Here is a 429824-nt window from a genome sequence, read left to right as displayed (position 1 = left end):
GCGCCTTCTTTGCCTACTTTCTTGGCAAGACAAGAAAGTAGGTCGCCGCCCCGCAGGGGTGGTGAAACTGCAGTTGCAGTTGCAGTTGCAGTTGCAGTTGCAGTTGCAGTTGCAGTTGCAGTTGCAGTTGCAGTTGCAGTTGCAGTTACTACCAACAACCAACAACACCCCCCTCACTCCCCAAACGCCGCCGCAGCCCTCTGCAACCGATCCCGAACCCCATCCCACTCATGCCCAGCCGGCAAGGCCTCAAACACCAGCCGCGCAAACCCCTCCCCATCCAGCCTACGCAACAAGCTATAAAGCGCCCGCGCATAACCCTCGGCATCGGCACGCGCCTCTACCCACACACACCGCGGATCGGCAGCCGCCTGAACACCAACCCACGCCACCAGCGCGTCGGCGGGCAAATCGACCAGTTGCGCAGGCAGATCCGCGGCAGAGCACAAACCCAACGGCGTATGCGGCGCGTAGTGCGCCTTCAGCGTACCTGACGCGCGCGGCGCGGCAGCATCCGGCGGCAACGGCGTGACGCCCAGCACCTTCGCCATCATGGCCGGCGTGATGGCGCCCGGGCGCAGCAGCACCGGGCCAATGCCCTGCTCCAGCCGCGACAGGTCCACGATGGTCGATTCGATGCCCACCTCAACGTCGTCGCCTTCCAGCACGAAGACCGCATCGCCAAACTCGTCGCGCACGTGCTGCGCCGTGGTCGGGCTAACCTGCCCAAACTTGTTCGCGGACGGCGCGGCAATGCCGCCACGGCCACGCTTGAAGCGGCCCAGCAGCGCCTGCGCAACCGGATGCGACGGGCAACGCAGGCCAATGCTGTCCTGGCCGCCGGCAACCGCCGCCGGGATATGCGCCGCGCGCTTGAGGATCAGCGTAAGCGGGCCGGGCCAGAAGGCGTCGATCAGGTCTTGCGCGGCCGGCGGCACATCGTCCACCCAGTAGCTGATGTCGCCGCCATCCACCACGTGCACGATGATCGGGTGATTGGACGGGCGCCCCTTGGCCGCGTAGATACGGGCGATGGCCTCGGGGTTTTCCGCGTCGGCGCCCAGGCCGTAGACCGTCTCGGTCGGGAAGGCGACCAGCTCGCCGGCCTCCAGCAGTTGGACCGCTTGGTCAAGTTCGGCGGACGTGGGCATGCGCGACATCGGGGATCTCTGAGGTGGCGTTACTACGAAGTTTCGAAACTACGGAGCTGCGAAAGCAGGAAAACGGAAAAGCCCGGCGCATGCGCCGGGCATGCCATCAAGGCGCGATGTGCAGCGCCGTCAGGGCCGCATCGAAGGCGCGCTCGGCGTCGGCCGCCGCGCCGCCCACGCAATTCACATGGCCCATCTTGCGCGAGGGGCGCGCATCGCTCTTGCCATACAAGTGCAGCTTGGCGCCGGGCTGGGCCACGACTTCGTCCCAGGCCGGCGTGCGTTCCAGGCCGAATTCGAACCACACATCGCCCAGCAGGTTGAGCATCTTGCCGGCCGAATGCTGGCGCGTGCTGCCCAGCGGCAGGCGCGCCATGGCGCGCACCTGCTGCTCGAACTGGCTGGTCTCGCAGGCGTCCATGGTGATGTGGCCGGAGTTGTGCGGGCGCGGCGCCATTTCGTTGGCGACCAGCGAGCCATCTGTCAGCACGAAGAACTCGATGCACAGCACGCCCACATAGCCCATCTCGGTGGTGATGGTGGCGGCCGCGGCGCGGGCACGCGCGGCGATCTCGTCGGAGACGCTGGTGGACGGCATCACGGTGGAGAACAGGATGCCGTCGCGGTGCACGTTCTCGGCCAGCGGCCAAGTGGCGGTGGTGCCGTCGGCAGCGCGCGCGGCCAGTACCGAAACCTCGTAGGCCAGCGGCAACATCTTTTCCAGCACACACGGCACGTGCTGCATGGCGCGCCACGCTGCACGCACGTCTTCGCGGGTCCTGACACGGGCCTGGCCCTTGCCGTCATACCCCATGCGCGCGGTCTTGAGGATGCCGGGCAGCAGGTCCTCGGGCACCTGGTCGACGTCCGCGTCGTGCTGGATCACCCAGTGCGGCGCGGTGGGCACGCCGGTGCGCTCGGCGCAGGAAGCGAAGAATTTCTTCTCGCCGATGCGGTTCTGCGCGATCGACACGCAATAGCCGCGCGGCGCGACGAAGGCGCCGAGTTGCTCCAGCCGGTCGAGCGAGAGCGAGGGCACGTTCTCGAACTCGGTGGTCACCGCCGGGCACAGCTTGGCCATCTCGGCCAGCGCGGCTTCATCCGTATAGGCCGCGCAGATGTGCTTCTCGGCGATGGTGCCGGCCGGGCTGTCCTGGTCCGGATCGAGCACGCAAACCTTGTAGCCCATCGACTGCGCGGCATGGGTGAACATGCGGCCGAGCTGGCCGCCGCCCAGCATGCCTAGCCAGGCGCCGGGCAGCACCGGCGCGCTGGGATTGTCGATGCCGAACTCGGCACGCGACTCCGGCGTGTGGGCTTCGACCAGGTGGGGATGGATATCGGTTGGCATTGCGCGTCTTTCCGGATTCGGGGGCTTGGGGCTAGTCGGTGTGCGTGCGAATGTGCGTATTACACCGGCAGCGTCATGGCGCGGGCAGCTTCAGTCTGCTTGGCGCGGAACGCTTCGAGCGCGGCGGCCAGCGCGTCGTCGGTGGTGGCGAGCGTGGCAATGGCGTGCAGCGCGGCATTGGCGGCGCCCGCTTCGCCGATGGCGAAGGTGGCAACCGGCACGCCCTTGGGCATCTGCACGATCGACAGCAGCGAGTCCTCGCCACGCAGGTAGCGCGACGGCACCGGCACGCCGAACACCGGCACGATGGTCTTGGCGGCGATCATGCCGGGCAGGTGCGCGGCACCGCCGGCACCGGCGATGATGGCGCGCAGGCCGCGCTCGCGCGCGGTGGCGGCGTACTCGAACATGTCGTCGGCCATGCGGTGGGCAGAAACCACGCGTGCCTCGAAGGCCACGCCGAAATCCTTCAGCATGGCGACCGCGTTCTGCATCACGTCCCAGTCGGAACTGCTGCCCATCACAACGCCGACCAGCGGCTTGGCTGTATTGCTCACGTTAAGTCCTTAAAAATCTGTCTGGCGCGTGGGGATCGCGCCAACCTTCGTCCTGCGTTGGTTCGCCCCCCTCTCCCGCTTGCGGGAGAGGGGGGGGAGAGGGCGGGCGCTCGATGCGCCTGCGAGCCGTCAAAAACCATTGGCTCTGCTTCAGGTGGCGCCTAGCTAAGCCACCCCTCTCCCCGGCCCTCTCCCCCTGAGGGGAGAGGGAGTAAACGCCATTGGGCATTTCAAGCAGCATTGGCGCACCGGCCGGCTTCGGCCAGCGCCAGCGCCGCTCACCATTACTGCAGTTCCTCGCCGGTCAGGCGCGTCAGCGCCTCGCGGTACTTGGCTGCGGTCTTCTCGATCACGTCGGCGGGCAATGCAGGCGCCGGGGCGGTCTTGGGCCAGGGCTTGCCGTCGATGCGCACGGCTTCCAGCCAGTCGCGCACGAACTGCTTGTCGAAGGACGGCGGGTTGGTGCCGACTTCGTACGAATCCGCGGGCCAGAAGCGCGAGGAGTCGGCGGTCAGCACTTCGTCCATCAGCGTCAGCGTGCCGTTCTCGTCCAGGCCGAACTCGAACTTGGTGTCGGCGATGATGATGCCGCGGGTGGCGGCGTAGTCGGCTGCTTCCTTGTACAGGCGGATCGAGATGTCGCGCATCTGGCGGGCCAGGTCGGCGCCGATGCGCTCTTCCGTTTCAGCGAAGGAGATGTTCTCGTCGTGCTCGCCCATCTCGGCCTTGGCGGCCGGGGTGAAGATCGGCTCGGGCAGCTTCTGCGCGTTCTGCAGGCCGGCGGGCAGTTCGATGCCGCACACGCTGCCAGTGGCCTGGTAGTCCTTCCAGCCGCTGCCGGCCAGGTAGCCGCGCACCACGGCTTCCACCAGGATCGGCTTGAGGCGCTTGACCACCACGGCGCGGCCTTGCACCTGCTCGACTTCGGCCGGGCTCACCACGGTCTCGGCGGCAATGCCGGTCTCGTGGTTCGGCACGATGTGAGCCAGCTTCTTGAACCAGAAGTTGGCCATCTGGTTGAGCACGCGGCCCTTGGCCGGGATCGGCTCGCCCAGGATGACGTCGAAGGCCGACAGGCGGTCGGTGGTGACGATCAGCAGCTTGTCGTCGCCGACGGCGTAGTTGTCGCGGACCTTGCCGTGGCCGAGCAGCGGCAGCGAAGTGATGGAGGACTGGTAGAGAGCGTTCGACATGGTGTTTCGGTGGTTCGGTGGTTCCGATGGAAGGCACTAACAGAATGATTCTGGCGCCGGGCCAGAACAACTGCTTCGCTTCATTTTGTTAGCGCTTTTCAGCGCCCCGGCGCCGGAGCCTGAAAAGCGTCGTCCCCGCGCCTGCCCCGTTTGACGGGATCGGGGCGGGGACGGCACGCGGTCCTGCTTACTGCACGACCTGGGCGAGTTCGCCCGACTTGTACTTCTGCGCGATGGCGTCGAGCGAGACCGGCTTGATCTTGGCGGCCTGGCCTTCGCAGCCAAAGGCGACATAGCGTGCCTTGCAAACCAGCTTGGCGGCTTCGCGGGCCGGCTTCAGGTATTCGCGCGGGTCGAACTTGCTCGGGTTCTCGGCAAAGAAGCGGCGGATCGCACCGGTCATGGCAAGGCGGATATCGGTGTCGATATTGATCTTGCGCACGCCGTACTTGATGGCTTCCTGGATTTCCTCGACCGGCACGCCGTAGGTTTCCTTCATGTCGCCGCCGAACTGGCGGATTTCCGCGAGCAGTTCCTGCGGGACCGACGACGAGCCGTGCATCACCAGGTGGGTGTTGGGGATGCGGGCGTGGATTTCCTTGATGCGGTTGATCGCCAGGATATCGCCAGTGGGCTTGCGGGTGAACTTGTAAGCGCCGTGCGAGGTACCGATGGCGATCGCCAGCGCGTCCAGCTGGGTGGCCTTGACGAAGTCGGCGGCTTGCTCAGGGTCAGTCAGCAGCATGGAATGGTCCAGCTTGCCTTCGGCGCCGATGCCGTCTTCCTCGCCGGCTTCGCCGGTCTCGAGCGAGCCCAGGCAGCCAAGCTCGCCTTCCACGGTCACGCCGATGGCGTGCGAGAGCTGCACCACCTTGCGGGTCACTTCGATGTTGTACTCGTAGTCGGACGGGGTCTTGCCGTCTTCACGCAGCGAGCCGTCCATCATCACCGAGGAGAAGCCCAGGTCGATCGCGGCCTGGCAGATCGCCGGCGACTGGCCGTGATCCTGGTGCATCACCACCGGGATATGCGGATAGGCTTCCACTGCGGCTTCGATCAGGTGGCGCAGGAAGTGCTCGCCGGCGTACTTGCGCGCGCCTGCGGAGGCTTGCATGATCACCGGCGCATTGACTTCGTCGGCGGCCTGCATGATGGCCTGAACCTGTTCCAGGTTGTTCACGTTGAAGGCGGGCAGCGCGTAGCCGTTTTCGGCGGCGTGGTCGAGCAGCTGGCGCATCGATACGAGTGGCATGTCAAACTCCTAAAGAAAGAATGGGGTGTCTCGTTTAATGATTTAATGATCTGGTCGAGCTGGTCGATCTGGTCGTTCTTTGCTGTTCGCGCAAGACACCGTCTCAACGCGATTTATCCTGGGTGATCCTGTGCGCTCAGGCGCCGGCTGTCTGTCCGGCGCGGCACATATCAGGCGCCAACCCGGACAATCTTCAGCGTATTCGTGCCACCCGGCTGGCCCATCGGCTCGCCAATGGTCAGCACGATAAAGTCGCCGCGCTGCACAACGCCGCGCGAGAGCAGCAGTTCCTCGGCCTGTTCCAGCGCGGTGTCGCGGTCGGCGCTGGCTTCCAGCGGCAGCGGCACCACATTGCGATAGAGCTGCATCTTGCGCTGCGAGGCCAGGTTGGGCGTCATCGCGTAGATCGGCACATGGATGCGATGCCGGCTCATCCACAGCGCGGTGGCGCCGGAATCGGTCAGCGCGGCAATGGCCTTTACCTGCAAATGATAGGCGGTGAACAGTGCGCCCATGGCGATCGACTGGTCGATGCGGCCAAAGGTCTGGTTGAGGAAATCGGTGTCGAGCTGGACCACCTCGGACTTCTCCGCCTCGACGCAGACCGCGGCCATGGCTTCCACGGTTTCCACCGGATAGCGGCCGGCGGCGGTCTCGGCCGACAGCATCACGGCATCGGTGCCGTCCAGCACGGCGTTGGCCACGTCCGACACCTCGGCGCGCGTGGGCACCGGGTTGACGATCATGCTCTCCATCATCTGGGTGGCGGTGATGGTCAGCTTGTTGGCCTCGCGCGCCAGCCGGATCATGCGCTTTTGCAGCGCGGGCACGGCCGCGTTGCCCACTTCCACGGCCAGGTCGCCGCGGGCCACCATGATGCCGTCGGAGGCCTGCAGGATCTCTTCCAGCACGCCCGGGCGGATCGCCTCGGCGCGCTCGATCTTGGCGATCATGCGGGCCTTGTGCTGGTGCGGCTGACCGGCCACCGCGGCAAGCTGGCGCGCCATTTCCATATCGGTGGCGTTCTTGGGAAAGCTCACCGCGACATAGTCCGCGCCCAGCGCCATGGCGGTCTTGATGTCTTCCATGTCCTTGGCGGTCAGCGCCGGCGCCGACAGGCCGCCGCCCTGGCGGTTGATGCCCTTGTTGTTGGACAGCTCGCCGCCGATCCGGACCGTGGTGAAAATCTCGTGACCTAGCACGCGGTCCACCACCAGCACGATCAGGCCATCGTTGAGCAGCAGCAGGTCGCCCGGGCCCACGTCGCGCGGCAGGTCCTCGTAATCGAGGCCGGCGCGTTCCTGGTTGCCCAGGGTGCAGGTAGCGTCGAGGATGAAGGGCTCACCCACGTTCAGCGTGATCTTGCCGTGCTCGAACTTGCCGACGCGGATCTTCGGCCCTTGCAGGTCAGCCATGATGGCGACTTCCCTGCCGCAGGCCTTGGCGGCCTCGCGCACCAGGCGGGCGCGCTCGATATGGTCCGCGGCTACGCCGTGGGAGAAATTCAGGCGCACCACGTCGACCCCTGCCGCGATCATGCGCGTGAGCATTTCCAGCGTGCTGGAAGCGGGGCCGATGGTAGCGACGATCTTGGTGGAACGGGTCATGAACTGATTTTCCTTATCGAGGGCCAGCGCCGTCCGGCGACGCCGGCACGGCTTGCTTCCTGCGCGCCACGCGGCGCCGGCGCCAGGCCAGCGCAAACCACAGCAGCGGCACACCAACCAGCAGCCACGGCAGCGCGCCGGCGGCCACGCGGATCAGCATGGCCAGGCTGCCGAGGAACAACTCGGCGATATCGTTAAAAGCGTCGCGCAGCGGCGACACCTTTCGTTGGCTGACAAAGCTCTCGCGCGCAACGAAATCGATACGGACTTCGTTGCGATCTGTTTGCGCCGCCAGCATCTTGCGCAGGCCGTGGATGGTATCCAGCTCGCCCTGCACGCGCGCCAGTTCGCGCTCCAGCTCGATCACGTCGCGCAGCGGGCCGCGCGCATTCTGCAGCATGGCACGCAGGCGGTCGCGCAGCTCGGTGGTGTTCTTGATGCGGGCCTCGGCATCGATCACCTGGTCTGTCTTGTCTTCGCTCGACACGGCGTTGGATACCACCGTGCCGCCTTGCTCCGCCGCTTTCAGCAGATCCGGCAAGGCCTTGGGCGCGATGCGCGCGCGCAGCTCGCCGCGCGGCGGCGCACCATCGCGGCTGCGGGTGAAGGCCGCCTCCAGCAACTCGCAGCCGAGCGCCTGGCAGCGTTGCACCACGCTCTTCCAGCCAGTCTCCAGCGCGTCGGCGGAATTCTCCACCGTCAGCGCGTACTTCAGCGCCAGGTAGCGGCGCTCCGCCTCCTGCTGCTCGCTCTGGCCGCCTCGCGCCAACTCGCCGGCGGCCATCCCGCCGGCCGCGGCGGCGGCCAGGGGACGCCCCTCTGGCGCGCCGCCGCCCGGGCGGCCGCACGCGCTCAGGGCCAGAAGCGAGGCGGCCAGCAGCAACGCCGCCAGTCCACGCTTGCTGGCCATGCCAGTGCCAAACCCTCGCAAACCCGCCACCCTCAGCCCGCGGCGCGCTGTTCCAGCACCTCGAACGCGGGCAGCTTCTTGCCTTCCAGGAATTCCAGGAAGGCGCCGCCGCCGGTGGAGATGTAGCCCACCTGGTCAGCGATGCTGTATTTGGCGATGGCCGCCAGCGTGTCGCCCCCGCCGGCGATCGAGAACGCCTTGGACTCGGCGATGGCTTGGGCCAGCACCTTGGTGCCATTGCTGAACTGGTCGAACTCGAACACGCCGACCGGGCCGTTCCACACGATGGTGCCGGCCAGCTTGAGCTGGTCCGCCAGCATCTGCGCGGTCTTGGGGCCGATGTCGAGGATCATGTCGTCGTCGGCCACGTCCTTCGCGTCCTTGACGGTGGCAACAGCGGTGGCGCTGAACTCCTTGGCGCACACCACGTCCACGGGGATGGGCACCGAGGCGCCGCGCGCGGCCATGAGATCGATGATGGTGCGCGCATCGGCCACCAAGTCAGCCTCGGCCAGCGACTTGCCGATCTTCAGGCCGGCAGCCAGCATGAAGGTATTGGCGATGCCGCCGCCGACGATCAGGTTGTCGACCTTGCCGGCCAGCGTCTTGAGGATGGTCAGCTTGGTGGACACCTTGGAGCCGGCGACGATTGCCACCAGCGGACGCGCCGGCTGGCCCAGGGCCTTGCCCAGCGCATCGATCTCGGCAGCCAGCAGCGGGCCGGCGCAGGCGATGGGGGCGTATTTGGCGATGCCGTGGGTGGTGGCTTCGGCGCGGTGCGCGGTGCCGAAGGCATCGTTCACGTAGACGTCGCACAGCTTGGCCATCTTCTGGGCCAGTTCGTCGCTGTTCTTCTTTTCGCCCTTGTTGACGCGGCAGTTTTCCAGCAGCACCACTTCGCCGGGCTTGACCGTGCTCACTTCGCCGTTGCCGTCGACCCAGTTCTGCACCAGCTTGACCGGCTTGCCGAGCAACTCGGCCAGGCGCGTGGCCACAGGCGCCAGCGAATCCTCGGGCTTGAACTCGCCTTCGGTCGGGCGGCCCAGATGCGACGTCACCATCACGGCGGCGCCTGCCTGCAGGCAGGCTTCGATAGCGGGCACGGAGGCGCGGATGCGGGTATCTTCGGTGATTTGGCCGGCGTCATCCTGCGGCACGTTCAGGTCGGCGCGGATAAAAACCCGCTTGCCGGCAATTTTGCCTTGGGAGATGAGATCGGAAAGACGCAGGACAGAGGTCATGGCGGTGGCTGGAGAGCGAAAATCGGGGAAAATCGGCATTTTACCTGATCGCAAGGGCCATTTTGCGGGATTGCGCCCCGGATGCATCCGCCAGTGGGTGCCCCGTTCGCCACATGCGGCGAGTAGCGTGCCGCATCCTTGCAACGCACCCCCTGAATGAGGGGTGCGACAATTGCACTGCGTCTCGTACGCTGATGCCAAAGCGCGCAATGTATGCACAAGTCGGCACAAGATAAGCACGCAAAAACATAGCCAGAGGCCCGCCTCAGACGGGACCCAAGGCACTGGCGCCGGACGCGCTTACGGTAAGCGGCGTCGGCGCCACGCGGCTAGCGCCGTTGTCGCGAAGGCAGGGGTAACCATGAACGAAGACATGCACGGGGCAATCCGTGGCTTGTACGAAGGGATTCTTGACGCGCAGGCCTGGCAGCGAAGCCTGCACACCTTGAGCAACATCGTAGGCAGCGCGCACGCATCGATGATCGTGCGCGACACCGATCGCGACCTGATGACGGTCAACGAGGTCGTGCGCCCAGTGCAGGAGCTGTTCAGCGCCTACGAGAAGGAGTTCCACACGCTGGATCCGGGCAAGCTGTTTGCCCACAACCTCTCCCCCGGCGAGTGGTACATCGACGCGCGCGATTTCGGCGAAGGCGCGATGCAGCGCAGCCCCTTCTATCGGGAGTTCTTCCACCGCTTCGACCTATGCTCCTACGCAGCCTGCCTGGTCGAGCGAAAGCCCCACTACGAGGTGTATTTCGCGCTGCAGCGCTCGTTCTCGCAAGGCAATTTCACGCCAGCGGATGTCAGCGCGCTGGACTGGGCGCTGCCTCACATGCGCAGCGCCATGGCCATGCGCGACCGCACCATCGGGCTGTCGACGCTGGCGCAACTGTCAGGGCAGATCCTGGAGCGCCTGTCGTTCGGCGTGATCGCCTTCTCGCCCGAGCGGCGCGTGCTGCTGAGCAATGGCATCGGCGAGCGCTGGGTGCGGCGGCTGGCCCCCGCCGGCAAGACTGGCGAGTGGCAGTTGTCGCGCTCGCTGGCCGACATGGTGACGGCCGCCTGCGCGCCGCGCAGCACGGTACCGGCGCAGGCGGCAATCGCCCGCCATGGCAACGGCGCCTGCGCGCAGCTGATCGTGCTGCCGCTGCCGCCCTCCCACATCTTTGCGCTGCCTTGGCAGCAACCCGCCGCGCTGGTGGTGATCCATGAAGACGCGCAGGCACCGGCGGAACTGCCGCAACTGCTGCGCGAAGTCTATGGACTGACGCCCGCCGAGACCCGCCTGGCGAGCCTGCTGGCCACCGGCATGGGCCTGCCCGAAGCCAGCGAGCGCCTGCACGTGCGCCACGAAACCGCGCGCAGCCAGCTCAAGGCGGTATTCCTCAAGACCGGCGCCAGCACGCAGGCCCGCCTGACGCGGCTGCTGACCCAGCTGGGCACGGCGCTCGGCCCCGCGCCGCAAGGGCCGAGCGACGCCAGCGACGCGGCCTAGCGGATCGCGCCTTCTCGCGCCTTCTCGCGCCTTCGGGGCCCGGCGTTCGCCCGGCCCCGGCTCAGCCGAGCAGCCGCATGGCGGTATAGACCGCCATGCCCGCCACGATCATGCCCACCATGCGCCGCGTCACCAGGTAGAACACCAGCGCCACCGCGCCGGCCACCAGCTTGTAGTTGCTGGGAGCCAGCGTGAAATGCCCCTGCCAGGTCATCAGGTCGGGCAGGATGATGGCCGCCAGCGCCGCCGCCGGCGCGTAGCGCAGCGCGCGCTGGATGCGGTCTGGCACCGTCACGCGCTCGCCCGCCATCAGGAACAGCGCACGCGTGACGATGGTCACCAGCGCCATGCCGACCAGCGCGATCCAGATCTCGAGATGGCTCATGCCCGGTCCTCTGCCGCCGCAGCCGCTGACTGGGCCGCTGACCGGGCCGCCGCCTGCGCGGGCGCATGCTCGGCCTTGCGGCGGCGGATGCCCCGCAAGGTCGCGCGCGCCGCCAGTTCGTCGCTGGCCATGCCGGCCGCGATCGCCCCCACCACCGCCGCCACCAGGCCAAGCCGGTAAGGCAGGTCGAAGCACAGCAGCGCCAGCGCGGAAGCCACGGCCACCGCCAGCAGCGTCGAGCGCGAGCGGATGGTCGTGACCATCACGGGAATCAGCGCCAGCGTGCCTGCCAGCCCCAGGCCCCAGCTGTCCGGGAACGCGCTGGCCAGCACGATGCCGATGATCGACGAGACCTGCCACATGGCGAAATTGGTCAGCGCCATGCCCCAGAAGTACCCTTCCTTGCCCGGCTCATGGCCTGGCGTGGCATAGCGCTGCATGAAGTAGACGAAATGCAGGTCGCCGTTGAACGACCCCAGCAGCGTGCGGCGCCACAGCGGCAGGTAGCTGAAATGCGGCTGCAGCCCCGCACTGAAGATCACGAAGCGCAGGTTGACGATGGCGGCGGTCAGCCACACTGTCCACAACGGCAGGCCCGCCGCGAACAGCGGCAGCACGGACAACTGGGCCGAGCCCGCATAGACCAGCAACGACATGCCGATCGCCTCGGGCACGTTCATCACCGACTTGCTCATGGCCACGCCCGTCACCAGTCCCCAGGAGAACACGGCAGGCAGGGAAGGCGCGAAATAACGCGCCCCCTCGATAAAGCCAGCCCGCTCGGCCGGGGCAAAACGATGCCAGGGACGCAGCAGGGCCTGGGGCGGTCGGAAGGTCATAGCTGAAGGATTGGGGGGATGGCAGCCGCCGGGGGCGGGGCTAGCCCTTGGGCTTAGGGGGAATTGGGCATTATAGGGGGAGTGGGAGGGGGTGGTAAGTGGTTGCTTAATTTGCGGGGTTGGTCGCTTTTTTTTTGAGCGGCGTTGGTTTTTGGACCCAAAAGCCATACGACATCCCCCTGCGGGGGCTGCCGGTCACTCTTCTTTGCGTCGGCAAAGAAGACTAACGAGAAGAAAGCCGACCCTGCCGGGCGCAGAGCAATCGCGGGGGCGCGGGGCGCTGGTTTCGTCGTATGGCCAGTGGTTCTGCTGGTATCTGCCGTTACCGGCTCACAGATCACCGCAATGGCATGACCCATGGGTTTCGTCGTGGGGCCCCTGACCTCGGGCGCGGCGCCCATTCCCGCATCTGCCGTTCGCGGTGCGAAGTGCTGCGCCGTTTCGGGTGTGACTGGTTTCGTGGTTTTGTCTCGGAGGACGAGCGTCGTGGGGGTGAGCGCGGCCCTCGCGGGCGGGCCACGGTGCCCACCACGAAACCAGGGGGGTTGATAGCAAAGTGCCGCTCGCGCCGGTACGGCAGGGCATCAAATGGCCGGGCGGCCACCGTCAGAGACAAAACCACGAAACCACCGAGGCAGGCAGGATCGTGGCGCTACGCACCGCGAACGGCAGATGCCCGAACGCGCACCGAGCAAAGCGATCAGGGGCACCACCACGTGACCATTGGGTCATGCAATTACGATGTCCATCAAGCCGGTATGGCAAAGGCCAGCCAACACTCCGGGCCGTACGACGCAACCACAGCCCCACATAAGCCCGATTGCTCTGCCCCCGGCAGGGTCGGCTTTCTTCTCGTTAGTCTTCTTTGCCGACGCAAAGAAGAGTGACCGGCAGCCCCCGCAGGGGGATGTCGTATGGCTTTTGGGCCCAAAAACCAACGCCGTATCAGATCAAAGCCAAATCAAACAGCAAGATCCAACGGTTCTGCCCTTGCCCCCAACAACCAACGCCATATCAATCAATCGACGCCCCAACACTCCTAACCACCCCCGCCCACTTCTGCCGATCCGCCTTCACCGTAGTCCGAAACTGCTCAACCGTCTCGATCCGCGGCGAATTCCCCGCCTCGATCAGCTTCTGCCGGATCGCCGGCGTTTCCAGCGCGACCTTGACCGCATCGTTGATCTTCTTGCTGATCTTGGGATCCAGCCCCTTGGGGCCGAAGAAGCCAAACCAGATGGTGCTGTTGAAGCCGGGCAACCCGCTCTCGGCGATCGTCGGCACTTCGGGAATCACCGCCACACGGTTCTTGGTGGTCACGCCAAGCAGCCGCACCTTACCGGCGCGATATTGCGGCAACACGCTCTGCACCTGATTAAAAATGCAGCAGACCTCGCCCTTGAGCACGGCTTGCAGCGCATCGGGGCCACCCTTGTATGGCACATGGACCATATCCAGGCCGGCGCGCGCGTTGAATTCGGCGAAGGCCAGGTGCGTGCCGGTGCCGTTGCCGGTCGACGCGTAGTTGTACTTGCCGGGATTGGCCTTGACCTTCTCGATAAACTCCTTGACCGACTTCACGTCGATCACGGCGGGGTTCACGGTCAGCACGTTGGAGACTTCCACCAGCGGCGCGACGGGCGTGAAATCGGCTTCGGCGTCGAACGGCAGGCTCTTGTACAGGGCGGGGTTGATGCCGTGGGTGGCGGCGGTGCCGAGCAGCAGCGTGTAGCCGTCGGGCTTGGCATGGGCCACCACTTCGGAGGCGACATTGCCACCGGCGCCGGGGCGGTAGTCATAGATGATGGTGGCCTTGAGCGACTTCTGCAGCGATTCCTGCAGCGTGCGTCCCACCATGTCCACGCCGGAACCGGCGGTAAAGCCCATCAGGATGGTGATCGGCTGGGTCGGCCAGGCCGGGTCCTGCGCGCGGGCCGGAGCGGCCACCGTGCCTAGCGCGGCCAGCAGGCCAAGGCCGGCGGCCAGGCGGGAAGCACGGAACGAACGGGACTGGAAAGCGGACGAGATGCGGCGGGTAGCAGTGCGGAACATGGGGGTACCGTCGAAAAAAGGAATGCGGGTCGGGGCTGCCGGCCGGGGTCTGGCGCCCCGGGCCAAAACAGCAAGATACCAACGATCCGCCGCATTACCAACGATGGAGTTCGCTTGAAGGTATGCCATGTTGGTATAAGCAGACATGGACCGGGGTCCCGCCGCCGCCCACAAAGGTGAAAGGCGAAAGCGCCCCTTGCACCCCTAGCTGCGCAACAGCCCCACCAGTTCGTCGATGTCCGGCAGCGCCGCCGCCGTGCCGATGAAGCCGGCCCCGCCGTCCTCGCCCGCCTCCAGGATGCCATCGGCCAGCGCGCGCTTGCCGTGATGCAGCGTGAGGATACGTTCCTCGATGGTGCCCGCGCTGATCAGCCGGTAGACGGTCACCGGGCGCTGCTGCCCGATGCGGTGGGCGCGGCCCATGGCCTGGTCCTCTGCCGCCGGGTTCCACCAGGGGTCGGCGATGATCACGTAGTCGGCTGCCGTCAGGTTGAGGCCGAAGCCGCCGGCCTTCAGGCTGATCAGGAAGACATCGCCCTCGCCGGCCTGGAACGCCGCCACGCGCCGCGTGCGCTCGGCCGCCGGCGTGGCGCCGTCGAGGTACTGCCAGGCCAGGCCGGCCTCGTCCAGCCCCCCGCGCAGCAGTTGCAGGAAGTCGACGAACTGGCTGAAGACCAGCGTCTTGTGCCCGTTGGCGGCCAGCTCGCCGGCCAGTTGCACGAAGGCGCGCACCTTGGCGCCCGCCTGCCCGAGTTCCAGTTGCAGCTCGGGCGTGACCAGGCGCGCGTCGCAGGCGGCGCGCCGCATCCGCATGAGTTGCGCCAGCACATGGATGCGCGCCTCGGCGGCGGGCTGGCCGGTGGCGGTCTTGCGGGCCTTCGGGCCTTTGACCACGGCCTCGGCTTCGGCGAGCGCCTGGCGGCGCAGCGCCTCATAGTGGGCCGCCTCGATCGGGTCCTGCTCGATGCGCAACACCAGCTCGGTGCGCGGCGGCAGTTCGTCCAGCACCTGGGCCTTGGTCCGGCGCAGCACGAACGGCGCGATCATGCGGCGCAGCCGCTGGGCCGCCTCGCGCACGCCATTACGCTCGATCGGCACGGCGAAGTGCTCGTTGAAGCGGGCCAGCGAGCCGAGCAGGCCGGGGTTGCAAAAGCGCATGATCGACCACAGCTCGGCCAGCCGGTTTTCCACCGGCGTGCCCGACAGCGCCATGCGGAAATCGGCCCGCAGCTCGAACACCGCTTGCGAGCGTTTGGTGGCGGCGTTCTTGAACGCCTGCGCTTCGTCGGCCACCACCGTGTGCCACTCGCGCTGGCAGAAGGCATCGCGCGCCTGCAGCAGCAGCGTGTACGAGACGATCACCACGTCATGCGGGCCGGCCTGTGCCAGCAAGGCCGCGCGCTCGCCCTCGGCATAGATGTGCACGCGCAGCGTCGGCGCGAAGCGCCTTGCCTCTGCGGCCCAGTTGCCGCACACGGAGGTCGGCGCGATCACCAGCGCGGCGCCGCCATCGGCGCGCCCCAGCATCACGGCGAGCGCCTGCAGCGTCTTGCCCAGCCCCATGTCATCGGCCAGACAGGCGCCGAAGCCGGCCTCGGCGAGCGACATGGCCCAGCGGTAGCCGTCTTCCTGGTAGGGCCGCAGTTGCGCGGCCAGGTTGGCCGGCAGCACGGCGTCACTGTTGCGCGCCCGGCGCAGCCACGCCACGCGCTGGCGGAAATGCTGGTCGGGGTCGATGCCGGCGCCGGCCAGCACATCGTCCAGCCAGGGCGCCGCCATCAGCGGCACCTTGATGCCGTCGGGCACGTTGTGCGCCACGCTGGCCAGGTCGCGCAGCCTGGCGCGCAGGCTGCGCGTAAGCGCCACATACACGCCCTGCCCCATCGGCATGAAGCGCCCGGCATGGCTGCCGGCCCAGGCCAGCAACTGGCCGAGCTGCAGCACCAGCCCCTCGGCCACGCCCAGTTCGCCGACCAGCTTGAACCATTCGCTCTCGGTTTCGATATGCACCGCCAGTTGCGGGATGTCGGCGCCCACCACGCGGATTTCCTTGCCCCGGGGCCATTCCACCGCCAGCACGGCGGGTAGCCCGGGCAACTGCTCGACCACCGACAACGCTTCCTCCGGGTCGGCCAGGGTCCAGTCGTATTCGCCACTTTCCGGCGAGCGCGGCACCAGGAAGGGCAGCGCGTCGAACACTGCAGCCACGCTCGCCAACTCGGCCTTGAGGTCGCGCACCGTGGCCAGGCTCTCCCCCTTGACCGCCGCCATCAGCCGCTCGCGCCCGCTACCCGGGGCCAGCCGTGGCCCGAGGGGGCCCAGCGGCGTCACCACCAGGCGCAGCGAAAGGCCTTCACCCAGCGGGGACAACTCGGCGCGCAGCCGGCTCTCGGTCTCGAGCTCGCGGGCGCTGCCGTCGTGGTCGGCGTGCACCTGAAAGTGACCGGACAGCGCGCGCAGCGTGGCGTCGAGCTGCGCATGGGCCTCGGCCGGCACCGCCAGCCCGTCGGCAATCAGTTGCGCCGCGCCCTGCTGCGCGGGCGTGAGGCGGATCACGCGCAGGCGCTGCGAGCCTTCGCGCAGCACGGTGATCTGGCGCAAGGCGTCGGCGTCCGCGCGGCTGCCGGCGGGCAGGAAGCTGTCCATCGCCGGGGCCTCGCGTACCGGGGGCGAGACCCGCAAGGTGTAGCGGCCGCCCTGGCGCACCACTTCCAGCGTGGGGGCGCCCTCCACCACTTCCAGCGTCTGCTCGGGCGCCTGCGCCAGCACCACGCCCGGATGCCCGACCAGCGCCAGCATGGCGGCGGCGCGATCGAGCACGTAGCGGCGGTGATAGGACTGGTCGCGGCGCACCGCCCGGGCGACACGGGAGTCCCACGGCTCCAGCCGGTCGTCTTCGGCAAGGCGGGCCAGCGGCACGGGACGCGGCTTGTTCCAGCCGCGCGGGCCGCGCTGCTGCTCCAGCGGCTCGATGGTGCCGACCGCGCCGTCGGCGTCGATGGTCAACGCCCACAACAGGCGGCTAGCGCTGGCGCCGTCGGGCGCGCGCGTCTCGCCCGCCAGGGCCTGCAACGCTTCGAGCGCGAGCCGCCAGCTTTCCTGGCGCTGGCCGGCAAAGAAAGTCTGCGGCACCGGTTCGCCCGCTTCCAGCGCCAGCGCGGCGTCCAGTTGCTGCGCGAACCAGTGCAGGCCGCAGCCTTGCAGGCGCGCACGCAGGGCCGCGACGGCCTCGGCGCGGGCGGCCGCCGGCTGGCGCCGTCCGCTGGCGTGCTTCACGTCGCCGAGCCAGGCGCGCAGCAGCACGCGCCAGAACTGCGCGAGCGGCGGCACCTCGGGGCGCAATTCAAACGCGGACTCGTCCAGCCGCGCATCCCCCTTGTGGACGGCCAGGACGTGGCACCACAGCCCCCAGCGCTCGGTCGGCACCGGGCTGCGCGTGCCCGCTTCCGCCTGGCAGAACTTGCGGGCTTGTTCGAGGTGGGCCGGCGTGCGCTGGGCCAGCAAGGACAGCGGGTAGCAAGGCGCCAGCGAGGGCGGCAACAAGCCGGTACGCTGGCGGCTTTCGGCCCGTAGCCGCTTGAGCGCGGCCTCGAAGCCCGCCTGGGCGGCTGGCCAGTCGCCTTCCTGCAAGTGGGCAAAAGCACGCAGGGCGTCGCCATCGCCGCCGCTGGCGTTGCCCGTCGTAGCTAGCAAGGCCAGGGCCGCCGGGCGCTCGCCGGCGTACAGCCGGCCCTCGGCCAGCGCGGTGCGAATGGGGACCGGCAGCGCCTGCGGATCATCGGCGTGGCGGGCCAGTCCGTAATCCAGGTAGGGCTGCAAGCGGGGATCCCAGTCGAAATAGAGACAGTCCAGGATCGCCAGCAAGATGCGCCAGCGCCAGGGTGGCACCACCCGGTCCAGCAACGCGGCGTCGCCGCTGGCCAGCGCCGCTTCCACCAGCATTTCGGCGCTCTCGGCTCCCTGCCCCCAAGGCGCCAGCATTTCGCCGATCGCCGCCTCCGGGGCGCCTGAGAACAGCATCTCGCGCAGCCGCCTGGCGTGCATGCGGCCTGGCGATTCACGATGGGAGGCGGAGGGTCGAGACGGCGGCGGCAGGGTCACGGGCGGCAGTGGCGGCATACACAATGTGACGATTTTAGACCCCGGCGGGCCCGCGCCCGCGTTGGCACAGGGGGTCCCGGGGTTTACAATGTCTCTTTTGCATGGCTGGCGGCGCGCAGGGAGTGAACCATGTCGATGGCGGATCGCGACGGAAAAATCTGGATGGACGGCAAGATGATCGAATGGCGCGATGCCAAGGTTCATGTGCTGACCCATACCCTGCATTACGGCATGGGCGTGTTTGAAGGCGTACGCGCCTACAAGACGCCGGCCGGCACCGCGATCTTCCGTCTCAAGGAGCACACCCGCCGCCTGTTCAACTCGGCCAAGATCTTCCAGATGCAAATGCCGTTCGACGCGGCCACGCTGGAGGCCGCGCAACGCGAGGTGGTCAAGGCCAACCAGCTCGAGTCCTGCTACATCCGCCCGCTGGTCTGGATCGGCTCGGAAAAAATAGGCGTCTCGGCCAGGGGCAACACCATCCACGTGGCGATTGCCGCGTGGCCGTGGGGCGCCTACCTGGGCGAGGAAGGCCTGGAGCGCGGCATCCGCGTCAAGACGTCTTCCTTCACCCGCCACCATGTCAATGTATCGCTGGTGCGGGCCAAGGCCAGCGGCTATTACATCAACTCGATCCTCGCCAACCAGGAAGCCACCAGCATGGGCTACGACGAAGCCCTGCTGCTGGATACCGAAGGCTACGTCAGCGAAGGCTCGGGCGAAAACGTGTTCGTGGTGCGCGACGGTGTGATCTATACGCCTGACCTGGCCTCGTGCCTGGACGGCATCACCCGCGACGCCATCCTCACCATCGCCCGCGACCTGGGCATCGAGGTGCGCGAGAAACGCATCACGCGCGACGAGGTGTACTGCTCGGACGAAGCCTTCTTTACCGGCACCGCGGCCGAGGTCACGCCGATCCGCGAGCTCGACGACCGCGTGATCGGCGAAGGCCGCCGCGGCCCGGTGACCAAGCGCGTGCAGGACGCCTTCTTCTCGGCGGTCGGCGGCACCAATGAACAATACAGGCACTGGCTGACCGTGGTCTGACGCCACCCCGGGACCCGAAAAGCCGCCAGGCAATCACGAACCGTTTAACCGTTTAACCAGTCATACTTCAGTCCATCCAACAGACTAAAGATTAAAAACGAAAGCCATCCCCGCAACACCATGACGCAAACCGCCTCCCTGATCGAAATCGGCGCGGAAGACCTTCCGCTGCACTGCCCCACCGGCAACACGCCGACCTGGAACTACCATCCGCGCGTCTTCCTCGACGTGACCGATACCGGCGAAGTGAAGTGCCCGTACTGCGGTACCGTCTACAAGCTCAAGCCGGGCACCGTGATCAAGGGTCACCACTGACACGGCCCACGCTTGACCGCACCACCCCGATGCTCCGGCCCGCCCTGCGGCGCGCTGGAGCGTCGGCGTGCGTGGCGCGCGCAGCTTGCGCCACGCCCACCCTTCCGGCAGCGCCCCATTCATGAAAAAAGCCCTCGTCATCGCCCCCAACTGGATCGGCGACGCCCTGATGGCGCAGCCGCTCTTCACCCTCATGAAAGCGCGCCATCCGCGCCTGCAGATCGACGCCCTCGCCCCTAAATGGGTGGCGCCGGTGCTGGCCCGCATGCCCGAGATCCACCAGGTCTTCCCCAGCGAGCTGGCGCACGGCAAGCTGCAGCTCTCGGCCCGCCTGATGTTCGCCCAGCAGCTCAAGAACGAAGGCTACGATGCAGCCTATGTGCTGCCGAATTCGCTCAAGTCCGCGCTGATCCCCTGGCTGGCCGCTATCCCGCTGCGCGTCGGCTATCGCGGCGAAGCCCGCTTCGGCCTGCTCAATATCCGCCACGGCAATCCGCCCCGCGACCAGCGCCCGCCCATGGTGGAGCACTACGCGCGGCTGGCGCTCAAGCCCGGCGCCCGCCTGCCGGAAAACCTGCCCGAGCCGCGCCTGCGGACCGATCCGGTGCGCATGGCCAAGACCGCCGAGCGATTCGGCATTGCGCCGCAGACGCGCCTGATCGCGTTCTGCCCGGGCGCGGAGTTCGGCCCGGCCAAGCGTTGGCCGGCCGCACATTTCGCCGAGCTGGCGCAGATGCTCAAGCGCTCGTTCCCGTATGCGCAAATGGTCACGCTGGGCTCGCCCAAGGACGCCGAGATCGCCGACGAGATCGTCAAGGCCGCGCCCTTCGTGCGCAACCTGTGCGGCCAGACCTCGCTGGACGATGCCGTCGACCTGCTAGCGATGTCGGAAGCCGCCGTGTGCAACGACTCCGGCCTGATGCACGTCACCGCGGCGCTGAACCGGCCACAGGTGGCGGTGTTCGGCTCCAGTGACCCGCGCCATACACCCCCGCTGTCGCAGGCTGCGAGTATCATGTGGCTGCAGCTCGAATGCAGTCCGTGCTTCAAGCGCGAGTGCCCGCTTGGCCACCTGCGCTGCCTGAAGGACATCGAGCCCGAAATGGTGTTTGTGGAGCTGCGCAAGCTCCTGCACCGGGCCTGAAGCGCTGACCCGCCGTTCGTGTTTATCCGGCCAACGAATCCCTGAGCCCAGTCCACCATGCCTCGTTTTGCCCGCCTGTTCGATTCCGCCGAAGACATCGTAGAAGCCTTTCGCGAGGCCATGAAGCTACGCGATGCCGACGGCGCGCTGCGCCTGTGGCTGGATGAGGACTCGGTTACCTGCGTGATGCCAGACGGCCAGCGCCTGATCGGCCATGAGCACCTGCGCCAGGCCTTTGCGCAGTTGCTGGACGTACAGCCAGTGCTGATCGACGTGATCGAGACCAGCAGCCATACCTCGATGGGCGTCGCCATCTTCGACGTGACCGAAGCCCTGCGCTTTGGCGACGACCGCGTCGAAGCCGACCTCTATGTGCACACCACCTATGTGCTGATGCAGAACCACGAGGGCTGGCGCCTGGCGCACATCCATTGCAGCCCGGCCAACGCCGCCCAGGTCGCGACCGTGAGCACGGCGCCAGGCCAGGCCCTCCACTAGGATTGGACGCGCGCGTGACGGGCCGGCCAGCCCGTCACGCCGCGCCGCTTGACCGCCTATCGCCTTGCAGGCATGAGCCAGCTTCCGCCTTCGCACCACCGGCCCGCGCCGGACGACCTCCGCGCCACCGACCCGTTCGGCGGCGGCCGCCGCATGCCCTGGTGGCTCGCCGGCGGCCACGCGCAAACTATCATTCCGGCGCGCTTCACGCAGCGCCCGCCGCGCGTGGCCTTCAAGCGCGAGCGCTGGACCGCCCCGGACGATGACTTCGTCGACCTGGACTGGACCACGCACCCGGTCACGCCCGATACCCCGCTGCTGGTGATGTTCCATGGCCTGGAGGGCGACTCCGGCAGCCACTACGCGCAGGCCATGATGCATGCGCTGGCGGCGCGCGGCTGGCAGGGCGTGATCCCGCACTTTCGTGGCTGCTCGGGCGAGCTGAACCTGGCGCCGCGCTTCTATCACTCGGGCGATGCCGAGGAACTCCACTGGATCCTGGAGCGGCTGCACCGGCAGTATTGCGGCCACGGGCGCAAGCTGCTGGTGGTGGGCATTTCGCTCGGCGGCAATGCCCTGCTGCGCTTGCTGGGCGAACAAGGCAGCGCCGCGGGGCATATCAGCGCGGCAGCATCGGTCTCGGCGCCACTGGACCTGGCCGGTGGCGGCGCGGCGCTGTCGCAAGGCTTCAACATGCTGTACACGCGCATGTTCCTGCAAACCCTGAAACGCAAGTCGCTGGCCAAGCTGAGCCAATATCCCCGGCTGTTCGACCGCGAGGCCATGCTCGCCAGCCGTGACCTGTACGCCTTCGACAATATCGTGACGGCGCCGCTGCATGGCTTTCGCGATACCGATGACTACTGGGCGCGCGCGTCCAGCAAGCCGGTGCTCGGCGAAATCAAAGTGCCCACGCTGGTGCTCAACGCGCGCAACGATCCCTTCCTGCCGGCGCGCCACCTGCCGGGTCCCGCTGATGTCAGCCCGCAGGTCTGGCTGGAGCAGCCCGAGCACGGTGGTCACGTCGGTTTCATGACACCGCGCGAAGATGGGCTGCGCGCGCTGCCGGTGCTGCCCTTTGCGGGGCATATCGAGTGGCTGCCAGCGCGCATCCTGCGGTTTTTCGACGCCGTGGCTTAGCGCTGTGGATTGGCGCCGAGGATTAGCGCCGTGGAATTGTTTCGGGCCGCACCCGCGGCTCAGCGTCACCAGAACGAATGCGAGCAGGATGCCCGGACACGGGGGGTCCCGCAAGGAGGCACCGAAAATGGATGAGACAGTCAAGCAAGCCATGGCCCGCTGGCCCAACGTCCCCAACTGCTACGGCTGGCTGGCGCTGGACCGGCGCGGGCAATGGCGCCTGCGCAACGAGTACGCCCAGCAACACGGCCTGTCCGGCGACCCGATCCGCCACGAGGCGCTGATCGCCTTTATCGAGCGCAACTACCAGCGCGACGAGCGCGGTGGCTGGTATTTCCAGAACGGCCCGCAGCGCGTGTTCGTGTCGCTGGCCTATGCGCCGTGGATCGTGCGGCTGCACCAGGGCAAGCTGCGCACCACCTCGCAGCGCGCCTTCACGCTGCACGGCTGCCATGCGGACGAGCACGGCAATGTAGTGCTGGTGGGCACGGTGGAGGGTGAAAGCGCTGGCGGCCCGCAAGCCGCGCTGCTGCACGACCACGACCTGGATGGCTTTAGCAGCGCCTGCACCTGGCACGGCGAGGCCTGCGGCGGCAATCTCGGCGTGTTTCATTTCAACGGCGCCGACGTGCAGATCGAGCCGATCGCCGAGGACGAAGTGCCGGCGCGCTACGCCTTTGTGCGCCAGCCGCAACCGCCTGCGGGAGAACAGGCGGCCTGAGCAGACGGCCTGAGCAGGCGGCCTGAGCCTGGGCGTCAGTTAGGCATGCCCTTGTTGTCCTGCTTTTCCTCGCGGTACTGGCGCTCCAGCTGGTGCAGCCGCGCATCGACTTCCGACAGCGTGTAGAAATCGCCGTCGCCCGCCTTGCGTGCGATCTGCAACTGCTCGATGGCGGCCTGGTAGGCACCATCCACGGCGTATTTCTCCGCCAGCGCCTGGTGCTGCTGCACGCGCCGGCCCTGCGCGGCATAGGCCCGCGCCAGCATGTCCCACCACTCGGAGCGGGCGATTTCCTCGCGCGTGCGCTCGCGCAGGAAGGTCACCGCCTGGTCCGTGCGGCCTGCGCCAAGCAAGGTCGCGGCATAGCTCAACGCCACCGCGTGCGACAACGGGAACGCTCTCATCGACGCCACCACCTGGTTCAGCGCGTCCTGCTGCCGGCCCTGGGCACGCGCCAGCTCGATCGCCATCACATCCAGCATGGGGCTGCCCGAGGTAGCGCCCGGGATCGTGCCGTACAAGCGGCGGGCTTCGGCCAGCGACTGCTCGGCCGCGGCATTGCGGCCCAGCCGCTGCTCGGCAAACGCGATGCCGTAGTGGAGCGCAGGCAGGCGCGCCGGCGAGGCCGACGCCAGTTGCGTCTGCAGCGCCGCGCGCGCGTTCTGCAGATCGCCAGGCGAGGTTTCCTGCAGGATGCGGGCGCGCATCCGCGCGAACTCATACTCCGGCGTGCTCGCCACGTGGCGCACCGCCACATGGCTCACGCGGTCCTGCATGTCGGCGATGCGCTCCGAGGTGAGCGGGTGGGTGCGCACGTACGACGGCACCGAGCTTTCCGAAATCCCCATCACGCGCTGCAGCCGCTTGAAGAAGTCGGGCATGCCCTGCGGGTCAAACCCGGCAGCGGTCATGATCTGGAAGCCAACCCGGTCGGCCTCGCGCTCGGCGCCGCGCGAGAAGGACAGCTGGTTGGACACCGCCGCCGCCTGCCCGCCCATGGCCAGCGCCGCGGCCGCGTCCCCGCTCTTGGTGGCGGCCAGCCCGGCCAGCACCATCGAGGCCAGCGCGATCCACATCGACTGGTCCTGCGTGGTGATGCCGCGCGCGATATGCCGCTGCATCACGTGGCCGATTTCGTGGCCCAGCACCGAGGCCAGCTCGGACTCGGTGTCGGACTGCACCAGCAGGCCGGTGTGCACGCCGATATACCCGCCGGGCAGCGCAAAGGCGTTGATGGTGCGGTCGCGCACCGCGAACAGCTCGAACCCCGTGGCAAAGGTGCCGGCGCCGGTGGAGCCGGAGATGTTCTGCCGGCGCGCCGCCTGCACCAGGCGATAGCCAAGCGCGTTCAGGTAATCGGCCAGCAGCGGATCGGACACGTAGTCCGGGTCGCGCCGGATGTCGCGCATGATGCGGTCGCCCAGGCGCCGCTCCATGTCGGGCGTGAGCGACGCGGTGGACGGATCGCCCAGGTCGGGCAGCTGCACGCCGGAGGTCTCCACCACGGTGTTGTTGCTGCGCAGGCCAAAATCGGACTTCTGCCCCGCCTTCACGCTACGGTTCAGGTTGTCATAGACTTGGTCGCTGCCGTCGCGGCTATCGCTCCCCGCTGCGGCGGCGGCCGCTGCGGTACGCGTGGGGTCGTTGAGCAACGGGCGCTGCTGGGGCCAGGCGGGCAGCGCGATGGTCAGCGCCACCAGCGCCGCCAGCGAGCGGCGGACAACGCCCACGGGCGTCCTGGAAGGCATGAGGCGCGCCTGGCGGGCAGGCGAGGAGAGCGCTCCGGCGAGCGTTTGATTCTTGCGCATGTTGCTATGATAGCGGCCTCCGGAAGCCATTCCCATCGGGCGTCGCCCGGTCTTGCCACGCCCTGCCCCGGCATGCGCGGCAAACGCATCCGTCACGCATTCATTGCCCCGCATCCGCCAGGTCCACGCCATGAGCCAGCTCACCCATTTCGATTCCGCCGGACAAGCCCATATGGTCGACGTCGGCGCCAAGGCGCACAGCCACCGCGTGGCCGTCGCCACCGGCACCATCACCATGCTGCCCGCCACCTTTGCGCTGGTGCGCGACGGCGCGGCCAAGAAGGGCGACGTGCTAGGCATTGCACGCGTGGCCGCCATCATGGCCACCAAGCGCACCTCCGACCTGATCCCGCTCTGCCACCCGATCTCGCTCACCAAGGTGGCGGTGGACTACGCCATGGACGAGGCCAGCGCCACCATCCGCTGCACCGTGCGCACCGAGACCCACGGCCAGACCGGCGTGGAAATGGAAGCGCTGACCGGCGTGCAGGTGGCGCTGCTGACCATCTACGACATGTGCAAGGCGGTGGACCGCGGCATGGTGATGGGGGACGTGAAGCTGCTGGAGAAGCATGGCGGGAAGTCGGGGGATTGGGTGGCGGAAAAGACCTAAGTATTTGATTTCGTTAGGTCATCTTCAGCCCACCCTTACTCCCCCTACTGCTTTCCACGCGGGCTCCCGATAGGTTCATTCCAGCCTTTCTGGGTGCGCTAACAGTCGTAAATTCTTCGGTTTGTCCAACGTTTGTCCAAGCGAGGCAAGCGATGGCATCAATAAAACGTAGGGGGAACACGTGGCAAGCCCGTGTTTCGCAGAAGGGATTCCCAGCGGGAGTCCGAACCTTTGACAGCAAAGCCGAGGCTGAGCGCTGAGCACGTGCCGTAGCGTCCGAGATGGACCGAGGTGTGCACGTTAGCCAACAGGAGGCCGAGAGGACCACCTTGGCGGAAGTCACTGGGCAATACATTGAGTAGGTCTCCCCGCTACCAAGGCCTTCCCCGCCTCGGCGAGAACCCGAGTTCTCAGTACCCTTGAGGAACAGGCATTGCTCGAAGCGGCCCAGCCAGTAGGTCGGCATAATCCTTGGCTATCCCCAGCTATCACGCTCGCAGTGGAAACCTGTAACCCATTGATTTTTCTGGCCACCCCGCAGCTTGTCTGGGAACAACAAGCCAGCGGCCGACTGATGGTTGTTGACAGAGATTCACATTTTTTCGGATTCGTCTGATTTCATAAAACTAGTCTTTTCTGTATATCTGGCTAACCGCACAGATTACCGTGCAACAACAGAGGGAGATGGATTGGACAGACCATCTTTATCCTCGCGTGCGTGTGGGCATGTCCCGCACACCGAGCCAGACGATGAATAGGAAGATTGAACGATGAACGATATGCGAAACGCACTGCGCAACGGTGACCGGACTAGCACAAACGGCGTGTTAGTGGGCACCGGCACGATGTCCCATCACGGCGTCAACGTGGCGATCGAAGGCGACTTCGCAACCTGCCCGGCGTGCAAAAGTAGCGGCATGGTGATCAATGATTGCTTTCCGTCGTTCGACCTTATGGGGCAGCAAATTCTTGTGGAAGGTGCCCGCGTCAATTGCAAATGCCCGGTGAAACCAATCGTCATCGCCTCACAGAACGACTTCACCATCGAGGTAACCCGCGGCAACGGTATTCGCATGCCCGCCGATACCACCAGCACGCTGCCATCTGAGGCACGGAACAAGCTTGTGGAAAACGTACAAGGCAGTAAGCTTGCTGACGATCCGACCCGGATTTGCCCGAACATGACAAACGAGGAATTTGCTCGGCTCATGATAGAGCGGCGCAACAAAGCCGTATCCCTAGTCGATAAGCGACTAACGGAACTAAAGAGATGGTCGTCAGCCGACAGATTCCGGGTCTCGGAATGGTTCGGGTCTGATGATCCGTCTACCCGAACAAGCTTGACGGCGGGACTTGGTCGCCTACGCGGTGTTCTAGCTATGCTAACGCCCGACAATTTCGTCCGATACTCCGAAAGCGCGATGGCGCATGTCGGCTGCACCTCAAATTCCAAGAAGAAATTCGGAGTCGTAGCCGAAGTTTGCGCGCCGGACACGCGAACCCACACTATCGCGATCCATCTGGAATTCTGTGAGTTGCGGGATTATTCCTATACTGCGGATTCTCAGGTTTCAACGCTGATTCACGAAGTCTCGCACTTTGCCGATACCTTTGGTGCGCGAGATATTGAGTATTTCATGAGCGAGTGTTTGAAGTTCGCAAAAACTCGGCCCGAACTGACACTTCAGAACGCTGACAGCATTGCGGGGTATGTGATCTATGAGCGCGGCTAACATCGTTCTTGCGCTGTCTGCATTCTTGTCGATGCAGTGCGCGCATGCGTGCATGCCGGGCAAGAACATCGACGTTTACTTCGCGTCCAACTCAAGTGTCGTGACCGCATCCGAGATGCTCCGCCTGGCGAACTGGATGGTCGATCAGCGCATCAAGTACCCGAGGCAAAAGGCCATCACGGTCGGGGGCTATGCCGAGGAAGGCGAGAGTAGCCCCAAATCTCTGGCGGCGGAACGTCTCCACGCGGTCGCGCGTACCTTGAAAGAGACGAGCTTCAATCAGGTGCCTGTGCAAGAACACTTTGGCGTGTACAGGCCGGGCGATGTGAGCAACGGGAGGCGTGTCGAAATCTCCCTGCTTCCGGCCTGCCCTAACGAATGTTGCGGGCCAAGCGGAAAGTAGAAGAATCCACAGCGATGAGCAATGCAGTTCGCGGCATCGCTTCCGAAGTCGACGTGCTGGGCATTGCCCGCGTGGCCGCCATCATGGCCACCAAGCGCACCGCTGACCTGATCCCGCTGCTATGCCACCCGATCTCGCTCACCAAGGTGGCGGTGGATTACGCCATGGACGAGGCCAGCGCCACCCGCCGCATGTGCCTGATCCGCATCGCCGATACGAACCACCTTTCTTGTCAATCCTGACACAGTCCCGCGCCAGCGCCGCTTCCGCTGTAACAAGCGTAACGCCGCATTTCGCCAGAGGGCGGCGCGTCGCGGCTTGCGGCAAATTGGTATTCAATGCAGTTTAGGGGGCGCAAGCTGCGCTGCCGGCGGAACCACGTTCCGCGTCGATCCAAGGTGGGCAACATGAACGGGCGTAGGGTTGGCCAGCTTTTGCTGGTGTTGGCGGCGCTGGGCGCGAGCGGTACCGCGCTGGCGGGAAGAGGTGGCGGTGGAGGCTGGCACGGTGGTGGCGGATGGCACGGCGGCGGTGGCTGGCATGGCGGCTGGCACGGCGGAGTAGGCGTCTATATCGGCCCCGGGTTCGGCTACGGCTATGGCTGGGGCTACCCATACCCGTACTATTACCCGCCCGGCTACGCCTATGGCCCCGCGGTCGTCGGGGTACCTGCATCGCCGCCGCAGTACATCGAGCAGGGCGAGGACGGCGCGATGGACATGGACAGCGGCGGTGTCGCGGCACCCGCGCCCCAGCAGCAGGCGTTTTGGTATCGCTGCGCCCGGCCGGATGGCTACTACCCGTACATCAAGGCTTGTCCCGGCGGCTGGCATAAGGTGCCGGCACAGCCACCCTCCTAGCGCCTGCTGCTTGCCTGATGCCCACCTGATGCCTGACAGGCAGGCAAGCTGAATGCCCGAAGCGCTCAAGGCGCGCTGCGCCGACGCGCGCGGACCATAATCGATGACCGAGGTACCGAGGTGCCGAGATGAAAGTCCTTAACCACTTCAACCGCCCCAGCCCGCCAATCCTGCTGAGCCTTCCGCTCGCGGCGATGGTGCTGGCCGGGTGCGCGGTGATGCCCAGCGGGCCAAGCGTGATGGTGCTGCCGGGCACCGGCAAGAACTTCGACCAGTTCCGGGCCGACGACAACAACTGCCGCCAGTTCGCCTTTGGACAGGTGGGTGGCGTCACCGCCAACCAGGCGGCCGCCAATAGCGCGGTAGGCAGCGCCGTGGTGGGCACCGCGCTGGGCGCGGCGGCCGGCGCGGCCTTCAATGGCGGCACGGGCGCGGCGGTGGGCGCGGGTGTCGGCCTGCTCACCGGCGCGGCGGTAGGGGCAGGCAACGCCCAATATGCCGGCTATGGCAGCCAGCGCCAGTACGACGCTGCGTATGTGCAATGCATGTACGCAAGCGGCAACCGGGTGCCGGTCTACGGGCGCATGGCCTCGGCCCCGCGTCCGGCTGCTGCGCCAACGTATTACTATCCGCCTCCGCCGCCCCCGGGCTACGCCCCGCAATAAGCTGGCGCGGCGCAGCTTAGGAAGGCTCACCCCGGTTTGCGTTTAGCGCGCAGCTGCACCCAGTCGCAGAAATCCCGCGGCCGCGCCGCCGCGTCGACTTCGGCGCAGGCGCGGGCAAGTTCCGCGAACTGGTTAGCCTCATCCCCCGCAAAGTAAAAGCGCAGGCGCTCCAGCCACGCCCGGGCCTGCACCGGGTCGCCGGTCAGCGCCATCAGCCAGGCGGTGCGCGAGATCAGCGTCGGGGTCGGCAACAGGTGCACCGCGGCGATATGGGCGCCAAGCAACTGCGCCGCGTTCTCCGGCGTGATCTTGGCCTCTTCGATCGCGTCCGACGCGGCAGCCTGCCGAAACCAGAAGTTCGGCATCGGCAATGCGGCCCGGCGCTCGGCACGGGCGTACTCGCGCGCCTCCGCACGGCGGTAGTCCTGCCACATTGTCGTCAGGATGGCCGCCGCCACGCCGGCGAATGCCAGGCCCGCCAGCACGGTAAACCCGCGCGGCATGCGCAAGCGGCCGAACCCCGATGGTTCCAGCCAGCCCAGCATGAAGCAGAACGGCAGCACGAAATACAAGTAGTGCAGCGGGTACTCCAGCATCGAATGCGCGCACAGCATCGCCAGCCAGGTCAGCACCAGCCCCGCCTGCGCGCGCTCGCGCGCATCCCCGCGCCACAAGCGCTGGCGCGCCACGCGCCATAGCCACGCCAGCAGGCTCAGGAACACGCCCGCCGCGCCGATCACGCCCATCTTGGCCAGCATATCCAGCACGGCATTGTGCGCATGCAGCGACATCTCGACTTTCACGCCCACCTGCGCGAGCTGCTGGAACTGCGCCCAGCCATACTCACCCCATCCCACCCCAAGCCATGGGTGGGCGCGGAACATCGCCCACGCGTGCGTCCACATCGCGGCGCGCCACGAGAGCTGGTCGCCCCCCCGCATCTGCGCCACGGTATCGAAGAGGCGCCAGTCCATCGCCTGTCCAGCGCTCTTGATCGCCGGCTGCAAGACCAGCAGCAAAACCACCATGGCCACCGCGGCAAACGCCAGCCCGGCGGGACGCCGCATGGGGTTGCGCCCGGCGTGGCCGGCGCGCTGCGTGGCGCCGGCGAACCCGCCCGGGTCGCCCGGACCGCCAAACGCCGCCCCGCCCCGCGCCATCCAGGCAGCCACCAGCGCATAAACCGCGGCCAGCCCCACATGCAACACACCCGTGCGCGAGCCGGACAGCACGATCCCGCTCACCAACAGCACCGCCGCCGCCAGCCAGGCCGGCACCCGCAACCACCCGCGCGCCGCCAGCCAGACAGCCGCCGCCAGCGCGATACCTTGCACCGTAGCCTGGTGGTTCGGCTGGTTCAGGTTGCCCCACAGACGGCGGTTATCGTCGTAAAAGTAAGTGGACACCATCCCCAGCGTGTCCGGCTCCAGGCCAAACACCTGCACCCATTGCGCCAGCGTGCCCAGCAGCCCGGCCACCAGCCAGGCGATGGCCAACACATCCACCATCGCCTGCCGCTCCACGGACGACGCGGCACGGCCCTGGCGCCACGCAGCCCACATCACCGCGGCGCCCAGCGCCAGCGAGAGCTCAGTCAGCAACCGGCTGCCCGACACATCAGCCATGCCGGTCAGCGTCTGCGTGATGCCGGTGGCGATCAGCCAGAGGGGAAAGAGGACGATCCAGGGGAACTGGGCGGGAGCGGCCTGGTAGGCCGTGCTCCTGCCTTGCCGCTGTGCCAAGGCGCCCAGCACGATGACGGCGAGCGCAAACAGCAATGCCGAAGTCCATTCGCCATAGAACGTGGCAAGCGGAAGCGTGTGCCGGGAGACCAGCAGCGGTAGCGTGACCGCTACGGCGAGGAAGCTGAGAGGGATGGCTGACCGGGAGGGCAGCATGCGGGGTGCCTTGTTATGCCTTGTGGGCAGAAGGCGGATGATAGCTTGGGGAGTGGGGAAAAAAAAAGCGCCCGAAGGCGCTTTTTCTGAATTTGCCGTTCGGTTAAATCCCGGTCTGTCCCTTAGTACAACCAGCGGCCGTAGCTGAAGCCCAGGTCACGGCGGAAGCAGTGATGGAAGGCGTAAACGTTACTACGCAGCCGCCAACTTGAGCCGAGCCAGTAAGCGTGATCACCCCCGCAGCGTATGCCACGGGAGTAGCTGCTGCCTCATACTTGGGAGCAGGCAGCGCAGTGAAGCCGACTCCAGTATTAGCAGCGCTCAGCGCAGCAAACGAGTCGCACGGTGCGCCGATCACCGCTGCGGGAGCCATTGCATTTTGCTGAACGCACTCTGCAATAGCCTGCTTCATCCCTGCAATTGACGTAACATTTTCAGTCCAGCGAGCACGAGTCACATAATCCTGATACTGCGGAATAGCAATCGCCGCCAAGATACCGATAATCGCAACCACGATCATCAGTTCGATCAGCGTGAAGCCCTTCTGGACTCGGCGGCCCAGTTTTTTCATTTGTTGCACCCGTTGTTGCATGATTGACCCCTCGAAGGAATTTTGGATACAAATCGAAACATCTTGTTTCATGTGATGCTGTACGTTCTTAGCACTTAGCGTGCCAGCGCCGCCAAGTCTTGATGTCTCGTCGGCGAGTGACAATTTTCGCCACTTCAGGCCCTTCCGGGTGTTGATCCCGCGCAAATTTTGTCACTAAGTATGACGCGGCGGGTCAGTAAGCCTACGTTTTGGCTTAAGTCAGTCTGAAACCACACTGAAATCACCGCCGAATCCGCTAAGTGGCCTGCGCTACGGCCCAAAAACAAAACGGGCGGCTCCCGGGCCACCCGTCTGTCCGGCAGTGCCCCAACGAACGGGGCACCACCTCATCTACAAACCCGTCCCAGGACGGGTCACAGCCCATCAGGCCGTCTGTGGCGCTCGCCTGCTCAGCAGCTTGCCAACCACCACCACCAGCGCGGCGCCGATCACGCCGAACACCAGGTGGGCATGCGGCACGTGCATCTCGAACCATGCTGCGTCCACCGGGTCGCTGACCAGCATTTCACCGGCCAGGTAGCCCAGCAGCGCGGCGCCCAGCACGATGATGATGGGGAAGCGGTCCATGACCTTGAGCAGGATGGTGCTGCCGAACACGATCAGGGGGATCGACAGGCCCAGGCCCAGGATCAGCAGCATCAGCTGGCTGCCTTCCGGCCCCTTCTGCGCTGCGGCGGCCACGGCCACCACGTTGTCGAGCGACATCACCAGGTCGGCGATCAGGATGGTGCGGATCGCGGCCCAGATGTTGTCCTTGGCCGAGTGGCCTTCTTCGTCGTCATCGCCGGTGAGCAGTTGCACGCCGATGTAGACCAGCAGGATGGCGCCGACGATCTTCAGGTACGGCAGGCTCAGCAGCTTGACCGCGGCAACCGTGAGCACCACCCGCATGATGATGGCGGCGGCGCTGCCCCAGAAGATGGCCTTCTTCTGCTGGGCGGGCGGGAGGTTGCGGGAGGCCAGCGCGATCACCACGGCGTTGTCGCCGGATAGCACGATGTTGGTCAGGATGATGGATCCCAACGCAATCCAGAAAGCGGTGGAGGACAGCAGTTCCACGGTAAAGCTCCTCGAGTTTCTTAAATTATGATTCGAACGCCACATTGCGTCACCAACAACTGTGCCGCATGCGGAATTTCGGATGTCTGAGTCTTCAGACATGAAGATTTACCGTATCAAGCTTTCGATTCGGTTTCAATCGGCATGTCGCGCACCTTGGGAGATACCCTAGGTAACGGTACTCCAGAATGACATGCCCCCGCACGGAGGCGGGGGCATGGAGAGCCGGTGTGCGGTCGCAGTCACGCGAGCGCTCCGGCTCCGGCAAGCTTTCCCGCCCGGAGGCGGGAGGCTGCAGACCGGTATTTACAGGATCGACTTGAGCAGGCGAGCCATTTCCGACGGGTTCTTGGTGACCTTGATACCGCAGGCTTCCATGATTTCCAGCTTGGCTTGCGCCGTGTCGGCACCGCCCGAGATCAGCGCGCCGGCGTGGCCCATGCGCTTGCCCGGAGGCGCGGTCACGCCAGCGATGAAGCCAACCACCGGCTTCTTCATGTTTTCCTTGATCCAGTAAGCCGCGTTGGCTTCGTCCGGACCACCGATTTCGCCGATCATGACCACGGCGTCCGTTTCGGGATCGTCGTTGAACATCTTCATGATGTCGATGTGCTTCAGGCCGTTGATGGGGTCGCCACCAATGCCGACTGCCGACGACTGGCCCATGCCCAGCGCGGTCAGCTGACCGACTGCTTCATAGGTCAGCGTGCCCGAGCGCGACACCACGCCGATGCGGCCCTTGCGGTGGATGTGGCCCGGCATGATGCCGATCTTGATTTCGTCAGGCGTGATCAGGCCCGGGCAGTTCGGTCCCAGCAACAGGGTCTTCTTGTTGCCCTTGGCCATCTTGTCCTTGAGCTCCATCATGTCGCGCACGGGGATGCCTTCGGTGATGCAGACCACCAGGTCCAGGTCAGCGTCAACGGCTTCCCAGATGGCGGCAGCGGCGCCTGCGGGCGGCACGTAGATCACGGACACGGTGGCGCCGGTCGATGCCTTGGCATCCTTGACGCTTGCGTAGATGGGAATGCCTTCGAAGTCTTCGCCCGCTTTCTTCGGGTTCACGCCGGCAACGAAGCAGTTCTTGCCGTTGGCATAGTCGCGGCAGCCACGGGTGTGGAACTGGCCGGTCTTGCCGGTGATGCCCTGGGTGATGACCTTGGTGTCTTTATTAATCAGAATCGACATGCTGTAATCCTTTGCTTGGCTCAAAGCAGCGCGCGAAGGCCTGGCCCCGGCGCGCTGCTGGCGTTCGTGTTCGCGTCTGGCTTACTTGCCCGCGGCAGCAGCCACGACCTTCTGGGCAGCTTCTTCCATGGTATCGGCGGCGATGATGGGCAGGCCCGAGTCGGCCAGCATCTTCTTGCCGATCTCTTCGTTGGTGCCCTTCATGCGCACGACCAGCGGCACGGACAGCGACACGGCCTTGGATGCAGCGATCACGCCTTCGGCGATCACGTCGCAACGCATGATGCCGCCGAAGATGTTGACCAGGATGGCCTTCAGGTTCGGGTTCTTCAGCATCAGCTTGAAGGCTTCGGTCACCTTCTCGGTGGTGGCACCGCCGCCCACGTCCAGGAAGTTGGCCGGCTCGCCGCCGAACAGCTTGATGGTGTCCATGGTGGCCATGGCCAGGCCAGCGCCGTTCACCAGGCAGCCGATGTTGCCGTCCAGCGAGATGTAGGCCAGGTCGAACTTCGACGCTTCGATTTCAGCCGGATCTTCTTCGTCCAGGTCGCGGTAAGCGACGATTTCCGGGTGGCGGAACAGGGCGTTGGAGTCGAAGTTGAACTTGGCGTCGAGCGCGATCACCTTGCCGTCGCCGGTCAGGATCAGCGGGTTGATTTCAGCCAGCGAGGCGTCGGTGTCCCAGAATGCCTTGTACAGGCCTTGCAGGGCCTGGCGGGCTTGCGCCACGCTTGCGTCGGGCACGCCGATCTTGCGAGCGATGTCGTCAGCGTCCGCGTCGAGCAGGCCGGCCGACGGATCGATGATCAGCGTGTGGATCTTTTCCGGACTGTGGGCAGCGACTTCTTCGATGTCCATGCCGCCTTCGCTGGAGGCCATCAGGGCGACCTTTTGCGAAACGCGGTCAACCACCAGGCTGACGTACAGTTCCTTCTTGATGTCAGCGCCTTCTTCGATCAGCAGGCGGTTGACCTTCTTGCCTTCCGGGCCGGTCTGGTGCGTGACCAGGGTCATGCCGAGGATGTTGGTGGCGTAGGTCTTGACCTCGTCGATGCTCTTGGCCACCTTCACGCCGCCGCCCTTGCCGCGGCCGCCCGCGTGGATCTGCGCCTTGACGACCCATACCGGGCCGCCCAGTTGTTCAGCAGCCTTCAGGGCCTCTTCGACCGAGAACGCGGGGATGCCGCGCGGAACCGGCACATTGTATTTGCGCAGGATTTCCTTGCCTTGGTACTCATGGATATTCATGCGTGTTTCCTTTCGGGTAGGCGTAAAAGTGTGGAGATGGAATCTCGGCGGACTGCAGGCCGGCCTGGCTTAGCCAGAAGTGCCGGTTGACCTGCGCGACATGGCGCCGCCGGCGGGGGCGGCGAGCGCCTCCGCTGGCTGCGCCGCCGGGGTCGATGACCCTTCGGTCTTGATCCTCGGTTTTGGCTGGTGACCATACCAGCGGGGGTAAAACTGGCGTACGACCTCGCCTTCGAAATGCAGGGCATGGCAGCCGTGCAACTGGTAAGGCGGTTCGGTACTGGTGTCTTCGGCACCGCCGTCGCGAATGTTGAACACATCGCCGGCGAATGCCTGGATCGCGGTGGTCGGCAACACGCCGGCCAGCTCGGTCAAATGCGTGCATCCGGCCACGCCCGACAGGCGCTCTTTCACCGACTTGCGGAAACCCTTCATCAGGTTCAGGCCGATCAGCTTGCGGTAGGCCGGGCCGATGGTGTCGCACTGGCCGGGATAAGGCACCCAGTCGGAACAGGCATCGGCGTCCACGACGTTCATGCGCAGGTCAATGGTGACGCGCAGCCACAAATCGTGCAGCGGCTCACCCACCGGGCGCACACCGCCGCCGGCCAGCGGAATCTCGCGCGGCTTGGTGTCAGTCAGGCGCGCTTCGATGTCCCATAGGCCGTCGTCCCTAAGATAAGCCTCCGCCGTGATGGCACGACGGTGACGCAGGGCGCGATTGACGGGCGGGGAAAGCGGCATAACACCAGGCAGGAGCGGGAGAAATGGACGGCTGGGCCGGAAAACCGCAGGATTTTAACATGCCGGACAACGTTGGCCGGGAACAAACTGCGCGCGGCGCTGTTGTCGGGGATTGTCGAGCGACGGGCAAGCCCCGCGCATGCGGAAAAATCACGGCATTGCGGCGGAAACGGCCTAAGGCACAAGGCATGAGCAAGGCGTGAGCAAGGCGCGAAGATTCGGAATACGCCTACTCGCAAAGCAGGTATGCGCCCGAAACCGGTGCAGGACATGGCAGTAACATCACCGCGACATCACTGCGGCATCACTTGAACTTGAGGCTGCCACGTCGGCGGACGTCAATCACTGCCATCCAGCCACTCATCCGCCCCTTTTATCACCTGGCTCACCACCGAGCGGGAAAAGCCGCGGGCGACCATAAAGCGGATCTGCTTGGCCCTGTCTTCGGGCGTGGCGGGCGGCGTGCCAAAACGCTTTTGCCAGACCGCGCGGCCGCGCTCCAGCTCCGACCCGCGCAGGCGATCCTGCAGGTCGGCGAGTTGATCTCCGCCGAGCTGATGGGTGCGGGCTTCCTGCATCACGCGGGCGGCGCCATAGCGGGCCGCGCGCCGGTGCACCAGGCTGTCGACAAAGCGCGCGTTGGATAGCCAGTTCTCGCGCTCCAGCGCATCCAGCAATTGCTCGAGTGCCTCGGGAGACTCGGCATGCGGGGCCAGCTTGCGCGCCAGCTCCGCCCGGCTGTGCTCGCGCCGCGACAGGTAGCCGACAGCGCGGGCTTTCAGGGAGAGAGGAGGACGGGTAGCCATGGGGAAGGCGCGCTTGAACACCGCGCATTATCAATGCGTACTATCAATGCGCTTTATCAATGCGTTATATGGATGCGCTTTGAAAATGCAAACCGGGGCGGCGCGCGTCGCTGCGCGTGCCGCCCCGGGATGGGGATCGCGGCCGGGAATGCCCCGGCCAGCGAAGCTCAGTCTTCGGCGGTGGCCACGGCGCCTGCGGTGGCCGGCGTGCCGTTCATCAGGACCACGCCCAGCGACTCGCGCACCTTGTTCTCGATCTCGTCGGCGATGTCCGGATTTTCGCGCAGGTATTCACGCGCGTTGTCCTTGCCCTGGCCGATCTTCTCGCCCTTGTAGCTGTACCACGCGCCCGACTTCTCGACGACCTTGGCGTCCACGCCGAGGTCGATGATTTCGCCCTGGCGCGAGATGCCCTGGCCGTAGAGAATGTCGAAGAAGGCTTCGCGGAACGGCGGCGATACCTTGTTCTTGACCACCTTGACCTTGGTTTCGTTGCCGATCACCTCATCGCCCTTCTTGATCGAGCCGATGCGGCGGATGTCCAGGCGCACCGAGGCGTAGAACTTCAGCGCATTGCCGCCGGTGGTGGTTTCGGGCGAGCCGAACATCACGCCGATCTTCATGCGGATCTGGTTGATGAAGATCACCAGGCAGTTGGTGCGCTTGATGGTGCCGGTCAGCTTGCGCAGTGCCTGGCTCATCAGGCGGGCCTGCAGGCCCGGCAGCGAATCGCCCATCTCGCCTTCGATTTCGGCCTTGGGTACCAGGGCCGCCACCGAGTCGATCACGATCAGGTCGACCGAGCCCGAGCGCACCAGCGCGTCGGTGATTTCCAGTGCCTGCTCGCCGGTATCGGGCTGGGAGATCAGCAGGTCGCCGACAGACACGCCGAGCTTGCCGGCATAGTTGACGTCGAGCGCGTGCTCGGCATCGATAAAGGCGCAGGTGCCGCCCAGTTTTTGCATCTCGGCCACGACCTGCAGCGTCAGCGTGGTCTTGCCCGAGGATTCCGGACCGTAGATTTCCACCACGCGGCCGCGCGGCAGCCCGCCGACGCCCAGCGCGATGTCCAGGCCCAGCGAGCCGGTGGACACGACCTGGATATCCTGGTCGATGTCGGCTTCGCCCAGTTTCATGATCGAGCCCTTGCCGAACTGCTTCTCGATCTGGGCCAGCGCGGCCGCCAGCGCCTTCTGCTTTTCGGCGCTTACGCCAGCACCCGCCTTCTTGCCGTCATCCATGGTCGTCCTTCCGTCAATGGTGTATAAATAGGCCGCATATGGCGCGCTGCCTGCTTTTGCGGGTAACCGCCCGACCCGCGCCGCGCTGCGAACTCCTGATGACAATGAACCTGGCAGCAGGGGCAAACATTGGGCAAACGCCGGTAATACGTTCGTTACTAAATTCAGTACGATCCGGCCCGCTCACCGCGCGACCGGATCAAGCGAGTACTGTATAAAAAAACAGTATGCTTGGCAAGTCCCGCACGCGTCATTTGATGTAAAGCGACGACTAAGCCGGGCCAGGGTGGAGACAACCATGCGTATTCTGATCGCCGAAGATGACGATGTGCTGGCAGACGGCCTGACGCGCTCATTACGTCACTCCGGCTATGCCGTCGACCATGTCGCCAGTGGGATTGAAGCCGACTCGGCGCTCTCGACCCAGACCTTCGACCTCCTGATCCTCGATCTCGGCCTGCCCCGCATGCCCGGGCTGGAAGTGCTCAAGCGCCTGCGCACGCGCGGCGCCATGCTGCCGGTACTGATCCTGACCGCGGCCGACGGCGTCGATGAGCGCGTCAAGGGCCTGGACCTGGGCGCCGATGACTACATGGCCAAGCCCTTCGCCCTGTCCGAGCTGGAAGCCCGCGTGCGCGCGCTGGTGCGACGCGGCGCCGGCGGCGGCGCCACGCTCACGCACCACGGCCCGCTGGCCTTCGACCAGGTTGGCCGCATCGCTTACCTGAACGAGCAGATGCTGGATCTCTCCGCGCGCGAAGTCGGGCTGTTGGAGATCCTGCTCACCCGCACCGGGCGGCTGGTATCGAAGGAGCAGTTGGTCGACCACCTGTGCGAATGGGGCGAAGAGGTCAGCAACAATGCCATCGAAGTCTACGTGCACCGGCTGCGCAAGAAGATCGAGGTGGGCGGGATCCGCATTGCCACGGTACGCGGGCTGGGCTACTGCCTGGAGAAATTCCAGGCAGCCGTGGCGCACGACTAGAAAGCGCCATTAAAATCAAAATCAGGATCGGCATCAGCGCCGTTTCCCTTTGACGGCATGCCGGCGACACCGCCAAGACCTGCCCGACCACCTCCTCCCCATGAGCCTGCTGCGACTGCCCCGGCGGCGCGCGCGGGCCGCACGGCCCGCGCGCACGCCCTCCCCGCCCGATGAGATCGTCAGCGACGAAACGCTGGCCGACGCCCTGCCGCACCTTGAAGACAGCGCGGGCCATCCGTCGCCGCGTTCGCTGTTCGGTGAAATCCTGGACTGGATGCTGGCACCGCTGCTGCTGCTGTGGCCGATGAGCATTGCCGTGACCTACCTGGTGGCAAAGTCCATTGCCAACGGGCCCTTCGACCGCTCGCTGGAGGCCAGCGCCATCGTGCTGTCGCAGCAGGTGCGCGAGGTCAACGGGCGCGTCACGCTGCAGTTGCCACTGTCCGCGCGCGAAATCCTGCGCGCCGATGAAACCGACAACATCTACTACCAGGTGGTGGGCACGCACGGCGAGTTCGTCGCCGGGGACAACGACATGCCGCTGCCCGGCGAGGACGATCGCGGCCACGCCGGGCTGGTCTCGCTGCGCGACGACCGCATCGCGGGCAACGACGTGCGCGTGGCCTACACCTACGTCGACCTGAAGCAGGCGGGCGACGCGCAGCCGGTGCTGGTGCAGGTTGGCGAGACGCTCGACAAGCGCGCGCGGCTGGCCAATGAAATCATCAAGGGCGTGATCCTGCCGCAGTTCGTGATCCTGCCGCTGGCGGTGGTGCTGGTGTGGTTCGGCCTCACGCGCGGGCTAGCCCCGCTGACTTCGATCCAGCAGCGCATCCGCGCACGCAACCCCGGCGACACCAGCCCCATCGACGAGCGCGCCGCGCCGCAGGAAATCACGCCGCTGGTGGCCTCGTTCAACGACCTGCTGGCGCGGCTCGACGTTTCCGTGCAGACGCAGAAGCGCTTTATCGCCGATGCCGCCCACCAGATGAAGACGCCGCTGGCCGGGCTGCGCATGCAGGCGGAACTGGCGCAGCGCGAGCAATCGCCCGAGGAGCTGCGCAAGTCGCTGGCGCAGATCGCCGGCAGCTCAGAGCGCGCGGCCCACCTGGTGACGCAGTTGCTGTCGCTGGCGCGCATGGAGAACCTGGCCGGCGCCGGCAGCATGGCGCCGCTGGACCTGGCCGCGCTCGCGCGCGAGGTGGTCAAGGACTGGCTGCCGCAGGCGTGGGCGCGCCGCATCGACCTCGGTGTGGATGCCGACGACCACCCGGTGATGGTGCAAGGCAATCGCCTGATGCTTACCGAGATGCTCAACAACCTGATCGACAACGCCATCCGCTACACGCCGGCCGATGGCCGCGCTACCGTGCGCGTCAGCGCGGATGCGTTCGAGCCCTTCGCGTACCTCGAAGTGGAAGACACCGGCCCCGGCATCCCGGTGGCCGAACGCGAGCGCGTGATGGAACGGTTCTACCGCGTGCTCGGCACCAAGACCCAGGGCAGCGGCCTGGGCCTGGCCATCGTGCGCGAGATCGTGCAGCAGCATGGCGGCGATGTCAGCATCCTCGACCACGTCTACCAGACGGAGCCGCGCCTGGCCGGCGCGTGCTTTCGCATCACGCTGCGCCGGCCATCCCCCCTGGAGCCTGCATGACCAACCCCGACCACGCGCGCGGCGGGCGCGACCAGGCCGATCAGTCCGAGCGCCGCGCGTGGCATCGCAACCTGCGCTGGATTGCCGCGTTGCTGTCGATCTGGTTCATCGTCACCTTCGTGGTCGCCTGGTATGCCCGCGAGCTGCGCTTCAATTTCTTCGGCTGGCCCTTCTCGTTCTGGGTTGGTGCGCAGGGTGCGCTGATCGTCTACGTCCTGATGGCGGCAATCTATGCCTGGCGCATGAACCGCGATGAGAGCGATGACACCGGCGGGCTGCCCGTGCCTGCCCGCCAACATGACGATGCTGCATAGCAAGAAGCCCGGCCCTGGCGCTCGAAGCTGATTTTCGCAAGCCCTCCAGAGACCCTTCGCACCGCAGCGCAGCACCACCAAGCCATCTTTTTGCCTAGCGTATACCCCGAGCGTTTAGTGGCGAATTCGGCCGAAATTGTCAGAACGCAGTAAGTTTCGCCTCCCACAATCCATTGCAACTTAGGAGGTTGTCGCGCGCCCGCCAGAGAACGCGTGCGCGCCGGCCGCCAACCTGAAAGTTCCGATCACAAACGGAGGAGACAATGGCTAACGCACAGAACGTGGCAATGCCCGGAGGCACAGCGCAGGGCTCGGCGATGACGCCCGAAGAGAGGAAGGTGATCTTTGCCTCCTCGCTCGGGACGGTGTTCGAGTGGTACGACTTTTATCTTTACGGTTCGCTGGCGGCCATCATCGCCAAGCAGTTCTTCTCCGGCCTCGATCCAACCGCCGCCTTCATTTTCGCCCTGCTGGCCTTTGCCGCCGGCTTCATCGTGCGGCCGTTCGGCGCGCTGGTGTTCGGCCGCCTGGGCGACATGATCGGGCGCAAGTACACCTTCCTGGTGACCATCCTGATCATGGGGGCCTCGACCTTCATCGTGGGCCTGCTGCCGGGATTTGCCACCATCGGCTGGGCCGCCCCGATCATCCTGATCGGGCTGCGCATGCTGCAGGGCCTGGCGCTCGGCGGCGAGTACGGCGGTGCCGCCACCTACGTGGCCGAGCACGCGCCGCACGGCAAGCGCGGTGCCTATACCGCTTGGATCCAGACCACCGCCACGCTCGGCCTGTTCCTGTCGCTGATCGTGATCCTGGTGTGCCGCAACATGACGGGCGCCAACTTTGAAGTCTGGGGCTGGCGCATTCCGTTCCTGGTCTCGATCCTGCTGCTCGGCGTGTCGGTCTACATCCGCCTGTCGATGAGCGAATCGCCCGCCTTCCAGAAGATGAAGGCCGAAGGCAAGACCTCCAAGGCCCCGCTGACCGAAGCGTTCGGCCAATGGCGCAACCTGAAGATCGTGATCCTGGCGCTGATAGGCCTGACCGCCGGCCAGGCCGTGGTCTGGTACACCGGCCAGTTCTACTCGCTGTTCTTCCTGACCCAGGTGCTCAAGGTCGACGCCACCACCGCCAACCTGCTGATCGCGGGCGCCCTGGTGATCGGCACGCCCTTCTTCATCTTCTTTGGCTCGCTGTCGGACAAGGTCGGGCGCAAGTGGATCATCATGGCCGGCTGCGCGCTGGCGATGCTGACCTACTTCCCGCTGTTCAAGGCCCTGACCCACTACGCCAACCCGGCCCTGGAGCGCGCGCAGCAAAGTGCCCAGATCGTGGTGACCGCGGATCCGAAGCAATGCTCCTTCCAGGGCAGCCCGATCGCCCGCGAAATCGATTTCCGCAGCTCCTGCGACATCGTCAAGCGGACCCTGGCACAAGCTTCGGCCAGCTATGAAGTGGTGGAAGCTCCGGCCGGCACCGTGGCCTCGGTGAAGATCGGCGACAAGGAGATCGCTTCCTTCAACGCCTCGCTGGTACCGGCTGGCCACAGCTTCGACGATGCGAGCAAGAAGCAGATCGCTGCGTTCAAGAAGCAGGTGGGCGAGTCGATGGCCTCGGCCGGCTACCCGACCAAGGCGGACCCCGCGCAGATGAACACCATCATGGTGCTGGTGGTCCTCGTCATCCTGGTGATCTACGTGACCATGGTGTACGGCCCGATCGCGGCCATGCTGGTGGAGATGTTCCCGACCCGGATCCGCTACACATCCATGTCGCTGCCGTATCACATCGGCAATGGCTGGTTCGGCGGCCTGCTGCCCACCATCTCCTTCGCGCTGGTGGCGCAGAACGGCAACATCTACTACGGCCTCTGGTACCCGATCATCATCGCGGGCGTCACCCTGGTCCTCGGCTCGCTGTTCATCCGCGAAACCAAGGACGTGGATATCTACGCCAACGACTGAAAGCGCGTGAGCCGGCCCGTCGTCCAGGGCACCAGTCTCATGCACGACTGATCCGGTAGTCAGTCGCTCCACCGGCGGGCCGCAAGGTCCGCCGTTTTTTTTGCAGGCTGCAGGGTGCATGCCGTGCTATTCGACGCCCTCAAAACTTTTTGAAGAAGTGGTGTTGACAGCCTCAAAATGCCATGTATAATCTCGGTCTTGTTCGGCGAATTAGCTCAGTTGGTTAGAGCGACGGAATCATAATCCGCAGGTCCGGGGTTCGAGTCCCTGATTCGCCACCATATTCGTTGAAGCCTGGAAACGGGCTACAACAAAAACCCCTCCCGATCGCAAGATCGGGAGGGGTTTTGCTTTTGGGGCTTCTGCTTTCTCGCGATCGATTTCCATCGCTCCCGATCGCAGGCAATCAGCAAACACCGGGGGCCGCTGCACGCCATTCAGGCCCGAGCCTCATCGTGAAAACGGCCCCCTTGGCCATGATCGCTCTCCTGCGATTTGGTGGATCATCATGGGCTGGCCTGGTACATGCGCTTTCGCTACCCTCGCCGGATCTACGCTCCACCCTCGGCGCATCCCGCCGCAGAGAATCCCGCTTGCCTACCGCAACGATGCCGACCTAAGCTGCATGCAGTGGATGCCATGCGCGGGGTCGCGCACAAAGCATTGCACCGTCTCCTTTCACAGGGATGTGAGAGTGATTCCAGAGTGACACAGCACTGACTATGCATCGCCCGTCCGTGGCCTGCCGCGCGTCATGATGACCATCGCCCATCCGTATCAACAGGTGCAGGAGCGAGGAACGCTGAAGTGTTTCCTGTTGGCTCTGTTCATGCATCTGCTGCTGGGCTTGATGCTTTACTACGGGGTGCATTGGCAGAGCCGCACGCCGGCCGGCGTGGAGGCGGAGCTATGGGACACCGTGCCCGAGATTGCGCAGCCCCAGCCGGTGGTCCAGCCGACGCCCGTGGAACCGCAGCCCGTGTTGAAGCCGGAGCCGGACGACAACGCCGACATCGCCTTGCAGGCTCAGAAGCGCAAGCAGGCGGCCGCGGCCGAGGAGGCCAGGCAGGCCGACCAGCGCGAGCGCAAGGCGCGAGAGGCGGAGCGCCAGGCGGCCTTGAAGCAGCAGCGCCAGAGCGAACTAGCGCGCCTGCAGGCCATGGCCAACAGCGCTCCCACCACAGGTGGCGTAGGCAGCCGCGCGGGCACCGGTGCCGGTGCTGGCGGCAACGCCTCGCCCGGCTACGCGGACCGCGTGCGGCGCCGCGTGAAGCCGAACATCATCTTTACCGAAGAGATCGCCGGCAACCCGGCCGCGGTGGTCGCGGTGCGCATGGCGCCGGATGGCTCGCTGCTGTCGGTGCGGCTCACCAAGTCCAGCGGCAATGCCGGCTGGGACAACGCCGTGCTGCGCGCGGTGGAGCGATCCGACCCGCTGCCGCGCGACGAGAACGGCGTGGCGCCCCCCGGCGTCAACATCACGTTCATGCCACGGGAATAGCGGCCGGCCACAAACAAAAAGCCCCTTCGGACCTTGCGATCCGAAAGGGCTTGAGTGTCAGGTCTGCGCAACCGGGACGGCTACCGGGACAACTCCATGTCCTCGGCCACCTGCCCGATCAGAATGACGGCACCATTGCACCCTTGAACTCGTTCTTCATGAACTGCCGTACCTCTTCCGACTGGTAAGCGGCGACCAGCTTCTTCACCCACGGCTTGTCCTTGTCCTGGGTGCGCACGGCGATGATGTTGGCGTACGGGCTGTGGATGTCTTCCAGCGCGATGGCGTTGCGGGTGGGCTGCAGGCCGGCGGCGAGCGCGTAGTTGGTGTTGATCACCGCTGCGGCCACGTCGGGCAGCGAGCGCGCCAGTTGCGCGGCGTCGAGCTCGACGAGCTTCAGCTTTTTCGGGTTGTCGCTCACGTCCAGCGGCGTGGCGTTGACGCCGTTGGTACCAACGCCGCTCTTGAGCTTGATCACGCCTTGCGCGGCCAGCAGGAGCAGCGCGCGGTTCTCGTTGGAGGGATCGTTGGGCACGGCGACCTTGGCACCTTGCGGCAGGTCCTTGGGCGACTTCAGCTTCTGCGAGTAGATGCCCAGCGGAAAGATATACGTGTAGCCCGCGCTGACCATCTTGTAGCCGCGCTGCTTCACCTGGCTGTCCAGGTAAGGCTGATGCTGGAAGCTGTTGGCGTCGAGGTCGCCGGCGTCGAGCGCGGCGTTGGGCTGCACATAGTCGTTGAACTCGACGACCTTGATGTTGAGTCCTTCGCGCTTGGCGACCTTCTGCACTACCTGCCAGACTTGCGCGTCAGGGCCGCTGACGGTGCCGACGCGCAGGGTCTGCTCCTGCGCCATCGCAGCGCCCGATGCCACGATGCCGAGCGTGGCTACCGCGACGGACAGCGCTTGCCGCAGGGAGGGATAAGAGAAACCAGAAGAGAAACCAGAAAAACCAGAAAAGTTGGACATGCTGCTTGTGTTCCTTTCCGCCATGCAAGCCAGCTTGCATGGCTTTAACCATGATGACAGCCCAGCGCGCGCACGATGCACGTTCAGTGCGCCTGCTCGCTCATCGTGCGCGACTCGACCTTGGGCGCATTTTGCCATCCGCCGCCCAGCGCAAGGAAGAGATTGATCTGGTCCAGCGCGACCTGGCTTTCCGACGCCGCCAGTGACGCTTCGGTGCTGGCCAGCGTGCGGTCGGCATCCAGGCTCGACAGGTACGGCGAGCGCCCGGCCTGGTAGAGCTGGCGGTTCTGCCGCGCGACTTCACTGGCCTTGTCGCGGGCATCGCGCAGCGCCTGGGTGCGCTCCAGCTCCCGCGTGTAGCTGCTCAGCGCCGACTGCGTTTCGCGCAGCGCCTTGAGCACCACGCCGTCGAAGTGGGCGAGCGCCGCTTCGGCGCCGGCTTCGGTGCCGTGGATGCGGGCACGCGTGCCGCTGGTCGGGATGTTCCAGGTGATCAGCGGGCCATAGCCCCAGTGCGCGGTCGGTGCCTGGCCAAGGTGGTCAAGGATGCCGGTGAAGCCGGCGGAGGCGCCGATGCGGATGGACGGGTACAGATCCGCCGTGGCAACGCCGATCTTGGCCGTGGCCGAGGCGAGTTCGCGCTCGGCCTGGCGCACGTCGGGCCGGCGCTTGAGCAGCGCGGCGCCGTCGCCCACGGGCAGCGCCTGGCGCAGCCTGGGTTCTTCGTGGCAGGCGTACTCCGCCTGCGATGTGGCGCTGGGCGGCTTGCCCAGCATCACCGCCAAGCGGTACGCCGCGCCCTCTTGCTCGGCCTTGAAGCGCGGCAAGGCCGCGCGCAGCACGTCGGCCTGCGCCTGTGAGCGCAGCAGGTCCACCGGCTGCCCGCGCCCGGCATCGACCAGCTTGCGGGCCAGCTCGACGCCGCGGCGCTGCAACTCCAGCTGATGCTCGGCCACGGTCAGTTCATGCGTGGCGGCGCAGCCCTGCACGTAGGCGCGCACGGTTTCGGCCACCACGCCGACACGGGCCTGGTCGAGTGCCGCCTGGCTGGCCTGCGCGCCGGCCAGCGCCGCTTCATCCGCGCGCGCCAGCTTGCCGAAGAAGTCGATCAGGTAGGAAACCTTGAAGCCGACATCGCCAAAGTTCATCACCGGAATCTTCTCTTCCTTGAGCAGCGGCTCGCCGGCGATCTGCCCGCGTTCCGCGCTGGCGGAGAGCCCGGCTCCCGGCAGGTTCTCTGCCTCCACCTCGTGGTAGACCGCGATGGCGCGCTTCAGGTTGGCCGCGGCCACGCGCAAATCGGTATTGGCAACAAGCGCCTGCTGCACCAGCTGGTCGAGCTTCGGATCGTCATACAGGCGCCACCAGCCATCGGGCACCTCGGCAATCGATACGGCGGGGTTGTTCGTGCCGAGCAGCGGGCCGTTGGCCGCTTGCGCCTTCACGGCGGCGTTGTCCGGCACATGGTAGTCGGGCCCGACCGTGGTGCAGGCGGCAAACAGCAGCGGCACCAGTGCCGGCAGCAGGGCTTTGCGCAACGTGTTCACTGCGCGCCTCCCTGGCTGGCGGCTCCCTTGGCGGCCAGCGCGAGCTTGTCCTTCTGATCCTTCTGGCCTTCCGGCCCGGCCTGCGCCTTGTCCCGGGCCGAGGGCTCGCGCACCGATACGGTAGCGGTACGGCCTGCGACCATGCGCAAGTCGGCGGGCGGCTCGTCCAGCGCGATGCGCACCGGGATGCGTTGCGCGAGGCGGACCCAGTTGAACGTCGGGTTCACATTCGGCAGCAGGTTAGAGCCGTTGGTGCGGTCGCGATCCTCGATGCCGGCGGCAATGCTCTGCACGTGGCCATGCAGCACGCGGGATTCGCCCATGATGCGGATGTCCACCGGATTGCCGATATGGATGCCGTGCAGCTTGGTTTCTTCGAAGTAGCCTTCCACGTGAAAGGAATTCGCATCCACCATCGACAGCACCGGGCGGCCGGTGTTGACGTAGTCGCCCAGGCGCGGCAGCCGGTCGTTCAGGTAGCCGTCGACCGGGCTGAGCACGCTGGTGCGTTCCAGGTTGAGCTTGGCGAGGTTGACCGCGGCCTGCGCCTGCGCCAGCGCCGCTTCCCCTTGCTGGACCTTGGCCAGGCCTTCTTCCACCACTTCCTTGGAGACAACCTCGGACAGGGTCTGGCTGCGGCGGGCTTCACGGCGCGCCTGCGCGAGCATGGCGCTTTGCGCCGCCGCCGTGGCCTGCGCCTGCTGCAAGGCCAGCGCGAAGCGGTCGCGGTCGATCTCGAACAACGGCTGTCCGCGCTGCACGCGCTGGTTGTCCTTGACGAGGACCTTGGTCACCAGCCCGGACACGTCCGGCGCGATCTGCACCACGTCTGCGCGGATATGGCCGTCGCGGGTCCATGGCGCCACCGTGTAGTAGTCCCACAGGTGCTTGACGACGACGACCGCGACCGCGGTGACGACAAGGGTAAGGACGATGGGTCCAAGCGTACGAAGATTCAGTTTCATGACTGCAGCCGATAGGCCAGGTAGACGATGCCACCCAGGACGATCACATATAACGCCAGATTGAACAGGGACCGGTGCCAGACCAGCCGATAAAAACCCACACGCGCCAGCACGGCACGCGCGCAAGCGGTGATCAGGAACGCCACCAGCATCCACGCCAGCAGGCTCGGGACAAACACACCATAGACGTCGACTTCACCACTCATTGTTCGTTGCTCGCTTGCTTGCTCATTGGGTCTGCCGCCTGGCCCGCGGGCAAGGCACCAGCCGCGCTCATTGCCACGGGTGCCGCCGAAAACAGCGCGACGTGCATTTCCACCAGCGCGGCAAAGGCTTCGCGCGAAGCCTGGTCGGCGCGCGAGGCAACCTTGCGGATCGCCTTGGCCAGCCGGTCGCGCAGCACTTGCGGCGGCGTGTCGGCACGGGCATCCAGGCGTGCCTGGTAGTAGCTGGCAACGCCCTGCAGCACGCGCCGTACCGAGTGCTGGTGCTCCGGCGCCAGCGCGGGCAGTTCACGCTGCAGCGCCAGCGTGCTGAGCTCCACGCGCACTTCGGTAAAGCCGTCGCCGGTGGTTTCATCCTCGCTGGCCGCCAGCCGCGGCACCAGTTGCGCCAGGCGGTCCAGCATGCGGGCACGCAGATGCGCGTGCTCGCCCGGCTCGCGCCCGGTGGCATTGCGGGCGATATCGCCCCAGCTGGCGCGCACCAGCCTGCGTACCGCGGCCCTGGTGCCGAAGGGGCGGGCCACCAGGGTCCACACCAGCGCGAACAGAATGCCCGCGATGCCGGCCACGTTGCCGTTGAAGAAGGCGTTGAAGTCGGCGTTGTAGGCGCCCTGGATGCCGATATCGTTGGCCGTGATCACGGCCAGCGGCATGGCGATCAGCGCGAGCCGGGGCTGCGCCATCATCACGCCGATGATCAGGTAGGGCACCGCGAACATCAGCACCAGCATCTCGAAATCGTGCGCGTTCGGCAGGACCACGAACAAGTAGATGGTGGCGAGCACCAGGCAGACCACGTTCCAGCGGAAGAACGAGCGGATCATGGGCGCCGGCTCGTCCATCGCGGCAAAGAAGCAGCACGACACCGCGCCCAGCGCGACCGCGCCCGCGCCATCCGCCCAGCCCGTCCAGATCCACACCATGCCCATGCTGAAGATCGCCAGCGCGGTCGTGGCGGTGGAGAACAGCAGCATGCCGTGATCGTAATGGCGCGCGGCGCCCACGCCCCAGCGCTGGAACACCGGCGCCCAGTCGCCCTGAGGTGCGGCCTCGCCGATACGGCGCTGCAGCGACACGCAGTCCTGCCACAACTCCATCAGCTCGCGCAGACGGCCCTCGGCCGTGGCGGCCAGCGCCGCGTGCCAGTCTGGCCCGGCACTGCCTGGCTCCAGGCCGGCGTCGTCGATCGGCGCGTCCTGGGATAGCTGCAACGCTGGCAGCGGCGCCTGCGCGCCCGCGCTGATCCATGCCGACACCAGCGCCATGTTGTGCGACAGCCGTTGCGGAATGCCTGCGGCGTGCTGGTGCAAGGCGTCAACCACGGAAGCCAGCGACGACAGCACGGGCAGCAGCATGGTCATGCGGCCACGCAACTCCTGCGCGTGCTTCACGCGCGCGGCGCTTTCGGCGTCGTAGGAGAGATGGCTGATCAACTGGTCGAGCGCGAGGATGTCGGCGGCCAGGCGATGGCGGCTGTGATGGCGCGACACCTTCGCGGCCGGATGCGCCGAAAGCATATCGGTGGCCCACAGCGCGGCGTCCGCCAGCCACTGGGCGGATTTCTGGCCGAGCACCGTGGCAACCTTGGCGGGGAAAATGGTCGAGCCGACAATGCTCGCGCACACGATGCCCAGGCAGATTTCCTCGGCCCGCGCCACGGCGATGTCGAACACGCCCGAGGGATCGCTCACCGAGGGCAAGGCCACCATCGGCAGCGTATAGGCCGCCAGCATGAACACATAGCTGCGCGGCGTGCGGTGCAGCAGCGCGACGTAGAGCAGGATGCCGGTCCATAACGCCACCGCGGCCATCAGCAGCACTGGCGCATTGACCAGCGGCGGCACGATGGCGACGGATGCGGCCGCGCCAAGCAGCGTGCCAAGCACGCGATACAGCGCCTTGGAGCGCGTCGCGCCGGTGAGCGGATGCGCCACGATATACACGGAGGCCATGGCCCAGTACGGGCGCGGCAGGCCCAGGTACAGCGCGATGAACAACGCCAGCATGGCCGCTGCAAAGGCTTTGAGGGAGAAGATCCAGTCCCGTCCGGTGGGCCAGCTGACCATGTTCTTACGACCCGAAAGCAGTGGTGGGCGCGGACTCGGCGGCTTGGGCGAGCGCATTGAGCACGCGCATGGCGCCCTCGAAGTCCTGCTCGCTGATGCCAGCGAAGACGCTGGCGCGGAGATGCTTGAGCTCGACCTCGATTTTTTCGGCGAGCGCCTCGCCAGCGTCGGTGAGCCAGAGCGCATTGGCCCGGCGATCGTTCGCATCCACTTCCCGGCGCACCAGGCCGGCGGCGGAGAGCTGGTCAACCAGACGGACCAGCGATGCGCCTTCCAGCCCGACATAGTCGGCCAGGGTGACCTGGCGCACGCCGCCGCCAAGGCGGCGGATAAACAGCAGGGGCCCCGCCGCCGCCGCGGAAATCCCGTAGGCGGTGACGGCGCCCTGCGAAATGTGGCGCCATTGGCGCCCGGCCAGCATCAGCTGGCCGGTAAAGGCAAAACGGAGGGCGTCGATGGAAGGCATGGACGGAATGATAGCAGCCATATAGTTAGGATGCAAATTATCACACTACAAAGCAATCTCCGCTGATACAAGCCGATGCGGGGCGATGCGGGAAGCACATGGAAATCGCATCGCCAGTTGAACCTGCCTTGCGCATCCAGGCTCGCGCCGCTGCCAAACGGCACCGGCACTGATATACGCGGGATATCGGCATCGCCGAAATGAATATTGGACACCCGAGGGCACGGTCCCTTAGCCTTTTGGGCAAGCGATTGTCGGCGGCGCCGCGCTGCGCCGGCCGTCCCGAGCCAAGGCGACGACGACGACGACAACAACGACCGGAGACCAGCATGACAAGCTTCCTGCGTTACGAGCAGCAGGGCCACATCGTGACCCTGACCATGAACGAGCCGGAGCGGCGTAACCCCCTCACCGGCAACACCGCTGTGGCCGACTTCCTGGAGGCCATCGACCGCATCCACCGCGACACCAGTGTGCGCGCGGTGATCATCACCGGCGCCGGCACCGCGTTTTCCTCAGGTGGCAATATCCGCGATATGGAACGCCAGGCTTCGGGCCAGGTGCCCGGCATGGAGATTCGCCAGGACTATCGCCTGGGCATCCAGCGCCTGCCGCTGGCGCTGTTCAACCTGGAGGTACCGGTGATCGCCGCCGTCAACGGCGCGGCCATGGGTGCGGGCCTGGACCTGGCCTGCATGTGCGACATGCGCATTGCGTCCGAGCAGGCGCAGTTTGCCGAGAGCTTCGTCAAGCTGGGGATCATTCCGGGCGATGGCGGCGCCTGGCTGCTGCCGCGCGTGATCGGCCTTGCGCGCGCCGCCGAGCTGACCTTCACCGGACAGGTCATCGATGCGCGCCAGGCGCTGGAGTGGAACCTCGTCTCGCGCGTGGTGCCGCCGGATCAGCTGCTGCCCACGGCCAATGAACTGGCCGAACGCATTGCCGCCAATCCGCCGCATGCGGTGCGGCTGGCCAAGCGCCTGCTGCGCGAGGCATTGCATACCCGGCTGGACACGCTGCTGGAATTGTCGGCCGGCTTCCAGGCGCTGTCGCACCAGACCTCGGATCACCGTGAGGCGGTGTCGGCCTTTCTGGAAAAGCGCAAGCCCGAGTTCACCGGCAGTTGATCCATCGTCGTTCCCATTTCCGTCAAGAAACATCGGAGACCCGCCATGCAGCAAGCCGTCATCGTCGACGCCATCCGTTCGCCCATGGGCCGCGCCAAGCCCGGCTCGGCCTTCACTGAACTCCATCCCACGGAGCTGCTGGCGCAGGTGCTGGCAGGGCTGGTCGCGCGCAACAAGCTGGACCCCGGGCTGGTGGAAGACGTCATCACCGGATGCGTGAGCCAGGTGGGCGAGCAATCCGCCACGCCCGGCCGCGTGGCCTGGCTGGCGGCGGGATTCCCAGAGCATGTGCCCTCCACCACCATCGACCGTAAATGCGGCTCCAGCCAGCAGGCCGTGCACTTTGCCGCGCAAGGCATCATGGCGGGCGCCTACGACATCGTGGTTGCCTGCGGCATCGAATCCATGAGCCGCGTGCCAATGGGCTCGGGGCGCATTGGGCAGAATCCGTACGGCCCGTCGTTCGAGGCGCGCTATGCGCCCGGGCTGGTGTCGCAAGGGGTCGCGGCGGAGCTGGTCACGGCGCAGTGGGAACTGTCACGCGATGATCTCGATCAGTACGCCGCGCAATCGCACCAGCGCGCGCACCAGGCGCGCGAGGCCGGCGCCTTCCGCCGCGAGATCCTGCCAATCCGTACCGCCGCGGGCCTCATCGCGCACGATGAAACCATCCGCCCCGCCACCACCGCCGAGCGCCTGGCCACGCTGGCGCCGTCCTTTCGCGACGAGACGCTCGGCCAGCGCTTCCCGCAGATCGGCTGGCATGTGACCGCCGGCAACGCCTCGCAGATCAGCGACGGCGCCGCCGCCATCTTGCTGATGAGCGAGCGCGCCGCCTCCCGCCTGGGCCTGAACGCCCGCGCGCGCTTCGTCGCCTTCGATGCCTGCGGCGACAGCCCCCTGACCATGCTGACCGCGCCGATCCCGTCGAGCCAGCGCGCGCTGGACAAAGGCGGCTTTGCGCTCGATGCGATTGCACACTACGAGATCAACGAGGCCTTTGCCTGCGTGCCGCTCGCGTGGCAGCACGCGCTGGGCGCCGACCCGGCACGCCTGAACCCGCGTGGCGGCGCGATCGCGCTCGGCCACCCGCTGGGCGCTTCGGGCGCGCGGCTGATGACCACCATGCTGCACGCGCTGGAAGACAGCGGCGAGCACTACGGCCTGCAATCGATGTGCGAAGCCGGCGGCATGGCCAACGCCACCATCATCGAACGGCTCTGAGCCGGCACGCACCCATATCCAGAACGAGGAGATACCAGATGAAGCTTGCCAACATGTCCGCCGTCGTCACCGGGGGCGCCTCCGGGCTGGGCCTCGCCTGCGCCCGCCGTCTCACCGAACGCGGCGTCGCCGTGGTGATCGCCGACCTGTCCGAAGACAACGGTGCGGCCGCCGTAGAGGAGCTCGGCGCGCTCGCCCGCTTTGTCCAGGCTGATGTCTGCGACACCGCACAGATGACCCGCGTGTTCGACGCGGCCGACACGCTCGGCACCATGCGCGCGCTGATCCATTGTGCTGGCGTGGGCGGCCCGGTGCGCCTGGTGGAGAAGGACGGCCAGCCCGGCTCGCTGGAAAAATACGAATCGATCGTGCGCATCAATCTCGTCGGCACCTTCAACACGCTGCGCCTGGCCGCCGCGCGCATGGCCCGCAACGAGCTGGTCGACGGCGAGCGCGGCGCGTGCGTGCTGACGGCGTCGGTGGCAGCCTATGAAGGGCAGATCGGGCAGATCCCCTATGCGTCCGCCAAGGCCGGCATCGTCGGCATGACGCTGGTGGCGGCGCGCGACCTGGCGCAGCGCATGATCCGCGTGTGCACCATTGCTCCCGGGCTGTTCGATACGCCGCTGCTGGCGCGCCTGCCGGAAAATGTGCGCGCCTCGCTGGGCGCCTCGGTGCCGCATCCGGCGAGGCTCGGCATGCCGGATGAATTCGCCTCGACGGCGCTGCACATCCTGGAGAACGCCATGCTCAACGGGGAGACCATCCGGCTCGACGGCGCGATCCGCATGGCGCCGCGCTAAAGGCGCAGTCGTCGCAATGGCGGTGCGGACCGGGAAGCGGACGCGCCGCCACGCCCGCACGAGGGCGACCATGCATACCGGAGGAGACACCCCATGCCTATCACGCTGTTCGGCAGGCTTTGCGCCACCCCGCTGCGCGCGGCCGCGCTTACCTTGTGCGCGGCCGCGATGCTGCCCGCCGCCGGCACGTCCCTGGCCGAGCCGGCATGGCCTGAACGCCCTATCACGATCATCGTGCCCGGCGCGCCGGGTGGCACCACCGACCTCCCGACCCGGCTGGTGGCGCAAAAGCTCAGCGCCATGCTGGGCCAGCCGGTCATCGTCGACAACCGCCCCGGCAGCGGCGGCATCATCGGCACGCAGGCCCTGCTGCGCGCGCCGGACGATGGCTACACCTTGCTGGTCGGCAACACTGGCTCCCATGCCATCAACTACAGCGCCTACAAGCACCTGAACTACCGGCCCCAGGACTTCGTGCCGATCACCGACATGATCTCGTTTCCCAACGTGCTGGTGGTCAACGCGCAATCGCCCATCAAGACCGTGGCCGACCTGAGCGCGGAACTGAAGAAAAAGCCCGGCCAGCTCTCTTATGGTTCCGCCGGCATCGGGCAGACCACCCATCTCACCGCCGAGCTGTTCCGCATGCGGTCCGCGACCGAGGTCATCCACGTGCCCTACCGTGGCTCGACACCAGCCACCACCGCGCTGCTGTCCGGGGAAACCACCTTCATGTTCGACAACCTGACGCAGGCGCTGCCGCACATCCGCGCGGGCAAGCTGCGCGCGCTGGCGGTCACCAGCGCCGAGCGCCTGCCCAGCCTGCCGGACGTGCCGACCATGGCACAGGCAGGCGTGAACGATTTCGTGGTGATGGGCTGGCTCGGCATATTCGCCGCGGCACGCACGCCGCCGGCCGTGGTCGCCAAGCTCCAGGCCAGCCTGGCGAGCGTCATGCGCGACACCGAGGTAGCGGCCAGGTTCAAGGAGATGGGGGGACTGGCCGGCGGACAGCCGCAGGCGAGTTTCGCCAGGTTCGTCGGCAGCGAGCAGAAACGTTGGGGGGAAACCATCCGCGCGTCGAACCTGAACCTGGACTGAGGAGCGCCCCCCGAACCATCCGGCATCGAATCTGGTTATCATGCTCCGGTCACCGCCACCGCACGCACGCACGCACGCCCCGCCTCCCATGCGAAACCGGATCAACGAAGAAATCACCTTGCGCAAGCTCGAAGTCCTGCTCGCCTACATGGAGACCGGCAACCTCGCCAAGGCCGCCGAGGCGCTGGATGTGAGCACGGTCAGCGTGCACCGCGCGCTGCACTCGCTGGAAGAAGGCATGCGCTGCGCGTTGTTCCGCCACGAAGGGCGCAACCTGCTGCCGACCGAAGCCGCGCACGTGCTGGCGGATGTGGCCACCGATGTCCTCAAGGCCATGGCCGACGGCATCCGCGCCACGCGCCAGGCCGCCGGGTATTCAGCCGATCACATGAAGATCGGCTCGCTCTATTCGCTGACCATCCGCACGGTGCCCGACGTGGTGATCGGCATCAAGGTCAGGCGGCCCGAACTACAGGCCGAACTGGTGCTCGGCTCCAACGCCGACCTGCTCTTCAAGCTCAAGCAAGGCGCCATCGACGCTGCGCTGATGGCCATGCCCGAGCCGGACCCCGAGATCGAATCCATTGCGCTGTTCGAGGACGAAATCTACTTCGCCGCGCCGGCGGATTCGCCTTATGCGCGGCAAGCCTCCATCGACCTGCGGCAATGCCGGGACGAGCCCTTCGTCACGCTCAGCGAAGGCTTCATCACCTACCAGGGCTTCATGGACGCCTTTCGCATCGCCGACTTCACACCCAATGTGGTGATGAAGGTCGGTGACATCTTCTCGCTGATGAACCTGGTCAGCGGCGGCGTAGGCTACGCGCTGCTGCCCGGCCGCGTGCGCGACGTGTTTGCGCACAAGGTGACGCTGGTTCCACTGTCCTCGCAGTACCGGCTGCGCCAGACCATCGGGCTGAGCTTTCTGCGGCGGCGCGAGCGGGATCCGAACCTGCTGGCGCTGGCGGCGGTTTGCCGGTTGGCGATGCGGGTGCCGCAGCCCGCCTAACCCACCACCGCCTTGGTCGCCAGAAACAACAACGACGGCCCCAGCAGGCACCCCAACCCCGTGTGGAACGTCGCCACCAGCGCACCGTAAGGCACCAGCCTGCGGTCCGTCGCCGCCAGCCCCGCCGATACCCCGCTGACGGTGCCAGCCAACCCGCCGAACACCATCGCGGCGCGCGGGTTGTTCAGGCCAAGGAAGCCTGCCGCCATGGGCGTGCCGACCATCACGATGATGGCCTTGATCAGCCCGGTGGCGATGCTCAGCGCGATCACGTCGGAGCTGGCGCCCAGCGCCGCGCCGGTCACCGGCCCCACGATATACGTCACCGCTCCGGCGCCGATGGTGGTCATGCTGACCGCATCGCTGTAGCCGAAGGCGCGCGCCACGGCAGCACCCACGATAAACGGCAGGATGGTGCCGAGCAGCAGCGACACCGCGCCGACCAGCCCGGCCTTGCGTGCCTCGGTCACCTGCACCTCGAAAGCGGTGGCAACGATGGCGAAGTCACGCAGCATGGCGCCGCCCATCAGGCCGATGCCGGAGAACAGCGAGAGATCGGCCAGGCCTTTTTCCTTGCCGGTGACGATGCCGCCATAGTAGGCCAGCAGCAGGCCGATCACGATGGCGATGGCGGAGGCGTGGACGCGACCGAAGGTCAGCCAGCGCGAGAGCCTTGACGACAGCCACATGATGATGCCAACCGCGGCAAACGCGGTGACCAGGGCGTTCTGCAGCAGGATGTTCTCGATAATGTGCAAAATGGAATGCGGCATGGCGGCGTCCTTAGCGCGATGCGTGGCTGGGGGTGGCTTCCGGCGAGGGCAGCGGCGGCAATGGCGCGTGGTCGCCGGTGCGGCTGAGCACCGCGATGCAGCAGGCCGAGACCAGCACCGCGCCGACTGCCGCGATCAGGGCTACCGGCCCGCCGCGCAACGCGGCGACCACGTTCTGTTGCGCCGCCATCGCCACCACCACCGGGATGTACATCGCGCCCCAGAAGCCGACGCCCGCCTCGGTCTCCTTGGGCAGGAGGCCGCGCCCGTGCAGGAAGAGCCGTATCGAGATCAGCAGCAGCATGGCAATGCCGACCCCGCCCACATTGGCCTTGACGCCGATCGCAATGCCTAGCAGTTCGCCAAGGAACAAGCCGATTAGGTGGCAGAGCGCCAGCAAGGCGGTTCCGTAGATGATCATGGTGCTGTCTCCTGTTGGCCCGTCGGCAGGGTTGCGCGCGGGCTGGTTCTAGGTTTGATGGATGCAATCTAGGCCAGCCATCGCGCTGCATCAATCAACCCGGCGGGAGAATCGTTAGCGTGGGATTAACGGCGGGATGCCGCCATCCGGCGCACTAGTGACCAGGCCGGCTCTTGCGTGCCAGGTGCGGCGGCGTACAGTGCGCCCCCGGCCGGGACCGCGCGCCTTGCATGTCGGGCCGCCAACACTTACACCTAGAGTAACGATGCCACGCCGGGCGTCATTGCTTGCGCCGCGCGCGCTGCGTATCTTGGTGCCATTCCTTGCATCAAGCACACCGGAGACGCGATGCCGAACCCAGTCACGGACCGACAGTGGGACACCCGCCGCAGCGAAAAGCGCCGCCGCATGGCGCGCGGCGCCGCCTTTGCCAGCGGCCGGGTCGTGCCCACGGCCGACATCGTCCCATTCCTCGAAGCCATCACCGCGCCGGGCGACCGCGTGGTGCTGGAGGGCAACAACCAGAAGCAGGCCGACTTCCTCTCGCGCTCGCTGGCCGAGGTAGACCCGGCCAAGGTGCACGGCTTGCACATGATCATCCCGAGCGTGAGCCGGGTGGAGCATCTCGACCTGTTCGAGCGCGGCATCGCCAGGAAACTGGACTTTGCCTATGCCGGCGCACAGAGCCTGCGCATCTCGCAGTTCCTGGAAGATGGCCAACTGGAGGTCGGCGCCATCCACACCTACATCGAGCTGTACGCGCGGCTCTATGTGGACCTGACGCCCAACATCGTGCTGATCGCCGGCTACAAGGCGGACCGCGACGGCAACCTCTACACCGGTGCCAGCACCGAGGACACGCCCGCGCTGGTGGAGGCCGCCACCTTCCGCGACGGCATCGTGGTGGCCCAGGTCAACGAGATCGTGGATGACCCCGCCGGGCTGCCGCGCGTGGATATCCCCGGTTCCTGGATCGACTACGTGGTGCAGGCCGACAAGCCCTTTTTCTGCGAGCCCCTGTTCACGCGCGACCCGCGCCTGATCAAGCCGGTGCATGTGCTGATGGCCATGATGGCGATCCGCGGCGTGTACGAGCGCCACCAGGTGCAGTCGCTCAACCATGGCATCGGCTTCAATACCGCTGCCATCGAACTGATCCTGCCGACCTATGGCGAGTCGCTCGGCCTCAAGGGCAAGATCTGCAAGTACTGGACGCTCAACCCCCACCCCACGCTGATCCCCGCCATCGAGTCGGGCTGGGTGGAGAGCGTGCACAGCTTTGGCAGCGAGCTCGGCATGGAGAACTATGTGGCCGCGCGCCCGGATGTGTTCTTCACCGGCGCGGATGGATCGATGCGCTCCAACCGCGCCTTCTGCCAGCTTGCCGGCCAGTACGCGGTGGACCTGTTCATCGGCTCCACGCTGCAGATCGACGGCGACGGCCACTCCTCCACGGTCACGCGCGGGCGCCTGTCCGGCTTTGGCGGCGCGCCCAACATGGGCCACAACCCGGGCGGCCGGCGCCATCCCACACCAGCGTGGCTCGACCTGATCGAGACCGACGACCCGCTCGCGCGCGGCCGCAAGCTGGTGGTGCAGATGGTGGAGACCTTCCAGGCAGGCGGCAAGCCGACCTTTGTCGAATCGCTCGATGCGGTGCAGGTGGCCAAGGACAGCGGCATGCCGCTGGCGCCGGTGATGATCTACGGCGACGACGTCACGCACGTGCTGACCGAGGAAGGCATCGCCTATCTCTACAAGGCACGCTCGCTGGAGGAGCGCCGCGCCATGCTGGCGGCCGTGGCCGGGGTGACGCCGATCGGCCTGCGCCACGACACCAGCACCACGCGCCGCATGCGCAGCGATGGCCTGATCGCGCTGCCCGAAGACCTCGGCGTGCAGCGCAGCCAGGCTACGCGCTCGCTGCTGGCGGCCAAGAGCATGGCCGACCTGGTCGACTGGTCCGGCGGGCTGTATGAGCCGCCGGCACGCTTCCGGAGCTGGTGATGGCAAGCCTCGCGTTACCTGCCGGGCACCGTGACGATGCCTTCAACCCCGCCGCCATCGCGCTGGCCGATCTCGCCGTCAATGCCCTGATCGACGAGGCCGCGCTGTCGCCCAAGCCGGGGCTGGTGGATGGCCGCGGCAATGGCGCCCACGCCGACCTCAACCTGGACCTGATGCGCGTCTCGGCGCGCGCGCTGCATCCCGCCTTTGCCGAGATGGCGGCGGCGGGCATGCGCGCGGCGCAGCCCAGCGTGGCGTTGCGCGAGCGGCTCGGCGCGCTGGGCCGCGAAGCGGAGGCCGCGATGATGCGCGCCACCGGCGGCATCAACACGCATCGCGGCGCGATCTGGAGCCTGGGACTGCTGGTTGGCGCGGCGGGCTTGCACCGGCATGGACATGGCGCGCATGGCATAGCCCGCACCGCCGGCGCCATCGCACGCTTGCCCGACCGGCACCGTCCCGCGCGCACGGGCAACAAGGGCGAACGGGCCTGCATCAACTACGGCGTCGCCGGCGCGCGCGGCCAGGCGCAGGCGGGCTTCCCGCATGTGCTGCGCGCTGGCCTGCCAGAGCTGATTCGCAGCCGGGCGCGCGGCGACGCCGAGCCCAGCGCGCGCGTCAACGCGCTGCTGGCGATCATGCAGCGGCTCGACGATACCTGCGTGCTGGCCCGCGCCGGCCGCGAAGGCCTGGCGCTAATGCAGGACGGCGCGGGCCAGGTGCTGGCAGCCGGCGGCATCGGCACGCTGGCCGGACGCCGCCTGCTGCGCCGGCTCGAAGGCGGCATGCTCGCCTGCAACGCCTCTCCCGGCGGCGCAGCGGACCTGCTCGCCGCCACTTTCTTCCTGGACCGGCTGCCACCCGCAGCGCGGCCGGCCAAAGCCCCCGTGCAAGGAGACAAATAATGGAACAGCTCCAGTTCGAATATCCCGCCGGCGCGCCGGCAAGCCAGCGCGTGCTGGTCGGCGTGGTCGGCTCCGGCGATCTCGAAGTCATGGTCGAGCCCGGCACAGCCGGTACCACGCTGGTTCACGTCACCACCTCGGTGGACGGCTACGGCAAGGTCTGGGACGCGCAGCTCTCGCGCGTGTTCAGCACCGAGCCGCGCGCCGCCATGCGCATCCGCATCCATGATTTCGGCGCCACGCCGGGCGTGGTGGGCATGCGGCTGGCGGAAGCCTTCGAGGCGCTCGGCGGCGATGGCAAGGAGCAAGCATGAACCACGCATCGCTGCTGAACCGCGAGAGCTTTGTCGAACTCGGCGCGCGCGCCCGCGTGCATGCGCTGCTCGATCCCGGCACCTTGCGCGAACTCGCCGGCCCCTTCGAGCAACTGGTCTCGCCGTGGCTGGCGCGCCAGGGCGTGGTGCCGCAGGCGGACGACGGCGTGGTGGTGGCCAAGGGCCGCATCGACGGCCAGCCTGCCGTGGTGCTCGCCATCGAAGGCGCGTTCCAGGGCGGCAGCCTGGGCGAAGTGGGCGGCGCCAAGATCGCCGGCGCGCTGGAGCTGGCGGCGCAGGACAACCGGCGCGGCGTGCCCACGCGCGCGGTGATCCTGTTCGAGACCGGCGGCGTGCGGCTGCAGGAGGCCAACCTGGGACTGGCGGCCATCGCCGAGATCCACGCAGGCATTGTCGACCTGCGCCGCTACCAGCCGGTGGTTGGCGTGATCGCCGGCACCGTGGGCTGCTTCGGCGGCATGTCCATCGCGGCCGGCCTGTGCAGCTGCCTGGTGGTGACGCGCGAGGCTCGCCTCGGCCTGAACGGGCCGGCGGTGATCGAGCAGGAGGCGGGCGTGGCCGAATACGATTCGCGTGACCGGCCCTTTATCTGGAGCTTTACCGGCGGCGAGCAACGCGTTGCCACTGGCCTGGCGGATCACTACGTGGAGGACGACACCGAAGCCATCCGCGCCACGGTGCGCGAGGCCCTGGCGCAAGGCGTGCCGGCCGTGCACCGCAGCGAGCGCTACGCGCATTACCTGCAACGCCTGGCCGAATACGATCCGGCACGCCAGCCGGAGCCGCAAACCGTCCGCACCATCTACGCACACGGAGCGAAGCCATGAGTTCAGCAAACACCCAGGGCCGCGGCGAGGCCTGGCTCGCGGCGCTGACGCGCAACGCCCCGCGCCTCCCCGGCTATCCCGCCACCGTGCAGGTGGCCGACGCCGAACTGGCCGGCCAGCCGGCGCGCTTTATCGCCGTGGTGCCCGACGCCGGCAACACCTTCCCGCGCGTGCGCGACGGCGAGGTCGGCCTGCTCGAAGGCTGGTCGCTGGCGCGCGCCGTGCACGAGATCGTGCTGGCCGACCGCGACGCCGCCATCAAGCGGCCCATCGTGGCCATCGTCGATACGCCCAGCCAGGCCTATGGCCGGCGCGAGGAAGCCTTCGGCATTCATCAGTCGCTGGCGGGCGCGGCCGATGCCTACGCCACGGCGCGGCTGCAGGGCCATCCGGTGATCGCGCTGCTGGTCGGGCGCGCCATGTCGGGCGCCTTCCTCGCGCACGGATACCAGGCCAACCGCCTGATCGCGCTGAGTGATGCCGGCGTGCAGGTACACGCCATGGGCAAGCAGGCCGCCGCGCGCATCACCATGCGCAGCGTGGAGGACCTGGAGAGCTTTGCCGCCACCGTGCCGCCGATGGCGTATGACATTGGCAACTACGCCACGCTGGGCCTGCTGTGGAAGCGGGTCGGCGTCAACCACGCGGCGCAGCCCGACGCGGCCGATCTCGATACCGTGCATGGCGCGCTGCAAGCCGCGCTGGCTGATATCCAGGCGGATCCGCAACGGGATCTGCGCAGCCGCCTGGGTGGAGAAAACCGCCAGGCTTCCAGCCGTGTGCGCGAAGTGCTCGCGCAGCAGTGGCAGGACTGAACCATTGCACGACCGGCGCATGAGATGACCACAAGCACGCTCCTGCCGCATGACCTGCTGTGGCTCGCGGACGCACCGGGCTTCGCCCGTGCCAGTGCGCTGCCGCAGTGGGCAAGTGCCGACTGGCTCGCGCAAGCCCCGCTGGTGGTGCGGCGCGATGGCGCCATCGAAGGCCGCATCCCGGTCGGGCTGCGCGGCACCACGCGCGCGCAGCGCCACGCGGCGTGGCTGCCCGCCGCGCAGGTAGCGCGCGTGGTCACGCCGGGCATGCTCGCGCGGCAGGCACGCTGGCGGGATCATCCGCGCCGCGCCGCGTTGCCTGCGCTTGCCGCGCTGGCGCGCATCGCGCCAGCGCTGGATGCTGCGCAGGTGGACTGGGGCGTGACCGGCGGTGTCGGCTTTACGCTGGCCAGCGGCATCGACGTGCTGCATGCGGGCAGCGACCTGGACCTGCTGGTTACGGCGGGCACGCCGCTTTCGGCCGGCCTGGCCCGCACTCTGGCTGCCTTGCTCGATGATGCGCGAGCGCGCATCGACATCCAGGTGGCCACCCCGTTTGGCGCGTTCGCGCTGCGCGAGCGCGTGCGCACCGGCGGCCGCGTGTTGCTCAAAACGGCGACTGGCCCTGTCATGAGCCAGGACCCTTGGCAGCCGCAGCCATGAGCACACTATTCACCTTTCCGGGGCAAGGCGCCCAGCGCCCCGGCATGCTGCATGCGCTGCCCGACCACCCTGCCGTGCGCGCTACTGTAAGCGAGACCAGCGAAGTGCTCGGGCGCGATGTGCTGGCGCTGGACAGCGCGGCCGAACTAGCGTCCACCGTGGCCGTGCAGTTGTGCCTGTTGACCGCTGGCGTGGCGATGGCGCGCTGCCTGCTTGCCGAAGGCGCCAAACCCGATGCCGTGGCCGGCCTGTCGATCGGCGCCTTCCCGGCGGCGGTCTGCGCAGGCGTGCTGGACCATGCCGATGCGGTCAGGCTGGTGGCGCAGCGCGCAAAGCTGATGGAGCAAGCGTATCCGAGCGGCTATGGCATGACGGCGATCCTCGGCATGGAGCTGGGCCCGCTGGAGCGCATCATCGCGCAGGTACACGGACCGGCGTCGCCGGTCTACCTGGCCAATCTCAATGCGCCCGCCCAGTTCGTGATTGCCGGCGCCGCGACGGCCATGGCGCGCGTTGCGGAGCTGGCGCTGGACAATGGCGCGCACGCGGCCAAACCCATTGCCATCAGCGTGCCCTCGCACTGCGCTCTGCTCGACGGCGCGGCAATCGAGCTCGTTCGCGCGTTCGAGGGTGTGCGCATCAACCGGCCGCGCCTGCGCTACTTCAGCGCTAGCGCGGCACGCGAGTTGCGCGAACCGGCGCGCATCGCCGCCGACCTGGCGCGCAACCTTGCCGTGCCGGTGCGCTGGCATGAGGCCATGCTGCTGGCGCGCGAATGCGGCGTGCGCCTGGCGGTGGAAATGCCGCCCGGCAATGTGCTGACGCGGCTGGCCGCGCCGCTGCAGCCGGACGGCATCGCCGTGGCCTGCGCCGACACGCGCATCGACAGCGTGGTGGCGCTCACGGCGCGTGAAGCGCTGCGGGCGTCGTCCTGAACCGGGCCATCAGCCCAGCGGCAACGCCGTGCTGTACAGGACCTGCTTGAGCGCAAAGCTGGAGCGGATGCTGGACACGCCGGGAATGCGCGTGATCTGGTCGATGATCAGCCGCTCCAGCGCTTCCACATCGGCCACCACCACGCGCAGCAGATAGTCTGCATCGCCCGACATCAGGTAGCACTCCATCACCTGCGGCAGGGTGGTGATGCGCCGCTCGAAGGCATCCAGGGTTTCGCGGCGCTGCTTGTCCAGCGAGATCTGGATAAACACCACCACCTTCAGCCCGAGCCGGCGCGCGTCCAGCAGCGTGACACGGCGCGAGATCACGCCTTGCTTTTCCAGCTGCTTGACCCGCGCCAGGCAGGGCGAGGGGGACAGGCTGACGCGGCTGGCCAGTTCCACGTTGGTCAGGCTGGCGTCTCGCTGCAGCTCGTTGAGGATCCGGATATCCGTGGCGTCCAGGTCGATGTCCAGCACGTTGCACTCCTGTTTTTTTATATGACAGCATTCTATGCCGCAACGACACGCATTTGCAGCCGCTTTCGGTTTTTGCTGCGGCGCAATAAACCGTAGACTTTCCAGCATCCCCCTCCCATCTCATGGCGGCGGGACAACCTGGTCAAAGAATCGAGTCGAAGCATGCAAGTACAACAAGGATGGCGCCGGTTTATTCCCCTCGCCTGCGCCGTGGCGATCTGGGGCGGCAACTGGCCGGTCATGAAGCTGGGCCTGACCCACGTCAGCCCGCTCTGGTTTGCCGCAGCGCGCTTCGTCTCGGCCGCCGCCATCAGCTTCCTGGTGCTGGGTGCATTTCGCCGGCTGCGCGTGCCCACGCGGCAGGAATGGCCGCTGGTGATCGGTGTGGGCCTGCTGCAGATGGCGGCCTTCACCGCGCTGGCGCTGTGGGCGCTGCAGTACGTGCCGCCGGGACGGGCCTCGGTGATCGCCTATGCCACCTCGGTGTGGGTGATTCCGCTGTCGTCGCTGGTGCTCAAGGAGCGGCTGTCGCGCCCACAGTGGATCGCCACCGGCCTGAGCTATGCCGGCATCGCGCTGATGATCGCCCCGGCCGTGCGGGACTGGCAGTTGCATACCGCCGTGGGCCTGGTGATGCTGCTCGGCGCGTCGCTGGCCTGGTCGCTCAGCATCATCCAGCTGCGCGCCAACCGCACGGTGCGCCTGGGCGCGGACATGATCCCGTGGGAAACCGCCGTGGCCTCGGTGCCGCTGGTGGTGCTGGCACTGCTGCGTGACGGCGCGCCCCACTTCCTCTCGGTGCCGGAGATCTGGCCGCTGCTGTTCTACACCGGACCGCTGGCCACCGCACTGACCTTTATCGTGGTGCTCAACATGACACAGGCCTTGCCGCCTGCAGCCACCTCGATCGCCATGCTGTGCGTGCCGCTGATCGGGCTGGTGGTCTCGGCGGTGGCGTTCCAGGAGCGGATCTCGGCGGATCTGTCGGCCGGGCTGGCGCTGATCGCGCTGGGGGTGGCAACGTCGGCGCTGGCGCCGTGGCTGGGACGGCGGCTGCAGTGGCGCGGCGCCTGATGCTTTGGAAATTAAGCATCAAACGTTACAAGAAGACACAGTTGTATTACCCCGCTAATACCTGACATCGGCGCGCCGGCTTACAGTGGAGCCAATCACTAACCGGAGCCACCCGTGCGGAAAACTGCCACCCTTTGCGTCATTGCTGCTGTTGCAGGCCTTGCGTCCAGCGCCGCATTCGCGCGCGTGGATGTGGACATCGGCATCGGCATGCCCGGCCCGGTGTTTGTCGCGCCGGCTCCCGTCTACCAGCCAGCCCCCGTGTACCGGGCCGCGCCAGTCTATGAACCGGCCCCGGTGTATGTGCAGCCCCAGCCGGTGGTAGTGACAGGCCCGGGTTACTATGGCCCCGGCTACTACGGCCCCGGTATGCGCGAGCGCGCCTGGCGCGAACGCGATCGGCGCGAGCGTGATTGGCGCGAGCGTGATTGGCACGAACACGACCATGAGCGCGACCGCGACCGCGAATGGCGCCGTTGATGGCGCGGACGTGGCTCCTCCTGCTGGTCGTGGTGCTCCTGCGGCCAGCGGCTATGAGATCGAGGCCAGAGGCAGGTTCAGCAGCAGATTCTGCGGCTTCACCTTGAGGATCCCGGCCTCGTTCATCGCCGCCGCCAGGTAGACGGGCCGGCCAGCCACATCCGGGCGCACCACGGATGGATCGGCAAAATCCAGCCGGAACAGCGACAAGATGCGCCGCTGCCGCTGCGGCTCCAGTTCCACGCCGCGATACAGGTCATTGAGCAACAGCGTGGCCTGCGCGTCCAGCCCGATATGCCAGGCCCACTGCCGGTCCTCGATCGCGGAGAGCGGCATCACCATCACCTCCACCCCGAAGAAATGCCGCACCCAACGCGCGAGCACGCGGCTGAACGCAGCCAGCGCCGCGCTGCCGCTGGCGAAGCGGATCACCGTGTCGTGGCGCTCGCTGCGTCCCCAGTAAGCCTGCGCGTTATCGCGATCCAGCACATCCAGTTCCACCTTGCGCGCCGGGACCTGCGCTTCGGCCAGCGTGCGGCCTAGCTCGCCGTAGACACTGCCCGACGCGTGCAGCTCGACGGTGTCGGCATCGGCCAGCATCACACCGCCTTCCTGCAGCGAGACCTTCTGCGCGCGGGAGAACAACTCCGCGGCGCGCCACTCCATCGGATCCGGCTTGTCACTGTCATGCAGGATGCCGTGCACGATCAGGTGCGCAAGCTGGTCGATAAAGACCGGCGGCACCCTGACGTTGCCCTCGCGGAAAATATCCAGATAGGCCGCCTCGATGGTCGGCGCGGCAAGCAGGCGCTCGCGCATGGCCAGCACCACGGCGTAGTTGTCGCGGGCATCGGGGTCTTGCAAGGCGGCAAGCTCGCTGGCCGGCACGGCCCGCCGTGGCTCGGCGATCAACGCAGCATGCAGCGCTCGCTCGGCGTCGCAAGATTCGTCCACCGGCGCCACCTCCGGGCGGCGCCACCACATCCGCAGCAGGTGGTCGCTGGCCAGCAGCTGGCCGTCACCGTCGCGCGCAGCGGAGTCGAAGCCGGAATGGGGCCAGCGGGCGGGGATGGATTCAACCATGGTGGGTTAGCAAACAAGGGGAGCCTCAGTATCCCATAGGCCGCGGCAGCGAGCCCCTTGCGCCTTGGCAGAAAAGAACCAGTTTCCTGGCGCGCGGCCATTGCGCGGCTCGCTTGGGAGAACCCGCACAGACCGCACTTGATTGCCGAGCGCAATACTCCGACCAGAGTATGTACGCTGCAAACCGCCCGCGCAGATACTTTCCCTCCTGCACAATTCACGGGGCGAACCATGCACTTCAGCGCCAGGGCTGACGCCAATCACGCACGGCAACACCCGTCCCAGCGCGGACAGTCACGCCACTTTGCCGACATTGATCAGTTGCTGGGCCCGCGAGAACAACGCTACTTCGGATCCGGATTCATGCGCGTCCAGTATCGCGTGATAGCGCCCTGCACCGACATCGCAGCGCTGCCATGCCAGGGCAAGGTTGCGGTCATCTATCCTCAGGACTGGTCCAGGAAGTCCACCGGCGCTACGGCGCCGCCGCATCTCTCGACAGTGGACGCAACCCATCTGGGCGCGGTGCTCTCCGAGTGGGCGGTAGCTCAGCGATTCACGACAAGTCCGTCCGAGCCTGAAGTGCTGATCAATCGCTGTGAGATTCGCAGTGGAAATGCACCCGATGAACAGCTCGACGCCCTGCCTTATGCCATCCATCGCATTGTCACCGAGCCGCTCAAGGATCGCCGCTCGCTCTACCGCTTTTCCACGCGGATTGAACTGCAGCTTGGCGGCATGGAACTGGCGCTGACCCTGACCCACAATGGGCAGCCGCGCAACGATGCGACACACGTCGACAACACCGGAATGCTCGAACACGATGCGCCGCAATCGGTAGCCGGCAGGCTGGCGATCGGCGGCGTCTACGGGATCGATCTGCACCATCTCATGCTCAGTCCCGACGACGGCCATGCCATCGCGGAGACCATCTTCAGTGCCCCTACATCCGTCTACCGAACGCTTTCCAATGTGGAGTTCGTATTGGCTTGCGCCCAGATGGCGCAAGCCGTCATCTACCAGAAAGACAGGATTTCACGAACCCGGAGCAATACGCTCTGGATGCGGGATTTCATTATCAGCACCGCCGTGCCCTGCAAGGTCCGCCGCCAGCAATTGATCGAGCTGCACACGTTGAGCCACAAGCGCAGGCGCGCGAATGGATGCAATTGGTCCGTCTTCCGGTTCCTATGCCAGCTTGGCACAATGACCGCCACCTTCACATTCGCCCACCACCTCCCCGCGACGGAAGAAGATGCCCCGCCTGCGAGCAGGGACTGACATGCGCATCGTGATCTCCGGCACTTACTCCACCGGCAAGTCGACCACGACCGATGCCCTGGGTTACCTGACCGGCATTCCCCGCACCAATGCCCGCACCATGCGCGAAATCATGCCGGAAGCGCTACCGGGCAAGGTGCTTGAGCAGTGCAGCATTCCCGAACTGATGGAACTCTGCCTGTGGCGGTTCAAGGAGCGTGTCGTGTCCGAGCACATGTGTGGAGACACCTACATTTCGGACGGCTCCTGCCTGCACGAGTGGATCTATGCCCGAGGCCGCCTGATCGCGGGGATCAATCCCGCCAATGGGCCACTAACCCGTGGCCTGCGCAAGCTACTGGGCTTGCGCTATCGCCCCGCGCATGAACACATCTTTGAGCGACTCATGCACGCGGTGGAGGCGCACGCCCGCGCCTCGTATGAGGAGGTGATCCACCTGCCGATCGAGTTCCCGATGACCGACGATGGCCATCGCCCCGTCTCGGAAGCGTTTCGCCGCATGACTGAGCGCATGCTGCTGGAGAGGTTGCAGGCGCTTGGCATTCCCTGCCGCGTGGTGGGCGGATCGATCGAACAGAGACTCGCGCAAATTACAGCGCTCTATGGATGGCCGCACCTATGCAGCATCCCCGACGCCATCGCCATGGCCCGCGCCAACGCGGCACGCATCGAGCAGGAGAGCAACGCCCGCCATCAGTCGTTCCGTGAAGGCATGGACTGGCGCCATCGCCTGGCGCGCGAATTAAGCACCTTGTAAAGCGTTCACACCGCCCAGAGGGCCGAGTCTTCTGCCTTCCAGTTTCCCACCGCCAACAACGCAAAAAGGAGTTCCCCATGCCCAGGATTGCCATCGTCTATCAAAGTAACGCAGGCCACACCGCCGTGCTCGCCCATGCGGTCCAAGTGGGCGCGCAGTCGATCGCCAACACAACCACAAGCCTCATTCCTGTCTCTGAGGTGAACAGCCGCTGGAGCGAACTCGACCAGGCCGACGCAATCATCTTTGGCGCCCCCACGTTCATGGGGAACGTCCCTGCCGACTTCAAGCGATTCATGGATGACTCCTCCGTCGTCTGGGCGTCGCAGGGCTGGCGTAACAAGCTTGCGGCCGGGTTCACTTGCTCGGCATGCTGGAGCGGGGACAAGCTGAACACCCTGATGCAAATGACGATCTTTGCCGCGCAACACGCCATGATCTGGGTACCGCTGGGTACGATGCCCGGCTATCACACCAGCCAGGGAACCCCGCGGGACCTGAACCGGGTCGGCGGCTTCCTGGGCGCCATGGCCCAGGCCAATGCGGACGAATCGCCCGATGTCGCTCCGCCGCAATGCGATCGCGATACGGCTCAGGCACTGGGCAAGCAAGTCGCCGAGGCTGCCACCCGGTTCATCTACGGCACGCGCTGATTGAGCGCGGGCCAAGTTCGAGAATTATCCGCTTGACCCGAGGACATGCCCGGACGATGATTTCCGGGTACTTCGGCGCCGGCACCAGCGGTTGTGGCATGCGCCTCCATAACGATCGGCGGACACGACACATCGCTCACCCGGCGCGCGCTCCGTCCCTACCCATCCAACCCACCGTGCTCATCCAATGCGCAAGGGCAGGTGCTTAAGGAGCGACAACGATGGACATGCATGCGTCTGCGCTTTATGTGAAAGCACCTTCCAGCCGTGGCCGGGAGATTCAGCAGTCCATGCGGTCCGCCGCGATTGCGGATCCGGATAGCTTCCTGCACTGGTCACGCACCTGGCTCAATGAACTGATCCCGCACCAGATGTCCGCATTCGGCCTGACCACCAAACATACCTTGGGGGTCAGGCCACTCGAAACGTTCACCTTTCGCGTGCCGGAGGCCTACCTGCAACAGGTTACGCGTAGCCCCGGCGTGGGCTGCCCGGTTTTTTCGCACTGGATCCTGGCGCGCACTCCTCAGTTTTTCTGCCCGGACATGGCCGGCGAGAACGTGGCATTGGCGTCGTTATTCAAGCAATACGCGCTTGGCAATCTTTTTCTCCACGGACACGTCGATGCGGACCGCGGGCTGGCGTCTTATTTCGCGCTGTTCGGCGTGGATACGGCGCGCCGCGCTCACCACGAGCACCATGCCGAGGCGGTTGCCCTCGGGGTCCACGATGCTCTCGTCAAGATCCATCATCTCAGAGGGAGCGGCAATCCCGCGAGCGCGGCCGTACGATCCCTCACCAAAGCGGAGCAAGCGGTCTTCCATTGGCTCCGCCAAGGCAAGACCAACTGGGAAATCGCACGTATCCTCAACAAGAGCGAGTGGACGGTGAAGACCCAGGTTCAACACATCCTGCGCAAACTGGATGCGAGGAACCGGCAGGTGGCGATATCCCGCTAAGTGGCCGTTTCATGAAGCGAAGCGGTTCTGGCTAAGCGCCCTGGCTGGACATTACCGCCTGCCGCAAACGCGCCACGCCTTCCACGATCTGCGTATCGGACGCGGTGGCGAACGATAGCCGCAGCGCGGCCGAGCGCTGTCCGTCCACGCCAAAGCTGGCGCCCGGCACATACATCACGCGCGCCGCGATGGCGTGCGGCAGCAGGCTGGCCGCGTCGGCCACGCCGTCGATCTCGCACCACAGGAACATGCCGCCTTGCGGGGTTTCGCAGCGCAGCGCGGAACCGAACGCATCGGCCAGGGCCTGCACCATCAGGTCGCGCTTGTGGCGGTAAAGGTCGATGATGCGCGCGGTCTGGCGGGGCAGCAGGCCGTCCGCCAGGCAGCTTGCCATGGCGAGCTGCAGCCACGGCGAGGTACACAGATCGCAGACTTGCTTGGCGATCACCGCGCGCCGCAGGATTTCGGCGGGCCCGGCCATCCAGCCCAGGCGCAGCCCGGGCGCCATGGTCTTGGAGAAGCTGCCGAGATAGATCACCCACGGTGTCAGCGCGGGCTCCTGCGCGGCCAGAGACAGCAGCGAGGGCAGCGGCTCGCCGTCAAAGCGCAGGCTGCCGTAGGGATCGTCTTCCACCACCACGATGCGGTGCTGCGCGGCGAGCGCGAGCACGGCGCGGCGGCGCGCCAGCGCCAGCGTGCGCCCGCTCGGGTTGGCGAAGGTGGGCACCAGGTAGAGCAGGCGCGGCCGTTCGGCGTCGGGGCAATCCGCCAGCATGGTGGCAAGGGCCTGCACGCACAGCCCGTCCTGGTCGGAAGGGATGGCGCGCACGGCGGCGCCGGCGAGCCGCAGCGCCTGCACGGCGGCGGGATAGGTCGGCGTTTCCACCCACACCGGCGTGCCCGGCGCGACAAAGGCCTGCACCAGCAGGTCGAAGCCTTGCTGCGAGCCCGAAGTCACTACGACCTGCTCGGGCGGCAACGGCGCGCCGCGCTCCGCCATCAGCGCGGACAATGCCTGGCGCAGCGCGGGCATGCCCTCGGTCGGCCCATACTGCAGGCATTGCGCGGGATTGGTGGCCATGACCTTGGACGCGGCATCCTGCAGCGCGGTGGCATCGAAGCTGGCCGGCGAGGGATAGCCACCCGCGAACGAAATCATGTCCGGCAGGCTCATGTAGGGAAACAGCTCGCGGATGGGCGAGCCTTGCGGCTCCCGCATGGCCGGCGCGAACGCGTACGGATGGACTGGCGTGCTCATGAGAGGCTCGGTGTGGGATCAGTCGATCGGTCGATCGGTCGATCAGTCGACGGTGGCGCCGGAGAGCTTGACGATCTCGCCCCACTTGCGGCGATCGTTGCGCACCAGTTCGGCGAACGCTTCCGGCGAGTTCGGCGCCAGCTCGGCGCCCTGCTCGCGCAGCTTGGCCTGGATGGCGGGATCGCTGGTGGCGCGTGCCAGGTCGCGGCTGATCTTCTGCGCAATCGCGGCGGGCAGGCCCTTGGGCGCAAACAGGCCGAACCACGGGCTGGCGTCGAAGCCTTCGACCGGCCCGGCCGCTGCCACGGTGGGCACATTGGGCAGCGCCGCCGAACGAGCTGCGGAGGTAACCGCCAGCGCCTTGAGCTTGCCGGCACGGACGAACTGGATCGATGCGGGCAAGTTATCGAACATCACGTCGACGCTGCCGCCCATCAGGTCGGCCAGCGCCGGGCTGCTGCCCTTGTAGGCAACGTGGCTCATCTGCGTACCGGTCATGCGCTGGAACAGCTCGCCCGCCAGATGGGTCGACGTGCCGTTGCCGGCCGAGGCCATGTTGACCTTGGCGGGATTGGCCTTGAGGTAGGCGATGAACTCCGCCAGCGTGGTCACGCGGGCGCGCTCGGCAAATGCCGGCGAGATCACCACCACGTTGGGCACCTTGGCCACCAGCGAAACGGGCACGAAGTCCGCCGCGGCGTCGTAGGGCAGCTTCTTGTACAGCGTGGGATTGATGCCGAACTCGCCGACCGAGCCCATCAGCAGCGTGTAGCCATCCGCCGGCGACTTGGCCGCCACGCCGGTGCCAACGATGCCGCCGGCGCCAGGACGGTTGTCCACCAGCACCGGCTGCTTCCACATCACGGTGAGCTGGTCGCCGATCATGCGCGCCACCATGTCGGTGGTGCCGCCGGCCGGATACGGCACGATGATGCGGACCGGCTTGTTAGGGAAGTCGTCCGCACTGGCCGTGGCCGCGGTCACGGCTAGCAAACCCATTGAAATGCCGCAATGGCCGATGATGCGAAGCAGTCGATTCATGCCGGTCTCCTCGTTTCCTTATTGGTTGTGATGTCCCGTCTCTGGTCTCTTGGGGGGCGGGGGACGCCGGAAGGCCTATAGGCAACATTCCGCGAGTTCGGCATTTTTAGTCATCAACTTTTTTACTTCAAGCGAGATTTACGCATAGGATGATGACTTTCATGCATCAATCTGGGGTGCCAGTGAGATGCCCAAGTCAACCACCCCCTGCCACTCGCCCCATGAGCGCCTCCCGCATTCCCAGCCTCAGCAGCCTGCGCGCCTTCGAAGCCGCCGCCCGACACCAGAACCTGCGCCGGGCCGCGGCGGAACTCTGCCTGAGCGAGAGCGCCGTCTCGCGCCAGATCGCCACACTGGAAAGCCAGCTCGGCGTGGCGCTGTTCCACCGCGCCAACCAGCGCGTCAGCCTGACGCCGGCCGGATCGCTATACGGCTACCAGGTACGGGAAAGCCTGCAAAAGCTGCAGCGCGACACGCTGGACATCATGGCGCACGAGGGCGCGGGCGGTATCGTGGAACTGGCCTGCGTGCCGACCCTGGCAGTGGAATGGCTGATCCCCCGCTTGCCGGCGTTCTACGCGCAGCATCCACAGGTGGTGGTCAACTTCAGCGCGCAAGCGGATGTGTTCCTGTTCGACGGCACGCCGTACGACGCTGCCATCCACTACGGCGAAGCCAACTATCCGGGCGGCCGCGCCGACCCGCTGTTCGATGAAGAATCGGTGCCGATCTGCCATCCTGAGCTGTTTGCCGGCGAAGGGCCGGTCAGCGCCCAGCGGATCGCGCAGGCGCCCTTGCTGCACCTGTCGACGCGCCGGCTGGACTGGAAGAACTGGATGGAGGCGGCCGGCGTGGGCGACGTCAACGCCATGCGCGGCACGCGCTATGACCACCACAGCATGGTGATCAGCGCCGCCCGCGCCAAGCTGGGCGTGGGCCTGGTGCCACGCTTCCTGGTGGAGGAGTACCTGGCGCTGGGCCTGCTGGTGATGCCGGTGGCGCAGGCCATGCGCTCGCAGCGCGCCTACTACCTGGTGGCGCCGGACTCGCGGCCAATGAGCGACGCGATGTCGCGCCTGCGGACCTGGCTGCTGGCGGCGGCGCAGGATTTTGCGGCACGGCAGGCCTCGGGGCGGGCCCCGGGGCTTGCACAGGAGGTTTAATCAGAAAATTTGAATATCGAATACGATACAGGGACCCTTATCGATCCCGTACCAGATCTATCCTTTGTCACATGGAGACGGAACATGTTCTCCCAATTTCAACAAGGCAGATAGATCATGAGAATTACCACCGCCCGCCTGTTCCTCGCTGCCGCCATCGCCGGCACCGCCCTGCTCTCCTTGAACTCCGCCTTTGCCGCGGACGCCCGCGGCACCCACGCCGGCGACAACTACGGCTACGTGCACCGCTCGGCCGACGCCTATACCGATGGCGCGCGCAAGGTCGACGTGTTCAGTGACGGCGCCCGCACGGTCAAGCATGACTATCCGTTCGGTTTCTCCGTGTGAGCATCAAGCAAGCGCTGCACGGAAAGCACAGACAGCACAGACAGCAGGAACGCATCATGACCGTCAAAGACACCGCCCTGATCCTCGCCGGATGGATCGCCGCCTGCCTGGGCAGCGGCTACCTCGTGACCTTCGCCGCGCAGGCGCTGCAGCGTTAGGGCTGACACGCTTGCGCGCCTGGGCGGTTGAGCGCTGGCAAGGCAAGCGCCGCGCATTCTGGCATGATTCCGGATGTCCGAAACGGCCGTGCATCTGCCACAAGCCTGCCCCCGCCTGCTACCGCCCACTTAGCCCTTCACGTTGGCAGCCTCCAGCACTTCGGCCAGCTTGCGCCCGGCGTCCAGCGCCGCCGGAAAGCCACAGTACACCGCGCTGTGCACCACCAGTTCACGCAATTCCAGCGGCGTCACGCCATTGGCCAGGGCGCCGCGCAGATGGCCGGTCAGTTCCTGCGGCCGGTTGAGCGCGATCAGCATCGATACCGTGGCCAGGCTGCGCTGCTTGCGGTCCAGGCCGTCACGCGTCCACACCGTGCCCCAGGCGAACTCCGTCACCAGTTGCTGCAGGCCGACATCGCCCTGCTGTTGCGCGGCGTCGAACGCGCGCTGCACGTATTGTTCTCCCATGACTTCCGAACGTACCTGCCGGCCGGCTTCGAAGGCCGGCGTTTGCGCGTAGGCGGCGGGATCTTGCCTGGCTTGCGTCATCTTGCTATCTCCTGTGATTGCGTGGGTCATTGGGCAGGCACGCCGCGTCCTGGCGGATGCGCGGCGCCTGCGGCCTACGGCGTTGCCCCTTACTTGAACGGTGTCTGCAGGATGCCCATCACGGTACGGATGCCATCGCGGTAATTGCCCAACCGCATGTTCTCGTCGTAGCTGTGCTGGTTATTGTCCGCATTGACCAGCGGCACGATCACGAACGGCGCCTGCAGCGCCTGCACCGCCGCGCCGGTCGGCACGGTGCCACCCATCATGCGGATCTGCACCGGTGCCTTGCCGTAGGACTGCTGCATGGCCTGAGTGAGCCACCGGCTGATCGGCGCCGACAGGTCCGTGCGCGCGGCGGAGCTGGAGGCCGAGACCTCGCCCGCGGTGACCGAAGCAAGCTTGGGATAGCGCGCGCGGTCGTCGTCGGTAGGCTCGCCCTTGACCAGGTGGTAGCCCTGTTTTTCCACGTGCTGCCTGACGAGGCCGAACAGGGATTGCGGGCTGGTCTCCGGCACGGTGCGGATATCGATTTCGGCCACCGCCACTTCCGGAATGATGGTGCGGGCCTTCTCGCCCACGTCGCCGGCGGCCATGCCGCGCACGTTCAGCGTGGGGTACTGCATGGCCTCCTGGTAGTTGGCGCCAACGCGCTCGGCGCGCGCGATGCCCAGGCGGCGGCGCAGCGCGGCCTCGTCGTCTGGCACGGCGGCCATGATGCGGCGCGCGCGTTCATCGATCTTTACCGGCTTGTAGTAACCGGCAATGGTGACGCGGCCGTCGTCGTCCTTCATGGTGGCGAGCAGGTTTGCCAGCCGCTGCGCGGGGTTGGCGGCATAGTTGCCGTAGTGGCCGCTGTGCAGGCCCTGGCTGGCGCCGAACACCTTGATCTGCACCAGCAGCACGCCGCGGTTGCCGAAGATCAGCGTGGGCTGGTTGCTCTGGTGCATGGGGCCATCGAAGATCACCATGCCGTCATTGCGCAGCAGCGCCAGGTTGTCCGCTATCACCTTGCCCAGCGACGGCGAGCCCTTCTCCTCCTCGGAATCCAGCAGCACCTTGATATCGACCGCCGGGTCCACCCCGGCGGCCTTGAGCGCATCCATGGCGGCCAGGAACATCACGATGGGGCCCTTGTCGTCGGACGACGAACGCCCGAACACGCGCCATTCGGGATCGACCTGGCCGGCGTAGAGTTTGTCCAGCGGCAGCGTTTCCCACTTGCCATCGGCGCTGCGCGCCTTGAGCGTAGCCTCCCACGGGCTGGGCTGCGCCCATTGCGACGGCGTTACCGACTGGCCGTCGAAATGCATGTAGAACAGCACGGTCTTGCGCGGGCCAGCGTTTTGCTGCGTGCTGGCGGGATATTCGGCGTAGACCATCGGCTTGCCGTTATTGGGCAGCTCGCGCGCCTGGAAGCCACGCCGGGCGAAGGCCTTGACCAGCCAGTCCGCGTTCTTCTGGATATCCGCCGGCACGGTGGCGTCGTTGGGCAGCGCCAGCAACTCGACCCATTCGCGGTAACTGCGCGCCGCGGCCTGATCGGCGTGCTGCTGCAGCTGCACGCCGTCGAGCGTGGCGGCGTGCGCGCCAGCGGCCAGCAGCATGGCGCCAAGGGCGCTGCACACGGTCGCGCGGACAGCGCTGCGCAAGGGGGACTGGAAGGTATGGGAATGGGTATGCAGGGGGGCGCAATGCGGCGCGCTGCCAGGCGCGCGGGCAAGGGAACGTAGTCTCATGGCTCTTGTTGGATAGGAAAGTGCATGGCGACGGATACGGCGGGCGGGCCGCAAGACAGCCGCGCGGCCCGCACCCGGCAGTCTGAACCGCTACATGCAACTTGTCCACGCGCGGCGCCCCTGGCGGCGCGCCTTCATCGGGCCCGGCAGCGCGCAGGCACCTTCAGGGACCCTGCTCATCGGGCGACCGGGAAAAGCCCTCCTCGCGGCGCGCAATGGCACTGGCCAGCCCGAATTCCATGGCAAAAAGCAGGATCAGCGCGAGCATGGCCAGCGCGCCGATCGCCAACCGATAGTAGATCCACATGACGGCAAGCCGGAACATCCGACAGAGTTGTCCTATCTGCAGCGTAGATTTCCCCACGTCAAAAAGGCGCTGAGATGCCACGGCACGGTGCAAAAAAACCGTCAAAACGGGGAATTGGAAGGCTCTCGGAAGGCTCGTGGAAGGCACCGGCGATTGCGCCCGACTTGATCTGGATCCAGGCAGGGTTGCCCGCAGGGTGCCATCATGACCGTAGTGACCGCCCCCGGGCCACCCCGGCGGGGGCCGCCATGCCGACAACGATCACAGCCATTACAGGAGATAGCCGCCATGACCAACATCGTGCTCGCCACCGACGGTTCGCCCTTTTCCGACGCAGCCGCCCGCTTCATCGCCGAAGGCAAATTGCTGCAAAGCGGCTTTACCGTGCATGTGGTCCATGTGACGCCCGATGTCACCGGACAGGTACGCGCCTTCGTCAGCAAGGAAACCATCGACGCCTGGCATCAGGAAGAAAGCGGTAAGGCCATGCAGTCCGTGGCCGACATCCTCGGCGCCGCGGGCATCGCCTTCGAGCAACATGCGCTGCACGGCTTTGCGCCGGAGCGCATCGTCGCCTACGCCGCCAGCGTGGACGCACGCGGCATCGTCATGGGCACGCACGGCCGCGGCTCGTTCTTCGATGCGGTGATTGGTTCGGTGGCGGGACGGGTGCTGGCGCACGCCCCGTGCCCGGTCGTCCTGGTCAAGGCCCCGGGCAAGAAGTAAGGCAGCCGGCCTGGGCTGGCCGGTGCCAGGTCAGACCGGCCAGAGCGGCGGCTCGTCCATCAGCGCGACCTGCTCGCGCAGCTCGAGGATGCGGTCCTGCCAGTAGCGGGCAGTCCCAAACCACGGGAATGCCGCCGGAAAGGCCGGATCGCGCCAGCGGCTGGCCAGCCAGGCGCTGTAATGCAGCAGGCGCAGCGTGCGCAGCGCCTCGATCAGGTAAAGCTCACGCGGCTGGAATTCCGCGAAATCCTCATAGCCGGCCAGGATGTCGGCCATCTGGCCCTGCTGGGCGGCGCGGTCGCCTTCCAGCAGCATCCACAGATCCTGCACCGCCGGCCCCATGCGGCTATCGTCGAAATCGACAAAGTGCGGCCCGGGTGGGCGCGAACCCGCATGCGACTCCTCGATCCACAGCACATTGCCGCGATGGCAATCGCCATGCAGGCGCAACTGCGCGACATCGCCCGCGCGCTCGAAGCAGCGGCGAGCGCCATCCACGGCGAGGTCGGCAACCGCCTGCCAAGCTGGGCGCAGTTCCAGGGGAATACAGTCTTGCGCCAGCAGCCAGTCGCGCGGGGCCACCCCGAAGGTGTCCACGTCGATGGTGGGGCGTGCCTGGTAAGGATGCGTGGCGCCGAGCGCATGGATGCGGCCGATGAAACGGCCAAGCCAGGTCAGCGTATCGGCACGATCCAGCTCCGGTTCGCGCCCCCCGCAGCGGGGAAACACCGCGAAGCGAAAACCCGCATGCGCCAGCAGCGTGGCGCCGTCGCGCGCGATGGCCGGCACCGCCGGAATCTCGGCGTCGGCCAGTTGCCGCACGAAAGCATGCTCTTCCAGGATGGCGGCGTCGCTCCAGCGGCCGGGGCGGTAGAACTTGACCACCACCGGCGCGCTGCCTTCGATCCCCACCTGCCAGACCCGGTTCTCATAGCTATTGAGCGCCAGCAGGCGGCCATCCGGCTCGAAACCGGCGGCCTCCATCGCATCCAGCATCAGGTCCGGCGTGAGGCTGGCGTAGGGCACGCCATCGCCATCGATGGGCGTGCCGCCGTCGCCGGGCACCTGAAGGTCAAACCCTGAACTGGACATTGCGCGTGGCAGCCGTTGCGGAACGTTATGGAGTTAGCGCGTGGGCTTGGCGCGCTGGCCGCCCAGCAGCGCGGCTTGCGGCGCCGGACGGCGGCCGCGTGCCGCCGGATCCTGTCCGGTGCGCGGCTGCGCGGCGTGGGTGTTGGCACCGGCGCGGTTGCCGTTGACATCGCCATTGCGATCACGGTTGCCATTGCCATTGCCAGCGGCACGGTTGCCGTTGGCCTCGCCGGTGCGGTTGCCGTTGGCCTGACCGTTACGCGGGTTGCCTTGCCCGGCCGAAGCCGGGCGGCCGCTGCCCTGCGCCGGGCGCTGGCCCGGTGCCTGCGGCGCGCGGCGCTGGCCTTGCCCATCGGCCGCGGCCGGAGCCTGGCCGCGGCCTTGCGGCGCGCGTGCCGGACGTTGCTGGCGCTCGCCAGCTTCCGCTGCCGGTGCACGGCCGCGCGGCTGGCCGCCGGCGGGTGCCTGGCCGCGGCCACGGCCGCCACCACCGTTGCCCTGGCCCTGGCCGCGTGCCTGCCGGCCCTTCTGGATCGGCTCGGCCGGAATGCTCGGATCGACCTCGAAGCCCGGCAAGATGGTTTGCTCGATCTGGCGCTTGATCAGCCGCTCGATATCGCGCATCAGCGAGATTTCATCCACGCAGACCAGCGAGATCGCCTCGCCCTCGGCGCCGGCGCGGCCGGTACGGCCGATACGGTGCACGTAGTCTTCGGGCACGTTGGGGAGGTCGTAGTTGACCACGTGGGGCAGTTGGTCGATGTCGATGCCGCGCGCGGCGATATCGGTCGCCACCAGCAGGCGCAGCGTGCCGGCCTTGAACTCGGTCAGCGCGCGCGTGCGGGCCGACTGGCTCTTGTTGCCGTGGATCGCCAATGCCGACAGGCCGTCCTTGTCGAGCTGCTCGGCCAGGCGGTTGGCGCCGTGCTTGGTGCGGGTAAACACCAGCACCTGGTGCCAGTCGTTCTCGCGCACCAGGTGGGCCAGCAGTTCGCGCTTGCGCTCGCGGTCCACCGGGTAGACGCGTTGCGCCACGGTTTCGGCCGTGGTATTGCGGCGCGCCACTTCAATGGAAGCGGGGTTGTCCAGCAGGCGGTCGGCCAGGCCACGGATCTCGTCGGAGAAGGTGGCCGAGAACAGCAGGTTCTGGCGCTTCGGCGGCAAGACGTTGAGGATCTTGCGGATGTCGTGGATGAAGCCCATGTCGAGCATGCGGTCGGCTTCGTCCAGCACGAGCATTTCCACGTGCGACAGGTCGATGGTGCGCTGGGACAGGTGATCGAGCAGGCGGCCGGGCGTGGCCACCACGATATCGACACCACGCTTGAGCTGTTCGATCTGCGGGTTGATGCCCACGCCGCCGAACATCACCATGGAGCGCAGCTTGAGGTACTTGCCGTAGTTACGGACGCTTTCTTCCACCTGCGCCGCCAGTTCGCGGGTCGGGGTCAGGACCAGTGCGCGCACCGGCAGGCGCTGTCCACGCGCGGGTTCGCGGCCGGCCGAGGATTCGGACAGCAGTTGCAGCAGCGGCAGCGTGAAGCCGGCCGTCTTGCCGGTGCCGGTCTGCGCGCCGGCAAGCAGGTCGCCCCCTTTCAGGATGGCGGGAATCGCCTGCGCTTGAATCGGAGTCGGCGTGGTATAGCCCTGTTCGGCCACGGCACGCATAAGCTTGTCGGACAAGCCAAGTTCGGAAAAAGACATGAATTGACGCTTCGGCCGCCCTTTGCGCATGTGGTGCGCCAATCGCGGGGGCGACGTGAGTGAGAAAACCGAAAACCGGAAATACCGACCGGCGAAGCGAGGCGACTGCCCCCGCTTCTTTAGGAGGAAAGACCGCTAGTGTACCAGCCTGGCGCTTTCACGCGCGCGCTGCGCCCCGAGGGACGCGCGCGCCGCTGCGCTATGATGGCGGCCATCCCCCGCCTGGCCCCTGCCTGGGTGAGCCCACGCACCGCGCGGGCGCGCGCCAGCCCGGCCCAGCCCATCCCAGCCCCCGGATGCCGACACGATGCGGTTCAGGTTCATCGAAGACCAGGAAGTCACCCTCTTTACTGCCATCCCGGTAGGGATTGCCGCGGCCATCGTCACCACCCTGTTCAAGGAGGCGCTGGACGCAAGCGGCTATGTGATGTTTGGCACGCATGCCGATATCGTCACGGTATTCGCGGGCCTCGCCCTGATCTGGCGGGTGGCGATCCCGACGCTCGGCGGCGTGATCGCGGGCTTGCTGCTGACGGCGGCAGCCAAGCTCAACGCCGCGCAGCCAGGCGTCTCCGACTATATGGAGGCGGTTGCCAGCGGCACCGGGCGCCTGCCGGTGCGCATCACCTTGCTGCGCGCGCTGTCTTCGTTCTGCTCCATCGTCACCGGCAGCTCGGTGGGCAAGGAAGGCGCGATGATCCAGCTCGCGGCCCTGTGCGGATCGGTGTTTCCGTCCGCGCGCGGCGGCAGCGGGCCGGATGGCGACACCAACCTGCGGCGCATGCTCACGGCTTGCGCGGCGGCCGCCGGGCTGGCCTCGGTGTACCACACGCCGCTATCGGCGGCGGTCTTCGTGGCCGAGGTGGTTTTCGGCGCAGTGGCAGTGCAGCGCCTGATGCCGCTGTTCCTGGCTTCCGTGGCGGGCACGGTGGTCAGCCAGTTACATGGCGGCCTGCAGCCGCTCTACCCCGGCCTGACCGTGCCCGCCGACCTGCTGCATCCGCCCATGCTGCTGGCGGCGGTCTTGCTCGGCGTGCTGGCCGGCGTGTCCGGCGCCCTCTTCATGCGTGCCTCCAGCCTGGCCAAGGGTGCCTTTGCCCGGGTGCCGGGCGGCCTGGTGCCGCGCCTGGCGCTGGGCGGTGCGATGGTGGGCGTGTTGGCGATCTGGGTGCCCGAGGTGGTCGGCAACGGCTACTACACCATCCAGTCGATCTTGCAGGCGCACCCCTTGAGCGTATCGCTGGCGGCGGTGTTGCTGGCCAAGCTGCTGGCCACCGTGCTCAGCATGGGCTCGGGTGCGGTGGGCGGCGTGTTCACGCCTTCGCTGTTCGTCGGCGCGGCGCTCGGACAACTGCTGGCACCCGCCGTGCCAGGCGGCAGCGGCGCGCCGCTGCTGCCGCTGGTTGGCATGGCCGCCTTCCTGGCCGCCACCAGCCAGGCGCCGCTGATGTCGGTGCTGATGGTGTTCGAGATGACGCTGGCCCCGGCGCTGCTGCTGCCGGGCATGATCGGCGCTGCGGCGGCCTACTACACCGCATCGCGTTGCCAGACCTTGTCCTTGTACAGCGTGGTGGCAGAGCGCACCCAGGCATCCGCCGCCGCGGAGCGCGCGCGGGCGCTGACGCTGGCCGGGCTGTGCGACGCCACCGACACCGTCATCGGCCCCGAGGCCACGCTGGAGCAGGCCAGCGACAAGTTCGCCGAGACCGGCACGCGCTATCTTTATATGATTGGGCCGGATGGCTGCCTGCTGGGCGCGCTGTCGATCCATGCGGTGCAGCGTGCCCTGCGCGAGCGGCCGCACGCGGGCCTGCTGGCACTGTGCGAACGCGATTTCCCCACCCTGACGCCGGAGTCGCGGCTGCCCGACGCGCTGCGGCTGTTCACCCATCACGCGCTCAACCGGATCCCGCTGATCCGCGATACGGCCGGGCGCGAGCTGATGGGCACGGTCTCCAAGCAGCGTGTGCTGCAGGAAGCATCCGGGCTATTCTAGCGCCGCGCGGCCGGCGGGCGACCGGGTAGAATACAAGGTTGCCCGGCCCGCGCCGCCGGGGAGCAGACCTGAATCGCTTTTGTTTTCCGAACCGTTTCCGCCGGAGCCTCCATGCCAGCCAACCGTGCCGCGCGCCCTGCCCTTTTCGTTTTGGTCCGGACCGCCTTGCTAGCTGCATCGCTTGTTTTGCCCGCCGCGCTGCTGCCGGCAACGGCGTATGCGCAGCAGGCGTTGCGCGTGATCCCCGCGGACGCGGCCAAGGCCAAGCTGGTGCTCGCCGCGCAGTCGCCCAGCGCGCCACAGTCGGCCACGCTGGACGGCAAGACCGTTGGCGTGGCGCCGGGCCTGCGGCTGTTCGGCACGGACAACCAGTTGCTGCCCATCGGGGCGGTGGCCGGCCAGAAGCTGCCGGTACGGTTCAAGCTCGACCTCTACGGCCAGTTGCTGACGGCCTGGGTGCTGACCGAGCAGGAACAAAAAGCAGCGCAATAGTCGTAGTCCGGGGCGCGGCGACGCGCCGAGGCCCGGATATCTTTCGCCCCCATAAAACCCTGATGCCCCCAGGTCAACCACTGAGATCGGCACCATGAAAAAAGTCTTCGTCAAAACCTACGGCTGTCAGATGAACGAGTATGACTCGGACAAGATGGTCGATATGCTCCATGCCACCCAGGGCATGGAGAAGACAGACACGCTGGAAGAAGCGGACGTCATCCTCTTTAACACCTGCTCCGTGCGCGAGAAGGCGCAAGAGAAGGTGTTCTCCGAACTGGGCCGCCTGAAGGCGCTCAAGGCCGTCAAGCCGGACCTGGTGATCGGCGTGGGCGGCTGCGTGGCGAGCCAGGAAGGCGCCGCCATCGTCAAGCGTGCGCCCTATGTCGACGTGGTGTTCGGCCCGCAGACGCTGCACCGCCTGCCTGACATGATCAACCGCCGCCAGCAGACCGGCCACTCGCAGGTGGACATTTCCTTTCCCGAAATCGAAAAGTTCGACCATCTGCCGCCGGCACGCGTGGAAGGCCCGAGCGCCTTTGTCTCCATCATGGAAGGCTGCTCCAAGTACTGCAGCTACTGCGTGGTGCCCTACACCCGTGGCGAGGAAGTCTCCCGCCCGTTCGAGGACGTACTGGCGGAAGTCGCCGGGCTGGCCGAGCAAGGCGTGCGCGAAGTCACGTTGCTGGGCCAGAACGTCAACGCGTATCGCGGCGCCATGGGCGGCACCAGCGAGATCGCCGACTTCGCGCTGCTGATCGAATACGTGGCCGAGATCCCCGGCATCGAGCGCATCCGCTACACCACCAGCCACCCGAAGGAGTTCACGCCGCGCCTGATCGAGATGTACGAGCGCTGCCCGAAGCTGGTCAACCACCTGCACCTGCCGGTGCAGCACGCTTCAGACCGCATCCTGATGGCGATGAAGCGCGGCTACAGCGTGCTGGAATACAAGAGCATCATCCGCAAGTTGCGCGCGCTGCGCCCGGACATGTCGCTGTCATCCGACTTCATCATCGGCTTCCCCGGCGAGACCGAGGCGGACTTCGACAAGCTGATGGCGATGATCGAGGAGATCGGCTACGACACTTCGTTCTCGTTTATCTTCAGCCCGCGCCCCGGCACGCCGGCGGCCAGCCTGGCCGACGACACGCCGCACGAGGTCAAGCTGCGGCGCCTGCAGCATCTGCAGGCCACCATCGAGGAAAGCGTGCAGCGCATCAGCAAAGGCATGGTCGGCTCGGTGCAGCGCATCCTGGTGGAAGGCCCGGCACGCAAGGATCCAACCGAGCTGCACGGCCGCACCGAGAACAACCGCGTGGTGAACTTCGCACTGCCCGGCGTGCCCCAGGCCAGGCGCGACCGCATGGTCGGCGAAATGGTGGATGTGGCCATCACCGAAGCCTTCCCGCATTCGCTGCGCGGCGAAATCGTCGTGCGCCAGTAACCCACGCCCGATGCAGCCCGATGCAGCCACTCGTACCCAGATGAAAATCCCTTCAGCCGAATTCGTCGCCCCCAAGGACGACAACGCCCGCCTGCAGAACCTGTGCGGGCCGCTTGACGAGAACCTGCGCCAGATCGAGCAAGCGCTCGACGTCACCATCCAGCGCCGCGGCCATCGCATGACCGTGCGCGGCGCCTACGCCCGCGACGCCGCGGCGGCCCTTGAGCGCTTCTACAACAACGCCCGCACCGCCCTGTCGATCGACGACGTGCAGCTCGGCCTGGTCGAGGCGCGCCAGGTCGCCGCGCACGGCGGCTATGTGCCCGACGGCGCGAGCGCGGATACCGGCAGCGACGATGACGAATCCCCCGTGCTGCACACGCGCCGCGCGGGCCTGCACGGGCGCACGCCCATGCAGCGCGACTACCTGCGCAACGTGCTGGCGCACGACCTGACTCTGGGCATCGGCCCGGCCGGCACCGGCAAGACCTACCTGGCGGTGGCCTGCGCCGTGGACGCGCTCGAGCGCGACTCGGTCAAGCGCATCGTGCTGACGCGACCGGCGGTGGAAGCCGGCGAACGCCTGGGCTTCCTGCCCGGCGACCTGGCCCAGAAGATCGATCCTTACCTGCGGCCGCTGTACGACGCACTCTACGACCTGCTCGGCTTCGACCGCACGCAGAAGATGTTCGAGCGCCAGATGATCGAGGTCGCGCCGCTGGCCTATATGCGCGGGCGCACGCTGAACCACGCCTTCATCATCCTGGACGAGGCGCAGAACACCACGCCCGAGCAGATGAAGATGTTCCTGACCCGGATCGGCTTTGGCTCCAAGGCGGTCATCACCGGCGACACCACCCAGATCGACCTGCCACGCGGACAGAAGAGCGGGCTGGTGGAAGCCCAGCACGTGCTGCGTGAAGTGCGCGGCGTGGCCATGACCCGCTTTACCAGCACCGACGTGGTGCGACACCCGCTGGTGGCGCGCATCGTCGATGCCTATGACGAATATCACGCTCAACACCGAGACGCTTAATCAAACGCCCAATCGTGAACGCAAAATCCTCCTCCCCCGCCAGCCTGATCCTGTTCGACGCCGAAGGCCGCGCGCGCAAGACCCAGGCACACGCCCTGCGCGTGCAACTGCCTGACGGCCGCAGCATCACCGTGGACCTGTCGCAAGCCGCCGACGGCGTCGTCGCGCTGCTGGCCGAGCACACCGACGACCGCCAGCAGGCCGGCCTGCTGGTGCGCCCGGACAACCACGACGCCTTGTCGGTCGCCGTTACCGCCACGCCTACGGTCACCACCACCGGCACACCCGCCACGCCGCCATCCCTGGAACTGGCACTGCAATATGGCGAAGGCATCAAGGGGCAGCGCGGCCTGCCGACCCAGCGCAAGGTCCAGACCTGGGCCAAGTCCGCGCTGTACGCCGATGCGACGCTCACCATCCGCTTCGTCGGCGAGGAAGAAGGCCGCAGCCTGAACCGCAGCTACCGCGGCAAGGACTACGCGACCAATGTGCTGACCTTCGCCTATGCCGAGCACGAGTCCGACCCGGTCAGCGGCGACATCGTCCTGTGCTGCCCGGTAGTGGAGCAGGAAGCCCGCGAGCAGAAAAAGTCGCTTGAAGCGCACTACGCCCACCTGATCGTGCACGGCGTCCTGCATGCGCAAGGCTACGAGCACGAGGAAGATGGCGAAGCGGAAGAAATGGAAGCCATCGAGACGGAAACGCTGCAAGCCCTAGGCTACCCGGATCCGTACCTGGCCAACGGCAACACCAAAATCAAGGACTAGGTGTAGCCGTGTGACCCGCCCCCAGGCGGCGAACACCCAAGCGCGATGCGAAGCGAGCCGTGAAGGTGTGCCAAGGCCGTATGGGGCGCCTCGGGCTTCGGCGAAAAGAGCGGAAAAGAGGGACCCATGTCTGAGTATCGCCTTAAGGCGATGCGAGTTTGGGTCCCGGCCGCTCTTTTCGTCGAAGCCCGAGGGGGTGTCGCCCCATCCGGCGCGCCTTCTTTGCCTACTTTCTTGGCAAGACAAGAAAGTAGGTCGCCGCCCCGCAGGGGTGGTGAAACCGCAGTTGCAGTTAAGCGGTTGCAGTTGCAGTTGCCCTTGACGTCAATCCAGCTGAAGCCAATTTTCCTGTCGCAGTTGCCATTCCAAACCCCACCAAACCTCCCCCATCACTGCCCCCAAACCCTTTTAGTGTATCCTTCAACCGATATCCACCCCGCGCTCGTCGCGCCATGAACGACCCTTATCCCAGTTCGAAGTCAGCCGACCGTCCCCGATCCCTGCTCGAACGGCTCTCGGATTTCATCTCTCCGGAGCCCGACTCCCGTGCCGAATTGCTTGAGGTGCTCCAGGATGCGCATGCGCGCAACCTGATCGACGCCGACTCGCTTTCCATGATCGAAGGCGTGTTCCAGGTATCCGAACTCACCGCGCGCGACATCATGGTCCCCCGTGGCCAGATGGACACCGTCAATATCGCCGACGCGCCGGAGAGCTTCATTCCCTTCATGCGGCAGACAGCGCACTCGCGCTTTCCGGTCTATGAAGGCAGCCGCGACAACATCATCGGCATCCTGCTCGCCAAGGACCTCTTGCGGTATTACACCGATGAAGAGTTCGACCTGCGCGAGACCTTGCGCCCGGCGGTGTTCATTCCCGAGTCCAAGCGCCTCAATATCCTGTTGCGCGACTTCCGCATCAACCGCAACCACATCGCCATGGTGGTGGACGAGTACGGCGGCGTCGCCGGCCTGGTCACCATCGAGGACGTGCTGGAGCAGATCGTGGGCGACATCGAGGATGAGTTCGACCTCGACGAAGACCACGACAACATCGTGCAGCTGCCCGATGGCAGCTGGCGCGTGCATGGACTGACCGAAATCGAGCAGTTCAACGAAACCTTCGGCACGCAATTCTCGGATCACGATGTCGATACCGTGGGCGGCTTGCTGAGCAACCACCTGGGTCACGTGCCGCATCGTGGCGAAGTGGTGGTGTTGCCGCCGATGCGCTTCGAAGTCCTGCGTGCCGACGCCCGCCAGGCGCACCTGATGCTGGTGCGCCGCGAGGCCCCGCTCACCCCGCCCGACGTGGACGGCGCATGAAGCGCCTTGTCCAGGCATGGTCCGGCGCCGCTAGCGCCGGACGTGACGACGCGCGCGGCGTGAGCCTGCCCCGCCTGCTGCTGGCTGCCGTGCTGGGCGTGGCCCATACCCAGGCCTACGCGCCGCACACCTGGTGGTGGCTGCAACTGCTGGCACTGGCGGGCCTGGTGGCACTGGTCGCCGATGCGCCGCGCACCCGTGTCGCGGCCGCCACCGGCTACGCTTTCGGCCTCGGCTGGTTCCTCTCCGGCATCTGGTGGCTCTATATCAGCATGCACGTCTATGGCGAGATGCCGGCGTGGATGGCGATGCTTGCCGTGCTGCTGTTCAGCGCCTTCCTCTCGCTCTATCCGGCACTGGCCGCCGCCACGTGGCACTGGCTGGCTGCCCGCCGTACGCGGACAACCTCATTGGCACTGCTTGCGCCACTCGCCTTTGGGGCGGCCTGGGGGCTGTCGGAATGGCTGCGCGGCGTGGTCTTCACCGGCTTTCCGTGGCTGTCGAGCGGCTACGCCCATACCGATGGCCCACTGGCCGGCTTTGCGCCGCTGGTGGGCGTCTATGGCATCGGCGCGCTGGCCGCGACCGTGGCCGCCTTGCTGGTGGCCGCCGCGCGTGGCTTTGGCCGTGGTCGCAATGAGCACGCCAACCCGCATGGCATGCGTGCCGGCGCGATCGCCCTGGCGGCCGCCGTGGCGCTGCCGCTGGCCGGCGCCGCGCTGGTGCCGATCGCCTGGACCACGCCTGCCGGCAAGCCCATTTCGGTGCGGCTGCTGCAGGGCAACGTAGCGCAGGACATCAAGTTCGAGCCGGTCGGCGTGCAGCGCTCGCTCGAGCTTTATCGTGACCTGATCACCGCCGCTCCGGCCGATCTGGTCGTGACGCCGGAGACGGCGTTCCCGGTGATCCTGCAGGACCTGCCTGTGGACATCGCCATCGCGGTGCGCGATTTCACCGTGGCCAGCGGTACCACCGTGCTGTTCGGCGCCGCCGGCGCGGATTCGCCGGTCGATTTCACCAACAGCGTCTTTGGCCTGGGCCCGTTGACCGAACGGCTGTACCGCTACAACAAGCACCACCTGGTGCCGTTCGGCGAGTTCATTCCCTTCGGCTTCCATTGGTTCGTGGACATGATGAAGATGCCGCTGGGGGATTTCCGCCGCGGCGGGCTGGACCAGGCGCCGCTGCCCGTGCGCGGCATCCTGGTGGCGCCCAATATCTGCTACGAGGATCTGTTCGGCGAGGAAATCGCCGAGACCCTGCGCAGCCAGAAGGTGCCGGCCAATATCCTGGCCAACGTGACCAACCTGGCGTGGTTCGGCGACACCATCGCGCTGGACCAGCATCTGCAGATCTCGCGCATGCGCGCGCTGGAAACGCGCCGGCCGATGTTGCGCTCGACCAATACCGGCATGACGGCCGTGGTGACGCCGGACGGCGTGGTGGCGGGACAGCTGCCGACCTTCACCGTCGGCACGCTCACCGCCAATGTGCAGGGCACGCAGGGTTTCACCCCCTACGTGCGTTGGGGCAATGTACCGGCGCTGGCGGCATGCCTGCTGGTGCTGGCACTGGCGGCCTGGCGCCGCCGCCGGCAGGGCTGACGGCGGGCGGGCGGGCCTGCGCCGGGCCAGTCGTCAGGCAGACGCCCCCGCTGCTACCGATAGCAAGGCGGCGGCAATCATCACTGCAATGGCGACGAGATAAGGCCTGCGAGAAAGTAGCGACATGACCGGTGTCCCCGTAACTGGATTGATTCAAACGGTTGCGGCTGTTATGCACAGCTCTGCCTAATACTGTATACAAAAACACTAACGGCCAGTATCCGGCAGGCCTTTAGCACCCTTCGGTGTTTACCCGATTCGTTGCAAAACGCCGACACCACATGCCAGCCCCGCGGGCGGGATTGGACGCCCTGACGTATGCAAGGGCCGTGCCGATGGCTGGCGGCGGCAAAAAAACCGATAGAATTCAGGGTTTGGCACGATCTTCGTGAGGCGCCGCGGCAACTTTGCCGCCACGCCGTCCGCCCTTGCTTGCTGGCCTGCGTGCAGGCCCTTACTAGTCTTCGCCTATGCTGACCTTCCAACAAATGATCCTCACCCTGCAGGCCTACTGGGACCGGCAGGGTTGTGCACTCTTGCAACCTATCGATCTGGAGGTCGGCGCCGGCACCTCGCACGTGCACACCTTCCTGCGCGCGATCGGCCCGGAACCGTGGCGAGCCGCCTATGTGCAGCCGTCGCGCCGCCCCAAGGACGGGCGCTATGGCGAGAACCCCAACCGCCTGCAGCACTACTACCAGTACCAGGTGGTGCTCAAGCCGGCCCCCGAGAACATCCTGGAGCTGTACCTCGGCTCGCTGGAAGCGCTGGGCCTGGACCTCAAGCAAAACGACATCCGCTTCGTCGAGGACGACTGGGAGAACCCCACCCTCGGCGCCTGGGGCCTGGGCTGGGAAGTCTGGCTCAACGGCATGGAAGTCACTCAATTCACGTACTTCCAGCAGGTTGGCGGCATCGACTGCAAGCCCATCACCGGCGAGATCACCTACGGCATCGAGCGCCTGGCGATGTACCTGCAGAAGGTCGAGAACATCTATGACCTGGTGTGGACCGAGTGGGAAGAAAACGGCAAGACGCGCCGCCTGACCTATGGCGACGTCTATCACCAGAACGAAGTGGAGCAATCCACCTACAACTTCGAGCAGAGCAACACCGAGATCCTGTTCCGCCACTTCGCCGAGTACGAGTCCGAGGCCAAGCGCCTGATGGGTGCCGCCGAAGCCACGCAGCAGGACGCATCGGCCGAAGTCACCAAGCGCCTGGCGCTGCCGGCCTACGAGCAACTGCTCAAGGCCGCTCACACATTCAACCTGCTGGATGCGCGCGGCGCGATCTCGGTCACCGAGCGCGCGGCCTACATCGGCCGCATCCGCAACCTGTCGCGGCTGGTGGCCCAGGCCTACTACGACTCGCGCGAGTCGCTCGGCTTCCCGATGTGCGACCGCGAGGCCACCGCATGACCCGCACAGCGCGCAGCGCGCTATGCCGAGGCGCTGCCCTGGCACTGCTGGCCTTGGGAGCGCATGGCGCCGCCCAGGCCACCGCGCCGATGCCGAGCCCGCAAGTGCTGTACCTGCCGGCCGACCTGTCCAATGTATGCGAGGCCAATCCGCAGGCCCTGCAGCAGGCGATCGACCGGCACTGGCATGGCGCTTTCGGCCCGAACAACTCGCTGGACCAATGGACCCAGCTGGTGCGCACGTTCTCGTGCGATCTCTCGGGCTCCAAGGACCTTGGCTGGCACCGCGTGCCGCTGCGCGCCTATGAAAGCGCAATCCGCTACCCGCTCTCGTGGATTGAGACCGAGACGGTCAACGGGCGGGTGCGCAGGCAGATCAGGACATACTACTCGGCCGCGCAGCTGCCACCCAGGATCGACTTCTGGGTGAGCGGCCGCATCGACGAGATCCGCTACGACAAGCGGCTGCGCCGCCTCGATGCCCGCTTCTTCGCGCCTCGTCCCGCCCCCGGCGGCCGTGGCAGCAGCGCAAGCAACGGCACCAATGGCACCAGCGCAGACACGCAGTGCGTAGCAACCACGCTGCAATTCCGCCAGCAAAACGGCCTGTGGCTGTTGTCCGGCGTAGAACCTACTATTGCACCGCGCTGCTAAAGCGCAGCGCGTGCCACAACTTGTTGGAAACGATTCATGTCGCAACTCCTGACCGATTCGAACGATACGCTGCTGATCGAACTGCTCACCGAAGAGCTGCCGCCCAAGGCGCTGGCACGCTTGGGCGACGCCTTCGCGCAGGGCCTCTTCGCCGGCCTCTCCGAGCGTGGCTTGGTAGGTGACGGCGCCGCCGTGACCGCGTTCGCCACGCCGCGCCGGCTGGCTGCGCTGGTCACCAAAGTGCGCCGTAACGCGCCCGACCGCGAGCAGCGCGAGAAAGTGCTGCCACTGACCGTGGCGCTGGACGCCACCGGCCAGCCCACCGCCCCGCTGGCCAAGAAACTGGTCGCCCTGGCTAAATCGGTAGGCGTCGAGGCGATCGACTGGCAAACCCTGGAGCGCGCCTCCGACGGCAAGGCCGACGCCTTCTTCTACCGCTACACCGCGCGCGGCGCCGAACTGGGCGCCGGGCTGCAGGCAGCGCTGGACGACACCATCGCCAAGCTGCCCATCCCCAAGGTGATGAGCTACCAGCGCCCGGACGGCAGCACGGTGCATTTCGTGCGCCCCGCGCACAGTTTGATCGCACTACTTGGCACCGAGGTGGTGCCGCTCAGCGTGCTGGGGCTGCAGGCGGGCCGCACCACGCGCGGCCATCGCTTCCTCTCCAGCGGCGAGATCGAGATCGCGCATGCAGGCGAATACGCCGCCGTGCTGGCGTCGCAAGGCCACGTGCTGGCCAGCTACGCGGATCGCCGCGAACGCATCCGCACCGCACTGCTGGAGCAGGCGGGCGCCGACCAGGTCGTGATGCCCGATGCGCTGCTCGATGAAGTCAACTCGCTGGTGGAATGGCCGGTGGTCTATCCTTGCCACTTCGAGGAGGCCTTCCTCGAAGTGCCGCAGGAATGCCTGATCCTGACCATGCAGACCAACCAGAAGTACTTCGCGCTGACCGATGCCGCCGGCCACCTGCGCAACCGCTTCCTGGTGGTTTCCAACCTGGCCACCGATACGCCGGAGTCCATCATCAGCGGCAATGAGCGCGTGGTGCGCCCGCGCCTGGCGGACGCCAAATTCTTCTTCGACCAGGATCGCAAGAAGACCCTCGCCTCGCGCGTGCCGCAACTGGCCAACGTGGTCTATCACAACAAGATCGGCACGCAGCTCGACCGCGTGCAGCGCCTGCAGCAGATCGCCGGCCACATCGCCGACGCATTGGCCGCAGCCGGCATTGCCGTGGAAAAGGCGGCCGCCATGCGTGGCGCCGAACTCGCCAAGGCCGACCTGCTGACAGACATGGTGGGCGAATTCCCGGAACTGCAAGGCACCATGGGCACGTACTACGCGCGCCACGACGACGAAGCGCAGAGCGTGGCGCTGGCCTGCTCAGAGCACTACCGCCCGCGCTTTGCCGGCGATGCCCTGCCGGGCAGCCCGGTGAGCCTGGCCGTGGCGCTGGCCGACAAGCTGGAAACGCTGGTGGGCATCTGGGGCATCGGCCTGTCGCCCACCGGCGAGAAGGACCCGTTCGCGCTGCGCCGCCACGCGCTGGGCATCCTGCGCATGCTGGTCGAAACCCCGCTGCCGCTGTCGATCGACGCGCTGCTGGAACTCACCCAGCAAGCCTTCGCCGGCATTGCCGCGGTCAAGCCCGCGCAAGCCGCGATTGCCGATTTCCTCTACGACCGCCTGCGCGGCTACCTGAAGGACAAGGGCTACACCACCCATGAGGTCGAAGCGGTGGTGAGCCTGCGCCCGCAGCGCCTGGACGATATCCTGGCCCGCCTGGAAGCGGTGCGCACCTTTGCCGCCCTGCCCCAGGCCGAAGCGCTGGCCGCGGCCAACAAGCGTATCACCAACATCCTGCGCAAGAACACCGACCCCGTAGGCACGGTGCAGCCGGCCCTGCTCCAGGAAGCCGCCGAAAGCGCGCTGCACAAGGCGGTGGAAAGCGTGCGTCCGCAAGTGGATGCCGCCTTCGCCAACGGCGACTTCGCCACCGCGCTGCGCGACCTGGCACAACTGCGCGAAGCGGTCGACCAGTTCTTCAACGATGTCATGGTGATGGCCGAAGACCCGCAACTGCGCGCCAACCGGCTCGCGCTGCTGGCCTCGCTGCACGTGCTGGCCAATCGCGTGGCCGACATCTCCAAGCTGGCCGCGTAAGCGGGCCGGCACCACAACGGGAAGCCATCATGCCGCAGACACCGCCCAAGCTTGTCGTGCTCGATCGCGACGGGGTCGTCAACCTTGACAGCGACCAGTTCATCAAGACGCCGGACGAATGGATCCCCATCGATGGCAGCCTGGAAGCGATCGCAGCGCTCAACCAGGCCGGCTATCGCGTGGTGATCGTCAGCAACCAGTCCGGCATCGGACGCGGCCTGTTCGAGATGAGCGCGCTCAACGCCATGCACGAGAAGATGCACAAGGCGCTGGCCAACCTTGGCGGGCGCGTCGACGCGGTCTTCTTCTGCCCGCATACGGCGGCGGACGGCTGCGATTGCCGCAAACCCAAGCCCGGCATGCTTGAGCAGCTGGCGGAGCGCTTCGGCGTCGAGCTCAAGGGCGTGCCGCTGGTGGGCGACTCCCTGCGCGACCTCGAAGCCGGGCTGGCGGTAGGCTGCGCCCCGCACCTGGTACTGACCGGCAAAGGCCCCAAGACCGAGAAAAAGGGCGGCCTGCCGACCGGCACGCTGATCCACGACGACCTGCGCGCCTTTGCGCGCTGGCTGCTCACCGGCGATGGCGCCCCGCGCCAGGCCGGCTCCTGAACCCAACTCCCGTACCGATGATTTTTCTCCGCTCCTTGCTGTTCGCGTTGTTCCTCCTGGTACTGACGCCGCCCTATGCCTGCGCGTGCTTCATCGTCTTTCCGTTCATGAACGCCGACCGCCGCTACCGCTTCGTGCGCGGCTGGCCGCGGCTGGTGACCGGTGCGGCCGCGCTGATCTGCGGCATCCGCTACCGCTATGAAGGCCGTGAGCATTTCGATGCCATGCTCGACAAGCCGGTGGTGGTGCTGTCCAAGCACCAGTCGGCGTGGGAAACCGTGGCCTACCTGGCCACCATGCCCAAGCCGATGTGCTTCGTGTTCAAGCGCGAACTACTGATGGTGCCCTTCTTCGGCTGGGCGCTGGGCATGCTCAAGATGGTGCACATCAACCGCAAGGAAGGCACCCGTGCCTTCGCCTCGGCGGTGCGCCAGGGCCGCGAGCGGCTGGCCGAAGGCGCCTGGATCATCATGTTCCCGGAAGGCACGCGCACCCCGTCGGGCCTGGAGAAAACGCGCTACAAGAGCGGCGGCGCCCGCCTTGCGGTGGAGACCGGCGCATGGGTGATCCCGATGGCGGTCAACTCCGGCCGCCTGTGGCCGCGCAACTCGTTCCTCAAGTACCCGGGCCTGATCACGGTCTCCGTCGGCGCGCCGATCTCGTCGGCCAACAAGACGGCCGACCAGGTCAATCAAGAGGTTGAGGCGTGGATCGAACAAGATATGCGTAGAATCGACGCCGAGAGCTACCGGAGCAGAACGCCCGCATGAAATTGCTGCGCCCGACCCCCGACTCCCCCGGTTCCCAGATGGAGCTGCCGCTGTCCGACGCCCTCACAGGCGAAGACAGGGCGCCCGGCATGGTGCCAGGCGGGTTGGCGCCGGCGCAGCCCAACTCCCCGACGGCGCAGCCCTGGCCCCAGCCGCAGCCCAATGCACGACGGCTGCTGGTGGGCGAGCGCGCCGTGCACTACACGCTCAAGCGCTCGTCGCGCCGTACCATCGGCTTCACCGTGGACGACCGCGGCCTGTCCATCACGGCGCCGCGCTGGGTCACGCTGGCCGACATCGAGTCGGCCATTCTGGAAAAACAGCGCTGGATCTTCAACAAGCTGGGGGAATGGCAGCACCGCGAAGCCCGCCGCGTGCTGCCCACCGTGCAATGGCGCGACGGCGCCAGCCTGCCCTTCCTGGGCAAGCCCATCACGCTGCAGCTGGAGTCTCCGGCCGGCGTGCTGCTGTTCGATGCCCAGACCTGCATCCTTCATCTCGCGCTGCCCGTGCATGCCGACGAGCAGCAGATCAAGGATCGCGTGCAAGGCTGGCTGCAACATCAGGCGCGACGCCTGCTGGCACAGCGGCTCGATATCTACGCGGAAAAGCTCGGCGTGCGGCATAGCGCGTTTGCGCTGACCTCCGCCGCCACGCGCTGGGGCAGTTGCACCGCCGACGGCAAGATCCGCCTGAACTGGCGTTTGATGCATTTTCCGCTGTCGATGATCGACTACGTGGCCGCCCATGAGCTGGCGCATCTCAAGGAGATGAACCACAGCCCGAGGTTCTGGGATACGGTGGCATCGATCTTTCCGGAGTTCCGTGATGCCCGCGCGCAATTGCGGGCCCACCCGCCCGAGTTGCTGCCCACGTTCTAGGCTGGGCCTTTGATTTGAAACGGGGAAATGGCACACCTGGGCCAAGGCAAACCGATTGCTTCCATCCCGTTTAGAATAATCGACCTATCCCAAAACAAGATCAGGCCTCTCCCAAAATGCGACTCCTCCACACCATGCTCCGCGTCGGCGACCTGCAACGCTCGATCGACTTCTACACCCGCATCCTCGGCATGCAGCTGCTGCGCGAGAGCGACAACACCGAATACAAGTACCGCCTCGCCTTCGTCGGCTACGGCGCGGAATCCGAAACCGCCGTGCTAGAGCTGACCTATAACTACGGCGTGGAAAAGTACGAGATGGGCACCGCCTACGGCCATATCGCGCTGGAAACCGATAACGCGGCAGCCACCTGCGAGCGCATCCGCGCCGCCGGCGGCAACGTCGTGCGCGAGGCCGGCCCGGTCAAGGGCGGCACCACGGTGATCGCTTTCGTCGAAGATCCGGACGGCTACAAGATCGAGCTGATCGAGCGCAATTCCACGCGCGACGCCAGCCGTCCTTGAGGTGAGCGCGTCGCTGCCAAGCCGGCGCCCGCTCGACGGCACAGCCGTCACGTTGATGGTGGTCCTGTGCGTGGCCTGGGGACTGCAGCAAGTGGTCATCAAGGCGACGGCGCCACTGATGGGCGCCGTGCTCCAGGCTGGCGTGCGCTCGGCGGTGGCAGCCGTGCTGGTGTTCGGCTTTGCCGCCTGGCGCCGCACGCCGCTGTGGCAACACGACGGCACGCTGGGCGCCGGGCTGCTGGCTGGCCTGCTGTTCGGCGCCGAGTTCTTCTGCATCTTCGTCGGGCTCGGCCACACCACGGCTTCGCGCATGGCGGTGTTCCTCTACACCGCGCCCATCTTTACCGCACTCGGCCTGCATCTGAGCGTCGCCGGCGAACGCCTGCGGCGCGGGCAATGGCTGGGCGTCGGGCTAGCCTTCTGCGGCATGGCCCTGGCCTTTGCCGATGGCATCGCCACACCGGCCGTGCATGGCGGCAGCACGTTACTGGGCGATGCGCTGGGGATCCTGGCCGGCTTCCTCTGGGCCGCTACCACGGTGGTGGTGCGCGCCAGCCGGCTGGCTTCGGCAGCGCCCAGCAAGACGCTGCTCTATCAACTCGCAGTGTCCGCGGTGATGCTACTGTCCATGGCGCTTGCAGCCGGGCAGCATCTGCATGCGCGCGTCGACGGCATGGTGGTCGCCAGCCTGTTCTATCAGTCGGTGCTGATTGCATTCGCCAGCTACCTGACGTGGTTCTGGCTACTGCGCCAGTACCTGGCTTCGCGCTTGTCGGTGTTTTCGTTTTTGACGCCGCTGTTCGGGGTGGCGTTTGGCGTGGTGCTGATGCATGACGCCGTGGGCATGCGGTTTGCGATTGCCGCGGTGCTGGTGTTGGGGGGGATTGGGTTGGTGAATCGGCGGGAGTAAAGGGGCTGGGTGTAGTGGCTGCAACTGCAACTGCAACTGCAACTGCACCTGCACCTGCAAAATCAGCTTCAGATTCAAGGGCTTAACTGCAAATTCAACGACAGTTTCACCACCCCTGCGGGGCGGCGACCTACTTTCTTGTCTTGCCAAGAAAGTAGGCAAAGAAGGCGCCCCATACGGCCTAGGTGAACCTTTACGGCTCGCTTCGCATCGCCATGGGTGTTTCCCGCCCCCAGGCGGGAAACACGGCCGAACCAGCGCGAGCGCGATGTCGTCAAATCACCATTCGGTGTAGCCGTGATTTCCGCCCCCAGGCGGCAATCACCTGCCCGCGATGCGAAGCGAGCCGTCTGGGTTTTCATCTCCCGTTATGGGGCGCCTCGTCGGCAGGCAAAAAGAGCGGAAAAGAGGGGGCCATGTCTGAGCATCGCCTTAAGGCGATGTGAGTTTGGCCCCCGGCCGCTCTTTTTGCCTGTCGACGAGGGGGGGTCGCCCCATCCGGGTCGCTTCTTTGCCTACTTTCTTGGCGAGACAAGAAAGTAGGTCGCCTCCCCGCAGGGGAGGTGAAACTGCAGTTGAAGTTGACGTTAAGCCGTTGCAGTTGAAGTTCACCCCCCACCCGAACACAATCACAAAACCCTCCGCCGCCCGAACACAACGCCTTCCCCTCCCACCATGCCCTCCTTCGAATCCAAACTAGTCCCCCCCGACAACCCAACCGCGCTAGCAGAAAAACTAGCCACCCTCCCCCGCCCGCTAGTCTTCACTAACGGCGTCTTCGACATCCTCCACCGCGGCCACGCCACCTACCTGGCGCAAGCCAAGGCCCTGGGCGCCAGCCTGGTAGTCGGCGTCAACAGCGACGCGTCAGTGCGCATGCTCGGCAAGGGTGACGACCGTCCCCTGAACCACGAATCGGATCGCATGGCGCTGATCGCGGCGCTGGCCTCGGTAGATCTGGTCGTGATGTTCCGCGAGAAAACGCCGGTCGAGCTGATCCGGCTGGTGCGCCCGGACATCTATGTCAAGGGCGGCGACTACGACATCGATACGCTGGAAGAAACCCGCCTGGTGCGCAGCTGGGGCGGCCAGGCGCATGCCATCGCGTTCCTGCACGACCGCTCCACCACCAAGCTGCTGTCCAAGGTACGCCAGGGCAGCTGAGCGAAGCAGCAAGCGCTGACGCACGGCTCAGGTGCAGGTCAGCAAGTCCTGCGCGCCATAGCGCTGGCGCATCTCGTCGAGCCGCGTGCGCAGTGCCGCGTCGGCGTTGCGCACGCGCAGCCACTGGCGCGTCAGCGGATGCGGCGTATCGGTCAGCACCGCGGTGCGCACGCCGTGCTCGCGCAGGTTGTCGAGGAAATGCTCGGCATGCTCGCGCTCCTGGAACAAGCCCAGTGACACCGTATAGGTTTCCGGCGAGCCGGCGCTGACCACCGATACATCGGTGATATTGCGCCGGCGCAACTCGCCGAGCTTGCGCTGCAGGTTCTCGCGCGAGGCCTGCGGCGGCAGGTGGACCCACCAGCGCGCCTGCTCCTGCCGCTCGAACTGTTCCACGCGCCAGGCGCCGGGCGGCGCGCCGGCCAGCTCATCGGCCACCTTGCGCACCAGCTCCCCGTTGAAACCACCGATCTCGACGCAAGCCATGGCTGGCGCGGCGGCTTGGGGAGTGGCTGCGGTTGTGGTTGTGGTTGCGGCTGCCGCAGTGGCGGGCTCGGATGCCGCCCGCTTGCCGCTTGCCTGTGGCATCTGTCGGAAGCGTTCGGCGCGCGCCTGCTGGGCAGCGCGTTCGGGCTCTCGCGCGCTTTCCAGCCAGCCGGCCAGCGGCTGTGGGCCGAACGCGCCCAGCACGGCAGCCAGCAGCAGCGCATTGACCAGGACCAGCAGGATGAAAAGGCTTCGTTGGAGCATTGGGGGCGATGCAGGGGTGGCGCGACGGGGTGAAGAGGCGATGCGGTGTGATGCTGTGTGATGCGGTTCAGCCCGCTGTGCCGACCGGGCTTTGCGAGGCCATCACATGCAGGCCGAGCAACACGAGATTATCGTGCATCTCGAACGGCATGGAGAGCGCGTTTGCCAGCACATGGCGAGCGCCGCCGGAGAGCAAGCAGCGCACCGGCCCGCGCTCGCACAGCGCGCGCCAGGTGCGCTCCACGGCACCGGCCTGGGCCGCCAGGCAGCCGGCGGCGATCGCGTCGCGGGTGTTGTCGGCCCAGGGCGTAGCCAGCCCGGCATCGCTCACGTCCAGGGACGGCAATTGCGCTGTGTTGCGCGCCAGCGCGCCCAGCATCAGGTCCAGGCCAGGCAGGATCAGGCCGCCTTCGAAACGGTCCTGCGCGCTCACCACGTCGAGCGTGGTGGCGGTGCCGGCGGTGACGATCAGCAAAGCGCCCTCGGGGCGGTAGCAGCGCGCGCCGATGCTGCCGATCCAGCGGTCGACGCCGAGCTGCGTGGGCTCGCGGTAGCCGTTGACGAGGCCGCCGAAGCGCGGGCCCGAGCGTACCCAGTTCACACCGATGCCGGGGCCGAACACGGTGTCGAGCGTGGCTTGCAGGCTGGCCGCGATGGCCGGGCCGGCCACGTTGCTGACCCACACCAGCGGCTGCGCGCCGGGCGCGCGCAGCGACGCCCATTGCGCCACCAGCGTGGCCAGTTCGCCGTGGGCCACCGCGCCGCCGTGCGGCCAGGGCGTGGGCAATGGCGTCTCGTGCAGCACGGCGCCGGACCAGGCCTCGTCGCACCAGGCCCATTTCAGGCGGGTGTTGCCGATATCGATCAGCAGTTGCGGAACTCGCGGCATACCGGCGCTGGTGCCGCTCATGCGCCTGCCCCTCTGTCCGCCGCTTTGTCCGCCAAACGCAGCGACACTTCGCCGCTGGCAATGCGCTCCAGGCCCGAGGGCGTTTCCAGCAGCAAGTGGCCGTCGCCGTCAACGCCGCGCGCCAGGCCTTCGGCCTGCACGCGGCCGTCGTGCAGCAGGCGCACCGGCTGGTCGCGATAGGCGTCGCGCGCGGACCAGCGGGGCGCCATCGGCGCAAAGCCCTGCGCCAGGAAATCCTCGCGCATCACCGCGAGCCGGTTCAGCACCGCAGCCAGCAGCACGGTGGGATCGCAGCCCGGCAGGAATTCGGTCACACCAGCCAGGCTGCGCCCGAGCGCGGCTTCCATCTGCGCATCGCGCACCAGGTTCAGGCCAATGCCGATCACGGCCCAGACCCGCTGTGGCCCCGCCGGCACCGACTCGATCAGGATGCCGGCCAGCTTGCGGCCGTCGATCTGCAGGTCGTTAGGCCATTTCAGGCCAACGGCGCCGCCGAGGCGCGCGTCGCAGTCGCCCAGCGCCTCGGCCAGCGCCAGCCCCACCGCCAGGCTCAGCCCGCTCAACTGCGAGGGCGCCAGCGGCAAGGGCAGCGCCACCGAAAACGTCAGCCCCGCCTGGCCTTGCCAGGGACGCCCCTGGCGGCCCCGCCCGGCGGTCTGCCGATAGGCCAGGCGCAGCGTGGCGGACTCGGTCCACGGCGCGCTGCGGCAGGCCAGCGTCAGGTCGGCGTTGGTGGAGCCGGTCTCGTCGACCACGCCGAGGGTCCAGCCGCGCGCGGGGCCGGTGAGCGCGGCGCGCAGGCGGTCGGGGTCGATGCGCCAGGCTTGCGCGGGAGCGGCGGCCGCAGGGGTCGGGTCTGGCGTGGGCAAGGATTTGTCAGCGGACATGCGTTTCGGCGATGGACAGCACAATGGGCACAAGCAGCTACGCATTGTAGCCGTGCGAATCCACGGCCGAGGCGCTGCGCACGCCCGCTGACGCTGCGGGTGGCATAGAATCGGGACTTGCCCATCACTTCTCCCCCTGCTTTGGAAAGCCCTACCACGCCAGCCATAGAAGTGACGCGCGCGGACGGAGCGCAAACCGTGCAACTGCGCGGCGACTGGACAGCGCTTGCGCTCTCCGATTGCCACCGCGCCCGCGCGCTGCGCAACGAGCTGCACTCGATCGCCGCGGACGCGCACTGGTCGCTGGCAAGCCTCGCCCGGCTCGATCACATCGGCGCACAGCTGATGTGGCAGGCCTGGGGCGGCAAGCTGCCCGAGAAGCTGGAAGCCAACGAGGCCCAGCGCCGCGTCTTTACCCGCATCGCCGGGCTGCGCCGCGAGAACTGGAAGAAACATATGGTGGACCGGTTCAATCCGGTGACCCTGTTCGGCGCCTCGATCCTGTCGATGTTCTCGCAGCTCGGCAATGGCGTGACCATGCTGGGCCAGCTGGCCTTCGACCTGCTGCGCCTGGCGCGCGCGCCGCAGCGCGGCCCCTGGCGCGAGATCTCGGCCAATATCTACAACGTCGGCTACAAGGCGCTCGGCATCACGGCGCTGGTCGGCTTTTTGATCGGCATCGTGTTGTCGTACCTGTCGGCCAACCAGCTGCGCACCTTTGGCGCGAGCATCTTTATCGTCAACATCCTCGGCATGGCGGTGATCCGCGAGCTGGGCCCGGTGCTGGCGGCCATCCTGATTGCCGGGCGCTCGGGCTCGGCCATCACCGCGCAGATCGGCGTGATGCGGGTCACCGAGGAGCTCGATGCGATGCGCGTGATGGGTATCTCGCACGGCTTCCGGCTGATCATGCCGCGCGTGATCGCGCTGGCCATCGCCATGCCGCTGCTGGTGGCGTGGACCGACGTGCTGGCGCTTACCGGCGGCATGCTGGCCGCGCACTTCCAGCTGGATATCAGCGCGGCCTTCTTCCTGCGCGCGCTGCCCGATGCGGTGCCGGTGGCCAACCTGTGGATGGGCCTGGGCAAAGGCGTGGTGTTCGGCATCCTGATCGCGCTCACCGCCTGCCATTTCGGCTTGCGCATCGAGCCCAACACGCGCAGCCTGGGCGAAGGCACCACCGCCTCGGTAGTGACCTCGATCACCGTTGTGATCGTGGCCGATGCCATCTTCGCCATCCTGTTCAAGGACATCGGCTTATGACTACCGCCACGACCGCCACCGCAACGCCGCCTTCGGGCACCGTGCAGCACGCCCCGCGCACCACCGTGATCGAGGTACGCGACCTGGTCAAGCGCTTTGGCGAGGCGGTTGTGCACGACCACCTCAACCTCGATGTGCATCGGGGCGAAGTGCTGTCCATCGTCGGCGGCTCGGGCAGCGGCAAGACCGTGCTGCTGCGCCAGATCGTGGGGCTGGAGCGGCCCACCTCCGGCACCATCCGTGTGTTCGGCGAGGACCTGACCAAGCTCGACGCGGCCCGGCTGCAAGCCCTGCGCAACCGCTGGGGCCTGCAGTTCCAGCGCGGCGCGCTGTTCTCCGCGCTGTCGGTGATCGACAACATCGCGCTGCCGCTGCGTGAACTTCGCACCCTGCCCGACGATCTCATCTGCGCGGCGTCGCTGCTCAAGCTGCAACTGGTGGGGCTGTCAGCCCGGGATGCGGACAAGATGCCGTCCGACCTGTCCGGCGGCATGATCAAGCGCGTGGCGCTCGCACGTGCCCTGGCCCTGGAGCCGGAGCTGGTGTTCCTGGACGAGCCCACCGCCGGGCTGGACCCGATGGCCTCGGACGACTACGTGGCACTGATCCGCGAACTGCGCCGCGAGCTGGGCCTGACCGTGGTGATGGTGACCCATGACCTCGACACCCTGGTGGCGCTGTCTGACCGCGTCGCGGTGCTGGCGGACCACAAGGTACTCGCCGCGCTGCCGATCCGGGAACTGGTGCATATTGACCACCCGTTCATCCACGAGTATTTCCTGGGCGAGCGCGGGCAGCGCGCCATGCAGGCGCTCCCGGCCTTGCCGGACGCGGCACGCGCGGCAACGCATGCGGCAACACCCGCAGGCCCGCAATCTGGAGAAGCATGATGGAAAACAAGTCACACGCCTTCCTGGCCGGCGTGTTCACGATTGGACTCGCCATCCTGGTGCTGTTCGCGATCTTCTGGTTCAGCAGCGACCACGCGGTGCGCGTGCCGTATGACCTGATCACCCGCTCCACCGTCAACGGGCTGGGGCCGCAGGCCGACGTCAAGTACCGCGGGCTGGACGTGGGCAAGGTGGTGTCGATCCGCTTCGATCCGACCGTGCCGGGCCAGATCATCGTGCGCATCAGCGTCAACCAGGACACCCCGATCACCCACACCACCTATGCCACGCTCGGCTTCCAGGGCGTGACCGGGATCGGCTACGTGCAGCTCGACGACACCACCGCGCAGGAAGGCGGCACGCCGTCGCCGCACCTGGCCACCTCCTCCAAGTCGGTGGCGCGCATCATCATGCGGGCCGGCTTCTTCGAGGAGCTGGAAAAGCGCGGCGACAGCTTGCTCACGCAACTGGAAACGATCATGGGTTCGCTCAACGACATGTTCCAGGCCGACAACCGGCGCGACCTGATGGAGGCGATCCGCTCGGTGCACAAGACCGCCGACGACTACTCGCAACTGGCCAGCTCGATCGCGCCAGCCGTGCGCCAGTTGCCGCAGGTGACCGAAAACCTCAACGCCACGCTGGCCTCCACGCGGCGGCTCACCCAGGAACTGGCCAGCCCCGACGGTACCGTGATGCGCACCGTCGACCGCGTCGGGCGCGATCTGCAGGGCGCCGCCGATTCCGTGCAGTCGGCCGCTGGCGGCGTCTCGCAAGACACGCTGCCGCAGATCAACGGGCTCGCGCGCGATGCGCGCCAGACCATGCGCAGCATCGACCGCGCCGCCAGCCAGTTCAACGACAGCCCGCGCAGCGTGCTGTTTGGCGGCCCTCCCACCGTGCCGGGCCCGGGCGAGCCCGGCTTCCAGGCCCCCTGACGCGGACCGCATGCTCTCATGCCGCGCACCTACGCACTCGCCGCACGCACACCACGCCTGGCCCGCCAGGCTGGCGCTGCGAATCCTTCGAGCAAACCAAGGCACATCATGATGCGCAATGCCCAAACCCGGCCGGACGGACGCGACACACCCGGCACCTTCGCCCTGCCGCGCCGGCTGGCCGCCGGCGTCGCGCTGGCCTGCCTGCTGCTGGGCGGTTGTGCCCTGACGCCTTCCGCGCCCACCATCACCTACGATCTGGGCCCCCCGGCAGGAGCCGCACCTGACGCCGCGCACCTGCCCAAGATGCGCGTGGCGCAGACCGATGGCCCTACCTGGCTGGACGGCAACTCGCTGTACTACCGGCTGCACTACGCCCAGGCGGAGCGCCTGCAGCCCTATGCCACGCAGCGCTGGGTGATGTCGCCGGTGCGCCTGTTTGACGACCGCCTGCGCGAAGCCGTGGCCTCGCGCGGCGCACTGACGTGGTTCGGCGACACGACCGCGCCGGCGCTCAAGATCGACATGCTGGAGTTCGAGCAGGTGTTCGACAGCGCCAGCGCCAGCCGCGGCGTGATCCGCGTGCGCGCCACGGTATTTCGCAGCGGGCTGATCGGGCAGAAGACCTTCGTGGTGGCGCAGCCCGCCGCCACGGCCGATGGCGCCGGCGGCGTCAAGGCGCTGGCCACCGGCAGCGATGCCGCCATTGCGGCGATCCTGGACTGGGTGGCAACGCTGCCGCTGCAGTAAGCGGGCCGCGCATGGCATCGGCTCCCGCGCCGCTCGTTCCCCCGCCACCGCCGCCGCGCCACTCGCCGCTGGCGCGGGTGGGGCTGTTGTGCTTCGCCCTGCTGGTGGTCTATGGCAGCCTGTACCCGTTCACGGGCTGGACCGACAACGGCATCTCCGCGCTGGCCTTCATCACCGCGCCCAAGCCCCGCTACCTGACCGGGTTCGATCTCATCACCAACGTGCTGGGCTACTGCCCGCTTGGCGCGCTGGTGGTGCTATCCCTGCACCCGCGCATCTCCGGCGTGCGCGCCGTGCTGCTGGCGCTGGTGGCGGGCACGCTGCTGTCGGGCACCATGGAAGCGCTGCAGACCTGGCTGCCCAACCGCGTCTCGTCCAATATCGACCTGATGACCAACGCGCTGGGCGCACTGCTGGGCGGTGCCGCGGTGGCGCCCTTCTCGGCCGCGCTGATCGATCGCGGCTCGCTGCGCCAGCTGCGCATGGCGTGGTTCGAGCCGCACGCCAGCTTTGCCATCATCCTGATCCTGCTGTGGCCGTTCGCGCAGATCTTCCCGCAGGATCACCTGTTCGGCATGGGCGCGATCGTGCGCGAGTGGCTGACCGACCCCGATTCCTGGCCCGTGCAGTGGCTGCAAGGCGTATTCCCGGGGCTGCCCGACCTGATCGAGAACATCAGCCTGCTGCGGCCGGACGACGTGCAAGGGCAGCAATTGCTGGAGTCACTCGTTACCGGATGCGGCTGGGTGGGCACCGGGCTGTTTGCCTCGATCGCCATGCGCAGGCAGGCGCCGATGCTGCGCATCCTGGCGGCCTTGCTGGCCAGCGCGCTGCTGCTCAAGGCGGTGGTGGCCGAGATGCAGTTCCCGGACGACAACGCCTTCAACTGGCTGTCCGAAGGCGGCCGCTTTGCCCTGTTGACGGGCTCGCTGGTACTGGTTTTGCTGCTGCGGCTGCCGCGCTGGCTGCGCGGCGCGCTGGCGCTCGCCACGCTGATGCTGCTGGTGATGCTGTCCAACCTGCTGCCCGCCAATCCATACTCCTGGATCTCGGAGCAGGGCTGGCGGCTAGGCCGTTTCATCCACTTCAACAGCCTGTCGCAATGGCTGGGGTGGATGTGGCCGTTCGTGGCGTTGTGCTACCTGATCTGGCGCTTCGAGCAATTCCAGCTGGATCGCCGCAGCCTGCGGCGTGCGCGCCGCAAGGCGAAGCGGCTGGCGGCGCGCGCAAGTGATGGCAGCGGCGATGGCAACAATCGGGAGGATGCCACGCCTCCGGGCGCCTGAGCGGCGCCTCAGTGCGTCTGGCCGCCCTGCTCGCGGATATCGCTGGTGGTGGCAAGCGCCGTGGTCACCGCGCAGCGGATGCCTTCGATCATCAACGCCAGCGACAGGCTGGGCTGCCCCGGATGGCGCGCCGCCTGCTCAGGCAAATAGGGAATATGGATGAAGCCGCCACGGATCCCGGCAGGCACGCCTTGCGTGGCAAGCAGGTGCATCAAGCCGTAGAACACGTGGTTGCAGACGAAGGTGCCCGCGGTCTGCGACACCGATGCGGGCACGCCTGCGGCGCGCATGTCGCGCACGATGGCCTTGATCGGCAGGCTGGAGAAATACGCCGCCGGGCCTTCTTCGGCGATACGCGTGTCGACGGGTTGCGCGCCCGCGTTGTCGGCGATGCGCGCATCGTCGACATTGATCGCCACGCGCTCCACCGACATCTCAGGGCGCCCGCCCGCCTGCCCCACCGCGATCACCAGCACGGGATTGATCGCGTCGAGCAGGTCGGCCAGCGCATCGTTGGCGGCGCCGAACACGCAGGGCAACTGGCGCGCGACGATGATCGCGGCGTCCAGGTCATCGGGCCCGTTGCCGATGCGCACGCCGTCAAGCGCGCGCACCGCTTCCCAGGAAGGATTGATGGGCTCGCTCTCGAACGGCTCGAAGCCGGTCAGCAGCACGGTACGCATGGCAGGGACTCCCGGCAAGAAGCCCGGTTGCCCGGGCCCCTGGCCAATCATTCGCGGCGGGGCCGCGTTCTTACATCAGGAAATACAGCAGCACGATATTGGCCACCAGGACCATCAGCGCGGTTGGCACCTGCGCCCGGATCACGGCGTTCTTGTCATCAAGCTCCAGCAGCGCGGCCGGCACGATGTTGAAGTTGGCCGCCATCGGCGTCATCAGCGTGCCGCAGTAGCCGGAGAACATGCCGATGGCCGCCATCACCGCCGGGTTGCCGTGGAACATGTTCACCAGGATGGGCACGCCGATGCCGCCGGTCATCACCGGGAAGGCGGCAAAGCCATTGCCCATGATCACGGTAAAGAGCGCCATGCCCACGCAATACACCACCACGGCCACGAGCTTGTAGTCCATGTTGATATAGGCCGTGGTCAGGTGCGCCACCGCCTTGCCCACGCCGGCATCGGCGAACACCAGGCCCAGCATGGCCAGCATCTGCGGCAGCACCAGCGCCCAGCCTAGCGACTCGGTCAGCCGGCGCGATTCGCGCACGCCCTGCACCACCGTGTCGCGGGTGAGCCAGCACGCCACGCCCAGCGCCACCAGGCAACCAATGCCAAGCGAGACGAAGGTGACGTTCTTGGGATCGAGCAGCGCCAGGCCGGCGACCTTCACGTCCTTGAACAGCAGCGTGCCGATCACGGTCACCAGGGGAATCAGCAGTGCCGGGATGAACAGCTTGTTGCCCAGGCGCTTGGCCGAGGCGCGGCGCTCGGCCTCCGGCAGCGTGCCGTGCTTGCCGTGGCCCACGCCACCAAAGCCCGCGATCAGCGCCATCACCACGGCGCCGATGCCGACGATGGCCGGCGGCAGCTTGTCGCCGATCAGGAAGACCAGCGCATACAGCGCCCAGAACAAACCCGTGCTGAGCCGGCGCGGATGGTCGCCGTCGGCGAAAGTCATCAACGCCGTGATGGCCAGCACCAGGCCGGCGAGCCAGTAGAGATAGTCGATGGAAATGATCATGGCTTACTCCCCGCTCTTGGCCGCCGAGGCAGCGCCAGCCGTTGCAGCGGACTTGCCGCCCACTTCGCGCTCCAGCCACATGTCCAGGCGCTTGAGGCGCACGGCGTGGATCAGGAAGGCGCAGATCGCGGTGGGGATGCCCCACACGGCGATATGCAGCGGTTCCACGTCGATGTTGGACGACAGCAAGAAGGTGTGCATCAGCGCGATGGCGCCGAAGGCCACGAAGATGTCTTCGCCAAAGAACAGGCCGACGTTATCGGTGGCCGCGCAGAAGGCCAGCACGCGCTGGCGGATCGGCTCGGGCAGCTTGCCGAAGCGGGTCTCGGCCGCGCCTTCGGCCATCGGGGCCAGCAGCGGGCGCACCATCTGCGGATGGCCGCCGAGGCTGGTCAGGCCCACCGCGGCGGTAAGCTCGCGCACGCCGAGGTAGACGATCAGCAGGCGTCCCACGGTGGCCGACGCGATGCGCGAGATCCACGCCTGCGCGTGCTCGCGCAGCCCGTGGCGCTCGAGCAGGCCGATCACCGCCAGCGGCAGCAGGATGATGAGCGGCAGGTTGCGCGTCTTGACGAAGGCGGTGCCGATCGCCGTGAAGATCTGCATGACCGGCATGGTTGCCGCCAGCCCGGTGGCGATGGCGGCAAGCGCCACCACCATCATGGGGTTGAAGCGCAGCACGAAGCCAAGGATGATGATACCGACCCCGACTAGGGGCCAGAGGTTGACTGCCTGTTCCATGAGAGACACCAATAGAGTGTGATGGAGGCGAGTGCCCTCGCGTCGCGTCATGCTGCTCGACACCCGCGCGGGGCACAGTGAAAACCGGAAGCCTGGGGGCGCGTCCGTTAGGTGTGGCGTGCCCCTCAGACTCCGGCGCGGATTGCGATGCCTTCGGCGCCGAGCCGCTCGCGGATGCGGCGCGCAAAGGCAAGCGCGTGTGCGCCGTCGCCGTGCAGACACACGGTTTCGGCGCGAATCGATACATAGGTGCCGTCGATGGCGCGCACGCGCTGCTCGCGCACCATGTCCAGCGTCTGGCCCAGTGCCACGTTCTCGTCCTCATGCAGCGCGCCGGGCGTGCCGCGCTTGACCAGCGAGCCGTCGGGGTTGTAGCCGCGGTCGGCGAAAACTTCTTCCTTGACCTTCAGGCCGGCTTCGCGCGCCACCTTCACCATGACGCTGCCGGCCAGGCCGAAGAAGACCAGGTCGGAGTCGAAGTCGCGCACCGCGCGCACGATGGCGTCGGCCAGCTTGGGATCCTTGGCTGCCTGGTTGTAGAGCGCGCCGTGCGCCTTCACGTGGGCCAGTTGGCCGCCTTGGGCGCGCACCAGCGCGGCCAGGGCGCCGATCTGGTAGAGCGTGTTCGCGTACACCACCTCGGGATCGAGCTGCATCTCGGTGCGGCCGAAGTTCTCGCGGTCGGGATAGCTCGGATGCGCGCCGATGGCGACGCCCTGCTCCAGGGCCCACTTCACGGTCTGCAGCATGGTGGCGGCGTCACCGGCGTGCCAGCCGCAGGCCACGTTGGCCGAGCTGATCAGCCCCAGCAATTCGCGGTCGTTGCCGCAGCCTTCGCCGAGGTCGGCGTTCAGGTCGATATGCATTGCGTTGCTCCTCACCGGTCTTGCGGCTTGTGTTGAGGTTTTGGGGTTGCTGTCGTTTCTGTCGTTCGGTCGTTCTGAGGTTCCGTCGTTGCGCGTTTGGCGGCTCAGGCCACGGCAGCGCGGGTACGCGTGCGCCGCCGCGAGGCGATCGCCATGCCGTCACCCTGCCACTGCAGCGCCTGGTCCAGTTGCTGCAGGTACCGGTCCAGCTCGGCCTGCGCCGCGGCGGCCTCATCCAGCGTGACGCGCACGAAGCGCACCGGCGCACCCAGCGGCACCTGCGCCAGCCGCCACAGGTCGGCGCCGATCACCACGCCGATCTTGGGATAACCGCCGGTGGTCTGCGCGTCGGCCATCAGCACGATGGGCTGGCCGGCCGGCGGCACCTGGACCACGCCCGGCAGCACGCCATGCGAGAGCAGCTCGGCCGCGCGCTCGGGCTGGCGCGCCAGGGCCGGGCCTTGCAGGCGCAGGCCCATGCGGTTGCTGTTGGGGGTGACGATCCAGTCGGACTGCCACAGCGCTTCGCGCGCGGCGGCGTCGAAATCCTCGTACTCGATGCCGGTCAACATGCGGATCGGCATCGCGTCGCCGAGCTTCTTCACCGGCAGCGCCCAGGATGGCGCCTGCACGCCCAGCCAGTCGCTGTCCTCGGCTACGCCGGGCCGGCCCGCATCCAGGCGGTCGCCTTCATGCAGGGCGCGGCCACCCAGGCCGCCAAAGCCGGCCTTGAGGTCGGTGCTGCGCGAGCCCATCACCGGCGCGACAGCGATGCCGCCCGCCACGCACAGATAGGTACGTGTGCCGCCCTGCGCCGCCGACAGCGTCAGCGTTTCGCCGCGGCGCACGTCGAAGGCATGCCACGACCAGACCGGCACGCCGTCCAGGTTGGCCCGGCATTCGGCGCCGGTCAGCGCCACGCGCATGTCGGCATGGAAACGCACGGCGGCGCGGCCCAGCGTGAATTCGATGGCGGCGTCGCCCGCCGGATTGCCCAGCAGGCGGTTGCCGATGGTGAGCGCGACGGCATCGAGCGCGCCCGCGGTGCCCACGCCAAAGCGGCGAAAGCCGGGACGGCCAAGGTCCTGGACCGAGGCCAGCGCGCCGGGTCGGGTGATTTCGATCATGGCAGCAGCGCCTCGACGACAAAGCGCACGGTATCCCCGGGCGCGAACAGGGAAGGCGGATCGCGGTCTGCCAGGAAGAGTTGGCTGGTGGTTTGCCCGATCAATTGCCAGCCGCCGGGGGCGGCTGCCGGGTAGATGCCGGTCTGCTCGCCGCCGATGCCGACCGTGCCCGCGGGCACGGACAAACGCGGCTCGCGCCGGCGCGGCGTGGCCAGCGCCGGGTCCAGGCCGCCCATATAGGCAAAGCCGGGCTGGAAGCCGAGGAAGTAGACGACGTACTCGCCCGCGCTGTGGCGGCGTACCACTTCCTGCACCGTAAGGCCCGTATGCGCCGCGACTTCAGCCAGGTCGGGGCCATGCTCGCCGCCGTAGCGCACCGGGATCTCGACCAGCTTGCCGGTGGCGGCACGCGCTTCACCGGAAGCCCAGGCGAGCTTCAGGTTGCGTTCCAGCGCTTCGGGATCGGCTTCGCGGTCGAACACCACGGTGAGATTGTTCATGCCCGGCACCGCATCGACCACGCCGCGCCACTCGGCCGCGCGCTGGGCCATGGCCCAGATACGTCGCTGTACATCTAGCGAGGCCGGCGGGGACACGCTGCACAGCAGTGCTTGCTCGGCCAGGCGGTGAACGGAACATCGGGTCATGGGCGGCACCAGCGGGGGGACCTGTCTTGCAGTGTAGGCGGGCGCGCTGTACTAGTCAGGCGCGGTGCCGGCTGCGACGGGTCCGAGAGTGAGATCGCTATTTCATCGATGATTTATCGATAAATTCATAATAACCAAACAAGAAGATGCTGTGGCTAGGTGTTGACCCTAGGCACGAGGTGCTACGTCTTCATGCGGGATAGCGTTGGCGCACCGCCTCGGTGCGGGTGCCGGACGCGGCGATTGGATCCGGTGCAGGAGCGCCCGGTGCGGCGCTTGCGTCGCATCGGCCCTGCTCGATATGGGTGCGCGCGGACACACCGGGCCAGACTTGCCGGAGAGGAGAGATTTCAGGAAAACTTGGCTGGCCGTGGCGCGAATGCAACGCCAGGAGGGCCCGCAACGGGGTGCCGCGGGCGAAAAAACGGCCGGGTGGATACCGGCCGATCGAACTGCTCACAACGTTGACCCTGCGCTGGGTGGTCTCCCCTCTCCCGCTTGCGGGAGAGGGGGCGGGGGAGAGGGCGGGCGCTCGTTATGCCGTCGTGCTGGACAAAACCGAGGGCTCCGCTTCAAGTGGCTCCTAGCTAAGCCACCCCTCTCCCCAGCCCTCTCCCCCTGAGGGGAGAGGGAGCGACAGCCGTCGTCATGGCGCGGGGTTTTGGCCCGTTCGACCTCAGGCGAACCCGGCCTTATGCGCCTGCTCGTCCGCGTGGTAGGAGCTGCGCACCATGGCGCCCACGGCGGCATGGGTGAAGCCCATCTTGTAGGCCTCGGCCTCGAACATCTTGAAGGTGTCCGGATGCACGTAGCGCATCACCGGCAGGTGGTGGCCCGACGGCGCCAGGTACTGGCCGATGGTCAGCATGTCGATGTCGTGGGCGCGCATGTCGCGCATGACTTCGAGGATTTCCTCGTCAGTCTCGCCCAGGCCCACCATCAAGCCGGACTTGGTGGCCACGGCCGGATTGCGGCGCTTGAACTCTTGCAGCAGCTTGAGCGAGTGCGCATAGTCGGCGCCCGGGCGGGCCTGCTTGTACAGACGGGGCACGGTTTCCATGTTGTGGTTCATCACGTCCGGCGGGCCGGCTTGCAGGATGTCCAGCGCCTTGTCCAGGCGGCCGCGGAAGTCCGGCACCAGCACTTCGATACGGGTGGCCGGCGACAGCTCGCGGGTCAGCGTGATGCAATCGACAAAGTGCTGGGCGCCGCCGTCGCGCAGGTCGTCGCGGTCAACGCTGGTGATCACCACATAGTTCAGCTTGAGCTGGGCGATGGTGCGGGCCAGGTTGCCCGGCTCGTTGGCATCCAGCGGATCGGGACGGCCGTGGCCCACGTCGCAGAACGGGCAGCGGCGGGTGCACTTGTCGCCCATGATCATGAACGTGGCGGTGCCCTTGCCGAAGCACTCGCCGATGTTCGGGCAGCTGGCTTCCTCACATACCGTCACCAGGTTGTTGGCGCGCAGGATGTCCTTGATCTCATAGAAGCGCGAGCTGCCCGTGGCCGCCTTGACGCGGATCCACTCGGGCTTCTTGAGCTTCTCGGCCGGCACGATCTTGATGGGGATGCGCGCGGTCTTGTCCGCCGACTTCTGCTTGCGGGTCGGGTCGTACTGCTCCGCCTGGGGTTGCGGGGCTTCGCTGGAAGTGGCGATCAGGGCGTCGCTCATAGAGTTCTCCGCACGCGCGGTGCGTGCATATTCGGCTGGATGACTAAGTGGCCAGGGCCGCGGCGGTATTCCGTTGGGCCGCCAGGGCGCGCTCTTGCGCCTCTGCCAGCACTTCACACAGCGCCGCCGCAAGGCGCCGCGCGATATCGGCTTGTTGTGCCGCGGTCACGGGCAAGCGGGACGCACCCGCCGCATCGGCCACCGCGAAGGTGGCGCCCGCCGTTGCCATGTCGACCGTTTCCAGGCCGGCATAGCCGCAGGGGTTGATGCGCAGGAAGGGCGCGAGGTCCATCTGCACGTTGAGGCTGACGCCGTGATAGCTGCAGCCATTGCGGATCTTGAGTCCGAGCGCGGCGATCTTGGCGCCCTGGTGCTGGCCTTCGGAAAGGTAGATACCAGGCGCGCCGGGCTTGCGTTCGGCTGCGAGATTATACGCCGCGAGCGTATCCAGCACGGCCTGCTCGATCGCATGGACGAGTTCGCGCACCATCAGGTAGCGGCGGCGCAGGTCGAGCAACAGATAGGCCACGACCTGGCCAGGACCGTGATAAGTGACCTGACCGCCACGATCGATCCGCACGATGGGGATCGCATCGTCAGGGGCCAGAACATGCGCAGGATCTCCCGCCTGGCCGAGGGTATAGACCGGGGGATGCTCGACCAGCCAGATCTGGTCGGGAGTGTCGGGGGTGCGTGCGGCGGTAAAGGCGCGCATCGCGTCGAAACAGGGTTCGTACTCTTGCCGGCCCTGCTCGATGACTTGTATCGATTGCATCCCGGCAGTTTAGCGAAAAGGGGCGGATCTCACAGGAGGCCGCCCCTTTTCTGGTGTGTCTTTCGGTGTGTCTTTATGACGTTGGCGCTGCGTCCTTGCTTGCCGGCCTAGAATGGATCAGCCGCAGATGGCCACGCACGCGGCCATCTGCATCGGTATCCGCTGGCTCAGGAGGCCGTGACCTGGTCCTGGTTAGGCGTCCACTCGGTGCCTCGAACCAAACGCCGCGCCATGCGCGCCACCAGGTGCGACACATTGGTTGCCGGCCGGCGGGCTTCAGCGATCAGGGCCAGCCGTACCGGCTCTGCCGCGCGCGGGTCCACGCTCAGCGTGATTTCGTCGCCGCTGTTAAGCAGCAGGCTACCGCCGCAACGCAGCCAGTAGTCTTCCGAATCGCCTTCGCGGGTGACCCAGACGTCGGTCCCCGTGGCCTCTTCCACACGCAGGCGCTGGCCGGCGTGGATGGAAAGGGAGGTAACTTCGCCCGGGCTCAGGGTGAACAGGGTCGTTGTGAGCAATGTTTTCATGTTGGGCATCCTTCGCTGACATCGTCGGCTGCCTCGCCCGCTTGCCCGGAATGGGCGGCCGCCGATCAGCTCAGCCCTGGCAGGCTTATGCTTGGTCTTGCCTGGTACTGGATCGGCACCGGTGCGGGTAGCGCCCCGATGCATTGCATTCTAGTGATTGCCGGTCCTCTTCCAAAACGATATATTTTCCTTGTTCTTGTTAGGTACGCTCACATAAGACGAGGTGGATGATGGCGCTGAAGGGAGCATGGGAGAGAGATTTGCCACGTGGCTGGCATCGCGAGCTGCCGCGCCTGCCGGGGCTGACCGCGCTGCGCGCGTTCGAGGCAGCCGCCCGCCACGAGAGCTTTTCGCGCGCGGCCACCGAACTGTTCGTCACCCACGGCGCGGTCAGCCACCAGATCCGCGCGCTGGAGGAAGAGCTGGGGCAGGCCCTGTTCGAGCGCAACGGCAAGCGTGTGACCCTGACACCCGGCGGCCGGGCCTACGCCGGGCGCGTGCGCGAAGCCCTGCTGGAGATCGCCGATGCCACCCGTGCGCTGCAGGCCGGGAACCGCGACAAGCGCCTCACCATCAGCACCATGCCGTCGTTTGCCGCGCGCTGGCTCACGCCGCGCATCGGCAGCTTTATCGAGCAGCACCCCGAGCTGGACGTGGAGCTGCTGTCGTCCAACACGCTGGTGGATTTCGGGCGCGAGGAAGTCGACATCGCGTTGCGCATGGGCAGCGGCGACTATCCCGGCCTGTATGTGGAGAAGCTGCTGGACGACGTGTTCTTCCCGGTCTGCAGCCCGGCCTTCAACGGCGGCAAGCTGCCGGCACGGCCGCAGGACATGGAAGGCATGTCGCTGCTGCGCGGCGAGGGCGATCCGTGGAAGCCGTGGTTCGAAGCCGCCGGCCTGGACTGGCCGGAGCCGCGCAAGGGCCTGCTGCTGGAGGACTCCTCGCTGCTGCTGCAGGCAGCCGCCGCGGGCCAGGGCATTGCGCTGATCCGCTCGTCGCTGGCCTATAACGACCTGCTGTCGGGGCGCGTGGTGCGGCTCTTCGATGTGAGCATTACCTGCCCGTGGCTGCTCTACTTCGTCTGCTCGGCAGGCATGCTGGAAGCGCCCAAGGTAAAGGCCTTCCGCGCCTGGCTGCTGCCGGAGATGGAAGCCTTCCGGGGCATCCTGGCGCAGTGGGAGGGCTAGTCGCCCTTGCCGGCTTCTGCGTCTTTTGCGACTTCGGCGTCCTTGCCCTCATCCGCGGCCTTCGGCACGGCCACCGGGGCAACTACCGGAGCAACCACTGGCGCCGGCCCTGAGTGCGCCCTGCCCGCGCGCGGGTGCGCCTTGTCGTAGACCTTGGCCAGGTGCTGGAAATCCAGCGCGGTATAGATCTGGGTGGTGGCCACGCTGGCGTGCCCGAGCATTTCCTGCACCGCGCGCAGGTCGCCAGAGGATTGCAATACGTGGGTGGCGAAGGAGTGCCGCAGCATGTGCGGATGCACGTCGGTCGGCACGCCGGCCCGGATCGCCTGCTGCTTGATGCGCAACTGCACCGTACGTGCGGGCAAGCGCCGCCCGCGCACGCTCAGGAACAGCGCATGCGCATCATCGGGCAGCGCGCCGGGGCGCAGCAGCTCCGGGCGCACCGCCAGCCACGCGCGCAGCGCTTCCATGGCCTTGCTGCCGACAGGCACGGTACGCCGTCGCGAGCCCTTGCCGATCACCGTGACCTCAGCGCCGTCCATGTCGATCCAGCCGGCGGAGCGGTATTCCCCATCCTCGGCATAGCGCGCGTCCAGCTGCACCAGCTCCGACACGCGCAGGCCGCTGGAATAGAACAACTCGTAGACAGCTTGGTCGCGCCGACCCTCGGCGCCGTCGCCCGCGTTGTGCGAGACCAGCGCCACCGCGTGCTCCACCGACAAGGCCTTGGGCAGCCGGTGCCCGGATTTTGGCGCGCGCACGCCGTCCACCGGGTTGGCCTGCACGCCCAGGCCATGGCGCGCGGCCCACAAAAAAAAGCCACGCCACGCCGACAGCGTGCGGGCAATGCTGGTGCCGGCCAGGCCTTTGCCGTGCATGCGCGCGGCAAAGGCGCGGATATGGTGGGTCTGCAGCGACAACAGCGCAATGCCCGGCGCATGGCGTGCGGCGTGCGCTTGCAGCACAGACAGGTCGCGGGCGTAGTTGGTCAGTGTGTGGACAGCCAGCTTGCGGCTGCTGGCGAGCCACTCCAGATAGCGCAGCACGACCGGATCGGGCGGCGGCTTGTCGAGTGGCGCCTCGGCGGCCTCCTTGCGCGCGGCCGGCTTCTTCGCCGCGGGCGAAGCGGCCTTGCGCGCGCGGCTCGGCTCCATCAGTCGCGCAGGCGGTTCAGCGCGGCACCGGCCACTTCGCCGATCTGCGCCAGATAGGCCGTGCCCATGCCCTCGTGGAAGCGCCGCGGCTCGGGCGAGCCCAGCACCAGCAAGCCAAAGGCCGCGCCGAGCGTCCCGGCGTCGCGCGTGGGCACGCGCAGCGTCACCATGGCCAGCGAGGCGATATCGTCGCGCTCCAGCCAGGCCGCGGCCTCGAAGCCACTGTTGGCGCCGCAATACGGCGCGCGCAGGCCCTCGGCAAACAGGCGGACGTCTTCGCTCGCGCCCTGCGCCACTTCCATGTGCGCGTAGCTCTGCGCCACATTCCACAGCTTGAGGGCCACGCCGGGCACGTCGAACACTTGCTGCAGGCCGTCCTGCACCGCATACGGCAGCGCGTGCGAGTCCGCCTCGGCCAGCAAGCGCAACTGCCAGGCGTGCATGCGCTGCTGGGTGCGGTCGTTGTCATGGCCGTGGCGAACCAGGTCCGCCAGCTTCAGCTCCAGGCCTTTGTTTTTCTCGCGCAGGATTTCCATCTGGCGCTCCTGCAGCGACACCGCGCGGTGGCTGTGCGGGCTGGTGAGTTGCACCGCGGCCAGCAGTTCGGCGTTGTCTTCGAAGAACTGGGGATTGGTCTGCAGGTAGGAGGCAACTTCTTGGGCGTTCATTGGCTTCAACCGGATTGTTTGGGGGGCAGTGTAGCAAATGGTTAGGGGGAAATTTTGGGGGAGTGGTCGGCGTTGGTTTTTGGGCGCAAGGGCTCGGATGTGTGGGCTCGTTGGTTCGTCTCTATCGGCGTTGGCCTTTGCACCCAACAGCCATACGACATCCCCCTGCGGGGGCTGCCGGTCACTCTTCTTTGCGTCGACAAAGAAGACTAACGAGAAGAAAGCCGACCCTGCCGGGCGCAGAGCAATAAGGCTCATGGGCCTCGGTGGTTGCGTCGTACTGCCCGGAGTGCCGGCGGGCTTCTGCCGGTACCGGCTTGACTGGCCACGATCCTGCCAGCTTCCGGGATGCGTGGTGAGGCCCCCGGTAGCAGGCACCACTTGCTTCAAGCCGTCTGTCGCTCGCGGCGTGGCCGGCCACGAAGTTGCAGGCGCACCGGTTCCGTCGTGGGCGCGGTGGCACCGGATTGATACGCCCACGACCCTGACCACCGCGCCCGCCCCACCACGAAACCATTGACGGGTGATGTGTCGTGATGGCGCGCGCCGGTAACGGCAGATGGTGGAATGCTCACCGGGCAAAGCGATCAGGGGCACCACCACGTGACCATTGGGTAATGCAGTAGCGATGCCCTATGGGCCGGTAGAATCCGCCAGCCAACACTCAGGGCCGTACGACGCAACCACAGCCCCACATAAGCCCGATTGCTCTGCCCCCGGCAGGGTCGGCTTTCTTCTCGTTAGTCTTCTTTGCCGACGCAAAGAAGAGTGACCGGCAGCCCCCGCAGGGGGATGTCGTACGGCTTTTGGGTGCAAGAGCCAACACCGCTCAAAGAAAAAGCGAAAGCCCCCAAAAGCCACTACCCCCCCTACACCCCCCCTTACGCCCCCCCTTACGCCCCCCTTACGCCCCCAACTTCCTCTTCAGCAACTCATTCACCTGAGCAGGATTCCCCTTGCCCTTGGTGGCCTTCATGGCCTGCCCCACCAGCGCGTTGAACGCCTTCTCCTTGCCAGCACGGAACTCCTCCACCGACTTCGCATTGGCAGCCAGCACGTCGTCGATGATCTTTTCCAGCTCGCCCGAGTCGGACATCTGCTTGAGGCCCTTGGCCGCGATGATGGCGTCGGCGTCGGCACCTTCTTCGCCTGCCCACATGGCCGGGAAGACATCCTTCTTGGCCGTGTTGTTGGACACCGTGCCATCGGCAATGCGCACCAGCAGCTTGGCCAGCTGGGCCGGCTTGACCGGGGCGGCTTCCAGCGCGATGCCTTCGCGGTTGAGCAGCGACGACACGTCGCCCATCAGCCAGTTGGCAGCCGGCTTGGCATTGGCCGCGCCAGCTTCAGCGACCACCGCCTCGAAATAGTTCGCGAGCGACTTGGAGGCGGTCAGCACGCTGGCGTCGTAAGCGGACAGGCCGTATTGCGACACCAGGCGCGCTTGCATGGCCACCGGCAGCTCCGGCAGCTCGGACTTCACGCGCGCGATCCAGGCGGCGTCGATCTCCAGCGGCAGCAGGTCGGGGTCGGGGAAGTAGCGGTAATCGTGCGCGTCTTCCTTGGTGCGCATGGCGCGCGTCTCGCCGGTGTCCGGGTCGAACAGCACGGTGGCCTGCTGGATTTCGCGGCCATCCTCGATCTCGGCGATCTGCCACTGGACTTCGTAGTCGATGGCCTGCTGCAGGAAGCGGAACGAGTTCAGGTTCTTGATCTCGCGGCGCGTGCCCAGCTTGGGACTGCCATAGGGGCGCACCGACACGTTGGCGTCGCAGCGGAAGCTGCCTTCCTGCATGTTGCCGTCGCAGATGCCCAGCCACATCACCAGCGCGTGCAGGGCCTTGGCGTAGGCCACGGCCTCGGCCGAGCTGCGCATGTCGGGCTCGGTGACGATCTCCAGCAGCGGCGTGCCGGCGCGGTTCAGGTCGATGCCGGTCATGCCGGCGAAATCTTCGTGCAGCGACTTGCCGGCGTCTTCCTCGAGGTGGGCGCGCGTGAGCTGCACGGTCTTTTCGTAGGTTTCGCCCTTCTTGCCTTCGACCTGGATGCTGATGCTGCCGCCCTGCACCACCGGCAGCTCGTACTGGCTGATCTGGTAGCCCTTGGGCAGGTCGGGGTAGAAGTAATTCTTGCGCGCGAAGATGCTGCGCGGCGCGATGGTGGCGCCGATCGCCAGGCCGAACTGGATGGCGCGCTCGACCGCGCCGCGGTTAAGCACCGGCAACACGCCGGGCAGCGCCAGATCAACCGGCGAGGCTTGCGTGTTCGGCGCCGCGCCGAAGGCGGTGGAGGTACCGGAAAAAATCTTGGAGGCCGTCGACAACTGCGTGTGCGTCTCGAGGCCGATCACCACTTCCCATTGCATGGCGGTATTCCTGTTCGTGTGCTGTATGTGTTGCTACTTGTTTGCTACGTGTGGCTATGTATGGCTACGGTGTTCTTTCACGGATTCGGGCTGGCCAGCCATGAATCCAGTTGCGCCAGCGCCGCATCGCGCGAGATCGGGTCGCCGCCCACGGTCACGCCCTGGCCGTGACGCGAGCCGTTAGGCACATCGCGCCGCACCCGCAGCGGCTCGGTGCCATCAAAGCCGTGATACGCGCCGGGGTAGATCTCCAGGCGAAAACGCGCATCCGGCTGGCGCGCCGCGACCGCCTCGCGCAGCATGGCGCAGCGGGTGGCGGGGGTCCAGTCGTCGGCGCCGCCGGTCAGCAGCAGCAGGGGCGTGCGCAGGCGGTACTCATGCCGCTGTACCGCGCTCTTGCAGCCAGGGTAAAAAGCCACGGCGCGCTCGATCGCCGGTGCGCCCGCCGGCCAGTCGCGGCTGGCGTCGATGGCACTGAGCACCGCCTGCGCGCCGTTGGACCAGCCCAGCAGCACGATATGCGCGGTGTCCACGCCGGGCTGCTGCGCGAGCCACTGTAACGCCGCCAGCACATCGCCGCGCCGCGTGGCGTCGTCGATGTCGCGGCTGTCCATGCGTTCGGTGCAGATGCCATCCGGTTTGCCGCGCGGGCCGAAACTGTCGGGCAGCAGCACCGCGTAGCCGCGCGCGGTCAGCCACTGCACGTACTCGCGGTAACGGCTCTGGAGCGCTGCCGCATCCGCGCCGCCACTGCGGTGCAGCCCGCCGCAGCCGTGCAGCGCAATCACCACGCGTACGCCCGGGACCGGGGCCGCGGCGCTGCGCTGCGGCACGAACCAGTAGCCGCTGAGCGGCTGGCCGCCGTCGGCGCCCGGGAAACGCACCGTCTGCGCCGCCGGCATGGAAGCCTGCGCCAGCACGGCGTGGCTTGCCAGCAGCAAGGCGCATGCGCCCAGGCTGAAGAAGGCCTTCAGGCGAGCGGCGATGCAACCGTGGGCGGCTCGGGACATGGCGTTGAGCGGGTTCATCGGGTCTGCGCGCAACCGCCGCCGCCAGGCTCGAACATCACCGGCCAGGCTTCTTCGTAGATGCCCGGCGAGCAACGCGCCTCGCAATTGGCGTGCGCGAGCGTGACCCGGCGCGGATCCTGCCAGATCATCAGCTTGCAGGCGCTGCCGTCGTTGGCGCGCAGCTCGATATGCGGCTTCTTCTGGGTCTGGCGGAATTCGGCCAGGTTGAAGCTGCACGAGCCGCGCTTGCCCACCCACAGCTTCCATGACAACTGCTGCACGGTGTTGTCCGTCACACGCACCTGCGCATCCTCGCGAAAGCCGTCTTCCTCGGTGCGGCGGCAATCGCCGGCGAGGTCGATGTCGCGGCTGGCAATCGGCGGGGGCTTGCCGCCAAAGCGCGGCAGCGGGATGCAGGCCGCCAATGCAGCGGCCAGCCCGATGCCGAGCACGATGCGGGACAGCCAGCGCGCTGCGATCATGCCTGCGCGGGCCGGCGCAGGTGCCAGTCCGTTGCCTGCTGGAAGGCGTGCGCCGTTTGCAGCAGCTCGGCCTCGCCAAAGTAGTTGCCGATCAACTGCAGGCCAACCGGCATGCCACCCTCGCCCAGCCCGCAGGGCACGCTCATGCCGGGCAGGCCGGCCAGGCTGGTCGACAGCGTGAAGATGTCGGCCAGGTACATCTGCACCGGGTCCGCGCTCTTCTCGCCGAGCTTCCACGCCACCGTGGGCGCCACCGGGCCCATGATCACGTCGCACTGGGTGAAGGCGCGCTGGAAATCGTCAGCGATGATGCGGCGGATCTTTTGTGCTTGCAGGTAATAGGCGTCGTAGTAGCCGTGCGACAGCACGTAGGCGCCCACCATGATGCGGCGCTTGACCTCGGGGCCGAAGCCTTCGGCGCGGGTCTTCTTGTACATGTCCATCAGGTCGCGGTACTCGGCGGCGCGATGGCCAAAGCGCACGCCGTCAAAGCGCGACAGGTTGGACGATGCCTCGGCCGGCGCGATCACGTAGTACACGGGGATCGACAGCTCGGTCTTGGGCAGCGACACCTCGACCAGCGTGGCGCCCAGCTTTTCGTACTCGGCAAGCGCCGCGCGCACGGCTTGCTCCACGTCCGCTGCCAAGCCCTTGCCGAAATATTCCTTCGGCAGGCCGATGCGCAGCCCTGACAGCGGCTTGCCGGCGCTGGCGCCCACCCGCGCCTGGCCCAGCAGGCGGGTGTAGTCCTCGTCGACGCCGCCCAGGGCGGGCGCAACGCTGGTGGAGTCGCGCTCGTCGAAGCCGGCCATGCCGCCCAGCAGCATGGCGCAATCCTCGGCGGTATGCGCCATCGGGCCGCCCTGGTCGAGCGAGGAGGCGAAGGCGATCATGCCGTAGCGCGACACGCGCCCATAGGTAGGCTTGATGCCGGTGATGCCGGAGAACGAGGCCGGCTGGCGGATCGAGCCGCCGGTGTCGGTGCCGGTGGCGGCAGGCGCCAGGCCGGCGGCCACGGCGGCCGCAGACCCGCCCGAGGAGCCACCCGGCACGCGGCTGGCGTCCCAGGGGTTCCTGACCGGGCCGAAGTGCGAGTTCTCGTTGGACGAGCCCATCGCGAACTCGTCCATATTGGTCTTGCCCAGCGTGACCATGCCAGCGGCGGCGAGGCGCTCGACCACGGCCGCGTCGAACGGGCTTTCGTAGTTGGCCAGCATGCGCGAGCCCGCCGTGGCGCGCCAGCCACGGGTGACGAACACGTCCTTGTGGGCGATCGGCACGCCGGTCAGCGGGCCGGCTTCGCCGCGCGCGCGGCGCGCGTCGGCGGCGCGGGCCTGCGCCAGGGTGAGTTCGGGGTTGACGTCGACAAAGGCGTTGAGCGCACCCGCCTGCTCGATGCGGGCCAGGTAATCGCGCGCCAGTTCTTCGGCGGAGACGGAGCGTGCCGCCAGCGCGTCGGAAAGCTCGCGCAGGGAGGTCACGGAAGTTGCGGAAAAGGGCATGTCGGTCGGTTTGGCTTGGCAGGTGATGGCTGCCGGCGCAGCCTGGAGGCGGCGCGGCGCAGCCGCTGGGTCGAGGGCCGGGGTGCGTCTGACCTTTATTCGATGACCTTGGGCACCAGGTAGAGGCCGCCTTCGGTGGCCGGGGCGGGACGCTGGTAGTCCTCGCGGCGGCTGGGCTCGGTGACCACGTCGTCGCGCAGCCGCTGCGACATCTCGCGCACCGCGGACAGCGGGTGGGCCAGCGGCACGATGCCGGTGGTGTCGACCGCCTGCATCTGTTCGACCAGGGAGAAGAATTGATTGAGCTGCACAAGCGTCTGCCCGGCCTCGGCATCGTTGATTTCGATGCGGGCAAGGTGGGCGATGCGCTTGACGTCGGATAGGTCGAGAGCCATGGCTTGGGGTCGGTGCGAAAGGCGATGCGGGCGCGGCCGGGGCGGGCCGGGCAAGTGCTGCCGGGAGCGCCCGGGAATCGTCAAAGTTACAGGTTTTTTCGAGGAAGAAGCCCCCGAAACAGGGGGAATTATAAGGTATCATTGCGCGTTGCCATCCTTTGGCCGCGCCTTCGTCACATTGGTGCAAAACCGCCTCCTCCGGAGCATTTCGAGACACTCCGGCGAGACACTCCGGCGAGACACTCCGGCGGGACACCCCGGCGGCGCACTCCGGCACCCGGGCCAGCCAGCACTGGCCGCGTGGCCCGACCGGCCCGCGCCGGCGCAGGCTTGAAGGCCCCCAAGGGATGACAGACAGGTTCCTCCGATTAGGCCGCCCCCGCCAGCAATTAATTTGTAATTGCAGCGCCGTTCCACCGAACTTTCGCGCGTGGTCTAATCAAAGGTTCCCGTAGAGGCTGCTTTCGCCACCTGGCAAAGCGGCCTTGGCTGGCGGCCCTGGCCCTGGCAGTTCGCAGCGGATGACAACGCGGACTGGCAACGGCGCCGGCCCCACCGGACGACCGGGGGCCTTAATACTACCCGTCGCTATGAATATCGTGGCTGGCCCCGCAGCGGCGCCGGCCACTTCGCATACTCGCGAACCACCAGAAACAGGATTCCTGATGTTCGGATTTCTCCGCAGCTACTTCTCCAACGATCTCGCGATCGACCTCGGCACCGCCAACACCCTGATCTATATGCGTGACAAGGGCATCGTCCTTGACGAGCCGTCCGTGGTCGCCATCCGCCAGGAAGGCGGACCCAACGCCAAGAAGACGATCCAGGCAGTGGGCAAGGAAGCCAAGCAGATGCTGGGCAAGGTGCCGGGCAACATCGAAGCGATCCGCCCGATGAAAGACGGCGTGATCGCCGACTTCACGGTCACCGAGCAGATGCTCAAGCAGTTCATCAAGATGGTGCACGACACCAAGCTGCTGCGCCCCTCGCCGCGCATCATCATCTGCGTGCCCTGCGGCTCGACCCAGGTCGAGCGCCGCGCCATCCGCGAATCGGCGCTGGGCGCCGGCGCCAGCCAGGTGTACCTGATCGAGGAGCCGATGTCGGCCGCGATCGGCGCCGGCCTGCCCGTGTCGGAGCCGTCGGGCTCGATGGTGGTGGATATCGGCGGCGGCACCACCGAGGTGGGCATCATCTCGCTGGGCGGCATGGTCTACAAGGGCTCGGTGCGCGTGGGTGGCGACAAGTTCGACGAAGCCATCGTCAACTACATCCGCCGCAACTATGGCATGCTGATCGGCGAGCAGACCGCCGAAGCCATCAAGAAGGCCATCGGTTCGGCTTTCCCCGGCTCAGAAGTCCGCGAAATGGAAGTCAAGGGCCGCAACCTGTCCGAAGGCATCCCGCGTGCCTTCACGGTGTCGTCCAACGAAATCCTGGAAGCCCTGACCGATCCGCTCAACCAGATCGTGTCGGCCGTCAAGATCGCGCTGGAACAAACCCCGCCGGAACTCGGCGCGGACATCGCCGAGCGCGGCATGATGCTGACCGGCGGCGGCGCGCTGCTGCGCGACCTGGATCGCCTGCTGGCCGAGGAAACCGGCCTGCCGGTGCTGGTCGCCGAAGACCCGCTGACCTGCGTGGTGCGCGGCTCCGGCATGGCGCTCGAGCGCATGGACAAGCTCGGCAGCATCTTTTCTTACGAATAAAGCGTAAGCAGAGGATTCGCACGTGGCGCGACGCGGCCTGCCGGACTACCTGGTCGAGGCAGCGCCTTGCCGCGCTACCCTCCCGACCCCGCCAGTCCCCGTGCACCACACCGCGCCGCGACGCCCCAGCCACTCCGGCTGGCGTGCCGCGGCGCGGTCGTGCCTGTGGCACCGGGGGACCTTTCTGCCAGCGCACGGGTAAATGGATTACACTCCGCCGCCGCTCTTCAAGCAGGGCACTTCCGCCGTTGCGCGCCTCGTCTTCTATGTGACGATCGCGCTGGCGCTGCTCATCGTTGATGCGCGCTTTGACGCCCTGCGCGTGGTGCGCCAGGTTGCCGCCACCGTGCTGATGCCGGTGGAGCGCGCGGTGCTGGTGCCGCGCGACGCGCTGCGCGCCACCTTCGACTACGCCCAGTCATCCGCCACCCTCGCCAGCGAGAACCGCGAGATCAAGCGCCGCATGGTGACCGAGGCCGAGGGTTCGGTGCGCCAGTCCCAGCTCGAGGCCGAGAACAACCAGCTGCGCAAGCTGCTTGGCCTGGTACAGCAGTCGGCCACGCCGGTGACGGCGGCCGAGATCCTGTACGACGCCCGCGACCCTTACAGCCAGCGCATCGTGATCGACCGCGGCAGCCAGCATGGCCTGCGCGCGGGCTACCCCGTGATCGACGAACGCGGCGTGATCGGCCAGGTCACGCGGGTTTCGCCGTTCCAGTCGGAGGTCACGCTGCTGACCGACAAGGAACAGGCCATTCCCGTGCAGGTAGTGCGCAACGGCTTGCGTAGCGTGGCCTTTGGCGGCGCCCGCGCCGGCCTGCTCGACCTGCGCTTCATGGCCGCCTCGGCCGACCTGCAGCAGGGCGACCTGCTGGTGACCTCCGGCCTGGACGGCACCTACCCGCCAGGCCTGCCGGTGGCCAAGATCGTCCAGATCGAGCGCAAGGCCGATACCGCCTTCTCGCGCGTGTACTGCGAACCGGTGGCCGGCGTGCGTTCGCACCGCCAGTTGCTGGTGATCCGCTACGAAGCGCAGTTGCCGCCGCGCGAGTCCATCGACGGCCCACGCGACGCCAAGGAAGCGCGAAGCGTCAGGGCGAACCGCCCGGGCGTGCGGGATGCCGAACGCTCAGGAGAGCGGCCGGCCGAGAAGCCCGCCGACAAACCCGCAGTAAAGCCCACTGACAAGCCCGCCCCGGCCAAGGAGCCCAAGCGTTGACCAATCCCCAATACCTGCTGCGCCCGGTCAACCCCGCGTTTATCGCGCTGAGTTTCGTGCTGGCCTTCCTGTTCAACCTGATGCCCTGGGGCACCACGCTGTGGGTGCCCGACATGGTGGCGCTGGTGCTGGTGTTCTGGAACATCCACCAGCCGCGCAAGGTCGGCATGGGTGTGGCCTTCGCGCTCGGCCTGCTGATGGACGTGCATGACGCGCGCCTGCTGGGCGAGCACGCCATGGCCTACTCGCTGCTGGCGTACTTCGCCATCACCATCCATCGCCGCGTGCTTTGGTTCACGGTCTATACCCAGGCGCTGCACGTGCTGCCGCTCCTGTTCATCGCCCACGCTGTGCCGGTGCTGATCCGCCTGGCCATGGGCGCGCCGCTGCCCGGCTGGCAATTGCTGCTGGCGCCGGGCATCGAAGCGCTGCTGTGGCCGCTGGCCACCGGCATGCTGCTGGCGCCGCAGCGCCGCAGCGCCGACGTGGACGAAACCCGGCCAATCTGACGCTTTACCCCAACCGAAGTCCCGCCGTGCCCCCTTGGGGGGCGCGGCAAACCGCAAGGCTGACGCAGTACCATGACCGAAATACGCAATGTCGAACAGGAGCTCGGCCGCTTCCGCATCCGCGTAGCGGCGGCGGGCCTGTTTGCCGTGATCTGCTTCGGCCTGCTGTTCAGCCGTTTCCTGTGGCTGCAGTGGTACAAGCATGACCAGTACTCGGCCAAGGCCGAGGACAACCGCATCTCGGTGGCGCCGATCGAGCCCAACCGCGGCATCATCATGGACCGCAACGGCGTGGTGCTGGCGCGCAACTATTCCGCCTACACGCTGGAAATCACCCCGTCCAAGCTGTCCGACACGCTCGACAACACCATCGAGGAACTGGCCCAGCTGATCGACATCCAGCCGCGCGACCGCCGCCGCTTCAAGCGCCTGATGGAGGAGTCGCGCAGCTTCGAAAGCCTGCCGATCCGCAGCCAGCTCACCGATGAGGAAGTGGCACGCTTCTCCGCCCAGCGCTTCCGCTTTCCCGGTGTGGACGTGCGTGCCCGGCTGTTCCGCCAGTACCCGATGGGCGAGTCCGCCTCGCACGTGATCGGCTACCTGGGCCGCATCTCGCAGCGCGACCAGGAACGCATCGAGGCCATGGACGAGGCCAACAGCGCCGAAGGCGCCAAATACGATCCGCGCAAGGACGCCGACAACTACAAGGGCTCCAACTACATCGGCAAGATCGGCATCGAGCAAAGCTACGAGACCGAGCTGCACGGCCTGACCGGTTTCGAGGAAGTGGAAGTGAGCGCGGGCGGACGGCCCATCCGCACGCTGTCTACCTCCCCCGCCACGCCCGGCAACAACCTGATCCTGTCGCTCGACATCCGCCTGCAGCAACTGGCCGAGGCGCTGTTTGGCGACAAGCGTGGCGCGCTGGTGGCAATCGAGCCGGCCACAGGCGACATCCTGGCCTTTGTCTCCAAGCCGACCTACGACCCCAACCTGTTCGTCGAAGGCATCGACACCAATACCTGGAACGAGCTCAACGGCTCGCCCGACAAGCCGCTCCTGAACCGCCCGCTGCGCGGCACCTACCCGCCCGGCTCCACCTACAAGCCGTTCATGGCGCTGGCGGCACTCACCACCGGCAAGCGCACCGCGGCCTGGGGCTTCCACGATCCGGGCTCGTTCACGCTCGGCAACCATACCTTCCGCGACGACAAGCCGGGCGGCCACGGCTGGGTGGACATGAACGCCTCCATCATTCAGTCGTGTGACACCTATTACTACATGCTGGCGCGCGACATGGGCGTCAACGGCATCCACGACTTCATGAAGCCGCTGGGCTTCGGCCAGATCACCGGCATCGACATCGAAGGCGAGAGCCGCGGCATCCTGCCCTCCACCGACTGGAAACGCCGCGCCTACCGCAAGCCCGAGCAGCAGAAATGGTATGACGGCGAAACCATCTCGCTGGGGATCGGCCAGGGCTACAACAGTTTCACCATCCTGCAGCTGGCCAACGCCACCTCCATCCTGGTCAACAACGGCATCGCCATGAAGCCCCACCTGGTCAAAGCGGTGGAGGATTCGGTCAGCCGCGAGCGCGAGCTCACCGTGCCCAAGGAAAGCTACCGCCTGCCGCTCAAGCAGTCGGATATCGACGTGATCAAGCGCGCCATGGTCGGCGTGACGCACTCGGGCACCGCCGCCCGCGCGTTCGCCGGCGCCGCCTATGAGTCCGCCGGCAAGACCGGGACGGCGCAGACCTTCACCATGGGCAAGAACGAGAAGTACAACCACCACGCGCTGGACGAGCGCAAGCGCGACCACGCGCTCTATACCGCGTTCGCTCCCGCCGACAACCCGAAGATCGCGCTGGCGATGATCGTGGAAAACGCCGGCTTCGGCGGTGCCGTGGCCGCGCCGATCGCACGCAAGGTGATGGATTACTATTTGACGGGCAAGTGGCCGGAAGAACTGGCGAACATCGCCCCGCCCGCGTCCGAACGCGCCGGCGGCAAGCCGCCCGTGGATACGCCCAGCGTGTTTACCACCGGCCACACCGCCAGCATCGCCAGCGCCACCGTCATGGGCGCGAGCGAAGCCGCCGCCACCAGCGAAGGCGCCAGCGTGCCGGCGGCGCGGGTGGCAGCCCGCGCCGGCGCCTCCGCCACGGCCGCCTCTGCCGTGGTGGCGCCGGTGATCGACCCCGCCGCCATCCCGCCCGCCTCGGCGGTGCAGACGCTGGACCAGCGCATGGCGCAGGCCCTCGGCCACAGCCGCCCGGCGCCGCCCCCCGCTCCGGCCGCCTCGCCAGTCATGGCGCCCGCCAGTTCGAAACCCCGCGCCAAACCGGCAACCGCGCCCGCCGCGGCCGGCGGCAACGCTTCACGCTGAAGGAGACGCGCCATGGATCGCCGCCGCGTCCTATCGTTCATCAAGACGGCCCTGACCGGCTTTGACAAGCCACTCGCGCTCATCGTCTTCCTGCTGTTCGCCACCGGCATCGTGGCGCTCTACTCCGCTGCGATCGACATGCCCGGCCGGGTCGAGGACCAGTTGCGCAACATCCTGCTGTCCTACCTGGTGATGTGGGTCATCGCTTACCTGCCAACCCAGACGCTGATGCGGGTGGCGGTGCCGCTCTATACGATCGGCGTGGCCCTGCTGGTGGCGGTGGCCATGTTCGGCCTGATCCGCAAGGGCGCGCGGCGCTGGCTCTACGTCGGCATGGTGATCCAGCCCTCCGAGATCATGAAGATCGCCATGCCGCTGATGCTGGCGTGGTACTTCCAGAAGCGGGAGGGCTCGATCAGGTGGTTCGACTTTGTGCTGGCGCTGGTGCTGCTCGGCGTGCCCGTGGGCCTGATCGCCAAGCAGCCCGACCTCGGCACCGGCCTGCTGGTGATGGCCGCCGGCCTCTACGTGATCTATTTCGCCGGCCTGTCGTGGAAGATCATCCTGCCGCTGCTCGCCATCGCGGTGGTCGCCATCACCGCGCTGGTCAGCTTCGAGCACGATATCTGCGCCCCCGGCGTGAACTGGCCGATCCTGCACGACTACCAGCAACACCGCATCTGCACGCTGCTGGACCCCACCACCGACCCGCTCGGCAAGGGCTTCCACACCATCCAGTCCATCATCGCCATCGGCTCCGGCGGGGTGTTCGGCAAAGGCTGGCTCAAGGGCACGCAGACGCACCTCGAGTTCATCCCCGAGAAGCACACCGACTTCATCTTCGCGGTGTTCTCCGAAGAGTTCGGACTGATCGGCAACGCCGTGCTGCTAGTGCTCTACCTGCTGCTGATCTTCCGCGGGCTGTACATCGCGGCCAACGCGCCGACGCTGTTCTCGCGGCTGCTGGCGGGATCGATCACACTGATCTTCTTCACCTATGCCTTTGTGAACATGGGCATGGTGAGCGGCATCCTGCCCGTGGTGGGCGTGCCGTTGCCGCTGCTGAGCTACGGGGGAACGGCGCTGGTGACGCTGGGCATGGGCATCGGGATCCTGATGAGTATCTCGCGGCAAAAGCGGCTGATACAAACATAGCCTGGCGTGCGATTTGGCCGCTGAAATGACACCTTGCTAAGGTATCCTCTCTCCTTTGGAACGTTCACCTCCAAGGGCTCAAATGCGGCGCGTCGTATTCAATCAGAAAGGCGGAGTCGGTAAGTCGACCATCGTCTGCAACCTGGCGGCCATCAGTGCCAGCGAAGGCCTGCGCACCCTGGTCATCGACCTCGATGCGCAAGGCAACTCCAGCCAGTACCTGCTCGGCGCGCACGCTGCCGAGGCCACCCCGACGGTGGCCGACTTCTTCGAGACCGCGCTCACATACAGCTTCAAGCCGCTGGATGTCACCGCGTTCATCCACGCCACGCCGTTCGAAAACCTCGATGTGATGCCTGCCCATCCCGAGCTCGATACGCTGCACGGCAAGCTCGAATCCCGCTACAAGATCTACAAGCTGCGCGACGCGCTGATCGAGCTGGAAGACGCGTACGACGCCATCTACATCGACACCCCGCCCGCGCTGAACTTCTACACCCGCTCCGCGCTGATTGCCGTCCAGCGCTGCCTGATTCCCTTTGACTGCGACGACTTCTCCCGCCGCGCGCTCTACACGCTGCTCGACAACGTGAAAGAGATCCAGCACGACCACAACGCGGACCTGGAAGTCGAAGGGATCGTGATCAACCAGTTCCAGCCGCGCGCCACCTTGCCGTTGCAACTGGTGGAGGAACTGGTCGGCGAAGGGTTGCCGGTGTTGAATTCACGGTTGTCGTCGTCCGTGAAGATCCGGGAGTCGCATCAGCATGCGATGCCGATGATTCACCTGGATCCGAGGCATAAGTTGGCGTTGGAGTATTTGGCGTTGCATCGGGAGTTGGTGGGGTAGGGATTGGGTAGCGGCCATGAGGTGTTGGTCGCTGTTTCTTTGTGCGGCGATGGCTTTTGCACCCAAAAGCCGTACGACATTACCCTGCCGGGGGCGTCGCTGTTTACTTCATCGGCGTTGGTTTTTGCGCCCAAGGGCCATACGACATCCCCCTGCGGGGGCTGCCGGTCACTCTTCTTTGCGTCGGCAAAGAAGACTAACGAGAAGAAAGCCGACCCTGCCGGGCGCAGAGCAATCGCGGGTGCGAGGGACGCTGGTTTCGTCGTATGGCCTCAGTTCTGCGGGCATCTGCCGGTACCGGTTTGAAGGGCCACGACGCTGCCGATTTCCGGAATGCGCGGTGCGGCCCCCGGTAGTGGAGTCTGTGCCCATTCGCCAATCTGCCGTTACCGGCGCGCGCCATCACGATACATCGCCTACCAATGGTTTCGTGGTGGGGCGGGCGCGGTGGTGAAGGTCTCGGGCTAATCAAGGCGGTGCCACCGCGCCCACGACGGAACCGGTGCGCTTGCAACTTCGTGGCCAGCCACGCCGCGAGCGACAGACGGTTTGAAGCAAGTGATGTCTGCTACCGGGGGCCTCACCACACTCACGGCGCTCGTCCTCCGAGACAAAACCACGAAACCAGCCACGCCCGAAACGGCGCAGCCCCTCGCACCGCGAACGGCAGATCTGGGAACGGGCACCGCACACGAGGTCAGGGGCACCACCACGTAACCCATGGGTCATGCAGAAACGATGTCCTTGGGGCCGGTAGGATCGGCCAGCAAACACTCAGGGCCGTACGACGCAACCACCGAGGCTGAACAGCCTTATTGCTCTGCGCCCGGCAGGGTCGGCTTTCTTCTCGTTAGTCTTCTTTGCCGACGCAAAGAAGAGTGACCGGCAGCCCCCGCAGGCGGATGTCGTATGGCCCTTGGGTCCAAAAACCATCACCGCTCAAATAAACAGCGAAAGCCCCCCAAAAGCCACTACCCCCTTACCCCCTACCCCCCCACCCCCTTCATCAAAAAATCCCGACTAACCCCACCCCCAAGCTCATGGATCCTGCGAAGAAAATCGCTAAGCCACCCATGAATCCCGACAGAAAAAATATCCTCGATCCGAGTGAATTTAAGCTCGGCATGCAGTTTCCCCGCCCGCCGCTCCGTCTCCACTGACTGCCCATTGCGCACCTGCGCCAGCAACGAAACCACCTCCCGCAAACTGGCCGCCAGCGACCGCGGCATATCCGGATGTACGATCAGCAACTCGGCCACGCGCTCCGGCGTGACCACCGAGCGATAGACCTTGCGATACATCTCCAGCCCCGACACGGAGCGCAATACCGCGGCCCACTGGTAGAAATCGTCTTGCTGCAGGCCGAGGTCGGTGGCCTGGAACTTGACGTCGAGAATGCGCGCGGTGTTGTCGGCGCGCTCCAGGAAGGTGCCCAGCCGCATGAAACAGTAGGCTTCGTCCTTGAGCATGGTGCCGGCTTCCACACCACGCGTTAAGTGGGAGCGGAACTTGACCCACTCGAAGAACTGCGCCGGATCTTGGCGCAGGATGCCGTCGGCAACCATCTGCTGGACATCGAGCCAGGTGGTGTTGATGGTCTCCCACAGCGGCGTGGTGAGTGCGCCGCGCACGGCGCGGGCGTTTTCGCGGGCGGCGCGCAGGCAGGACATGATCGACGCCGGGTGGCTCAGGTCGCGCACCATGAAATCGATCACTTCCTCGTGCACGACCGCGCCGTGGTGCGCGGCGAATACCGGCGTGAGCTCCGTCACGTCGAGCATCGCCAGCCAGCCTTGCTGTGCCACCTCGGGTGATTGCGGCAGCATCGAAGCCTGGTAGTTGACGTCGAGCATGCGGGCGGTGTTTTCCGCGCGCTCGGTGTAGCGGGCCATCCAGAACAGGTGGTCGGCGGTGCGGCTTAGCATGATGATTCCCCCTTTTCTCGGCAAACCCAGGCTACTGACAAGCAATTGGCTTGCCAGCCGCTGACCGCGGCGCGGTGCCTACTCGACCGGCAGCACGCTGACCTCCACTTCCACATCGTGCGCGCCGCCGCCCACGATGACGCCGCGCAGCAGCGAGACATCGCTATAGTCGCGCCCGAACGCCAGCGTGACGTGGCTGGTGTCGGCCAGCACGTCGTTGGTGGGATCGAGGTCGACCCAGCCGGCCAGCGGGCAGTACACCGACAGCCACGCATGGGAAGCGTCGGCGCCGATCAGCCTGGGCTGGCCGGGTGGCGGCTCGGTGCACAGGTAGCCGCTGACGTAGCGCGCCGCGAGGCCGAGCGAGCGCAGGCAGCCGATCATGACCTGGGCGAAATCCTGGCACACGCCGCTGCGCAGGCCGAAGGCTTGCAGCGCCGGGGTATCGACCTCGGTGGCCGTGGTCTGGTATTCGAAGTCGGCGTGCACGCGATGCATCAGGTCGATGGCGCCGGCCACCACGGGCACGCCGGGCGCGAAGCTGGCGAGCGCGTAGGCCTTGAGATCGGGATGCAGCGCCACGTTGGGCGAGGCGAAGCAGAACTCGCTTTCCGGCAGGAAGGGCTGCCCGGCGCGAAAGCGCAGCGCGGCGACGGCCGTCTCCCACGGCATGCTGGCGGCGGGGTCGAGCGACGCCCAGCGCGGCGTGACGCTGACTGTGCTCTCGCAGGCGAGCTGCATATAGTCGTGCGGCACGTCGATGGTGAAGTACAGCACGTTGTTGCCGAAGGCGTCGATGTCCGCATGCTGGTGCGACGGCGGCGGCTCGATCTGCGTGCTGTGCGCGTGCACCGCCTGCCATGGGCAGGTCACCGGAAACACCACGGCGCGCTGCTGGGCGTTCTCCACCGGCGCGGAGTAATCGTAGATGGTTTTGTGATGAATCGTCAGCACGGAGGCCACGCCTTCTGGCGCGGGCTCGGCAACGTCTTGCGCCTGGCTCATCGTCGCATTCATGGTTGCGCTCATGGTTGCGCCCCGACGCGGGTGCCGGCCATGCCGGCATGGCTGAAGTAGCGCGCACTGATTTCGTCCGAGAGCTGCACCATCATGTCAGTCAGTTGCTCGCACAGTTGCACCAGATTGGTGTATTTCCCGTCGGCGCCGCGCTGGCATAGTGCTTCCCAGCCGGGCAGCGTCTCCACGGTGGGCAGCCATTGCGGCAGCGGCACGCGCCCTGTGCCGGCCGGGCTGGCCGGCGGCGAGATCTGGCCGAGCTTGACGCGCAGCCGCGCCAGCAAGCCGTAGAGCCCGCGCGGGTTGGTCGGCTCGATCACCAGCTGGTCGACCAGCGCGGGCACATCGGAGCGGCCCGGGTACAGCGCGCGGAAGGTCAGCGTGCTGTCGAACAGGTGCAGCAGCAAATCGAAGCAGGTCCGGTGCAGCAGCGCGCCGTTGTGCGCAAACACCCGCAGGAACGTCGAGAGCGTGGCCACGCGCTCGATATGGCGGCCGATAAACAGCAGGCGCCAGGCTTCGTCGCGGGTCATGCGGTCGCCCTGCGCGCCACTGATGGCGGCGAGCTGCATGGAGAGGTGATCCAGCGCCGCCAGCACGCGCGGACGGTCGTAGATGCCCGCGTCGCCGCCACCGCCGGGACTCCCCGCGCAGGCCGCCTCCATGGCATCGCCGAAATCGTTGCGCGCGGCCAGGATGGTGCGCCAGTGATCGTTGGACAGCCGGTTGCGGATTTCGGTGGCGGCGTGCACGTGGCTGGCCAGGTTCTGGCCCACGCTGGTCCAGCCGGCGCTTTGCGCCAGCGCGGACACCAGGCTGCGCTCGAACACACGCAGCGAGGCGCGCGGCTGCGGCGCGCCGGTCGGCAGCAGGCCGCAGGCGAGCACCAGTTCGCCGATCACGTCGAGCGCGCTGTCGTCGCGGTCGTCGCTGCTTTCGATCGAGCCCAGCACCAGGCGGCACAGGCGTACGTTGTTTTCCGCGCGCTCGGCATAGCGGCCGGCCCAGAACAGGTTCTCGGCGGCGCGGCTGGACACCGCCAGCGGCTTGGCCGCCGGCCCGCGCGCCGCGCCGGCCATGGGGAACTGCAGCGGCGTGGCGCCCGGCTGCGCCGGCTGGCTCGACAGCACCCAGGTGTCGACGCTGGAGCCGCCGAGCTGCATCGATACCGCCGGCTGCCCCTCGCCCGCAAGCCGGGTGAAGCCGCCGGGCATCACCTGCCAGCCGCCCCGCCCGTCGGCAATGGCATAGACCCGCAGCATGGCAGCGCGCGAGCCGATATGCGGCCCTTCCCAGCGTGGTGCGTGCGACAGCGGCAGATCGGCCTGGATGGTGAACAGATCCGGCACCTGCTCGATGCGCTCGCGCCAGTCCGCCAGGCGCTGCAGCCCGCGCTCCATGCCCAGGCGCGGGCCTTCCCACGGCTGCGCCATGCCGCGCGGGTAGGTTGGCATCAGGAAGGCTTCGGTGAATTCCCCGAGCGCCTCCTCACGCGCCGTGGCCTCGCCGCACCACCAGCTGGGCACGCCCGGCAGCAGCAATTCCTCGCCCAGCAGCGCGCGGGAAATGGCCGGCAGGAAGCCGTGGATGGCCGGCGTCTCCAGGAAGCCCGAGCCGGGCGCGTTGGACACCAGCACATTGCCCGCGCGCATCGCCTGCAGCAGCCCGGGCACGCCGAGCGTGGAATCCTGGCGCAGCTCGACCGGATCGCAATAGGCGTCGTCCAGGCGGCGCAACACCACATCGACGCGCTCCAGCCCGGCCAGCGTCTTCAGGTACACCACGTCGTTGCGCACCGTCAGGTCCTTGCCCTCGACCAGCGTGATGCCGAGGTAGCGGGCCAGGAAGGTGTGCTCGAAATAGGTTTCGTTGTAGGGCCCCGGGGTGAGCAGCACGATGTGCTTGCTGACCGAGGCGGCGGCGCCCGCCGCGGATTCCGGCGCGGGTGGCTGCGCCGCGGGCTGCTGCGCCAGCGTGGCCACCAGCTGCGAGAACGCGGCGGGCAGGCGCCGCACGCGCAGCTCGCGAAAGGCATCGGCGAACAGGCTGGAGATGATGAGGCGGTTCTCCAGCGCGTAGCCCATGCCGGAAGGCGTCTCCGTGCGGTGGGCCATCACCGTCCAGCCGCCCTCCAAGGTATGCGCGAGGTCCACCGCGACGATGTGCAGGAAGTTGCCGCCCGGCGGCTGGTAGCCCTTGAGCGGGCGCAGGTAGCCGGGATGGCCAAAGACCAGGCCGGCCGGCAGCAACCCCTTGGACAGCAATGCCTGCGGCCCGTAAATGTCGGCCACCATGGCGTTGGCCAGCTCAGCGCGCTGCGCCACGCCGCGCTCGATCCGCTGCCAGTCTTCCTCGCTCACCAGGAAGGGCAGCAGGTCCAGCGCCCAGGCGCGCGCACCGGCCTTGTCCGTGTTGTCGGCGTAGACGTTGTAGGTCACGCCGTTGTCGCGGATCTGGCGCGCCATGGCGGCAGCCTGCTGGTCAAGGCCGTCGATCCCTTCCTCGCCCAGTATCTGGAAAAAGCGCGCCCAGGGCTCGCGCAACCCGTCCCCGCATGCCCCCAGTTCATCAAGGTGCCCGGGCGGCACCGGCCGCGCGCGGTGCATCACCGCGTCGACGGCAGGGGCGGTTTCATCAAAAGGCAGGGACGGCTGAAGAGACACGGGGCGCGGCTTTGGGGGCTGCCGGATCAGCGTTGTCGCAAATCCAGCGTGAACGGAAACTCGAGGCTGCGCCGGGGCGGTTCCACGCGCATCACGCCCGGCGTGTGGCCAAGCGTGAAGAAGCGTGTCAGGCGCCGGCTCTCAGCCTCGTACGCATTAACCGGGAAGGTCTCATAGCTACGCCCGCCCGGATGCGAAACATGATACTGGCATCCACCGATGCTGCGCCCCATCCATGTGTCGACAACGTCGAAAGTCAGCGGCGCATGCGAGGCAATGGTGGGGTGCAGCGCAGACGGCGGCGCCCAGGCGCGGTAGCGCACCCCGGCCACGAACTCGCCGACGCGCCCGGTGGGCTGCAGCGGTACCGCGCGGCCATTGACGGTGACCACATGGCGGCTGTCGTTCATGCCCAGCACACGCACCTCGATGCGCTCGAGCGACGAATCCACATAGCGCACGGTGCCACCGGCACTGCCCTCCTCGCCCATCACGTGCCAGGGTTCGAGCGCGGTGCGCAACGTCAGCGACAGGCCGCCGGCCGCGAGCTCGCCCACGCGCGGGAAGCGGAACTCGAAGTGCGGCGCGAACCAGGCGTTGTCGAACGCGAAGCCGGCTTCGCGCATCTCGGTGAGCACGTCCTCGAAGTCCATCTGCACGAAGGTGCCGAGCAGGAAACGGTCGTGGAGCTCCGTGCCCCAGCGCGTGAGCCGCCCGCGATAAGGCTCGCGCCAGAAGCGGGCCACCAGCGCGCGCAGCAGCAACTGCTGCACCAGGCTCATGCGCGCATGCGGCGGCATCTCGAACGCGCGCAGCTCCAGCAGGCCGAGCCGGCCGGTGGGGCCGTCGGGCGAATAGAGCTTGTCGATGCAGAACTCGCTGCGGTGGGTGTTGCCGGTGACGTCGATGAGGATATTGCGCAGCGCACGGTCGACCAGCCACGGCGGCATGTGCGCGCCGACCCCACCCTCGGCGCCGCAGAGCCGGTCGAGCTGGTGCTGCAGCTCGGCAAAGGCGATCTCGAGCTCGTAGAGCTGGTCGTTGCGCGCCTCATCCACGCGCGGCGCCTGGCTGGTCGGGCCGATGAACATGCCCGAGAACAGGTAGGACAGCGAGGGATGGTTGTGCCAGTACGCAATCAGGCTGGACAGCACATCGGGGCGCCGCAGGAAGGGGCTGTCGGCCGGCGTGGCGCCGCCCAGCACGAAGTGGTTGCCGCCGCCGGTGCCGGTGTGGCGCCCGTCGAGCATGAACTTCTCGGTGCTGAGGTAGGTCTCGTGGGCGGCCTGGTAGAGGAATTCCGTATGGTCGACCAGTTCGTCCCAGTTGGCGGCCGGATGGATGTTGACCTCGATCACGCCGGGATCGGGCGTGACCTGCAGCAGCTTGAGGCGCACGTCGCGCGGCGGCGGGTAGCCTTCGAGCACGATCTTCACGCCCAGCCCGGCGGCGGTGGCTTCCACCGCCGCCAGCAGCTCCAGGTAGTCCTCCAGCACGGTCAGCGGCGGCATGAAGACGTAGAGCATGCCGCGCTTGTCGCCCGCGGCCGCTCTCTCTGCCTTGGGGCCGGCGGCGCGGCTGGGATGGCGCACTTCCACGCACAGCGCAGTACGCGTGATCCAGCCCGCGGATTCGCCGCGCTCGGGCACGCGCGCCAGGTCCGCGGCCAGGGCAGCGGGCGCGGCCGTGCCACCGATCGTGCCCGCCCCCGGCTTGGCCCCGGCAAGCTTGCCGGCACGCGCGGCCGCGGCCGAGCCGGGCGCGGGATAGGCCGCGGTGCTGGCACGGAACTCCGCCGCCTGGCCGGGCTCGGCGCCTTGGCCGGCAAGCCCGGGCAACTGCGCGCGCAGCTGCGCCCCGGTGGGCAGCGGCGAACGCGCCGCGAACGGGTCCTGGTCGAACTGCCACGGGTAGTCGGCCTCGCTGACCCAGGGCAGGGCATCCAGCGGCAGGCGGTAGCCCATCGGCGAATCGCCGGGCAGCAGGTACATGCGGTCGTCGCGGAAGAACCACGGCCCGCTGATCCAGCGGTGGGCGGCCAGCGCCGGGCCATCTTCCAGGCCGGTGCGGCGCAGCGGCAGCACGTAGCCGGTGGGCCGCGCCAGGCCGCCATCGAACACGCGGCGCAGGCGCATGCGCTCCATCTCATCGTCGAGCCGCGCCTCCAGCGGGTCGACGTTGACCGGCAGGCGGCGCTCGCGCCAGAGGTAGTACCAGGTGTCCTCATAGCCGGGCTGCACAAAGCCGGGGTTGAGCCCGAGGCGGTTGGCCAGGCTATCGAGGAAGCGGTGCGCGTCGGCCTCGGTATAGTCGGCCGGCTCGCGCTCATCGGCGAACAGCGACGGGTCCTGCCAGCAGGGCTGGCCGTCGGCGCGCCAGCAGATCGACAAGGCCCAGCGCGGCAATTGCTCGCCCGGGTACCACTTGCCCTGGCCAAAGTGCAGGAAGCCGCCCTTGCCATAGCGCGCGCGCAGTTTATGCACCAGTTCGGTGGCATAGGCGCGCTTGGTGGTGCCGAGCGCATCGGTGTTCCATTCCGCGCCGTCGCGATCCTTGACAGCGACAAAGGTCGGCTCGCCGCCCATGGTCAGGCGCACATCCTGTGCGTTGAGCTGGATATCGACCTCGGCGCCCACGGCCGCCACCGCCTGCCACTGCGCCTCGGTATAGGGCTTGGTCACGCGCGGCGATTCATAGATGCGGGTGATCGACATCTCGTGGTGGAAGGTCACCTCGCTCTTGTCGACCGCGCCGCTGACCGGCGCCGCGCTGCCCGGCTCGGGCGTGCATGCCACCGGGATATGGCCCTCGCCGGCCAGCAGGCCGGAGGTGGGGTCGAGCCCGATCCAGCCCGCGCCCGGCAGGTAGACCTCGCACCATGCGTGCAGGTCGGTGAAGTCCACGTCGGTGCCGCTGGGGCCGTCGATGGATTTCACGTCAGGCGCCAGTTGCAGCAGGTAGCCGGACACGAAGCGCGCGGCCAGCCCCAGGTGGCGCAGCGTCTGCACCAGCAGCCAGCCGGAATCCCGGCACGAGCCGGCGCCCGTCTCCAGCGTCTGCTCCGGCGTCTGCACGCCAGGTTCCATGCGGATCAGGTAGCGGATGTCCTCTTGCAGGCGCTGGTTCAGGGCCACCAGGAAATCGCTCGTGGTCTGCTTGTTGCGCGGAATGCTCTCCACGAAGGCGGCAAAGCGCGGCGTCAGCTCGCCCTTGACCATATAGGGCGCCAGCTCGTAAGCCAGGCCGGGCTCATAGGTGAAGGGAAAATTCTCCGCGTAGGGCTCGAGGAAAAAGTCGAACGGGTTGTAGACCGCCATCTCGACCACCAGGTCGACGGTGATCTTGAACTCGGTGGTCGGCTCGGGGATCACCAGCCGGGCGAGGTAGTTGGCGAACGGGTCCTGCTGCCAGTTCACGAAATGCTGCTCGGGCTCGATGCGCAGCGAATACGAAAGGATCGGCGTGCGGCAGTGCGGGGCAGGACGGAGCCTGACCACCTGCGGCGAAAGCTTCACGGGCCGGTCGTACCGGTAGTGGGTGACATGGTTCAGTGCGACGTGTGTTGCCACTAGTGCCTCCCATTGGCGCAGGTTTCGTGTGGTTCTCTCAAGCAAGAGTTGTACCGCCCCCGGCGGCGCACCCCAGATAGCGGCCGGCGGCGGCCGCCCTTGCATGGCAACATGCCCAGACTACCGCAGCATTACATGGCGCCAGCCTGTTTTGCCTTCAGTCCCTGCTCGATCAGCGAGCGCAGCTTGGCCAGCGCCCCGGGGTCGCCGTGCGCGGCGGCGCGGGCGTACCAGATCTTGGCCTGCTCGATGTCCTTCTCGACCACGCCGGGCTCGCCACGCTCGTAATAGCTGGCAACGATGTACTGGGCACCGCCGTCGCCCGCCGTGGCGGCGCGCGTGTACCACTCGAAGGCCTTGCCGTAGTCCCGCGCGAGGCCCCGTCCGGTGAAGTAATTGGTCGCCAGTTCCACCTGGGCCTGCACATGGCCGCCTTCGGCCGCGCGGCGGTACCACTGGTTGGCGGACTCCAGCGAGCGCGGCACCAGCTCGCCGTGCTCGTACATCTCGCCAAAGGTGAACTGGGCCTGCGTCATGTCATTCTCGGCCGCGCGGTGCAGCCAGATCAGCGCCTCCTCCTGGCGCACCGGCGTGCCCTCGCCGCGCAGCAGCATCATGGCGTAGTTGTACTGCGCAAGCCGGTTGCCTTGCTGGGCCGCCTTGGCGAAATCCCGCAAGGCCGAATCGAAGGCGCCGGCGTCGTAGGCGGTCACCGCCTGGCGCGTCAGTTCCTGCGCCGGCGCCGGGGGCTGGCGCGCGGCCTGGGCGTGCTGGAAGGCGAACAGGCAGAGGGGAAGCAGCGCGGCAATGGCGGCGGCGCGCAATCGCGAAGGAAAGCGGGCAGGAAGGTAGGCAGGAAAGCGACGGACAAGCGGCATGGCAGGCTCCAGGCAGGGCACGCGCTGACTCCAAGTCTACAAGTGTAGGACTCCGAAGCCGACAGGTGCAGTCGGAAGCGGCCGGCCAAACCTTACGGTTGGCGCCACCAGTTCTGCGCCGGTTCCGCAGGCGCGGGTACGCTGCTAGGCAGCGCTTGCGCCTGCGCCAGCAGGGCCTCGGCCTGCGTGTGCAGCCTGGACAGGCAACGCGCCAGCACCCGCGCCTCCTCCGGATCCAGGCAGGCGGCCAGGCGGGCGTTGAAGGCCTGGGCCTGCGCAAAGGCAAGCTGGTAGACCGCCTCGCCCTGCTCGCTCAGGGCAAACGCCGCCGCCCGCTTGTCCTGCTCGCGCGTGGCGCGCTGCACCAGCCCGCGCGCCATCAGCGCGTGCACGGCGCGGCTTGCCAGCACCTTGTCCAGCCCGGCGCTTTGCGCCAGCTCCGTCAGGCGCGTGCCTGGCTGCTCGCCGAGAAAGGACAGCATGCGCCACTCGCGCCGGCTCACCCCGGCTGCGGCGCGCAGGTGATGCCCGCTGGCTTGCAGGGCAACGCGGGTCAGGTGATAGAGGCGGTAATTGAGGAAGTCCGCCAGACGGGCGGGATGCCGCAGCGTTTCGCCGGCGTCCCGCCCCTGGTCCTCCTGGTCCTCCTGGTCCTCCTGCGCCTGCTCGCCCGCCTGGCTGCCGTTCATGCCGCACCCGCAAATTTAGTTGATTTTGTCAATTATATGGCTGGGTGTTAGCGTCTGTGCCGCTGCCTAAGAACTGGCGGGCGCGTGCCAAGCGCATCCGCCGGGGTACGGCCGGGCAGCCATGCGCCCAGGAACGAAACGCGCACATCGATGCGCGAAATCCTTCTTTGGCGCCCGCGGGCCGTATCGATAAATTGGCCGGCTTCCCGCCGATGCCGAACCAACAGGAGAACCCGTGAAACCCGCCAAACTGCTGCGCGCGCTAGTCCCCACCCTCGCCACCATGACCGCACTGGCCGCCGTGTGCCTGGCCAGTGCGCCGGCCAGCGCCCAGAACGACCGCCCGCTGCGCATCCTGGTGGGCTATCCCGCCGGCGGCACCGCCGACCTGGCCGCCCGCCTCATCGGCGACAAGCTGCGCGAGGAACTCAAGCAAACCGTGGTCATCGAGAACAAGCCCGGCGCTGGCGGCCGCCTGGTCATGGACTATGCGCGCACCCTGCCCGCCGACGGCAACACGCTGGTGGTCGCCAACTCCGCGGTGATGACCATCGCCCCGCTGACCTACCGCAAGCTGAACTACGACATCCAGCGCGATTTCGTGCCGGTGGCACAAACCGCCAACTTCCAGCTGGCCCTGGCCACCGGCCCCGGCACGCCGGCCAAGACGCTGAAGGAGTACATCGAGTGGCTCAAGGCCAGCCCGGCCAAGAACAATTCCTACGCCTCGCCGGCGCTAGGCAGCATTCCTCACTTCTTTGGCTTGCTGATCGGCAAGCAGGTGGGCGTGGAGATGTTGCACGTGCCGTTCAACGGCTCGGCACCGTTGATGAATGCGCTGGTGGGCGGGCAGGTGCCGGCCTCGGTCGATACGCTCGCCGATCTCACCGAGATGCATCGCGCGGGCAAGATCCGCGTCCTGGCGAGCTCGGGGACGCAGCGCTCGGTGGCATTGCCGGATGTGCCCACGTTTACCGAGCTTGGCTACAAGGACATCGAGGGGCTTGGCCGCTACGGGTTCCTGGCGCCGGCCGGCGTGCCGAAGGCAACGATCGACCGGCTGAATGCGGCGATCGTGCATGCGGTGCAGTCGGCGGATCTGAAGGAGCGGTTCCTGAAGCTGGGGCTGGAGCCGCAAACCGGGAGCGCGGAGCAGTTCGGCAAGGTGCTGGCGGCGGATGCCGGACGGTGGGGACCAGTGGTCAAGGCCTCTGGCTATACCGGGGATTAAAAATACCCAGTCGTATTTCATCAAATTTATTCACTCCATGAATGTTATTTTCCACATGGATTGAATAACAAAAAAACTACATCACGTTATTTACCTAATTGATGCCGATCAGGTCAGCGGCCCGACCGGCATCGACAAAGCCATGCCCACCAGAAACACCCTCTTCATCATGTGCGACCAGCTGCGCCAGGATCACCTGGCGTGCTACGGCCACCCCACGCTGCGCACAAAGCACATCGACGCCCTGGCCGCGCGCGGCGTGCGCTTCACCAAGGCGTTCGTCACCTCCGGCGTTTGCGGCCCGAGCCGCATGAGTTTCTACACCGGGCGCTACCCCAGCAGCCACGGCGCCACCTGGAACCGCGTGCCGCTGTCCGTTGGCGAAGTCACGCTGGGCGAATACCTGAAGGACAGCCACCGTGCGCTGGCGCTGGCCGGCAAGACGCACGTGATGCCCGACAACGCCAACATGAAGCGCCTGCATCTCGATGGCGGCAGCGAGCTGGAAACGCTGCTGCGCAGCGGGCACTTTGTCGAAGTCGACCGCCATGACGGCCACCACGCCGAGCCGCACAGCGCTTATGCCGAGTGGCTGCGCAAGCAAGGCTACGACAGCGCCGACCCGTGGACGGACTACGTGATCAGCGCCGAGAATGCGCAGGGCGAGATCGTGTCGGGCTGGCAGATGCGCAATGCCGGCCTGCCGGCACGCGTGGCGCAAGCGCATTCGGAGACGGCTTATACGGTGGGCCAGGCAATGCAGTACATCGCCGCGCGCGGCGACGACCCGTGGGTGTTGCACCTGTCGCTGGTCAAGCCGCACTGGCCCTATATGGCGCCCGCGCCCTACCATGCGGCCTACTCGCTGGACGACTGCCTGCCGCTCAAGCGCCACGAGGCGGAACTGGACAACCCGCATCCAGTGCTCGACGCGTACCGCACGCAGGAAGAATGCGCCAACTTCATGCGCAGCGAAGTCTCGGACACGGTGCGTCCCGCCTATCAAGGCCTGGTGCAGCAGATCGATGATCGCCTGGGCGAATTGTGGGAACAACTGGAGCGCCTGGGCCGCTGGGAAGACACGCTGATCGTGTTCACGGCAGACCACGGCGACTTCCTGGGCGACCACTGGCTCGGCGAGAAGGAGCAGTTCTACGACACCGTGCAGAACATCCCGCTCATTGTCTACGACCCCTCGGCCGAAGCCGACGCCACCCGCGGCAGCGCGGATGCGCGCATGGTCTCGGCCGTGGACGTGGTGCCGACCGTGCTGGACGCGCTGGGCCTGCCGCCGGCCGACCATCGCGTGGAAGGCCGCTCGCTGCTGGACCTCACGCGCGAGCGCGGCAATGGCCAGTGGCGGGATTTCGTGGTGTCGGAGCTGGACTACGCGTATCGCGGCGCGCGGATCGCGCTGGGCCGGCAGCCAGGCGAGTGCCGGGCGTGGATGGTGCGCAATGCGCGCTGGAAGTATGTGCACTGGCAGGGTTTCCGCCCGCAGCTGTTCGACCTGGAACGCGACCCGGACGAGTTCTTCGACCTGGGCGAGGATGCCGGCCACGAAGCCATCCGCTCGACGATGCGGCTGCACCTGCTGGAATGGTTCTGCACCCTCAAGCCGCGCACTACGGTGAGCAACGACGAGGTGGCGGCCAAGACCAATGTCTACAAGCAGGCGGGCGTGTTTTTTGGCGTTTGGTGAGGTGGCTTGAATCGTGGCATGCCGCGCCGGGATAGCGCCCGGGATAGCGCCCGGGGTTAAAGATTCCTGCCGGTCTGGCCGTAATACCGGTTAAGCCACCCTGGGCGCTAGTGCCAGGGCAACGGCCAGTAGGGGGGAGCCCGGGCTGACGCCGTAGAATCTTGTCAGGCAAGCAGGGAGATTCCTCGCCACGATCATCGAACGCAACCGCTGCAAGGTTTTGAAATGGGCAATGTAGTCCTGCTCGAGGATGAGGTCGAGCTGCGCGAGGAAATAGCGGCTTTCCTGCAAAAGCGAGGCTGGAAGGTCAGCCAGGCCGGCAGCCTGGCGCAATTCCTGCCGCTGGCCGCGCAGGCCGACATCGCCGTCATCGACGTCATGCTCCCCGACGGCACCGGTTTCGATGCGGCCAGCCGCCTGCGCCGCGAGCGCCCCGGCTGCGGCATCGTCATGCTTACGGCCCGCGGCGAAACGCAGGACAAGCTGCACGGCCTGAACGGCGGGGCGGACCATTATCTGGTCAAGCCGATCAAGCTGCTCGAATTCGACGCCATCCTGCGCGCCTTGAGCCGCCGCGTCGTCTCCAACTGGTGGCTCGACCGGCAGGCCAGCACGCTGGTGGCGCCGGCGGGAGCCCGCCTGGCCGTGTCGTCCAACGAGAGCAAGCTGCTCGAAATGCTGGCGCTCCATCCCACCCAGCCCGTCGATCGCCGCCAGATCGCCGAAGGCTTCGGCTTTGACTGGCTGAGCTACGACGAGCGCCGGCTGGAGACCATGGTCAGCCGCCTGCGGCAACGCTGGCGCAGCGAATCGGGCAGCGAATTGCCGCTCAAGACCGCCCACCGCAAGGGCTATACGTTCGCCGCGCCCATCGCGCTAGCCTGAGCCTGCACGCCCGGCGGCGCCGACGGCAGAAAAATCGTGGCGCGGCAGCCCTGCCCGGGCGCACTGTCCAAGGTCAAGGTGCCACCCTGCATTTCCACCATGCGCCGGGCCAGCGACAAGCCAAGCCCGGTCCCCGGTTTCTGGCCGGCATTCTGGCCGCGATAAAAGCGCTCGAATACGCGCGGCAGGTCCGCCGCCTCGATGCCGGGACCGTTGTCCTGCACTTCCAGCACCACGCCTTCGGCCACCTCCCGGCCCCGCAAGACCACCCGGCAGCCCGCGGGCGTGTACTTCACCGCGTTGTCGGCCAGCGTGCGCAATGCCAGCCGCAGCAGGCTGGCGTCGCACAGGAAGGCTTCTGGCAAGCGCTCCCCATCCACCTCCAGCCGGTGCCCCTCTGACAGCAGTTGCGCTGCTGCCGCGGCGTCCTCCAGCAAGTCCGCCAGGCCGGTGGGTGACGGCCGGGAGCCGTGCCGCAGCAATTCGAAGCCATCCTCATGCAGGGAGTCATTGAGCAGCATGGTCAGGCGTTGCGTGGCGCGCAGGATCTTCTGGTACCGGGCCGAGGTCTGCGGGTCATCATGGGCATCGTCCAGGTCCAGATTCTGGGCGGTGGCATCGATCACCGCCAGCGGCGTGCGCAGTTCATGCGAGACCGTGGACAGGAACTGCCGCTGCTCCTCCTGCGCGCGCCGCTCCAGCGACAGCGACGCTTCCACCTGCGCCATGGCGCTCCTGAGCGCCTGGGTGCGCAAGGCAACCTTGACCTCCAGGTCGCGCTCGGCCTGACGGGCCACGCGCAAGGCTTCGGCCTGGGCGGCCTCCTTTTCGGCGCGCATGTCGGTGTAGCGCCAGCTGATGGCCGAATTCATGATGAGCAGGAACGCCATCATGCCCAGGTAGTTGGCGTTGTCGACGAACGCGCCGGGATCGATCGCGCCGACGTTGCGCGCCAGGCGCAGCACGGTGCCGCCAAAGAGCAGGACCAGGACGAACAAAAGCACACGCGCGGCCTTTTGGCCGCGCCAGGTCATCGCCGCGGAAGCGATCAGCAGTATGCCCATGGTGAGCAGGCCCCAGAGCAGCGCCAGTGGGCGTATCCACCAGACGTTGCCCAGCAGCAAGCAGGGGGTCATGACCAGCGCCACCCCCCAGGCCAGCAGCGAAAAACCGATCGCCCAACGCCGCCACGGCGACTCGTACAGGCCCAGGTAGTGCGCCGTGAACAAGGTGCCAAGCGGCGTCGCAAAAAACCAGCTCACCACGTAGACGGCATCGCTCGTCAGCGGCCATCCAGGCAGGAGGTACTGATACGTGAAGCCCTCGGCGGACAGCGAGGTGAACAGATTGGCCAGTACCGTCAGGCTGAACAGGCCAAAGGAAAGATTACGCGTGACCCAATAAAACCAGACGCTGGTAATCAGCAAGACCAGGTGCGCTGCGTAGAACAAGCCAAACAGAAGCAGCTCGGTGCCGATAAAGGAAATGAACGCTTCCGGCGACCACGCCACCAGGGGAAAGCTCATCGTGCTGGTACTGCGCACGCGCAAATACAGCGTGACCGGCTTGTCCACCGGCAAGTCGAGCTGAAACACCGGATTGCGGTAATCCACGTCGCGCCCCGCCACCGGCCGCCTGTCGCCGGACACCCGCTGCGCGTATCCGCCCGCCGCTAGCGGCTCGAACAGCGTGACGTCGTCCAGCAACGCCGAGCGCAGCTCCAGCAACCATACCGGCGCGGCTTGCTCCGGGCGCGTCAGGGTGATGCGCAGCCAGACGGCCCCCTTCACGTAGCCAAGGGCGGGAGGGGAGTACTGGGGCTGGAAAGCCGCCGCGAACTCGGGCCGCGATAACTGCTCGATGGTCAGCGCATCCTGCGGATCGCGCAGCAGCTCCCAATGCTCGCCCAGAGAGACCTCTCCCGCCGGCGGCAGACGCATTTCCGCCCATGCGGCGGAGTGGCCGAGCCAGCACAAGAGAACGATCCAGAATAGCCGAAGCATTGTCCCTTCCAGTCGTGTTTCGCGACAAAAGGCCACGACTATAGCCCAGCAAGGATCGGGCTTTTTCACTTTGCCTGGCAATGTCAGGATTTGTCAGTTTTGCGGTGATTCCATTGGATAGGATCGGCGCTGATAAAAGCACTCGACTCCTATTCGCCATGCGTAATCCAGCCCTTCGCGCCCACTGCGATATCCATCATGGCGTCACCGAGGGGAACCAGTCAGCGACGACACCGCAAGACAAAGCGCCGCGGCCCCGCTCAGCCACCCACGGCGCCGTCGCCGTCGTGGGCCTGGCCGCGTTCCTGCTGGCCGTTACCATCGTGCGGACCGACCGGCCCTTCGGCGACAACATGGTCCACTCGGCCCTGTTCATCGTCGGGGTGACGGCGGCGACCATCTTCTTGCTCGACCTGATCTGGCAGAAGGTGCACTTGCGCGCCGCCACCGGCCTGGATTTTTCCCGGGACAATCCGTCGTGGCACCGCAGCCTGACCAAATTTGCGGGCCTGCTTGGCAGCATGGGCTTTGTCGGCCTGCTGTACTGGCTGTTCCCCGAATACCATGCGGCCTTCTACGCGCGCTATTTCTCCATGCTGGCGATCGTGCTGCCGGCCTGGGTCGCGCTGGCGCTGCCCTATTTCTTCTTCGTCGACCGCAAGATGAACCGGCCCCTGGACGGCTACTGGCACATGGGCAAGCTGGTCACGTTGCAGTGGGACAAGATGGATGGCAAGGTGGTGGGGCAGCATCTGCTCGCCTGGTTGATCAAGGGCTTCTTCCTGCCCCTGATGTTCACCTATATGTGCAATGACCTGGCACGCTTCATCGCCGCCGACTTTGCGCTGCTGACGAGCTTCAAGGCCTGGTTCGACCTGCTCTACGGCTTGCTGTACTTCATCGATGTCGGCCTGGTGGTGATGGGGTACCTGATGGCGCTGCGCATCACCGACACGCACGTGCGCTCGGCCGAGCCGTCCATGCTGGGCTGGGCGGTGGCGCTGATATGCTACGAGCCGTTCTGGTCGCTGATCGGGCGGCAGTACCTGCATTACGAGACCGGCCTGCAGTGGGGCGCGTGGCTTTGGAACACACCGCTGCTCTATGGCATCTGGGGCGGTGCGATCCTGGTGCTGACGGCGATCTACGTCTGGGCGACGGTGATCTTCGGCGCGCGGTTCTCGAACCTGACCCACCGGGGCATCATCACCAACGGGCCTTACCGGTGGACCAAGCATCCCGCCTATGTGGCCAAGAACCTGTCCTGGTGGATGATCTCCATCCCCTTCATGGCCCAGGGCTCAGCGGATGAAACACTGCGCCACTGCCTGCTGCTGCTGGTCCTGAACGGGATCTATGCGTTGCGGGCCATGACGGAAGAGCGGCATTTGTCCCGGGATCCGGACTATGTGGCTTACGCCAGGTGGATCGACCACAATGGCATGTTCCGCTTCCTGCGGCATCTGCCGGTGCTGGGGAATCTGCGCTACAGGCCACCGGTGCCGCTTGAGCCGACCGCCTGACTACCTGACTACCTGACTATACCCATCGGCCGGCACCCTGTTGCCGGCCGATGGCATCACCCCACAAACCGATATCCCACCCCCACCTCCGTCATCAGGTGCGAGGGTTGCGCGGGATCGGTTTCGAGCTTGTGCCGCAGGTGCCCCATGTACACCCGCAGGTAATGGCTGCTCTCCGAGTGCGCCGGCCCCCAGACTTCGCGCAGCAGTTCGCGATGCGTCATGACCTTGCCGCGATGCGCGATCAGCACGGCGAGCAGGCGATACTCGATCGGCGTCAGGTGCACATCCTGCCCGGCGCGGGTGACCACGCGGTTGGCCAGGTCGATCTGCACCTCGCCAAAGCCGATCTGCGGCGTGCCTTGCGGATTGGTCTTGGCGTGGCGGCGCAGCAGCACGCGCACACGCGCGATCAGCTCGCCCACGCCGAAGGGCTTGGTCAGGTAGTCGTCCGCGCCGGCGTCCAGCGCGGCGATCTTGTCGTCCTCGCCGGAGCGCGCCGATAGCACCAGCACCGGCACTTCGGTCCAGGTACGCATCTCGCGGATCAGCGTCATGCCGTCGCCATCGGGCAGGCCCAGGTCGAGGATCACCACGTCGGGCTGGCGCGTGCCGGCATCGATCAGGCCGCGCTTGAGCGTCTCGGCCTCATGCACGGCGCAGCCTTCTGCCTGCAGCGCCTCGCGCACGAAGCGCCGGATATGCGGCTCGTCTTCGACCAGCAAGACAGTCGGCGAAAATTCAAATGCCATTTCAGTTGGACTCCTTGTTTGCTGCATCGTGCGCAACCAGCCCGGCGCCGTTGCCGTGCGTGGCTAGCAGCGCCGATTCAAGTGCCTCGGGCGGCTCGGGCTCGATCGCAGGCGGATTGCCGCGCGGCAGCGCCACGACAAAGCGCGCGCCGGTGTGGTCCGCGTTCACGCTCTCCACCCAGATGCGCCCGCCGTGCGCCTGCACGATGGCCTCGCACACGGCCAGCCCGAGGCCAACGCCCGCGGTCGCGGACTCGCGCTCGCCGCGCGTGAATTTCTGGAAGATCGAGAGCTCTTGCCCGTGCGGCACGCCCGGGCCGTCGTCCGCCACCGCGAGCCGCACCTCCGCTTCGACCACTTCGCCGGAGATGCGGATGCCGGTGCCCGGCGGCGTGTACTTGGCAGCGTTCTCCAGCAGGTTGCACAGCACCCGCTCCATCAGCACCGCATCGCACTCCACCAGCGGCAGCGCCGATAGATCCGCGACCGACACGCGGTGCCGCGACAGCGCATCGCGCATGCCGGCAAGCGCCGCGCCGACCAGCTCTTCGAGCGACTGCCACTCCTTTTGCATGCGCACGTCGCGGCTTTGCAGCCGCGCCATGTCGAGCAGGTTGACCACCATGGTGCGCATGCGCAGCGCTTGCTCGCGCATGGCATCGACGGTTTCCGACAGCGACGGCGGCAGCGGCGGCTCGGTGCGCTGCATGGTCTCGGCCATGCCGATCAGGCTGGTCAACGGTGTGCGCAGATCATGCGAGACGGCGGCCAGCAGCGAGCTGCGCAAGCGTTCCGACTCCATCGACACCAGCGCCTGCTGCGCGACCTCCACGTAATGCAGCCGCTCGATGGCGATGGCGATCAGCGTGGCGAACACGTCGATCTGGCGGCGCCGCTCGGGCCGCGCAAAGGCGCGCCACTCCTGCGGCTCCACCGCCAGCACGCCGCGCGTCTGCATCGGCGCCTTGAGCGGCAGGTAGAGCACGGTGCTGCCCGGCAGCGTATGCGTGCCGGTGCCGGCGGGCTGGCCGTGATCGAACACCCATTGCGCCAGCACGGGATCGATCGCGTCATTGCCGCGTTGCGTGGGGTTGATCACCGGCGGCATCAACCGCCCCTTGGGCGAGACGAGGAAGAACGCCGAGCGCGCGCCAAGCGCGGCTTGCAGGAAGCGGCTGCTGATATCGATGATCTGCTCGGGCATCAAGGCAGCGGACAACTCGCGCGCCAGCTCGTACAGGGTGCGCGCATCGGTCTCGCGCTCCACCGACACCTGGGCCTGCTCGCGCAGCCCGGCGGTAAGCTGGCCGATCACCAGGCCCACCGTCAGCAACACCGCGAACGTCACGAGGTACTGCACGTCGCTCACCGCGAAGGACATGCGCGGCGGCACGAAGAAAAAGTCGAAGGCCGCCACCGACAGCACCGAGGCCAGCGCGGCGGGGCCGCGGCCGTGGCGCAGCGCCACGCCGACCACGGCCGCGAGGAACAACATCGCGATATTGACCAGGTCGAACCACGGCCGCGTCAGCGCCGACAACAAGCTGGCGCCCCCGCACCATGCGACCGCCCACAGGTAGTCGATGCGGTGCGCCACCACGCTGCTGTCGTCGTTGCGCGCCGGATCCTCGCGCACGTCGGCGCGCCCGCCCGCCGGTTGCGCGCGGCCGCGCGTATCGGCGCCCATGGCGTCGGCGGCCACGCGGATCACGTCGATCTCCGGGCAGCCGAGCGCCAGCGAATCGGCAAAGCTATGGCGCCCGAACAGCCAGGCGCGCGCGCCCAGGAACGGCGACAAGCCGAGTGCCAGCAGCGCCCGGCCGCGTGCCAGGAGGCTGCCGCCGCTGCGGCGCCAGTTGCCGGGGGCCCGCCCGACCACCACCTTGGTGAGGTTGTGGCGCCGCACATAACCCGCCACCGCCTGCACGATATCGCTGCCGGCCAGCGTCTCGGTGCGCGCGCCCAGCTCTTCAGCCAGCCGCATCGCCTCCTCGATATTCGCGCGCTCGTGCTCGGCAAGCGGCGCCAGGCGCGGCGTGGCCACCGTGACCACATGCCAGTCGCAATCGAGTTGCCCGGCCAGCCGGCGCGCGCTCTTGACCACCTGCGCGGCATCATCGCCGGTGCCGATGCACGCGAGCACCGCCTCGCGCGTGCGCCATACCGGCCGGATGGATTCGGCATGGCGGTATGCGCGCACGTCGTCGTCGACGCGGTCGGCGGTGCGGCGCAGCGCGAGCTCGCGCAACGCGATCAGGTTGCCCTTGCGGAAAAAATTGGTGGCCGCGGTGCGCGCCTGCTCCGGCAGGTAGACCTTGCCGTCGCGCAGGCGCCGCAGCAATTCGTCGGCGGGCAGGTCCACCAGGATGACTTCGTCGGCGTCATCGAAGACCGTGTCGGGTACCGTCTCCCACACCCGGATGCCGGTGATGCCGCCCACCGCCTCGTTGAGGCTGTCCAGGTGCTGCACGTTGACAGTGGTCCACACATCGATGCCGGCCGAGAGCAGCTCCTCGATGTCCTGCCAGCGCTTGGGGTGGCGGCTGCCGGACGCGTTGGAGTGCGCCAGTTCGTCGACCAGGATCAGCGCCGGGCGCCGGGCCAGCGCGCCGTCCAGGTCGAACTCCTGCAGCACACGGTCGTCGAGCTTGTGATGCGGCATGGCCTTCATCGGCAGCCGCTCCAGCCCCGCGATCAGCGCCTCGGTCTCGGCGCGGCCATGGGTCTCCACCACGCCGATCACGACATCGCTGCCTTGCTCGCGCAGCGCACGCGCTGCGCTCAGCATGGCGAAAGTCTTGCCCACGCCCGCGGAGGCGCCGAAATACACCCGCAGCTTGCCGCGCGCGGCGCGCTCGCCCTCTTGCTGCATGCGTTGCAGCAAGGCATCGGGATCGGGCCGGCCGGGGGCGTCGCGCTGGGCGGTGTCAGGCATGGTGGGGGTCATTGCCCGGGAGGAGGATGGATGAAAACGATTGTGCCACGCCTGAGGTCAAACACCGGCACGAATAACGCACTTCGGGCGCGGGCCGAAGCCGCCGAACGGGCCAAAGCCGCGCGCCATGACGACGGCTGTCTCTCCCTCTCCCCTCATGGGGAGAGGGCCGGGGAGAGGGGCGGTTTGGCTAGGAGCCACTTGAAGCGAAGCCAACGGTTTCATCCGGCCCGCCCCCTCCCCCAGCCCCTCGCCCGCCATGCGGGAGAAGCGAGCAAGCCAGCCGACATGGTTTGCGCACCAACACCTCCCAGACCTGCCAAACCTCACCGCTTCTCGGCATCCAGCGCCAGGTTCAACTGGAGCACATTCACCACCGGATCCCCCATCACTGCAAGCAGCGGCTTTTCCGTGTTGGCCGCAACCAGCGCTTCTACGCGCTCCAGCGGCAAGCCGCGCAACCGGGCCACGCGTGCCGCCTGGTACTGCGCCGCGGCCGGGCTGATCTGCGGATCGAGGCCACTGCCGGAAGCCGTGACCAGATCCACCGGCACGGGCGCCTTGTTGCCGGGGTCCGCCTCGCGCAGCGCGTCGATACGGGCGCGCGCGGCATCGGTCAGGGCCGGGTTGCTCGGGCCGAGGTTGGAGCCGCCGGAAGCTGCCGCGTTGTATGGCATGGGCGCGGTGGCCGACAAGCGGCCCCAGAAGTACTTCGGATCCGAGAACGGCTGGCCGATCAGTTCCGAGCCGATGACGCGGCCGTCCTTGACGATCAGCGAGCCGGCCGCTTCATGCGGGAACACGGCGCGCGAGATGCCGGTGATCACGCCGGGGTACAGCAGGCCGGTAACGGCCGACAGCACGACGAAGATCATCAGCATGGGGCGCAGCAGGCCACCCTGGATGGGCGTGGCGGGCTGGGCGGGTTGGACTTGCGTATTCATGGATGGCTCCGTTTATGTTCAGCGCGTTCGATGCGTTCGATGCTGCGCTCAGACCCAGCCGAACAGGGTCAGGATCATGTCGATCACCTTGATGCCGACAAAGGGCACCAGGATGCCGCCGAGGCCGTACACCAGCAGGTTGCGCCGCAGCAAGATGGCCGCGCCGAGCGGCCGGTACACCACGCCGCGCAGCGCCAGCGGGATCAGCACCACGATGATCAGCGCGTTGAAGATCACCGCCGACAGGATGGCCGAGGCCGGCGTGGACAAGCCCATCACGTTGAGCTGGTTGAGCTGCGGGTACGTGGTGGCGAACGCTGCCGGGATGATGGCGAAGTACTTCGCCACATCATTGGCCACGCTGAAGGTGGTGAGCGAGCCGCGCGTCATCAGCATCTGCTTGCCGATCTCGACGATTTCGATCAGCTTGGTCGGATTGCTGTCGAGGTCGACCATGTTGCCGGCTTCTTTCGCCGCCTGCGTGCCGCTGTTCATCGCCACCGCCACGTCGGCCTGCGCCAGCGCCGGTGCGTCGTTGGTGCCGTCGCCGGTCATCGCCACCAGGCGGCCTTCGGCCTGGTAGTCGCGGATCAGCTTGAGCTTGGCTTCGGGTGTGGCTTCGGCAAGGAAGTCATCGACGCCGGCCTCCGCTGCGATCGACGCGGCGGTGAGGCGGTTGTCACCGGTGATCATCACCGTCTTGATGCCCATCTTGCGCAACTCGCCGAAACGCTCGCGAATGCCGGTCTTGACGATGTCCTTGAGTTCCACCACGCCAAGCACGCGTACGTGCTCGCCATCGGTGCTGGACTCCGCCACCACCAGCGGCGTACTGCCGGCGCGGGCCACGTCGTCCACCGCCTGCATCACGGCGTCGGGGAACTTGCCGGCGCGCTCGGTCACGTACTTGCGCACGGCATCGGCCGCACCCTTGCGCACGCTGCGCCCGCCGGCATCCACGCCGCTCATGCGGGTCTGCGCGGTGAACGGCACGAAGATCGGGCGCAGTGCGCTGATATCGGGCGTGGCGGCGCCGGCCTGCTGGCGCGCCAGCGTGACGATGCTGCGGCCTTCCGGCGTTTCATCGGCCAGCGATGACAGCCAGGCGGCTTCGGCCAGTTGCTGCGCCGACACGCCGGGCGCGGCGATAAAGCGCGAAGCCTGGCGGTTGCCGTGCGTGATGGTGCCGGTCTTGTCGAGCAGCAGCACATCCACGTCGCCAGCGGCTTCCACCGCGCGGCCCGAGGTGGCAATCACGTTGGCTTCCATCATGCGGCTCATGCCGGCCACGCCGATGGCCGACAGCAGGCCGCCGATGGTGGTCGGGATCAGGCACACCAGCAGCGCGATCAGTACGGTGATGGTGACGGGCATGCCGGCCTTGGCGACGAACACGCTGTACACCGAGAACGGCTGCAGCGTGGCAGTGGCCAGCAGCAGCACGATGGTCAGGCCCACCAGCAGGATGGTCAGCGCCAGTTCGTTCGGCGTCTTCTGGCGCTTGGCGCCTTCCACCATGGTGATCATGCGGTCGATGAAGCTCTCGCCCGGATTGGTGGTGATGCGCACCACGATCCAGTCGGACAGCACGCGCGTGCCGCCGGTGACCGAGGAAAAGTCGCCGCCGGATTCGCGGATCACGGGAGCCGATTCGCCGGTGATGGCGCTCTCGTCCACCGAGGCCACGCCTTCGATCACGTCCCCGTCGCCGGGCACCATGTCACCGGCCTCGACCAGCACCACGTCGCCACGGCGCAGCGCGGCGGCGCCCCGCGCCTCGGTGGCGCCGGCGGCGCGGTAATCGCGCCGGCCTTCCTTGACCAGCTTGGCGGTGACAGTGGTCTTGAGCCCGCGCAGCGCTTCGGCTTGCTGCTTGCTGCGGCCCTCGGCCAGCGCTTCGGCAAAGTTCGCAAACAGCACGGTGAACCACAGCCACACCGACACGGCCAGGATAAACCCGGCGCTCTCGCCACCCGCCGTGGCGGGCGAGAACAGCGCGCGGAAGAACAGGATCGTGGTCAGGATGCTGCCCGCATAGACCACGAACATCACCGGGTTGCGCAACTGATCGCGCGGCGAAAGCTTCTTCACCGAATCGAGCAGCGCTGGCTTGACGAGTTCGGGCGCGAACATGCCGCCGCGCGGGCGATGATGGCCGCCGCTCTTTTGCGCGGCCAGGGCCGGCGTGACCACGCTGGTGGCCGGGGTAGTGTTTGCCGGTGCCACGCCGGCGTTCTTGCTGCGCGTCACCATGGATTCTTGTTGCATGCGTTTCTCCATTACTTGCTAGCCGCCGAGACCACCGGCGCCTGCAACTGCTCCGCCACCGGGCCCAGCGCCAGCGCCGGGATATAGGTGAGCGCGCCCACCATCAGCACCGAGCCGACCAGCAGCACCACGAACAGCGGGCCGTGCGTGGGCATGGTGCCGCCCGTCACCGGCAGCCTGCGCTTGGCCGCCAGCGAGCCCGCCATGGCCAGGATCGGCACGATGATCCAGAAGCGGCCGAACCACATCGCCGCGGCCAGCGCCACGTTGTAGAAGGGCGTGTTGGCAGACAAGCCGCCGAAGGCGCTGCCGTTGTTGTTGGCAGCCGACGAGAACGCATAGAGGATTTCCGAGAAGCCGTGCGTGCCTGGGTTGAACACACCGGCGCGGCCCGGCTCCACCATCACCGCCACTGCCGTGCCCAGGAGCACCAGCAGGGGCGTGACGAGGATCGCCACTGCGGTCATCTTCATCTCATAGGTCTCGATCTTCTTGCCCAGGTACTCCGGCGTGCGGCCGATCATCAGGCCCGCGATGAACACGGCGAGCACCGCATACACCAGCATGCCGTACAGGCCCGAGCCCACGCCGCCGAACACCACTTCGCCAAGCTGCATCAGCAGCATCGGCACCAGCCCGCCGATGGCGGTGAAGGAGTCGTGCATGGCGTTGACCGCGCCGCACGACGCCGCCGTGGTGATGGTGGCGAACAGCGCGGTGGCGGCGATGCCGAAGCGCGTTTCCTTGCCTTCCATATTGCCGCCCGCCTGCAGCGCGCTGGCCGCATGGTCGATCGGCAAACCCGCCAGCGCGGCGTTGGCCTGCTGCTCGGAGGCTGCGGCAACGCATGCCATCACGATGAAGATCACCGCCATCGACGCCAGGATCGCCACGCCCTGGCGGCGGTCCTTGACCATCTCGCCGAAGGTGAAGCACAGCGCCGCCGGGATCAGGAAGATGGCCAGCATCTCGATCAGGTTGGCAAGCTCGGTCGGGTTCTCGAACGGATGCGCCGAATTGGCGTTGAAGAAGCCGCCGCCGTTGGTGCCGAGCATCTTGATGGCTTCCTGCGAAGCCACCGGGCCCATTGCCAGCGTCTGCTTGTCGGTCTTCATGGCCTCCATCACCGGCGCGCCCTTGGCGTCGAGCACGGGCTGGCCGGCTGCGTCCACCTTGGGCTGGCTGTATTCGACCGGCGTGACCAGGCTGACTTCCTTGTAGCTGTCGAAATTCTGGATCACGCCCTGGCTGACCAGCGCCAGCGCGATCGCCGCGGAAATCGGCACCAGCACGTAGAGCGTGCAGCGCGTCATGTCGACCCAGAAGTTGCCGATGGTGACCGCGCTCTGGCGCGCAAAGCCGCGGATCAGCGCGAACACCACTGCGATGCCGGTGGCCGCCGAGAAGAAGTTCTGCACCGTGAGCGCCAGCATCTGCGTGAGATAGCTCATGGTGGATTCGCCCGCATAGCCCTGCCAGTTGGTATTGGCGACGAAGCTCACGGCGGTGTTGAAGGCCGAGTCCGGCGACACCGCGCCGAAGCCTTGCGGGTTAAGCGGCAGCCAGGCCTGCATGCGCTGCAGCGCATAGACCGCCACCACGCCCAGCATGTTGAAGGCGATGACCGCGATGGCGTATTGCTTCCAGCCCATCTCGGCATTGGCGCGCACGCCCGCCACGCGGTACAGCACGCGCTCAAGCGGGCGGCCCCAGGCCGTGGCGAGGTAGCGGTCGTCTTCCATCGCGCGGCGGATATAACGCCCCACGAAGGGCGCGAGCGCCAGCAGGATGGCTAGGTAGAGGACCAGTAGTCCCAGGAATTCGGTGGACATCAGAATTTCTCCGGCCGGAACAGGGCGATCAGGAGGTAGATAAAGACAGCAACGGCGAGCACGCCGCCCAGCAGGTCAGCCCAGTCCATCACAGCCTCCTGTCGGTGGCGCTGTCCTTGCGGCGCGCGTCGGCGGCTTCTGCGCCCGGCCCCTCGGCCGCTCCCGGCGGTTTGCCTGCGAGCGCGGCGCACAAGAGCAGCAGTGCGCCAGTCAGCGCACCAAACAGCAACAAACCAATGAAATAGATCCCGTCCATGGCAACACACCGTGAGTGATTCACAGATGGCAGATTAGGGATCGAGTGGTAAAAACGGGATAGAGAGGGGGGGCGGGGGTGTAAAGAAGATATAAAAATCGCGTAAAAACGGTGCGAGAGCCCGTAGCGGCGCCCATCCCGCTTGCCGGGCATCGGCGCCAGCCAAGAAAAAGCCCCGCAGGCTGTTGGCCTTGCGGGGCTATGCAGGTCGCCGAAGCCGGCTGTGGCGCCGGCCGCGTCAGGAGCGCCTGATCCGTTACGTCAGTTGCATGGTCGGTTGTACGGTTAGTTGTATGGTTAGTTGTAGGTAAAGACCGCCGACTTGTTGCTGTTATCCAGCATGCGGTACCCGAACAGCAGCCCGCGGTTGGTGGTGGCCGTGAAGGCCGGCACCGCCGCGTTGACCACGATCGAGGTCGCGCCCCTGGGTGCCGACGTGGAGGTGCTCCAGGTACCGTTGTTGTCGACCGTGGCGGCAACGCTGCCGATCTGCTGGGCGGAGACATTCTGCACCCAGTCCGCCGTCAGCGACGTCTGCGCACCGGCCAGGCTGGCGTTGGACGGGTCCAGTGCGGCCAGCGATTTGCTGCCCAGCGTGTTCCACGGCAGGTTCACCCCTTGGGTGGCCGGCACGAGGTCGCTCAGCAGGGTCTTGTTGTAGCTGTAGGTCGGCGTGGTGTTGGTGCCATGGAACAGCTCGATGCGGTACTTCGCACCCTTGACCACCTTGGAGGCATCCGCGTTGTCCGCCGCTTGCGCCCATACCAGGCTGGCAGGATTGCCCGCCAGGGTGCTGGCCGCGCTACCGCTGAGGCCCGCGGTCCGCGAGAACCAGAAATTCGGGCAGTTGTACGACGGCGAGGGCGGGCTGAACTCGTTGCCGCACTGGGCGGTGACGGGCACCGTGCCGGTCTTGTTGCTCACGTCCATATAGGTCTGGCCCACCTCGGCCGGGACCGGCGCGATATAGACGATGCCATTGCTCGGCAAGCCGGGCCCGGTCACGCGCGCATAGCTCAGGGGCGCGTTGTTGACGACGCTGCCCGGGCCCTTGGCGTTGATCATGAACTGGATGCCGCTCTGGAAGTGGCTGTAGTTGTTGTTGCTCTTGTTGAAGCCCGGGTTCATCTGCTCAACGCGCCGGATCTGGAGCTTGAGCGTGACGTCGACCGGCTGCTGGTTGCCGACCAGCCACCAGCTCGACGGATGCGCGCTGGTGGCGCCGCCCGCGATATCGCGTGCCGTCGTGATGATGTTGCCAGGGTTGCCGCTGGCGTCCAGGTACCGGATGTTGAAGATGGCTTCGTCACGCCCCGAGGCCGTCGAGGCGGCGGGATAGAACGCCATGATTTCCGGCACGCTGAACTGCGCGCCCGTCATGGTGTCGCTGGTCAGGATGCCGTAGAGCAATTGCCCGAAGTAAAAACCGTTGTGCAGGAAATCGACACCGGCCGCGTTGCTGATGTCGGCAGCGATGTTCTGGCATGCGGACGCCACCCCATCGACTTCCGGGCCGCCCTGCGACGCGCTCAGGCTGGTATTGGAGGACGTCACGCGCTGCGCGACGGGCAGCGCGAAGCAGGCTGAGAGCCCCTTGGCGACCGCCTGCGCTGCCTGCGGCAGGGCCGCAACGGCGACTGCCGGCGCGGCGAGCGTGCCGCCCGTGCTGGTGGCGGTGGCGATGGCCACGGGCGTCGGGTTGTCGACGGTGGCCAGCGCCAGCTTGCCGGTGGCCGGATCCGTGACCACCTTGACGATATCGAGCACCTGGTCGGCGGTATTGCCCACGCCGGCGGCCGTGGCGGCGGTGATGGCGGTCGAGAACGGATCGTAATTGGCGGGCGCGCCGATGGCGGCGAGCACGCTGGCGAGCTGCGCGACCACGTTGGCGGTGACTTTTTGCAAGGCGGCGGCGTCCACCGTCTTGCCACTGACGAGAGTCAGCGGATTGCCGTCGGCGGCGAGTTGCGCCACGATGGCCGTGGTCAGCGGCGTGGCGTTGATGGTCAGCTTGGCGCCGGCAGCCGGCGTGACGGTGCTCACGCTGACCAGCGGGGCCGTGTTGCCCGTGGGGTCCGTGACGACCACGAAGAACGGCGCCACCTCGCCCGTCTTCAGGGTGCAGGTGTAGCTGCCCAGGGCGCTGGTGGTGATCGCGGCTTCCTGGCAGGGCGATGCACCCGCGCTATCGGTAATGGCCACATTGGCGTTGGCCAGCGCCGCGCCGGTGGCGGCCGTGCCGGTCACCGCAGCTGCGGCCAGGACCGGCTTGTCGGCGGCGGAGCCGCTGCTTGTGCTATCGCTGCCGCCGCCACCGCAGGCGGCCAGCGCCAGCAGTGCCGCGCCGCTCAGCGCGACCCCGAATGTCTGAAGTTGAAGCTTCATTGGATTTTCCCCCTGAGAATGGATTCCGGTGTTTCTTCTGCTTTTCGTTTTTTGCCAGCGCCGTGCCGGCAACTTGATTTACGGCAGGACCCTGTTATTCGTTAGCCGGCCGATGGCAGCGGTCTCGCGTCCCCCGGCAGGGCAAGACTAAGCAGCCGGCAAGCAGGTGGGAATCCCATAAACATGGCATGGCGCCCCGCCCCGGACTGCGCAGGGAGGAATGGCGGGGAAAAACGGGGGCGCCGTGGGGGCGGCAGGCGTGGCAACCGGGTTGCCACGCCGCGCGGCTCAGATCCAGCCGGACTTATGCAGCTTGCGCCAGAGCCCGCCGCAGGCGAGCGCGGTCACCCCGATCACGGTCGGATACGCATAGTGGAATTTCAGCTCCGGCATGAAGTTGAAGTTCATGCCGTACAAGCTGAACACCACGGTGGGAATCGCCAGGATGGCGCCCCAGCCGGCCAGGCGCTTGACCACTTCATTCTGGCCCACAGTGACCAGTGCCAGGTTCACCTGCACCGCGGTGGTCAGCATCTCGCGCACCACGTCCAGGGTGCGCACCAGGCGGCTGGCGTGGTCCTCGATGTCGCGGAAGTACGCGCGCAGCTCCTTGGGCACCAGGTCCTCGTGCAACCGGATCAGTTGTCCGCAGATCTCCTCGATCGGGTAGACCGCATTGCGCAGGCGCAGCACCTGGCGCTTGATGTGATACAGGTGCTCGATCGCGGCACGGTCAAATTCGTCGCGGAAGATGCCTTGCTCGAGCTGCTCGAAGCCATCCTCGAGCCGGGTGACGATGGGCATGTAGTGGTCGACCACGAAATCCATCAGCGCGTAGAGCACGTAGCCCGGGCCGTTGGCCAGCGCGCGCGCGTCGCTCTCGCAGCGCTCGCGCACCGGCGCGTAGCTGCTGCTCACGCCGTGACGGACCGACACCACATAGTTGGGGCCGACGAACAGGTGGGTCTCGCCCACCACCACTTCGTCGTCCACCAGTTGTGCGGTGTTCAGCACGATGAAGATGGAGTCGCCGTAGGTCTCCAGCTTGGGGCGCTGGTGGGCATCAAGGGCATCCTCCACCGCCAGGTCGTGCAGGCCAAACTCCTGCTGCACCTTGCGCAGCAGCGGCAGGTCCGGTTCGTGCAAGCCCAGCCAGACGAAGGTGCCCGGGACCGAGATTGCGTCGCTGATCTGGTCCAGGGCGACATCTCCCACGCGCTTGCCGCTGCGGTAGGCCACACTATTGACGATCGCGCCCATGACTGCTCCGTTGTTCAGATGGCGCAATCGTAACAAGGGCGCCATCAACGCGCCGCATCCGGCACTGGTCTCGGGTCATCCGGCATTTGTTACAGTTCTGCACCCAGACGAAGTTAGAATGTCCCATTTCCACGGTCACCGACTATGTCCCAGAAGAAATCGCCACGCTTCGAGCTGCGCAGTGGCAATGTCGACGCCCTCCTCCTCGCTCTCAAGACCACCGACATCGCAGCGCTGCGTGACGATCTCCTGTCCCGCTTCGAATCGACCCCCGATTTCTTCTCCAACGATGTGGTGGCCCTGGACCTGCGCCGGCTGGAAAGCGACGACCAGGTAGCCCTGGACACGGTGATCGAGACCCTGGCCCTGCTCAAGGCCCGCGCTATCGGCGTGGTGGCCCGCGAGGCGCAGCGGGGCTGGGCCGAGTCGTTTGGCCTGCCGCTGCTCGACAGCCAGAGCCGGCGCGGCGGCCGGGACGAAACCCCGCCGGCCGAGCCGGCAGGCCCCTCCCCGGCTGAAGCCCTGGCCGACGCCCAGGCTGCGGCCCAGGCCGAGGCAAAGGCTGCGGCCGCCGAAGTGGAAGCCGCCGCCGCGGCCGCCATTGCCGAAGCCGCGTCGCGCAGCGTGCCCACCATGCTGATCGACAAGCCGCTGCGCTCCGGCCAGCAGATCTACGCCGCCGGCGACGTGGTGATCCTCGACCTGGTCAGCTACGGCGCCGAGGTCATCGCCGAAGGCAACATCCATATTTATGCCCCGCTGCGCGGCCGCGCGCTGGCGGGGGTCAAGGGCTACGCGCAGGCGCGCATCTTCTGCACCTGCCTGGAGCCCGAACTGCTCTCCATCGCCGGCATCTACCGCACCGCCGAACTGCCGCTGCCCGCCGATGTGCTGGGCAAATCGGCCCAGGTGCGGCTGTCGGGGGAGAAACTGATTCTCGAACCGCTCCGGATGAAGTAACACCCGCCGCAGAGCCCAAACCACAGCAGCGCAAGCTTCAACCATTACTGGATCCAAGAGCCATGGCAAAAATCATCGTTGTGACCTCCGGCAAGGGAGGCGTAGGCAAGACCACCACCAGCGCCAGCTTTTCCGCCGGCCTGGCCCTGCGTGGCCACAAGACTGCCGTGATCGACTTCGACGTCGGCCTGCGCAACCTCGACCTGATCATGGGTTGCGAGCGTCGCGTGGTGTACGACCTGGTCAACGTGGTACAGGGCGAAGCCAACCTGAACCAGGCGCTGATCAAGGACAAGAAGTGCGAAAACCTGTTCATCCTGCCGGCCTCGCAGACGCGCGATAAAGACGCGCTCACCAAGGAGGGCGTGGAGAAGGTCATCAATGGCCTGGTCGACATGGGCTTCGAGTACATCGTCTGCGACTCGCCCGCGGGCATCGAGTCCGGCGCCCTGCTGGCCATGTACTTCGCCGACGAGGCGCTGGTCGTGACCAACCCCGAGGTGTCCTCGGTGCGCGACTCGGACCGCATCCTGGGCATCCTGTCATCCAAGACCAAGCGCGCGGCCGAAGGCGGCGACCCGATCAAGGAACACCTGCTGATCACGCGCTACAACCCGAAGCGCGTGCACGGCGGCGAAATGCTGTCGCTCACCGACATCCAGGAAATCCTGCGCATCAAGCTGATCGGCGTGGTGCCGGAATCCGAAGCCGTGCTGCACGCATCCAACCAGGGCACGCCGGCCATCCACCTGGAAGGCTCCGACGTGGCCGACGCCTATGGCGACCTGGTGGACCGCTTCCTCGGCAAGGACAAGCCGATGCGTTTCACCGACTACCAGAAGCCGGGGCTGCTTTCGCGCATCTTCGGCAACAAGTAAGGGGGGTCTACCATCATGTCGATTCTGTCCTTCCTGCTCGGCGAGAAGAAGAAGTCCGCTTCGGTTGCCAAGGAGCGGCTGCAGATCATCCTCGCCCATGAACGCACCGGCCATTCCGCGCCGGCCGATTACCTTCCCGCCTTGCAGCGCGAGCTGGTCGCGGTGATTTCCAAATACGTAAAGATCAGTGACCAGGATCTGCGCGTGAGCCTGGAACGCCAGGACAATCTCGAGGTGCTCGAGGTCAAGATCGAGATCCCACAGGGATAACCCTGAGCCGGGCCAGCACGCCCCGGCCCGCGCTTCAAGCGGCGGCGCTTCACCGTGAAACGCCCGCCTGGCCTGCCTCGGTGGCCGGAGCGCGCTCGCGCTGCCGGCACCATCCCCCACACCGTGGGGTGCGCGAGTAACGCTGGATTCATCTCGCGATGCACCATTATGTAAATTTGTCGCGGCGTCGCAACGTTTTTGCACCAATTGCCAGCTTAGAGGCTGCCAACGGCGTGCATTAGTGTCTAAATCTTTTCTGTTTTGTTAAATTTTCGCGGGCGTTTACACGAAACGTAAACTCGTCAGTCATCGCGATCCGACCGCTGACACTACAGAATAGAAAAGGAGCCACATGAAGAAATCAGCCCTGACCCTCGCACTTGGTACGCTGCTGGCCGGCAGCGCCTACGCACAAACGTCCGTGACCCTGTACGGTATCGTTGATCAGAGCATTCGCTACAGCAATAACTCGAATGGCAACAACGATAGCCTGTATCAGCTGACCAACGGCGCCATCACCAACAGCCGCTGGGGCATCAAGGGCAGCGAAGCCTTGGGCAACAACCTGAAGGCGATCTTCCAACTGGAAAACGGCTTCGATCCGGATACCGGCAAGGCCAACCAAGTTAGCGCAGCCAATCCGGGCGGCCGTCTCTTCGGCCGTCAGGCTTATGTGGGCCTGGCCGGCGACTTCGGCACCATCAAGCTGGGCCGCCAGTACACCGAAGGCTTTAACTTCTTCGGCGATTACGATCCGCTGACCATCGGCAACTACACCGCGAACGCCTGGCCGTTCTTCCTGACGAACTTCCGCAATGACAACGTAGTCAGCTACGGCGGCAAGTTCGGCGGTCTGGACGTAGGCGCCAGCTACGGCTTTGGCGAGAAGGCTGGTTCCATCACCTCGTCGCAATACTGGGGCACCCGCGCTGCGTACACCGTTGGCCCGTTCGGCTTTGGTGGCGTGTACCAAGAGGTCCGCGACGCCAACGGTAACAAGCAGCAAATGTGGGGCGCGGCAGGTAAGTACAGCATTGGCCCGGCCAAGATCTTCCTGGGTTACGTGGGTGGCAAGGACCGCACCGGTAACGTCGATGCCAGCCTGAATGGTGACGCCCTGGCCGCTGGCACCGCCAACGCAGTACCGGCGGGCAACTTCACGTCGAACCCGCGCAAGGACGCCATCGGTTACCTGGGCGTGACCTACCAGGCAACCCCGGCACTGGCTCTGACCGGCGTGTTCTACGGCGACCACGTCCAGAACGCGAACGGCGTTTCTAACAACCAAGGCAACCGTTACACCGGCGTACTGCTGGCCGAGTACTCGCTGTCCAAGCGTACCCAGGTCTACGGCACCGTGGACTACAACAAGCTGACCGGCGGCACGAAGACCGAACTGCCGGGCAAGAACAACCAGACCGGTGCGGCAGTCGGTATTCGCCACATTTTCTGATTGTCCTTGTCGGCATGCCCCGCGCTCGCGCGGGGTAACGTCTGACTGCAAGAAAGCACCTTCGGGTGCTTTTTTTGTTTTTCAGGGCATTTTTCAGAGCGACATGGGCAAGTGCAGATGCCAGGTGATCCTGCCATCGGCTTCAGTTCCGGCTTCGGCTTCGGCATCTGCGGCGCGATCCGCATCGAGCGCGCCGCCATGGCGCGACAGCACGCGACGGCAAAACTGCATCGCCGGCGTCCGGGCACGCGCGGCCCGCCACGCAACGTCATCAGCACCGGCATCAGGCACGAAGGCGATCGAAATCCGGCAGAGGCGGCCGTCGAGCCGCTGGCACACCCGCGGCGGCGTGCTCCCGGCTGCGGACATCATGGCCAGCGCCATCAGCACGCGCAGGGCTTCGGCCAGCATGGCGGCATCGCCTCGTATCCAGGCCTTGCTGCCAGCCAGGTCGAGTTCGGGCGCGGGCCCGGCATGCAGGCAGAGCGCGTCGGCGGACTCGCGCAGCAGCGCCGTCAGCTCCAGTATCTCCATGCGGTAGCCGTGGGCAAGCTCGCGCAACAACCGCGCGATGTCGTCGGTAAGCCGCAGCGACGCCTGCGCATAGCCTGCTGTCTGCGCCACGAATGCCGCGTGCGCGCATGCGGACGGCACGTCCTGGTGCAATTGCACCAGCGCCAGGATGGCACTCTGCGGCGAGCGCAAATCGTGCGACAACGCCCGCATGGCGGTTTGCCAGGATGCCAGCGCCGCGCTGTCGCAGGACGGCGCATCGACGGCGCCGCCGGCAGGTAGCATGGCGCGGATGGCGGCCATGCCCGCGGGCCTGTCTTGCCCGCCCTCTTCCATGCCCGCCCCCATCCTGTGGGCGAGACGCTCCAGGCAACGCGCGACAGCACGCAGGCCCGCGACCCAGCGCAGGATTTCACAACGCAGCCACGCCGTCATGGCGCCGCGCCGGTGAGTTCGAGACGGTAGCCATGCGTGTAGACCGGCAGCAGCCGCAGCCCGTGCTCCGGGTGCAGGGCAAGCTTGCTGCGCACGCGCGACATATGCGTATCGATGGTGCGCGAGAGCGGCGAGATCTCGCGTCCCCAGACCGCCGCCACGATATGGTCGCGCGACACGATGCGGCCTTCGTTGCGAAACAGCAGCACGGCCAGGTCGAACTCCTTGGGCGTCAGCCTGAGCGGCTGGGCGCGATGGGCCACCGTGCGCGCGGCGCAGTCGATGACATAGTCGGCCAGCGCCACCTGCGCGCCGCCGCTGCCCGGGTCCGGATAGGCGCGGCGCAGCAGCGAACGGATGCGCGCCAGCAGTTCGCCGCGACGCACCGGCTTGAGCATGTAGTCGTCGGCGCCGGTGGCGAAGCCATCGACGATGTCTTCTTCCTCCACGCGGCAGGTCAGGAACATCGCGGGCACGCGCCGGTCCAGGTTGGCGCGCACCCAGGTCAGCACCTCCTTGCCGGAAAGATCCGGCATCTGCCAGTCGAGCAGCAGCAGGTCGAAGTTCTCCTCGCGCAGTTGCCGCAGCAGGTCGCGGCTGCGCGTAAAGGTGGTGCAGGCATGCCCGGCCTCGCCGAGAATCTGCCGGATCAGGGCCGCCTCTGCGGGTTCATCTTCCAGTGATGCGATCTTCATACCCATGCAATTTGGCCGGAAAGGCTTGGACGCCTGCCGGTCTCGCGGTAATTGGCGCCGCCGGCGCCAGGGAGTGACCCGACGATGCGGGGCTATCCGTCATTAGAAGCCGCGAGAGAAGTCTTTCGGATGAGAAATTTCGCAATCTGCGGCGGCAGCCTCTATTAACGATCCACCACGCGGACCGCGACGTTAAGATGCCCTGGCAATACCGCGCACGAGGAGAAAGTTCATGCGAGTCGCAGTACTGGAGGACAACCCGGCGCGAGCCGTCCTGCTAGAGCAGACGCTCAGGCTCAGCGGCCATGAGGCGGTGCGCTTTCGCGAAGGGGGTGCGCTGATGCAGGCGCTGCGCAACGAGCCCTACGCGCTGCTGCTGATGGCCTGGGAGGTTCCCGGCATCCCGGCGCGCGACGTCCTGCTGTGGATACGCCGTACCCTCGGCGATGCGTTGCCGGTGATGCTGCTGAGCCAGCACAACGACGACGACCATATCGCCCGGTGCTTCGCCCATGGCGCGGATGCCTTCCTGCCGCCGCCGGTACGCCACGCCGAGCTGGCCGCGCGCGTCGATGCGCTGCTGCGGCGCATGGCGCCGGTAGCGCAGGCCTGCGGCGACCTTGAGCTGGGTGCTTACCGCTTTGTGCTGGCCGAGCGGCGCGCCTTCGTCAACGGCCGCCTGGTCAAGCTGGCGCCCAAGGAGTACGAGCTGGCGGTCTTGCTGTTTCGCCATGCCGGCCAGTTGCTGCTGCGCCAGACCATCGAGGAATCGGTCTGGCGCCGCAGCATGCCGCCGGCATCGCGCACGGTGGACAGCCACCTGTCGCGCGTGCGCACCAAGCTGGCGCTGGAGCCGCGCAATGGCGTGCGCCTGTCGGCGGTGTATGCCACCGGCTGCCGGCTGGACCTGATCGAGCAGCCATGACGCGGCTGCCCAGCCCGTCAGTCCGCCTTGATGCCCGCTTCCTTCACGATGCGGGCGTTGTCGTCGTATTCCGCATGGATGGCCTTGGCGAATTGCGCGGCGGTGCCGCCGGTGGGGACTTCGCCGCCCTTGAGCAGGCGCTCGCGCACCTCAGGCTCTTGCAGGGCCTTGTTCAGTTCGGCATTCAGCCTGGTGATGATAGCCACGGGCGTGCGCGCGGGCGCGAAGATACCGAAGGTGGAGGTGAGGTTGGCCTTGGGGTAGCCCAGCTCGGCAAAGGTCGGCACATTGGGCAGCGACTCGATGCGCTTGGGTGCGCCCACCGCCAGCGCGCGCAGCCGGCCGGCCTGCATGTGCTGGGTCAGCATGGGGCTGGCGTTGGTGCTCATCACCTCGAACTGGCCGCCGAGGGCGTCGTTCATCTGTTGGCCCGCGCCCTTGTAAGGGATCAGGGTCAGGTCGGCCTTGGCCTTCGACTTGACCTGTTCCAGCATGACATGGCCCACCGTGCCCAGGCCCGACGTGGCCCAGCGCACCGAGCCCGGCTTGGCCTTGGCTTGCGCCAACAGGTCCTGGAACGACTTGCCGCCAAAGCTCGACGTGGCGATCACCAGCACCGGCGAATACATCACGCTCATGACCGGCGCGATGTCGCGCTGCGGATCGTAGTTGACGCGGCCCACGTGCGGGTTGAGCGTGAGCGGGCTGGTCGAGGCAAAGCCCAGCGTGTAGCCGTCCGGCGCGGCCTTGGCCACGGCGTCGATGCCGATGCTGCCACCCGCGCCCGCCTTGTTTTCCACCACCACCGAGGCACCCATCTGGGCCGACAGGCGCTCGCCGAGCGCGCGCGCCACGGTATCGCTGATGCCGCCGGTGGGATAGGCCACGATCAGCCGGATCGGGCGCGCGGGATACGCACCAGCGGCGCTGGCAGCGTCAGCGGCATTGGCGAGCGGGCTCGTCAGGGCGGCGGCAAACACGGAGGCAGCAGCCAGCAGGGGAATTCGGTGGGAAGCGGACATGGCGGGGGACGACGAGGACAACGGTTGGAAGACGGAACAACGGAACGACGGAACTGGCCGTGCTGGCGCCGCCGGGCGGCCCGGAACCGGGCGCTGGACCGTCAGCACGCAGGCAGGAAACAGGCGCTATTTTATCCGATCGGCGCCGCGGCCCAGCGCGCGGTCCGGCACCCACGAGACAAAGAGCTCGTTGGCGCGGTCATAGAGCCGCCAAACGGTGCCGCACTCGCGGCACGTGAACGTGAGCATGCTGAACGGCACGCCGGCGGCGCTCTGGCTGACCAGCGGCGCGGTGTGCTTGAGCACAAGCCGCTCATGCGGCTCGCGCCGGCGGGAATCCGCCGCTAGCGCCAGACAGTGATCGCAAGCGGGCCGGGATGAGGTGGGGGAAGGTACGGCGGACGTCATGCCCGCCATGATGCCGCAAAAACGGCGCGCCATTCACCCTGGTCGTTCACCTTTGCTTCGCCCTTGCGTTCACCCTTGCCGCGGCGCCAACGGCGCATGGGCCTTATCTGAAGCCCCGGAGCCTCCGGCAGCGGCCTGCGCCGCCTTCGGCGCGCGCTGCCCGAGCCACACGCTGGCCAGCACCAGCAGCGCGCCGGCCATCTGCGCCGGGCTCAGGCTCTGGCCGAGCACCAGGAATCCCAGCACGGTGGCGCTAACGGGGCTGAGCAGGCCCAGCGCGGACACCGCCGCGGTCGGCAAGCGGCCAATGCCACGGAACCAGAGCGCATAGCTCACGCCGGCGCCGGCCACGCACAGCCACAGGTAGCCGAGCACGTTGGGCACCGTCAGCCGCGCCGGCAGCGTCTCGAAGGCCAGCGCGAAGGGCAGCAGGAACAAGGCGCCCGCGGTGAGCTGCCACGCGGTGAGCACCAGCGGCGAGACCGGTGCCCGCCAGCGTTTGGCGAGCACCGTGCCCAGCGCCATCGACACCGCGCCGGCCGCCGCGGCCGCCACGCCCACGCCATCCAGCCGCGCGGCGGGTCCCAGCACCAGCAAGGCCACGCCGCCGATGCCCCCCAGCCCGGCCAGCCACGTAGCCGGACGCGGCCGCGCGCCCAGCAGCAGCCACGCCAGCACCACCACCAACAACGGCTGGATCGCGCCCACGGTGGCCGCCACGCCGCCCGGCAGCCGGTAGGCGGCGATAAACAACATGGCCTGGAACAAACCAATATTGAGCACGCCCAGCACCGCCGCCTTCCACCACCAGCCGCCGCGCGGCAGTTGCCGGCCCCACGCCAGCATCGCCAGGCCGGCCGGCAGCGCGCGGATCACGCCCGACAGCAGCGGCTGTCCCGGCGGCAGCCATTGGCTGGTGACCAGGTAGGTGCTGCCCCAGATCAGGGGCGCCAAAGCGGTCAGCAGGACATCTGCCGTGCGTACCTGAACCTGCGGGACAGGCGTGGAAGACGGCGAGGATGGGCGCGCTGCGGGCAGCGCTGGCGAGACGGGTTGGGGCGCGGGCTGCGGGTCGAGTTTCATGTTGTCACGGCTCCATTTTTCTTCACAACAATATTCTTGATATCAAGATATAAAATCCACTTTACGAACTGAAAGCCTTGATGTCAAGATTCTCGTCATCCAAGATCAACAGCAGCCCACCATGGCCACCCGCGGCAAACCCAAGGCAAGCAGCGCGACGGCGCCCTCCCCGAAAGCCGGCAACGACGAGGCACCCCAAGACGGGAGCGATCGCGTCGACCATATCCTGGCCCAGTGGGCGCGCGAGCGCCCGGACATGGACGCAGCGCCGATGGGCATCATTGGCCGGGTCTGGCGCCTGGCGCGCCACACCGACCGCGCGGTGGAGTCCGCGCTGGCACCGACCGGCCTGAATACCTGGGAGTTCGACGTGCTGGCCACGCTGCGCCGCTCCGGCCCGCCTTATGCGCTGTCGCCGGGCGCGCTGATCGATTCGCTGATGATCACCTCGGGCACCATGACCAACCGGATCGACCATCTGGAACGCGCCGGGCTGGTGCGCCGCAGCCCCAACCCGGATGACCGGCGCGGGCTGCTGATCGAGCTGACCCAGCCGGGCCGGGTGCGCATCGACCACGCGCTGGAAGTGCACGTGGCCAATGAGCATCGTTTGCTGGAGCGGCTCTCGGCCGCGGAGCGCCAGCAGCTGGCAAGCCTGTTGCGGCGCTGGCTGCAGGGCTTCGAGGCAGCCGGCGAATGACGCGGCAGGCGAGGCGCGTCGCAGCAACGCATGCGCCTCGCCTGGCACGAACCCTGCAATCCGTCCTGCCTTTTCTCTGTTTCCCCCCACTGCGTTTTTCCTCACTGCATCACGGAGCCCCCACATGCGCTTGAACCTTAGCCCGCGCGCCAGCGCGCTTGCCCACCGCCGCCGTGCGTCCTTGAAAGCGGCGGCCGCGCTCGCCGCCCTGCTCTGCGCCGCTGCCGCGCAAGCGGCGCCGGTGGAGCCCGCCTACCAGCTGTCCCAGCAAGAAAAGCCAGCGCTGATCGCCACCCTCAAGGACCTGGTCTCGATCGAGTCCGGCAGCAAGGACATCGAAGGGCTGGACCGCATCGCCACGCTGATCCGCGACCGCCTGGCCGCGATGGGCGGCGACGCGCAGCTGATCGAGCCCACCGAGGTCTACCGCATGGAAGACACGCCCAAGCAAGTGGGCAAGATGGTGATGGCGCAGTTCAAGGGCACGGGCAAGCGCAACATCATGCTGATCGGCCATATGGATACGGTCTACCTGCGCGGCATGCTGGCGCAGCAGCCGTTTCGCATCGACGGCGAGCGCGCCTACGGCCTGGGCATCGCCGACGACAAGAACGGCGTGGCCGTGATCCTGCATACGGTGGCCATCCTGCAGAAAATGGGCTTCAAGGACTACGGCACGCTGACCGTGCTGATCAACGGCGACGAGGAAATCAGCTCGCCGGGCGCGCGCGCCATGCTGACCAAGATGGGCAGCCAGCAAGACGCGGTGTTCTCCTGCGAAGCCACGCGTGTGACCGGCGACCGCCTGTCGCTGGCCACCAGCGGCATCGGCGCCATCTCGCTGACCGTGCACGGCAAGGCCTCGCACGCCGGCAGCTCGCCCGAGAACGGCCGCAACGCGCTGTATGAACTATCGCACCAGATCCTGCAGATGCGCGACCTGTCCAACCACGAGACCGGGCTCAAGGTGAACTGGACGATCTCCTCGGCCGGCACCAACCGCAACGTGATCCCGGCCACCGCCACGGCCCAGGCCGACGTGCGCGTGCTGCGCACCGCCGACTACGACAACCTGGAGCGCACGCTGCAGGAACGCGTGAAGAAGCAGCTGATTCCCGATACCAAGGTCGAGGTCAAATTCGAACGTCGCCGGCCGCCGCTGGAAGTCACCGACGCCGCGCGCAAGCTGGCCGCGCACGCGCAAGGCGTGTATGCGGAGATCGGCGAGAAGCTCGCCGTGTACGACACCGCCGAAGGCGGCGGCACCGATGCGGCCTTTGCCGCGGCAGCCACCAAGGCGCCCGTGATCGAGCGCTTCGGCCTGCGCGGCTTTGGCGCGCACTCCAACGATGCGGAATACGTCGACCTCAACTCGGTCACACCGCGCCTGTACCTGCTTACGCGCATGATCATGGACGTGTCGCAGGACAAGACCGGCCGCTGATCGGCACGCCCAGCCTGTCGCGCGTGCCGGCCTGATGCCGGGCTGGCACGCTTCTCGCCTATGGAGCACGACAGGAGCGACGCAGAACAAACATGGTGCGGACCGTTTTCAGCAATCGACAGCACACGCCGCGCTCCTGACGGGTCACTGGATCTGAATGGGAGATACCGTATGGCAAGTGCAGACCGCATCGTCGAGCTGTCTCACCACGTTGGGTTGATCGCGGACAACAAGATCTCCAGCATTGCGGAGATCAACCGGGAAACGAAGTTCCTCGCCCTGAACGCCTTGATCGAGGCGGCACGCGCCGGCGATGCGGGCCGCGGCTTCAGCGTCGTGGCGAACCAGGTCAAGCAGGTCTCCGAGCGCATCTCCGGCATCACCGGCGAGCTCACCACGGAGCTGGGCGGCTCCATCGCCGAGCTCACCCAGCTCGGTGACGCCATGATCCGGCAGATGCGCGGCCACCAGGGCCAGCGCCTGGCCGACATGGCGCTGAACATGATCGACGTGGTCGACCGCAACCTGTACGAGCGCTCCTGCGACGTGCGCTGGTGGGCCACCGATGCCGCCATCGTGGACGCGGTGAGCCACCCCGGCCGTGCCAGCGCCAGCCATGCGAGCGAGCGCCTCGGCGTCATCCTCAACAGCTACACCGTCTACCTCGACCTGTGGGTGATCGACGCGCAAGGACGCGTCGTTGCCAATGGCCGCCCGCACGCCTATCCCGGCGTGGCAGGGCGCAATGTCTCGGGTGTGGAGTGGTTCCAGCGCGCGATGGCTACGGGCTCTGGCGACGACTATGTCGCGCACGATGTCGCGGTATCGCGCTTTCTCGACAACGCCAGCGTGGCCACCTACGCCACCGCCATCCGCGAAGGCGGCCGCGCCACCGGCGAACCCGCCGGCGTGCTCGCCATCTTCTTCAACTGGGCGCCGCAGGCGCAGGCGGTGGTCAAGGGCGTACGCCTGTCCCCGGAAGACTGGCAGCGCACGCGCTGCCTGCTGGTGGACGCGAAGCACCGCGTCATCGCCGCGTCGGATGGCATGGGCTTGCTGGCCGAGACCTTCCCGCTGAAGGACGACAACCACCCCACCGGCTGGTACGAGGCGCCAGACGGCGCGCTGGTGGCGTTTGCCCGCACGCCGGGTTACGAGACCTATCCGGGGCTGGGCTGGTATGGCGTGATCGTCCAGCATCCGGCCGGCGGCAGGCATGCGGCAGGACACGCTTGATGCGCTGATATGGCAGCCCCACGGGTGCGCCTGGCACCACGTTGGGTTGCTGCAATGTGGCGCATGGGCACTACTGCGGTGCATGAAATCGAACACCGATATCGCCACTGGCCGCTGCGCGCAGGTGCAGGTGCAGGTGCAGGTGCAGGCTCAGGCCAGCTTTTTTCGCCCGCCCAGGTCTGGCAGGAAAATGGCCAGCAGCCCCAGCAACGGCAGGAAGGCGCACAGTTGGTAGACCGATTGGATGCCGTGCGCATCGGCCAGCTTGCCCAGCACCGCGGCGCCGATGCCGCCCATGCCGAAGGCAAAGCCGAAAAACAAGCCCGACACCATGCCCACCTTGCCCGGAATCAGCTCCTGCGCAAACACCAGGATGGCCGAGAACGCCGAGGCCAGGATAAAGCCGATGATGAACGACAGCACGCCAGTCCAGAACAGGTTGGCATGCGGCAGCATCAGCGTGAACGGCGCCACGCCCAGGATCGACGCCCAGATCACGCGCTTGCGGCCGATGCGGTCGCCGATCGGGCCGCCCAGGATGGTGCCGGCCGCCACCGCGAACAGGAACACGAACAGGTAGAGCTGCGAGCTCTGCCGCGTCAGGCCAAAACGCTCCATCAGGTAGAAGGTGTAATACGTGTTCAAGCTCGCCATGTAGAAATACTTGGAGAACACCAGCGCCATCAGCACCACCATGGCCCGCACCACGGTGCTGCGCGGCAGCGGCGCGGCGGCGGCGACAGCCTTGCGCTTGCGTGTGGTGTGCGCCAGTTCACGGCCATACCAGCCGCCGATCCGCCACAGCACGGCAATCGCCAGCAACGCCGCCAGCGAGAACCACGCCACGCTGCTCTGCTGATGCACGATCCACGCCGCCAGCAGCGGCCCGGTCGCGCTGCCCGCGTTGCCGCCAACCTGGAAGATCGACTGTGCCAGCCCGTGCTGCCCGCCCGACGCCATGCGCGCCACGCGCGACGACTCCGGATGGAAGATCGACGACCCGGTGCCCACCAGCGCCGCGGCCACCAGCAGCACGCCATAGGTAGGCGCCACCGACAGCAGCAGCAAGCCGCACAACGTGAACCCCATGCCGATCGACAGCGACTGCGGCTTGGGATGCTTGTCGGTGTACAGGCCCACCACCGGCTGCAGCAGCGAGGCGGTGATCTGGTACGTCAGGGTCAGCAGCCCGATCTGGGTAAAGCTGAGGTTGAAGCCGCCCTTGAGCATCGGATAGATGGCCAGGATCAGCGACTGGATCATGTCGTTGAGGAAGTGCGAAAAACTGATCGCCCCCAGCACCCGGAAGCCGGTCCGCTCGGCGGCCTGCGCGGTAGTGGAAGTCTGGGCCAGCCCTTGCGGCGAGGCGTTCGCGCCGCCGGGCGCGGTTTCGATGCGGCTGCTCATGATGGAAACGGGGGGCTGAAAAGGCAATAGGGGAATCCTGGCGCTCATCCTAAATGGCACGATCCCGCCTGTCCTGCGAGAATAGGGCCAGAACCTTGGAGAAAAGGACATGCCCCGCCTCCCCCGCCCGATCGCACAGCGAAGCGCCGAAAACGCCGAAAGCGCCGCACCCACAGTGCCCTCCTCCCTGCCCGCCTCCCCCCGCGCCGACACCTACTCCAAGTCGCCCGCCTACCTGCAGTACGACCGCAGCGCCATGCCGGTCACCGCCATGGCCGCCGACTACGTGCCCGGCCACGTTACCAAGCCGCACCAGCATCCCAATGCACAACTGGTGCACGCGGTGCATGGCGTGATGGTGGTCGCCACCGCCGAAGGGCAATGGATCGTGCCCCCCACGCGCGGCATGTGGATGCCCGGGGGCATGGTGCACTGGATCCGCATGGTTGGGCACGTGCGCATGCGCACCGCCTACATCCGGCCGGACGCCGCTGACAACCTGCCCACCCGCTGCACCGTGCTGGGCATCACGCCACTGCTGCGCGAGCTCATCCTCGCCGCGATCGATATCCCTTCGCCCTACGCGGAAGCGTCCCGGGACGGGCGGCTGATGCGGTTGTTGCTGGATGAAGTCATGCTGGTGCCGACGTTGCCGTTGCACTTGCCGCGTCCTGCCGATGCGGGATTGCGGGAGATTTGCGACGCGATTGTCGGGGCGCCCGATACAGCGCTGACTTTGGCGCAATGGGGGGACCGGCTGGGAGTGGATCCCAAGACCATTCAGCGGCGCTTTGCTCGGGAGACCGGGATGACGTTCGGGCAGTGGCGGCAGCAGGCACGATTGCTGTCGGCGTTGGAGGGGCTGGCCGCCGGGGCTAAGGTGGTGGATGTGGCGTTGGATCTGGGGTATGAGAGTCCTAGTGCGTTTTCTACTATGTTCAGGAGGCAGTTTGGGGTGCCGCCTAGTGGGTTTTTTCGGTGATTTTTTGGGGGCTCGAGGGGGGAACCGTTGGCTCTTGGTGCCGTGGTTGGGTTTTCCCTGTGCGGCGTTGGCCGTTGAACCCAAAAGCCATACGACATCCCCCTGCGGGGGCTGCCGGTCACTCTTCTTTGCGTCGGCAAAGAAGACTAACGAGAAGAAAGCCGACCCTGCCGGGAGCAGAGCAATAAGGCTGTTCAGCCTCGGTGGTTGTGTCGTACGGCCCGGAGTGTTGGCTGGCCTTTGCCATACCGGCTTTGAGGGCATCGCAAATGCATGATCCAATGGTCACGTGGTGGTGCCCCTGATCGCTTTGCTCGGTGCGCGTTCGACCATCTGCCGATACCGGCGCGGACCATCACGACACATCGCCTGCCAATGGTTTCGTGGTGGGGCGGGCGCGGTGGTCAGGGCCTTGGGCATATCAAACCGGTGCCACCGCGCCCACGACGGAACCGGTGCGCCTGCAACTTCGTGGCCGGCCACGCCGCGAGCGACAGACGGCTTGAAGCAAGTGGTGTCCGCTACCGGGGGCCTCACCACGAATCCCGGAAGCCGGCAGGTTCGTGATCAGTCAATCCGGTACCGGCAGAAGCCTGCAGAACCGCTGGCCATACGACGAAACCAGCACCCTTAGCACCCGCGATTGCTCTGCTCCCGGCAGGGTCGGCTTTCTTCTCGTTAGTCTTCTTTGCCGACGCAAAGAAGAGTGACCGGCAGCCCCCGCAGGGGGATGTCGTATGGCTTTTGGGTCCAAAAACCATCACCGTTCATATAAACACCAGCCAATACAGCAAAAACCAACTGGTCTACCCTTGCCCCCTTTCACGCCTCCAAATACCTCTCCACCAACCTAGCCCAATAAGCCGCCCCAACCGTCAAATTCTCATCATTAAAATCATACCCAGCGTTATGCAGCAAAGGCTGCCCCGCCCCATTTCCCATCCGCACAAAACACCCCGGCCGCTGCTGCAGGAAGTAAGCAAAATCCTCGCTCCCGGCGATCAGCGGGAAATTCGCCACCACCTTGTCGGATCCCACCAGTTCCTCAGCCACCTGGCGGGCGAACTCGGTCTCGCGCTCACTGTTGATCAACACCGGGTAGCCCCGGATGTAATCAATCTCCACGGTCGCGCCATAACCCTCCACATGCGAGGTCACCAGCCGCCGGATACGATCCTCCAGCGTGCGCCGCACATCGGGGCTGAACGAGCGCACGCTCAACTCCAGCTTGGCGCTCTCGGGGATCACATTGGGCGCATGCCCGGCATGCAACGTGCCAATGGTGACCACGGCGGTTTCGTTCGGGTCGATATTGCGCGACACGATGCTCTGCAGCGCCATCACCAGGCTGCCGGCAACCAGGATCGGGTCGATCGACTGGTGCGGGCGGGCCGCGTGGCCGCCCTTGCCGCGGATGGTGATGGCGACCGTATCGCAGGCCGCCATGAAGGGGCCGGCGCGGAACATGAAGGTGCCGGCTTCCACGCCGGGATGGTTGTGCAACCCGAAGATCGCGTCGCAGGGAAAGCGCTCGAACAGGCCGTCGGCGAGCATGCGCTCGGCGCCGCCGCCGGCGCCGATTTCCTCGGCGGGCTGGAAGATCAGGTTGACGGTGCCGTTGAAGTTGCGTGTGCGGGCCAGCTGGCGCGCCGCGCCGAGCAGCACGGTGGTGTGGCCGTCGTGGCCGCAGGCGTGCATCTTGCCGGCGTGGATGCTGGCGTACGCCAAGCCGGTGCGCTCATGAATGGGCAGCGCGTCCATGTCGGCGCGCACGCCGATGCTGCGCGGACCGTCGCCCTGGCGCAGCGTGCCGACCACGCCGGTGCCGCCAACGCTGCGCGTCACCGCGTAGCCCCAGCCTTCAAGCTGAGTGGCGACCAGCTCGGCGGTGCGCACTTCGTCGAAGGCGAGCTCGGGGTGCTGGTGGATGCTGTGGCGGATGGCTTCCAGCTCGGCGCGGCTGTCGACGGTGTCGGCCAGTTCACAGAATCGTGAAGCGCGGGAAGCGCGGGAAGCGAAGGTAGCGGAGGTAGCGGAGGCGGCGGCGGCGGGTCGGGTCGCGTGCGAGTCGGCAAGAAGTGACTCGATCAGTTCGGGGGCGTGTTCTGACATGGCAGTACTCTTTTTCTCGATGCCCCTTTGCGAGGCGTAGGGCGTATAGAAAACAGTATTTCACGCTGGGCGCAGAGCGCAAACGGTTTAACCCTTTGTAGCGAAATCAGGGTAACAACTGTTGCGAACGGGGAACGTTCTCGCGTTCGTTGGGATCATGGGGAGATTTGCGGCCGTGGAGGCAGGTGTCGATAGCGGTACAGGCGGCAGGCACGACGCTGGATCTGCGTTGTCGTGCTCCCCTCTCCCGCGCGCGGGAGAGGGGTTGGGGGAGAGAGCGGGCGCTCGATACGCCGGCGTGCTGGAAAACACCACGGGCTTCGCTTTGCGTGGCTCCTAGCTAAGCCACCCCTCTCCCCAGCCCTCTCCCCATGAGGGGAGAGGGAGCGACAGCCGTCGTCATGGCGCGCGGTTTTGCCCGCCCCTACGCGTAGGCCACCACCGTCTGGCCCTGCTCGCCCAGGCCGTCGATGCCCAGGCGCATGGTGTCGCCCGCCTTGAGGAAGCGCGGCGGCTTGAAGCCCATGCCCACGCCCGGCGGCGTGCCGGTGCAGATCAGGTCGCCGGGGTGCAGCGTCATGAAGCGGCTGACGTAGCTCACCAGCGTGGCCACATCGAACACCATGGTGGCGGTGCTGCCCTTCTGCACGCGCTGGCCGTTGACGTCCAGCCACAAGCCCAGCGCCTGCGGGTCGGCCACTTCGTCGCGCGTGACCAGCCACGGGCCGACCGGGCAGAAGGTGTCGCAGCCCTTGCCCTTGTCCCAGGTGCCGCCGCGCTCGATCTGGAATTCGCGCTCGGAGACGTCGTTCACCACGCAATAGCCGGCCACGTGCGAGAGCGCATCGGCGAGCGCGACGTTGCGTGCCACTTTGCCGATCACCACGCCAAGCTCCACTTCCCAGTCGGTCTTCTCGGAGCCGCGCGGCAGCATCACCGCGTCGTTGGGCCCGTTGAGCGAGCTGTTGGCTTTCAGGAAGACGATGGGCTCGGCCGGCAACGCCATGCCCGCCTCGGCGGCGTGGTCGGCGTAGTTCAGGCCGATCGCCACGATCTTGCCGATGCCGGTCCAGGGCACGCCGAAGCGCTCGGCCTGCACCACCGGCAGCGTGGCCGGGTCCAGCTTGGCCAGGCGCGCCAGCGCTTCGGCCGACAACGCCTGCGGCCCGAGGCCGTCCAGCACGCCGGACAGGTCGCGCACGCGGCCTTCGGCATCGATCAGACCCGGGCGTTCCGCGCCCGGCTTACCCACACGTACTAGTTTCATCGTTTCCCCTTGGCTTCGGTGGCGATGTGGCCGGCGGGCTCGGAAAGGGTCCGCGCGACCACGGTCAGGACTTCTTTTGCAGTGTTCTCGGAATGCTGGCGCAGCACCTGCGCCAGCCGCGGCCGGCCCGGTTCGCGCAGCGCGGCCATGATGGCCTCGTGCTCCTCGTGCGACTCCTGCCAGCGCAGCATATCCGCATTGGCGGCGCCGCGCGCGCGGTGGACCTTGCTCATCAGCATGGCGTAGATGCCAGCCAGCACGAGGTTGGCCGCGCCGTCGATGATCAGCTGGTGGATTTCCTGGTTGGTGCGGAAGTACTCGGTGCGCCGCCCCGCCGCGTGAGCCTCCAGCATGGCCTGGTGCTTGCGTTCCAGCCGCGCCATGGCCACCTCGGACAGGCGCGCCGCCGCGAGTTCGCCGGCGGTGGCCTCCAGCCCGTGCAGCGTCTCGAAGGTGGAGCGCAGCTCATCCAGATCGAGCGGGGCCACGCGGTAGCCGATGTACTGCCGATGCAGCACCAGGCCTTCGGACACCAGCACCTTGAGCGCCTCGCGCAGCGGCGTCTTGGAGACGTCGAACATCTCGCAAAAGGCGCGCTCGTCGATGCGCGCGCCGGGGGGCAGCTCGCCCTCCTCGATCATGGTGCGCAGCCGCGCGGCGATTTCGGCCGACATGCCGAGGGTGCGCAGGCGGGTGGATTTAGGAAGGGTTTGAGTCACAGACATCACCGAGATGGGGAACATGCACCACAAGAAGGCTAACACATCCCAAAATTGTGCGTTCGCATAACAATAAAATCAACGACTTACGAGAGTTGTAATTACAGATTACGTATCCTATACTCCGTCCCAGTTGCGCGACACACAACACAAACCGCCTAACATTCCCCCAAAGGAGACAAGCGTCATGCAAACGACAAGCCGGGCTGCAGCGCTAACGGAGACGAAGAGCTCCGTGCGCTGGAAGATTTTCCTGATGATGTTGTTCCTCATCGCCATCAACTACATCGACCGGGCCTCGCTCTCGGTCGCGATGCCGCTGATCGCCAAGGAGTTCGATCTCAGCCCCACCATGCAGGGGCTGATCCTCAGCTCTTTCTTCTGGACCTACGCGGTCATGCAGATTCCCGGCGGCATGCTGGCGGACAAGTACAAGCCGCGCATCGTGATCGCCACCGCCACTGTCTTCTGGGGTGCGTTCCAGGCTCTGGCAGCCGTGTGCACCAGCGCCGGCGCGCTGTTGCTGACCCGGCTCGGGCTGGGCGCGGCCGAGGCGCCGATCTACCCGGCCGGCGGCAAGCTCAATGCGATCTGGATGACGCAGAACGAACGCGGCCGCGGCGCCACCCTGCTGGACGGCGGCGCGCCGCTGGGTGCGGCGCTCGGCGCCATCATCATCACCTGGCTGATCACCGCGCTGGGTTCCTGGCGCCTGGCCTTCGTGGTCGCTGGCGTGGGCACCGTGCTGGCCGGCATGCTGGCGTGGTACTACGTGCGCAACTCGCCGCGCGAGCACCGTGGCGTCAATGAGCTGGAAGCGAGCTATATCGAAGCCGCGCAAGCCAGCGAGCACCGCGCCGAGCCGGCCAACCTGTCGGGCCGCTCGCTCGACTTCCTCAAGTACCGCTCCGTGTGGTGCATGGCGACCGGCTGGATGTGCTTCAACAGCGTCTTCTACGGCCTGCTGACGTGGATGCCCAACTACCTGAACAAGGTGCACGGCTTCGACATCAAGCAGATGGGCGGCGCCAGCTTCATCATCTTCTTCTCGGGCTTTATCGGTGAACTCATCGGCGGCTGGATCGCCGACAAGTGGAAGGCCGCGGGCGGCGCGCCCAACCTGGTGATGCGCACCCTGTTCGGCATCGCCGCCGTGGTGGCTACCGTGTCGATCTTCTCGGTGGCGTACGTGAAGGATCCGGTGGTGGTGGTTGCCCTGCTCTCCTCCACGCTGTTCTTCCTGCGCTGGTGCGGCCTGTACTGGTGCATCCCGTCCATCCTCGGCACCCGCAACAAGGTGGGCGTGCTGGGCGGCATCATGAACCTGGGCGGCAATATCGGCGGCATCACCGTGCCCATCATCGTCGGCATGATCGTGCAGTTCACCGGCTCGTACTTCCTGGCGCTGATGTTCTTTGCCGCCGCCGGCGTGGGCCTGCTGATCTCCTCGACCGCGATCGACTACGAGAAGAAGCTGCCGGTCTGAGCGCAGCGCGACCTCCACAGCTAGCCATACAGTCGCACGCGCCGCGCTGGCACACGCCGGCAGCGGCGCGGCATCTCCTAAAGAGCATTACCCCATGACCAAACGCACCCTCCTCGGCATGCTCACGCCGTCGTCCAATACCGCGCTGGAACCCATCACCAGCGCGATGGTGAGCGGCCTGCCCAATGTCAGCGCGCATTTCTCGCGCTTCACCGTTACCGAGATCTCGCTGCGCGACCAGGCGCTGGGCCAGTTCGATCTCGACAAGATCATCGGCGCCGCCAAATTGCTGGCCGACGCGCGCGTGGACGTGATCGCATGGAACGGCACCTCTTCCGGCTGGCTCGGCTTCGAGAAAGACCAGGCGCTGTGCCGGCAGATCACCGAGGCAACCGGCATTCCCGCCACCACCTCGGTGCTGGCGCTGAACGAAATCCTGGAAAAGACCGGCGCGCACGATTTCGGCCTGGTCACGCCCTATCTCGACGATGTGCAGCAACGCATCGTGCAGAACTACAAGCGCAACGGCTTTAGCTGCACGGCGGAGCGCCACCTCGACCTGCACGTGAACTACAGCTTCGCCGAGGTGGAAGAAGACACCATCCGCCGCATGGTGCGCGAAGTGGCGCAGCACAAGCCGTCTGCCATCACCACGTTCTGCACCAACTTGCGCGCGGCGCACCTGGTGCAAGCGCTGGAAGCCGAGACCGGCATCCCCGTCTACGACACCATCTCCACCGTGGTGTGGAAATCGCTGCGGCTGGCTGGCGTGGATACGCGCGCGCTGCGCGGCTGGGGCCGCTTGTTTGCCGAAGTGGAATGAAGGAGCAGGGCGCATGAACACCGAACTTGATCTTGTCATCCGCAACGCCGAAGTGGTCACCGCCTCAGACCGCTTCACCTGCGACATCGGCGTGCGCGACGGCCGCATCGCCATGCTGGGCCATGACCTGCCGCGCGCCGCGCGCGAGATGGATGCCACCGGCCTGCTGGCGCTGCCGGGCGGCGTGGATGGCCACGTCCACCTGGACCAGCCCATGCCCGACGGCATGCGCATGGCGGATGATTTTTTCACCGGCACGCGCGCTGCCGTGTGCGGTGGCACCACCACGGTGATCCCGTTCGCGGCGCAGGAAAAGGGCGGCTCGCTCAAGGCAGCTGTGGCGGACTACCATCGCCGCGCCGAAGGCCGTGCGGTGGCGGACTACGGCTTCCACCTGATCGTGGCGGACCCCACGCCGGATGTCTTGCAGAATGAATTGCCCGAACTGATTCGCAAGGGCTACACCTCGTTCAAGGTCTACATGACCTACGACGATCTGAAGCTATCCGACCGCGAGATGCTGGACGTGCTCGACGTGGCCAAGCAAAACGATGCGCTGGTGATGGTGCATGCCGAGAACGCGGATTGCATCTCGTGGCTCACTGAAAAACTGGTCGGGGAAGGGCGCATCTCGCCGCGCTTCCACGGCATGGCCCGGCCTGCGCTGGTGGAACGCGAAGCCACGCATCGCGCTATCACCTTTGCCGAGCTGGTCGACGTGCCGATCCTGATCGTGCATGTTTCCGGCAAGGAGGCGATCGAGCAGATTCGCTGGGCACAGGGCAGGGGGCTGCCGATCCTGGCCGAGACCTGCCCGCAGTACCTGTACCTGACTGCCGAGGATATGGGCTTGCCTGGCGATGATGGCTACGAAGGCGCCAAGTGCGTGTGCAGCCCGCCGCCGCGCGATCCGGAGAATCAGGCTGCTGTCTGGCGTGCGCTGACCAATGGCGTGTTCAGCGTGTTTTCCTCGGACCATGCGCCGTTCAACTATGACGATCCGCAAGGCAAGAAGCTGGGCGGCACGGCCCAGCCGTTTGACCACATTCCCAATGGCGTGCCCGGGATCGAGACGCGCTTGCCGCTGTTGTTCAACGGCATCGCGCAAGGCCGGCTTTCGTTGCATCAGTTTGTCGAGCTGACTTCGTACCGGCCGGCGCGGCTCTATGGCCTGTATCCGCGCAAGGGAACCATCGCTGTTGGCGCAGATGCCGATATTGCGTTGTGGGATCCATCGCGGAAGGTGCGGATTGCTAATAGCGATTTGCATCATGCGGTGGATTACACGCCTTATGAGGGGATTGAAGTTACCGGGTGGCCGGTGCATTGCTTCTCGCGGGGGGAGTTGCTGGTGGAGGATGGCAAGTACCTGGAGCCGGCGCCGGGGAGGGGCAAGTTCTTGCCTGCGGGCGCGCCGTCGTTGGTTTGAGGATTGGTGGTTTTGGTTCCGACTTCCGCTGTTTAGCTTCAAAGGCCGAAAGTCAAAGGCAGTTTCACCACCCCTGCGGGGCGGCGGATGGGGCGACACCCCCTCGTCGTCAGCCAAAAAGAGCGGCCGGGGGCCAAACTCACATCGCCTTAAGGCGATGCTCAGACATGGCCCCCTCTTTTCCGCTCTTTTTGGCTGACGACGAGGCGCCCCATACGGCCTGGTACGCCTTGACGGCTCGCTTCGCATCGCGTGGTGGGCGGCCCCTGATGGCCTGTTGGCGTGTCATTTTTTCCGGACGTGATCATGCGTATTCTTGTTGTTAATCCTAATATTTCAGAGAGCGTTACCGAGCTGATTCGCGCGGAGGCTTTGCGTACGGCTTCGCCGGGGACGTCGCTGGCGATGGCGACGGCGCAGTTTGGCGTGGCTTATATCGAGACGCGTTTCGAGGCGCTGGTGGGGGGCTACGCTACGGCTTGCGTGGCGGCGGAGCATCAGGGGCAGTTCGATGGCCTGGTGGTGGCTGCGTTTGGCGATCCTGGGCTGGCGGGGTTGAAGGAGCTGTTCAATGTGCCGGTGGTGGGCATGACAGAGGCGGCGCTGGCCAGCGCCTGCCTGCTTGGGCAGCGTTTTTCCATCATTGCGATTTCGCATCGGATCGAGGCCTGGTATCGCGAGTGCGTGGCGGCTAACGGGCTGACCTCGCGGCTGGCCAGCGTGCGTTCGCTGCAGCAGCCGCTGCGCGATATCGGCAGCGTGCAGGAGGATCATGCGGCGCGGCTGGAGGAACTCAGCCTGAAGGCAGTGCGCGAGGATGGTGCGGACGTGATCATCGTGGCCGGCGCGCCGCTGGCCGGGCTGGCGCGTACGCTCAAGGACCGGATTCCGGTGCCGGTGGTGGATGGCGTGTCCAGCGCGATCCGGCATTGCGAGAGCTTGATTGCGCTGGCGCCCACTGGCGCGGCGCAAGGCAGCTTCGCGCGCCCGCCGCACAAGCCGAATCGCGGCTTGCCGCCGACGCTGGCGGCGATGCTGGACTAAGTTGCGCGGCCGGGCGCAGGCCGTCTCTTATAATCTCCCGGCTTGGCATTTCGATGCGATCTCCGGAGAGAATACCTTGCGACAAGCCCTGTTGATCGTCGACGTTCAGCCCACCTTCTCGCCGCCACAATGGCTGATCGATGGCCTGTTGCCACTGATCGGCCAGATGCCTTCGGTAGCAACCGTGGAGCACCATGACGAAGCGCGCACGCCGTTCATGCGCCAGCTCGGCTGGGCGCCCGGCACGGGCGACCAGTCCCTCATACCGGCGGATCGCGTGTTCGTGAAGCATGGCTACCTGCCGTGCGCCGAGGCAATTGCGTATCTGCGTGAGCTGGCGCCAGAACGTGTGCTTGTTGCCGGCATCCAGACCGAGACCTGCGTGCTGGCAGCGGGCTTCGCGCTGTTCGATGCGGGCCTGCAGCCCACGCTGATCTCCGATCTCACCGTCGGGTCGTCTCTCGATCCTTCCGGTGCGCTGGGCGAGACGCTGTGGCGGCATCATTTCGGCAGCGTGGTGACGCGCGCCGACATCATTGGGCAGGCCTGACGCCACACTCAGGCGGCCACTCGCAAACCCAGTTCGCCCAGGCTTGCGCGCAGCGCTTGCTTGAGCGGCGTGCGCGGCAGCTCGCCCACCAGGGCTTCCAGCGCCGTGCCATCGAGCGCATGTGGCACCTTCCACAAGTAAGCCATCTCGGCCAGCTCGCGCCACATGGGCACCACCGCGCCGCCTGCGCGGATCAGCCACCATGGCATGCCGCCCACGCGCGGTGCGTGCGCCATGCCGCTGGCTTCGGCCAGCGCGCTCACCAGTTCATCGCCCGTTAGCGTATGCCCCGCGAAATGCAGCACGGCATGGCCGCGCAGATCGGCGTGACGGCCTGCCACCGCAACGAAGGCCTGCGCCAGGTCGGGCAGGTAGGCCCAGGCATGCGCGCGGTCGCGCGGGCCGGGATAGACCACCTTGCCTTGATCGAGCGACTTGGCGATCGCCAGGTCCATCCATGCGCCGCGCCCCGGGCCGCCGAAGAAATCGCCCGCGCGCAGGATCACGCTGCGCAGCTCGGGCGCACGCTCGCGCAGGCCGGCCTCGATGGCGTGGCGGATCTCGCCCTTGCGCGCGCTGGGCCGCTCGGCGGTATCGGGGCGCAGCAGCGGCGGCATCGACTCGCCGAAGTTGTAGACGTTGCCGGGATAGAGCAGCAAGGCGTCCAGCGCCTGCGCCACCTCCATGCCGCTGCGCGCCAGTGCTTCGGCGTGCTGCTCCCATTCGGTATAGACCGGGTTGAGCGCGTTCACCACCACGCTGGCGCCGCGCGCGGCGGCGAGCAGTTGCGCGGTGTCGGCCACATCGATAGCCAGGCTGCGCACGTTGTGCGCTGCCGTGCCCGCCAGCGGACGGCGTGCCTGCGCCAGCACCGTCCAGCCGGCCGCCGCGAAGGCATCCACCAGGGTGCGGCCTAGACGGCCGTTGGCGCCAAGTATCAATACGGTGTCGCGCATCATGTTCTCCTGCATCACGTTCTCCTTGCGGTATCGCCTGAAGACCATTGTGGGCAATCCTTCGCTACGCCACAATTGCATGAATATGCAACACGCGAATTCATTTTTGAATATAACGCCAGGCAAGGAGCGATGGAGAAAATGGCCGAAGCATTCGACTGGACGCTGATGCGCTCCTTCCTGGCCGTGATGGAGGCCGGCAGCCTGCTGGGCGCGGCGCGCCAGCTTTCCAGCAGCCAGCCCACGCTGGGGCGCCACGTGGCGCAACTGGAGGCGCAGCTCGGCGTGCCGCTGTTCGAGCGCACCGGCCACGGCCTGCAGCCGACAGAGGCTGCGCGCGCCATCGCCGGGCATGCGCGGGTGATGCAGCAGGGCGCGGACGCGGTCGCGCGCACGCTCGCGCGCGACCAGGCGGGCATTGCGGGGACGGTGCGCATCTCCGCGAGCCGCGCGGTGGCCAGCTACCTGCTGCCGCCGCTGCTGGCAGACCTGCGCCTGCGCGAGCCGCAACTCGCCATCGAAGTGGTGTCGTCCAACGCCGTCAGCAACCTGCTGCGGCGCGAGGCCGATATCGCCATCCGCATGGTGCGGCCGGTGCAGGCATCGTTGATCGCGCGCAAGGTGGCGTCCGTGGCGCTATGTGCCTGCGCCCACGAGGACTACCTGCGGCGCAAGGGCGTGCCGCGCACGGCGCAGGACCTGCCGCGCTTCGACCTGATCGGCTATGACGGCGACGACACGATCCTGCGCGGCTTTCGCGCCATGGGCGTGGAGATCACGCGCGAGGCGTTCGCGGTGCGCAGCGATGACGATATCGTGCTGTGGCAGTCGATCCGCGCCGGCCTGGGCGTGGGCTTTGCGGCGCGCTATATCGCCGCCGGCGATGCGCGCGTGCGCACGGTGCTGCCCGCGCTGTCCATTCCACCACTGCCGGTCTGGCTCACCGTGCACCGGGAAATCCGCGGCAGCGCGCGTATCCGCGCGGTCTACGATTTTCTGGCCAGCGCCATTCCCGCCGCGCTGGCGGCGCCGTGAGCGCACGTTCTCAACGCCCTACGCGTCCAGCCTGACATGCTCCGCCAGGTGGCTGACCACGGTGGCGATACGCCGCAGATGCCGGGACTCCGGATGTGTCAGCAGCCACAGGTCGGTGTCGCACTCGTCCAGCGTGCCGGTGAGCGCCACCAGCTTGCCGCTGCGCCGCCCGATCATCAGCGAAACAATGCCGGCGCCGAGCCCTGCCTCGACGCCTTCCAGCACGCCGGCGATGCTGTTGACGCGGTACTGCGGCACCACGCGCGGCAGGTGCTTGCGGCGCCAGCGCACCGACGGGTGATCGGGCATGGCCTCGTCCGGCGCGATCCACGGCAGTGTGGCCAGCGCGGCAAGGTCGACGGCGCCGCCGTGCCCGGGGATCGCGATGCCGGCCGCCTCCACCAACTCCCGCGCCGCGAACACCGCCACGCGCAAGGGGCCGAGGCACTTGCCGATCAGGTGATCGGGTGGATGGCGCGTGGCGCGCACGGCGATGTCGGCGTCGCGCCGGGTCAGGCTGACCAGCTCATTGGTGGCGATCAGCTCGAAGCTCAGCCCGGGATGCTTGCGCCCGAGCGGCGCCAGTGCCGGCAGCACCATGCCATGCAGCACGGTATCGGTGGTGGTGATGCGCACCAGGCCCGACACCGTGCCGGCCGACACCGAGGCATGCGCGCGCGCCGCCTCCAGCTCGGCCTCGATGCGTTCGGCATGCTGTGCGAACTGCTGGGCAAGTTCGGTCGGCAGGTAGCCCGCGCGGCTGCGCTCGAACAGGCGCCGCCCCAGCCCTTTCTCGATGCGCTGCAGCGCGCGGAACACGGTGGAGGCATCAAGCCCGAGCCGGCGCCCGGCTTCGGCCAGCGTGGCGCAACGCACCAATGCCAGCACCACGTCGAGATCGGGGGAAGAGAGTTGGTAGGGTATGTTCATTGCAGATTTGCAGCCATAGCTTGCGTCAGTGCGCATTGTGATTGCGCTTTCGCAATCCTAGACTGCCTGCACTGCCACCACAAGGCGTGGCGGCAAACCCTGAAAAACCGAACCCAAAACAGCGAGGACTACCCGATGAAGCTCTACTACTCCCCTGGCGCTTGCTCCCTGGCCGTGCATATCGCACTGCGCGAAGCCGGCCTGCCGTTTTCGCTCGCCAAGGTCGACCTGGCCCGGCACAAGCTGAGCGAGCCGGAAAACGGCAGCGACGACTTCTACGCGGTGAGCCCGCGCGGCTACGTGCCGATGCTGCAACTGGACGATGGCTCGCGCCACACCGAAGCCGCATCGCTGCTGCAATACGTGGCGGACCTCGCCCCGGGCAAGGCGCTGCTGCCGGCGGCCGGCACCCAGGCGCGCCTGGAAGCGGTGGGCTGGCTGACGCTGGTCTCCACCGAGCTGCACAAGGTCTTCAGCCCGTGGCTGTGGCACAAGGAAACCGCGCAGAGCACACGCGAGGATTGCCTGGCCAAGGTGGCCCTGCGCTTCGCCGAGCTGGACCGGCACCTGGCCACGCGCGACTACTTGTGCGGCACGCAGTTCACCGTGGCCGACGCCTACTGCTTCGCCGTCGCCAACTGGGCCAATATGCTGCAGATGCCGCTCAACCCTTACCCCGCGCTGCAGGCCTACCTGTCGCGCGTGGCCGCGCGGCCGAAGGTGCACGAGGCGCTGGTGGCCGAGGGGCTGGCGCGCGATTGATCGTGCAACCGGTGCCGGGCGTCAGGCTGCCGTTGTGGTGACGGGCGGCAGCCTGTAGTTGTCCTGGCTAAGCAGGTCCAGCCCGCACTCCAGCGTGGAGACCCAGTCGATGAACTGCGCCACCATCACCTTGCCGCGAAACGACGGGCCGTGCTGCGGCACGATCCACTCGATATCCAGCCCGCGCGCCATGTTGGCCCACAGCCGGCAGGCGCGGTTGCCGCTCATGTAGCGCTGGTGGAAGGGCAGCATGGCGCGGGTGTGCGCGGCAAAATCGCTCACCACCGCGCCGGCTTCCCGCGCGCTGGTCATGGCCGCGCCCAGGTCGCCGGAGAACAGGATCTTGCTGATGGGATCGTAGAACTGGAAGTTGCCCTCCGAGTGCAGGAAATGCGCCGGCACCGCCAGCAACGTGCAGTTGCCCAGCGCGATCGGCATGCCGGCATCGGGGATGGTGACGATGCGCCCTTGCGTCTTGCCCGCCTGGCAGAAATGCGGCAAGAACCGCGCCCAGACGCGCGAGATCAGGATGCGGCTATCGGAGGCGGTCAGCCAGCGCCCGACCGAGGCCACGATATCCGGATCGGCGTGCGACGCCAGCACGTAGTCGAGCTGCTTGGGCGGAAAGTAGCGGCTGATGGCGAGGTACAGCTCGCCGTAGGTCATGTGCCCGCCAGGATCGATCAGCGCGCCGTGGCCGGCGTCGACGATCAGGAACTGGTTGGTCTGCACCACCTCGCCGTGCTCCTCCTCGACCAGGTCCGAAAACAGCAGGCAGGTGTGCCCGCCGGCATCGTATAGCGTGATGGCCATCGTCTGTCTCTCCCCAAAGCGGCGAAAGTAGCGATGGCGGCGCCCCGGCGGCTTGACGCTGGTCAAGAAGCCAGCGAATCGTGCGCCGATGCCATGGGCGCGGCCACGTTGAAGGGCAGGGTGCGCGGCGCCACCTGGGCGCTTGGCGGCTGGCAGGCGGTGTGCCTGGCCGGGATCGGCTTTACCGCGCTCAACCTGGTGGCGCACGGCTTCACGGCTGCGAAGCCGTGCGGTGCCGATGGCAGCTTAGTAGCCTGGTGGCTTAGCGCGCGCCGTCCAGCAATTGCTCGATCTTGCTCACGAACTGCTTGTCGTCGGGCTTGGTCATGCTGTTATAGCTGCCTACCACCTGGCCGTTGCGGTCGATCACGTACTTGTAGAAATTCCACTTGGGCGTGGTGCCGGACTGCTTGGCCAGCAGCGCGTACATGGGATTGGCATCGCTGCCGCGCACGTGCGACTTGCCCAGCATCGGGAATTTCACGCCATAGGTGTTGTAGCAAAAGTCGGCGATCTCCTTGGAGGAGCCCGGCTCCTGCGAAAAGTCGTTCGACGGGAAGCCCAGCACCACCAGCCCGCGTTCGCGGTACTTGGCGTACAGCGCCTCTAGCCCTTCGTATTGCGGGGTAAAGCCGCAATAGCTGGCGGTATTGACCACCACCACGACCTTGCCGGCGTACTGGCAGAGGTTTTGCGGCGCTTCGTCCTGCAGGCGGGGGAACTTGAAGTTGAGCGAGGCCGGGCAGGCGCCAGCCGGCTTGGCGGCGGTGGCTGCCGGGGTATCGGCGGCTTGCGCAAGACGCGGCGCGGCGACAACAGCGGCGGCAGCGGCCAGGACCAACGCGCCGGACAAGGCGATGCGTTGCAGGGCGCGTGAGCGCTGTTCGGGAAGGCTGCGCATGTAGGAAACTCCGGAGATGGTCTGTCCGTAGTTTACGCCGTTGGGCGTGAAATGGATGCGCAAGCCTCCTCCCGCTTACTCCATGGCCAGCGTGGCCGCGTGCTCGGTCACGCTGCTGCGCAACTCCACGTCCGGCATGCGGCGCACGATCACCAGCGCCAGCAGGGCGGCCACGGTGCCCACGGCAAAAATCAACCGGAAGCCCGACTCCACGCCGCCCGTCAGCACGTCCCGCACTGCGGGAGAGAGATGGGCCAGCGCCTCGCTGCCGTGGCGCAGCGCGCCCAGGTCCAGCGCCTGCGTCACGCCGGAAGCGTGCAGGGCATGGCGGAATTCCAGCGTCAGCAAGGTGCCGGCCAGCGCGCCGCCAAAGGCGCTGCCAAGCGAGCGCAGCACCAGCAGCGCGCCGGTGCCGGCGCCGGTATCGCGGCGCTCCAGCACGTTCTGCACCGTCATCAAGGTGCCGACCATGGTCATGCCCAGCCCCACGCCGGCCACCATCATGGCCAGCAACACCAGCGCCAGCGGCGTGGACGGCGAAACCGCCACGAGCGCCAGCAAGCCCAGCGCCGCGGCAATGAATCCGCCGGTCAGGATGCCGCGCATCCGCCCCAGGCGCGGCGCCAGCCCGGCCACGATGAAATTGCCCGCCACGGTGGAAAGCAGGAACGGCACCACCAGCAAGCCGGACTCCGACGCATCGGCGCCGCGCACCAGCTGGAAATGCAGCGGCAGCGCGAAGATGCACAAGAAGATATTCAGCGCAGCCATCGCGGACGCCGCCACGCCCAGCACATAAGCGCGGTTGCGGAACAGCCGCGGCGGCAGCATCGGGTCGCCCGCGCGGCGCTCCTGCCAGACCAGCGCGGTCACCGCCACCAAGGCCAGCAGCGCCAGGCCAGCGATCTCCGGCGAGATCCATTCGTAGACATCGCCCCCCCAGCTCATCGCCAGCAGGAAGGCCACAATGGAAACCGTCAGCAGCAGCGCGCCGCCCCAGTCCACCCGCGCCGAGCCGCCACGCACCTGCAACTGGCTCAAGCCCCGATAGCACATGAACATGGCCAGCAGCCCCAGCGGCACATTGATCCAGAACAGCCAGCGCCACGACAGATGATCTGAAGTCCAGCCCCCCACCAGCGGGCCGGCAATGGAAGCCACCGCCCACACGGTCGCCAGGTAACCCTGGTAACGCCCACGCTGGCGCGGCGCCACCACATCCGCAATCGCCGCCTGCGCCAGCGACATCAAGCCGCCACCGCCAATGCCTTGCAGCGCGCGGAACAGGATCAGTTGCTCCAGCGTAGCCGCCATCGCGCACGCCACCGAGGCCAGGATGAACAGCGCGATCGCCAGCATCAGCAGCCGGCGCCGGCCATAGGTATCCGACAACTTGCCGTACAAGGGCGTGGAAACGGTGGAAGTGATCAGGTAGGCCGTCACGATCCACGACAAATGGCCAAACCCGTTCAGGTCATTGGCAATCGCCGGCACCGCCGGAATCACCACGGTCTGGTCCAGCGCGGACAGCAAGATGCAAAGGATGATCCCGCCGATCACGCGCATGATGGCCTGGTGGCTCAGGGCAGGGGTAGCAACCGCAGAAGAAGCAGATGAAGCAGAAGTGGAGGAAGACATCGGAGGCAGCAGGGCGCGTAGTCATAAGCAACCAACGTTGCGCCCAACCGCCAACAAACCACCTCGTTTGTCAGCCTATATCGGGGAACATGGCCACAAAATTGAAATCAACCGATTGGACGCGTACCCAGCGCTGCGCGAATCGAGAACTGCCACGAGCTGGCAGATGCCGCCTGCACGGCCCGGGCGGGCCTAATTCAGTGAATGCATAATTATATGCGGATACCAAATATGGAGTGCGGCACTAAGTTGGTTTCTGATGCGGCGCAAACGCGCCTTTTGCCTGAACGTGCGTACTTCTGTTCAGTACGAGCGGCCATCTGCCGGCAAGCCGACACGAAGCAAAATACGGAATTTTGTGGTTTTTTTGTTGCCGGCAGGGACGGGAGCGTACCCAATACAGCGGGGCCAGATTGGGCTGGCCCCCAACAAGCCACCCGTCACACGCAGCGAAGCGAGACGTGAAGATGTGCCAAGACCGTATGGGGCGCCTTCCTGGCCTGCCCTTTTGGGAGACAGGAAAACAGGCCGGCGCCCCGCAGGGGTCATGAAACTGCCTTTGACTTTAAGCTTGTGACCTTAAGCCCTTGAACCTGCGGTAAATCAGCTTCCATTTACCAGGAATCACCGGGGCAATGAGATCAGAGCTTGGGATGGGGCGTCCCGCTAATGTAGTGCTCCAGTTGATCGATGATAAATTTCTGCTCGGAAATAATATCCTTGACCAGGTCCCCGATCGACAACATGCCCACCAGGGCATCGCCGTCCATCACCGGCAAGTGCCTCAACCGATGCTGCGTCATCAACGCCATGCACTCATCGGTACTCTGATCCCCGCGCACATAAATCACCGCCGACGTCATGATGTCGCGAACAAAGGTCTCCCGGGAAGTCCGCTGCATCAGGATCACCTTCCGCGCATAATCCCGCTCGCTCAAAATACCAACGATATCGCCGCGTTCGATCACCAATAACGCGCCAATGCCTTTTTCCGCCATCAGTTGCAGCGCAGCATAAACCGTGGCGCCAGGGGGAATGCTGTAGATAGCCTGAGTCGGTTTGGACTCAAGAACCTGTCGTGCAGTTTTCATCACCCACTCCTTGTTCGATCCCAACGGATTGCAACACGACCCGCGCAAAGGCGGGAGCGCCTGGCAGGGCACCTGCGCACCGCGCCGCTGCCTATCGCCTTCAGATTAGCACCACGCGCGCACGCCTTACAGGGTGACGCACACGAATCTTTGCAAAAAAACCAAGCCGCTGAAAAGCACTGCGCAAACCCGCCGGCAAGCGCTATAAAGGAAAGGGAGCGCGCCACCTGGCGCGCAATGCGCAGGAGGGCCAGCCATGGCCACCGAGTCCGTTGCCGGCAAGCGCGTCATCGTGCTCTTCGACGACAGCCGCTGCATCCATTCGCGCCACTGCGTGCTGGACCGCCCGGACGTGTTCGTGCCCGGCGTGCAGGGCGAGTGGATCCACCCCGACAACGCCAGCGCCGAAGAAATCGCGGAGATTGCGCACAACTGCCCATCGGGCGCCATCAGCTACCAGAACGTCGACGATTCCCCCGGCGAGGCGGCGCCGCTGGTCAATGTGGTGCGCGTGCTCGAGAACGGCCCGCTGGCGCTGCGCGCCGCCATCACCATCGATGGCCAGCCCGCCGGCTTTCGCCTGACGTTGTGCCGCTGCGGCGCTTCGCGCAACAAGCCCCTGTGCGACGGCAGCCACGCCAGCGCGGGTTTCGTCGCCACCGGCGAGGCCGCCACCGTGGCATCGGAGCCGCTGGCGCAGCGCGATGGGCCCCTCGATATCCATCCCATCCCCAACGGACCGCTGCGCGTCAAAGGCAATCTTGAAGTCATCAGCGGCACCGGCAGAACCATCACCCGCATGACCGAGGCCTGGTTTTGCCGCTGCGGCCAGTCGGGCAACAAGCCGTTCTGCGACGGCTCGCACAAGAAGGTAGGGTTCAGGAGCGACGCGCAGGATCCATAAAATCCATAGGATCCGAAGACGACGGCGCGGCCCCCAGCGCCAGCAGGCAAAGCCGCTCCATCTGCGCCACCCATGCCGCCCGCGAGGACTCGGCAGCCTGCAGCAGCAGCCGATAGCGGCGCGCGCCCCAGACCGCCTCCAGCAGGCTTCGCACCGTGGCGGGGTCCGGCGCGCCCGGCAAATCCGGGCATGCCGCCAGCGCGCGCTGCCAGGCCGCGTACAACTCATCGAACACACGGCGGTGATGCTTGGTCTCGGCGATGCGCGCTTCCAGCATGAGCATCTCGTGTTCGAAGCCCTCCAGCGAGGCATCGTCGGCGCCGCAGGTCAGCCGTGCCAGGCGCTGGACGCGCGTGCGCCAGTCCAGCCCGGGTGCGGCCGCCACTTCGGCCTCGATGCGCGCCAGCAGCAGCTCGATGGTGTGCCGCACATAGCCGGAGAGCAGCGCCTCCTTGTTAGGGAAGTACTCGTACAGGGTGCCTACGGAGCATCCGGCCTCCAGCGCCACGGCGCGCGTGGTCACGCCGTCCCAGCCACGCGCCCGCCATATCCGAACAAACGCCTCGTAAATGGCATCCACGGTAAAGCGCGCGCGCTGCTGCGACGGGCGTTTCAGCGGCCTGGCAGGCGCTTGCGCCGGCTCGGCCGCGGCACCCGCGTTTCCGAACCCGGCGGCCTGCTTGCGGCGATACATTGGTGGCATCGACCTCGACGGTGAGAAAGGGACAGAAAATGGGACAGACGATGGATCAGACGATGGATCAGACGAAGCACAGCGACCATGGCAGCCACCAAGGCAGTCACAACGACAGCGCCGAACAATCGCTCACGGTCACCCGACTGCTGACACGCAAGCATGCCCTAAATGAAAGCCGGCTGGAAGCGCGCCAGGAACGCACCGACGCCGCCCCCGGCGAAGTCCTGCTGAAGATCGACCGCTTCGCACTCACCACCAACAACATCACCTACGCCGCCTTCGGCGACGCCATGAATTACTGGCAGTTCTTTCCCACCGGGCAACAAGAATGGGGCCATATGCCGGTGTGGGGCTTTGCCGATGTGGTGGACTCCAAGGTGCCCGGCGTGGCGGCGGGCGAGCGCTTCTACGGCTACTTCCCCATCGCCAGCCATATCCGCATGCAGCCCGAACGCGTGACCGAGCGCGGCTTCTACGATGCCATCGAGCACCGCCGGTCCCTGACCTCCGCGTACAACCAGTACACCCGCGTGACCAACGACGCCGCCTACGCACCCGAGCTGGAGAACTACCAGATCCTGTACCGGCCACTGTTCATCACGTCGTTCATGCTGGCCGACTTCCTCGAAGACAACCGCTTCTTCGGCACGACCCGGCTGGTAGTGTCCAGCGCCTCCAGCAAGACCGCCTATGGCACCGCCTTCTGCCTGCGCGACATCCCCGGCATCTCGCTGGCCGCCATTACCTCGGAGCGCAACCGCGCCTTTGTCGAAGGCCTTGGCTGCTACGAGGAAGTGGTCAGCTACGACGGACTGGAAACGCTTAGCACCGACGTGCCCACGCTCTACGTGGACTTCTCCGGCGACGAAGCGCTGCGCGCACGCGTGCACCATCACTTTGGCGACGCGCTGGTGTACGACTGCTTTGCCGGCTCGGCGCAGAACACGGGCTTTTTGCGCGATACCGGCCTGCCCGGGCCCAAGCCCGAGTTCTATTTCGCACCGGTGCAGATCCGCAAGCGCAATGCCGACTGGGGGCCCGAAGGCGTGAACCGGCGCTTCAACGCAGCGCAGCGCGCGTTTATCGATTATGTGAAAGAGCCGGCGAACGGCTGGCTGACGCTGATCGAAGCGCGGGGCTTCGGCGCCGCGCAGGAGAGAATCGCGAGCCTGGTGGCAGGTGGAAGCGAGCCGAAGGCGGGGTACGTGGTGCGGCTCGGTTGAGCGCCGCATGCCTGTTGTTGCCAGTGCGCGGACGGGGCTTGCACGCGAGTGGCCGCGCCGGGCTCCTCGCAGACGAAAGCCCGGCGAGCCTGACTGCCAGTGTGTATGATCAAACGAAGAGCCGGGCAGCCACGCGTTGGACGAGAGCCCTGCAGTCCGTTGCGAGGATCTCTCGATGCGCGTCTCTTCGTTTGCCGGCGTACTCGCACTGCACGGCGCCTGTACCTACGCCCAGGCAAACCCGCCGCCCATCGCCAACGCTGGCTGGTTCGAGCCCGCTCGCGTCGGCGTCTCGCTTGGCATTGCGCCCGAAGCCAACCTTGGCCGCCTCGAGTTGCGCTGGGACCTGAGGCAGGACCTGTGGGACAGTGCCACGCGATCGGTCAGGCTGCGCCTGGGGCTGGAGATTTCCGCGGGCGCCTGGGATCCGCATGGCGGCAGCAGCGGCGCAATGGGCGACATCGGCCTGACGCCCGTCTTTCGCTTGCAGGGTGGGGGCAACGCGACAGCCTTCGTGGATCTCGCCATCGGCGCCCACCTGCTCTCGCGCACCCGCATCTCGGATACGACCGTGTTCTCCACGGCGTTCCAGTTCGGCGACCGCATCGCCATCGGCTACCACTTTGACGATGCCGTGCACTCCGAAGTCGCGCTGCGCCTGCAGCACTACTCCAACGGCAGGATCAAGCGGCCCAACCCCGGCATCAACTTCCTGCTCGTACAGTACTCGGCGCAGTTCTGAGCGCAGCGCGGCCGCGCTGCCGCCTTACTCCGCGCTTTGCAGGTAGCGCTGGCGCGCCTCTTCTTCCAGGATCACGTCTTCCACTTCCGCCAGCACGGCGTCCACGTCCACCGGGGTGTCGTCCACGGCAACCTGGCCGGTCAGCTTCACGCCAGGATGCAGCAAGCCGGCCTGGTAAAGCGCCCAGATTTCCTTGCCGTACTGCGTACCATTGAGCGCCGGCGCAAACTGGCCGAAGTAAAACGCGAGGTTATCCACATCGCGCTCCAGCATGGCGCTGGCTTCGCTGTTGCCGGCGGCATCCACCGCCTGCGGCAGGTCGATGATGACCGGGCCGTCGGCGTCCACCAGGATGTTGAATTCGGACAGGTCGCCGTGCACCACGCCGGCGCACAGCATCAGGATCACCTGCTCGATCAGCGCGTCGTGGAATGCCACCGCCTGCTCCGGGCTCAGCGCCACGTCATTCAGGCGCGGCGCGGCATTGCCCTCGGCATCCACCACCAGCTCCATCAGCAGCACGCCCTCGAAGCACAGGTGCGGCGTGGGCACGCGCACGCCGGCGGCGGCAAGGCGGTATAGCGCATCCACCTCCGCGTTGTGCCAGGCTTCTTCTGCCACCTTGCGCCCGTAGCGCGTGCCTTTTTCCATGGCGCGCGCCTGCCGGCTGTTCTTGACCTTGCGCCCCTCCTGGTAGGTCGAGGCCTGGCGGAAGCTGCGTTGCGCGGCATCCTTGTAGACCTTGGCGCAGCGGATCTCGCCACCGCTGCGCACGACATAGACGGTGGCTTCCTTGCCGCTCATCAACTGGCGCAACACCTCGTCGACCAGGCCGTCTTCGACCAGCGGCTGGAGCCGCTTCGGCGTTTTCATCGGGCAGCACCAAGTGGGCACGGCGAGCCCGCCATGCGCGGGGACAGCAGCGTCGCGGCCACCGTTATTCCGTCAGCATGCGCACTTTCACGCGCTTGCCCTTCACTGTCCCGTCATTCAGCTTGCGCATCGCCTCGCGCCCGATCGAACGCTCGACCGCCACGTAGGTGGACATGTCCATCACGTTGATCTTGCCGATCTGGTGCTTGGCGTAGCCTGCGTCGCCGGTGAGCGCGCCGAGGATGTCGCCGGGGCGCATCTTTTCCTTGCGCCCGCCAAGGATCTGCAGCGTGACCATGGGGGGCAGCAGGCGCTCATTGCTGGCGGGAGTCAGGTCGGACAGGGGCTGCCACTCCATCTCGGCGCCCATGGCCTGCTCGATATTGCCCACGCGGCCCATCTCGTTCATGCTCGCCAGGCTAAGCGCCCAGCCATCCTGGTCCGCGCGGCCGGTGCGGCCGATGCGGTGGACGTAGACCTCGGGGTCGGGCGTGACGTCGACATTGATCACCGCTTCGAGCTGGGCAATGTCCAGCCCGCGCGCGGCCACGTCGGTGGCGACCAGCACCGAGCAGCTGCGGTTGGCGAACTGCACCAGCACCTGGTCGCGCTCGCGCTGGTCCAGCTCGCCGTGCAGCGCCAGGGCTTCGAAGCCTTGCGCGCGCAGCAGGTCGACCAGGTCGCGGCAGCGGGCCTTGGTATTGCAGAAGGCCAGCGTGCTGACCGGGCGGAAATGGTTGAGCAGCAGGCCCACGGCGTTCAGGCGATCGCTGTCGGCCACCTCGTAGAAGCGCTGGCGGATCTTGCTGTCATCGTGCTGCTCTTCCAGCTTGACCTCGCGCGGCTTGCGCAGGAACTGCTGGCTGAGCTTGGCGATGCCTTCGGGATAGGTGGCCGAGAACAGCAGCGTCTGGCGCTCCTTGGGGCAGTGGCTTGCCACATAGGCGATGTCGTCGAAGAAGCCCATGTCGAGCATGCGGTCGGCTTCGTCCAGCACCAGCGTGTTGAGCGCATCCAGGTTCAGCGTGCCGCGCTCCAGGTGATCCATGATGCGGCCGGGCGTGCCCACGGCGATATGTGCGCCATGCGCCAGGCTGTCGGCCTGGGGGCGCATCGGCGAGCCACCGCACAGCGTCAGGATCTTGATGTTTTCTTCCGCGCGCGCCAGGCGGCGGATTTCCTGCGTGACCTGATCGGCCAGTTCACGCGTGGGGCACAGCACCAGCGCCTGCACGTCGAAGCGGCGCGCATCGAGCCGGCTCAGCAGCGCCAGCGCGAAGGCGGCGGTCTTGCCGCTGCCGGTCTTGGCCTGCGCGATCAGGTCCTGGCCGGCCAGCGCGATCGGCAGGCTGGCCGCCTGGATCGGTGTCATGGTCTGGTAGCCGAGCTGCTCCAGCGTCGCCAGCGTGGCGGGCGAAAGGGGCAGTTTGGAGAAAGAGGCGCCGGCAGCGGCGGGCGCTGCGGATTGGGTAGGGCTTGAGGTCATGCCGGATTATACCGGGCTGGCTACCGCGCTTCTGTCGTCAATTTGTCGCCTCCCGTCGCCTCCCGTCGCCTCCCTGCGTCTATTTACCCCTGGCGCCGGCTTCCCAGGGCGGCGCCTGCCATCCCAGCCGCGCCAGCAGCGCCTGCGCCGCTGCCGGCGCGCGCTCCTTGGCGCCGCTGATAAAGAACACGAAGACTTCGCGCTTGCGCCTTGCAGGTGCGCTGGCATCCACTTGCGGCAGATCCTCCGGCCTCCCGCCCGCCGCCCAGGCCTGCACTCGCTCGCCCCACGCATCCAGCGCCTTGGGCGCGTAGCCACTCCTCAGCGTCTGTGCGCTGCGCATCAGCCGCGCATAGACAAAATCCGCGGTGAGATCCGCGAAGGACGGAAACTTGTCCGAGTCCGTGAAGACGGTGGCCGCCTTGTACTTGCGCGCGAGCTTGAGATAGGCTGGCGTCATGAAGCTCTCGTGCCTCACGTCGAGCACATGACGCAGCTTGCGTCCTTCGACCGATGCCGGCAGCAGCGCCAGGAAGGCCTCGAAATCTTCCGGGTCGAACGGCTTGGTGGGCGCGAACTGCCAGACGATGGGGCCGAGCTTGTCGCCCAGCTCGGCGATGCCGCTGTCGAGAAAGCGCGCGATGGACTCGCCGGACTCCGCCAGCACGCGGCGGTTGGTGGCAAAACGCGATGCCTTGACGGAGAACACAAAGCCATCCGGCGTCTCGTCGCGCCATTTGGCAAACGAAGTGCGCTTCTGGGTGCCGTGGTAAGTGCTGTTGATCTCGATGGCGGTGAGCTGGCGGCTGGCGTATTCCAGCTCCCGGCTTTGCGTCAGTCTGGCGGGATAGAAGTTGTCGCGCCAGGGGGCGAAGTTCCATCCGCCGATGCCGACGCGGGCGATGGGCGCTTCGTGGGATTTGGTTGTGCTCCTAGCGCTTGCTTCAGCCATGCGTTCGCTTCCTGTCCAGGTGAATCGATGGGCCCTGAGCGCGCGCGGACAACTCAAACAAAGCGCACGCAGTAAATCGGCGGCAGATGTGCCGAGAACAGCTTCCAGCGCTCCCCGCCGCTCTCCGATATCCACAGGCTGCCGGTGGTGGAGCCCATGGCAAGCCGCTCGCCGGTATGATCCACTGCCAGCCCGTGCCGGTAGATCAGGTCATACGACGGCGCCGCGGGCAGCCCCTCGGAGAATGCCTCAAAACTCACCCCGCCGTCACGCGTGCGGGTGACCACCAGCTTGCCGTCCACCGGCACGCGGCATTCATCCTTGACTGCCGGCACGAACCACGCGGTATTGGGCCGGCGCGGATGCGCCGCCACGGCAAAGCCAAAGCTCGACGGCTTGGCGTGCAAGCGCTGCCAGTGCATGCCCGCATCGCCGGAGCGAAAGATCCCGCCATGGTGCTGCACCCACATTGCATGCGGATGGCCGGCACATTGCGCCAGCCGGTGCGGATCCTGGATATTGCCATCCTCGCGCCGCTCCGGTGGCATGTAGTCGGCCACCATGCCGCTCGCCGTGCAGGCCCAGTTCCTGCCACCGTCCCGCGTCTGCCACACACCGCCGCACGACACGGCCACGGTGACGTGGCGGCTATCGTGCGGATCCACGCAAATGGAGTGGATGCCCGGCACATCGTAGCCGCCGCCGAACCACTCGCTGCGCTCGGGGCGGTCCCACAGCGGCCGGTTCAGCGCCCAGCTGGCGCCGCCGTCGCCCGAGCGGAACAAGCCACCCGGCAAGGTGCCGGCCCACAGCACGCCGGGCTCGTCGGTCCCGCCGGTTTCCATCGACCAGATCTGCTGCAAGGACCACGGCACCGCCGGCGCGGCGATCGCGGGTTCGCCGGTTTGCGCAGGGATGGGTACGCCCGGCACGGCCGCGTCCCGGGGCGGATCCGGCTCCGGCTGGGGCGGATAAACCGGCACCGCGCAAGCCTCCCACGCCACGCCGCGCGCCCTGCGCCGCCATAGCTTCACGCCAAAATGCCCAAGGTTGAGTGCCGCATACAAGGCACCGTCACGCGGATCGCCCAGCACCATGCTCACTGGCTCGCCCAGGAAATGCACCGACTCCTGCAGCCAGGTGAGCGCGCTGTCGCGCCGCAGCATCAACAAGCCCTTGCGCGTGCCAATGAGAAGTTGATCGTTCATGCTGACCTCCACGCTTGAGCGCCGAGCCTTCAGCGGCAAGCCGTCAACCGCCTGACAGCGCCTGCACCACAAAGATCTGGCTGCTGGCGCCCACGCGATCGCTCATGCGCCGGCGGTCGCGAATGGCCGAGCCATCCACAAACACCGCCAGGTGCCGGCGCAACTGGCCCTGGTCATCGAGGATATAGCCGCGCAGCTCCGGCTGCTCCCGAAACGCCATCTCCAGCGCGGCGCAGACGGTAGCCGCGGGCACTTCCCGCTCCGGGCTCGGGATATGGCGCTGGATCGCAGAGGCAAAGACAAGGCGCGGCATGGCGTAAGGGCCAGCGCGGGGACCGCTGGCCGTGATGGCGAGTGTCTTGCAGTTTAGGAAATACTGCGGGGGAATGGGTGTGCGGTTGCGCGCAGTGGCAACAATCAGGGCTGTGGCGCAGCCGTGGCGCTTTGACGCTGCAACGCAGCATGCGCGGGAAGCCGGGACGCCCACCGGCAAGAAACCTCCAAGGCCTGCATACTGTCGGCTCCATGGCATCCATACCACTCACGTAAGGACGAAAGATGGCAAGCACCTTGTACGACATTCCCCTGAAACGCATCGACGGCACCGACAGCCGGCTCGCGGATTTTCGCGCTCGTGTGCTGCTGGTTGTGAACGTGGCATCGAAGTGCGGCCTGACGCCCCAGTACGAAGGGCTCGAAGCGCTGTACCAGGCCAAGCGCGCCGAGGGCCTGGAGGTGCTGGGATTCCCGGCCAACAACTTCAAAGGCCAGGAGCCGGGCGACGAGGCGCAGATCCAGGAATTCTGCAAGCTGACCTACGACGTGCACTTCCCGATGTTCTCGAAGGTCTCGGTGCTCGGGCCGGACCAGCATCCGCTGTACGCGGCACTGACGCAAGCCCAGCCGGCCGCCATCGGCGACGGCCCTTTCCGTGAACGCCTGAAGGGCTACGGCGTGAACCCGGAGAACGCCACCGATGTGCTGTGGAACTTCGAGAAATTCCTGATCGACCGGGAAGGCAAGGTGGTAGCGCGCTTCGCACCGGACGTCGCCGCGAACGATCCGCGCCTGCTGGAGGCAATCGATGCGGCGCTGGGCCAGGGCCGCTGACCGGCTAAGTTTTGGCGTGACAACAAGCGGGCGATCCTGATTGTCAGGACCGCCCGCTTTTTTTTGGGGGCTGCGCCTGCAGCCACCCTCAAGATATCCGATATCCGATATCCGCGCCAGCACCTCCCGAAAGAGCAGGCTGGCAGCACGCCTTGGCCTGCGCGGACAGCGCCGCGTATTCACGCATGCAGGCATCGAAATCCGCCACCGACGCGCGCGCGTTGCAAAGACGGTTGCGGGTCGGCAAGTCATCGAGCCAGAGATCAAAATCCGACACCATCACCTCCCGCCCCATCGCTTCACGCCGGCAACCAGGCTCAACGCGCCTGCGGCGTCAGCAGGCCATCATCCGGCCTGCGCTTCACGCTGCTGTAGTACTTGAGCAGCAAGGCCGCGCACACCAGCCATGCCGGCACCAGCAACAGGCTGAAGATGCTGGCCCCGTTCCACTGCTGGCGCAGCAACTCCGCTCCCGCCAGCACGCCGGAAATCGCCCCGAAGCGGCCGATGCCGAGCATGCCGCCAACGCCGGTCGCGCGGCAATGCGTGGGATAGAAGCCCGCCGCCAGCGAAGACAACGCCGACTGCCCACCGCCCGACATAAAGCCCATCATGAACACCAGGCTGCCCAGCAACATGGTCTGGCCGACATTGCCCACCGCATGGCTCACGGCATACGCCAACAGGCCGGCGGCCAGGTAGACCAGTGCCAGCACCTTGTTGGGTTCGCGCCGGTCCATCAGCCAGCCGATCAGGATGGAGCCCACGCCGCCGCCAAGCGGAAACAGCGCGCTGATCTGCGCGAACTGCCGCACCGGCAAGCCCGCCTCCTTCAGCAGCAAGGGCATCCAGTTCACGATCATGTAGAACACCAGCATGCTCATGAAGCAGCAGAACCACAGCAGCAGCGTGCCGAGCCGGTAAGGGCGGGTGACAATCGCCATCACGGCGGAGCGCCCGCCAGCGGCCTTCTCGCCAATCACAAAACGCTGCACGTGCGCCAGCGGCTCACGCCGGACGCGCGCCAGCACCGCGCGCACGCGCTCGCTGGCGTGCCCCTTGAGCACCATGTAGCGCACCGATTCCGGCATCAGCCACGCCAGCAGCACGCACAGCAGCAGGGGCGCCACGCCACCCGCCAGCAACACCGAGCGCCAGCCGAACTCGGGAATCAGGTAGCCCGCGCAAAACCCGCCCGCCCCGGCACCGAGCGGAAAGCCGCACAGCATCGCGCTCACCGCCATGGTGCGGCGATGGCTGGGACAATATTCGGCGAGCAAGGTAATCGCGTTCGACATCGCCGCGCCCAGGCCCAGCCCGGTGGCGAAACGCAGCGCCGTCAGCGAGCCAATGGAAAAAGCCCACGCCGTCGCCAGGCTGCCCGCGCCGAAAAACAGCACCGACACCACCACCGCCGGCTTGCGCCCGATCCGGTCGGCAAGCGGTCCCGCCAACAACGCGCCGAAAGCCAGCCCGAATAGCGCCGCGCTCATAGCCGGGCCCAGCTGCGCCTTTTGCAGCCCCCATTCTTCGAGCAGAGACGGCGCCACATAAGCAATCGCCGCCATGTCGTAGCCATCGAGAAGAATCACCAGGAAGCACAGTAAAAGCAGCAACCAGTGGAACGGGGTAAAACCGGCTTCGTCGATATAGCGTTCGACATCCAGCGCGGATGTATCGGACATGGCATGCGCTCCTCGCGGCGGGGCAGGCTCGGCGTATCCATACGATTGCGTCGCACGAATGCACCGGCCGGCTAGCGCCGTCTCCTGTTTTACTTCTGGACGCCGGCGGGGTGCCGGGTCAGTGTTTGCCGGAGACCAGTGTAGGGAGGCGAGACATGCCGGAATAATGAAAAATCGGGTGGCGGATATGCGGGAAGGTTATAGCGGGGCGGCGATATTGGGACGACTCGCTGATCGTCACCAAGGCCGGCCGCAGCGCTGACATGCGCCATCGGCCGCTGTTGTGGCAAGCGGGCAGCGATGTGCGCCGAGGCATGGCCCGTGGCAGCATCGCTTGCCGCCGGTCAAGCGGATTTCCCTTCCTGCCCTTGGCGCAGCCGAGTACTTGCAAGCGCGGCAAGGACCAGCATCCCCGCAATGATCAGCAGGCCATTCCTCGTACTGCCGGTGGTCTGCTCAATCACGCCCATGACCGACGGGCCGATAAATCCACCAACCAGCCCGCAGGTGTTGACCAGTGCCAGCCCGCCCGCCAGCGCCATGCCCGCAAGACGCGACGACGGAAAAAGGAAAATGACCGACTGGACCACGAAGAACATCGATGCCGTCAGGCTGAAGCCCACCATGGCGACCACCGGGCCGGCATAGGCCGCGAGCAGCAGGCCGGCCGACATCACGGCAAGCCCCGCAATCAGCATGCGGCGGCAACGCTGCGGGTTGCTGGCGAAGCGCGGGAGCGCCGCGGCGCCGATGGCCGCCGCGATCCATGGCAGGGAGTTGAGCAGGCCGATTTGCAGCGGCGACAGCTTGCCATAGGTGCCGATGATGCCCGGCAGGAAGAAAATCACGGTGTAGATGCTGATCTGGTGGCAGAAGTACACGAAGATCGCGAGCCAGATCTGGCGATCGGCAAGGCAGCCCCGGAACGAATGCCCGACATGCCCGGCGGATGCCTCCTCGGCTTGCTCCGCCGCAAGGCGGCGTTCAACCTCGCGGGCTTCATCGGGGGACAGCCAGGTCGCGCTCCCGGGGCCGTCCGGCAGCTTCTTCCACACGACGAAGGCAAACGCCACCGCCGGCAGGCCTTCCAGCACGAACATCCATTGCCAGCCTCGCCATCCCAGCACGCCGTCCATTTGCAGCAGCGCGCCACCGAGCGGCCCGCTAAGGATGTTGGCAATACACACGCCCAGCAGGAAATATCCCGTCGCGCGCGCCCGCTCCTTGCGGCCGAACCAGTAGGTCAGGTAAAGCATCACACCGGGGAACAGTCCCGCTTCCGCCGCGCCCAGCAATAGGCGCATGACATAGAACGAAGTCTCGCCGCTGACAAAGGCCATGCCCGCGGACAGCAGGCCCCAGGTGATCATGATGCGCGTGATCCAGAAGCGCGCCCCCACCTTGTGCATGATCAGGTTGCTGGGGACCTCCAGCAGCGCGTAGCTGAGAAAGAACAGGCCCGCACCCAGCCCATAGGCCGCCGCGGAGATGCCCAGGTCGACCGCGATATGGCTCTTTGCCAGCGCGATATTGGTGCGATCGAGAAAGCTGATCACGTAGGCCATCACCAGGAGCGGCATCAGCTTCCTGAACAACAGCGCGTTCAAGGAGCGCTGATCGGCAAGCGGCGCTTCTCGTGCGGTTTGCACATAAGTGGTGGACATGGCCTGGATCTCCTGTCGGCGGTATCTGTTTATGTTCCGGAGGCATCAAGGCCTCCGGCGTCCGCATGTTGTCTTGCGTGCCAGCGCTCGCGGCGCGGGCCTTAAAAGGCCACGTTCGCCGCGCCCTTCAGACCGAGGATCTCGCGAGCCTCGTCGGGTGTCGCGACATCGATGTTCAACGCCTCAAGCACGCTGCGGATACGCAGCACTTGCTCGGCGCTCGATGCCGCCAGCCGGCCCGGGCCGATCCACAGCGAATCCTCCAGGCCGACGCGCACGTTGGCGCCCATCGCCGCGCCGATGGTGGCCAGCGGGATCTGGCCGCGGCCGGCGCCGAGGATCGACCAGCGGTACTGGTCGCCGAACAGCCGGTTCGCGGTTCGATGCATATGCATCAGGTCTTCCGGATCGCCACCGATGCCGCCCAGGATGCCGAAGACCGACTGCACGAACACCGGCGCCTTGACCAGGCCGCGGTCCAGGAAATGCTTCAGGTTGTTCAGGTGGCTGATGTCGTAGCACTCGAACTCGAAGCGCGTGCCGTTGGCGTTGCCGATCTTCAGGATGTTCTCGATATCGCTGAAGGTATTCTTGAAGATCAGGTTGCGGCTGTTCTCCAGATGCTCGCGCTCCCACTCGTGCGCGAACTCCTTGAAACGATCCAGCATCGGGAACAGGCCGAAGTTCATCGAGCCCATGTTCAGCGAGGCCAGTTCCGGCTTGAACGTCGTGGCGGGGAGCATGCGCTCCTCCACGGTCATGTGGGGACTGCCGCCGGTGGTGATGTTGATCACGGCATTCGTGGCCGACTTGATCTTCGACAGGAACGGCCGGAACAGCGCCGGGTCCTGCGACGGCCGGCCGTCCTTCGGATCACGCGCGTGCAGGTGCAGGATGGCCGCGCCGGCCTTGGCCGCATCGATGGCGGCGGTGGCGATCTCGTCGGCGGTCACCGGCAGGTACGGCGACATGCTGGGGGTGTGGATCGCGCCGGTGGGGGCGCAGGTGATGATGGCTTTGGATCGGGCTGCCATGGCGGGCTCCGTGTGAAATCGGTTGGTGTAGGTAAGGTCAGCTCAGCGCTTGCGTCAGGCCATCGACCACCAACTCCTGGCCGGTGACGTTGCTGGCCAGGTCGCTGGTCGCGAACAGCACCATGTTGGCGATGTCGCGCGCTTTCACCATGCGCCCGAGCGCGGCTTGCGACGTGTAGGCGCGCGTGACGTCTTCCAGGGGCTTGCCCAGCGCCTCGGCTTTTGCCGCGATGACCGCGCGGATGCGCGGGCCATCGACCGCGCCGGGCAGGATGGCATTCACGCGGATGCCGTCGGCGCCGAGTTCCAGTGCCAGCGATTTGGTGAATCCGATGACCGCCCATTTGGACGCCGAGTAGACCGAACGCCCTGGCATGCCGAGATGGCCGGCAGCCGATGACAGGTTGACGATGGCGGGGCTCTTTCCCTGGCGCAGGCGCGGCACGGCCAGGCGCGTGCACAGGAACTGCCCGGTGAGATTGACCGCGAGCGTGCGCTCCCAATCGACCAGGGTCAGGGTCTCGACGCCGCCGGTGGGGCCCGCCACGCCGGCGTTGTTCACGAGGATGTCGAGGCCGCCGAGCGTGCGATCGACGGTCTCGAACATGGCGGCCACATCGACCTCGCTCGACACATCAGCCCGGCATCCATGCACCGTCGGCAGCGCGGCCGCGAGGCGCTCCAGGCTGGCGTCCTGAACATCGCAAACGAGCACGCTGGCACCCGCCTGCGCGAAGGCCCGCGTGATTTCCAGCCCGATGCCGTCGGCGCCAGCGGTCACCAGGACTCGCTTGCCCGCGAGAGAGTTGTCATTCCACATATTCGTCAGCTCCATGCATGAGGCAATGTACCTCCATGGCCGCCATGTTATATCTGTGATCACAGATCTCAAATCGGGAATACCCTATGTGCTATGAAGTGCTATGATTTCCGCATGTCCCTACCCGAACTTGTGACCCCTTTGAAGCGCCAGACGTTGAGTGGAGACGTCTACGCGCAATTGCGAGAATTGTTGATCAGCGGCCACATGATGCCCGGAGAACAAATCTCGCTGCGCAGCACCGCCGCTGCGCTGGGTGTGAGCGTGATGCCGGTGCGCGAAGCGGTGCATCGCCTGGTGGCGGAGCAGGCACTGGAACTGACGCCTAACCGCGCGTTGCGCGTGCCGATCATGAGCGTGAGCCAGTTCCGGGAGATCACAAGTATCCGGGTCAATCTGGAAGGACTGGCGACAGAGCAGGCGGCCGAGCACCTGAGCGACGCCGCGATCGTGCAGGTCACCGCCCTCCATGACCGCTTCGCGGAAGAGATGGCCCGGTCCAGGCCGGACAGCTCAAAGCTGATCTCGGTCAACAAGGAACTGCATTTCGCCGTCTACAAGGGCGCCGGCATGCCGATCCTGCTGCAGATGATTGAAGCGCTGTGGCTGCGTATTGGCCCGATCCTGAATCACGATCTGCGCTCCGGCTCCCGCCGCGTGGGCGAGCAGGTAGCGGTGAATCACCACGCGCGGCTGGTTGCCGCGCTCAAGCGCAGGGATGGCGTTGCGGCACGGGCCGCGCTGCAGGGAGATATCGAAAGCGCGGCGGAGTACATCGTCTCAGCGGGCGTGCTGCTGGCGGCCGATGCGTTTGATGAGCCGGTGCCCGACGCGGCCAAGCCGGCCTCGAAGACCGCGCGGCGCGCGGCCGCAAGCGGCGGGCGTAGAACGGTCTGAGCAGGCCACGAACATGGCGACCGAGCCGGTCCGCCACGCCGGCAACCGGGATCGCACGACGTGCCGGCCGTTGCCCGGGGCACGCCCGGGCAACCATCCACGTTCAGGTAATCGCCCCCAGTTGCCAGGGCACGAACTCATTCTGCCCGTAGCCATGGAGCTCACTGCGCGAGCGTTTGCCGGAGGCCGTGTCCAGCATCAGCTGGAACAACGCCGCGCCCAGTTCGGCGATGGTGGCGCTGCCGTCCAGTACCGTGCCGCAGTTCAGGTCCATGTCGTCCGACTGGCGCTGCCATAGCGCCGTGTTGGTCGCGAGCTTGACCGAGGGCGAGGGCGCGCAGCCGTAGGCCGAGCCGCGCCCGGTGGTGAAGCAGATCAGGTTGGCGCCGCCCGCCACCTGGCCGGTGGCGGAGATCGGGTCGTAGCCCGGTGTATCCATGAAGACCAGGCCGCGCACGCGCACCGGCTGCGCGTACTCGTACACTTCGGCGAGATTGGTGGAGCCGCCCTTGGCGATGCCGCCCAGCGATTTTTCCAGCACCGTGGTCAGGCCGCCCGCCTTGTTGCCGGCGGAGGGGTTGTTGTCCATGCTGGCGCCGTGGCGCTCGCAATAGGCCTCCCACCAGCGGATGCGCGCCACCAGCTTCTGGCCGATCTCCGGCGTTTGCGCGCGGCGCGTCAGCAAGTGCTCGGCGCCGTAGATCTCCGGCGTCTCGGAGAGGATCGCGGTGCCGCCATTGCGCACCAGCAAATCCACCGCCGCGCCCAGTACCGGGTTGGCCGAAATGCCCGAGTAGCCATCCGAGCCACCGCATTGCAGGCCCACCACCAGATGGTGCGCCGGCACCGGCTGGCGCTCCACCGCGTTGGCCTTCGGCAGCATCGCCTTGATCAGCTCGATGCCGTGCGCAATGGTCTTGGTGGTGCCGCCGGTGTCCTGGATGGTGAAGGTCTGCAGCCGGTCGCTGTGCGTGAGCCCCTGTGTCGCCAGCAGCGCGGAGATCTGGTTGGTCTCGCAGCCCAGGCCGATCACCAGCACGCTGGCAAAGTTGGGATGGCACGCGTAGCCGCCCAGCGTGCGCTGCAGCACCGCCAGCCCCTCGCCCTGCGGATCGACCGCGCAGCCCACGCCATGCGTGAGCGCCACCACGCCATCCACGTTGGGATAGGCGGCCAGCGCCTGCGGATGGATGTCCCGGCGAAAATAATCCGCGATGGCGCGCGCCACCGTGGCCGAGCAGTTCACCGAGGTCAGGATGCCGATGTAGTTGCGCGTGGCCACGCCGCCGTCGGCGCGTTTGATGCCATCGAACGTGGCCGGCTGCGCCGCCGGTTGCACCACGCGGGCCTCCGCGCTGAACGCATAGTCCCGCGTGAAATCGCCCATGGCCAGGTTGTGCGTATGCACGTGCTGGCCGGCGCGGATGTCCTGGCTGGCAAAGCCGATGATCTGGCCGTAGCGCCGCACCGCTTCGCCACTGGCGATCACACGGGTGGCGATCTTGTGGCCGGGCGGGACCAGACCGATTACGGTCACGCCTTCGTCGGCGACCAGCGTGCCGGCCACCATCTGGTCGCGGGCGATGACCACGTCGTCATCGGGATGCAGCCGGATGGTGCGCGACGTGCGGGGAAGCTGCCCGTGGGCGGCGACAATGCTCTCTGTGCTCATGGGATGGTTTCTCGCGATTTAATGGTCGCCCTGCCGATTCGTGCGGGCTTTACTTGATCATTTCGTCCGGCAGCGCGATGCCGAAGTACTGCTTGTAGATGCTGTTGATCTTGCCGTTCTTCAGGTTGGCCTTGACCCAGTTGTCGAGCCACACCTTCAGCGCGGTGTCGCCCTTGCGCAGGCCGATCGCATAGGGATAGGCCTTCATCACGAACTTGGTTTCCAGGTCGCGCGTGGGATTGCTCTTCTTCACCGCGGGAATCACGCTGATGGCGGCGGCGAGATAGTCCTGCTGGCCGGTGGAGACGGCGGTGTTGGTCGTGGCGTCGTCCTCGTAGCGCACGATATTCACGCCCGGCACTTCCTTGGCGCCGCGGCTCAGTTCCTGGTCGCTGGTGGTGCCGCGCGTGACGGCGATGGTTTTGCCGGACAAATCGGCAAAGCTCTTGAGGCTGGACTTTGCGGGCCCGCCCACCACCACCGGGATCACGCCATAGGGATCGGAAAAATCGATCACCTTCTTGCGCTCGTCGGTGACCGAGAACGAGGCCAGCACCACGTCCGCTTTCCTGGTCAGCAGGAAGGGCACGCGATTCGGCCCGGTCACCGGCACGATCTCCAGTTCCACGCCGAGGTCCTTGGCCAGCAGGCGGGCGGTCTCCACATCGGAGCCGCTTTGCTTTGCCTGGCTGTCGAGCATGCCGTAGGGCGGCGCGCCGATATCCACGGCGACCAGGATCTTCTTGCGTTGCTTGATGGTGTCGAGCGTGTCGGACCAGGCGCTGGCGGATGCGCCAACGAGCAGCAGGGCGGCGAGCGAGCCGAGCAGGCGGCGGTTGAAGTACATGGGGTGTCTCCGTGTGTGTAGGTTGAATCGTGCCGGCTAGCGGGAAATCAAAGGCCGTTGCCGACGAACTGCTTGAGCTCTGGCGTCGAAGGTTCATCCAGCAGCTTGCCGCTGCCGCCTTCCCAGACGATGCCCTGGTGCATGAACATGATCTGGTCCGCCACCGAGCGCGCGAACGCCATCTCGTGCGTGACCAACACCATGGTCATGCCGTCTTCGGCTAACCGCTCGATCACCTTGAGCACCTCGCCGGTCAGCTCGGGATCCAGCGCCGAGGTGACCTCATCGAACAGCATCAGGCGCGGCCGCATCGCCAGCGAGCGCGCAATCGCCACTCGCTGCTGCTGGCCGCCGGACAATTGCTCCGGGTAGTAGCCGGCGCGCTCCTCCATGCCAACCTGCTTGAGCACGTGCATGGCCAGCTCGCGCGCTTCCTTCTTGCCAACGCCCTTGACCTTGCGCGGCGCCAGCATGACGTTTTCTTCCACGGTGAGGTGCGGGAACAGGTTGTAGCTCTGGAACACGATGCCCACTTCCTTGCGCAGCTCGCCCAGCGGCACGTTGTCTGCGTGCATGGCGTGGCCGCACACGTGCAACGCGCCGCCGTTCACGCGCTCCAGGCCGTTGATGCAGCGCAGGGCCGTGCTCTTGCCCGAGCCGCTGCGGCCGATCAGCGCCACCACCTCGCCGGCGCGCACCGAGAAACTCACGCCCTTGAGGATCTCCACCTGCCCGAAGGATTTGCTCACCTTGTCGAAGCGGACGATGTCTTCCATGCTTGTCTCCATGATGTCTTGTGTTTCCCGCTGATTCGGGTCCGCTCTCACAGCCACATTCAACCCCGCATTCAAACCCGCTTGAAGCGGCGCTCCAGCTTGTACGACAGCGTCGACAGCGGATAGCAGATCGCGAAATACAGCACCGCCGCGATGGAAAACACCACGAAGGGCTCAAAGGTGGAGTTGTTCACCACCCGTGCCGAATAGGTCAGGTCGAAGAAGCCGATCACCACCGCGTACGAGGAGTTCTTCACGATCTGCACCAGGAAGCTCACCGTGGGCGCCACCGCGATGCGCGCGGCCTGGGGCAGGATCACGTGCACCACGCGCTGCAGCGGCGTGAGCGCCAGGCATTCGGCCGCCTCCCACTGCGTGCGCGGCACGGCCTGGATGCAGCCCTTCCAGATCTCGGCCAGGTAGGCGCTGGAATACGCCGTCATGGCGATGCCGGCGGCCACCAGCGCGGGCAGGTCGAAGCCACCCACGCTGATGCCGAAGTACACCACGAACATGATCACCGGCAGCGGCACGCCCTGCACCAGCTGCACGAAGGCGCCGGTAGCCATGCGCAGCACGCGGCCGCCGCGGCTGCGTGCCAGTGCCAGCGGCAGGCCCACCAGCGCGCCGCCGACAAAGCCCATGGCTGACAGCAACAGCGTCCAGCCGGCGCCGCGCAGGATAAACAAGACTTGATCCAGGGAAAGGCTGGACATGATGCTTGGCTCCGCGTCGAAAGGAAGTAGGAAAGTAGAAGAATGGGAAAGCGGAAGCGTGCGGAATCAGAGCGCCGTCTTCAGGCGCCGGCGGCGCGTGAAAGCGATGGCACCCACGCCTGCCATCGACAACCGCAACAGCCACGACAGCACCAGGTACACCACGGCAATGACGATGTAGATCTCAAAGCCGCGGAACGTCTCCGACTGGATGCGGTAACCCACGGCAGTGAGTTCTTCCGCCGAGATCTGCGACATGATGGAGGTGGCCAGCATCATCAGCACGAACTGGCTGATCAGCGCCGGGTACATGCGCTCCACCGCCTGCGGCAGCACCACCAGGCGCAGCACCTGCCAGCGCGACAGCCCCAGGCACGATGCGGCCTCCAGCTGGCCGCGCGGCACCGACTCGATGCCCGCGCGCACGATCTCCGTGGTGTAGGCCGATACGTTGACCACCAGCGCCAGCACCGCCGCCACCATCGCCGGCACGCGCACATGCACCGCCGCCAGCCCGAAGAACAGCCAGAACGCCTGGATCACCAGCGGCGTATTGCGAATCACATCCACATAGCCCGTGACGCAGCGGCGCGCCCAGGCCGGGCCTTGCGTGCGCACCACCGCCAGCGCCGTTCCCAGCACAAAGCCAAGCGCGATGGTCGCAACAGACATGCGCAGGGTCAGCCATGCCCCGTCGAGCAGTTCGCGCCAGTTGGCGGACAGGAAGCTGAAATCGAACTGGTAGTCCATCGGGGATGCGCCCTATCGCTCTTTTGTGGGCAGCGCCGGCTTGGCCGCCGCCCTGTCTCGGTGTTTTGTTCTCGTCTCGATGCGGCCTTGCGCCGGCATGGATCGAAATATATGACTATTGCCGGCAAACGTCAATATATGGAGATACCCGTGTATCATATGCTCATGCGTTCATGAGTTCATGCGCCGCCCGATACTTGGCACCATGCCGACGCCACGAGCGACGCGCCCGACGAAGTACCTGACGAAATACCAACACCACCCAAACCCGCCAACCAATCCGGAGACAACGTGCCGAGTCCATCGACGGCCGCGCGACAAGACAAGCGCGCCGCCCCCTTCGCACTCATGCAGGAAGCCGAAGAAGCGCAACGGCACGCGCCGATCTACGCCGTCATCGTCGAGCTGCTGCGCAAAGCCATCGTGGAAGGCTCGCTGGAGCAGGGCACGGTATTGCTGGAAGGCCATGTGGCCGAGATCCTGCGCTCCACCCGCTCGCCGGTGCGCCAGGCCTTGCGCGAGCTGGAAGCCGATGGCGTGGTCAGCCGCTTCGAAGGCCGCGGCTTCGTGGCCGGGCCCGCGGGCACCGCGCCCCGGCGCATCCCGCTGGACCCCGCCATGCTGGGCGTGGACCGGGAGCCGGATGTCGCGCGCAAGACGCTGGGCTGGGAAGTGATCTACGACGAAGTGGAGCGCGACCTGGTGCACCTGTCGGTGTTCGGCCGCTATCGCGTCAACGAGATCGAACTGGCCCGCCACTTCAACGTGGGCCGGACCGTGGTGCGCGACGTATTGCTGCGCCTGGAAAGCCTGGGCATCCTGGAGAAGGACGAGCGCCTGCGCTGGGTCATCACACCGCTGGACGCCAAGCGCATCCATGATCTCTACGAACTTCGCTCATTGGTGGAACCCGCCGCGCTGCGCGGCGCCATCGGCCACGCCGACCGGGCCGAGCTCGAGCGGATGATCGGCGAACTGCACAAGGTGCAGCGCGTCTACCCCAAGGTCAGCCGCACCGCCATGGACAACCTGGAGCACGACCTGCACGTGCAGCTGCTCTCGCAGTGCCCCAACAAGGAATTGCTCAGCAGCCTGCAGCGCACGCGCTGCATCCTCACGCTGAGCAAGCACGTGCTGGGCGTCTCCACGCCGATGCCCGAAGCGGACCCGTTCATGTCAGAGCACATCGCCGTGCTGCAGGCCGCCGCCGATGGCGCGCCGCGCAAGGCCGCCGACCTGCTGCGCGACCACCTCGAACTATCCTGCGAGAAAGTGACGCGGCGCGCGGAACTGGTGCGCGAAACGTTCGCGCTGCCCGCGGTTTCGTATATCGCGTGAGGGAGTCAGGCCGCTAGCTACGCGCCCAAGGTCACGTCCGCCTCCAGCGGATACACCGGCCGCGTCAGACGCGCAAACGGGAACTGCGTGTAGCGCGAGCTCGTCACGCCACCGCCATCACACTCCACCACCGCCTTTGCGATCGGCACGAACACCGGCCGGCAGTACATGCGCGACTTCAGCAACAGGAAGCGCTGCGCCAGGGGATCCACACCGATATGGGTAAAGATGCCCAGGTCCCAGTGCTCCTGCGGTGTCTCGGTCACCACCACCTGCGCCGCGCCGATATCGAGCAGCACGGTGCGGCCCATGCGGATGCGCGCGCCGGTGTAGGTCGGGCCACTGATCACGTATTCTCCATTGCTGATGGCGGCCACCCGGCCGGTCAGGGTCAGCGGCGTCGGGTAGATGCCAAGCTGGGTCAACGGCACCTTGTTGCCCACCGGCAACGTCACGCGGGCATCCACGCCGGCCTCGATCATCGCGGCTACGGCCTGCGGGTCGCATACCGGCCCCACGGCAATGCCGGACAAGCCTTGCCGCAAGGCCTCGCGCAGGACCTGCATATCGTCGCAGGTGCCGCCCGACATGCAGTTGTCGCCGTGGTCCAGCAACAGCACCGGCCCGCTGCCACCTTGCGCGGCCAGTTGCGCGGCGCGCGCAATCGATTCAGCCAGCGGCTCGCTCTCATAGACAAAGCCGGCGCGCTCCGCCCAGATCTGCGCGGCAAGCTTGTCGGCCGCCGCCTGCGCCGCAGCCTGGCCGCCATCGGCCACCACCAGCACGCTCAGGCAAGGCGCCGCGATATCCGCCAGCCCGAAGCCGGCCAGCACCGACACCGCCAGCATGCCGTCGGCCTCGGCCTGCCTGGCCGCCGCCACTGCGCGCTGCATCGCGCCTTCGCCGGTATTGCTGCGCAGTGTGTGCGTGACCATCGGCAGGCGCCGCCAGGCCAGCGCGGGCCGCGCCTTTTGCTCGAGCATGCGCATCAGCAGGCGGCCGGCGTGCTCGCCGGTCTCGTACATGTCCACGTGCGGATAAGTCTTGAAGCTGACCGCGATATCCGCGTGATCGATCATGGCCTGCGTCACGTTGCCGTGCAGGTCCAGCGCAACGGCAATCGGCGCGTGCGGCAGCACTTCGCGCAGGCGCGCCAGCAACTCACCCTCGCCGTCGTCGCTGTTCTGCGCAACCATGGCGCCGTGCAGGTCGAGCATCACGGCATCGCACCCGGGCGCCGCCTTGACGATGGCATCGCACAAGGCCGCATACGCATCGGCCGCGACGCGTCCGCTCGGGTTGGCGCTGGCCGTGACCGGCACCACCAGCTCCGCGCCTGCCGCCTCGGCCAGGTCGATAAAGGCACCGATGGCCGTGCGCGTGCCCTTGCTCGCCCGGTACGCATCCTCGCCGTATTGCGGATGAAAGGACGACAGCGGCGTCGCCACCGGCGAGAAGGTATTGGTTTCGTGGTTCAGTCGTGCGATCAGGATCTTCATGGCGGTGCGGGGGCTCCAGCATGGAAGTGGCCGGGAATGTCCGGCCAGAACGGGGGATGGGGACCAGCGATGCGACATCGGCGGCCAATGACTGGCATGACCTCGATGCAACGGCCAAAGTCTACCGGCATGTGGCCCGGGATGGAACGGTGGGAAAGAGGGGCACCGGCGCGCTGAAGGCCTCTCAGGCGGCGCCCCACCTCAATCCGTGCCGCCCGTCTTCGCCGGATACTTCACGGCATTCATCTCCATCTTGGCCTTCACCGCCGCGTTCAGGTCAACGTCGAGCGCGGTCAGCAACTGCGCCAGGTAAATCGTGATGTCCGCCAGCTCCTGCTCCACGTGCGCGCGCTCGTCCGTGGACATGACGGCGCGCGCCTCCTCCTCCGTCTTCCACTGGAAGATCTCGACCAGCTCGGCCACTTCCACGCTCAGCGCCATGGCCAGGTTCTTGGGGCTGTGATACTTGCCCCACCCGCGGGCCTCGCCAAATGCGGCGGCCACTTGCTGGAGCGTCTTGATGTCGATCAGGGTCATGATGGTTCACTGCGAAAATAAGCACCGGGCCTATTGAACCACGAATGCAAGCGGCTCGCGACGCACAACGAGCAGAGAAACATGCGTTTCACGGGCGCCTCATGTGCACCAAAACGCGAGACCATCGTTTCATAGTGGACGCATTCCACGCATTCCACGCATTCCGATTGGGCCCCGAAACACGCATGACCGCGCAACACCCACCGCAGGCGACACAAGCAGCACAAGCAGCACAGGAAAAACACACCCCACGCACGCCGCGCGTCCACCCGGAGCGCCTGCTGCAAAGCCTGGACGATCTGGCGCGGCTTGGCGGCATTGAAGGCGGCGGCGTGTGCCGCCTGGCGCTGACCAACGCCGACGAGCTCGGCCGGGACTGGACGGTTGCGCGCATGCAAGCGCTTGGCATGGCGGTGACGATCGACGCCATCGGCAACGGCGTGGCCATCTATGCCGGCACCGAGGACCTGCCCCCCGTGATGATCGGCTCGCATATCGACACCGTGCGCACCGGTGGCCGCTACGATGGCAGCTACGGCGTGCTGGCCGGCCTGGAAGTCATCGCCACGCTGCGCGATGCCGGACTGCGCACGCGCCGCCCGATTGCCGTGGCCTTCTTTACCAACGCCACCGGCGTGCGCTTCCAGCCCGACATGATGGGCTCACTGGTCTACGCAGGCGGCCTGCCCCTGGCAGACGCACTGGCGGCAACCAGCATCGACGGCACCACCGTCGGGGCCGAGCTGCAGCGCATCGGCTACAGCGGGCAAGCCCCGGTGGGCGCGCCGCGAGTGGACAGCTTTATCGAGCTGCACATCGAGCAGGGCCCGGCGCTGGATCTGCGCGACCTGCGCATCGGCGTGGTGGAAAGCATCCAAGGCATCTCCTGGATGGAGTTCAGGATCGACGGCATGTCCAACAGCGCCGGCACCACGCCCATGGACCTGCGCCACGACGCCGGCTACGCCGCCATGCGCATCGCCAATTTCGTGCACGACCTGGCGCTGCGCTACGGCGACAGCCAGCTCGGCACGGTGGGGGCCATGCGCTTCGAGCCCAACGTGATCAACGTCATTCCCGAGCGCGCCACCTTCACCGTCGACCTGCGCAACACCGACTACCAACTGCTCGCCCAGGCCGAAGCCGAAGTGCTGGCCTTTGCCGAGCAAACCTGCCAGGCGGAGATCCTCAACCTGAGCTACCGCTTGCTGGCGCACCTGGAGCCGGTGGCGTTCCACCCCATGGTCATCGACCTGATCGAGCAAGAGACCGCCTCGCTGGGCCTTAGCCATATGCGCATGCCCAGCGGCGCCGGGCACGACGCGCAGATGCTGGCGCACCTGTGCCCGACCGGCATGATCTTCGTGCCCAGCGTCAAAGGCCTGAGCCACGACGTGCGCGAGTACACCGAGCCGGACGACCTGGTCAATGGCGCGCAGATCCTGCTGCAAGTGGTGCTGCGGCTAGCCAACCGGCCCTGACCGGCAAGGCAAGGCAACGCGATAAAGGCGCCTAGCGGCCGAGCCACGCCGGCAGTTGCGCGATCAGGTACAGCGCCGCGCCGATCAGCCCGCCGACCACCGTGCCGTTCATGCGGATGTACTGCAGGTCCTTGCCCACGTTCAGCTCGATCTGCCGGGACATATCGCGCGCATCCCAGCTGCGGATGGTGTTGCTGATATGCCGCGTGATGAACTCCGCAAAGTCCGGCGCCATATTGCGCGCCGCATCGCGCAGGTGATCGTTGAGCGATGCGCGCAGGGACGCGTTGCGCGCCAGCTCCGCGCCGATCCACTGGCCCGCCGCCGCCACCTTGCGGTGTGTGGCGGAATCCTCGCGCGCCAGGTCGCGCTTGAACCAATTGCGCCACTCGGCCCAAAGGCCGCCGACATAGGCGTTCAGCGCCCCGTCCTGCTTCAGGTGCGCCTTCAGCGCCTCGGCCCTGGCGTGGAACGTGGCATCGTGCTTCAGCCGTTGAATCAAACGCTGCACGGCCGCATCGAAGCGCTTGCGCAACTCGTGATCGGCATCGCCCTCGATCTGGGTCAGCACGCGGCTCAGCGCCGCGGAAATCATGTCAGCGCCATTGCTCCCGATCCACTCGGTGGGAAGCAGCCGCTCCTTCCTGGGGTGATCGCTCTTCAGCCATTCCACGATCCGCTCCGAGATAAAAGCGCGGGCGGGCGGCTCGTTGAGCAAGGCGATCAACTGCGCAATGGTCTCGTCGAGCAGCGCCTGGTGCCGATCGTTCCTGGTCAGGCTGTCGAGGATGGTCGCCGCCGACTCCGACAGATCGACCTTGTCGATCATCGTATCCACCGCCCGCTTCAGCAGCGACTGGATGTTGCGCTCATCCATCACATCCAGCATGCCGCTCGCGAACTTCACCACCACATCACCGATCTGCCGCGCGTTGGCGGGCGACTCCAGCCAGCGGGTGACCACCAGCGCCGGATTGTGCCGCTCGATCAGCGCAACCACGGACGGCACGTCCAGGAACTTCTCCTTCACGAACACCGCCAGGCCGTCCGCGATATCGTCCCGCTTGCGGATGATGATGTTGGTGTGGCGCGCAAAGCCCGGCAACGGAATCCGCCGGAACAGCGCCGCCACCGCAAACCAGTCCGCCAGCCCGCCAACCAGCGCCGCCTCCGCCGCCGCCCGCACGCCATCCGTCAAAGGCGCGCGCGGCAGGAGGACGGTGGTGACGAAAACGGCAAACGCGAACAGCAGCAAGGCCAATGCCTTGCGCTTTGCGACCCTGAGTTCTTCTTCCTGATGCATGGGATACCGGGCCCCGCTGCTGGGCTTGGAGATGGGAGCGCCATCATAAATCGCATTCCGGACAAGGCAATGTCCGGTCCCGCTATCGGCTATCGGCTATCGGCTATCGGCAATCAAACGCTGCTGCCGTAGCGCGCAACATTCAAAGCCCAGGATACTTCGTCCGGATGCGCTGAACCAGCGCCTCGTCTGCCGGGTCGATGCCCAAGTCCCACTCGGGGAACACGCTCAGGTCGTCAGCCAGCTCGGTGATCACTTCGCGCAGCTCTAAAGGCGCCAGCCACTCCGGCGGAATCGCCTCCACGCCAAGCAACGTGCCCAGCAGGTTTCCCGTGATGGCGCCCGTGGAATCCGAGTCGCCATCGTGATTCACCGCCAGCACAACCCCGTGACGAAAATCACGCGCGACCAGCGCGCAGTAAATGGAGATTGCCAACGCCTCCTCCGCCACCCAGCCCTCGCCCAGGCGCGCGATGGCATCATCAAAGGCCACGCCGGAGTCGGCCAGCGCCTGCGCATGCAGGATGGCCAGCAGCGTCTGCTCGTGATCCGGCCGCGTGGACAAGCACGCTTTGGCGCTCGACAAAGCATCAGGCAGCGCAGCACCGTCGGCCAGCTCGCGGATCAACACCGCCAGCACGCCGCCCGTCAGCGATCCGCTTGGATGTCCATGGGTCAGCGCGGCCAGCTCCGCTCCCAGGGCAAAGGCATCCTGAGGCGATCGCTGCCCGGCGCGCCGCCACACAAACAGGCCAGCCGGCGCCACACGCATCACGCCCCCGCAGCCCTTGCTGTCGTTGCGCGCGGGCTCTCCCAGCTTGAGCATCGCCTCCAGCGCCGACAAACAAGTGTTTCCCGGCGCGCGCCGGCTATGCAGTGCCGCCTGCTGGTAAAGCCATCCCGGCTTGTCCGACAGCACATCGCGATGAAACGCAGGCTGGATCCCCTGCGTCAACAACCAGCGCAGATAAGCGCGCGAAGCCACGCCAGGCACACTGCCGACGCCCCCGCTCGCCTCGCCCACCCACGCCCGCAGCAAGCCCTCCGCCGTGAACAACGTCATCTGCGTGTCGTCGGTGATGGTACCGACGCCACCGTAGGCCGGGGCGTAGCCGGTGATGCCGTCCTTGCCAAAGCGCTCGCGGATCTCCGCGAGCGACAGGAACTCCACGGGAGCGCCCAGTGCATCGCCAACAGCGCCGCCCAGCAGGCAGCCCTGGAAGCGGCTGCGTGTGATCTCGCAATCCATGACCGAAGCAGAAAACAAAAAACCCTCCGTGTAAGGAGGGTCGACGCATGGCCCGTTTGGTTGCTCCTCAAGGAGCCACATCCGCTTTCGCGATCCACCTTGCCCGGGAAGGCAGGTTGGCTTGGGCGTCGACCCAAATCAGAATGTGGGCGGATTGGAACATGGGGGGTTGGGGGGTGTCAAGGGTGGGGGCGGTGGGCAGGGTCAGCCAGCGGAAACTACACGGCTTCGCCGGAACCAAAGAGTGTCGGGATATCGCGAGCGCCGTGAAGGACACGAACAACCGTCACTTCGTCATGGCTAGCCGAGAAGAAAATCACATAGTTGCCATAGGCGCAAGAGCGGATGTCACCACCCAGCTCGATTCGGCGGCGATATGCCTGAGCATTCCCCGCGATCCGTCGGCATTGTTCGCGCAGTTCCACGATGAAGGTCAGCGCACGCTCAAGGTTGTCCGCTGCGATGTAGTCTGCAATGGCTTCCAGGTCCAATTCGGCCAGCGGCGTAATCGTGAGCCGCATCAGCGAAGTTTGCTTTTATCAGCGGACCGATACTTGGTCTCGAGCCTGGCAAAGACGTCTTCAGCAAGCTTAGGCTCGCCGCTTGATCTGCCCGCTGCGATCTCAGCACGCAGCGCTTCCAGTTCCAACTGGTTGCGCTGCTCCTGCTGCTCAAGCAATCGCAGACCAGCGCGCACAACCTCGCTGAGATTGTTGAAGCGTCCGCTTTGCACCTGTTCACGAATGAAGGTCTCGAAGTGACTGCCAAGGGCAACGCTGGTTGGCATGTTGGCGCTCCTAACTGTTAACAACAGTTATTACATCAGGCTGAGCCGAAGTCGTCAATGTACGTTTGCCAGCTTGATAAATGTGCTTTTGAGTTATCTGTGAGCGGGCGACCAGCAGGGAACCGGTGAATTGACCCACGATACCCGCACGTTGCGGTAACCGTGCGGCCCGCTAGTCGGGAAAGTGAGAGCATCGCCCACTTCCTCGCCAACGTTATCGATTTGCCCATCGCCGGCTTCGCCCGGTGACTCGGTACAGATGTTGGTCTGCTGCAAACGGCGGCTCTGAACCCACCCGCCCTCAGCAGAATCCAGCCGACTGATCTGCTCATTTGCCGGACACGCCCCAATCGCCCTGCCGAAATTCCCGACCTATAACGGAAAGCCGTGCGGAATCAGCAAGTCGAGAAACATCCATGCGCCTATTTGGTCACTTCCGAGATAAACTGATGACGCGCAATCAAGTGCACGGGCATGCGTCGATTTGCCCGGGCATTTGAAGCACAGTGTGGCGACGAGGAGAGCCCAACGCACCGCGAACTACTTCGATTGACCAGCGCAGTGCGCACCCTCTATGACGATTTGCGGGACAACAGGTTGCGCAAGAACCTGCGGCTGGAGCAGGAGAGAGTTGGTTATGGCTGGCTTGAGGCTGCACTGGCTTAGCTTGTGGGGTTGGTCGCTCCGGTAAGCTTAACCCTGCGCCATCCGGTACCCCATCGCCCGATATCCCCGTTGTCGCTTCTCCCACATCCGCAACAACGCCGCGTGGCCGCTGTCGACGAAGTCAATGATGCGCACGTCAGTCTTGGTGGCGTGCTCGCGGTGCAGCCGGCCAGCATATTGGTGCAACGTCCCCTTCCACGACACCGGCATAGCCAGCACCAATGTGTCCAGCGGTGGATGATCAAAGCCTTCGCCCACCAGCTTGCCCGTTGCCAACAAAATGCGCGGGGCATCCAAAGGCAACGCGTCCAGTTCGCTGACAACAATCGCACGCTGCTTCTTCGACATCCGGCCATGCAAGACGAACAGTGCCGGCACCTTCGCCTCCAGCACAGCCCGTATCGCATCGAGATGCTCTGTACGCTCTGTCAGCACCAGCACCTTCCGACCTTGCACGAATGCGTCTTCGGCCTCGGCCACAATCGCGTCCGTTCTTGCTTGAGCCTGGGTAAGATGCTTGAACACATCTTGAATCCCCGCCTCCTGCGGCAGGTCAATGCGGGTACTCAGCATGCGCGGAATCACCTCCAGATCATGGGGGGCGCTAGATGGCCTAGCTGCTGTGTGTCGAATCGGACCGCATTGCATGAAGATGATGGGCTGCTGGCCATCCCGGCGAATCGGCGTGGCTGTCAAGCCAAGCACGTACTTCGCCCTGACCTTCCGCAAGATGGCGTCGATGGATGCCGCGCCGACGTGGTGGCATTCGTCAACGATAACGTGTCCATAGCTCTCCACCAGCGGATTGACCTCTTGTTGCCGCGAAAGCGATTGCATCACTGCGATATCGATCCTGCCGGTGGGCCTGGCTTTGCCGCCGCCAATGGTACCCAGTACGTCCCTGCCGATACCGAGAAAAACCTGGAGACGCTCCTGCCACTGCTTGAGCAGTTCGGTGCGATGCACAAGCACCAGGGTACTTACGCCACGCCGCGCGATCATCGCCGCTGCAGTCACCGTCTTTCCGAAGGCTGTCGGGGCGCACAGCACGCCGACATCGTGGTCCAGCATGGCGGCCACGGCCGCCTCCTGGTCCGGGCGCAACACGCCGGCGAACTTCACTTCAAGTTGCTCCCCGCCATGTCGCTCGTCGCGAAGATCGGCACGGATGCCGTTGTCATGAAGCAACGCTTTCGCCGCATCGAGGCAACCGCGCGGCAGCGCAATGTGTTGTGGATAATTCTCCGCACAACCAATCACCCGCGGCTTGTCCCACACCGACATCCGCATGGCCTGCGCCTTATAGAACTCCGGGTTCTGAAATGCAGCAAGGCGGATCAAGCGGTTCGCCAACGGCTGCGGCAGGGCTGCCTTCTCGACATAAACGAGATTCGCCAGCGTCACGGCGAGGGACTCCGGCATCGGCAAGGACAGCTTGCTGGTGGACGGCGATGCGGACTTCCAAGGTGTTCCCAAGTCCTCCTCATCAATGAACGTCACGTCCAGCGGATGCGCTCCCCCGGTGGCAAGCAAGATGGCGGGCTCGATGTCGTGTGGCGCCATTGCCCGGACTGACAACAGGAATGCCCACTGATCCGGATAGGGCTGCAGGCTGGCGTCGACGAACACGCTGCAGCCGTTCTCCCTCGGCTTCTTCTGAAGGGGCAGGGCGATCAGGTTTCCGAAGCCGCCCTTCGGCATCGTGTCCTGGTTCGGGAACAGCCGGTCATACGATTCGAGTTTCAGTTGCCGCGTGCGTGCGCACGCATGGCTGATGATCGCCGTACCCAGGCGACGGGCATCGCGTGCGGACACCTTGTTCGTAAAGAACACCCACGCATGCGCGCCCTGGCCGGAGCGGGAAATTTCAAGGCTGACGGGGACTCCCAGTTCGTCGCACGATTGAACGAATGCGCGCGCATCCTCGCGCCACTCGGCCTTGTCGAAATCGACTGCGAGGAAATAGCAGCTGTCGTCCTCCAGCAACGGATAGACGCCTACAGTGTGCACACCGGCCAGATGATCGTAAATGACCGATTCCGACAGCGGAATCAGCAGACGATTGCCACAGTCCGAGCATTTGAGGCGTGGCTTCTCGCATACACCTGTGCGCCACTCGTTGGCGCACGCCGGCGCATAACCCGCGCGCCCGGAAGTCCTGCTCTCCCACCGGATGGGATAGGCATCCGTTCGTCCGCGGAACAAGCGGCGAAATAGAGCGACCTTGTCGTCCGTGGAGAGACGAGACGACTCCGTTCCGGGCAGAGGCTGCAATCGCACCGTCGGCAAGCGCCACTCGATGCCGTGCTTCTGCAACAGCGCAATCAGCCGAGCGTTCTCAGTCTGTAGTGCGGCTACGGAATCACGCTCATCCATCGGCACCGAACTCAGCAAGGAGCTCGCCCATGTCGTCGCCCACGCCGTAGCCAATATCCTGCCCAAGGCTGCTTACGGCCCCGAGCCGCTTCCGCAGCGGCTGCCGCTGCGCCTCTGGCAAGTTGCCGATCTCCATCAACGCCTGCTCGAACATCCGCACCAACGCACTGAAGTAGTTTTCGTCCTCCAGGCCCTCGTTGGCGCATCCGATCGCGCGCTCACAATAGAACACCATCAACTCGGCAAGCCCCTCGGGCCGCCCGATGGCCTTCTTGTAGTCCGCGATGGCCTTCTTCGCCGTCACAACCGAATGCCGATGGTTCGTGAACGGTTTGGGCCACAGCCAGCGGTCGATTGTCGCCTTGTATGGTTTGAGGACGTCGTCCCCTAATCCGAAGCGGGCGTGCAGGAAGGACTGGTTGTCCTTGCTGGCGGCGTACATGTCTTGCACCAGGCACACAATGCCAGCACGGTCGAGGTCGGCCAGTCTGGCTTTGAGATCGCTCCAGCTGGGCGTGGTTTTCTTGGTCACCATTTCTATCAACTAGTCTTCGTCATACAACCAGCGACAGTTGTCAACCAAAGGTTAACAGCTGCCTGGCCGGGCGCCGCATCGGACATGGATGCCGAGCAGCGCCATAAGCCCGTCCTCGAAATCAGGAATCGGTCGGTTGTTCCGATCCATGATGTAGCGAGGGCAATCTTAGCCCGAAATCCGAGTCCGCCTCGTCCCAGGCGGATAGCGAAGCTTGCCGACAGGCTCATTCAGGCTTCGCATCGCAATCAGGCAGAACAAACTGCTTCCTAAAGAGCCGCGCCGCCTCCGTCAGCCCTTGCGCAGTGAACTCCACCGACTTCGCCTTGTTGACAGGGTCGGCAATAAGACCGCGCTCATGAAGGCGGTTCAAAGCCTCCCAGTCAAAACCTTTCCACGCCCGATCGTAGTCGTGCAGTGTCAGGTAAAGGAGACCCAGGACAGCATTGTCGATTGCTTCGGTATTGAGTTGATCGGGATTCATGTTCGATCCTCCTTCTTGGGCGGCTTCGCCGTCAGCCAACGGCTCGATCGTCGCCGCCTCAGCACGGCTTGTTCCTGCCCACAGGGCGGTACTTGCCCTCGAGCCTGGCGAACACAACTATAGCGGGCTTTTGTGCACCGCCGGATCTGCCCGCCAGGATCTCCACACGCAACATCCCAGGTTCCAACCGAGTGCTTTGCTACTCACGACTGGAGCCTTCCAAACGCCAGCGGAGGGGCTCCCCCGGCAGGCGTCTTGGTCTTCCCAACACGAAACAACAGTGATTGCAGCAGGCTCATCAGGGCAAGTCAAGCCGCCCGGCTCACGGCGCCGATGGGCATCCAATCGCGAGTGCTGCGCGACCAAGGCGCTGAGTTGCGGTCACGTGCCAACCGGTTCTCCACCTCGGTGATGACCAGGTGCCGCGTTGTATCCTCACATCAACTGAAAAGACGCGGGCGCAGCCGCCGCCCGCATTGTTCAGCACGGCGAATCACTTGGCTGGCTTGGGAAGCCGGTTGCACGAACTCAGGTACTTCACGTTTGCCGGTTCGCGCACCACCTGGTTGGTGGCGCCTGGCGTCGAAATCGTTGAAACCGTCATGCGACAGGATTTCCAGTCGTAGCTGGCTTCGTAGTCCACTCCTGCCTGCGGGACCCACGATGCCTCACTGGAACAGCCTCCGCGCACAGATAGAGAACCGCCGACACCTACCAGCGTACCGCCGCCGGCAAAGCCGAAGGTGAACGACTGGTTGGCAGGAATATAGGTCTCCGCAAAACGTTCGCTCCTTTCCGCCTCGTTGCCTGGAATACCGATGCTGACGCCCTGCTTGTGCTTATGCAGCGCATTGTCCCAATCGAGCAAAGCAATGTTGATGCGCCCGATAGTATCCTTCGAATCGAAGCAGGTGGCGGCAGCCGGCGCATTCGGGTAGAGGAAAACGTTCGTGTTGACCCGCGGCCCGGTGTTGACCACGCGCAATCTTGCACGTTCTCCGGACGTCGGCTCCTGATACTTGGCCGCGCAACCGGCCAGCGCAAACGCGCAGGCGCACAAAGTCAGTACAAGCGTTGTGGTTCTCATATTCACGACATGAAGAAATTTATAAGGCATACGATGGTTCCTGCGTACTGCGCTACATGCCCGCGACGTTAGCGCTCGGCCACCGCCCGGGGCCGCAGCATGAACGGCACGCGGTTGTCCGGGCCTGCGCCAGGCTTGAGCTCATAAGCGAGCAGTCCGCATCGTCCATTGCCGCCAATCGACGTCCCTTGCAGCAGAACGACGAGCTCGTAATCGTGCCCTGCTTCAGGTGTCATCACTGCCGCCGCGCGACACACAAGACTGCCGTCAAGCGTGGCCGTAAACATTAGCGAGAGCGGCTGTCCCGCGCTCACGTAGCGCTCGAGCACGGGCATGTTGGTATCCTGATCTGTCGAGGCCGGCATGCCGATGCGCTCGCTTTCCTTCGGGGTCTTGCCGATCCCTGCCCATCCCTTCGAAAAGACGGCAAGCAACTGCCGCTTGGGTTCGTTGTCCTGCTCGACGGTCCCAAGAATGATGGCGGGATACGCGTACATATCCATCGCTTTGATGCGCAGGCGTGCCTGCGTGTCAGGGGCGCCTTTTGGCGCGTATTCGGGCATTACGGCACATCCGGTGAGCAAAAGCGGTAGCGCTATCAGCGCACCCAACAATGACCGGCGGGGCAAGAAAGACGTCATGGGAGAACTTTGAACAATTGGGAATTTGGACGTCGCGTGCAGCGCGAGACGACGCCCGTTGGGCCGGCGGCGGCATCCTCATCCGCCGCGCACTGGCTGTCGCCGTAGGTGCCACCGGGATTGCAGCCTCCAGCCACCGGGCGATCGCGACGAAGGACGCGGCGGAAGGTCACCCGTAAAGCGGAGGGAAGTGGACGGCGCTAAAAAAACTGTTCGCCCACCCTTGTTCCTCGATCAATCGAGCGATGCCAGCATGACGCCGCCCAGCCTGAGTTTCCAGCTCACTTTGCCGACGCCTTCACCACGTCCCCGGTATAGCTCAAGGACGACAGCTCCTCCTTGGCTTTGTCGGGCGTTTCCAGCTCCAGCACCACGCGGCCCACCATCAGGCCCATTGACGGCGAACTGCGCACATACTTCGTTTCCCCACCGTCCAGGGCGAAGCTGAGCGTCTTCTCCGTTTCCGTCGCCGCCGAGGCCACATATTTGCCAGCAGGCCGGTCCACGAAGAAGAAGCCGCCTGGCTTGGATTCCCCCACAACCTGGCCGTTTAGGCGAAGGTCCGGTTGGATCGCGGCGCCGAACATGGAGGCCGAGCGCAGGAAGTAGATACGCCCCTCGCCCGGCTTGATCGTCGGGATCGAGGCCGCCATATCGGAATGCTTCACACCCGATGCGCAACCCGCCATCAGCAACGACATCGCCATCCCACCCATTGCCATACGTACAACTCGTTTCATTCGGTTTCTCCAAAGGTCAGAGGTACTGCGGTTGAAAGCGGGGAGTAGTTCTGCTCCCCCGGCAAATAGAAGCCCACCAGCTTTTTGTCTTTGAGGACAAGGTAGGCTTCGTGGACCTGACGGCCCTCGATCGTGAAGATCGTTCCGACCGGCCGGTAGACGGCCCCTTGCGGCACGCGTCCCACCGGCTTCCATACGGATTTGGCAGCCAATGTTCGTGAGTACCCCGTATCGAGCCGGATCACTACTGGTGCCTGGATCGTGATGGATCGCGCCGTGGTCCCATCCTGTGCAAGTTCGACGGAAGATGGCGTCGTTGCGATCATCGGGGCACAGCCGGACAAAGCCACACCGCTGGCGAATAGCACCCAGAGGCGGGGCAAACGTGTCAGAGCTAAGGTGTTCATAAAATCGTATGTTCTGATTTAGTTTCTGAAAGCCATCAGCCATCGTGGAAGCATCGAATCTGGCGGCCCCAACCATCGGTCTCAACACAAGGTTATCGCGTGTCCCGCACCAAGCGAAAGAACTTGCGCCATCCATATCGATTTATGACGTACAGATGGAGCAAAATTAATCCAGATAGAATGAATTTTTCACCGCTGATCAAATAGCTTAGATGAAACGCGTGCCAACCCTCGCGGAGAACTCGATAGATAGAAATAGCGAGCCAGAGGATTGCATACATCACCATCATCCCGACTATTCGCCGCATGTAAGGAGTGGCATCCACATCACCCCCCTTGTATAGCTCCGTCAATATTCGGATCACCCCCCATCTCCAAATTTTCACATCGAGAGCACAAACCTCTCACCATCCCTATTCAATATCAAAGACTCTATATCAGATATGGAAACATAATTCCTTCGAGTTGTTCCTTCGCGAATAACCCCTGTTAACTCAACCCTATCAAAATAGACAGCGGGTCCACCCACCCAGCCTCCAACCATGAGGTCGAGTTTTTTTTCCAACCCCGGTGCGTATATTTCCACCCTAAATAACGAATCTATGGAGCTATTTTCAGGAATAAGAAAACACTCCCCCCCTCTGATAGCCAACGTAGCACTGACACTCACCAATTTCCCATATAGAGCTTGCAGTCGCCTCTGTGAGCCACAGAATAGTAGTTTTTCATCTAGTATATTCATCTCTTTGTAAAAATCGCCTCTCCAGAAAATTTCTGCATAAACTCTGCCACTGGCGTGAAGTACTGCCGACCTAGCGCCGGATCTCGAATCGCCACAACTGCCACCCCATTCCGCACGGTAACTCCATCGACAACAATGGCATGTCCGCCGCGATCCAAACTCATTCTAACAATAGCAGGATTTCCATTTGCTGTTGCCGCAGCGAGGTCCTCCAACGTTGCCCCTAACACTCGCTGAGCGGACAGGCCATTATTATTCAAAGTCGAGGCCAACCTCCGCATAGTCGTACCGCTTGCAGTTACGCCCGACTCGGAAATCAACACTCCGAGATCAAATTGTTTCCCTGCTGTATCCAATACCATTGCACAGGAGGTCGGCCCACAAGTGGGCAACGCCCCTTGATTAAGAGTCAATCGATCACCATTTCGTGGGAGACTGACACTTGCCGAATTTCCGGGCTCGAGATTTCCTACTGCCTTTACTTCCGTTGCCGTTCCGGTTCGCAGTGCGATATCAGCACCGACGCCTCTAGCGGCAACAAACTCACTCAACTTGCGATAGGCTACCCCGGCCGCGGGCAGTACGCCGGCTATACCCATCAGCCAGCGCTCGGCCGTGCCCAGCGGCTGGCCGCTCAGACCTTGACCGGTGACCGCCTGGTAAAGCGCTGCCGGCGTGCCGTACAGCGGCAGCAGGCTGGTCAACATGTCACCCAGCTTCAGCGCCTGCTCTGGTGTCAGATTATTCATCCGCGCCAGCATCGCCGCCGCCTCCACCTGCCGTACCTGGGTATCGATGCGCTGGAAGTCCTCCTGCGTACACGCCGCCCCGCACTGCGCCATCAACCGCGCATTTTCACGGGCGACGATCCCGCGTGCCGGCCCCTGCGAAGTGGCATTGTTCAGAGACTCATTCTGTGCCGCCAGCGCGGCCGACGTCGCATCGGTGCCCAGCATTACACCGGTCACCCCGCCGACCAGCGTCGCCAGCCCAACGGTCACTGCCTGACGGATCTTGTCGTCGCTGTAGTTGATGACCGGGCTATCGGCATAGATCTGGTCGCGGATCAGCGGAGCGGCCAAGGCACTTGCCGCCCCTCCAACAGCACCACCCGCGCAATCCCCGCCCGTCAGGCTCTGCGCAGCACACCCAAGAAGCGCGTGACCAGCCGCGTTTGCCAGGATCGTGCCGGTATCCGCACCGACCGCGCCGATGCCCGGCAACGTCACGCCAATGGCATTGGCCCCAACCGCCGCCGCATCCCGCACCAGCCCGTTCGCAAAGGCTTGCCCGAAGCTGCCGCCGTAGGCCACCGTATTGACCCCGGCGCTGATGGCAGAGCGCACCACGCTCGCCTGGACGTAGTTGCCAAGGTTGGACTGAACGGCATCCCAACTGCCCTTGGCAATGTTGTCGCCAATACTGGTAACGCCCGCGTTCCCCAGGTTTAGTGCACCCAGCGCACCCTGCGTGAGGCCCGCCGTTACCCCCGAGACAACGCCGGCCTTGAGCGCTGCGCCCATGTTCAGCGAGCCTGTCAGGATCAACTGGCTCACCATGCTGGAGAGCGTGCCGGCGATCAGCCCCGACACCGCTACCGACATCGCCAAGCCGATGCCCGCAGCCGCGAATGCCGCGCCAGCGGCGACCGTGGCGCCCATGACGGCGGAATATGCCGCGCCCACGATTGCCGTCCCAGCCCCGGCCGTCACGATAGAAATCGCGACCGCCGCCACCATCGCCACCACCATGCCGATGGGGCCGAACCCGCCCTTCTTCTCCTGAATAAACCGCGTATGAATATCGTCGGCGACCGTGCCCTCGGTGTAGCTCAACCCCAGGTTGGCCTTCAGCTGATTCACCAGCGCAACGGTTGCGGCCTCGTCGACCGTGCCGTCGGCGTTGCGGATCAGGAACGCGTTGTTGACCGCGTGGATGCTGTCGGCCTCGATGTTCATGCGCATGGCGCTCATGAACCCGCCGGGCTGCACCACGGTGCCGGTGATCACGTTCCAGCCGCCTTGGGCCTTGTAGGCCGAGGTGCCGATGTCCACCACGTTGGGGCCGGCGTCGATGCTGCCGGCTTTCACGTTGAGCGTGTCGGCGGCCGTGATGGCGCCGCTGTTGCGCAGCTGGCCGGCGATGTCCAGGCTCACCTTGTCGCCGGCGATGGTGCCGCCGGTCGGCTTGGTCAGCGCCTGTGCGTAGCCCTCGGGCAGGTACACCTGCGGCACCAGCGCGTTCACCGTGGGGCACGCGGTGCTGGCGACCGTATTGCAGCTCGGGTCGGGTACGGCTTGCTGCGCGTACCAGAGCAGGGGCTTGTCGAGTTCGTTGACCTGCGTCTGCGTCAGCGCCGTGCCCAGCGCGATGTTGTGCGCCTTGGCGTAGTCCGCCGCGTTCTTGTAGAGGCTGAGCTTTTCCTGGTCGGTGACCGAGAGCTGGTTCTGGCTGTCCCAGGCCAGGCCACTCACGAAGCTGGCTTGGCCGGTCTGTTGCAGCGCGGCTTGCTGGAGCCGTTGTCCTTCGGTGTAGGGGTCGTAATAGAAGCTGACCTTGCCCGGGCGCAGTTCGGCGGGCAGCTGCGCGAGCAGGCTGTCGGGCGTGACGCCGGCCAGCACGGCGGTGGCCGGGCTGTTGTTCAGGTACTGCGCGCGGTCTGTGGTGCCGCTGGGCGCGGTGACCGGGTTGCCGGCGAGGTTGGCGTTGAAGTGCCAGTCGATGGTCTGGCTGCTGCCGGTGGTGGGCGCTGCCGGTGTGGCCACGATGACCGGGTTGAACTGCCAGGGAGTGGTCGGATTGTTCACCGGCGTGGCGGCCGGTACCGCGCCGCCGGGTGCCGCCACGGGGCCCAGCGGGATGACTTGCTGCGCGCCGGTTGCGGGCGGCGTGGGTTGCGTGGGGCTGGTGTAGCCGTTCACCAGGGCGGCGCCGGTGACGTCGACCTGGCTGCCCATCAGGTTGCCGGTGTTGAGCACCTGGCCGCCGGCCGTCACCGACAGCGCGTTGCTGGCCTGGATGCCGGATTCCAGGCTGCCGAGCGTGGCGCGCCCGCCGGTGTCGTGCCAGCGGTCGCCACCGCTGTGGTCTTCCTGCCAGCGCCCGACCCAGTCGGCGTTGAGCGGGATGCTGCTGTTGTCGATGCTGCCGGCCATGCCGACCGTCACGTTGCGCCCGCCGGTGATGAGGGCGCCCTTGTTGGTCAGGTTCGTGCCCGACAGCTGGACGTCGCGCGCGGCGGAGATGACGCCGGCCGGGCCGGCGGCGGCGTCCTCATTCGCCGCGCACTGGCTGTTGCCGTAGGTGCCACCGGGATTGCAGCCACCGGCGTAAGGTGGGTTCTGGCCGCCGTAGCTCTTGTACAGCCGCGCGGTATCCATGGTGGTGTTGACCAGCGTCGGCGCGGTGATCGATACATCGCCGGTCAGTGACTGAATGGCGCCGGACCGGTTGGTCACGCTGCTGGTGGCGTTCAGGGTGATATCGCCCTGCGCGGCCAGCGTTGCGTTCAGGTTCTGGATGTCGGCCGCGCTGATCGTGAGCGTCTGGCCAGCGGCCACCGTGCTGGGCGTCTGCTGCCAGGCAAGGGAATCCACGCGGGGATTGCTGTCGTCCGGGCAGTCCGGTGCGCCCGCCACGCAGCCGGGCGTTGTGGTGATCTTGCTGTCGTAGACGCCCTTGTTGGTGAACGTGCCCGGCGTCTTGATGGCGACCTTGCCCGCCGCAGCCAGGTCGCCGGCATTGGTCAGGTCGCCGGTGCCGGTGAGATTCAGGTTGCCGCCGGCGGTGATCTGGCCGGCTTTGCCGAGCTGGTAGCTGGTGGTTACCTGGCTGGGCGCGGCCGCAGCCGCGCCAGTGGCAGTCTTGCCTTGCGCGACCGGCGACCATGGCGGCGGCGCGAAGCAGCTGTCGCAGGCACTCATGCTCGGCGGCACGCCGTAGACCAGCGGCCCCGGTCCGTGGGCGTCGGTATTGCCCGTTGTGAGTGCCGCGAGCTGCGCCATGAAGGCCGAGAGCTCGCCCTGGTTCACCGCATCCCCGGTACTGTTGACCAGCGTTGCAGAACGGCTGTTGTCCAGGCTGCCAACGCTGAGCGTTACGTTCCTGCCCGCCGAAATAATGCCGCCCTTGTTCGAGAGCGAGGCCGTGCCGATGTCGAGGTTCCCGCCGCTGATGATCTGGCCGGCGGTCCCGTCGGCCTGGCGCACCACCGTATGGTCGACGGTGGGTACGCCAATATTGAGGGTGCTTTCGGGCGTCAGCAGGAAGGGCGGCACCCTAGCCGCACCCGGGGCGGCCGGGATCAGGTGCCACAGGTCTTGTCCGTACTGCTGGTCCCCGTTCGAGGGAATGATCTCCGCACCGCGAACCAGCAGTACGGAACCATCGGGATTGCGCCTGACGTCGGCCAGCGTGATGTTGGATATTGCGCCTGGTGCATAGGCAGGGCAGCTGTCGCAGGATCCCCCTGGCAACCACGGCGAATAGCTGCCGATGATGGTCGCGTTGAGCAGACTGTCGTTGACCACCTTGGTGAAGGAACTGCCCGCATCCACCGGCGCGGTGCGGTCATTGATGACCGCGCCCGCGGCGATATGCAAGTTGCCGTTGGCGCCGATCACGCTGCCGATGTTGTTGAGGGTGCCGGAGATATCGACCTTGATGTCGCCGCCGGCCTGGGTGGTGCCGCCACGGTTGTCGTAGTCGCCGCCGGTGACGGTCAGGTTGCCCAGGGCCTCGGCGGTGCCCTGGTTGGCCACGTTGCCGCCCAGCGCCAGATTGCCGTTGGCGTGCAGGGTGCCGGTGTTCGTCAAGGCGCCAGCGAACAGCGAGAGATGGCTGCCGCTGACGATCTGCCCGGCATTGGTGAGCGTGCCGCCGGTGGCCAGGGTCAGGTCGCCGGATTTCTGGATCGTGCCGGTGTTGGTGATGCCCTGGCTGGCATTGAGCACCACGTTGCCGCCCGGCACGTTCCACGTGCCGGTGTTGTTGATGGCCAGCGCGGCGAGGGTCAGGGTGGCGTTGGCGTTCAGCGTGCCGGCGGTGGCCGCCGATGGGTCGAACACCTGGTTCGGCGTATTCACGCTCAGGTTGTTGCCCGCCAGGATCTGGCCTGCCGCGTTGTTGAAGCTCCCGCTGCCGCCGGTGATGCTCAGCGTCAGGTCGCCTGTCGTGGGCGCGTGTCCGGTGAGGTCGCCGGCGAAGAGGGTGCCGCCCTGGTTGCTGGCGAGCGCGCCGCTGGTGACGGCGAGATGCTTGGCGCCTGCGATCAGGCCCTGGGCATTGTCCAGGGCATTCGCCACCGTGACGTTGACGGTCTGGCCGCCGACAGTGCCGCGGTTGGTCAGGGTGGAGGCCGTCAGGCTGACCTGGTTGCCTGCGAGCGTCCCGGCGTTGCTCACGGCGCCGCCGTTGACCGTGAGCTGCTGCGTGGCGATCGTCGCCCCGCTGTTGGCAATGGACTGGCCGCCCAGCGTCATGTTGGCGGCCGTGGTGTCGCCGGTCAGGGCGAGGCTGCGCGTGGCGGCCGCATCGAGCGTGCCGGTGACGGCATTGCCCCCGGTTGTGCCTGAACCCGCCACCGAGCCGACCTGGATATCCGTGCCGCGCAGGGTGGCGTTGCCGCCCACCCAGGTGAGCTGACCCGCCTTGAGCGTCTGCCCGGCCGTGGCCGCCAGATCGCGGCCGGTCAGCACGCTGCCGCCCAGGGTGAGGTTTTGTCCCGCATTCACGGTGGCGCTGCCCACGCTGGAGAGTGTGCCGCTCACCGTGGCCGATCCCGCCGCAGCCTGGATCGTGGCGTTGCCGCCGCTGGCCACGCTGCCGGCCACGTTGGCGTTCTGCCCCGCCGCGATAGCGGCGTCGCCATCGCTGGTCAGCGCGCCGTTGATCGCGGCGCTGCCGGCGGTGGCGGTAATGGTGGCCTTGCCCGCGCTCTGGGCCTGGCCGCCCACCGTGACGTTCTGCGCGGCGGTGAGCGAGAGGCTGGCATTGCTGCCGATCTGCCCGCTGGTGGTGATACTCCCGCTGCGGACGGTGACGCCAACCGGGCCGGTGGCGAGCACCTGGCCGCCAAGATTGGCATCGGTGCCCGCGGTGACGGCAAGCGTGCCGGGCGACACGACGTTGCCGGTGGTGGTGACGTTGCCGGTGACGCCGGTGAGCGACACATTGCCGCCGGTGCTGCCCGCCATGCCGTTGATGGTGAGATGGCGTTGGGTGGACAGGTCCAGATCGGCCGCCGAGACCGCGCTGCCGTCGATGGTGGTGTCGCGCGCCGCGTTGAGCTGGATCGTGCCCGGCGCGCTGACATCGCCGCGCAAATGGATATCGCCACGGCCATCGTTGCCCGCCGCCGAGATGGCGACCTGCGATCCACGGACCGCGCCGCCCACATCCACGCTGCCGCCGGCGGCCAGGGTCACGGCGTTCTGCGCCTGGATGCCACCGGCACCGTGGATCGAGCCACCTGCCGACACCGCCGCGGCCTTGCCCGCGTTCAGCGTGCCACCCAGTGTGGCGTCCTGCCCGGCGTTGAGGGTGTATCCGGCCTCGCTGTGGCCATTGCCCGACGCCACCACGGCGCCGGCGGCATTGAGCGCGACCGCCTGCTTGGCGTAGGTGCTGCCAACCTTCAGGTTGCCGGCGGAGTCCAGCGTCAGGTTGCTGGCCGACGCGGCGAGATTGCCATCGGCGCGCACGCCCAGGCCCGCGGCGGTGCTCACGATATGGATCTGGCCGGCAGTCATGGCGCCGAACGCGGTGGCGTCGATCGCCAGGCCGCTGGCGGCACTGGTGTTGCTGGCCGCGTTGTTCGCGCCCGTGGCCGTGGTGGCAAAGGCGCCGCCGGATGGTGTAGCGGTGGACGCAGCGGCGGACGTGACCAACTGGCGCCCGGCCACCAGGTTGATCTGGTTGCCGGCGTAGAGCGCCGCATCGACACCGATCGACTCGGCGATCAGGTTGATATTGCCGACCGTGCCCTCGATGCCCACGCCGTTGGGGTTCCCCGGCGACGGGTTGGCGATCTGTACGCGCCCGCCCTGCACGAGGAAGCCGGCGGCCGTGGCGGCATCGAAGCTGGTGGCTGCCCCGGTGCCCGACAGGAACTGCGGCACGCCGGTGGTGAGCGTGACCTGCGTGGTGTTGGTGAAGCTCGCACCACGGGTATAGACCCCGCCGGGCGCGGCGATCACAACCCCGGCCGGGGCGCCGAACACTTCGATGGTGCCGTTGACCTGGGCGGGCGTCTGGCTGGTGACCTGGTTGATGATCAGGCCAGCCGGGCCAGAGGTGGCCAGGTTGGCGTTGGCGCCCACCTGGCCGCCGAGGAACGTGCCGCCGCCGGTGGTGCTGTTATTGAGGATCAGGCCGATCGGATCGACCACGAATGCGCGGTACTGGTTGAGCGAGATACCCGCCGCGTTGGGCGTGGTGATGCCCACCACGGGCACGCCGCCCGCCGGCGCACCCGGTCCGCTGGTGGTGCCAATCGACGGGGTAAAACGCACCGGCGCGTTCGGGTCGGTGACCGGCGCGGCATGGGCCGCCGCAGGACCAAAGCTGACCGTCACCGGCAGGTGCGCGACCGCCCAGCGCATCAGGCTTTGCCGCGCGGCGCCGGACTGTATCGCAAGACTAGCCGGATCCGAGGCGCCCGCCGCCAACGCCCCTGCCGCCTGCCGGGCTTGCTGCAAGGACATCTGCAGCGGCGCAATCCAGGTCGTGATGGCCACCACGCCAGCCAGCGCCCGCACCCACAAGCGGCGACGGCCACGCTCGGCCATGGAGAGGCCGAGCGATGGATCGGGTTGTGCGTTGTCCTGAGGCAGAGCGGCTTGCTTCACGCGGTACATGGTGCTTCCTGGCAGTGCGTCGAACTGGATGTCTTAGGGCGGGTCGCGTAGGAGGGCGGGCGGCCTTTGCGTGCCGCCTTACTGCGTGATCTTTGCCTTGCCCAGCAACTGCGTGACCAGCGTGGTCGTGGCCCGCTCAAGTTCCTGCGCCTGCAACGCTTGCTGGATGCCGGGCTTGACGGTGTCATAGGCCGGGACACGGGTCGCGCGCACTTCGTCAACCTTGACCAGGAAGCGGCGGTTGTTCCAGGCCACGGGGGTGGCGCTCACCGCGCCAGCGGGCAGGGTGGACAGCGCTTGCGCAAGCGGCAAGGGCAGGTTCTGGGTCTGGCCTTCCTGCGCCGGCACCTTGAAGCTGAGCCAGTCCATCGCGCCACCGCTGGCCTTGGACGGCGCGAGGCTCACCTGCTGCGCCACCTTGGCGAAGTCCTCGCCGCCCTGGATGCGTGCGAGCGCGGCGGCGGCCGCGGCATCGTCGGCGAGCTCAATCAGGCGGCCCTTGTATTCCTTGTCGCCCAGGCTTGCCACGATGGCGTTGTAGCGCGAGCGCACCTGTTCCTCGGTGACCGGCGCGGGCTTGATATGGTCCTTGAGCCAGGCCTGGGTCAGGATGGCGTCCTTCGCCTCGCGCAGGGCCTGCTGCAGATCGGGCCGCGCTTCCAGCCCCTTGGCCTTGGCCGCCTCCTGGCGGAACAGCTCGCGCGCGATCAGCTGCTGCTTGATGGCGTTGCGCGTTGCGTCGTTGTCGGGGAGTTGTGCCTGCTGCATGGCACGGGTGATCTGGTCATCGGGGATTGCCACGCCGTTGACCGAAGCGGCAAGGACAGGCTGCAGGCTGAAAGCCAATGCGGTGGTGGCGATAAGGCGAAAGATCTGCGATTGCATGTTGGTTTCCTTTGACATCGGGTATCGGAGTTCTGTGTTCTGCGTTCTGTGTTCAGGCAGGCCGCTTCCAGCCCAACTCAACAGGCACAGCTCAATAGGTCCAGTTGAGCGTGGCCAAAAAAAGCGGCGCCTTTGTGCCCAGGTAGCCGGGCTGCGCGAGCGGCACGCCAACCAGCAGCTCACTGGTGAATGTTTGCTTGGCCCACTGGGCCGAAAGACGGATGCCGGCGCCGGTGCCAGCCACGGATTGCCAGTCGCGGGTTGCGACCGATTGGGTCTGGCCGCCGTCCAGGAACAGGTACGGCTCCATGCGGATGCCGGCCAGCGCCGGCGCGTTGGCCCACACCATCTCGTTGCGCAGATACGCGCCACGGTCGCCAGCGATGGCGCCTTCGCGGAAGCCGCGCACGGTGCTGACGCCGCCCGCGTAGATCTGCTCGGAGCCGAACAGCGCCACATTGGCCCACTGCGCGACGAGCTGCGCACGCCAGGCCAGCAGGGCGTCGAAGGCCCGCGGCAACGGCAGTTGCAGGCTTGCATTGGCATCGAGCTTGGTGAACTGCGCATGCGCTTCGTCAGAGCGGATGTCGGCGGGGTCGCGGGTGGCATTGATCAGCCGCAACCCGCGCGAGACGCCCGCCTCGGCCGTGGCATAGCCCTGCTGGTCGTTGGCGGCAAAGCGCCGCAATCCGCTCCAGGCCGCGCGCAGCACGGTGAGCCGCTGGGGATCCAGCTCCAGGTTGTTGATCTCGCGCTCGCTCTTGCGATAGGTGAGGGTCAGGTCGAAAGCCTGCCGCCCGCTCCGGTCGCGGGTAAGGACCCGGTTCCAGCCCAGCGTGTGGCCAAAGGTGCGGCCGTACAGCAGCGCGGTATCGCCAATGGCGGTCTGGTACTCGGATATCGAGCCGGTATAGCTGAAGGTGTTGTAGCCGAACGGCGCCGCCGCCGAGAGCACGGCCGCATTGGTATCGCGCGTGCCCACATAGCTGGCGGAGACCGCCTCCTGCAAGCCCAGTGCGTTGTCGGCATCGATGCCCAACCGCGTGCGCGAGATGCCCGTGGTCCGGCTGCCATAGTTGTCGACGCCGGCATTGAAGCGAAAACGGTCACCGGGCTGGTTAGCCAGCGCCACCACCGAGCTGCCCGGCGTCTGCCCCGGCAGTATCTGCAGCTCGGCCCGGTTGCGGCGCAGGCGGTTGACCTGGTCAACCCCTTGCTCCAGATCCTGCAGGCGCAAGGTGTCGCCCGGCGCGGGGAATTGCCAGCCCGTGCCAGCGTCTGTCAGCAGCCCGCCGCCTACGGTATCGAGCCATCCGCTATCTTTGCCATCGACGCTACCATCGCCGCCGCGCAGGCGGATGGCGCGCCCGTTGAGGCGGATCGATTCGACCGTGCCCGGCACAACCGTGACCATCAGCACGCCGGAGGCAAGATTCTGCTCGCCCAGATAAGCACGCGTGGTGATAAACCCCCGCGCCACAAAGGCTTCGGTAAAGCGCCGCAGCAACAGGTTGATGCGATTGGTCCCCAACGACTTGCCAACGAAGGGGGCCGTGATGGCGCTGATCTCGGCATCCGACAGCACGGTATTGCCGATCACCTGGATACGTTGGATCTCGAACGTGGCCGATGTCTCGGGCACCGCCTCGATGGGTGTGTCGGGTGGCAGAACCTGCTGGCTCTCGATCCGGGCCGGTGGCTGGGTGGCCTCACGCTCCAGGTCGCGCTGGCGCTGCTCGCGCAACAGGCGCTGTGCCGGATCTTCCGGTGTGAGTTGGGGCAATGGCGCCGCCGATGGCAACGGCATTGGCGGTACCTGAGCCTGCACGGAACCGGCAGACAGGATCGCCAGGGCCAACAAGGACAGCCGGAGCCGGAGCCGGAATCGGAGTGGGGTAGCGCGCCGCATCATTGCCACACCCAGGAAGTGAAACCGAGATGGTTCTCGACGGTGACGGGAACGCGCTGGCGCGGCCGCTTCACCATGGTGGTGCCCGCAATGGCCACGTCACCCTCGAAACTGCCCCCATCCGCTACGGTGTCGCCGCTGATGCGCGTGCGGCCCGCCGCCATCCAGCTGCCGCCGATGTCCGTGGCGTAGAGCCTGGCCCAGGTGTCGCCAAAGAAGGCCTTGAAGCCCCGGTCGCGCGCGATCGCCGAGTAGCCGGTCACACCAGCGGCGTAGGTCAGCGGCGCATTGACCGTCAAGTCACCCAGCGCCAGCACGCGCCCACCTACGTTCGCGGCCAGCTTGCCCGCCTGAATGTCGATATGGCCACCGGCGGACAACAGGCCACCCGTCACGGTGGTGGTCGATGACGCCGAGGTGCGGCAGATGATCATGCAGCTGCGGGAATAATGCGCGGCGCCGCTGGTGATCCCTTCGGTGCGGAACGTGTCAGCCGCGCGCACCTTGATGTCGCCGTTGTTGGCATAGATTTCCCCGCCGGTGTTGATGACGTTGCGCCCGGTGAGCGTGGTGCCCTTGTCCGAGAGCAGATAGGCAATCTGCGCCGGCCGGTCAACCTGGCCATAGTCCACGTCAAAGCGCGCGCTGGTCTTGGTCAGCACCAGCCAGCGCTGGCCGCTGCCGGTCTGGTAGCTTGGCTGCTCGCCATTGGCACCGGCCTGCTTGGTGATCTCGTTGCGCAGGTCGCCGCCGGCCGTCACGGCAAGGTAGCCGTTCGACAGCATGCGGCCATAGCGGTTGATGACATCGCCCCCGGCCCGGACCGTGACATCGTCGCCCGCACCGAAGAAGATCCCAAGATAGTCCGGGGTGGAGGTATTGAGCACGGTGCCGCCCGTCAGCACGGTCACGGCGCCGGCGGACTGCGCTTGCCCCACGATGCGCGATTGCCCCTGGATCAGCGCGCCCTGGCTGGTCAGCTCGCGGTCGGACTGCAGCAGCACGCCACCCTGCGTGGCCACCAGCGTCGATTGCGCGGCGGCCGAGTCAAGCAGCACCGACCCCGCATGCAGCCGCACATCGGTCGCGGCCAGCACGCTGCTGTCACGCTGGACATAGCTGCCGGTGGCATCGATGGCCACGGCGGCGCCGGAGGCGCGTATGGCGGTGCCCTGCAACGCAAGATCGCGCACCTGGATACCAGTGCCGGCGACGCCGTCGACATCGGTACCGGACAGCGCCGCCGTATCTGCCTGGATGCTCAGCGAGCCATTGCGCGAAGTCAGTGCCGTGCGCGTGTCAGCCTGCGTGGTCTGGAGCCGCGATGTCGCAATGACGAGGTTGCCCGCGGCCGAGGCCTGCGTGCCGGCAAGCGCAATGCCCGCGCCAGCGTCCAGAAGCCCGATACCGCCGCTGGCGCTCAGCACCGAGCCGGTCAGCCTGATGGGTTCGCTGTGTGCCTGGCCTGCCGCGCCCATCACCAGATCCCCCGTTGCGTGGGTGCCGGCTGCCAGCGTGGTGGCATGCAGGTCAATGCGGTCGGAGGTGACTTGCAGATGGCGGCCGGCATCCAGGTTGCCTGTGCCAAGCATGCCGCCAGTGCCAATCACCACATCCTGCAGCGCATGGATCTTGCCGGAGGCGAGTTGCAGATCGCCGGTGCCGGAGACCGCGAAATCGCCGGCGGTGGCGTAGGCCGAGCCGGCATGGCGCACCCCGGCGCCTTGGTCGGTCACCAACAGTGCGATCCGCCCTGAACTCAGGCTACCCGCGGCCGTGATGTCCAGCGCGATGCCCTGGCCTGGGTTCACCGCGGGCGCGGTGTATTTCACCCACGGGTGCTTTCTTTCCGGATCGTTGTCCGTCGGAGACAGGCTTGTATCGATCTCGGCGCTGCCGGTCCCCGCCACGGCACGGATGCTTGCGTTGGCATCCCCATAAAGATTCTCGACCCTACCGCCCACCCGGATTTGCTTGGCTACGAGTTCCAGGTTCAGCAAAGTGCCTGACAGGCCGTCGGGGCCGATATCGATGGTGCCCTGGCTGGTAGTGAGGACAACATTGCGCTGTAGCTGGCCGTTGGCGACGGTGAGATTGTTGAACGACACCTGCCCGGTAGTCAGCGCAAGATTGCCAATGTTGTGCACCGTCATGCCATTTACGGTGATCCCGTTGGGATTGGCCACAATGACATTGGCGCGGTTTCCCAGCACATTCAACGGCCCTTCAAGCAATGACGGATTGGTACTCGTGACCTGATTCAGGATGGTGCGGGCGAGCACCGCGCGGTTATCGAGATCGACGCCGGCGCGCGGGACGTTGAAGTCCCGGTAGGTGTTGGTGGAAACGCCGCCAACCGCATTGGTGATGCCAACGGTGATGCGGCCATTGGCCCCCACCGTGACCGTGGGCGCGCTGTTGCCGCCATCGGGCACCACGCCAGCGGCAAGGCAAGTGCCCATGAGCAGGAGCGCCCCCCAGGCCAGAGCGGAAAGCCGCAGGCCGTGCGCCGCCATTGCGGTGACCGTCGTCTTTTGCTGCTCCATCCCAGTCTCGCCACGCCGCACAGGACCTCTCCCATTCTCAAAGTGCGCGCGAACGAAATTGGATAAGACGATGCGTAAGGCGATTCCCATGCTCAACAAGGAAACGCCGCCACGATGCTGCCGATTCTGTCGCGCTGAATTTTGACGCGACATTAGCAGAGTGCCATCGTAAAAAATTTGGGAAATTTCCCAATCTTCCGGCGTTTATTCGCTTCCGATGGCTCGGCGAACGCATCAGTCAAAGGATTTAACAAAAATTCAACAATTGTGTCCGCAACAACGGCCATGCTTTAATCAGGTGTTAGTGAAACTGAACTCATGGTCTCAACCGCGCTTTCCGCAGGGGCGGTGATCGCTCCTGAAGAGGCAAAAGGAAGAAGGGCATCTTTTTATAACGGCGCCCCGACCGCGAGGCATCACCCTACGTAGGGAGGGCGAAGCGTGTGGACCGATGACGATGACGAGAGGGATGCGGGCGAAGGAAGACAGCTCGCGTATTGAGGCTAGCGCCAGCCGATGACAACGACTTCACCGAGGCAGCAGTTTTGGTCGCAAGAACGCGCCAATGTTCGTAGAATGTTGCCACCCGCTAGGCTCAAACAGGGAGCGCAGACATGAAAGAAAGCCCGGTGCCAGCCGATTCCGGCGATGCCGCATCGCTCCCAACCAGTCGCCCTCCCTCCGACCTGGCCGACGAGATGCTGGCATTCGAGCAAACGGTACTGCGGCTGATCACGCGCAATATGCCGCTTCCGGCGCTGCTCGCCGAGGTATGCCGCCGCGCCGAGGCGATGCTTGGCGAAGGGCCGTCATGTTCCATCCTCCTGCTCGATGGCGATGGCACGCACGCGAAATTCGGCGCGGCGCCCTCGTTGCCCGACGCGTTCAGCGCGGCGATCGACGGGCTCCAGATCGGCCCCGGTGCCGGCTCATGTGGCACGGCCATGTTCGAGCGGCGCATGGTGGTGGTGGAGGATATCGCGACAGATCCCTTGTGGGACGATTATCGGCAGCTTGCGTTGCCGATCGGGCTGCGCGCCTGCTGGTCGATTCCGTTCCTGGACGATGCGGGGAAGGTGCTCGGGGCGTTTGCGGTCTACTATCGCGTCCCGCGGCGACCGACCGCCAAGGAAGAGACGATCCTGCGCAACATCGGGCAGAGCGTGGGCCTTGCCGTGCATCAGGATGCGATTGCGCAACGGCTTGCGCAGAGCGAAGAACATCACCGCTTCGTTGTCGATCTCCTGAGCGAAGGCATCCTCGTGCTAACGCCAAGCGGTATCGTGTTGGCATGCAACCCAAGTGCGCAGCGCATGCTACGCTCGGCGACGTCGCTGGTTGGCAGCAATATCTACGGCAACGTGGCGCGGTCGTTTCATGACGACGGATCGCCGATCGCGTTCTCGGACCGGCCAACGTCCCGCGTGATAGCGACGGGGCAACCGGTTCTTGGCGAGGTGATCGGGCACGAACTGACCAATGGCGAGATCATCTGGATCAGCGAGAATGTGGTCCCGATCATCAAACCCGGCGAGACGGCACCGGGTTCCCTGCTGGTCTCCTTTGTGGATATCGGGCCGGTACGCGACGCCACCCAGCGCTTGAAGTATCTCGCGACGCGAGACTCCCTGACGGGACTATTCAATCGCAGTTATCTTGCCGACCGGATGACCGAAATACTCGCGCCCGGCGACAACGACGGACAAGACCCGCTGCGCGTTGCCATCGTCTACGTCGACCTGGACGGCTTCAAGCTGGTCAACGACTCGGCCGGGCATGAAACCGGCGACGCCCTGTTGCGCAGCGTCGCCCAGCGGCTGAGCGGATGTGTACGAGAGGACGACACGCTCGCACGCGTGGGCGGCGATGAATTTGTGATCGTGATACGCGGCTATCGCAGCACCGAAGAGATCGCCGCGCTGGCCACGCAGCTTCTCGAGTCCATTGCACTGCCGTTCACGGTCGGCGAGAACGCCTATTTTATTGGCGCTTCGATTGGCATCAGCCTGTTTCCAGAAGACGGCCGTGACGCCGCAACGCTGCTGCGCAATGCGGATTCCGCCATGTACTACGCCAAGCAACTGGGGCGCAACAGCTTCCAGTTCTTTACGGCGTCGCTTAACTTACGCATGCAGCGCCGCTTTGCCGTGGAGCAATCCTTGCGGCGCGCGCTGACCGCGGGCGAGCTCAGTGTCGTCTACCAGCCCATCGTGGACGGCCAGAGCGCAAGCGCGGTTGGCGCGGAAGCCCTCCTGCGATGGCACAGCGCCGAACTCGGTCACGTCTCGCCGGAGGAGTTCATTCCGGTCGCGGAAGAGACAGGCATGATCGTAGCCATCGGCCAGTGGGTGCTGGAGCGGGCATGCGCGCAAGCAGCAGAATGGCGACGCACCATCGCACCGGATCTTTCAATGGCGGTGAACCTGTCCCCGCGCCAGATCAACGCAGGGTTGGCGCAGATGGTCCAGGGCTGCCTCACGCGCGCGGGGCTCGATCCCAGTGCACTGGAGCTGGAAATCACCGAGGGGCTCTTGATGATGGATAGCGAAACGGTGATGCCGGCGCTGATATCGCTGACCCGTACCGGCGTGAGGATTTCCGTCGACGACTTCGGCACGGGATACTCGTCGCTATCCTATCTGAAGCGCTTCCCGCTTCATAACCTCAAGATCGATCGATCATTCGTCGCCGGGCTGCCAGACAATCGCGACTCCACCGCGATTACCCACGCTGTCGTCGCGATGGCGCACTCGCTCGGCATGAGCGTAACGGCGGAGGGCGTGGAAACCCCGGAACAGGCGGCCTATCTGCGCTCCCTCGGCTGCGAGAGACAACAGGGCTTTCTATTCTGCCGGCCCGTGGAGCCTGTGGAATTTGTACGCCGGCTAGGCGAGCTTGGCTCGGCGGTGGACGCAAAATAGGGCAAATCCGGCGCTACCGTAACGCCCCCCTCCCATTTCATGGGAGAGGGGAGCAAACCAGCGTATTGCTGCTGGCCACTCGCACCCGCATGCCGTACTCACACAAAGTCCGAAGCTCCAAACTTTCTAACGGATCAATACACCTTTTCGTGTGGGCCGATGCATCGCGGGGCTAAATCCAGCGCCGCCGTGGCTCCCCTCTCCCGCATGGCGGGAGAGGGGTTGGGGGAGAGGGCGGGCCTGCGCAAAAGCGAGGCGCATCACGTTGAGCGTGCGCCCGCCCTCTCCCCCGGCCCCTCTCCCATTTCATGGGAGAGGGGAGCAAAACAGCGTATTGCTTCCAGCAACCGCGTTACTCAAGATCCTCCACAAACACCTTTCCGTATGCGGCGGCGGCGGCAACAATGAAGCCAAGCACTTCAGCGCTCAGGCCATTGATTCCCGTGAAGCTGCAAAAGTAGAATCCATAGGGCTCCACACTGGCGATGGCATCGGGCATTTGGCCCGAATTCCCCGGCGACCGGAAATCAAAACCGGAGGAACCCTTCTGGCCTGCCCCGCCGCCCGCGCGGCCGAGAATTTTCTCGGCGATGTCTTCTGACGGCAGGTCAACGACGATCTTGTATTCAATACCCATTCTGACGTCTCGGTAAAAGCTGGCGCTACCAGAAGCGGAGCGCCCCGCCCAGCATGAAGAAGATCAAGACCAGCCCGTACTCTCCGAGCAGCAGCGGCGCGATCGTCAGCAAGCCCTGGAGGACCACCGCCACCTTCCAGCGCCTGGACAAGCCATAGCGCCACCAGTACAGCGCATGCAGAATCATGGTCAGGCCGTTGGCCACCCAGACCACGCCAAGGGCCATGATGTAGTTCTGCTGTGCGATCCGCAACACCAGGAGCAGCACACCTACCATCAAGATCAGTAGCGATCCGACGCCAAGCAGAGCACGGCCCGTGGTGACCGGGTCGGACGTAGATCGTGGCATTGCATTTCCTTTGTCAGCGTGTTTGCATCCGCCGTCTCTAACCAATCCAACCCGGCACATCCCGCAGGCAGGCTTCGGGATCGATCCGCGCCGAGTTTACAGGTTTATGCCGTAGCCGGCATAGGCTGGGCTCGATCAGCCTGCGGGCTTGCAACTGGACAACGCTTGTCCAGTCCGAATACGATACCGGCGATAACAAAACTCATGCCTCACCCAAATGCCGACTCCCGCCGAAGTGCAACGCGCCGTCCTGGACATCATGGCTTCGCAGCGTCGCGATGCATGGAAGTCTCCCGAACTCAAGCGCGCAGTCATGGCAAAGCTGGGGATGTCAGGGGACCAGGAAAAGGACGTTCGCCGTGCCTTCGCCGCACTGGAAGAACAGAACTACCTGGCGGGTGAGGGCAATGGTTCCGCAAGACAGTGGAGACTGCTGGCGAACGGGCCGGCAGCTGCCGTGCGGCCATCAATCGATCTTTCGCTGGCGCTGCTCAAGCTGCGTCAGCTTGCACGGCACCACCTTCCCAATAGCGTCATCGGCGACCTCGAAGGGTACTTTGAAGGTGCTGCGCGCGTGCTCCGCGCGAACCCCATCGACAGCCGCTCGGAAAGCGCGCTGGCTTGGATGGGCAAGACCGCGCGCCTGGACGCCGGCTACCCCTTGATCCCGCCAACAGTCGACGAACAGATCTTCGAGACCATCTGGGCGGCGCTGTACCTGGACCAGACGCTATTCGTGCGCTACCAGGTGGCAGCCAGGGAGATCACGCAGCCCAAGGAATACGAGGTGCTGCCCTATGCCATCGTCGAGAAAGGCTCGTTCTGGTACCTGGTGGTCAAGCACCGGCGCTCCAGCGGCAAGCAGGGCTCGCCATGGTTGATGCGGCTCGACCGCATGCTTGCGGTAGAGAACCGCGGCTTCGTGCTCAAGCGTGAGCACGGGTTCGACCTGCAGGCCTTCATCAAGGAGGAGAAGGCGCTGGAATGGTTCGCCAGCACGCCCGAGCCGCTCGTTCTGCGCGTGCGCGAGCGTGGGTCCGTCCCAAGCCAGTTCCGATCCGTGCGGCTCTCCGACGATCAGTGCATCACCGAGGAGGAGGGCGGCTTTGTCCTGACCGCCACCGTAGCGCCGTCGATCGCGCTGAACAACCTGCTGCTGGAGCGCTCGCCGTTTGTGGAGGTCATTGCCCCGGCAAGTGTCCGGCGCGAGATCGGCAGGCTCCTCAGGGAAGCGGCTTCCCTGTACGCCGACGACGGCTGCAACGATGGCGATGGCGATGACAACACCGCCGGGCCAGCGTCCACGCAGCCATCGTCCCTGGGGTCAGTCACGTACGGGAGGCCCTAGCGCATCAGATCCGGCCAGGGAAACGCAGCCACCAGATCCGCGCTCGCCTTTTCGAAAGGGCGCGCGGAGTACATCAAGCGCCGGGCGATGACCCCGGTGCGCTGGCGCAGCGCGGCAATGGCCGCGCTCGGGCCCGCAATGGAGATCCAGGAGGGCGCCGCGTAGCCCCCACCGATCAAGGCGACCAGATCCTCCTCGATCTTGCCGGCCAGGCGCTCGGGCGCGGGGTCGGTTTGCTGCAGCAGCAAGCAGGTGGTATCCAGCGATGCCAGCTCCCGCAGCCACCTGAGCGGCTCGCTGCCCGCCGCCAGCAGCGCGGCCGGATCCAGCGTCGAGCGCAAGAGAATGCCCAGCGCACTCGCCAGGCTGCGCGAGCCAGCGAGGATCCAGCTGCCCGCACGAACGGCCGGCAGCTGGCTGGCAGCACCGAGCACAAGCGCAATCTCAAGGCTGCCGGTGTTGCGCGCCTTCCTCATCGCCTGCACCGGCCCCATGGCATTCCACATCGCGCCCCCGTTAGCGCCGGTCAGGCGCGCAGCGTCAACCAGGTGGACAACCACGTCGGCGCGCGCGCCGGCATGCCCGGCCTGCATCCATTCCAGGGCACCCGCAAACGTCGGGCAATCCATGATCACGCCCTGCACCTCCTCCGCCGAGAAACCCCACCGCTGAATCGCAACCCGCAGCGGCTTGATCGGGGTCAGCACGTCGTGGCCGATGGTCACGATGGTCATGTCGAGGGGGTCGTTCTGATGCATTTGCAGGCTCCTGTGTATCGGTAGCCGCAAGTCTGCTGCCCGCACCGGACAATTCACTGTCCGGTATCGCCCCCAATATGCACCCCTGTCATGCAGTGGAATGCCATGCAACCTCAACCGGCTGCTCAAGAAAAAGATCCAAGATTTCCCTAAAGTTATCCGAGGAATGGCCGATCTGGAATTGGCGAACGCATCACACGGCAACGCGCATCACTGGAATCCAAGATGAACACGCAATGGCAAAGCCTGATAGTCCGGCTGACAGCACACCACCCGGACCGTCTGGCAGGACTCAACCCACCCGCATCTGCCGAACGGGTGGCAGACCTTGAGCGCGAGCTCGGCGTGTCCTTGCCCGATGACTACGTGCAATGCCTGCTGGTGCACGACGGCCAGGATCGCCACGCCGAATGGCTCTTTGACGGCGCCGAATTCCTATCCACCGCGCGCGTGCTGCGCGAATGGAAGGTGTGGCACGAACTCTGGGCCAGCGGCGAGTTCGCGCAAATGACAGCAAGGCCGGATCCCGGGGTGAAGCCACTGTGGTGGTCGCCAAAATGGATCCCCTTCACCTACAACGGCGCCGGCGATCACCTCTGCCTGGACCTGGACCCGGATACCGGCGGCCAGTACGGCCAGGTCATCGCCCTGTGGCACGACGCCCCCAAGAGAGAGCGCATTGCGGACAGCTTCGGGCAATGGTTCTCGCAATTCACCGAGCGCCAGCGCTAAGCAAGCGAACGACAGCCAAGTCCAGCCAAGCCCAACCAAGAGAAGCAAGAGCAAGCAATGAGAGAATCCGCAACGCAGCTGCGCGAGCAACGGCTTCAAACCCTATTCGACGATTGCCAGCAGCATGTGCTTGCCCAGATCATCGGCCCCTTTGGCTTGTCCACGGCGATGTTCCAGGACAAGACCGGCGGCAACGTCACCACCGCCCACAACTTCGCCCAAGGCACCACCGCAACGGACGACGACAAGGCGCGATACGCGCGCTTCCGGCAAAGCGCCGACGAATTCGACCGCGCCAGCTACGCGGCAAGCACCACCGACTGGCAACGCAAGCGCGACAGCGCGGCGCAAAGCGGCATCGATGGCTACACCGGCAAGCCGCTCAGTGAAGACTTCGACCTGGACCATGTCGTTCCGCTCAAGGCCGTTGCCACCGATCCCCGCGCGCACCTTGCGCTTGGCGAAGTCAAGGACGGCACTGCCAGCGTCGACAAGATCAAGACGCTCCTGAACGACGAGGCCAACCTTGTCGGCACCGACGCCAGCCTGAACCGCTCGAAGAGCGACAGGGATGCCCAGGAATGGGCCCGTGCCAATAAGGCCGGCCAGGACGATAAAACCAACGCCGAGCACTACGAGGTGGATCCCAAGCGCATGGACGAGGCCTACCGCACCGCCTCCGACAAGATCAACGCCACCATCGACACCAGCCTGCTCAAGAAACAAACCGGCGAGCTCCTGACCACCGGCCTGGACCAGGCCGCGCGCATGGCCGTGCGCCAGGCGCTAGGGCTGCTGCTCACCGAACTGGTCAACGGCCTGTTCAATGAGTTCAAGGTCCTGATCAAACGGGGCGTGGAGGCAGGAAAAACGCTCTTCCAGGACATTCGCGAGCGCCTTGGCCGCGTCATCCAAACCGTGGCGGCAAAGCTGCCAGATGCCATGGGGCAGCTGCTTGGCGGCGGCGTCAGCGGCTTCATGAGCAATCTGCTCACGTTCCTGATCAACTCGTTCATCACCACGGCCAAACGCATCGTCACCGCCTTGCGCGAGGTACTGCTCGGCCTCTATCGCGCGTTCAAGCTCATCGCCATGCGGCCCGCACACATGACGCCGCGCGAGGCCATGCAGGCCGCGCTGAAGATCCTTGCCACCGTCGTCGCCACCACGGTCGGCGTGCTGCTTGAAGAGAGCGTGGCAGCCTTCATGCTCACCATTCCCTTGCTCAAGCCGTTTGCCGATGTGGTGTCCCCCGTGCTGGTGGGCATTGTCAGCGGCCTGCTGTCCGCCTACCTCGCCTATCAGATCGACAGCGCGTTTGACCGGCAGGCACGCGACGAGAAACTGCTGGACGAACTGATGGCCGACGCACAACGCCGCGCCGGGTTCGCGGAAGAACTGCGCGCCCTGTGTGACGCCTCCCTGCGCAATGTCGAACAGTACGCCCAAGCCATGCAGGGCTACGCCGACATCGGCGCGGCCTATGGCCAGGCAGGACAGACGAGCGCCCTCACCCTCGCCAGCCTGGAACACACCAATGCCCAGACGCGCGAGCAGGTTCGCCGCAGCCACGAAGGCGTTGCCAGCATCGAACACCGTCAACAGCAAATCGACGCATTCCTGAACCATCTCTAACACGGACAGCAGCATGAGTTACGCAGGCAAGCAGGATCTACAGATCGTTCACGCATTCTCCTCGGTGGAGCTGCCAGAGCATATTTTTAGCTCCGGCAAGATCCAGGAACTGGTCTCCCGCATGGCAGACGCCAAGAACGCCACCGAAGGCGACGGCAATCGCCTGGCCCGCCTGCGCCGCGAGAAATCCAGCAGCAATTTTGTCAGCAACTGGTGGAACGACCTCGACGACAAGATCCAGGATGCCAGCCTTGACCTTAGCCAATCCATTGGCAGCCTGACCCAGCGATCCGCGGAACTGCTGGCCGTCAACACCGCCATCTCTAAGGTCCTCAGCGACCAGCAGCAGGTGCTGCTCGAGCAGCAATCACAACTGCGCCAGCAAGCCACCGCGCTTGCCGAGCAGAACAAGCAGATCCGCGCCCAGCAGGACGAACTGGCGCAGCAGCAAACCGCGATCAACGCTGCAAACGAAGGCCTGCTGCAAGCCAAGGGCGTGTCCCAGGAGCAAGCCCTCAAGCTCATCGGCTGCGTGCAACGCGTGGAAGCCGCCGAAGCCAAGATGGAATTGGCGAACCAGGCACTGCTCCAAGGCATGGAAACCCATCTCGCCCAGGCCGCGCAGACACAACTCGCCAAGCTTCGTGCGGAGCAACTGCAGAGCACAAAGCGCACCCGCTATGCCATCGCGGCCGCGCTGAGCCTGAGCGTGCTATCGATTGCGCTGCAGCTGGCGCTGCACTTCGGCGCCAGGTAAGTCACGGATAGTGGGGTACCGGATCGGGCGGCGCGTACCCCGGTTGCAGAAAGCGGTTCCTCCGACGTTTGTGCGCGTCGATGCATCACTGGGCTAAATCCAGCACTGCCGTAGCTCCCCTCTCCCGCATGGCGGGAGAGGGGAGCAAACCAGCGTTGATGCAGAAGTCGCAAGAACCCAAAAAACAAGCGCCTCGCGCGATAGCGGCGCCGCATTGCCAGATAAAAAAGTAGAGGAAACCAAGTTCATGTCGGCAGCCAGCCAAATCCTGAGATTCTTCGTGTACCTGTCGATATTCGCGGGGCTCCTCATGCTGCGCAACGCGCTCGTCCCTCACAGTTATGACGAGCCGGTGCTCTTTCTCCTGACGGTTGCCGCAGCCGCGATACTCTGCATGCTGTATTACATCGTGTCCGAAGGGCACTGGCGGGAGATTGCCGGCAGCATCGTGATCTCGCTGGTGCTCACCGTTGCCGCGGCCCTGTTTCCGCCGCTAGGCATCCTGGTTGTGCTCTGGGTCCTCTTCAATATCGCCAAGACGCTTGCGTCCATCGTCCAGCTACTGCCGCTGGCCATCGCCAGTGTGCTGTTGTACGTACTGCTATTCCCCGCGCCAGTCCTGCGCGCGGTAGGGCTGCAAGGGTTCCTCGGCCAGCCGGTGCTGATCGCCTATGCGGCGTTCAGCATCCTCTACGCCGCGAAGGCCGCTCGGTACCCTATGAAGCTGGGACTGTTCAAGCTATCCATCATGCTGCTCTCCGTCCCGCTGCTGGCGCTGCTGATCGCATCGATCCGCTCGGGGCTGCAAAATCTGTTCAGGCAAACGCTCACGTCAACGTCGCGGGCGATCCAGATGCCTCAGACCGTCCAGGCGCACGTCCGCGCTGGCGTGCAGGTTGACGCTTACACGCGAGCCGTCTCGAAGACCATCACCGAGACGGCAATCTCCACGACGGTTGGAACCGGCGGCGTCATGCTTGGCGTGGGTGCGGAACTGGTGAAGGGGAGCGGGCCGCAGGCGCATGCCAATCGCGATGAAGCGAGATAACTCGCGCAGCGCACCCGGTTGAACTGCGCGTAACCATCTCGAAGAGAAACGCGGACCGCATAGTGCACTTTCAGTCCAATGGCCCTCGGGCCGTGGACTGCGAGCAAGGCGCCCAGTGCTTTACGACGGACACTCCCGCGGCTACCGCGGTGCAGCTTGCATTCGCCGCGCCGTTGCCCTAGAAATAATTAAACATTTCCAAAAATATCGGCGGTAGTCATAGCCGCGTGGCCCCACCGGGGCTGCGGCCGCAAGCATGCCCCCATGCCAACGACCACGGAGTGCCGGCGACCCGCGACGGGCATCGCGATCGCATTCCGCAGGAGGGGGTGATCATGTCCATCACGCGCAGAGAGTTCCTGAAGGCCACCGGCGGCGCGGCCGCCGGCATTGGTGTTTCGGCAAGCTTGCCCACCCCGGCGCAAGCCGCGCCACCCCCCGCCAATCCGGGCCGGACGACGCTGCCTTTTACCTCTAAGGTGGTTGCGCACGTCGAACAGCTGCGGGTCAATACGCCGGTCAGTTTCCTCTACCCGGACGCGGCGTCGCCCTGCGTCGCCATCAAGATGGGGATGCCGGTGCCGGGCGGGGTCGGCCCCGACCGCGACGTGGTGGCCTACAGCACGCTCTGCACGCACATGGGTTGCCCGGTTGCCTACGACGCTGGCGCACGCACCTTCAAATGCCCCTGCCATTTCAGCATCTTCGACCCCGAGAAAAGCGGCCAGATGGTGTCGGGACAGGCAACCGAGAACCTGCCGATGGTCCAGCTGCAGTACAACGCCAGCGATGGCACGGTGAGAGCCGTCGGTGTCGAGGGGCTGATCTACGGGCGTCAAGCCAACCTGCTGTGAAGGGGGCGTACTGCCATGGCAACCAAAAAGGACCGGATGGCACTGCCACCCGTGAATGCGCAGCGGACCAACTTGACCTGCCATTTCTGCATCGTCGGGTGCGGCTATCACGTCTACAAATGGCCGGAGAACATCGAGGGAGGCCGAGCACCCGGCCAGAACGCGCTGGGGCTGGATTTTCGCAAGCAGCTGCCTGCGCTGGCGGTGGTGATGACGCCAAACATGCAGAACACCGTCACCGACCGGGACGGCCAGCGCCACAACATCCTCATCGTGCCCGACAAGCAATGCAGCGTGAACCAGGGCTTGTCGTCGACGCGGGGCGGCCAGTTGGCCAAGGTGATGTACAACCCGGACGGCGTGGCCAGGGCCCGCTTGCGCAGCCCGCGCGTCTATATGGCCGACCAATGGGTCGATACCAGCTGGGACGACGCACTGGCCCTGTACGCCGGCGTGACCAAGCGGATCCTGGATCGCGACGGGCCCGCTGCGCTGGCGTTCGATTGCTTTGACCACGGTGGCGCGGGCGGTGGCTTCGAGAACACCTGGGGCACCGGCAAGCTGATGTTCACGGCGCTCAAGACGCCGCTGGTCCGGATCCACAATCGGCCGGCCTACAACTCCGAATGCCATGCCACCCGCGAGATGGGCATCGGCGAGCTCAACAACAGCTATGAGGATGCCGAACTCGCCGATGTGATCATGGCCATCGGCTGCAACTCCTACGAGACCCAGACCAATTACTTCCTGGCGCACTGGCTGCCGAATCTGCAGGGCCAGACCATGGACAAGCGCAAGACGCGCTTCCCGGGCGAGAGCATCGCCGCGGCCAAGGTGATCTTCGTGGACCCGCGCCGCACCACCACGATCGCGGTGGCGGAGCAGGCGGCCGGCAAGGACAACGTGCTGCACCTCGATATCGAGCCCGGCACCGACATTGCCCTGTTCGATGGGTTGCTGACCCATGTGGTCGACCAGGGCTGGCACGACAAGGCATTCATAGCGGGCTATACCAAGGGGTTCGATGCGGCGCTGCGCGCGAACCGGTTGTCGCTGGAAGACACCAGCCGCATCACCGGCGTGCCAGTCGACAAGCTCAGGCTCGCGGCGCAGTGGGCCTACAAGCCAAAGGCGTCCGGCCACCGGCCGCATACGATGCATGCCTATGAGAAAGGCATCATCTGGGGCAACGACAACTACCTCATCCAGTCCGCGCTGGTGGACCTGGTCCTGGCCACGCACAACGTTGGCCGGCGCGGCACGGGCGTGGTGCGCATGGGCGGGCACCAGGAGGGTTATGCCAGGCCACCCTATCCTGGCAGCACAAAGATCTACGTGGACCAGGAGATCATCCATGGCAAGGGGCTGATGTACACGGCGTGGGGCGCCAACCCATTCCAGACCACACTCAATGCGCAGGAGCACCGCGCCGTGATCCTGCGGCGCACCGCGGTTGTGCGAGAGGCGATGGCACGCCAGCGCGGGGCCACCGTGGCGCAGATGGCCGATGCGATCTACGACGCCGTGAAGAGCAAGGGCGGGCTGTTCCTGACCAACATCAACCTGTATCCCACCAGCCTGGCTGACGCCGCCCACCTGATGCTGCCGGCCGCGCATCCGGGCGAGATGCACCTGACCTCGATGAACGGCGAGCGCCGGATGCGCTTGTCGGACAAGTTCATGGATCCACCGGGCACCGCGCGCCCCGACTGCCTGATCGCCGCCGATATCGCCAGTACGCTCAAGCGCTTGTACGAGGCCGAGGGCAAGGGCGAGATGGCCGCGCGCTTTGGCGGCTTCGACTGGCGAACCGAAGAGGACGCCTTCAATGACGGCTTCCGCCAGGCGGGCCAGCCCGGCGCCGTCCCGATCGACAGCCAGGGCGGCACGACCGGTAACCTGGTCACATACGAGCGCCTGCGTGCGATGGGCAACAATGGCGTGCAGCTACCCACAAAGGCATATCGCAACGGCCAGCTGGTCGGGACCGAAATGCTCTACATGGACGGCAAGTTCGATACGCCCGACGGCAAGGCCGAGTTCAAGCCGGCGACCTGGCCCGGGCTACCAAAGCCGGTCGCCGAGCAGAAGGCCAAGTATCACTTCTGGATCAACAACGGCCGGGTCAACGAGGTATGGCAGACGATGTACCACGACCAGTTCAACGAGTTCGTGCGTGCGCGGGTGCCCATGGCCTATCTCGAGATCCATCCCGCGGACGCGCAAGCGCTGGGCGTGGCCTCCGGCGACGTGGTCGAGGTCTATAACGACTACGGCTCCACCTATGCCCTTGCCTACCTGGAGCCAGACATCAAACGCAACCAGACGTTCATGCAGTTTGGTCATTTCAACGGGGTCATGGGCAACGTGACCACGCCGTGGACCGACCGCAATGTGGTGCCGTACTACAAGGGCACCTGGGCGGACCTGCGCCGCGTTGGCAGCATGCAGGACTTCAAGGACACCATCAGCTTCAAGCGGCGACGGATCGACCGCACCTAGCGCAAACCCGGTTGGCGGCGCGCGTGTTAAAGCGCGACGCTCAGCAGCCACCCGGCCGCTCCGCTGCAGATGACAACCAGCCACGGCGGAAGCTTCCAGAACATGAGCGCCACAAACGCGATCACCGCGAGCCCGAAGTCGGCGGGCCCGTGCACGGCGCTGGTCCACACGGGATGATAGAGCGCGGCCAGCAACAGCCCCACCACACCCGCATTCACGCCGGCAAGCGCCGCCTGCGTGCGCACGTTGCGGCGCAGCTGCTCCCAGAACGGCAACGTGCCGGCCACCAACAAAAACGACGGGACAAAAATAGCCACCAGGCACACCAGCGCGCCGACCCACCCGCTCGGCGCAACCGTCATGGACGCGCCAAGAAACGCCGCAAACGTGAAGAGCGGCCCCGGCACCGCCTGCGCTGCGCCGTAGCCCGCCAGGAAGGTGTCATTCGTGACCCAGCCGCTGGGCACAACCGCGGCTTGCAAGAGGGGCAGCACCACGTGCCCCCCGCCAAAGACCAGCGATCCCGCACGATAGAACGCACCCGCTACCGCCAGCGTCTGATTGGGCCACGCTTGCACAGCGAGAGGCAGGCCCGCCAGCAGGATGAAGAAAACGCCCAGCAGCAAGCCCCCGACACGCCGGCTGATCGAGATCGGCAGCGGGTCGTGGGTTACATCGCGGGCTGGCTTGAACATCGCCAGGCCCACCACGGCGGACGCAGCGATCACGCCGACCTGTCCCCACGCATTCGGCCAAAGCAGGGCGACGCAGGCGGAGAACGCCGCAATGGTGATGCGGGTCGTGTCCGTGCACAGACTGCGGGCCATGCCCCAGACGGCCTGCGCGACCACGGCCACGGCCACCACCTTCAGGCCGTGCAACGCGCCGGCCGGTATCACATCGCCCCACGTGGAAATGCTGAGCGCAAACAGCACCAGGGCCACTGCGGACGGCAGCGTGAACCCTACCCAGGCCGCCACCGCGCCCATGAAGCCGGCGCGCGACAGGCCTATCGCCATGCCAACCTGGCTGCTGGCGGGACCGGGCAAAAACTGGCAGAGGGCAACCAGATCCGCGTAGCTGCGCTCGCTCAGCCAGCGCCGACGCGTGACAAATTCCGCCCGGAAGTAGCCCAGGTGGGCAATTGGCCCCCCAAAGGAAGTCAGGCCCAGCCGGAGGAACGCGAGAAACACCGCCCAGGCATTGCCAGTGGCATCCCTGTCCCTCTTGACCTCATTCTCGGTGGCTAGCATCCATTCAACTCCGCTTCGGTTGGCAAACAATCGATTTTCGCGATCGAAGATCGATAATCCTGCCATGCTAGCGACCCTGGATGACAAGCGTCAAACCAACGCGCCGGCGGGCACGGCCCACCGTGCAGCCGGCGTCGCCTATCGTCGACCTGGCGCCCACGCCGCCCGCCTTCGTCTCCCGCATTCGTCGCCCTTGTTTTTGGCCAACACTTCCAATATTATGGAAATATGGAAGAAAACGATGCTCTCCGCGCTCTCGCCGCCCTGGCCCATGGCCTGCGGCTACAGGTGTTCCGCCTGCTGGTGGTGGCCGGGCCATCCGGGTTGACGCCCGGCGCGATGACCGAGCAGATCGGAGTGCCCGGTGCGACGCTGTCCTTCCACCTGAAGGAATTGATGCATGCCCGCCTGATCACGCAAGAGCGTGAAGGCAGGCACCTGATCTATCGCGCCGCGTTTGCGCACATGAATGACCTGCTTGGCTTCCTGACAGCCAACTGCTGCCAAGGCGAGGCTTGCCTCGACAATGCCGCCACTACCGTTTGTGCGTGTTGAGCGTGTTGAAGGGAAACCCCAATGCAGCGCTTTCCTGTCCACCTCAATGTCCAGGACCTCGACAAGCACATTGCCTTCTACGCGAAGCGGTTCGCGGCCGAGCCAACCCGAAGCACGTGATAGGTCCACGACACATCAAACTGACCACAACCAGGCGGTTCCCATGACAACCAACGTCCTGATCCTTTGTACCCACAACTCGGCCCGCAGCGTGTTGAGCGAAGGCATGCTCAACCATCTGGCAAGGCAGCTCGGCAAGGATGTCCGGGCCTATAGCGCCGGCAGCGCGCCAAGCGGGCGCATCAACCCGTTTGCACTCGACGCGCTGAGCCAGGCCGGCGTCAGCGTGGAAGGCGTTCGCAGCAAGAGCTGGGACGAGTTCGTCGGTGACGATGCCCCCAAGATGGACATCGTGATCACCGTGTGCGATAGCGCCGCGGCCGAGGCCTGCCCATACTGGCCGGGCAGCCCGGTCAAGGTGCACTGGGGCTATGCCGATCCCTCGCACGCGCAGGGCGGCGACGACGCAAAACGCCTTGCGTTCGAGCTCACGCGTCAAGCCATCGGCTACCGCATGCTGCAACTGCTCATGCTGCCGCTTGAAACCATGGATCCTGCGCAACGGCAGCAAGCCCTGACCAAGATCGCGCGGAGCTAACTGCCATGATCGGTCTGCCGCGCCAGGTTGCAGGGGAAGTGATCGGTACCGCGTTGCTGCTTGCCGTGGTGATCGGCTCGGGCATCATGGCGGAGCGCCTGGCCGGCGGCAATGTTGCCGTCGCCCTGCTGGCCAACACGCTAGCTACGGTAGGCGGCCTGTACGTGCTCATCGAGGTCTTCGGCCCGATCAGCGGCGCGCATTTCAATCCCGCCGTGAGCCTGGTGATGGCCGTGAAGGGCGAACTGCCCCGGTCCGCCCTGGCCCCTTACATCGTCGCCCAGCTGGCCGGCGCGGTGCTAGGCGCCTGGCTGGCGCATGCCATGTTCGATATGAGCCTCCTGCAGGTCTCGGCCAAGATCCGCAGCGGGCCAGGCCAATGGATCGCAGAGACCGTGGCAACGGCCGGCCTGATCCTGGTCATCCTCCGCGCCCCCAACGGACGCGCCCCCGCCATGGTGGCAAGCTACATCGGCGCGGCCTACTGGTTTACCGCCTCCACCTCCTTCGCCAACCCCGCCGCCGTTTTCGGGCGGATGTTCAGCAATAGCTTCGCCGGCATTGCGCCCGCGAGCGTGCCCGGCTTCATGCTCGCCGAACTGCTCGGCGCCTGTATCGGCCTGCTGCTGCATACCGCATTGCTGCCGCGCGTGCAGGAACAGGGCCACCCAAACGTGATCGAGGCCTCAGGCCAACAGGAAGACGAGCGCGGAACGGGTGAGCCCATCTGAGGACAGGCGTCGATACGTGACACCTGCCCGGCCAGATCCATCGTGGCGGGCTCGACAGTCCGCACGGTTCGCCGCGCAACTCACTCCGACCCGGCCGGCGCCTTTGTCCGTGCCGCACGCTTGGGCTTGCACGCAAAGGAAGGGACATCGCAGCCCTTCGGATCCCCTTCACAGCAGTGCGCCATCAGGAATCCAAGCAGCTCGTTCATCCGCTCGTAGCGCGCCTGGTAGATGACGTTCCGGCCCTCCTGCCGGCTCGCGACCAGCCCGGCATTGGCCAGCTCCTTGAGATGAAAAGACAAGGTTGCCGGCGGCAGGCCCAACGCCTCGCCAATCCGCCCGGCATGCATGCCGGCCGGGCCGGCCTGGACCAGCAGGCGGAAGATCGCCAGGCGAGATTGCTGCGCCAGCGCGGCCAGGGCTTTTACGGCGGTTTCGCTGTCCATCAGAAGGCTCGCGGTAGTGGTGCTACCGCGTATTCTCCGCCAGAACGAAGGCCAGCGGGCCGCATTCGGGAAGCCCATTCCTGCGCGGGACTTGCGCGTGGAAAGCTGCGCCGAAGGTTCGGTGCCACACAGATCACCTCCCACACAAGAGAATAATCTTCACAAGCGCAGAGCCAGCGTGGCAGGACCCGACCACCTCAACAGAAGAGGGGGCAAAACAATATGCATCACCAAGCTGTGCTAGCCGCAAGGATGGCGGCCGTTGCCCTGTCCGTCGCGGCCCTGTTTGCCGCTGCCGCAGCCTGTGCGCAAACGCCAGCGCGGCAAAGCGACGTCAGCAAGGCGCAAAGGATGTCGGTCTGCCAGTGCGTAGCCGACCTCCTTTTCATGGCCGCGCAACAGCGCGATACAGGGGTGCCCAGGCAAGATGTACTCACAAAGCTGAGTCAGGTTGGCGGGGACGACCCGCTCTTTCTCTCCACCGCCACCGAGGCGACCAACATTGCGTACGACATGCCGCAGATATCGCCGGCGAAACTGAGGAAGATTCACATCGAGAGGTGCAGGAAGGGGGGCAGATGAAGAGTGTGGACGCCAGATCCTGCCCGGCGAGTGGCGCGATCGTGTGCCGCGTCAGCGGTGCTTGCACTTGTCCGCAGCGCGGTACTTGCTCTCCAGCCTCGCAAGCACATCTTCAGCAGGCTTAGGGGTGCCACTTGCCATGCCCGCCGCAATTGCGGCGCGCAGCGCCTCCAGTTCGATGCCGTTTGACAAACAGGCTGCCGGGCGGGGAGAAGTCATCCAGCGCACGCCTAGCGAATCTGCGAGGTTGGTTCCGGACCCGGGCAACAAGGGTGCGGACACCCCGGCATGAAATTGATATGCGCAAAATTCGGCGGCTCCGCCGACTTGCCAGGTTTGTAGCGAGGGATTTCCATGGAAATCATGCTCACCGGCACACCAAAAGTCGTCAGCCAATGCTCCAGGTGCGATACGCGCTTGCGCGCGAGAGCATGACTGACTCCATTGGTGGGGGCCTCGTAGACGAGAATGTAAAACTCCTTCTTGTTCTCAAAGGCTGCCGGATCGTCGATCATCCACTCCGCCAATCTGCGAACTTCCGAAGCCGGCAAGCAATCCGAGCCGGGCTCGAAATTGCTGTTGAAGGAAATGTCGAAGCTGCAAGCCAGGGCGGGCTGCGCCAAGATCGCTGCTGCTGCAGCAACCGTACGGAAGTACTTGGACAGTGACATAGGTGGCCACGTTGTCGGCATTCTGAATGCACTGCGGGTTCTTTGCCGCAGCCTCTCGCTCGGCAGGTATATAGCAGATAGAAGAAATCCTCTGCCGCCATTGCATTGGAAATCGGCACCCCGCGCCCCCCCCCCCAACTTCAATTCACTGACGCGGGTGTTGCACTTGGGACTTGAAACCGCCCATTCTTATAGATGCGCTTCCTCATACACAGGACGAAGGTCCTCAATCGGATACACAACGACATGACCTGCCGGAAGATCATTGTCAACAAAATCAACCTTTCCGGGTGCGTTATGGACGAAATCGGGCGGCAACTTGCTCAGGTCAAATCCGGGTTGTTTCATATAGCCAGCGAACTTGTCATGAGCCTCTTTCAAAAGCTTATCCGCCATGGCCATGCTGTCCCTAATCACCGATTCAATATCCGGCATCCTCGATGGATTAAGTATCGATTTTTCACTGTGCGTAGAAAGTGATCCCCCCGTATGGGGATCGAAATCACGAGCAGCCCCATTTGCAGCGGATTGCGATATATTAGAAACTACATTGCCGTTCGAGTCCAAGAACTTCCACCCCTCGAAATTGCTTTCGGTGTAGTGGGCAAATTTTGTTCCTTCACCATCGTACCGATCGGCCACCCGACTCCATTCAACCATCGAATAAACTGTCGTCATCACCACCGCGCCGGACTTGTCATAGTAAGTATCCTTTAATGGATGGCGGTGAGCCACGTCGAATGTGGATGCCTTGAAAAGATGTCCATCCAGGGTGTAGGATTCCTGCAAAATTGTTTCTCCCCGTGCGTCGTACTTGGAAAGAAATTTTCTGGGATCTCCACTTGGAATGTTGAAATTAATCCCATGTCCGGTGGTTTCTGTCTTCACCGTGTATTCGCCGTCAGGAAGATAAGTATATTTACTATGTGAAACTAACTTTCCAGCTTTGTTGTGCTGTGTTGTCTCCAAGGTCTTCCCATCAGCGCTACGAAGGACGAGATCCCTACCATATCCACTCTCCCTTAACACTGTGGAGAGCCCATCCTCCGAGTACGCGAACGTTGTCGTATCGTAGGCGGTGCCGTCTTCATTGAAGCATTTACTGGAAACTAGCAGGCCGTTTTTGGAAATATGATCCTCACGAGACATCATGTATTGTCCCGAAATTCTGGTCACCATCGATCCGTCGTCCGCAATTTTAGTAACCTCAATCTTCGGCGCCGGGCCGTTGAACGTCGTCTTGGTGTACTCGCTCCCCGTAGAGTCCACGGCTAGTCGAGTCCCCGTACCGTCTTTATTCACCGCGAACATCGCACCGCCGAAATTGACGGCGACAGTACCATCTTGATTGATCTGTGCGACGTCCACCCGGCCGCTATAATTCGAGAGATACATGGACCAGGCATTTTCGAGGGATGCTGGGGCACCGCCAGTAGGATAAACAAGACTGACAAAGTACTTCGCTGCGTCAGCCACGGTGCTGAAGAATTTCTCCGCGCCACTGGATATCGCAATATCAACGGTATGTAGCGCACCGGCAGCTACGGTGGGGACATTGAGTTCCTTGACATAGTCGTAGATATGGCTACGAACGGAGTTCAGCAGGATCTCGCTTTGTTTAGAGAATGCGGAAACGGAGTTCACTCGCTCCAGCCAGGCGTCAGCCTGCGCGCGGATTTGGGCATCCGCGCTGAACTGGCTGATCCCCCAAACAGCCGCGTAGCTGGAGTTGCCCACATAGAACTCATAGAAGGGGTTCGTCTGACCATTGAGCAACCCCTGCCAGAAAGCCTCACGACCTTCCGCGTTGTCGCCGAATAGAGCAAAAGGAGTGTTCAATGTCCACGCATCGTGAGGCAATTGATGATCAATGAACACCGCGTTATGAAGACCCCACGCTTCTTCAGCGGTGATGTCGCGAGTTATCTCTCCGTTTTCCTCAATTTGCTCCTTCAAGATGGCGAGATAGCCTTTAGCCATATCCTCTTTAATTGAGGAAACATCTGCTTCCGTGAGTGTCCGGCCAGATTTCGCTGCGGTTTGCTCCAAGAATGCAATGGCAACAATCCCGCTGGAATTGCTCGCGGACAGTACGCCGGCTGCGAGGCCGGCATATTTGAACCCTTGACTCTCCAGATAGCCATAGAACTCACGAAATTTCCCGTCGATCACCAACTTCTCGATTGACCGAAAATCCTTTTTATCAATTTTCAATTTCATATTATTACCTCCAGATATAAGAATTATCTCATCACAAAGCTAACAATGACTTCTCTCAACGTTTCCTGCATCCTCCGCCAGTCCTTCAACTCACTTTTCAAATAGGAAAATGAAACCATTGCGTTGATCTCGGGAAGAATGAACTTTTGCCTACATTGTTTTTTTCCCGTAGGAACAGGGCTCGCGCCCTCACCACACCTGATAACCGTCTGCCATGCTTCATCATCGAAGATGAGGGAAACATTACTGAAGTCGCTCCTCGAATAATCTGGACCAACTAAAAGTAGCTGCTTCAGACCGTAGATACGCTGACCGCTATCAGCATATGTCCATTGGTTTACCCCGGCTTTGGCTATTCGGCCGATTAGCCCCTTCATCCATTGCTCGGGGGGGGCGTTTATCAATTGAACGGATACTCCAACGCCAATCCATGGATTTTCCGAAGGGGGGCCGCTAAGCGCCTTGGCGACCTGCTGGGCCTCGTCAACTCGACGGGGCCGCATTTCCGGTGGCAGGACGAGAATGGAGAAGCTCTCAAGCGGAGAATCCTGTGTCCGAGCTGGCTTGCTCTTGACGGGAGTCCATGGATCATCCCCTTTGTATTGCGGCGGAAAGAAAACGTATTCACCCGGAATACGAACATTCACGCCATTCAAGGCGCCCACAACGTCGTCCGGGAATGAGCGCCCGATCTCGCGAGGCGGGGTTGGCGCACCTGACGGGCTCCTCCCACACCCGGCAATTGCTGCCACAATGCTCAGGCCGAGAATCGCAAATAAAATTGATTTCCGATTCATTTTTACTCCCTCATCGATCTCAGTATTCCGCTGTAGATAGGCTCTATCAAATAATCGATGGCAGTCCTCCTTTCGGTGCGAATGAAAATCTCCGAAGGCATTCCCGCAGCTACCTCAAGACTCTTGCCCGCAAGCGCGGAGGCCTTCGCAATGGAGTCATGTTGGAGCGAAATGCGGACGGGATAATAGGGGAGCCGCGTGGAAGGATCCTCCAGCCGATCTGCGCCGACGTAGTAGACCCTTCCATCCACGGTCGGAGTCATCCGCTGCTTGTACGCCGTCAAGCGAACATCGGCGAGGCTGCCGACACGCACGTGCGCGATGTTCTCGGGCCTCACCCTGGCTTCGACAACTAGTGGGGCGTTCGCCGGCATGATGTCCATGACGGGTTCTCCCGCCGCGATCACGCCACCGGCCGCATGAACCTTCAGATCCATCACAACCCCTTGCGATGGCGCGCGAATTTGCAACCTTGACACGGTGTCCGCGAGTGGCTTGATCTCCTCCCTTAAGGTAAGGAGTTGCCGCGTCGCCTCCTTTAGCTCGTCCGCCGCCTGCTTCATGTAGTCGCTTTTGACGGTACGCTGGCGAAGTTCCAGGTCAATCCTGCGCTGGCGCGCGCGATTGATCTCGGCTAGCTGCGACTGGTACTTGCTCTGATAGTCCATCTGATCGCGATTGAGCTGCAGTAACCTGGCTGTGGAAATGAAACCTTGGGCCCTCAAGCGCTCATTGAGATCAACCTCTTGCTTGGCGCTTTGCCAACTGGAGTGGGAGACTTCCGCGCTCACTGTTGCGATCTTCAGTTCCTCGGAGACGTGCCGGATTTGCTGCTGCAATAGCGCAAGCTGTGCTTGCAGATCATTGCGTCTGGTGTCGAAAGCAGCCTTCTCCTTGGCCATCAGCTCCTGCTTCCCGGCTTCCATGGCCGATGGCAAGTCGATGGCAGGCCAGTCAATGGCGGCCCGAAGGTTATGTTCTGCCGTCAGCCTAGCCGTCTTTAAGGTGAGCGTGAGCAAGCCGACCTGTTTGGCGTCAAGGTCTGCGCCACCGCGGATGTCGTCGAGGAGGACCAGAACCTGCCCAGCTTCCACGAGCTCGCCCTCGTGAACGAGGATCTTGCTGACAATCCCGCCCTCGCGGTGCTGCACTACCTTCCGCTCTCCTTCCGGCTTTACCACGCCTTCAACAACAACGGCTCCGCCGAGCGGCGCGAGGCTACCCCAGAGGATCAACGCAAGCGTGCCCGCGGTCATAACCAGGCTCCCCCTACGCGCGATGCCATGAGGTAACGAAAGCGCGGCACCGGGGGATGCTGGAAAGCTGCGCACGGTAGGCAATGAGGTGGCGTCTTTCATTTACGCGACTCGATTCATTGACGGATAGACGCCTTTCGGGGCGTGCCGCTCCGCCGCGATTTCGCGCACGTGCTCTGGCTCTCCGAAGTAGACGACCCGACCACCGTCCAATTTCAGAGCCTTGGTAGCAATACTGAGCAGGTCAGGCCGGTGGGTGATGGCGACGACAGTGCTTCCACGTTGCGTTAGCGTTTGCACTGTTGCACGCAATGCCGCTTCGCCGAGTTGATCCAGGCTGGAATTTGGTTCGTCGAGAATGATTAGGCAAGGCTGCCCATATACGGCGCGCGCCAGAGCAATTCGTTGCCGTTGGCCTCCCGATAGTTGATATTGGTTTTCAGCGAGCCTGGTCTGATAGCCGCCAGGAAGTCTAAGGATCAGGTCGTGAGCGCCGGCAAGCTTGGCCGCCTCTACAACAAGCTCGGAATCGATCTCCCCGCCATGGCCATTCCCCATCCTGGCGATGTTCTCGGCGACGGTGCCGCTGAGAAGCTCGACATGTTGCGGGAGATATCCTAGATACGCGCCAAGAGAATGGCTGGGCCACCGCGATATATCGGCGCCGTCGAGTCGAACGACACCATTCTTCGGCGCGTTCAACCCCGTCAGCAAGCGAGCGAGTGATGACTTCCCGGATCCGCTCGCGCCTGTGACAACCAGGAAATCGCCCGGCCCAATTGCAAAGCTCACTTGTTGGAGCACTGGCCACTCCACCCCCGGGGGGGACCATGAGATGTCTTCAACCTGTAGGCGGCCAACTGGCGCAGGAAGCTCTATAGTCTGCACGCATTGTATGTCCCTAAGTTTGCGCAAGGCGCTTTGCAATGTGGGGTATGCGTGCGCAACGTCCATGAACGCTTTCCATGATCCGACTATCTGTTCAATGGGTTGCAGAGCCTTGCTGAGCAGAATGGTGGTCGCAAGCATCACGCCCGGCGTCGCCATATGCTCGATGACAAGCCAAGCACCCGTTCCAAGCATGACAATCTGGAGGAACTGTCGGAATGCCTTAGTCAACGTCTTGAAATCGGAATTGATCGTGGCAATTTCCGACGCACTATGTGTGGCAAGTGAACGAGTCGCCTGATAGCGGCCCATCATCGAATTCAAGCTGCCGAGCGCTACTATCGATTCCGCGTTGCGCATCATCTGTCGCATGTCATCGTTTGCCTTTTGATTTGCGACGGCATGACTTTCCTGCGGCGCTTTGCTTCGCATGTGATTGATCCATGCCAGCGCAAGCAGGACGACACCCCCTAGAACGGTGAGGCCACCGAGCAGAGGATGAAAGAGAAAGATGACGATCAAATAGACCAAAGCCCACGGTGCATCGACAGCAACAACAAGCGCGTGTCCAGCTACAAATTGACGGATGGTTTCAGCATCCCGGGTTGCTTGCTGGAGCTCTGGGGCCGGCCCGCTCGCAGAGGCTTCAACCAGCGCTCTTAGCAACGGCGGCGAGGCCTCTCTGTCGAACTGTTCACTGGATTTTGTCAGCAGGTGTCCGCGAGTACGCTCGAGCTCCATGCTCATCACCAGGGCGATCGTTGTCACTGCGGCGAGCATGCCCAGTGTCTCTAGGCTCCGGCTAGCGAGCACCCGGTCGTAGACCTGCAGCATATATAGCGACGGCGCAAGCTGTAGCAGGTTGCTCACGGCGCTATACAAAACAACGTAGCGGAGATGTCGTCGGAAGAGTCTCAGCATTCACCTGCCCTGAGTTACCAGAGGAATGCCGCACATGAGCAGCAGGGTCGCTCTGAGTACGATTTTTAACGGTGACTGCCCCCCATCAACGGCGCCGCGGTCCTCCACCAAGTCGTCACCACAGTGTCGGACTGCACGCTGGCGCTCACCCCGGCAAACGGCGCATCGGACGGACTCGGACGGCAGTGGAACGTGCCGGGCATGGGACGGGCGATTTCGTGTTCGGGCATGCCGTTGCCTCCTTGTGATGAGGTTCCCGCTGATGTGCGTAATGGACGCCGCAATGGGTGACCCCGGTACCCCATAGGCCTTGGATCATGGTTGGCGCCGACAGGCCATTGGCTGCGGACCAGAAAACCGGGCCGCTAGGGTAGTCGAGGTCAAAGCCAGATGGCTCTGATCAACCCATCTCGGTCGTTCATCCATGAGCGCAAAGTCCGGATTGCCGTCGTTCATCGCCGGGTCACCCACCTTGCAATCTGGCCAGGTAGCGTGGTCGCCCTCCGCCGCAACGGCGACATCGCGATGCGTAAAACCGATCCCCGTGGAAATCAGCACCCCGCCTGTGCCGGTCTTGTCGCCATGTTTCAGGGCCTCCCGCATATCGTCCATGCCATCCTCCGTTGTCAGGTCGCCGACACGCTAAGTGGTCGGACACCTCGCCAATATGCCCGCGGATCGCCTGATCGGCATTGGGAAATTTCTGCAAGAACGTGAAGAAAATTCCCTGAGTGAGCGGGAATGCGACATGAAGTTGGGAGGCGGGTTCTCATCCGGACGCCGCGCAAAGCGGCGGTGGTGTTGGCTCGGCTTGCCGGCTGCCCGATCCTCCCCGCATCCTCTGCGGGCCTGTCCCTTTGTGCACCGGCTCAGGCTGAGGTCAGCACGCACGATTGTTCCGCCATGAACAGTACGCGACGTTGACGGCTGAGCGGATGCCGCCCAGCCATCGGCTCTCAGAACAACGCATCGATACGATTCACGCTGGCGTCAAGCTGCTGCCGCAACGGCGCCAGCAGGCTATGCAGGCCAATGCAATCGATTGCCGCGTCGGCTTGCAGATCGAGCAGCGTCAGGATGGCGCCCAGGCCTGCGCTGACGCGCAGGAGTTCGTCGAAGCTCTGCATGATGGCTTCGCGCCTGGGGTCATCCGGCGGGGGTGTCGTTTCCTCCGGCAAGAGCGCTTGGGCAATCATGCTGAGCGTGGATGCATCGGCGGTGGGAGCGAGTGTTTTCATGCGTGCGGCCATGGGATCACCTCTTTGGCGAATGACAGGGTGTGTTGATTGGTCGTCGCGCCCATGCCGGCTTGCTGGGTTAGGCCGGCCGGGCGAGGGGGCAGCGATTGCCTCGCGCCCCAGATGCTCAACAACCCAGTTCCCCGCCAAGGTACTGGCGGGGGCTGGGTACTGCGGTTACCCCGGTCATGTCCTGCAGGTCCCCTCTTGTGAGGGACTGCTACAGGGATCCCGATTTTGATTCGATGGTCGTGATGTTGGCCAAGTGGGCCAACGGCATGATTTACGTGGCTACGCCGTGTGGCCGAAGACCCTGCCTACGTCGGGGTAGAAGCGGGCCGCAACGCAGGCGCGGATCGCGAACGAACCCCGCAGGCCCGGGTACAGCGCCTGCACCGGTTCACTGCCTGGTCCAGCTGCTGCTTCAGTGGCATCAGCAAGGCATGCAGGCGGCTATCGCCCGCGTGCAGGTTCAGCAGCGTGATGACGGATTCCAGATGCGCGCTGATGCGCAGCAGTTCGTGGCAGCCTTGGTGGGTAGCCTCGTGGCTCGGATCCGCTTCGTGGTCGGGCAGCAAGGGCTCGGCGATCAGCCTGGCATCCACGGCAGCTTCCCGTGCTTCGGCAGCGGTGCGCGGGCGACGTTGGCGGGCGGTCATGGGTACCTCCTGTTTTGTGATCGGGGTGCGGTCAGGGTGCAATCGCGGACATCGGTATGGCGATGGGCGGCGTTGGCGACCATCGTCCCGGCACGCGGCGGCGGCGGGTGGTTGCCTCGATAGGCGTGTGACACCCCACCGCCTGCGGCCTTGCGGGCTGCGGTGCAGGTGTGGGGAACGGGTGTGGCTCAGTACAGCGCTTGCACGCGGTTCACTGCCTGGTCTAGCTGCTGCTTTAGCGGCGCCAGCAGGGCATGCAGGCCGTTGTTGGCGGCTTGCTCGTCGGCCTGTAGCTCCAGCAGGAGCAGAAGGGATTCCAGGCCTGCGCTGACGCGCAGGAGGTCGTGGCAGGTTTGGTGGATGGTTTCGTGGGTTGGGGTGGTTTCGCCTGCTCGGGCGAGGGGCTCAGCGATCAGCTTGGCTTCGGTGGCTGCTTCTCTTGCTTCGGCAGCGGTGCGTGGGTGGCGTTTGCGGGCGGTCAAAGGCTTCTCCTGTTCCATTGGGGTAGTCGAGTAGTCCGGAAATGCAGTGCGTCATCAGGTGCCGACGAGCGTGCGCCAAGCGAATAGGATCACCGCATGGGCGATAATGCGACTGGCCATGCCTCTGACACCCGCCCGCGCACGCTCGCGCCGGCGGGCTTGGTTGCTTTTTGAGAACGCAAAAGGCCCTCACCTCGACAAATTTTTTGTCGAGCCGTCAGTTTGGTTACGCGAGTCCCGCTCGCGGTAGCCAGGTACTTGAGTAACAGCCCGGTCCTCGGCAACTGCAATCGCTGCCAAGGGCTTGTACGGATGAGTTCAAGCTCGGTGCGGCCTACGGGCGCTGCCTACGGAACCCCTCACGAACATGAATGTAGACGATGAGAATAATTTATGCCAATAGATATGCGCCATCGCGTTGTCGAGTTGATAGATTTTGTGACGGATAGCCATCGTCGGTTCAAGCACATGGAAGACCTGACTGGCATCAAGGCCGCCAGCTGGAAGAATACCTACCACCAGGATCAGCGTGTCGTTCAGGAGATGGTCGAGGCCATCGGGAAGGTTTGGCCGCAGTATGGGTACTGGCTCGTCACTGGGAAGACGGATGAGGAGCATGGTCACACTTCGCCAATTCGGGATCGGATTGCGCGGGATTTGGAGAGGGTTAGAGCGGAAGAGGGATAGGGGGCCGCTAAGGACCCTCGTCGGGCTTCAATCTCAGATTTCCGGGGAAGGCCCGCGCGGATCGTCAGGAAGAAGTAGTAAGAGTGACCCCGGTACCCCAAAGCCTTGGATCATGGTTAGCGGCCAGAGGCCATTGGCTGGGGACCAGAAGCCGGTCGGGAGGAGTAGTTGCGGTCAAGGCCAGATGGCGCTGATCGCCCCAAAGCCGTCTCTCTGAATGGCCGAAAGCGGACCTCAACTTCAGAGAGCCGGATAGCGAAAAAGCCTCCATCAATGAAAGTTAGGCCTGTCCTGCATAGACCTACGGTGAAATCGTACCCGGGGTGGCCGGTCCGGCTGAACGCGGCTTTCCCGTTTTCCCCGCCGCCTTCTTTGCAGCCCTTTTCTTTGCGACCTTCGCCGCGACCGCTGCAAGATGGACAACAGACTCCGGGATATGCATCAGACTGACCGAATACCCAAAAGCTGAAATCGACTTACCACAGTGCTGCAATGTCACCTTGCTAAAGAACGGGATGTCAAGCGGAGTGCCAGCCGGACCGTCGATAATTGCGTAGACAACCTCGTTACCGCGCGCCGAAAACCGATTTGGCAACTGCGGCAACGCTAAAGTCGCCAGTTGTTTGTTGACTTCGGCCACGAAGTTACTTTCCCTGACAAGGAGGGTGGACGCCACGAGGCCCTGCGAGAAGAGGTGGCTCAAAGTGGCAGAGCTGCGCCCACGCTTCACATGGATGAATTCGATGCCTCTAGAGGTTCCCGCCGGTGGGACTTTGAGGATGTCACATACCTCAATCTTGTCATACGTTCCCCCGAACTGGACGAGCCGACGGTCGAGCATTCCATAGGTGCGAGGGCTTGCTGCACAGACTGCTTCATTGTAGGGCCCCTCGCCAGCGTGCTCGTATTGCATAAACGGAGGCGCAAACGTCTTGCGCGGCAACGAGTTGAAGTATTTCTCGACGGCACTCTGGAAGGTTCCCTCAACCCTGAACCAAGTTCCGACATGCAGGATGAAGAGATCCAGGTTCTTCTTTATCTCTGCATAGATGCATTTGAAGGCGCTGAACCGCTGCGCCGGCAAACCACTGGCCGTGAGCATGAGGATCTCTCTCCTCTTGACTGTCTCAAGTGTGGCGTCCTTGCGCAACGTCGCCAGAAATCTTGCTAGGTCGAGATTCGCCTCGGTGTCCGCCTCGTCTGTATTCGACGCATACCGAAAGCCGGTTACCTGACTCCAGTCAACAATGTCAGGTACCGCGAGCCACATATTCTCTAGATTTCGCGCACTTAACCGATTCCAGACCTCTTGATCCAGTTCGTCGATGAGCGCCTTGTCCTTTACGGGCAATAGATTCTCGACCCATGCAAATTGGCTATTGTGGCCCTGCGCGTCGCGCGCTAGATAGTCCTTCGACTCAGAACGTTCGAGTGCAACCCTGAGGAGTGCTGACAGATCAGAAAGCTCAATAGGCACCGAGGCTTTGAGTGAGTCAATGCCAGCGATTAGGCCTCCCAGGGTCTTCCTGTACTCCGGTTTGGTGAAACCCACGAGCCCTCGCAAAACGTCTTGCTCGGGACTTATCATGAAGTCAGAAACTGAGGATGCTTTGACCGTCTGAACCCTGCTGATCTTCGGCGACGCGTCGAAGGTCTGACGGTCAATAGAGGCAACCTTATCGGGCGAGATGCTGTTCAAAACCACTCGAATGCCGAAGCGGTCCTCGATTAGCCGCGGTTCCACCATAAACCGCCCATGTCCAAACGCAAGAGCAAACTGTCGCCCATCCTGCTCGATCAGCAAGATCGCCGAGACACTCCGGTTCTTCAATTTGGCGAGCGGGGAGGCGTCTGCGAGCCCTTTTCGAACGAAGTCGAGCCACTCAGGTTCTGTTTCTGTGATGGGCTTTCTGATATACAGCGTACCGAACTCGCCCGTTGGTCCGAGCGGATGATCTTGGGTATTTATCTGTACAGCCTTGCCCGAACTCCCAATCGGCCGAGCTAAAAACTCTTTCTGCGACCAAAGACCATTCGATGCGGGATCAGGGTTTACCTTGAGAAGATACACATTCAGTGCGATTCTCTTTTTGCCAAGTGCTCCTGCCACAGATACCTCCGTTCCGTTTGTTCAACCGGGCGTCACAGCTAACGGTCAACCCAGGCCACGTTCACGCGGGCGCTTGATTTTCCGCTTTGCAGCAGTTGAGATGGTATTCGCAGATTTTACACAGCCATTTCCATCGCGTATCGACTCCGCCGAGTCGTCTGTTGCAATCGCTCCCCACTCAAGGAGGGGGCCGTGCAGAGCAATCACTAATCCCCCGACTGAATGTTGCATAGGACGATTCCTATCGACATACTAATGAGCAAGAAAAGGAGCATGCGTACGCGTGCCAAATAATCGGGCGAAAAGGGGAAAGAGGTTGAGCATTCCAACGGTTGAAAGGTCGGCCATCGCCTTAGCGATGAAGGAGTTCGATCGGAAACTCCGAGCGACCAAGGATTGGAAGGGATGGGATAGCAAGAGGTCGCAGCTTTATGCGATCTCTGAGGGTGGGGCGCTATATCCGCCAAAACAGATTATTTCCATGGCCACCGGCCTCTCGGTCAGAGGCTTTTACGGCGGCCGCCCTACAAATTCCTATCTTGAGGAGCGGGGATTCAGGATTGTACGGCTCGCGAACGAGCATCAAGCGTCGGAGCACAGCGAACCACCGAGCTTCTCGCTCGGGAAGATTTACGATAGACGAGCTGACATACATCTACCCTTCGGTGGCAGCTGGCAGAGTGGCATAGCTCCGTCGAGCACAGCCCAGGCCATATTCATCTTCACGGGCGATAGCGGAGAGCAGTATGGCTACGTGGACGGCCGAGATGAGCTTGGGGTGTTCTCCTACACCGGTGAGGGCCAAGTTGGCGATATGACGTTCACCCGTGGCAATCTAGCCATCCGCGATCACGCGGAGAATGGGCGAGCACTGCATTTGTTCAAGTCGCTCGGCAAAGGCAAGGGTCAGGAATACCTCGGCGAGCATGCCTATGCCGGATACTTGATTCGCCTCGGCCCCGATAAGAATGGGAACCAGCGCAATGTGATCGTCTTCCAACTTGTCCCTGTTGCATTGCTGGACGACGAAAGCGGTGCGTCATTCGAAGACGAAGCCACTGTGGCAGCGCCCTCCGATTTGGAAGAAGCACGGCGACGAGCTATGGAAGCGTTTCGCGATTCAAAAGGGGAAACCGGGAAGACCGCGCTCAGGCGGCTCTATCAACGCAGCAAGCAGGTGAGAGACTATGTGTTGCTGCGTGCCGAGGGAAAGTGTGAGTCGTGCCACCAGTTGGCAGCGTTTCAGAGGAAGGATGGGTCCCCGTACTTGGAGCCACATCACACGACGCGCGTTTCGGACGGTGGTCTCGACCATCCGCGTCATGTGGCGGCGATATGCCCGACATGCCATCGGCACATTCATCACGGGCTTGGGGGGCATCAAAAGAATGTGGAACTAATAGAAGCCATTGCCGTTAAAGAGTCAGAGCTATAGGATCGACAGCCGCAGCGATCATCCACCGTGGCCGCCGCCGGCAACGCCATGAAGAGACGGATCCGAAGGCTTCACTCGTATTCCGGCTGCTTTTCACTTCACTGAAGCATGGCAACGAATGGCGGACCAATGTCTCGTTTCCTTATCAGCAGGGTAGAAAAGGAATTTTCGGAAGAGATTAGTGATACGTTTTTGCGCTCTCGGGAAGTTGAGCACGCCACGTCTCCGAAGCTGTCTATTATCCGGCCTGATTTGGCTACTAACTAGCCTTCGAGCCAACAAGCTACACGGCTCCCCATAAAGCCCTGCGATAGTCTAATCACGGGTCAACCATAGAGCCCGTTACATTGGGATCTCTGGCTGGCCCGATTTCCTACGGACACTGATCGCACCCAATAGGAGGGCTCGAAGAAGCATCTAAAACGCATTAGATGATGCCCAGTGAGCTTACTCGAGTCGACTTTGGAAGAAGCGCCGCGTTCCTTCATCCATGAAGTACACATAGCATCCTTTGATACCACGCGTGAGCAAAACCCGATATGTGTTCTTGACTAGCTCCAAGAACCGGTCTTTCGAGCGCTTGACAGTTGAGTCGGCAGATCTTCCAACATCCCCGATCCATTCTCCGGCATCCGCGTCGTAACGTAGGTCTGGACCGAAAATCACCCCAACGTAGTCAAATTCGAAACCCTGAGCTGTATAGATGCATCCCACTTGTTCAATGCCGCCTGGGTCGGATGCCCAAAAGTTCGATTTCGGGATCCCCGCTGATAGCCTGCCCGCATCGGGTTTTGCATTCCAGGGCATTTCCCACGCACCAATTTGCACGTCATTGACCAAGGTCCCCTCGGGGCGCGGATCGCTCCAGGGCCAACAAAATCCCGCCACTAAACGCGCTGTGCTTCCGGATGTGTTTTTGGCTCTTACCCTCTGCTCAAGTTCTTCAATGGAGCGGCAGATCCCGAACTCATAGGCCTCGGTCACTGGCCAAAGGACATTGGGCGTTCGTCTCACATCAAGCGTGTTGTCGACCCAGTTAATGAAACCATCTGACCCGCCGCATCGAAATTGGGTTTCAAGCGTGAACTCGAAGAGCTCGGCATTCAGCTTCGCTGCGGTCTCGCGTACGAGTTCAGCGCTGCCGACTTCACCCGGGCGGACAACCTGGAGATCATCAATAAAGAAGACTGACACCTTGGATGCTTCTATCAGTTCCTCAATCTGAGTCCTTCCAGACCTATGCTCGGCCTTCGTGAATCGGGTTGCACTGACGGCCCTGATCCGATGCGCTTCGTCCACTATTAGCGCGTCGAAAAATCCCGGTTGGATATCGCCTCTCATATTGAAATGCGTGTATCCAAATTGGGCTGAAGCACGTGTCCCCACAACCTTCTTGATATTCTCGGTAAACGCCTTTGATCCGGTCGCATGAAGCACACTAAATCCTTCCGCGGACAGCTCCCCAAGCAAGTGAAGAGCGATCACAGACTTGCCAGTACCCGGGCCGCCCTGAACCAGCACCATCGTTCGTTTTTTTTGAAGACGAGCTGTTGCTCGAACTCGAGATAGCACCTTGTTGAAGACAACCTTCTGGTCGTCCAGCAATACGTAGCTCGTCTGCCTCCTGACTACACTCGCAGTATGCTCGAGGAGCTTTTTGCTCTGAGCAAACTTGCTGGAGAGCACTTTTTCCATAACCGGCAGGCCCTTGGCCCTCGCTAGTCGCGCTCGTAGATATCCCCTGAAGGCGTCGACCTGATCACCTCCGAAGACCGGATAGGCCTTCAGCAGCGCCTCATGGCGAGTCTGGTAGATTTCGCTCTCGGGATCGTGCTGTAGGTTGTGTAAGAAGACGCATGAGGAAAGTTCGACTTCGCCGGAACTGAATGCTGAGTGTACATCCTTCAAATACTGCTCGTACTGACCAACCTGGCGAGAAGGGTGAAGGACGTCCCGCTGACATCCAGCAAGCCATGTGGAGACGCAATCCTCCGTCTCACTGGGACCGACCTCAGCCCATTGCTTCAATTCCACCACCACAGCGTGAGGATTACCGCTCTCATCGTGGCCGGTAATCATGAAATCCAATCTTTTGGCGCTCAACGGGAGCTGGTATTCGAGCACAACGCCATGATCTGTTAGACGCGCATGTTGAAGGGAAACCGCCATCTGCAGCAGCGAGTTCTGCCACGACGTCACCTCTTGCTTTGAGGGGCGATATCGAAATGCCTGGAAAAACTTGTCCTGAAGCTCGCCGGCGATTGCATTCCTTGTTGTCTGATCGATAAACTCCTGAGAGCTCCCCGCGTATAGCTGCATGACTGCGTATCCCGATTTATTCTTTCAATCTGTGCTATCTCAAGTTACCCCCCCCTAAAAATGGGCAACCTGAAACTCGTTTCGCATGAACCCGTGCAGTAATATCGCATCCCTTAGGACCGAAGTATCACTCAATCAGGTCTGGGCCTTCACCTCAGATAGAGCGGCCTTGAGCTGCACTGCAACTAGCTTCTTTATATCGGAAACGCGTTTTTGATATGCCTCTACTCGAATTTGATTCAGCGAAAGGATCGATGGACGACTCGGCAGACCAGACAACAACGGGCCAAAGTTTTTCCACACTAGAACACGATCTTTCGCGTGACCAAGCTGATCATTCAAAAACAAGATTCGCGCATCCAGATAATCCAGGAAATTGTTAATTTTTTTATAAGAATATTCCTCCGAATTATTTGCAAATAGCTTCACCCGGTCGAAAAGGTCTTTTGTCGTACCAACAACACCAGTACGAGCCTCGGAGCGAACCAGCTGCTTTCGTGTCGCCTTCGACAAGAACAGACTCTCCAGAACGCAGGCATCGGCAAGCATTTTTGACGAAGCGAAGACGGCTGATAGGGACTCCTCGAAGTCCTGATATTCACCAATCACATCTGCCAGGGACCCATAGACAGTCGCATATACAATGAGCGATCCGTCCTTCGTCTTTACCTCCGGTTTAATATCCGAACAAAGTAGCAACTTCCCTCGAGCCTCTTGATAGTGCTTAACCTCCACCTCGTAGGCGGCCTTTTCAGAAGCACTCAAGCTTATTTTTTCAATCCTTGCATAGCCCTGAGAAAGGATTGTTTCTCGCACGTAATCTGCCATATCTACGATTAGATAATTCTAGATTTTGAATAATTATCTCTAAATGCCTCAATTTTCTCGCGGCGAGCATCGCTTCCTGGGCGCTCCCCAAGAATCTGTATGAGACCCCTCGACAAATTCATTAGAATTAATGTCTCGTACGCATAACTTAACATCTCCTCATGTCGAGTCGAGAAGAATAGTGCAGAATTTCTGACGTTGAAATTTAGTGCATAGGCCATAGCGTAAGACCTAAAACACTTTTCTACGTCATCTTCGACTAAACCCAGAAGATAAACCGAGGAGAGGTATGAATCCAAGGACGGAATTGATGTGATGTGATAATCAAATCCTGATAAATCATCGACCGAGCAGCACTCACTTATCTTTTGATAAATCAAGTCGGAGTCAGCCCCCAACAGGAACTGACTTCTCTCACGTAGATGCGCCCCAAGTGCTCTTGTTAGCGTACGCAACGCCGCCTCTGCCGCACTCGCAATTCCGCCAAGAAAGGCGCTCGCCTTCCTAATGGGAAGCTGCATCCAAAATGCAGAATTCTGATTTAGAATTTTCAGGATTGGCGATTCGTAGCTATCCAATCGCTCATATTCTGCTATTTTATTTACTAAAAAAGTCTCAAGCTTGCGAGTTGCCGTCAGAAGATAGGGCTCGGTGTATAGACCACTAACATCGAATATCCGCTTATTATCGGGGTGCTCCTCCCGAATCAAGATTGTCGGCTTCGCCGACACAGATAATCGAACCCCTAATTCGAACATCACATTAGGATTAGCATGACTCCCGGAGAGGTCACATATCACAACATCCGCCCTCGCCAAATCTTCAATTATGCGATCCAGGATAAGAAACGAATTACCCGATCGAACAACCTCATATTCGTCGTGTAAAATCTTACTTTCCTCGATTGGCAGCCTAATATAGTCATTAAAGAAAGTGGTCAGATCTGCCTGCCCTCGTCCGTTGGCCTCCACGAAAGGCATTATGACAAAAATCTTCTTTTTTGCGCCCGCCACGTTAGTGCTCACCCGCCCCCCCCCCAGATAGTACGATGCGTGTAGGATCACGCACTTCACACAATCATAACGTTGTGCGCATTCGAGAGCCACCCCCACAGAGTAGTGTCAAGTCTGGGAATTGTTTTTGTCGCAATGCTAGCCCCAACAGGCGGCCAACGGGGCGATTTATCCCGCACACACCGGGGCTCTTGCCATACGCCATGAAGCCCGCACAGAGTCGTGGTTCCCGAACGCCACAGAAAAGCCATTCCCCGGAATCGCCAGCCGCTACCTTCCGACCAAACTTACCGCAGATGCGGGTTTCAAACCGATGTATAGATTGCAGAGAGTTACGATCCGGATCACATTCAACGCTGCGAAGCGGACAACGCCATATTCCGGCTAGCCCCGGAATTTCTCTCCATGATTGTCCGCTTAATCGGCTACGCGAAATGCACCTGAGCCACTGGTTCCACCTTGGTCGGCCTGTAGCTGGCGAAGTGCTCAGCTACAGAAGCTGAGACTGGCCGCCGCTTACCTATCTCTTCGTCGAAGCACCCATAGACATTCGCCATACGATCATCGCCATCAGGGATGCCGGCTGCCTTTAGGAGCTAGCGCTGGCCCGCTATCAAAGGCCTCTCGACGCTAATTGTCGATACCGTAATGGGAAAAATAATGGGCTGAATTTTATGCCTCCATTAACAAATCGACCTCTCCGGGTTTTTCGCTAGTATCGCCAAATAAGTGAGTTTGGGTTTTCCCCTCAAATGGACGGGCAAGTCGCTGTAGCCTTTTGTGAGGGAATGTGGCCTCTAGAACTTCGGCTATTGTGCTAAGCGTAAAGTCACGCGCATCCACCCTAACCAAAATACGCGCATCCTTTGCAAGCAGGGGGGCCGCACGAGAAAAGGTCGTTTCGATTAATCTCTTATAATTATTTCTGCCTTGGAATTTATTTTGCCATTCGCCACTCGAATACGTCGGATGATCTGGCCCGCCCAGCATCCATCGCCGAATCCACTGGTCGTAGTTGTAATTCACAATGCCAAAGTATGGTGGTGATGTCAGGAGTAAGTTAAAAGGACCGACTGCCCTTGCTTTGCCCAGGTCGCGTGTACTATCGCCAAAAATTGCCTTGATATTTTTACCATGCTTAAAAATCCCGTGTCGATATCTCCAATTTAGCTTGCTACGTATAAGGTCACATCCATCCAGGGGCGCCGGCGTCATATCTCGCTCCTTCCACCACCGGACCGCGTAGTCCGGCGCCATAGACTTAGTCTGGCGCATTTGGTTACTAAGCGAATCATTGACCTTACCGTGGAGGTCCACAAGAATAAAGGCCATCAGGGTGCGGTCGACTTTGCTGTCCTTCCATCGAAGATGGGTACGTGCGGCGATCAAGAATTGGAGCACACTCTTGCAAAACGCCCACGAAAAGAATTCTGGCAATTCGGGCACATCGGTCTCTCTCGCTACTATCTCCAGTTCGCCCAGGCGACGGAGTACATGGCTCTGTGATGCCGGATCCGTTTTCGTACGCGCATATAGCCACGCGATAGGATTGATTTCTATCCCCGCGGCGTCGCGTCCTAGCACAGAGGCCGCTGCCAAAGTTGTACCACGGCCCATGAAGGGGTCTAGTACCGCGTCGCCGGGTGCCGAATGTTCTTCAATAGCAGATAGCGCGAATTCCGCTGGAAACATGGCGTACCATGGTCCCATTCGCATCCATCTTTTGGCTGCTGCTGGAATTGTCGTTAGGAGATTTGGCGCTGTGTTGGATCCACTCATTGGCTACCTTGCCCCTCTGCCGACGTGTTCTCTAGCCAGCTTGTCAAGGACTTTTTCACCCATTTGCAGCGGAATAGCTGCCTCGGCGTGCGCTGCGATCAGAGGAATGATTGCATTCGGATATCGCATCGATACCAGCAGATCAAGCAAATCAAGTGTGTCACCAAGGCGTGGAAATTCGCTCACAGTCGCTAGTGAGCGATTATCATGCTCCGGCGTCAGAATTGCACTAATACCTACAATCATCGCGCCAGTCTTTGTCTTGTAGAGAAAGGGCCTACCATAATAAGTGTCCTTCCCGTGTGGCTTATCGCTCTCAGTAGGAACAACGAATCGTTTTATGTATGAATTATCGGGAAGTAGCGCAGATTGCGTTTCCAATCGTCCTCCTGTAATCGATTGAAAAGCCGCATCCTCGCCTTCATCGCTCTCTATACTTTCCCGATTATGGTCTGCCCGACTCTTGACGTCGAGGCGGCACCAATGGTCGAAAAATCGGCCACTTTTCTCAATCCCAAAAACGAGAATATCATCCCCCGTTTTTGCTCGAACTATATTGTTAATTCGTGCCAGTTCCCTTTTTATGGCTTGGCTTAGCCATGCCGGATGGCCGAAGATTGCTAAACTACCATCCATTACGACGGCCGTATCGGTAAACATTGCCCAGTCGCCGCTTTCGGTACAAATGCGCTCCATGTGCCGCAGATAGGCCACGAGAAGCAAATGTTCCAATACGCGCATTACTTCCCCGAAGCTCTCTCCATTTGTATTGCTATCGGTGAAACGCTCATGTATGCGCAAAATATCCGTCGTATACACCGGGTATTTACCGCATGCGCATTGTTTGCTTTCGTAATCGGGTGTAGGTAAATTATCATCACCACAGCCGTCAAGCAATGGACATTTTTGATCGCTTTGTTTAGCTTTATGCGAAAGGAGTATGTGATACGTTTCCAGCAATGTCTCGGATTTTGCTGCAGGACGCGTATTTACGAGTAGCTCGTACCATGATGCCCTAAATGAACTGCGTGCATCAGGGAAACCGTGGCGCACCATGTTTGCACTGGGCAACACGATGGGCAGAGTGTAGGCCGATTGCACTTGGTTAAAGGCTACAGGGTCTATCGTAGGCTTCTCTGACTCAGCAATTAATGTATCTACATTGATCAGCACCGTGGCAATGCTAATAAAGCTAAATTCCGCGCCCGGAAAGCCCTTCTCGTAGGGAATTTCCTTATGACTTCCGTCTATGGCGACCACGTATTTCGGTCGCCAATCTCTGCGCGCAATTTTTTCGCCGCAAGCGCGGCTATCTTCAGGGAACTCTGGTTCTCTGCACGTTTTAAGAAGCTCTTTAACGCTTGGATTTTCCACAAAGCGCCCGAGGATCTTGTGCTGGGCGAACTCGTTAGCGTACGGCATCAGAATGTTCCTGGTGGGAATCTTGCCCTAGCATTTCAACTGAAGGAAGCTGCAACTCAAAACGCTCAATCTGCACGGGGTTGATATACGGATTACTCAGCATCTTAACGCGAAGGAATCCACGGTTTTGAGCCCGCAAAATCGAGTCTTCAAAATTTGCAAAATCGTAAAATTTCCGAAGCTCACGTGTCTCGTCAGTGTTATTCAGATGTGAAATGAACCAATTCGCGGTATTTTTTAGAATATTTTTTTGTATGCTCGAGACTTCCTGAGTAGCGTACACGAGGCCAATTCGATACTTGCTCCCCTCCTTTGCCGTCCGCACCCACACGTCTTTTAGGTCATCTGCCTTGCTAGGTGGCAATAGGTTGTGCGCCTCCTCTACATAGACCAAGATATCCCTCGGGGTTTCGCCAGCGATGAATGTTCGCTGATTTCCCTTGAAGATAGACCACATAATGCGGCGTGCGGCCGCCTCATTCAATGCCGGGTCGCCACCCGCCTGGTCAATAATGACCAGTTTGCCGCGCAGCAGATCATCATAGATTTGCTGAGCGAAATCACGCGAATTGTGAGCTCCATGATACGACTGAAGACGCGCGACAGACCGTGCTCCGTTTGGATATCGAAACATTTCCAATAGTCGGGCGACATTTTGATCAGCCCATGCTTCGCCGGAGCTGTTCCTTTGAATATAGCGAGTGTTGAAATCCGCATAGCCGCTATCCTTGCTCGAAACGAAAGTCGCGAGCACCTCCAGTGCATTAGCTAGCTTTTCCCAAGTGAGGCTAGAAGCATTTGCAAGATCTAGCGCGTCAGCTGCCACGGCATATCGCGCGCTCTCGTCCGACTCTTCACAATTTCGCATCGCTTCCAGCAGTTCGCTGCTGAAAAGACCGCCTCTCCCCAGGCCGCGAATGTCGGGCTTTGCCAATTTGCTTGGCACCTCGAGACCAGCTTTAGCAAGCAGCGCGCGATAGATGAGTACCGCACGGCGATATCGCACCTGCTTTGAAGAGTCTTTAAGATTATCCGGAACCGATATATCAACCTCGCAGAAATTTCGGATGTACTTTGCAGTGTCATCGGCAAGGAGGTCGTCGAGAATATTTTTACCGACGATGAGCATATCAAGGTCCTCCGACGCCAGGACGTTTTCGCTCCAATTCGAAGGGGGATTTCCGAATGCATTGATCTGTAGCAGGCATCTGTCAGGGTCAGTTTTTGGCCTGCTCAGGCCATATGTTACTACGTCATTTTCGGAACCTGCCTTTTCCTTCCAGACATTTTTTAATGCATTGGCGGCGATATCTTCACTTCCTTGCGTATTTTCATTTGCATATTCGCCGTTGTAATCGAATATGATTTGCCCAACGCGTGTTGATTTTTCCTCCGCTCGACGGAGATCGTAGATCGCTCTTGCGATGATCTTGGTAGTGTTCGATTTTCCAGTTCTACTCATGCCGAAAAGAGCGGTGCGTTGAGCGATCATATCGGCCGGGGCGATCTGTACAGCGACTTCATCAATTCCCTGCATTGGGCGGCTTGTGCTGGCGTACCGCACGTGCCCGATAGGGACAGAATAGTCTCTCAACGGATGGCTCGGCGTAAGCGACGGGTCGCGGTAGTTTACGATCGCAAGAAGCGCGTCGCCGATAGGCTTGTATACTTTCAGACCACGGTTCGGGTAGAAATTGTTAATGTCCGTACCAAACCGTAGCTCAAGATCCCCATTAGGTTCATCGCTTAGTCGCCCCAGATAGAAGGTTCCAACTACCTCGCACATTAAGCCTGCGAACGACAGCTGATATCTTGTGTAGCCATCCATAAACTCCGTTGCGTCCCAATGCGCAGTTTCCGTGCCAGTCGCGCGCCTTGCAGCTTCTGCTCGAACAACGGTATCCATCATATCGGTAGGCGTCGGCGCTGCACCCAATACGCGTAACAGCAGCACATTCGAGTCATCCTTCAACCAGCTGATCGGCTCCTTCCAATGCTGGATGCGTGATGCAACCAGGTAGCTCAAATGAGGAATGCCACCGACGAGTTTCCTGTGATGGTCGTGGACTTGCACAGTGACATTTCGGAAGTCCATGCGGACTGTCTCACCAAGGTACTGCTCCTTCTGGACCAACCTTCCAAGAATGTCCTCAGCGCGAGCTTCGTCTCTTCGGCGCGCGGTATCTAGCACACTCAATTTCTCTTTTTCCCCTCGCTCTTCAACCACTTGAAATGGATTCGACATAGTATTCATTTTTCGTAGATGCCGGCGAAGAGGTACGAGAACCGTTCCGGCGCAGTTTAGATGTCTATTATTTAGCTCGGTGAAGCGACCCCAGCCCCTGTATCTCGGGTATCTTACCGTGGTATGCATAGCATCGCACGCTCTTCCTCGAGTCAAGCCCGGCAACTGTATCTTTGAGACGCAGAGTTTTTACCCATGCCTAAGGCTCTTGCCGCGTGTGCGATGTGGGAACGGCTACCGATGCGCGCCCAACGGATCCTATGCTTCGTGGGATTAATTTGACAGCCGTCACGCGGAGGGTATCAACGATACAACGTGGAGAGGACATAACGAGGTCGTACTGTGTCTTGCCACAGAGCTATTGCTACAACGAACGTGTATAGGCGTCTTTTTTTGGTCCCGGCCTATCGCTAGAAAGCGATGAACTCCGTTTTCGCGCCGCACCTCATAGTCACGTCCGTCGTCTTTGAGCGCTTGCTAGGCGCGCAATGGATTTCTAGACGGTGGTAGCTGGAACGTGCTTGCTACCTGTGACATCTTCAAAAAAAAAGCACTTGCGACTAAACGCAAGTGCTTGATTCAGAGCTAAAAAGCTATTTAATCGGCGGGAGGTAACATTAAGACTAATCTACGACGAATTAAGAGATCGACGTCGCAAGTGGAGTGGTGAAAACAACTTCACACATAGCCTGGACCTAGCCCCGTAACACTCAATCTCGCACAAAACATCTTTCTTCAAACATCAATATTCCGCGCAACAAGCGCATTAGACTCAATAAAATTCCTACGCGGCTCAACCTCATCCCCCATCAGCGTAGTAAAGATCTGATCCGCCGCAATAGCATCCTCGATCTGCACCTTCAGCAACCGGCGCTGGGTAACGTCCAAAGTAGTCTCAAACAACTGCTCAGGATTCATCTCCCCCAGCCCCTTATAGCGCTGACGAGACACCCCACGCTCGGCCTCAGACAACAACCACTGCATCGCAGCATGGAAGTCATTCACCGTCTGGTCGCGCATCTTCTCACCCTCGCCACGGCGCACCTTGGTGCCTTCCGCAATCAGGCCCTGGAAGGTCTTGGCGGCCAGCGACAGCGCGGCGTAATCGGCGCCGTGCACAAAATCTGCATCCAGGTGAGACAGGCGCACATTGCCATGATGCCGGCGGGCGATCATCAGGCGGTGCTTGTCCGTCTTCTCGTCAAACTGCGCATAGACATCTGCCGTGCCGTCGTCATTCACGGCGGCGCCCAGCAGGGTCTTGGCGTGCATTTCCGACAGCTTGGCCTTGAGCGCGGTGGCTGAGGCTTCGGCGGCGGCGGCGCTGTCCAGGTCCAGCTCGATGCCGTCGGCAATGGCGCGCAGGGCGTCGCTGTCCACGATGCGGGCCAGGCGGCCGATCACGGCTTCGGCCAGCTGGTACTGGCGGGCCAGCTCGGTCAGGGCGTCGCCGGCGACTTCGCTGCCGTCGGGGTTGACCAGGGCGGCCTTTTCCATGGCCAGGCGCAGCAGGTAGGCGTTGAGCTCGTTGTCGTCCTTGATATAGCGCTCTTCCTTGCCGTGCTTGATCTTGTACAGCGGCGGTTGGGCGATATACACGTGGCCGCGCTCGATGATGTCGGGCATCTGGCGGTAGAAGAACGTGAGCAGCAGCGTGCGGATGTGGGAGCCGTCCACGTCCGCGTCGGTCATGATGATGATGCGGTGGTAGCGCAGCTTGTCGAGGTTGTAGTCGTCCTTGCCGATGCCGGTGCCCAGCGCGGTGATCAGCGTGAGCACTTCCTGGCTGGAGAGCATTTTGTCGAAGCGGGCGCGTTCCACGTTCAGGATCTTGCCCTTGAGCGGCAGGATGGCCTGGAACTTACGGTCGCGGCCTTGCTTGGCGGAGCCGCCTGCGGAGTCACCCTCCACCAGGAAGAGTTCGGACTGGGCGGGGTCTTTCTCCTGGCAGTCGGCGAGCTTGCCGGGCAGGCCCATGCCGTCGAGCACGCCTTTGCGGCGGGTCATTTCGCGGGCCTTGCGGGCGGCTTCGCGGGCGCGGGCGGCGTCGACGATCTTGCCGCAGATGATCTTGGCGTCTACCGGGGTCTCGAGCAGGAAGTCACCCAAGGCCTTGGCGACGAGTTCTTCCACGGGCAGGCGCACTTCGGAGGAGACGAGCTTGTCCTTGGTCTGCGAGCTGAACTTGGGCTCGGGCACCTTGACGGAGAGCACGCAGGCGAGGCCTTCGCGCATGTCGTCGCCGGTGGTTTCCACCTTGGCCTTTTTGGCGATCTCGTTTTCTTCGATGTACTTGTTCATCACGCGCGTCATGGCGGCGCGCAACCCGGTGAGGTGGGTGCCGCCGTCACGCTGCGGGATGTTGTTGGTGAAGCAGAGGACTTGTTCGTTGTAGCCGTCGTTCCACTGCATGGACACTTCTACGGCGATACCGTCTTTTTCGGTGTTGGCGTAGAAGATGTTGGGGTGCAGGGTGCTCTTGCCGCGGTTGATGTACTCAACGAAGCCTTTGACGCCGCCGGAGAAGGCGAAGTCTTCTTCCTTGCCGGTGCGTTGGTCGGCCAGACGGATGTGCACGCCGTTGTTCAGGAACGAGAGCTCGCGGATGCGCTTGGCGAGTATCTCGTAGTGGAACTCGACGTTGGTGAAGATTTCTTCGTCGGCGAGGAAGTGGACTTCGGTGCCGCGCTTGTCGGTGGGGCCGATCACCTTCATCGGCGAGACTTCCACGGGCACGCCGTCGGGGCCGGGCACGGTTTCCACCACGCGGTTCTGCACGGCGCCTTGGGCGAACTCGAGCAGGTGGGCCTGGCCGTCGCGGCGCACGGTCAGGCGCAGCCACTTGGAGAGGGCGTTGACGCAGGACACGCCCACGCCGTGCAGGCCGCCGGAGACCTTGTAGCTGTTCTGGTTGAACTTGCCGCCGGCGTGCAGCTCGGTCATGGCGATTTCTGCCGCGCTGCGCTTGGGTTCGTGCTTGTCGTCGAACTTGACGAGCGGGGGAATGCCGCGGCCGTTGTCGGTGATGGAGATCGAGTTGTCGCTGTGGATGGTGACGGTGATTTCCGTGCACCAGCCGGCCAGGGCTTCGTCGATGGAGTTGTCCAGCACTTCAAATACGAGGTGGTGCAGGCCGGTGCCGTCGGACGTGTCGCCGATGTACATGCCCGGACGCTTGCGCACCGCCTCCAGGCCTTCCAGGATCTGGATCGAGCCTGCGCCGTAGCTGTCTTGCTGTTGCGGTTGCGATTGCGGTTGTTGCTCTTCGGTCATGTTCTCTTACTCACGGCGAATGCGGCGATCTCTCGTCACGCCCGGATGGGCGCGCCCGGATCGGGCCGCATAGCGGGTTACATAAAAACGGCAAAAGGGGCGGATCTCGACGATCCGGCCCCTGGTGCGGCGGGTCTTGCGCGGGGCCCCTGGGGCTGCTGCGCAAGCCGTGGTGTGCCGTTAGATGCTCCGGTTTTGCGTATCTTGTGGTCCTTGTTACCGGCTCATCAAATGCGCATCGGCATGACGACGTACTTGAAGTTGTCGTCTTCCGGCACGGTGATCAGCGCGCTCGAATTGGAGTCGCCGAGGCTGACCTGGACTTGCTCGCTCTTGAGGTTGGCGAGCACGTCCAGCAAATAGGTCACGTTAAAACCGATATCGAGGGCGTCGCCCGAATAATCAAGTTCGAGTTCTTCCTGCGCTTCTTCCTGATCCGCGTTGGTGGAGCTGATCTTGAGTACATGCGTATCCAGGATGCAGCGCACGCCCTTGAACTTGTCGGTGGTCAGGATGGCGGTGCGTTGCAGGGCTTGCTGCAGCTTGACGCGGTCGATGGCGAAGGCGTTCTTGTAGCCCTTGGGGATCACGCGCTGGAAGTCCGGGAACTTGCCTTCGACCAGCTTGGAGATCAGCTCGATATTGGCGAAGGTGAACTTGACCTGGTTGGCGGCCAGTTGCACTTGCACGGGATCGTCGTTGTCTTCCAGCAGGCGCTGCAGCTCAAGAATGGTCTTGCGCGGGATGATCACTTCCTGGCGCGACGGGGCGCCTTCGCCACTGGTGGCTTCGGTGTCCAGCTCCACGCCGCAGTAGGCCAGGCGGTGGCCGTCGGTGGCGACTGCCATGACCTTCTTGCCGTCCACCACCAGCAGCATGCCGTTGAGGTAGTAGCGGATGTCTTGCTGGGCCATGGCGAAGTGAACCATGGCGAGCAGGTGCTTGAAGGTCTTTTGCGGCAGGCTGACGGAGGCGCCGAACTCGCTGGCTTCGGCGACCGTGGGGAATTCCTCGGCGGCCAGGGTCTGCAGCGCGAAGCGGCTCTTGCCGGACTGCACGGTCATGCGCTTGTCGTTGAGCGACAGGGCGACTTCGCCGTCGGGCATGGCGCGCAGGATGTCGAGCAGCTTGCGGGCGGCCACGGTGGTGGCCACGGTGTCGCTGCCTACGCCGCATTCGGCGTGCGTGGTGATCTGGATCTCGATGTCGGTCGAGAGGAAGGATACGTTGGACCCGGACTTGCGAATCAGCAGGTTGGCCAGGATCGGGAGTGTGTGGCGGCGCTCCACGATGCCGCTCACGATTTGCAGCGGACGCAGCAGATTGTCTCGCGAGGTTTTGACCAATTGCATTGAATTTATCCTTCGTCGTTTGTAGTAAGCGACCGCGGGTGCGCACTGACTGGCACTAACTTGCTGCGCAGTTTCCAGAACTGCTTCCAAAACGCTTTGGAATCAACAAGTTAATTCGCCATTGTACCAAGGATAAGCCGCTGCGGTGAAGCGGGAGAAGCGCGATCGGAGGATGAAATTGTGCGCAAAGCGACACAAATTCAGACTTCTTCGGTGGCTGGCGACTGTTGTCGCTGGCCGCCCCCTCCGCCCGCTCGTCCCGACTCACCGCAAAGCCTTAGCCCAGGCCGTTTTCATGGCAATGTTCCGCAATGCCCCGGTGTTGCTTTCCGATTGATTCATGCGCCGGATCCTGCCCGGCGCGTACCCTACAGTATGCCAGCCCCGCGTGACCGGGCTGGCAAATGCTGCTTCATTGCTGCTTCACTACTGTTTCACTACGATGCGACGCTCGGGGTCAGCCCTTGAGCGTCTGTTCCAGCACGTGCAGCTCGTGGTTGAGCTGCGCGTCCTTGCTGCGCTCATCGGCGATCTTGCGCACCGCGTGCAGCACGGTGGTGTGATCGCGCCCGCCGAACAGCTCGCCGATTTCCGGCAGGCTTTTCTGCGTGAGTTCCTTGGCCAGGTACATGGCAATCTGGCGGGGCCGCGCGATATTGGCGGGCCGCTTCTTGCTGTACATGTCCGCGACCTTGATGTTGTAGAAATCCGCGCAGGTCTTCTGGATGTTTTCAACCGAGATCTGGCGGTTCTGCACCGTCAGCAGGTCCTTCAGCGCTTCACGGGTGACATCGATGGTGATGTCCTTGCCGTGGAAGTTGGAGAAGGCGAGGATCTTGCGCAGCGCGCCTTCCAGCTCGCGCACGTTCGATCGCAAATGCTTGGCGACGAAGAAGGCGACTTCCTCGGGCACGCTCACGTTCTCGGCGGCGGCTTTCTTCATCAGGATGGCGACGCGCATCTCCAGCTCGGGCGGCTCGATGGCGACCGTGAGGCCGGAATCGAAGCGCGAGATCAGGCGATCGTCGATGCCGCTGATTTCCTTGGGGTAGGTATCGCTGGTGATGATCACCTGCGCCCGGTTGGCGATCAGGGCTTCGAAGGCGTAGAAGAACTCTTCCTGCGTGCGGTTCTTGCCGGAGAAGAATTGAATATCGTCGATCAGCAGCAGGTCGAGCGAGTGGTAGTAGCGCTTGAACTCGTCGAAGGCTTTGCGCTGGTAGGCCTTGACCACGTCGGAGACATATTGCTCGGCGTGGATGTAGCGGATGCGGGCGCGCGGGTTCTCCAGCAACATGAAGTTGCCGATAGCGTGGATCAAGTGGGTCTTGCCCAGACCTACGCCGCCATATAGATAAAGCGGGTTGTAGGATTTACCTGGGTTGTTGGCCACCTGGATGGCGGCGGCGCGCGCGAGCTGGTTGGCCTTACCGGTGACGAAGTTGTCGAAGGTGAGGATGTGGTTCAGGCGCGAGCGCTCGTGCACCGAGTCGTTCTGCTGCTGGCCGCCATGCTGGTTGCCGGGGTGGCCTTGGTGGCCTTGTTGGCCCGGATGACCTTGATTGCCCTGATGCCCTGGATGGCCGCCCTGGTTACCGGGGTGGCCGCCCTGCATGGGCTGCTGCGACGGCTGCACGCGGTAGGAGCGGGCGCTGGCTTCGGCCGGGTCGAGCTGCGGCACGTCGATATCGACGATCTCGCCACCCATGCCGCCCATGTTGCTTTGGTTGGCGTTGCCGGGATAGTTGCCGCCATTGCTACCGTTGCTGCCGTTGCCGCCATTGCCCGGGTAGGGCGCTTGCCCGCCGCGCTGGCCGCCTTGGTTCATGGGGCCGTAGCCCTGGCCGCCCTGGCCCGGCTGCATGCCGGGCTGGCCGAAGTTTTGCGACAGCGGCTGGCCGGACGGATAGCCGGGGCCGGCGTGCTGGGCAGGCATGCCGGGCTGGCCCGGCTGGCCGGCCTGCTGCGGGTAGCCAGCGGCAGCCCGGCCCGAGGCGGCGGGGTCCAGGACAAAGTGAACGCTGACGTTGGCTTCCCAGTATTCGCAGGCGAGCGCGGTGATGCGGCCGGAAAACTGGCTTTTTACCCAATCGAGCTTGAAGCGGTTGGGCGCGGCGATCCGCAGCGCGTGCGCGTCCTCGTCGAAGGCGACAGGCGCCAACGGCTTGATCCAGGTCTTGAACTGTTGCGGCGTCAGTTCGCGCTCGAGTTGCGCGGCTGCTGCCTGCCAGAAATCTTGCATTGTTTTGTTGTTCGGTGTTCGCCACGGTGCATGGACAGCCCGGCCGAATGGACGACAGGCAAGGATCGGTGAGGCATCCCTGCCGTGAGTTCATGCAACCAGAACGCGATCGCTAAGCGATCCGCAAATGACCCCGCAGCCCGGGCCCCATGGTGATCGACGCGACAAGCGGGAGCCGCTGACGAGCGAGGCGACGAAATCGTCGCTTGCCCGTTGCGCGTCCGTTGTCCGGCATGCCAGGGTGTTGCCCGGGTTGCGCTTGCGCCACGCAGCCCGTGTGGTGTTTGGACCCGGATTGTACCCCCCGCCCCAAGTTATCCACAAAGGATAAGTCTGTGGATAAGTTGTGAAAAAGCAGTGGATTGTTGTGCACAACCCTAGTTCTGGCGCGGGTTTCCGGGTAGCCAAAACACGGGAAAACCTAGTCGAAACAGTGACTTCGCTCACCTTGGCCAACCCCGGGTGGCACCCCCGAAGAAAAAAAACTTACCCACTGGCGATTGTGGACAATGAAATACAACGGCCTGTTGCGTGTTTTTGAGGCAGGGGTGCCTCACAAGGCTCTAATCCATCTGTAGTCTTGACACGTCGCGCGAAACTCAGTTAAATGGCGGGTTCTGCGATGCCGCAGGGGATCACGTATGCGCATCGCCGGGTCTGACCTGTTCCGTGCAAGACTGGTGCGAATCCTTGGTGTTTGACTAAGCTGAGACGCGCCGGAAACAGCTGGATTGGCCGGAACAGGCAGCGGGCCGGGCAGGCTGATGGGGTTGGAACGGATGGGTTGGTTTTACGCTTCCGCTCCGGCAAGATTCCCTCCCACAACTGCTTCGCGCGGCGTCGATGTCCGATTCGTCGGTGCCATCGATTCGCGAGATACACGGCCGGCAGCAAGATCACCATAGCAGTCGGCAACACCGCAAACCGCGGCAGCCCCATGCGAACCATACGCGGCGGCGCCCGGCTTAACGCCGGAAGCCGGGCGAGCCCAGATCAACCAGAGAGTGCAACATGAAACGTACATACCAACCTTCCGTTACCCGCCGCAAGCGTACCCATGGTTTCCGCGTGCGCATGAAGACCCGCGGCGGCCGTGCCGTCATCAACGCGCGTCGCGCCAAGGGCCGCAAGCGCCTGGCAGTCTAAGGGCCTGGCGACCGGCCACGGCGGTGCAGCAGCTTGCGCCGCCTTGGCCACTCGCCTCGCCTTTTGGACGGCCGGTAGCCAGCAGCCAAGCACAGCTTTTCCGCTCGCTTTGCCTAGCGTGACTACCTTTGCCTACCCTAAAGCCGCGAGGCTCACAAAAACGGATGAGTTTTCATCCGTTTTTGCATTGCGTCCGCGCCGACGCAGCCAGCATTTCGTGCTGTACGTGGGCGAGAACGGCCTGCCGCAAGCCCGCCTGGGCGTCGTGGTTGGCAAGAAGTTCGCAGCGCGTGCCGCCGAGCGCAACCTGGTCAAGCGCATGGTGCGGGAACTGTTCCGCCAGCGGCAGGACAAACTCGCGGGCCGCGATGTGTTGCTGCGCCTGCAAGCCAAGTTTCCGCGCGCGGAGTTTGCCAGCCGCACCGCCATACGCCGGGTGTGCCTGGCCGAGCTGACCGGCTTGTTCGAGGTAGCGGTGAAGCCGCTTGCCCCGCGCCCTGCTGCCCCTTCCGGGGTGTCGCCGCCAACGTCCGCCGAGGCTGCGCCCACGGAAGTCCCGCCCTCGGGCGCTCCTGCCTGACCGGCCCGCTGCCATGAAGCGAATCCTGCTTGCCCTGCTGCGTATCTACAAGATCGCCCTGAGCCCGTTTTTTGGCTCGCAGTGCCGCTTCCTGCCTACCTGTTCCGATTACGCCCGCGAAGCGATCCTGTGCCATGGCGCAGGGCGCGGCAGCTGGCTGGCCGCATGCCGGCTATGCCGTTGCCATCCGTTCACGGATGGCGGGTATGATCCGGTGCCACCGGCATCGGCAACAAAGCAAGACCGGGCTCGCCCCGCGACTGGCCATCCAGTCACGATCCGGCTACCCCGCCCCTGATTTCCCCCGACCACAGCGAGACATGGATATCAAACGCACCATACTCTGGGTCATCTTCTCGATGGCCCTCGTGCTGCTCTACGACAACTGGCAGCGCGCCAACGGTCACCAGTCGATGTTCTTCCCGAGCGCGACGCAGCAGGCTCCGGCAACCGCAGGCGGCGCTTCGGCCCCGCAAGGCGATGTGCCCAAGGCCAATGCAACGGCCGGCACCGCCGCAGGCGCTCCGGCGTCCGTGCCGGTAGCCGCGGCCCAGCCCAGCGGCGAGAAGATCGTGGTCAGCACCGACGTGATGCGTGCCCAGATCGATACCGCCGGCGGTATCCTGACGCGCCTGGAACTGCTGAACCACAAGGAGCATGACGGCAAGCCGGTCGTGCTGTTCGAGCGTGACCAGACCCGCACCTACATGGCCCGTTCCGGCCTGATCGGTGGCGACCTGCCCAACCACACCACGGTGTTTACCGCTTCGGCGGGCCCGCGCGACCTGGCTGGCTCGGACAAGGTGTCGTTGACGCTGACGGCGGAGAAGGACGGGGTCAAGCTGGACAAGACCTATACCTTCCACAAGGGCAGCTACGTTGTCGACACGAAATTTGCCGTGACCAACGACAGCGGCAAGCCGATCTCGCCGACGCTGTACATGGAACTGACGCGCGACGGCAGCAAGGTCGAGCAGTCGCAGTTCTATAGCACCTTCACCGGCCCGGCCATCTACACCGACGCCGACAAGTACCACAAGATCACCTTCGACGACATCGGCAAGGGCAAGGCTTCGGTCCCCGCGGCCGGTACCAGCGGCTGGGTGGCGATGGTGCAGCATTACTTTGCCTCGGCGTGGATTCCGCAATCGGGCAAGGAGCACAGCTTCTACGTCGAGAAGATCGACAACAACCTGTTCCGCGTGGGCGTGCAGCAGCCGCTGGGCGCCATCGCCCCGGGCGCCACGGTGAGCACCGATGCGCGCCTGTTCGCCGGCCCGCAGGAAGAGCGCATGCTCGAGAAGATCACCCCGGGCCTGGAACTGGTGAAGGACTACGGATGGCTGACCATCCTGGCCAAGCCGCTGTTCTGGCTGCTGGAAAAGATCCACGGCTTCCTGGGCAACTGGGGCTGGTCGATCATCGGCCTGACCGTGCTGATCAAGCTGGTGTTCTTCCCGCTGTCCGCGGCTAGCTACAAGTCCATGGGCAAGATGAAGGACCTGCAGCCCCGCATGACCGCGATGCGCGAGCGCCACAAGGGCGATCCGCAGAAGATGAACCAGGAGATGATGGCGCTGTACCGCACCGAGAAGGTCAACCCGCTCGGCGGCTGCCTGCCCATCGTGATCCAGATCCCGGTGTTCATTGCGCTGTACTGGGTGCTGCTGTCGTCGGTGGAAATGCGCGGTGCGCCTTGGCTGGGCTGGATCCATGACCTGTCGGTGCCGGATCCGTTCTACATCCTGCCGGTGCTGATGGCCGTGTCGATGTTCGTGCAGACCAAGCTGAACCCGACCCCGCCGGACCCCGTGCAGGCCAAGGTCATGATGATCATGCCGCTGGTGTTCTCGTTCATGTTCTTCTTCTTCCCGGCTGGCCTGGTGATGTACTGGGTCACCAACAACGTCTTGTCGATCGCGCAGCAATGGCAGATCAACCGGATGCTGGGCAAGAACAAGGCGAAGACCGCCGTGGTGGCCAAGGGCTGAAGTTGAAGTTGGGCCAGCGGGTGGCAAACCCGCGCCGGCCCGGCACGTGCACCAAAGAGGTCGCTCAAAGCGTCAATGGCGGCCTCTCTGAAATCCCCCGCAAGTTTCGGCTTGCGGGGGATTTTGCTTTTCCGGAGCGTGCTTCGCCAGGTGACGTTGCCGTGGCAGCAAGACGCCATGCAGAAAGTTTGCCAAATTTTGCCAAACTCGCTAGCATGAAACCATGAGCACAATGAATATCTCTCTGCCTGACACGCTCAAGGCCTTTGTCGATGAGCAAGTCAACCAGCGCGGCTACGGCACCAGCAGCGAGTACGTGCGCGAGCTGATCCGCAAGGATCAGGATCGCCAGCACCTTCGCGGCCTGCTTTTGGCGGGTGCCGGTTCGGCGCCGACTACGCCGGTGGATAGCGACTACTTCGACGCCCTGCGAGCGCGGGTGCGCAACGCTCGGGGATGAGGGCCAAGCCTGTCATCCCGAGAGCGCTTGCCAGGCGTGATGTCGAGGAAACGGTCAGCTACTATCTGAACGAAGACGCTGAGCAGGCAGCACTTGGATTCATTGACGCGCTGGAGCAGGCCTACGTGCGCATTGGCAAGTATCCAGCCTCCGGCTCACCCCGCTACGCACACGAGCTTGATCTTCCGGGCCTACGCACCTGGCCTCTGGCGCGCTACCCGCACATCGTGTTCTACGTTGAGCGCGACGACCACATTGATGTCTGGCGCGTCCTGCATGGCATGCGAGACATCCCCGCCTGGCTGCGTGACAGCGACGAGGTTCCTCGTTAACGCTTGCACAGGCGCGGCTCGGCGCAAGCGACCATCGGACCGTCTCGCCAATCCAGCCGATTGCCCGCCGTCTCCCGCACCATCGCCAGTCCCGCCAGCGGCAGCCTTGGCACCGTTGCGGCGTAGCTGGCCATGAAGTGCAGCACGACGTGGCTGGCGCAGGCGCCCCCATATCACTCAGGCGCGTGGCACACCGCTTCGATATTGTGGCCGTCCGGGTCCAGCACAAAGGCGCCGTAATAATTCGGGTGATAGTGCGGGCGCAAACCCGGTGCGCCGTTGTCGCGGCCGCCGGCCGCCAGCGCGGCCTTGTAGTAGGCATCCACCTGTGAGCGCGAGTCCGCACGAAAGGCGATGTGCAGCGGTGGCTGGTTGGGCGTGCCGTTGCTGATCCAGAACTCGGGCTTCTCGGGCGGGCCGAAGCCGGCCACGTCGGTGTGGCCGGTCACGCTGGCGGGAAACTCCATGTTCTTGATGAAGCCGAGCGCGGCCAGCGCCGCGGTGTAAAAGGCCCGGCTCTTCGCGAAATCGCTGACGACAACGCCTGTGTGGTCGATCATCTTGCAGTGTCTCCTTGGGTGTTTTTTGTAGCCCGGCGTTGGCTCAGTATTTGCTCAGTATTGGCTCAGGCCAGGTCGAGCACGCTCATGGTGGCGTTGAAGCGGCTGACCAGCACCGCCTCGCCGTGCACGCTGGCGAAGACATCGGCCTCCACCACGATGATGGTGCGGCCGGATTTCAATACGTCGGCGCGGCAGGTCAGGCGATCGCTGCGGGCGGCGCGCAGCAGGTTGATCTTGAATTCGGCGGTGACCACATGGCGCCCGGCGTCGAGCATGGTGCTGGCGGCCGCGCCGGCGGTGTGGTCGGCGATGGTGGCTTGCACGCCGGCATGCACGATGCCGCCGTGCTGCAGGTGGCGGGGCGTGACCAGCAGTTCGCTCTCGCACCAGCCCGGCCCGCAATCCACCAGCCGGATGCCGACGTCCGCGACAAAGGCAGCCTGGCGAAAGCCGGCCTCGATGGTGTCGCGCAGCAAAAGCCGTTCTTGTTCGGTGGACATGGCGCTGCTCCTCGCACTGGTGGTGATCGGGTACGGCCTTGTGATGGCTGGCCGGCTGGCGTTGCCAGCACGCATTGCAACCCGAAGCGCGCAGGCTGTCAATGGAGTGCGGCGCAACCGGCACAATCGCCTACACTGATTAGACGTGCCCGGAAACATGCCCTGAAGCTGGCCTCCGCAAGACCAGGCTGTTCCGGTAGCTATGCCCACGCCGATACGTTATGCGCGCCGCCAACCTTCCCATGCAGTTGCAACCCCGCATGCGCGCCATCGATGCCTTCATCGCGCTCGGCGATGCGGGCCTGGTGGCGGTTGCCGATCAGCTGGATGCCTTGCACCGGCGCGACCATCCCGATGATGTGCATGCGTTGCGCGTTGCGGTGCGGCATCTGCGCGCGGTGTGCTGGGCATTTGCCCCAGCCCTGCCCAAGGCCATCCGCGCACGCTGGGATGATTGCCTGCGCAAGCTGGCGCAGGCCGCCGGCGATGTGCGCGACTGGGACGTGTTCATCAGCGAGACCTTGCGCCCGGCGCTGGACTTGCAGCCTGAGGATCCGGTGCTGCTGGCGGTGCATGACACCGCGATCACGCGCCGCCACTACGCACGCGCCACCATGCTGGCGCAGCTCGCCGAACACCAGCACTGGCCGCTGCCCGTGCTGCACCGCGACCTCACGCATCTGGGTAATGGCGGCACGCAGCGGGCGGGCCCCGCCGCGCAGGAGCGGCTGGCGGCGTTCGCGCGCCGGCGGGTGCGCCGCGCGCGCAAGCGCGTGAAGTCGCTGGCGCGCGCAGCGCGCTCGGAAGACCTGGCGCGCGTGCATCGCTTTCGCATTGGCAGCAAGCGGCTGCGCTATGTGATCGAAGCCCTGAAGCCGGTGCTAGCCAAGCGCTATGCCAAACGCCTGCACGGCAAGCTTGTGAAGCGGCAGGGCAGCCTGGGCGGCCTGATCGACGGCGCGGTGGCTCGCCGCCTGATGATGGCGTGCCTGGACATGCCCGCAGCGGATGCGCAGGATGCGCAGGATGTGCCGGATGCGCCGGGTGCCACGGTTGCGCCGGATCGATCTGCGACAATATCGCCATGACTGCCACGACCGCCATGACCGCAACCCACTCCCTCCAGCCTCGCTCCGCTCGCGCCACGCCCATTGCCGCCATTGCTACCGCGCCCGGGCGCGGCGGCATCGGCGTGGTGCGCGTGTCCGGCCCCGACGTGAGCGCGATTGCGCAGGCCGTGTGTGGCCAGGCGCTGAAAGCCCGCCACGCCACCTACCTGCCGTTCCTGGATGCGCACGGCAAGGCGATCGACCATGGCCTGGCGCTGTACTTCCCCGCGCCGCACTCGTACACCGGCGAAGAAGTGCTGGAGCTGCAGGGCCACGGCGGCCCGGTGGTGATGCAGATGCTGCTGGCGCGCTGCCTGGATGCCGGCCGCGAGATGGGCCTGCGCGTGGCCGAGCCCGGCGAGTTCACGCGCCGCGCCTTCCTGAACGACAAGCTCGACCTGGCCCAGGCGGAAGCCGTGGCCGACCTGATCGAGGCCAGCACCGAAGCCGCCGCGCGCTCGGCCGCGCGCTCCATGGAGGGCGTGTTCTCCGACGCCATCCGCGCGCTGGTGGAACAGGTGATCCACCTGCGCATGCTGGTGGAAGCCACGCTGGATTTCCCCGAGGAAGAGATCGACTTTCTGGAAGCGTCCAACGCGCGCGGCCAGCTGGCCAATATCCGTGATGCGCTGGGCGGCGTGCTGGCGCAGGCCAAGCAGGGCTCGCTGCTGCGCGAGGGCTTGTCGGTGGTGCTGGCGGGCCAGCCCAATGTGGGCAAGTCGTCGCTGCTCAACGCGCTGGCCGGCGCGGAACTCGCCATCGTCACGCCGATTCCCGGCACCACGCGCGACCGCGTGCGCGAGACCATCCAGATCGAAGGCATCCCGCTGCATATCATCGACACCGCCGGCCTGCGCGAAGACGCCACCGACGAAGTCGAGCGCATTGGCATCGAGCGCACCTGGGAAGCCGTGGGCCGCGCCGACCTGGTGCTGCACCTGGTGGACGCGGCCGACTACGTCGAACACGGCTTGTCGGAAATCGACGACGCCATCGACGACCGCCTCTGCGGCCACCTGCCGCCGGGCTCGCCGATCCTGCGCGTGGTCAACAAGATCGACCTGGCGCCCAAGGTAGGCGAGCGCCACTTCGGCGCGGATCGCCCGCACGTGGTGGCCGCCATCGGCCCGAACCCGGCCGAGGTATGGATATCAGCACGCACCGGCGCCGGCATCGACCTGCTGCGCGGCCAATTGCTGCGGCTGGTGGGCTGGCAATCCGGCAACGAAGGCACCTTCCTCGCGCGCGAGCGGCACCTCACCGCGCTGCGCAACGCGCAATCGCACCTGGACCTGGCCGAAGAGCGCGCGGCGCAAGAAGCGCAGGCGCTGGACCTGTTCGCCGAAGAACTGCGCCTGGCGCAGGACCATCTCAACAGCATCACCGGCGAGTTCAGCAGCGATGATCTGCTGGGAACGATTTTTACGCGGTTTTGTATTGGCAAGTAATCGAATAGCAAGGGTTCCAAGCGACGCCAATGATGGGCCGCCAAACCCTTGTGCGGCAAGGTGCCCGGCTCATGGCCCGGGCAGATCTTTGCGCACACAATGCCGAACGCTATGAGGTTTCCCCGACAACCTTCCGCGGTTTGAGGGGGCGCCATCAACACCTGCGTATCGGGATGTAGGCGCGAATAAACAACCGGCCCTGCCCGCGAGCCGTTGGCGGATCCTCGGCATCATGGATTCCCGGCGGGTACTTCCGCGCCCGCCGAGGCGGCACGAAGTCATCGGGAATGGATGCGATACCGTCGAACAGGGACGTCTGCAGCTTCACCATGTACTCTGCCCGCCGTAGTCGTCGGCGAAGGGTGCGGGCCGCAATCGCAAAGTGGTCTGCGATGGCTGCTCGGTCGTCCCCCATGTTCGCGAAGACCCGGAGGTAGGCAACGGCCTCGGCAAACCGGCCCAGTACTTGCTGCTCCTGCGAGCGCTCCTCCTCTCGCGCGGCCAGAGCGAAGGACGGGTCCGAAGCTTCTGGCGCCGCCAGAGCGGTTGCAATAGGGTTCTCTCGCATCCCGCCGTCGTCGTCCTCGCGCTGCTCGTCCAGGCGCACCGCAAAGCGAAATCGCTTGTCGGCGAACTTCACGAAGCGGTTGTAGAGCCTGCCCAGGATCTGCTGATGAAATCCTGTGTCCCCCGCGTCCGGAGGTGGGTCGCGATCCCTGCTCAGTTCATTCGCCACCAGCCAGGCCTCGGCCTGCAAGTCCTCAACCGTCGTTTCGCCGCGGGAACGGCTCGCTATTCTGCGCAGGTCGGCGATGATCGAGGGAATGAGTCTGGCGAAGAAGGTGCTGGCGGAGCGGACTGACATGGATGGCGGGCAGCAAGGACAGCCGGCAAGAAAGAAGAAGAGGCGATGGCAAAGCGAGGGGACTTAGGAACGTACTTGGATAGTTCACTGGTCGAGCGCTCCGGCAGTCTGCCGAGTGGGCGTAGCCCGGCCAGGCTATGCATCGTGAGAAACCGCGACTACGCTAGCGGATAGCCTGATCACCCCAAGGATGGATAACCATCAAACGCTTCAATCTATCTCTCCAAGACCGCCTGATCATGACCTCGAGAATATTCTCTCTATCCAATCCTTGGCTTCCATCCCCAGGAAATACAAAGCAAGGCCGATTATGATAGCGGGAAGATACCCGGCTATCATCCCCACACAAACCTCAAACAGGAAATAAATCAGGGATCCAATGACGGTCTTTAGTTTTTCCAAGGGAATCTCCCAAAGAGTCGGCGAGACTACAATGTGGGGATTAACCTTCCCCCAACATCATCCCACCCCATACAGCGGCGGGGAACACCGCACCATCGGTTTCCTTCATTTCCTTGGCAGACAAAGCTGACATAGCTGATCTGCCTCAGATCGATCAGTTCTTGATAAATCTGAGGAATATGGAGAAGAGGGTCGTAAGAATAAGTGCGCAGAACAACATGGAAATGGCCTGTGCCATCAAGACTCCGCAGAGTGAATAAATGCGAGTCACATTTTCCATGGTCGTACTTAGAGCCTCCACGGCAATCAAGATCGAGTACAACCAAACCACAAGCATGACGACAGGCGAATCAATAAACAAAAAAAGTACGCCTGAAATAATGCCAGAAAACAAAGTGGCGGCTGCCAGAAGATTAAACAGGTCCCCTTTGCCATCCCAGCGAGCACCGCGCCGAACCCACCAATTGAGAATTGCGTAGATAAGAATAAAAGCGGCCCACGATGCAACGATGCCTGCGGCAATAGCTACTGGAAGAGGGAGGTTTACTGCGTCGGCCGTCCCGTTCTCTGCGAGCGACAATCCAGTTAACAATCCGACAAAGGTGACAGCAAGCACTGATTTCCACCGGGGGAAACTAAAACACTGGATTGGCAGTTTACGAAGCAGAACCAAGCCGAAAGAATGGCGGATCATTTTGAAACCTCCGATAGTTGAAAACCAAGGAACCGGCAGCAATGGCTTGAAATATGCACAAGCCATTGAACCTGGTTTCGCTTCCGTCCCGGCCCGAAGCGTTGCTCCTGAATGTGAGATTCGTAGCGTCTTCCTTCGCAAAGACCATATCCAACACCGAGCAATAGATCTGCGTGTTAGGCCTGCTGAGGTAAGCGCTTATCGTTGGATAACCTAACGCTCAGATAATAAATGCGAATCGCACTCATTGTCATTGCGAAATTTCCCATTTTTTGCATGGAACCTGCTGAACAACGGCGTCGCCACAGCAGCGGTGACGAACGTGACGATTTCCTGCGGCGCAGTGCAAGCGCGGGTGTCCACCCTGGCGGGTTCCACAACGGCGGGCTCCGCCGACGGCTCCGGGACCGCCACTTCGTTCAAGAGCCCGTTTGGCGTGGCGCTCGATGCAAGCGGCTACCTGTACGTGGCCGATAGCGGAAACTCTGAAATCCGCATGATCACCCCGGCAGGCGTCGTTACCCCGGCGCGGGGGGAATGTCCGCGCGCGCAAGCGGGCGTGCCTGTGCGGTGCGCGTCAGCCCTGCTTCACCGGCATGCAGATCCGCGTCTGCAACTGCGCGGGCGGCGTGGTGCGAGGATCGTTCACGTACTGCTCGAACATGGGGAAGTCCGCCGGCACGACCCCGCTGGTCGGCAGCCATTCCGAGAACATCCAGTTGTACGCCTTGCTCATCTCGTTGTAGGGGCCTGTGTAAGTCAGTATCGCGCAGCGGCCCGCCGGGATGTCGAATCGCTCCAGTTCCTCGCCCAGGTCGGCATCCGGCGCAACCGGCATGCCGGCCAGCGAGCGCAATTGCGCTACCGGCACCTGCTCGGGATCGCTGAAGTACACGCCAAAGCCGATGGCGTCCGGACTGGCAAGGCCCCGGCTGGCCGCCAGCATGAAGACGCGGGTGAACACCGGGCCGATTTCCTGATAGCTGCCACGATGGGGCAGCGTGGCCAGAACGGTGCCGGGAAAGGTTTCGATCGTGATGGGATACATGCCTAGCTCCTGAGGGTTGAAGGGACCGGAGCGGGCTGCGCGATAACGCCCCGGCGGTATGCCGAAGGCCGCACCAAATGCCCGGTTGAACGCTGCGTCCGACTCGTAGCCGGCGCGCAGCGCCACATCACGCAATGAAGCTTCGGTACCCGCCAGCGCGATTGCCGCACGGTGCATGCGGATGCGTTGTACCGTGGCGTTCACCGTTTCTCCCATCATGGCGCGATAGACGCGATGGAAGTGATACGGCGACAGGCAGGCCAGGTCGGCCAGTTGGTACAGCTCCGGGTCTGCGTCGGGGTGGCTTGCCAGCCACCGCAGGACGGGTTCCATGCGTTGGGCGTACTGGATTCGGGTCTCGGGTTTCATGTGGTCTCCATGGCGTGCAATCTACCGGCAGCCGGTTTGCAGATTTTGCGGTTTTTTTGTGGCTTGGCTAGCGCAAAGTGCTGGCAAGCGCATGCGGATCGGTTGCGGGCCGGTTCCGGCAAGCTGCAGCGCACAAACCGGTCAGCGCTCCCCCCCAACGAGTCCGCACACCCTCCTATACTGAAATCCCACCCCATCTCGCCCGCCGCTGGTCCACGCGGCTGCCAGCGCGCGAGCCAATAGCAGAAGTGCCGCGCGGCAAGCCAACCAGGCAAAGCAAGCACAGGAAGCAGGGGCCTGAATCCCGGACGGGCATCGACGCCAGGCGTGTAGCGTGCGGCGCGGATGTACGCGGGGGTTCACACGAGAATTCGCACGGGCTCCTGTCCATGCAAGACCGGCAAGGAGATCATCATGACCAACGCGCAAGGACAAATCGTCGGCACCCTGAACCACCTGATCGAGGTCGGCAAGGACGGCGAGCTCAGCTGCACGACCGGCGCCCGCGAGGTGCATAACCCCGAGATACGCGCGATCCTTACGGGCACGGCGGAATCGTGCCGCGCCTCGGTGATGGAGTTGCAGGCACTGGTGACATCGCTGGGCGCGGAGCCCCGGGATCGCGGCAGCATGGGCGGCACGCTGCATCGCGGCTGGATGGAAGTGTTGCACGTGATCGCACCGCACAACGACGATGCGGTGCTGCAACTCTGCGAGCGCGATGAGGAAACGGCAAAGCGCGAGTACCAGTCGGCGCTGATGAAGGACATGCCGCCCGAGATCCGCGCGGTGGTGCAGCGCCAGTACGAGGGCATACAGTGGCATCACGATCGCATCCACGCCATGCGCGGGATGCAGATTCATTGAGGCTGCGATGCGCTGATCGTCGGCAATCCGCTGCGATCAGTAGCAAAGACCGGCTGCCTGCCTGACGCCTGATGAGCTACCAGACGAACGGGACCAGCCGGTATCGCACCCGGGCCGCATAGGCCGCGTAGCCCTTGAGGCCGCGCTGCAGCTCGCGGTCTTCCATTGCCGTGCGAAACACGATGGCGCCAATGAGCACCAGCGATGCGGCCACGCCGTACCAGGAGCCGAGCATCAGCGCATTGGCCGGCAGGAACACCAGCATGGTGGCGTAGAGCGGGTGGCGAACCACGGCGTAGGGGCCGCTCGACACCACCCGGTGCCCGCGCTCGGCCTGGATCCTGACCACGGCCGCGAGGAAGGTGTTTTCGTGAAACACGCGGTCGATCAGGAGAAATGACAGCACCAGCAGTACTGCGCCCAGGCACTGCAGCCACAGCGGCATCGCGGACCAGTGAAAGCGCACCGCATCCAGGCCCATCAGCACCATCCAGGCGATCCACGCCACGAGCACGAACGGCAGCAGGATCTTGTCCCAGAACGGCTGGCCGCGTTGCAGCGGCATCTTCATGCGCTCGGCGAGCAGTGCCGGATCGTGCCGCGCCAGGCGTTGCGTGAGCCAATAGCCGCCGCCAAAAAACAGGATGAGATAAGCCCAGGCGGCGGGCCAGGCCAGCGTACCCGCCGCGCCAAACAGCAGGGCCGCAAAGAGCAGGCCCTCCGCCGCCAGCGCCATTCCGACCTTGAATCCCATGGCGCCTGCCTCCTTGCCGCCGAACCGGTAGCCGCGCGTTTGTCATTCCTGCACGTTAGCACGCACTTGGTATGCCGGCGCACAGAGCGCGCCGGCGGGGCAAGCTAGATTCATTCCGCATGCTCACCGGTTGCGCGCGCCGCGCGCGGCCACCGCGACGCCGCAGAGCGTTGTGGCGCGGCGGCAAGCGAGGGGGGCATGGCAGAGTACCGCGCCCCCCGATACCTTGAGGGGTAGGAAAAATGAGCCGTCGCGTTCTAGAGCTGACCGGGCTTCGCAGCGTCGCGGTCATGCTGGTGGTCATCAGCCATGCGGAGCACATGGCCAAGGGGGGGTACACGGGATTGCTTGTGCCACTGCGGTATTTCGCGAATGGCGGCGTCGGCGTGTTCATCTCGTTCGTGTTGAGCGGTTTCCTGATTACGGAGCTGCTGCAGGCTGAGTGGCGCGCCTGCGGCTCCATCAAGCTGATGCGTTTCTATGGCCGCCGCGCGCTGCGCATCTGGCCGGCTTTCTATGTCTACCTGATCGCGCTTGGCCTGTTCGGCATCGTCGGGCTGATCGATGTGGATGCGCGGCAGCTCCTGTTTGCGGCCGCGCACCTCTGGAATTACTCCGAGTTGCTCGGGCTGGGCAACGTCAACATGGCGCATCCCACCGGCGCGTGGCTGCTCGGCCATTTCTGGACGCTGGCGCTGGACGAGCAGTTTTATTGGCTGTGGCCGCCGGTGCTGTTGCTGCTGCTGCGCGGCAAGGACCCGCGCTGGCTGGTGCTGGTGATCTTGCTGATGCCGCTGGTGCGGGTGCTCTGCTATTTCACAACGCCTTCGTTGCGCGGTCAACTGGGGTTGATGCTGCACACGGGCGTGGACCCGGTGCTGATGGGATGCTACATCGCCCTGGACCGCGAGCGGCTCAAGGCGCAGCTGAACGCACGCTTCGCCGGCGCATTCGTGCTGCCGGCGCTGATCCTGGTACTGCTGCTTGGCCTGCCGGTCATCGGCACCCTGGCCGGCGGCATCTGGACGGCGACCTATGGCCCGGTGGCGCTGGCGGCGGCGGTGGGCCTGCTGATCCTCGCTGTGGTGGAGCGGCCCGAGTTGTGGATATCGCGCCTGCTCCGGAGCAAGGCCTTTGTGTTCGTGGGCACGATCTCGTTCAGCTTGTACGTCTGGCAGCAGCTGTTTACCAGCACGGCGTCGCCGCTGGCGCTGCGCTTCCCCTATTGCATCCTGGAGGCACTAGCAGCCGCGGCGCTGAGCTACGTGCTGGTCGAAGCGCCATTTCTGCGGCTCAGGAGCTGGCTTGGCAAACGAGCGCGGGCAACAGCCATGGAGGCGGGGAGCGAGGAGGGCGGCGCACCCGCGCGCAGCGTCGAGGCCGAACCGCTCCAGGACTTGCCGCAGCAGGCCTTGTAAGCGGCGTTGCACTGCTGGCCTGTGTGTTGACCTGTGTGTTGGCCTGGGTTGGGCTGTGTTGGCTGCCACACCAACGCAGGCCAGGCCGCGCGGTACCTTTTGACATTGCACCACGGCAGCCCGGTGGGCCCGCCCGCGCCGGGCGTGGCCATCCCAGGCAGGGAGTGAACATGAACCGAGACGGTACGCACGTTTGCGCGCTCGACGGTGTGCGGGGCCTGGCGGTCCTGATTGTCATGCTCTATCACTTTGCCCATGTGGGCCTGGTGTCGGACCTGCCGCTCGACCGCCTGTTCTACCAGTTGTCGATGACGGGGTGGATTGGCGTGGATATCTTCTTTGCGCTGTCGGGATTCCTGATCACGGGCATCCTGCTGCGCACCAAGGGCGCGCCCAACTTCCTGCGCGCGTTCTACGGGCGCCGCGTGCTGCGCATCTTTCCGCTGTACTACTTCTACCTGGCCGTGCTGTTTCTGCTGCTGTTCCCGCTGATCTCGCACCGCGTCGGCGCCTTTGAGCAGGCCAAGCTGGAGGCGGTGCAGGCCAGCTGGCCGTGGTTCGTGCTGTATCTGTCCAACCTCAAGCAGGCGCTGACCGGCACGTTCTTCGGCGCGGGTGCGGGGCATTTGTGGTCGCTTGCCATCGAGGAGCAGTTCTACGCCGTGTGGCCCTTGCTGGTGCTGCTGCTGCCGTTGGCCGCCATGCGCCGGCTCTGCCTGGTGCTGCTGGCGGGAACGCTGGCGGTGCGTGTCGGCATGGTGTTGCAAGGCTATAGCGCGGACGCCATTTCGGTGTTCACGCCGGCCCGGCTGGATGGCCTGGTAGCGGGTGCGTTGCTGGCGATGGCGGTCCGGCGCGGATTGCACTTCAAGCCCTGGCTGGTGAAGGCGGCGCCATTGGCGCTGCTGGTGCTGGCGGGCGGGCTGGCGGCCATGGGTTCCCGGCTGGAATCCAGCCCGCTGATCTACACCGTGGGCTTCTCGGTGGTTGCCATGGTGGCGGTGGGCCTGATCTACGCGGCCTGCGCCACGGACCGGCACGTCGTGTTCAGCAACCGGTACCTGGTGTTCCTGGGCAAATACAGCTACGCGCTTTACGTGTTCCACCCGATCATCCGCGTGGTGGCGGTCAAGGCGTTCGGCGAGCCGCGCCTGTTGTTCGGCAGCCAGATCCCGTGGCAGCTGGGCTTTTCGGCGGCGTGCCTGTGTGCCTCCATCGCAGCGGCCTTGCTGAGCTGGCACCTGATCGAAAAACGCTTCCTGGGGCTCAAGGACATGTTGTTCCCCGACCGGACTCCCACGCCAGCGCCGCCCCCGCCATCCGCCGCCTTGCCGACGCGGGACGCATTTGGCGCCGACCCCGCCAGGCGCGAACGGCCCATCATCTAGGCGTGCTGATCCGCGGCGGGCGGCGGCCTGGCAATGCCGGGCCGCCGGCCCACCGATGAATCGCATGCGGGCACGGCCAACCGCTACAATGGGCCGTTTCAGCGAACGAGCCCCTGCCATGACCGATCATCCCCGCTTTACCCTCAATCGCTCGCTCGTCGTATTGGTGCCGCAGCAGCCTTTCTTCGAATGGATCATGGCCGTGGATATCGACCCGGTAGCCACGCTGACCCTTGAGCATGTACGCGAGGACCAGAGTGTGTTCCTGGTGCCGGACGATGTCTCGACCACGTCGGAAGCGCTGCAGTGGGTGGAACAGCGCTGGCGCGCCTTGTTCGAATTCATGCTGGGGGAGTGGTTCGACGAAAGCCTGTGGCCGCAAACGCTGACGCTGCAACAGTTCCGTGACTGGTTCACCGTGCAGCACCACTCGATGGTGTTCGACATGGCGCCTGACACCCCGGTCGAACATGAAGACTGGGAAGACGAGGACGAAGACGACGACGAAACCGGGCTGCGGCACCTTCATTGATCGCGGCTTGCCGGTTGCGGCTTGATGCGGCGCAGCCAGGCAGCCCCGTAGCAAGCCAGCCTTACGTCACGCCATCGCCATGAAGTGCATGCGCATGCCCGCCCGGATCCCCACACGGCACCCCGCCCAGGCTGTGGACAAGTCTGTGGAAAAGACCGAACAACCCTGTGGGCAAAGCTGTGGGCAACTTTTTTGGCAAGCCCCGCCCGAACACCTGGCCTGGCACCGCCAGGCCTTGCCACAGGCGGGCTGGCAGCCGAGCCGAGCGTGCCGGCGCACAGTGCGCGCGATCGATGCGCGCAGCCGGTGCCTGACAGCGCAATGGCCCATTTCTATCGCAGGAAACCCCGGATGTTGAACCGTACCCAGCAAATCCTTATCGGCGTTGTCGCCCTTGCCGTCCTTGGCATGTTGTGGCTCACCGGCAACCATGAAGAGCAGCAGGAAGAGCCGGCCCCCGAGCCGGTCGCGGCAGCGTCCGCGGCGGTGCCAGAGCCCAACGCCGGCGCGCGCGGCGTGCCCAAGAACGGCACGCTGGACCCGATCAGCATCGACCCGAACCGCTCCACCGACATCCTGCCGCAGTACCAGGCGGACACCCTTGTCGACGATTACCAGGAGAACGCCGGCGCGGCCAACGACCGCTACCTGGGCAAGTATTTCATCGTGGAGGGCGTGGCCAGCGGCGTGCGGCGCGAGGGAAACGACACGGTCTTCCTGGATATCCGCTCCAATAGCCCGACCCTGGTGGTGCGCGCCAAGCTCCTGCCGATCCAGATCTGCGGCCCCGCCGGGCGCACCTGCGAGGTGGAAGCGCGCGGCACCATGGTCCGGCGCGGACAGAAGGTGGCCGTGGAATGCACCGGCGCGGGCCAGGTGGAAGGCTCGCCCGTCCTTGAAGATTGCCTTGTGCGTGGCGGCGCCAACTGAGCGCGAGCACTGACTTAGCCAGATTTACCCAGATCGACATCCAGCATGCAAACCCTGCTTTCCGTACTCGCCCTGACCATCCTGATCGTCACCGTGGTGGGCCTGGTCTCGCCACCGTTCATCAGCAACGCCTTCCTGAAGGGCCGCCCGGTGGGGCGCCTGCAGATCCTGCTGGTGGGGGTGTTCCTTGCCGCGATCTGCCTGATGGTGGTGGGCACGATGGCCAGCGGGGGGGCGGCAAAGGCCTGAGGCCACCAACCGGGCCAAGACCGCGCGCCATGACGACGGCTGTCTCCCCCTCTCCCCTCGGTTAACCAGTACGCCAATCGCCACTCCGGCGGCATGTAGGACACATCCCACAGCAGGATCGGTGCGCTATCGATAATGGCGCGTTCCGGCGTTGTCTATCTTTCCATCACGATACGAACAAACGTCAACGACGGGACAAGGCAAAGCGGCCCGAAGCTCCCCCGGAGCGAGGGCCGCGCTGAATATCATGATGGAAGATCTCTCCCGGGGTACGCTGCCTGCCCCGCAAGTCCAGCAAGCCCAGGCGCTCGCCAACATTCTCGCCATCACGCGCCGCGAGTGGCGGGTGACCGGGCTCGGTCGCCTCGCCGTGGATCATGGCCGCCCGGGCGGCCGCCGCGACCAGCTCGCGCAGCGCGCGGCCCGCGCCTTCGAGGCGCAGGTGATGGCGCTACGCTGCCGGCAGGCCATTGTGCTCTGAGGCTAACCTCGGGCGAGCCACAGAACCGCAGCAGAACCGGCGCTGGACCGGCACAGGACCGGCACAGGACCGGTTTACCCGCTCTGTTCCAACGATTGCCGCCGCCGCAATGGCCTAAAGTTGCCTGGCGCGCTTGCCGACAACATGGCTCGGCACCCTTGCACCAGCGTTTCCAGGAACATCATGAAAAAAGCACTGCTAGCCGCCAGCCTAGGCTTGCTGGTCACCGGCTGCGCCACGTACCAGGCCGTCGTCCCGGTCGACCGCGGCGACCGTATCGCCTCCATGCAGCCCGCCGACGGCACGCTGTTTTGCGTGATCGCCAACCCGGGCAGCGGCGGCAATGCCTATGCGGAATTCATCCGCGACGCGGTGCAGCAGCGCGGCTTTGAGTTCAAGATGCTGTCACCCGGCTCGTCGGTGGCGTCGTGCCCCTATACCGCCACGGTCTACATGCAACGCCAGACCTACTGGCGCGATTTCCTGAGTACGGCAGAGATCATCGTCTATATCAACGGCGAGCGTGCCGGCAAGGCGAACTACGACGCCCTGCGCAGCGCCGGCGGCATCAACCTGAGCAACCTGGTCCCGCCCGAGATGAAGATCGACGAGCTGTTCGAGCAATTGCTGCCCGGCATGCGGCCAAAGCCGTCCACGGCAGGCACGCCAGGTGCGCCGGCCGCCCCGCAATCGCCAGCTACGCCAGCCTGAACACCTCCGCCGCCTTGACGACGGCGTACCCATTACAGCGATAAGTGCGCGCCTGCGCACTTAAATCAGCCGGTCAGCCTACCACCTGCCCCAGCCGCACCACGGTCACGCCCGGGCGCAGTTGCCGCAGCGACGGCATCACCAGCACGCAATCCGGATACGGTGTGACCACCGGCTCGCCGTCGCGCCAGCCGATCACGGTGCCGGCTTCGGCGAAGGTTTCCAGCCCGGTGTATGGGCCGGCGAAGCGGAAATCCATGCTGCTGGCGACCACGGGCTCGGTCACGCGTACCACCCGCTGCGGCGCCACGGGCAGGAGCCAGCCGGCAGGCACGTCACCCGCATCGATCACGCCGGCATGGAGCAGGAAGCGCGCGGTGCTGTCCTGGGCCACGCCCACGGCCGCGGTTTCCCAGTGCTGGCCGCATTCGATCAACAGCGCGTTCCTGGCGCTGGCGGGGTCGCCAAAGCCTTCGTAGTCGCGCATGCGCCGTCCTTCCGGATGGCCCTCGTCCACGATCACATTGGCGGGCGCGCCCACGGCGCGCGACAGGGCAATGCCCTTGTCGAGCGGGCCGGACACGATCAGCGGCAAGCTCTTCTCGTGCATGGAGTGCAGGTCGAGCAGCAGGTCCACGGTATCGATGACCGGGCGCATGGCGCGTGCGCGGCGCAGCTCGGACGAGTCACGGGTGGTGTCGTCGAGCACGGCGGCCGTCCACACGCGGTTGAAATCCTGGTCGACATAGCGCGACGCATCCGGGCGGGCGGCATCGAAGCTGAGGTACGCGTCGACGTTGGCAAAGGCCAGCGTCAGGCGGCCGCGGCGTGGGCGCAGGCCCAGGTCCAGCAGCGCCTTGACGGTGATGGCGCCGCACACCTCGTTGCCGTGGGTCAGCGCATTGACCATCACGTGCGGGCCGGGCACGCCGCTGTCGAAGGTGTGGACATAGGGCACGCCGGCGTTGCCGGTGGCGTAGGCGGAGATATCGGGGAATTCGACTTCAACCGGGTATGCGTCGAAGCTGGGGGCAGTGGTCGTCATGTTTTTTGATCGGCAAGATTGCCAGTGATAGCGACTGAACAGCGAAAGAAGCGAAAGAAGCAGGGAAGGCGGGCGGGCGGCAACCGCCGACACCGCCACTTGCGACAAGCAAATGGTACGCCTGCCGCCGTCCCCTTATTCGTGAATGCCGGCAGTCTGCACGATGCTCTTGTACTTCACCGTCTCGCGCTTGATAAAGCTGGCGAACTGGCCCGGGCCGCCCGGCGCCACTTCCACGCCGGCCTCCGCCAGCTTCTTCTTCACGTCGGGCATGGCCAGCACGGCCTGCATCTCGGTGTTCAGGCGATCGACCACGGCGCGCGGCGTATTGGCCGGCGCCATCAGGCCAAACCACACGCCCATGTCCACGCCCTTGAGCGCGCTGCTTTCCGCCAGCGCGGGCACGTTGGGCGCCACCTGGGCGCGGTGCCCTTCGGTCACGCCGTAGGCCTTGACCCGGCCAGCCTGGATATGCGGCAGCGCCGACGACAGCACCATCACGGCGAGGTCGATCTGGCCGCCGAGCAGGTCGGTGGACATGGCGGACGCACCCTTATAGGGCACATGGGTGATGTTGACCTTGCCTTGCTGCTTGATCAGCTCGCCGGCCAGGTTCAGCGGCGTGCCCACGCCGGACGACGCATAGGCCAGCTTGCCCGGCTGCGCCTTGGCCAGCGCGATCAGCTCGTCGGCGTTCTTGGCCGGCAGCGCGGACTTGCCCACCAGCACCATCGGCTGGGTGCCGACAAAGGTGATCGGCGCCAGGTCGCGCTCGCCGTCGTAGCGCACAGCGGGGTTGGTCAGGCGCGCGATCGAGACCTCGCTGCCCGAGCCCATCAGCAGCGTGTAGCCGTCGGCGTCGGCCTTGACCACCTTGGACGCGCCGATGGTGCCGCCCGCGCCGCCCAGGTTCTCGATCACCACGCTCTGGCCCAGGCGCTTGCCCAGTTCCGGCGCGATGGTGCGGGCCACCAGGTCGACGCTGCCGCCCGCGGTGTAGCCCACCACCAGGGAAATCGGCTTGGTCGGCCAGCCCGAGGCGGCAGCGCCGCCGGCAAGCAGGCAGAAGGATGCGGCAGCAGCCGCACGCAGCAGTTTGTTCATGGCAGGTCTCTCCGTTTTTAGATTTGCGCCGTATGCAGACAGGCAAGGTATGCAGGCATGCGGCGATCTTAGAGAGCGTGCGGGCGCAGCAACGTGCGGCTTTGGCAATGGCGCTTGCCGTTTTGGCAAGGGTGGGGGATCGGGGGCTGGGATCAGGCGCCAGCCGCGCCAAGGCGGACCCAGCGCGTGGCGCTGGACAACTAGCCCGCCACCGCCGCATGCCAGAAGGCCTCGCCCAGCGCCCGCATGGGCGCGCGCGGGCGATACAGCAGGATCTGCATCACGAGATCCGTCTCGCCGCCCACCTCCAGCCCGGCGCGCACCAGGCGACCGGCGTGCAGGTCATCGGCGATCAGCCGCGCGGGCAGCCACGCCAGGCCCATGCGCTGGCGCACCATTTCATGCACGGATTCGGCGAAATCGCTGACCGCGATCACGTCGAGCCGGCTGGCCAGCCCGCGCCGGGCGATCTCGCCGTTGACCATGCGGCCCAGGGTCAGCGTCTGCGCGTAGGCGATCATCGGCACCGGGGCGCGCTGGCCGCGTGCGAGCAACTTGTACTGTGGCCCGCCACCATCCGCCGCCGCGCTCACGCAAACGAGGCGCTCCTCGCCCACAAGGTGGTATTGGTAGCGCGCGCCGTCCAGCGTCACCGGCTGCTCCGGCGAGTTGTAGCAAAGCAGGAAATCCGCGTCGCCTTCGGTGAAGATCGCCAGCGCGTCGTGCGTGGGAAAGGTGGAAAGCCGCGTGCGAAACCCCGCGGCCGCCTTGTCGTTGCGCAGCGCATGGCGCAGGCCGGCCAGCCACGCCGGCACCATCGAGCGCGCCAGCGTCTTGCCGGTGACGATCACCACGGTGCTGGCATCGGCCCGATGCGCCGCGCGCAGCGACATGCGCGTATCGTCCAGCGTGCGCAACGCGCTCTGCGCGGCCTCCAGGAACTGCCGCCCCTCATCGGTGAGGCGCACCGGGAACACGCTGCGATCGATCAGCGGCGCACCCGCCCAGACTTCCAGCGCCTGCATGCGGCGCCCGAATGCCGGCGGCGTGACGTTACGCAGCTCCGCCGCGCGCGCCAGGCTGCCGGCCTGGGCCAGGCACACAAAATCCTCCAGCCAGCGGATATGCATAAGGACTCGCGCCAGGGCGCGCGCAGAAGTTGAATGGGGACGATCCAGGCAAATGCCGCCATCTCGGGAGCGGCGCTGCGAATATTGTAGCTGTAGCGGTGCGTGCCCCGGCGCGCAACGCCCGGCATACGACACACGGCAGACGCACGACTCGGGTAGAATTTTTGCCATGGCCTTCTTCAAGCGCAGCACTGCGCCCACCTCCTCGTCGTCATCGGCGTCCGCCGCCCACGATGCCGCCGGCTCCGGCAATGGCAATGGCAATGGCACGCCGCCGGAATACACCATCGACGAACTGGCGCGGGCGGCCGGCACCACGGTGCGCAATGTGCGCTCCTACCAGGACCGCGGCCTGATCGATCCGCCCGAGCGGCGCGGCCGGGTGGGCATCTACACGCAGACGCACCTGGGCCGGCTTCGGCTGATCAACCACCTGCTGGCGCGCGGCTACACGCTGAACAATATCCAGGAGCTGCTCAAGGCCATCGTGGAAGGGCATGACCTGCGCTCCATCCTCGGGCTGGAATCCGCCATCAGCAGCCCGTGGACCGATGAAGTGCCGCGCCACTATTCCTACCTGGCGCTGGCCAAGCTGTTCGGCCGCGCGATATCGCGCCCGGCGCTGGCCAAGGCCATCGCGCTCGGCCTGCTGGAGCCGGACGGCATGGGCTACCTCGCACGCAGCCCGCGCACGCTGGCTGCCGGCGCGGAGATCGCGCGCGCGGGATTTCCGCTGGAAGATGTGCTGTCCATCGTCGAGCACGCACGCGGGCACTTCGAAGCCGTATCGGACCGGATCGTGGCCATGGTGGTGCGCGAGCTGGACCGCTTCGGTGAAGGCAAGCTGCCACCGCCGCAGGACGTGCCGCGGCTGGTGGATATCCTCTGGCGCATCCGCCCGCTGGCCATGGTGGCGGTAGAAGCGGAGATGATGCGGGCCATGGAACAGTCAGCCAATAAATACCTCGGCGACCGCGTGGCGGCCATCATCGAGCACTTGCACGACGCGCCGGAAGACGGCGGCGCGGGCAACGCGCCAAAGGCCGGGCCGCGCAAGGCCAGGCGCTGATACAGGTACGTGCCCGCTCTAGCCGGCTACCTAAAGCGCCACCATCTGGAAATCCCCCTTGCGCATGCCGCAATCGGGGCAGCTCCAGTCTTCCGGCACGGCACTCCATGCCGTGCCGGGCGCGATGCCATGCTCCGGCATGCCAGCGGCTTCGTCGTAGACAAGCCCGCAAATCTCACACTGCCAGACCTTCATGCCGCGGCCCTCACCGAGGGCGCCCGGCTGGATACGCCGGCGCGCGCGGAGGTGGCCTCGATCTCCGCGATCAGCGGCTCGATGCGCGCCAGCTGCGCACGGTTGTCGTGATCCCACGGGTGGAAGCCCGGCCGGAAATAATCGAACCACTCCGGAATCATCTTGCGCAGCACGCCAGGCTTGCCCCACAGGAAACGCACCACGCCGCCAAAGCCGCCGAGCTTGTTGCGGCACTCGCGATCCGCCATCACCAGCCGGATGTGGAATACGAACACCATCGCCCAGAACGTCACCGTGGTGGTGAGCATGGTGAAGGTGCGCAGCAGATAGCGATATAGCCCCGGCTTCATCACGGCATTCCATACGTCGTAGGCCACCGCCTTGTGCTCGGTCTCTTCCAGCGCGTGCCAGATCCACACCTGGTGATAGCCGGGCTCGGAGCCGCCCATCTGGTCCGGGTCCGCCAGCAGCCCGCCGGCAAGCATCGCGGTGTAGTGCTCGAGCGCGATGGTGTGCGCAAGCTGCCATGACTTGGGCAGTATCTTGCGCAGCACGTTGAGCAGTTTGCCGACGAACCGGTCGAGCGGCTCGGCGGGCAGGCCCGCATCCGTCATCAGCCGGTTGTAGAGGATATGCTCGCGCGTGTGCATGGCCTCCTGGCCGATAAAACCCGCGATGGCGCGCTTGAGCTCGGGGTCGGTCACGTCGTCGCGATAGGCGCGCACGCTGTCCATGAAGAAGCGCTCGCCCGCCGGAAAGAAGATCGATAGCGCGTTGACGAAGTGGGTGACATGGCGGCCCCGCACGTGCCAGTCGCCGATGCGGCTGGCGGGCAAGTGGGGATGCACATCGCGTCGGATTGGCATCATGATGAGTACTCCTGTCGATTCGTGGAATGCGTCGGGTGCGTCGGGTGCGTCGGGTGCGTTGCGTATGTCGGCGGTGGCCTCAGCGCCCGTCAAGAAAAGGCAGCAGGTCCGCCGCCACGCGCTGCGGATCCTCTTCCATCGGGATATGGCCCAGGCCTGCGTAGCGCTGCAGCCGCGCGCCAGGAATGCGCCCGGCAAAGGCTTGCGCATGCGCCGGCGGGATCCAGCGGTCACGCTCGCCCCACAGCACCAGCGTGGGCGAGCGGATGCCATTGAGCGCCTGCGTGTCGAGCGCGTCGAAGTCCAGCTTGGGCACCATGCGGCCGACCGCTTCGCGGCTGCCCTCGGCGTAGAAGAAATCGACATAGCGACGGAAGGTGCCTTCGTCCACCCGCGAGGCATCGCCGTAGACGTCGCGCGTGGCGGCGCGGATAACGCACTCCGGCAGCAGCCACGGCGCCGACCAGCGCACCGGCGCGTGGTTGAACAGCGCGATGTACAGCGGCAGCTTCATCGGGAAACCGGCGGCATCGATCAGCACCATCTTGTCGACGCGCCCGGGATGGCGCGCGGCCATGTCCCATGCGATCAGGCCGCCCAGCGAGTTGCCGATGACGCTGGCGCGCTGCAGGTGGATGGCGTCGCAGAAGGCGTCGATAAAGCGGCGGTACGTGTCCACATCCATGGTGAGAATGCGCCCGCGCGCATCGCGCAACGGCCCGGTCAGGCCAAAGGGCGGCAGGTCCACGCGCAGCACGCGATAGCGTTGCGCGAGTGCCGGCAGCACACCTTGCCAGGTGTGCAGCGAAGCGCCGAAGCCATGGATCAGCAGCAGCGGCTCGCCGCCGGGCACGCCTTCATCGGTGTAATGCACGAGCGTGCCCATGACCTGCACCCAGCGCGAGGCGGGCAGCGCGTAGCGTCTGGCGAGCGTTTCACGCGACAGGCTGAACAGCCCTACGCGGCCCTGGCCGAACCAGCGCGTGAGCGCGCCGGGTGGCTGCGAGAGGCGGCTGTCCGCCGGCATGGCGACGCGGTTCATTGCGCATCTCCGCCATTGCCGCTGGCCTTGGCCGGCACCGTGTTGGGCACGTCCGCGGCAGGCTTGCCGAGCGGGCCTTTGCGGCGCGCGTCGAACACCACCAGCTTCTGGTAGGCCGCGGGCAGCAACCGCGCCATCATGTCGGCGGCAACCGCATCCGGGCCGATCAGCACGCGGCGGCGGTTGTGGCGCACGCCGTTGAGGATCACGCGCGCGGCCTTGTCCGCCGTGGTGATGAAGTACTTCTCGAACTCATCGCGGCCCTGCTGCTCATCGTGCACCAGGAAGCCGGTGACGTTCGCGGAGATACGGCTGGCCTGCGCAATATTGGTCTTGATGCCGCCCGGGTGCACGCAGGTCGCGGACACGCCGCACGCCTGCATGTCGAGCTCCTGGCGCAGCGATTCCGTAAAGCCACGCACCGCATACTTGCTCGCGTTGTAGCCGCTCATGCCGGGCTGCGCGAAGATGCCGAAGATGCTCGACGTATTGATCACGTGACCGTCGCCGCTGGCCTTCAGGTAAGGCAGGAACGCCTTGGTGCCATGCACCACGCCCCAGAAGTTGATGCCCATGATCCATTCGAGGTCATCGTAGTTCATGCCCTCGATGGTGCTCGACAGCGCCACGCCGGCATTGTTGAAAATCAGGTTGATGCGCCCGTGCGCGCGCGCGGCCTGCTCGGCCCAGGCGTACATCGCGGCGCGGTCCGATACATCCACGCAGTGCTGCGTGAACACCAGGCCCGGCGCTGCGCGCATGACCTCGGCCACCGTCTGCGCGAGGCCTTTTTCATTGCGGTCCGACAGCGCCAGCTGGCAGCCTTCGCGCGCCAGCGCGAGCGCCAGTGAGCGGCCCATGCCGGAGCCTGCGCCGGTAATGGCGGCCACCTTGTTCTTGAAATCCTTCATGCGGTGTCTCCTCGGTGTTCTTCTGGTGTGCTTCTGGTGTGCTTCTGGTCAGCTTCGCGGCCGGGCACGCAACGCGCTCACGCCTCGATGGCCCGGTTGGCTTCGCTGGCTGCGTTGGCTGCATTGGGTGCGAGCGCGTGGTGCATCAGCGGGCGGATCTCGTAGTCGGCCATGCGAAAGCGTGCGGTGGCGCGGCGGAACTGCCAGGTGAACCCGGGCCACAGCGTGGTGTTCTTGCCGGTCTTGGGGTCGAGGTACCAGCTCACGCAGCCGCCCTCCGACCACACCGCGCCCGCCAGCTTGCGCTGCAGCCCCGCGTTGTAGTCGCGCTGCGCGGGCGGGCGCACGTCGATGGCCTGCACGCGCTGCTGGCCCATGGCCTTGAGCGCGCCGAGGATGTAGTTCACCTGCGACTCGATCATGAACACCATCGAGCTATGCCCCAGGCCGGTGTTCGGCCCCACCACCAGGAAGAGGTTGGGGAAGCCGGCCACGGTGGTGCCCAGGTACGCCTCGGCGCCATCGCGCCAGGCATCGAGCAGATCGGCGCCGCGCTGGCCGAGGATGGCGCCGCGCGGAATCGGATCGGTGGCGTGAAAGCCGGTGCCAAAGATGATGCAGTCCGCCTTGCGGCGGGTGCCGTCGCGCATCACGATGGCGTCTTCCTCCACGTGGTCGATGCCGCAAGTCACCACATCCACGTTGGCGCGCGCCAGCGCAGGGTAATAGTCGTTGGAGATCAGCACGCGCTTGCAGCCGATGGTGTAGTCCGGCGTGACGGTGGCACGCAGCGCGGGATCGGCGATCTGCCGCTTGATATGGCGGCGCGCGATGCGCGCCACCACCGTCATCAGCTTGGGATGGATCACGAAGCCAAGCACGCGCGACTCCAGCGCCCAGTAGATGCCGGTGCGCATCAGCTTTTGCGTGAGCGGCAGGCGGCGGAACAGCCAGCGCTCGGCGGCTGACACCTTGCGATCGGGCTTGGGCATGATCCACGGCGGCGTGCGCTGGAACAGGTCCAGGTGCGCCACCTGCGCAGCGATCTGCGGCACGAACTGGATGGCGCTGGCGCCGGTGCCGATCACCGCCACGCGCTTGCCCGCCAGCGCGTAGTCATGGTTCCAGTGCTGCGAGTGAAACGCCTCGCCGCGAAAGCGCGCCAGGCCCGGGATATTGGGATACGCCGGCCGGCTCAGGCCACCCATGCCCGACACCAGCACGCGAGCCCGCACGCGCTTGCCATCGGCCATGTCGAGCTGCCACGTGCCGCTGGCGTCGTCCCATGCGGCGCGGCGCAGTTCGTGGTTCAGGCGCAGGTGGGGGCGCAGGCGGAACTGGTCGGTGCAGCGTTCCAGGTAAGCGCGGATCTCCGGCTGCGGCGAAAACATGCGCGACCAGTTGGGGTTGGGCGCGAAAGAGAACGAGTACAGATGCGACTGCACATCGCAGGCGCAGCCCGGATAGTGGTTGTCGCGCCACGTGCCCCCCACCGAGGCGGCCTTCTCGAACAGCGCGAAGTCATGCAGGCCTGCCTGCTTGAGGCGGATCGCCATGCCCAGCCCGGCGAACCCGGTGCCGATGATGGCGATATCGATGTGCTCGGTGGGGCCGGGCCCCTGCGGTGACGGCTGGGCTGTGGATAACTCCGGGGGCAGGTCTGCTGGCGCATTCATAAGCTGTCTCTCGTGTCGCTGGCGTGCACGGCGGGATGCCGCATTGCGTCGCAACATCCTTGATTGTGACATTGATGAATGTCATCGTAGGCACGCCAGCGCCCCGGGTCAACTCGGAGATTTGAATCGCCATTCTAATTTTTAGCGGATTTTAGTGGCTTGTTGAGCGCATAAAACAGGAAGAAAGCGCGCTTTCCCGCACCAAGGGGCGTACCCACCGCTGCGTTTGAAACCGGCACCAATCTGTCGAACTTGGCAGAAAGGCGACGTTGGCTATCCCGGCGCGCGCCCCAGCAACCGCTTTCGCCAGGCATTCGGGGTTTCCTGCGTCCAGCGTTTGAACGCATGGCTGAACGCGCTCTGCTCCGAAAAGCCAAGCAGCATGGCCAGCTGGGCGAGGCTGATGGCGGGGTCGGCGAGGTAATGCTCGGCCTGCGCGCGGCGCACCCCGTCGACCAGCGCGGAGTAGTTCAGCCCCTGCGCCTGCAGCCGCCGCTGCAGCGTGCGCACCGGCAAGCGCAGATGCGCCGCCACCGCCGCGATCGGCACCTCGCCCCGATGCAGCGCCGCGCTGATAAAGGCCCGCGCCTGCGCGATCTCGCCGGTGCCGTCCGCCTCCAGCGCGCGCAGCTGGGCCTGGGCGATGCGCGTCATCTGTGCCTGCATTTGCGCATCGGCCTGCATCGAAGGGCGCGCCAGCAGCGCGGGATCGATGTGCATGGCGTGGCGCCCGGCGTTGAAGACCACCGGGCAGCCGAATACCCGGCTGTAGTCGTCGGCGTGGCCACCGGGTGGTGGCGCGTGGGGAAACTCGATACGCTCGGCAAAGAAGCCGTCGCCCAGCAGCCAGCGGGCAAAGCCGATCCACGTGGCCATGTGCAGCTCGTGCGCGTGGCGCGACAGCGGGCCGTGCTGCGCCTCCCACGTCATCCACGCGCCCTGCGCCGTTTCATGCAGGCGGGTGCGGCCGATATCGTTGGCCAGCACCTCGTAGCGGATGCCCTGCAGGATGGCCTCGCGCACCGTGGGCGTGGTCAGCACCACATAGCCCATCTCCGCATAGTGGCGCGGCCGGAACGCCGCGCCCGCGTGCAGGCCCGCCAGCGGATCACCGGCGGCGCGCTCCAGCGCATCGAGCAGCGTCAGGTAGTGCGCAACGCCGATGCGCGTGGCGGGGCCGGCCGGGCTGTCGAGCAAGGCGGGATCGAGCCCTGCGAGCACGAGCTGGTCGGCCGGCGCGATGCCGGCGGCCTCGCCGTAGTCGAGCACGGTGCGCAGGTAGGGCAGCGACACGGTGCCGGGCGTCTCGGCGACGTAAGCTGCGCTGGCGATGTCGGTGATAGCAGCGGCGGGGAGCGCCGCGTTGGCGCGTGGCATCAAATCACCTGTCATGCGGGATCAAGACCGGGGCCCGATCTTTATCCAAACTGCGGCGAGCGTCAATGCGGGGTATCGGCAACGCGCATCGCAAGGCCCGCGCCATGGACCCGCAATGGACCCGCAATGGACCCGCAATGGACCCGCAATGCACCCGCAAAAGACCCGCAAGCAGACGGATAAGCGCAAAACAGGAGACACACCATGCACACCCCAGCCACCGAGCCGCCCGCGTGCGCACTGTCGCGGCGCGGCTTTCTCAAGATTGGCTTTGGCTTGTCCGCCGCACTCGCGTGCGCCGGCCTGGTCCCGGCATTGTCCGGCTGCGCGCCCGCGCACAAGCAACCCGCCACCGGCATGCAGTTCCTGCGCGAAGGCGACGTGGCGTTGTTCACCGCCTTGCTGCCCGCCGTGGTGGCGGAGCTCGCCGAGCGCGAGCGCGGCTCGCGCGAACTGCAGCTCGGCCAGGCCGTGCGCAATGTCGACGCCACATGCGCCGCCATGGATGCCAACGCACGCGCGGAACTGCGCAAGCTGCTCGACCTGCTCGCCATCGGGCCGTTGCGCTGGGTGCTCGCCGGCGTGGGCCAGGACTGGAAGCAGACCGACACGCAGCAGGCGCGCCGCTTTCTCGCGCGCTGGCGCGCCAGCCGCTTTGCCACCTTGAATGCCGGCGCCGTGGTGCTGGTCAAGCTCAGCAGCGTGGGCTACTACCTGCTGCCGGCAGCGTGGGCGGGCAGCGGATATCCCGGCCCCAATCCTGCGGTCTTTCGTGCGCTGCACACCTGAAATCCAATACACGAGTACCTCATGGCCATTCCCGATATCTATAGCGCCGGCATCGCCGCCGGCTGGAACGTGGTGGACGGCGCCGCGCTCACCGCGCCGCTTTCGCTCGACGCCGACGTGGTGATTGTCGGCAGCGGCGCCGGCGGCGGCGTGGCCGCCGAGATCCTCAGCGAGGCCGGTCTGCGCGTGGTGCTGGTGGAGGAGGGCGCGCTGCGCACCTCCGACAGCTTCAAGGACATGGACGAGGGCCGCGCCTATCGCGAGCTGTACCAGGAGGGCGCGGCGCGCGCCACGTCCGATGGCGCCATCGCCATCCTGCAAGGGCGCTCGGTGGGCGGCAGCACGACGGTGAACTGGTCGTCGAGCTTTCGCACGCCAAAGGAAACGCTGGCGCACTGGGCCGCGCACCATGCGGTGAGCGGCCACAGCGCCGCGGACATGGCACCGTGGTTCGAGCGCATGGAGGCACGGCTGTCGGTGGCGCCGTGGGGCATGCCGCCGAACAACAACAACGATGTGCTCAAGCGCGGCTGCGACAAGCTGGGCTGGGAGTCGCACGTGATCCCGCGCAATGTGAAAGGCTGCTGGAACTCCGGCTATTGCGGGCTGGGCTGCCCGGTCAACGCCAAGCAATCGATGCTGGTATCGACCATTCCCGCCGCGCTCGCCAAGGGCGCCACGCTGGTCCACCGCGTGCGGGTGCGCGCGCTGGAGCATGACGGCAAGACGGTCACCACGCTTGCCGGTGAAGCGCTGGGTGCCGATGGCCGCACGCCCACCGGCATTGCGGTAACGGTACGCGCGCGGCACTACGTGGCGGCCGGCGGCGCCATCAACACGCCGGCGCTGTTGCTGCGCTCGCGCGTGCCGGACCCGTATCAGCGGGTCGGCGTACGCACCTTCATCCATCCGGTCAACCTGAGCGTGGCGGTGATGCCCGAACAGGTCGACCCATACTACGGCGCGCCGCAATCGATCGCCTCCGATCACTTCCAGTGGAAGGATGGCGCCACCGGCCCGATGGGCTACAAGCTGGAAGTGCCGCCCTTGTTCCCCGGCATCAGCGCGGGCGTGTTCAACCAGGTGGGCGAGGCGCTGCGCACCGACATGGCCGCGCTGCCGCATACCAACGCGATGCTGGCGCTGCTGCGCGATGGCTTTGTTGGGCAGAGCGAAGGCGGGCGCGTGCGCATTGCCGACGATGGCAGCCCGGTGCTCGACTACGACATCAGCGACTATGTCTGGGACGGCATGCGACGCGCCTGGCTGAGCATGGCCGAGGCCCAGTTCGCGGCCGGGGCGCTGCGCGTGCGCCCGGCCCACCTGGACGCGCCGTACTATGACAGCTGGGCGCAGGCCCGCCAGGGCATTGCCACGCTGCCGCTGGCCAAGTTCCGCGCGGCGCTGTTTACCGCGCACCTGATGGGCGGCTGCGCCATGAGCGACCAGCCGCAGGGCGGGGTGGTCGACAGCCATGGCCGCCATCACCAGCTGGCCAACCTGTCGGTGCTGGACGGTTCCGTGTTTCCGACCAGCATAGGAGCGAACCCGCAACTGTCTGTTTTTGCACTCAGCGCGCAGAACGCCCAGGCGCTGGCGGCGCGGCTGGCCGGATGAGCGCGGCCCGCCAATCCGCGCGGCTACGGGCGTTGGCTCGCAAGGACACGCCCCCCTTAAGCAGGGAAGTAAAATCCCGCATGGCGCGCGCGGCATGCGGGCACAATCAAATCGGATTAGAGGCATCGCTCCAAAATTACACTTGTGAAACGCCCGCAGCGCTCGCTAGGCTCCGTACAACTGTTTCAAGCATCCGTTTGCCGTCAGAGCAAGGAGCTGTTGCAGTGCGTGGAATTTTGCTGGGGTTGTGCGGCATGACCATGAGAGAGACGCCCCCTATGAAGACCGGAAGAGGCACGGCAGGAGACACCAAGGCCCGCATTCTCGACGCCACCGAGCGTTTGTTCATCGAGGTTGGTTACGAAGGCACCTCGCTAAGGCAAGTGACATCGCGCGCGATCGTCAACCTGGCCGCCGTCAATTACCATTTCCGCAGTAAAGAGATCATGATGCAGGCGGTCCTGGGCCGCCGGCTCGACCCGCTCAACACGCGCCGCCTGGCGCTGCTCGATGCCTGCGAGGCACGCTGGCCGGGGGCGCAGATACGCTGCGAACACGTGATGGGTGCGCTCTTCGTGCCCGCGCTGCAAATGGCGCGCGAGCCCGACGTGGGCGGCCCGTCGTTCCTGCGGCTGCTGGGGCGCGTGTATTCCGATACCTCGCCATTTATCCAGTCTTATCTGCTTGGCCATTACGCGCCGGTGTTCGGCCGCTTCTCCGATGCCTTCGCCCGCGCGCTGCCCGAGATCCCGCCACAAGAACTGGGCTGGCGCCTGAACTTCGCGCTCAAGGCGCTGGCCGGTGTGCTGGCCGGCGAGGAGCTTGGCAACCTGCTGCCGGCCTTTACGCAAGGCAAGGACCTGAGCGACGCGCACGTGCTCGCGCAGTTGAGCGCGATGGTGGTGGCTGCGCTCAAGGCACCCGTGCCCGCCAGCCAGCAGCTGTGCGCGCTGCAGGACGTGTTCCAGATCGGCGAGACCCAGCAAGCTGAAGAGCATGCCGGGCATGCCGCGCTGACTGCCCTGGTGGCAGAACAGGCGCAACGCGCCGACACCCTATCCGTTGCCGCGCGCAAGACACGCCGCGCGGCACGCAACGAGGGCGCGACACGCGCTGCCGTCACCAGCATGGCGGTGCGCGGCGCGCGCGAGCACCCCTTCGTCTTCCCGAGCAATCCGCTCGACGACTGGATGCGTACCCGCTCCAGAACCTAGCGGCGCGCTGGCGCCGGCCAACCGCCGGCGCAGGCCTGGCCGCCTCCAGGAACCCGAGTTGCAAGTGCCCCGCTTGAGCCAGGCATCCGGCCGTCCTTAGCCCGGCATTTCCGCAGCGATCCGCACTCGGGCATTCCGTTCTCAACGACACCACGCGTGCGTCCCGCGCACGCGGTGGACCGCTGTCGCCCGCGTTTTCCGCGCGGGCCGACACCACAACAGGAGATCCGCATCGTGAAAGCCTTGTATTCCCACGCGCCGAGCGCAACCGTATCCGCATCGAGAAGGTCATTGCCCTTATTGCACAATCTTGCGGCCACCGTCGCATTCGCACTCGCGATGGCCTTGCCCGCACCCGCACAGACGCAGCCGCAGGCGAGCGCCGGTTCGGGCACCGCCTTCGACGGGCTCGGCGCCCAGCAACAGGCCGCGCTGCTCTCGAAGCAGATCGCCAGCGGCGAACTGGCGAAGCTGCCCGACGAGCAACTGCTTGCGGCCATCAACGCATTGCAGCCCGAGGCCGCGCTGCTGTGGGCCAAGGCCGAGATGAACCGCTACCCCGAGTACGAGTACTGGATGACGCGCCAGGAGCGCCTCAACGGCCAGTGGCAAGACCAGCCCGCGCGCATGATGATCCGCTACCGCCACGCGCCGCGCCAGCTCTATGCGAAGTGGCTGCCGGGCGGCAGCCAGGCCGGCCAGGAAATCCTCTACGACGAGACGCAGCGCAAGGATGAGATGTACGGCCACCTCGGCGGCATGCTGGGCTTCACCTCGATGTGGATCGCGCTCGACGGCACCATCGCGCGCGCGCAGTCCAACCACACGGTGCGGGACCTGGGCTTCCAGTACGTGGTGTCGATGCTGGAGCGCGATGCCAGGTCGCTGCGCGCGGCCGGGCTCACGGAGAAGTTCACGCGCGCGGACATCGTGCAGGAGCAGGGCATGCGCATGGTCGCGCTCACCTGGGACCTGCCGGCCGGTGCGCCACGCTATTACGCCAAGCGGGTGCAGCTGATGCTGGACCTGAAGAACCCCTGGCCGCGCGTGGAAACCGCCTGGGATGCCGAGGGCAACATGGTCGAAAAGATTGTCTTCGAGAAGGCGGTGCGCAAGACCTTCGACGCGAGCGCCTTCGATGCGAAAAACAGCGACTACAAGTTCTGATGCTGCATCACCGTGTCCGCCATGCAGCGCCGCGCGCGTTTGAATCTGCTTGCGCGGGCACGCGTGCAGCAGTTTGAACAAACGGCGCGAGCGCTTGCGCAGCGGTGGCAAGGGCACGGCGCGCCATGTTTGGAACGCGCACTCTATTGACGCTCGCTTGCCCCGGCAGCGAGAGTCGCAGCACGGAAAAGGACGATGCGTTGCCAAGCATAGCGGCACGCAAGACAAAACAAAGCGGCACCACGCGCGACACAGCGCTTCAGGAGACAAGCATCATGCATCAGCATCCTTTGCAGCACGGACAGCATCGGCAACGTACGCCGTGGAGAAAACATCATGGGCAGCGGATCCTGCGCTACGGCGTGGCGCTGCTGGGTGCCACGATGCTGGCCGCCTGCGGCGGCGGCGGCGATGGCGGCAGCGGCGGTGGCAGCGCCGCCGCGAGCACCAGCTCCGCCCCGGCCACACCAGTGCGCCTGTGTCCCGCGGCACTCGACTACACCACCACCTTCACCGGCGGCACCGGCTCGGGCGAACTGGTCAAGGTGCAGATCGACACCACCAGGAAGACCTGGCAAGTGACCTTCCTCGACTCCTCGGTGCCGCGCACCACGGGCACGGTCATGCCGACCCGCAGCGACACCACCGGCGGCCAGAACGTGATGACGGGCACGCTGTCGCAGGAAACAGGCCTGCCCACCGACAAGCTCAACCAGTGCGCGTTCCAGCTCAACGGCGCAAGCCTGGACCCGAATCGCCCCGCGCGGCTGTTCGTTGGCGAAGGCGTGGCGGGCGGCACCATTCCGGGTGCGCGCATCCAGTTCAATGGTGTCCTGGGTGCAGGCGCGGTGCCGGATACCACCTTCCCGTATTTCCAGTTCATCGGCTTCGCGCAGACCGAAACCGACCTCACCAAGATCGCCGGCCAGTACAACGGCTACGGCTTTCACGAGGTGCCGTCGAAGAACTTCCAGACGGTGGCGCAGGACTACCGCATGGCGCTGGCGGCCGACGGCTCGTTCCAGGTGTGCGACAACAAGACGGGCGGCACCTGCTCGCAAAAGGGCAAGAACTTCGTGCCCCAAGCCAACGGCAGCCTGATGTCGGCCAACTACAAGGGTGAGATCGATCCGCCCACGCTCGGCGCGACGCTGGGCCGCGCCTACCTGATCGTGGGCAAGCTACGCGGCCAGTTGGTCCCGGTGATGATCCGCGTGGGCTACGCCAACGGATCGCTCACCAACGGCATGCCGCTGGGCGCCGACGACGAGATCGGCATCGGCATGATGGCGCCAGCCATCGCCGTGACGCAGGGCACGGTCAACGGCGAGTACGTCGGCGTGGACAGCAACTTCGACTACCGCACCACCGCCCTGGTGGCAGCGGACGCGGCCATGCTCGACCCGTTCCACCCGTCGGACGCCTCGCTCGCCACGGCGCTCAAGCTGGACTTCTCCCAGCAGTTGCCCGGCGTGGTCACCACCACGCGCAAGGATGGCGCGGCGGGCAGCCCCACCGGCAAGTTCATCTTCACCGGCGGCGTGTTCGGTTTCCTCGAGTCGCGCAGCGGCAGCCCGTACTTCACCATCGGCGCCTTCGTGCAATGACGGCCATGCAATCCAACTTATTCCGGGAAGACAAGATGACGAAGAATGCCTTTCGTTTGGCAGCGCCCTTGCTGATCGCCGCGCTCGCCTGGCTGGGCGGCATGCCCAGCGCCCATGCACAGAAAGCCGGTGACAACGTCGTCGCTGCCGGCTGGTTCCACATCAACACCAGCGGCAACAGCAGCCCGTTCACCACCAGCGTGATCGATGCGCCCATCAACGGCCCGCTGGGCTTGCCGTCGTCATTCACGGCGCCGGGCAGCAGCATCAGCACATCCAACGCGGACACGCTGGGGCTGACCTTCAGCCACTTCTTCACGGACCACATCGCGCTCACGGCGGTGGGCGGCATTCCGCCCAAGTTCAAGCTCTACGGCCACGGCAACCTGATCCCGCCGGGCCCGGCGGGCGCGCTGGGGCAGCAGCCGCTGGGCGACCCGAGCCTGAACCCGATCATCACCAGCGCACGCCAGTGGAGCCCGGCGTCGATGGTGCAATACCACTTCTTCGAGCCTACCGCGCGCGTGCGTCCTTTTCTGGGCATCGGTGTGTCGTACAACTTCTTCACCAACATCGAGCTCAACCCGGCGTTCGCCGCCTCGGTCAACAACAACCTGGGCGCCACGCTGGCCGCCGGCGCCGGCAAGCCGGGGCCGACCTCCGTCGAGGCCAAGGCGTCGAACTCGTTCGCGCCGGTGTTCAACATCGGCGGCTCCTTTGCGATCACGGACCAGTGGGGCCTGACCGCATCGGTCACCTACATTCCGCTCAAGACGACGTCGTCGATGATCATCAAGGCGTCCGACGGCACGGTGTTGTCCACCTCCAAGGCCACCATCAGCCCGAACCCGCTGATCATGTTTGTGGCGGCGACGTATAAGTTCTGAAGTGGGCAAAGCCGCTTGCGATGACGAGGGCTGTCACTCCCTCTCCCACAAGTGGGAGAGGGGAGCAAACCAGCGCTAGATCAAGCCGTTCGAACTCTCACGGCCGGTACCGTCACGGTCTTGCGCACAGGGCTTGAGAGCACCAGCGATGTGGTCACCGAGCCGTGGGCCGCGAGCGTGTCGACCACGTGCTCCAGGTCGGCCGGATCGGCGATGGCGCAACGCACGATAAAGCAATGCGCACCGGTCACGCGATCGGCGCTCAGCACTTCGGGCATGCTCTCGAACAGCTTCACATACTTCTGGATATAGGCGTGCGTGGTCTCGATATGGATGATCGCCTGCAGGCCGACGCCCAGCGCGCGCAGGTTCACCCGCGCGCCGTAGCCTTCGATCACGCCCGCGTCCTCCAGCTTGCGCACACGCTCGCTCATGGCGGGCTGCGACAAGCCAATGCGCTTGCCCAGCGCTGCCAGGCTCTGGCGGGCATCGGCCTGCAGCGCCTCCAGGATCAGTCGGTCTTTCTTGTCCAGCTCCATCCCATTCTCCTATGGCACCTGTTGCGCGCCACCGATGAATCATCGGTGCGCGGTGCCGATTTCCGATGCCTTGCCATTCGTGGCGACGGCTGCTGCGATTATGCTGGAACTCAGTGCGGCTCAATGCGCGGCCCGATATCCTTCCGGAGGCAATATGCAACTCATCGGCATGCTCGACTCACCCTATGTGCGCCGCGTGGCCATCTCACTGCGGCTGCTGGACCTGCCGTTCGAGCATCGAGCCGTCTCGGTGTTCAGCACGTTCGAGCAGTTTCGCGCGATCAATCCCGTGGTGAAAGCGCCCACCCTGGTTTGCGACAACGGCGTGGTACTGATGGAGTCCGGCCTGATCCTCGACTATGCCGAGACGCTGGCCACGCGCAGCCTGATGCCCGCGCAGCACAAGCAGCGCCAGCACGCCTTGCGCGTGATCGGCCTGGCGCTGGCGGCGTGCGAGAAGACGGTGCAGATCGTCTATGAGCGCAACCTGCGCCCGGCGGAAAAGCAGCACGAGCCATGGATCGAGCGCGTGCAGGGGCAGTTGCATGCCGCCTACGCGGCGCTGGAAACCGAACTGGCGGGGGCCGCGCTTCCCGCGGATGAGCGCTTGCTCATGCAGGCCGACGTGACCGCCGCCGTGGCGTGGGGCTTCACACAGCTGATGCTGCCGGCATGCGTCGAGGCGTCAGCGTATCCTGCGCTGGCGGCATTCAGCGCGGCCGCCGAACGCCTTGCCGTGTTCAAGGACACGCCGCAGACCTGATCCACTGCCGCGCACCGGCCGTGCTTAGTGAGCCAGGGCCTGGGCGAGCGCGCGCAGCAGGCCGGCGCCGTCGCCGCGCCAGGCGCTGCCATGCATGCAGGCCAGGGTGGTTGGCTGCAGCAGCGCCATGCGCTCCAGCATGGCGCCGGCGTTCGGCGTGTGGGAGAAGTAATCCATGCCGCGCCGGAACGCTTCGCTCGGCCCGAGGATGTCGGCCTCGGTCAGAGGCTGGAGCTCGGCACCGCCCTGGCTGAACAAGTCGCCGCAGAGCAGCGTGCCGGTGCGCTCCTCCATCATGAGCCCGCACTCCCAGGCATGCGGCAAGTGCGGCGTATCGAACCAGCGCACGGTATGGTGGCCAAGCGGCACGGCTTGCCCGTCCGCCAGGCCCTGCGCGGGCCGGTCGGCCAGGTCGTTGACGGACACCATGGCGGCGACGGTGCCGCACAGCGGCGATGCGTGGGGCGCCGCCGCCAGCCATTCATTGAGCGAGCCGCACTCGTCGGCTTCCACGTGCGAAAAGGCAATATGACGCAGCTGGCCCGGTGCGATCACGCTGGCCACGGCTTCATGCACCAGCGGGAACATCTTGCGCAGCCCCGTATGGAACAACAGCGGCTCGTCGTCGACGATCAGGTACTGGTTGAAGGAGAAGCCGCCCGGCCCACCGTCGATGTGGACCGGGGTATTGATCCGATAGATCCCGTCCGCGATTTCGTGGACGTTGGTGCCCGACCGGGCGTTGGTGACGGTCATCGTTGTCTCCTGGAAATCGTCTGGGCGCGGGGACCCGGCCGCCTGCGCCGGCCTGCTTCATTCTAGTCACTGCAACGCCACAGGCATGCCACCTTTTGCTTGGCCGGGCTGCACATGGGGCGCTCGACGGCGCAAAATGGGGACGACGATCCGGCAAGCGGGCGGCCGCGCCAGCCGGGAAGAGGGAAGAGGGAAGAGGGAAGAGGGAAATGCGCGATGGATGACGTGACTCGGGCAGCCCGCGACAGCGTGCGTCTGTTCCTGTGCGGCGATGTGATGACCGGCCGCGGCATCGACCAGATCCTGCCGCATCCGGGCAAGCCGCACCTGTTCGAGGGCTGGCTACGCTCGGCAGTCGACTATGTCGAGCTGGCCGAGCGTGCCACAGGCGCGATACAGCGGCCGGTTGATCCTGCCTATCCGTGGGGCGACGCGCTCGCGCAGCTGGATCGCTTCCGGCCGGATGTGCGCATCGTCAACCTGGAAACGGCCGTCACCGTGAGCGAGGACGCACAGCCGGGCAAGGGCATCCACTACCGGATGCACCCCGCCAATGTGGCGTGCCTGCGCAGCGCGCAGCTCGATTGCTGCGTGCTGGCGAACAACCACGTGCTGGACTGGGGGTGCGCCGGGCTCGACGAAACCCTGGCAACCTTGCACGGGGCAGGCATGCGGACCGCGGGCGCCGGACGCGACGAGGCGCAGGCCAGCGCGCCTGCCGCGATCGCGCTCGCGCAAGGGGGAAGGGTGCTCGTCTTTGCCTATGCCACCGCGGCAAGCGGCGTGCCGGCGGACTGGGCCGCGGCCCCCGGGCGCGCCGGCATCCATTTCCTGCCCGACATTTCGGTGCGCGCCGCCGATGGGGTTGCCCGCCTTACGGCAGCAGCGAAGGGCGCGGGCGATATCGTGGTGGTGTCGCTGCATTGGGGCGGCAACTGGGGCTTCGACATTTCGCGCCAGGAGCAGGCCTTCGCGCACCGGCTGATCGATGCGGGCGGCGCCGATATCGTGTACGGGCACTCGTCCCATCACATCAGGGGTGCCGAGGTGTATCGCGACCGCCTGATTCTCTATGGCTGCGGTGACTTCCTCAACGACTACGAAGGCATCGGCGGATACGAGCGATACCGGCCCGACCTGGCCTTGATGTACTTCCCGCTCGTCGACGGCGCAACCGGCGCATTGCGCCAGCTGTCCGCCGTGCCGATGCAGATCCGCCATTTCAGCCTGCGCCGCGCACCGGAGCAAGGCGTGTCGTGGCTCTGCGCCACGCTGGACCGGGAAAGCGGCAAGCAGGGCACGCACGCGACCCGTGTGGCGGACGATACCCTGGCGTTGCGCTGGGACGGCTAGCGCGCTACGCGCGCATGGCTTTCGCCATCTCGCTCGTGGCGTGCCAGCCCAGCGCGACATACAGCGACCGGCCCATCTCGGTGGCGTGCAGGATCGCGTACTGGAGGTCGCGCCTGGTGAATTCGTCCTCCGCCAGCTGCATGAGGCGGCGCCCCAGCCCCTGCTTGCGATGCGTAGCCTCCACATACACGTTCAGCACGTAGCCACGCTTGTCCTGCAGGGGATGGGCCGGATGCGGCGGCCAGTCGATCGCCATCAGGCCAATGCCGCCCACCGGCTGGCCCTGGTCCATCAGCACGAAGCCGAAGTAGCTGCCATCGCGCAGGCGCGGCACAAGCCATGGCCGGAACTGCTGCGTCATGGCCTGCAGGACCTCCTCGCCGCGCCCGGCCTCGCGGAACATGGATTCGCGATGGCGGCAGACCAGCTCGACATCATCGGCACCAAGCGGGCGGACTTCCATGGCAGGCTTCCTTGGGGATTTGCGTGGGTGGTGGGAGAGAGAATTTGCGCGGCGCGCACCGACATCCTAACGCAGTGCATTGCGATTCGGAGAACTTCCCACCGGCGCCATGGCCCGAAGCCGGGAATAAAAAAAGCGAAGCGCTGTTGGCGCTTCGCTTCGAGGCCATCCGGGCTGAATGCACCGGATGGCAGGACGAACCCTTCTGCCTTACTGCGTGGTCACGGCCGGCTTGACGTCCACCGAGGCCACCGGTCCGGTCTCGCTCAGGCCGCCGCCAAGCGACCGGTACAGGTCGATGGCATTGTTCAGGCGCAGTTGCCGCGCCTGGATCAGGGCCTGGTCGGCAGCGAACAGCTGACGCTGCGAGTCGAGCTGGTCCAGCTGGCTGGCCACGCCATTCCTGAAGCGCATCGTCGACAACTCGTAGCGCGCTGCCTCGGCGTTGCGCACCTGCTCCTGGCTGGTCACCTGCTCTTCCAGCGTGCCGCGCGCCACCAGTGCATCCGCCACTTCCGCGAAGGCCGTCTGGATGGTCTTCTCGTAGTTGGCGATCTGGATATTCTTGCGCACGTTGGTCAGGTCCAGGTTGGACAGGTTCCGGCCGTAGTCGAAGATCGGCAGCACCAGCTGCGGTGCGAACGACCACGCGCCGGTGCCGGAATCGAACAGGCTCGAGAAGGTCGGGCTGATCGCGCCGGCATTGGCGGTGAGCGTAATGCGCGGGAAGAACGCCGCGCGCGCCGCGCCGATATTGGCGTTGGCGGAGAGCAGCAACTGCTCGGCCTGGCGGATGTCGGGACGCTGCTCGAGCAGGTCCGACGGCAGCCCTGCCGGGATGTCGCTGATGATCCGCTCGTCCGACAGGCGCATCGGTGCAGGCAGGTTCTCGATGGTGCCAAGCGGCTTGCCCACCAGCACCTCAAGCGCGTTCTGCGCCTGCGCGCGCTGGCGTGCCAGCTGCGCGGCGGAAACGCGGGCCTGCGCCACCAGCGATTCGTTGTCGCGCAGGTCCAGCGCCGACGTGGCGCCCGCATCGAAGCGTTGCTTGGCCAGGCTCAGCGTGTACTCGCGCGTCTTCAGCGTGTTCTGCGCGAGCTCGTATTGCTCGGCGAAAGAGCGCTCGGACAGGTAGGCCTGGGCGACTTCGGAGACCAGCGAGATCTGCGCGGAACGGCGTGCTTCCTCGGTGGCGAAGTACTGCGACAGCGCCGCGTTGGACAGACTGCGCACGCGGCCGAAGAAGTCCAGCTCGAACGAAGTCACGCCGGCGCCCGCCTGGAAGTACTCGGAGACAAACGGCTTGCCGGTGGCCGACTGCAAGGCGGGGGTGCGCGAACGGTTGAAACCGCCGGTGGCGTTCACCGTGGGCAGCAGGTCGGCGCGCTGCACCTGGTACAGCGCGCGCGCTTCCTCGATGCGCAGCGCAGCGGTGCGCAGGTCGCGGTTGTTCTCCAGCGAGGTGGCAATCAGCACTTGCAGGCGCGGGTCGCGGAAAAACTCGCGCCAGCCGATCTCGCTCGCCCGGCGGGTTTCGCCGGTCTTCACTTCGGCGGCCGCGTAGCCTTCCGGCGCGGCCGGGAAGCTGGTGGCCACCGGCGGGGCAGGGCGTTCATAAACGGGTGCCAGTGTGCAACCCGAGAGGACGCCCGCCACCAGCAACAGCGTGGTCAGTGTCTTTGTCATGTCAGATTCCTTCCTTGGGTTCGAGCCCTTGCTCGTTCAGCATCTGCTCGCGCTTGCTGCCCTTGAAGCGGCTACGGATCACCACGAAGAACACCGGCACCAGGAAAATCGCCAGCACCGTGGCGGTGATCATGCCGCCGATCACGCTGGTACCGATGGCGCGCTGGCCGCCCGAGCCCGCGCCGCTGGCGATCGCCAGCGGCAGCACGCCCAGGATAAAGGCCATCGAGGTCATCAGGATCGGGCGGAACCGCAGGTGCACGGCTTCGAGCGTAGCGTCGATGACGCTGCGGCCCTGGGCCTGCAGATCCTTGGCGAATTCCACGATCAGGATGGCGTTCTTCGCCGACAAGCCAATCGTCGCGATCAGGCCCACCTTGAAGTACACGTCGTTGGGCATGCCGCGCAGGGTCACACCGAGCAGCGCGCCGAGCACGCCGAGCGGCACCACCAGCAGCACCGCGACCGGGATCGACCAGCTCTCATAGAGCGCGGCCAGGCACAGGAACACGATGATCAGCGACAGCGTGTACAGCATCGGCTCTTGCGAACCGGCCAGGCGCTCTTCATAAGACTGTCCCGACCACTCGAAGCCGAAGCCCGGCGGCAGCTTGGCGAAGTTGTCTTCCATGATCTTCATGGCTTCGCCGGTACTGCGCCCCGGAGCGGCCTGGCCAGCGATCTTCACCGCCGGCAAGCCGTTGTAACGCTCCAGTCGCGGCGAGCCCATGATCCACTTGGAAGTGGCAAAGGCGGCGAACGCAACCATGTCGCCGTTGCTGTTCTTCACGCGCAGCTTGGTCAGGTCATCGGGCAGCTTGCGGTCGTTGCCTTCGGCCTGGGCGATCACCTTGCGCACACGGCCTTCGTAGATGAAGTCGTTGACGTAGGAAGAGCCGAACGCGATGGCCAGCGTCGCGTTGATATTGGCCACCGACACACCCAGCGCGCGTGCCTTCTCGCGGTCGATGTCGATCTGCAGCTGCGGCGCGTCTTCCTGGCCTTCGGGGCGAACGCCCACCAGCGCAGGATTCTTCGCGGCCATGCCGAGCATCATGTTGCGCGCTTCCATCAGCTTGGCGTGACCCTGGCCGGTGCGGTCCTGCAGGCGGAAGTCGAAGCCCGAGGAGTTGCCCAGCTCGGAGATCGCCGGCGGGTTAAGCGGGAAGATGATGGCGTCCTTGATGAAGGACAGCGCACCAAACGCCCGGCCAACCAGTGCCTGCGCGGTCTCGTCCTTGCCGGTGCGGTCCTTCCAGTCCTTCAGGCGCACGAACGCGATACCGCCGTTCTGGCCGCGGCCGAAGAAGGAGAAGCCCGCCACGGTGATCATCTGGTCCACTACCTTGGATTCCTTCTGCAGGTAGTAGTCCTCGATCTGCTTGAGCACGCCGATGGTACGTTCCTGCGTGGCGCCGTTGGGCAGCTGCACCACCGTGATCATGTAGCCCTGGTCTTCCTCGGGGAGGAAGGAGGAGGGCAGGCGCTTGAACAGCACCACCATACCCACGACGATGAGCGCGTAGATGATCAGGTAGCGCCCGGCGCGCGCCAGGATGCGGCCCACCATGCTCTGGTAGCCGGTGGCGGCGCGTGCGAAGGTGCGGTTGAACCAGCCGAAGAAACCCTTCTTCTCGTGGTGGTGGCCAGCCTCGACCGGCTTGAGCAACGTGGCGCACAGAGCCGGCGTGAGCGTCAAGGCCAGCAGCGCCGAGAACGCGATCGACGCGATCAGCGACAGCGAGAACTGGCGGTAGATGTTACCCACCGAACCCGAGAAGAACGCCATCGGGATGAACACCGCGGTCAGCACCAGCGTGATGCCGACGATGGCGCCGGTGATCTGGCCCATGGCCTTGCGCGTGGCGTCGCGTGGCGAGAGTCCTTCCTCGCTCATGATCCGCTCGACGTTTTCCACCACCACGATCGCATCGTCCACCAGGATACCGATCGCCAGCACCATGCCGAACATCGTCAGCACGTTGATGGAGAAGCCGAAGGCCAGCAGCATGCCCGTGGTGCCCAGCAGGGCCACCGGCACCACCACCGTCGGGATGATGGTCGCGCGGATGTTCTGCAGGAACAGGTACATCACCAGGAACACCAGCACCACGGCTTCGACCAGGGTCTTGATCACTTCCTCGATCGAGATCTTGACGAAGGCCGAGGTGTCGTAAGGCACGGAGTACTGGTAATCGGCCGGGAAGAACTTGGAGAGCTCTTCCATCTTGGCGCGCACCGCGGTGGCGGTGGCCAGGGCGTTGCCGCTCGGGGCCAGCTTGATGGCGATGGCCGCCGAGGCCTTGCCGTTGGTACGGGCCAGCGTGGAGTAGTCGGCACCGCCGAGTTCGACGCGGCCGATGTCCTTGATGCGCACCGAGGAGCCGTCCGGGTTCGTGCGCAGCAGGATATTGGCGAACTGCTCCGGCGTGGTGAGGCGGCTCTCGGTGGTGACGGTGGCGTTGAGCTCGGTGCCCTTGGGCGACGGCGTGCCGCCCAGCTCACCCACGGCGACCTGGACGTTCTGCTCCGAGATGGCGGCGGTGACGTCCTGCGGCGTCAGGTTGAAACCGGTCAACTTGGCCGGGTCCACCCAGATGCGCATGGCGTACTCGGTGCCGAACAGGTCGGCCTGGCCCACGCCCGGCACGCGGCGGATCGAATCGATCACGCTGGACGAGATGTAGTTGCCCAGCTGGATGGCGTCGGCCTGCCCGGACTTGGACGCGACCGTCAGGAACATCATGTAGTTGTTCCCGGCCTTGTCCACGCGCACGCCCTGCTGGCGCACTTCCGCCGGCAGGCGCGCTTCCACGCGCTTGAGGCGGTTCTGCACCTCGACCGAGTTCAGGTCGATGTTGGAGCCCGGCTGGAAGGCGATCGTGATCGTCGACAGGCCGGTGGCTTCGCTGGTGGAGTTGTAGTAAAGCAGCCCGGGAATGCCGTTGAGCTCTTGCTCGATCACCGTGGTGACCGAGTCTTCAAGCGTCTTGGCGGATGCGCCCGGATAGGTCGCCGTGACCGAGATCGTCGGCGGGGCGATGTTGGGGTACTGGGCGATCGGCAGTTGCACCACCGACAGCAAGCCCCCCAGCACGATGATCAGCGCAAGCACCCACGCGAACACCGGCCGGTCAATAAAAAACTTGGCCATAACACTGGCTCCCTTCGAATTGCGCTGTGATTAGCCCTGCTTGGCGTCGGCCTTGTCAGCGGTCACCGCGGCAGGAGCCGAGGCTCCGCTGGCGGCCGGCTGCGTGGCGGGAGCCGAGGCGGCGGCGGTCTTCGAGACAAACGGCACGGCCTTGGCGGGCGCGCCGACCTTGACCTTCTGCAAGCCCTCGACGATCACCTTCTCGCCACCCTTCAGGCCCTCGGTGACGATCCAGCTCTCGCCGATGGCCTGGGGCGCCTTGACCGGCACCGCCGCGACGTTGCCGTCGCCGCCCACCACCATCACCGATGCGCCTTGCGCATTGCGGATCAGCGCGCGCTGCGGCACGGTCAGCGCGTTTTCGTCCACGCCCTGCTCGATCTTGACGCGCACGAAGGTGCCCGACAGCAGCTCGCGCTTGGCGTTGGGGAACTGCGCGCGCAGCGTGATGGCGCCGGTGGTCGGGTCAACCGTCATGTCCGAGAACAGCAGCTTGCCGGTTTGCTCGTACTCGCGGCCGTCCTCGATGAACAGATGGACGCGGGCGCCACCGTCGACGCCCTTGACCTTGCCGCTCTCGATGGCGCGGCGCAGCTTCATCACTTCGCTCGCGGGCTGGGTGAAGGTCACCCAGATCGGGTCGACCTGCTCGACCATGGTCAGCTTGGTGGCTTCGCCGCTGCCGACCAGCGCGCCTTCGGTCACCAGCGCGCGGCCCACGCGGCCGCTGATGGGCGCGGTGACGGCGGTGTAGCCGAGGTTGATCTGGGCGGTGGAAACGGCAGCCTTGGCCGAGGCAATGTCGGCGGTGGCCTGGCCCGCGGCCGCCACGGCTTCGTCGTATTCCTGCTTGCTCACCGCGTTGACGGCGACCAGCGGCTTGTAGCGCTCGGCCTTCTGGCGGGCCGCCACGGCGTTGGCTTCGGCACGGGCAAGGCTGGCCTTGGCCGACTCGAGCTGTGCCTGGTAGGGCGCAGGGTCGATCTTGAACAGCAACTGGCCTGCCTTGACCTCGCCGCCTTCCGTGTAGTTACGGGACAGCACGATGCCGGCAACCCGTGCCCGCACTTCGGCGGTGCGCACGCCTTCGAGGCGGCCCGGCAGTTCATTGATAACAGAAACGGTCGTAGGCGTGACGGTGACGACACCCACTTCCGGCGGCGGCATGGCGCCGCCCTGCGGCTTCTTTTCGCCGCAGGCGGACAGCGCAAGCGCCGACAACACGGCAGCGGCAACGCAAGTGATACGTTGGGACTTCCTCATCGATAACCCCATGATGGCAATTTGAGATCGGCCGCATGCGCTCCCGGTGTCGTATCCGGATACGGCGCGGCCCACCGCTGGCAGATGGCACAGAGGCGGGCAAAAAGAGTAATGCTAGCCACAATTTGCAACGCTGACGTGGCACATGCGACGAAAGGTTGCAAATTAGTAACGACATGCCGACATGGCAGCGTGAACCGTGGAGAGGTGCGCGCCGCCGTCTGCCAGCCCATCACGCCGATGGGCTGGCCGAAAGTCAGGCGAACGCGTATTATATATACATTCAAGCATGTATGTAAGAACTTGTTGCAACGCGGCGATAGCCGCCCTATATATCCACGTCCTAACGCGCCGGCGCGGCGCGCACAGTGCAAGGCGGGCTTCACCGCCAGCACTCAGGGAGACAGAACCAGACCGGTCCCTCGTGGCCGGCACCAGAGAACATCATGGTCAGACGCACCAAGGAAGAGGCGCTTGAAACACGCCATCGCATTCTCGACGCGGCCGAGGCGGTATTTCACGCCCGCGGCGTTGCCCGCCCTTCGCTAGCCGATATTGCGGAGGCGGCCGGCGTGACGCGCGGCGCCATCTACTGGCATTTCAAGAACAAGAGCGATGTCTTCGCCGCGATGTCCGACCGCGTCCACCTGCCGCTCGAGGCCCTGTGCGAGCCGGGACGCATCGCGAGCCAGGAAGACCCGCTTGGCAGCATCCGCGACATCTGCGCCTTTGTGATGCGCCAGACCGTGGAAAACCCGCAGTGGCGGCGCGTGTTCGAGATCGTTTTCCACAAGTGCGAGATGGTGGCGGACAACGGCGCCATCTTCGAGCGGCAGCGCCAGTCGCACCAGGAGGGCACGGTGAAGATGCGCGAGCACCTGCGCATGGCGGTGGACCGCGGGCAGTTGCCGGCCGACCTCGACCTGGACCTTGCCGTCAATGTGTTCCACGCCTCGATTGGCGGCATGCTGTCGCACTGGCTGTTCGCCCCCGAGGAATTCGATCTCGAGAGCAATGCCGAGCGGGTGGCCGACGCCTTCATCGACACCCTCAAGCTGTCGCCGGCTCTGCGCCAGGGTTATGTGGCGCGTCCCGTGCCGAAGCTAGAGGAAGAAGTTGCCTCGATGTGCCAGGAGGCCAAGAAGAAGGCCGAGGCCGAGACCAAGCAGGCTGCGCAGACACTCACCGCCAAAGCGCTACCCGGCTGATCGCCGCAGCGGCGCGAGAGCCGCTCAGCCCCACTCAGCCCCGCACGGCCTCGCGCCAGCGTGCCAGGAAATTGCGCTTGCGCAGCGTGTCCTGCGCCGCCAGCAGGCCGGGGCCGACGCTGATCGGCTTGAGCGCGTAGCCCAGCCGCTCCGACAGCGCCGCCGCGGTGTGCTCGCTGTCGGTGTCGGTGCGGATCGTGTAGAGCTGCGAGGCGCTCTGCCCCAGCAGCGTCTGGCCCGCACGCGAGAGCAGGAAATCCAGCCATAGCCGGGCCGCATTGGGATGCGGCGCGCGGCGCGCGATGAAGGCCACGCGCGACATCACCAGCGTGTAGTCGCGCGGCGCGATGACATCGATCTCCGCCCCGCGCTCCATCAGCGACAGCGCGTACGAACCCAGCAAGTTGTAGCCCATCACGAATTCGCCGGAGGCGATACGCTCGATCATGTTCGCGGTGGACGCCGACAACTGCACGCCGCAGCGCCCCAGCGCCTGGGCCAGATACCAGAACTCATCACCCATGCGCGCGTCCTGCTGCGCCAGCAGGTAGCCCACCCCGGATTTTTCCACATCGTAGGTCACCACCCGCTGGCGCCAGCGCGGCGTGTTTTCCTGCAGCAGGCGCGCCAGGCCGGTGCGGCTGCGCGGCGTGCGCATGCCGGCAAAATGGCGGCGGTTGTAGACGATCACGGCGGGCTCGAAGGTGGTGCCCCAGGCTTCATCGCGCCAGGCAGCCCACGCCGGCAGGCCGGCCCGCTCGGGCGAGGGGTAGCGCAGGGCATGGCCATCGTTGACGAGCTTGATCTGCAGGTCCATTGCCGTGCTCCACAGCACATCGGCGTAGTCGGGGCCGCCCACCTGGCCCGCGCCCAGCGCGGCGCTATCGGCCAGGAAACGGCCGTTCAACTCCAGCGTGTTGAGGTCCTGATAGCGCACCTTGATGCCGGGGTAGCGTGCCTCGAACGCGGCCAGCAGCGGCCGCGCGATTTCCATGTCGGTCGAGGCATGCACGTTGACCGAGCCTTCCTGCACACCCCGCGCGATGATCTCGGCGTAGCTTGCCGGATAGCCCGCCGGCACCGGCGCAACGGCCTGGGCATGCACGCCATGGCTCAGCCCCGCCAGCGTGGCCGCAGCGGCGCCGGCCAGGACGCGCCGCCGGTGCCAGCTTTCTGGCAGTTCGGCAACCATGGCGGGAGGCGTGAAGGGGAAGGGCAAGGGGGACGGGGAGGGGGGCAGCTTGCGCAAGGCGGGAACCATCGGTGGTGACATCGGTGGCCAAAAAAGGGGCCATGGCGCACTCGCCGCGCGCAGCCCGGGGCGGAGGTATTATAAGCGCCCGCGGCGTGTCCTCGCGGGGGCGGCGGCCTTGCCAGCCATGGCGGCGCAGCCATCGCATGATTTCAAACGGACGCTTACCTGGCAGGGGAGGACCGCCGTGCGCTTATTGCTGGTGGAAGACGAGATTGAACTGGCGCGCTGGGTTGCGCGTGCCCTGGAGCAGGGCGGCTTTGTCATCGAGCATGTGGCCGACGGCCTGCAGGCCGAGGCGCGGCTGATGGCCGAGGAATACGACGTGGTGGTGCTGGACCTGCGCCTGCCCGGCAAGGACGGGCTGGCCGTGCTCAAATCCATGCGCGGGCGCGACGACCGCACCCCGGTACTGATCCTGACCGCGCAAGACACGCTCGACGAACGCGTGCGCGGCCTCAACCTCGGCGCCGACGATTACCTGCCCAAGCCCTTCGCCATTGCCGAGCTCGAAGCCCGCATCCTGGCGCTGATCCGGCGTAGCCGCGGCCGCGCGCATCCGCGCCTGCAGTGCGGCACGCTGGTGTTCGACGGCGAAACGCGCAGCTTTACGCTCGAAGGTGCGCCGCTCGCGCTGACCCCGCGCGAATCGACCCTGCTGGGCGCGCTGCTGGCCAAGAGCGGCCAGCCGCTGACCAAGGCACAACTGCTCGACAAGGTGTTCTCGCTCGATGCCGACGTCAGCCCCGATGCCATCGAAGTGCTGGTCTACCGGCTGCGCAAGAAGCTCTCGGGCCACGGCGTGACCATCGTCACGCTGCGTGGCTTCGGCTACCTGCTGGAACCGGAAGGACAGCCCTGATGCTGCGCCGCCTGCCACGGCACTGGTTGCGGCGCTGGCTGCAAGGCAGCCTGCGCCGCCAGTTGCTGCTGCTGCTCGTGCCCGCGCTGGCGGCCATGATGGCGCTCGACACGTGGCTGACCTACGGCACGCTGCGCGATGCCGCCAACGCGGCCTACGACCGCTCGCTGTACGGCTCGGTGCGCGCCATCGACAACGCCATCGGCATGGCCGGCGAAAGCGTGCAGATCGCGCTGCCGGACGCCGCCATGGAGATGTTCGAGACCGCGGCGCAGACCCATGTCTTCTACCGCGTCTCGCTGGAACGCAACGGCAAGATCGAAACCGTCACCGGCTACGACGACCTGCCGCTGCCCAAGGCAGAGATCGCCAGCAACCAGCCGCGCTTCTACGACGCCGACTATCGCGGCGACCCGGTGCGCATCGCCGTGCTGGCGCACCCGGTGTATCGCCCCAACGCCCACATGCGCGTGATCGTGCAGGTGGCAGAAACCGCCGAGCCGCGCTTTGCGCTGATCGCCACCGTGTGGCGCGGCGCGCTGGCGCGCGACGTGCTGCTGATCCTGATCAGCGCGGGCATCCTGGTGGCCGGCATCACCTATGTGCTGCGCCCGCTGGCGCGCGTGCGCGACGACGTGCAGGCGCGCTCCGCCGACGACCTCACGCCGCTGGCCTTCGACCATGTGCCCATGGAAGTCCGCCCGCTGGTCGATGCGGTCAACCTGCACGTGTCGCGCTCCGCCGCCATGACGCAGGCCCAGGCGCAATTCATCGCCGACGCCGCGCACCAGCTGCGCACGCCGCTGGCCATCCTCAAGACGCAAGCCGAATTCGCCCAGCGCCAGCTTTGCGCCAGCGCAGATCCCGCGCGGGCGCGGGACGCCGCCGGTGAGGCGGTAGGCGGCATCGTCACGCAGCTGGAGCAGGCCGCGCGCCTGACCAACCAGCTGCTGGCGCTGGCGCGGGTACGGCAGCACCCGGGCAGCGACGCGCCTGGCGAAGCCGAGCCGCTGGAGCTGATCGACGCCGTGGCCGTGGCCGAGCAGGTGGCGCTGGACTACTTGCCGCTGGCGCGCGGCAAGCAGCAGGATTTTGGCTGGGAGCGCCCGCAGGGGCTGGCGCTGCCCGTACGGGCCGATGCCGCGCTGTTGCGCGAGGCCTTTGCCAATCTTGTCCACAACGCGATCCAGTATTCGCCGCGCGGCAGCCGTATCACGCTTTCCGCCGCGCGCGTCGGGGACGCCGCCTGCCTGGTGGTGGAGGATGATGGGCCGGGCATTCCTGCCGAGGAACGCGAAAAAGTATTTGCGCGGTTTTACCGCCGGGTTGGGAACGTGGAGCCGGGCTCCGGCCTGGGACTGGCGATCTCCCGCGAAATGGCGGCGCGCTTCGGGGGAACGGTAGCGCTGGGGATTGCGCTGCAGGGCAAAGGGGTTCGGGCGGTCCTGACGCTGCCGATCGGGGAATGAGAGGGCGCTAAAAAGACCAGAAAATCCAAAAAAAGCAAATGTCCATACATCCGACCCCACGTAAACCCCACCCCATTGCCTGACAAATTGACAGCCTTTTGACAGTTTCTACCCCCTAGAATCGCGCCATGGCCGCTGTACCGGCCAGACCAAGTCAGAAAGTCAAAGAACAAGTCCGGCATGCAAGCGCTGCCAGGGACAGGAGACAACGCCTAGCCACCCGGTCAACGCACGCAGCGCCGGCGCACCGCACGACTCTCTCGCCCCCGACAGCCAGCTTCACTGCCAGCCGGACACCTCCGGGGTCGGTCCTCGCCAGCAACGCCGGCAACCGTTCACCGGCAATCCTCTGAAAAAGAACAGGAGACCGTAATGCGTCGTTCGATTCATCGCTTTGCCCACGTCGTCATGGCTTCGGCCGCGATCACCGCCACCGTGGCTGCCGCGCCCGCGTTCGCGCTCGACAGCGTGAAGTTCATGATCGGCGCCAACCCGGGCGGCGGCTTCGACCAGACCGGCCGCTCGCTGGGTGCGGCGCTGGTTTCCGCCGGCGTGGCCAAGACGGCCTCTTACGACAACAAGGGCGGCGCGGGCGGCACCATCGGCCTGACGCAGTTCGTCAATACCGACAAGGGCAACCCCAACGCGATGATCGTCACCGGCGCGGTGATGGTTGGCGCGATCGAAACCAACCATCCCCCGGTCACGCTAAAGAACGCCACCCCGATCGCTCGCCTGTTCGCCGACACCATGGTGATCACCGTGCCGGCCAACTCGCCGCTGAAGTCCATGAAAGACCTGACCGCACAGCTCAAGGCCAACCCGGGCAGCGTGAGCTGGGGCGGTGGCTCCAAGGGTTCGATCGACCACATCCTGGCAGGTCTGGTAGCCAAGGAAAGCGGCGTGGATCCGAAGAAGATCAACTACGTGCCTTTCCAGGGCGGTGGTGAAGCCTCGGCATCGATCCTGGGCGGCCACGTGACCGTCGGCCTGGCCGGCGTGTCCGAGTTCCTGCCCTTCATCAAGAGCGGCAAGATGCGCGCGCTGGCCGTGACCTCCAAGGACCGCACCGCCGATATCCCGACGCTCAAGGAGCAGGGCATCAACGTGGAGATCTACAACTGGCGCGGCGTGTACGGCGCGCCGGGCATCACCGCCGAGCAACGCAAGGCGCTGGTGGATGCGGTGGTCAAGGCAACCGAAACCCCGCTGTGGAAGGAAACGCTGGCCAAGAATGACTGGACCCCGTTCCTGCTGACCGGCGACGAGTTCGGCAAGTTCGTGGACAGCGAGTCGGCCCGCCTGGGCGGTTCGCTGCGCGAGCTGGGCGTAGCGAAGTAAGCCACGCTGCCTGAGCGTTTCACCGCATTATCGTTTCAGCGTTTTACCTGTCGGCCCTGCCTGCGGCGCACCGTATCGCTCGGTGCGCATGCGGCAGGCGGGGGTCCGGTGTCCACCTGCGATACCCAAAAACCAAACTACACATCGCCGGACCCCCGCCTTAAGCGGGGACGACAAACCGCGGGACGCCAAGGGCCGGACAACACGGCCGCAGGCACCGCTTGAAGGAGCCACTTCCAATCATGAAACCCTCACACCTGGCGATCGGCATTGCCGTATTGCTGCTCTCCGCCTTCTACTTCGTCGGCCTGTCGGGCATCTCCGGCGACGAAGGCTATGCCGGCCTGTCGCCGCGCTTCATGCCCACGCTGGTTGCCATCGGCCTGGCCGCATGCGGCGCGGCGCTGACCTGGCAAGGCATTCGCGGCGGCTTTCGCAATATGCCGGAAGAAGACGCCGAACTGCCCGACGCCCCGCACAATTTCCGCGGCTTCCTGTGGGTGGCTGCCGGCCTGGTGGCCAACATGGCGCTGATCGGCACACTGGGCTTTGTGCTGGCGTCGACCCTGCTGATGGTCTGCGTGGCGCGTGGCTACGGCAGCAAGCGCTTTGTGCGCGATGCCCTGATTGGCCTGTGCATTACGTTGCCGATGTGGGCACTGTTTGAATTCCTGCTCGGCATCAATTTGCCGTTGCTGCCCGTCGCCGGGTTCTGAACGGAGCTGATGATCCATGGATACGCTTAACCTGCTGATGCATGGCTTTGCCATCGCCATCACGCCAATCAACCTGATGTGGGCCCTGGTGGGCTGCTTCCTGGGCACCGCCATCGGCGTGCTGCCGGGCATCGGCCCCGCGCTCACGGTAGCGATGCTGCTGCCGCTGACCGCCAAGGTGGAACCCACCGCCGCGCTGATCATGTTCGCCGGCATCTACTACGGCGCCATGTACGGCGGCTCCACCACCTCCATCCTGATGAACACGCCGGGCGAGTCGTCGACCATGGTCACGGCGATGGAAGGCAACCTGATGGCCAAGAGCGGCCGCGCCGGCCCGGCGCTGGCCACGGCGGCCATCGGCTCGTTCGCCGCGGGCACCATCGCCACCGTGCTGCTGTCGATGTTCGCGCCGGTCGCGGCCGACGTGGCGCTGCAGTTCGGGCCCGGCGAATACTTCATGATCATGCTGCTGGCCTTCACCACGGTGTCGGCGGTGCTGGGCTCATCCCTGCTGCGCGGCATGACCAGCTTGTTCCTGGGCCTGGGCATCGGCCTGATCGGCATGGACTCGCTCTCGGGCCAGACGCGCTACTCGATGAATGTGCAGGAGCTGTACGACGGCATCGACATCGTGGTGGTCGCGGTCGGCCTGTTCGCGGTGGGCGAGGCGCTGTTCAACGCCTTCTTCCCGCAGCCCGCGGGCGGCTTCAACAAGCTCAGCTCGGTCATGATGACCAGGTCGGACTGGAAGCGCTCGGTGCCGGCGTGGATCCGCGGCACCATCATCGGCTTTCCCTTCGGCCTGATCCCGGCCGGCGGCGCGGAAATCCCGACCTTCCTGTCGTACGCCACCGAGAAGAAGCTGTCCAAGCACAAGGATGAGTTCGGCACGGTGGGCGCGATCGAAGGCGTGGCTGGCCCCGAGGCCGCCAACAACGCCGCCGTGACGGCCACGCTGGCCCCGCTGCTGACGCTGGGCATCCCCACCTCGAACACCACCGCGATCCTGCTGGCGGCGTTCCAGAACTACAACCTGCAGCCGGGCCCGATGCTGTTCCAGACCTCGGGCGACCTGGTGTGGGGCCTGCTGGCATCGCTGTACATCGGCAACGTGATGCTGCTGGTGCTGAACCTGCCGGCGATCGGCCTGTGGGTACGCATGCTGCGCATCCCCACGCCGCTGCTGTATGGCGGCATCCTGATCTTCGCGGGCCTGGGCGCCTACGGCATCCGCCAGTCGTGGTTCGACCTGCTGCTGCTGTTCATCATCGGCGTGCTGGGCATGGCCATGCGCCGCTTTGACTTCCCGACCGCACCGGTGATCGTGGGCATGATCCTGGGGCCGATCGCGGAGAAGCAGCTGCGCAACGCGCTGTCGATCAGCCAGGGCGACTGGTCGATCTTCGTGACCCAGCCGATCTCGGCCACCATCCTGGCCATGACGGTGGCGGTGGTGCTGATCCCGCGCATCCTGGGCTGGCTGGCCCGGCGCTCGGCGCGTGGCAAAGTGGCTGACGCCACAGGTTGATTAGCGCAAAATGCGGGCAAGGCCCGGCACTCCAGGGTGCCGGGCTTTTTGCCTTTTGCTTGTTGACTGTTGACCCGGCTGGCACTGCGCATGTGGTCTCCCCTCTCCCACTTGTGGGAGAGGGGCCGGGGGAGAGGGCGGGCGCTGCCTACGCCGCCATGCCGGAAAAAACCATGGGCTTCGTTTCTCGTGGCTCCTAGCTAAGCCACCCCTCTCCCCAACCCTCTCCCCCTGAGGGGAGAGGGAGTAAACACCGTCGTCATCTCAGATGGCTTTGGCGCAATAGCCAGGCCGCTGCAACATGCCCTCTCTCCTTCACCGTTGGCGTCCGGTCCTCTTGACGCTGCTGCTCGGCCTGGCCGCCGCGCTCGTTTGCACGCTGCTGCACACACCGCTGCCATGGATGATCGGCCCGCTGCTGGCGGTAGCCATCGCGCGCATGCGCGGCGCCGACCTGCGCGCGCCCACGCAGGCGCGCAACGCCGGGCAGTGGGCCATTGGCACCTCGCTCGGGCTTTACTTCACATCTGACGTGGTGGCGCGGCTGATCGAGTTCCTCCCGTATATCGTCGCGGGCTCGCTGTTTGCGCTGCTGCTCGGCTGTGGCGGCGCCTGGCTGCTGCGCAAGACCACCGGCGTGGCGTTCAAGACGGCGTACTTCTCCACCGCCATCGGCGGCGCGTCGGAGATGGCCAACCTGGCCGAGCGCAACGGTGCGCGCATCGACCAGGTGGCGGCTGCGCATTCGCTGCGCGTGCTGATGGTGGTGGTGGCCGTGCCCGCGCTGTTCCAGTACGGCGGCATCCACGGGCTTGACCCATACGTGCCCGGGCCACGCACGGTGGACTACCTGTGGCTGCCCGTGCTGATCGCGATCACGGTCAGCGTGGCGCTGGTGCTCAAGCGCTTCAACCTGCCCAATCCCTTCGTGATCGGCACGCTGCTGGCAGCCGCCGTGCTGACCGCCTCGGGCTTCGAGCTGTCCGCCATCCCCACGTGGATGAGCCGCGCCGGCCAGCTGATGATCGGCGTGTCGCTGGGCGCGCGCTTCTCGCGCGACTTCCTCCATACCGCGCCACGCTTTCTCGGCGGCGTGGCGGTGTACACGCTGGCGGCGCTGGTGCTCTCCGCGCTGTTTGGCTGGGGCCTGTCGGCACTGTCCGGCGTGCATCCCGCCACCGCCATCCTCGGCACCACGCCCGGCGGCATCGCCGAGATGTGCATCACGGCCAAGGTGCTGGAGCTTGGCGTGCCCCTGGTCACCGCCTTCCACGTGATCCGGATGGCCTTCGTGGTGCTGTGCACCGGCCCCCTGTATCATTGGCTCAAACATCGTGCCGCGCCGCAGGAGACGGAATAGCAACCTGGCCCGGCCCCATCCCAGACAAACGGGCGTGCCATGCCAGAGCCAACGCTAGTACCAACGCCGGAATCCGGCTTCACGCTTGCCGATATCGACCACACCCTGCAGCGGGTACTGGCGCCATGGGTGCGCCAGCTCGGGCTGCGTGCCGAGCACGTTGATGCGCAGGGCGTAACGCTGCGCCTGCCTTTTGACGAATCATTTCGCCATGCGGGTGGCGTGGTGTGCGGCCAGGTGCTGATGTCCGCGGCCGATACTGCCATGATCGTGGCCATCGCCAATGCACTTGGCGCCTTCAGGCCGATGACCACTGTCACGCTCACCACCAACTTCATGCGCCCGGTGATCGAGGGCGACGTGCTGGTGCGCGCCAATGTGCTGCGCCTGGGCAAGACCGTGGTGTTCGGCGAAATCGAGCTGACCGGCACCGATGGCAAGCTGGCCGTGCAGGCCACTACCACTTACGCGCTGCTGTGAGCGGCGCATCACCCAATTGCACGCCAAATCGCACGCCAAATTGCACGCAATCTCCCAAGCCATCTCCATGCATGAGCCCCGCAGCCTGACGCCTGCCCCCATCCAGCCCGCCGCCGCCTCGCCGTTCGACCAGGTGGTGTTTGCCGGCGGCGGCAACCGCTGCTGGTGGCAGGCAGGCTGGTGGGATACGGTGGCGCCCGAGCTGGGGCTGCGCCCGCGCGTGATCACGGGGATCTCGGCCGGGGCCGCCACGGCGTGCATGATCTATACGCACGACTCCCGCCAGGTGATGGCGTACTACGGCCAGGTGCTTGCCGGCAACCGGCGCAATGCGTACTGGGGCAACCTGCTGAGCAAGCAACGCGTGTTTCCGCATTACGGCATCTACCGCACCGCATTGCTGAACATCTTCGGCGAGGGCCGCCTGGCAAACCTGCAGACGGCGCCGGAGATCCGCATCGGCGTGGCCCACATCCCGCGCTGGAGCGGCCCGCGGCTAGCGGTGATGGCCGGGCTGGTCGCCTACAACATCGAGAAGCACTGGCTCAAGACCTTGCACCCGCGCCTGGGCCGCAAGCTAGGGTTTCATCCCGAGTTCGTGCGCGCGCAGGACTGCGGCTCGCCCGAGCAGCTGGCGGACCTGCTGCTGCAATCGTCCTCGACCCCGCCCTTCACGCCGGTGCTGCGGCGCGACGGCCGGCCCGTGCTGGATGGCGGCATGGTCGACAATGTGCCGGTCGACGCGCTCGACGCAACGCCCGGCAACGTGCTGGTGCTGGTGACGCGGATCTATCCGCGCCCGCGCCGCTTTGTCCTGCAACATGGCGTGCAGCGCCGGCTCTACCTGCAACCTTCGCAACGGGTACCGATCTCGAGCTGGGACTACACCCAGCCCGGCGCGATGATCGGTGCCTACGAACTCGGCCGGCGTGACGGGGAAACCTTTTTGCGTGACTGGCCGTCTGTCATGAAGACGGAGCTTGGCACCGCCGGGTAGCGCTCCCGCGCGCCGGCCGTGCTCGCGGCTCCGTCATCACGATGTGCAATGCGGCCTTCGCGCCGCTACTGGAGGCATTGATGACGAAACGCCAGGCAAGATCCACGACCGAGCGTCAGAGCGCCCGCAGGGCCAGCACCGAGCAGGCTGTCGAGCAAGTCCCCCGTCGTGGCAAGCGCAAGGCCGGCGCGCAGCGCGAAGCGGATTTCGTGGTGATCGGTGCCGGCTCGGGCGGCGTGGCGGCTGCGCGGCGCGCGGCCACGCTGGGCGCGCGCGTGGTGCTGGTGGAGCGCGACGAGATCGGCGGCACCTGCATCAACCGGGGCTGCGTGCCCAAGAAAATGCTCTCGTATGGTGCCAGCCTCGCGGCGGTACTGTCAGGCTGCCTTTCGCACACCGGCGGCAAGGAAGACTGGAGCGATGCCATTGTGCGCGTCAACGCCGAGATGGCGCGGCTGCACGTGGCCTACACGCACCGGCTGCAGCAAGCCGGCGTGGAACTGCTACGCGGCGACGCCACGGTGAGCGCCGCCGAGCAGGTACAGGTGGGCGCCGAGACCATCCGCGCCAAACGCATCCTGATTGCCACCGGCGCACGGCCGCGCGCGTTGCCGGTGCCGGGTGGCGAGCTGGCCTGCACCTCCGACGACATCTTCACCTGGCAAAGCCTGCCAGCCTCGCTGGTGGTGATCGGTGGCGGCTATGTGGCGGTGGAGCAAGCCTCGATCCTGTCGCGCTATGGCGTCAAGGTGGAGATGCTGGTGCGCGAGGCGCGCCTGCTGGCGCGCTTTGACCACGAAGTGGCCGAGGCGCTGGCCGAGGCGCTCACCGCCAAGGGCGTGCGCCTGCATTTCAATGCCGAGGTGACGCTGCTGAACCAGGCCAACGGCGCCATTGACGTGTGCTACCGGCAGCATGGCAATGGCGCGGATCGCGCGGACGGCGGCAACAATGGCAACGGCAAGGACCGCATCCAGACCGTGCGCGCGCAGGCCGCGCTGGCGGCTATCGGGCGCGACCCGCATTGGGATGGGCTAGGCCTGGAGGGGCTGGGCATCGCGAAAACGCAGAAGGGCGGCATCCAGGTGGACCGCTCGTTCCGCACCAAGGTGCGCTCGATCCATGCCATTGGCGATGTCATCGACGGCTTGCACCTCACGCCGGTGGCCGGCGCTCAGGGCCGCTGGCTGGCCGACCGCCTGTTCGGCCGCCGCGGCGACCGCGCGGATTTCGACCTGGTGCCAACGGCGGTGTTCTGCGAGCCGGCCATCGGCAGCGTGGGACTGACGGAGCAGGCGGCCATCGAGGCAGCTGGCAAGCCCGAGCGCATCCACACCGTGGTGCGCCGCTTCGTCTCGCTGGAGAATCGCTTTGCCGGCAGCGAGCAGGCGTCCATGGTCAAGCTGGTGGTGAATGCGCGCAGCGGGCGCGTGCTGGGCGCGCACATGATGGACAATGCCGCCGCCGAGATCATGCAGGCGTTTGCCGTGGCGGTGCGGCTCGGGGTAAAGCTGTCACACCTGCAGACCACGGTGCAGCTGCATCCCACCGTGGCCGAGGAGCTGTTCGGCTAGGCGCGCCGCCGGATTCAGGCCGGCTCGGCCATCGCCGCCGGCTTGGCGCCCTCGCACGGATCGGGCCGCTTGTGCACCGGCACCAGCACCACGCGGTCATAGGCACCGATCTCGCGGCCGCTGGCCTGCTCCAGGTAACCCACGCTGTAGATCGCGCCCGGCTCGGCGGCGAGCCAGCGCGGCGCGCCCACATCGCGCCGCACGTGGCCGTTGCCGGCGATCAGCACGGCGCCGCGGTCGGCGTATTCACGCATGGAGGCAGCCATTACCGCATCGCGCGCGGCCTGCGCGTCCAGCATGCCGGGCAGCATGGCCTTGGGGAAATTGCCGCAGTGGCCACGGTCGAGCACCGCGGTCTGCTCGGTCACCACGTCCGCGGGCAACGGCGCGGCGAGGCCGAGGCGCTTGCGCTGCGTCGCATCGAACACGCCATCCAGCCCGCCGCGCATGATCTTGCCCGCATCCGCGCGCGACAGGTTGGCCGCCACCAGCGGCAGGTCGTAGCGCAAGGCCAGCGCCACTACCGGCGTGTAAAGCTCCCACTGCCAGCTCTTGCCACCCGCCTGCGCCACGACATACGCCGCGTCGCCGGGCCGCTCGCGGCGGGCGCGGTCGATATCGGCCTGGCGCTCGCGGTCGAACTGTTCCATCGCGATGGCCGGGCGCCAACCGGCCGCCAGTGCGTCCGACAACGCCAGCAGGCGCCGCTTTTGCCCATCGGCGTTGTCGTGGACCTCGCCCAGCAGCACGTAGGTCTTGCCGGTGAACTGATGCGCGACATCGCCAGCCACGGCGGCAGGCGGCGTGCCAGCGCAACCGGCGAGCGCGGCGAACATGGCGGCCGCGAGCGCCAATCCGGCGGCGCGGGTAGGGACAAAGCTGGCTAGGCTGGCAACGCTGTGACGAATCTGCATGGCTAAGTAATCCTGGTTGCGATGGCTCGCTCGTGCTCATTATTGCGCAGTTTTACTGCGCAGCCGCGGCTTCCGGCACATACACCATCGAGCCGTCCTGCAACCGGTACGCCACGCCGGCCTTGGTGCCGTCGCCGCTGCCGACCTGGCCGCTGGCCTGGTAGCGCACGACCTTCTCGCCTTGCTTGGAGACGATCTCCATGTTGGGCTTGCCGGGATTGGTGATGATGGTGACGTCCGCGTGCGTAAACGGGTTCATCGGGTTCTGCGCGATGGCCACCAGCAACGCGGCGATCACCACCAGGAACACGTCGATCAGGTTGACCACCGACAGGATGGGATCGTCGGCCTCGCTCTCCTCCAGGAACTTCATGCGCCGACCTCCCACTGCGGTTGATGCTTGCCCAGCCACACCAGCTCCTCGGCGAGCCAGCGGCGGCGCACGTTGACCACCCAGAAGGTGATGCTGGCAGCGATCAGCGCGAGAATCACCGCGGAAAACGCGATGGTGAGGTTCTCTCCCACGTTGGCGAGGTTGCCGCCGGACAAGCCCTTGAGCGCGGGACCCATCGGGATCATGGTGGCCACCAGTCCCAGCATCGGCGCGACGCGCGTGGCAATGCGCGGCCACTCCAGCAGGCGGTGCGCGGTCACGTCGAGCGTGTCCGGGTCCTGGATGCGGTGGCGCAGCGCGAACGCCACCAGCACATAGCCGCGCCCCGTCTCGATGCCGTGGCGGCGGCGTTGCCAGCCTTGCGTGATGAACTCGCCGAGCGCCCAGAAGGCGTACAGGAACAGCAGCCCGATCAGGGCCAGCGTCGGAAACAGGAACAACTGGCCGACGTCGTACATCAGGGTTTCAAGCAGGGTAGGAGTCATGATGCCTCAGCGGGTTTCGGATTGCTTTTGGAAGAAGGGCGCAGCGCCAGCGCGGCGGCGCGCGCTGAGGGCGCCGCCCAGCATGGCGCCGGCCAGTGCGATGCCGCCGGCAAGCCACGACAGCACGGGCACGAGAGCCGCCGCGGGCGGCGTTTTCTCTACCAGTTGCATGCCTTGCACCGGCACCGTTTGCGGCTGTGCCTTGGGCTCGGGTTGCGGCTCGGGTTGCAGCTCGGGCTGCGGCTTGGGTTTGGGCTGCGCTTGCTGCTGAGCAGGACGCGGTGCCGCCTGCGGGGCTGCTGCTGCCGGTGCGCCGGCGGGCGGTGCCGCCGGAGCCTGCGTGCCATAGCCCGCGGCGCCGGGCGCCGTGGCCTGCTGCTGCACGTAGCGATTGAAGCTGCGGTTGTCGCTGCGGATATCGTGCCGCTGCGACAGCGCCTGCCACCTGTCGGCCAGCGTCTTGAGCATCTCGGGATCGGCCCCCCAGTAGCCCTTGCGTGCGGCTTCCAGCATGCGCTCGATCACCTGTGCCTGGGCCTGCGGCGCGTTCTTCTCGAACCATGCGTCCAGGCCGAGCTTGTGCTTGTCCTTGACGTAGACCTCGGCGAACTCGGTCCACTGGTCGTCGCGCACAATCTCCGGCGCGACCGCGGTCCAGCCCCAGAAGTTGTTGACGGTATCGAGCACATTGAGCGCGCCGCTATAGCCCTCGGCCTTCATGCCTTCGATCCAGCCGGGATGGAAGTAGCGCGTGCGCAGCTCGGTGGCGAGGAACGATGCCGCCGTCTGCGTGCGCGCGTTGTTGGCGTCGCGCAGGTTGGAGATCAGCAGCTCCGGCGCCTTGCCCGTCAGGTGGCGCACGGCCAGGCCGATGCCGCCGAGATACTGGAAAGGATCGTCGGTGGTCAGCATGCCGTACAAGTTGGAGCTGCGCGCCAGCAGCGCGCCTTCCACGCCCTTGAGGTTCTCCGCGTAGAGATTCAGTTGTGGCAGTTTCTCGCCCCACGTCTTCTCGTCGGGCCCATAGCCGTATTGCATGCGCTCGAGATAAAGCTTGGCCAGCTTGGCGTCCGCTTCCTTGCCGCTGCCGAAGCTGTCGCTGGCCAGCGTAGCGTCGTTCAGTCCCGTGCCATAGTTGCCGGTTTCGCTGGCGAAGATGCGCGTGAGCGCCAGCGACTCGATGCGCTCCGGGGTCATGTCCGCGGCCTTGCGTTGCGCCAGCCGCGCGCTGAGCGCGCGCGTGCTGGCGGCAACGGCGTTGTCGAGCTCGGGCTGCGCGGCGGCGAGCTTGACCGCTTCGGCCAGCCACTTGATCAGGTTGGGGAAGTGATCGCGATAGAGGCCGGTCGCGGACAGCACCACGTCCACGCGCGGCCGCCTGAGCTCGGCGGCGGGAATCGCTTCCACGCCGACCACGCGGCCGCCGCCGTCCCACTTCGGGCGGACGCCCATGGCGGCCATCGCCTGCGCCTCCAGCATGCCCTGATGGCGCATGGTCTCCACGCTCCACAGCGAGAAAGCCAGCTTGGTGGGCCACTTTCCGTTGCGCTTGCGCCAGTCGGCAATCATGCTCTGGGCCGCGGCCTGGCCGGCCTGCCACGCTTCGCGACTAGGTACCTTCGAGGGATCGAACCCATACAGGTTGCGCCCGGTCGGCAGTGCGTCGGGATTGCGCACCGGGTCGCCGCCGGTGCCGGCCAGCACATAGCGGCCAGCCAGCGCGGTGAGGATGGATTCGCTCTCCGGCGCGGCGTCCAGGCTGGCGTACAGCGTGCGGGCACGCTGCATGTCTTCGCGCTGTTTGGCGTCGGCAAGGTTGGTCAGCGGCGCGCCGTCGATCACGTACTTGCGCAGCATGGCGTACGGCGCCGATTGCGCGAGCTGTTTGTAGTCAAGCGCGAACAGTTCTTCCGGCTCGTCGGGAAACACGCGCTTGAGCCACGGTTGCCCGAGCATGGCCATCACCGTGTACAACCGCAGCTCGGGATCCTGCGACTGGCCGAACGTATGCAGGCCGTAGGGCTGCAATGCGCCGGCGAGCTCGTGCAGATGCGTGTGCAGCGCGTCGAGGTATTCGGCAAACTGCGCGCTCGCGCGCGCTTGCGGCCAGCCCATGTCGTCGAGCAGGTGCATGCGCGCGCTGCGCTTGAGGACGTCCTCGCGCAGCGTGTCCTTCACTGCGCCGTCGTCCTGTTGCAGGTAGTTGTGCAACTGGTCGTGCAGCGCCGACAGATCGGTGTGCAGGCCCGCCGGCTTGAACGGCGGCGTCTGGTGGCTGACGATGGTGGCGCGGCCGCGGCGCTTGGCCTGCAGCGCCTCGCCCACGTCATCGACGATGTAGGGATAGATCACCGGGACGCTGCCGAGCACCAGGTAGGGCTGGTCGGTCACGGACAGGCCGCGCTCCTTGCCCGGCGTCCATTCCTGCGTGCCGTGGGTGCCGTAGTGCACCAGCGCCTCGCGCCCTTCGCGCGCCCACAGGTAGGCCGCCATGTAGAAATGGCTAAGCGGCGTCTTGGTGGAGTGATAGAGCGCTTTCTCGGCGGCTTCGTCGCGCTCGCCGCGTGGCGGTACCGGCATCAGCGCCACGTTGCCGAGCTGCAGGCGCGGGATGGCGAAGCCGGCCACGCCGTTGCGCCTGATCGCCATCGACGAGGCTTCGGGTTCGCCCCAGCGCGCGCTGACCTCGGCGCGAAACGCAGCGGGTTGCGCGTCGTACCAGCGGCGGTATTGCGCCATCGGCATCCACACCGCGCGATCCGCGTCGAGCAGCGCGGCAAGCTGTCCATCGCGGTAGAAGGGCGCGAGCAACGCGCCCAGGTCGCGCTGCAGCGTGAGCGCATCCGCAGCGTCGGTACGGTAGCCGGCCGCATGCAATGCGGCCAGCGTGGACGACAGGCTGCGCGGCAGGTTGAGGAACGATGCCGACAGATTCTTCTCGCCCGCCGGATAGTTGTAGAACAGGATCGCCACGCGCTTGTCGGCGTTCGGCGTGCGCTGCAGGCGCGTGAGCGCCAGCGCCTTGTCCGCCACGGCATCGAGCTGCGCCGGCAGGCTGACGATGCTGCCGTCCTTGTGCGAGGTGGCGGCGGCCAGCATGGGATCGCTCACCCCGGCCAGCTCGGGCTGCACGAGGTAGAAGGGCGTGTCGGTCAGGCTGATGCCGTGCGGGTCGCGCTCCCAGTCCTGCGCGTCGCCCTTGCGATAAGGCATGACCTGCAGCACCGGGATGCCGAGCGCCTCGAACTCCGCCTTGCGGCCTGCCGCGTTGAGCATGATCTGGCCGTTGATGAGCACGTCGACGATGCGCTTGCCGCCGGGGGCGGCCATGCGCAGCACGCCGTGCGCATCCATGACGCCGCTGTAGAACACCAGCGCACGCGCGCCGCGCGCTTCGATGCGCGTGATCAGGTCGTCGATGAAGGCGCTGTCCAGACCCGACACGTAGGCCTGGTGGATGGCGACGCCGATCACCGGCTCGCCCGCATGGCCGGACACCTTGAGCGCGTCGTCTGGCGATGCGGTGACCACGCTGGCGAGCCGCGGATGGTAGTAAGCGGCCTTGGGGAAAACGACCGGCGCGGGAATGGCGTTGTCCGCGTGCAGCTTGAACTGCTGCGCGGCCAGTGTGCGCATCATCGCGTCGAAGTTGGCGCGGCCGCCGTTGACGTAGTACGCCTGCAGCTTCGCGCCCAGCGCGCTATCCACGCCGTGCGCATCGAAGCGGTCAGTGGCAATCAGCAGGCGCGGCACGCGCGCATGGGTCCACAGCGGCCCGAGCTTGGCCAGCATCTCGGTGACGATGTGGTCGCGCGGCGCGTCCAGGATCAGCAGGCCGGCGCCGTCGATAAACGGCGCGATATCCTGCGCGCTCATGCGCTCCAGGTAGCGCGCGTCCAGCGTCATGCCGTGTGCGCGCGCCATGGCCTGCAGCGGCTCGAACTTGCCAGCGGGCACCGGCGAGGTGGTCAGCACCGCGATGCGCGGCGCTGCCGACGCTGGCTGCATGCCGAGCACCAGCCAGGTTATCCACAGCAGGCACAGCGCGCGGAGAAACCGCATCTTGGTCTTATCTTGTGGGGACATGTCGGGTCGATTCGCCTCCGGTCAGAACGACAGCTTCACGCTGGCGGCAAAGGTACGTCCTGGCTGCGTGTAGAAGTCCAGGCCGGGCTCGCTGGCGGCCACGCTGCCTTGGCGCACATCGCCCCACAGCCAGTACTTTTTGTCGAACACGTTATTCACCGACAGCACCAGGCTGGCGTAGCGGTTAAAGCGCCACCAGCCCTGGATGTCGGCCACGCCATAGCCGCCCGGCTTGAAGTAGGCGAACGAGGTGTCGTCGGTGCGCGTCACGGCGCGCGCGCCGCGCCAGCGCAGGCTGGCGCCCTGGCCCTGGCTGCTGCTGCCGCGCTCCCACGTCAGCGCGGCGCTGGCGCGCAGCGGCGAGACGCTGTTGAGGGGCTGGCCGGTCTGCTCGTTATTGCCGTGCGCGTAGGCCACCGTGCTATCCACGCGCCATTGCGGCAGGAAGCGGTAGCTGCCGCGCCACTCGGCGCCATAGATGCGCACGCTGCTCTGGTTGCGGTACTGGTACGTCGCACGCAGGCCGGCAAGACAAGCGGGGTCCGACGGGCAGCGCAGCGCGACTTGCTCGATAAAGTCCTTGTAGCGGTTGTCGAACACCGCGACGCTGGTCTGCACGCGCTCATCCGTATAGCGCGCGCCGATTTCGAACGAGCGGCTCTTCTCCGGGTTCAGGTCGCCATTGGGCGCGGCGCCGTAGCCCTGGATGGTGTTGCGGAAGCTGCCGTTGATCTCCTGGTAGTTGGGCGCGCGGTATCCGAATACGTACTGGGCCCACAGGTTGATGCGGTCGGTGGCTTGCCACAGCGCGGAGAGCTTGGGCGACAGTGCCGAATCGCTCTTGCTGATGGCGGGCTTGGAAGCCACGCTGTTGTAGAGCTTGTCGTCATCCGGGCCGAGCGAGTAGTGGTCAAAGCGCAGGCCCGGCGTGAGCGTGAAGCGGCCGCCGGCGAACTGCAGTTCATCCTGCACGAAGATGCCGGTCTGGCGCGTTTCGCCCTTGGGAAAATCGTGGATCGGGAAGTTGTCGCCGGCCAGCGATTTGGACACCACGCCGGTGGTGCGGTTGTAGGTGGTGCCGTCGCGCATCTCGCTGGTCTGGGTACGCAGGAAGTCCACGCCGGTGATCAGGCGGTGGCCAACAATGCCGGTGTTGAACGACTTGTCGGCCTGCACGTTGAAGCCGGTCTGCTGCTGGCGGAAGCCGAACAGCAGGTTCACGTCGCACAGGCTGCTGCCCGCCGTGGAGCCCGAGCAACCCGAACTGGTGCGGCTGCGCACCTGGTTGGTCACGGTGTTGGACTCGCTCTCCTGGTAGAACACCGCCGCGCTCAGGCGATCGATGACGCGGCTGGCCGGCTTCCATTCGTAGTCCAGGCTGACGCGGTTGCGCGACAGGTCTTCGGTGCCGCTGGCGGAGGTCACGCGCGGCAGCGCCGTGGACAGCCGGCGGATATCGGTGAAGGTGTCGTTGTCGCGATGCTCGTAAGTCAGCTTGAAGCGATGGCCCGCGGCGGGGTCGAGCACGATCTTGCCGAGCCACGCGTTGGTCTCGCTGTTCTGCGGATTGGCCTTGGTGCGGCCGGTCGACGTGGTGTCGTTGCCGCCCATGCTCTGCACTTCGTGCCCCTTGCGGTGCGCGTACATGAACAAGCCCTTGATGGCCTCGTTGCCGCCAGCCACGCCCGCGGTCTGGCCGAAGCTGCGGTCGATGCCGTTCCACGACAGGCCGGCTTCGCCACCCACCGCGCGCCCGCGCATGATGTCCTCGGGATCCTTGGTGACGTACGACACCACGCCGCCGATGGCGTCCGAGCCGTACAGGCTGGAAGCCGGCCCGCGCAGCACCTCGACCCGCTTGAGGAAGGAGAACTCGGGCGCGTCGCGCGTGGCGCTGGACAGGTTGGAGGGGCCGCCGCCGTTGTAGTAGTCGGGCAGGCGCACGCCGTCGACCATCAGCAGCACACGGTTGTCTTCGATGCCGCGGATATTGATGCTGCCGGCGCCAAAGCGGCGACGGTCGCGGGGCACGTCGATATCAGGCTCATCGGCGAACAGGGCGGTCTCGTCAACGGGCTGGGCGCGTTCGATCCGGCTGGCGTCGATGGCGGTGATGGTGGAGGCAACGGCGTCGGCACGCTCCTCGGTGCGTGTGGCGGTGACCACCACCTCGCTTAAGTGGCGGGCCGGGTCGGCGGCCGGCTCGGCAGCCAGGGCAGGGCCACCAAGGGCGGCGCAGACGGCGGCGATGGGCGCGACTCGGATAGAGGCAGAGGCGCGCAAGCGCGCCAGACAGCGGCGTTTCATGGATTTTCCCTAAAGAAAGCGAAACGCTGGCTGGCTAGTGCGAAAACTGTGGCTCGCTCGCGTGGTCAGGCGTGGCTCGGCGAACCCGGTCACGCATTATTGAGAATGCGAATTATTATCAATAAGTAACCATTTGTAAAGCATGGATCACCACAATCCATGCTCCTGCGCACGAAGCGCCGCGAGTCGTGGCAATGCTGCAACGAAGCCGAAACAAAAAGGGCGGTGCCGACCGATACGGCACCGCCCCCGAGGCGTCGCGATTGGCTACGGCAGCACGCTCAGTGCGCGGCTTCCCCGCCCACCAGGGCCGGCAGGCGATTGCCTTCGTCGTCGATCTGCAGCGGGCCGGTGCCCGAGAAGCGATCGAGCGCCAGATAGATCACCGGCGTGATGAACAGCGTGATCACCTGCGAGAACAGCAGGCCGCCCACCACCGCCAGGCCCAGCGGCTGGCGCAGCTCGGCGCCCGCGCCCAGGCCGAGTGCCAGCGGCAGCGCGCCCATCACGGCGGCGAAGGTCGTCATCATGATCGGGCGGAAGCGCAGCAGGCAGGCCTGCCGGATCGCGCGCGCCGGGGCCATGGCCTGCTCGCGCTGCGCCGCCAGCGCGAAGTCGATCATCATGATGGCGTTCTTCTTGACGATGCCGATCAGCATCAGCACGCCGATGGTGGCGATCAGAGACAGCTCCACGTCGAAGATAAAGAGCGTCAGCAACGCGCCGACGGCCGCCGACGGCAGGCCGGCCAGGATGGTCAGCGGATGGATGTAGCTCTCGTACAGCACGCCCAGCAGCGTGTAGATCACCGCGAGCGCCGCCACCAGCAGCAGCACCTGCGTAGCCTGGGACGACTGGAACACCGCCGCGTCGCCGCCCCAGCTCGTGAAGATCGAACCCGGCATGGCGATCTCTTGCTTGTAGCCATCGATCTTGGCGGAGGCCGCGCCCAGCGCCGCGCCCGGCGCGAGGTTGAACGACACCGTCACCGAGGGCAGCTGGCCCTGGTGGTTCACGGCAATCGGCCCGACCCGGCGCTCGGTAGTAGCGAAGGCGGAGATCGGCACCATCTGCCCGGTCTTGCTGCGCACGTAGATCTTGGAGAACGCGGTCTCGTCGGCGCGGTCAATGTCGGCCGCCTGCAGGATCACGTAGTAGTTGTCGATCGGCGTGTAGATGGTCGACACCTGGCGCTCGCCAAAGGCGGAGTACAGCGCCTGGCGCACGTCCTGGATCTGCACGCCCAGCGCGTTGGCCTTGTCGCGGTCAATCGACAGCTGCGCTTCCAGGCCCGACTGCTGCGAATCGCTGGTGACATCGCGGAACAGCGGATCGGCGCGCATCTTGCCCATCAGCTTGTCGGAGTACTCCTGCAGCTGGCCGGCCTTCACGCTTTGCAGCGTGTACTGGTAGCGGCTCTTGCTCTGGCGCCCGCCCAGGCGCAGGTTCTGCACCGGCGAGAAGTAGACCGCCAGGCCGGCGATGCCCGAGACGTCCTTGCGCAGGGACTCGACCACCTTGGCCATCTTGGGGCGCTCGCCCAGCGGCTTGAGCTCGATGAACATGCGGCCCGTGTTGATGGCGGGGGAGGGCCCGCCACCGATCGAGATCACGATGCTGCGCACCGCCGGGTTCTTGCGCATGCGCTCGGCCGCATCGCGCAGGCGCTCGGCCATGGCGTCGAAGGAAATATCCTGCGGGCCTTCGGCATTGACCTGGATCTGCCCGATGTCTTCTTCCGGGAAGAAGCCCTTGGGAATCATCACGAACAGCACCGCGGTCAGCACGAAGGTCAGGCCGGCCACCGCCAGCACCGACTTGCGGTGCGCCAGGCACCAGTCAAGCCCGCGCGCATAGCGGTGGAGCGTGAATTCGAACAGGTTCTCGAACCACTGGGTGGAGCGCAGCCCGATGGTCTGCTTCTGCACGATGGCCGGCGCGTGGCCGGCATCCGCGTGGTCGCCATAGGCATGTTGCGACTCGTCGATCGGCACGTTCTCGGCCGACAGGAAGCGCGCGCACAGCATCGGGATCAGCGTGAGCGACACCAGCGCCGATACCAGAATGGCCAGCGACACCACCGCCGCGAACTCGTGGAACAGCAAGCCGATCACGCCTGGCATGAAGAAGATGGGGATGAACACCGCCACCAGCGAGATCGAGATCGAGAGGATGGTGAAACCCATCTCGCGCGAGCCGACCAGCGCGGCCTTGAGCGGCGGCACGCCCTCCTCGATATGGCGCACGATGTTTTCCAGCATCACAATGGCGTCGTCCACCACCAAACCCACGGCGAGCGTGATGGCCAGCAGCGACACATTGTCCAGGCTGTAGCCGAAGGCCTTCATCAGCGCCACCGTGCCGATCAGCGAGATGGGCAGCGACACGGTCGGAATCAGCGTGGCGGCGGCGCGGCGCAGGAACAGGAAAATCACCATCACCACCAGCCCGACGGTCAGGGCCAGCGTGAACTGCACATCGTGGATGGATTCGCGGATCGACTGCGAGCGGTCGTTGACCACCGCCACGTTGACCGAATCGGGCATCTGCTGGATCAGGCGCGGCAGCGCGTTCTTGATGGCGTCCACCACCGCCACCGTATTGGCATCCGGCTGGCGCAGCACGGCCAGCACGATCGAGCGCTCGTTGTTGAGCCAGCTGCCGGTCTTGATGGTCTCGACGCTGTCTTCCACATCGGCCACGTCAGACAGCCGCACCAGCGCGCCGCTGGGCTGGCTGGCCACGATGATGTTGCGGAACGCGTCGGCGCTGGCAAGCTGGCGGTTGGCCTGGATGGTGAGCGTCTGGCGCGCGCCGTCCAGCGTGCCGACCGGTGTATTGGCGTTGGCACGGTTCAGCGCCGTGGCCAGCTCATCCAGCGTGAGGCCGCGCGCGGCAAGCGCGTCCGGATGCGCGCGCACGCGCACAGCGAAACGCTTTTGCCCGAACACCTGCACCTGCGCCACGCCCGGCAAGGTGGCCAGGCTGGGCGAGATCAGGTTGTCGCCGAAGGCGTTGAGCTCGGCCAGGCTCATGGCCGGCGAGTTGATCGCCAGCAGCAGCACCGGCGCATCGGCCGGGTTGACCTTGCGGTACGACGGCGGCACCGTCATCTCGATCGGCAGCGCGCGCTGCGCGCGGAACAGCGCCGCCTGCACGTCCACGGCCGCGGCGTCGATGTCGCGGTCGTTGTTGAACTCGATGGTGATGCTGGAGTTGCCGAGCGTGTTCGACGAGCTGATCACCGACACGCCGGGAATGGTGGCGAACTGCTTTTCCAGCTGGGTCGCCACCGAGGCCGCCATGGTCTCGGGGCTGGCCCCGGGCAAGGTGGCCGTGACCTGGATCACCGGCGAGTTGAACGACGGCAACGCCGCGATCGGGATGGTGGGGTAGAGCGCAATGCCGGTGACGATCACTGCCAGGCATAGCAGGATCGTCATCACCGGGCGGCGGATACAAAGCTCGGACAGGGTCATGGTGTCAGTGCCCTGGGCTCAATGCTTGGCATTGGCGTTAGCATCGGCGGCGGCAGCGCTTGCCGCGCCAGCCTTGGCCGCGGGCGTCGCTTCCCGCACCATGCTGCCGGCGCGCAGGTTCTGCGCGCCTTCCACCACCACGCGCGTGCCGGGCGGCACGCCGTCGATCACGGCGGCGCTGGCGGTGGAGACCTGCACCTTCACCGGCATCGGCTTGACGCGGTTGTCCGCCTGCACGGCGTAGACAAAGCGGCCTTCCGGCCCCGTCACCACCGCCTGCGGCGGCACCGACAGCGCGTTCTTCAAGGTCTGCACCACGGCGTCCACGTTGGCATACGTCCCGGGCCACAGGCGCTGCTCGTCGTTGTCGAACTGCGCCTTGATGCGGATGCTGCCGTACTGCGGGTCCACCGTGTTATCCACAAAGCTGATCTTGCCGGTCACGGGGGTCTTGCTGCCGTCGTTGGGCAGCGCGGTCACGGCAACAGGGCCGGCGTGCAGCGCCTCGCGCAGCGCGGCGAGCTGGCGCTCGGGCAGGGTGAAGGTGACGGCAATCGGCTGCACCTGGGCGATGGTGACCATCGGCAGGGCGCTGTTGGGCATCACCAGCGAGCCGGGGAACATGTTGATCACGCCGGTGCGCCCGCCGATGGTGGCGCGGATGGCGCCGTAGCTGACCGCCACGCGGCTGGCCTCGATGGCGGCCTGGTCGGCGCGCAGGGTGGCCTCGAAGCCGTCGACCTTGGCCTGGGCCGTATCCACCGCGCTCTTGGAGATGAAGTTGCGCTGCAGCAATTCATTGCTGCGCACCAGCGTGCGGCGGGCATCGGAAAGGTCGGCCTGGTCGCGCATCAACTGGGCCTGGGCCTTGGCGAGGTTGGCCTCGTCCATGCGGGTGTCGAGCGTGAAGAGCAGGTCGCCCGGCTTGACCGTCTGGCCTTCCTTGATATGCACGGTGCGCACGGTGCTGGACACTTGCGGGCGGATCTCCACCGTGGCGAGCGCGCTCACTGTGCCGTTGGCCGTCACCCGCAGCGGCACGTCGCCCTGCTGCACCACCGCAGTGGCCACCACCACCACAGGCGGCGCCTTGGCCGCCGGCTTGGGCGCCGTCCAGGCACGCCAGCCGAACCATCCGCCAGCAGCCAGCGCAATCAAGACCGCGCCGAGCAACCAGGGCGACACCCCCTTGCCGGTACCCGTGGAAGGACTCCACTTAGCGTCGACGAAGCCCTTGGCCTGGTCGATCCCGTTCGTTTTCATGTGAGGACTCTCTGACAGTGCGCGCAAAATGCGCCCGCTCCCCCGTGGCCCGGCCTTCTGGGAAGCCGGTGCCGCGCCGCGGAAAACCGCTAGTAGTACAGGATCAAGGGCGTTGAAGGCCAGTACCCATGCAATCCGCGCCATTACAAACTATTACAGCGCGAAGGGATACTTGCTTGTATCGAGAGCCAAACATTATCAGAAAAGCAGGATCTGGCGGCCATTGCGTTGCCGCGCGTTGATGCTTTCTATCGACACATCGCGCGGTCCCGGCTTGATGATCACCGCGGCGCCGGCCTGGAGATCGCCGGGGGTGACTACGCTCAGGTAAATGCCGGAATAACCGCTTTGCACCATATGCTTGATCGCATGCCGGTAGCCCATCACGGCGTTGAACTTGTAGCAGGGCTGGCGCGGCGACTCCACCTGGAGCACTACGTCGCCAATGCGCAGCAGATCCCCCACCCACAGATCAGTCTCGAGCACGCCCTCCAGGGTCAGGTTTTCGCCCATGGCGCCTGGCACGAGCGGCTTCTCGGCCTCGGGCAGCCGTGCTTCCCGGCGGCGCGCGTTCCACCAGGCGTAGTGTTCGGCCGGGTAGGCGTAGACCGCCTTGTCCAGGCCACCGTGCACGCTCAGGTCGGCCTGTTCGTCACCCGCCAGCCCCAGCGGACGCACCGCCACCGACAGCGGGTGCAGCAAGGTGCTGAGCGGATGCTTGCGGATGCCGGACATCACCACCGCCTCGGTGCCCACCGCCGCCACGACGAGCGGGACCGCCTTGCCGACGCTGATGGCGATGAGGCGCATGCCGTTGGATGTGCTCATGCCGTCTCCTTGATCCTGTGTCCTTTATCTTAGCGCCGGGATTTTCCAAACAGAGGTATCAAGCGGCTGCCACGTGTGCGGCGCCGCACGGCTGGCGGCATTGTTCGCTTTGTCTGCTTTGTCCAGTGGGTCGATGAGCCGGTTGGCTCAGGCCTGCTGCCGCGCCGTCTCGCGCAGGCACCAGCGCTGCCCCAGCACCCGAGCGCGCTGCGACACCACCAGCGCCAGCAGCATCAGCGCTGCCGCACCCCAGTGCAGGGAGTCGGCGCCGGCGGTTGCGTAGATCGCCGCGCCGCCCATCGCGCCCAGGGCCTGGCCGAGGTAGATGGAAGACGAGTTGAGCGAGATCGATACCGCCGCGCGCTCCGGCGCCAGCGCTACCAGCCGCGCCTGCTGCGCGCTGTTGGTGGCAAAGCCGCCGACACCCCACAGCATGAAGATGAGCACCAGCGCCACCGGCCCCAGTGTCGCCAGCGGCCACAGCAGCATGGCCGCCAGCGAGGTCAGCATGGCGGCCTGAACGATGCGCGCGGGCGTGGCCCGGTCCATGCGCGACGCCGCCAGCACATTGCCGCTGACGCCGCAGGCGCCGTAAGCCAGGAACATCAGGCTGAGCGTGCCGCCGCTGATACCATGCACGTCGCGCAGCAGCGGGGCAATATAAGTAAACAGCGTGAACATCCCGGCCGACTGGATCATGGTGGTGGCCACCACCAGCACCATCGGCGTGTGCCGCAGCACCGCACCCCAGGCCGCCCGGCCCACCGGTTCCACATACAGCCGCGCCGGCAAGGCCCGCCACACGCCCACCGACGCGCCCAGCGCCAGCAAACCCACCAGCCCCATGCTGAAGCGCCAGCCCAGCGTGCTGGCGATCCACGTCCCCATTGGCACGCCCACCACGCTGGCCACGCTCCAGCCCAGGAAAACAAAGCTGATGGCGCGCCCGCGCGTCTGCGCGTTGACTAGCAACGGCAGGGTGGCGGCGGCTTGCGGGGTGAAGATGGCCGCGCCGATCGCGCTCAGCAAGCGGATCGCCATCAGGCTGGCAAAGCTCGGCGCAAAGGCCGCGGCCAGGTGCATCGCGGCATAGACCAGCAATGAGCCCGCCAGCAGCAGCCGGCGGTCGATGCGCGAGCCGAGCGTGGCGAACAAGGGCGCGCCGACGCAGGTCGCCAGCGCAAACACGGAGATCAACTGGCCCGCGGTGCCGGCTCCAAGCTGGAAATCGCCGGCAATGTCATTGAGCATGCCGGTGACGATCATCGCGCCGGTACCGATGACAAAATTGCCAAGGCACAGCATCACGAGCCTGGGATCCATGGCGACGGGGGCGGAGAAGGAGGTGCGGAGGACGAAAAACGCGGCCAGAGGCCGCGCGCGAAGTCCGAGTGTAGCGGTTTTGCCCGGTTCGCGTTGAGCGTAGCGCACTCGCCGGCGGGGAGGCCGGCGGGGCGCTCGCCTGCGGGCTAGCGCTTAGCGCGACAGCGCCGGCGTCAGCGCCTTGGGATTGGCGATGCTGTCATGCTTGCCGCTCAGCACATCGAGTATGTTCTGGAAGGCGATGCGGAAGTACATCTCATAGCTTTCGCGTTCGACATAGCCCAGGTGCGGCGTGCAGATGCAGTTTTCCATGCGCAGCAGGGCGTGGCCCTGCAGGATGGGCTCGGACTCGAACACATCGACCGCCGCCATGCCGGGGCGTCCACGGTTGAGCGCGGCCAGCAGGGCGTTTTCCTCGACCAGCTCGGCGCGGCTGGTGTTGACGAACAGCGCGGTGGGCTTCATGCGGGAGAAGTCGGCCAGCTTGACCAGCCCACGGGTCTCGTCACTCAGGCGCAGGTGCAGCGACAGCACGTCGCTGTCGGTAAACAATTGCTCCTGCGACCCGGCCACGGCCAAGCCGTCCGCGCGCGCGGCGTTCTGCGAGTTCTCGCGTCCCCATACCAGCACATTCATGCCGAAGGCACGGCCGTAGCCCGCCAGCAGCTTGCCGATCTTGCCGTAGCCCCAGATCCCGAGCGTCTGCCCGCGCAGCACCTGGCCCAGGCCGAAGTTGGGCGGCATGGTGGTGGACTTGAGCCCGGACTGCTGCCAGGCGCCATGCTTGAGGCTGGCCACATACTGGGGAATGCGGCGCTGGGCCGCCATGATCAGGGCCCAGGTGAGCTCGGCCGGGGCCACGGGCGAGCCCGCGCCTTCCAGCACCGCCACGCCGCGTTCCGTACAGGCCTCGACATCCACATGGCCGCCAACGCGCCCGGTCTGGCTGATGATCTTGAGCTTGGGGAGTTTTTCCAGCAGTTGCCGGGTGATGCGCGACCGTTCGCGGATAAGCACCACGGCTTCCACGTCGGACAGGCGTGCCGCCAGCTGGCCAACGCCCTTGACAGTGTTGTTGAACACCTTGACGTCATGGCCATCGAGCAGGCTGAAGCACGACAGCTTGCGAACGGCATCCTGATAATCGTCGAGTACGGCAATCTTCATCGGAAACTCTATTTTGGCTATCGCAAGGTGCGCACACCCACATTGCCGCGCACCCATCAACGTTATAGTTTTAGCATCTGCCGCCCGACACCGCACCGAGTGCGCAACGCGGCGGGAACAATCCCGCGCGACGCGAAAGTGAGCCGACGGACAGGCAAACGAGACAATACGGCATGGCCCGGAATCGCGCACAAACATTGCTGCGGAGCAAAAAACAGCGGCGAGCGGCGGTGGTATCCTTGCCGGTTCCGGTGCCGCCCCAGATTGTCGGTCGAGCCTTGCTCCCGTCACCCGGGCCGCGCCGGACAAAGCCTGCCCGGCCCTGCCACAGGCGAAGCGCCACTGTAGCGCAGCCGCGGGGCCTGTCGCGACCTTTTGCGCAGTTCCGGTCGCTGTGCAGTTGTAACGGGATGTGACGATCCTGGTCAGAGCCGCCCTATGCGGCCCGGTGCGGAACCAGCGGCGAATTGCCGCGGTCTGCCCAGGTCATGGGGCGCTGCCAGCCGTCTCCCGACCGCGGCAACCGGCCTGGCTTTGCAAGATTTCCTTTACGCTTTGGAGTAGCAGTATGAACCACCCCGCCATGCAGGGCACGCCCGCACTCAACGTACCGGCCTGGGTCAAGCACCAGAAGCTGGTCGCCTGGGTGGCCGAGTTCGCGGCCCTCGCCAAACCCGACAATATCTACTGGTGCGACGGCTCGCAGCAAGAGTACGACCGCCTGTGCGAGCAGATGGTCGCCGCCGGCACCATGAAGCGCCTGAACCCGGCCAAGCGCAAGAATTCGTTCCTGGCGCTGTCCGATCCGTCCGACGTGGCGCGTGTGGAAGACCGCACCTTCATCTGCTCGCAGAAGAAGGAAGACGCCGGCGCCACCAACAACTGGACCGCCCCGGCTGAAATGCGCCAGACGCTGTCCGGCCTGTTCGACGGCTGCATGCGCGGCCGCACGCTGTACGTGGTGCCGTTCTCGATGGGCCCGCTGGGCTCGCCGATCGCCCACATCGGCGTGGAGCTGTCGGATTCGCCGTACGTTGCCGTCAATATGCGCATCATGACCCGCATGGGCCGCGCCGTGTTCGACGTGCTGGGCACCGATGGCGAGTTCGTGCCGTGCGTGCACACCGTGGGCAAGCCGCTGGCTGCCGGCGAGAAAGATGTGGCCTGGCCGTGCAACCCGACCAAGTACATCGTCCATTTCCCGGAAACGCGCGAAATCTGGTCGTATGGCTCGGGCTACGGCGGCAACGCCCTGCTGGGCAAGAAGTGCTTCGCACTGCGCATTGCCTCCACCATGGGCCGCGACGAGGGCTGGCTGGCCGAGCACATGCTGATCCTGGGCGTGACCTCGCCGGAAGGCAAGAAATACCACGTGGCCGCCGCGTTCCCGTCGGCTTGCGGCAAGACCAACTTCGCCATGCTGATCCCGCCCAAGGGCTTCGAAGGCTGGAAGGTCACCACCATCGGCGACGACATCGCCTGGATCAAGCCGGGCCAGGACGGCCGCCTGTACGCCATCAACCCGGAAGCCGGCTACTTCGGCGTGGCCCCGGGCACCAGCGAGAAGACCAACTTCAACGCGATGGCTACCCTGAAGGAAAACGTCATCTTCACCAACGTGGCGCTGACCGATGACGGCGACGTGTGGTGGGAAGGCATGAGCAAGGAAGCCCCGGCGCACCTGATCGACTGGCAGGGCAAGGACTGGACCCCGGCCATCGCCAAGGAAACCGGCGCCAAGGCTGCCCACCCGAACGCCCGCTTCACCGCCCCGGCAGTGCAGTGCCCGTCGATCGACGATAACTGGGACAACCCGGCTGGCGTCGCCATCGATGCGTTCATCTTCGGCGGCCGCCGCTCCACCACCGTGCCGCTGGTGACCGAGGCGCGCAACTGGACCGAAGGCGTCTACATGGCCGCCACCATGGGCTCGGAAACCACCGCCGCCGCTGCTGGCCAGCAAGGCGTGGTGCGCCGCGACCCGTTCGCCATGCTGCCGTTCTGCGGCTACAACATGAGCGACTACTTCGGCCACTGGCTGGCGCTGGGCAAGAAGCTGGAAGCGTCCGGCGCCAAGCTGCCGGGCATCTACTGCGTCAACTGGTTCCGCAAGGATGAGGCCGGCAACTTCGTGTGGCCGGGCTTTGGCGAGAACATGCGCGTGCTGTCGTGGATGATCGACCGCGTCGAAGGCCGAGGCAAGGGCACCGACCACGTGTTCGGCACCTCGCCCGGCTTCGAGGACCTGAACTGGGAAGGCCTGGATTTCACCAAGCAGCAGTTCGAGCAGGTCACCTCGATCGACCACGCCGCCTGGCAGAAGGAACTGGAGCTGCATGAGGAGCTGTTCACGCAACTCAAGCACAACCTGCCGCAAGCCCTGGTGGATGCCAAGGCCGCGCTGGCCAAGCGTCTGGCTGCCTAAATAACAGGCACATCCACCGAAGGCCAAAGCCAGGCGCCACGACGACGGCTGTCGCTCCCTATCCCCTCAGGGGGAGAGGGCCGGGGAGAGGGGTGGCTTAGCTAGGAGCCACTTGAAGCGAAGCCCGTGGTGTTCTCCAGCACGCAGGCATGACGAGCGCCCGCCCTCTCCCCCAGCCCCTCTCCCACGCGCGGGAGAGGGGCGCGCGACAACGCAGATCCAGCTTCGTCAGCAAGCGCTAAAGCCCACTCCGTCAACTGGAGTGGGCTTTTTTCATTGGGAGCCGGTCGGGCCACCCTCCGTGCTCCCTTGCTCCACGGCGAACTTCACCAGCTCCGCGCGGCCTTCGATGCCCAGCTTGCGCCGCAGGTTGAGCCGGTGGGTCTCGATGGTGCGTACCGACACGCCCAGCGCGGCGGCAATGTCCTTGTTGGCCTGGCCGCGGCCGATGCAGTTGAAGATGTCGCGCTCGCGCGGGGTAAGCGCATCGAGCGGCCCGGCGGCCGGGGTTTGCTCGGCCATGCTGCGGGCAATGCGGGCGCTGTAGAAGACGCGGCCGGCCAGCACCGCGGCAATCGCGGCCATTAGCTCGTCGGCGGGTGCATCCTTGAGCACATAGCCGCGCGCGCCGGCTCGGATCGCCTGGCGCACGTATTCGAGGTTGTCGTGCATCGACACGATCAGCACGGCCAGCTCCGGATAGTCCTCATGCAGCGCGGCGGCCAGCGCGATGCCGCCCATGCCTCGCATGCCGATATCGGTGATGACCAGTTCAGGCATGTGCTCGGCGCTGGCCCGCGCCAGCCAGGCCAGCGCCGCCTCGCCGTCGTCGGCCTCGCCCACCACCGTGAGCTCGGGTTGCAGGCTAAGGCGCATGCGCATGCCGTCGCGCACCAGCGCGTGGTCGTCGATCAACAGGACGCGGGCGGGGGCGGGGGTCATGAGCGGAGGTTTCCTTGTGAATCTGGCGAATCCGGCGAATCCGGGTTGTGGCGTGTGGCCGACTGCGCCGGCACCACCGGCACCACCGGCACCGCCGCGCTCAGCCGGGTCGAGCCCGGGCCGGAGACGATATCGAACTCGCCGCCCAGCGCGGCGATGCGCTCGCGCAGGTTGCGCAGGCCGATGCCGCGCTTCGGATCGAGCTGCATGCGCGCCACGTCGAAGCCGGCGCCGTCATCCTGCACGGTCAGCCGGGTAGCGTTGGCATCGAACGCCAGCCCCAGCGTGACATGGCGCGCATGCGCATGCCGCTCCACATTGGTCAGCGCTTCCTGGGCGATGCGATAGAGGGCTGTGGCCTGCTCGTCAGCGAGTTCGCGCGGCTTGCCCGTGTGCGACACGGAAATCTGCAGCCCGCTGCCTTCCTGCATCTCGCGTGCCAGGTGCTCCAGCGCGGCGAACAGGCCAAGGTCATCAAGCAGGGCAGGCCGCAGGTTGCGCGCCACCCGGCGCACCTCATTGAAGACCGTATCCAGGCGGACCAGCGCCGTGCCAAGCACGGGCGCCACCGACTGGCCCTGGTCCGGGGCCATGCGCAGGCGGTTGGCGGCCGTCTCCAGCAGCAGCTTGACCGACACCAGCAACTGGCTGATGCCATCGTGCAACTCGCGCGACAGCCGCGCGCGTTCCTCTTCCTGCGACTGCACCACGCGCTGCGCCAGCTGCCGCAGCTTGGCGTCGGCCTCGCGGTGCTCGCTCACATTGAGCGCCAGGCCGCTGGCGGCCACCAGCAGGATGCTGATCGCGGCAATCACGCCGATCCACGCCATGGTCTCGCGAATATCGGTCTCCGCCCGCGCATCGAGCTGGCGCAGGGTGCGCTCCACGTCGTCGAGATAGATGCCGGTGCCCAGCATCCAGTTCCACGCCGGCACGGCGACCACGTAACCCAGCTTGGGGGCCAGTTGCTGCGAGGAGGGTTTTCTCCACATATAGCGCACCGACCCACCGCCGGAGCGGGCCGCGGCGATCAGCTTCTGGATGGTGAGCGCGCCCTGCGGGTCCCGCAGGCTCCATAAATCCTGTCCGACCAGCTCGGGCTGGCGCGGGTGCATCAGATTGCGGCCTTGCAGGTCATAGAGGAAAAAATAGCCGTCGGGGCCGTAGTCCAGGCGCGCCAGGGCCTGCATGGCGGCGTCACGGGTGGCCGCATCGTTGTGGCCCGAGCGCACCATCGGCGCGATCGCGCTTTGCGCCAGTTCTACGTAGTGACGCAGCTCGGCTTCCTTGCTCTGCAGGTAGGCCGCCTCGACCAGGGCGCGCTCGTGGCTTGCCAGCTGGGTGGCTTGGTAGCGCACGGCCAGCGCGATGCCGAACATGGCCACGGCGAGCGGCGCGACGGCCAATAACAGGATTTTCTGACGGAGTTTCATCGGGACCGGGGTAAACACGGATGACGCGCAAGCGGCATGCGAGCGTCGATCTACGTAGTAACACGCAGCATCGCTGCGTAGTTCCGCGCTTGTGCCGCCAGGGACGGGTGTCAATACTACACGCCAGACGCACGCGCGCCGCTCAAGCGGCGTAATGCACGCGTCCTGCGCAGTGGGTGCGGCTAGCGTCTATGCTGTTTGCATCGCCCGCCTGCGACGACCAGATCCGGATCTTGCGAGACATACCGGGCGTCGACGGAGACATGGCAGGGACCATCCCGCCACCCACCCCTCCGCCCGCCGCCACCAGGGGACGCCGCCCAGGCGCCCCCCTTGCTTCCGGCACCTGCCGCCGCCGGCATTCCTAAAAATGGTCTGAGGAGACCCTCATCATGAATCGCATCGGGCAACACCTGGTGTGGCTGGCCGTCGCCATCCTTGGCGCCTTCGCCTTTGCCACCGTTGCACTGTCTCGCGGCGAAGCCGTCAGTGCCTTGTGGATCGTGGTCGCCGCGATCTGTATCTATCTGATCGCCTACCGCTACTACAGCAAGTTCATCGCCGAGAAGGTGATGCAGCTCGACCCCAAGCGCATGACGCCGGCCTGGCGCCATAACGACGGGCTGGACTACGTGCCGACCAACAAGGCCGTGCTGTTCGGCCACCACTTCGCCGCCATTGCCGGCGCCGGCCCGCTGGTGGGTCCCGTGCTGGCCGCGCAGATGGGCTATATGCCCGGCATGCTGTGGATCCTGGCGGGCGTGGTGTTTGCCGGGGCAGTGCAGGACTTCATGGTGCTGTTCATCTCCACGCGCCGCGACGGCCGCTCGCTGGGCGACCTGATCAAGTCCGAGATGGGCACGGTGCCAGGCATGATCGCGTTGTTCGGCTGCTTCATGATCATGATCATCATCCTGGCGGTGCTGGCACTGATCGTGGTGAAGGCGCTGGCGGATTCGCCCTGGGGCACGTTCACGGTGGGGGTGACGATTCCTATCGCCCTCTTCATGGGCATCTACACGCGCTATATCCGCCCGGGCCGCATCGGCGAGGTGTCGGTGATCGGCTTCGTGCTGCTGATGCTGGCCATCATCGGTGGCCAGTACGTGCATGAAAGCGCGGTGCTGGCACCGTTGTTTACGTACGACGGCAAGGCGCTGACGTGGATGCTGATCATCTACGGCTTTATCGCTGCCGTGCTGCCGGTGTGGCTGCTGCTGGCCCCGCGCGACTATCTCTCCACTTTCCTGAAGATCGGCACCATCATCGCGCTGGCCATCGGCATCCTGATCGTGGCGCCGGAGTTGAAGATGCCGGCGTTCACCCAGTTCGCCAAGGGCGGCGGCCCGGTGTGGTCGGGCAACCTGTTCCCGTTCCTCTTCATCACCATCGCCTGCGGCGCGGTGTCGGGCTTCCACGCGCTGATCTCCTCGGGCACCACGCCCAAGCTGCTTGAGAGCGAAGCGCATATGCGCTTTATCGGTTACGGCGCGATGCTGGCCGAATCGTTCGTGGCCATCATGGCGCTGGTCGCGGCCTCGGTGATCGAGCCGGGTGTGTACTTCGCCATGAACAGCCCGGCAGCCGTGATCGGCACCTCGCCGGAATCGGTGGCCCAGGTGGTGTCGGGCTGGGGCTTCGTGATCACGCCGGATGTGCTGATCCAGACCGCCAAGGACGTTGGCGAGAACTCCATCATCTCGCGCGCCGGCGGCGCACCGACGCTGGCGGTGGGGATTGCCCACATCCTGCACCAGGTGGTGGGCGGCCAGGCCATGATGGCCTTCTGGTACCACTTTGCCATCCTGTTCGAGGCGCTGTTCATCCTGACCGCGGTGGACGCGGGCACCCGCGCCGGGCGCTTCATGCTGCAGGACCTGCTGGGCAGCTTCGTGCCCTCGTTCCGCCGCACCGACTCGCTGCCGGCCAACCTGATCGCCACCGCGCTGACCGTATCGTTCTGGGGCTACTTCCTGTACCAGGGCGTGGTTGACCCGCTTGGCGGCATCAACACGCTGTGGCCGCTGTTCGGCATCTCCAACCAGATGCTGGCCGCGGTGGCGCTGGTGCTCGGTACCTGCGTGCTGGTGAAGATGAAGCGCGGGCAATACGCCTGGGTCACCCTGGTGCCCACCATCTGGCTACTGATCTGCACGCTGACCGCCGGCTGGCAAAAGCTGTTCGACGCCGATCCCAAGGTCAGCTTCCTGACCCACGCGGCCAAGTTCAGCGACGCCATCGCCCAGGGCAAGGTACTGGCCCCGGCCAAGTCGATGGAGCAGATGCACCGCATCGTCTTCAACGACTACCTGGATGCCGGGCTGTGCGCGCTGTTCATGTTCGTGGTGCTGTCGATCGTGTTCTACGGTTTCAAGACCGCGATGAAGGCCCGCGCGGAAAACCGGCCGACCGACCGCGAAACCCCGTTTGAACCGATGCCGGCTTCGGCTTCGGCACAGCATTGAGTGCGTGCGCTGGCCACCGGCCAGCGCTCACCCGATGTCGGGATTGGAATTGGATTTGGAAACAGGAGATCCATCATGCTTGAGCAACTTGGAACCATGGGACGCTACCTGGGCCAGTCCCTGCGCCTGATGGTGGGTTTGCCGGATTACCAGACCTATGTGGCGCACATGGAGGCCACCCATCCCGACCGCGAGCCCATGACCTACGAGGCGTTCTTTCGCGAACGGCAGGAGGCCCGCTACGGCGGGGGGCAGGGAAAATGTTGCTGATCTGCACGTGGCACGCGGTTCGCTCAGGGGGGGAATGCGAGTGCGCGTAGCCGCACAACAGTCCTAACCCCGTAGTAACTCCGCGCTTCACGCCGTTAAAGAACGGGCCGCCAATTCTGGCGGCCCGTTTTACGTTTCTGCAGCGGTTACAGGGCCTTACACGTGGTTACAGCAAGCTCGCGGCTACATCTCTACACTTGCGTCACAGTTGCTCAACCCAAGGAAGAAGAACATGTCTCGGCATCCCGTTCGCAGTTTCACCCTGGCCATCGCCCTGGCGGCATCCGCGCTGCCGGTGTTTGCGGGCGATATGAATAATGCCCTCGGCGGCGCACTCGGCGGTGTCGCCGGCGCGGCGGTCGGTGGCGCGCTCGGCGGCTCGACCGGTGCGGTGATCGGCGGCGCGGTTGGCGGCGGCGCAGGCGGTGCGGTCACGTCCAACCGCCGCGAGCGCACTGGCGCCATCATCGGCGGCGCGCTGGGCGGTGGCGCAGGCACGGCAGCGGGCAATGCCATGGGCGGGCGCACCGGCGGCCTGCTGGGCGCAGCGGTTGGCGGCGGTGCGGGCGCCGCGCTGGGCGGCAACGTCTCACGCAGCAACTCCTACGCGGACGAACGCGGCCGCGGCTATCGCGATGACCGCTACTACCGCAGCGGCTACAAGCGCAAGCACGGCCGTGGCCACCACCATCACGACGACTGATCTGGCTGGCGCAGGCGGGGATCATCCCCCGCCCGCCGGCAGCCGGCCTGCGATGCCGGCAACAAGAACGGGCCATGACTGGCCCGTTTTTTTATGCCGTGATTTATGTCGCTGCGGCCCGAAAACCTCGCCGGAGGTATCATGCATCACCCGACACCGACAAGCGTGTACAACAAAGCGGTGCCCCAAAAGCAAACACGCCCGTACCGGCGTGGTACGGGCGTGTCCTCCAGTTAGTACGGAGAAGGCGCTTTCGCACCCTCCCCGTCGGCCTGTGGAGATCAGCCGAAAGGGGCGAAACCGCCATAGGACGCGGTTCCCGCCGACAGGCCGCCTGAATTACAGGGCAGCGGCGCCGTCGGTAAATACGTCGAACTTGCCGGCCTTGGCGCCGTCGGTGTACGGGTCGAACTTGCCAACGCGGGCACCGTCCGTGAACGGGTCGAACTTGCCGGCACGGGCGCCGTCGGTGAAGCTGTCGAACTTGCCAGCCTTGCCGCCGTTGCTATAGACCGAGGTCTGGGTGGCGCGGGCGCCATCGGTGTAGGGGTCGAACTTGCCGGCCTTGGCAAAGGCGGGGGCGGCGGTCAGGGCGGCTGCGAGCGTGGTGGCAGCGGCGATCAGGGCGAAACGTTGGCTTTTCATGATTGAATCCTTTCCACAGGCAGGACACCTAGTCTTCTCAGCAGCCTTCGCTGCAATGCGGCATCCGATGGCTTCATATTAGGCATTTCCCTGATATGAATAAATATTGCCCCCGACAATGATTAGTTGTAGTTTTGACAATAAATAGCCCACTTTCCGTAAAAGTTCGCGGGCAAGACTGGAGACTATGTCATGGACCGGCTGCAATCGATGCGCGTCTTTTCCAAAGTGGTCGAACTGGGCAGCTTTGCTCGTGCAGCGCAACAATTGGAAATGTCCAATGCGGTAGTCACGCGCTACGTAGCCGACCTGGAGAGCCACCTTGGCACGCGGTTGCTGAACCGCACCACCCGCAGCCTGTCGCTGACTGACGCCGGGGAGACCTACCTGCAGCGTTGCCAGCAGATCCTGGAAGATGTGGAGGAGGCCGAATCGGTAGTGACGGCGCGCAGCCAGTCGCTCTCGGGCACACTGCGGCTGGTGGCGCCGGTGATGTTCGGCCTGCACCTGCTGCCCGCCACGCTGGCACGTTTCCAGGCCCTGTATCCCGAGGTGGTGTTCGACGTGCTGTTATCGGACCGTATCGTCGATATCGTCGAAGAGGGGCGCGACGTAGGCGTGGTGTTGTCCGACCTGGGGCTGGGCTCGCACCTGGTGGCGCGCCCGCTGATCTCGGCAGAGATCATCCTGTGCGCCTCGCCAGGCTACCTGCGCCAGCACCCGCCGCTGCGCCAAGCGCACGAACTGACCAACCACCGCTGCATCGCGATGCGCATCCCCACCGCTGAGCATGAATGGACGCTGTCGGGCCCGGAGGGCGAGGTAACGGTGCCGATCCGCCCGGGCCTGCTGTGCAGCAATGCCGAGTTGGCGCACCAGGCGGCGCTGGCAGACATGGGTGTGGCGATGCTGTCTGCCTATCTGGCGCGGCCGAATATTGAAGCGGGGCGGTTGACGCACATCCTCCAGCAATACCGACTGCCGAAGCGCGATGTCAGCGTGGTCTATCCCAGCCGCAAGTTCCTGCCGACCAAGGTCCGCGCCTTTATCGATTTCCTGCTCGAAGAGGGCAAGATCCGCAACGACAACCAATAAGGGGACCGCAGGATCGAGGGCTACTAAAGGGGGGAAGGGAAGCGCGGAGCCGGCGTCCTGCCGGCTCCGCGAGCAACTCACTCTTCCTCGGCGTCGGCCGTGGCTTCGTCGTCGGCGCGGGACTTGCCGGTAGCGCGCTTGGCTGCTGGCGTCTTGGCCGCGGCTTTCTTCGCTGCGGGGGCCTTCTTGGCGGCTGGAGCTTTCTTGGCCGCCACCTTCTTGGCCGGCGCCTTGGCCTTGCTCACCGTTTCGCCAGCCTGATCCTCGTCGCCAGCCTTGGCGGACGCGGTCTTGGCCGCGGCGCCCTTGGCCGCCGTCTTGGCGCCCGCCTTGGGCTCGCGTGCCTCGAACTCGAAGCCGATCTTGCCGTCCGGCTGCTTGGCCAGGAAGGCCTTGAAGTTGCGCCCGGTGCGCGATGACTTGAAGCCGGTCAGCAGATCCGTACGGCCCGCGCCCAGCAGCTTGCCGATCTGCTCGCGCGAGATCTCCTGCTGCAGGATGATCTTGCCCGTGGTGAAGTCGCAGCTCTTGGGCACGGCCACGCTGTTCTCGCACACGTACTTCATGCCGTGCTCGTAGACCGAGCCACCGCACTTCGGACAAGCGCCAACCGCTTCCTGGCCGCTGAAGTCGACCGGCTCGCCGTCGTTGTCGTCGTCATTCTGGCCGAAGTCGAATTCCATCTTGTAGTGGCCTTCGTCGTCCTTGCCCAGCTTCAGGATGGCGGCAAACGGCCGGCCCATCTTGCTGCGGAAACCCTGCAGCGGACCGATTTCCTTCTTCAGCAGCAGTTCTTCGACTTCGTCGATCTCGAACTGGCGCCCACCCGGGATCTTGCTGATCGAGAACTCGCACGCGGTGCAGGCAAAGCGGCGGTAGTTCTCCTTGACCTGGCTGCCGCACTGCGGGCACGGCGTGGCCAGCGTGGCGTAGTCGCCCGGGATGGTGTCGCTGTCGTATTCCTTGGCGCGCTTGACGATCTGCTGCGTCATCTGCGCGATCTCGCGCATGAACTCGTCGCGCTTCAGGCCACCGCGCTCGATCTGCGACAGCTTGTGCTCCCATTCGCCGGTCAGCTCGGCCTGGGTCAGTTCCTGCACGCCCAGGCCGCGCAGCAGCGTCATCAGCTGGAAGGCCTTGGCGGTGGGAATCAGCTCACGGCCTTCGCGCACCAGGTATTTCTCGGCGAGCAGCCCTTCGATGATGGCCGCGCGCGTGGCTGGCGTGCCCAGGCCCTTGCCGGCCATGGCCTCGCGCAGCGCGTCGTCGTCCACCAGCTTGCCCGCGCCTTCCATGGCGGACAGCAATGTGGCTTCGTTGTAGCGTGCGGGCGGCTTGGTGGTCAGCATCACGCCGTCGACCTTGTCGACCTTGACGCGCTCGTCCTTGGCCACCGCCACCAGGTTGGCATCGTCGCCCTGGGCTTCACGCCCGTAGACCACCAGCCAGCCGGGATTGACCAGGACCTTGCCTTCGGTCTTGAAATGATGGCCCGCCACCTCGGTGACACGAGTGGTGACCTGGAACTCGGCCGCCGGGAAGAACACCGCCAGGAAGCGGCGCACCACCAGGTCGTACAGCTTCTGCTCCGGCTCCGAGAGGTTCTTCGGGGCTTGCAGCGTCGGGATGATAGCGAAGTGATCGCTGATCTTGCTGTTGTCGAAGATCTTCTTGTTGGGCTTGATCCACCCGCTGGCCAGCACCTTCTTGGCATGCGGCAGGTAGTTGGGCGAGCTCTCGGCCAGCATGTCCATGGTCTGCTTGACCGTGTCCATGTAGTCCTCGGGCAGCGCGCGCGCGTCGGTACGCGGGTAAGTCAGCACCTTGTGCTTTTCGTACAGCGCCTGGGCCAGGCCGAGGGTGTTCTTGGCCGAGAAGCCGAAGCGCGAGTTGGCCTCGCGCTGCAGCGTGGTCAGGTCGAACAGCGCCGGCGACTGCTGCGTGGACGGCTTGGACTCTTCGGTGACGGTGCCGGTCTTGTCACGGCAGGCCGCCACGATGCTCTTGGCCTCGGCCTCGCTCCACAGGCGCGACTCGCGCGTCTCGGGATCGAACTCGCTCTTCTTGAACTTGGGGTCGAACCAGCGGCCTTCGTAAAGGCCGGCGGCGGCGATGAACTCGGCGCGCACTTCCCAGTAGTCGCGCGGGACGAACTTCTTGATCTTCTCTTCGCGCTCTACGACGATCGACAGCGTGGGGGTCTGCACCCGGCCAACCGTGGTCAGGAAGAAGCCGCCGCCCTTGCTGTTGAACGCGGTCATGGCGCGCGTGCCGTTGATGCCCACCAGCCAGTCGGCTTCCGAGCGGCAGCGCGCGGCGTCCGCCAGCGGCAGCATGTCGGCATCGTCGCGCAGGCGGGCAAAGCCGTCGCGGATCGCCTGCGGCGTCATCGACTGCAGCCACAGGCGCTGCACCGGTTGCTTGGCCTTGGCATGCTGCTGGATCAGGCGGAAGATCAGTTCCCCTTCGCGCCCCGCGTCGCAGGCGTTCACCAGACCGGTAACGTCCTTGCGCTTGATCAGGCGGTTGAGCACCTTCAGCCGCGACTCGGTCTTGGCGATGGGGCGCAGGTCGAAGTGGGGGGGAATCACCGGCAGGTTGGCGAAGCTCCACTTGCCTCGCTTGACTTCGTATTCGTCCGGGGCGGCGATTTCAACCAGGTGGCCGACGGCCGACGAAAGAACGTAATCGTCACTTTCGAAGTATTCGTCATGCTTGGTAAAGCCCCCGAGGGCACGGGCTATATCGGCAGCAACCGATGGCTTTTCCGCGATGATGAGGGCTTTTGACATGGATCGGGTCCTTGCTGGCCGCACTCTGGCGGCCTGCGAATTGTTGCCACTAAGGGCTCTGCACTATATGTAAACAGCGAGCTTGGGGCTTTGAGGCGCCAATAATAAGCGCGGTTCCGACGGCGGTGCAAGCAAGCTGCCGTCGCCGTCGCCGTCAAACAGGCGCTGCTGGCATGTGGGCCGGCCCTGAACAGCCACCGCCCACTTCGTTTTTTGACTGCGATCCGGCGCTCATGCTCCTGGCTTGCGCCAGACGCCGATGACCGGGGTTAGTCGTCGTTAGCGTGCGGCGCCAGCCACTCCAGCACGTTCGGCACCGCTGCGCCGGCCGTTGGCACCATCGCCGCGCCGCGCGCCAGCATGCGCTCGAGCACTTCAATATGCGGCAGCAGCGTGCCGTAGAACTGCGGCGCGCCGCCCGCCGCGGGTTGCACCAGCAGCGTCGGAAAATTATCGATATCGAGATCGCCCAGCTGGTCGGCATGGGTTTCGATATCGATCCAGACGAAGCAATCGCCGGGAAACCGGACGGCAAGCGCCGCGAACGCCTCCTGGTAGGTCCCGCAGGTGCCGCACCAGGCTGCGCACAGGCAGGCTACCAGGCGGCCTTGCGGACGCGCTGCCAACACCTGGGCGATTGCGCCCGAGTCCTGCTCCGGAAAGTAAACGGTCATGATGGGGGAAACATGAGCCTTTTCAGGCACGGGAAATCGTTTGATTGTAGCGGTCGCCAGGAAATCCGTATTTCGGCCGGCGGTACCAGGGTCGCTCACTAGCTTACCCGGCGATAGGCATTGCCCGGCAGCCGCTCCACCGAGCCCGCCAGTTCCAATGTCAGCAGGCTGGCCACCACTTGCTCGGGCGGCAGGGCAGTGCGCGCACACAGCGCGTCCAGCGTGACGGGGTCGTGGGTGAGCGTCAGGCCCAGGACATCGTCCAGCGCCGGCATGGGCGCAGGCGCCACCGGCCGGGCGGCATCCCCGGCCATGCCGAGTTCCTCGAGCACATCCTGCGCGGTTTCCACCAGCTTGGCGCCCTGGCGGATCAGCAGGTGGCAACCCTTGGACAGCGGCGCATGGATCGAGCCGGGAATGGCATAGACCTCCCGTCCCATCTCGGCTGCCAGCCGCGCGGTAATGAGCGACCCCGATCGCGCCGCCGCCTCCACCACCAGCACGCCGCGCGCGAGCGCCGCGATGATGCGGTTGCGCTGGGGAAAGTGGTGGCTGCGCCCGGGCATGCCAAGCGCAAACTCGCTGACGATGGCGCCATGGGCCGCGATGCGGTGGGCCAGGTCGCGATGGCGAGCGGGGTAGACCAGGTCGGCACCGGTGCCGATCACCGCCACGGTGCCGCCAGCACCTTCCAGAGCGCCTTCCAGAGCCCCCTCGTGCGCTGCGCCATCGATGCCCAGCGCAAGCCCCGACACCACCGTCAGCCCGGCGCCGGACAACACGCGGGCAAAGCGTCGCGCATCCTCCGTGCCCTGCACGGTGGCGCTGCGCGCACCGACCATGGCAATGGCCGGGCCGCCAAGCGCACCCAGCTGGCCTTTGACGTACAGCACCAGCGGCGGGTCGGACAGATCCAGCAAGGCACGGGGATAGGCGGCATCGGCCAGCGTCACCACATGGTTGCCCGGCTCGGCGGCCCAGGCCACGGTGCGCTCGACCAGCGCCATGGTGACAGCATCGGGCGGTGCCAACAGCGCCCGGGCTTGCTTCTCGGGGATGACCGCCGCCAGTGCGCTGACGGTCTGCGCCAGCAGCTGGTGCGGCAGCCCGAAGGTGGCCAGCAACTGGCGCAAGGCTCCTGTGCCCAGGCCACGGGCACCGGTCAGCCGCAGCCACGCCTCGATATCGGCAGCGCTGCGGGTGGTGGGCACCGGCGCCGGGTTGGCGCCGGTTGCTGCCAGCCCGGTCAACGCGGCGAAGTCACGCGGTCGCCCACCTCGATCGCGTTCGAGGCATCGGTGACCAGGGCATAGGCCACGCCGGGAAACACGCGGAACACGAAGGCCAGGCCATAGCGCTCGTCGGGCAACTGGATGGCGCGGTTGCCATCCGTGCGATCGCGCACCACCTGGCCGGCGCGGGACAGCGCGAGCACATGGCCGGGCTCGAGGCCCGCGGCGGTGCCGATATTGAGCACGACCACCTGCTTGGCGCCGCCGAACTGCACGCCGCCGTAGACCGCCGCGATGCGGCCATCGAGCATGACATCCGGCGCGCGGGGCACATAGCGCACCGGCTCGCGCGCCGGCTGGGGCATCAGCAAGGTGCCAGAGCCCATTTCCTGCTGGGCCGCCGTGACCTTGACGGTAGTTACCGCGTCGAAGCCTTCCGGCGGGCGCGACACACGGACATTGCCCTGGTACTCGGCTTCATAGCCCAGCACGCGCCCGGTAACCGGGTCCTTGACCGGCTTGACCGGCTTGAAGGCCTGCCAGTCGCTGCCGACCACCGCCTCGGGCGGGGAAATGCCGCGCGCATAGGCTGTGTCGCCCATGCCCAGGTAGACCCGCGACTCGGGCAGGGCGATGATGCGCGCCGAGGTCTCCAGCGTGCCCTGGTCCACCACCAGCGGGCGGATCAGGAACGGCTCGATGTCCTTGGCGGGAATGCTGGCGATGGCGCCATCGGGCCCGCCTTCGCTGCGCACGCTTGGCGTGAGCCGCACCGTGCCGCCAGCATCGGGGCTGGTGGAAAGCCAGGCGCGGCCGTCGCGCTGAATCAGGTACAGGACCTGGCCGGGATAGATCAGGTGTGGATTGCGGATCTGCTGCTGGTTCATCCCCCACAGCTCGGGCCAGCGCCAGGGCTGGCGCAGGAAGCGCCCGGAGATCCCCCAAAGCGTGTCACCCCCTCGCACGACATACTGCTGGGGCGCGTCCGAAGCCAGGTCAGCAGCGGCAATGCCTTGCTGCGCGGTAACGGCGGCCTGGGCCCGCTGGGCCGGGGTAACGGTAAGATCGGCGGCATGTACTGGCGCCCCTGTGACGGCAGTGATTCCGGCCGCACACAACATCCAACGGGCAAACGCGTACGGCCTGCGGCCCGGCGCCGCCTGGTGTTCTTTGGTAAGATCGCGCATTTTCTCGAACCGGCTGGCAGAACAGCCGGATTGACCCTGGAGAGCGTGCCTGTTGCGGCGCGCCTTGAATTTTTGTACTTGCGCCCCGATTCTGCATGTAAACACCCGTAGCCGCAACGCGCGGGTCACATGTGTGAGCGGCAGGCGTTGCGCCCCAGCATCATGGCTAAACTCGATATCCTGACCTACCCCGATCCCCGCCTGCATACCGTGGCAAAACCGGTTGCCGTGGTGGACGACCGCATTCGCAAGCTGGTAGAGGACATGGCCGAGACCATGTACGAAGCCCCCGGCATCGGACTGGCCGCGACCCAGGTGGACGTGCACGAACAGGTGGTGGTGATCGATATCTCCGAGACCCGTGACGCACTGCAGGTCTTCATCAACCCGGAGATCGTCTGGTCCAGCGACACCCGCAAGGTGGCGGAAGAGGGCTGCCTGTCGGTGCCCGAGGTCTACGACCGGGTCGAGCGCCCGGACCATGTGCGCGTGCGTGCCCTGAACGAGAAGGGCGAGCCCTTCGAGATCGAAGCCGACGAGCTGCTGGCCGTGTGCATCCAGCACGAGATGGACCACCTCAAGGGCAAGGTCTTCGTCGAGTACCTGTCGCCACTGAAGCTTCAGCGCATCAAGTCCAAGCTGGTCAAGCTGCACAAGCGCGAACGCACCCGCATGTAAGGCAGCCGCGGCCGGCCGCGCGCCGGCACTGGCCTGCTACCGGCCAGCTAGCGGTCTGCTATCGTATTGCCTTCCCGATGAATCAAGTTACCGGCCGCTGATGCGGCCGGTGCCGCTTTATGCCGGAGCGTGCCATGTCCCAAGCCGCAAGCCCATCCCAAGCGCTGCGCGTTGCCTTTGCCGGCACGCCCGAATTTGCCCGCGTGGCGCTCGAAGCCATCCACGCCGCCGGTTTCCCGGTGGTGGCGGTGCTCAGCCAGCCCGACCGGCCAGCCGGCCGCGGCTTGCAGCTGCAGGCCAGCCCGGTCAAGCAGTACGCGCTGGAGCAAAGCCTGGGCCCGGTGCTGCAGCCACGCTCGCTGCGCCGCAACGGCAAGTATCCTGAAGAGGCCGGTGCCGCCGTGGACGCGCTGGCGCAGATCGCCCCGGATGTCATGGTGGTGGCCGCCTACGGCCTGATCCTGCCGGCCGAGGTGCTGGCGTTGCCGCGCTACGGCTGCCTGAACATCCATGCCTCGCTGCTGCCGCGCTGGCGGGGCGCCGCGCCCATCCACCGCGCCATCGAGGCTGGCGACGCGCAGACCGGCATCACGCTGATGCAGATGGACGAAGGGCTGGATACGGGCGCGATGATCCAGGGCGAAACCGTGCCGATCGGCCCCGGCGACACCACCGGCACCCTGCACGATGCGCTAGCCGCGCTGGGCGGGCGCATGGTGGTGGAGGCGCTGCGCCGCCTCGCCGCGGGCCAGCCGCTCACCGGCACGCCGCAGCCGGCCGAGGGCGTGACCTATGCCGAGAAGATCGCCAAGGAAGAAGCCCCGCTGGACCTGCGCCGCCCGGCTGCGGCGCTGGCCGCCCAGGTGCGCGCCTTCAATCCGTTTCCCGGCGCCACCGTGCAGGTCGGCGAGACCGTCATCAAGTGCTGGCAGGCCCAGCCCCTGGCGTCCACGGCCAGCCACCCGCAGGCGCCGGGCACCGTGCTCGCGGCGGATGCCGATGGCGTGGTGATCGCCTGCGGCGAAGGCGCGCTGCGCGTGACCGAGTTGCAAAAGCCGGGCGGGCGCCGCGTGCCGGCCCAGCAATTCCTGCAGAGCATGCCGCTGCCGCCGGGTACCTGCTGCGCCGTGCCTGGCGGCACGGCATAATCGCCCTGCGCTAGCGGCAAAGCCACGGTGGCTGACTTGCCGCAGCGCGCTGCGCGCCCCATTTCTGTAGCTCATCCACCGGCAGCCAACCATGCTCGGCATTACTGACCTTCCCTTGTTCGTCGGCGCGGTGTTCCTGCTCAATGTGACGCCTGGCCCGGATACCGCCTATATCGTCGGGCGCAGCGTGGCGCAGGGCAGGGCGGCAGGCGTGGTCTCGGCGCTCGGGGTCAGTGCCGGATGCTGCGTGCATTCGCTGGCCATCGCCTTCGGCCTGACTGCCTTGCTGGCGGCATCGGCCACCGCCTTTACCCTGATCAAGTTTGCCGGCGCTGCCTATCTGGTGTGGCTTGGGCTGCGCCTGATCTGGCAGCGATCCGCGCCCCCCGGCGCGGACGCGGCCCCCGCTGCCCAGCCGGGCACGCGCGGCCTGCGCGCTTTGTTCATGCAGGGCTTTCTCACCAATGTGCTGAATCCAAAGGTGATCCTGTTCTTCATTTCCTTCTTCCCGCAGTTCGTGGATCGCAACGCCGAGCATCAGGCCCTGGCATTCCTGGCCCTGGGCGGCGTCATGGTGGCGATGTCGACGCTATGGAACAGCCTGGTGGCATGGATGGCGGGCACCCTGACCCGCCGCGCCAGCGAGGTGCCGCGCCTCAAGTGCTGGATGGATCGCATTGTGGGTATTGCATTCATCGGGCTGGGTGCGCGCCTGGCCTTCGCCCAACGCTAGGAACCGTTGCCGAACCTGCTGGCGCAACGAATGGCCGCCGGCACCGGCTGCCCTTTTTTTAGGCAGGTGACGGTTGAATTTCCGGGGCGGGGTACTATCTAAACAGCACCGCGTCACGCTTTCCGTAGCACGGCCAGCCCGGCCACCGGGCGCGCGCGCGAGGATGATTTTTTCGGAGATCACGACAATGTTCAACTGGGTCAAGACCTTCATGCTGATGGCCGCCATCACGGCGCTGTTCATCGTCATCGGCGGCATGATCGGCGGCCGCAGCGGCATGATGTTCGCGCTGATCATGGCGCTGGGCATGAACTTCTTCTCTTACTGGTTCTCGGACAAGATGGTCCTGCGCATGTACAACGCGCAGGAAGTCGACGCGAGCACGGCACCGCAGTTCTACGGCATGGTGCAGGAGCTGGCGCAGCGCGCCCAGCTGCCGATGCCGCGCGTGTACCTGATCAACGAGGATGCGCCCAACGCCTTTGCCACCGGCCGCGATCCGGAGCATGCCGCCGTTGCGGCCACCACGGGCATCCTGCGGGTGCTATCGGAGCGCGAGCTGCGCGGCGTGATGGCCCACGAGCTGGCTCACGTGCAGCACCGCGACATCCTGATCTCGACCATCGCCGCCACCATGGCCGGCGCCATCGCCGCGCTGGCCAACTTCGCCATGTTCTTTGGCGGGCGCGACGAGAACGGCAACCGCTCCAACCCCATTGCCAGTATCGCGGTGGCAATCCTTGCCCCGCTGGCAGCCTCGCTGATCCAGATGGCAATCTCCCGCGCCCGGGAATTCGAGGCGGATCGCGGCGGCGCCACCATCAGCGGCGACCCGCAGGCGCTGGCGATGGCGCTCGACAAGATCCATCGCTATGCGCAGGGGATTCCGTTCCCGACCGCGGAGCAGCACCCGGCCACGGCGCAGATGATGATCATGAACCCGCTCTCGGGCAGCGGCATCGCCAACCTGTTCTCGACCCACCCGGCCACCGAGGAACGGGTGGCGCGGCTGATGCAGATGGCACAGACGGGCGTCTATCCGGTGTAAGCGCGGCCCAATCGAGGCACAAGCGCGGTCCAAGCCGCCGCGCTACCCCCTCGCCGCGGCCAGCCAGGCGCAAAATCGCCGGTCCCCGCCACATACAGGGTAAACTGCCCGCCGTGCTTCCCCGGAAGCGGCGGGCAGTGTTTTTTTGGCCTCGCCCGGCCTTGCCGCCAGTCCTCGCCGCTTGCGGCTTGCCCCCTGCCACCCCGTCTTACCGTCTCACTGCCCCACTGTCATGCGCCTGCAACACGAATCCCTCGCCTTCCAGATGCTCGCCGCCGCGGCTGCCGTACGCGGCGTCAACGAAGGCAGCGCGCTGCCGCTGGCCATCGAGAACGCCGCTGCCCAGTACCGCCTGGACCGCGTGCGCGACGCCGCCACGCGTGGCGCCCTGCAGGACCTGGCCTATCGCACCATGCGCCAGTTCGGCACGGCGCGCGCGCTGGTCACCAAGCTGGTGACCCGGCCGCCCGGCGCGCTGGTGGACTCACTGCTGGCCGTGGCGCTGGCGCTGCTGGTCGAGGACGAGCAGGGGGAAGGGGGCTATACCGAGTTCACCGTGGTCGACCAGGCCGTCAGCGCGGCAGCCTCCGAGCCCAAGACCGCGCACGCACGCGGGCTGGTGAACGCCGTGCTGCGCCGTTTCCTGCGTGAACGCAAGGCACTGCTGGCCGAGGTGCGCCAGGACGACGAAGCGCGCTGGAACCTGCCCGCATGGTGGCTGGATGCGCTGCGCAAGGCGTACCCGGACCAGTGGACCGCGCTGGCCGAGAGCGCCAATGTGCGCCCGCCCATGACCCTGCGCGTCAATACGGCGCGGGTCTCGGTGCCCGACTACCTCAAGCGCGTGCTCAATGCCGGCATGGCGGGCGTGGCCATCGGCCCGCAGGCCGTGCGGCTGGTGCGCGCGTTTCCCGTGTCGCAGATCCCCGGGTTTGCCGAGGGCGATGTCTCGGTGCAGGACGCCGGCGCGCAACTGGCCGCTCCGCTTCTGGACCTGGCCGACGGCCAGCGCGTGCTCGATGCGTGCGCTGCGCCCGGCGGCAAGACCGGCCACATCCTTGAACTCGCCAACGTGGAAGTCACCGCGCTGGAGAGCGACGCGCAGCGCGCCACCCGCATCGACGAGAACCTCGCGCGCCTGGGCCAGCAAGCCACCGTGGTGGTAGGCGACGCAAGCCGCCCGCAAGACTGGTGGGACAACCGCCAGTACGACCGCATCCTGGCCGACGTACCGTGCTCGGCCTCGGGCATCGTGCGCCGCCACCCGGACATCCGCTGGCTGCGCCGCGAGGTGGATATCCCCCGGCTGGTCACCGAGCAGCGGCGCATCGTGTCACAGCTCTGGAGCCTGCTCAAGCCGGGCGGCATCCTGGTCTATGTCACCTGTTCTATTTTCCCAACGGAGAACGAAGAGCAGGCGCGCTGGTTTGGTGCACAGCTACCAGATGCGATACGATTGCAAGCGCCCGGCCAGATGCTGCCGGGCAGCAAGGATCAGTTGGCCGGTGGCGGAAATGGCAGCCAGGAAGGCCTGCCCACCGATCACGATGGCTTCTTCTACGCCCGTTTCCAGAAACGACCCTGACCGATCCCAATCGATCCCAATGCCGAACCCGCTTCGCTTGTTCGTCCTTCGCGTCCCAGACGACAGTGCGTGCGTGTCCCTTGCTGCAGCCCGGGCAGCTGGTTCAGTAGCCGGCGCCGGCCCGCTATGCGGCGCGCGCGCGCGGCTGGCGTCGTGGTGGCTCGCGGCGACGATCATGCTCGGTATCCTGATGACGCTGGTCGCGCTGCCGGGCACGGCGCGCGCCGACGGCATTGAAGTCAACGAGGCCCGCATCGAGTACCAGGATGGCGGCTTCGATCTGGCCGCGAGTTTCGATTTCGATCTGCCGCCGCCGCTTGAAGACGCGCTCAACAAAGGCATCTCGCTGTATTTCGTCGTCGATTTCCAGCTTTCCCGCCCACGCTGGTACTGGTTCGATGAAAAACCCGTCAATGCCAGCCGCAGCGTGCGGCTGTCCTACCATCCGCTCACGCGCCAGTACCGCGTGTCCACCGGCGGCCTGCAATTGCCGTTCATGCGCCTGAAGGGCGCGCTGCAGTTCATCCAGCGCGTGCGTGGCTGGCGCGTGTTCGAGCGCAGCATGGTCAAGCCGGGCGAGACCTACCAGGCCGAAGCGCGCATGCGCCTGGACCTGACACAGCTGCCCAAGCCGTTCCAGATCAACGCCGTCAACACCCGCGAGTGGAACCTGGCATCGGAATGGCGGCGCTTCAGCTTCACCGTGCCGAGCGAATTCCCGCCGCCGCCCGCGCCCACGCCACCGCCACAATTGGTGCCCGTGCCGACACCGGCGCCGGCGTCTGCCGCGTCCGCCGCGGTGGCCGGCGAAACGCGTGCGGTGCCGTTCGCGCAGACCGTATCGACCGTGCTCTCTCCCACCACCCTGGTGCAGCCGGCCGCGGGCCAGCCATGAGCGCCCCACCCAGCCTGTGGGACAGCCGGTTCCGGCGCGTGCTTTACCGCGTCGTGGCGGGCATCATCGTGTTCCTGGCGCTGGTGCTGGTGGCACTGCTCGCCGGCGCCTCGGCCAATACCGAATTCTTCGATCGGTACTTCACGCTGCTGTTCAAGATCAACCTGGTGATCGGCATCCTGCTGGTGCTGATCATCGGCGCGCTGGCGCTGACCCTGTGGCTGCGCTACCGCCGCGGCAAGTTCGGCACGCGGCTGATGACCAAGCTCGCCGTGTTCTTTGGCGTGGTGGGCGTGCTGCCCGGCGTGCTGATCTACCTGGTGTCGCTGCAGTTCGTCTCGCGCAGCATCGAGTCCTGGTTCGACGTTCGCGTCGAGACCGCGCTCGAGGCCGGCCTCAACCTTGGCCGCTCCACCATCGACAGCTCGTTGTCGGACCTGCAAGGCAAGGCGCGGCTGATGGCCGACCAGCTCACCAGCTCGCCCAACGTTGCCACCTCGCTGCAGCTCAACCGGCTGCGCGAGCAATACGGCGTGCAGGAAGCCGCCATCTTTACCGGCAGCGGCCGCGTGATCGCCACGGCGTCGAGCAACTATGCGTCGCTGGTGCCGGACCTGCCCTCTGGCGTGCTGGCCGAGCAGGCCCGGCTGGCCGGCGGCTATGCCGCGGTGGAAGGGGGCACCGATCCATCGGTCGATAGCCATCACCAGCCCGAGCGTACCGATGGCGCCCACCTGTACCGGCTGCGCGTCATCGTGCCGCTGGGCCCAGCGCCCACCGCGCAAACCGAAGCACCCCCAACCGCGGATAGCGCCAGCCGGCCCGCGGGCAAGCCGGCCCTCAATGCTGCCGGCCGCTGGGCCGGGTCGGGGCTGTCGGTCGAGCGCCGACCCGAGGACGCCGCATCGTCCGGGTTCGGGCTGGTGGGCGACACGGTGCGCGAGGAGCGCTACCTGCAGGTCGTGCATCCGGTGCCGGCAGCGTTGGCGCGCAATGCCGACGAAGTCCAGCGCGCCTACCAGGAGTACCAGGAAAAGGCGCTCGGCCGCACCGGCCTGCGCAAGATGTATATCGGCACGCTGACGCTCACGCTGTTCCTCGCGGTGTTCATTGCCGTGATGCTGGCGCTGTTGCTCGGCGGGCAGCTGGCGCGGCCGCTGCTGATGTTGCTGCAAGGGACCAAGGAAGTGGCCGAGGGCGACCTCTCGCCCAAGCGCGAGCTCAAGAGCCGCGACGAGCTCGGCATGCTGACGCAGCAGTTCAACATGATGACGCGCCAGCTGTCGGAAGCGCGCATCGCGGTGGAGCAGAACCGCAGCGCGCTCGAGAAATCGACGGCGTATCTCGAGAGCGTGCTGCAGAACCTCACCGCCGGCGTGTTCGTGTTCGATCGCCGCTTTGTGCTGATCACCGCCAATCCCGGGGCCGAGCGCATCTTCCGTCAGCCGTTTTCCGGCGCTCTGGGCCAGCCCATCGACAGCATCCCGGTCCTCGGCGAGTTCGGCGACATCGTGCGGCAGGCCTTCTCCGAGCAGAGCACCAGTGAAATGCTGGGCGGCGCGCAGCACTGGCAAAAGCAGATCGAGCTGCCGCAGAGCGACGAGGAACAAGCGCTTACGCTGCTGGTGCGCGGCGCGCGCCTGCCGGGCGGGCGCGGCGACGAGCGCGACGAACCCGGCTACGTGGTGGTATTCGACGACATTTCCGATGTGATTTCCGCTCAACGCTCGGTGGCGTGGGGCGAAGTGGCACGGCGCCTCGCGCATGAAATCAAGAACCCGCTGACCCCGATCCAGCTCTCGGCCGAGCGCCTGCAGATGAAGCTCTCGCCCAAACTGGAGGGCACCGACGTCGACGTGCTCAAGCGCGGCGCCACCACCATCGTCAACCAGGTGCAGGCCATGAAGCGCATGGTCGACGACTTCCGCGATTACGCCCGCACGCCGCCAGCGCTGTTGCAGTCACTACAGCTCAACGGCCTGGTCGCCGAAGTGCTGCATCTCTACGGCATCGACGACACCGGCACGTACGAGCACGCCGTGATCCATCCGTCGCTGGCGGCCTGCCTGCCCGAAATCAAGGGCGATCCGACCCAGCTGCGCCAGGTGATTCACAACCTGCTGCAAAACGCGCAGGATGCGGTGGCGGACAACCTCGGCGCGGCTAGGGCGGCGCCCCATATCGCTCTGCACACCGAGACTGTAGAATACAAAGATTCTGCCGGCGAAGACCGGCAGGCCGTCAAGCTCACCATTGCGGATAACGGTCCCGGTTTCGCTCCGCGTATCCTTAGTCGCGCGTTCGAGCCGTATGTGACCACCAAGGCCAAAGGAACAGGCCTGGGTCTTGCAATGGTGAAGAAGATCATTGACGAACACGGCGCACGCATCGAGTTGCGCAATCGCATGGAGGGCTCCGACATCATCGGGGCGCAGATCTCCATCCTGTTCGTTAAACTGGCATAGTCAATGTGCGGCCCCGAACCCGGCAAGCCGCGGTGGGGTCAAGAGGGGAAGTATGGCAACCATCCTCGTAGTCGACGACGAAATGGGTATCCGGGAGTTGCTCTCGGAAATCCTCAGCGACGAAGGCCATGTGGTCGAAGTGGCAGAAAACGCGCAGAAAGCGCGCGAGTACCGTGCCGGCAATACGCCAGACCTGGTGCTGCTTGACATCTGGATGCCCGATACCGACGGCGTCACGCTGCTCAAGGAGTGGTCGGCCCAAGGCTTGCTCTCCATGCCCGTCATCATGATGTCGGGACACGCAACCATCGATACCGCGGTGGAGGCAACCAAGATTGGCGCGCTCAATTTCCTCGAGAAGCCAATTGCCTTGCAAAAGCTGCTTTCGGCAGTCGAGCAGGGCCTGGCGCGTGGCATCGAGCGTCCGCGCTCGGGCGTGGCCGCAGGCGCGGCGCTGCCCGCGAACGGCAATGGCGAGGGCACGGCGGCGATTGCCGCGGAAAGCGCCGCCGAGACCGCCAATGGCAGCCCGCAACGCTTGCCAGAAGCCGAGATGCATTTCTCTTTCGACATGCCGCTGCGCGAAGCACGCGACCTGTTCGAGCGCGCTTACTTCGAATACCACTTGCTGCGCGAGCACGGCAGCATGACCCGCGTCGCAGAGAAAACCGGCCTCGAACGCACCCACTTGTACCGCAAGCTCAAGCAGCTTGGCGTGGAACTCGGCCGCAACAAGCCGGAACCTGCGGAACAATGATGCGGTGATGCACGCAGCGCTTGACCGGGTCGAAAAGCGCTGTTATAGTTTCGCTTCTTTGGCCCGGTAGCTCAGTCGGTAGAGCAGAGGATTGAAAATCCTTGTGTCGGCGGTTCGATTCCGTCCCAGGCCACCAGCATTACGAAAAAGCCCAAGGTCTGAAAAGGTCTTGGGCTTTTTTCATTGTGGCCATCGTTTCATCGCTGCCTTGCAGGCCTTCTTCCGGCGCGTCTCAGAGGCGCGGCCCTGGGCGCTAGACCCTCCCCCATCCACACGCATTTGGCCACTTAGAACACGGCCTGGACGCGGCTATCGCCTCTGCTGCTGCGGCCTCGCCGCACGCGCGCAAACCCTTGCTATATCGCCTGCCACCGCCTAATGTTTAGGCACGAATTCGTCCGTCCAGTGCCATCGCGTCCGCGATTATCGGCATTGCGCCAATTACCCCCAAAATCCGCTTTTCGCATTTGATCCTGACCTCCGATTTTCGCGATGTCATGCCACCATCCATGCCATCCCGATAGCGATTCAGCCAAGCACGCCAAGCACGCCAAGCACGCCAAGCACGCCAAGCATTCGATACCACCGGTTCATTCAAAACAACCCAAGCATGCATTGACGCTGCGAGGCGAAAGACGAAACACTGCGCGCTCCCGCCCATCACTGCAAACCCGATGCACGCGCCTTCCCCCGAAACCATGGCCGACCCGGCCCACGCTGCCGAACCACACAGCGCAAGCGTACCTGCGGCTGCGAGCACGCTCTGCCAGCGCCTGGTCGCGGAAGGACTCGGCACGGCGCTGCTGGTAGCGGTGGTGGTGGGCTCGGGCATTCGTGCGCAGCAGCTGGCCGGCGGCAATGTCGCGCTGGCCTTGCTGGCGAACTCGCTGGCCACGGGCGGCGGGCTGATTGCATTGTTGCTCGCGCTGGGACCGGTCTCGGGTGGGCACTTCAACCCGGTCGTCACGCTCTGCGCGATGGTGCGCGGCGCGCTGCCGGCGCGCGATGCCTGGCGCTACGGACTGGTGCAGATGGGCGGCGCCATCGCAGGGGTCGCCTGCGCGCATGCGATGTTTGGCGAGCCAACGCTGGCCTGGTCGGCGCAAAGCCGTACCGGGCCATCGATGTGGTGGAGCGAGTTTGTTGCCACCTTTGGCCTCGTCGGCATAGCGATTGGCACCGGGCGCAGCCGGCCCGGGCTGGTGCCGTTCGCAGTGGCGGGCTATATCACTGCAGGGTACTGGTTCACGGCATCGACGTCATTCGCCAACCCGGCGCTGACCCTTGCGTGCGCGCTGACGGCAACCTTCACCGGCATTCGCGCCATCGATGTGCCGGGCTTCGTGCTAGCGCAGCTAGCGGGCGGGCTGAGCGCCGCGCTGGTCTTCCACTGGCTGCTGCGAGCACCCGCGGTGCTGCCGGGCCGCGCGCCGCTCACGCGCAAGGCGCCATGGCGAGCAGCGGCTGCAGCCGCTATCGCGCCTACCAGCGGCGATTGAGCTGTACGCCGAAGATTGAGCCCGAGGTCTGCGAAGCCCAGGTATCGGTGGGTGAGGCAAAGGCGATGCCGTCCACGTCGTTGGCCTTGCTGTAGGTGTAGAAGGCGCGCAGGTTGGCATTGCCGGCCGCCTTGCCAAGCGTGAAGGTAGGCGCCACGGTCACCGCAGTGCGCTGTCCGCTGGCGCCGAAGCCCGAAGAGATCTGGTCGTGCGCCACTTCGAAGGTCAGCTTGAACTGGTCGCTGGCGATATAGGCGGGGCGCACGCGCGTGGCCATCCATTGCAGCGTGCCCACCGGCGAGCGGTCGAACTGCATGCTGGACTCAACCGAGCCCGCCAGGCCCAGCCCCGAGCGTTGCTTCCACTCCATCGATTCGGCCACGCGTACCCGCGACAAGGCGGGCCCCATGCCGGTGTAGCCGGTCAACGCGTTACGGCTGCCCTCGCCAAACTGCATGCCGAAGCGGTTGGTGCCGGCGAGCACGCCTTGCTGCTCGTGCATGGCCGACACCCACCACGCACTGCCGGTCTGCTGGATCAGCGGCTGCGCTTCCACCCGCGTATAGCCCAGTTGCACCGAGCCTTTCTCATTGGTGGCGATGGGCGCGGTGCGCAGCGAGTGATAGCTCGGCAGGTTGGCGCCGTTCAGGTCATTGCGCGCGGTGTACTGGTAGTTGAGCGCGATGTCGCCAAAGCGGGCGTTATCCACGCCGAAACGCATCGCCGGCGATGTAGGCGGCAGCAGTCCCGACGACATCAGGAACGATGCGCTCTCGCGCCGGCCGGCCCACATCGTGGCGCCGTCCAGCACCGACAGCCCGCTGACCGAGGTATAGATCTGCGGCAGCAGGGCATAGGGATCAACCGCGGCCGGGCGGCCATTGATCGACGTGGCATCGGTCCCCTTGGCCTGCGCCACCAGCTGCACCTGCGCGCCGCCGTCGAGCGAGAACAGGGACTCCTTGACCTTGACCTCGCCGGTGCTGCGGCACGCGAGTCCGCCACCGATGCCGGTGGACAAGGTGCCGCCGCCAGCGCAGGCACGGGTGGCGGTGGTGCGATCGTCATACGCGGCGCGCCCGCTGTAGCCGAGCCGCCAGACCTGCTCGCCGGCAGGATCATCAGCGGGCAGCTGGGACACCAGCGCATAGCTTTCGCCGGCCAGCGCCGGCGTATCGGCAACCTCGCCCTCGGCGGGCGTGCCGGCCTTCGGCATGGCGTCCGCCACGAACTCGCCAAGGCGCTTGGGAAAGAGCACCACGGGCGGGGGAGGCGCAACAACCGGCTCCGGGGGCAAAGGTGGATCGGGCGGGCCGGCGAGCTCGATACCGTTGTCATCCAGCCCGGCATTGGCCCAGGTAGCAGGCGGAGGCGGCTCAGGCAGGGCGGGGGGGGTGGCGGTGCTGGTGGCGGGCGAAGCACCATCAGCGGCGGCGGCTTTGGGCGCTTCCGGCGCGATAGCCGCGGCAGGGGCGTCGCCGGCTATCGGGGCCGCGGCCGCTTGTTCATTCGAAATCAGCGCTGCCAGCGGATCAGCCTCAGGCGGGGTCGCCGCACGCTGTGCCGCCGTGGGCGTGGCCGGCACATCGGCTGCCGCCAGGTCAGGCCCGGTCTGCGCGCACGCGTTCCATCCCCAGGCGGCCAGCACGGCAACGGCGAGGCAACGCGAGCGGAGCGCCGGCAGGCGGCCGGAAGCGGGCGAAACGGCAGACAACATAGGGCAGGACCAGTAAGGCGTGATTTTTTAACAGTCGACCGATTGGACCGCAAGCGGGGTTACAAAAACCGCGGCGGGGCGTCCTTCTCACCATATGGAATACGTCGCTTGCGGCATCTGGCACGCGATGGCGCGGTCATGCCAATGGGAGCGGAGCGGGATGACAGGACGATGTACGGCCGCCCCTAAATCTGCACTTTCCTAGCGAAAACCCGGACTTGCGCGGCCCCCCGTGGCGAAAGGGCCACCGCTATAATCATCGGGCCTGTCCGACGGGTACGGACCGGCGCCCCCGAGCCTGTTACGAAGGCATGCCAGGATACGCCACATTCCTGGCGTGTCTCCGTAACAGGCTCATTGTTGCGCGGTGGCCTTACCCTGGCTGCTTGCGCGTCTCGGTACAGAGCGCAATGCCCGCGCATGACGCGGGCGTGCCTACCCCCTGCTGCCGCACTAAAAATCTATAAAAGAGGAGAAGTCATGGAACGTCGTTCCTTTCTGTTGAAGGCATCGGCCGTGGCCGCCACGGGTGCGCTGGCCGCGTGCGGCAAGGAAGAAAAAGCCGCCGCGCCGGCCGCCGCCGGTGCCAGCGCGCCGGCCGTGATCGGCAGCAATCCGGCCGTGGAATGGCGCCTGGCTTCGAGCTTCCCCAAGTCTCTTGACACCATCTACGGTGGCGCCGAGCTGCTGTCGCAACGGGTCAAGGAACTGACCGACGGCAAATTCAACATCAAGGTCTTCGCCGCCGGCGAACTCGTGCCGGGCCTGCAGGTGCTGGACGCGGTGCAGAACAACACCGTCCAGATCGGCCACACCGCCGGCTACTACTACTTCGGCAAGAACCCGACGCTGTGCTTCGACACCACCGTCCCGTTCGGCCTGACCTCGCGCCAGCAAAACGCCTGGATGATGCAGGGCAACGGCATGAAGCTGATGCGCGAATTCTTCAAGGAATACAACGTCGTCAACTTCCTGGGCGGCAATACCAACGCGCAGATGGGCGGCTGGTTCCGCAAGGAGATCAAGACGGTTGCCGACCTGCAGGGCCTGAAGTACCGGATCGCAGGTTTCGCTGGCGTGGTGCTGTCGCGCCTGGGCGTGGTGCCGCAGCAGATCGCTGGCGGCGACATCTATCCCGCGCTGGAAAAGGGCACCATCGATGCGGCGGAATGGGTTGGCCCGTACGATGACGAGAAGCTCGGCTTCTACAAGGTCGCTCCGTACTACTACTACCCGGGCTGGTGGGAAGGCAGCGCGCAGCTATCCTTCTATTCGTCGGCAACCGAGTACGAGAAGCTGCCCGCGCTGTACAAGCGCGCGCTGGAAACGGCCACGATCGAAGTCCACACCAACATGATGGCCAAGTACGACGCGGTCAATCCGCAAGCGCTGGCCCGCCTGCTGGAAAACGGCGTGAAGCTGCGTCCGTTCTCCAAGGAAATCATGGAGGCCTGCTTCAAGGCCACCCAGGACGCCTACGCCGAGGAAACCGCCAAGAACCCGTCGTTCAAGAAGATCTACGACGACTGGCGCGTCTTCCGCAACAACGAAGCAGCGTGGTTCAACGTGGCCGAGCAAGCATTTTCGCAGTTCAGCTTCGCGCGCAAGCTGTAAGCGTGCTGCCGCCATCCATGCGAGGTGGCGCAAGCCAGCCAAAAGCCCGTGCCCGGCACGGGCTTTTTTACGCCGGTAGAATCCCCCGATTCCTTGGGACTCTTCATGCAAACCGGCATCTTCTACGCGTTGCTCGCCTACATCATCTGGGGCTTGCTGCCGCTCTATATCAAATCCCTCCACGGCATCGCGCCTATGGAGATCCTGCTGCACCGCATGGTGTGGTCGCTGGTGTTCCTGGGGCTGGTGCTGACCTGGCGGCGCCACTGGGGCTGGCTGCGCGGCGTCTGGACCAATCCGCGCCTGCTGGCCGGCTTCGTCGCCAGTGCGCTGCTGCTGAGCGGAAACTGGTTTCTCTACATCTGGTCGGTATCGAACGGCCGGGTGGTCGACGCCAGCCTGGGCTACTTCATCAACCCGCTGTTCAATGTACTGCTGGGCGTGCTGTTCCTGCACGAGCGGCTGCGTCCCGGCCAGTGGGCCTCCATTGCGCTGGCTGCGGCAGGCGTAATCTGGCTGACCGTGGCAGCAGGCCAGTTGCCATGGATTGCGCTGGCGCTGGCCGCCACCTTCGGCGGCTACGGGCTGCTGCGCAAGACCGCTACGCTGGGTGCGCTGGAAGGCCTCTCGCTGGAGACCATGCTGCTGTTCCCGCTGGCGGCAAGCGCCCTGGCGTACCTGTTCGCGACGGGGCAAGCCGACTTCACCGAGGTGGGCGGCGGGGTGCAGTTGCTGGCGCTGCTTGCCGGGCCGGTCACCGCCGTCCCCTTGCTGCTGTTTGCGGCCGGCGCGCGGCGTATCCCGCTGTCCTTGCTGGGGCTGCTGCAGTACACCGGCCCGACGCTGCAGCTGCTGCTCGGCGTATGGCTCTGGAACGAGCCGTTCCCGGCCAGCAAGCAGATCGGCTTCGCGATGATCTGGATATCGCTGCTTGTTTATGCGGTCGAGGGGATATGGGCGGGGCGCCAGCGCGCGAAGCTGGCGACGCAAGGGTGAAAAAGGGGCCTCATGGAGGCCCCTTTATATTTTCGCCAACAATGAACTAGACCGATTATTAATAGAAAATATTTCTCACGTGGATAATTTTCGTGTCTTCAAGGCAATCCACTCAACGATCAGTGGGCCAAGTCTTGGCAATTCAGGTCAAAATAATTCTTACTATCTATTGATCACAAAATAGATAGGCCATCTTGATTAGCGGCATGAATACCCAACTCCGTTACCCGGACACACCCCGTCAATAAAGCCCACGCACCTGCGCATGTAGCCGTACCAGCCCCAGCAGCGCATCGATGTTGGGGGTCGCGATCCCGACGTGCTCGCCGATTTCCCGCACCGATGCCACCAGCGCATCGATCTCCACTGGCCGCCCGGCCTGCGCATCCTGCAGCATCGAAGTCTTGAAAGCGCCCAGCTTGCGCGTGACCTGGCTGCGCTCCTCGCCGCTCTGCGCAATCGGGCAACCGATGACCGCGCCGATCTTGCTGGCTTCTTCCATCACCGCCAGGCAGAAACGATTGACCAGCGGATCGTCGAGGATGCGGTCGCAGGTGGCACCGGTCAGCACGGAGACCGGGTTCATCGTCATATTGCCCCACAGCTTGAACCAGATGTCCTGCTGGATCGCGGCGCTGCGCTCGACCTCCAGGCCACCACTGGCGAGCAGGCTGGCCACGGCCTCGAGCTTGCCGGCTGCCATGCCCGTAGCGCCACCCGCGGCGCCCAGGATCAGGCGCGCGCCAAAGCCGTGGCGCACAGTGGCCGGGGCCGGCGTGGAGGCGGTCAGGTGCACCACGCAGCCGATCACCTGCGCGGCCGGGATGGCGCGCGCAATGGCACCTTGCGGATCCACGGTGCGCAGCGACAATCCGGCATGCGGGCCGGGCCGCTCGAAGAACCACCACGGCACGCCGTTCATCGCTGTCACCACCACCGTATCAGGGCCGATCAGTGGCCCGATGGTCTGCGCCAGCTGCGGCAATGCCGGGGCTTTCACCGCCAGGATCACCACATCTTGCGTACCTAGCGCTGCGGGATCGCCTTGCGCATTGACTGGAAACGTCTCGGTGCGCTCGCCCTCGATCAGGGTCAGGCCTTGCGAGCGCAGCGCCTCCAGCGTCTGGCCGCGCGCCAGTGCGTTCAGCGCCTGGCCTGAACGGGCGAGCCGCGCGCCGATAAAGCCGCCGACGGCGCCTGCGCCGACGATGCATAGGGATGTCATGACTGCCTTGTTTCTGTAAGTTTATTCTCGCAACGAATCAATGATTGCTAATCACGATACGATTCATCGATGCGATCAATTTCACGGGTCAGTGCTGCGAACACATCTTCGCCCGCGCCGAACTTGGGATTGAATTGCAGCGAGTCGCGCGTGCACTTGCGCTGGACCTCTTCGGGCACCGGCAGCGCCGCCCCCATGGCCAGCGTGGCCAGCTGGATCTCGCAGGCGCGGTTGAGCAGCCAGAGCGTGGAAAAGGTACGCGCAATGCTGTCACCCCAGGCCAGCAGGCCATGATTGCGCAGGATCACAGCGGGCTTGTCGCCGATATTGCGCACCAGGCGCGGCCCTTCGTCTTCGTGCACGGTGATGCCCTCAAACGGATGGTAGGCCACCTTGTCGAACAATTGCGCTGCGTAAAAGTTGCTCATCGACAGGCCCTGCGCCGAACAGGCGACCGCCATGCCCGCCGTGGTGTGCGTGTGCATGACGCAATGCGCGCCCGGGATGCCGGCGTGGATGGCCGCATGCACAGTGAAGCCGGCCGGGTTGACCGGCCAGCGGCTCTCGCCGATGACCTGCCCCGCCAGATCGATCTTCACCAGGTTGGAAGCGGTCACCTCCGCATAGCGCAGGCCGAAGGGATTGATCAGGAAATGGGGATTGCTGCCATCGCCGCCAGCCTCCGGCGGCAAGCGCAAGGTGATGTGGTTGTAGATCAGCTCGGTCCAGCCCAGCCGGTCGAAGATGCGGTAGCAGGCGGCGAGCTTGACGCGCGCCTCCCATTCCGCCGGATGACAGTTGGCAACAGCCATGCAGGTCTCCTCTCGCGTTGCTTGCGGCGTCGGTGCGCGCGCTTCCGGAATGCGGTTCAGGTGGGGTCGGGCCAGGATGCTAGCGCGGGAAAAACCATGCCGCTGCCCGATTGATTACCATGTTAATGATTTTGCAGGACTGGTCAAGCCGGGGGCTACCCGCGTGCGCCGGCCTGACGGCCGGGCAACCAGCAACGCCTCAGCCTCAAGGCAGCGTGTTGCGCATGATCAGCAGCCACGGCATGTGCGAGTTGGTCACGCTGTCGATCATGCCGGAGTCACCGAGCTCGATCAGCTCCATCGACACCGATTGCTGGACATTGCCGCCGATGGCCTTGACCAGGCGTGCCGCCGGGTCGACCTCGACCACGATGTCGCAGTGCATGGGCGTGGTGCCAAAGCCGATCTCGGCCACGCTGTCGAGGTACTTGTCGCGCCCGCGCGCGGCGCAGATCACATCGCCCGGGCGGGGCATGGCGGGCAACGGCTCGATGCGGAACGCCGGCGCGGGCAAAATGCCGTCGCGCGCGTCCACCACGTACATCGAGTGCGAATCGCCGGTCAGGAACTGGCGGTCGTCCAGGCCGGCCTTGCGCATCACCCAGGAAATAAACACAGCAGACCAGGCCCAGTTTCCCTGGGTGATCTGGCGGCAGGTGACAGCCTTGCCCACGATGGCCCAATAGCGTTGGGCGAGCTTGCAACCCTGGGGCGTGGCCTCCATGCCGGTGCCATCGGGAAAGCGCAGGCAGGCTGACTCGCTGCCATCCTCTTCCTCGCGATCGGCGGAGCGGTCCGCGGCATCCACACCATCCTCATTGGCCCCCGCCACCGGCATGCCGGGCAATACAGGCGCCGGTAGCGGGCTGTCGGCCACGCACGCGGTGTCGTCGCGGCCCAGGCGCACGGTCTGGCCACCCCAGCGCTGCCACTCCTGCCAGGCGATCTCGACGATGCGCTGGCGCTGCGTGGCGCCGGACGTTGTCACGGGTCTCTCCGTATCGGGGAGGGGGGTCGCCTGAGGCCGGGCGGGCGGAGAAGGCGTGGTGCAACCCGAGACCAGCGCGAGCGCCATCAGCAGGCGCAGGCCAAGCCCTCGTGCCTGTGGAAAATTTTGTGGGAAACGTTGTGAATAAAGCTGTGGAAATCTGCCGCGCGGCGAACGAAGGTGCATGAGAGGCCTACTGAGCAGGACGCCCTAGACCCTTGTATTTACAGAGAGAAGGCGCCGATAGGGCACGATCTTACCGGGCTGGCGGAGGGTGCGGCGTATACGGCGAAGCGGCAGGATAACCGCGGGTCAAACACTGTGGATAACGCGCCCCGCCTGGCGCTCACCCATGCCATCAGGCAACTGGTGGCGGCACGGCGGGGTTGATCCAACGGGGCTGGCACGAAACCGCCCGCGGGACTCACTGGTTCACTGCGTCCTTGAACTTCTGGCCAGCCTTGAACTTGACGGTCTTGGCGGCTTCGACCTTGATTTCTTCGCCGGTGCGGGGGTTGCGCGCCATGCGTTCGCCGCGCTCGCCCTGGCTGAAGGTGCCAAAGCCGATCAGGCTCAGGGTGTCGCCCTTGGCCACGGCCTCCATGATGGCGCCAAGCGTCACGTTCAGCGCTTGTTCTGCCTTGGCTTTGGTCAGGCCGTCCACGCCGGCCGCGATGGCGTCGATCAGTTCGGTTTTCGTCATGCTTCACTCCGTGTCGAGTTGATAAAACAAGGACGCCTGGCTGGGCCGGCGCACTGCGCACCGGCGCCGGCAAAGGCGCCGCGGGCCACATCATACCGTGTCGGGCCATGCCAACCGGGAACAGATTGTTACAGCGCATCCTGCTCCAGGCCGCGCTGGCTGGGGCTTTGTGGGGATTCGCGGGGATAGGCAGGGCCTTCACCGGCGTCAGGATGCGCCTCAGGCGAGTTAACACGCCCAGGTGTCCCAGAGGGCATCCACGCCTGAAAAACGGCTCAAATCGCCTTGTAGGCCCTCTCAGGGGCATTGCATCGCAGAAGCGCAGTCCGGCGCGTATAGGGCGAAATCGCTCTGATGCCCGGGCCTCGGGCGTGTGCCAGCGGCAGTTGGCCGGCGCGCAGCGACTATCCCGGCCCGTGAAGGGGCCTGGCAGGCGCTGTGGGCGATTCTTTCGCTGGAGCCGAGCTGCGGGGACTGCGTACCCACCGCAGCGTAGCAACGAGGCTCAAGGGGCTTCCAGCAGGATATGCACTATTGTGCATGGTGCTCGATAGGCAAGCGCGGCCGGCATCCCGGGGCTATTCGCGTCATGCATGCGCCGACCGGGCGGCAAACGGTGCGCGTTTACGCGCCAGGCGGCGCGGACGTATACCGCGACCAAGCGGCACGTATACGACGTCCGTCCAGCATGGCGACGGGACGTATACGCACTCTTTCTCGTCAAAAAACCATGGGAGCGGGCCAGTAAACCGTGCCTCGGCCAGCAAATTCCTTCTGCTCAAAAAAGAAGCCACGTCTGAAGCGGCTTTTCAGCCATTTATTTTTGCCTGGTTCTCTTTGCTCGCCGATAGCAGGACGCAGTCCTTTCTGTTTACTTCTTTCTTTAATGTATACAGATAGTAGTAGTAGGTAAACGGCGGCCTTTTCTGTGGATAACCGCGTAAACGCTTTTCAAATCAGTGTGTTGCAAGAAGCAGAAGTGGTGGGACCCGGTGTTGGCGGACGTGGATGACTTAGCCTTTTGGTGGAGGGGGTCGGGCGCAACCCTCCGACTTATGCCTGATGCATCCCCATGCCAACCCCAGGCAGCCCACATGAATTGCATGTCTTTATCCCCAGATTTTTGCCGGGTTATCCACAGGCGATCGACGGGGTTTTGGTTGTATACGTAAACGCCGAAGCGCTGATTGAGGCTGTTTTTGATGATGGGCCTCCCCGTAAACCAGTGCGTCGTATACCTGGCTCGGTGTGTGCAGGTTCAGGCGGGCTGCGCGTATACGGCTATTTGCCGGCAAGGGGATGCCGCGGTCAATATGGGCAGGTATCATCGCCATCGCGCCCGGGCGGCGCGCAGCCACGCGGGGTGGCAGGCAGGCGGATCTATACGGGATGGCACATGGCGGAACAGGCAAAGCAAGAGGAATTGAAGCAGGAAGAGACTGAGGCGAAAGACGCCAAGCGCGTCAAGAGTCCGAAGGAAGGCAAGCGCAAGACCGCGTCCGACCGCGTTGAAGTGCGCCGCTCGGGGGTGCATGGCAAGGGCGTCTATGCGAACGCGCCGATTGCCGAGGGCGAGCGCATCATCGAATACAAGGGCGAGCACATTTCTTGGAAGGAAGCGCTCAAGCGCCATCCGCATGATCCGGCGGATCCCAACCATACCTTTTACTTCAGCCTGGAAGACGGCGACGTGATCGACGCCAAGTTCGGCGGCAACCGCGCGCGCTGGATCAACCACGCCTGCGAGCCCAATTGCGAGGCGCGCGAGAAGAAGGGGCGGGTGTTCATTCACGCGCTGCGCGACATCGCCGGCGGTGAGGAGCTGTTCTATGACTATGGGCTGGTGATCGACGCGCGCTACACCAAGAAGCTCAAGAAGGAGTTCGAGTGCCGTTGCGGCAGCCCGAAATGCCGCGGCACCATGCTGGCGCCGAAGGAAAAAAAGGCCAGGTAGAGCGCTGGAAAAGAGAGGGGCGAGCCGCTTCGCGGCTTGTCCTGCCTCAGGCCGTCCCCGCGGCCTCGCACGGGATGCGGATTACAAAGCGCATGCCGCGCACCTCGGCCTCCTCCCCGGAGGCGGGCACATCCTCGATGCGGATGGTGCCCTGATGCAGGCCGATGATCTCATGCACGATCGCCAGCCCCAGGCCCGCGCCGCCGGGCGGTTGCGCCGGTGCATTGGGCCCCGGCGTATGGTCGCCGCGGAAGAAGCGCTTGAAGACTTCCTCGCGGCGCGCCAGCGCAATGCCGGGCCCGTTGTCTTCCACCATCACCACCGCCATGCCGCGATGGCCGAGCGCCTCGCCGCCGGCGCGCACGGTGATGCGCCCGCCAGGCGGCACATATTTCACGGCATTGTCGATCAGGTTGCTAAGCGCTTCGCGCAGCAGCAGGCGGTTGCCGCGCACCATTGACGGCGCGGTGCCGGTAAAGGTGGGGCCGGGCAAGGTCTCGAAACCCAGGTCGATCTGGCGTGCCAGCGCCTGCGGAACCCACTCGGCGCCGGTCTCGAAGGCCAGCGTGGCCAGGTCGAAATGCTCGATCGGGCCCAGCCGCTCCAGCGACAACCCAGGTTCGGCGCGGGCCAGCGAGAGCAGCTGGTTGGACAGGCGTACCGCGCGGTCGGCCGCCGATTGCAGCTCACGCAGCGCGTGGTCCGTCACTGCGGGATCCACCGACTGCACCGCGCGGTCGGCATGCAGCTTGACGGCGGTGAGCGGCGTGCGCAGCTGGTGCGCGGCATCGGCGATGAACTTGCGCTGCGCGTCCAGCGCATCGCGCAGCCTGGCCAGCAGCGCGTTGAGCGCGCGGATCAGCGGCTCCACTTCGGCCGGCACCTGGGTTTCATCGAGCGGCGCCAGCGAGCGCGCCGTCTGGCGATTGAGCTTGTCGGTAAGGATCTGCAGCGGCACCAGCTCTTCCTTGAGCACGTGCGAGAGGATCAGGCTGCCTACCACCAGCAGCAGGATCAGCGGCACCGAGACCGAAAGCAGGATCTCGTTGGCGGCGGTCTCGCGCCGGTCCAGCAGCTCGGCCACTTCCACCACGATGGGCCCGCGCGGGACGCGCCCGGCCTCGCTGGTGGCCAGTTCATCCGAGGCTGGGCTGGGCAGGTTGACCGGCAGCCGCACGGCGCGCACCTGGCGCCCGCTGAACCAGGCGTAGAAGAGCCGCGCATCGTGCAGCGAGGTTTGCCCGGTGCCGTAGCCCAGCCAGGTATCCATGCCGCCGATCAGCCCGTCGGGGCCGTGGATGCGCCAATAGATGCGGTCGGTGCCTTCGGCCTCGACCAGCGTCTGCGCAATCATCGGGATGTCTTGCTCCAGCCGGGGGCCGGCAATGCGGATCTGCTGGGCGATATTGTTGGCCACGCCATACAGCGCGCGGTCGAATACCTGCGTGGTGTAGTGCGCCGCCAGCCAGTAGGAGAGCGAGCCGCTGGTCAGCACCAGCGCGAACAGTGGCGTGGCCAGCGCGCGCAGCAAGTGCACGCGAAGGCTTTGCGTGGAGGCCGAGCGTGCGGATGGCGTCGCGGCGGCCGTTGGGGCTTTGCCGGATGCGCCGCTGGTGGCATCGGTCAGGGCCTTGGGAGGCTGGGTAGGACGTGGGCGCAGCCACATGGCGGGCTTCTCCCTGGGCGCGGCGTCAGGTGCCGGCGCGGATCTGCAACAGGTAGCCGAAGCCGCGCACGGTCACGATCTCCACGTCGCATTCTTCAAGCTTCTTGCGCACGCGGTGCACGTAGACCTCGATGGCGGTATCGCCGACCGTGTCGCCGCCTTCCCCTGCGGGATGGGCGAAAGTGGCGAGGTGGTCCTGCAGCTGCGCCTTGCTGACCACACGGCCCTGGCGCTGCAGCAGCAGCTCCAGCACGGCGAATTCGCGCGGCGAGAGCTCCAGCGGCTTGCCATCGATGAACATGCGGCGGTCGTTGCCCGACAGGCGTAGCCGGCCGAGCCGCACGTCGCGCTCGGGCGCGGCCTCGCCGTGCTGGCTGCGGCGCAGCAAGACGCGCACGCGCGCCTCCAGCTCGGGCAGGGCGAAGGGCTTGACCAGGTAGTCGTCGGCGCCGGCGTTCAGGCCGGAGAGCTTGTCTTCGAGTTCGTCGCGCGCGGTCAGGATGATGACCGGCGTGGTGCGGTTGCGGGCGCGGTAGCGCGCCAGCAGGGTCATGCCGTCGATGCCGGGCAGGCCCAGGTCGAGGATCACCAGGTCGTGTTGTTCGCGCAGCAGGTGCTCGGTGGCGTAGACGCCATCGTGCACCACGCGCACCTGATGGCCGGCTTGGGCCAGGCCGGCTTCGACGCCACTGGCGATCTGACGGTCGTCCTCGATCAGAAGGATACGCATGGTGGCAGGCTGGGAGGCTGGAAAGGGATCGGGAGAGTAACGAAAGTTACAAACGGTCAGCCACCGATTGTACAGCGCACGACCGCCAGCGAGCTTTCGGTTTGCCTACAGTCTCCAGCGTGTCCCGCCTTGCCGCATGCGTACTCAGGCTTTCGCCAGCGAAGCAGCCGCGCGGTCCATGAAGGCGGCCAGGTCGGTGTCGCGCCGGGTCAGGCCGTTGGCGTCATGGGTGGACAGGGTGACGTCGACCCGGTTGTAGACGTTGAACCACTCCGGATGGTGGTCGGCCTTTTCCGCGGCCAGCGCCACGCGCGTCATGAAGGCGAAGGCAGCGTTGAAGTCGGCAAAGGTAAAGCGCTTGTGGATCGCATCGCGGTCATCGACGGTGCTCCAGCCGGGCAGGCTGGCCAGCAGCGGTGCACGTTCTTCAAGCGTTAGGGGCACGACAGGCGCAGGGGACATGATGGGCTCGATGGTCGAAAAGGAAGTTGGCAAGGGTCAATGCCGGCCCGCCGGCTCGGCCTCCCGGCCCTTGCGATGTGCATTGAGGCGGAGGCGGAGCGGGCACGCCGTCATTGTTTCACAAAGGGCGCGCGCGGGTAGCGAGGGTAGCGCGTGTCAGACGTCGTCGCTGTCGGCCCAGCCTTCGCGCGAGCCGCGCTGGAGCACGAGGTCGGATTGCCCCACGTCGCCCGCGCCCAGCGTGGGCTGTGTGCGCAGTTCCTCATACAGCGGCGCAAAGTCGGGGCGGGTGGCGTCGAACAGTTGATCGAAGCTGTCGATCACGAAGTACGTCTTCTGGAAAGTGTCGATGCGGTAGCGCGTGCGCATGATGCGCCGCACATCGAAGCCGATGCGGTTGGGGCTGGCCGAGTCCAGGCTGTAGATCGATTCGCCCTGGCTCGACAGGATGCCCGCGCCGTAGATGCGCAGGCCTTCCGGCGTGCGGATCAGGCCGAATTCCACGGTGTACCAGTACAGCCGCGCCAGCATGTCGAGCGCGCCCAGCGAGGCGGCCTTGAGCCCGCCCTTGCCGTAGGCCTCCATGTAGTTGGCAAAGACCGGGTTGATCAGCAGCGGCACATGGCCGAACACATCGTGGAAGCAGTCGGGCTCCTGCAGGTAATCGAGCTGCTCGGGCTTGCGCATCCACCAGCTGGCGGGAAAGCGGCGGTTGGCTAGGTGCTCGAAGAACACGGCATCCGGCACCAGGCCGGGCACCGCCACCACCTGCCAGCCAGTGGCGCGCATCAGGGTTTCGTTGAGCTGGTCGAAGCTGGGCACGCGGTCGCGCCCCATGCCCAGCGTGGACAGGCCTTGCAGGAACTCATCGCAGACGCGGCCGCGCAGCATCGAGGCCTGGCGGTCATAGAGCTTGGCCCACACCGCGTGGTCGGTGTCCGTATAGCGGTCCAGTGGCTGCGCGATGGTGAAATCGGGGCGCAATTCCTGGCCGGACAGCAGGCCGGCGTCGAATTGTTCCTTGAGCTTGTCGGTCAGGGTGCCGGAAAAGCTGGCCTGGGCGTCGCCAGCGTGGGTGGCGGTAGCCATTGCGTCCATGATGTTTTATCTCCTGCAGATTTACCGCACAGTTTAGCGAGGAGGTGACGCGAATGGCCCGCAAAAGCGGCTTGGTTTCGTCAGGTGATGCATCAAGTACGCAAAAATTTGGTATTGTTTGCGGGAAATATGCGCGGGTGCGCTGCCAGTGACAATCGGCGTGCCGACAGGCGGCGGCGGGGTAGCATTCCTACCCGCAGGCCTGGTGCACAACAAGAAGCGATTCCGACTCGACTAACGCGTCGAGCGTGTCCAAGGCGACCGAAGCGACCGAAGCGACATGACCATGATCAATCTCGACCCATTCGACCTCGCGCTGCTGGCGGCGTTGCAGACCGACGGCCGCTCCACCCACCAGCAGCTCGCCGAGCGCATTCATCTCTCACCCAGCCAGATCGGGCGTCGGCTCGCGCGGCTGGAGGCCGACGGCGTGATCACCGGCTACCGCGTGGTGCTCTCGCCGCCATCGCTCGGGCTTGGCGTGCTGGTGTTCACCAGCGTCAAGCTGGCCCATCACGGCGACACCATTGTCGAGCGCTTCCGCGAGGACATCCTGCTGCTGGAAGAAGTGCAGGAGTGCTACTCCGTGGCGGGCGAGGCCGACTACCTGCTGCGCATCATGGTGCCCGACCTGCCGACGCTGGCTGAATTCACGATGAAGAAGCTCATGCGCGTGCCGGGTGTGGAAAGCGTGCGTTCCAACATCGTGCTGACCGCGCTCAAGCGCGACGGGCCGTTGCCACTGTCGCATTTGCGCTAGCCGGCGGGCCGCTCGCAGCGCGCGCGGGCTTGCGCTTGCCATCGGCGCATGTCACCCTCGCCGGGTGCCGTAATCGGGAGGGGGCAGGATGACGCAGATCGTCGCGCGGATGGACAAGCGTGAGAGACGTGAGATACGTGGGTACTGGTGGGCCGCCGCGGCCTGCCTGCAGGCAGTGTTGGCGACGATGCCGGGCTCCGGCCAGGCAGCGCAGGTGGTCCGCTTCTCGCCGGAGGGCGAGGTCGCTCGCGTGCGGCAGGTGGCGATCCGCTTCGACGAATCCATGGTGCCGCTGGGCGACCTGCAGGCGAGCCCGCCCGCCACGGTGTCCTGCAAAGGCAGCGCGATCACCGGACAGGCACGCTGGATCGACGCGAAGAACTGGGCATTCGATTTTGCGCGCGACCTGCCGCCAGGCATCAAATGCACGGTGCGCATGGCGGCCGGCCTCAAGAGCGAGGCCGGCAAGGCATACACCGGCAAGCCGGAGTATCGCTTCGAGACCGGCGGGCCCACCGTGGTCTCCGCGCGTCCCGGCGGCGGTGAGATCGAAGAGGACCAGGTCTTTGCGCTGCGCTTCAACGGCCCGGCCACCGCCGACTCGGTGCGCAACGCCACCTGGTGCCAGGCGCAAGGCCTGGGCGAGCGCATTCCCGTGCGTCTCGTCGCCGGCAAGGAGCGCGACGCCGTGCTGGGCGCGCTGCACTGGAAGCTGAAGGCCGACGAGGTGGATGCCGTCCACCTGCTGGCCTGCCAGCAGCGCCTGCCGTCCGGCGCACGCATGCAGCTGGTGCTGGGCAGCGGCGTCGCCACGCCTTCGGGGCTGGCCACGCGCGACGAACGGCGCTTCGACTACACCGTGCGCGAGCCCTTCACCGCGAGCTTTACCTGCGAGCGAGAGCGCGCGCAGTCGCCCTGCACGCCATTGCGGCCGATCTCGCTGTCGTTCTCCGCGCCGATCTCGCGCAAGGACGCCGAGCATATCCTGCTCAATACGCCGAAAGGCCCGCGCGCCCCGCAGTTCGAGCCGGAAGCGGCGCGCGACGCGCCCGTCAGCAGTGTCAGCTTCAAGCCACCCTTTGCCGAGAAGGCCGAGTTCACGTTGTCTGTACCCGCTGGCCTGAAGGACGACAGCGGCCGCGTGCTGTCCAATGCCGAGCTCTTCCCGCTCAAGGTGGGCATGGCCGCGATGCCGCCGCTGGCGAAATTCTCGGCCGCGCCGTTCGGCGTGCTCGAGCGTTTTGGCGAGCTGCCCAAGGGCAAGCCAGCGGCCGACTATCCGGCGCTGCTGCCGGTGACGCTGCGCAATGTCGAGGCCGACCTGCCGGTGCAAGGCGTGCGCGCGCAAGCCGGCACGGTACGCCGCCTGAAGGTGGACGACGATGGCGCGGTACTGCGCTGGTACGGGCTGGTTCGCCGGCTGCACGAAGGCAGCTGGACGCGCGGCGAGCTTGATGCCATTCTCGCCGGCCGCTCGCCGTCCGCGGTCAACAACCCGCGCAATGCGCCTTCCATCGAGACCCGCTCCATCTCGCTGCTCGATGGCGTGGCCGGTGCGCGCAAGCTCGCCATTCCGCAACTGGTTGAGCCGGGCGGCAAGGCGCCACGCCCATTCGAGGTGGTCGGCATTCCCCTGCCCGAAGCCGGCTTTCATGTGGTGGAGATCGCTTCGCCGATGCTGGGCGAGGCGCTGCTCGGCAAGCCGGCGCCCATGTACGTGCGCACCGCCGCGCTGGTGACCAACCTCGGCGTGCATTTCAAGCTCGCGCGAGGCCCCGGCAAGATGACCGCGCTGGCGTGGGTCACTACGCTCGACGATGGCAAGCCGGTGGCCAACGCCGCGGTGGCGCTGCGCGATTGCAGCGGCAAGCTGCTGGCCTCGGGCCGCACCGATGCCGCCGGGCTGGCGAGTTTCAACGGCCTGGACGACGTGCGCGAGCGCAGTTGCGACGACACCGGGCTGTCCGGCTATTTCGTTTCGGCACGCATCGCCGCGGACCATCCGCAGGCACGCGGCCAGGCCGACATGGCCTTCGTGATGTCCGACTGGAACCAGGGCATCGAGAGCTGGCGCTTCAACGTGCCGACCGACACCAGCGCGGTGCCGGACGTGCGCGTCCACACCATCTTCGATCGTACCTTGCTGCGTGCCGGCGAGACCGTGTCGATGAAGCACATGATCCGCACCGAGACTGCGAATGGCTTCGCATTGCCGGGCGCGGGCGATCCCTTGCCAGAGAAGCTGGTCATCCAGCATGAAGGCAGTGGCCAGACTTACGAGCAGCCGGTGCAATGGCGCAGCACTGCTACCGGTGGGCGCAGCGCCGAAAGCACGTTAGCGATTCCCGCGGCGGCGAAGCTGGGCGTCTATACGGTGTCGTTCAGCGATGCGAAGGACCGTGTGCTGGACAGCGGCAGCTTCCGCGTCGAGGCCTTCCGCCTGCCGGTGCTGGCGGGCACGCTCAAGGCCGGCGGCGGCGGGGCGCTGGTGGCGCCGCCCGAGGTGCCGCTCAACCTGGAAGTGCACTACGTGTCGGGTGGCGGCGCGGCAGGCTTGCCGGTGCAGGTGTCGGCGCTGCTGCGCGACAAGTACGTGCGCTTTGCCGACTACGACAGCTATGCCTTCGCCCCGCCGCGCAAGCCGCAAAAGGACAGCAGTGGCGATGAGGACGAGGGCGAGGACGGCAATGCGCAGCGCGACGACGCGCAGAAGCTGGTGGCCGACAAGCTGCCGCTCAAGCTCGACAAGAACGGCGGCGGCACGCTGACCCTCAAGAACATGCCGCGGCTCGAGGCACCCAAGGACCTGGTGGTGGAGTCGGGCTTTGCCGACCCCAATGGCGAGATCCAGACGCTGCGCCAGACCGTGCCGATGTGGCCGGCGGGTGTGGTGGCGGGCATCCGCACCGAGAGCTGGGTCTCGGTCAAGCAGAAGCTTCCCGTGCATGCCGTGGCGCTCGATCCGCAGGGGCGGCCGCAGGCCAACGTGCCGATCTCGCTGCGCGCGCAGGTGCGCATCACCACCTCGGTGCGCAAGCGCGTGGTGGGCGGTTTCTATCGCTACGACAACCGCAACGAGAACAAGGACCTGGGCATCGTGTGCGAGGGCCGAACGGATGCGCAAGGCCGCATGCAATGCGACGTGACGCTGCCCGAGGCCGGACAGGTGGAACTGATCGCGCAGGCCCGGGATAACGCGGGACGTGTATCGCAGGCCGCCACCTCGGTCTGGGTGACGCGCCAGGGCGAGCTGTGGTTCGGCGGCGAGAACAACGACCGCATCGATCTGCTGCCCGAAAAGAAGGCCTACGCGCCGGGCGAGACCGCCGTGTTTCAGGTGCGCATGCCGTTCCGCCACGCCACCGCGCTGGTGGCGGTGGAGCGCGAGGGGGTGCTGGAGACCAGCGTGGTGGAGCTCAACGGGCACGATCCCACGGTGCGGGTCAAGGTAAGGCCGGAGTGGGGCCCCAATGTGTATGTGTCGGTGCTGGCGTTGCGCGGACGCTTGCGCGAGGTGCCCTGGTATTCGTTCTTCACCTGGGGCTGGCGCCAGCCAACCGAGTGGTGGCAGGCGTTTCGCAGCGAGGGCCGCGAGTACGCCGCGCCGAGCGCGCTGGTGGACCTGTCCAAGCCGGCATTCCGCCTCGGGCTGGCGGAGATCCGCGTGGGCAACGAGGGCTACAAGCTCGACGTGAAGGTGACGCCCGACAAGACGAGCTACCCCGTGCGCGGAAAGGCGCAGGTAGCGGTGCAGGTGAAGCTGCCCGACGGCAAGCCTGCCGCCAATGGCGAAGTCGCGCTTGCCGCGGTGGATGAAGCCCTGCTGGAGCTGATGCCGAACACGAGCTGGGATCTGCTCGACGCCATGCTGCGCCGGCGCAGCTATGGCGTGGAGACCGCCACCGCGCAGATGGAAATCATCGGCCGGCGCCACTATGGCCGCAAGGCCGTGCCGGCGGGCGGCGGCGGCGGCAAGAGCCCGACCCGCGAGCTGTTCGATACCTTGCTGCTGTGGAATCCGCGCGTGCAGCTCGACGGCGAAGGGCGCGCCACGCTGACGGTGCCGCTCAACGATTCGCTCACGCGATTCCGCATTGTGGCCGTGGCCGACCTGGGCGTGGGCCGCTTCGGCAACGGCAGCGCCACCATTGCTGCCACGCAGGACCTGCAGCTGATCTCGGGACTGCCGCCGCTGGTGCGCGAGGAAGACCGCTATCGCGCCATGTTTACGCTGCGCAATACCACGCAGCGCGCGATGACGGTGCAGGCCGTGGCGCGTGTGAGCCCGCCGGGACAATCCGCGCAGCCGCAGGCGCTGGCCGCGCAGACAGTGGAGATTCCCGCGGGCGAATCGCGCGAGGTCGGCTGGGATGCGGCCGCGCCGCTGTTGCCGGCGGGCTCGTCGGCCCAGGACGGCATGGTGCAGTGGGAGGTGGAAGCGACCGAGGCCGGCAAGACGGGCGGCGCCAGCGACCGCGTCAAGCTCTCGCAGCAACTGGTGCCGGCGGTGCCGCTCACCGTGCAGCAAGCCACGTTGGCGCAGCTCGCGCCAAACCTGTCGGTGCCGGTACGCGCACCGCAGGGCGCGCTGGCCGATGGCGCGGGCCAGCCTCGCGGTGGCCTGCAGGTGAACCTGCAAGCCTCGCTGGCAGGCGGCATGCCGGGCGTGCGCGAGTGGTTCCGCAACTATCCGTTCTCGTGCCTGGAGCAGCGTGCCTCGCGCGCGATCGGGCTGGGCGATGCGGCGCAGTGGAATGCACTGACTACGCAACTGCCCGGCTATCTCGACAACGACGGGCTGGCCTCGTATTTCCCGCTGCAAAACGACGGCAACGCCGGCAGCGAGGTGCTGACCGCCTACCTGCTGGCGGTGTCCGACGAAGCCGTGCGCGCGGGGCTGCCGCTGCGCCTGCCCGACGAAACGCGGGCCCGCATGGAAAGCGGATTGGCCGCGTTCATCGAAGGCCGCATCAAGCGCGAACGCTGGGCACCGACGCAGGATCTGGAAGTGCGCAAGCTGGCCGCGCTAGAGGCGCTCTCGCGCAGCGGGCACGCGCAGGCGCGCATGCTGGGTTCGATCCAGATCCTGCCGGCGCAGTGGCCCACCTCCGCGCTGCTCGACTGGATTGCCGTGCTGTCGCGCGTGCAGGATATCCCGCAGCGCGACGAGCGCCTGGCGCAAGCGCAGCAGATCCTGCGCTCGCGGCTGACCGTGCAAGGCACGCGGCTGGCGTTTTCCACCGAGCGCGACGACAACTGGTGGTGGCTGATGAGCGGCGGCGATCTCAACGCCGCGCGCCTGCTGGCCTTGTCGCTCGACCTGCCCGGCTGGAAGGACGAAAGCGCGCAACTCGCTACCGGCTTGCTCGGCCGGCAGATGCGCGGCGCCTGGGGCACGACCACGGCCAACGCCTGGGGCTCGCTGGCGATCACGCGCTTTGCGCAAGCCTTCGAGAAGACGCCGGTGTCGGGCGCCACGCGCGTGACGCTGGAGGGGGTGCCCGATGCATCGCGCAGCTTCGACTGGGCGCGCGCCGGGAAGGTGGATGGCGTGGCAAGCGGCAGCATCAGCCTGCCGTGGCCACGCGCGGGCGAGTCCGCCACGCTGCAGGCCGTGCAGCAAGGCGCCGGCAAACCCTGGGCCACGGTGCGCGCGCTGGCGGCGGTGCCGCTGGCCGCGCCGCTCTCGGCGGGCTACCGCATCACGCGCAGCGTGACGGCGGTGGAGCAGGCGGTGGCCGGCAAGTGGTCGCGCGGCGACACGTATCGCGTGAAGCTGGAGATCGATGCGCAGGCCGACATGACCTGGGTGGTGGTGAGCGACCCGGTGCCCGCCGGCGCCACCATCCTCGGCAGCGGCCTCGGGCGCGACTCGGAGATCGCCACGCGCGGCGAGCGGCGCAAGGGTGCATGGCCTGCGTTCACCGAGCGCACGCCGCAGGCCTTCCGTGAGTATTACGCCTACATGCCGCGCGGCAGTGCCACGGTGGAATACACCGTGCGCCTGAACAATGCCGGCGAGTTCGCTTTGCCGCCCACCCGGGTCGAGGCGATGTACGCGCCGGATGTATTCGGCGCGCAACCCAATGCCAGACTGACCGTAGGAGCACGCCCTTGAGCTGGCTTGCAATGATGATGCCCGCGCGGGTGCGCGAGTGGTGGCTGGCCGGCACCATGGCCGGCCTGGTCTACGGCGGCCTGCTGGTCACCGTCGCGATGGACTCGCCGCCCGGCGCGCCGTTGAACGGGCAGATCGCCTTCCAGCCTTTGTGGAAGACTGCCATGGCGCTGCTGCTGGTACGCGCCGCGCACTTCCATCCCTTGCGCCGCGAGCGGCGCTGGCTGATGGCGGCGCTGCTGTTCTCCGCGCTGGGGGACTTTCTGTTGGCGATGCCGTGGCTCTCGTTCTCCTTCATCGGCGGCCTTGGGGCTTTCCTGATCGCGCACTTCGCTTACCTCGGCTTGTTCGTGCCCATGGCGGGCGACGGGCGCGCGCATCGCCTGATTGCTTGCGGTGTGGTCGTGGGCGCGGCCGGCGTGATGCTCGCGCGCTTCTGGCCCAATCTGGGCACGTTGGCGGTGCCGGTCTCGGTCTATGTCGGCGCGCTCGCGGCGATGGCCTGCGCCGCGTTGCTGGCGAAACTGCCGACGCCGCTGGCGGCAATCGGTGCGCTGTGCTTTGCCGTGTCCGACGGCTTGCTCGGCACCGCGCGGTTCCTCGTGCCATTCGATACCTTTGCGCTCGGCATCTGGTGGACCTACGCGGCCGCGCAGGTGCTGCTGGTGGCCGGCGTGGCGGCCGGGCGGGACAAATGAACGCGGGCCTGCGCGCGGTAGCCGTGATGGCCTGCTTGGCCTGCGCGCCTGCGCCTGCGCTTGCGCTTGCATCCTTCGACAGCGTGCGCGCCGGCTGGCGCAGCGCGGATGTGGTGGTGCTCGACCGCCATGGCGAAACCCTGTCCCGCGTGCGCGACGATTTCCGTGCGCGCCGCGGCGATTGGGTCACGCTGGCGGAGATATCGCCCGCGGTGCGCACCGCTATCGTGCTGTCGGAGGACCGCCGCTTCTATGCGCACAGCGGCGTGGACTGGCAGGGCGTCGCCGCCGCCGCGTGGGCCAACCTGTGGAACACGCGCACACGCGGCGCTTCCACCCTGACCATGCAGCTTGCTGGGTTGCTCGACGAGGACCTGCGGCGTGCCGACAGCGGCCGCAGCGTGAGCCAGAAGATGGCGCAGGCCATGCGCGCGACGGCACTGGAGCGCAACTGGAGCAAGGACCAGATCCTCGAGGCGTATCTCAACCTGGTGCCGTTTCGCGGCGAGCTGGTCGGCCTGTCCGCGCTGTCGCAGGCGCTGTTCGGCAAGTATCCGAGCGGCCTCGATGCACGCGAGGCGGCGCTGGCGGTGGCGCTGGTGCGTGCGCCCAACGCGCGTGCGCCGCAGGTGGCGCAGCGCGCGTGCGGCATCCTGCGCGAGCAGCAATTGCCCAAGGCATGCGATGGGCTGGACGGCTTCGCGCAACTGGCGCTGCTGCGCAGCAGCGGCAGCAGCGCGGGCTCAGCATCGACGCAGAACCTCGCGCCGCATCTGGCGCGCTTACTGGTATCGCAAGCCCGCGTCGCCGGCCCGGTGCCTGCCACCATCACGTCCACGCTCGATGCCGGCCTGCAACGCATCGCCACGGCGAGCCTGGATCGACATCTGCGCGAGCTTGCCGGGCGCAATGTGGAAGACGGCGCCGTGGTGGTGATCGACAACGCGAGTGGCGACGTGCTGGCCTATGTGGGTTCGTCTGGCGCGTTGTCGGCGGCCGCGCAGGTCGACCACGCGGCCGCGCCGCGCCAGGCCGGATCCACGCTCAAGCCGTTTCTCTATGAGCAGGCGCTGGAGGCACGGCGGCTGACCACGGCATCGCTGCTGGACGACCGGCCTGTCAACCTGCCCACGGGCGGCGGCGGGGGTCTCTATGTGCCGCAGAACTATGACCGGCAGTATGCGGGCTGGGTGAGCATGCGGGCCGCGCTGGCGTCGTCGTTGAACGTGCCCGCGGTGCGCACGCTGGTGATGGTCACGCCGTATCGCTTTCACCAGCGGCTGACCGCGCTCGGCTTGCCGCTGGCGCAGGCCGGCGATTACTACGGCTACAGCCTTGCGCTGGGCAGCGCCGATGTGCCGCTGGTCGCGCTTACCAATGCCTATCGCGCCTTCGCCAACGGTGGGCGTTTTGCGGGCGTGCGGCTGCGCGCCGATGCACCGCCAGTGACCGTGCGCGCGGTGATGTCGCCTGCGGCAAGCTATCTGGTTGCCGACGTGCTGTCGGATCGCCACGCGCGGGCGCGCACGTTTGGCCTGGACAGCCCGCTGACCACGCGCTTCTGGACCGCGGTCAAGACGGGCACGTCGAAGGACATGCGCGACAACTGGTGCGTGGGCTGGTCGCAGCGCTACACGGTTGGCGTGTGGGTGGGAAACGCCAGCGGCGCAAGCATGCATGAGGTCTCGGGTGTGTCCGGCGCCGCGCCGGTGTGGCACGAGATCATGGAGGCGCTGCACCGCTCGGTGCCGAGCGTGGCGCCGGCCATGCCCGCCGGCGTGGAGCGTGTGCCGTTGCGCTTCGCCGATGATCTCGAGCCCGCGCGCGATGAGGTCTTCCTCGCGGGTACCGCCATGCGCGTTGTCAACATTGCCAGCGCGGATAGCGTGCGTGCCACCAAGGATCGCGTCACTGCCATCGCCAGCCCTGCCGACGGCACCGTGTTCGCGCTCGATCCCGATATCCCGCCGGCGGCGCAGCGCGTCTGGTTCCATGCCGAGGGCGTCAGCGGACAGACCGCGCGACGCGTGAGCTGGCGCATCGACGGCAAGCCGCTGGGGCGCGGCGGCCAGCTCTCCTGGCTGCCCTGGCCGGGCCGGCACGAAGTGGAGTTGCTGGATGCCGCGGGCAAGGTGGTTGACCGTATCGGTATCGAAGTGCGCGGCGCCGTAGCCAAGGCGCCGCGCCGCTGATTACGCTGGCGCGAGCGGTGCGCGCGCCTTGAGGAAGTCGACGAACACGCGCAGCTTGGCCGGCATCAGCAGGCGGCCCGGGTAGTAGAGGTAGAAGCCATCGAACGGCGGCAGCCAGTCGTCCAGCACCGTGACCAGCTGGCCCGAGGCGAGAGGCGCGTGCAGCAAGGCCTCGAACTCGTAAAGCAGGCCGAGCCCGGCGAGCGCTGCCTGGTGCAGCAGGGCCTTGTCATTGGCGATCAGCGCGACGCCGGTATCGACCGTGGCCTGGCGCGCGGCGTGCATGAACTCCCAGCGATAGACCTGGCCCGCGGGGCCGAAGCGGTAGTGCAGGCAGGCATGCGCCTGCAGGTCGCGCGGCAGCTTGGGCTCGCCATGGCGCGCGAAGTAGTCCGGCGTGCCGGCCACCACCATGCGCATCGGGCCGGTGATGGGAATCGCCACCATATCGCGCTGCAGTGCTTCTCCCAGGCGCAGGCCTGCATCGAAGCCCTCCGCGATCAGGTCGGTAAAGCGGTCGTCGACGGCCACGTCGACGCAGATCGACGGATAGAGCCGCATGAACTCCACCAGCACCGGTTGCAGCGCGGTGGCCGCAGCCGAGTATGAGGTGGTGATGCGCAACGTGCCGGCGGGCATTTCGCGCTGCTGGCGCGCGTCGTCGGCCGCGGCCCCGATCTCCGTCAGCGCGGGCTCCACGCGGGCCAGCAGCGCGGCGCCGGCTTCGGACAGGCCGACCCGGCGCGTGGTCCGTTGCAGCAAGCGTACGCCCAGGCGCTGCTCAAGCTGGCGGATGGTCTGCGAGATGGCCGATGGGCTGACCGCCAGCGCGGCGGCGGCGGCGGTGAAGCTGCCCAGGCGCGCCACGCGGACGAAGGCGGCCATGGCGGGCAGCAGGTCGGGGTCAAGGGAGACGTCAGGCTTCATGGTGCGGCGAGAGTAGCATGGCGCGCCTCGCCGCGAAGCGTGCGGCGGCGCGTCGCTAACGCAAGGCTTCTGGCGCGGATACTGACAGATGCGGCAACCGTGAATGGCTGAGCAAGGCAAATACCAATGCCGCCGACGCAACGGTGATCGCTGCGAGGATATACAGCAGGAGCCGGAAGGCATCGCCATAGCCTTGCACCAGTGCCTGCTCGCTCGCCTGCGGCAGCAGGGCCATGGCGCGGGGCAGGTCGCCCATGGCGAGGCGGTGCGCGGCTTGCGCCAGCGCGGCCGAGGGCGCAGTGGCGATGGCGTGCAGCCTGGACTGGGCAAGCCCGGCAAGCATGGCGCCAACGATGGCCAGGGCAATGCCTTCGCCCGCCACCCGCGTGGTGCTGAAGATGCCGGTGGCCATGCCCGCGCGCTCTTTGGGTACCACGCTGACGGCGAGGCCATCCATCAGGCCCCAGGGCAGGCTGATGCCAAGGCCAATCGCCAGCATGGGCAGCGCCAGCCCGGCGCTTGGCTGGCCCGGTGCGCATTGGGCCAGCCATAGCAGGCCGCCGGCGCACACCAGCAAGCCCAGGCCGCAGATCAGGCCGGCCGAGAGCCAGCGGGTCAGATGGCCGGCCAGCAGCGGCACCACCAGCATGGGTGCGGACAGTGCAATCATCATGCGGCCGGCTTCGATCGCGCTGTAGCCTTCGATGCCGATCAGGCGGACCGGCAGCAGCACTTGCAACACCACGTACGAATACGCGGGCGCGGCGGCCAGAAATTGCACGCCGACAAAGCGCGGATAGCGAAACAGCGACAGGTCCAGCATAGGCGCAGGCACGCGCTGCTCGATCATGACGAACGCCAGCATCAGCACGGCAGCGCTGGCCAGCAGCACGACCACCGGCACGCTGCCCCAGCCGCTGTCCGGTGCGCGCAGCACGGCATAGGTGAACAAGCTCAGCGCGCCGGTAAAGGTGCCGGCGCCTGGCCAGTCGAGCCCGCTGGCGGCGGGGTCGCGCGACTCGCGCATGCAGCACGCGCCCAGCACCACGGCGCAAATGGCGATCGCTGCCGTGCTCAGGAAGACGCTGCGCCAGCTGGCTTGCTCGATCAGCCATCCCGCCAGCACCGGCCCGAAAGCGAGTCCCACGCCGAACGTGGTGCCCAGCAAGCTGAACGCGCGGGTGGCGGCCTGCCCCTCGAACTCCTGCGCCAGCGCTGCCATGCCCCCGGCGAAGGCGGCGGCGCCAGCCACCCCTTGCGCTGCGCGCAGGCCATCCAGCCAGGCGATGTCGGGCGCTGCCGTGAGGGCGAGCGAGCTAAGCGCAAAGCCGGCAATGCCGGCGAGGAAGACGCGCTTGCGCCCGAAGCGGTCGGCCAGCGCGCCGGCTGCCATCAGGCAACTGCCAAAACACAGCATGAAGGCGTTGGTGACCCAGTTCAGCGCGATGGGGCTGCCGCCGAGATCGGCAGCGATCGCTGGCAAGGCTACCGCCGGGCCGGTGAAGCTCAGGGGCATGGCCAGCGCGGCGAGACAGACCGCGCCAAGGATCAACAGTTTTTGCGCCGTGGTGTGCGCGGCATCAGGTGCAGCTTTGGGCATCGGGAGTCCGGGTTGGAGGGCGGGGCGGGCGTCGCACGTTGCTGGCGCCGATAGCACGTGGCTGTGGCCAATCGCGAAAGTGGACTAATGATAGGATGGCATTAATACGTCTTAAAGCACCTGGATTTCCGTGTTTTGCGGACAAAAATTCTCTAATGAAGCGGTATAGATAGTCATGGATCGTCATGGACAGTCTTAGTGGCCTGTACGCCTTTGTGCGCGCGGCGCAGACCCGGAGCTTCGTCGCGGCGGGACGGCTTCTCGGCGTCTCGCCATCGGCCATCGGCAAGAGCGTGATGCGGCTCGAGGCCAGGCTTGGCATCCGGCTGTTTCACCGCAGCACGCGGCAGATCCGGCTGACGGAAGAGGGCGCGCTTTTCTTCGAGCGCTGCCGCCGCATCCTCGAGGAAATCGACGACGCGGAACTGGAGTTGTCGCGGCTGCAGGAGGCGCCGCGCGGCCGGCTGCGCATCAGCGTCCCGGCGATCGGCTATCGCCTGTTGCTGCCCGAGCTGGCCACGTTTTGCGCTGCCTATCCGGAGATCGAGTTCGACCTGGATTTCAGCGACCGCATGGTGGACGTGGTGGAGGAGGGCTTCGACCTGGTGATCCGCAGCGGCGAGTTGGTGGATTCCCAGCTGATGGCGCGGCGCCTGCGGCCTTTTCGCCAGGTGGTGTGCGCCGCGCCGGACTACTTCGCGCGGCGCGGCATGCCCAGGCGGCCGAAGGACCTGGAGCAGCATGTTTGCCTGCGCTATCGTTTCCCCTCCAGCGGGAAACTGCAGGATTGGGTGTTGACGCAGGATGCCGAAGGCGAGGAAGTGCGTTTGCCGGGCTCGTTCGCCTTGAACAACATCGAAGGCGTGCTGGCCGCGGCGATCGGCGGCCTGGGCATTTGCTACGTGCCGGATTTCGTGGCGCAGGAGGCGCTGCACGACCAGCGGCTGGTGACGGCGCTGGACACGTTCAACGTGGTGCAGGGCACCTTCTGGATGCTGTGGCCATCGAGCCGGCACATGCTGCCTAAGCTGCGGGTGCTGGTTGACTTCCTGTCCCGCGGGGAGAACCCGGGATGAGAGCCCATGGCCCTTCCCATCGCCCATGGTGTCCAGCTTAAGAGGGTAGCCCGATTGTGAAGCTGCGCTTCATGACGCATGCAGCGTAGCCGGCTGTTTCCGCGCCCCGGCCTTGGCGATACTGCCGAGGTTCCTCAACCAAGGAGTTCCGCATGACCGCACTACGCAAGCTGGGCCGGCATGGCCCACAAGTATTCCCGCTTGGCCTGGGCTGCATGGGCATGAGCGAGTTCTACGGCGCGCATGACGATGCCGAATCTATTCGCACTATCAATCACGCCATTGATAATGGTGTTAATTTTATCGATACGGCTGATATTTATGGCCCGTACACCAACGAGAGCCTGGTAGGCCGGGCCATCGCGGATCGCCGCGACAGCGTGGTGCTTGCGACCAAGTTCGGCATCGTGCGCGACGCCGCCAACCCGGTGGCGCGCGGCGTGGATGGCCGGCCCGAATATGTGCGAGCCAGCTGCGACGCCAGCCTCAAGCGGCTCGGGGTGGAGCATATCGACCTGTACTACCAGCACCGGGTCGATCCGCAGGTGCCCATCGAGGAAACCGTGGGCGCGATGGCGGAACTGGTGAAGGCGGGCAAGGTACGCTGGCTGGGACTGTCGGAGGCCGGCGCGCAGACCATCGAGCGCGCGCATGCCGTGCATCCCATCACCGCGCTGCAAAGCGAGTATTCGCTGTGGACGCGCGACGTGGAGGCGGGTGGCGACCAGAGCATTCTTGCTACGTGCCAGCGGCTCGGCATTGCCTTCGTGCCGTACAGCCCGCTGGGCCGGGGCTTCCTGACCGGTGCCATCCGCAGTCCTGAGGATTTCGCGCAGGACGATTACCGCCGTTCCAGCCCGCGTTTCATGGGTGAGAACTTCGCGCGCAACCTGGCGCTGGTCGACAAAGTGAACGCGCTGGCGCGCGACAAGGGCTGCAGCCCGGCGCAACTGGCGCTGGCGTGGGTGCTGGCGCGTGGCGAGATGCTGGTGCCGATTCCCGGCACGCGGCGCGTGGCCAACCTTGACGACAACCTTGGCGCGCTGGACGTGGTGCTGGACACGGCCGACATGGCGGCCATCGACGCCGTGTTCCCGGCAGACGCAGTAGCGGGTACGCGCTATCCGGGGCAGGTGATGTCCTTGCTGGCGCGCTGAACCGGCTGAACCTGTGGAGCGTGGGGGGCCGGTGGCGAGTTCGCCGATAATCCAGCATCGCGAACCGCCTCCGGAGTCACCCGTCATGTCCGTTGCCCTGCTAGACGCCGCCCAGACCGCGGTCCGCCTGCCTTACCCCGCGCTGGCCGGCGCCATTGCCGCCATGCTGGCCGAGCTGCGCGCGGGCACGGCCATGGCGCCGCCGCGCATTGCGTTGCCTGTTGGGGACCCCGCCGGCGGGGAAGGCACGCTGCTGGTGATGCCGGCGCGCAACCGGGAGCTGGTGATGACCAAGAACATCACCGTGCACCCCGGCAATCCGCAACGCGGCCTGCCCAATATCCTCGGCGAGGTGGTGGTGGCCGACGCCCATACGGGACGCCGGTTGGCGCTGCTGGACGGGCCCACCGTGACGGGCCGGCGCACCGCCGCCGTGTCATTGCTGGCGGCGCAGAGCTTCGCGCCGGATCCCGCTGGCGAGCTGTTGATCGTCGGTGCTGGCGTGCAGGCGCTGACCCATCTGGAAGCCTTTGCCGCCGGCCTCTCGCCGCGCCGGGTGTGGCTGCATTCGCGCACGGCCGCCAAGGCCGAAGCCCTCGCCGCGCATGCGCGCACGCTGGGCGTTGAGGCGCAGACGGTGGATGACGTGCGCACGGTCCTGCCGCGCGTGTCGATGGTGGTGACGGTGACGTCCAGCCTGGTGCCGGTGCTGCCGGACCTGGATAGCGGGCTGTGGCGCGACGATCATTTCATCGCCGCGGTGGGCGCGTTCCGCCCGGAGATGTGCGAGCTGCCGCCGGCGCTTTGCCAGGCGGCCTCGGCGCACGGCCGGCTGCTGGCCGACACCTTGTTCGGCATCGAGGAGGAGGCGGGCGACCTGCTGCAGGCGGGCATCGCTTGGTCCACCGTGCAGCCGTTCGAGCACGCGATCCTCGTCGCGGACGCACTGCGCGCGCGCCGCGGCAGCCCGCTGGTCTTCAAGAGTGTCGGTTACGCCCTGTGGGACCTGGCCGCGTGCGTGCTGGCGAGCGCCGGCACAGCGTAATTCCCTTGCCACGAGTAGGCCTATACCGTGCAGTAGGTTTTTGTCCGGCGAGCGTCGCAAATTGCATACGGTTTCGCCGACCGATTTGGCTCGTTTGCCCGCTTTTTTAATGGTTAACCCGTGATTTAGGGGCGGGCTTCTACAAAAGTGTTAAGCGTTTGAAACAGACGGGTCACACCAGACGGGATAATGCCTGCCTCGGGTAGAGAGTTAATAAGGAGCAAGAGGCATGTCCCCCAAGAAGATCCTGCTGGCCAGCGTAGCCATGCTGATTGCTGGCGCCGCGCAAGCGCAGAGCGCCGGCAGCAATATTGTCAGCCTGGGCTGGTTCCGCGTGATGCCGACGAGTTCGGCCGATGCGCTGGTCGTCGATAGCATCGGCGGCTTCCCCGTCAACCAGACCGAAGCCGGCACGAGTGCCAAGATCAAGTCCGCGGATACGCTTGGCATCGCGTTCACGCACTTCTTTACCGACAATATCGCAGGCGAATTTGTGGCGGGAATTCCGCCGAAGCACGATGTAGAGGGCGCTGGCACGTTTGCCAAATACGGCACGCTGGGCAATGTGAAGCAATGGAGCCCGGCGGTATTGGTGAAGTACTACTTCGGGGAAGCGAAGACCAAGTTCCGCCCCTACGTGGGCCTTGGCGTGAACTACACGTGGTTCACCGACGAGACCATCAACAACCAGACTTTCGTGCGCTCCGAGTTTGGTCCGAACGCCAAGATGACCGCGAGCGCCAAGAGCTCGTGGAATCCGGTGTTCAATGTCGGCGCGAACTACGCCATCACCGATAACTGGTTCGTTGGCCTGTCGGTGTCCTACCTGCCGCTATCCAGCACGGCCACGCTTACCACGCAGAATGCGGGCGCGGCAGGCAATGCTACCGTTGTGTCGCATACCAAGATCAAGATCGATCCGGTCGTGACCTACCTGAACGTCGGGTACCGCTTCTAAGCGGCTCGCCAGACGACAAAACGGGCGCCATCGCTGGCGCCCGTTTTGCTTTGTGCCGCTTCTGGCTCAGCCCGCGGCCTGGGTGCTGCCCTTGACGGGATAGCCTGCAGCCTCGATGGCTTCGCGCAGCGCTTGGCCGCTGGCGGTGGCTTCTACCGTGACTGCCTGCGCGGGGATGTCGGCCGACACCTTCGCGGCGGGATCGAGTGCTTGCACGGCGCGGGTGATGGCGCCCACGCAATGGCCGCACGACATGCCTTCAACCTGGAACTGGATCATCTGGAATCTCCTGTTGGTACCTGGGGTAAGGAATCAAGGTGAGCATCCGGCCGTCCAAAAAGCGTACCTGTCGCTGCGCTGGCCGGGCCGGACTTCGGTCTACCCCTGAAGTTTGCACCTTCCCACCGTGGGAAGCGCAAGGCCTTTTCCAGACGTTCTCGCGTTCTGCACGTGATGAATGCGTTGCTTGTGCGCGGGCTTGACCTTCCCAACATGGTAAGGTCCATGATGTGGTTGTCATCACTGTGGACCCGATCCCTGCCATGCCCGCTAACACCCAACTCCTTCCCGTACCCGGCGCAGCAGCAGGCGCGCCGCCCTCCGAATGGCGGCTGCCGATCGGCGGCATGACGTGCGCCTCGTGCGTGCGGCGCGTCGAGACCGCGCTGGGCAAGGTGCCTGGCGTGCGCCAGGTCGCCGTCAACCTCGCCACCGAAGAAGCCACGCTGCAGGCCGATAGCGCTGCCGTGCTGCCGGCCGCCGCCGAGGCCGTGAGGGCTGCCGGCTACGAGGTGCCGCACCAGGCCATGACCTTGTCCATCAGCGACATGACGTGCGCTTCCTGCGTGGCCCGCGTCGAGCGTGCGCTGAAGGCCGTGGCCGGCGTGGTGGATGCGCAGGTCAACCTGGCGACGGAGCAGGCTGAGGTGACCGTGCTGCGTGGTGCCGTGGATGCCGATGCGCTGGCCGCTGCGGTGGCGCGCGCCGGTTATGGCGCGGTGCCGGTCACCGGCGAATTGCCGGCTGGGGCGGTGCCTGGCGAAGGCTTCTGGTCTGGGCCATGGCCGGTGGCGATCTCGGCGGCGCTATCGTTGCCGCTGGTGGCGCCCATGGTGGCCGAATGGTTCGGCGTGCACTGGATGCTGCCGGCCTGGGTGCAGTGGCTGCTGGCCACGCCGGTGCAGTTCGTGTTTGGCTGGCGTTTCTACAAGGCTGGCTTCAAGGCGGTGCGCGCGGGCGCGGGCAACATGGATCTGCTGGTCGCGCTCGGCACCTCGGCGGCTTATGGCTTGTCCTTGTGGCTGATGTGGCGTGGCGCGGACGATATGCCGCACCTGTACTTCGAGAGCGCGGCAGTGGTCATCACGCTGGTGCGCCTGGGCAAGTGGCTGGAAACCCGCGCCAAGCGCCAGACGGCGGACGCCATCCGCGCGCTGGCCGCGCTGCGCCCCGATAGCGCGATCGTGCGCCGCGACGGCGCGGAGGTGAGCGTGCCGCTGGGCTCGGTGCGGGTCGGCGATGAGATCGTGGTGCTGCCGGGCGCACGCGTGCCCGTGGATGCCAAGGTGATCGAAGGCAGCAGCCATGCAGACGAATCCATGCTGACCGGCGAGAGCCTGCCGGTACCGAAGGCACCCGGCGCGCTGCTGACCGGCGGCGCCATCAACTACGAAGGCCGCCTGGTGGCGCGCACGGTGGCGGTGGGCGCGGAGACGGTGCTGGCGCGCATCATCCGCATGGTCGAGCACGCGCAAGCGGCCAAGGCGCCAATCCAGCGCATGGTCGACCGCGTGAGTTCGGTGTTCGTGCCGGTGGTACTGGGCATCGCGCTGGTCACGCTGCTAGGCTGGGGCCTGTTCGGCGGCAACTGGGAGGCAGCCTTGCTGAACGCGGTGGCGGTGCTGGTGATCGCCTGCCCGTGTGCGCTCGGCCTGGCCACGCCGACCGCGATCATGGCGGGCACGGGCGCGGGTGCGCGCGCCGGCATCCTGATCAAGGACGCCGAGGCGCTGGAAGTGGCGCACCGGGTCAAGGTGGTGGCCTTCGACAAGACTGGCACGCTCACGGTGGGTAAGCCGGAAGTGGTGGCGCTGGCGGTGCCGGCAGGTGCCGGTGACGATGACGATGCAGAGCCACGCTTGCTGGCGCGTCTGGCCGCGCTGCAGGCCGGCAGCGAGCATCCGCTGGCGCACGCGGTGCTGGCAGCGGCCCGCGCGCGCGGCATCCACGCGCCGACGGCTACCGATGTGCGTGCATTGCCCGGCATGGGCTTGTCCGGCAAGGTCGATGGCGTGGCATTGCAGCTTGGCAGCGAGCGCCTGCGTGCCTCGCTGGGCGCAGCGGCGGGTACCCTCGAAGCGCAGGCGCAGGCACTGCAGCAAGCGGGCCGCACCGTGTCCTGGCTGATCGAGACGGGCGCGGCGCGGGATGCGTCGCCCGCGCAAAACCGCGTGGTGGGGCTGGTTGCCTTTGGCGACGCCATCAAGCCTGGTGCGCGGCGCGCGATCGAGCGGCTGCGCGCCGCCGGCGTGCGCACGGTGATGCTGTCCGGCGACAACCGGGGCGCCGCCGCGCGCGTGGCCCAGACGCTGGGGCTGGACGAGGTGCAGGCGGAAGTACTGCCGGCCGACAAGGCCGAGCGAGTGAATGGGCTCAAGGCGGGCGGCACCGTGGTGGCCATGGTTGGCGACGGCATCAACGATGCGCCGGCCCTGGCCGCGGCGGATGTCGGCATCGCCATGTCGACCGGCACCGATGTGGCCATGCATGCCGCCGGCATCACGCTGATGCGCGGGGACCCGGCGCTGGTGGCCGACGCACTGGCGATTTCGCACCGCACCGTGCGCAAGATTCGCGAGAACCTGTTCTGGGCCTTCTTCTACAATGTGATCGGCATCCCGCTGGCGGCGGCCGGCCTGCTCAACCCGGTAGTGGCCGGCGCGGCCATGGCATTCTCCAGCGTGAGCGTGGTCGGCAATGCGCTGCTGCTGCGGCGCTGGAAGCCGGCGGGAGAGCAAGCATGAATGTCGGCAGGAATATCGGCGAAGCGGCACAGGCTTCCGGCGTCTCCGCGAAGATGATCCGGCACTACGAGTCCATCGGCCTGCTGGCGCCACCGCCGCGCAGCGAGGGCGGCTACCGCCGCTACGACGAGCGCGCGGTGCACACCTTGCGCTTCGTGCGGCGTGCCCGTAATCTCGGGTTCTCGCTGGACGAGATACGCGGGCTGCTGTCGCTGTGGCACGACCGCGCGCGGGCCAGCGCCGACGTCAAGGCGCTTACCTTGCGCCACGTGGCGGACCTGGAGCAGCGCATTGCCGAACTTGCCGCCATGCGCGACACGCTGCGCCAGCTGGCCGAGGCCTGCAGCGGCGATGCGCGGCCCGACTGCCCGATCCTGGCCGATATGGCGCAGGCAGGATTCGGCCTGGCGGCGGAGCAAGCGGATGCGGGCGGCAACAACGATGGCGCGGTGCCGGCCTGCCATCGTCACGGCGAGGACAGCACCGCGGCCTCCTAGTCAGGGAAGGCTGGCGGCATCGTAGCGGAACACAGATGGAGATCAACCGAATGGATCGACCGAGTACCGCTGCTTGCGCCGAGCCGGCCGACGTCGGCGCCGATGGCGCCGGCCCTGCCGCGGCGGCCCCCGCGCGGCCCGTCACCCCCATCGAAAGCCGCCAGCGCATGCGCGACGGCACGGAACTGTTCCTGCGCACCTGGCAGCCCGATCCCGAGCTGTTCCCGGAACCTGCCGGTTCGCTATTGCTGGTGCACGGCCTGGCCGAGCATTGCGGGCGCTACCAGCACGTGGCGGAGCTGTTGTGCGGCCTGGGCTTGCGTGTGCGCGCCTACGACCAGCGCGGCCATGGCGCCAGCGGCGGTCCGCGCATGGTGGCGGAGCATCCGGATGTGTTCGTCGAAGACCTCACCGAAATCCACGACGCCGCGGTGGGCCAGTGGCAGGAGCTGCCGTTCCTGCTGGGGCACAGCATGGGCGGGCTGGTGGCCGCGTGCTTCGCCACCGCGCGCGTGCGGCCCATCCGCGCGCTCGTGCTGTCATCGCCGGCGCTGGCCTTGAGGCTGTCCGCCCCGATGCTGGCCCTGCACCGCATGCTGCTGACGCTGGTGCCGCGCCTGCGCGTGCCCAACCCGATCGATGCGCGCTACCTGTCGCACGACGCCGCGGTGGTGGCGCAGTATCGCGCCGATCCGCTGGTGCAGGGCACCATCAGCGCTGGCGTGCTGGAGACTTTTGTGCGCGGCATGGCGCAGGCGCAAACCGACGCGCCCCTGCTGGAAGCACCCATGCTGATGCTGGTGGCGGGCGACGATCGCATCGTCGATCCGGCCGGCAGCCGCCGCTTCTTCGACAACGCGCCGCCCGACCTGCGCGACGCGCTCTGGTTCGACACCGGCTACCACGAGATCTTCAACGAGGCACAGCCGCTGCGCGGCGAGGTACTGGCCGCGCTCACCGGCTGGCTGCGCAAGCATCTGCAGCCGCAGGCGGCGTGAGCGCGCATGATGTGTCCCTGGCTGCCATCACCTGAACCATTGCGCGCAGCCATGGCCCAAGTTCGGCATGCCGCGCATGGACGCACGCATTTGCCATCCTGGCGGGATATTCCCGCGCGGGCTCATCATCAACCTTTCCAAACGTGGCGCAAGGCCTGACAAGAGAAAGCATGGAGACATACGACTACATCATCGTCGGCGCCGGATCGGCCGGCTGCGTGCTGGCCAACCGCCTGACCCAGGACCCTGAGGTGAGCGTGCTGCTGCTGGAAGCCGGCGGGCGCGACGACTACCACTGGATTCACATCCCGGTGGGCTACCTGTATTGCATCGGCAACCCGCGCACCGACTGGATGTACCGCACCGTGGCGCAAGCCGGCCTGGGCGGCCGCTCGCTGGGCTACCCGCGCGGCCGCGTGCTGGGTGGCTCGTCCTCGATCAACGGCATGATCTATATGCGTGGGCAGCGCGAAGACTATGACGACTGGGCGCGCCTGACGGGCGACGACGGCTGGCGCTGGGACAATGTGCTGCCGCTGTTCAAGCGCAGCGAGGACCATCATCGCGGCGGCGACGAATTCCACGGCGCAGGTGGCGAATGGCGGGTGGAAGGGCAGCGCTTGCGCTGGGACATCCTGGAGCGCTTTATCGATGCCGCCGAGCAGGCCGGCATCCCGCGTACCGATGACTTCAATCGCGGCGACAACTTTGGCGTGGGCTATTTCGAGGTCAACCAGCGCCGCGGCATTCGCTGGAATACCGCGAAGGCGTTTCTGCGCCGCGCGGCGGAACGGCCGAACCTGACGATCGTCACCGGCGCCCAGGTGAGCGCGCTGACGTTCGAGGGACGCCGCTGCACCGGCGTGGACTATCTCGGCGGCGGCAAGCCATTCACGGCGGCAGCGCGCGAGGAGGTCATCCTGGCAGCGGGCGCGGTCAATACGCCGCAGTTGCTGGAGCTGTCCGGCATCGGCCAGCCCGAGCGGCTGCAGGCGGCGGGCATCGCGGTGCGCCATGCGTTGCCTGGCGTGGGCGAAAACCTGCAGGACCACTTGCAGCTGCGCAGCGTGGTCAAGGTGGAGGGCGTGCGCACGCTCAACACGCGCGCGGGCAGCTGGTGGGGCAAGCTTGGCATCGGCCTGCAGTACGCGGTCAACCAGAGCGGCCCGATGAGCATGGCGCCGTCGCAGCTCGGTGCCTTCGCGCGCTCGGATGCATCGTATGCGCGGCCCAACCTCGAGTACCACGTGCAGCCGCTATCGCTCGACAAGTTCGGCGATCCGTTGCATCGCTTCAATGCGTTCACCGCCAGCGTGTGCAACCTGCGCCCGACCTCGCGCGGCAGTGTGCACATCGCCGATCCGGATTTCCGCCACGCGCCGGTGATCGCGCCCAACTATTTGACGACCGACGCGGACCGCAAGGTAGCGGCGGATTCGCTGAGGTTGACGCGGCGCATCGTGGCCTCGCCCGCGCTCGCGCCCTACAAGCCGCAGGAATGGCTGCCGGGCGCGGCGTTCGAGACCGACGAGCAACTGGCCCAGGCCGCGAGCGAGATCGGCACCACCATCTTCCATCCGGTGGGCACCTGCCGCATGGGCCGACCCGATGACCCGCAGGCCGTGGTGGACCAGCGCCTGCGCGTGATCGGCATTGATGGCTTGCGTGTGGTCGATGCATCGATCATGCCGCTGATCACCTCGGGCAACACCAACTCCCCGACCATCATGATCGCGGAGCGCGCCAGCGACATGATCCGCGAGGACCGGCGCCGGCGCGCGAGCGGCGTGGCGCAAGGGGGTGCGCAGGGCGCTGTTTCCCCGGCGGGGGCTTCGCTGGCCAGCAAAGCGGGGGCCACAACCCAGGCCTGAGTACGCCGCTTGTCGCGAACGCGCGGCAAACGCGCGGCAAACCTGACACCAACCTGACATCTGGTTCATGTTTCATAATCAGTGCAAACCCGGATGTTTTGCGACGCAGCAGACGCACACAATAGACGCCGAGATGCCGTGCAGCACCGCTCACATTGGCGCGCCCCCACAAGGGCGCGTCGCGCGTTCCGGGACGGGCGCGCACGGCGGACATCCAGGCAGCAATACAGGCAGCAAATAAATACAAGCAAATACAAGCGGCGCGAGAGCCGCAACAGCCACGGGGAGCGCAACTGGATTGGCGCGACCTGTGCGGTGGTGGTGCGACTGGCACCACAATTCTGACCATTTGGCGGTGCCGACCAGAAGCCGGCGCCGCTGCAAGAGGGCGGGCAGGAGACCATGAATCAGCAAGAAACGATCCTGGAAACGCGGAACCTCACCAAGGAATTCAAGGGGTTCACCGCGGTAAGCGACGTCAACCTCAAGGTGCGGCGCGGCTCCATCCATGCCTTGATCGGCCCCAACGGCGCCGGCAAGACCACCTGCTTCAACCTGCTGACCAAGTTCCTCGAGCCGACCACGGGCACGATCCTGTTCAACGGCATCGACATCACCCGCGAAAAGCCGGCGCAGATCGCCCGGCGCGGGGTGATCCGGTCGTTCCAGATCTCCGCCGTGTTCCCGCACCTGACGGTGCTGGAGAACGTGCGCATCGGGCTGCAGCGGCAACTTGGCACCTCCTATCATTTCTGGCGCAGCGAAACCACGCTCGACGCGCTGAACGCGCGCGGCATGGAACTGCTGGAGCAGGTCGGGTTGACCGATGTGGCGCAGACGGTGACGGTCAACCTGCCGTACGGCCGCAA

368 protein-coding genes, 2 tRNA genes, 1 pseudogene and 1 riboswitch are annotated in these 429824 nt (G+C 65.7%); of the genes and pseudogenes, 174 read left to right on the top strand and 197 right to left on the bottom strand.

From position 1 onward, the window contains the following. Positions 1-173: 173 nt before the first annotated feature. The 8 genes from AC1RQC_RS04010 to AC1RQC_RS03975 all read right to left on the bottom strand — a co-directional run bounded on the left by AC1RQC_RS04010 (position 174) and on the right by AC1RQC_RS03975 (position 9262). Complete coding sequence (locus tag AC1RQC_RS04010; RefSeq protein WP_492882489.1) at positions 174-1160, bottom strand: L-threonylcarbamoyladenylate synthase; 987 nt, start codon at positions 1158-1160, stop codon at positions 174-176. Positions 1161-1257: 97 nt separating this feature from the next. Continuing rightward, on the bottom strand, positions 1258-2502 hold the full coding sequence (locus AC1RQC_RS04005; protein ID WP_150992697.1) for a 5-(carboxyamino)imidazole ribonucleotide synthase: 1245 nt from the start codon (positions 2500-2502) through the stop codon (positions 1258-1260). A gap of 59 nt (positions 2503-2561) precedes the next feature. Further along, positions 2562-3059: a 5-(carboxyamino)imidazole ribonucleotide mutase gene (gene purE, locus AC1RQC_RS04000; protein ID WP_006158083.1), complete on the bottom strand. Its 498-nt coding sequence runs from the start codon at positions 3057-3059 to the stop codon at positions 2562-2564. A gap of 284 nt (positions 3060-3343) precedes the next feature. Beyond that, the gene (locus AC1RQC_RS03995; protein ID WP_043343946.1) at positions 3344-4252 is read right to left on the bottom strand and encodes a phosphoribosylaminoimidazolesuccinocarboxamide synthase; all 909 of its coding nucleotides are present in this window, start codon (positions 4250-4252) and stop codon (positions 3344-3346) included. A gap of 187 nt (positions 4253-4439) precedes the next feature. Next, positions 4440-5504 carry a class II fructose-bisphosphate aldolase gene (fba, locus tag AC1RQC_RS03990; protein ID WP_150992695.1) on the bottom strand — a complete coding sequence of 355 codons (1065 nt, stop codon included), beginning with the start codon at positions 5502-5504 and terminating at the stop codon, positions 4440-4442. A gap of 170 nt (positions 5505-5674) precedes the next feature. Then, a complete protein-coding gene (pyk, locus tag AC1RQC_RS03985; protein ID WP_150992693.1) occupies positions 5675-7111 on the bottom strand; it encodes a pyruvate kinase in 1437 nt (478 codons plus the stop codon). Positions 7112-7124: 13 nt separating this feature from the next. Continuing rightward, a complete protein-coding gene (locus AC1RQC_RS03980) occupies positions 7125-8021 on the bottom strand; it encodes a DUF4349 domain-containing protein (protein ID WP_492376613.1) in 897 nt (298 codons plus the stop codon). Between the two features lie 32 nt (positions 8022-8053). Continuing rightward, positions 8054-9262 carry a phosphoglycerate kinase gene (locus tag AC1RQC_RS03975; protein WP_492882488.1) on the bottom strand — a complete coding sequence of 403 codons (1209 nt, stop codon included), beginning with the start codon at positions 9260-9262 and terminating at the stop codon, positions 8054-8056. 361 nt (positions 9263-9623) lie between these two features. Here AC1RQC_RS03975 and AC1RQC_RS03970 point away from each other — a divergent pair, with 361 nt between their 5' ends. Beyond that, entirely contained in the window at positions 9624-10760 is a 1137-nt protein-coding gene (locus AC1RQC_RS03970; RefSeq protein ID WP_492376615.1) for a helix-turn-helix transcriptional regulator, read from the top strand. 61 nt (positions 10761-10821) lie between these two features. Here the strand turns inward: AC1RQC_RS03970 and AC1RQC_RS03965 are convergent, their stop codons facing one another. The 4 genes from AC1RQC_RS03965 to AC1RQC_RS03950 form a co-directional block, all read right to left on the bottom strand. After that, positions 10822-11145 (bottom strand): AzlD domain-containing protein, encoded by a 324-nt coding sequence (locus tag AC1RQC_RS03965; protein WP_043343936.1) that lies wholly within the window; start codon positions 11143-11145, stop codon positions 10822-10824. Beyond that, positions 11142-11984 (bottom strand): AzlC family ABC transporter permease, encoded by an 843-nt coding sequence (locus AC1RQC_RS03960; protein WP_492376616.1) that lies wholly within the window; start codon positions 11982-11984, stop codon positions 11142-11144. The genes AC1RQC_RS03965 and AC1RQC_RS03960 overlap by 4 nt, the downstream gene beginning before the upstream one ends. A 1014-nt stretch (positions 11985-12998) precedes the next feature. Further along, positions 12999-14036, bottom strand: a complete 1038-nt coding sequence (locus AC1RQC_RS03955; protein ID WP_492814227.1) for a Bug family tripartite tricarboxylate transporter substrate binding protein — start codon at positions 14034-14036, stop codon at positions 12999-13001. A gap of 204 nt (positions 14037-14240) precedes the next feature. Next, positions 14241-17168 (bottom strand): DEAD/DEAH box helicase, encoded by a 2928-nt coding sequence (locus tag AC1RQC_RS03950; protein WP_492882496.1) that lies wholly within the window; start codon positions 17166-17168, stop codon positions 14241-14243. A 1098-nt stretch (positions 17169-18266) separates the two neighbouring features. On the opposite strand from AC1RQC_RS03950, the gene AC1RQC_RS03945 reads away from it, so the two are divergent. The 6 genes from AC1RQC_RS03945 (at position 18267) to AC1RQC_RS03920 (ending at position 23005) form a co-directional block, all read left to right on the top strand. Continuing rightward, positions 18267-19187, top strand: a complete 921-nt coding sequence (locus tag AC1RQC_RS03945) for a branched-chain amino acid transaminase (RefSeq protein ID WP_492882487.1) — start codon at positions 18267-18269, stop codon at positions 19185-19187. A 120-nt stretch (positions 19188-19307) separates the two neighbouring features. After that, on the top strand, positions 19308-19502 hold the full coding sequence (locus tag AC1RQC_RS03940; RefSeq protein ID WP_006158072.1) for a zinc-finger domain-containing protein: 195 nt from the start codon (positions 19308-19310) through the stop codon (positions 19500-19502). Between the two features lie 121 nt (positions 19503-19623). Continuing rightward, entirely contained in the window at positions 19624-20646 is a 1023-nt protein-coding gene (waaF, locus tag AC1RQC_RS03935; RefSeq protein WP_183034520.1) for a lipopolysaccharide heptosyltransferase II, read from the top strand. A 57-nt stretch (positions 20647-20703) separates the two neighbouring features. Then, entirely contained in the window at positions 20704-21144 is a 441-nt protein-coding gene (locus AC1RQC_RS03930) for a YybH family protein (RefSeq protein WP_150991864.1), read from the top strand. Between the two features lie 72 nt (positions 21145-21216). Further along, positions 21217-22284, top strand: coding sequence for a YheT family hydrolase (locus AC1RQC_RS03925; protein ID WP_492373801.1), 1068 nt, complete (start codon positions 21217-21219; stop codon positions 22282-22284). 127 nt (positions 22285-22411) lie between these two features. After that, positions 22412-23005: a DUF2946 family protein gene (locus tag AC1RQC_RS03920; RefSeq protein ID WP_492814224.1), complete on the top strand. Its 594-nt coding sequence runs from the start codon at positions 22412-22414 to the stop codon at positions 23003-23005. 35 nt (positions 23006-23040) lie between these two features. Here the strand turns inward: AC1RQC_RS03920 and AC1RQC_RS03915 are convergent, their stop codons facing one another. Next, positions 23041-24753 carry a M48 family metallopeptidase gene (locus AC1RQC_RS03915; protein WP_492882495.1) on the bottom strand — a complete coding sequence of 571 codons (1713 nt, stop codon included), beginning with the start codon at positions 24751-24753 and terminating at the stop codon, positions 23041-23043. A 190-nt stretch (positions 24754-24943) separates the two neighbouring features. On the opposite strand from AC1RQC_RS03915, the gene moaC reads away from it, so the two are divergent. The 6 genes and pseudogenes from moaC to AC1RQC_RS03885 all read left to right on the top strand — a co-directional run bounded on the left by moaC (position 24944) and on the right by AC1RQC_RS03885 (position 29087). Beyond that, entirely contained in the window at positions 24944-25426 is a 483-nt protein-coding gene (gene moaC, locus AC1RQC_RS03910; RefSeq protein ID WP_492882486.1) for a cyclic pyranopterin monophosphate synthase MoaC, read from the top strand. A gap of 770 nt (positions 25427-26196) precedes the next feature. Next, the gene (locus AC1RQC_RS03905; RefSeq protein ID WP_492882485.1) at positions 26197-27159 is read left to right on the top strand and encodes a M35 family metalloendopeptidase; all 963 of its coding nucleotides are present in this window, start codon (positions 26197-26199) and stop codon (positions 27157-27159) included. Continuing rightward, a complete protein-coding gene (locus AC1RQC_RS03900; protein ID WP_492882484.1) occupies positions 27146-27562 on the top strand; it encodes a hypothetical protein in 417 nt (138 codons plus the stop codon). Before AC1RQC_RS03905 ends, AC1RQC_RS03900 begins: the two co-directional genes overlap by 14 nt. Positions 27563-27594: 32 nt before the next feature. Then, positions 27595-27747: pseudogene (locus tag AC1RQC_RS03895) on the top strand (cyclic pyranopterin monophosphate synthase MoaC); the annotation flags it as partial. A 222-nt stretch (positions 27748-27969) separates the two neighbouring features. Continuing rightward, positions 27970-28422 carry a hypothetical protein gene (locus tag AC1RQC_RS03890; RefSeq protein WP_492814218.1) on the top strand — a complete coding sequence of 151 codons (453 nt, stop codon included), beginning with the start codon at positions 27970-27972 and terminating at the stop codon, positions 28420-28422. A gap of 194 nt (positions 28423-28616) precedes the next feature. Beyond that, positions 28617-29087, top strand: a complete 471-nt coding sequence (locus AC1RQC_RS03885; protein ID WP_492814257.1) for a hypothetical protein — start codon at positions 28617-28619, stop codon at positions 29085-29087. 26 nt (positions 29088-29113) lie between these two features. Here the strand turns inward: AC1RQC_RS03885 and AC1RQC_RS03880 are convergent, their stop codons facing one another. The 8 genes from AC1RQC_RS03880 to recA form a co-directional block, all read right to left on the bottom strand. Beyond that, positions 29114-30985, bottom strand: coding sequence for a PglL family O-oligosaccharyltransferase (locus AC1RQC_RS03880; protein ID WP_492814216.1), 1872 nt, complete (start codon positions 30983-30985; stop codon positions 29114-29116). Positions 30986-31088: 103 nt separating this feature from the next. Then, positions 31089-31556, bottom strand: coding sequence for a pilin (locus tag AC1RQC_RS03875; RefSeq protein WP_492373805.1), 468 nt, complete (start codon positions 31554-31556; stop codon positions 31089-31091). A 405-nt stretch (positions 31557-31961) separates the two neighbouring features. Continuing rightward, positions 31962-32657 carry a TerC family protein gene (locus AC1RQC_RS03870; protein WP_006158059.1) on the bottom strand — a complete coding sequence of 232 codons (696 nt, stop codon included), beginning with the start codon at positions 32655-32657 and terminating at the stop codon, positions 31962-31964. A 306-nt stretch (positions 32658-32963) separates the two neighbouring features. Beyond that, positions 32964-33845, bottom strand: coding sequence for a succinate--CoA ligase subunit alpha (sucD, locus tag AC1RQC_RS03865; RefSeq protein WP_043343904.1), 882 nt, complete (start codon positions 33843-33845; stop codon positions 32964-32966). 81 nt (positions 33846-33926) lie between these two features. Then, complete coding sequence (gene sucC, locus AC1RQC_RS03860; RefSeq protein WP_043343899.1) at positions 33927-35093, bottom strand: ADP-forming succinate--CoA ligase subunit beta; 1167 nt, start codon at positions 35091-35093, stop codon at positions 33927-33929. A 69-nt stretch (positions 35094-35162) separates the two neighbouring features. After that, positions 35163-35837: a DUF2889 domain-containing protein gene (locus AC1RQC_RS03855; protein WP_492814213.1), complete on the bottom strand. Its 675-nt coding sequence runs from the start codon at positions 35835-35837 to the stop codon at positions 35163-35165. 338 nt (positions 35838-36175) lie between these two features. Beyond that, positions 36176-36643: a recombination regulator RecX gene (gene recX / locus AC1RQC_RS03850; protein ID WP_492814211.1), complete on the bottom strand. Its 468-nt coding sequence runs from the start codon at positions 36641-36643 to the stop codon at positions 36176-36178. Between the two features lie 167 nt (positions 36644-36810). Then, complete coding sequence (gene recA / locus AC1RQC_RS03845; protein WP_150991883.1) at positions 36811-37884, bottom strand: recombinase RecA; 1074 nt, start codon at positions 37882-37884, stop codon at positions 36811-36813. A 298-nt stretch (positions 37885-38182) separates the two neighbouring features. Here recA and AC1RQC_RS03840 point away from each other — a divergent pair, with 298 nt between their 5' ends. The 6 genes from AC1RQC_RS03840 (at position 38183) to tolA (ending at position 44305) form a co-directional block, all read left to right on the top strand. Continuing rightward, complete coding sequence (locus AC1RQC_RS03840; protein ID WP_492814209.1) at positions 38183-38869, top strand: response regulator; 687 nt, start codon at positions 38183-38185, stop codon at positions 38867-38869. A gap of 100 nt (positions 38870-38969) precedes the next feature. Beyond that, entirely contained in the window at positions 38970-40526 is a 1557-nt protein-coding gene (locus tag AC1RQC_RS03835; RefSeq protein ID WP_492882483.1) for a sensor histidine kinase, read from the top strand. After that, complete coding sequence (locus tag AC1RQC_RS03830; protein ID WP_492814607.1) at positions 40523-40840, top strand: DUF4212 domain-containing protein; 318 nt, start codon at positions 40523-40525, stop codon at positions 40838-40840. Before AC1RQC_RS03835 ends, AC1RQC_RS03830 begins: the two co-directional genes overlap by 4 nt. A gap of 263 nt (positions 40841-41103) precedes the next feature. Beyond that, positions 41104-42804 carry an MFS transporter gene (locus AC1RQC_RS03825; protein WP_492373790.1) on the top strand — a complete coding sequence of 567 codons (1701 nt, stop codon included), beginning with the start codon at positions 41104-41106 and terminating at the stop codon, positions 42802-42804. A gap of 204 nt (positions 42805-43008) precedes the next feature. Next, positions 43009-43085: transfer RNA gene (locus AC1RQC_RS03820), tRNA-Met, on the top strand. Positions 43086-43558: 473 nt separating this feature from the next. Further along, positions 43559-44305, top strand: a complete 747-nt coding sequence (tolA, locus tag AC1RQC_RS03815; protein WP_492373789.1) for a cell envelope integrity protein TolA — start codon at positions 43559-43561, stop codon at positions 44303-44305. 118 nt (positions 44306-44423) lie between these two features. Here the strand turns inward: tolA and AC1RQC_RS03810 are convergent, their stop codons facing one another. From AC1RQC_RS03810 to AC1RQC_RS03785, 6 genes are all read right to left on the bottom strand, one after another. After that, on the bottom strand, positions 44424-45275 hold the full coding sequence (locus tag AC1RQC_RS03810) for a MetQ/NlpA family ABC transporter substrate-binding protein (RefSeq protein WP_492882482.1): 852 nt from the start codon (positions 45273-45275) through the stop codon (positions 44424-44426). A gap of 83 nt (positions 45276-45358) precedes the next feature. Next, positions 45359-46822 carry an efflux transporter outer membrane subunit gene (locus AC1RQC_RS03805; protein WP_492373787.1) on the bottom strand — a complete coding sequence of 488 codons (1464 nt, stop codon included), beginning with the start codon at positions 46820-46822 and terminating at the stop codon, positions 45359-45361. After that, positions 46819-47787 carry an efflux RND transporter periplasmic adaptor subunit gene (locus tag AC1RQC_RS03800; RefSeq protein ID WP_309407611.1) on the bottom strand — a complete coding sequence of 323 codons (969 nt, stop codon included), beginning with the start codon at positions 47785-47787 and terminating at the stop codon, positions 46819-46821. The genes AC1RQC_RS03805 and AC1RQC_RS03800 overlap by 4 nt, the downstream gene beginning before the upstream one ends. Next, positions 47784-47993 carry a DUF1656 domain-containing protein gene (locus tag AC1RQC_RS03795; protein ID WP_150991902.1) on the bottom strand — a complete coding sequence of 70 codons (210 nt, stop codon included), beginning with the start codon at positions 47991-47993 and terminating at the stop codon, positions 47784-47786. The genes AC1RQC_RS03800 and AC1RQC_RS03795 overlap by 4 nt, the downstream gene beginning before the upstream one ends. Then, positions 47990-50077 carry an FUSC family protein gene (locus AC1RQC_RS03790; RefSeq protein WP_492882481.1) on the bottom strand — a complete coding sequence of 696 codons (2088 nt, stop codon included), beginning with the start codon at positions 50075-50077 and terminating at the stop codon, positions 47990-47992. Before AC1RQC_RS03790 ends, AC1RQC_RS03795 begins: the two co-directional genes overlap by 4 nt. Before the next feature lie 4 nt (positions 50078-50081). Beyond that, positions 50082-50543 carry a MarR family winged helix-turn-helix transcriptional regulator gene (locus AC1RQC_RS03785; RefSeq protein WP_492373784.1) on the bottom strand — a complete coding sequence of 154 codons (462 nt, stop codon included), beginning with the start codon at positions 50541-50543 and terminating at the stop codon, positions 50082-50084. A gap of 329 nt (positions 50544-50872) precedes the next feature. Here AC1RQC_RS03785 and AC1RQC_RS03780 point away from each other — a divergent pair, with 329 nt between their 5' ends. From AC1RQC_RS03780 to AC1RQC_RS03760, 5 genes are all read left to right on the top strand, one after another. Beyond that, positions 50873-51670: a crotonase/enoyl-CoA hydratase family protein gene (locus AC1RQC_RS03780; protein WP_492814601.1), complete on the top strand. Its 798-nt coding sequence runs from the start codon at positions 50873-50875 to the stop codon at positions 51668-51670. Between the two features lie 45 nt (positions 51671-51715). Continuing rightward, positions 51716-52894 (top strand): thiolase family protein, encoded by a 1179-nt coding sequence (locus AC1RQC_RS03775; protein ID WP_492882480.1) that lies wholly within the window; start codon positions 51716-51718, stop codon positions 52892-52894. Between the two features lie 38 nt (positions 52895-52932). Next, positions 52933-53697, top strand: coding sequence for an SDR family NAD(P)-dependent oxidoreductase (locus AC1RQC_RS03770; protein WP_492373781.1), 765 nt, complete (start codon positions 52933-52935; stop codon positions 53695-53697). A gap of 93 nt (positions 53698-53790) precedes the next feature. After that, positions 53791-54798: a Bug family tripartite tricarboxylate transporter substrate binding protein gene (locus AC1RQC_RS03765; protein ID WP_492830776.1), complete on the top strand. Its 1008-nt coding sequence runs from the start codon at positions 53791-53793 to the stop codon at positions 54796-54798. 88 nt (positions 54799-54886) lie between these two features. Beyond that, complete coding sequence (locus tag AC1RQC_RS03760; protein WP_492373779.1) at positions 54887-55807, top strand: LysR family transcriptional regulator; 921 nt, start codon at positions 54887-54889, stop codon at positions 55805-55807. Here AC1RQC_RS03760 and madM read toward each other — a convergent pair. Next, the gene (madM, locus tag AC1RQC_RS03755; protein ID WP_492814594.1) at positions 55804-56580 is read right to left on the bottom strand and encodes a malonate transporter subunit MadM; all 777 of its coding nucleotides are present in this window, start codon (positions 56578-56580) and stop codon (positions 55804-55806) included. The two genes, AC1RQC_RS03760 and madM, sit on opposite strands and share 4 nt — an antisense overlap. A gap of 10 nt (positions 56581-56590) precedes the next feature. Then, positions 56591-57001: a malonate transporter subunit MadL gene (gene madL, locus AC1RQC_RS03750; RefSeq protein ID WP_174427787.1), complete on the bottom strand. Its 411-nt coding sequence runs from the start codon at positions 56999-57001 to the stop codon at positions 56591-56593. 348 nt (positions 57002-57349) lie between these two features. Between madL and mdcA the strand changes: the two genes are divergently transcribed. The 7 genes from mdcA to mdcH are packed head-to-tail and all read left to right on the top strand — an operon-like array spanning position 57350 to position 63488. Beyond that, positions 57350-59008 carry a malonate decarboxylase subunit alpha gene (gene mdcA / locus AC1RQC_RS03745; RefSeq protein WP_492882479.1) on the top strand — a complete coding sequence of 553 codons (1659 nt, stop codon included), beginning with the start codon at positions 57350-57352 and terminating at the stop codon, positions 59006-59008. Next, positions 59008-59913: a triphosphoribosyl-dephospho-CoA synthase gene (locus AC1RQC_RS03740; protein ID WP_492373778.1), complete on the top strand. Its 906-nt coding sequence runs from the start codon at positions 59008-59010 to the stop codon at positions 59911-59913. The genes mdcA and AC1RQC_RS03740 overlap by 1 nt, the downstream gene beginning before the upstream one ends. Further along, positions 59913-60227 carry a malonate decarboxylase subunit delta gene (locus tag AC1RQC_RS03735; protein ID WP_492830775.1) on the top strand — a complete coding sequence of 105 codons (315 nt, stop codon included), beginning with the start codon at positions 59913-59915 and terminating at the stop codon, positions 60225-60227. The genes AC1RQC_RS03740 and AC1RQC_RS03735 overlap by 1 nt, the downstream gene beginning before the upstream one ends. Continuing rightward, complete coding sequence (locus tag AC1RQC_RS03730) at positions 60224-61075, top strand: biotin-independent malonate decarboxylase subunit beta (RefSeq protein ID WP_492882478.1); 852 nt, start codon at positions 60224-60226, stop codon at positions 61073-61075. The genes AC1RQC_RS03735 and AC1RQC_RS03730 overlap by 4 nt, the downstream gene beginning before the upstream one ends. Beyond that, on the top strand, positions 61072-61890 hold the full coding sequence (gene mdcE / locus AC1RQC_RS03725; protein WP_492830773.1) for a biotin-independent malonate decarboxylase subunit gamma: 819 nt from the start codon (positions 61072-61074) through the stop codon (positions 61888-61890). The genes AC1RQC_RS03730 and mdcE overlap by 4 nt, the downstream gene beginning before the upstream one ends. A gap of 24 nt (positions 61891-61914) precedes the next feature. After that, complete coding sequence (locus AC1RQC_RS03720; RefSeq protein WP_492882477.1) at positions 61915-62553, top strand: malonate decarboxylase holo-ACP synthase; 639 nt, start codon at positions 61915-61917, stop codon at positions 62551-62553. Further along, on the top strand, positions 62550-63488 hold the full coding sequence (mdcH, locus tag AC1RQC_RS03715; protein ID WP_492882476.1) for a malonate decarboxylase subunit epsilon: 939 nt from the start codon (positions 62550-62552) through the stop codon (positions 63486-63488). The genes AC1RQC_RS03720 and mdcH overlap by 4 nt, the downstream gene beginning before the upstream one ends. Before the next feature lie 9 nt (positions 63489-63497). Here the strand turns inward: mdcH and AC1RQC_RS03710 are convergent, their stop codons facing one another. After that, positions 63498-63968, bottom strand: a complete 471-nt coding sequence (locus tag AC1RQC_RS03710) for an Lrp/AsnC family transcriptional regulator (protein WP_006158020.1) — start codon at positions 63966-63968, stop codon at positions 63498-63500. 162 nt (positions 63969-64130) lie between these two features. On the opposite strand from AC1RQC_RS03710, the gene AC1RQC_RS03705 reads away from it, so the two are divergent. Continuing rightward, the gene (locus AC1RQC_RS03705) at positions 64131-65042 is read left to right on the top strand and encodes a DMT family transporter (protein WP_492882475.1); all 912 of its coding nucleotides are present in this window, start codon (positions 64131-64133) and stop codon (positions 65040-65042) included. A gap of 114 nt (positions 65043-65156) precedes the next feature. Beyond that, on the top strand, positions 65157-65522 hold the full coding sequence (locus tag AC1RQC_RS03700) for a hypothetical protein (RefSeq protein WP_492882474.1): 366 nt from the start codon (positions 65157-65159) through the stop codon (positions 65520-65522). Between the two features lie 51 nt (positions 65523-65573). On the opposite strand, the gene AC1RQC_RS03695 is transcribed toward AC1RQC_RS03700, so the two are convergent. Beyond that, on the bottom strand, positions 65574-66605 hold the full coding sequence (locus AC1RQC_RS03695; RefSeq protein ID WP_492882473.1) for a DUF6352 family protein: 1032 nt from the start codon (positions 66603-66605) through the stop codon (positions 65574-65576). 231 nt (positions 66606-66836) lie between these two features. On the opposite strand from AC1RQC_RS03695, the gene AC1RQC_RS03690 reads away from it, so the two are divergent. The 4 genes from AC1RQC_RS03690 (at position 66837) to AC1RQC_RS03675 (ending at position 70255) form a co-directional block, all read left to right on the top strand. Continuing rightward, positions 66837-67886, top strand: a complete 1050-nt coding sequence (locus AC1RQC_RS03690; protein WP_492882472.1) for an AvrD family protein — start codon at positions 66837-66839, stop codon at positions 67884-67886. A gap of 1 nt (position 67887) precedes the next feature. Continuing rightward, the gene (locus tag AC1RQC_RS03685) at positions 67888-68643 is read left to right on the top strand and encodes an AAA family ATPase (protein ID WP_492882471.1); all 756 of its coding nucleotides are present in this window, start codon (positions 67888-67890) and stop codon (positions 68641-68643) included. A 77-nt stretch (positions 68644-68720) separates the two neighbouring features. Next, positions 68721-69296 carry a flavodoxin family protein gene (locus AC1RQC_RS03680; RefSeq protein WP_492830767.1) on the top strand — a complete coding sequence of 192 codons (576 nt, stop codon included), beginning with the start codon at positions 68721-68723 and terminating at the stop codon, positions 69294-69296. A gap of 221 nt (positions 69297-69517) precedes the next feature. Next, the gene (locus tag AC1RQC_RS03675) at positions 69518-70255 is read left to right on the top strand and encodes a helix-turn-helix transcriptional regulator (RefSeq protein WP_492882470.1); all 738 of its coding nucleotides are present in this window, start codon (positions 69518-69520) and stop codon (positions 70253-70255) included. Positions 70256-70286: 31 nt separating this feature from the next. Here AC1RQC_RS03675 and AC1RQC_RS03670 read toward each other — a convergent pair whose 3' ends face one another. Then, positions 70287-71513, bottom strand: coding sequence for an aminotransferase-like domain-containing protein (locus tag AC1RQC_RS03670; protein ID WP_492373766.1), 1227 nt, complete (start codon positions 71511-71513; stop codon positions 70287-70289). Positions 71514-71555: 42 nt separating this feature from the next. Beyond that, positions 71556-72512 carry a Bug family tripartite tricarboxylate transporter substrate binding protein gene (locus tag AC1RQC_RS03665; RefSeq protein WP_477134447.1) on the bottom strand — a complete coding sequence of 319 codons (957 nt, stop codon included), beginning with the start codon at positions 72510-72512 and terminating at the stop codon, positions 71556-71558. 263 nt (positions 72513-72775) lie between these two features. Between AC1RQC_RS03665 and AC1RQC_RS03660 the strand changes: the two genes are divergently transcribed. Further along, positions 72776-73717 carry a LysR substrate-binding domain-containing protein gene (locus tag AC1RQC_RS03660; protein ID WP_492882469.1) on the top strand — a complete coding sequence of 314 codons (942 nt, stop codon included), beginning with the start codon at positions 72776-72778 and terminating at the stop codon, positions 73715-73717. A gap of 117 nt (positions 73718-73834) precedes the next feature. After that, a complete protein-coding gene (locus AC1RQC_RS03655; protein ID WP_492830765.1) occupies positions 73835-74065 on the top strand; it encodes a hypothetical protein in 231 nt (76 codons plus the stop codon). Positions 74066-74352: 287 nt separating this feature from the next. On the opposite strand, the gene AC1RQC_RS03650 is transcribed toward AC1RQC_RS03655, so the two are convergent. From AC1RQC_RS03650 to AC1RQC_RS03640, 3 genes are all read right to left on the bottom strand, one after another. Beyond that, the gene (locus tag AC1RQC_RS03650) at positions 74353-74772 is read right to left on the bottom strand and encodes a carboxymuconolactone decarboxylase family protein (RefSeq protein ID WP_492882468.1); all 420 of its coding nucleotides are present in this window, start codon (positions 74770-74772) and stop codon (positions 74353-74355) included. Between the two features lie 89 nt (positions 74773-74861). Continuing rightward, positions 74862-76379 carry a M20/M25/M40 family metallo-hydrolase gene (locus AC1RQC_RS03645; RefSeq protein WP_492882494.1) on the bottom strand — a complete coding sequence of 506 codons (1518 nt, stop codon included), beginning with the start codon at positions 76377-76379 and terminating at the stop codon, positions 74862-74864. Positions 76380-76674: 295 nt separating this feature from the next. After that, complete coding sequence (locus AC1RQC_RS03640; protein ID WP_492882467.1) at positions 76675-76836, bottom strand: hypothetical protein; 162 nt, start codon at positions 76834-76836, stop codon at positions 76675-76677. A 270-nt stretch (positions 76837-77106) separates the two neighbouring features. Here AC1RQC_RS03640 and AC1RQC_RS03635 point away from each other — a divergent pair, with 270 nt between their 5' ends. After that, positions 77107-77544, top strand: a complete 438-nt coding sequence (locus AC1RQC_RS03635; RefSeq protein ID WP_183034476.1) for a universal stress protein — start codon at positions 77107-77109, stop codon at positions 77542-77544. A gap of 30 nt (positions 77545-77574) precedes the next feature. On the opposite strand, the gene AC1RQC_RS03630 is transcribed toward AC1RQC_RS03635, so the two are convergent. Next, positions 77575-78636, bottom strand: coding sequence for a serine/threonine protein kinase (locus tag AC1RQC_RS03630; RefSeq protein ID WP_492373762.1), 1062 nt, complete (start codon positions 78634-78636; stop codon positions 77575-77577). A 33-nt stretch (positions 78637-78669) separates the two neighbouring features. Continuing rightward, positions 78670-80340: a DEAD/DEAH box helicase gene (locus AC1RQC_RS03625; protein WP_492373761.1), complete on the bottom strand. Its 1671-nt coding sequence runs from the start codon at positions 80338-80340 to the stop codon at positions 78670-78672. A gap of 307 nt (positions 80341-80647) precedes the next feature. On the opposite strand from AC1RQC_RS03625, the gene AC1RQC_RS03620 reads away from it, so the two are divergent. The 16 genes from AC1RQC_RS03620 to rfaE2 all read left to right on the top strand — a co-directional run bounded on the left by AC1RQC_RS03620 (position 80648) and on the right by rfaE2 (position 98107). Then, positions 80648-82336, top strand: coding sequence for a ClcB-like voltage-gated chloride channel protein (locus AC1RQC_RS03620; RefSeq protein WP_492373760.1), 1689 nt, complete (start codon positions 80648-80650; stop codon positions 82334-82336). A 111-nt stretch (positions 82337-82447) separates the two neighbouring features. Continuing rightward, positions 82448-82828, top strand: a complete 381-nt coding sequence (locus AC1RQC_RS03615) for a hypothetical protein (protein WP_492830763.1) — start codon at positions 82448-82450, stop codon at positions 82826-82828. 94 nt (positions 82829-82922) lie between these two features. Then, on the top strand, positions 82923-84275 hold the full coding sequence (gene miaB / locus AC1RQC_RS03610) for a tRNA (N6-isopentenyl adenosine(37)-C2)-methylthiotransferase MiaB (protein ID WP_492882466.1): 1353 nt from the start codon (positions 82923-82925) through the stop codon (positions 84273-84275). Positions 84276-84315: 40 nt separating this feature from the next. Continuing rightward, positions 84316-85311, top strand: coding sequence for a PhoH family protein (locus tag AC1RQC_RS03605; protein WP_043343789.1), 996 nt, complete (start codon positions 84316-84318; stop codon positions 85309-85311). 14 nt (positions 85312-85325) lie between these two features. Next, a complete protein-coding gene (gene ybeY, locus AC1RQC_RS03600; protein WP_492882465.1) occupies positions 85326-86078 on the top strand; it encodes an rRNA maturation RNase YbeY in 753 nt (250 codons plus the stop codon). Between the two features lie 452 nt (positions 86079-86530). Next, entirely contained in the window at positions 86531-87403 is an 873-nt protein-coding gene (locus AC1RQC_RS03595; RefSeq protein ID WP_174427760.1) for a CorC family transporter, read from the top strand. Further along, positions 87400-89007, top strand: coding sequence for an apolipoprotein N-acyltransferase (lnt, locus tag AC1RQC_RS03590; RefSeq protein WP_492882464.1), 1608 nt, complete (start codon positions 87400-87402; stop codon positions 89005-89007). The genes AC1RQC_RS03595 and lnt overlap by 4 nt, the downstream gene beginning before the upstream one ends. Before the next feature lie 470 nt (positions 89008-89477). After that, entirely contained in the window at positions 89478-90428 is a 951-nt protein-coding gene (gene glyQ / locus AC1RQC_RS03585; RefSeq protein WP_492376002.1) for a glycine--tRNA ligase subunit alpha, read from the top strand. Beyond that, a complete protein-coding gene (locus AC1RQC_RS03580; protein ID WP_492376003.1) occupies positions 90425-91081 on the top strand; it encodes a hypothetical protein in 657 nt (218 codons plus the stop codon). Before glyQ ends, AC1RQC_RS03580 begins: the two co-directional genes overlap by 4 nt. A 36-nt stretch (positions 91082-91117) precedes the next feature. Then, on the top strand, positions 91118-93250 hold the full coding sequence (gene glyS, locus AC1RQC_RS03575) for a glycine--tRNA ligase subunit beta (RefSeq protein WP_492376004.1): 2133 nt from the start codon (positions 91118-91120) through the stop codon (positions 93248-93250). A 29-nt stretch (positions 93251-93279) separates the two neighbouring features. Next, the gene (gene gmhB, locus AC1RQC_RS03570; RefSeq protein ID WP_492376005.1) at positions 93280-93858 is read left to right on the top strand and encodes a D-glycero-beta-D-manno-heptose 1,7-bisphosphate 7-phosphatase; all 579 of its coding nucleotides are present in this window, start codon (positions 93280-93282) and stop codon (positions 93856-93858) included. A gap of 17 nt (positions 93859-93875) precedes the next feature. After that, positions 93876-94628, top strand: coding sequence for a lysophospholipid acyltransferase family protein (locus AC1RQC_RS03565; RefSeq protein ID WP_043343766.1), 753 nt, complete (start codon positions 93876-93878; stop codon positions 94626-94628). Beyond that, positions 94625-95509: a M48 family metallopeptidase gene (locus AC1RQC_RS03560; protein WP_492376006.1), complete on the top strand. Its 885-nt coding sequence runs from the start codon at positions 94625-94627 to the stop codon at positions 95507-95509. Before AC1RQC_RS03565 ends, AC1RQC_RS03560 begins: the two co-directional genes overlap by 4 nt. A gap of 116 nt (positions 95510-95625) precedes the next feature. Next, a complete protein-coding gene (gene gloA / locus AC1RQC_RS03555; protein WP_492882463.1) occupies positions 95626-96033 on the top strand; it encodes a lactoylglutathione lyase in 408 nt (135 codons plus the stop codon). A gap of 55 nt (positions 96034-96088) precedes the next feature. Further along, positions 96089-96943 carry a DMT family transporter gene (locus AC1RQC_RS03550; protein ID WP_492376016.1) on the top strand — a complete coding sequence of 285 codons (855 nt, stop codon included), beginning with the start codon at positions 96089-96091 and terminating at the stop codon, positions 96941-96943. A gap of 675 nt (positions 96944-97618) precedes the next feature. Further along, a complete protein-coding gene (rfaE2, locus tag AC1RQC_RS03545) occupies positions 97619-98107 on the top strand; it encodes a D-glycero-beta-D-manno-heptose 1-phosphate adenylyltransferase (RefSeq protein ID WP_492882462.1) in 489 nt (162 codons plus the stop codon). 27 nt (positions 98108-98134) lie between these two features. Here rfaE2 and AC1RQC_RS03540 read toward each other — a convergent pair whose 3' ends face one another. From AC1RQC_RS03540 to AC1RQC_RS03530, 3 genes are all read right to left on the bottom strand, one after another. Next, positions 98135-98857 carry an SPOR domain-containing protein gene (locus tag AC1RQC_RS03540; RefSeq protein WP_492832853.1) on the bottom strand — a complete coding sequence of 241 codons (723 nt, stop codon included), beginning with the start codon at positions 98855-98857 and terminating at the stop codon, positions 98135-98137. Positions 98858-98924: 67 nt separating this feature from the next. Then, positions 98925-99767: a type III pantothenate kinase gene (locus AC1RQC_RS03535; RefSeq protein ID WP_492376536.1), complete on the bottom strand. Its 843-nt coding sequence runs from the start codon at positions 99765-99767 to the stop codon at positions 98925-98927. Further along, positions 99764-100654, bottom strand: coding sequence for a biotin--[acetyl-CoA-carboxylase] ligase (locus AC1RQC_RS03530; protein WP_492810367.1), 891 nt, complete (start codon positions 100652-100654; stop codon positions 99764-99766). The genes AC1RQC_RS03535 and AC1RQC_RS03530 overlap by 4 nt, the downstream gene beginning before the upstream one ends. A 141-nt stretch (positions 100655-100795) precedes the next feature. On the opposite strand from AC1RQC_RS03530, the gene AC1RQC_RS03525 reads away from it, so the two are divergent. The 5 genes from AC1RQC_RS03525 (at position 100796) to AC1RQC_RS03505 (ending at position 105781) form a co-directional block, all read left to right on the top strand. After that, positions 100796-101917 (top strand): MlaE family ABC transporter permease, encoded by a 1122-nt coding sequence (locus tag AC1RQC_RS03525; protein ID WP_492376547.1) that lies wholly within the window; start codon positions 100796-100798, stop codon positions 101915-101917. Beyond that, positions 101914-102807, top strand: coding sequence for an ABC transporter ATP-binding protein (locus AC1RQC_RS03520; RefSeq protein ID WP_492376538.1), 894 nt, complete (start codon positions 101914-101916; stop codon positions 102805-102807). The genes AC1RQC_RS03525 and AC1RQC_RS03520 overlap by 4 nt, the downstream gene beginning before the upstream one ends. Continuing rightward, complete coding sequence (locus tag AC1RQC_RS03515; RefSeq protein WP_492376539.1) at positions 102804-103745, top strand: MlaD family protein; 942 nt, start codon at positions 102804-102806, stop codon at positions 103743-103745. The genes AC1RQC_RS03520 and AC1RQC_RS03515 overlap by 4 nt, the downstream gene beginning before the upstream one ends. 111 nt (positions 103746-103856) lie before the next feature. Then, entirely contained in the window at positions 103857-104495 is a 639-nt protein-coding gene (locus AC1RQC_RS03510; protein ID WP_492376548.1) for an ABC-type transport auxiliary lipoprotein family protein, read from the top strand. An 11-nt stretch (positions 104496-104506) separates the two neighbouring features. Beyond that, positions 104507-105781, top strand: coding sequence for a VanZ family protein (locus AC1RQC_RS03505; protein WP_492376540.1), 1275 nt, complete (start codon positions 104507-104509; stop codon positions 105779-105781). A gap of 8 nt (positions 105782-105789) precedes the next feature. Here AC1RQC_RS03505 and pcp read toward each other — a convergent pair whose 3' ends face one another. From pcp to AC1RQC_RS03460, 9 genes are all read right to left on the bottom strand, one after another. After that, on the bottom strand, positions 105790-106464 hold the full coding sequence (gene pcp / locus AC1RQC_RS03500) for a pyroglutamyl-peptidase I (protein ID WP_492882461.1): 675 nt from the start codon (positions 106462-106464) through the stop codon (positions 105790-105792). 70 nt (positions 106465-106534) lie between these two features. After that, on the bottom strand, positions 106535-107485 hold the full coding sequence (locus AC1RQC_RS03495) for a DUF979 domain-containing protein (RefSeq protein WP_492882460.1): 951 nt from the start codon (positions 107483-107485) through the stop codon (positions 106535-106537). A gap of 3 nt (positions 107486-107488) precedes the next feature. Continuing rightward, positions 107489-108226 carry a DUF969 domain-containing protein gene (locus AC1RQC_RS03490; RefSeq protein ID WP_150992661.1) on the bottom strand — a complete coding sequence of 246 codons (738 nt, stop codon included), beginning with the start codon at positions 108224-108226 and terminating at the stop codon, positions 107489-107491. A 125-nt stretch (positions 108227-108351) separates the two neighbouring features. After that, on the bottom strand, positions 108352-109092 hold the full coding sequence (gene pxpA, locus AC1RQC_RS03485) for a 5-oxoprolinase subunit PxpA (protein ID WP_492376543.1): 741 nt from the start codon (positions 109090-109092) through the stop codon (positions 108352-108354). A gap of 104 nt (positions 109093-109196) precedes the next feature. Beyond that, on the bottom strand, positions 109197-110219 hold the full coding sequence (locus AC1RQC_RS03480) for a 5-oxoprolinase subunit C family protein (protein ID WP_492376544.1): 1023 nt from the start codon (positions 110217-110219) through the stop codon (positions 109197-109199). After that, positions 110216-110866: a 5-oxoprolinase subunit PxpB gene (gene pxpB / locus AC1RQC_RS03475; protein WP_492376545.1), complete on the bottom strand. Its 651-nt coding sequence runs from the start codon at positions 110864-110866 to the stop codon at positions 110216-110218. The genes AC1RQC_RS03480 and pxpB overlap by 4 nt, the downstream gene beginning before the upstream one ends. 676 nt (positions 110867-111542) lie before the next feature. Continuing rightward, positions 111543-112538, bottom strand: a complete 996-nt coding sequence (gene lipA, locus AC1RQC_RS03470) for a lipoyl synthase (protein WP_492376790.1) — start codon at positions 112536-112538, stop codon at positions 111543-111545. A 43-nt stretch (positions 112539-112581) separates the two neighbouring features. After that, positions 112582-113313: a lipoyl(octanoyl) transferase LipB gene (gene lipB / locus AC1RQC_RS03465; protein ID WP_492832860.1), complete on the bottom strand. Its 732-nt coding sequence runs from the start codon at positions 113311-113313 to the stop codon at positions 112582-112584. Between the two features lie 167 nt (positions 113314-113480). Then, the gene (locus AC1RQC_RS03460; RefSeq protein ID WP_492376791.1) at positions 113481-113840 is read right to left on the bottom strand and encodes a DUF2917 domain-containing protein; all 360 of its coding nucleotides are present in this window, start codon (positions 113838-113840) and stop codon (positions 113481-113483) included. A gap of 230 nt (positions 113841-114070) precedes the next feature. Here AC1RQC_RS03460 and AC1RQC_RS03455 point away from each other — a divergent pair, with 230 nt between their 5' ends. Further along, positions 114071-115030 carry a transcriptional regulator GcvA gene (locus tag AC1RQC_RS03455; RefSeq protein ID WP_492376794.1) on the top strand — a complete coding sequence of 320 codons (960 nt, stop codon included), beginning with the start codon at positions 114071-114073 and terminating at the stop codon, positions 115028-115030. On the opposite strand, the gene AC1RQC_RS03450 is transcribed toward AC1RQC_RS03455, so the two are convergent. The 7 genes from AC1RQC_RS03450 to gatC form a co-directional block, all read right to left on the bottom strand. Further along, positions 115027-116184, bottom strand: coding sequence for a tyrosine recombinase XerC (locus tag AC1RQC_RS03450; RefSeq protein WP_492882459.1), 1158 nt, complete (start codon positions 116182-116184; stop codon positions 115027-115029). The two genes, AC1RQC_RS03455 and AC1RQC_RS03450, sit on opposite strands and share 4 nt — an antisense overlap. Then, entirely contained in the window at positions 116184-116852 is a 669-nt protein-coding gene (locus AC1RQC_RS03445; RefSeq protein ID WP_492376793.1) for a DUF484 family protein, read from the bottom strand. The genes AC1RQC_RS03450 and AC1RQC_RS03445 overlap by 1 nt, the downstream gene beginning before the upstream one ends. A 904-nt stretch (positions 116853-117756) precedes the next feature. After that, positions 117757-119217 (bottom strand): Asp-tRNA(Asn)/Glu-tRNA(Gln) amidotransferase subunit GatB, encoded by a 1461-nt coding sequence (gatB, locus tag AC1RQC_RS03440; protein ID WP_492376565.1) that lies wholly within the window; start codon positions 119215-119217, stop codon positions 117757-117759. A gap of 77 nt (positions 119218-119294) precedes the next feature. Further along, entirely contained in the window at positions 119295-120245 is a 951-nt protein-coding gene (locus AC1RQC_RS03435) for a dienelactone hydrolase family protein (RefSeq protein ID WP_492882458.1), read from the bottom strand. Next, positions 120242-120709, bottom strand: a complete 468-nt coding sequence (locus tag AC1RQC_RS03430; RefSeq protein WP_492376563.1) for a hypothetical protein — start codon at positions 120707-120709, stop codon at positions 120242-120244. Before AC1RQC_RS03430 ends, AC1RQC_RS03435 begins: the two co-directional genes overlap by 4 nt. Continuing rightward, positions 120706-122211, bottom strand: coding sequence for an Asp-tRNA(Asn)/Glu-tRNA(Gln) amidotransferase subunit GatA (gene gatA / locus AC1RQC_RS03425; protein WP_253932840.1), 1506 nt, complete (start codon positions 122209-122211; stop codon positions 120706-120708). The genes AC1RQC_RS03430 and gatA overlap by 4 nt, the downstream gene beginning before the upstream one ends. Positions 122212-122306: 95 nt before the next feature. Then, positions 122307-122606 (bottom strand): Asp-tRNA(Asn)/Glu-tRNA(Gln) amidotransferase subunit GatC, encoded by a 300-nt coding sequence (gatC, locus tag AC1RQC_RS03420; RefSeq protein WP_441640157.1) that lies wholly within the window; start codon positions 122604-122606, stop codon positions 122307-122309. A 665-nt stretch (positions 122607-123271) separates the two neighbouring features. Here gatC and AC1RQC_RS03415 point away from each other — a divergent pair. The 6 genes from AC1RQC_RS03415 to AC1RQC_RS03390 all read left to right on the top strand — a co-directional run bounded on the left by AC1RQC_RS03415 (position 123272) and on the right by AC1RQC_RS03390 (position 130439). Further along, on the top strand, positions 123272-124315 hold the full coding sequence (locus AC1RQC_RS03415) for a rod shape-determining protein (protein WP_035859663.1): 1044 nt from the start codon (positions 123272-123274) through the stop codon (positions 124313-124315). Positions 124316-124517: 202 nt separating this feature from the next. Further along, the gene (gene mreC / locus AC1RQC_RS03410) at positions 124518-125534 is read left to right on the top strand and encodes a rod shape-determining protein MreC (RefSeq protein WP_492882457.1); all 1017 of its coding nucleotides are present in this window, start codon (positions 124518-124520) and stop codon (positions 125532-125534) included. After that, the gene (mreD, locus tag AC1RQC_RS03405; RefSeq protein WP_150992634.1) at positions 125531-126043 is read left to right on the top strand and encodes a rod shape-determining protein MreD; all 513 of its coding nucleotides are present in this window, start codon (positions 125531-125533) and stop codon (positions 126041-126043) included. Before mreC ends, mreD begins: the two co-directional genes overlap by 4 nt. Before the next feature lie 72 nt (positions 126044-126115). Beyond that, positions 126116-128434, top strand: coding sequence for a penicillin-binding protein 2 (mrdA, locus tag AC1RQC_RS03400; RefSeq protein WP_492376561.1), 2319 nt, complete (start codon positions 126116-126118; stop codon positions 128432-128434). Between the two features lie 12 nt (positions 128435-128446). Then, positions 128447-129589 carry a rod shape-determining protein RodA gene (gene rodA / locus AC1RQC_RS03395; RefSeq protein WP_492376560.1) on the top strand — a complete coding sequence of 381 codons (1143 nt, stop codon included), beginning with the start codon at positions 128447-128449 and terminating at the stop codon, positions 129587-129589. Positions 129590-129671: 82 nt separating this feature from the next. Beyond that, the gene (locus AC1RQC_RS03390; protein WP_150993633.1) at positions 129672-130439 is read left to right on the top strand and encodes a ParA family protein; all 768 of its coding nucleotides are present in this window, start codon (positions 129672-129674) and stop codon (positions 130437-130439) included. Positions 130440-131425: 986 nt separating this feature from the next. Here AC1RQC_RS03390 and AC1RQC_RS03385 read toward each other — a convergent pair. From AC1RQC_RS03385 to AC1RQC_RS03360, 6 genes are all read right to left on the bottom strand, one after another. After that, positions 131426-132364, bottom strand: a complete 939-nt coding sequence (locus AC1RQC_RS03385) for an alpha-E domain-containing protein (protein WP_492387268.1) — start codon at positions 132362-132364, stop codon at positions 131426-131428. Positions 132365-132442: 78 nt separating this feature from the next. Then, complete coding sequence (locus AC1RQC_RS03380; RefSeq protein ID WP_492831524.1) at positions 132443-133369, bottom strand: transglutaminase family protein; 927 nt, start codon at positions 133367-133369, stop codon at positions 132443-132445. A gap of 20 nt (positions 133370-133389) precedes the next feature. Then, positions 133390-136044 carry a circularly permuted type 2 ATP-grasp protein gene (locus AC1RQC_RS03375; RefSeq protein ID WP_492376276.1) on the bottom strand — a complete coding sequence of 885 codons (2655 nt, stop codon included), beginning with the start codon at positions 136042-136044 and terminating at the stop codon, positions 133390-133392. A 26-nt stretch (positions 136045-136070) separates the two neighbouring features. Next, a complete protein-coding gene (locus AC1RQC_RS03370; protein WP_416050160.1) occupies positions 136071-139613 on the bottom strand; it encodes a transglutaminase family protein in 3543 nt (1180 codons plus the stop codon). Positions 139614-139744: 131 nt separating this feature from the next. Further along, positions 139745-140491, bottom strand: coding sequence for a tetratricopeptide repeat protein (locus tag AC1RQC_RS03365; RefSeq protein ID WP_492809319.1), 747 nt, complete (start codon positions 140489-140491; stop codon positions 139745-139747). A 92-nt stretch (positions 140492-140583) separates the two neighbouring features. Further along, positions 140584-141180, bottom strand: coding sequence for a MarR family winged helix-turn-helix transcriptional regulator (locus AC1RQC_RS03360; protein WP_492882456.1), 597 nt, complete (start codon positions 141178-141180; stop codon positions 140584-140586). Positions 141181-141463: 283 nt separating this feature from the next. Between AC1RQC_RS03360 and AC1RQC_RS03355 the strand changes: the two genes are divergently transcribed. The 3 genes from AC1RQC_RS03355 (at position 141464) to AC1RQC_RS03345 (ending at position 144998) form a co-directional block, all read left to right on the top strand. After that, the gene (locus AC1RQC_RS03355; protein ID WP_492376278.1) at positions 141464-142411 is read left to right on the top strand and encodes a Bug family tripartite tricarboxylate transporter substrate binding protein; all 948 of its coding nucleotides are present in this window, start codon (positions 141464-141466) and stop codon (positions 142409-142411) included. Between the two features lie 142 nt (positions 142412-142553). Next, positions 142554-144113 (top strand): sulfatase-like hydrolase/transferase, encoded by a 1560-nt coding sequence (locus AC1RQC_RS03350; RefSeq protein ID WP_492376272.1) that lies wholly within the window; start codon positions 142554-142556, stop codon positions 144111-144113. Between the two features lie 225 nt (positions 144114-144338). Continuing rightward, positions 144339-144998 (top strand): response regulator transcription factor, encoded by a 660-nt coding sequence (locus AC1RQC_RS03345; protein ID WP_492376271.1) that lies wholly within the window; start codon positions 144339-144341, stop codon positions 144996-144998. On the opposite strand, the gene AC1RQC_RS03340 is transcribed toward AC1RQC_RS03345, so the two are convergent. Further along, positions 144965-147001: a sensor histidine kinase gene (locus AC1RQC_RS03340; protein ID WP_492882455.1), complete on the bottom strand. Its 2037-nt coding sequence runs from the start codon at positions 146999-147001 to the stop codon at positions 144965-144967. The genes AC1RQC_RS03345 and AC1RQC_RS03340 overlap by 34 nt on opposite strands. Before the next feature lie 158 nt (positions 147002-147159). On the opposite strand from AC1RQC_RS03340, the gene AC1RQC_RS03335 reads away from it, so the two are divergent. Further along, positions 147160-148524: an isoprenylcysteine carboxylmethyltransferase family protein gene (locus tag AC1RQC_RS03335; RefSeq protein ID WP_492882454.1), complete on the top strand. Its 1365-nt coding sequence runs from the start codon at positions 147160-147162 to the stop codon at positions 148522-148524. Positions 148525-148580: 56 nt separating this feature from the next. Here the strand turns inward: AC1RQC_RS03335 and kdpE are convergent, their stop codons facing one another. The 9 genes from kdpE to AC1RQC_RS03290 form a co-directional block, all read right to left on the bottom strand. After that, positions 148581-149276 (bottom strand): two-component system response regulator KdpE, encoded by a 696-nt coding sequence (gene kdpE / locus AC1RQC_RS03330; RefSeq protein ID WP_492376268.1) that lies wholly within the window; start codon positions 149274-149276, stop codon positions 148581-148583. Between the two features lies 1 nt (position 149277). Beyond that, positions 149278-152211: a DUF4118 domain-containing protein gene (locus AC1RQC_RS03325; protein ID WP_492376267.1), complete on the bottom strand. Its 2934-nt coding sequence runs from the start codon at positions 152209-152211 to the stop codon at positions 149278-149280. A gap of 326 nt (positions 152212-152537) precedes the next feature. After that, positions 152538-153155 (bottom strand): potassium-transporting ATPase subunit KdpC, encoded by a 618-nt coding sequence (gene kdpC, locus AC1RQC_RS03320; protein WP_492831517.1) that lies wholly within the window; start codon positions 153153-153155, stop codon positions 152538-152540. Between the two features lie 48 nt (positions 153156-153203). Then, positions 153204-155288: a potassium-transporting ATPase subunit KdpB gene (gene kdpB, locus AC1RQC_RS03315; protein ID WP_492882493.1), complete on the bottom strand. Its 2085-nt coding sequence runs from the start codon at positions 155286-155288 to the stop codon at positions 153204-153206. 146 nt (positions 155289-155434) lie between these two features. Next, on the bottom strand, positions 155435-157255 hold the full coding sequence (gene kdpA / locus AC1RQC_RS03310; RefSeq protein WP_492882453.1) for a potassium-transporting ATPase subunit KdpA: 1821 nt from the start codon (positions 157253-157255) through the stop codon (positions 155435-155437). Further along, positions 157255-157344, bottom strand: a complete 90-nt coding sequence (gene kdpF, locus AC1RQC_RS03305; protein WP_006164365.1) for a K(+)-transporting ATPase subunit F — start codon at positions 157342-157344, stop codon at positions 157255-157257. The genes kdpA and kdpF overlap by 1 nt, the downstream gene beginning before the upstream one ends. Then, positions 157344-157511 (bottom strand): hypothetical protein, encoded by a 168-nt coding sequence (locus AC1RQC_RS03300; RefSeq protein WP_170301836.1) that lies wholly within the window; start codon positions 157509-157511, stop codon positions 157344-157346. Before AC1RQC_RS03300 ends, kdpF begins: the two co-directional genes overlap by 1 nt. A 297-nt stretch (positions 157512-157808) precedes the next feature. Then, on the bottom strand, positions 157809-159896 hold the full coding sequence (locus tag AC1RQC_RS03295; protein WP_492882452.1) for a hypothetical protein: 2088 nt from the start codon (positions 159894-159896) through the stop codon (positions 157809-157811). Between the two features lie 288 nt (positions 159897-160184). Continuing rightward, on the bottom strand, positions 160185-161156 hold the full coding sequence (locus AC1RQC_RS03290; protein ID WP_492376215.1) for a magnesium and cobalt transport protein CorA: 972 nt from the start codon (positions 161154-161156) through the stop codon (positions 160185-160187). A 144-nt stretch (positions 161157-161300) separates the two neighbouring features. Here AC1RQC_RS03290 and minC point away from each other — a divergent pair, with 144 nt between their 5' ends. From minC to AC1RQC_RS03270, 4 genes are all read left to right on the top strand, one after another. Further along, a complete protein-coding gene (gene minC / locus AC1RQC_RS03285) occupies positions 161301-162116 on the top strand; it encodes a septum site-determining protein MinC (protein ID WP_492376214.1) in 816 nt (271 codons plus the stop codon). Positions 162117-162178: 62 nt separating this feature from the next. Continuing rightward, the gene (gene minD / locus AC1RQC_RS03280) at positions 162179-162994 is read left to right on the top strand and encodes a septum site-determining protein MinD (protein WP_043342744.1); all 816 of its coding nucleotides are present in this window, start codon (positions 162179-162181) and stop codon (positions 162992-162994) included. 15 nt (positions 162995-163009) lie between these two features. Beyond that, positions 163010-163264: a cell division topological specificity factor MinE gene (minE, locus tag AC1RQC_RS03275; RefSeq protein WP_006164360.1), complete on the top strand. Its 255-nt coding sequence runs from the start codon at positions 163010-163012 to the stop codon at positions 163262-163264. Positions 163265-163616: 352 nt separating this feature from the next. Then, complete coding sequence (locus tag AC1RQC_RS03270) at positions 163617-164717, top strand: porin (protein WP_492882451.1); 1101 nt, start codon at positions 163617-163619, stop codon at positions 164715-164717. Between the two features lie 93 nt (positions 164718-164810). On the opposite strand, the gene AC1RQC_RS03265 is transcribed toward AC1RQC_RS03270, so the two are convergent. Together AC1RQC_RS03265 and AC1RQC_RS03260 are read right to left on the bottom strand one after the other, a co-directional pair. After that, positions 164811-165665: a histidine kinase gene (locus AC1RQC_RS03265; protein WP_492882450.1), complete on the bottom strand. Its 855-nt coding sequence runs from the start codon at positions 165663-165665 to the stop codon at positions 164811-164813. Continuing rightward, the gene (locus AC1RQC_RS03260; protein ID WP_492376211.1) at positions 165662-166360 is read right to left on the bottom strand and encodes a response regulator transcription factor; all 699 of its coding nucleotides are present in this window, start codon (positions 166358-166360) and stop codon (positions 165662-165664) included. The genes AC1RQC_RS03265 and AC1RQC_RS03260 overlap by 4 nt, the downstream gene beginning before the upstream one ends. Positions 166361-166592: 232 nt before the next feature. Between AC1RQC_RS03260 and AC1RQC_RS03255 the strand changes: the two genes are divergently transcribed. Further along, on the top strand, positions 166593-167285 hold the full coding sequence (locus AC1RQC_RS03255) for a response regulator transcription factor (protein ID WP_492376210.1): 693 nt from the start codon (positions 166593-166595) through the stop codon (positions 167283-167285). Positions 167286-167302: 17 nt separating this feature from the next. Here the strand turns inward: AC1RQC_RS03255 and AC1RQC_RS03250 are convergent, their stop codons facing one another. From AC1RQC_RS03250 to AC1RQC_RS03240, 3 genes are all read right to left on the bottom strand, one after another. After that, on the bottom strand, positions 167303-168307 hold the full coding sequence (locus tag AC1RQC_RS03250) for a Bug family tripartite tricarboxylate transporter substrate binding protein (RefSeq protein ID WP_492882449.1): 1005 nt from the start codon (positions 168305-168307) through the stop codon (positions 167303-167305). 126 nt (positions 168308-168433) lie between these two features. Beyond that, the gene (locus AC1RQC_RS03245; protein WP_150985467.1) at positions 168434-168724 is read right to left on the bottom strand and encodes a hypothetical protein; all 291 of its coding nucleotides are present in this window, start codon (positions 168722-168724) and stop codon (positions 168434-168436) included. A gap of 60 nt (positions 168725-168784) precedes the next feature. Then, entirely contained in the window at positions 168785-169798 is a 1014-nt protein-coding gene (locus tag AC1RQC_RS03240; protein WP_492882448.1) for an EamA family transporter, read from the bottom strand. Between the two features lie 121 nt (positions 169799-169919). Here AC1RQC_RS03240 and AC1RQC_RS03235 point away from each other — a divergent pair, with 121 nt between their 5' ends. From AC1RQC_RS03235 to AC1RQC_RS03225, 3 genes are all read left to right on the top strand, one after another. Then, positions 169920-170498 (top strand): MarR family winged helix-turn-helix transcriptional regulator, encoded by a 579-nt coding sequence (locus AC1RQC_RS03235; protein WP_492882447.1) that lies wholly within the window; start codon positions 169920-169922, stop codon positions 170496-170498. 124 nt (positions 170499-170622) lie between these two features. Further along, a complete protein-coding gene (locus AC1RQC_RS03230) occupies positions 170623-171942 on the top strand; it encodes a M20/M25/M40 family metallo-hydrolase (RefSeq protein ID WP_492376206.1) in 1320 nt (439 codons plus the stop codon). 171 nt (positions 171943-172113) lie between these two features. Beyond that, the gene (locus AC1RQC_RS03225; protein WP_492376205.1) at positions 172114-173178 is read left to right on the top strand and encodes a cache domain-containing protein; all 1065 of its coding nucleotides are present in this window, start codon (positions 172114-172116) and stop codon (positions 173176-173178) included. A gap of 150 nt (positions 173179-173328) precedes the next feature. Here AC1RQC_RS03225 and AC1RQC_RS03220 read toward each other — a convergent pair whose 3' ends face one another. After that, positions 173329-174585, bottom strand: a complete 1257-nt coding sequence (locus tag AC1RQC_RS03220; RefSeq protein WP_492376204.1) for an MFS transporter — start codon at positions 174583-174585, stop codon at positions 173329-173331. 109 nt (positions 174586-174694) lie between these two features. On the opposite strand from AC1RQC_RS03220, the gene AC1RQC_RS03215 reads away from it, so the two are divergent. After that, positions 174695-175567 (top strand): AraC family transcriptional regulator, encoded by an 873-nt coding sequence (locus tag AC1RQC_RS03215; protein WP_492387267.1) that lies wholly within the window; start codon positions 174695-174697, stop codon positions 175565-175567. An 822-nt stretch (positions 175568-176389) separates the two neighbouring features. On the opposite strand, the gene AC1RQC_RS03210 is transcribed toward AC1RQC_RS03215, so the two are convergent. The 3 genes from AC1RQC_RS03210 to AC1RQC_RS03200 all read right to left on the bottom strand — a co-directional run bounded on the left by AC1RQC_RS03210 (position 176390) and on the right by AC1RQC_RS03200 (position 179671). Continuing rightward, positions 176390-177679, bottom strand: a complete 1290-nt coding sequence (locus AC1RQC_RS03210; protein WP_492882446.1) for a M20 aminoacylase family protein — start codon at positions 177677-177679, stop codon at positions 176390-176392. Between the two features lie 424 nt (positions 177680-178103). Continuing rightward, positions 178104-178946, bottom strand: a complete 843-nt coding sequence (locus tag AC1RQC_RS03205) for a fumarylacetoacetate hydrolase family protein (protein ID WP_492833171.1) — start codon at positions 178944-178946, stop codon at positions 178104-178106. Next, positions 178943-179671, bottom strand: a complete 729-nt coding sequence (locus tag AC1RQC_RS03200) for a GntR family transcriptional regulator (protein ID WP_492376704.1) — start codon at positions 179669-179671, stop codon at positions 178943-178945. Before AC1RQC_RS03200 ends, AC1RQC_RS03205 begins: the two co-directional genes overlap by 4 nt. A gap of 181 nt (positions 179672-179852) precedes the next feature. Here AC1RQC_RS03200 and AC1RQC_RS03195 point away from each other — a divergent pair, with 181 nt between their 5' ends. The 5 genes from AC1RQC_RS03195 (at position 179853) to AC1RQC_RS03175 (ending at position 184997) form a co-directional block, all read left to right on the top strand. After that, entirely contained in the window at positions 179853-181151 is a 1299-nt protein-coding gene (locus AC1RQC_RS03195; protein ID WP_183035833.1) for an MFS transporter, read from the top strand. 94 nt (positions 181152-181245) lie between these two features. Continuing rightward, positions 181246-181974 (top strand): maleate cis-trans isomerase family protein, encoded by a 729-nt coding sequence (locus AC1RQC_RS03190; RefSeq protein WP_416050134.1) that lies wholly within the window; start codon positions 181246-181248, stop codon positions 181972-181974. A 13-nt stretch (positions 181975-181987) separates the two neighbouring features. Further along, positions 181988-183403 carry a dihydropyrimidinase gene (gene hydA, locus AC1RQC_RS03185; protein WP_492882445.1) on the top strand — a complete coding sequence of 472 codons (1416 nt, stop codon included), beginning with the start codon at positions 181988-181990 and terminating at the stop codon, positions 183401-183403. Between the two features lie 306 nt (positions 183404-183709). Then, positions 183710-184447 (top strand): aspartate/glutamate racemase family protein, encoded by a 738-nt coding sequence (locus AC1RQC_RS03180; protein WP_492882444.1) that lies wholly within the window; start codon positions 183710-183712, stop codon positions 184445-184447. A gap of 76 nt (positions 184448-184523) precedes the next feature. After that, positions 184524-184997 carry an isochorismatase family protein gene (locus AC1RQC_RS03175; RefSeq protein ID WP_150985420.1) on the top strand — a complete coding sequence of 158 codons (474 nt, stop codon included), beginning with the start codon at positions 184524-184526 and terminating at the stop codon, positions 184995-184997. Between the two features lie 8 nt (positions 184998-185005). Here the strand turns inward: AC1RQC_RS03175 and AC1RQC_RS03170 are convergent, their stop codons facing one another. Then, positions 185006-186001, bottom strand: coding sequence for an NmrA family NAD(P)-binding protein (locus AC1RQC_RS03170; protein WP_492882443.1), 996 nt, complete (start codon positions 185999-186001; stop codon positions 185006-185008). 93 nt (positions 186002-186094) lie between these two features. Between AC1RQC_RS03170 and AC1RQC_RS03165 the strand changes: the two genes are divergently transcribed. Further along, on the top strand, positions 186095-186988 hold the full coding sequence (locus AC1RQC_RS03165; RefSeq protein WP_492375474.1) for a LysR family transcriptional regulator: 894 nt from the start codon (positions 186095-186097) through the stop codon (positions 186986-186988). Positions 186989-187006: 18 nt separating this feature from the next. On the opposite strand, the gene AC1RQC_RS03160 is transcribed toward AC1RQC_RS03165, so the two are convergent. Further along, a complete protein-coding gene (locus AC1RQC_RS03160) occupies positions 187007-187918 on the bottom strand; it encodes a LysR family transcriptional regulator (RefSeq protein WP_492375475.1) in 912 nt (303 codons plus the stop codon). 135 nt (positions 187919-188053) lie between these two features. Between AC1RQC_RS03160 and gstA the strand changes: the two genes are divergently transcribed. Further along, positions 188054-188680 (top strand): glutathione transferase GstA, encoded by a 627-nt coding sequence (gene gstA, locus AC1RQC_RS03155; RefSeq protein WP_492809305.1) that lies wholly within the window; start codon positions 188054-188056, stop codon positions 188678-188680. A 21-nt stretch (positions 188681-188701) separates the two neighbouring features. Here the strand turns inward: gstA and AC1RQC_RS03150 are convergent, their stop codons facing one another. The 4 genes from AC1RQC_RS03150 to AC1RQC_RS03135 form a co-directional block, all read right to left on the bottom strand. Then, on the bottom strand, positions 188702-189493 hold the full coding sequence (locus AC1RQC_RS03150) for an oxygen-binding di-iron domain-containing protein (RefSeq protein ID WP_492375477.1): 792 nt from the start codon (positions 189491-189493) through the stop codon (positions 188702-188704). A gap of 262 nt (positions 189494-189755) precedes the next feature. Further along, positions 189756-190394: a glutathione peroxidase gene (locus AC1RQC_RS03145; protein ID WP_441639140.1), complete on the bottom strand. Its 639-nt coding sequence runs from the start codon at positions 190392-190394 to the stop codon at positions 189756-189758. A gap of 75 nt (positions 190395-190469) precedes the next feature. After that, complete coding sequence (locus AC1RQC_RS03140; protein ID WP_492882442.1) at positions 190470-191960, bottom strand: MDR family MFS transporter; 1491 nt, start codon at positions 191958-191960, stop codon at positions 190470-190472. 713 nt (positions 191961-192673) lie between these two features. Continuing rightward, positions 192674-193123, bottom strand: coding sequence for a CBS domain-containing protein (locus tag AC1RQC_RS03135; protein ID WP_492375480.1), 450 nt, complete (start codon positions 193121-193123; stop codon positions 192674-192676). Positions 193124-193379: 256 nt separating this feature from the next. On the opposite strand from AC1RQC_RS03135, the gene AC1RQC_RS03130 reads away from it, so the two are divergent. Continuing rightward, complete coding sequence (locus AC1RQC_RS03130) at positions 193380-194027, top strand: CDGSH iron-sulfur domain-containing protein (RefSeq protein ID WP_492882441.1); 648 nt, start codon at positions 193380-193382, stop codon at positions 194025-194027. On the opposite strand, the gene AC1RQC_RS03125 is transcribed toward AC1RQC_RS03130, so the two are convergent. Further along, a complete protein-coding gene (locus AC1RQC_RS03125) occupies positions 194002-194721 on the bottom strand; it encodes a TetR/AcrR family transcriptional regulator (RefSeq protein ID WP_492882440.1) in 720 nt (239 codons plus the stop codon). The genes AC1RQC_RS03130 and AC1RQC_RS03125 overlap by 26 nt on opposite strands. Before the next feature lie 62 nt (positions 194722-194783). Here AC1RQC_RS03125 and AC1RQC_RS03120 point away from each other — a divergent pair, with 62 nt between their 5' ends. Further along, a complete protein-coding gene (locus tag AC1RQC_RS03120; RefSeq protein ID WP_492809302.1) occupies positions 194784-195947 on the top strand; it encodes a DUF2855 family protein in 1164 nt (387 codons plus the stop codon). Between the two features lie 175 nt (positions 195948-196122). Continuing rightward, positions 196123-196689: an acyloxyacyl hydrolase gene (locus tag AC1RQC_RS03115; protein WP_492882439.1), complete on the top strand. Its 567-nt coding sequence runs from the start codon at positions 196123-196125 to the stop codon at positions 196687-196689. Positions 196690-196713: 24 nt separating this feature from the next. On the opposite strand, the gene AC1RQC_RS03110 is transcribed toward AC1RQC_RS03115, so the two are convergent. The 5 genes from AC1RQC_RS03110 to AC1RQC_RS03090 form a co-directional block, all read right to left on the bottom strand. Beyond that, the gene (locus tag AC1RQC_RS03110) at positions 196714-197562 is read right to left on the bottom strand and encodes a PA4780 family RIO1-like protein kinase (RefSeq protein ID WP_492375485.1); all 849 of its coding nucleotides are present in this window, start codon (positions 197560-197562) and stop codon (positions 196714-196716) included. A 64-nt stretch (positions 197563-197626) separates the two neighbouring features. Then, positions 197627-199048: an ATP-dependent RNA helicase DbpA gene (gene dbpA, locus AC1RQC_RS03105; RefSeq protein ID WP_492882438.1), complete on the bottom strand. Its 1422-nt coding sequence runs from the start codon at positions 199046-199048 to the stop codon at positions 197627-197629. A 79-nt stretch (positions 199049-199127) separates the two neighbouring features. Next, positions 199128-200000, bottom strand: a complete 873-nt coding sequence (locus AC1RQC_RS03100; protein WP_492375487.1) for a DUF72 domain-containing protein — start codon at positions 199998-200000, stop codon at positions 199128-199130. Between the two features lie 53 nt (positions 200001-200053). Then, a complete protein-coding gene (locus AC1RQC_RS03095; RefSeq protein ID WP_492375488.1) occupies positions 200054-201208 on the bottom strand; it encodes a WD40/YVTN/BNR-like repeat-containing protein in 1155 nt (384 codons plus the stop codon). Positions 201209-201251: 43 nt separating this feature from the next. Then, entirely contained in the window at positions 201252-201521 is a 270-nt protein-coding gene (locus AC1RQC_RS03090; RefSeq protein ID WP_043342689.1) for a MoaD/ThiS family protein, read from the bottom strand. Between the two features lie 245 nt (positions 201522-201766). Here AC1RQC_RS03090 and AC1RQC_RS03085 point away from each other — a divergent pair, with 245 nt between their 5' ends. Further along, positions 201767-202318 carry a glutathione peroxidase gene (locus tag AC1RQC_RS03085; protein ID WP_416050120.1) on the top strand — a complete coding sequence of 184 codons (552 nt, stop codon included), beginning with the start codon at positions 201767-201769 and terminating at the stop codon, positions 202316-202318. Positions 202319-202635: 317 nt separating this feature from the next. Here AC1RQC_RS03085 and AC1RQC_RS03080 read toward each other — a convergent pair whose 3' ends face one another. The 4 genes from AC1RQC_RS03080 to AC1RQC_RS03065 all read right to left on the bottom strand — a co-directional run bounded on the left by AC1RQC_RS03080 (position 202636) and on the right by AC1RQC_RS03065 (position 207521). Further along, positions 202636-204003 (bottom strand): MFS transporter, encoded by a 1368-nt coding sequence (locus tag AC1RQC_RS03080; RefSeq protein ID WP_492882437.1) that lies wholly within the window; start codon positions 204001-204003, stop codon positions 202636-202638. A gap of 344 nt (positions 204004-204347) precedes the next feature. Beyond that, on the bottom strand, positions 204348-205667 hold the full coding sequence (locus tag AC1RQC_RS03075; protein WP_492882436.1) for an MFS transporter: 1320 nt from the start codon (positions 205665-205667) through the stop codon (positions 204348-204350). Positions 205668-205768: 101 nt separating this feature from the next. Beyond that, the gene (gene kce, locus AC1RQC_RS03070) at positions 205769-206701 is read right to left on the bottom strand and encodes a 3,5-dioxohexanoate:acetyl-CoA acetone transferase (protein ID WP_492882435.1); all 933 of its coding nucleotides are present in this window, start codon (positions 206699-206701) and stop codon (positions 205769-205771) included. Positions 206702-206738: 37 nt separating this feature from the next. Further along, positions 206739-207521: an SDR family oxidoreductase gene (locus tag AC1RQC_RS03065; protein WP_492882434.1), complete on the bottom strand. Its 783-nt coding sequence runs from the start codon at positions 207519-207521 to the stop codon at positions 206739-206741. 114 nt (positions 207522-207635) lie between these two features. Here AC1RQC_RS03065 and AC1RQC_RS03060 point away from each other — a divergent pair, with 114 nt between their 5' ends. After that, positions 207636-208418, top strand: a complete 783-nt coding sequence (locus AC1RQC_RS03060) for a GntR family transcriptional regulator (RefSeq protein ID WP_492882433.1) — start codon at positions 207636-207638, stop codon at positions 208416-208418. 103 nt (positions 208419-208521) lie between these two features. On the opposite strand, the gene AC1RQC_RS03055 is transcribed toward AC1RQC_RS03060, so the two are convergent. The 5 genes from AC1RQC_RS03055 to AC1RQC_RS03035 all read right to left on the bottom strand — a co-directional run bounded on the left by AC1RQC_RS03055 (position 208522) and on the right by AC1RQC_RS03035 (position 213179). Further along, on the bottom strand, positions 208522-210090 hold the full coding sequence (locus AC1RQC_RS03055; RefSeq protein ID WP_492882432.1) for a UxaA family hydrolase: 1569 nt from the start codon (positions 210088-210090) through the stop codon (positions 208522-208524). Positions 210091-210139: 49 nt separating this feature from the next. After that, entirely contained in the window at positions 210140-210937 is a 798-nt protein-coding gene (locus AC1RQC_RS03050; protein ID WP_492882431.1) for a transporter substrate-binding domain-containing protein, read from the bottom strand. A gap of 47 nt (positions 210938-210984) precedes the next feature. Further along, entirely contained in the window at positions 210985-211713 is a 729-nt protein-coding gene (locus tag AC1RQC_RS03045) for an amino acid ABC transporter ATP-binding protein (RefSeq protein ID WP_492882430.1), read from the bottom strand. A gap of 71 nt (positions 211714-211784) precedes the next feature. After that, positions 211785-212429, bottom strand: coding sequence for an amino acid ABC transporter permease (locus AC1RQC_RS03040; RefSeq protein WP_459372480.1), 645 nt, complete (start codon positions 212427-212429; stop codon positions 211785-211787). A 66-nt stretch (positions 212430-212495) separates the two neighbouring features. Further along, complete coding sequence (locus AC1RQC_RS03035; RefSeq protein ID WP_492882429.1) at positions 212496-213179, bottom strand: amino acid ABC transporter permease; 684 nt, start codon at positions 213177-213179, stop codon at positions 212496-212498. Between the two features lie 291 nt (positions 213180-213470). Here AC1RQC_RS03035 and AC1RQC_RS03030 point away from each other — a divergent pair, with 291 nt between their 5' ends. Next, positions 213471-214517, top strand: coding sequence for a GntR family transcriptional regulator (locus tag AC1RQC_RS03030; protein ID WP_492882428.1), 1047 nt, complete (start codon positions 213471-213473; stop codon positions 214515-214517). 17 nt (positions 214518-214534) lie between these two features. Here AC1RQC_RS03030 and AC1RQC_RS03025 read toward each other — a convergent pair whose 3' ends face one another. Together AC1RQC_RS03025 and AC1RQC_RS03020 are read right to left on the bottom strand one after the other, a co-directional pair. After that, the gene (locus AC1RQC_RS03025; RefSeq protein WP_492827386.1) at positions 214535-216016 is read right to left on the bottom strand and encodes a M81 family metallopeptidase; all 1482 of its coding nucleotides are present in this window, start codon (positions 216014-216016) and stop codon (positions 214535-214537) included. Between the two features lie 201 nt (positions 216017-216217). After that, positions 216218-216553, bottom strand: a complete 336-nt coding sequence (locus AC1RQC_RS03020) for a nucleotide pyrophosphohydrolase (RefSeq protein WP_492882427.1) — start codon at positions 216551-216553, stop codon at positions 216218-216220. A gap of 185 nt (positions 216554-216738) precedes the next feature. Between AC1RQC_RS03020 and AC1RQC_RS03015 the strand changes: the two genes are divergently transcribed. Continuing rightward, entirely contained in the window at positions 216739-218034 is a 1296-nt protein-coding gene (locus AC1RQC_RS03015) for a Zn-dependent hydrolase (RefSeq protein WP_492882426.1), read from the top strand. 31 nt (positions 218035-218065) lie between these two features. On the opposite strand, the gene AC1RQC_RS03010 is transcribed toward AC1RQC_RS03015, so the two are convergent. The 4 genes from AC1RQC_RS03010 to AC1RQC_RS02995 all read right to left on the bottom strand — a co-directional run bounded on the left by AC1RQC_RS03010 (position 218066) and on the right by AC1RQC_RS02995 (position 221373). Continuing rightward, positions 218066-219337 (bottom strand): DUF445 domain-containing protein, encoded by a 1272-nt coding sequence (locus AC1RQC_RS03010; protein WP_492882425.1) that lies wholly within the window; start codon positions 219335-219337, stop codon positions 218066-218068. A gap of 142 nt (positions 219338-219479) precedes the next feature. Next, positions 219480-220604, bottom strand: a complete 1125-nt coding sequence (locus tag AC1RQC_RS03005; RefSeq protein WP_492882424.1) for an ADP-ribosylglycohydrolase family protein — start codon at positions 220602-220604, stop codon at positions 219480-219482. A gap of 28 nt (positions 220605-220632) precedes the next feature. Further along, positions 220633-220738, bottom strand: a riboswitch (SAM-I-IV-variant riboswitch). 66 nt (positions 220739-220804) lie between these two features. Next, a complete protein-coding gene (locus AC1RQC_RS03000; RefSeq protein ID WP_492809294.1) occupies positions 220805-221107 on the bottom strand; it encodes a type II toxin-antitoxin system RelE/ParE family toxin in 303 nt (100 codons plus the stop codon). Then, on the bottom strand, positions 221107-221373 hold the full coding sequence (locus tag AC1RQC_RS02995) for a type II toxin-antitoxin system ParD family antitoxin (RefSeq protein WP_492809293.1): 267 nt from the start codon (positions 221371-221373) through the stop codon (positions 221107-221109). The genes AC1RQC_RS03000 and AC1RQC_RS02995 overlap by 1 nt, the downstream gene beginning before the upstream one ends. 474 nt (positions 221374-221847) lie before the next feature. On the opposite strand from AC1RQC_RS02995, the gene AC1RQC_RS02990 reads away from it, so the two are divergent. Beyond that, on the top strand, positions 221848-222039 hold the full coding sequence (locus AC1RQC_RS02990) for a Wadjet anti-phage system protein JetD domain-containing protein (protein WP_492809292.1): 192 nt from the start codon (positions 221848-221850) through the stop codon (positions 222037-222039). A gap of 27 nt (positions 222040-222066) precedes the next feature. Here the strand turns inward: AC1RQC_RS02990 and AC1RQC_RS02985 are convergent, their stop codons facing one another. The 11 genes from AC1RQC_RS02985 to AC1RQC_RS02935 all read right to left on the bottom strand — a co-directional run bounded on the left by AC1RQC_RS02985 (position 222067) and on the right by AC1RQC_RS02935 (position 242247). Continuing rightward, positions 222067-224415 (bottom strand): TOTE conflict system archaeo-eukaryotic primase domain-containing protein, encoded by a 2349-nt coding sequence (locus AC1RQC_RS02985; protein WP_492882423.1) that lies wholly within the window; start codon positions 224413-224415, stop codon positions 222067-222069. Then, positions 224408-224950, bottom strand: coding sequence for a hypothetical protein (locus AC1RQC_RS02980; RefSeq protein ID WP_492809290.1), 543 nt, complete (start codon positions 224948-224950; stop codon positions 224408-224410). The genes AC1RQC_RS02985 and AC1RQC_RS02980 overlap by 8 nt, the downstream gene beginning before the upstream one ends. A gap of 226 nt (positions 224951-225176) precedes the next feature. After that, entirely contained in the window at positions 225177-225434 is a 258-nt protein-coding gene (locus AC1RQC_RS02975) for a DUF6429 family protein (RefSeq protein ID WP_492809289.1), read from the bottom strand. 493 nt (positions 225435-225927) lie between these two features. After that, positions 225928-226551 carry a hypothetical protein gene (locus AC1RQC_RS02970; RefSeq protein ID WP_492882422.1) on the bottom strand — a complete coding sequence of 208 codons (624 nt, stop codon included), beginning with the start codon at positions 226549-226551 and terminating at the stop codon, positions 225928-225930. Between the two features lie 38 nt (positions 226552-226589). Beyond that, positions 226590-227084: a hypothetical protein gene (locus AC1RQC_RS02965; protein ID WP_492387151.1), complete on the bottom strand. Its 495-nt coding sequence runs from the start codon at positions 227082-227084 to the stop codon at positions 226590-226592. A gap of 359 nt (positions 227085-227443) precedes the next feature. Further along, the gene (locus AC1RQC_RS02960) at positions 227444-227902 is read right to left on the bottom strand and encodes a DUF2846 domain-containing protein (protein WP_492387150.1); all 459 of its coding nucleotides are present in this window, start codon (positions 227900-227902) and stop codon (positions 227444-227446) included. Further along, positions 227899-228309, bottom strand: a complete 411-nt coding sequence (locus tag AC1RQC_RS02955; RefSeq protein WP_492809285.1) for a hypothetical protein — start codon at positions 228307-228309, stop codon at positions 227899-227901. The genes AC1RQC_RS02960 and AC1RQC_RS02955 overlap by 4 nt, the downstream gene beginning before the upstream one ends. A gap of 738 nt (positions 228310-229047) precedes the next feature. Further along, positions 229048-236907, bottom strand: a complete 7860-nt coding sequence (locus AC1RQC_RS02950; RefSeq protein ID WP_492882421.1) for a two-partner secretion domain-containing protein — start codon at positions 236905-236907, stop codon at positions 229048-229050. A gap of 78 nt (positions 236908-236985) precedes the next feature. Continuing rightward, positions 236986-237792, bottom strand: a complete 807-nt coding sequence (locus AC1RQC_RS02945) for a peptidylprolyl isomerase (protein ID WP_492882420.1) — start codon at positions 237790-237792, stop codon at positions 236986-236988. Between the two features lie 91 nt (positions 237793-237883). After that, positions 237884-239704, bottom strand: coding sequence for a ShlB/FhaC/HecB family hemolysin secretion/activation protein (locus AC1RQC_RS02940; RefSeq protein ID WP_492882419.1), 1821 nt, complete (start codon positions 239702-239704; stop codon positions 237884-237886). After that, a complete protein-coding gene (locus AC1RQC_RS02935) occupies positions 239701-242247 on the bottom strand; it encodes a filamentous hemagglutinin N-terminal domain-containing protein (RefSeq protein ID WP_492882418.1) in 2547 nt (848 codons plus the stop codon). The genes AC1RQC_RS02940 and AC1RQC_RS02935 overlap by 4 nt, the downstream gene beginning before the upstream one ends. A 614-nt stretch (positions 242248-242861) precedes the next feature. Here AC1RQC_RS02935 and AC1RQC_RS02930 point away from each other — a divergent pair. Next, positions 242862-245168 (top strand): putative bifunctional diguanylate cyclase/phosphodiesterase, encoded by a 2307-nt coding sequence (locus AC1RQC_RS02930; RefSeq protein WP_492882417.1) that lies wholly within the window; start codon positions 242862-242864, stop codon positions 245166-245168. Between the two features lie 352 nt (positions 245169-245520). On the opposite strand, the gene AC1RQC_RS02925 is transcribed toward AC1RQC_RS02930, so the two are convergent. Continuing rightward, complete coding sequence (locus AC1RQC_RS02925; protein ID WP_492882416.1) at positions 245521-245805, bottom strand: hypothetical protein; 285 nt, start codon at positions 245803-245805, stop codon at positions 245521-245523. A 25-nt stretch (positions 245806-245830) separates the two neighbouring features. Further along, positions 245831-246154 carry a hypothetical protein gene (locus AC1RQC_RS02920; RefSeq protein ID WP_492882415.1) on the bottom strand — a complete coding sequence of 108 codons (324 nt, stop codon included), beginning with the start codon at positions 246152-246154 and terminating at the stop codon, positions 245831-245833. Between the two features lie 259 nt (positions 246155-246413). Here AC1RQC_RS02920 and AC1RQC_RS02915 point away from each other — a divergent pair, with 259 nt between their 5' ends. Further along, complete coding sequence (locus tag AC1RQC_RS02915) at positions 246414-247502, top strand: helix-turn-helix transcriptional regulator (protein ID WP_492882414.1); 1089 nt, start codon at positions 246414-246416, stop codon at positions 247500-247502. On the opposite strand, the gene AC1RQC_RS02910 is transcribed toward AC1RQC_RS02915, so the two are convergent. Continuing rightward, positions 247499-248260 carry a hypothetical protein gene (locus AC1RQC_RS02910; protein WP_492882413.1) on the bottom strand — a complete coding sequence of 254 codons (762 nt, stop codon included), beginning with the start codon at positions 248258-248260 and terminating at the stop codon, positions 247499-247501. The genes AC1RQC_RS02915 and AC1RQC_RS02910 overlap by 4 nt on opposite strands. A 225-nt stretch (positions 248261-248485) precedes the next feature. On the opposite strand from AC1RQC_RS02910, the gene AC1RQC_RS02905 reads away from it, so the two are divergent. The 6 genes from AC1RQC_RS02905 to AC1RQC_RS02880 all read left to right on the top strand — a co-directional run bounded on the left by AC1RQC_RS02905 (position 248486) and on the right by AC1RQC_RS02880 (position 255788). Then, positions 248486-248992, top strand: coding sequence for an SMI1/KNR4 family protein (locus AC1RQC_RS02905; RefSeq protein WP_492882412.1), 507 nt, complete (start codon positions 248486-248488; stop codon positions 248990-248992). Between the two features lie 57 nt (positions 248993-249049). Continuing rightward, a complete protein-coding gene (locus AC1RQC_RS02900) occupies positions 249050-250627 on the top strand; it encodes an AI-2E family transporter (protein ID WP_492882411.1) in 1578 nt (525 codons plus the stop codon). 13 nt (positions 250628-250640) lie between these two features. Continuing rightward, a complete protein-coding gene (locus tag AC1RQC_RS02895; RefSeq protein WP_492882410.1) occupies positions 250641-251384 on the top strand; it encodes a hypothetical protein in 744 nt (247 codons plus the stop codon). A gap of 247 nt (positions 251385-251631) precedes the next feature. Beyond that, entirely contained in the window at positions 251632-252432 is an 801-nt protein-coding gene (locus AC1RQC_RS02890) for a hypothetical protein (RefSeq protein ID WP_492882409.1), read from the top strand. 335 nt (positions 252433-252767) lie between these two features. Next, entirely contained in the window at positions 252768-253286 is a 519-nt protein-coding gene (locus AC1RQC_RS02885) for an arsenate reductase (azurin) small subunit (protein ID WP_492882408.1), read from the top strand. Positions 253287-253301: 15 nt separating this feature from the next. Then, positions 253302-255788 (top strand): arsenate reductase (azurin) large subunit, encoded by a 2487-nt coding sequence (locus AC1RQC_RS02880; protein ID WP_492882407.1) that lies wholly within the window; start codon positions 253302-253304, stop codon positions 255786-255788. Between the two features lie 26 nt (positions 255789-255814). Here AC1RQC_RS02880 and chrA read toward each other — a convergent pair whose 3' ends face one another. Further along, on the bottom strand, positions 255815-257041 hold the full coding sequence (gene chrA / locus AC1RQC_RS02875) for a chromate efflux transporter (protein WP_492882406.1): 1227 nt from the start codon (positions 257039-257041) through the stop codon (positions 255815-255817). Between the two features lie 228 nt (positions 257042-257269). Between chrA and AC1RQC_RS02870 the strand changes: the two genes are divergently transcribed. The 3 genes from AC1RQC_RS02870 to AC1RQC_RS02860 all read left to right on the top strand — a co-directional run bounded on the left by AC1RQC_RS02870 (position 257270) and on the right by AC1RQC_RS02860 (position 258985). Then, positions 257270-257596: an ArsR/SmtB family transcription factor gene (locus AC1RQC_RS02870; RefSeq protein WP_492809268.1), complete on the top strand. Its 327-nt coding sequence runs from the start codon at positions 257270-257272 to the stop codon at positions 257594-257596. 163 nt (positions 257597-257759) lie between these two features. Beyond that, positions 257760-258254: an arsenate reductase ArsC gene (locus AC1RQC_RS02865; protein WP_492882405.1), complete on the top strand. Its 495-nt coding sequence runs from the start codon at positions 257760-257762 to the stop codon at positions 258252-258254. A gap of 5 nt (positions 258255-258259) precedes the next feature. Further along, positions 258260-258985, top strand: a complete 726-nt coding sequence (locus AC1RQC_RS02860) for an aquaporin (RefSeq protein WP_492882404.1) — start codon at positions 258260-258262, stop codon at positions 258983-258985. A gap of 80 nt (positions 258986-259065) precedes the next feature. Here the strand turns inward: AC1RQC_RS02860 and AC1RQC_RS02855 are convergent, their stop codons facing one another. The 13 genes from AC1RQC_RS02855 to AC1RQC_RS02795 all read right to left on the bottom strand — a co-directional run bounded on the left by AC1RQC_RS02855 (position 259066) and on the right by AC1RQC_RS02795 (position 271942). After that, positions 259066-259431, bottom strand: a complete 366-nt coding sequence (locus tag AC1RQC_RS02855; protein WP_441630194.1) for an ArsR/SmtB family transcription factor — start codon at positions 259429-259431, stop codon at positions 259066-259068. Positions 259432-260064: 633 nt separating this feature from the next. Then, positions 260065-260232 (bottom strand): ribbon-helix-helix domain-containing protein, encoded by a 168-nt coding sequence (locus AC1RQC_RS02850; RefSeq protein ID WP_492882403.1) that lies wholly within the window; start codon positions 260230-260232, stop codon positions 260065-260067. 11 nt (positions 260233-260243) lie between these two features. Continuing rightward, positions 260244-260684 carry a hypothetical protein gene (locus AC1RQC_RS02845; RefSeq protein ID WP_492882402.1) on the bottom strand — a complete coding sequence of 147 codons (441 nt, stop codon included), beginning with the start codon at positions 260682-260684 and terminating at the stop codon, positions 260244-260246. 189 nt (positions 260685-260873) lie between these two features. Beyond that, on the bottom strand, positions 260874-262904 hold the full coding sequence (locus tag AC1RQC_RS02840) for a hypothetical protein (protein WP_492882401.1): 2031 nt from the start codon (positions 262902-262904) through the stop codon (positions 260874-260876). Between the two features lie 23 nt (positions 262905-262927). Next, entirely contained in the window at positions 262928-263701 is a 774-nt protein-coding gene (locus AC1RQC_RS02835) for a hypothetical protein (RefSeq protein ID WP_492882400.1), read from the bottom strand. Positions 263702-263703: 2 nt separating this feature from the next. Then, on the bottom strand, positions 263704-265059 hold the full coding sequence (locus AC1RQC_RS02830; protein ID WP_492882399.1) for an HlyD family type I secretion periplasmic adaptor subunit: 1356 nt from the start codon (positions 265057-265059) through the stop codon (positions 263704-263706). After that, positions 265060-266715 carry a type I secretion system permease/ATPase gene (locus AC1RQC_RS02825; RefSeq protein ID WP_492882398.1) on the bottom strand — a complete coding sequence of 552 codons (1656 nt, stop codon included), beginning with the start codon at positions 266713-266715 and terminating at the stop codon, positions 265060-265062. A gap of 366 nt (positions 266716-267081) precedes the next feature. After that, positions 267082-267378, bottom strand: a complete 297-nt coding sequence (locus AC1RQC_RS02820) for a PAAR domain-containing protein (protein ID WP_492882397.1) — start codon at positions 267376-267378, stop codon at positions 267082-267084. Positions 267379-267722: 344 nt separating this feature from the next. Next, positions 267723-268004, bottom strand: coding sequence for a DUF1484 family protein (locus AC1RQC_RS02815; protein ID WP_253929425.1), 282 nt, complete (start codon positions 268002-268004; stop codon positions 267723-267725). Between the two features lie 317 nt (positions 268005-268321). Next, positions 268322-268663, bottom strand: a complete 342-nt coding sequence (locus AC1RQC_RS02810; protein WP_492882396.1) for a DUF1484 family protein — start codon at positions 268661-268663, stop codon at positions 268322-268324. Positions 268664-268851: 188 nt separating this feature from the next. Then, positions 268852-269145 (bottom strand): DUF1484 family protein, encoded by a 294-nt coding sequence (locus AC1RQC_RS02805; protein WP_492882395.1) that lies wholly within the window; start codon positions 269143-269145, stop codon positions 268852-268854. A 318-nt stretch (positions 269146-269463) separates the two neighbouring features. Further along, positions 269464-269763, bottom strand: coding sequence for a hypothetical protein (locus AC1RQC_RS02800; protein ID WP_492882394.1), 300 nt, complete (start codon positions 269761-269763; stop codon positions 269464-269466). A gap of 370 nt (positions 269764-270133) precedes the next feature. After that, positions 270134-271942 carry a TIGR04141 family sporadically distributed protein gene (locus tag AC1RQC_RS02795; RefSeq protein WP_492882393.1) on the bottom strand — a complete coding sequence of 603 codons (1809 nt, stop codon included), beginning with the start codon at positions 271940-271942 and terminating at the stop codon, positions 270134-270136. Between the two features lie 316 nt (positions 271943-272258). Here AC1RQC_RS02795 and AC1RQC_RS02790 point away from each other — a divergent pair, with 316 nt between their 5' ends. After that, entirely contained in the window at positions 272259-273377 is a 1119-nt protein-coding gene (locus AC1RQC_RS02790; RefSeq protein WP_492882392.1) for an HNH endonuclease, read from the top strand. Between the two features lie 447 nt (positions 273378-273824). On the opposite strand, the gene AC1RQC_RS02785 is transcribed toward AC1RQC_RS02790, so the two are convergent. The 9 genes from AC1RQC_RS02785 to dnaA form a co-directional block, all read right to left on the bottom strand. Next, positions 273825-275696 (bottom strand): DNA/RNA helicase domain-containing protein, encoded by a 1872-nt coding sequence (locus tag AC1RQC_RS02785; protein ID WP_492882391.1) that lies wholly within the window; start codon positions 275694-275696, stop codon positions 273825-273827. Between the two features lie 135 nt (positions 275697-275831). After that, positions 275832-276512, bottom strand: a complete 681-nt coding sequence (locus tag AC1RQC_RS02780) for a hypothetical protein (protein ID WP_492882390.1) — start codon at positions 276510-276512, stop codon at positions 275832-275834. 20 nt (positions 276513-276532) lie between these two features. After that, positions 276533-277549, bottom strand: coding sequence for a hypothetical protein (locus tag AC1RQC_RS02775; RefSeq protein WP_492882389.1), 1017 nt, complete (start codon positions 277547-277549; stop codon positions 276533-276535). Between the two features lie 660 nt (positions 277550-278209). Then, positions 278210-279229 carry a DNA methyltransferase gene (locus tag AC1RQC_RS02770; RefSeq protein ID WP_492882388.1) on the bottom strand — a complete coding sequence of 340 codons (1020 nt, stop codon included), beginning with the start codon at positions 279227-279229 and terminating at the stop codon, positions 278210-278212. Between the two features lie 90 nt (positions 279230-279319). Beyond that, on the bottom strand, positions 279320-280738 hold the full coding sequence (locus tag AC1RQC_RS02765; RefSeq protein WP_492882387.1) for a hypothetical protein: 1419 nt from the start codon (positions 280736-280738) through the stop codon (positions 279320-279322). Beyond that, positions 280725-282983: a helicase HerA domain-containing protein gene (locus tag AC1RQC_RS02760; protein WP_492882386.1), complete on the bottom strand. Its 2259-nt coding sequence runs from the start codon at positions 282981-282983 to the stop codon at positions 280725-280727. The genes AC1RQC_RS02765 and AC1RQC_RS02760 overlap by 14 nt, the downstream gene beginning before the upstream one ends. A gap of 735 nt (positions 282984-283718) precedes the next feature. Beyond that, entirely contained in the window at positions 283719-286256 is a 2538-nt protein-coding gene (gene gyrB, locus AC1RQC_RS02755; RefSeq protein WP_492373220.1) for a DNA topoisomerase (ATP-hydrolyzing) subunit B, read from the bottom strand. A 227-nt stretch (positions 286257-286483) separates the two neighbouring features. After that, positions 286484-287608 (bottom strand): DNA polymerase III subunit beta, encoded by a 1125-nt coding sequence (gene dnaN / locus AC1RQC_RS02750; RefSeq protein ID WP_174424425.1) that lies wholly within the window; start codon positions 287606-287608, stop codon positions 286484-286486. A 457-nt stretch (positions 287609-288065) separates the two neighbouring features. Further along, positions 288066-289850 carry a chromosomal replication initiator protein DnaA gene (gene dnaA / locus AC1RQC_RS02745; RefSeq protein ID WP_492882385.1) on the bottom strand — a complete coding sequence of 595 codons (1785 nt, stop codon included), beginning with the start codon at positions 289848-289850 and terminating at the stop codon, positions 288066-288068. A 1011-nt stretch (positions 289851-290861) separates the two neighbouring features. On the opposite strand from dnaA, the gene rpmH reads away from it, so the two are divergent. From rpmH to AC1RQC_RS02715, 6 genes are all read left to right on the top strand, one after another. Continuing rightward, positions 290862-290996 carry a 50S ribosomal protein L34 gene (gene rpmH, locus AC1RQC_RS02740; protein WP_006578231.1) on the top strand — a complete coding sequence of 45 codons (135 nt, stop codon included), beginning with the start codon at positions 290862-290864 and terminating at the stop codon, positions 290994-290996. Between the two features lie 118 nt (positions 290997-291114). Next, on the top strand, positions 291115-291576 hold the full coding sequence (rnpA, locus tag AC1RQC_RS02735) for a ribonuclease P protein component (protein WP_492373222.1): 462 nt from the start codon (positions 291115-291117) through the stop codon (positions 291574-291576). 13 nt (positions 291577-291589) lie between these two features. Next, positions 291590-291874: a membrane protein insertion efficiency factor YidD gene (gene yidD / locus AC1RQC_RS02730; protein ID WP_082054956.1), complete on the top strand. Its 285-nt coding sequence runs from the start codon at positions 291590-291592 to the stop codon at positions 291872-291874. Positions 291875-291896: 22 nt separating this feature from the next. Then, positions 291897-293567, top strand: coding sequence for a membrane protein insertase YidC (yidC, locus tag AC1RQC_RS02725; protein ID WP_492827485.1), 1671 nt, complete (start codon positions 291897-291899; stop codon positions 293565-293567). A gap of 223 nt (positions 293568-293790) precedes the next feature. Next, a complete protein-coding gene (locus tag AC1RQC_RS02720) occupies positions 293791-294027 on the top strand; it encodes a type II toxin-antitoxin system ParD family antitoxin (protein WP_492373224.1) in 237 nt (78 codons plus the stop codon). Beyond that, positions 294024-294359, top strand: coding sequence for a type II toxin-antitoxin system RelE/ParE family toxin (locus AC1RQC_RS02715; RefSeq protein WP_492373225.1), 336 nt, complete (start codon positions 294024-294026; stop codon positions 294357-294359). Before AC1RQC_RS02720 ends, AC1RQC_RS02715 begins: the two co-directional genes overlap by 4 nt. Before the next feature lie 173 nt (positions 294360-294532). Here AC1RQC_RS02715 and AC1RQC_RS02710 read toward each other — a convergent pair whose 3' ends face one another. Both AC1RQC_RS02710 and AC1RQC_RS02705 read right to left on the bottom strand, forming a co-directional pair. After that, a complete protein-coding gene (locus tag AC1RQC_RS02710) occupies positions 294533-294919 on the bottom strand; it encodes a VOC family protein (protein WP_492809243.1) in 387 nt (128 codons plus the stop codon). 65 nt (positions 294920-294984) lie between these two features. Further along, the gene (locus AC1RQC_RS02705; protein WP_441639335.1) at positions 294985-295422 is read right to left on the bottom strand and encodes a PaaI family thioesterase; all 438 of its coding nucleotides are present in this window, start codon (positions 295420-295422) and stop codon (positions 294985-294987) included. Between the two features lie 242 nt (positions 295423-295664). Between AC1RQC_RS02705 and AC1RQC_RS02700 the strand changes: the two genes are divergently transcribed. After that, positions 295665-296510 carry a CHAD domain-containing protein gene (locus AC1RQC_RS02700; protein ID WP_492809242.1) on the top strand — a complete coding sequence of 282 codons (846 nt, stop codon included), beginning with the start codon at positions 295665-295667 and terminating at the stop codon, positions 296508-296510. Positions 296511-296524: 14 nt separating this feature from the next. Next, complete coding sequence (gene mnmE, locus AC1RQC_RS02695) at positions 296525-297979, top strand: tRNA uridine-5-carboxymethylaminomethyl(34) synthesis GTPase MnmE (protein WP_492882492.1); 1455 nt, start codon at positions 296525-296527, stop codon at positions 297977-297979. A gap of 154 nt (positions 297980-298133) precedes the next feature. On the opposite strand, the gene AC1RQC_RS02690 is transcribed toward mnmE, so the two are convergent. The 3 genes from AC1RQC_RS02690 to AC1RQC_RS02680 all read right to left on the bottom strand — a co-directional run bounded on the left by AC1RQC_RS02690 (position 298134) and on the right by AC1RQC_RS02680 (position 301357). Next, positions 298134-298844, bottom strand: coding sequence for a hypothetical protein (locus tag AC1RQC_RS02690; protein WP_492373227.1), 711 nt, complete (start codon positions 298842-298844; stop codon positions 298134-298136). Between the two features lie 556 nt (positions 298845-299400). After that, complete coding sequence (locus AC1RQC_RS02685) at positions 299401-299940, bottom strand: hypothetical protein (RefSeq protein ID WP_492809240.1); 540 nt, start codon at positions 299938-299940, stop codon at positions 299401-299403. Between the two features lie 577 nt (positions 299941-300517). Further along, entirely contained in the window at positions 300518-301357 is an 840-nt protein-coding gene (locus AC1RQC_RS02680) for an AraC family transcriptional regulator (protein WP_492373229.1), read from the bottom strand. A 414-nt stretch (positions 301358-301771) separates the two neighbouring features. Between AC1RQC_RS02680 and AC1RQC_RS02675 the strand changes: the two genes are divergently transcribed. Beyond that, entirely contained in the window at positions 301772-302224 is a 453-nt protein-coding gene (locus tag AC1RQC_RS02675) for a PA2169 family four-helix-bundle protein (RefSeq protein ID WP_006162538.1), read from the top strand. Between the two features lie 76 nt (positions 302225-302300). On the opposite strand, the gene AC1RQC_RS02670 is transcribed toward AC1RQC_RS02675, so the two are convergent. Further along, positions 302301-302978: a methyltransferase family protein gene (locus AC1RQC_RS02670; RefSeq protein ID WP_492882384.1), complete on the bottom strand. Its 678-nt coding sequence runs from the start codon at positions 302976-302978 to the stop codon at positions 302301-302303. A 242-nt stretch (positions 302979-303220) separates the two neighbouring features. On the opposite strand from AC1RQC_RS02670, the gene AC1RQC_RS02665 reads away from it, so the two are divergent. The 7 genes from AC1RQC_RS02665 to AC1RQC_RS02635 all read left to right on the top strand — a co-directional run bounded on the left by AC1RQC_RS02665 (position 303221) and on the right by AC1RQC_RS02635 (position 308687). After that, a complete protein-coding gene (locus tag AC1RQC_RS02665) occupies positions 303221-304396 on the top strand; it encodes an acyltransferase family protein (protein WP_492373231.1) in 1176 nt (391 codons plus the stop codon). A 170-nt stretch (positions 304397-304566) separates the two neighbouring features. Then, on the top strand, positions 304567-305784 hold the full coding sequence (locus AC1RQC_RS02660) for an acyltransferase family protein (protein ID WP_492882383.1): 1218 nt from the start codon (positions 304567-304569) through the stop codon (positions 305782-305784). A gap of 118 nt (positions 305785-305902) precedes the next feature. Beyond that, a complete protein-coding gene (locus AC1RQC_RS02655) occupies positions 305903-306316 on the top strand; it encodes a hypothetical protein (protein WP_416050059.1) in 414 nt (137 codons plus the stop codon). A gap of 351 nt (positions 306317-306667) precedes the next feature. Further along, complete coding sequence (locus tag AC1RQC_RS02650; RefSeq protein WP_492373233.1) at positions 306668-307246, top strand: OB-fold protein; 579 nt, start codon at positions 306668-306670, stop codon at positions 307244-307246. Positions 307247-307291: 45 nt separating this feature from the next. Beyond that, entirely contained in the window at positions 307292-307495 is a 204-nt protein-coding gene (locus tag AC1RQC_RS02645) for a hypothetical protein (RefSeq protein WP_174424410.1), read from the top strand. 247 nt (positions 307496-307742) lie between these two features. Continuing rightward, positions 307743-307976 (top strand): hypothetical protein, encoded by a 234-nt coding sequence (locus tag AC1RQC_RS02640; RefSeq protein WP_492809235.1) that lies wholly within the window; start codon positions 307743-307745, stop codon positions 307974-307976. 183 nt (positions 307977-308159) lie between these two features. Beyond that, on the top strand, positions 308160-308687 hold the full coding sequence (locus tag AC1RQC_RS02635; RefSeq protein WP_492373235.1) for a hypothetical protein: 528 nt from the start codon (positions 308160-308162) through the stop codon (positions 308685-308687). Between the two features lie 73 nt (positions 308688-308760). Here AC1RQC_RS02635 and AC1RQC_RS02630 read toward each other — a convergent pair whose 3' ends face one another. From AC1RQC_RS02630 to AC1RQC_RS02620, 3 genes are all read right to left on the bottom strand, one after another. After that, positions 308761-309732 (bottom strand): M14 family metallopeptidase, encoded by a 972-nt coding sequence (locus AC1RQC_RS02630; protein ID WP_492809234.1) that lies wholly within the window; start codon positions 309730-309732, stop codon positions 308761-308763. Positions 309733-309867: 135 nt separating this feature from the next. Further along, positions 309868-310836, bottom strand: coding sequence for a Bug family tripartite tricarboxylate transporter substrate binding protein (locus AC1RQC_RS02625; protein WP_416050054.1), 969 nt, complete (start codon positions 310834-310836; stop codon positions 309868-309870). Positions 310837-311036: 200 nt separating this feature from the next. Next, positions 311037-311966, bottom strand: a complete 930-nt coding sequence (locus AC1RQC_RS02620) for a LysR family transcriptional regulator (protein ID WP_492373237.1) — start codon at positions 311964-311966, stop codon at positions 311037-311039. A 169-nt stretch (positions 311967-312135) separates the two neighbouring features. Here AC1RQC_RS02620 and AC1RQC_RS02615 point away from each other — a divergent pair, with 169 nt between their 5' ends. Then, the gene (locus tag AC1RQC_RS02615; protein WP_492882382.1) at positions 312136-313035 is read left to right on the top strand and encodes a MerR family transcriptional regulator; all 900 of its coding nucleotides are present in this window, start codon (positions 312136-312138) and stop codon (positions 313033-313035) included. A gap of 30 nt (positions 313036-313065) precedes the next feature. On the opposite strand, the gene AC1RQC_RS02610 is transcribed toward AC1RQC_RS02615, so the two are convergent. The 6 genes from AC1RQC_RS02610 to AC1RQC_RS02585 all read right to left on the bottom strand — a co-directional run bounded on the left by AC1RQC_RS02610 (position 313066) and on the right by AC1RQC_RS02585 (position 319105). Next, the gene (locus AC1RQC_RS02610; RefSeq protein WP_253929397.1) at positions 313066-313230 is read right to left on the bottom strand and encodes a rubredoxin; all 165 of its coding nucleotides are present in this window, start codon (positions 313228-313230) and stop codon (positions 313066-313068) included. Beyond that, positions 313227-314099, bottom strand: coding sequence for a metal-dependent hydrolase (locus tag AC1RQC_RS02605; RefSeq protein ID WP_492882381.1), 873 nt, complete (start codon positions 314097-314099; stop codon positions 313227-313229). Before AC1RQC_RS02605 ends, AC1RQC_RS02610 begins: the two co-directional genes overlap by 4 nt. Positions 314100-314178: 79 nt before the next feature. Beyond that, on the bottom strand, positions 314179-315141 hold the full coding sequence (locus tag AC1RQC_RS02600; RefSeq protein ID WP_492373241.1) for an alpha/beta fold hydrolase: 963 nt from the start codon (positions 315139-315141) through the stop codon (positions 314179-314181). Continuing rightward, positions 315138-316052, bottom strand: a complete 915-nt coding sequence (locus AC1RQC_RS02595; RefSeq protein ID WP_492882380.1) for an SDR family NAD(P)-dependent oxidoreductase — start codon at positions 316050-316052, stop codon at positions 315138-315140. Before AC1RQC_RS02595 ends, AC1RQC_RS02600 begins: the two co-directional genes overlap by 4 nt. 77 nt (positions 316053-316129) lie before the next feature. Next, entirely contained in the window at positions 316130-317728 is a 1599-nt protein-coding gene (locus AC1RQC_RS02590; protein ID WP_492882379.1) for a flavin-containing monooxygenase, read from the bottom strand. A 273-nt stretch (positions 317729-318001) separates the two neighbouring features. After that, positions 318002-319105, bottom strand: coding sequence for an AraC family transcriptional regulator (locus AC1RQC_RS02585; RefSeq protein WP_492373244.1), 1104 nt, complete (start codon positions 319103-319105; stop codon positions 318002-318004). A 204-nt stretch (positions 319106-319309) separates the two neighbouring features. Between AC1RQC_RS02585 and AC1RQC_RS02580 the strand changes: the two genes are divergently transcribed. The 6 genes from AC1RQC_RS02580 (at position 319310) to AC1RQC_RS02555 (ending at position 326386) form a co-directional block, all read left to right on the top strand. Next, the gene (locus AC1RQC_RS02580; protein ID WP_492882378.1) at positions 319310-319894 is read left to right on the top strand and encodes a hypothetical protein; all 585 of its coding nucleotides are present in this window, start codon (positions 319310-319312) and stop codon (positions 319892-319894) included. Positions 319895-319915: 21 nt separating this feature from the next. Continuing rightward, positions 319916-321511: a GMC family oxidoreductase gene (locus AC1RQC_RS02575; RefSeq protein WP_492882377.1), complete on the top strand. Its 1596-nt coding sequence runs from the start codon at positions 319916-319918 to the stop codon at positions 321509-321511. A gap of 278 nt (positions 321512-321789) precedes the next feature. Next, on the top strand, positions 321790-322725 hold the full coding sequence (locus tag AC1RQC_RS02570) for a TetR/AcrR family transcriptional regulator (protein WP_492827572.1): 936 nt from the start codon (positions 321790-321792) through the stop codon (positions 322723-322725). 339 nt (positions 322726-323064) lie between these two features. Beyond that, the gene (locus tag AC1RQC_RS02565; RefSeq protein WP_492809225.1) at positions 323065-323892 is read left to right on the top strand and encodes a DUF1571 domain-containing protein; all 828 of its coding nucleotides are present in this window, start codon (positions 323065-323067) and stop codon (positions 323890-323892) included. A 383-nt stretch (positions 323893-324275) separates the two neighbouring features. After that, complete coding sequence (locus AC1RQC_RS02560) at positions 324276-325499, top strand: DUF2957 domain-containing protein (RefSeq protein ID WP_492373258.1); 1224 nt, start codon at positions 324276-324278, stop codon at positions 325497-325499. Positions 325500-325534: 35 nt separating this feature from the next. Beyond that, positions 325535-326386, top strand: coding sequence for an OmpW/AlkL family protein (locus AC1RQC_RS02555; RefSeq protein WP_492882491.1), 852 nt, complete (start codon positions 325535-325537; stop codon positions 326384-326386). A gap of 80 nt (positions 326387-326466) precedes the next feature. Here AC1RQC_RS02555 and AC1RQC_RS02550 read toward each other — a convergent pair whose 3' ends face one another. After that, positions 326467-326925, bottom strand: a complete 459-nt coding sequence (locus tag AC1RQC_RS02550) for an Lrp/AsnC family transcriptional regulator (RefSeq protein ID WP_492373249.1) — start codon at positions 326923-326925, stop codon at positions 326467-326469. A 154-nt stretch (positions 326926-327079) separates the two neighbouring features. On the opposite strand from AC1RQC_RS02550, the gene AC1RQC_RS02545 reads away from it, so the two are divergent. Beyond that, positions 327080-327688, top strand: coding sequence for a glutathione S-transferase family protein (locus AC1RQC_RS02545; RefSeq protein WP_492827574.1), 609 nt, complete (start codon positions 327080-327082; stop codon positions 327686-327688). A gap of 24 nt (positions 327689-327712) precedes the next feature. Here the strand turns inward: AC1RQC_RS02545 and AC1RQC_RS02540 are convergent, their stop codons facing one another. Continuing rightward, complete coding sequence (locus tag AC1RQC_RS02540) at positions 327713-328444, bottom strand: oxygen-binding di-iron domain-containing protein (RefSeq protein ID WP_492882376.1); 732 nt, start codon at positions 328442-328444, stop codon at positions 327713-327715. A gap of 216 nt (positions 328445-328660) precedes the next feature. On the opposite strand from AC1RQC_RS02540, the gene AC1RQC_RS02535 reads away from it, so the two are divergent. Beyond that, positions 328661-329797: a CapA family protein gene (locus AC1RQC_RS02535; RefSeq protein ID WP_492373252.1), complete on the top strand. Its 1137-nt coding sequence runs from the start codon at positions 328661-328663 to the stop codon at positions 329795-329797. Between the two features lie 4 nt (positions 329798-329801). Here the strand turns inward: AC1RQC_RS02535 and AC1RQC_RS02530 are convergent, their stop codons facing one another. The 4 genes from AC1RQC_RS02530 to AC1RQC_RS02515 form a co-directional block, all read right to left on the bottom strand. Next, positions 329802-330260 (bottom strand): GNAT family N-acetyltransferase, encoded by a 459-nt coding sequence (locus tag AC1RQC_RS02530; protein WP_492827580.1) that lies wholly within the window; start codon positions 330258-330260, stop codon positions 329802-329804. A gap of 210 nt (positions 330261-330470) precedes the next feature. Further along, positions 330471-331946: an efflux transporter outer membrane subunit gene (locus AC1RQC_RS02525; RefSeq protein ID WP_416050037.1), complete on the bottom strand. Its 1476-nt coding sequence runs from the start codon at positions 331944-331946 to the stop codon at positions 330471-330473. A gap of 1 nt (position 331947) precedes the next feature. Continuing rightward, a complete protein-coding gene (locus AC1RQC_RS02520) occupies positions 331948-335100 on the bottom strand; it encodes an efflux RND transporter permease subunit (protein WP_492373254.1) in 3153 nt (1050 codons plus the stop codon). Positions 335101-335130: 30 nt separating this feature from the next. Then, complete coding sequence (locus tag AC1RQC_RS02515; protein WP_492373255.1) at positions 335131-336363, bottom strand: efflux RND transporter periplasmic adaptor subunit; 1233 nt, start codon at positions 336361-336363, stop codon at positions 335131-335133. A gap of 446 nt (positions 336364-336809) precedes the next feature. Between AC1RQC_RS02515 and AC1RQC_RS02510 the strand changes: the two genes are divergently transcribed. Further along, a complete protein-coding gene (locus tag AC1RQC_RS02510; protein WP_492373256.1) occupies positions 336810-337571 on the top strand; it encodes a TetR family transcriptional regulator in 762 nt (253 codons plus the stop codon). A gap of 34 nt (positions 337572-337605) precedes the next feature. Here the strand turns inward: AC1RQC_RS02510 and AC1RQC_RS02505 are convergent, their stop codons facing one another. Next, positions 337606-338763 carry an ABC transporter substrate-binding protein gene (locus tag AC1RQC_RS02505; RefSeq protein WP_492373260.1) on the bottom strand — a complete coding sequence of 386 codons (1158 nt, stop codon included), beginning with the start codon at positions 338761-338763 and terminating at the stop codon, positions 337606-337608. Between the two features lie 247 nt (positions 338764-339010). Here AC1RQC_RS02505 and AC1RQC_RS02500 point away from each other — a divergent pair, with 247 nt between their 5' ends. The 9 genes from AC1RQC_RS02500 to AC1RQC_RS02460 all read left to right on the top strand — a co-directional run bounded on the left by AC1RQC_RS02500 (position 339011) and on the right by AC1RQC_RS02460 (position 349153). Beyond that, the gene (locus AC1RQC_RS02500; RefSeq protein WP_043352486.1) at positions 339011-339685 is read left to right on the top strand and encodes a response regulator; all 675 of its coding nucleotides are present in this window, start codon (positions 339011-339013) and stop codon (positions 339683-339685) included. Continuing rightward, positions 339685-341154, top strand: a complete 1470-nt coding sequence (locus AC1RQC_RS02495; RefSeq protein WP_492376765.1) for a sensor histidine kinase — start codon at positions 339685-339687, stop codon at positions 341152-341154. Before AC1RQC_RS02500 ends, AC1RQC_RS02495 begins: the two co-directional genes overlap by 1 nt. A gap of 372 nt (positions 341155-341526) precedes the next feature. After that, positions 341527-342495: a tripartite tricarboxylate transporter substrate binding protein gene (locus AC1RQC_RS02490; RefSeq protein ID WP_150986401.1), complete on the top strand. Its 969-nt coding sequence runs from the start codon at positions 341527-341529 to the stop codon at positions 342493-342495. A gap of 242 nt (positions 342496-342737) precedes the next feature. Continuing rightward, positions 342738-343211 carry a tripartite tricarboxylate transporter TctB family protein gene (locus AC1RQC_RS02485; protein ID WP_043350988.1) on the top strand — a complete coding sequence of 158 codons (474 nt, stop codon included), beginning with the start codon at positions 342738-342740 and terminating at the stop codon, positions 343209-343211. 16 nt (positions 343212-343227) lie between these two features. Next, the gene (locus tag AC1RQC_RS02480) at positions 343228-344742 is read left to right on the top strand and encodes a tripartite tricarboxylate transporter permease (protein ID WP_492376764.1); all 1515 of its coding nucleotides are present in this window, start codon (positions 343228-343230) and stop codon (positions 344740-344742) included. 301 nt (positions 344743-345043) lie between these two features. Beyond that, complete coding sequence (locus AC1RQC_RS02475; protein ID WP_492827584.1) at positions 345044-346102, top strand: AbrB family transcriptional regulator; 1059 nt, start codon at positions 345044-345046, stop codon at positions 346100-346102. A 39-nt stretch (positions 346103-346141) separates the two neighbouring features. Further along, positions 346142-346582: a PaaI family thioesterase gene (locus AC1RQC_RS02470; protein WP_492375452.1), complete on the top strand. Its 441-nt coding sequence runs from the start codon at positions 346142-346144 to the stop codon at positions 346580-346582. A 67-nt stretch (positions 346583-346649) separates the two neighbouring features. After that, positions 346650-347579, top strand: a complete 930-nt coding sequence (locus tag AC1RQC_RS02465) for a patatin-like phospholipase family protein (RefSeq protein ID WP_492882375.1) — start codon at positions 346650-346652, stop codon at positions 347577-347579. An 80-nt stretch (positions 347580-347659) separates the two neighbouring features. After that, positions 347660-349153: a dihydrolipoyl dehydrogenase family protein gene (locus AC1RQC_RS02460; protein WP_492375454.1), complete on the top strand. Its 1494-nt coding sequence runs from the start codon at positions 347660-347662 to the stop codon at positions 349151-349153. A gap of 14 nt (positions 349154-349167) precedes the next feature. On the opposite strand, the gene AC1RQC_RS02455 is transcribed toward AC1RQC_RS02460, so the two are convergent. The 10 genes from AC1RQC_RS02455 to AC1RQC_RS02410 form a co-directional block, all read right to left on the bottom strand. Continuing rightward, positions 349168-350067 (bottom strand): ChaN family lipoprotein, encoded by a 900-nt coding sequence (locus AC1RQC_RS02455; RefSeq protein WP_492809218.1) that lies wholly within the window; start codon positions 350065-350067, stop codon positions 349168-349170. A 52-nt stretch (positions 350068-350119) separates the two neighbouring features. After that, a complete protein-coding gene (locus AC1RQC_RS02450) occupies positions 350120-350440 on the bottom strand; it encodes a DUF2149 domain-containing protein (RefSeq protein WP_441640460.1) in 321 nt (106 codons plus the stop codon). After that, positions 350437-350946 carry a MotA/TolQ/ExbB proton channel family protein gene (locus tag AC1RQC_RS02445; RefSeq protein WP_492375456.1) on the bottom strand — a complete coding sequence of 170 codons (510 nt, stop codon included), beginning with the start codon at positions 350944-350946 and terminating at the stop codon, positions 350437-350439. Before AC1RQC_RS02445 ends, AC1RQC_RS02450 begins: the two co-directional genes overlap by 4 nt. Positions 350947-350952: 6 nt before the next feature. Continuing rightward, a complete protein-coding gene (cobN, locus tag AC1RQC_RS02440) occupies positions 350953-355032 on the bottom strand; it encodes a cobaltochelatase subunit CobN (protein ID WP_492882374.1) in 4080 nt (1359 codons plus the stop codon). A 21-nt stretch (positions 355033-355053) separates the two neighbouring features. Further along, the gene (locus tag AC1RQC_RS02435; protein ID WP_492882373.1) at positions 355054-357339 is read right to left on the bottom strand and encodes a TonB-dependent hemoglobin/transferrin/lactoferrin family receptor; all 2286 of its coding nucleotides are present in this window, start codon (positions 357337-357339) and stop codon (positions 355054-355056) included. Positions 357340-357620: 281 nt separating this feature from the next. Then, complete coding sequence (locus AC1RQC_RS02430; protein ID WP_492809215.1) at positions 357621-360818, bottom strand: efflux RND transporter permease subunit; 3198 nt, start codon at positions 360816-360818, stop codon at positions 357621-357623. A gap of 18 nt (positions 360819-360836) precedes the next feature. Continuing rightward, positions 360837-362081 (bottom strand): efflux RND transporter periplasmic adaptor subunit, encoded by a 1245-nt coding sequence (locus AC1RQC_RS02425; protein ID WP_492375460.1) that lies wholly within the window; start codon positions 362079-362081, stop codon positions 360837-360839. A 198-nt stretch (positions 362082-362279) separates the two neighbouring features. After that, positions 362280-362909, bottom strand: a complete 630-nt coding sequence (locus tag AC1RQC_RS02420) for an MOSC domain-containing protein (RefSeq protein ID WP_492809214.1) — start codon at positions 362907-362909, stop codon at positions 362280-362282. 147 nt (positions 362910-363056) lie between these two features. Further along, positions 363057-364232: an MFS transporter gene (locus tag AC1RQC_RS02415; RefSeq protein ID WP_492882372.1), complete on the bottom strand. Its 1176-nt coding sequence runs from the start codon at positions 364230-364232 to the stop codon at positions 363057-363059. A 153-nt stretch (positions 364233-364385) separates the two neighbouring features. Then, positions 364386-365399, bottom strand: a complete 1014-nt coding sequence (locus AC1RQC_RS02410; RefSeq protein ID WP_492809212.1) for a D-2-hydroxyacid dehydrogenase family protein — start codon at positions 365397-365399, stop codon at positions 364386-364388. A 568-nt stretch (positions 365400-365967) separates the two neighbouring features. Here AC1RQC_RS02410 and AC1RQC_RS02405 point away from each other — a divergent pair. Then, positions 365968-367824, top strand: a complete 1857-nt coding sequence (locus AC1RQC_RS02405; RefSeq protein WP_492882371.1) for a phosphoenolpyruvate carboxykinase (GTP) — start codon at positions 365968-365970, stop codon at positions 367822-367824. A gap of 273 nt (positions 367825-368097) precedes the next feature. Here the strand turns inward: AC1RQC_RS02405 and AC1RQC_RS02400 are convergent, their stop codons facing one another. Then, positions 368098-368766, bottom strand: a complete 669-nt coding sequence (locus AC1RQC_RS02400; protein WP_492387246.1) for a response regulator — start codon at positions 368764-368766, stop codon at positions 368098-368100. Further along, entirely contained in the window at positions 368763-370199 is a 1437-nt protein-coding gene (locus AC1RQC_RS02395; RefSeq protein WP_492882370.1) for a cache domain-containing protein, read from the bottom strand. The genes AC1RQC_RS02400 and AC1RQC_RS02395 overlap by 4 nt, the downstream gene beginning before the upstream one ends. Positions 370200-370591: 392 nt before the next feature. Here AC1RQC_RS02395 and AC1RQC_RS02390 point away from each other — a divergent pair, with 392 nt between their 5' ends. The 3 genes from AC1RQC_RS02390 (at position 370592) to AC1RQC_RS02380 (ending at position 373637) form a co-directional block, all read left to right on the top strand. Beyond that, positions 370592-372664 (top strand): carbon starvation CstA family protein, encoded by a 2073-nt coding sequence (locus AC1RQC_RS02390; protein WP_183035997.1) that lies wholly within the window; start codon positions 370592-370594, stop codon positions 372662-372664. Positions 372665-372739: 75 nt separating this feature from the next. Beyond that, positions 372740-372934, top strand: a complete 195-nt coding sequence (locus AC1RQC_RS02385) for a YbdD/YjiX family protein (RefSeq protein ID WP_006162283.1) — start codon at positions 372740-372742, stop codon at positions 372932-372934. Between the two features lie 232 nt (positions 372935-373166). Next, a complete protein-coding gene (locus AC1RQC_RS02380) occupies positions 373167-373637 on the top strand; it encodes a hypothetical protein (RefSeq protein WP_043350936.1) in 471 nt (156 codons plus the stop codon). Positions 373638-373976: 339 nt separating this feature from the next. Here AC1RQC_RS02380 and AC1RQC_RS02375 read toward each other — a convergent pair whose 3' ends face one another. Continuing rightward, positions 373977-374282, bottom strand: coding sequence for a hypothetical protein (locus tag AC1RQC_RS02375; RefSeq protein ID WP_150987611.1), 306 nt, complete (start codon positions 374280-374282; stop codon positions 373977-373979). Positions 374283-374474: 192 nt separating this feature from the next. On the opposite strand from AC1RQC_RS02375, the gene AC1RQC_RS02370 reads away from it, so the two are divergent. Beyond that, positions 374475-375377, top strand: coding sequence for a LysR family transcriptional regulator (locus AC1RQC_RS02370; RefSeq protein ID WP_150987609.1), 903 nt, complete (start codon positions 374475-374477; stop codon positions 375375-375377). Between the two features lie 77 nt (positions 375378-375454). Here the strand turns inward: AC1RQC_RS02370 and AC1RQC_RS02365 are convergent, their stop codons facing one another. From AC1RQC_RS02365 to AC1RQC_RS02350, 4 genes are all read right to left on the bottom strand, one after another. After that, positions 375455-378169, bottom strand: a complete 2715-nt coding sequence (locus AC1RQC_RS02365; RefSeq protein ID WP_492376173.1) for a DNA topoisomerase III — start codon at positions 378167-378169, stop codon at positions 375455-375457. A gap of 269 nt (positions 378170-378438) precedes the next feature. Beyond that, complete coding sequence (locus AC1RQC_RS02360) at positions 378439-378843, bottom strand: thioredoxin family protein (RefSeq protein WP_492376172.1); 405 nt, start codon at positions 378841-378843, stop codon at positions 378439-378441. Between the two features lie 98 nt (positions 378844-378941). Beyond that, a complete protein-coding gene (dprA, locus tag AC1RQC_RS02355) occupies positions 378942-380093 on the bottom strand; it encodes a DNA-processing protein DprA (protein ID WP_492827604.1) in 1152 nt (383 codons plus the stop codon). Beyond that, complete coding sequence (locus AC1RQC_RS02350; RefSeq protein ID WP_492376170.1) at positions 380090-381262, bottom strand: LysM peptidoglycan-binding domain-containing protein; 1173 nt, start codon at positions 381260-381262, stop codon at positions 380090-380092. Before AC1RQC_RS02350 ends, dprA begins: the two co-directional genes overlap by 4 nt. Positions 381263-381424: 162 nt before the next feature. Between AC1RQC_RS02350 and def the strand changes: the two genes are divergently transcribed. The 10 genes from def to AC1RQC_RS02300 all read left to right on the top strand — a co-directional run bounded on the left by def (position 381425) and on the right by AC1RQC_RS02300 (position 392070). Beyond that, a complete protein-coding gene (gene def, locus AC1RQC_RS02345) occupies positions 381425-381940 on the top strand; it encodes a peptide deformylase (RefSeq protein WP_492376169.1) in 516 nt (171 codons plus the stop codon). 134 nt (positions 381941-382074) lie between these two features. Then, complete coding sequence (gene fmt, locus AC1RQC_RS02340; RefSeq protein ID WP_492376168.1) at positions 382075-383088, top strand: methionyl-tRNA formyltransferase; 1014 nt, start codon at positions 382075-382077, stop codon at positions 383086-383088. 91 nt (positions 383089-383179) lie between these two features. Further along, complete coding sequence (locus tag AC1RQC_RS02335; RefSeq protein WP_492809208.1) at positions 383180-383821, top strand: LysE family translocator; 642 nt, start codon at positions 383180-383182, stop codon at positions 383819-383821. 187 nt (positions 383822-384008) lie between these two features. After that, positions 384009-384869: a zinc metalloprotease HtpX gene (gene htpX / locus AC1RQC_RS02330; RefSeq protein ID WP_174424359.1), complete on the top strand. Its 861-nt coding sequence runs from the start codon at positions 384009-384011 to the stop codon at positions 384867-384869. Between the two features lie 232 nt (positions 384870-385101). Further along, the gene (gene rsmB, locus AC1RQC_RS02325) at positions 385102-386454 is read left to right on the top strand and encodes a 16S rRNA (cytosine(967)-C(5))-methyltransferase RsmB (RefSeq protein ID WP_492882369.1); all 1353 of its coding nucleotides are present in this window, start codon (positions 385102-385104) and stop codon (positions 386452-386454) included. 175 nt (positions 386455-386629) lie between these two features. Beyond that, positions 386630-387349: a DUF4390 domain-containing protein gene (locus AC1RQC_RS02320; RefSeq protein WP_150987592.1), complete on the top strand. Its 720-nt coding sequence runs from the start codon at positions 386630-386632 to the stop codon at positions 387347-387349. After that, positions 387346-389814, top strand: coding sequence for a sensor histidine kinase (locus AC1RQC_RS02315; protein ID WP_492376165.1), 2469 nt, complete (start codon positions 387346-387348; stop codon positions 389812-389814). The genes AC1RQC_RS02320 and AC1RQC_RS02315 overlap by 4 nt, the downstream gene beginning before the upstream one ends. 52 nt (positions 389815-389866) lie before the next feature. Beyond that, positions 389867-390571, top strand: coding sequence for a response regulator (locus AC1RQC_RS02310; protein WP_043350899.1), 705 nt, complete (start codon positions 389867-389869; stop codon positions 390569-390571). Positions 390572-390631: 60 nt separating this feature from the next. Further along, a tRNA-Phe gene (locus tag AC1RQC_RS02305) sits at positions 390632-390707 on the top strand. 562 nt (positions 390708-391269) lie between these two features. Continuing rightward, positions 391270-392070 (top strand): aquaporin, encoded by an 801-nt coding sequence (locus AC1RQC_RS02300; protein WP_492376174.1) that lies wholly within the window; start codon positions 391270-391272, stop codon positions 392068-392070. Here the strand turns inward: AC1RQC_RS02300 and AC1RQC_RS02295 are convergent. Further along, complete coding sequence (locus AC1RQC_RS02295; RefSeq protein WP_492882368.1) at positions 392054-393787, bottom strand: carbohydrate porin; 1734 nt, start codon at positions 393785-393787, stop codon at positions 392054-392056. The genes AC1RQC_RS02300 and AC1RQC_RS02295 overlap by 17 nt on opposite strands. A gap of 480 nt (positions 393788-394267) precedes the next feature. Here AC1RQC_RS02295 and AC1RQC_RS02290 point away from each other — a divergent pair, with 480 nt between their 5' ends. Further along, positions 394268-395401 (top strand): TRAP transporter substrate-binding protein, encoded by a 1134-nt coding sequence (locus tag AC1RQC_RS02290; protein WP_174424353.1) that lies wholly within the window; start codon positions 394268-394270, stop codon positions 395399-395401. 105 nt (positions 395402-395506) lie between these two features. Next, a complete protein-coding gene (rarD, locus tag AC1RQC_RS02285) occupies positions 395507-396397 on the top strand; it encodes an EamA family transporter RarD (protein ID WP_492375414.1) in 891 nt (296 codons plus the stop codon). 241 nt (positions 396398-396638) lie between these two features. Here rarD and AC1RQC_RS02280 read toward each other — a convergent pair whose 3' ends face one another. From AC1RQC_RS02280 to AC1RQC_RS02265, 4 genes are all read right to left on the bottom strand, one after another. Next, positions 396639-397622 (bottom strand): 2-dehydropantoate 2-reductase, encoded by a 984-nt coding sequence (locus AC1RQC_RS02280; RefSeq protein ID WP_492375415.1) that lies wholly within the window; start codon positions 397620-397622, stop codon positions 396639-396641. Positions 397623-397669: 47 nt separating this feature from the next. Next, complete coding sequence (locus AC1RQC_RS02275) at positions 397670-398434, bottom strand: class II aldolase/adducin family protein (RefSeq protein WP_492809204.1); 765 nt, start codon at positions 398432-398434, stop codon at positions 397670-397672. 205 nt (positions 398435-398639) lie between these two features. Further along, positions 398640-399608 carry a DUF2272 domain-containing protein gene (locus AC1RQC_RS02270; RefSeq protein ID WP_492809203.1) on the bottom strand — a complete coding sequence of 323 codons (969 nt, stop codon included), beginning with the start codon at positions 399606-399608 and terminating at the stop codon, positions 398640-398642. Between the two features lie 238 nt (positions 399609-399846). Further along, on the bottom strand, positions 399847-400125 hold the full coding sequence (locus tag AC1RQC_RS02265) for an HU family DNA-binding protein (protein ID WP_006162250.1): 279 nt from the start codon (positions 400123-400125) through the stop codon (positions 399847-399849). A 1396-nt stretch (positions 400126-401521) separates the two neighbouring features. Between AC1RQC_RS02265 and AC1RQC_RS02260 the strand changes: the two genes are divergently transcribed. After that, entirely contained in the window at positions 401522-402079 is a 558-nt protein-coding gene (locus tag AC1RQC_RS02260; protein ID WP_492375431.1) for an SET domain-containing protein, read from the top strand. Positions 402080-402125: 46 nt separating this feature from the next. Here the strand turns inward: AC1RQC_RS02260 and AC1RQC_RS02255 are convergent, their stop codons facing one another. The 4 genes from AC1RQC_RS02255 to phhA form a co-directional block, all read right to left on the bottom strand. After that, positions 402126-403745, bottom strand: a complete 1620-nt coding sequence (locus AC1RQC_RS02255) for a sensor histidine kinase (RefSeq protein ID WP_492882367.1) — start codon at positions 403743-403745, stop codon at positions 402126-402128. A 25-nt stretch (positions 403746-403770) separates the two neighbouring features. Continuing rightward, on the bottom strand, positions 403771-404475 hold the full coding sequence (locus tag AC1RQC_RS02250; protein WP_043350877.1) for a response regulator transcription factor: 705 nt from the start codon (positions 404473-404475) through the stop codon (positions 403771-403773). A 144-nt stretch (positions 404476-404619) separates the two neighbouring features. After that, a complete protein-coding gene (locus tag AC1RQC_RS02245; RefSeq protein WP_253929198.1) occupies positions 404620-404937 on the bottom strand; it encodes a 4a-hydroxytetrahydrobiopterin dehydratase in 318 nt (105 codons plus the stop codon). Positions 404938-405093: 156 nt separating this feature from the next. Then, on the bottom strand, positions 405094-406026 hold the full coding sequence (phhA, locus tag AC1RQC_RS02240; RefSeq protein ID WP_441635869.1) for a phenylalanine 4-monooxygenase: 933 nt from the start codon (positions 406024-406026) through the stop codon (positions 405094-405096). Between the two features lie 289 nt (positions 406027-406315). Between phhA and AC1RQC_RS02235 the strand changes: the two genes are divergently transcribed. The 4 genes from AC1RQC_RS02235 (at position 406316) to pbpC (ending at position 415803) form a co-directional block, all read left to right on the top strand. Then, positions 406316-406795, top strand: a complete 480-nt coding sequence (locus AC1RQC_RS02235; RefSeq protein ID WP_150987569.1) for an Lrp/AsnC family transcriptional regulator — start codon at positions 406316-406318, stop codon at positions 406793-406795. A gap of 109 nt (positions 406796-406904) precedes the next feature. Beyond that, positions 406905-412913: an alpha-2-macroglobulin family protein gene (locus AC1RQC_RS02230; protein WP_492882490.1), complete on the top strand. Its 6009-nt coding sequence runs from the start codon at positions 406905-406907 to the stop codon at positions 412911-412913. Next, positions 412910-413611, top strand: coding sequence for a lysoplasmalogenase (locus tag AC1RQC_RS02225; protein WP_441635822.1), 702 nt, complete (start codon positions 412910-412912; stop codon positions 413609-413611). The genes AC1RQC_RS02230 and AC1RQC_RS02225 overlap by 4 nt, the downstream gene beginning before the upstream one ends. After that, positions 413608-415803: a penicillin-binding protein 1C gene (gene pbpC / locus AC1RQC_RS02220; RefSeq protein ID WP_492882366.1), complete on the top strand. Its 2196-nt coding sequence runs from the start codon at positions 413608-413610 to the stop codon at positions 415801-415803. The genes AC1RQC_RS02225 and pbpC overlap by 4 nt, the downstream gene beginning before the upstream one ends. Here pbpC and AC1RQC_RS02215 read toward each other — a convergent pair whose 3' ends face one another. Together AC1RQC_RS02215 and AC1RQC_RS02210 are read right to left on the bottom strand one after the other, a co-directional pair. Continuing rightward, positions 415804-416730 (bottom strand): LysR family transcriptional regulator, encoded by a 927-nt coding sequence (locus AC1RQC_RS02215; RefSeq protein WP_492809201.1) that lies wholly within the window; start codon positions 416728-416730, stop codon positions 415804-415806. Between the two features lie 55 nt (positions 416731-416785). Then, the gene (locus AC1RQC_RS02210; RefSeq protein WP_492882365.1) at positions 416786-418330 is read right to left on the bottom strand and encodes an MFS transporter; all 1545 of its coding nucleotides are present in this window, start codon (positions 418328-418330) and stop codon (positions 416786-416788) included. A 185-nt stretch (positions 418331-418515) separates the two neighbouring features. Here AC1RQC_RS02210 and AC1RQC_RS02205 point away from each other — a divergent pair, with 185 nt between their 5' ends. The 4 genes from AC1RQC_RS02205 to AC1RQC_RS02190 all read left to right on the top strand — a co-directional run bounded on the left by AC1RQC_RS02205 (position 418516) and on the right by AC1RQC_RS02190 (position 422566). Then, entirely contained in the window at positions 418516-419406 is an 891-nt protein-coding gene (locus tag AC1RQC_RS02205) for a LysR family transcriptional regulator (protein WP_492882364.1), read from the top strand. Between the two features lie 152 nt (positions 419407-419558). Continuing rightward, positions 419559-420563, top strand: a complete 1005-nt coding sequence (locus tag AC1RQC_RS02200) for an aldo/keto reductase (RefSeq protein ID WP_492827625.1) — start codon at positions 419559-419561, stop codon at positions 420561-420563. A gap of 85 nt (positions 420564-420648) precedes the next feature. Then, on the top strand, positions 420649-421608 hold the full coding sequence (locus AC1RQC_RS02195; RefSeq protein ID WP_492882363.1) for a delta(1)-pyrroline-2-carboxylate reductase family protein: 960 nt from the start codon (positions 420649-420651) through the stop codon (positions 421606-421608). 229 nt (positions 421609-421837) lie between these two features. Then, entirely contained in the window at positions 421838-422566 is a 729-nt protein-coding gene (locus AC1RQC_RS02190) for an OmpW/AlkL family protein (protein ID WP_492375425.1), read from the top strand. Between the two features lie 66 nt (positions 422567-422632). On the opposite strand, the gene AC1RQC_RS02185 is transcribed toward AC1RQC_RS02190, so the two are convergent. Continuing rightward, the gene (locus tag AC1RQC_RS02185) at positions 422633-422845 is read right to left on the bottom strand and encodes a heavy-metal-associated domain-containing protein (protein ID WP_043350852.1); all 213 of its coding nucleotides are present in this window, start codon (positions 422843-422845) and stop codon (positions 422633-422635) included. A gap of 263 nt (positions 422846-423108) precedes the next feature. Here AC1RQC_RS02185 and AC1RQC_RS02180 point away from each other — a divergent pair, with 263 nt between their 5' ends. The 5 genes from AC1RQC_RS02180 to AC1RQC_RS02160 form a co-directional block, all read left to right on the top strand. Then, the gene (locus tag AC1RQC_RS02180) at positions 423109-425589 is read left to right on the top strand and encodes a heavy metal translocating P-type ATPase (RefSeq protein ID WP_492882362.1); all 2481 of its coding nucleotides are present in this window, start codon (positions 423109-423111) and stop codon (positions 425587-425589) included. Continuing rightward, positions 425586-426086 carry a Cu(I)-responsive transcriptional regulator gene (cueR, locus tag AC1RQC_RS02175; protein WP_492827633.1) on the top strand — a complete coding sequence of 167 codons (501 nt, stop codon included), beginning with the start codon at positions 425586-425588 and terminating at the stop codon, positions 426084-426086. Before AC1RQC_RS02180 ends, cueR begins: the two co-directional genes overlap by 4 nt. A gap of 50 nt (positions 426087-426136) precedes the next feature. Beyond that, a complete protein-coding gene (locus AC1RQC_RS02170; protein ID WP_492375428.1) occupies positions 426137-427084 on the top strand; it encodes an alpha/beta hydrolase in 948 nt (315 codons plus the stop codon). Between the two features lie 170 nt (positions 427085-427254). Next, positions 427255-428955, top strand: a complete 1701-nt coding sequence (locus AC1RQC_RS02165; protein ID WP_492882361.1) for a GMC family oxidoreductase — start codon at positions 427255-427257, stop codon at positions 428953-428955. A 402-nt stretch (positions 428956-429357) separates the two neighbouring features. After that, on the top strand, positions 429358-429824 hold a 467-nt coding region (locus AC1RQC_RS02160; protein WP_492882360.1), incomplete at its 3' end, for an ABC transporter ATP-binding protein.

Source organism: Cupriavidus sp. GW822-FHT03E04 (assembly GCF_058801495.1).
Note: the sequence above shows the minus strand (reverse complement) of the source record. Positions and strands in the feature narration are given on the sequence as shown.

Bases quoted from the DNA above. Each gene is read 5' to 3' on its own strand.
- AC1RQC_RS04010 (WP_492882489.1), bottom strand. From the start codon at position 1,160: ATGTCGCGCATGCCCACGTCCGCCGAACTTGACCAAGCGGTCCAACTG.
- AC1RQC_RS04005 (WP_150992697.1), bottom strand. From the start codon at position 2,502: ATGCCAACCGATATCCATCCCCACCTGGTCGAAGCCCACACGCCGGAG.
- AC1RQC_RS03995 (WP_043343946.1), bottom strand. From the start codon at position 4,252: ATGTCGAACGCTCTCTACCAGTCCTCCATCACTTCGCTGCCGCTGCTC.
- fba (WP_150992695.1), bottom strand. From the start codon at position 5,504: ATGCCACTCGTATCGATGCGCCAGCTGCTCGACCACGCCGCCGAAAAC.
- pyk (WP_150992693.1), bottom strand. From the start codon at position 7,111: ATGACCCGTTCCACCAAGATCGTCGCTACCATCGGCCCCGCTTCCAGC.
- AC1RQC_RS03980 (WP_492376613.1), bottom strand. From the start codon at position 8,021: ATGGCCAGCAAGCGTGGACTGGCGGCGTTGCTGCTGGCCGCCTCGCTT.
- AC1RQC_RS03975 (WP_492882488.1), bottom strand. From the start codon at position 9,262: ATGACCTCTGTCCTGCGTCTTTCCGATCTCATCTCCCAAGGCAAAATT.
- AC1RQC_RS03970 (WP_492376615.1), top strand. From the start codon at position 9,624: ATGAACGAAGACATGCACGGGGCAATCCGTGGCTTGTACGAAGGGATT.
- AC1RQC_RS03965 (WP_043343936.1), bottom strand. From the start codon at position 11,145: ATGAGCCATCTCGAGATCTGGATCGCGCTGGTCGGCATGGCGCTGGTG.
- AC1RQC_RS03960 (WP_492376616.1), bottom strand. From the start codon at position 11,984: ATGACCTTCCGACCGCCCCAGGCCCTGCTGCGTCCCTGGCATCGTTTT.
- AC1RQC_RS03955 (WP_492814227.1), bottom strand. From the start codon at position 14,036: ATGTTCCGCACTGCTACCCGCCGCATCTCGTCCGCTTTCCAGTCCCGT.
- AC1RQC_RS03945 (WP_492882487.1), top strand. From the start codon at position 18,267: ATGTCGATGGCGGATCGCGACGGAAAAATCTGGATGGACGGCAAGATG.
- AC1RQC_RS03940 (WP_006158072.1), top strand. From the start codon at position 19,308: ATGACGCAAACCGCCTCCCTGATCGAAATCGGCGCGGAAGACCTTCCG.
- waaF (WP_183034520.1), top strand. From the start codon at position 19,624: ATGAAAAAAGCCCTCGTCATCGCCCCCAACTGGATCGGCGACGCCCTG.
- AC1RQC_RS03930 (WP_150991864.1), top strand. From the start codon at position 20,704: ATGCCTCGTTTTGCCCGCCTGTTCGATTCCGCCGAAGACATCGTAGAA.
- AC1RQC_RS03925 (WP_492373801.1), top strand. From the start codon at position 21,217: ATGAGCCAGCTTCCGCCTTCGCACCACCGGCCCGCGCCGGACGACCTC.
- AC1RQC_RS03920 (WP_492814224.1), top strand. From the start codon at position 22,412: ATGGATGAGACAGTCAAGCAAGCCATGGCCCGCTGGCCCAACGTCCCC.
- AC1RQC_RS03915 (WP_492882495.1), bottom strand. From the start codon at position 24,753: ATGCCTTCCAGGACGCCCGTGGGCGTTGTCCGCCGCTCGCTGGCGGCG.
- moaC (WP_492882486.1), top strand. From the start codon at position 24,944: ATGAGCCAGCTCACCCATTTCGATTCCGCCGGACAAGCCCATATGGTC.
- AC1RQC_RS03905 (WP_492882485.1), top strand. From the start codon at position 26,197: ATGAACGATATGCGAAACGCACTGCGCAACGGTGACCGGACTAGCACA.
- AC1RQC_RS03900 (WP_492882484.1), top strand. From the start codon at position 27,146: ATGAGCGCGGCTAACATCGTTCTTGCGCTGTCTGCATTCTTGTCGATG.
- AC1RQC_RS03890 (WP_492814218.1), top strand. From the start codon at position 27,970: ATGAACGGGCGTAGGGTTGGCCAGCTTTTGCTGGTGTTGGCGGCGCTG.
- AC1RQC_RS03885 (WP_492814257.1), top strand. From the start codon at position 28,617: ATGGTGCTGGCCGGGTGCGCGGTGATGCCCAGCGGGCCAAGCGTGATG.
- AC1RQC_RS03880 (WP_492814216.1), bottom strand. From the start codon at position 30,985: ATGCTGCCCTCCCGGTCAGCCATCCCTCTCAGCTTCCTCGCCGTAGCG.
- AC1RQC_RS03875 (WP_492373805.1), bottom strand. From the start codon at position 31,556: ATGAAAAAACTGGGCCGCCGAGTCCAGAAGGGCTTCACGCTGATCGAA.
- sucD (WP_043343904.1), bottom strand. From the start codon at position 33,845: ATGTCGATTCTGATTAATAAAGACACCAAGGTCATCACCCAGGGCATC.
- sucC (WP_043343899.1), bottom strand. From the start codon at position 35,093: ATGAATATCCATGAGTACCAAGGCAAGGAAATCCTGCGCAAATACAAT.
- AC1RQC_RS03855 (WP_492814213.1), bottom strand. From the start codon at position 35,837: ATGCCGCTTTCCCCGCCCGTCAATCGCGCCCTGCGTCACCGTCGTGCC.
- recX (WP_492814211.1), bottom strand. From the start codon at position 36,643: ATGGCTACCCGTCCTCCTCTCTCCCTGAAAGCCCGCGCTGTCGGCTAC.
- recA (WP_150991883.1), bottom strand. From the start codon at position 37,884: ATGGATGACGGCAAGAAGGCGGGTGCTGGCGTAAGCGCCGAAAAGCAG.
- AC1RQC_RS03840 (WP_492814209.1), top strand. From the start codon at position 38,183: ATGCGTATTCTGATCGCCGAAGATGACGATGTGCTGGCAGACGGCCTG.
- AC1RQC_RS03835 (WP_492882483.1), top strand. From the start codon at position 38,970: ATGAGCCTGCTGCGACTGCCCCGGCGGCGCGCGCGGGCCGCACGGCCC.
- AC1RQC_RS03830 (WP_492814607.1), top strand. From the start codon at position 40,523: ATGACCAACCCCGACCACGCGCGCGGCGGGCGCGACCAGGCCGATCAG.
- AC1RQC_RS03825 (WP_492373790.1), top strand. From the start codon at position 41,104: ATGGCTAACGCACAGAACGTGGCAATGCCCGGAGGCACAGCGCAGGGC.
- tolA (WP_492373789.1), top strand. From the start codon at position 43,559: ATGATGACCATCGCCCATCCGTATCAACAGGTGCAGGAGCGAGGAACG.
- AC1RQC_RS03810 (WP_492882482.1), bottom strand. From the start codon at position 45,275: ATGTCCAACTTTTCTGGTTTTTCTGGTTTCTCTTCTGGTTTCTCTTAT.
- AC1RQC_RS03800 (WP_309407611.1), bottom strand. From the start codon at position 47,787: ATGAAACTGAATCTTCGTACGCTTGGACCCATCGTCCTTACCCTTGTC.
- AC1RQC_RS03795 (WP_150991902.1), bottom strand. From the start codon at position 47,993: ATGAGTGGTGAAGTCGACGTCTATGGTGTGTTTGTCCCGAGCCTGCTG.
- AC1RQC_RS03790 (WP_492882481.1), bottom strand. From the start codon at position 50,077: ATGGTCAGCTGGCCCACCGGACGGGACTGGATCTTCTCCCTCAAAGCC.
- AC1RQC_RS03785 (WP_492373784.1), bottom strand. From the start codon at position 50,543: ATGCCTTCCATCGACGCCCTCCGTTTTGCCTTTACCGGCCAGCTGATG.
- AC1RQC_RS03780 (WP_492814601.1), top strand. From the start codon at position 50,873: ATGACAAGCTTCCTGCGTTACGAGCAGCAGGGCCACATCGTGACCCTG.
- AC1RQC_RS03775 (WP_492882480.1), top strand. From the start codon at position 51,716: ATGCAGCAAGCCGTCATCGTCGACGCCATCCGTTCGCCCATGGGCCGC.
- AC1RQC_RS03770 (WP_492373781.1), top strand. From the start codon at position 52,933: ATGAAGCTTGCCAACATGTCCGCCGTCGTCACCGGGGGCGCCTCCGGG.
- AC1RQC_RS03765 (WP_492830776.1), top strand. From the start codon at position 53,791: ATGCCTATCACGCTGTTCGGCAGGCTTTGCGCCACCCCGCTGCGCGCG.
- AC1RQC_RS03760 (WP_492373779.1), top strand. From the start codon at position 54,887: ATGCGAAACCGGATCAACGAAGAAATCACCTTGCGCAAGCTCGAAGTC.
- madM (WP_492814594.1), bottom strand. From the start codon at position 56,580: ATGCCGCATTCCATTTTGCACATTATCGAGAACATCCTGCTGCAGAAC.
- madL (WP_174427787.1), bottom strand. From the start codon at position 57,001: ATGATCATCTACGGAACCGCCTTGCTGGCGCTCTGCCACCTAATCGGC.
- mdcA (WP_492882479.1), top strand. From the start codon at position 57,350: ATGCCGAACCCAGTCACGGACCGACAGTGGGACACCCGCCGCAGCGAA.
- AC1RQC_RS03740 (WP_492373778.1), top strand. From the start codon at position 59,008: ATGGCAAGCCTCGCGTTACCTGCCGGGCACCGTGACGATGCCTTCAAC.
- AC1RQC_RS03735 (WP_492830775.1), top strand. From the start codon at position 59,913: ATGGAACAGCTCCAGTTCGAATATCCCGCCGGCGCGCCGGCAAGCCAG.
- AC1RQC_RS03730 (WP_492882478.1), top strand. From the start codon at position 60,224: ATGAACCACGCATCGCTGCTGAACCGCGAGAGCTTTGTCGAACTCGGC.
- mdcE (WP_492830773.1), top strand. From the start codon at position 61,072: ATGAGTTCAGCAAACACCCAGGGCCGCGGCGAGGCCTGGCTCGCGGCG.
- AC1RQC_RS03720 (WP_492882477.1), top strand. From the start codon at position 61,915: ATGACCACAAGCACGCTCCTGCCGCATGACCTGCTGTGGCTCGCGGAC.
- mdcH (WP_492882476.1), top strand. From the start codon at position 62,550: ATGAGCACACTATTCACCTTTCCGGGGCAAGGCGCCCAGCGCCCCGGC.
- AC1RQC_RS03705 (WP_492882475.1), top strand. From the start codon at position 64,131: ATGCAAGTACAACAAGGATGGCGCCGGTTTATTCCCCTCGCCTGCGCC.
- AC1RQC_RS03695 (WP_492882473.1), bottom strand. From the start codon at position 66,605: ATGGTTGAATCCATCCCCGCCCGCTGGCCCCATTCCGGCTTCGACTCC.
- AC1RQC_RS03690 (WP_492882472.1), top strand. From the start codon at position 66,837: ATGCACTTCAGCGCCAGGGCTGACGCCAATCACGCACGGCAACACCCG.
- AC1RQC_RS03685 (WP_492882471.1), top strand. From the start codon at position 67,888: ATGCGCATCGTGATCTCCGGCACTTACTCCACCGGCAAGTCGACCACG.
- AC1RQC_RS03680 (WP_492830767.1), top strand. From the start codon at position 68,721: ATGCCCAGGATTGCCATCGTCTATCAAAGTAACGCAGGCCACACCGCC.
- AC1RQC_RS03675 (WP_492882470.1), top strand. From the start codon at position 69,518: ATGGACATGCATGCGTCTGCGCTTTATGTGAAAGCACCTTCCAGCCGT.
- AC1RQC_RS03670 (WP_492373766.1), bottom strand. From the start codon at position 71,513: ATGAGCACGCCAGTCCATCCGTACGCGTTCGCGCCGGCCATGCGGGAG.
- AC1RQC_RS03665 (WP_477134447.1), bottom strand. From the start codon at position 72,512: ATGGGTTTGCTAGCCGTGACCGCGGCCACGGCCAGTGCGGACGACTTC.
- AC1RQC_RS03660 (WP_492882469.1), top strand. From the start codon at position 72,776: ATGAGCGCCTCCCGCATTCCCAGCCTCAGCAGCCTGCGCGCCTTCGAA.
- AC1RQC_RS03655 (WP_492830765.1), top strand. From the start codon at position 73,835: ATGAGAATTACCACCGCCCGCCTGTTCCTCGCTGCCGCCATCGCCGGC.
- AC1RQC_RS03650 (WP_492882468.1), bottom strand. From the start codon at position 74,772: ATGACGCAAGCCAGGCAAGATCCCGCCGCCTACGCGCAAACGCCGGCC.
- AC1RQC_RS03645 (WP_492882494.1), bottom strand. From the start codon at position 76,379: ATGCTGCTGGCCGCTGGCGCGCACGCCGCCACGCTCGACGGCGTGCAG.
- AC1RQC_RS03640 (WP_492882467.1), bottom strand. From the start codon at position 76,836: ATGTTCCGGCTTGCCGTCATGTGGATCTACTATCGGTTGGCGATCGGC.
- AC1RQC_RS03635 (WP_183034476.1), top strand. From the start codon at position 77,107: ATGACCAACATCGTGCTCGCCACCGACGGTTCGCCCTTTTCCGACGCA.
- AC1RQC_RS03630 (WP_492373762.1), bottom strand. From the start codon at position 78,636: ATGTCCAGTTCAGGGTTTGACCTTCAGGTGCCCGGCGACGGCGGCACG.
- AC1RQC_RS03625 (WP_492373761.1), bottom strand. From the start codon at position 80,340: ATGTCTTTTTCCGAACTTGGCTTGTCCGACAAGCTTATGCGTGCCGTG.
- AC1RQC_RS03620 (WP_492373760.1), top strand. From the start codon at position 80,648: ATGCGGTTCAGGTTCATCGAAGACCAGGAAGTCACCCTCTTTACTGCC.
- AC1RQC_RS03615 (WP_492830763.1), top strand. From the start codon at position 82,448: ATGCCAGCCAACCGTGCCGCGCGCCCTGCCCTTTTCGTTTTGGTCCGG.
- miaB (WP_492882466.1), top strand. From the start codon at position 82,923: ATGAAAAAAGTCTTCGTCAAAACCTACGGCTGTCAGATGAACGAGTAT.
- AC1RQC_RS03605 (WP_043343789.1), top strand. From the start codon at position 84,316: ATGAAAATCCCTTCAGCCGAATTCGTCGCCCCCAAGGACGACAACGCC.
- AC1RQC_RS03595 (WP_174427760.1), top strand. From the start codon at position 86,531: ATGAACGACCCTTATCCCAGTTCGAAGTCAGCCGACCGTCCCCGATCC.
- lnt (WP_492882464.1), top strand. From the start codon at position 87,400: ATGAAGCGCCTTGTCCAGGCATGGTCCGGCGCCGCTAGCGCCGGACGT.
- glyQ (WP_492376002.1), top strand. From the start codon at position 89,478: ATGCTGACCTTCCAACAAATGATCCTCACCCTGCAGGCCTACTGGGAC.
- AC1RQC_RS03580 (WP_492376003.1), top strand. From the start codon at position 90,425: ATGACCCGCACAGCGCGCAGCGCGCTATGCCGAGGCGCTGCCCTGGCA.
- glyS (WP_492376004.1), top strand. From the start codon at position 91,118: ATGTCGCAACTCCTGACCGATTCGAACGATACGCTGCTGATCGAACTG.
- gmhB (WP_492376005.1), top strand. From the start codon at position 93,280: ATGCCGCAGACACCGCCCAAGCTTGTCGTGCTCGATCGCGACGGGGTC.
- AC1RQC_RS03565 (WP_043343766.1), top strand. From the start codon at position 93,876: ATGATTTTTCTCCGCTCCTTGCTGTTCGCGTTGTTCCTCCTGGTACTG.
- AC1RQC_RS03560 (WP_492376006.1), top strand. From the start codon at position 94,625: ATGAAATTGCTGCGCCCGACCCCCGACTCCCCCGGTTCCCAGATGGAG.
- gloA (WP_492882463.1), top strand. From the start codon at position 95,626: ATGCGACTCCTCCACACCATGCTCCGCGTCGGCGACCTGCAACGCTCG.
- AC1RQC_RS03550 (WP_492376016.1), top strand. From the start codon at position 96,089: ATGGTGGTCCTGTGCGTGGCCTGGGGACTGCAGCAAGTGGTCATCAAG.
- rfaE2 (WP_492882462.1), top strand. From the start codon at position 97,619: ATGCCCTCCTTCGAATCCAAACTAGTCCCCCCCGACAACCCAACCGCG.
- AC1RQC_RS03540 (WP_492832853.1), bottom strand. From the start codon at position 98,857: ATGCTCCAACGAAGCCTTTTCATCCTGCTGGTCCTGGTCAATGCGCTG.
- AC1RQC_RS03535 (WP_492376536.1), bottom strand. From the start codon at position 99,767: ATGAGCGGCACCAGCGCCGGTATGCCGCGAGTTCCGCAACTGCTGATC.
- AC1RQC_RS03530 (WP_492810367.1), bottom strand. From the start codon at position 100,654: ATGTCCGCTGACAAATCCTTGCCCACGCCAGACCCGACCCCTGCGGCC.
- AC1RQC_RS03520 (WP_492376538.1), top strand. From the start codon at position 101,914: ATGACTACCGCCACGACCGCCACCGCAACGCCGCCTTCGGGCACCGTG.
- AC1RQC_RS03515 (WP_492376539.1), top strand. From the start codon at position 102,804: ATGATGGAAAACAAGTCACACGCCTTCCTGGCCGGCGTGTTCACGATT.
- AC1RQC_RS03510 (WP_492376548.1), top strand. From the start codon at position 103,857: ATGCGCAATGCCCAAACCCGGCCGGACGGACGCGACACACCCGGCACC.
- AC1RQC_RS03505 (WP_492376540.1), top strand. From the start codon at position 104,507: ATGGCATCGGCTCCCGCGCCGCTCGTTCCCCCGCCACCGCCGCCGCGC.
- pcp (WP_492882461.1), bottom strand. From the start codon at position 106,464: ATGCGTACCGTGCTGCTGACCGGCTTCGAGCCGTTCGAGAGCGAGCCC.
- AC1RQC_RS03495 (WP_492882460.1), bottom strand. From the start codon at position 107,485: ATGATCATTTCCATCGACTATCTCTACTGGCTCGCCGGCCTGGTGCTG.
- AC1RQC_RS03490 (WP_150992661.1), bottom strand. From the start codon at position 108,226: ATGGAACAGGCAGTCAACCTCTGGCCCCTAGTCGGGGTCGGTATCATC.
- pxpA (WP_492376543.1), bottom strand. From the start codon at position 109,092: ATGCATATCGACCTGAACGCCGACCTCGGCGAAGGCTGCGGCAACGAC.
- AC1RQC_RS03480 (WP_492376544.1), bottom strand. From the start codon at position 110,219: ATGATCGAAATCACCCGACCCGGCGCGCTGGCCTCGGTCCAGGACCTT.
- pxpB (WP_492376545.1), bottom strand. From the start codon at position 110,866: ATGACCCGATGTTCCGTTCACCGCCTGGCCGAGCAAGCACTGCTGTGC.
- lipA (WP_492376790.1), bottom strand. From the start codon at position 112,538: ATGAGCGACGCCCTGATCGCCACTTCCAGCGAAGCCCCGCAACCCCAG.
- lipB (WP_492832860.1), bottom strand. From the start codon at position 113,313: ATGCAATCGATACAAGTCATCGAGCAGGGCCGGCAAGAGTACGAACCC.
- AC1RQC_RS03460 (WP_492376791.1), bottom strand. From the start codon at position 113,840: ATGAAAACATTGCTCACAACGACCCTGTTCACCCTGAGCCCGGGCGAA.
- AC1RQC_RS03455 (WP_492376794.1), top strand. From the start codon at position 114,071: ATGGCGCTGAAGGGAGCATGGGAGAGAGATTTGCCACGTGGCTGGCAT.
- AC1RQC_RS03450 (WP_492882459.1), bottom strand. From the start codon at position 116,184: ATGGAGCCGAGCCGCGCGCGCAAGGCCGCTTCGCCCGCGGCGAAGAAG.
- AC1RQC_RS03445 (WP_492376793.1), bottom strand. From the start codon at position 116,852: ATGAACGCCCAAGAAGTTGCCTCCTACCTGCAGACCAATCCCCAGTTC.
- gatB (WP_492376565.1), bottom strand. From the start codon at position 119,217: ATGCAATGGGAAGTGGTGATCGGCCTCGAGACGCACACGCAGTTGTCG.
- AC1RQC_RS03435 (WP_492882458.1), bottom strand. From the start codon at position 120,245: ATGAACCCGCTCAACGCCATGTCCCGAGCCGCCCACGGTTGCATCGCC.
- AC1RQC_RS03430 (WP_492376563.1), bottom strand. From the start codon at position 120,709: ATGATCGCAGCGCGCTGGCTGTCCCGCATCGTGCTCGGCATCGGGCTG.
- gatA (WP_253932840.1), bottom strand. From the start codon at position 122,211: ATGCCCTTTTCCGCAACTTCCGTGACCTCCCTGCGCGAGCTTTCCGAC.
- gatC (WP_441640157.1), bottom strand. From the start codon at position 122,606: ATGGCTCTCGACCTATCCGACGTCAAGCGCATCGCCCACCTTGCCCGC.
- AC1RQC_RS03415 (WP_035859663.1), top strand. From the start codon at position 123,272: ATGTTCGGATTTCTCCGCAGCTACTTCTCCAACGATCTCGCGATCGAC.
- mreC (WP_492882457.1), top strand. From the start codon at position 124,518: ATGGATTACACTCCGCCGCCGCTCTTCAAGCAGGGCACTTCCGCCGTT.
- mrdA (WP_492376561.1), top strand. From the start codon at position 126,116: ATGACCGAAATACGCAATGTCGAACAGGAGCTCGGCCGCTTCCGCATC.
- rodA (WP_492376560.1), top strand. From the start codon at position 128,447: ATGGATCGCCGCCGCGTCCTATCGTTCATCAAGACGGCCCTGACCGGC.
- AC1RQC_RS03390 (WP_150993633.1), top strand. From the start codon at position 129,672: ATGCGGCGCGTCGTATTCAATCAGAAAGGCGGAGTCGGTAAGTCGACC.
- AC1RQC_RS03385 (WP_492387268.1), bottom strand. From the start codon at position 132,364: ATGCTAAGCCGCACCGCCGACCACCTGTTCTGGATGGCCCGCTACACC.
- AC1RQC_RS03380 (WP_492831524.1), bottom strand. From the start codon at position 133,369: ATGAGCCAGGCGCAAGACGTTGCCGAGCCCGCGCCAGAAGGCGTGGCC.
- AC1RQC_RS03365 (WP_492809319.1), bottom strand. From the start codon at position 140,491: ATGCCGCTTGTCCGTCGCTTTCCTGCCTACCTTCCTGCCCGCTTTCCT.
- AC1RQC_RS03360 (WP_492882456.1), bottom strand. From the start codon at position 141,180: ATGAACGGCAGCCAGGCGGGCGAGCAGGCGCAGGAGGACCAGGAGGAC.
- AC1RQC_RS03355 (WP_492376278.1), top strand. From the start codon at position 141,464: ATGACCGCACTGGCCGCCGTGTGCCTGGCCAGTGCGCCGGCCAGCGCC.
- AC1RQC_RS03350 (WP_492376272.1), top strand. From the start codon at position 142,554: ATGCCCACCAGAAACACCCTCTTCATCATGTGCGACCAGCTGCGCCAG.
- AC1RQC_RS03345 (WP_492376271.1), top strand. From the start codon at position 144,339: ATGGGCAATGTAGTCCTGCTCGAGGATGAGGTCGAGCTGCGCGAGGAA.
- AC1RQC_RS03340 (WP_492882455.1), bottom strand. From the start codon at position 147,001: ATGCTTCGGCTATTCTGGATCGTTCTCTTGTGCTGGCTCGGCCACTCC.
- AC1RQC_RS03335 (WP_492882454.1), top strand. From the start codon at position 147,160: ATGCGTAATCCAGCCCTTCGCGCCCACTGCGATATCCATCATGGCGTC.
- kdpE (WP_492376268.1), bottom strand. From the start codon at position 149,276: ATGGCATTTGAATTTTCGCCGACTGTCTTGCTGGTCGAAGACGAGCCG.
- AC1RQC_RS03325 (WP_492376267.1), bottom strand. From the start codon at position 152,211: ATGCCTGACACCGCCCAGCGCGACGCCCCCGGCCGGCCCGATCCCGAT.
- kdpC (WP_492831517.1), bottom strand. From the start codon at position 153,155: ATGAATACGCAAGTCCAACCCGCCCAGCCCGCCACGCCCATCCAGGGT.
- kdpB (WP_492882493.1), bottom strand. From the start codon at position 155,288: ATGTTCGCGCCCGAACTCGTCAAGCCAGCGCTGCTCGATTCGGTGAAG.
- kdpA (WP_492882453.1), bottom strand. From the start codon at position 157,255: ATGTCCACCGAATTCCTGGGACTACTGGTCCTCTACCTAGCCATCCTG.
- kdpF (WP_006164365.1), bottom strand. From the start codon at position 157,344: ATGGACTGGGCTGACCTGCTGGGCGGCGTGCTCGCCGTTGCTGTCTTT.
- AC1RQC_RS03300 (WP_170301836.1), bottom strand. From the start codon at position 157,511: ATGGACGGGATCTATTTCATTGGTTTGTTGCTGTTTGGTGCGCTGACT.
- AC1RQC_RS03295 (WP_492882452.1), bottom strand. From the start codon at position 159,896: ATGAAGCTTCAACTTCAGACATTCGGGGTCGCGCTGAGCGGCGCGGCA.
- AC1RQC_RS03290 (WP_492376215.1), bottom strand. From the start codon at position 161,156: ATGGGCGCGATCGTCAATAGTGTGGCCTACCGCAGCGGCAAGCGCGTG.
- minC (WP_492376214.1), top strand. From the start codon at position 161,301: ATGTCCCAGAAGAAATCGCCACGCTTCGAGCTGCGCAGTGGCAATGTC.
- minD (WP_043342744.1), top strand. From the start codon at position 162,179: ATGGCAAAAATCATCGTTGTGACCTCCGGCAAGGGAGGCGTAGGCAAG.
- minE (WP_006164360.1), top strand. From the start codon at position 163,010: ATGTCGATTCTGTCCTTCCTGCTCGGCGAGAAGAAGAAGTCCGCTTCG.
- AC1RQC_RS03270 (WP_492882451.1), top strand. From the start codon at position 163,617: ATGAAGAAATCAGCCCTGACCCTCGCACTTGGTACGCTGCTGGCCGGC.
- AC1RQC_RS03265 (WP_492882450.1), bottom strand. From the start codon at position 165,665: ATGACGGCGTGGCTGCGTTGTGAAATCCTGCGCTGGGTCGCGGGCCTG.
- AC1RQC_RS03260 (WP_492376211.1), bottom strand. From the start codon at position 166,360: ATGAAGATCGCATCACTGGAAGATGAACCCGCAGAGGCGGCCCTGATC.
- AC1RQC_RS03255 (WP_492376210.1), top strand. From the start codon at position 166,593: ATGCGAGTCGCAGTACTGGAGGACAACCCGGCGCGAGCCGTCCTGCTA.
- AC1RQC_RS03250 (WP_492882449.1), bottom strand. From the start codon at position 168,307: ATGTCCGCTTCCCACCGAATTCCCCTGCTGGCTGCTGCCTCCGTGTTT.
- AC1RQC_RS03245 (WP_150985467.1), bottom strand. From the start codon at position 168,724: ATGGCGGGCATGACGTCCGCCGTACCTTCCCCCACCTCATCCCGGCCC.
- AC1RQC_RS03240 (WP_492882448.1), bottom strand. From the start codon at position 169,798: ATGAAACTCGACCCGCAGCCCGCGCCCCAACCCGTCTCGCCAGCGCTG.
- AC1RQC_RS03235 (WP_492882447.1), top strand. From the start codon at position 169,920: ATGGCCACCCGCGGCAAACCCAAGGCAAGCAGCGCGACGGCGCCCTCC.
- AC1RQC_RS03230 (WP_492376206.1), top strand. From the start codon at position 170,623: ATGCGCTTGAACCTTAGCCCGCGCGCCAGCGCGCTTGCCCACCGCCGC.
- AC1RQC_RS03225 (WP_492376205.1), top strand. From the start codon at position 172,114: ATGGCAAGTGCAGACCGCATCGTCGAGCTGTCTCACCACGTTGGGTTG.
- AC1RQC_RS03220 (WP_492376204.1), bottom strand. From the start codon at position 174,585: ATGAGCAGCCGCATCGAAACCGCGCCCGGCGGCGCGAACGCCTCGCCG.
- AC1RQC_RS03215 (WP_492387267.1), top strand. From the start codon at position 174,695: ATGCCCCGCCTCCCCCGCCCGATCGCACAGCGAAGCGCCGAAAACGCC.
- AC1RQC_RS03210 (WP_492882446.1), bottom strand. From the start codon at position 177,679: ATGTCAGAACACGCCCCCGAACTGATCGAGTCACTTCTTGCCGACTCG.
- AC1RQC_RS03205 (WP_492833171.1), bottom strand. From the start codon at position 178,946: ATGAAACTAGTACGTGTGGGTAAGCCGGGCGCGGAACGCCCGGGTCTG.
- AC1RQC_RS03200 (WP_492376704.1), bottom strand. From the start codon at position 179,671: ATGTCTGTGACTCAAACCCTTCCTAAATCCACCCGCCTGCGCACCCTC.
- AC1RQC_RS03195 (WP_183035833.1), top strand. From the start codon at position 179,853: ATGCAAACGACAAGCCGGGCTGCAGCGCTAACGGAGACGAAGAGCTCC.
- AC1RQC_RS03190 (WP_416050134.1), top strand. From the start codon at position 181,246: ATGACCAAACGCACCCTCCTCGGCATGCTCACGCCGTCGTCCAATACC.
- hydA (WP_492882445.1), top strand. From the start codon at position 181,988: ATGAACACCGAACTTGATCTTGTCATCCGCAACGCCGAAGTGGTCACC.
- AC1RQC_RS03180 (WP_492882444.1), top strand. From the start codon at position 183,710: ATGCGTATTCTTGTTGTTAATCCTAATATTTCAGAGAGCGTTACCGAG.
- AC1RQC_RS03170 (WP_492882443.1), bottom strand. From the start codon at position 186,001: ATGGTCTTCAGGCGATACCGCAAGGAGAACGTGATGCAGGAGAACATG.
- AC1RQC_RS03165 (WP_492375474.1), top strand. From the start codon at position 186,095: ATGGCCGAAGCATTCGACTGGACGCTGATGCGCTCCTTCCTGGCCGTG.
- AC1RQC_RS03160 (WP_492375475.1), bottom strand. From the start codon at position 187,918: ATGAACATACCCTACCAACTCTCTTCCCCCGATCTCGACGTGGTGCTG.
- gstA (WP_492809305.1), top strand. From the start codon at position 188,054: ATGAAGCTCTACTACTCCCCTGGCGCTTGCTCCCTGGCCGTGCATATC.
- AC1RQC_RS03150 (WP_492375477.1), bottom strand. From the start codon at position 189,493: ATGGCCATCACGCTATACGATGCCGGCGGGCACACCTGCCTGCTGTTT.
- AC1RQC_RS03145 (WP_441639140.1), bottom strand. From the start codon at position 190,394: ATGCGCAGCCTTCCCGAACAGCGCTCACGCGCCCTGCAACGCATCGCC.
- AC1RQC_RS03140 (WP_492882442.1), bottom strand. From the start codon at position 191,960: ATGCGCGTGATCGGCGGGATCATCCTTTGCATCTTGCTGTCCGCGCTG.
- AC1RQC_RS03135 (WP_492375480.1), bottom strand. From the start codon at position 193,123: ATGAAAACTGCACGACAGGTTCTTGAGTCCAAACCGACTCAGGCTATC.
- AC1RQC_RS03130 (WP_492882441.1), top strand. From the start codon at position 193,380: ATGGCCACCGAGTCCGTTGCCGGCAAGCGCGTCATCGTGCTCTTCGAC.
- AC1RQC_RS03125 (WP_492882440.1), bottom strand. From the start codon at position 194,721: ATGTATCGCCGCAAGCAGGCCGCCGGGTTCGGAAACGCGGGTGCCGCG.
- AC1RQC_RS03120 (WP_492809302.1), top strand. From the start codon at position 194,784: ATGGATCAGACGAAGCACAGCGACCATGGCAGCCACCAAGGCAGTCAC.
- AC1RQC_RS03115 (WP_492882439.1), top strand. From the start codon at position 196,123: ATGCGCGTCTCTTCGTTTGCCGGCGTACTCGCACTGCACGGCGCCTGT.
- AC1RQC_RS03110 (WP_492375485.1), bottom strand. From the start codon at position 197,562: ATGAAAACGCCGAAGCGGCTCCAGCCGCTGGTCGAAGACGGCCTGGTC.
- dbpA (WP_492882438.1), bottom strand. From the start codon at position 199,048: ATGACCTCAAGCCCTACCCAATCCGCAGCGCCCGCCGCTGCCGGCGCC.
- AC1RQC_RS03100 (WP_492375487.1), bottom strand. From the start codon at position 200,000: ATGGCTGAAGCAAGCGCTAGGAGCACAACCAAATCCCACGAAGCGCCC.
- AC1RQC_RS03095 (WP_492375488.1), bottom strand. From the start codon at position 201,208: ATGAACGATCAACTTCTCATTGGCACGCGCAAGGGCTTGTTGATGCTG.
- AC1RQC_RS03090 (WP_043342689.1), bottom strand. From the start codon at position 201,521: ATGCCGCGCCTTGTCTTTGCCTCTGCGATCCAGCGCCATATCCCGAGC.
- AC1RQC_RS03085 (WP_416050120.1), top strand. From the start codon at position 201,767: ATGGCAAGCACCTTGTACGACATTCCCCTGAAACGCATCGACGGCACC.
- AC1RQC_RS03080 (WP_492882437.1), bottom strand. From the start codon at position 204,003: ATGTCCGATACATCCGCGCTGGATGTCGAACGCTATATCGACGAAGCC.
- AC1RQC_RS03075 (WP_492882436.1), bottom strand. From the start codon at position 205,667: ATGTCCACCACTTATGTGCAAACCGCACGAGAAGCGCCGCTTGCCGAT.
- kce (WP_492882435.1), bottom strand. From the start codon at position 206,701: ATGGCAGCCCGATCCAAAGCCATCATCACCTGCGCCCCCACCGGCGCG.
- AC1RQC_RS03065 (WP_492882434.1), bottom strand. From the start codon at position 207,521: ATGTGGAATGACAACTCTCTCGCGGGCAAGCGAGTCCTGGTGACCGCT.
- AC1RQC_RS03060 (WP_492882433.1), top strand. From the start codon at position 207,636: ATGTCCCTACCCGAACTTGTGACCCCTTTGAAGCGCCAGACGTTGAGT.
- AC1RQC_RS03055 (WP_492882432.1), bottom strand. From the start codon at position 210,090: ATGAGCACAGAGAGCATTGTCGCCGCCCACGGGCAGCTTCCCCGCACG.
- AC1RQC_RS03050 (WP_492882431.1), bottom strand. From the start codon at position 210,937: ATGTACTTCAACCGCCGCCTGCTCGGCTCGCTCGCCGCCCTGCTGCTC.
- AC1RQC_RS03045 (WP_492882430.1), bottom strand. From the start codon at position 211,713: ATGGAAGACATCGTCCGCTTCGACAAGGTGAGCAAATCCTTCGGGCAG.
- AC1RQC_RS03040 (WP_459372480.1), bottom strand. From the start codon at position 212,429: ATGTCCAGCCTTTCCCTGGATCAAGTCTTGTTTATCCTGCGCGGCGCC.
- AC1RQC_RS03035 (WP_492882429.1), bottom strand. From the start codon at position 213,179: ATGGACTACCAGTTCGATTTCAGCTTCCTGTCCGCCAACTGGCGCGAA.
- AC1RQC_RS03025 (WP_492827386.1), bottom strand. From the start codon at position 216,016: ATGAAGATCCTGATCGCACGACTGAACCACGAAACCAATACCTTCTCG.
- AC1RQC_RS03020 (WP_492882427.1), bottom strand. From the start codon at position 216,553: ATGACCCTGATCGACATCAAGACGCTCCAGCAAGTGGCCGCCGCATTT.
- AC1RQC_RS03015 (WP_492882426.1), top strand. From the start codon at position 216,739: ATGACCGCGCAACACCCACCGCAGGCGACACAAGCAGCACAAGCAGCA.
- AC1RQC_RS03010 (WP_492882425.1), bottom strand. From the start codon at position 219,337: ATGCATCAGGAAGAAGAACTCAGGGTCGCAAAGCGCAAGGCATTGGCC.
- AC1RQC_RS03000 (WP_492809294.1), bottom strand. From the start codon at position 221,107: ATGCGGCTCACGATTACGCCGCTGGCCGAATTGGACCTGGAAGCCATT.
- AC1RQC_RS02995 (WP_492809293.1), bottom strand. From the start codon at position 221,373: ATGCCAACCAGCGTTGCCCTTGGCAGTCACTTCGAGACCTTCATTCGT.
- AC1RQC_RS02990 (WP_492809292.1), top strand. From the start codon at position 221,848: ATGCGTCGATTTGCCCGGGCATTTGAAGCACAGTGTGGCGACGAGGAG.
- AC1RQC_RS02985 (WP_492882423.1), bottom strand. From the start codon at position 224,415: ATGGATGAGCGTGATTCCGTAGCCGCACTACAGACTGAGAACGCTCGG.
- AC1RQC_RS02980 (WP_492809290.1), bottom strand. From the start codon at position 224,950: ATGGTGACCAAGAAAACCACGCCCAGCTGGAGCGATCTCAAAGCCAGA.
- AC1RQC_RS02975 (WP_492809289.1), bottom strand. From the start codon at position 225,434: ATGAATCCCGATCAACTCAATACCGAAGCAATCGACAATGCTGTCCTG.
- AC1RQC_RS02970 (WP_492882422.1), bottom strand. From the start codon at position 226,551: ATGCCTTATAAATTTCTTCATGTCGTGAATATGAGAACCACAACGCTT.
- AC1RQC_RS02965 (WP_492387151.1), bottom strand. From the start codon at position 227,084: ATGCCCGAATACGCGCCAAAAGGCGCCCCTGACACGCAGGCACGCCTG.
- AC1RQC_RS02960 (WP_492387150.1), bottom strand. From the start codon at position 227,902: ATGAAACGAGTTGTACGTATGGCAATGGGTGGGATGGCGATGTCGTTG.
- AC1RQC_RS02955 (WP_492809285.1), bottom strand. From the start codon at position 228,309: ATGAACACCTTAGCTCTGACACGTTTGCCCCGCCTCTGGGTGCTATTC.
- AC1RQC_RS02950 (WP_492882421.1), bottom strand. From the start codon at position 236,907: ATGTACCGCGTGAAGCAAGCCGCTCTGCCTCAGGACAACGCACAACCC.
- AC1RQC_RS02945 (WP_492882420.1), bottom strand. From the start codon at position 237,792: ATGCAATCGCAGATCTTTCGCCTTATCGCCACCACCGCATTGGCTTTC.
- AC1RQC_RS02940 (WP_492882419.1), bottom strand. From the start codon at position 239,704: ATGATGCGGCGCGCTACCCCACTCCGATTCCGGCTCCGGCTCCGGCTG.
- AC1RQC_RS02935 (WP_492882418.1), bottom strand. From the start codon at position 242,247: ATGGAGCAGCAAAAGACGACGGTCACCGCAATGGCGGCGCACGGCCTG.
- AC1RQC_RS02930 (WP_492882417.1), top strand. From the start codon at position 242,862: ATGAAAGAAAGCCCGGTGCCAGCCGATTCCGGCGATGCCGCATCGCTC.
- AC1RQC_RS02925 (WP_492882416.1), bottom strand. From the start codon at position 245,805: ATGGGTATTGAATACAAGATCGTCGTTGACCTGCCGTCAGAAGACATC.
- AC1RQC_RS02920 (WP_492882415.1), bottom strand. From the start codon at position 246,154: ATGCCACGATCTACGTCCGACCCGGTCACCACGGGCCGTGCTCTGCTT.
- AC1RQC_RS02915 (WP_492882414.1), top strand. From the start codon at position 246,414: ATGGCTTCGCAGCGTCGCGATGCATGGAAGTCTCCCGAACTCAAGCGC.
- AC1RQC_RS02910 (WP_492882413.1), bottom strand. From the start codon at position 248,260: ATGCATCAGAACGACCCCCTCGACATGACCATCGTGACCATCGGCCAC.
- AC1RQC_RS02905 (WP_492882412.1), top strand. From the start codon at position 248,486: ATGAACACGCAATGGCAAAGCCTGATAGTCCGGCTGACAGCACACCAC.
- AC1RQC_RS02900 (WP_492882411.1), top strand. From the start codon at position 249,050: ATGAGAGAATCCGCAACGCAGCTGCGCGAGCAACGGCTTCAAACCCTA.
- AC1RQC_RS02895 (WP_492882410.1), top strand. From the start codon at position 250,641: ATGAGTTACGCAGGCAAGCAGGATCTACAGATCGTTCACGCATTCTCC.
- AC1RQC_RS02890 (WP_492882409.1), top strand. From the start codon at position 251,632: ATGTCGGCAGCCAGCCAAATCCTGAGATTCTTCGTGTACCTGTCGATA.
- AC1RQC_RS02885 (WP_492882408.1), top strand. From the start codon at position 252,768: ATGTCCATCACGCGCAGAGAGTTCCTGAAGGCCACCGGCGGCGCGGCC.
- AC1RQC_RS02880 (WP_492882407.1), top strand. From the start codon at position 253,302: ATGGCAACCAAAAAGGACCGGATGGCACTGCCACCCGTGAATGCGCAG.
- chrA (WP_492882406.1), bottom strand. From the start codon at position 257,041: ATGCTAGCCACCGAGAATGAGGTCAAGAGGGACAGGGATGCCACTGGC.
- AC1RQC_RS02870 (WP_492809268.1), top strand. From the start codon at position 257,270: ATGGAAGAAAACGATGCTCTCCGCGCTCTCGCCGCCCTGGCCCATGGC.
- AC1RQC_RS02865 (WP_492882405.1), top strand. From the start codon at position 257,760: ATGACAACCAACGTCCTGATCCTTTGTACCCACAACTCGGCCCGCAGC.
- AC1RQC_RS02860 (WP_492882404.1), top strand. From the start codon at position 258,260: ATGATCGGTCTGCCGCGCCAGGTTGCAGGGGAAGTGATCGGTACCGCG.
- AC1RQC_RS02855 (WP_441630194.1), bottom strand. From the start codon at position 259,431: ATGGACAGCGAAACCGCCGTAAAAGCCCTGGCCGCGCTGGCGCAGCAA.
- AC1RQC_RS02850 (WP_492882403.1), bottom strand. From the start codon at position 260,232: ATGACTTCTCCCCGCCCGGCAGCCTGTTTGTCAAACGGCATCGAACTG.
- AC1RQC_RS02845 (WP_492882402.1), bottom strand. From the start codon at position 260,684: ATGTCACTGTCCAAGTACTTCCGTACGGTTGCTGCAGCAGCAGCGATC.
- AC1RQC_RS02840 (WP_492882401.1), bottom strand. From the start codon at position 262,904: ATGAAATTGAAAATTGATAAAAAGGATTTTCGGTCAATCGAGAAGTTG.
- AC1RQC_RS02835 (WP_492882400.1), bottom strand. From the start codon at position 263,701: ATGAATCGGAAATCAATTTTATTTGCGATTCTCGGCCTGAGCATTGTG.
- AC1RQC_RS02830 (WP_492882399.1), bottom strand. From the start codon at position 265,059: ATGAAAGACGCCACCTCATTGCCTACCGTGCGCAGCTTTCCAGCATCC.
- AC1RQC_RS02820 (WP_492882397.1), bottom strand. From the start codon at position 267,378: ATGGACGATATGCGGGAGGCCCTGAAACATGGCGACAAGACCGGCACA.
- AC1RQC_RS02815 (WP_253929425.1), bottom strand. From the start codon at position 268,004: ATGAAAACACTCGCTCCCACCGCCGATGCATCCACGCTCAGCATGATT.
- AC1RQC_RS02810 (WP_492882396.1), bottom strand. From the start codon at position 268,663: ATGACCGCCCGCCAACGTCGCCCGCGCACCGCTGCCGAAGCACGGGAA.
- AC1RQC_RS02800 (WP_492882394.1), bottom strand. From the start codon at position 269,763: ATGCTCCTCATCCGTCTTCCCAGTGACGAGCCAGTACCCATACTGCGG.
- AC1RQC_RS02785 (WP_492882391.1), bottom strand. From the start codon at position 275,696: ATGCAGCTATACGCGGGGAGCTCTCAGGAGTTTATCGATCAGACAACA.
- AC1RQC_RS02770 (WP_492882388.1), bottom strand. From the start codon at position 279,229: ATGTTTCCAGCGGAATTCGCGCTATCTGCTATTGAAGAACATTCGGCA.
- AC1RQC_RS02765 (WP_492882387.1), bottom strand. From the start codon at position 280,738: ATGCCGTACGCTAACGAGTTCGCCCAGCACAAGATCCTCGGGCGCTTT.
- AC1RQC_RS02760 (WP_492882386.1), bottom strand. From the start codon at position 282,983: ATGTCGAATCCATTTCAAGTGGTTGAAGAGCGAGGGGAAAAAGAGAAA.
- gyrB (WP_492373220.1), bottom strand. From the start codon at position 286,256: ATGACCGAAGAGCAACAACCGCAATCGCAACCGCAACAGCAAGACAGC.
- dnaN (WP_174424425.1), bottom strand. From the start codon at position 287,608: ATGCAATTGGTCAAAACCTCGCGAGACAATCTGCTGCGTCCGCTGCAA.
- dnaA (WP_492882385.1), bottom strand. From the start codon at position 289,850: ATGCAAGATTTCTGGCAGGCAGCAGCCGCGCAACTCGAGCGCGAACTG.
- rpmH (WP_006578231.1), top strand. From the start codon at position 290,862: ATGAAACGTACATACCAACCTTCCGTTACCCGCCGCAAGCGTACCCAT.
- yidD (WP_082054956.1), top strand. From the start codon at position 291,590: ATGAAGCGAATCCTGCTTGCCCTGCTGCGTATCTACAAGATCGCCCTG.
- yidC (WP_492827485.1), top strand. From the start codon at position 291,897: ATGGATATCAAACGCACCATACTCTGGGTCATCTTCTCGATGGCCCTC.
- AC1RQC_RS02720 (WP_492373224.1), top strand. From the start codon at position 293,791: ATGAGCACAATGAATATCTCTCTGCCTGACACGCTCAAGGCCTTTGTC.
- AC1RQC_RS02715 (WP_492373225.1), top strand. From the start codon at position 294,024: ATGAGGGCCAAGCCTGTCATCCCGAGAGCGCTTGCCAGGCGTGATGTC.
- AC1RQC_RS02710 (WP_492809243.1), bottom strand. From the start codon at position 294,919: ATGATCGACCACACAGGCGTTGTCGTCAGCGATTTCGCGAAGAGCCGG.
- AC1RQC_RS02705 (WP_441639335.1), bottom strand. From the start codon at position 295,422: ATGTCCACCGAACAAGAACGGCTTTTGCTGCGCGACACCATCGAGGCC.
- AC1RQC_RS02700 (WP_492809242.1), top strand. From the start codon at position 295,665: ATGCAGTTGCAACCCCGCATGCGCGCCATCGATGCCTTCATCGCGCTC.
- mnmE (WP_492882492.1), top strand. From the start codon at position 296,525: ATGACCGCAACCCACTCCCTCCAGCCTCGCTCCGCTCGCGCCACGCCC.
- AC1RQC_RS02690 (WP_492373227.1), bottom strand. From the start codon at position 298,844: ATGTCAGTCCGCTCCGCCAGCACCTTCTTCGCCAGACTCATTCCCTCG.
- AC1RQC_RS02685 (WP_492809240.1), bottom strand. From the start codon at position 299,940: ATGATCCGCCATTCTTTCGGCTTGGTTCTGCTTCGTAAACTGCCAATC.
- AC1RQC_RS02680 (WP_492373229.1), bottom strand. From the start codon at position 301,357: ATGAAACCCGAGACCCGAATCCAGTACGCCCAACGCATGGAACCCGTC.
- AC1RQC_RS02675 (WP_006162538.1), top strand. From the start codon at position 301,772: ATGACCAACGCGCAAGGACAAATCGTCGGCACCCTGAACCACCTGATC.
- AC1RQC_RS02670 (WP_492882384.1), bottom strand. From the start codon at position 302,978: ATGGGATTCAAGGTCGGAATGGCGCTGGCGGCGGAGGGCCTGCTCTTT.
- AC1RQC_RS02665 (WP_492373231.1), top strand. From the start codon at position 303,221: ATGAGCCGTCGCGTTCTAGAGCTGACCGGGCTTCGCAGCGTCGCGGTC.
- AC1RQC_RS02660 (WP_492882383.1), top strand. From the start codon at position 304,567: ATGAACCGAGACGGTACGCACGTTTGCGCGCTCGACGGTGTGCGGGGC.
- AC1RQC_RS02655 (WP_416050059.1), top strand. From the start codon at position 305,903: ATGACCGATCATCCCCGCTTTACCCTCAATCGCTCGCTCGTCGTATTG.
- AC1RQC_RS02650 (WP_492373233.1), top strand. From the start codon at position 306,668: ATGTTGAACCGTACCCAGCAAATCCTTATCGGCGTTGTCGCCCTTGCC.
- AC1RQC_RS02645 (WP_174424410.1), top strand. From the start codon at position 307,292: ATGCAAACCCTGCTTTCCGTACTCGCCCTGACCATCCTGATCGTCACC.
- AC1RQC_RS02640 (WP_492809235.1), top strand. From the start codon at position 307,743: ATGATGGAAGATCTCTCCCGGGGTACGCTGCCTGCCCCGCAAGTCCAG.
- AC1RQC_RS02635 (WP_492373235.1), top strand. From the start codon at position 308,160: ATGAAAAAAGCACTGCTAGCCGCCAGCCTAGGCTTGCTGGTCACCGGC.
- AC1RQC_RS02630 (WP_492809234.1), bottom strand. From the start codon at position 309,732: ATGACGACCACTGCCCCCAGCTTCGACGCATACCCGGTTGAAGTCGAA.
- AC1RQC_RS02625 (WP_416050054.1), bottom strand. From the start codon at position 310,836: ATGAACAAACTGCTGCGTGCGGCTGCTGCCGCATCCTTCTGCCTGCTT.
- AC1RQC_RS02620 (WP_492373237.1), bottom strand. From the start codon at position 311,966: ATGCATATCCGCTGGCTGGAGGATTTTGTGTGCCTGGCCCAGGCCGGC.
- AC1RQC_RS02615 (WP_492882382.1), top strand. From the start codon at position 312,136: ATGGCCTTCTTCAAGCGCAGCACTGCGCCCACCTCCTCGTCGTCATCG.
- AC1RQC_RS02610 (WP_253929397.1), bottom strand. From the start codon at position 313,230: ATGAAGGTCTGGCAGTGTGAGATTTGCGGGCTTGTCTACGACGAAGCC.
- AC1RQC_RS02605 (WP_492882381.1), bottom strand. From the start codon at position 314,099: ATGATGCCAATCCGACGCGATGTGCATCCCCACTTGCCCGCCAGCCGC.
- AC1RQC_RS02600 (WP_492373241.1), bottom strand. From the start codon at position 315,141: ATGAACCGCGTCGCCATGCCGGCGGACAGCCGCCTCTCGCAGCCACCC.
- AC1RQC_RS02595 (WP_492882380.1), bottom strand. From the start codon at position 316,052: ATGAAGGATTTCAAGAACAAGGTGGCCGCCATTACCGGCGCAGGCTCC.
- AC1RQC_RS02590 (WP_492882379.1), bottom strand. From the start codon at position 317,728: ATGAATGCGCCAGCAGACCTGCCCCCGGAGTTATCCACAGCCCAGCCG.
- AC1RQC_RS02585 (WP_492373244.1), bottom strand. From the start codon at position 319,105: ATGCCACGCGCCAACGCGGCGCTCCCCGCCGCTGCTATCACCGACATC.
- AC1RQC_RS02580 (WP_492882378.1), top strand. From the start codon at position 319,310: ATGCACACCCCAGCCACCGAGCCGCCCGCGTGCGCACTGTCGCGGCGC.
- AC1RQC_RS02575 (WP_492882377.1), top strand. From the start codon at position 319,916: ATGGCCATTCCCGATATCTATAGCGCCGGCATCGCCGCCGGCTGGAAC.
- AC1RQC_RS02570 (WP_492827572.1), top strand. From the start codon at position 321,790: ATGAAGACCGGAAGAGGCACGGCAGGAGACACCAAGGCCCGCATTCTC.
- AC1RQC_RS02565 (WP_492809225.1), top strand. From the start codon at position 323,065: ATGGCCTTGCCCGCACCCGCACAGACGCAGCCGCAGGCGAGCGCCGGT.
- AC1RQC_RS02560 (WP_492373258.1), top strand. From the start codon at position 324,276: ATGCTGGCCGCCTGCGGCGGCGGCGGCGATGGCGGCAGCGGCGGTGGC.
- AC1RQC_RS02555 (WP_492882491.1), top strand. From the start codon at position 325,535: ATGACGAAGAATGCCTTTCGTTTGGCAGCGCCCTTGCTGATCGCCGCG.
- AC1RQC_RS02550 (WP_492373249.1), bottom strand. From the start codon at position 326,925: ATGGAGCTGGACAAGAAAGACCGACTGATCCTGGAGGCGCTGCAGGCC.
- AC1RQC_RS02545 (WP_492827574.1), top strand. From the start codon at position 327,080: ATGCAACTCATCGGCATGCTCGACTCACCCTATGTGCGCCGCGTGGCC.
- AC1RQC_RS02540 (WP_492882376.1), bottom strand. From the start codon at position 328,444: ATGACCGTCACCAACGCCCGGTCGGGCACCAACGTCCACGAAATCGCG.
- AC1RQC_RS02535 (WP_492373252.1), top strand. From the start codon at position 328,661: ATGGATGACGTGACTCGGGCAGCCCGCGACAGCGTGCGTCTGTTCCTG.
- AC1RQC_RS02530 (WP_492827580.1), bottom strand. From the start codon at position 330,260: ATGGAAGTCCGCCCGCTTGGTGCCGATGATGTCGAGCTGGTCTGCCGC.
- AC1RQC_RS02525 (WP_416050037.1), bottom strand. From the start codon at position 331,946: ATGACAAAGACACTGACCACGCTGTTGCTGGTGGCGGGCGTCCTCTCG.
- AC1RQC_RS02520 (WP_492373254.1), bottom strand. From the start codon at position 335,100: ATGGCCAAGTTTTTTATTGACCGGCCGGTGTTCGCGTGGGTGCTTGCG.
- AC1RQC_RS02515 (WP_492373255.1), bottom strand. From the start codon at position 336,363: ATGAGGAAGTCCCAACGTATCACTTGCGTTGCCGCTGCCGTGTTGTCG.
- AC1RQC_RS02510 (WP_492373256.1), top strand. From the start codon at position 336,810: ATGGTCAGACGCACCAAGGAAGAGGCGCTTGAAACACGCCATCGCATT.
- AC1RQC_RS02505 (WP_492373260.1), bottom strand. From the start codon at position 338,763: ATGGTTGCCGAACTGCCAGAAAGCTGGCACCGGCGGCGCGTCCTGGCC.
- AC1RQC_RS02495 (WP_492376765.1), top strand. From the start codon at position 339,685: ATGCTGCGCCGCCTGCCACGGCACTGGTTGCGGCGCTGGCTGCAAGGC.
- AC1RQC_RS02490 (WP_150986401.1), top strand. From the start codon at position 341,527: ATGCGTCGTTCGATTCATCGCTTTGCCCACGTCGTCATGGCTTCGGCC.
- AC1RQC_RS02485 (WP_043350988.1), top strand. From the start codon at position 342,738: ATGAAACCCTCACACCTGGCGATCGGCATTGCCGTATTGCTGCTCTCC.
- AC1RQC_RS02480 (WP_492376764.1), top strand. From the start codon at position 343,228: ATGGATACGCTTAACCTGCTGATGCATGGCTTTGCCATCGCCATCACG.
- AC1RQC_RS02475 (WP_492827584.1), top strand. From the start codon at position 345,044: ATGCCCTCTCTCCTTCACCGTTGGCGTCCGGTCCTCTTGACGCTGCTG.
- AC1RQC_RS02470 (WP_492375452.1), top strand. From the start codon at position 346,142: ATGCCAGAGCCAACGCTAGTACCAACGCCGGAATCCGGCTTCACGCTT.
- AC1RQC_RS02465 (WP_492882375.1), top strand. From the start codon at position 346,650: ATGCATGAGCCCCGCAGCCTGACGCCTGCCCCCATCCAGCCCGCCGCC.
- AC1RQC_RS02460 (WP_492375454.1), top strand. From the start codon at position 347,660: ATGACGAAACGCCAGGCAAGATCCACGACCGAGCGTCAGAGCGCCCGC.
- AC1RQC_RS02455 (WP_492809218.1), bottom strand. From the start codon at position 350,067: ATGCAGATTCGTCACAGCGTTGCCAGCCTAGCCAGCTTTGTCCCTACC.
- AC1RQC_RS02450 (WP_441640460.1), bottom strand. From the start codon at position 350,440: ATGAAGTTCCTGGAGGAGAGCGAGGCCGACGATCCCATCCTGTCGGTG.
- AC1RQC_RS02445 (WP_492375456.1), bottom strand. From the start codon at position 350,946: ATGACTCCTACCCTGCTTGAAACCCTGATGTACGACGTCGGCCAGTTG.
- cobN (WP_492882374.1), bottom strand. From the start codon at position 355,032: ATGTCCCCACAAGATAAGACCAAGATGCGGTTTCTCCGCGCGCTGTGC.
- AC1RQC_RS02435 (WP_492882373.1), bottom strand. From the start codon at position 357,339: ATGAAACGCCGCTGTCTGGCGCGCTTGCGCGCCTCTGCCTCTATCCGA.
- AC1RQC_RS02430 (WP_492809215.1), bottom strand. From the start codon at position 360,818: ATGACCCTGTCCGAGCTTTGTATCCGCCGCCCGGTGATGACGATCCTG.
- AC1RQC_RS02425 (WP_492375460.1), bottom strand. From the start codon at position 362,081: ATGAAAACGAACGGGATCGACCAGGCCAAGGGCTTCGTCGACGCTAAG.
- AC1RQC_RS02420 (WP_492809214.1), bottom strand. From the start codon at position 362,909: ATGAGCACATCCAACGGCATGCGCCTCATCGCCATCAGCGTCGGCAAG.
- AC1RQC_RS02415 (WP_492882372.1), bottom strand. From the start codon at position 364,232: ATGGATCCCAGGCTCGTGATGCTGTGCCTTGGCAATTTTGTCATCGGT.
- AC1RQC_RS02410 (WP_492809212.1), bottom strand. From the start codon at position 365,399: ATGAAGATTGCCGTACTCGACGATTATCAGGATGCCGTTCGCAAGCTG.
- AC1RQC_RS02405 (WP_492882371.1), top strand. From the start codon at position 365,968: ATGAACCACCCCGCCATGCAGGGCACGCCCGCACTCAACGTACCGGCC.
- AC1RQC_RS02400 (WP_492387246.1), bottom strand. From the start codon at position 368,766: ATGACCCCCGCCCCCGCCCGCGTCCTGTTGATCGACGACCACGCGCTG.
- AC1RQC_RS02395 (WP_492882370.1), bottom strand. From the start codon at position 370,199: ATGAAACTCCGTCAGAAAATCCTGTTATTGGCCGTCGCGCCGCTCGCC.
- AC1RQC_RS02390 (WP_183035997.1), top strand. From the start codon at position 370,592: ATGAATCGCATCGGGCAACACCTGGTGTGGCTGGCCGTCGCCATCCTT.
- AC1RQC_RS02385 (WP_006162283.1), top strand. From the start codon at position 372,740: ATGCTTGAGCAACTTGGAACCATGGGACGCTACCTGGGCCAGTCCCTG.
- AC1RQC_RS02380 (WP_043350936.1), top strand. From the start codon at position 373,167: ATGTCTCGGCATCCCGTTCGCAGTTTCACCCTGGCCATCGCCCTGGCG.
- AC1RQC_RS02375 (WP_150987611.1), bottom strand. From the start codon at position 374,282: ATGAAAAGCCAACGTTTCGCCCTGATCGCCGCTGCCACCACGCTCGCA.
- AC1RQC_RS02370 (WP_150987609.1), top strand. From the start codon at position 374,475: ATGGACCGGCTGCAATCGATGCGCGTCTTTTCCAAAGTGGTCGAACTG.
- AC1RQC_RS02365 (WP_492376173.1), bottom strand. From the start codon at position 378,169: ATGTCAAAAGCCCTCATCATCGCGGAAAAGCCATCGGTTGCTGCCGAT.
- AC1RQC_RS02360 (WP_492376172.1), bottom strand. From the start codon at position 378,843: ATGACCGTTTACTTTCCGGAGCAGGACTCGGGCGCAATCGCCCAGGTG.
- AC1RQC_RS02350 (WP_492376170.1), bottom strand. From the start codon at position 381,262: ATGCGCGATCTTACCAAAGAACACCAGGCGGCGCCGGGCCGCAGGCCG.
- def (WP_492376169.1), top strand. From the start codon at position 381,425: ATGGCTAAACTCGATATCCTGACCTACCCCGATCCCCGCCTGCATACC.
- fmt (WP_492376168.1), top strand. From the start codon at position 382,075: ATGTCCCAAGCCGCAAGCCCATCCCAAGCGCTGCGCGTTGCCTTTGCC.
- AC1RQC_RS02335 (WP_492809208.1), top strand. From the start codon at position 383,180: ATGCTCGGCATTACTGACCTTCCCTTGTTCGTCGGCGCGGTGTTCCTG.
- htpX (WP_174424359.1), top strand. From the start codon at position 384,009: ATGTTCAACTGGGTCAAGACCTTCATGCTGATGGCCGCCATCACGGCG.
- rsmB (WP_492882369.1), top strand. From the start codon at position 385,102: ATGCGCCTGCAACACGAATCCCTCGCCTTCCAGATGCTCGCCGCCGCG.
- AC1RQC_RS02320 (WP_150987592.1), top strand. From the start codon at position 386,630: ATGCTCGGTATCCTGATGACGCTGGTCGCGCTGCCGGGCACGGCGCGC.
- AC1RQC_RS02315 (WP_492376165.1), top strand. From the start codon at position 387,346: ATGAGCGCCCCACCCAGCCTGTGGGACAGCCGGTTCCGGCGCGTGCTT.
- AC1RQC_RS02310 (WP_043350899.1), top strand. From the start codon at position 389,867: ATGGCAACCATCCTCGTAGTCGACGACGAAATGGGTATCCGGGAGTTG.
- AC1RQC_RS02300 (WP_492376174.1), top strand. From the start codon at position 391,270: ATGGCCGACCCGGCCCACGCTGCCGAACCACACAGCGCAAGCGTACCT.
- AC1RQC_RS02295 (WP_492882368.1), bottom strand. From the start codon at position 393,787: ATGTTGTCTGCCGTTTCGCCCGCTTCCGGCCGCCTGCCGGCGCTCCGC.
- AC1RQC_RS02290 (WP_174424353.1), top strand. From the start codon at position 394,268: ATGGAACGTCGTTCCTTTCTGTTGAAGGCATCGGCCGTGGCCGCCACG.
- rarD (WP_492375414.1), top strand. From the start codon at position 395,507: ATGCAAACCGGCATCTTCTACGCGTTGCTCGCCTACATCATCTGGGGC.
- AC1RQC_RS02280 (WP_492375415.1), bottom strand. From the start codon at position 397,622: ATGACATCCCTATGCATCGTCGGCGCAGGCGCCGTCGGCGGCTTTATC.
- AC1RQC_RS02275 (WP_492809204.1), bottom strand. From the start codon at position 398,434: ATGGCTGTTGCCAACTGTCATCCGGCGGAATGGGAGGCGCGCGTCAAG.
- AC1RQC_RS02270 (WP_492809203.1), bottom strand. From the start codon at position 399,608: ATGCACCTTCGTTCGCCGCGCGGCAGATTTCCACAGCTTTATTCACAA.
- AC1RQC_RS02265 (WP_006162250.1), bottom strand. From the start codon at position 400,125: ATGACGAAAACCGAACTGATCGACGCCATCGCGGCCGGCGTGGACGGC.
- AC1RQC_RS02260 (WP_492375431.1), top strand. From the start codon at position 401,522: ATGGCGGAACAGGCAAAGCAAGAGGAATTGAAGCAGGAAGAGACTGAG.
- AC1RQC_RS02255 (WP_492882367.1), bottom strand. From the start codon at position 403,745: ATGTGGCTGCGCCCACGTCCTACCCAGCCTCCCAAGGCCCTGACCGAT.
- AC1RQC_RS02250 (WP_043350877.1), bottom strand. From the start codon at position 404,475: ATGCGTATCCTTCTGATCGAGGACGACCGTCAGATCGCCAGTGGCGTC.
- AC1RQC_RS02245 (WP_253929198.1), bottom strand. From the start codon at position 404,937: ATGTCCCCTGCGCCTGTCGTGCCCCTAACGCTTGAAGAACGTGCACCG.
- phhA (WP_441635869.1), bottom strand. From the start codon at position 406,026: ATGGCTACCGCCACCCACGCTGGCGACGCCCAGGCCAGCTTTTCCGGC.
- AC1RQC_RS02235 (WP_150987569.1), top strand. From the start codon at position 406,316: ATGACCATGATCAATCTCGACCCATTCGACCTCGCGCTGCTGGCGGCG.
- AC1RQC_RS02230 (WP_492882490.1), top strand. From the start codon at position 406,905: ATGGACAAGCGTGAGAGACGTGAGATACGTGGGTACTGGTGGGCCGCC.
- pbpC (WP_492882366.1), top strand. From the start codon at position 413,608: ATGAACGCGGGCCTGCGCGCGGTAGCCGTGATGGCCTGCTTGGCCTGC.
- AC1RQC_RS02215 (WP_492809201.1), bottom strand. From the start codon at position 416,730: ATGAAGCCTGACGTCTCCCTTGACCCCGACCTGCTGCCCGCCATGGCC.
- AC1RQC_RS02210 (WP_492882365.1), bottom strand. From the start codon at position 418,330: ATGCCCAAAGCTGCACCTGATGCCGCGCACACCACGGCGCAAAAACTG.
- AC1RQC_RS02205 (WP_492882364.1), top strand. From the start codon at position 418,516: ATGGACAGTCTTAGTGGCCTGTACGCCTTTGTGCGCGCGGCGCAGACC.
- AC1RQC_RS02200 (WP_492827625.1), top strand. From the start codon at position 419,559: ATGACCGCACTACGCAAGCTGGGCCGGCATGGCCCACAAGTATTCCCG.
- AC1RQC_RS02195 (WP_492882363.1), top strand. From the start codon at position 420,649: ATGTCCGTTGCCCTGCTAGACGCCGCCCAGACCGCGGTCCGCCTGCCT.
- AC1RQC_RS02190 (WP_492375425.1), top strand. From the start codon at position 421,838: ATGTCCCCCAAGAAGATCCTGCTGGCCAGCGTAGCCATGCTGATTGCT.
- AC1RQC_RS02185 (WP_043350852.1), bottom strand. From the start codon at position 422,845: ATGATCCAGTTCCAGGTTGAAGGCATGTCGTGCGGCCATTGCGTGGGC.
- AC1RQC_RS02180 (WP_492882362.1), top strand. From the start codon at position 423,109: ATGCCCGCTAACACCCAACTCCTTCCCGTACCCGGCGCAGCAGCAGGC.
- cueR (WP_492827633.1), top strand. From the start codon at position 425,586: ATGAATGTCGGCAGGAATATCGGCGAAGCGGCACAGGCTTCCGGCGTC.
- AC1RQC_RS02170 (WP_492375428.1), top strand. From the start codon at position 426,137: ATGGATCGACCGAGTACCGCTGCTTGCGCCGAGCCGGCCGACGTCGGC.
- AC1RQC_RS02165 (WP_492882361.1), top strand. From the start codon at position 427,255: ATGGAGACATACGACTACATCATCGTCGGCGCCGGATCGGCCGGCTGC.